Below are 461373 nucleotides of genomic sequence, written 5' to 3'. Positions count from 1 at the left end.
CTGCGCGACGCCGTCACCGACCGCACCCGGCTGATCCTGCTCAACACCCCGCACAACCCCACGGGCACCGTGCTCAGCCGCGACGAGCTGGCGGCGATCGCGGAACTCTGCGTCGAACGCGGCCTGTTGGCGGTGACCGACGAGGTCTACGAGCACCTCGTCTACGAAGGCGAGCACATCCCCCTCGCCTCGTTCCCCGGGATGCACGAGCGGACCGTCACCGTCAGCTCGGCGGGCAAGACCTTCTCCTTCACGGGCTGGAAGGTCGGCTGGGTCACGGCCACTCCCGAGCTCGTCGGCGCGGTGCGCTCCGCGAAGCAGTACCTCACATACGTGTCGGCCGGGCCGTTCCAGTACGCGGTCGCCGAGGCGCTGGCCCTGCCCGACAGGTACTACACGCAGCTCCGCGAGGACCTCCGCGCCCAGCGCGACCTGCTCTCCCAGGGCCTGTCCGAGGCGGGTTTCGGCGTTTTCCGCGCGCCGGGCACGTACTTCGTCACCACCGACATCCGGCCGCTCGGCGAGAGTTCCGGCATCGACTTCTGCCTCGCACTGCCCGAACGCTGCGGCGTCGTGGCCGTACCGACACAGGTCTTCTACGACCACGAGTCAGCGGGCGCACCCTTCGTCCGCTTCGCCTTCTGCAAGCAGCAGAACGTGCTGGCGGACGCCGTGACGCGGCTGAAGGGTGCAAGCCCCCAGGGCTGATCCCGGGCTGACCCGGGCTGATCCCGAGGCTGATCCGGGGGCAACGGGCCGGAGGTGCGGCGCCGCCCGGTTCAGCCGTCGGTCTCGCGCGGAAGGACCGAGACCACTTCCGGGACGGGCCGCAGGTGTTCGTCGAGAACCGCGATGGCGCGCTCGGCGTCGAAGGCGTCCAACGCGGCGACCAGAGCGCGGTGTTCGGCGTCCACGGTCCCCACGCGTTCCGGCCGGGCGCGCATCGCGCGCAGCCCGACGCGCTGCTGACGGGAGTGCAGGCCCTCGTAGAGGTCGGTGATCACCGAATTGCCGGCGGTGCGCACCATGATCTCGTGGAACTGCCGGTTGAGCGCGGCGACTTCGAACCAGTCACGCTCCCGGCCCGCCCGTTCCATGGGCTCCAGGAGCGCGGCCATCTCACCCGGTGCGCCGTGCCGCGCCTCGCACAGCGACCGCGCGGCATGGCCCTCGATGAGCCGGCGCGCCTGGTAGACCTCCTCCAGCTCGCGCGCCGTGACGCTGCGCACCTGCGCGCCTTTGCGGGGCATCAGCTGGATGAAGTGCTCGGCCGCGAGCCGGTGGAAGGCCTCACGGACCGGTGTACGGGAGACGCCGACGGTGCGGGACACCCACTGCTCGTCGAGGAACTCGCCGCCTTCGAGGGAACCCTTGATTATCTCGTCACGGAGCCAGTCGTAGACGCGCTCCCTGGCCGGCCCCGCCGGCTTCTGGCTGCGCGTCGCCCCGTCCCGTGTGGTCACTGGCCCTTCTTCCTCTCGGTGCCCTGACGGCCCCGTCCGCAGGAGGTGCGCGCAGGACGTGCGCGGTGATGCGAGGACATCCTAGCCCTGGACGCCTCTGAAATGCACCGTGTATACACGACGCATGCGCGACTTGCGCGGTCGTCGTCCCGAGGAGTCACACGTGCCCGTTCCCAGCGTCACCGCAGACCGCCGTTTCGCGGTCTGGCTCTCCGACCCCAGCACCGCGGCCGTGGAGATCGCCCGCGGCATGGGCTACGGCGCCGTCGTGCTCGACATCGAGCACGGCTCGTTCGACCTCGCCGATCTGGAGCGCTTCATACCCTTCGTCAAGGCCTCGGGGATGGAGGTGCTGGCGAAGGTGCTGGGCCCCGAGAGGGGCCCCGTCCAGCAGGCGCTGGACTTCGGCGCGGACGTCGTGGTGATCCCGCACGTGGAGGACGCGGCGCACGCCCGGACCGTGACAGGGTTCGCGAAGTTCCCCCCGCTGGGAGACCGCAGCTTCGCCGGCGGGCGCACGGCGTCCTACGGCGGCATGACAGACGCGTGGGTCCGGGAGCAGGACTCGATGACCCGCTGCTACCCCATGATCGAGGACGCGGGAGCGGTGGAGGAGATCGAGGCGATCCTCGCCCTGCCCACCGTGGACGGCGTGTTCGTCGGCCCGAGCGATCTCTCGCTGCGGCGCGGGCGTGGAGCGTACGCCCGTACGGAAGGCGACTTCGACGACCTCCGGAGGATCGCCGACGCCGCGGCGGAAGCCGGCAAGCCGTGGTTCCTCCCAGCGTGGTCCCCGGAGGAGAAAGAGTTCGCGGTACGGGCGGGAGTCGACCAGATGGCGCTGATCATGCAACACGGCGCCCTGGCCGCGGGGTTCTCCGCCCCGCTGGAGATGACGCGGCGGATACTCGCCGACGCCGGCGTGACGGACGAAGAGACGGCAGCGGCTACGGGACCGGGACCGGGGCGGCACGATGACTGAGGCGGGAGTGGGGACCGGCCAGGCGGAAACCCGCCAGGCGGAGACAGGCCGGGCGGAAACCGGCCAAGCGGAGACCGGCCGCATGAAGAAGGCCGCCCGTACGCAGGGCGGCAGGTTCCGCTGGGGCATCGCGGGCGTCCTGGGCGTCGGCACCTTCGTCAACTACATCGACAGGGTCAACCTTTCGGTTGCCGCTCCCGCGATCATGCGGGACTTCGACATCAGCGCCTCCCAGATGGGCCTGCTCTCCTCGGCCTTCCTGTGGACCTACGCGATGCTGCAGCTCCCCGTCGGATCCGTCATCGACCGGATCGGTGTCACCTGGGTCAACCGCGCGGCCGCCTTCCTGTGGACCGTCGCCTCCTTCGCCTCGGCCGCCGCGGGCGGCCTGGGCCTGCTGCTGGTGAGCCGGCTGCTGCTGGGGGTCGGCGAAGCGCCGACCATCCCCGCCGGCTGGAAGAGCATCGGCCAGTGGTTCCCCAAGCACGAGCGCGGAACGGCCACCGCGGTCTTCGACGGCTGCGCCAAGCTGTCCAACGTGATCGGCATCCCGGTCATGGCCTTCCTGGTCACGGTCTACAGCTGGCACGCCGCCTTCGTCTTCACCGGCGTGCTCTCCGCCGTGTATCTGGCGGTGTGGTGGCTGATGTACCTCTCCCCGAAGCAGGCCCGCGCCAAGGGCCGGCTCAGCGCAGCCGAGTTCGAGTACATCCGCGCGGGCGGCGGGGACGACGAGGAGTCCGCGACCGCGGGCGGCGGTTCGCTGCGCGGCATGGGCCACCTGCTGCGGCGCCGCAAGACCTGGGGTCTGGCGCTCGGCTATGCCTCGTACACCTACAGCTACTACGTGCTGCTCACCTGGCTGCCCGGCTATCTGGAGCAGCAGTTCGGCGTGAATCTGCTGCAGGGCGGGTTCTACGCGATGCTCCCGTGGCTGGCCGCCGTGCTCGCGCAGTTCCTCGTGGGCGGCCTCCTCATGGACCGCTGGCTGCGCCGGACGCAGGACACCACCCGCGTACGCCGCACCGTGCTGGTGCTGAGCCTGCTGGCCTCGATGGCCGTGACGGGAGCCGCGTACGCGGAATCGGTCGGCGTCGCCCTGGTGTACCTCTCGGTGGGCGCTGCCGGGCTGGCGATCTCCGTGCCCGCCGGGTCGAGCATCGTGGCGCTGATCGCACCGGAGGGGTACGCGGGGACGCTGGGCGGGATCGTGAACTTCACGGCGAACCTGCTGGGCATCGCCGCCCCGATCGTCACCGGCACGGTCGTCGACGCGACCGGTTCCTTCGCCGGGGCGTTCATGGTCACCGGCGCGGTGCTGCTGGGCGGGATCGTCTGCTACACGGCGGTGCTCGGACGTATCGAGCGCATGCCCGCCCCCGCCTCGTGACCCTGAACCGCTGAACGACTCCCGACAGGAGAAGGAGAAGACGCATGGGCGACATCGCCGTTGCACAGTTCGCGCCCGGTGAGGACAAGAGCGCGAACCTCACCGCTCTGCGGGAACTCGCAGAGGAGGCCGCCGCCCGCGGCGCGGGGGTCGTCGTGGCCCCCGAGTACGCGATGTACACCGCACCCGCGATGGACCGGCGCTTCGTCGACTCGGCGGAGCCTCTCGACGGCCCGTACGCGACGGCACTGCGCGAGCTGGCCGCACGGCTCGGGATACATCTGGTGGCCGGCATGAACGAACAGCGGGACGGCAGCACCATCTTCAACACGCTCGTCGCCGCGGGTCCGGACGGCGACGTCACGGCCGTCTACCGCAAGCTGCACCTCTACGACGCCTTCGGCTTCACGGAGTCCTCGATCGTGCACCCCGGCGCCGTCGGTGACTTCGGGACGTTCGAGGCAGACGGCCTCGTGTTCGGCATGCAGACCTGCTACGACCTGCGCTTCCCCGAGGTCACACGGCGCCTCGTCGACGCGGGCGCCGACGTGGTGCTGGTGCCCGCAGAGTGGGTGCCGGGGCCGCTGAAGGAGGACCACTTCGTCACGCTGCTGCGGGCCCGGGCGATCGAGAACACGGTGTACGTGGCCGCGGCCGACCAGTGCGCCCCCACAGGTGCGGGCAACAGCATGATCGTCGATCCGATGGGCGTCGTACTCGCGTCGCTCGGTGAGCAGACCGGCACGGCGGCCGCCACCGCCGAGCGGGAGCGCATCACGGCGGTCAGGAAGGTGAATCCGGCACTCGAACTGCGCCGGTTCACCGTGACCGAGCGCCGGTAGACACTCCGGGACGGCCAACCGGCCGCGCCCGCCCGGTAGTTGCCGCCCCCGCCCGGATACCTGCCACGCGTCCGTACCCACGCAGCACGACGGGCCGGCGTCTCGGCGACCCCGGCCCGTCGTGCCGTGCGCCCCCGCGCGGACTCGCCGCGCGGAGCGTCCCTCTCATTCGGTGCCGTCGTCCGGCTTTTCGCCGGACTCCGCGTCCTTCTCCAGGCCGAACTGCTCGACGAGCCACTTGTCGAACTCGATCGACGCCCGCACCCAGCTGACGACGCTGGAGACGAAGTGCTCAAGGGAGACGCCCGTACCGATCAGCAGCTGCGCCTCACCGATCAGGCGGACGGTGCCGTCGTCGTGCGTGTGGCTGTAGACCTTCGGCCACAGCGTCCGCCGGTTCCAGTCGTCGATGGACTCCAGCAGCTTGGGCTTGTCCTCGATCGGGTGGGGCCGGTCGTAGAACGTACGGACCGAGAAGACCTGCTGCTCCTCCTCGCCCCGGAACATGAAGTACGTGCGGAACTCTTCCCACGGCGCCGCGAGGTCACCCTCTTCGTCGACGACGTACTTCAGCTCCATCTGGTCCAGCAGCTGCTTGACCAGCTCCTGGTCGGGGATCACAGGGCCGGTCGGACCGGATCCCTCCGGGTCGGGCTCCTGGCCCCCGAAGTTCGGAATCGAGGACGGATCGATGCTCACCGTGTATTTCCCTTCGTACGGATGCCGCCATCCTCCCCCATGCCGGGCCCGTCCTGGCAAGCGACGCGGACGCCGGTACGGGCCGGCCCGCGTCGCCGCCGGTCAGGACTCCGCGGGCGCTCCCGAGGTGCTGCCGACCATCAGGCCCTCCCAGCCTTCGACGTGGTCGACGCGCACCGTGTCGCCGTCGCGCACCTCGCCCGAGAGGATCTCCCGGGCCAGCTGGTCGCCGATGGCCGTCTGCACGAGGCGGCGCAACGGCCGTGCGCCGTACGCCGGATCGTTGCCCTCTCGCGCCAGCCAGGACAGCGCGTCCGGGGTGACCTCCAGCTCCAGCCGGCGGTCGGCGAGGCGCCGACGCAGCCCGTCGATCTGCAGCCGGGCGATGCGGCCCAGCTCCTCCTCGCTGAGAGCGGAGAAGACCACGACGTCGTCGAGGCGGTTGAGGAACTCCGGCCGGAAGGACGAGCGTACGGCGGCGAGCACCTTCTCCCGCTTCTCCTCCTGCTTCTCCAGGGGATCCGTCAGGAACTGGCTGCCCAGGTTGGAGGTGAGCACGAGGATGGTGTTGCGGAAGTCGACCGTCCGGCCCTGCCCGTCCGTGAGCCGCCCGTCGTCGAGTACCTGCAGCAGGATGTCGAAGACGTCGTGGTGCGCCTTCTCCACCTCGTCCAGCAGCACGACGCTGTACGGACGCCGCCGCACGGCCTCGGTGAGCTGGCCGCCCTCCTCGTATCCGACGTAGCCGGGCGGCGCGCCGACCAGGCGTGCCACGGAGTGCTTCTCGCCGTACTCGCTCATGTCGATGCGGACCATGGCCCGCTCGTCGTCGAAGAGGAAGTCCGCGAGCGCCTTTGCCAGTTCGGTCTTGCCGACTCCGGTCGGGCCGAGGAAGAGGAACGAGCCTGTGGGGCGGTCCGGGTCGGCGACGCCGGCGCGTGTGCGGCGTACGGCGTCGGAGACGGCACGCACGGCCTCGGTCTGGCCGATCAGGCGCCGGCCCAGCTCCTCCTCCATGCGCAGCAGCTTCTGGGTCTCGCCCTCCAGGAGCCGTCCGGCGGGGATGCCCGTCCAGGAGGCGACGACGTCCGCGATGTCGTCCTGGCCGACCTCCTCCTTGACCATCGTCTCCCGCTCAGGCTGGGACGCGGCCTCCTCCTCGGCGGCCGACGCTTCGGCCAGCTCCTGCTCCACGCCCGGGATCTCCCCGTACAGCAGCTGCGACGCGGACTCGAAGTCGCCCTCGCGCTGGGCCCGTTCGGCCTGGCCGCGCAGCTCGTCGAGGCGCTCCTTCAGCTCACCGACCCGGTTGAGGCCCTGCTTCTCCTTCTCCCAGCGGGCGGTCAGGCCGCGCAACTCCTCCTCGCGGTCCGCCAGTTCGCGGCGCAGCCGCTCAAGGCGCTCCACCGAGCCGGGGTCGGTCTCGTTGGAGAGCGCCATCTCCTCCATCTTCAACCGGTCGACGGCGCGCTGGAGTTCGTCGATCTCGACGGGCGAGGAGTCGATCTCCATGCGCAGCCTGGAGGCCGCCTCGTCGACGAGGTCGATGGCCTTGTCCGGCAGGAAGCGCGAGGTGATGTACCGGTCGGAGAGCGCCGCGGCGGCCACCAGGGCGCTGTCGGCGATCTGGACCTTGTGGTGCGCCTCGTAGCGCCCCTTGAGGCCGCGGAGGATCGCGATGGAGTCCTCGACGGTCGGCTCGGCCACCAGCACCTGCTGGAAGCGGCGCTCCAGCGCGGCGTCCTTCTCGATGCGCTCGCGGTACTCGTCGAGTGTCGTGGCACCGACCATGCGCAGCTCGCCGCGCGCGAGCATCGGCTTGAGCATGTTGCCCGCGTCCATGGCGGAGTCGCCGCCGGCTCCCGCGCCGACCACGGTGTGCAGCTCGTCGATGAAGGTGATGATCTGGCCGTCGCTGGCCTTGATCTCCGACAGCACGGTCTTGAGGCGTTCCTCGAACTCACCCCGGTACTTCGCACCCGCCACCATCGCGCCGAGGTCGAGCGCCACCAGCCGCTTGTCGCGCAGCGACTCGGGCACGTCGCCCTTGACCACGCGCTGCGCCAGGCCCTCCACGACCGCCGTCTTGCCGACTCCGGGCTCGCCGATGAGCACCGGGTTGTTCTTCGTACGGCGGGAGAGCACCTGCACCACGCGGCGGATCTCCTGGTCCCGGCCGATGACCGGGTCGAGCTTGCCCTCGCGCGCGGCGGCGGTCAGGTCCGTGCCGAACTTCTCCAGCGCCTTGTACGTGCCCTCCGGGTCGGGGTTGGTGACCCGGCGGCTGCCCCGGACGGACTGGAACGCCTCCAGCAGCGCCTTGTCCGTCGCCCCCTGCTCCTTCAACAGGTCTGCGGTCTGGCCGCCCTTGGCAGCGATGCCGATGAGCAGGTGCTCGGTGGAGACGTAGGCGTCGCCGAGCTCCTTCGCGCGCTGTGTGGCGTCCGCGATGACGGCCAGCAGCGGCCGGTCCGGCTGCGGCTTGCTCACCGTCGATCCCTGGACGCTGGGAAGGGCGGCGAGCTGGCGTTCGGCGCCCGAGCGGAGGGCCGCCTGGTCGGCCTCGACGGCGGCGATCAGGTCGGAGATGTTCTCGTTGTCCTCGCCCTGGAGCAGAGCGAGGAGCAGGTGGCCGGGGGTGATGTCGGGATGCCCGTCCGTCACCGCCCGGTCGCTGGCCGCACTGATCGCTTCCCGGCTCTTGTTGGTCAGCTCTGCGTCCACTGGCGTGCGTGCCTCCTTCGTCTACGGCTGTGCTGTCGCCTGCCGGCGGGCCCTGCCGGGGGCTTCCTTGTCCTTCCCTGTCCCTCGTCCGTGCCCCTCGCCCTGGCTCGCTGCTAGCTTCAGCCTCCAGCAAGTTGAGTCTATTCCACTCAACTGTCACGGGGCTAGATTCGTTCCCATGACGAGCATCGAACCGCACCCGCCTGAGCCGGCTTCGGCGACCCCCGCGACGGAGACCGAGGAGACCCCGGGGATCCAGAAGACCCAGGGGACGCAGGGGGACTCCGAGGAGGCCCTCGCGGAGTTCTGGCAGGAGCGCCGCTATGCGACTCTCACCACGTTGCGGCCCGACGGCACACCGCACGTGGTGCCCGTGAGCGTGACGTACGAACCCGGTCCCGGCCGGGAGCCCGGCACCGCACGCGTGGTGGCCCGCCACGGCAGCAGGAAGGTCCGCAACATCGAGGCGGCCGGCAGCGACGGCATGCGCGTCGCCCTCTGCCAGTTCGACGGCGGACGGTGGTCGACCCTGGAGGGCCGGGCCCGCATCCGTACGGACGCGGCGGCGGTCGCCGACGCGGAGCACCGCTACGAGGAACGCTACGGACGCCGGCCCGGACCCAACCCGGAGCGCGTGCTGATCGAGATCACCGTCGACCGGACCCTGGGCCGCGTGGCGATGGCCTGAGCTGCAGGGCTCCGTTCGTCCGCTCCCGGTCCGTCCGCTCCCGGTCCGTCCGGGCACGGCTCCGGCTTCAGCGCTTGTTCTTGGCGCCGAACTCGGCGAGGAGCGCCCTCGCCGACTTGGGATACGGCCGCCCCAGCAGCTCGTCGTCGGAGCCGACAGAGGTGACGGCCACCAGGGTTCCGGCGCCCTTCTTCCTGTCGATGCCGCGCAGCCACGGGCCGCCGCTGACGCCCTGGGTGAGCTTGCAGGGCCGAAGTGACAGTGCGCCCACGTTGGTGGCGGCGATCTCGCCGCGCTCGTATCGGTGGGCCTTGCCCGCGCAGTAGTGAAGCGTCTCCCCGTCGTACGGCGAGGAGGCCGGGTAGCCGAGCGTGGCCGTGTGGCCGCCGCGTACGGGCTCGGTCCGCAGCTTGTTCGCGCCGTACACGTCCTGGATGGTGCGGCCGCCTCGCTTCTCCATCCGCAGGAACGCCCAGTCGTACGGAAGGACCGACTCCAGGTTCTTGCTGGTGTCCCAGCCGGGAGCCGTCTTCCACGACTCCACCTTCCAGCCGTGAGCGAGCACCGTCCGCGGACCGTCGCCCGTGCCGCCACGCTTGGTGCCCTTGCCCTTGCTCCTGCCCTTGTCCTTGCCCTTGAGGCCGTTCTTGCTCTTGTAGGCGGGCTGGAAGTACAGGGCCTCCGGCTTGCGCGGACGCTCCGGGCTGTGGATGCAGTGCGCCGCGGTGGCCACGATGCTGCCGCTCGGGGAGTCGACGATCGCGGCGGAGCAGGACTCCGCCTGATGGCCCGGCAGCTTGGCGACGAGCTTCCCGACCGTCCTGACCGTTCCCTGCGGCCAGCGGTCACCCTTCGAGGCGTGCGGATACGGCGCGGGCGCACTCGCCCCCATGAGAGCCAGCGAGGTCGTGCAGGTCACGAGTGCGGCGAGCGCCGCGCGGGTCGACGTCATGCACCTACGCTCTTCCGCCGCCGTCCCCGGGGCCAACCGCACACACCTGATCGGGTTAACAGTGCATGTTCCGGCCCGCCGGCCCCGGCCGGCCGGCCCAGGCGTGGGGTCGGGCCGTCACGGCATCCGCAGCCGGGCTTCGCCGAGTGCCGCCACGCCCCTGGCGATTCCGGCCTCCGTGCTCGCCGCGTAGCCGAGGACGAGCCCCGGACGTCCGGGACGCTGACGGTGCCAGGAGAGCGGCTGCACCTTGACCCCCCGCTCCAGAGCAGCCGCCGCGAGGCCGGTGTCCGCGAACCGGGCGTCGTCGAAGGTGACCGTCAGATGCAGTCCGGCCGCGGCGCCGTGCACCGTCGCGTCCGGCAGATGCGCCCCGACGGCCTCGATCATGGCGTCCCGGCGACGGCGGTGACGTCTGCGCATGAGACGCAGGTGCCGCTCCAGCTCCCCCGACTCCATCAGCCTCGCCAGCACCAGTTGCGGCAGCACGGCGTTGCCGAGGTCCGTGTGCCGCTTGGCGTCGACGAGTGCCTCCCGGTAGCGCGGTGGTGCCAGCACCCATCCAACTCGCAGAGCGGGGGTGAGGAGCTTCGAGACGCTGCCCGCGTAGAAGACCCGGTCCGGCAGCATCGACCGCAGCGCGGGCACAGGCGGACGGTCGTAGCGGTGCTCCGCGTCGTAGTCGTCCTCGATGATCAGTCCGCCCTCGCGGGCCCAGCTCATCAGTTCACGGCGCCGGTCGCCCCCGAGCACCACACCCGTCGGGAACTGGTGCGCGGGGGTCAGCAGTACGGCCCCTGCCCCCGAAGCGCGCAGCCGGCCGACGTCGACGCCCTCCGCGTCGACCTCGACGGCAGGAGTGTCCAGCCCCCATCTGCGCAGCACCTGGCGGGCTCCGAGGGAACCGGGCTCCTCCACGGCGACGGTGCCCGGACCGTGCTCGCGCAGAAGCAGCGCGAGCAGAGCCAGGGCCTGCGAGACACCGGCGACCACCACCACGTCGTCCGCGTCGGCCCTGACGCCGCGGTTACGGGGCAGCCAGCCGGCGACCGCGCGGCGCAGCTCCGGTGCACCGCGCGGGTCTCCGTAGCCGAGACCGGCGGCGGACAGCCCGTCGAGCACGGAACGCTCGGCGCGCAGCCAGGCGGTACGCGGAAACGCGGCCAAGTCCGGGACCCCCGGCGTCAGATCGACGGGGGCGGGGGTGGCCCGCATCGTCTCGAAGATCTCCACGTCCGGCTCGGCGTCAAAGACCACCCCGTCCGCCGGCGGTTGCGATGGCGCCGTGACGGTGGCATCCGGCGGGGCTGCCGTGGCGACGACGACGGTGCCGCCACGGCCCCGTCCGGCCACGTGTCCGTCCTCGCTCAGCCGCTGGTACGCCTCGGTGACCACGCCGCGCGAGACCCTCAACTCCGCGGCCAGCACCCGCGAGGCGGGAAGCCTGCTGCCGACCGGGAGACGGCCGTCCGAGATCGCGAGCCGGAGCCGCCGCGCCAGCCACTCGGCCAGCCCTCCGCGCGGCGCCTCGGCGGTGTCCAGCTGGAGGAAGTCGGAACCCGTCGTTATGGCCCGGTCGACTGCGCTCTCTTTGGCACTGTTCATCGATCTAATCCCCGCAGGGTGGCGTCACGGACAGATGCCGGCGCAGCTGGGGAGAGAGCGAGGTCTTTGTGACAGACACCGGTTACGTGCACGGGTACTCGGAACGTGAGGCCCGCCGCCTCGGCGACCAGGCGGACACGCTCGCCGCACTCCTGCACCGCGGCACCGGCTACCCGCCTGGCAGCCGCGTATTGGAGACCGGCTGCGGAACCGGCGCTCAGACGGTGCATCTGGCCGCCGCCAGTCCGGGCGCGCACATCGTGGCCGTCGACACCTCCCAGCACTCTCTGCGCCGCGCCCGTGAGCGCGTCACGGCCCAGGTCCCCGGTGCCGGCGTGGAGTGGTGCCGGGCCGACCTGTTCGATCTGCCGTACGCGGACGGCGAGTTCGACCATCTCTTCGTGTGCTTCGTACTGGAGCATCTGCGCGAGCCGGAGCGCGCGCTTGCGGAGCTGCGGAGGCTGCTGCGCCCCGGAGGCACCGCCACCGTGATCGAGGGGGACCACGGTTCGGTCTTCTTCCATCCGTACAGCGCCGAGGCACATGCCGTGGTCGACCAGCAGGTGCGTCTCCAGTCGGCGAGCGGGGGCGACGCGCTGATCGGCCGCCGGCTCCAGCCTCTGCTGACCGACGCCGGGTACGAGCACGTCGACGTACGCCCGGTCACGGTCTACGCCGACCGGTCCCGGCCCGATCTGGTCCAGGGCTTCACCCGGGACACCTTCATCGCCATGTTCGAACTGATCCGTGACGACGTCCTTGCCGCGGGTCTCACCACGCCCGCCGACTGGGAGCGCGGCATCGCCGACCTGTACCGGACCACCGAGCCGGGCGGCACCTTCCACTACACGTACTTCAAGGCGCTCGCCGTCAACCCCGGCCCGCACACCGCCGGTTGAGCTTGAGCCGGAACGCCCCGGTCAACCCGGTGCCCCGGCCGAGCTCGGGCAGTACGCTCCCGCGCATGAGCCTCGAATGGGAACAGGTCATGGTGGACGCGGCGGACCCGGCCACGCTGGGGCGCTGGTGGGCCGAGGCCCTCGGCTGGACCGTACTGAACGACTCGGCGGAGGAGTTCGAGATCCGCCCGGCCCCGGACCGGCTGCCCGGACTGCTCTTCGTGCCCGTCCCGGAGCGGAAGACCGGCAAGAACCGGCTGCATCTGGACTTCCGGCCCGACGACCAGGAGGCCGAGGTCGCCCGTTTCCTGGCCCACGGCGCACGCCACGCCGACGTGGGCCAGAGCGAGGAGGACCCCTGGGTCGTACTCGCGGACCCGGAGGGCAACGAGTTCTGCGTCCTGGGGCCGCGCCGGCAGTGATCGCCGTGCCGGCGGTGAGAGCCGCGCGTGCGCGTCAGTCGCGGCGGCGCGTCAGTCGCGGCGCTGCTTCTTGGGCCGCCAGACGACCAGCGCGCCGGACTGCGGGTGGACGTCCTCGTACGGGACGAGATCGCGCCGGTACGAGGCGTGGACCTGGGCCTCACGCTGCTGCATGGCCGCCGCGGCGCCCTCGACCGCCTGCTGGAGCTCCACCACGCGGGACTTCAGCGCGGCCACCTGATTCTCCAGCTCGATGATGCGCTTGATGCCCGCGAGGTTGATCCCCTCGTCCTGGCTCAACTCCTGCACCTGACGCAGGAGTTCGATGTCGCGCGCCGAATAGCGCCGGCCGCGCCCGGCCGCGCGGTCGGGGGAGACCAGGCCGAGGCGGTCGTACTGGCGCAGGGTCTGCGGGTGCAGACCGGAGAGCTGAGCGGCGACCGAGATGACATACACAGGGGACTCGTCGGTCAGCTGGTAAGGATTGCGTCGTCCACCTCGGCCGTTCACCTCAGTCTCCCTTCGCGGCCTTGAACAGGGCCGCCCTCGGGTCCTCCGCGGCCGTCGCCTCGCGGTAGGTCTCCAGGATGCCCTTCGCCTTCTCGCTCAAATCCTTCGGAACCGATACGTCGATGGTGACGAGCAGATCGCCGCGCGTCCCGTCCTTGCGGACCGCTCCCTTGCCGCGGGCCCGCATCGTACGGCCGCTGGGCGTGCCCGGCGGCAGCTTGAGCGTGACCGGCGGACCGCCGAGCGTCGGGACCTTGATCTCGCCGCCGAGCGCCGCCTCCGGGTAGGTCACCGGCACGGTCACGGTCAGGTTGTCCCCCCTGCGGCCGAAGACCGGGTGACGGTCCACGTGCACGACGACGTACAGGTCGCCGCCCGGGCCGCCACGCTCACCCGGTGCGCCCTTGCCGCGCAGCCTGATGCGCTGCCCGTCGCTGACGCCCGAGGGGATACGGACCTGCATGGTGCGCGAACTCGTCGCCCTGCCGGAGCCCTTGCACGTGTCGCAGGGGTCCTGCGCGATGAGCCCGCGGCCCTTGCAGTCGACGCAGGGATCGGTCAGGGAGAAGCCGCCACCGCCACCGCGCGATACCTGGCCGGTGCCGACGCACGTCGGGCACACACGCGGTGAGCCGTTCTTGTCGCCGGTGCCGGCGCACGCCTTGCACGCCGCCGAGGACGACATCCGCAGCGGGACCGTGGCGCCGTCCACCGCCTCGGTGAAACTGAGCGTCACCTCGGACTCGATGTCCTGGCCGCGCCTCGGCTGTGTGCGCGTACCGGCGCCGCCGCGGTTGAACAGCCCGCCGAACACGTCACCGAGACCGCCGCCGAAGCCGCCCGCTCCGCCCGGGCCGCCGGGGCCTCCCGGGCCGCCCGGCTGGCCGCCTCGAAGAGGTCGCTCAGGTCGAAGTTGAAGCCGCCCGCTCCGCCGGGACCACCTGGACCGCCGGTCCTGATGCCCCCGTTGCCGAACAGGGCGCGCGCCTCGTCGTACTCCTTGCGGCGCTTGGCGTCGCCGAGTACGTCATAGGCCTCGGAGGCGTCCTTGAAGCGCTCCTCCGCCTTGGCGTCGCCCCTGTTGGCGTCGGGGTGGTTCTCCCGGGCGAGCTTGCGGTAGGCCTTCTTGATCTCGGCCTCGGTGGCGTCCTTCGGGACGCCGAGGACCTTGTAGTAGTCCTTCTCGATGAAGTCCTTCGTACTCATCCGCGGCGTCCCTCCCTCCCGGTTCCGTGCCCGCTTGTGCTGCCGTGGCCAGCCTGGTCGGCTTGGTCGGCCTGGTCAGCCCTGGTCGGGGCCACCGTTCTCCTCTTCGTCGGCGGACTCCTCGCCTGCCGCGCCCTGAGCACCCGGCTGCGGCTCGGCGACTCCGACCCTGGCGGGGCGGATCGTCCGTTCGCCGATTCGGTACCCGGGCTGCAGGATCTGCACGCACGTCGTCTCTGTGACGTCGGGCGAGTACGAGTGCATCAGCGCCTCGTGCACAGTCGGGTCGAAGGGCTCGCCCTCCTTGCCGAACTGCATCAGACCCATCTTGGCGGCGACCATCTCCAGCGACTCGGCCACCGACTTGAAGCCGCCGACGAGTTCGCCGTGGTCACGGGCGCGGCCGATGTCGTCGAGCACCGGCAGCAGTTCCGTCAGCAGGTTCGCGACGGCGACTTCCTTCACGGACGCGCGGTCACGCTCGACCCTGCGGCGGTAGTTCTGGAACTCCGCCTGGAGCCGCTGCAGATCCTGCGTCCGTTCGTGCAGTGCCGTACGGGTCTGGTCCAGCTGAGCGGTCAGCGCCGCCACCTGGGCATCCTGACCCTGGCCCTGCAGGACCTCCGGGCCGGACTGGCCCTCCTGCTCGTTGTCGGTCACGTCCCCGGCCGGCTCCGCCGGACCCCCCGCCTCGTCGGCGGGCACTTGTCCGGCGGCCTGCGCCGCAGCGTCATCGGGCTGTACGGCGTCGGCGGGGACGTCGGGCTTCTGTTCGAAGCCCGGAGTCTCCTCCGTCACGCTGCACCATCCTTCGGCTTCTGCTCGTCGTCCACGATCTCGGCGTCGACGACATCCTCGTCACCGTCGGCCTTGGCCTGCCCGGCGCCCTCGGCACCCTCGGCACCGGCCTCAGCGCCGCCGGCCTCGCCCTGGGCGGCCTGCGCGTCCGCGTACATGGCCTGACCCAGCTTCTGGCTGGTCGCCGCGACCTTCTCGCTGGCCTCGCGGATCGCCGCGGTGTCCTCGCCCTTCAGCTTCTCCTTCAGGTCCTCGAGAGCTTCCTCGACCTCGGTCTTGATCTCGCCGGGGACCTTCTCCTCGTTGTCCTTGAGGAACTTCTCGGTCGTGTAGACCAGCTGCTCCGCCTGGTTGCGCGTCTCGGCGGACTCGCGGCGCTTGGCGTCCTCGTCCGCGTACTGCTCGGCGTCGCGCATCATGCGCTCGATGTCTTCCTTCGGGAGCGCCGAGCCGCCGGTGACGGTCATCCGCTGCTCCTTGCCGGTACCGAGGTCCTTGGCGGAGACGTGCATGATGCCGTTGGCGTCGATGTCGAAGCTGACCTCGATCTGCGGCACGTTGCGCGGAGCGGGCGGCAGACCCGTCAGCTCGAACATGCCGAGCTTCTTGTTGTACGCCGCGATCTCGCGCTCGCCCTGGAAGACCTGGATCTGCACCGACGGCTGGTTGTCCTCGGCCGTGGTGAAGGTCTCCGAACGCTTCGTCGGAATCGTGGTGTTGCGCTCGATCAGCTTGGTCATGATGCCGCCCTTGGTCTCGATGCCGAGGGACAGCGGGGTGACGTCCAGCAGAAGGACGTCCTTGACCTCGCCCTTGAGCACACCGGCCTGCAGGCTGGCGCCGATGGCGACGACCTCGTCCGGGTTGACGCCCTTGTTGGCGTCCTTGCCGGCGGTCAGGTCCTTGACCAGGTCGGCGACGGCGGGCATACGCGTCGAGCCACCGACCAGCACCACGTGGTCGATCTCGGACAGCTGGATGCCGGCGTCCTTGATCACGTTGTGGAACGGGGTCTTGCAGCGCTCCAGCAGGTCCTCGCTCAGCTGCTGGAACTGGGAGCGCGTGAGCTTCTCGTCCAGGTGCAGCGGACCCTCGGCGGACGCCGTGATGTAAGGCAGGTTGATGTTGGTCTCGGTCGAGCTCGACAGCTCGATCTTCGCCTTCTCCGCTGCCTCACGGAGACGCTGGAGGGCCATCTTGTCCTTGCCCAGGTCCACGCCGTGCCCGGACTGGAACTGCTTGACGAGGTGGTCGACGATGCGCTGGTCCCAGTCGTCACCGCCGAGGTGGTTGTCGCCGTTGGTGGCCTTCACCTCGACGACGCCGTCGCCGATCTCCAGCAGCGAGACGTCGAAGGTGCCACCGCCGAGGTCGAAGACCAGGATCGTCTGGTCTTCCTTCTCCATCCCGTAGGCGAGGGCGGCGGCCGTCGGCTCGTTGACGATGCGCAGCACATTGAGGCCCGCGATCTCGCCGGCCTCCTTGGTGGCCTGGCGCTCGGCGTCGTTGAAGTACGCCGGGACGGTGACCACGGCGTCCTCGACCTTCTCACCGAGGTAGGACTCCGCGTCGCGCTTCAGCTTCTGCAGGATGAAGGCGCTCATCTGCTGCGGGTTGAAGTCCTTGCCGTCCAGGTTGATCTTCCAGTCGGTGCCCATGTGACGCTTGACGGACCGGACAGTCCTGTCGACGTTGGTCACAGCCTGCCGCTTGGCCACCTCGCCGACGAGCACCTCGCCGTTCTTCGCGAAGGCCACAACGGACGGCGTGGTCCTGGCGCCCTCGGCGTTGGTGATGACGGTGGACTCACCGCCTTCGAGAACACTGACGACGGAGTTCGTCGTGCCCAGGTCGATGCCGACCGCACGTGCCATTTCGGTTTCCTCCAGCTGATGTCTTGAGTGAAGCTGGCTCAAGAGTGCCTGGCCGATCCGAGAACGTCAAACGACCTGAGCTGAGCCCACTCAACTCTTATGCCGTCTTTATGCGCACCCCCTTCTGACCAGGGGATAAACAGGGGTATCGGGCCTGCGGGGCGGCGCACGGACCCCGTAGGGCGCCCCGCGACGCAGATCACCGCGCGCCCGGGTACCAGCAGGGCACGGGGAGTGGGTAGTCTCGTACGAATCAGATAAGTTACCGCTTAGTAAGCCACCCGATCAGGTCTCGCCCGAAGGCCGCCCGAGGAGCCCCCATGCAACTCGCCGCGATCGTCGTTTCGCTGGTGCTGGCCGCGGTCGGCATCGCGCTGTTCGCGCGCGCCATCGCGCAGATCTACCGCTTCGTCAGGCTGGGGCAGCCGGTGCCCGCCGGCACGCGGACCGACGTCCCGGCTGCGCGCACGCTCACCGTGGCCCGCGAGTTCTTCGGTCACACACGCATGAACCGGTGGGGCGTCGTCGGCTTCGCGCACTGGTTCGTCGCCGTCGGGTTCTTCGCGCTCGTGCTGACCCTCGTGCACGCCATGGGTCAGCTCTTCCAGGCCGACTGGACGCTGCCGCTCATCGGCACGTGGGCGCCGTACGAGATGTTCACGGAGTTCCTCGGCCTGATGACGACGCTCGGCATCGCCACGCTCATCGTCATCCGGCTGCTCAGCCTGCCCTCGCGGGCGGGCCGCAAGTCCCGCTTCGCGGGTTCCAAGGCGGGCCAGGCGTACTTCGTCGAGTACGTCATCCTCACGATCGGGGTGGCCATCCTCGTGCTGCGCGGACTGGAGGGCGCGCTGCACGGCGTACACGGCTACGAGGCCTCGTACTTCGTCTCCTACCCGCTGGCCGCCGCCTTCGACGGCCTGAGCGTGAGCGCGCTGCAGAACCTGACCTACCTGGTCGCGCTGATCAAGATCGGCACCTCGTTCGTGTGGATGATCGTCGTCGGCCTCAACACCAACATGGGTGTGGCCTGGCACCGCTTCCTCGCCTTCCCGAACATCTGGTTCAAGCGCAACGCGGAAGGCGGCACCGCGCTGGGTGAGCTGAAGCCGATGGTCTCCGGGGGCAAGGAGATCGACTTCGAGACGGCCCTCGACGACGAGAACGAGGAGGAGGTCCGCTTCGGCGCCTCCCAGGTCGAGGACTTCTCCTGGAAGGGCATCCTCGACTTCTCCACCTGTACGGAATGCGGCCGCTGCCAGTCGCAGTGCCCCGCCTGGAACACCGGCAAGCCCCTCTCGCCGAAGCTGCTGATCATGTCGCTGCGCGACCACGCGCACGCCAAGGCCCCGTATCTGCTCGCCGGCGGCGGCAAGACGATGGAGGGCGAGGAGAAGGCCACCGAGGAGCAGCTCAAGCACGTACCGAAGGCGGCGCTGGAGGAGGCCGAGCGCCCGCTGATCGGCACGGCAGAAGAGAACGGCGTCATCGACCCGGACGTGCTGTGGTCGTGCACCACGTGCGGTGCGTGCGTCGAGCAGTGCCCCGTCGACATCGAGCACATCGATCACATCGTCGACATGCGCCGCTACCAGGTGATGATCGAGAGCGCGTTCCCGAGCGAGGCCGGGACGATGCTCAAGAACCTGGAGAAGAAGGGCAACCCCTGGGGCCTGGCCAAGAAGCAGCGCCTGGAGTGGACGAAGGAGCTCGCGGAGGAGACCGGCTTCGAGGTGCCCGTCGTCGGCAAGACCGTCGAGGACCTCACCGAGGTCGACTACCTCTACTGGGTCGGCTGCGCGGGCGCCCTGGAGGACCGGGCGAAGAAGACCACCAAGGCCTTCGCGGAGCTGCTGCACATCGCCGGCGTCAACTTCGCGATCATGGGCGGCGACGAGAAGTGCACCGGCGACTCGCCCCGCCGCCTCGGCAACGAGTTCCTCTTCCAGCAGCTCGGCGAGGAGAACGTCGGCACGCTCAACGCCGCCTTCGGGGAGGACGATGACGACGAGAGCACCAAGCTCCCCGCCTCGAAGAAGAAGATCGTCGCGACCTGTCCGCACTGCTTCAACACGCTCGCCAACGAGTACCCGCAACTGGGCGGCCACTACGAGGTCGTCCACCACACCCAGCTGCTCCAGCACCTCGTGGACGAGGGCAAGCTGGTGCCCGTCACGCCGGTCGAGGGTCTGATCACGTACCACGACCCGTGCTACCTGGGCCGTCACAACAAGGTCTACACGCCGCCGCGCGAGATCATCGGCAAGGTGCCGGGCCTGCGGAACGAGGAGATGCACCGCCACAAGGAGCGCGGCTTCTGCTGCGGCGCGGGCGGCGCCCGGATGTGGATGGAAGAGCGCATCGGCAAGCGCATCAACAACGAGCGCGTGGACGAGGCCCTTTCGCTGGATCCGGACATCGTCTCGACCGCCTGCCCGTTCTGCCTCGTCATGCTGACGGACTCGGTCAACGGCAAGAAGAACGATGAGAAGGCCAAGGAGGAGCTGCGGGTCGTGGACGTCGCGCAGTTGCTGCTGGACTCCGTGCGTACGCCGGGCGAGGACGGCCCGTCGGACGAGCCTGAAACGGAGGAGAGCAGCGCCCCTGAGCCCGCCCGGTAGCCGCGGAGCCGGGTGCCCGGGTACCGGTCAACCGGCTTCAGAAGCCGAATCTCCGCGGGCAAAAATGCGTAAATGAACGGAGTCTGCCGTCCAGAACGGCAGACTCCGTTCGTTTGCGACAAGCTCCGTTCGTATTCAGTCACTTAGCGTTCTTCACACGTCAATCCCCTTCGGGGGATACCCAACCGGCACCCCGCGCCTTAGCCTCGCTGACCAGCGGCAGAAGTACCGGAAGCAGAAGCCGGAAGCAGAAAGGAGGCGACCCCGGTTGCTGGACGGCGGCGACGTGGTGGCGGAGACCAGCCCGGTCCGCCGTGTCTCCGCGAGACGGGACGTGCGTCCCGCCCCGGTCCCACCGGTGGTCGCGGACACCCGGCGCTTACGTTTCTGCGGCTGGAGAACACGGCCCGATAACCTGCGGGGCACAAGCGACCGGGCCCGCAAGGGACACAGGCAGGGGGAAGACCCGGTCCGTACGCCGACCACCGTCGAGGAGATGGGCGCATGCTGACCAACGAGCGCCTGTGCCGACTGCATTTCAGCTCACGAGACCTCCCACGCATCCGCATCGAGGTCGAGGAGTGCGCGGCCTCTGCCGGGCTCGCCGAGCCGCGCAGAGGCGAATTCGTCGTCGCCGTCGACGCCGTGGCGACCAACGCGGTCGAACACGCCGGCGGCACGGGCCGGCTGGTGATGCGTCACCTCGCGGGCGAACTGGAGTGCCGCGTCGAGGACTCCGGGCCCGGCTTCTCCGAGGACGTCATCCCCGAGCTGGCGCCCGGCGTGGCCGGAGCCACCGCGGGCCGCGGGCTGTGGCTGGCGCGCCTCGTCACCGACAGGCTCAGCGTCGAACCTGCGGGGCCGGAATCCGGCGCGGTGGTGACGCTGGCCGTGAAGCTGCCCGGCGGCTGACCGGGGCCAGCCGTTCGCGGGCGTCGCGGCCGGTGTGGCCGTCGCGGTCCTCCGCGGCCGGTGCGGCCGTCGCGGTCCTCCGCGGCCGGTACGGCCGTCCTCGTCCGGCCCGGCGGCGGACTTCTCGTCCCGTCGGCTGACGGCACGCCATGACAGCCCTTAGGGGTGAGCCCTACGAGTTGTACCGGATCGGCCACAAAGCCTGTCCCAATCTCCCGGGCCCGGCTTTGGCGGCCCGGGGACAAGGTACGTTCGAAGGCGTGGCTGGTTTCAGGATCGGACGCGGCCGGGGCTCCCGGAACGCGCAGCAGCAAGGGCAGTACCGCGGACCACAGGGGCGGGCGCAGGGCGCGCCGGGCCCCGGCCCGGGGGCGTACGGACAGCGCCCGCCGGAGCAGTGGCCACGCAGGGGCGGCGGCCGTGGCGAGCCCGAGTACTTCGGTGAGCCGCACGGCGCACAGCCGCACCCGGGGCAGGGCTACGGACCGGGTCACGGACAAGGCCAGGGCTACGGGCAAGGCCCCGGTCCCGGCGCCCCGGGCCAGGGCCGCAGCGGTCCCCCGTTCGGTCCGGGCCCCTACGCCGCCGGCAACGGTCCGGCACATGGCAGCGGCCCCGCCGCCGACCCGTACGGCGACTCCTCGGGACACACCCGTTCCTTCACCGTCCCGGACCCGTTCAGCGCGCACGGCGCCTACGGCCCGGACGACGGCTACGGCCGCCCGGCACCGCCCTCCGGCCCGCGGCTGCACTGGAAGGAGCTGCTGAGCGGCATCCTGGTGCGCCCCGGCGCGACCTTCTGGCAGATGCGCGACCACAGCGTCTGGGGCACGGCGATCATCGTCACGTTCCTCTACGGGCTGCTCCTGATCTTCGGCCTCGACGACGCCCGCGAAGAGGCCATACACGCCACGCTGTCGAGCGCGATCCCGTACGTCCTGAGCACAGGCATCGCGGTGGTCCTCGCCGGCCTCATCCTGGGCGCGGTCACGCACACTCTCGCCCGCCAGTTCGGAGGCGACGGCGCATGGGCGCCGACGGCCGGACTGTCGATGCTGATCATGTCGCTGACGGACGCACCGCGCCTCCTCGTCGCCCTCTTCCTGGGCGGCGCGCACCCCTTCGTCCAGGGACTGGGCTGGGTGACCTGGGTCGCCATGGGTGTGCTCTTCACGATGATGGTCAGCCGCTCCCACGACATCCGGTGGCCGCGGGCGCTCGGCGCCTCGGCCGTGCAGCTCGTGGCGCTGCTGGTGCTGATCAAGCTGGGCAATCTCTAGGAGTCCCGGGGCGGCGGTCCGCCGCCGCCCTCGCTCTTCCGCCCCTTCGGCCCCTCCGGGCCCTCCTGGTCCTGCCGCTCGGCGCGGTGGCCCCTGCTCTCTGCACGGCTTCCCGGCGTCTCCGGCGGGCTGCCGGGGTGGAACCGTTCGTAGTGGGTGGTGACGATGCTCCGCTCATGGTGCGTGTTGATCAGATGCAGCATCAGCGCCGCCAGCGCGATCAGCACGAGGATGACGCCGACGGTGACGAGTATGTCCAGCATGGCCGCTCCTCCTCCCCTTCCTCTTGCTGTGGCTCGGGCGCGCACGCATTCACGTACGTACGCACGTGACGCGGGTGCCCATTTCGCGTGCGGAACACAGCACCGCTCCCGTACGCGCGCAGGGCACACCCCCACGCCGGCCCGGCGCGGCCCGGCAACTCCTCGCTGAGAACGGGCACTTCGCACCCGGAACGGGCAGGCCGAAAATCCTCGGAGGCGCAGTATTCTCAGTGTTCTCAGCCTCTCCCTGTGGGGATTCGGTCACTGCCGGTCAGGGCCGGTCAAGGCCAGTCAGCACCCGTCAGACCGGTCCGTCCCGTCGTGGGTCGGTCGCGGCGCAGAGGCGGACGCTGGCGCGGGAGGCGGGGAGCCGGCCGAGCGGGGAGGGGGCGCAGAGATGACCGAGGTGTTCGTACGGCGGCTCAGCCGGTGGCAGGCGGACCGGGAGCGGGAGGCCGTCGCCGACTTGTACGTCGAGGCGTACCGGGGCACGGCGGGCGAGCAGTTCCACGACCGGCAGGAGTATCTGCGCCGGCTCGGCGAGCACGTACAGCGCACCGGGTTCGAGCTGGTGACCGCGAGCACGGGCGGGGCACTGGCAGGCAGCGTGTACGGCTACCGCGCGGAACGTACGGACGAGTGGTGGCGGGGCCTGCACGGCGAACTGCCCGCGGAGGCGGCCGAACTCACCGCGTCCGGCCGGGTGTTCGTGATGACCGAGCTGATGGTGCTGCCCTCCTTCCGCCGCCGCGGCATCGCCACGCGCCTGCAGGAACACCTGCTGACCCCCGCGGGCATCGGCCTCGCCGTCACACTGATCGATCAGGAGGACGCCCCCGCCCGCTGTGCGCTGACCGCATGGGGCTGGGAGAGCCTCGGGAAGATCACGCCCTCGCCGGACCGCCCGCCACTGGAGGCCTGGACCCGGCGTCCGCCCAGGTAGAGGACCGGCGAAAGGCCTGGTGGGCGGCCTGCCGGCGGAGCGAGAGGTCCGGGAATCCGCCGGAGGTACTCTGGAAAAAATGGGCGATAACGCCCATCGATGCTTTAGACCCATCAGGGCTTCGAAGCTTGAGGCGGCGGCCGGACAGCTCGCTGTCCGCTGTCCGCTCCGTCAGATCTCGCAGGGCGACAGAGGGGCGGACACCATGAGGGTCGAACCGAGTATCCCGGACACGGCACAGCGTGTGTCCGACGCACCGGACGCACCGCGCCCAGCCGACGGATCCGGAGCGCCCGGCGCACCCGGCGCACCCGGCGCCCCCAGAGCACCCGGCGCACTCGGCATCCACATCGCGGGCAGCGCGGACGCGGAGCCCAACATGCCGATTGTGGACCTCTCCGCCCTGAGCGCTCTCCATCTCCCCGTAGAACCGGGCCTGTTGGCGCTCCGGCTGAAGTCCGAACCGTCCGGCGAAGGGCTCTTCGACGGCGCATGGTGGCCGCACTCCCGCGACATCCACGCCGAACTGCCAGGGCTGGTGACCGTACTGAGCGAGCACCTGGGGCCCATCGACCGCATCGGCCTGGACGCGGACGCCTGGGACGGGCTCGGGGAGCCCCTCTTCGTCGAAGGCAGGCTCATACAGATCGACTGGTTCCCGGTAGGGGACGACACGGTCATCGTCACGCGCGGCGGCCTCGACAACTTCTCCCTGCTCGCCATCTCCCCCGACGCCGGCGTCGACGAGGCACACGCCGCGATGACCATGGCCACGCACATCGGCAACACGGAGTCCGGCCAGCAGATCCTCGTCGCGACAGGCATCGCGCGGCCGGCGTGGCACGGCACCGCTGAGTGACCCGGCACCGCGCTGAGTGACCCGGCACCGCTGATTGACGCGGAGCCGTGATCCGGGAGTCGGGAGCCGGGCCCGGACCGGCCGCACCGGGTGGCCCCGGCATCTTCTCATCAAATTGATTTGATGTATTCTCCTGTCCATGACGCCGTCGAACCAGGCCGCCCCGCCGTTCGTGCGCCTGGCCGCACATCCGCTGCGGTGGCGGCTGCTGACCGAACTCGCGGACAGCGACTACCGGGTCCGGGAGTTGGTGACGCTGGTGGGTGAGCCGCAGAACCTGGTCTCCTACCACCTGCGGCTGCTGCGTGACGGCGGGCTGGTCACCGCCACGCGCAGCAGCTTCGACGGCCGCGACAGCTACTACCACCTGGATCTGGACCGCTGCGCGGACGCGCTGGCCGAAACCGGCGCCGTGCTGCACCCGGCACTGCGCCGGGAGACCGCGCCGCGCACGCCCCCAGTGGACCTGCGGCACTCGCCCCGCGTCGGCGTGCTGTTCGTGTGCACGGGCAACAGCGCCCGCTCACCGATCGCCGAGGCCCTGCTACGGCACCGCACCGGCGGCCGGGTCGAGGTGGCCAGCGCCGGCAGCAGGCCCAAGCCCCGCCTTCATGCCGACGCCGTACGGGTGCTGCACGACGAGTTCGACATCGACATCGCCGGCCGGTGCCCTCAGCACCTGGACGCGGTTACCGGCCGCCGGTTCGACTACGTGATCAGCCTGTGCGACAAGGCCCGCGAGGCCTGCACCGACTTTCCGGACCATGACCGGCGGGCGCACTGGAGCATCCCCGACCCCGCCACGGCCGGCAACACCGCCCGGCCCGGCTACCCCGCCTTCCAGCACACCGCGGCCGGCATCGACACCCGCATCAGACACCTGATGCCCGTCCTCGCCGCCACCCGCTCTTGAAGGAGATTCAGCCATGACAGCACCGGACCAGCACGCCAGTGTCCGCTACCTCGTCGATGACGTGCAGATGGCGGTCGACTTCTACACCACCCATCTCGGCTTCACCCTGAACACCATCGTCGTGCCCGCCTTCGCCGACGTGGTCCGCGGCCCGCTGCGGCTGCTGCTGTCCGGGCCGGCCAGCTCGGGCGCCCGCGCCACCCCCGACGATGCAGCCACCGCCGGACGCAACCGCATCCATCTGACCGTCGACGACCTGGATGCCGAGATCGACCGACTGCGCGGCGCAGGACTGTCGTTCCGCAGCGAGGTGGTCGCCGGCCCCGGCGGACGCCAGATCCTGCTCACCGACCCCGCCGGCAACCTCATCGAGCTGTTCCAACCCGCCCACCGGCCGGGCACATCCACACAGGCCACACCCTGATCAGACGCCACCACGATCGCGCCCTGCTGCACGGCGCCGGAGCATCACCGGTCAGAGCGCTTCCTTGTTCTCCTTGGGCGCCTCTCCAGACGTACGTACTGGAGGCAGGACACTCCATGGGAAGTTGATCCACTCGTCCGTACGCCGCCACACGTACTCGCACTTCACCGCGGACTGCGACTTCTCGTAGATCACCGCGCTGCGCACCTCCGCGACGTGCTCCGCGCAGAAGTCCTGAACCAGCTTCAACGTCCGCCCCGTGTCCGCGACATCGTCCGCGATGAGCACCTTCTTCTCGCTCAGATCCACGACGTTGGGTACGGGCGGCAGCATGACCGGCATGTCCAGGGTCTTGCCGACCCCCGTATAGAACTCGACGTTCATGACATGCAGGTTCTTCACGTCCAGCGCGTAACCGAGCCCGCCCGCGACGAACAGGCCGCCGCGCGCGATGGACAGAATGATGTCCGGGTCGTACCCGTCGTCGGCGACGGCCTGCGCCAACTCCCGTACCGCCTCCCCGAACATCGGGTACGTCAGGTTCTCCCGCGCTTCACCGCTCACGCCCGTCCCTCCCTCTCGATCGGCTCCGGTCAGACCTGCGTCCGGTGGAAGTTCATGTACGAGCGCGACGGAGTCGGGCCGCGCTGCCCCTGATAGCGGGAGCCGTTCGGCGCCGACCCGTACGGATACTCCGCAGGCGACGTCAGCCGGAACATGCACAACTGCCCGATCTTCATGCCGGGCCACAACTTCATCGGCAGCGTCGCCACGTTCGACAACTCCAGGGTCACGTGACCCGAGAAGCCCGGATCGATGAAACCCGCGGTCGAGTGCGTCAGCAGGCCGAGCCGCCCCAGCGAACTCTTGCCCTCCAGGCGGGAGGCGATGTCGTCCGGCAGCGAGACCACTTCGTACGTCGACGCGAGCACGAACTCGCCGGGGTGAAGGATGAAGGGCTCGTCGCCCACCGCCTCGATCAGCCTTGTCAGATCGGGCTGTTCGACGGCGGGGTCGATATGCGGATACCGGTGATTCTCGAACACCCGGAAATAGCGGTCCAGTCGGACGTCGATGCTGGAGGGCTGCACCATCCCGGAGTCGTACGGATCGATCCGCACCCGGCCGGCGTCGATCTCCGCGCGGATGTCCTTGTCAGAGAGAAGCACGGGCCAGAGACTACGCGCACAGCGAGGGGCGGCCCAATCGAACCTGCCCCACGGCTGCGCACGACGGGCGAACCGCCCGTACCCGTCCGGGACGGCTACCGCTCACGGCGCGCGGGGCGCGGCACGACCGGAGCGTCGGGCGCCGGCGCGGTTCCCTGTGCGGGCACGGCTCCCCGTGCCGAGACCGGCACGGCCTGCCGCAGACGGGCACACCGCGGACACCGCAGCAGCCGCCCGGGACCGATGCGCCCGCTCCGCAGGTTCTGCATCGGGAACGTCGAGGTACTGAACACGTGCCCCTCGGCACACTGAACGACGGTGGCCTCCATCGCTCTCCTCTCCCCAAGTACGTGGTCGCCAAGTGCGGTCGACGAAAGCCACATTAGGGGATCAAACTGACAGCCCTCCGCCGGGCTCCCCGCCCCTACGCTACGCCCCCAACTCCCTTGCCCCGAGGGCCCTCACCCCGTCCCGGAGCAGCAAAAAGACCCCTCGTCCAGTGCGGCGGGGGTCGGTCATGGGGTAGAGTGTCCGGCGTTGAAGCCGTTGATCGAATGGCTCTTCGCGGGTGTAGTTTAATGGTAGAACATGAGCTTCCCAAGCTCAGAGCGCGGGTTCGATTCCCGTCACCCGCTCCAGCACAAAGCCCCAGGCCAGAGGCCCGGGGCTTGTTTGTTGTGCGGACTGTCTCAGTCCTTCCTATTGGTCTCGTGCCCGCTGCGTGCCCGAATCGTCGTGGGTCTCGCCGTTCCGACGCTGCTCGGCGGCCTGGCGGTCGGCCAGCACACGGGCCTCGATGCCGGCGGCGACTTCACGCTGACGCTCCAGCGTCGAGTGCTGATAGATCAGCGCCGCCTTCTCCGAGGACTGACCGGCCCGGACCATCGTGTCCTTGAGCGTCGCTCCGCTCTGCGTCGACAGGGTGTGTCCAGTGTGACGAAGATCGTAGAAGCGAAATCCCTCGGGCATGCCGACTTTCTCACGCGCCTTACGCCACTTCCGCCCGAACGAGCTTCGCCGGAAAGGGGCACCCTTCTCGCCGACGAACAGCAATCCGTTCGGGTCCTTCTCCGCATACCAGTCGAGGTGCCGCGTCAGCTCCTTGCGAAGGAAGCCGGGCAGCACGATGAACCGCTTTCCCGCCTCAGACTTCGTGTCGCCGACAGCACGACGTCCGGTGGTCAGCTCGGGGGCAGCACGGCGAACCCAGATCCCGACCGCGTCGAGATCGACGTCTGAGCGCCGCATCTCGGCTTGTTCCTCGGGACGAGCCGGGCCGTACGCCGCGATGTAGACCATTAGGCGCCAGCGCGGACCCATGGCGTCGGCGAGTGCGTCGACCTGGTCGACCGTGGCGACGGGACGTTCACCGGCGGATTCCTTGCCAGCGCCCCGGATACGACAGGGGTTGCGACGGATCAACTCGTCATCCGCAGCTGTACCCATGATGGTCTTCAGCAGCCTGTACGTCTTGGCAACGGTCGTGGCCCCCGTGTTCTTCAGCAGCTCCGTGCGCCACGTACGGACACGAGGAGGCGTGATCTCGTCCAGGTCGAGGCCACCGAAGGTCGGAAAGACGTGCAGCCGAAGCAGGCGCCGATACAGCTCCTCAGTCGTGGGCGACAGTGAACGCTCCCCTACCCACTGGACGGCGTACTTCTCAAATTTGACCGCGCCGGCCCCTGGGTCCTGCCACTCTCCGCGTCGCAACTCGGTCTGCTTCTCAGCCAGCCAGTCATCAGCCTCGCGTCTCGACGCGAAGGTCTCTGGGGCCGGTCGGTCGATGCCATCAGGGCCCGGATACCGAGCCTGGAATCGGCCCGACGGGAGCTTCCGGACGCGGCCGAAGGTCCGCCTCTTCTTCGCCATCAGGCAGCCGCCCTTCGGACCCGGGAACGACGGGGACGCATCGGCTGGACGGTGTTCTCCTCGATGTACGCGGCAAGGGCGCTCTCTGGGACGCGCACGTGACGGCCGACCTTCACGAAGGTGATGCGCCGCTCGGCGATCAGCCGACGGGGGAATCGGGCGGTGGTGCCGAGGAGTTCGGCGACCTGGTCGATGCTGAGGTATCGGTCCGTCATCCTGCGATCTCTCCTTCCGTGCTGGTGGCGGTTGCTGGTGTGCTGGGTTCGGCGAGCGAAGCGGAGAGCCATTGCTCGATCGGATCGAGGCCGGTTCCGACGAAGGACCAGTGCGAGAGGACGAGGGTCGTCTCTTCGCGAGCCGCGCCTTTATCCACGGGCTGTGGATGGTTTTCGCCGCGTGCGATGGCGACTTGGAGGCGGCGCCATTCGGCGCGCGCGTTGCGGAGTGCGCCAAGGGTGGTGGAGTAGCAGCGGGTCTTGGTGGAGAAGTGGCCGCGGAAGCCAAGCATGTGGGCCCAGGCCCTCAGCCGCAGGTGAGCCAGGTCCTTACGCGCACCGAGGGCCCAGGCCGTGCGGATCATCCGCTCCGCGTGGGCACTGATGTCGAGTTGGGCGAGCTCGGCTACGAACTTCAGTCGGCGGTCGAGGGTGCCGGTGGCTGTCTCGGCTCCCTTGGTGGCGTACTTGGCGATGTAGGCGGCCACCGCTCGGTCGGTGAGTTCATGGCCGCCATCGAAGTCGGGGCCGTGGATGGTGCGTACGTCGAGCTGGCGGCCGAAGGTGAAGGTGTGGGTGCGCTCGTCGATGACGGGGCCGGCCACTCTCACCTTCTGCGAGGCAGCCTCGATCGCGTCGGTCAGCAGCTCGGCGGTAGCCCAGGCCGGGGGTGAACTGTCGCCGCCGAGGGGCCCGTCGAGGCGGATCACGGCGTGGAAGTGGACGGCTCCGCGCTTCTGGTACTCGGCAACCTTGGCGAAGGAGACCCGGGCGAAGTGCCGGAAGGCCCGCTGCGTCAGCCCGGCCCGCTTGGCGACCTCGCGGCGCAGGTAGATGGCGAAGCGCCGCCAGAGCATCCCGGCGTGCGCGTTCCACAGCACCGCCGCTGCGTAGTCGTACGAGTCGGGGTCCAGGGGTGTGCCGAGTGCGGCGTCGTCCTGATCGTGACGCTTACCGCACCGGCAGGGACGTGCTGAACCACCAGGCGAGGTAGGCCGGTTGTGCACCGGGCCGAAGCTCGGGGCAGTGAACGTCGCGAAGACTCGCGGATGTGAAGTGACCGTCTCGGGTGTGCCCTTGCCGCCGCGGAGTCCGGCGGTGATCAGGTGGAAGGTGTCCCGGCGGTAGGTCTCCGCGCAGGCCGCACAGCGAGTCGTACGGCGGTTCCCGCACCGCACCAGGAGCTGACCGGCAGGCATGTGGGCCGAGTTGAGGCGGTGCAGCTCGGCGCCGATCTCAACTGTATTGGTGTCGACGCGGTGCTCTGTGCGCTGTCCGACGAGGCGTACGGGATTCGTGCAGCCGCCGAGCGTGGAGAGCTGGCGGAGGATACCGGGCAGGGACCCGGTTGAGGCGAGCGTCCCGAGTTCAGTGAGTGGAGTCGGGCCGTGGCGGGTGATGATGGTCTTCTCCTTTCGGCTTCGGCCGGAGGGGGTTGGGCTGCCGGGGCGGTGGATGCTTGGCGGTATCGAGACCGCCCCGGTAGCCGCTCAGCGGCGGTGCTGTGAGTTCAGGAGTGAGCGCAGGACGACGGCGGCGACGGCCACGGAGACGGCCGAGATGGCAACGGCGGTCAGAAGCGCGGTGAGCACGACGCCGCCCAGGAGCACGAGGGCGACGGCGCCGGTGCTGACGGACGGCAGAGATCGGCGTACGGGCGTCGCGGTGGCCGAGTGGTGGCCGTGGATGACGGGACTAGAACCCGCGACATAGGCGCTGTCGCTGGCATTCGGGGGCAGTTGGGGCCGGAAGAGCATGGCGGTTCCTCCTTCAGTCGTGGGTGCCGTTGACGACGTCGACCCCGTTGCGGGTGCCGGAGTCGATCGCTGGAGCAAGGAAGGTGTCGGCGAGGTAGAAGCCGAAGAGGGCGATCACGACGACAAGCCATATGCGGACGCCGAGGAACTTCACGGCGCCCCAAGCGATGAGGCCGAGGACGACGACGAGGGGCAGGCTGACGGTCATGGCGGGAGGTCTCCTTTCAGCGGACGGGGCAGCGGTGCGTACGGGCGGCGAGTTCGGCGGCGGCTCGGGAGTCGTAGTCGGCGGAGAAGCCACAGCGCGGGGCGGTGCAGGCGGCGGTGTGCTTCTCCCGGCCGCGGTTGTCGTGGGCGGTGCCGACCTGGACGGGCCCGACGCGGGTTACGCGGTGGAAGCGGCGGTTTAAGGTCACGGCGAGTTCTCCTGTCTGGTCAGGTGAGTTGAGCGGCGATCTGTTCGGCGAGCGGTGTGGGGACGCCGAGGCGGGCGCGGAGTGTGGCTGTGTCGATGCGTGCGCCTGTGCGGGCCTCATGGGCGTCGGCGACCTTGCGTGCGTGCGCGACGAGCGCGGCCGGAACCGCCGGGGCAGTGCCCTCCGGCTTGGCGAGCGCGGGTGCTGGCGACTCCGCCGAAACCGGCTCGACCAGAGCGCTGGATTCCTGCTCGGCGGTCTGGGCAGGTCCCGAACTGCTCGTCGCAGTCGGCTCGTTCGATCCGTGAGCAAGGAGCGTTCCGCCGAAGAAGGCCAGTGCTGGCCATCCGGCGACGAGGATGCGGAGCCAGGCGGGCACGTCGTCCAGGTCGAGGAGGCCGGCGGTGGAGATGTTCGCGCCGAGCGACGCGGCCAGGGCGACGAGGAACCAGCACCAGCCCGCGGCCTTGTCCCGTCCGGACCTCAGCCGCCGCCAGGCAGCGACCAACAGCAGGTCGACGGAGACCGGGTAGGCCCACGCCTTCCAGCCGTCCTGTCCGGCGGCCGAGGCCAGGTCGTGAAGGTGCGCGAAGGACAGCGCGGCGGCGATGACCGCCTGGATCAATACGGCGTCAACGCGGGCCAGTTGAGCGCGCACGGGAGCCTCCTTTCTGGTTTCAGGCATGGGAGGGGTAGGGACGTGGCGCGATGCGGTCGCGCCAACCGGGTTGTGGGTGTGGTCAGTCGAGGACCGGGCGGGGCTTCACCAGCGAGATCGGCCGGTCGCCGGACGGCACCGGTGCGGAAGGCCGGAACGGGTCGAGCGCGGGCACGTCCGGCACCATGTGAGCGGCTTCCTGGCAGACGGCGGCAGCGTCGGCCAGCGACAGGTATGGCGTACGGATGCGGGACCAGCCGCCGGAGGTATCACCGGCCACGGCCAGTCCAGGCCGCTCCGGAGCGATGGCACATGCGGCCTCGACCGCTTCGGGGGCGATGTCGCCGAGCGCCATCTTCGCCGACGCCTCGTCGTTGACACGGTGGCAGACGCGGCCGGAGAGCTGGGCGCGGAGCATGGTGGCGCCCTTACCCAGTTCGGCCCCGAAGCGTTGTCCGCACACCTCCAGGTAGATGCCGGCGGCGCGGCCGAGTTGGGCGAGTCGGATGAGCTGGGTGACCATCTCGTCCCGCCTCTCCTCGTCCTTTCGCGTGGCGATGAGGAAGAGTTCGGCGATCTCGTCGACAAACAGCACTACCGGTACGGGCCGTTGATGCTCGGGCAGTCCCCACACGTCCGAAGTGATCTCTTCATCAGGTGTGTTCGGGGCGATGCCCTGGCGGGCCTTGATGAGGTCGTAGCGCTCCTCCATCAGCCGCACCAACACCGGCAGCAGTTCCGCCGCCTCCCCCGGCTCGGTCGCCAGCGCCGACAGCCGGGAGGCGAAGGGCGCCAGTTCGACCCCGCGCTTGCAGTCGATCCCAGCCAGCGCGACCCGCTGACCGGCGAGACCCGCGACCAGGTGTCGCAGGTACATGGACTTTCCCGACAGCGTTGCACCGAGGGTGAGTTGGTGGGGTATCGCGCGGTAGTCCCGTACGAACGCCGTCGCGTCCTCCCGCAGAGCCACCGGCACCCGGAGGAAGCCGCCACCGGCCTTGCGCGGCATCCGCACCCGGTCCAGCACGTCGAAGCCGACAAGCCGCAGCTCGACCACACCGGGCTTCATCTCGTCCACGTGGACGGCGTGAACACCCCAGGAGTGCCGCAGCCGTTCAGCCGAAGCCGCCACGTCCGCGGGCTCCTGTCCGGGAGCGAGCCGCAGTCGCAGCCGCATCCCGGTCGACGTAGGCCGTATCAGGCCCCGGCGAGGAGGCACGGGCCGCACCTCGCGACGAGTCGTCGCACGCGTGGCGAACACCCGCAGCCGGGACGGTGGAACGGTCAGCCCGCAGGAGTCCATGACAGACCCGTACGAGCCCAGCAGCCGTGCCACCGACACCGGGAGGCCGACCGTGGACCAGTATGCGGCCGGATGCCGGGCCCGGAGGTAGGCGGCCCCACCACCAGCAGCGGCGAGGGGACCACCCACCTCCATCGCGTCAGCAGTTCCGACATCAGGTCAGGCCCCCACACCGGCCGGAACGGCACCTGGAGCAACAGCCGCTGCCCGGTAGGCGATTCCGTGACGCTGCTGCCCGTTGAACACCGATTCCCACGGCCGGGCGAACAGCCCCGGCAGGGAGACCGGAGCCCCGAGCGTCAGCCCTTCGGAGACGCCGCTTTCCGGCACGGTCACGTGGATGAGGGAGGACTCCCCCTCGTCGATGTAGACGACGCCGACCTTCATCAACGCCTCACCACTGACTGCGTCTTTGGCGATCTCCCCGGTCTGCCGATCCCGCACCTTCGGCTCCGGCACCTCGGTCAGCAGGATGGTGGCGTTCTCGGTCTCAACTCGGATGGTCTTCAAGGCTGTTCTTCTCCTTCAGTCATCCGAAGCCAGTCACACCTACTCGTCTATACAAGATGCGTTGTGGCAGCTCCGGCTCGATGGGTACGAGAACCACTGTGCCACAGCACTTGCCCACTCGTCTACACAAGTATGTCTCTGGGTCCGTACAAGTTCTGGGAGAACGAGCCCCCTTGCACGCCACCCGCCGTCAACGCCCATCAGGTGGCAGGCAGTTGGTAGGCGAGAACGTAGGCGTCAGCGGACATGACGGTGTCGCAGACCTCCACGGCGCGACCCTCGGTGTCGTACGCCGTCCGCACCAAGTGGATCACCGGGACACCGGAAGCCAGCCGAAGTGCCTTCACCTCATCCGGCGCGGGCATCCGAGCACGCACCTCTTCCTCGAAGTGGTCCAACTGGTGGCCGAGTTCTTCCAATCGCGCGTAGATGCCGCCCGGACCCGGATTCGGTTCGGCGATCGGCGTACCCCGAGCGATGTCGAGCGGCAGGTACGAGACGGCGGTCTCCACCGGCTTCCCGTCCAGCAGATAACGCCGCCGGCGGGCAAGTACCTTCCGCGCCGAGCCGAGCCGGGCCGAGATGTCAGGAGTCGACTTCTCCTCCCGCACTTCAAGGCTGTCCACCTCGTGACGGCTCCCCGCGGCCTCCGCCTCCACGACGAACGCGGACTTGCCCTGATCACGGTGGCGCCGCGCGAAGCGGTCGGACGCCAGACGCTTCACGGGTGGTCGCGGACGTACGAAGACACCCCGACCGTGTTCAGACGAGACCAGTCCTTCACTCTGAAGGATGGAGATCGCGTTCCGGACGGTCATGCGGGAGACGCCGAAGTGGTCGACCAACTCGGCCTCGGACGGGAGCTTGGCGCCCTCCTTGAAGCGCCCCTTGTCGATGGCTTCGCGCACCTGATCCGCGATCTGCCGGAAGACCGCACGGTCGCTGGTCGGGTCGAGCGTTCCGAGAACGCCGGGGGAGAGAGACGCCATCGCTTACTCCTTCGGATATCTAGACGAGAAGTCGAGTGTCGTTGTTACGGTGGTGAGCCTAGTCAGACGAGGGAAGCCAGAGAGCGTGAGTGCTGAAGATCGCCCCCATTCCGTCAGTGTCGCGGGTGTCATCGTCGATGACCGCGGCCGGGCTCTGCTGATCCAGCGCAGGGACAACGGCCGTTGGGAGCCGCCCGGCGGCGTACTGGAGCCGGGGGAGACCATCCCGGATGCGCTTCAGCGCGAGGTCCTCGAAGAGACGGGCTTCAAGATCGCGATGCCTGCGGCCCTCACCGGCGTCTACAAGAACATGTCCGGCTTGATCGTCTCGCTCGTCTTCCGCTGCGAAGCGGTCGACGGCGCACCGACGACCGGCGAAGAGACGTACGCACTGCGCTGGGCGACCCGCGAAGAGGTCTCCGAACTGGCCGACGAGGCATACGCAGTTCGCGTCCTGGACGCTCTCGACGCGGCGTCCCCGCCGGCCGTGCGCGCGCACGACGGCGTCCAACTCATCTAGCTCTAACCCACTACCCATAGCGGCCACCAGCGCAAAGGAACTTGTATGCATGAGTATATGAGTACGATGCAGGTTTGGGAACTCCTCTGTCCAGGACGACCCGAAGAGGTGAGCCGCGCCCGTCGCTGGACACGTGACGTTCTGGCCGGCTGTCCCCAGGCGGACGACGCCGCGCTGATCGTGACCGAGCTGGGCACCAACGCGGTTACGCACACCTCGTCTCCGGACTTCCGCGTCAGCATCCGCCGTGCACGCTCCACGGTGACGATCACTGTCTCCGACCACCGCAACAGCGCCACCGTTCCGCTCCCCACGACGCCCGACGCGGAGGGCACACACGGCCGCGGGCTATTTCTGGTCACCCAACTCGCAGCCCGCGTCCGCATCACCAACCACCTGTACGGCCATACCGTCGCCGCACACCTGGCCCCGGAAGCACCCGCATGCTGACCCCACCGAAACCACACCCCGCCAGCAAGCAGATTCGACGCCCGCAGGTGGTCCCCTACATCACGCAATGGACCGGAGAGGAACGAGCACCGCGGCCCCAGGTGGTGTTGCGCAAGGGCCGTATCGCCTTCGCGGACGAACGCCCCTACGACCGCGACTCCCAGGGCATCCTGTGGAGCCGCACACCCTCCCAACCGGGCAAGGGCAAACCGCAGTTCGGCCAGGTCCACGCCCTACGGCAACGCAACGCCATGGAACGCCTGCTCTGCCAAGTCTGCGGCGGCACGGCCGACCGCAACCCCGACGGCATCCTCTGGCTCCTCCCCGAAGAACTCGACTGCTCATCCGGGGCGGAACACGAAGAGGTCATCACGACGCATCCGCCGCTGTGCCTGCCCTGCGCTCACACGTCGATCAGGGCGTGCCCGCACCTGCGGCGCGAGTTCACCCCCGTACGCGTCCGCGCCTTCGAACGAGCAGGAGTCCGCGGAGCCCTCTACCAACCGGCCAACCCCCACCCGGTCGCGGTCGACGCCATAGGAGTCGCCTTCGACGACCCCCTCATCCGATGGGTCCGCGCCGGCCAACTCCTCCTGCGCCTCACCGACTTCCAGCCCATCGACCTCCAGACCGAAGCCCACCCGCCAGCCGGTGAGTAACAACTTTCTCTACTACTTCAAGTGCTCGCTCCGCTCGCCGCGCGGCCCGGCTTGCCGCCGGGCCGACGCTCATGTCTCCGCCCCGCTCCGGCCCGGCCGCCGTGCCGCGCGCTGACGCGAGCCACAGAAGAGGGCTTCATCATGGCTGGGGCGGTCGTCTCCACGGCTTTACGGAGCCAACTTGGAGCGAGCCTCGAAGATCATGGCCCAGATCGGGCTTTTGCGGACAGGCAAGGAGCCGGCCCGATTCGCGAAAGCGTAAGGGCCATGATCTCTCGCTCCAAGCCAGCTCCACCCCAAAGCTGCTACGCCGTCCGCGGGGGCCCGTCCAAATGCAGGCGGGCAAAGCGAGAGCATAGCTATCCTCTAGCCATAGTGAAGTACTACTATTTTGAGATTCTCAGCAGCTTGAGAATTTCCTTTCTCCATTGCTTCCCGAAGAATACGCCTCGCATCATCAATTCTCCCGAGACGAAGCAGCGCAGCACTAAGGTTATTCGCCGCACCCAAGTGACCGTCATCCAGCGCTTGCTGAAATGCCATTCTTCCTTCCTCCAGGCGACCTTCTGCCACGAACATACTTCCAAGGTTGATGGAAACAGAGGTGTGGCCGAGATCTATTGCTCGCCGATAAGCACGCTCAGCTTCATCGATACGCCCCATTTCGGAAAGAATAATTCCGAGATTGACGTTCATATCTTCCTGACCCTCACGTAGCGCTTCCCGGAACAGTTGCTCTGCGTCATCATGCCTCCCAGATTCCATCAACAGAGCACCAAGATTGACCACAGCGTCAATGGAGCCCGCTTCCCTAGCATGACGAAAAGCAGTCTCCGCCTCGTCCGTGCGGCCACTTTCCCAAAGCAAGATTCCAAGATTGAAGGCGCCACCAGAATCTCCGGCACTTTCGGCATGACGGTACGCTTCTGCCGCTTCCGAGGTGCGCCCCATGTCTGCCAATAGGTTCCCAAGGTTCACAGCGGCATCGACATACCCACCCTGTATCGCCAAACGAAAAAATTCTTCAGCCTCTGCTAGACTCCCCTTTTTTACCAAGAGATTCCCAAGGCTACCGGCTGCTTCCATATTGCCGGAATCGACCGCCCTTTTGTAGGCCCTCACTGCTTCTTCGTCCCGTCCCAACCGAGCAAGCAGAAGTCCAAGGTTATATTCTGCTCCAGGAGTTGAAGTAGCTATTCCTCGCCGATACATCTTTTCGGCTTCTTCGAGACGTCCCGTCTCCAATAGGAGATTACCAAGATTCACCGCGGCGTTCGATTCTCCGGCGTCAAGCGCACGCAAGTACATTTGCTCTGCCTCTTCCTGTCGACCCTGTTTCATTAACAGATTCGCCAGAGGCATAGGATAAGGAAATCCATTGTCGAGTGCACTTCGATACACTTCTTCCGCTTCTTGGTCCCTGCCCTTCGATGCTAGTAAAATTCCGAGATTCGTAGCTGCGAAGGAACTGTTCTCAGCGGTGCGAAGTATCTCTTCGCCTTCCTCTGCACGACCTGTTTCGATTAGCAAAATCCCGAGGTTTGCTGCGGCATCCGAGTATCCAGAGGCGAGCGCACGCCGGAACATTGATTCCGCCTCCTGGGTATTTCCCCGTTGATACTGTAGAATTCCAATATTGAACTCAGCAGTGGAAATACCGTTCTCAGCAAGAGGACGCCAAGCCGCTAGAGCGAACTCGGGTGCTATGCGACTGGCGTTGAGGCCAATGACAAAGAGCTCGCGGACACTGCTTGCGTGAGCTAGTGCGGCTTCCCAAACAGATGATGGGATTTCGTTGATCGTGTGGTCAACCAGGTAGTCGAAAACGGACCACTCGTCATCTACCGCGGGGAGGAGCATGCTAGTAACACCAAAGCGGATATCAGACGCCCAGGACACGGCGTCCTCAAAAGACTCAGGCCGCAGTAGATCTCCCCCGTGGCTCGCCAGATAGATTTCATGCAGCTGCGTCAGAATGCTGATGGGAAACGGAGCTTGCAACCCAGTCCGAGATAGGTCTACTGCGGCAGAAACTAGGGCGGCACCACGTGGATTTGCCCCAACCCTGAAGGAAGCACGCCATTCTTGCAAGAGGGCGGGCCCGGAGGCGATATATTCTGCAATCCCAAATGGGCCATGGTGAGCGACGGCGTCAATAATGCGCGGATCCTCGCAATCTTGAGCCCGTCTTACCTCTTCGCTACTCCAGACGCGTTCCAGGTCAATGACTGTGGCAAGTTTCAGAACCCTAGCGCCACTAGCCTTTGCATACTGTCCTTCACCTACGCCGTGGAAGGTGTCTCTTACACTGGGACGAAAAGTCTCGTATTGTCGACTTCGCATAGTGGCAAGAACTGGAATTGCAGCGCGGCTCAATTCATCCATAATTCTGGAGTTGAATCCTTGGGGTCCCAAGTAGTCCTCTAGGTCATCAAGCCAAACCACACAAGGATACTTAGACCTGGCCACTGCGTCTGGGATCGCATCGAAAACGTCTCCGATCTCTGGTCTCAGGACGCGATGTTCCGACAGGGCAGAACGTATTGCTTCGTATGCAGTACGAGTCTTTCCCGCAGTGGAGTCACCGACTACTAATACAAGCCCACCCCGCTTTGCTGCCTTAACGAGACAGTCTCTGAGATACGGATCTACGGTGCGATCTATGTACGGTGGAATCGGACTTCCGTCGTCACCTTGTCGGCTCTGATGTACACCGGCTGCCAGCGGAGACCAAGAGTTCGCTGTTGGCCAGCGCTCGGGGTAAAAGCGTGTTGCCGATTGTTTCTCGGATGAATCATTGGTAACACTCGCTCCATGCAAGTGGACTTCCCTGCCCTGGATCACGGCCCCATAAAAACTGCCGCCAGAAACAGTGTTTTCGGTGTCACTGTTGCGCGATTTTCCGACTTCTCCCATCGGTTCCTTTCCGGTTCCATATTGACAGTTGGAATTCGCCCTTGCCGTGGCAATCCGAGTCGCATAGTACGCTCTTGAGATTGTGCCCAGTCCCAGCTAGTTCACAACAGCCGAGCAGAGTCGGGTGGCGTCTCTCTGTGACCTGCCGGTTGCTCAGGAGGGATGCATTCGGGCTGGTTGCTGCATCGGCGAGGTATACATCTCCGATCTCCACCAGCGGGGCTGCTCTTAGTTCGCAACGAGAGGTCACGCGCGCCACTCGCGCGCCAGACAGGGCCTCACTCACGCGGAACCCTGGTGCGTCAGGGGCGAGTTGTGCGCTGTCGGACCAGCATGCGACCTCGCAGGTCAACGCCTCCCTACATCCCGCCCAAAGCCGGTGTTCACACGGCTGGCGCCACCTGCTGGGCGCGCAAGGCCTGCTGGTCTGCGAACCTTCGGGTGCTCTCAGATCGGGGTCAGCGGAGTCCCTGCAACCTCTCCTGATCCAGGACATGTCAATGGGATCAAACCATGGCTCCTGTGCCAGTTGACGCAGGAGTGTGAACTGCCCTTGCGTCTGGTTCGCCAGGTCACCGTGTCCTATCCGCGCCCAGGCTTCAGCGGTCGGCCAGCGTTTCAGTTGTCCCACGATGCCGGCGCGCCACTGGTCCCAGGTCTTGTCAGAAACCCAACCGAGTTGGCGCTGCTCCAGCTCATCCTCACAGAGCCGCAAGTAGAGGAACACGGGATGCTGCTCCTCGTCCGTCCTCAGCTCAGGCCCAGTCGATGCGCTCAAGAGGGCGTGCGTGGGAAGTCGATCTAGCAGTTCCCAGTAGCGGCCAACATAGAAGTCCTCTATCTCCCGAACCCGTTGCCGACTGGCCTGCACTGAGCTCAATGCGATTGCGATGGCGGCAACCACGACCGCCCCGAGACTCGCCCATGTGTCCATGTGGCATCCAAGCACGAGAGACGCAGAGCGGGCGCAGTGTGACCCAACTCAGCTTCGTACCTGCTCGGTTCGATGCTGTGCTCCCAAGTTGACACCCTCCGAGGCGCTGATGCTTGACGAGGGGCACTGTCATGGCTGGCCTGTCGGCACCACTGTCTTCCAGAAACAACTGAGCCAAACCACGCCGACCCAGGCGCACTTCCTAGTGTTGATGGCAGGCGTGAGCCTGCCCCTGGTCTCATGCAGCTTGGCTGGCTCAGCCTCTCGCCCTAAGCCAACTCCACCACCGAAGTGGCTCCGACACTGTCCTTCTTGGCTGGAAAACGATCGTGCATTTTTCGCCAATAAAAGGAGGGCACCGTGCAAGTGGTCGCCTCACCGCCTCCGAGTGATGCACCATCCAAAGGACGTACTCACGGGCCGCAAACGGAGGCAACCGTGCCAACTTTCCAATTCTGCCTGTATGAATTTGGGGTTCGCCAGATTCGGAGAAAAAACTCACGTCGGCATGTGGCGGATTTCAATACAGGCCGCCATGACATGCTGGACGTAATCGAGAGCTTCATGAATAACGCTCTTGGAAGCAAGGGTCTATCCGTAGCCAAGAGTGAAGACTATGCCCGACTGACAGGTCTGGAGAAGGATAAACGCACAATATGGGCTACGGTCGAGTCGGGAAAATTTGGCTCTACGGGAAAAGTGGTTCATACAAGTACTGGGGACGATGCTTACTCGATTCGCCATGAGGACGCCCCGACTTACCCATTGCGCCAATGCTTTGTCGTACCCCGATCAGGAGAGTCGGCCATATGGGCGACGGAGGTCGTAGGTCGATCCTCTGCGATTACATCATTATGGACGCCGTTCAGCGATTGGTTTAGGGATCAATACGACACCGACAGGTTGTCGATCGAAAGATCCTCCCTTCAGAGCACTGATGCCTGGGATGCGTTTATCGAAGAAGGCCAACTTCAGAAGGTTAAGTTTCTAGTGTACGTGCAAGATAGGGATGGTGCCGTTGGGGTTGAGGTGGAGGAGTTCACTGCAAAGAGTGGTCGAGGTAGGAGTCTTCGCAAGGACTGGATTACTCGCGCATACGCACACGATCTTCCTCCATCCGCTGTGTTCCGGGTGTCGGGTCTTCCAGATCCCGACGAGATCCATTTGGAGATTGAGACCGAGGGACGGTCTCGTACTGTCATTGTTGACCACGATTTTCCACGCTTCCTGCACCCTGTCAGCCAAGGGGACGAGCGACCCGACGAGGCGACCTTCAGAAGAGCGGTGATGTCAGAGGTGCGTGCTTCACTTGACCTCATGGGGGTCAGCCCGGGGGACTGGCAGGCATGACCCGACGCTGCGACAGCCGGAGGGGACATGAGTGCCAAGTGGAGCGTTGCGAGCATCACAAAGGCGCACTTTGACACCTACAGAAATGCGCGCAGTGGGCGGATTCTTGTCGCAGACTATGTAGCCTTCATCGGATTTCCTATTGTGGCAGCAATCATGGCGTCAGGGCTGACCATCTCAGGACACTTTCAGCTTCTAGACGTATCGCGCCTGGTCGGGGGTATAGGCGTATTCACTGGTCTTCTTTTCGGGCTTCTCACAAATACTTTCTCGTTGAGTCTAAGGGTGCGAAGAGATGAGGAACTCGACCCCGAGCATCCCATCGTAAAGCAAGTCAGAGAACTCTTCATAAATCTGGCCTGGTCAGTCCTTGTCGGGTGCGCCTTAGTTACTCTGATGGTGGCGGCTGCAGCGACCAACTCCGCAAAGTCTCCCTTAGGGCCCGTATGGACTGGCGGTCTAGTCTTTCTTTTCTTACATCTAATGCTGACCATCCTCATGGCGCTAAAAAGACTGTGGTATGCGCACGAAAAGGTTGCCAACTTGCCCACGAAGAAGGCCACCCCACCGCAGACCCAATCCGATGCGACTAGCCACTAAAGTCTGAATTGTCTCGCCATAAGTCAAATCACAGGATCGATTCCACTGCACCCAAAATAGCTCAGTGTCAGAACTAGCTCACTACAGTCGCAGATAGCGGTGCAGAAGGATCCTCAGTCAGGCATCATGCTGACATGTCTACTGCGAACATCCTTCTTCTCACTGGCTTAATTGCTGTCCTAGTAGCGTGGCGCATCACCCGCCGCCGCAAGCGCGACGCGCAGCTCGCCGCTCAATGGCACACCATCAAGCAACAGCAAGCCAGCACCGCTGGCGCACGCCTGATACAGGTGGTCCAGGTCTATCAACGAGCCCGACGAGGGTCTAAAGCAGTGATCACATGGTGCGACACCGGACACCGCCAGGACGCCTGGTTTTGGAATTGGAACGTCCCAGTCGGCGTTTACGTTTTGATGTCAGGGGACAGCGGCTACGGTTCCCACAACCGCAACCCGAACGTGCTCTATGTCGGCCAGCAACAAGTGTATTCATGGGTTCCGGGCGGGGCTGCGAAGGCTGCACAACGGAGACAGCTCAGGCAATGAGCTTGACAGCGCTGGTGCAACCTCCAGTTCTCGACCAATCGGTACGCGGTGATGGTCGATTTACCGAAGACGATCAAGCTACTGATCGGCTAACACCTCGTGTTCGCGCCCAGTACAGCGCAGCCATTCGTTGTAGCGCCAGTTGAGGGCAACTTGGTGAGGGAGCCGGTCCAAAGTCAACCTGGGGTAGACGATACCCATTTCTTCCAAGGTCGGGCCACCAGGACGAGCTTCCACTATCAGGGTGCGGGGATTAATGGCGAAGAGATGGGCATCGAAGGCTCTGTGGAGGGCCGCGTTCATTGGCAGGCCGTTCCGAGGGTCTGAGCTGCCCCCGGCTGCATAACCCCGGAGGTGAGCCGCCTCAACCATCTGTGGCACCGTGAGGCCCGAAAGGGGGCAGCGCGGGCCGTACCGCTGGAACACCTTCAACTTGAACTGGGCCTGGTCCGGTCGATGGAAAACGCTTCCGTTCCGCCGGCGCCGCCGGTTGCCTTCAAGTGCGAACGGCTGCTCGTCAGACACGTCGTGATCGATGACTTGTCCGGGCGGAGCCTCGCCGAACTTGACCAGGAAGAGGCTGCTCTGGTCCTCCCAGCCCTCTACCCAAGCGAGCTCGACGCCACGGCGATCGCCGTGTTCAGTGATCACGAAGAGCGGTAGGTGCAGAGCTGCCGCGGCCTTCGTAGCGTTGACTTCCCCACGGTCCCGGCCGGGTTGTCGCGTGACCGGGTAGTGGTACAGGACGCCTCTCTCATCGAGGTCATCGGGGTAGTGCTGCCCTGTGTGCTTGAGCCCGAGCGTCACGCCGTCAGGATGGACCCGCCTGGTCCGGGTCTTGTCAGTCCAGATACCTCGGAAGTTGCCGTAGGCGCCTACGGAACGGACAGCCTCCGCCGTGACGAGTCCAGAACTGTCGCGACGGGCTGTCAGGTTCTTCCAGACCGCCAGACGCCACTCAAGCTCAGCTTCTACGGTCTCTGAGTAGCTGTCGAGCACGGTGAACCCCATGGAACGGAGCGCGCGGTTCGTAGCCGCCTCGCCACCCGAAAATTGGTCGTTGGACAGTGGTCCGACGCTCGGGTGCTGGTAGCCGTAGGCGACGCCCACGATCGCCTTTGCGTCGTAGAGCCGTTCAGCGTGGGTGAGGTAGTACCGAGTGGAGGAGCCGAACCCGTATCGCTCTCGGAAGGCCTGTCCTCCCACGCTGTCATACTCGGCCAGCGTCTTATCCACGGCAGCAGCACTGGTCAGATCCTGGATGCTCACGGCCCACCCCCTAGCTTCCATGTGGTGATTTCGATCCTAAGCAACGGGACTGACACTCACGTTCCCCAGCGGTGGCGGGCACAGGCTCGGCTGCACCCCAATCTCTTCGGCAACTGACATCAATAGCTGACATCAACAGCCATGAGCAGCAGCAACCTGACCTGCCGATGCCGACAAGCAAAGCTCGACCTCGTCCGGGCAGACTCGCAGCAAGTCGAACTCCTAATGCGGTGCTCACAACGGTCCAGAAGTCGACAGTGGACTGCGCCTCCAATTACCTACCAGCGCCGGCGTACAGCAGCGGACGATGGCGGATACTTGCTCGCCATAGTGGCAACTGAGAGCCAGCGCGTCTCAAGGCCGAGCGCGCGACTAGACGCCGTAGAGTGCCGCGTCGGCGGGCGCAAGGATCAAGGAGGCACCCAAGGCCGTCAGACGAGCCTGCTTGCTCGGCTTCCTGAAGTTCTTGTCGGAAGTCACGAATACGTCACCCCGGGCCAGAATGTGAGTTTGGAGCACAAGCACGTCCAACTGCCGATTGCGCCACTTGCGTTCCGCTTGCGCCCGCGACAGATTGTCTAGCTCTTCAGGAGCAGCGTCCTTGTAGTCGAACGACGCCGTCGGGAACAACACCGCATGCAACTCTCGCCCTTCGTCCTCAGCTTCGTCATGAGCAAGTACGCACCAGTCGAGGTAGCTGAGATCAACTACGCACACCGGGCGAAGTATCTCTAGATCAGCGAGACCCATCCTGGCCAGACGCTCCTGGAAGCCAGCGAAGTTATCCAGCACGGTGCCGTCCTTCTGATTCTCCGCTGCCGCAGTTGCAACTACCCGTACCGCGGCAGTGCCAGCCCGGTGCCGAGCCACCAGCGCTTCTACGGAAGGGGCGTCAGGCCGCTGTTCCTCCAGCGCTATCAGGCAGTTCGTGTCGAGAGTGAAGGTCAGCAAGAGTGCCTCCGCAAGCGGACGGTCCTCGGCACGCAAACGGAAGGACCGACCCTGCCAAGCGAGCCTTCCGACGAACCGAGGGAGACCCCTAGAGTACCGTCGCAAGATCGTGAGGGGCCTTCGCAGATGCCCTGCCACTCAGAGGCAACAGAGAACGTGCCACAGCCGTGCCAGATCGTGCGGGGAACCACGGGGAACAACGGTCATGAAAACGGCACCAGGCCAAGTGGCGGCCCCGTTCCCTCGCAGGTCAATGCAACACCTACCCCTAGATCACCTTCGCTTCCCAGGCTGGGAGCTACGGCATCGTCGTCACCGGCCAGCGCGTCGCGGTGGCTGGTGGGAGTGCAGCGAGACATACATGCGCGTGATCGGTTCGCGTCCTCGCCCTCGTAGCTGGCTGTCGTCGGCTGAGGTTCAGACGGGGATATCGGAGACGCCTCGCTGCGCGAAGCTGGGCCGTCTCGGGGCCGTCCGAGGCCGCTCGACAGTGGCCAAGGACGACAAACGACGACCACCAGACGTGCGAGCCCACCACTCATGAGCAGGGAAGACGCAGGTCACCAAGATCACCGGTAAGACCCAGGGCAAGAAGACAGGGCTTGGCCCAGCCAATGAGGCTCCCGCCGGCCTTCGTCTGCCAACTGCACGCCTCTGACCAGTCACAGAGCAGCGCCCCATTCGCCGTACACAGCGTGTACGGCGCTGCCCGTCCAACCCTATTGGGGATTGGCGTTTCCGCAGCTCAAAGCCTTTGGTAGACGAGATCAGTTGCGCGAATGTATCGGTTTCGGCGCACCAATCGTACGCAGCGTGTACGCCGGAGCTATAGTCTGTGGGTACACAGTTCTAGAACTGCCTTCCGCCACTATAGTTGTTGGTTGAGTGTTCAACTGTGAGATGTGGGCTCCAATAGAGGAGCCCGGCTCCGGGGGGCACCGGAGCCGGGCTCGTGCATGGAGTTATCGAGCGGGCCCGGCCGTCCTGGTATCGGTCGGGCCTGTTCTATGCCCTTCCGGCGGATCCAACTCGATCTTGGGGCGCTAGCGCGCCAGCTGCTCCACGCAACCTGCGATCGCCGCGACAGTCGTCAAGATCGCGATTACAAGCTGAGCCTTCTTCGACCCAGGCCCATCGTCGCCATCGCCGTCCTGTCTTGGCTTCCGCATCTCCATTTGCAGCTCCTCTCCGAGAAGGGTCCACCCCCCGATGGGTTTCGGGGAGAGCCTCGACCAAGGTCGAGACGACGTTGATCGAAGAGGAGTGCTGGGAGATCAGCATACCGGCAGCCACCCGCAGGCTCGGGCGCTTGACACTCAATCACCGTCCCCTTCAGGAGGGCTCGTTGGGGCCCCTGACCACGCCTCCAGCACAACGGCAGGGGATCCGAACCCACGGTGACGTTGCCGTCATGACTGTTTTCAAGATCATTCATTGGCCGGCTCATTGAGACTCCGCCAACCTCACGTCCGCGGAGACGAGCGCGTCTCAAAACCCCTCACGTCAGGCTCTCGGCGCTGGCATGCTGGCAGGCCCGAGCATCAACGGCAGCCTCAGGGGGACAGCGTGATTGTGAACCGGCATGTCGAGAGCGAACAGCCCGATGAGCCCGACGAACTGGAACAGCACCTGCCCCAGCGACTCAACGTCCCACTTGACTGGCCCGAAGACGGCGGTCTCACGGCTAGCCACGTCGCAAGGATCTCAGCCGCTGCAAGCTGCGACACCGCGTACAACCAGGCTGCCAACGGTCACTTGATCGACCTCTTCGCAGCGCTCCCGCTCCCGGGGACATCAGAAGGGCAAAGTTTCTGGGAGCGCATGGGCGACGCAGGAGGCAGCGCGGCCTTGAATATCGATCCTGCCAACATGGGTGGCCCGTTCTTCGACCGCATTCGCGGCGGCAATGAGGGCGGCATCGCCTCACGGGTCCTGAGCTTTCTCGGGGAGCTGACGACACCTCAGCGAACCGCCGTGGCAGAGGTCATCGGTTCGGTCCTCGACTACGGCACCTTCGGGGTGAGTGGTCGATACGGGGGTGAACTGTGGCTACGGGATGCGGAGATGAGCGCATGGCTCGTTGTGCTGGCCAGTCGACGGGAATTCGAAACGTCGCAGGACCGTGAGCGCTTCTTCGAAGCATGGCGCCGCGCCTGACCGCCTGGCCCGTACAGCAGCGAAGTACAGCAACCTCGCTGACTGCTGGCAGCCGCAGACGCCCGTAGTCGGCGCCAGCTTGACCGCTCTGACCGTAGATGTCCGAGCTGTCCACAGCTTGTAAACAGAAGATCATCGCCTCCAGAGGGTCGGGCGTGGCTGAATCGGCGACCGGCCCCCGCTGGCAGTTCGGCGGGGGCCGGTGGGTTGTTCCGTGGAAGCTTAGTTCTTGACGATCACGTCAAGCAGGTCGTCGCTGGCAGCTTCCCAAGCGGGGCGGCCCGAACCGACCTTGCCGGTCTCGGGGTCAACGAGGGTGCCGGCAAAGATCGTGTCCTCACGGGTAAGTGGGTTTGCGGACGAAGGTTTGTCCTCAGCCGCCGACTTGTCCTCTGCGGGCTTGAAACGAGCGAAGTTGACCGTGCCAAGGCGTGCGGCAGCCTCGCGCACCGAGATGTGGTGGTCTGCGTGAGCCTTGTAGATGGCGTAGGCGATGGCGTAGAGGACTCCGGCGCTTGCGAGGTAGGTCTTGTCACGGAGATCAGCGGTTGTGCGAGCCCCTGAGATCACCGCCTCCAGGTCTTTCCATTCGCCCATAGCACCCCACAAGTCCCGCAGAAGGGTGGATGCTGCGTCGGGATCAGCGTCCACCTCCTCATTGACCGCCTTGTCCCAGCCGGCAGTTGACCTCTGGCTGACGCCGATCAGCACGGTGCCGCTGAGGTAGCGGATGGTCTTGAATGAGAAGAGCTTGGTGCTGTACTTGCCGGGCGAGTCGGAGAAGAACTCGACTCGGTTGGCGCCCTGGCCGAAGATCGGCAACGAGGGGTCCTGGATGACGTCGATGAGCATCCGATTGATGGCCTGACGGCGATCCATGCTCATCGCGAGACTTGCGGTCTGTGGCTTGGTGTTCCGCTGGAGATCCGTGAAGTCCTGTGCACGGTGCAGGGGGTTCGAATCGATGACCACCACGACCGGCTGGCCACTCTGGCGCATGCGGATGCGGACCGGGTCCTCTTCGTCCGGGTGTTGCTTCATCACGTCGGAGTACGCCGCGATGCGGTGCTGGCCATCGCCGACGTCGAACTGCGCGCCATAGTTCAGGACCAGGGTGCCGGGGCGTACGGGCTTTTCCTCGGCGCCGGCATCGACCTCGAAGCGTGCCTCTTGCGGCTTGGCGTAGAGGACGACGGAGTTGAGAACGAAGTTCGCTTCTGCTGCCAGGTACTCCGCGATCCCCTTCCGGTGCTGCTTGTCCACAGGGCGGTTTCCGTGGGGCTGCTCGCCTACCGGGTTCCAGTGGTCCGGCTCGGTGACGGTCTTGACCAGGGCGGTCGGGTCCATGGCGGTGACCACCATTTCGCGCGCTCCCTGCTTGTAGCCGATGCCTGGCAGTCGCAGTTCCATGATCAACCCCTACTCCACTTGATCCCCATGCGCGGTAGCCCGCCCACTCGAAGGAGTCTACTCACGTACGTAGTTGATGCCTAGCCTCACGTAACCGGAGTCGTATTTCACGTAAGGATCCACTATTCTCACGTCAACTCGATCACGGCGCACGTAAAGAGACGTGCGGGAGCCGTAGCGGATGGTGGGCACATCGCGGTGGCCACCACGTCTTAGGGGGCGCGCAACATGTCCGAGCCTGCAGGTGTGGTCCAGGTCTGGGCTTTGAAGCCCGGCACGGCCATCGAGCGGAAGGAGCTGCACAATCACTACGGCGGGCGGACCCAGGGGGGCATTGGGCCGTCCGCGAAGAGCGCGAACGTCTTGGTGTTCACCGATCCTGTCGCAGGTGAGAAGTACGGCTACTACGACGGCTGGCACGGCGACGGGTGCTTCCACTACAGCGGCGAGGGTCAGCGCGGGGATCAGCAGATGGTCTCCGGCAACGCCGCGATTTTGAATCACCAGAAGGACGGCCGGGTCCTGCGGGTGTTCCAGGGTGCTCGCGGCATCGTCACCTACAAGGGCGAGTTCGTACTCGACGCGCAGAACCCTTGGTACGAAGCGGATGCCCCCGAAGTCGACGGCGGTCCCATCCGCAAGGTGATCGTCTTCCGCCTGCGCCCCGTGGATACCCCAGTACAGCCGGCCGAGAGCCGCCTCGGACGGCTCATCGCCTCAACCACTAACCAGGTCCAGGACATCCCCATCGAGCAGCAGCTCACGGAGAAGACCTTCGTCGATCCTAACCGCCAGCCGTACGAGGCCGAGCGCAAGGAATCCAGCTTGGTGTCCAAGCTGGGAGAGGTTCTGCGGACCAAGGGGCACACCGTGCACCGCCACCAGATCCTGCCCGATGGCGAGACCCGGCCGCTGTTCACGGACCTGTACGACAAGGACCTCCACCTCCTCGTAGAAGGCAAGGGAAGCGTCACGCGGGAGAACATTCGCATGGCCATAGGCCAGCTTGTCGACTACAGCCGCTTCATTCCCGGGGCAACGCGCGCCATCCTCGTCCCGACCAAGCCGCGCAAGGACCTTCTCGACCTCGCCCAGAGCCAGGCGTGCGTTGTCATCTGGCCGGACGCTGGGAGCTACGTGGCCAGCGACCCCAAGCTGATCTTGTAGCGACCTATTCCGACGGGCCGACAGCACCGCGTCGAGCGGAGCCATGACCGAAGTTGCCGCGCAGCGCGCACACCGCCCGTAAACGATCAATGGTTCCTACGGTAAGGGCCCGTGCCCCCGCGTGCCCCATCCACCGATAAGCCACGGGGAACCACGGTCACCATCGGACACCACCGCGCGGCAACGGCTCCCGACCAACTTCCCTGGTCGGGGGCCTCTTTCACATCTCAGCGAGCGGTGGCAGTGGGATTCGAACCCACGGTGAGGGGTTACCTCACGACGGTTTCAAGATCGCAAGTGATTTTGACTCGACCAACAAGGCTCTGGCGACCTCAGCGCGTTCTGCGCGCGGCACGGATCACGCTGGTGAGACGCCGTGTGCGGTCTGCGTCTACCAGTACCCACGCCAGCAGGATGAGGATCGAAGCGGCAGGTATGGCAACCACAATCACGGCTGACCAACCGGCTAGAGCTGCGGTGCCGACGACCCCAGTGGCCACCCCTACAGCGCTCATCACCCTGTTCACCCTCCACCTGCCGGACGACGTCGGCCTTCGAGAACACCCCGGCGTGTGGGCCAGGCATGGATCAGGATCCGCAGGGCGCAAGCGATCTGCTGGCGTCGCGGGGCAGCGGCAAGCTCCCACAACTCGTTCTGCCACTCCTCGGAATAGCGGCGACGATCCGTCATCGGCAAGACCCGCGTTGCAGCCTGAGCCACCCACCGGGCCGAAGGGCTCACCCGTCCCCGAACTGTTCGTGCTTCCGCGCGCTCTTTCTCCATGGCGTCCAGGGCACGGAGTAACGCGCTCAGTCGCTGCCGGACGATTACAAGGATGCGAGCGAGATCAAGATCGAAGTTACGGGGGTGGGCGCCGACGCGGTCGAGTTCCTGGTCGAGGTTGCGGGCGGCGAGGTGGGCGCGGGCCGGATCGTCGTTGAGGTAGTTGACGACATCCCCGGCGAGGTCAATGGCGACGTCAACGGCGAAGTCGACCACGAGGTCGCTGTCGCGGATGAGTTCGAGCCTGAAGGCAACGTGCGATGAGAAATAGCCGGCTCGGGAGGAGGGGCAGCCGCGGATGGCGCGGTCGTGGCAGGCGTTGGCAACGCCCAGGGTTACGAGTTGGAGTTCGCGCCAAGCGCGATCGGAGGGCTTCATGCGCTGGTTCCTCCGCCCAGGTCAGGGCGCAGACCGCGGAGAGTGCTCCTGCTTGCGGTAGTACGGGCCAACGCGTCGCGGGCCAACGCGGCGCCATCCGCACTGAGCCGGTAGTAGCGCCGACGGGGCCGACCCCGCTCATGCGGATCCACGTCCTCCCAGCGGGACAGAAGCCAGCCAGCGGACTCCAACCTAGCCAGAATCGGATGAATAGTCCCGCTGGGCAACTCAGCCTTGGTGCAGATCTCCAGCCCGTACAGCTCCTCGGTTGGCTTCTCCAGCAGCGCCCGGAGTACGAGCTGCGTAGTAAGCGTCATCCGCGGCTGCGCGGTAGGTCTCTTGGCCATGCTTTAACTCTACCTAGGGCTAGGTAGAAGTCAACCTAGATGAAACGGCTTGACATCAGAAGCCGACATCAACAGCCACGGATTCGGCCGCACGCCCCCGAACGAACACAGCCGCGCGAGCTGCGACATGACCCCAAACTTCCCTGGTTCTGATCCGTACGGATCGACCTGATAAGGATGAGGCGAGACGTGCCCGAGTCGACCTGTGGCGAGCACGGCACGGGCACAGACGGGACCACGAGAGCGTGCCCGCCACGTGCCCGCGGAGGTGGTAAACCACGGTCAACAACGGTGCGTTGAGAGTGTCGAGTTGTCACCTCAAGCGCCCGACCACGCAGGCCAGCAGCTTAACTACGGCCCTGGGTACGGAGATTCCCAAGCTCAGAGCGCGGGTTCGATTCCCGTCACCCGCTCCAGCACAAAGCCTCAGGCCAGCGGCCCGACTTCAGGGACTCACCCGGAAGTTGGTGATCTTGGGACGAGTCAGGGCGTTCAGACCCCCAGGGCCAGGGCCAACTGCACGATCCCCAGCGAGATCTGGTTCCGCGCGGTCTCGTAGAGGGGCAGATTGCGCAGGCCGGTGGTGCGGGCGGCGCGGATCCCGTCCTCGGCCCGTGCCCGGGGCCCGCTGCGGGCTGGTCGCCTCATCCGCGGGCCTCCTTGTTCACGGCTCTGACGAACAAGGCATCAGGTACGGTGCTTCGTCCGGTCACGAGTCGTGGGGAAGCCCGGAGAGCGGGGGGTGAGATGTCCGGAGAGCCGCCTGCCCTCGACGGTGCCGACACCATCACCACCGTCGCCGAGTTCGGCCGGGCGCTGAAGCTGCTGGCGCGGCGACGTCCCGGCGGGCCGGTCAAGGTCGCTTCGCTCGCCAGACGGCTGAACCTCTCGCAGAGCACCCTCTACGCCTATCTGGCGGGCACGACCATGCCGCCGAGCGACGTGCTGGACGATCTGCTCGGTGAACTCGGTGCGCCGTCCAGTGAGCATCGCCGGCTCTCGGCGGCCCGCGACGCGTTGCACCGCCGCCGTAGTACGGGTCAGGCGCGGCGCAAGCCCCAAGAACTCCCGGCCGACACAGTCGGTTTCACCGGACGGGCGCCGGAGCTGGACCAGCTGGATGCCGCCCTTTCCGGCGATGCCGGGCCCGGCGCCCCATCGCGGATCGCGTCGGTGTCCGGTCCGGCCGGCGTCGGCAAGACTGCCCTGGCCGTGCACTGGTGCCACCGTATGGCCGACGCGTTCCCGGACGGCTGTCTGTACGGCAACCTGCACGGCTACTCGCCGGTCGAACCGCGCGATCCGGCCGACGTGCTCGCCGGATTTCTGCGCAGCCTCGGCGTCGACGGCGGCGAAATCCCCGACGACCTGCACGAGCGCGCCGCGCGGTTCCGTAGTCTGCTCGCCGGCCGACGGCTGCTGATCTTGCTGGACAACGCCCTCGACGCCGATCAGACCCGGCTGCTGCTGCCCGGCAGCCCGACCTGCTTCGTAGTGATCACCAGCCGGGCGGACCTGGCGGGGCTGCAGGTCGATCCGGGCGCCTGCCGAATCGACCTGCGCTCGCTGCCGCCGACCGAGGCCTTGGCACTGCTGCGCGCGCACCTCGGCAGCAAGGTCGACGAGGCCGAGGACGCGGCCAGGCACCTCGTCGACCGGTGCGACGGGCTGCCGCTCGCGCTGCGGGTGGTGGCCGCGCAGGCGATCCGTCACCACGCGCAGCCACTGGAGAAGCTGGTGGCCGAATTGTCCGGCCAAGGTCTCGACCTGCTGGACGTCGGCGACGAGACCACGGCCATCGCCGCGGTGTTCTCCTGGTCGCTGCGGCACCTGCCCGCTCAGGCGGCGACGGACTTCGCGCTGCTCGGTTCGCATCCCGTCCGCGAACTCGACACCGCCGGGATCGCGGCACTGCTCGGCACCGGCGCCCGTGCTGCGGGCCGGCGGGTCGACCGGCTCGTACGGGCGCACCTGGTCCAGCGTTCGAGTGCGGGCAGGTTCGGCATGCACGACCTTGTCCGCCGGTACGCCGCGGACCGCGCGAGCGAACTGCCCGCCGAGGTGCGGGAGTCCGCCGTCGGCAGGCTCGGCGACCACTTCGTCGAACGCGCGACGTGGGCCATGGACGTACTGCACCCGGACGAGCCGACCCCGCATCGGGTGGCCGAATCCACGGCGGAGCACCTCGGCCCTGCTCGGGCGTGGCTGGACGCAGAGTGGGACAGTTTGCTCGCGGTCGTCGCCGACACCGCCCGGCGCGGCCGGCCCGAACTCACCGCCCGGCTGACGGCCGTTCTGCGGCGGCATCTGGACCAGGGGGGACGGCACAGCGACGCGCTCACCGTCCTGGGGCACGCCATCGAGGCGAGCAAGCAGGCCGGTGACCCGACGGCGGAGAGTGAGGCGCTGCGCAGCCTCGGCGTCGCCTACCTGCGCCTCGGCCGCCACGAGGACGCCCGGAGGGCGCACCAGCGTGCGATCGCCGTCTGCCGGGAGTGCGGCGACCGATACGGCGAGGCCGCGGCGCTGAACAACCTCGGCAACCTGTACGAGCGGCTCGGCCGGCTCCGCGAGGCGATGGACCACTACGAGCAGGGACTCACGCTCGCCGACGAGCTCGGCACCCTGCAAGGAAAGGCGATCCTCTTCAACAACCTCGGCGTCGCGCACACACGCCTGGGCGACTACGTCCAGGCGACGCGCTACTGCCGGCGGGCATGCGCCATCTTCCGCTCACTCGGCGACCTCGGCGGTGCGGCGCGTTCCCTGGGCAACCTCGGCGAGGTCCGCTACCTCGCCGGACAACCCCGCAAGGCGATCGTCCGTTACGAACAGGCACTGGCTCTCGCCGGCGAGATCGGTGCCCGCGGCGTCGCGATCGAGCTGTTCAACTACCGTGGCGCGGCGCACCTCGCCCTGGGCGCCGTCGAGCGAGCACGCACCGATCACGAGGCCGCGCTCGAGGACGCCAGGACGTTCGGCGACCGTTACGAGGAAGCCAAGGCACTCGAAGGGATCGGGCACGCCCTGCTCGCCGCGGGCCAATCCGACCTCGCCGCCAAGCGGTGGCTGCGTTCGGCGACCGTATACCGGCAGCTCAACCTCCCGGACGCGGACCGGGTCGACAGCCTGCTGGCCGACAGCTGATTTCCAGAATTTCCAGCGTGCTGCACAACCGCGGGCATGCTTGTTGGCCCGTCACTAGCTTGTGGTCACCGTCACCCAACGTTCGACGTGAAGGGAAAACGGATGACAGCTCGTAACCGTCGTCTAGCAGTGTCATTGAATCGTCGACTGCCGGGATCTGCCGCTCTGCGCAGTGGATTCGTCGTAGCGGGTGCCGTCGTCGCGAGCTTCGTGGCCGCCGGAACGGCAGCCGCGGACGACACCGGGCCCGGAGCGGGACCCAACTCAAGCGCGAGTGCCCCGGACTCGGGCCCCGGTGGCCAGGACTCGAATACGAGTGTTCAGGGGGATGTCCGGTCGGGCCCCAATGCGGCCCCGGGGAATCCCGGTGGCGCCCCGGGTCCGGCTCAGGGGCCCGCCGATAACGGTCCGGCCAACAACGGTCCGGGGGCTGCGGATCATGGCCCTCCGGCACCTGGGCATGCCGGCCCACCGCCCGGACCCGACAACAACAACCCGGCACCAGGACCCGCGAACAACGGCCCCGCACCAGGACCTGCGAACAACGCACCGGCACCACCGCCCGGGCCCGCAGACCACGGCCCCCCGGCACCTGGGCCTGCCGGCCCACCGCCCGGACCCGCCAACAACGCACCAGCACCACCCGGACCCGCAGACCACGGCCCCCCGGCACCCGGACCCGCCGACCCACCACCCGCACCCGCACCCGCACCCGCACCCGCACCCGCCAACAACAACCCGGCACCAGGACCCGACAACAACAACCCCGCACCAGGACCCGCGAACAACGCACCAGCACCACCCGGACCCGCCGACCTCGGTCCTCCGGCACCCGGACCCGCCGACCCACCACCCGCACCCGCGGACCACGCACCGGCACCACCGCCGGGGCCTGCCACTCCGCCGGCACCAGCGCCCGTCGGCCCACCACCGGGACAGGCCCCGGCACCAGCACCACCACCCGGACCCGCGGACCACGGCCCTCCGGCACCCGGCCCCGCCGCCCCACCGCCCGGACCTGCCAACAACGCACCGGCACCACCGCCGGGGCCTGCCACTCCGCCGGCACCAGCGCCCGTGGGTCCGCCGCCGGGCCAGGCCCCGGCACCAGCGCCTGCGGGTCCTCCCGCTCCCGGGCCCGCTGCTCCGCCGCCGGTTGGTGGTCCGCCGGCCCCGCCCCCGCCTGGGGCACCTGTTCCCGCGCCGCCGGGGGCACCCGCTCCCGTACCGCCAGGAGCACCTCTTCCCCCGCCGCCCGGGGCACCCGCTCCTGTACCGCCAGGAGCACCTCTTCCCCCGCCGCCCGGGGCACCCGCCCCACCGCCGCCGGGACCCCCGGTGCAGAGCGACGACACGCACACGATCGTCGTGGGCGGGTTCAACGACCCGCAGGCGTCGGTCTTCTACAGGGCCAACCCTGCAGGGGTGGATCAACACGTCCCCTACTCGGCGGCCCTGTTCGGACTGAGCACCCGGGAAGGCGTGAATAAGCTGAACGAAATGGTCCGGGCTCACCGTGCAGCGAATCCTGGCCAGCACATCAAGGTCGTCGGCTACTCGCAGGGCGCAGCCGTCGTGCATACATGGACGGAGGAGAACCAAGGGACCGTCGACAACGTCAACTCCGTGCTCATCGCCGATCCGAAGCGTCAGGGTGGTCCCACCTCAGGCGCAGACGGCCTGTCCGGCCATCCGGTAGCGCAACTCGCGGGCCCGCCCACCTCTGGCGTGGGCCAGAACTTCGGCAGCATTCCGACCACGTCGGTCTGCACGGACGACGTGATCTGTGACACCAACGCGAAGTCCGGTGTGGGTGGCTACCTCGCCCAGCCGAGCGCGCACAGCAACTACTCGTTCAACGTCGACGATTACGCCGACAACACCAGCGGACAGTGGTTCAACGGGCAGTACAGGCCATGGTGAACGCACTCCACTGCTGAGAACAGCCGGCCCGGTCGTGCCACGTACGACCGGGCCGGTCTCGTTTGACGCCCCGCCGTCACGACGTGAGGGCAGCGACAACCGACATGGCCGGCAGATCAGGCGACAGCAGACGCGCTCAGCGGTCAACCAAGCCGGACCCGACTCGACGAGGACAGCGAGAACGGGGCCGCGGGCGTGCCGGTCCCGCAGGCACTCATGGCACGTCAATGACGCGAACGCGCCGGACTGAACCGCCCCGTGTTTCGTAGAGTCTGATGTGCCCCGGGACGGGTGGAGTCGGGTCGCTGGAGAGCGTCGTGGGCTGGTCCATCGACCCGTGCCGTTTCACAGGGGGCGACGACGGCCGCTTGTTCGAGGTCCACCCTGAGGTGTCGTTCTGGGCACTCAACGGGAAGGCGCCGCTCCCTCATAAGAAGACCAGCTGGGAAGGCCAGATGACCCGGCGCGCCCTGCTCCGGAAAGCCGGTGTTGTTCTCCCCGACGATCTGGGGCTCGCGGGCCGAGTACCTCCGGATGACGTCCTGGATGCGGCGGTTGCGGCGTGGAGCGCACATCAGATCGCCCAACAGGGCGCATCTTGCGTGCCCGACCCACCGCAACTCGACCGCCGCGGGCGGCCGATCGCCATTTGGTACTGACACAGTCCTTCGCCAACAAGGATGGGTCTGATCGCGGATGGCGACGACTCAACTCTGCCCTGAATGACCGCAGCCGCCCGATCCATCAAGAGCTACGGATCAGAAGGACTTATCCTCGGTCAGTCGGTGGTGAGGTCGTCCGCACGGTAAAGGCCGCGACCCGGGGTGCGACAAGGGTCGGCTGCCTCACTACCACCGCCGGCTCCGTGCCACTCTCGTGCCACATCGGACGGAGGCTCACGGGAAAACGAGGTGCATCGGGGCGAGTTGACCCTCGTCACGCCAGCACGCACCCTCGCAGTTCGGCAGACGGTCGCCCTACATCACTCCTAACGCGGTGATAGTGCGGTGCGCTGTACGGCATCGAAATCCAGCAACCACGGCGACATAGCCACACCTTGATGGCTCCAGGCAGCCAGTGGACCGGCCGAGATGACCTCACCGACGTCGTGCCCATAGTTCGCAACGAGGTGGTCATCCGCGCCACTCGTGTCGAGCTGGGACCGGGGAAACCGGGTGTCTCAGGGGCGAGTTGATAGCCGAGACTCTCAACGCATGGACGCAGGAATCGCAGCCCTGCTCGGTACTGCCGTAGGCTCCACTGCAACCTTGGGTGCGGCAATACTGAGTGGCCACTTGCAGGCACGGTCACAGCCTGAGCAGGCACGTCGCCAGTACCGCCGCGATGCCTACACCAGATACCTAGGGGCGCTTCATGACCGGGACATCGCAATGGATGGCATCCTGAGTGCGCTTGAGCCTGAAGCGCTTCATCTGAATGACGTGGAGGAGAAGGTAAGCCGTTTCATCGCCCTGGCTCGGGATGTTCACCGCGCCGGTGAAGTGGTCATGCTCGAAGGCCCCGCGCACGTGATAGAAGCTGCCGAGCAAGTGACGCACGCATCCGCTGATCTCTCTGATGTTATGCGGCGCATGGTCGACAAGGCACGGTCAGGCATCGACGCTCAGGCAGCTGACAGGGCGCTCGCCACTGAGCGGGAGCACCGCCTCTACCAAAGAGTTCAGCAGTTCCGAACGGCTGCCCGTGCCGCCCTTGGCAACGTGGACTAGCACGATCGCGACAGGTCGCCGTGCCAGATGCGTGCCAGAACAGGCAGAGCCCCTGGTCAATACCGGTCACTGCCGGGACTCTTCCGTCGGTGTCCCGGTAGCCATATACGCAGCTCAGCACACCCGCAGAGCCCACGTCGCTCCGAGAAGTCCGGCAGCGAACTGAGACCCCTGGGTGGCCGCCTGCCGGCAGGCGCGGCTTGCCGGGTCTCCTGGTTGCGCCGAACGGCTTCTCCGGTCGCGTCCTTGATCGCCGGATCGTACGTTCCTTGAAGCTCGACGATTCGTGCCTGCCGGTGACACGCGTCGCGGGCGCGCTGCGTCCCGTTCCTTCGGGGACAGAGGAAGGAGTAGTCGCAGATGGGTGTAGTATCCCCCGGTTTTCGGGGCCGGCCGCGGGAGTCCTCCCGCCGACTGCCCCCGGGGCAGTACGAGACACACGACTTCCCGGTGCTGTCGGCCGGTCCGACACCGCGGATCGCCAGGGACGACTGGGAGTTCACGGTGGAGACTGAGACGGGGGACCGCCGCTCCTGGAACTGGGCCGAACTGACGTCACTGCCAAGCGAGAGCCCCACGCTCGACCTTCACTGCGTGACGAAGTGGTCGAAGTTCGACACCTCGTGGCAGGGCGTCTCCCTCGACGTGCTCCTGGCGGACGTGGAGACCACCGCGGACTACGTCATGGTCAGCTCCTACGGCGGCTACACCACCAACCTGCCGATGGAGGACCTGCTGGACGGCCAGGCCTGGATCGCCTACGCCTACGAAGGCGACGACATCCCGCCGGAGCACGGCGGTCCGGCCCGACTGCTCGTCCCCCACCTCTACTTCTGGAAGTCGGCGAAATGGGTCCACGGCATCCGCCTGCTTGCCCGAGATGAGCCCGGCTTCTGGGAGAGCCTCGGCTACCACGACTACGGAGACCCATGGCGCGAACAGCGGTATCAGGGCGACTAGGCACACGCCTGCGTTGGCGGGTCGCCACACTCGTGGAGCGCCGGCCGGAGAACGCGACGGCGAGCACACTCGTACTGGACGTGGCGGACTGGCCCGGTCACTCCGCCGGACAGCACGTCGACGTCCGGCTCACCGCCGAGGACGGCTACAGCGCCCAGCGCAGCTTCTCGCTCGCCTCGGCACCGGGCAGCAAGCACGTCGAGATCACCGTGCAGCGGGTCGCCGACGGCGAGGTCTCCCCGTACCTGGTCGACGGCCTCGCAGTAGGCGACCCCATCGAGCTGCGCGGGCCCGTTGGCGGCTGGTTCGTGTGGGCGCCCGGCGACACAGGGCCCGTGCTGCTGATCGGCGGCGGATCCGGCGTCGTGCCTCTGATGGCCATGATCCGCGCCAGGCGTGCGACCGCCACTGCCACACCGTTCCGCCTGCTGCACTCCGTCCGTAGCCCGGCCGAGCGCTACTACCTGCCCGAGCTGCGACGCGGCGACCCCGGCCTGGCGACGGAATTCCTCTACACGCGGACCTCTCCCGACGACTGGCCGCGTCCGCGGGGCCGGATCCGGCATGAGGACATCACCGCGTTCGCCTGGCCGCCGGAAACCTCGCCGATGTGCTACGTCTGCGGCCCCACCGGATTCGTCGAGACCGCCGCTGACCTGCTCGTCGGCCTGGGCCACGACCCAGACCACATCCGCACCGAACGATTCGGCCCCAGTGGAGGCTGACATGGCTGACATGAACCACCACCCGGACGGCGACGAGTACGAGGACGGCAACGCCCTGGCCGGCCCGCTCTCCGAGATCTTCGCCGTCGACCTGACAAGTGCCCTCGGCCGCTGCGCGAACTGTGGCGTCACCGAACCGGTGGCCCGGCTGCACGTCTACACCAGGTCACCCGGCCTGGTCGGGCGCTGCCCTCACTGCGGCCACGTGACGCTCCGCCTGATGCGCTCCCCGGACAACGCATGGCTCGACCTGCGCGGCACCATGACCCTGCGCATCCCCCTGACAACCGCCTGACCCAACTGCCGGACCGAACCGCGTCGCGCAGGGTCCGCCACTGGCGATCAATCGGGCCTGAATCGCCCCGGTCCAGGTCAAGACCACGCTTGGAGCACGTACGACCTCTTCTGGGCGGAAACCGAGGCTCGCGGCCCCGGACGGAAGCCTCCTCTTCTCGGACCTGCTGCGCATCAGACCGGCTGAAAGCGACCCCAGGTCGCTCGCCGTGCTCGGCGGCCACGATGTCATTGCCTCGCTCTACATCGTCACGACACGGTGGATGTGTCCGAGACAGCCGCACTGGTGCGGTCGGCGCTGGCAGCGTGCTTCGAGGGGTCAGCGAGCTTCCGAACGAATGCGGCATCACCTGACGCAGCTCGGCTCCGCGACCCAGCCGTTGATGGTCGCCTTCAGAACCGCTTGGAACACCGCGCGTACGTCGCTCATCGGCATGCCGGCACCCCATGTCCGCAAGCATTGACCCCTGCGGACTACTGCGGCAGGCGTTCTTTGCGGATCTGGGAAGCGGCATCGGCCTCTTCCGCATCCACCTTGTCCGCCTCCTCCAGGACGCGGTCCAGGCTGGCCTCAGGAATCACCAACGCCCCGCCCGCATCAGCGAAGACGTAGTCGCCGGGGACCACGCACACCCCGGCCACCTCCACGGCGACGCTGGCCGCGTATGGCATCACGGTGTCGCCACCCCAACGGGTGGCCTCGCCCCGGCACCAGGTGGCGAACCCGTGGTCGCGCAGTTCGCCGAAGTCGCGCAACCGACCGTCCGTCAGCACACCGGCCAGCCGGTGGCCGGCCACTCGGGACAGTTTCGTGCCGCCTCCGTGCGAGGCGTCGGGATACCCACCGCTGGAGAGCACCAGCACCCGCCCGGCCGGCGACTGCCCGATCGCCTCGTAGAACAACTCGGTGAATTTGTCCGTGGCCTGTGGCAGGTCGTCCCGGTACGGCATATAGGCGATTGTGGCGGCCGGGCCGAACAGCGACCGGTCGGGTTGCGGACTGGTCAGAGCCAACATGTGCGCTCGGTGGCCGTGGATGCGGCTCATCGCATCCACCAGGTTCGCCGAGCCCAGCCGAGCAGCCCTCGCTGCGAGGTTCAGGTCTTGCCGACTGCTCATCTCTCCTCCAGGGCTCGCGCTGGCATTGTGCCCATCAGGCGGACCGGCCAAGGGGAGGCGTGCGGTGATCGGGTCGAGTTGTAGGCAAGTCCGCCACAAGCATCCGTACACGGCGCAGACGAACGGGCCGAGGAGGTACATGCTTGCCGCCTCCCGGCTGACGCCCGTCCGCAACACACTCCTTCGCTCCTCACACTCGACTCTCAGCGGACGCTTGCTGCCGCAGTGGAACGTTGCGGATCGGTGCTGCCCCGGCGCCGGAGGGGTGACGGGTCGGGATGCATCCACCGTCCCCGTCCGGCGGGCGTCGCGTCACCGCGAACGGACGTATCCTCGGCCTCGCTCACGACCTGCAAGATCTCGCCGAGCTCCTACGCCGCATCGGCCTCGACCCCAACGACGTGGCAGCTCGAGCCCAAGACCGCTCCGCCGACGGAGCTCGTCTCATCTCACGTGGGCGCAATCCTCGCGGCGCCCCTTTAAGGCAACGGGTGTGACATCCGCGTCCTATTGACGAACCCGGATGATGGTCTTCCCCTTGATCCGCTCGGTCGGGTTGAATGCGGCGACGGCGTCGTCGAGGCGCGCCACGTTGCCGATGTTCGTCCGCAGCCGACCATCCCGCACCCGGCGGGCGATCTCGTTCAGCTGCGCGCGATCGGCCTCGACGACGAAGTCCACCGCCCAGCCCTCGGCCGGCTTCGCTTCGGGCGGGCCGGCGATGGTGACCAGCATCCCGCCGGCTCGAACCAGACCCGCGGACCGCTTCTGGACGTCGCCGCCAAACACGTCGAAGACCAGATCGACTCCGCCGACGTCTTCCAGCGAGTCGTTGTCGAGATCAACGAACTCCTGCGCGCCGAAGTCGAGTGCGGTCTCCCGATCGGCGGCACGTCCGGTGCCGATGACATAGGCACCGGACTCTTTAGCGAACTGGATCACCACAGAGCCGACTCCGCCGGCTGCACCGTGCACGAGGATGCTCTGTCCCGCCTGGAAGCGGCCGTGCACGAACAGTCCCTGCCACGCGGTCAAGCCCGAGATCGGCAGGCTCGCTCCCACCGTGAAGTCGAGATCGCCTGGCAGCGGCGCAACGTTGCGCGCCTCGATGGCTACGTACTCGGCCAGGGTGCCGTCGCGTGTCCAGTCCGCAAGGCCGAAAACCCGCTGTCCCACCGACAGCCCTCTCGTGCCATAGCCGAGAGCGCTGACCACACCGGCCACCTCGTGGCCGGGGATCGACGGCGTGCGGTCGCGGCCGAGGCGATCGGTCCAGGTTCCAGGCCACGTCAGCTCGCCAGGTGTGAATCCCGACGCATGTACCTCAACGAGGACATCGTTCCCCGCCGCCTCCGGGTCTGGCCGCTCCGCCAGCGTCATCCCGGCCGTTCCCGCGGCTTCATCTGTCACCACAATCGCCTTCACTCGGACGCCTCTCTGGATCAGTCCCTCGCCTACACGGCACTTCAGCTTCGTTACTTGGTGACGCCAGCACGCGTGCCCGTACCGTGCCCGGAGGGTCGGTAAACCACGGTCGACGGCGGTTCCGTTAGGTCGCCATTCAGAGGAACGTAGGGCGCGGTGCCCCAGGTCAGCGCGCCATCTGCTCAGCCAGACTCGGTGATTCCCAAGCTCTGAGCGCGGGTTCGATGCCCGTCACCCGCTCCAGCACAAAGCCCCAGGCCAGCGACCGGGGGCTTGTTTGTTGTGCGACCGGGGACAGTTGGACCGCGCGGCCACAACGAAGGGATTCGCGGGCGCCGCGGAGCCTGTCTGCCACCGCGTCTGCGTTGAGCAGTCGTCGGGGCGTACATCGAGTGCTCCGGGCCGGAGGTGGCGGCTCGCCGCCCGGCCGGGGCCGATGCGGTGGGGGCGGGCGCCACGTTGGCAGGGCGTTCAGCGGCTGCTCAGCGGTTTGCCGTACTTCTGAGCCGTGGAGAGGTACGGGAGACCGAGCGTGCGGGGCGAGAAGGCCGCCGAGCCGCTGGCCGAGCCACTGGGGAGGAGCCATACGGCGCCCAGCGAGGCGTTCTCGCCAGGGGATCCGACCGTGACATCCGGTACGCCGTCGGCGTTGCCGTCAGCCGAGGCGACCGCCGCGCCGAAGGCGTCTCCCGCCTCGGCGACGCCCGGGACGCCGGACGTGTCCTGGTTCCAAGTGACGGATGTGGCAGCGCCGTTGGCGTCGAGCAGGCCTTGAGCACCACCGCGGAGCAGCCAGGCGGCACCCGCCCCCGCTCTGCTCCCGATGGCCTCACCGGGAGCGCCCGCGATCAGATCGTCGCGACCGTCGCGGTTGACGTCGGCGACGGCCAGGGCGGCGCCGAAGCGATCGCCGTCCTCTGCCACGCCCGGGATGCCCGCCGTGTCCTGGTTGAGGGTCTGGGCGCGGCTGCCGAACTGGCCGGCCGCGGGGCTTCCGTAGTGGACGTGGATGCCGCCCCCCTTGGCGAGCTCTTCGGGGCCGCACGGGTCGTCGATGTTCTCGTCGGCGATCTCACGGCATTCACCGAGCGCCAGATCGTCGTGGCCGTCGCCGTCGAAGTCGCCGGCGGCCAAATCGGTCACGCCGGCGTTGTCCGTGTTCCAGAAGTTGGCCATCGCGGACGAGTCGGCGTCCCACTTCCACAGGCGCGCGTGGGACTGCGTGTTGGGGTTGCCCGCGGTCCAGTACGCCACGGCCAGGTCCGCCGTGCCGTCGCTGTCGAAGTCGCCGGTGGCCAGGACGGGGGCGCGGCCGCCCATGGGGGCGGCGACGACGGTGGTGATCATGCTGTCTTCACCCTGGATGACACGCGCGACGACCTTGTCCGTGCCGCCGATCACAATCGCTTTGTTGCCGCCGCCGGTCAGGTCGGCCGCCACGACCGATTTGCCGTACGCAGCCGACGGCGACGGCCCGGTGAGGACCGTCGACCCCACTCCCGGCCCGCCCGTCGAGCCGCCTACGGCTATGACCATGCCCGCGTCCGTACCGCGGTCGATGACGTCCTCGCCGGGGACACCGGCGAGCAGTTCCGCGATGCCGTCGCCGTTGAGGTCCGTCAGGGCCACGGAGGCACCGAAGCGGTCGCCGGCCTCCGGAGTGCCGGGAATCTCGGGAGTGGCCTGCGTGACACGGATGCTTCCGTGGGCGCCGACGCCCTTCGGGCCGCCCCGGACGACGTTCACGTACCCGGCCTTGGCCCGTCCGCCGACTGTCCCGTCCGGGACGCCGACGGCGAGGTCCGCGTAGCCGTCGCCGTCGAAGTCGCTCGTGACGGTGCGGGGTGCGGCAGCGGTGGCGCCGGGCGGGAACACGAACCCCGCGGTGGCCACAGCGGCGGCTGCGACGGCGCACGTCAGGATGCGGCAGCTGTGTGGCACGGAGGCCCCCACTCGGTCGACGGGGTGGGGGGTATCTGGTGTGACCGTCGAAGGGCGGAGGTGGTTGTACGGAGTTCACAAGTGGTCGGCACCGGGTTCACGGGGGGCGTGGGCGAGCCCCTCGACGTCGCGGGTGCCCGAGACCGCGACGCGGTCATCGCCGGGCGGGACGACGGGCGCACGGAAAGCCCGACGGAGGATCCTGGCCTCCTCGGGTGCGGGCGTCCAGGCGCACACTTCCTCGGGTGCCAGGGAGGGCGGACGGCCCGACGGCCGTGCGACCGGTGACCTCGAGGTCTCCGGAGCGCAGCGAGCCGAGGGGCCGCCCGATCGCCGACCGGTCCGTGTCAGCAGGAGTTGTTGCTCTTGACGTCCCGCCAGGTCTTGCTGCTTCCGGCGTATTCGACCCCGTTGAACGAAGCGTTGACCCGCTCCGAGTCGGATGTGCCCCAGGAGGCCTCCCCGTCGCCGTTGGCGTCGACGCCGTGCTCGAAGTGGAGGTGGGGGTGACCGTTGGAGGTGGGGCCTGTCTTTCCGACGGCGCCGATCCCCTGGCCCTGAGCGACTGTGTCGCCCGCGTTGACGGACCGCGACTGCATGTGGAGGTACGTGGTGAAGTGGCCGCCGCCGTGGTTGATCTGGACCACGTTGCCGGCGTTGTCGTGCCAGAAGGACATGTTGACGGTGCCGGCCTCCGGCGCGACCAGCTGCGCCCCCTCGGTCCCGTGCTGGTCCGGCTCCTTGACCATGTCCAGCGCGGGGTTGTGGCCCCAGGTGTCGAGTCGCCAGGAGTCCGCGCACTTGAATGGGAGCTGGAAGTTCGTCGCCTGTGGCTCCTCCTCCGCGGCGGACGCCGCGACCGGTGTCACCGCGGCCCCCGCCACCAGGATCATGCCCAGCATGATGCCGGTTCTCTTCTTCATGGTCTCTCCGAGTCTGATTTTGTCGTGCTCACTACATTCCCCGCGGCGGCAGAGTAGCGCGAGCAGTTCACCCACGGCGGTACGTTCAGTTGTCCGACAAATGGCGAGACAAATTGCTGCCTCTGCTCGCAGAGCGCGTAAGGAAGTTGCCGGCGGCCTGACCACGGCAGCCACGCCACGAACCGCCGGCAATCGTCCGGCGCTCGCCGCGGTGACCTGGCCGGGCAGATCACATTCCGCTCAGCTGCTCCTGACATCAACACGTACGAACGCGGCTGGACTTCCCCGCACCGAGCCAACCCTTACGGCAGGTGGTTTCACGGGGAACGGTGCGGCGCAGCCGTCGTGTTCACCGCACGACGATCGTGTGATGGCGTTCAGGGCCCGACCAGTTGGAAGTGCCAGATGATCTCTACTGGGACTCCGGCTTTGGCCGTCTCGGTAGCCTCGGGTACCAAGTCCATCAGGGACCATGGCCAGTAACCCGCCTGCCGATGCCCTCCAGGTACGACATCGGTGGCCGACATCAACGTGACCAGATGGAACGACCACCTCCGGACCTTGGCAGCACGATGACCAAGATCGGGAGACACACCGCCGGCGCGGGAGGTGACCCAGCGGGTCCGGGGAGCGGCGGCAATCGGTCGCAGCTGACGCCGGGGCTGATTCGCCGAGACCGAGCGTGCAGGATCTAGGCTCGCCCCCATGACTAATGGGGATATGCGCTACGGACGCTGTGCGGCGTGCGGCGGCGGCGAGGTGTACCGGGGCGAGTACGTGGCGCAGGCCGGGCTCCGCCAGCCGGGAGCGGGCAAGTTCGGGGCGAAGCAGCCGGTGTTCGACGCCTACGTCTGCGCGGCCTGCGGGAATACCCAGCTGCACGTGCAGCTGGACGCGAAGATGTCGTCGCACATCCGGCACAAGCTTGACTGGATACCGCCGCAGCACGATGGGTCGGTATGACGACGGACACCCCTGGACTCAGGATGAACCACACCTCCGGTCGTTCGACTCCCAGGCTCAGAGTGCGGGTTCGATTCCCGTCACCCGCTCCAGCACGAAGCCCCAGGCCAGCAGTCCGGGGCTTCTTTGCTGTGCGGGATGTGCCAGCCCTGCCTAGCGGGTTCGTGCCCGCTGCGTGCCCTGCACCGCCCACTACCCTGACCGGGTACGCCGCGCGAAGCGCGCCGAGAGGGGGTGGGTGACATGGATCGAGTCGACACGGTCGTCGTGGGTGCGGGTATCGCAGGATTGACCGCGGCACGACTGCTTTCCCGGAGCGGTCAGCGGGTCGTCCTGCTCGAGGCTCGCGATCGCATCGGCGGACGTGTGTGGAGCGACCGGGACGGCGGGGTCGTCACCGATCTCGGCGCGTCCTGGATCCATGGGGTCACCGACAGCCCGGTCGCCGCAGCCGCAGCCGAATTCGGGCTGCGGACCGTGGAGTTCACGGTCGGCGGGTACCAGCCGTACAGCCGGCCCATCGCGTACTACGGTCCCTCGGGCGTTCGTCTCACCGACGACGAAGTGGAGCGCTTCGTGGCCGACATCGACGCGGTGGATGCCGAACTCGCCCGCGTCGTGGGCGCCTTCACGCCGGGGCGCTCGTACGGCGAGGCGGTCGAGTCGGCCCTGGCCGCGCAGGGCTGGGGGGCGGAACGCGCCGAGCGCGTCCGGGAGTACCTGCGCCATCGAACCGAGGAGCAGTACGGCGTGTGGATCGACGAGCTCGACGCGCACGGGCTCGACGACGATTCGATCGACGGCGACGAGGTCGTCTTCCCCGACGGCTACGACGCCCTCGCGACGCACCTCGCGGCGGGGCTCGACGTTCGGCTCGAGCACGTCGTCACCTCGGTGCGCTGGTCGTCCGGCGGAGCCGAAGTCACCACCGGTCGCGGCGTGTTCACGGGGGACCGTGTAGTGGTCACCGTCCCTGTCGGCGTGCTGAAGTCCGCGGAGTTCAGCATCGAACCCGCGCTGCCCGAACCGGTGGCCGGTGCGCTGGCACGCCTGGAGATGAACGCCTTCGAGAAGGTCTTCCTCAGTTTCCGCTCGAAGTTCTGGGACGACGAGGTGTACGGCATCCGTCAGCAAGGGCCGAGCGGGGTCTGGTGGCACTCCTGGTACGACCTCACCGCCCTGCACGGCGTGCCGACGCTCCTCACGTTCGCCGCCGGTCCGGCCGCGCAGGAGACGCGAGGATGGGAGCAGGAGCAGATCGTCGACTCGGTCCTCCGCGAACTGCGCCGGCTCTACGGCGACCGCGTCGAGAACCCCGTCTCCGTGCACGTGACCTCGTGGCAGGACGACCCCTGCTCGCGAGGGTCGTACGCGTACATGACCGTGGGATCGGCGCCCGAAGACCATGACCTTCTCGCCACCCCCGTGGGCGGCGTGCTGCATCTCGCGGGCGAGGCGACGTGGACGGACGACCCGGCGACGGTCAACGCGGCGCTCCGCTCCGGCCACCGCGCCGCGTCGGACATCCTCGGTCATCCCATTCCGATCGAGGACGCCTGGGCCTCCGGCTGAGGGCGTTCAAGATGCTGTTCGTGCGCCGCCCGTTCGCCGGCGACCGCCTTGTCTTCTTGAGGGCCCTGGCCGGGACCCATATCGCGATATAGCGTTAGTCCTCGAGTCGCGCCGTCGGCTGCATCACGCGAAGACCTTCGACAGGACCAGGACGGAAGCATGTCGGGAGAGATCTCGCCCACCGGGAAGCCCTCCGGCCACGGCTCGCCGCCCGGGCTGCGGGCCTCGCATGCGGACCGGGACCGGGTGGTGGACGTGCTGCGTGTGGCGGCGGGGGACGGCCGGCTGACCGCGGACGAGTTGGACGAGCGCCTGGAGGCTGCCTTGTCCGCGCGGACCGTCAGCGAACTGACCGTGCTGACCGCTGACTTGCCGCCCGTGGCGGCCTCGGTCGGCGCAGCCGTGGCAGAGGTCAAGGATGTACTCCGGATCGAGCAGACGCACAGCACGGTCCAACGCGTGGGGCGCTGGATGGTGCCGCGGAGGCTGGAGCTCGTCCTGGCATGGTCCAGGATGACGCTCGACTTCACTCAGGCAGTGATCACGCAGGACAACTTGCGGATAGACATGCAGATGGTCGGCAAGACCCTGACACTGATCACAAAGCCGGGCATCGTGGTCGATGCCGATGCTTTGACTCTGGTGCACAGCAAGGTCAAGTTCCGTCAGACTCCAGACCCTGCTACGCCGGTCACGCTGCGAGTGGAGCTGGTCGGCACGAAGATGCATGGAAACGTCGTGGTGAAGCACCCACGCCGGACGTTCGGGCAGTGGCTGCTGCGCAAGCCCCCGTCGCTGCCTGCCGGCGATTGACTCCATCGATGCCTGCCGGAGCGAGGACCACACGCGGGTCCCTCGGCCCGTCAGTGGCGGGGACCGTCTCGGGCCCCTCCGGCAGCCGGTACGCCGCGACGCCGCCCCCTCCTCCGCCGCCCGTCAGCGGTGCGACGGGGCCCAGCGCACCGGCAGATGCGTGATGCCGTTGATGAAGTTGGAGATCAGGCGGACCGGAGGCCCGTCGAGTTCCAACTCCGGCAGGCGGCTGAGCAATTGGGAGAAGAAGATCCGCATCTGCAGACGGCCGAAGTGCGCGCCGAGGCACATGTGAGGGCCCTGACCGAAGGCCAGGTGGTCGTTGGGCGTGCGGGCGATGTCGAACCGGTACGGATCGGGGAAGGCGCGCTCGTCGAAGTGGGCGGAGGCGTGGTAGACGACGACCTTGTCGCCCTCGCTGATCTGCTGCCCGGCGAGTTCGGTGTCCCGGGCGGCGGTGCGGCGGAAGCTGAGCACTGGCGGGTGCCAGCGCAGCATCTCCTCGACGGCGGTGGGCAGAAGGCCGGGGTCGGCGCGCAACTGCCGGTAGGCGTCGGGGTGTTCGAGGAGCGCCAGGACACCGCCGGGCAGGGCGCTGCGCACGGTGTCGTTGCCGGCGATCACGACGAGGAAGAAGAACATCGCCAACTCTTCGCCGGTCAGGGGGCGTCCGTCGTCGAGGGTGGCGGTGGCCAGCGCGGTCATCAGGTCGTCGGCGGGGTGGCTGCGCTTGTGCCGGGCGAGTTCGTGCGCGTAGTCGAACATGTCGCGCAGCATCGCGGGGGAGCGCGGGTTGACGGGCCGTCCGTCGGCATCGCGCACGACCTCGGCGTGTTCGGGGTCCTGGTAGCCGATGACCCGGTTGGTCCACTTCAGCAGCAGGCCGCGGTCGGCGGCGGGGACGCCGAGCAGCTCGGCGAGGTTGGCGAGGGGGAAGTCGTCGGTGACCTCGACGGGAAGGTCGCAACTGCCGTGCTCGGCAACGGAGTCGAGCAGAGCGGTGGCACGTGCGGTGATCTGTTCGGTGAAGCGTTCAAGGCGCCGCCTGGTGAACACGGCGGCGGCCAGGCAGCGGATCCGGCTGTGCTCCGGCGGGTCCATGTTGAGGATCATGCGCCGGATGAAGTCGAGGTCGTCGGGGGCGGGGTCGCGGATCTGGGTGGCGCCGAGCCAGGACGAGTAGCCGGCAGGGTCGCGCAGCACGTCGCGGACGTCCTGGTAGCGGGTGACGGCCCAGTATCCGGGTCCGGCGGGCCAGTCGAGCACTTCGCGCTCGTCCTGCCGGCAGACCGGCGCCTCGTCCCGCAGCCGGCGGAAGCTGTCGTGCGGGATGCCGCGCGCGAACACGCGCGGGTCGAACACGTCGGGGATCCCAGTGGGAGCGGCCATCAGTGCCTCTTGAGGCTGTGCTTCTTCAAGAAGCGCTCGACGGTGCCGGCGAGGGCCACCGGGGACTCGTCCATCGCGTAGTGCCCGGCGTCGGGGAATATCTCGAGTTCCAGGTTCGGATACCAGGCTCCGAACGTCGCCTGCATGGTCTCGGGACCCAGCGCCGGGTCGTGCCGTCCGGCGATCACCTGGATCGGCACGTCGCGGCCCTTGATCTCGGTGTGGAAGTCGGTGCGCGCCCAGGCAGGCAGATAGGCGGCGAACGCGTCGCGGTCGGAGTTGTCCATCGAATGCCGCACCATGGCGTCCAGCCAGGTTCCCGTCAGGCGGTTTCCAGTGGTGAAGTCGATGATCGCGCGGCGGCTGTCGGGACTGTCGGCGGCGCTGGAGAACAGCTGCCAGCTCTGCTCGTCGAACGGCACACCGCTGGCGGGCACCGGCGACACCCCGACGAGTGCCCGGACCCGCTCGGGCTCGTCGGCGTACACCCGTTGCATGACGGATCCGCCCATCGAGTGCCCGAGCAACGAGAAGCGCTCCGCCCCCAGTTCGCCGGCCGCCGTCAGCACGTCGGCCGCCGCCTCGGCGACCGAGAACCGTCCCGTCTCGCCGCGACGCTTCCCGTAGCCGCGGTAGTCCAGGAACACGTAGCTGAACGTCTCCTGATCGAGGTGCGGCAGCAGGGCCTGCCACGACCGCGACGAGCCGAACCAGCCGTGCAGAACCAGCACGGTGTGCGCTCCTGTGCCGACACGCTGAACGTCCATGTTCCGTCCTCCGCCGCCGAGTTGGTGAACTCGGCGAGCTTAGGACCAGAGACCCGGGTCGAGGAACACGGCATCGTACGCGATACGGGCAAGGGCCGCCGGGGAGGCTTCCTGTCCTGAGCTGGTCGCTCCGGTGGAGGGGAAGAGCCGCCGGAAGCCCGCGCGGGCAGGCCACCGCGGTCCGGCCGTGCAGCACCGGAGACCTCGCCCTAGCCTGAAGGCGACGGTAATCAGGAGGGGCACGTGTGAGCAGCCGTGTGAGCAGCCCTCACCACCAGCGGAGGAGGTTCCATGTCTGGACCGGAGCCCACATCACCTGGCGGTCCCGAGGAACGTCCCGACAGGCAGCGCGAAGGCCCGGCATCCGAGCCGGGGGCCGATCGCCCCTTCGAGAAGCACACCGGCCGGGAGGCCCGGGGTCCCGAGTCCCGGCCCGCGCCGGTGAGCCATCTCGACGAGAAGCGCACCGGCCGGCAGCCCGAGGGCCCGCCTCACCCGAGGAAGGGCGGTCTCGGGGAGACGCTCAAGCGCACCGTCAGCGAGTTCAAGGAGGACAATCTCTCCGACTCGGCAGCGGCCCTGACCTACTACGCGGTGCTCTCGATCTTCCCCGCGCTCATCGCGCTGCTCTCCCTGGTCGGTCTGATCATGAGCCCCCAGAAGATCATCAGTGCCGCCACGGACCTTGTCAGCTCGATCGGCCCGGCCTCGGCGGTGAACACCCTCAAGGGGCCGATCAGCAGCCTTGCGGCGAGCAAGGAGACAGCGGGAGTCCTGCTCGTCGTCGGCGTCGCCGCAGCTCTGTGGAGCGCATCGGCCTACGTCGGTGCCTTCATGCGCGCTTCGAATGTGATCTACGAGGTGGAGGAAGGCCGGCCTTTCGTCAAGCTCCGCCCACTTCAGATGCTCGTCACGCTCATTCTCGTCCTGCTGCAGGCCGTCGTCCTGATCGCACTGGTGGTCAGCGGGCCGCTGGCCACGAAGGTCGGATCGGCCATCGGGGCGGGAGACGCCGCAGTGACAGCATGGAACATCGCGAAGTGGCCGGTTCTGCTGCTGTTCGTCGTTCTCATGTTCTGCGTGCTGTACTACGCATCACCCAACGCCCGGCTGTCCGGTCTGAAGTCGGTGGTCCCAGGCGCACTGCTGGCCTTGGCCATCTGGCTCGTCGCATCCGTCGGGTTCGCCGCGTACGTCGCCAACTTCGGTTCGTACAACAAGACTTACGGAGCGCTCGGCGGCGTGATCGTATTCCTCGTGTGGCTGTGGATCACGAATCTCGCCATCCTGCTGGGGGCGGAGTTCAACGCGGAGCGAGAGCGCAGCCGCCAGATCACAGCCGGCACCAGCGGCGCGGAGCGGGAGCTCCAACTCGACGAACGTTCGACGCCCAAGCGGAAGAAGCGCTCGCGCACCGCGTGATCCACCGGCCCAAGGGGCCCGCGCCGCGGGGCGTACCAAGAGGGCCTGGGCTCAGCCCGTACCCGGTCCCTCATCGGAATCAAGGCCGGTGAAGGCGTCCAGCAGACGGGGCGGAGCGGCCTGCTTCCAGGAATCGGCAAGGATGTCGCGCAGTTCGTCCCGGTCGTCCAGAGCAGCGAGACGTACGCGCACCCATGGCGTACCTGCCTCGTGCGGCGGCACCCAGAACTTCTCCGGCTCCGCCGCGATCAGTTCGGTCCGCTCGTGCTTGGGGCAACGCACGGCGAACGACGTCTCATCGTCGGGGACCGTGATGAACATCTTGCCGGCGACGCGGAACGTAGGCATGTTCCATGCCTCCTTCTCCACCGTCTCCGGGAATGACAGCGCGATACGGCGGACGTCCTCTGAGTCGGGCATGGCACCAACCTATGGCGGCCACGGCGGCGACCAGGGCACGTTCACTCACCGCGAGCTTCGCCGTGTCAGCGGATCGCCGTGTCAGCGGACTGGGCCCACCCCGCATCAGGCCCTTTCCTGACTTTGACGGTTGTTCATCCAGGCGCCCCCCGTGCACCCGCCCGTCCTGAAAGACTTTCGCGGACCGCTCCCCACACCCCCCGCGAGGTCAACAGCCCCATGCCAGAACTCAATCGGCGCCGCTTCCTCCAGATCGCAGGCGCGACTGCGGGCTTCGCCGCCCTGTCGAGCAGCATCGAGCGTGCTGCCGCGATCCCCGCGGCGCGCCGTTCGGGCACCATCGAGGACGTCGAGCACATCGTCGTGCTGATGCAGGAGAACCGGTCCTTCGACCACTACTTCGGCTCCCTCAGGGGCGTACGCGGATTCGGCGATCCGCGCCCGGCGGCACCGTCCGGAAGCAAGACGGTCTGGCACCAGTCGGACGGCGCCAAGGACGTGCTGCCGTACCACCCCGACGCCGAGAACCTGGGTATGCAGTTCATCGCGGGCCTCAACCACGACTGGGCGGGCGGCCAACGTGCCTGGCACGACGGCAAGTACGACCAGTGGATCCCCGCCAAGGGCACCGGGACGATGGCGTATCTGACGCGCGAGGACATCCCGTTCCACTACGCGCTCGCGGACTCCTTCACCGTCTGCGACGCCTACCACTGCTCGATGATCGGAGCCACGGACCCGAACCGCTTCTACATGTGGACGGGTTACACGGGCAACGACGGCAAGGGCGGCGGCCCCGTCCTGGGCAACGAGGAGGCCGGGTACGGCTGGACGACGTACCCCGAGCGGCTGGAGCAGGCCGGGATCTCGTGGAAGGTCTACCAGGACATCGGCGACGGCCTGGACGAAGAGGGCTCCTGGGGCTGGATCGACGACGCCTACCGGGGCAACTACGGCGACAACTCGCTGCTCTGGTTCAACAGTTACCGCGGCGCCCGACCCGGCGACCCCCTCTACGACAAGGCCCGCACCGGCACCGACGCCAAGAAGGGCGACGGCTACTTCGACGTCCTCAAGGCCGACGTGCAGGCCGGCAGGCTCCCGCGGATCTCCTGGATAGCCGCGCCCGAGGCCTTCTCGGAGCACCCCAACTTCCCCGCGAACTACGGCGCTTGGTACATCTCCCAGGTCCTGGACGCCCTCACCTCCGACCCTGAGGTATGGAGCCGTACGGCGCTGTTCATCACGTACGACGAGAACGACGGCTACTTCGACCACGTCGTCCCGCCGTTCCCGCCGGCCTCCGCCGCCCAGGGCGCCTCCACCGTCGACACCGCGCCCGACCACTACCCCGGCGGCGTCGAAGGCTACGCTCCCGGCCCGTACGGACTGGGCCAGCGCGTGCCCATGCTCGTCGTCTCCCCCTGGAGCACGGGTGGTTACGTCTGCTCGGAGGTCCTCGACCACACCTCCATCCTCCGCTTCATGGAGCGCCGCTTCGGCGTACGGGAGCCGAACATCTCGCCCTGGCGGCGCGCGATCTGCGGGGATCTCACCTCGGCGTTCGACTTCGGCCTCAAGGACACCGAGCCCGCTTCGCTCCCGGACACCGACGCGTACGAGCCCCCGGACAAGGAGCGGCACGACAGCTACGTGCCGAAGCCGCCCGCCAGCCCTTCCCTGCCCGGGCAGGAGGCCGGTTCGCGGCCCACGCGGCCGCTGCTCTACGCGCCGCGCGTGGACGGGACGACCGGAGCCGCCGACGGGAGATTCAAGCTCACCTTCACCGGCGGCGAGGCGGCGGGTGCCTGCTTCCTGGTCACGTCGGCGAACCGTACGGACGGGCCTTGGACGTACACCGCCGGGGCGGGCAAGGAACTCTCCGACACCTGGAACACGGACTCGTCGGACGGCGCTTACGACCTCTCCGTCCACGGCCCCAACGGATTCCTGTGCGTCTTCAGGGGGCCCGGCGGCACCGCGGGCCCCGAAGTGACCGGCCGCCATCTCCCGGCGAGCGGCGACATCGAGCTGACCATGACGAACCGCGGTGACGTCGACTGCAACCTCACGGTGACGAACGCGTACGACGGATCGAAGGAGACCTGGACCGTGCGCGCCGGCGGCCGCAGGGTGCAGAGGGTGAGCCTGCGGGCGAGCAGGCGCTGGTACGACCTGTCCGTGTACTCCGACACGGACCAGTCGTGGCTGCGCCGTCTCGCGGGCCACGTGGAGACGGGCACTCCGGGCGTCAGCGACCCGGCGACGCTGACGGGCTGAGCCGGCAGGGCCACCTTCGACCGAGTACGCCGAGAGGGCCGAGGAGGAGCCCGAGGGGAGACCGGGGGGCCGAGGCCTCATGACCCCAACCTGGTCGCCCCGTGCTAGGCGAGCTCGATCGGGTACGACGGCCGCCCCCGCAAGGCCGCGGGCCGCTGCGGACCGGGAGTCGGGCTCAGTCCCGGCGCCGGGCCAGGACCAGCCGGCAGCGGGGGCTGCCGTCCGGCAGGCGGCCGAGGGACTCCAGGGCGAGAGTGGTGACGGTGAATCCCGCGGCGACCAGGTCGCGACGTACCTCAGGGAGGCGGAACCTCCGGTAGTACATGACGAAACGGGGGTGCCAGAGCGCATTGCGCACCCGCATCGCCGCGTCGAATCCCCACAGCGTCCAGTACTGCCGCGAGCCGACGCGGGGTGGCGCCGGGACGGGGAAGGCGAACAGGCCGCCAGGGCGCAGGGCGGCGTGGACCTGCGCGAACAGCGTGGGCCGCTCATGCGGCAAGAAGTGCCCGAACGCCCCGAAGCTGACCGCCAGATCGAAGGCGTCGCGGGCCGGCAGCGCGCGTGCGTCGGCGCGCACCCACTCCGCGTCGGGCACCGCACGGCGGGCCTCGGCGAGCATGCCCTCGCTGAAGTCGACCCCGGTGACGGGTCCTGCGCACACCCGCCGCAGCACCCGCTCCACGCCCCCGCCGGTGCCGCAGCAGAGATCGAGCCCCGCCTCGAACGGGCCGAGCGGGCGCAGCACGTGAGCGGTGGCGTCCAGCATCCCGTCCGGGGTACGGAACGGGCTGCTGTCGAACTTCGGCGCGAGCAGGTCGTAGCCCCGCTGCGTGGACGACATGGCCTGCCGGACCAGCTCGGCGAGGCCCGGTCCCTCCGGGGAGATGAACAGCGTCACGCCTCCACGCTAGCCCGGGCAGCGGAGGCCGCCGAGGTGTTCAGTGCACGGCTCAATGCGATGCGGCCTGCCACGCGAACCCGTCCGGGTCGGTGAAGGGCTCGGCATCGCTGTCGATGACGAGCCGGTGCGATCCGGTGCCTTCGGGGGATACGCCGGCGACCTTGGCAAGGGCACGGCGTCCGTAGAGCGCCAGCTTGACGGGACTCGAAGGGGTGGCGAACTCGGCGTACTTGCGACCGAAGCTCTTCGTCACGGTGAGGCCGTGGTCGACGTAGAACCGCTTGCTCGCGGCCACGTCCGCGACTCCCAGCAGGAGCACGATCTCGTCGATCTCCCTGGTGGCGGGGCCGGTGTCCTTCTTCGCGGAGGTTGAGACCTGCCAGACCGTCCCGTCCGGGGCCCGTACGACGCCGCCGTAGCCCCAGAGCGACTTCGCCGCCGGCTTCAGCGCAGTGGCGCCGGCGTCGAGGGCGGTGTCGATGAGACCGGCGACGGTGGACGGCTGGGACACCGAGAGCGTCAGCGTGAACCCGCGGAAACCGGTTGTCGGCGCCTCCGAGGCCCGCAGGTGCACCTCGGGGCCCAGGCCGAAGGCGTCCGAGTAGAAGCGGCTGCCGGCTGATGGATCGGCCACCTCGAGGGTGACCGATTGGATGTCAGTCATGGTGGTCACGCTAATTTCGACGCGGGGCACGCGCTTCTCGATTCCTGACCGGTCTCGTCCGCCGGGCTGACGCCGCTTACGTGGCCGGTCCGGAGCACCCCTGCCCGTATGCGCGCGGCTGCACCTGCCCGCGTGCAGACGTGCGCGCACCGCCGGCCACCCAGGCCCAGACCCAGACCCAGACGCCTACGACAGCAGGAAGTCGCGCACGAGACCGGCTGCTTCCTTCGGCGCCTGGAGGTGAAGCATGTGTCCGGCCTCCCGCACCTGGGCGACGCGCAGTCCCGGCCGGGCGTTCTCCCTCAGCGCTTCCAGCTCGTTCCGCACTCCGGCCAGCAGCGCCTCGTTCAACTCCCGGAAGGGAGCGGGCAGTCGGGTCAGATCCGGCGCCTGCCCGCCCTGCACGAGGAGGGTGGGACAGACCGCTTCGCGTACGGCGGTGAAGGCGCTCCAGCCTTCGAGCGGTGCCATCAGGGCTGCTTGGGCCGAGGCCGCCGGCATGCGCTGGTGGCGCCCGTCCGCCAGCGGCCGGAGCGAACGCCGGGTGCCGGCTTCCTCCAGCGCTGCGTCCAAGCCGTACACGGCGGCTGCCTGACGGGCCCGCTCGACGGCCGCTTCGGTCTGTCCGGCATCGAGGACGTCCGGTGCGAGTGCCGCCGAGTGTGCCGCGAGTTGCTGGGCGCGCCGGGCCGCGACCACCTCGGGGTCCAGGCCCGGGTACAGCTCCGGCAGGCCGCCGCCGAGGCCGTCGAGGTCGGCCACACCCGGGCATTCGGGGCTCCGTTGGCCGTGGCACAGGGCGATCATGCCGCCCAGGGAGTGGCCGATCACGCGGGGGCCGTCCAGCGCCAGCGCATCGGTGACCGCGTCCAGATCGGCGAGATGCCCGGCCCAGCTGTAGTCCCCGTCCGCGGGCGGGTCGGACAGACCGTGACCGCGCAGGTCGTAGGAGACCAACCGCATTCCGGTCAGGTGGGGGCGCATGAGCTCCCAGTCGAGCAGGGTGCGGTTCGCTCCGTGACAGAGCACGACGTCCGGTCCGTCGCCGCCGTGGTCCGCCACGGCGATGTCCCCGGCGGGCCCGGCGACGCGGTTGTGCGGTGGTTGCGGCAAGGGGTCCCCTCTCAACGGCCGGCGCCGACGGGGCAGCGACTGGCGGTTCTCCGTAACCGCGGCTCGTCGTACGACGAGCCGGGCCTGACTTCCTAGTAGTGCTAGCCTATGACCTAGGAGTCCTAGGCAGCCACTGAAAATCGTGCCGCCGGGATCGCGGCTATGAACGGGATCGCGCCTACGGAGGTGCCACATGGTGCGAGCGGGACTCACTGCGGCCAAAGTGACGGAGGCCGCCGCGGAGTTGGCGGACGAGGTTGGGTCCGAAGGGCTCACGGTGTCCGCGCTGGCGAAGCGCTTGGACGTCAGGGACGCGAGCCTCTACTCGCATGTGAAGAGCCTGCGGGACCTGCGCGTGCGCGTCGCTCTGCTGGCTTCCGTGGAGATGACCGACCGCATCGGCTCCGCCGTGGCCGGGCGGGCGGGCAAGGACGCGCTCATCGCCTTCGCCGACGCCTACCGGCAGTACGCCCTCGACCATCCCGGCCGCTACGCGGTCAGCCAGATGGGTTTCTCCCCCGACGAGGCCCCCGACTCCGAGGCCGCCGGCTCCGCCCTGCGCCGCAGCGTCGAACTCACCTACGGCATGCTGCGCGCCTACGGCCTCGCCGAACCGGACCTGACCGACGCCGCCCGGCTGCTGCGCAGCACCTTTCACGGCTACATCCACCTGGAACTCAGCGAGGGCTTCAAACACCCCCGCGCCGTACGGGAGTCCTGGAAGCGCTCCGTCGAGGCACTCCACGTACTCCTGGAGAACTGGCCTTCACGGCCCGGACGGAGCGAGTGATGCACACACCCACCTCAGGCACCCTCAAGGTCCCCGGGGCCACCCTGCACTACGAGACACGCGGCAGCGGCCCCGTAGCGCTGCTGATACCCGGCGGCGCGGCCGACGCCGGCGTGTACGAGGGCATCGCGACGGACCTCGCCGCCCAGTACACCGTGGTCTCCTACGATCCGCGCGGGCTCTCTCGCAGCTCCCTCGACGGACCGCTCTCCGATCAGCGGGTGGAGGTCTGGAGCGACGACGCACACCGGCTGCTCTCCGTGCTCTCACCGGACCAGGAGGCCTGTGTCCTCGGCAGCAGCTCGGGCGCGATCGTCGCCCTCGATCTGCTGGTCCGGCATCCCGGGCAGCTGCGCACGGTGGTCGCGCACGAGCCGCCGCTGGTGGAGCTCCTGGACGATCCCGCCCCGTACCGGGCTCTCTTCGCGGAGGTGCGGGAGATCTTCCGTACGCAGGGTCCGGGGCCCGCAATGGCCAGGTTCAGCGAGGGCCTTGGAGGCCGGTCCACGCGCAAGGCGACCGAACCGGCGCCCGGAGTCAGGGAGATGGCGGCCCGGATGCACGCCAATCTGCCGGTCTTCTTGGAGCACATGCTGTGCCCGTTCACGGCGATCACGCCCGACCTCCCCGCGCTGCGCACCGTCGCCGGCAAGCTGGTGGTCGCGCTGGGGCGCGATTCGCGTGGCCAGGAACCGCTGTACGGGCCGGGCACCCGGCTCGCGGAACTGCTGGGCCGGAAGGCCGTCGAGTTCCCCGGCAGCCATGTCGGAGTCACCGAGTACCCGCGGGAGTTCGCCGGACAGCTGATGGAAGTGCTCCAGCGCGAGCCCCACTTGTAGGCGACCCGGCGCGTGGCGACACCGCTCGGGGTGCTGCCCGTCAGCCGGAGGGCTTCTTCCGGCGAGGTCTTCATTCGCCGTCGGGCAGGTCGATTCTCAGAGCCGCGACGGCCGCGCGCGCCTGCTCCGGTTCGGCGCCTTCGGCGATCGCGGACAGTGCCGCGCGCCAGGCTGCCGCGAGCACCCGGCCGAGCAGCGGCGCCGTCGGGACGGCCGTCCGGCTGAGCATCTCGGCCAGCCGGTCATGGGCCGTGCCCGCGGGCGGATCCCCCAGGATGCGGAGGAAGTCCTCCCGGACGGCGAACTCCAGGCCTACCGACAAGGCAGACGTCACTGCTGCCGCGCGGTCCGATGCGTGGGCCGCCAGTGCGCCTTCCATCCGGTCGAGGAGGCGCCGTTCCACGTCCTCCCGAACGAAGGCGTACAGCCCGAGCTTGCTGCCGAAGTGGTGGTACAGCGCGCCCGTGGTGACCCTCGCCGCCGCCGCCAGTTCGGCCACGGTGACCTCGTCGAAGGGGCGTGCTCCGAACTCCTTGACCGCAGCGAGCGCGAGCCTGCCCTTCGGGGAGGTCGACACCGGGATCCACTCGCGCACCCGAACATAATACGGTTATGCTGTGCGGAAATCCAGTTATGGCAGGAGGCTCCGCCATGAAGCTCGAGTTCATGTTCGTCCCGACCTCCGATCTCACGGCCTCGCTCGCTCTCTACCGCGACACCCTCGGGTTCACCGAGGTGTGGCGCGAGGGCGACGCCACCGTCGCCCTGGCCCTGCCCGGCAGCGACGTACAGGTCATGCTCGACGCGAACGACCCCAAGGCCCCCGTCGGGCCGCTGTTCGTCGTCGACAGCGTCGTGACCTTCCATGCTGATCGCCCGGAGAACCTTGCCGTCCTCGCCGGGCCCTCGGAGATCCCCGGCGGTTTCCTGGCCACCTACCAGGACCCGGGCGGCGCGACGATCTACGTCATGGACCAGTCGACAGACCAGACCGCCCCGTAGGAGCGAGGGCGGCCGGCCCGCAGCCGCAGAGGCTGCGGAAGCGGTGCCCGATGCGGGCGAAGCGGGCGGTCTCGTGTCCACCGTCCCCGCTCACGCTTCACCGCACCACTGGGGCGACGGCCGCGCTGGTTGCCGCGAGCCCGTACGTCGGAAGCGCACAGGTGCAACCAATTTGGAGTCAGGTGTGTCTCCTGACGCGAATGGCCTAGACAAACAAAGGAATTCGCGATGACACCCTTGAGACGCCCCGATGTCCGCAGTGCTCGCGGAGGGCGGGCCGGCCGGGCCGCTGTGCCGCTCGCCGTCGCACTGCTGGCGGCGGGCGGCCTGACCGCCTGGTCGCTCACCCCGGAGGAAGCGCACGCGGCGCCGGCCGAGGCTGCGGCCCCCGCGGAGGACCTCAACGGCGACGGCCACGCGGACCTGGTCTCCGGCGCTCCGGGAGGCAAGGTCTCCGGCAAGGCGCAGGCGGGGTACGTGACGGTGACGTACGGATCGGCGGACGGCATCGACCCGTCCAGCAGGACGCTGCTGAGCCGTTCGACGAGCGGTGTGCCCGGATCGGCCGCCGCCAAGCAGCAGTTCGGCAAGACCTTCAGCACGGGCGACCTGGACGGCGACGGCTACGGCGACCTCGTCGTCGGTTCCGCCGACGCGCCCTCCGGCAGCGTGATCCTGTGGGGGTCGCCGTCCGGGCCGGCCAAGGGCACGGCGCTCGACGAGTACGGGCGGACTCCGCAGGCGGGCGACTTCGACGGCGACGGCAAGGCGGACCTGGCGCTGCTCGGCGACGCCGACGTGGGCGGCGACGACCCCGTGACGCAGCCGGCCGCACTGCTCAAGGGCCCGATATCCCGCGACGGTTCGCCCGCCGGGCGGCTCGACTTCATGGACAAGTCCGAGTGGTGGGGCTACGGCGACGACGGCCCGGGCTGCGCGGAGGACGACTCGTGCGTCGATGGCCCTTCGTCGGTCAGCGGCCCCGTCAAGGCGAAGGCCGCCGGCGACGTCAACGGCGACAAGCGCCAGGACATCGCGATCTGGCAGTACGAGGGCGACGGCGTCTGGGGCAACCACGTACTGCTCGGGGGCAAGGCCGGCTTCACGACGACGAGCACCGTGGGCGACTTCGGCTCCGCCGGCGACGAGGGCGACAGCGACCTGGGTGACGTGGACGGCGACGGATTCGACGACGTCGTGCTCGGCGCCGGCGTGAACCAGAAGGTCACCGTCGTCTTCGGCTCGGCCTCGGGTCCGTCCGGCGACCGCGCCCAGTCCTTCGACCAGAGCCTGGCCGGGTTCCCCGGCGCGCAGGAGGACGGCGACCGGGTCGGCTCGTGCGTCTCGGTCGCCGACGTCACCGGGGACGGCAACGCGGAGGTCGCCGTCGGCATCAGCGGGGAGGACTTCGGCGGGCTGACGGACGCCGGGTCGGTCGCGCTGCTGCACGGCAGCCCCTCCGGCGTCACCGGCACCGGCAGCCAGGTCGTGCACCAGAACACGGCGGGCGTGCCCGGAGTCGCCGAGACGGGCGACGAGTTCGGGGCGGCATGCGCACTGAAGGACGTCGACGGCGACGGTCACCGCGACGTGAACGTCTCCTCGACGAAGGAGAACGCCTCGGCCGGAGCCGTGTGGTCGCTGCGCGGGACGGGCGACGGCCTGACGACGGACGGCGCCGCCGCGTTCGGCCCCGGTGACGTCGGGGGTCCCGTCGCCGATGCACGCCTCGGTGGCTTCCTGCGCTGAGGCCGCAACCGCCGGGCGGGCGCAGACGCACCCGCCCGGTCCGGTCCGGGCCGGGCGGGTGCGTCTGCCGACTTCGCCGTGGAGCGGGTGACGGGCTTCGAATCCGCCCTCTGCGCCCGGGAATCACCGTCCGGAAGTCCCGAAGTCCCGGGTGACAGGCCGTCGTTGCCCATGATGGTGCCGTTCAGCCCTGCGGCTCGCTGATGTTGACCATCCAGGAGATGCCGAACCGGTCCGTGCACATGCCGAACACATCGCCCCACATCTGCTTCTCCAGGGGCACGGCCACGGTGCCTCCCGCGGACAACTTCTCCCAGTAGCCACGCAGTTCGGCGTCGTCGTCGCCGCTGAGGCTCACCGAGAAGTCGTTGCCCGGGGTGTGCTCCGTCCCCGGCGGGGCGTCGGCACCCATCAGGGCGAAGCCGCTCGGCGTCTCCAGCATGCCGTGCATGATCTTGTCCGCCTCGGGCGTGCCGCTCTGGCCGAACTCGCCGTAGCTGTTCAGGGCGAGCGTGCCGCCGAAGACCTCCTTGTAGAACTCCATCGCCTGCCGGGCGTCGCCGCCGAAGCTGATGTACGGGTTGAGACGCGAGGTCATGAAAACCTCCTGAATCGGATCAAACAGTGGATTCCGCACAATAGCCCGGACCACTGACAACGGCACCAGGATGAACTCCGCCAATGACCGGCCGCGGGGCGACCGTTGCCGTGCGTCGCACCGTCAGTCCGCACCGTCAGTCCTGCCGTCAGCCGCTTCCTCAGTCGCCTCGCCAGATGTTGTCGAAGGCATCCTGCTCGACGGATCTCCGTTGCCGTACGGCCTCCAGTTCCACCGACGCGCCGTCGACCGCGGCGAGCACGGTCTCCACCGCCTCGTCGGGCGCGACCAGGGTGTCCCGCCCGGTCTCGTCGTCGCGTATGCCGACGGTCGTCGCAAGTGTGACGAGGACGGGCTCTTCCGATGCCCAGCGGTCCCCCGCCCGGCGGCGGTCGGGCGAATCCGCCGGCACGGTCCGGCCGGTCCGGAACGGCATCCAGCGGCTGCGCTGCCGCGTGAGCCGCCCTTCCGACTCAAGGGCGGCCAGATAGGCCGACGCCAGGCCGCGGCCTCTGCGCCACAGCCAGTCGCCGGCGGACTCGTACGGCGTCTCCCGGACGAGCGACGCCGCGGCCTCGTCCAGCAGGCGATCCGCTGTGGCCGTCCGGTCGCCGGGCACGATCCGGCCGTCTTCCAGCGTGACGGCCCCGGCACCCAGGAGGTCGATCAACTCGGCTCCCGCCAGGGCGAGCGACAGTTCGCCCTGCTTCACGGGGCGACTCGGCGTCACGTCCAGGGCGGTGATCATCAAGTCCCGCGGTGTGCTCATGGAGGGCTCCACATCAGGGGCGCCGGCAACGGATGCGACACCGGCTCTTACCGGCCACGCACCCGCTTGACGACGGGTTGTGCCGGTGTGGAACTGGGGCCCCCGAGACGTACTCCCGTCAACCAGCCTAGGGAGCGAGAGCGGCGGCTGCATTCCCACGCCGCTGCCACCCCGCTGCCAACCCGCTGCCACGCCACCGCGCCACCGCGCCACCGCCGCCCGCCGCTGCCATGCGCTGTTCCCACGCTCCGTGGGCGCGCTGAGCGAGCCCATGCGGGCACCCGGCCGCCGTGCTGTAGTGGTCAAGTGAAGCGAAAGCACACAAATGCGCCGATGCCGCGCACCGGACGGTCCGGCAAGGCGGACTCCGGCGGTGCGCGGGCCCAGCAGGCCGAGGAGCAGCGCCGCAGGGTCCGGCTCATGATCAAGATCACCGCTCGAGCAGGTGCGTACCGGAAGGGACTGATCGCGGCAGTGGGCCGCCTCAGCCCCGAGGAAGCGGTGATCCTCGCCGATCTGGAGCGGAACGGGCTGCAGGTGCCGCAGTTGCACGACGTGCTGTGCGGCGGCCACGTGCTTGTGGACGACCCGCAGCTGTACGAGGACTGGCGGTTCGCGGAGGGCAGCCGTCCGCGTCTGTCCAGCCATCACCGTGACATCGACAAGACGCGGTATCCCGATATCGGGATGCGCGGCGACGTCGTACGGGAAAAGCTGCACGGGCGCACGGCGCAGGGCACCTGGGTGCAACTGGAGAAGACCCCGGCGGCGTTCGGCAAGCGCAAGCTGCCCACCCTGAACGACCTCCGGCATCTCGTGGACTACGTGGTGTACCGGATCACCCGCAGCAATGTCGGCCCCTGGGGCCTGTCACGGATGACCGAGCGGCGCCCGATGTACCTCTCGCCGGTCCTGGCCGTGCCCACGTCGCTGACGCCGCCGGTCGAGCGGTCGCTGACCCGGGCGCTGCGCCGGCTCGAGGAGGACGACGACGTCACCGCCGTGTCCCAGGACCTGGCGGTGCGGTTTCCGCCGCCCGACCGGGCAGACCTGGCGGGCGAGTTGGGGCATGCGCTGTCCGGCAGGGCCGGGCGGGGGCTGTTCGGCAGCTCCGACGTGTGGGTCACGCAGACGCCTTCGCGCAGCGCTGCCGCGGTTCTCCGGGAGAGCCCCGAGGCGCCTGCGGCGGACGCCTGGCCGGAGAGAGGAGCAGCATGAGCGACGACGAGCGCAACGATCCTCCGGCGACACCGCCGACACGGCCGGAACCGGGCGACGCGTCCGTCCCCGAGGGGCTGGTCTCCGCCGTGCTGAACCTGGTGGACACCGGACCTGTGCTGCTCGGTGCGTACACCATCGCCGAACTCACCGCTGTGGACGCGATCGTGGACTTCCTGGAGGCCCGCCCGTCGGACGAGGTGCTAGCCGAGGCCGTGCGGTCGCTGGCCGCACGGCAGTTGCTCGTCGCGGGCTCGGCGGGCGAACAGGTCCAGGTGCGGGGAGACCTGGGCATCACCGTGGCGTTCCAGCGGAGGGCGCGGAAGGTGCTCGACGCCCGTACGACCGGCACGGGTCCGGGGGAGCCATGGCGGATCCTGCTGCTGCCACAGCCTGAGGAGATCTGCCTGATGGTGCGCATCGACGCGCTCGGCGTCCACCAGATCGGTCTGCACAAGCTCGACGAAGCGCTCCGCATGCTCATCGACTGGCTGCCCGCGGGCCGGGTGGCGAAGCCCGATCCCGCGATGGACGTGGATGCCGTGCTCGCCGCGGCGGAGCGCTCCGCGCTCGTCACCGTCACCGACTACACGGCGCAGGGATCGGCCGAAGTCGCCGGTGCCAGCAGCGACTTGATCCTCGCCCGCAACGACGGACGGCTGCACGTGCTCTCCCGTGACCCGCGCGACCGGGCGGAGCTGGTGCCGAGCGGGGCGGAGGAGAAGGAGGACGTCGAGAACAGGCTCGTCGGCCTGCTGAGGTAAGGGCCGACGTAAGCTCAGTCGGCCATAGCCACATAGATCGGAGTCGCCACGACCACACCTGGCTCGACGTGCAAGGTCTTGGCCAGGAACTCCAGTCTGGTGGGCGGTGTTGAAGAGAGCGCCTGCAACGCTATGTCAACGGCTTCGGGGTAGGAGTAGTAGTCGGGCTCTCCCGTGGCCTGCTGCCATTCAGGGGCGGAGGCCAGTGCGTTGAGAAACTTGAGGGTGTAGTAGTAGGGCGCGTGATTCGCGCCGGCCTTGGGAGCGGCGCCGACCAGGCTGTCGGGGGATCCGATGAGTGCGCACTTCACTCCGCCCACGAGCCCTCCGAAGAAGGCCAGTTGCGACGCGTACTCGTGCACGATGCCGTATCGGAACGACTCGGCACCCGCGATGTACCGGCCCGGCTGTGCGACCGATCCAGGAGGCTCACTCTTCCTGAGATAGGCGTCGAGCACCCCGACCCGGGCCGAGACCTCAGAGGGGTCGCCACCGGGTTTTCCTCTCACCGTGGCCCCCAGCACTCCCGCACTGACTTTGAACTCGGTCTCGAATGCCTTGATGAACGACTGCGGGATCTGAGGTAAGAGGTTGTCCAGCTTCGACTGAGATATGTAGAGGTAGTACTTGAGCGGAATGCGGCGCTTTCCTCGCCCGAACAGATTCACCCTGTGTCTCCCCTTCGCTCCTTCGCTCCTGGCCGAGTTGCGAGCACGGGCGGGATCGCCCGGCCCGGCCCTGCCCTACGCCTCGCCCTCACATACTTACTCACCCACTCACTGCGTGGCCGTGACGATGCAGCGTCGCAGCTCCTCGAAGGCTTCCGGGGTGCCCTCGACGGTCACTCCGGTCGGGCCGCCGGGCTGCTCGCGGTTCCACAGCCGGCGCAGCACGGCCGCCGGAGGGCCGCTCACGGTGACGTCCACCGCGTCGGGCGCCTCCGGCGCGTGGTCGCCGGGGCCGCCCTCGACGGCGAACAGCCCCGGGCCCGTACGCACCCGCCACGCCGCACCGTCCGTGCGCACCGCGTACGTCCGGCCCGGCGAAGCGTCCAGGATGTCGCTGAAGTAGGCGCCCCACTCGGCGACTCCGTACGCCACGAAGACCTTGAGCAGCTCGTCGATGCCGTCGACGGCGAGGTCGGCCGGGACGGGCGCGACCGGTTGCCCGGTGCCGAGTTCCGCGTCGATGCGGTGGATGACCGTCTCCTGCGCCATCCGCCGGGACCAGAATCCGACGGTCCGGTCCGGGGTGTACCAGGAGCCGGCCGGATCCTCCGGCTTGCGGGCGGCGAATTCCTTCAGCAGCCCTGCGTACGCCCGGTCGAGCAGCGCCGGCGGATCCTCGTCCGCGAGTTCGGCCGCGAGTTCGGCCGACGGCCACGGGTCGGGCTCGGCGCCCTCGCGCATGGCCAGCGTCTTGTGCAGATACACCTCGCCGACGTGGCGGATCAGATCGGCGACGGTCCAGCCGGGGCAACTCGGCACGGCCGCAGCGAGGTTCGCCGGTGCGACGGCACGCAGGCGGGCGAAGTCGGCTGCCAGGCAGTCGAGATATCGGGAATGGTCCATGCCGGGAAGTTCAGCACATACCTCCCGCCGGCTCAGCAGAATTCCTGTCCTGCGGCTCGCCCGTCGGGGGCGGCGGCGTTCACCTTCCGTACGTGAAGAGCCGTGCGGGGACGAAGAGTTCGTGCCCCGCGGTGAACCGGATCCGCACTCCGGCGGTCGTCCACTCGGCGGACTCGATCCCGCCGGACCCGAGAGAGGCGTCGACGTCCAGCATGTGCCCGTAGGACAGGCCCGGATCCCGGCCGACGACCAAGCGCCAGGATTCCCGTCCGGACAAGGTGTGTTCGCGGACCAGCCCCAGGTGATGGCGCGACTTGTCCTCGTAGGTCACGGAAGGCGGTGCGTCGCTCCGGTGTACGACCTCGGACCGCGGCCACCACAGGACGGTGAGCAGCGCGGCGGTCAGCGCGACGCCCAGCACGGCGCCGAGGAACAGCTGACGCAGGCCGTTCGGCCGGCGGATACGGCTGCCCCCGTTCTCGCGCGACGACGATTCGGTCCGGACGATGACGGCCCTCCTCCTGGCACAGACAACTCGCCGCGGCCGCAGATCGGATCACTGACAGCCGAAGGTCAGGACGCACACTCCAGCCGGGAGGTTGATCCCCCGCGGGGTGCGGAGGGGGCAGGGGCGGCGCCGAGGAGGTCGAGGGGGTCCCGGCGAGGGGGTCAGGAGTGCAGGGCCCGGCTCGGCGGCTGGCCGTACGCGTCGTGGTAAGTGGCGGAGAACTTCCCGGGGTTGGGGAAGCCCCAGCGTGTGGCCACGGAGTCGACCGTCGCGCCGGTGGTGGGGTCGGCGGCCTGGAGGTCACGGCGGGCCCGTTCGAGGCGGGCGCGGTACAGGTAGCCGAGCGCGCTGGTCCCGTACTGCCGGACGAAGCCGTGCTGAAGGGCGCGCGCCGAGACGGACGCGGCGGCGGCGATGTCGGCCAGGCTGAGCGGCCGGTCGGCGTTGGCCTCGATGAACGAGACGGCGCGGCGCAGCGCGGCCGGTGAGATCTGGCCGGGACCGGGCTGGTAGTCGGCCGTCATGGTGGTGTTCGGGAAGGTCTTCACTGCTGCCGTACCGAGAAGGCTGAGCGTCTGCTCGTAGACCAGCGGCTCTGACAGCGGGCTGTCGGGGCTCTCGAGCTGGCTTGCGACGAATCCGACCGTGGAGCGCCAGAACCGGTCCATCGCCGGGGACACGGGTGTCGTCCCGACGAAGTTCACCTCGCCGGTGCCGCCGTACTCGGCGGCCGCCTCATGAGCTGCCTGCAGAGGCACCGAGATGACTTCCTTGTTGAGGCGGTCCCAGCTGATCGTCAGCGGCCTTCCCGCAGGGCACACGGCCGTGTCGCCCATGCGCAGGCGGGTCTCGATGTCACCCGCCGTGACGGTGAGAGTCCCTCCCCTCACGAACATGAACATGAGGTAGTCGAGGGGCGCGCATTCGATGCTCATCGTCGAGTGCGTGAGGTGATCAAGGCTCATTCCCCCGGCGCTCGTACGGCGGCCGTCGAATATGAACTCGTCAGTGTGGCCGTACTTCGGCCGGAAGGCGCCGTACATCTCGGCGCTCATGGCCTCCGCGGTGTCCGGGTCGGATGTTGCGAACTCGGAGCGCTCGACAGGCAGCCGCTCGATATCCACCGGCATGATCGCCTCCCGGCCGACGACGGACGAACAGGCAGCAAACTCTCTTTTCGACCGTACTACTCACCTGCCCGGACCCGGCCCGGGCCCGCTGCCACCTTCGGCAGACCGGCAACGGTCGCCGGGGGCAACGGCTCACCGGGTTGGGAGGACCGCCGGGCGGGCCCGTGGGCGGGCCGTCACCGTACGGACGTGAAGGGAAGCCGCCGGAGCTCACTGCCAAGATCACCGGAATCTACTGCGCCGTGCGTGGCGCAGTTCCCCGCCGTGGCCGACGTCCGCACGTCCCTGGTCTACGAGCATCTGCGCCGGCGCCCGGTGGAGATCCTGCCGCCACGCGGCGGCGGAGGCCGGGAGGACGGTCCGGACCGGCCGGACCGGCCGGCCAGGGAAGTCGCGCGTCCCCGGAGCCGGTGACCGACGCGGTCCGCGGTCGGCGCGTGGTGTCCGCCCCGCTCCCATACGGCGGAAGAAGCCTGCCGTGCACGCGTCGCGGCGCCGCCCGCAGCAGCCGGCGGGTGAGCATGTGCGGACCCGAACTGGAACTCCTCCCGCACGGAGGCGGTGTGATGCCCGGTCGCGACGAGCCCGTCCCGTCCTCCCCCGGCTCGGTGCGTACACGGGCCGTGCGGCACCTGCCCCAGGAACAGCTGCTGTTCGGGGGCACCTACGGGCTCGTGCTGTCCAGCGCGCTGATCGCCGCGCTCGAGAATCCCGGGGAGGAATCCGATCCGGCGTCGGACCTGCTGTGGGTGCTGCTCGCCACGGCGGCGACCGCCGCCGCTCACGGCTATGCGCATGTGATCGCCCACCGTGCCACAGCCCGCGGAGAGACCTCCGTGCGAGCCCTGCGGACGATGCTGGCCGAGTGGCCGCTGATCGCCGCCGTGCTGCCCACGGCCGTACTGCTGTCGATCGCGGCAGCGGGGTGGTTGGCGGAGAGCACGGCCGTGGAGGCGGCGCTGTGGTTCAACACCGTCGCGCTGTTCGCCTGGGGAACGTGGGCCGCCCGTATCGCGGGGCGCGGGTGGCCCGGCTCGTTCCTCTCGGGGTGCGTGGACCTGGTGTTCGGACTGGTGATCGTCTTCGTCAACGCCGTGAGTCACGCTTGACTTGGACGGCGGTTCAAGCCGAAGACTCGGTCCATGGAGATCACGAGCGAAGCACGCGCCGGTACCGCACCAGTCCTCATGCACAACACCATGAAGATCGCCGAGGGGCATCTGGACGGCTTCCGTGAAGCCGTCCGCAGCGCGGTCGAGTTCGTCGAGCAGCACGGCCCGCAGCTCATGGTCAGGGTGTTCGTCGACGAGCCCGGGATGCGGGCCCACAGCTTCCAGTTGTACGACGGCTCGGAGGCGGTCCGCACCCACTGGAGGCTGTCCGACCCCTACATCGCGGCGGTGATGGAGCACTGCTCCGTCGAACGGCTGGACGTCTACGGAGACCCGGACGAGCAGGTGCGGGCCGCGCTGGCACCCGGCTCCGGTGGCGCGTTCCCGGTGAGCATCACCCCGCTCTTCACCGGGTTCCTCCGTCTCGCGGACGCGGGAACGGACGCGGGCACTCCGTAGGCCCGGCGCGGGTTCCGGTTCTCTGACCTGCACATCTGAGGGTTTTCGCTCCACTTCGGGCTCGGTTACGCATGAGTAGCGCTTACTCACGACCTGCCCCTCGGCACGTGCTGGGCTCTGCGGTACGGCGGCGCCCGTCATGCACGACGGGCCGGGGGAGATCGCCGCCGCGTACCGATGACCGATCAAGTGCTGAGGAAGACCATGCGCAATCGACTGCGGCTCGCTGCCGCAACCGCGACCGTCCTGGCCGCGTGCAGTCTGGTGATCACCGGCTGCGGCCCCGAGGACGACTCCGGTGCCGGCGCCCCGGCATCGTCCACCAGCTCCACGGCCAGCCCTGGCGGCGGCGGGGACGAATCCGTCGGCGGCGCGGGCGACGACGGCAACAACGAGGACCAGGGCGCGGGTACGGCCGGCAACGAGGTCTCCAACGGCGGGACAGCCGACGACGGAGGCACAGGCAACCACAAGCCGGACGCGCCTGCCTGCACCGAGAAGAACACCGCCGTCACGATCAGAACCGCCGTCGGCTCCGGCACCGGTGAGATCCAGGTGTTCAACAACAGCGGACGTTCCTGCTCCGTCTACGGCGCGCCGAACGTCGTCCTGGAATCGTCGGACGGCGAGATCCTCAACCCCGAGCCGGACACCGACGAGAGTCAGGAAGCCCCGCTCGTCACGGTCGACTCGGGCAGCGTCGCCACCGCGGATCTGACGTACGAGAGCGGCCCGGTGAGCGAGGGCGGCTCGCAGGACGGGATCACCTGCGGGAAGAACGCCGAAACGGCCGAGGTGTCCAATCAGGACGCGACCTGGAAGGCCGAGATCCGCGCCAACGAGGCAGGCGACGCGGACGCGTCGGAGGCCGGTCTGATCGTCTGCGGCCCGAAGACCACGGTGGGGCCGTTCCAGCAGTGAGCACCAGACGTGACACCGGCACGGGCACAGGCACAGGCCAGGGCGCAGGCGCGGGCGCGGGCACAGGCAAGGACGCCCGCGAGCGCAGCGGAGAAGGCACCGGCAGCGGCGTCGGCGAGTCCCCGCATCCGCAGGGGAGTAGTGATTACTCATGCGTACGGCCCGGTTCCGTTCAAGAATCCACCAGGTCGTACGGACGGCCGTACGCGCGCCCCGCACCGACCGGCGGGGCGTCGCCGAGGAAGGGGGATCAGGTGCCGGTCTCACGTCGCAGGATGCTGACCTTCGCCGCGGTGGGTGTGGCCGCGGCGGCGATCGACGCGGGCGGGAAGGGCCGCGCCGCCGCGCTCGCCGCATCGGAGCTGCTCTCCCCCATGGAGCAGCTCCCGAAGAAGGCCGCCGGCACCACGCTGAACCGCACGGTTCTGCCCGGCCCGCCCGACGGGAACGGCTTCCGCAAGCTCGTCGAGGGAAAGGGCGAGGACCATCTGCTCCGTACGGACATCACCGACGTACGGGCGCAGAAGCTGAAGCCCCTGGCCGCGTTCGGGCATCTGAGCGATCTCCACATCGTCGACGACCAGTCGCCGTCCCGCGTGGAGTTCCTCGACCGCTACAACGACGACCCGGGCTCGGGCTGGCCGTTCTCGGCCGGCTACCGCGCGCACGAGTTCCTGTCGCTGCATCTCGTCGACGCGATGTGCCGCTCGCTCAAGCAGCTCGGCGAGGGCCCGAGAACGGGACTGCCCCTCGCCTTCACGGTGGTCACGGGCGACGCCGTCGACAACGCTCAGCTCAACGAGACGCGTTGGTACATCGACCTCCTCGACGGCGGCAAGTCCGTACGGGCGGACTCCGGCTCGACGGGCAAGGACGAGAGCGTCGCGAACGGTGCCTTCGGCAAGAGCGAGCACTACTGGCGCCCCGAGGAGCCGGTGGACCCGGCGAACCGCTACGGACGGCGCGGATTCCCGCAGATCCAGGGCCTGTTGGGCGCGGCACGCAAGCCGTTCACGGCGGGCGGGCTGGGCATGCCCTGGTACGCCGTGTACGGGAATCACGACGTGATGGCGCAGGGCAACCTGCCCATCGACACCGACCTGCCCTTCTTCCACTCCCTGAAGCACCACACCGTGAACGGCTCCAAATGGACCGAGGGCCCCGAACTCCCCGGTGACATGGAGGACTTGGACCTCTTCGACGTGATCAAGGCCGTGTTCGACGGTGTGGAGTCGCAGGACGTCACGGCCGATGCCGAGCGGCGTCTGCTCAGCCCAGGGGAGTTCGTCGGGGAGCACCACCGCACCTCCGGGCTGCCGGCCGGGCACGGATTCGCGGCCGGCAGCGACAAGGCGTACTACGCGATACCGGCGGGGGCTGACGACCCGGTCGCCTACATCACCCTGGATTCCACCAATCCGGGCGGCCTCGACAACGTCCAGAACAACGCGGACGGCGGCATCGACGAGGACCAGTTCCGCTGGCTCGAGGAGCGGTTGAAAGAGCACTGCAGCACGTATTTCGACGAGTCGGGCGAGGTCGTGACGCAGCAGGGAGTGCGGGACAGGCTCGTCGTCGTCTTCTGCCACCACCCGATCCACACGATGACCAACACCGAGAACGACCACCGTTCCGGGGAGGAAGTGGAAGCCCTGCTGCTGCGCTTCCCGAACGTCGTGCTGATGGCGAACGGCCACACCCACCGCAACGAGATCAGACCCCACGCACGGCCCGAAGGGCACGCCAAGCCGGGCGGCTTCTGGGAGGTCTCGGCGGCCGCGCACATCGACTGGCCGGTCCAGAGCCGCGTCATCGAGATCGCCGCGGGCCGGGACGGCGAGGGCAGGGAATGCCTGGCCGTCTTCACCACGGTCCTCGACATCGACGCGCCTCTGGAGAGCGGCGGCGACCTGGGCAGCCCCCGGGCTCTGGCGTCCCTGGCGCGGGAGCTGGCCGTCAACGACCTCCAGGTGGACGAGGGCCACCGCGGCAGCGAGAAGGACCGCAACGCCGAGTTGCTGCTGCCGGCGCCCTTCCCCGTATCCGGAATGAAAGCACCACGCCAGGGCGCCGCCGCGCGCCGCACCAGAGCACGTGAAGAGCCCGTACAGACCCGCTGACAGGCGCGTTTCTGTGCGTAGAGTTGCCGCATGGACGAGTCGCGTGTGCCGGCTTCTGGGGCGGGCTGGCCCCTGTACGGCCGGGACGAGGAGCTCGGCCGTCTCACGCGTGCACTGACGGCGAACCGGTGTTCCGGCCTGGTCGTCTTCGGCCAGGCCGGCGTCGGCAAGTCACGCCTGGCCGAGGAGTGTCTCGCCGTGGCGGAACGTGCGGGCTTCCGGGCCGGGCGTGCGGTGGCGAGCACGGCGGCCGCGGCCGTACCGCTCGGGGCGATCGCTCATCTGCTGCCGACCGGCGTGGATCTCACCGATCCCGTGCGGGGGTTCGCCACGGTCGCAGGGGCCATCCGGGACGGCGGTGATCACCGGGAGCGGTACGCGGTGTTCGTGGACGACATCCATCTGCTCGACGCGACGTCCGCGATGCTGCTGCGGCAGCTGATGGACGCGGGCGTGATCACGCTGATCGCGACGATCCGTACGGGGGAGCACGCCACGGAGGCGGTGCAGGCGCTGACCGCGGGCGAGCCGGTCTTCCACGTCGGTCTTGACGCCTTCGACCTGCGGCGGACCGAAGGGCTGCTGAACGAGGTCCTCGGAGGACCCGTCAGCCGCAGCACGGTCAGGGACCTGCACGAGGTCTCCGGCGGCAACGTGCTCTTCCTCCGCGAACTCGTACGGGGAGCGCTGGAGAACAACGCGCTCACCAGCGACGGCGAGGTCTGGGAGGCGGGCCCCGGGGCGGACTGGACGACGGTGCGGCTGGCCGAACTCATCCGCGTGAAGGTGGACGCTGTCGCGGGTGCCGGACGTGACGCGCTCGAACTCCTCGCCTGCTGCGGGGCACTTCCCCTCGCCGCTCTCGAAGAGGCCGCGCCGCAGGACGTACTGACGGAGCTCGAACGCAAGGGCCTGATCCGGTTCGGCACCGACGGGCGGCGCACCCGCGTCTCGCTGGCACACCCCCTCTACGAAGAGGTCCTGCGCAGCTCCGTGCCCGCCCTGCGGCACCGGGCGATCCAGCTCGAACAGGCCGAGCGCATCGAGGCGTTGGGGGCACGCAGACGCGGTGACGCGCTGCGCATCGCGACCTGGCGGCTCGACGCCACGGGCAAGGCGGATCCGGCCCTGCTGCTGCGGGCTGCGCGGCTCGCCCACTACGCACACGACCACCCGCGCATCCTCGCCTTCCTCGAAGCGCTGCCGGAGACGCACCACGACACCGGGACCAGGCTCATGCTGGGTGAGGCGCACTTCCTCACCGGCGGCTGGGATCTGGCCGACGCGGTGCTGGCACAGGCGGCCCAGTCCGCCCGGAACGAGCCGGAGCGCATAGCGATCACCGTGACGAGGACGACGAACCTCCTGGTGAGCAACACGCCGCTCGCCGACATACTCGAAGTCAACGAGGCCGCGCGGGCCGCCGCGTCCTCCGACACCGTCCGTGAACTGTTCCTCGTCAACGAGGGCTTCATCAGGCTCGCCAGCGGAGAACCCGTCACCGGGCTGGAGTTGCTGGATCTGCTCGAACCCGAAGCCGAACGGGCGCCCGACAGACGGATGTGGCTGTGCGCGGCAGCGGTGCGAACTCTCGCGTTGGTCCTGGTCGGCCGCACCGAGGAAGCCGCCCGCTGGGCCGAACACGCCCACGCGGCCCATGTGCTGACCGACGAGGAGGCACGTCCCGCGCACCCGGCCGTGCAACAGGGGACGCTGGTGCTCGCGCTCGCGGAGGCAGGGCGGCTGGAGGAGGCCGCGGCCCTCTGCGAGAGCGTGAGCGCCGAACTCGCCCGCCACAGCCCCCTGTTGCGGGTCTTCCCCGCACTGCTGAGCGCCCGTACGCAGTGGCTGGCCGGCCATCCCGCCACCGCGCGCCGCATGTACGCCGAACTCGCGGCGCTCGCCCGCCGTGAACACCAGGTCAAGCTGCTGCGGATCGCGCTGAGCGGGCTGGCCGCGTGCGCCGCCGTGCTCGGGGACCCGGAAGCCGCCGGAAACGCCCTCGCGGAGCTGGGCGAAATGGCGGGCGGGGCCCCCGGCTACTTCTCGGTCGGGGAGGAGCGCCTCGGCGAGGCGTGGCTGCTCGCCAGCAGCGGGCACCGGAGCAAGGCGCGGAGCGTGCTGACCGAGGCGGCGGACGCCGCGCGCTCCACGGGGCACATCACATCGGAGGGTTTGCTGCTGACCGACGTGGCACGGCTGGGCGGAGCCGCCGACGTCGCCGAACGGCTGGCCGCGGTCGCGGAGCGGTGCGACGGCGAACTGGCGGCGGCGCGGGCCCGGTTGGCCTCGGCGCTCGCCGCGGGCGACCCGGCGCGGCTTCTCGAGGTCACCGGGGAGCTGGAGGCGCTGGGCGCTCATCTTCCGGCCGCCGAGGCCGCCGCCGCGGCCTCCGGCGTCTGGCACCGACGCGGTGAGGGGCGTCACGCCACGGCGGCGTCGGTGCGTTCGTGCGCCATCGCGGAGGAACACTGCGAGGGAGCCCGTACTCCTCTGCTCGACGCCGTACGTGCGGCGGCTCCGCTGACCGACAGGGAGCACGAGATCGCCGTGCTGGCCGCGGCCGGCGAGCCGAGCAAGGAGATAGCCGCGTCGCTGACCCTGTCGGTGCGCACCGTCGACAACCATCTGCAGCGGGCGTACGCCAAGCTCGGCATCGCCACCCGCCGCGAACTCGCCGCCCGTCTGGGGCAGTCCGGGGGCACCGGGCCGTCCGGCGGGGCTTGAACCGCCGGGCGGCGGTCACGTCAGGAGGGTCTCCGCCTCCGGGGTCTCGTCGCGGCTGCCGGGCAGTGTCTGCTCCGTCCAGATGACCTTGCCGTCCTTGGTGTAGCGCGTCCCCCAGCGCTCCGCGAACTGCGCGACGAGGAAGAGGCCGCGGCCGCCCTCGTCCGTCGTGGCCGCGTAACGCAGGTGCGGCGAAGTGCTGCTGTGGTCGGAGACCTCGCAGATGAGGGCGCGGTCGTGGAGCAGCCGCACCTTGATGGGCCCGGTGCCGTACCGGATGGCGTTGGTGATCAGTTCGCTGAGGATCAGCTCCGTGACGAAGCCCTGCTCCTCCAGGCCCCACTCCGCGAGCTGCGAGGCGACGGCGTTGCGCACGCCGGAGACCGCCGAGGGGTCGGACTCCACGTCCCATTCGGCGACTTTGCCCCGCCCCAGCACCTGCGTACGGGCGACCAGCAGCGCGATGTCGTCGCCCTGGCGGTCCGGCAGCAGGGCTTCCAGCACCGCGTCGCAGCTCTCCTCGGGCGACTGGCCCGCGTGCGCGACGGCGTCGCGCAGCAACTGCAGCCCGGTGTCGATGTCCTTGTCGCGCCGCTCGACGAGGCCGTCGGTGAACAGGACGAGGCGGCTGCCCTCGGGCAGCTTCAACTCGGCCGATTCGAAAGGCAGTCCGCCGATGCCGAGGGGAAGCCCTGCCGGTACGTCGGGGAACTCCACGGTGCCGTCGGGGCGAGCCATCGCGGGCGTGGGGTGGCCGGCCCGGGCCATCACACACGTACGGGAGACCGGGTCGTAGATTGCGTAGAGGCAGGTGGCGCCGGTGATGGCGGTCTCGTCGCCCGCCTCGATGGCGTCGTGGTCGATGCGTGCCGCCAACTCGTCGAGGTGGCCGAGGAGTTCGTCGGGCGGCAGGTCGAGGGAGGAGAAGTTGTGCACGGCGGTGCGCAGCCGCCCCATGGTGGCGGCTGCGTGCAGCCCGTGTCCGACGACGTCCCCCACGGCGAGCGCGACGCGTGCCCCGGGCAGCGGGATGACGTCGAACCAGTCGCCGCCCACTCCGGCCTTCGCGGGCAGATAGCGGCTGGCGACCTCGACGGCGCTCTGCTCGGGCAGTGCGCGCGGCAGCAGGCTCCGCTGCAGGGCGACGGCCATGCCGTGCTCGCGCGTGTAGCGGCGGGCGTTGTCGATGGAAACGGCGGCGCGGGCGGCCAGTTCGGCCGCGAGGGAAAGGTCGTCGTCCTCGAAGGGCTCGGGTTTCTCGGAGCGCCAGAAGTTGACGACGCCCAGCAGCACGCCGCGGGCGCGCAGCGGGGCCGCGATGAGCGAGTGGATCCCGTACTCCAGGACCCGGGCGGTGCGTTCGGGGTCCTGCTCGCGCCAGCCCGGCGACTCGCGCAGCCGGGGCTCCATCACCGCCTGTCCGCTCTCGAAGCCGCGGGCCTGCGGCGAGGGCGCGGCGAACGTGATCAGTTCGCCGAGCTGATAGAGGGGCTGGTCGTCGCGGATGCCGTGGGCGGCAGTGCGCCGCATCGCGGGGCTGCCGCCGCCCGGTTCGTCGCCGCGCAGCACGGCCTCGGCCAGGTCGACGGTGACGAAGTCGGCGAAGCGCGGGACGGCGACCTGCGACAACTCCTCGGCGGTACGCGTCACATCGAGGGTGGTGCCGATGCCGCCGCTGGCTTCGTAGAGCAACTCCAGCCGTTTACGGGCCACTTCGACCCTGCTGGAGAGGAGACGCAGCTCGGTGGTGTCGCGGAGGGTGGCGACCCAGCCGGGAGGTCCGCCGTTGCGGTCGGTGGAACGGTTGTTCACGGCGAGAAGCCGGTCGCCGGCGGGCAGCACCTCGTCTGTGGCGACGCGCCCCGGGAGGAACAGCCGGCCCATGGCTGTCTCCAGGCCGAGCTCGGTGACGTGGCGCCCCTGAGCGTCGGGCGGCAGGTCGAGCAGCCGGCTCGCCTCGTCGTTGGCGAGCAGCAGCCTGCCCTCGCCGCTGACGATCAGGACGCCCTCGTGGACGGCGTGGAGCACCGCGTCGTGGTGCTCGTACATGCGCGTCATCTCGAGCGGGCCCAGGCCGTGGGTCTGACGGCGCAGGCGCCGGCTGACCAGCGCCGTACCGGCCGTTGCGAGCGCGAGCGCGACGGCGGCCGCGCCCAGCAGGATCGGAAGCTGCCGGTCGACGACACCGCTGACCTTGTCGATCTTGATTCCGGCCGAGATGAGGCCGACGACCTCGCCGTCCCGGCCGGTCACGGGGACGACGACCTGGACGAGCCGGCCGATGGTGCCCTCGATGGTCTCGCTGTGGACGCGTCCCTGCAGCGCGGGCCCTGTGGTGCCGACGAACTTCTTCCCGATCCTGTTCCTGATCGGGTGGGTGTACCTGACGCCGTCCTTGTTCATCACGGTGATGAAGTCGACCCCGCTCCGCTTCCGCGCGGCCTCGGCCGGGTCCTGGAGCCGCGCGGTCGGATCGGACGAGCGCAGCGCCGCCACCGTCCCCGGGGAGTTCGCGAGGGTCTCGGCGACGGCGAGCGAGCGTTCGCGCGCGGCCTCCGTCCCGTCGCGCCGCACCTGGAGCACCAGGGCGGCCACAGCAGATACGACGAGCAGCAGGACCACGACCACCTGGAGGACGAAGACCTGCCCGGCGACGCTGCCGCCCTCGCGGAGCAGCGTCCGCCGCAGGCGCCTGCCGGTCAACAGCGGGGCAGCCAGGGCCCGAAGACGTGTCAGCGGTCCTGCCATTGCCCCTGTTTACACTGCCCGATCTCGTGAGTCGACAGGTCGTCGGCTTGCTCGAACGTGTGACGCAGCACGGTGCCGGCTTCCTGTGCGTTCCGTTACGGACTGCTCACGGGCTCCCTCATCCCGCTTGGGACCCGATCCCTCTCGGGCTCAAGCCGCCTCGGACTCAAGCCGTCCAGGGCTCAGGCCGTCTCGGTCGTGGCCGCGTCCGCCTTGTCCGATGCGGCCGGCTTGTCGCTGAGCGACGTGCCGGGTTCGGCACCGCTGCGCGGCATGAGCAGCAACGCGGCCATGGCGAGCACACAGCAGCCGACCATGTACCAGCTGATCCCCGTGCTGGAGCCGGTGTTCTCCAGGATCGCCGCTGCGATGAGCGGCGCCGGTCCGCCCGCGATGACCGAGGCGAGCTGGTAGCCGAGACCGGCACCGCTGTAGCGGACGTTCGCCCCGAAGCTCTCGGCGATCAGCGCGGCCTGCGGCCCGTACTGGATGTCGTGGAAGAACAGCGACAGCACGATGGCGGCCATCACCAGCCCCGAGCTGCCGGTGTCGATCATCGCGAAGTACGGGAACGCGAAGGCGCCGACGCAGGCGATGCCGATCCCGTACGTGAGACGCCGTCCGATGAGGTCGGACAGGTACCCCCACAGCGGAACGCTGACCAGGCCCACGGCCGCGGCGATCAGGGTGTCGTTGAGCAGCTCCTCCTTGGACAGGCCGACCTCCTTCGTCCCGTAGGTCAGGATGAAGGTGATGAAGAGGTAGAAGGGCGCCTGCTCGGAGAGGCGCACGAAGGCGGAGGTGATGACCTCGCGAGGCTGCTCGCGCAGCACGCTGATGACGGGCATGCGCACCACCTCGCGGTCCTTCTTCACCTCCTGGAAGGCGGGGCTCTCCAGCACGCGCAGCCGTACGTACATGCCGATGCCGATCAGCACGAAGCTGGCCAGGAACGGCACGCGCCAGCCCCAGCTCTCGAAGCCGTCGCCTGAGGCGGAACTCATCAGCTGGACCATGCCTGTCGACGCGAGCAGCCCGAGCGGGACGCCCAGCTGCGGCCAGCTCGCCATCAGCCCGCGGCGGCGCTTGGAGCCCCACTCCATCGACAGCAGGACCGAGCCGCCCCACTCGCCGCCCACACCGATGCCCTGGACGATGCGGAGGAGCACCAGGAGCACGGGAGCAGCGAAGCCGATCGAGGCGTACGTGGGCAGCAGCCCGATGAGGAAGGTGCTGACGCCCATCAGCATGAGCGTCATCACGAGGGTCGACTTGCGCCCCACCCGGTCTCCGAAGTGGCCGAATATCGCGGCGCCGATGGGGCGCGCGGCGAAGCCCACGAACTGCGTGCCGAAGGCGGCGAGCACGCCGACGTACGTGGAGTGGCCGGGGAAGAAGAGTTGCGGGAAGACCAGGGCGGCGGCGGTGCCGTAGAGGAAGAAGTCGTACCACTCGATGGCCGTGCCGACCGTGCTGGCGACCACCGCGCGGCGTCGCTGGCTGCGTATCGTCTGCGGCTCACCCGCGGGCGTGGACGTGGGCGTGGGCGTGGTCATGGCGGCTCCTCTGGGTGGACTGGCCAGTGATCCACTGAACGAGAGATGCCGGAAGGTTCGAGCCATCCGGGTCCGCTGTCAAGGGAGTGCGCCGCACGGGCCGCGACCCGGCACACCCGGCCGGGCGCCGCCCTGCCGGAACGGCCCGTTCACACCTGCCTGTTCACTCCCCCGTGGCGCCCGGCGGGGTCCGGCGGCCGATGCGCTCCCGGATCGGCGCGTAGTGCCTGGTGATCGCCTCGCGCAGGAGGGCGGTGTCCGACGCCCCGATCGCGTCGAGGACGGCTACGTGTACGGCGGCGGTCTGCGCGAGGTCCGTCCTGCCGGGCAACGCGCCGAGGGCGATCGAGTGGACGTCCCAGAAGGCGCCGGTGAGCTGCACGGCGAGCGCGTTGCCGGTCGTCTGCATGAGGAGCATGTGGAACTCCCGGTCCTCCGCGAGGAATTCCTGACCGCGCCCGGCCTTCTCGTGCATCGTGCCGGTCAACTGCCGCATCGCGGCCATGACTTCGGGCGTCGTCCGCTCGACGATCAGCTCGGCGAGGCTGGTCTCGATCAGCTGCCGTACGTCGATGAGATCGGCCATGACGTCCTGGTCGTCCTGTGCGTTGAGCAACCCCCGGAAGGCGAGCGACTCGACCATCGCCGTGAGGCTGAGCCGTCCCACGTAGGTGCCGTATCCGTGCCGGACCTCGACGATGTCGAGCGCGGAGAGCGTCTTCATCGCCTCGCGGATGCGGGACCTGCTCACGGCGAGCTGCTCGCTGAGCTCGTTCTCGGTGGGCATCGGGTCGCCCGGGGCCAGGCGGCCCAGCAGGATGTACTCCTTGATCCGGTCCACCACGGACATGTCGGGGGCACGCGGGGCGCCGAGGGGGTGGAGGCGGGGCGCGCCTCCGCGGCCTCCTGGGCCGGCGGGCTCGCCGAGTGGACCGGGGCCGTGCTCCGCAGGCAGCTTTTTCGGCGGCATCCGAGGGCGGCCCTTCCGGTGTCAGGAGCGACATTGCTGTCGCCCGGAGTGTGAGTCCCGACATCGGACATCCTATGTCCGGCCCGGTGGGCGTACGGGCGGGCCCCTACGGCGGGACGGGAGGCCCGAAAGGCCGCAGAGCCGGAAGGCCGGAAGGGGTCTTGCCGCGTTCGACGGCTCGGCCCTAGCGTCAGGACATCAGACATCCGACGTCCGATGTGGGGGACCATGACGACCGGCAAGGACAAGGACAGGGACCAGGATCAGGACGCGTACGAGGCCCGGGACGGGGACGGCCCCCGGAACGGGACCCCGCACGGCGGCCGCGAGCCCGGGACCGGCACCGTCTGGTACCGGGAGATATCCGGACCGCAGTGGCGGGCCTTCACCGCGGCCTGGCTCGGCTATCTGCTCGACGGCTTCGACTTCGTGATCATCACTCTCGTCCTCACCGAGGTGACCGACGAGTTCGGCCTCTCCGGCGTGACGGCCGCGGCACTGGTCTCCGCAGCGTTCATCTCCCGGTGGTTCGGCGGCCTGGCGCTCGGCGCGTTCGCCGACCGCTTCGGGCGCAGGAACGCCATGGTCGTGAGCATCGTCCTGTTCTCCGCCGGTTCTGCGCTGTGCGCGGTGGCGCCCGCGTACTGGGTGCTCTTCGCGGCACGGCTGCTGATCGGGCTGGGCATGGCCGGGGAGTACGGATCGAGTGCGACGTACGTCATCGAGTCGTGGCCCGAGCACCTCCGCAACAAGGCCTCCGGCTTCCTGATCAGCGGATTCGCCATCGGAGCCGCGCTGTGCGCACAGGTCTACCGGTTCGTCGTGCCGGAGTTCGGGTGGCGTGCGCTGTTCGCCGTCGGACTGGTGCCGATCGTGGTCGCGTTGTGGCTGCGGCGCGCCCTGCCCGAGTCCGGGGACTGGCAGCGGGCACGCGACGCCCGCAGGGCGGGGGCGGAGGGGCCGCCCGACATGTTCCGCACCCTCTACCGGAGCGCGCGGGCGCGGACCGGCGCGGTGAACACCGTGCTCACGCTCGTGGCGTTCGGCGCCCTGCTGCTCGTCTTCGCCGGATTCGTACACGGCGCGCTGCCGGTGACGGCGCTCGCGCTCGTGGTCACCGCGGTCTTCATCTGCTTCATGGTCCAGTTCTCCGGACGGAGATGGCCCACGGGCGTCACGCTGATGATCGTCGTCTTCACGGCCTTCCTGTATTCGTGGCCCATCCAGGCGCTGCTGCCCACGTATCTCAAGTCCGATCTCGGGCTGGACGCCGGACACGTCGCGGACCTGCTCTTCTTCTCCGGTTTCGGCGCGGCCGCCGGCTGCGTTCTCGGGGGCTTCCTGGGGGACCGGCTCGGCACCCGCAGGGCGTACTGGACGAGCCTCGTCGTATCGCAGGTGCTCGTCTTCCCGGTCTTCCTCGTCGGTGAGCAGTCCCTGGTCCTGCTCGGGGCGCTCCTGTTCGTACAGCAGGTCTTCGGGCAGGGCATCTCGGGGCTGCTGCCGAAGTGGATCGGGGGCTATTTCGGGGTGGAGCAGCGTGCGGCGGGCCTCGGTTTCACCTACAACGTGGGCGCGCTGGGCGGCGCCGTCGCACCCGTGCTCGGTGCGGCGCTGGCGCAGACGATGCCGCTGGGGACGGCGCTCGCGGTGCTCTCCTTCGGGCTGACCGCCGTCGTGATCGTCCTCGTGGCGGTGAACGCGCCGATGCGCGCACAGCGGCTGCTCGCCCCCGGGCATGTGTGGGACACGGACGCCCTGGACATCGTTCCCCGTGTCCCGGCGCCCGCAGCATCCGCCGCAGGCAGGGAAGGAATGTCCGCGTGAACACTTCTCCGCAGACAGGCACACCCACCGCGACCGGCGGCGTGGTGCCGCCGGTCGTCACTCCGCTCACCGCGGACCGCGAGCTCGACGTCCCCTCGTTCGAGCGGCTCGCCGGCCGGCTCCTCGCGGCCGGCGTCGACGGGCTGTTCGTGCTCGGCTCGACGGGCGAAGCGGCCTTCTGCACGGACGAGTTGCGGGTCCGCGTCATCGAGGAGGCCGTGCGCGTCACGGCGGGACGCGTGCCTGTGCTCGCGGGCGTCATCGACACCCAGACGGACCGGGTGCTCCGGCAGCTCGAAGCCGCGCAGGAGGCCGGGGCGGACGGGGTGGTCGCGACCGCGCCGTTCTACGCCGTCACCCACGCACCGCAGATCAGGCGCCACTTCGAGATCATCGGCGAACGGGCGGACGTCCCCGTGTACGCGTACGACATCCCGCTCTGCGTGCACACCAAGCTCGACGCGGACATGCTCGTCGAGCTGGGGCTCAGCGGCGCGCTCGCCGGGGTGAAGGACTCCTCGGGCGACGACGTCGCCTTCCGGCGGCTCGCGCTGCGCAACCGTGCCGAGGGCGGGCCGCTCACCCTCTTCACCGGTCACGAGGCCGTCGTCGACGGGGCGTATCTGGCGGGCGCCGACGGTGTCGTGCCGGGCCTGGCGAACGTCGACCCGGACGGGTACGTACGCATGCACGCGGCGTTCCGCGACGGTGACTGGCCGGCCGTACGCCGCGAACAGGACCGGCTGGCCGCCCTCTTCGAGATCACCCGCGTCGCCGGGTCCGTCACCGGCTGGGGTGCGGGCGTCGGCGCCTTCAAGACGGCGCTCATGCTGCAGGGAGTCATCGCGCACAACCAGCTGCCCGAGCCCTTCGGCGCCCTCGACGGCGACGACGTGGAGGCCGTCAAGGCGGTCCTCGGCACGGCCGGGCTGCTTCCGCCGCTTCCCCCGTCGCCGCCGCTGCCGCCTGGGTGACCACGGGGGACGAGTACGGTCAGGCCCGGGCCGCTTGTTTATCGGGCTGGCAAAACCGCCCTACCAGGGCACCCTCCCCGGCGTACGCTTCCCGCGCGGCCGGTCCGTGATCACTGGAGCCGCCGTGACACCACCGCGCCAAGCACGGAAGGACCTTCGGGTTGTCGCTCTTCACGCGTTCCCTCTGGCAGCAGAGGAACAGGGACAAGCAGGACACAGGGAAGGGCACGAACCCCGGAATCGGCCCCCAGTCCACCGCGCCCGCTGACGAGGCCGGCACGGACGGGATGACCGCCGGTGTGACGGACGGCGTGACGGACGGCGTGACGGACGAGACCGGCGCGGATGCACAGGAAGGCGCCAGCGCCGCCGGGGCCCCCGAGGCACCGGGCGCCCCGGCGGACGACGGTGCCGGCGCGGACGACGCAGCCCCGCGCGCGCGACGGGCGAGTACCGCGGCCCGCATCGCCGCGGGCAGCACGACCGTGCTGGCCTTCGCCCTCGTGCTCGTCGCCCTCCTGCTGCCGAACGCGATCCCGCGCCTCACGCCCAGCGCCTTCATACGCATACCCGTGGAGGCCATATTCGGCACGGTCGTGCTGCTCGTACTGCCCCCGCGGGCGAGGCGCTGGACGGCCGTCCTCGCGGGCACCGGGCTCGGTCTGGTGACCATCCTGAAGTTCCTGGACATGGGCTTCTACTCGGTGCTCGCCCGCCCCTTCGACCTCGTACTGGACTGGATACTCTTCGACGACGCCCAGTCCTTCCTCAAGGACTCCGTCGGCCCGACCGGCACCATCCTGGCCCTGGTCGGCATCGTGGCCCTCGCGCTCGCCCTCGTCGTCTTCATGGCGCTGGCGGTCCGGCGTCTCAGCCGCATCATGGCGGAGCACAGGGCTGTGACGACCCGTACCGTGCTCGCGATCGGGACCGTCTGGATCGTCTGCGCGGTCTTCGGCGTGCAGACGGGGAAAGCCGATGTGGACGTCGCATCCAGGAGCACGGCCCTCCTCGTCCAGAACCGGGTGAAGGCGGTCAAGGCCGGCATGGCGGACGGGAAGGCCTTCGAGAAGGTGGCCCGCGTCGACAAGTTCGACGAGACCCCCGGCGACAGGCTCGTGCCGGATCTGCGCGGCAAGAACGTCATCTTCGCCTTCGTCGAGAGCTACGGCCGCAGCGCCGTCGAGGACCCCGGGATGGCACCCGGCGTCAACCGGGTGCTCTCCGAGCGGACGGACGCCCTGAACGAGGCCGGCTTCTCCTCCAAGAGCGGCTGGCTCACCTCACCCATCTCCGGCGCCGGCAGCTGGATGGGCCACTCCACCCTGATGTCCGGGCTGTGGGTCGCGAACGAACAGCGGTACCGCAGCGTCATGTCCAGCGACCGCCTGACCCTCACCCGGGCCTTCCGCAAGACGGGCGACTACCGGATGGTCGGCATCATGCCGGGCGTCAGGCGGTCCTGGCCCGAAGGCAAGTTCTACGGCATGGACCACATCTACGACTCCCGTGAACTCGGCTACAAGGGCCCGTACTTCAGCTGGTCGCCCGTGCCCGACCAGTTCAGCCTGAAGTCCTTCGAGCGCCTGGAGCACAGCAGGGCGAAGGCGGACGACAAGCCCCTGATGGCGACGATCATCCTTGCCTCCAGCCACAACCCGTGGTCGCCGCTGCCGAAGATGCTCCCGTGGAACAAGCTCGGCGACGGCTCCGTCTACAAGCCGATCCACGACGCGGGCGCGCGGCCCACCGAGGTGTGGAAGGACCCGCAACGGGTGCGCGCCCAGTACCGGAAGGCCATCGAGTACTCGGTCCAGAGCCTCACCGAGTACGTCGAGAAGTACGGCGACGAGGACACCGTGCTCGTGATGCTGGGCGACCACCAGCCCGTACCGACGGTCACCGACGGCTGGAAGAACAAGGACGTGCCGATCTCGATCGTCGCCCGCGACAAGAAGGTGATGGAGAAGGTCTCGGACTGGGGCTGGAACGACGGCCTCAAGCCGGGCCCGAAGGCGCCGGTCTGGCGGATGGACAAGTTCCGCGACCGCTTCCTGACGGCGTACGGATCGGAGCCCGACACCGGGTCCAGGTCCAAGTCCGGATCCGAGTCCGGGACCGGGCCCGAGTCCGGAACCGAGTCCGGGTCCCGTTGACCGGCCGGGAACCCCTCGTCCACAGTGGCGGGCACCTCCGGCCGGGGGCGGTCCGTGCCCGGCCGGCACAGCGCCGGACGAGCGGATGAGCGGATGAGCGCCTACGCGGAACGGCCGTGGCTGGGGCTCTACCCGGCCGGAACCCCGGCCGGCATCGCCCCCGGACACGGCACGCTGCTGGAGATGTTCAGGGCGTCCGTGGAACGCGCGCCCGACGCCGAGGCGATCCGATACTTCGACGGCGTGCTCACCCTCGCCGACCTGGACGCCGCCTCCGACGCGCTCGCCGTGGCCGTCGCCGGCCACGGTTTCCTGCCCGGGGACCGGCTCGCGGTGTACGTGCAGAACAACCCCGCCTTCGTCGTCGGCCTGATCGCCGCGTGGAAGGCGGGCGGCAGCGCGGTCGCCGTCAACCCGATGAACAAGGCCCGCGAGGTGACGTACCTGCTCGCCGACTCGGGCGCGACGGCCCTGCTCTGCCTGGACGAGCTCTACGAGAGCGTGGCCGGCGACGTCGTCGCGTCCGGAGACACGAGCGTCCGCACCGTCGTCACATGCTCGCCGCGGGACTGGCAGACGCGCGACGATCCGCGGCCCTTCCCCGACCGGCACAGCCCGGACCGGCACAACCCCGGCCGACACAGCCCCGCCCGTGACACCGCGAGGGCGCCCAGCCGCCGCCGCGCGAACACGCTCGATCTGCTCACCCTCGTCCGGGAGTACGCCGGGCGCACGCCCGTACCGCACTCACCGGACCCGGACGACGTCGCCGTACTCACCTACACGTCCGGCACGACCGGCGTGCCCAAGGGCGCCATGAACACCCACGCCGGAATGGTCTTCAACACCTGCACCTACCGGGAGTGGATGGGCCTGACGCCCGACGACAGCATCCTCGGCGTCGCCCCGCTCTTCCACATCACCGGCCTCGTCGGCCATCTCACGCTCGCGCTGCTGCTGCCCTGCCCGCTGGTGCTCGCCCACCGCTTCGAGCCCGGCGTGGTGCTGGACGCGCTGCGCGAGCACAGGCCGACCTTCACCGTCGGGGCGATCACGGTGTTCATCAGCCTCTCGTCCGCCCCCGGCGTACGCAGGGAGGACTTCTCCTCGCTGCGCATCGTGTACTCGGGAGGTGCGCCGGTGGCGCCCGCCGTCACCGAGCGGTTCAGGGAGGTCACGGGGCTGTACATCCACAACTGCTACGGCCTGACCGAGACCAACTCCCCTTCCCACGCCGTCCCGTTGCACACGGAGGCACCCGTGGACCCGGCAACGGGTGCGCTGTCGGTGGGAGTTCCGGTCTTCGACACCGTCGTACGCATCCTCGACGACGACGGCGAGGAGGTGCCGGTCGGCGAGACCGGCGAGATCGCCACGTACGGGCCACAGGTGGTGCCCGGCTACTGGGGGAAGCCGGAGGCGACCGCCGAGTCCCTGCCGGGCGGTGAACTGCGCACCGGCGACGTGGGGTTCATGGACGAGCGGGGCTGGTTCTACCTCGTCGACCGCAAGAAGGACATGATCAACGCGGCGGGCTACAAGGTCTGGCCGCGTGAGGTCGAGGACGTCCTCTACGGGCATCCGGCGGTGCGTGAGGCGGCGGTGGTCGGCGTGCCGGACGCGTACCGGGGCGAGACGGTGAAGGCGTTCGTGTCCCTCAAGGAACCGGAGCAGCAGCCGGAACCGGGAACGGAGATGGGAACGGGAACGGGAACGGGCCGTGAACCGGAACCCGAACTGGCGCCCGTCACCGAGGACGGCCTGATCGCCTACTGCCGGGAGCGGATGGCGGCGTACAAGTACCCCAGGTCGGTCGTCTTCCTCGACGAGCTGCCCAAGACCTCCACCGGTAAGATCCTCCGCCGCGAACTCCGCGCCGGCGGCGCGGCCTGACACAGGGTCACCGCGCCGCCCTGTTCACGCCGTCGCGGCTGTAGATGTCGCGGGCGTGCTCGACGAGGGCGATCAGCACGTCCTTGGCCGATTCGCGCTCCCGGGCGTCACACAGCACGACCGGTGTGTCCGGGTCCAGATCGAGCGCGTCCCGTACGTCCAGCGAGGAGTAAGTGTGCGAGCCGGCGAAGCAGTTGACCGCCACCACGAACGGAATGCCGCGGCGCTCGAAGTAGTCGACGGCCGGGAAGCAGTCCTGCAGGCGCCGCGTGTCGGCGAGCACCGCCGCTCCGAGCGCACCGGTGGCGAGTTCGTCCCACAAGAACCAGAACCGGTCCTGACCCGGGGTGCCGAACAGATACAGCGACAGGGTGTCCTGGAAGGTGATGCGTCCGAAGTCCATGGCGACGGTCGTCGTCGTCTTGCGTTCGACGCCGCCGAGATCGTCCACGGGACGTCCGGCCTCCGTGAGCCGCTCCTCGGTGCGCAGCGGACGGATCTCGCTCACCGCACCGACGAATGTCGTCTTGCCCACCCCGAAGCCGCCGGCCACGAGGATCTTCAGCGATACGTATGACGCTCCGAGGCGACCGGTGTGCCGCCCGTCAGAGTGCGCGGAGTCCATTGATCACTTCCCTGAGAATGCGCTCATCCGGTAGCTGAGCAGGTGTGAGCGGGCGGCCGACGCTGATGTGACCGTGGTCCAGCAGGTCGCCGAGGAGTACGCGCACCACACCGACCGGCAGGTCGGAGTCGGAGGCGATGTCTGCGACGGAGCGCGAGGCGACGCGGCACAGCGAGAGGATCGCGGCCTGCTCCGGCGACTGGGGCGGTGGCGCCTCCTCGTCGGCCTCTGCCGCGTGTATCACCGCGATCAGATCGAAGGACTCGCTGGTCGGGCGGGCACGGCCCGACGTCATCGCGAACAGGCGTACCAGCGGCCCGGCTTCGTCGTCGAACCACTCGGGGCTCTCGGGCGGTGCCTCCGGCCGCTGCCCGGCTGGGGGTCCCCCCAGCCCGGCGAGGGGGCGTGCGGTGGGTGCGGCCTCGTGCGAACCGTCGTCGAACCAGCTCCTGTTGGACCAGCTCCTGTTGTCGTCCGTCATGGCGGTCCGGTCACTCCTGGCCGGCCGTCGCCCGCGCGGAGCCGCCGGAGCGGGACGGCACCCCGAGGTGCTCGGCCACGCGCCTCACCAGCCGGGCCATCTCGTATGCGACCAGGCCCACATCGGCGTCGGCGTCGGTGAACAGGGACAGACAGGAACCCTCGCCGGCGGCCGCGACGAAGAGGAATCCGCCTTCCAGCTCGACCATCGTCTGCACGACGTGCCCGGCCTCGAAGTGTCGGCCCGCACCCTTGGCGAGGCTGTGGAAGCCGGAGGCGAGGGCTGCGAAGTGCTCGCCGTCGTCGCGGGTGAGACCGGCGGAGGCGCCGACGGCCAGTCCGTCGCCGGAGAGCACGACCGCGTGTCTGACCTGCGGCACCTTGGATACCAACTCGTCCAGTAGCCAGTTGAGTTCGCCGGTGCTTTCCATGGTCCCGGACATCAGGTGTCGTCTCCTCGTGACGGTGTTTCGGATGTCTCCCCGTGTTCGGATGTCTCTCCGTGTTCGGATGTCTCTCCGTGTTCGGCTGCCTCCGCCGGCTCGGCTGCCCGCCGGCGCTCCGCGGGCCGGACGGCCTCCCACGTCTGTACGTGCGACGGGCGCTCGCCGTCCGCCGCGTCCCGGTCCGCATGTGCCTCCGCCAGTGCGTCCGTATCCACGTCCGCAGCTGCGTCCGGTCGCGCGTCCGCCCCTGCGTCCGCGCGGTCGGCCTCACGGATGCCGGCGCCGCCTCCGCTGAGCCAGCCGTCGCGGAGGGCCGCCATGGTGGCGCGGGCCCGGTCCGGCGTCCGCTGAACCGCGGCGGGCGGCGCCATGGCCGCCCCGTCGTGCGCGGCCTCCGCGGGCGCCACAGAGCCCGGGTTGCCGTTACCGTCGCGCAGCTGCGGTGCGAGGCTCGCCTGCCGCACACGGCGGGGCAGCGGGGCAGGTTCACCAGCGGGTTCGGACGGTGCGTCGAGCGGTGCACCGTCCGGCCGTTCGGACCGTGTCTCGTCCGGCAGTCCGTGCTGCGTCTCGTCCGGCCGTTCGTGCTGCTCCGGCTCGTGCCGGGACCAGTCGCCCCGCGGCGGCACCGCCTGCGGCAGACGGCCCGCCTCCAGGACGGTGTGCGCCGCGCCGCCGCCCGCTGGACCGGCCATGTGTACGCGGCCTTCCCGGTGGCCCGCCGTGTGCGACGGGGCATGCCGCGTCCGCAGGACCGGGGGCACCCGGGGCTCCGGTGCGTACTCGGGCAGCTCTCCGTCCCGCGCGCCGGGCTGCGCCGGCGGTACGTCCCTCTCCAGCAGTCCTTCCGGTATGAGCACGATCGCCGTCACACCGCCGTACGCCGAACGCTGCAACGAGACCTCGATGCCGCGGCGATGGGCGAGCCGGTTGACGACGAAGAGACCGAGGCGTTCCGTGTCGAGCAGGTCGACCTCGGAAGCGTCCGCGATCTTGCGATTGGCCTCCTCCAGGGCCTCGCGGCTCATGCCCAGACCACGGTCCTCGATCTCCAGCGCGAGCCCTGTGCCCACGTGTTCGCCGCGCACCCTCACCTTGGTGTGCGGAGGCGAGAAGACCACGGCGTTCTCGACCAGTTCGGCGACGAGATGGATGAGGTCGGCGACGGCCGCACCGGATATACGGACGGACTCGGGCACCCGGACCTCGACCCGGGTGAAGTCCTCGACCTCGGCGACCGCCGCCCGTACGACGTCCAGCATCGGCACCGGCCTGCGCCAGCCCCGTACGGGCGCGGCGCCGGAGAGGATGATCAGGCTCTCGGCGTGCCGGCGCATGCGGGTGGTGAGGTGGTCGAGCCGGAACAGGTCCTCCAGCTCGGCCGGATCGTCGGTACGGCGCTCCATGGTGTCGAGCAGTCCGAGCTGCCGGTGCAGCAGCACCTGGCTGCGCCGCGCCAGCTTCACGTACACGCCGGAGATCCCGCTGAGCACCTCGGCGCGCTCGGCCGCGGCCTTGATCGCGGCCCTGTGCACGGCGTTCAGGGCGGAGCCGACCTGGCCGATCTCGTCCTCCCCGCGCCGCTGCACGGGTGCCTCGGCATCGATGTCCACCTCCTCGCCGGAGTGCAGCCGCCGCAGCGACCGGGGGAGTCTGTGGCCCGCCAGCTCCAGAGCCGAGTTGCGCATGCCGACCAGCTCGACGACCAGCCCCCGGCCGATCTGCATCGAGATCAGCAAGGACAGCAGTACGCCTGCGAGGCCCAGCAGCACGGCGACACCGGAGCTGCCGACGACGTCGAAGGCGAACGGGTCGGCCTTGCCGGCGGCGGTGGTACTCGCCTTCTTCTCCGCCTCCCGCAGGTCCCGCATGACGGTCCCCACGGCTTCGTCCCACTTCACGGCGGAGACCGTCTCGGCGGTGCCGCCCGGTCCGGCACCCTCGACGGCACGCTCCATGGCGGCGAGTTGCTTGTACTGCTCGCTCCCCTGAATTTCGCGGTAGGCGGCCCTGTCGGCCTGACGCAGGTCGTCGACGGCCGACTCCAGCAGCGTCCGCCGGGAGTACGCGGCGCCGACGAAGGCCCGGTGGTCCTCCTTGCTCAGCCGTCCCCGGGCGAGCGCGGCACCGACGAAGGCGTCCTCGCGGGCGGTCATCTCCCGGGCACGGGAGAGCTCCTGCACCACGCGGGCCTCGGAGGCGACCGCCGACCGCTCGTCCTGCCCGGGTGCCGAGGCGTTCACGCCGGTCAGTGCCCCGCCGACGGCGAAACCCAGCTCGATCGTCCTGGTGTATCCGCTGTACGCGTCGTCCCAGCCGGACTTCTGCGAGGTCACGCCCTCCCGCAGGGACGGCAGCTTGCCGGATGCCTCGGTCAGCCGGCCGATCCTGGCGGGGAGTCCGGGATCGAGCGCGGCGGTGTCGGTGCTGCCGGCCTCGACGCCGCGCCGGAGATCGGCGGCGGCGGAATCGGTGGACTTGGCACGGGCGTTCAGGACGCCGAGGCGTGAGTCGTCCGGCTTCGCCAGGTAGCGCGCGGCGGCGCCGCGCTCGGCCTGCACCGCCGTGACGTAGTCGTTCGCGGGGGCGAGGAGGTTGGCGCTCACCTCCTTGAAGCGGGAGAGATCCGAGACGTTCTGCGCGGTGGTGACCGTGGCGAAGCCCCACAGCGCCATCAGTGAGACGACGGGCACCATCAGCAGCGAAACGATCTTCGCTCGTACTGACTTGGGGCGCAGCCGGCCCGGCAGCGGTGACCGCACTCGGCCGGGACGTGTGATCTCCGGCCCGCGCAACGCGTGCTTCGGGCCGCCTTGCGGGGGCGCGGGCGGCAGAGACGGCCGGTCCTCGTCGTGGGTGCTCTCGGCCGAGACCGGCGCGCGGCTTGGACGCATGACTTCCTCGATCCTGGTGCGAGCGGAAGCGAGTGTTGAAGGCGGGCGCCTGGTCAGGGCGTTGAGATCTCAGGGGGGCAGGACGTGGGGGAAAGGACGGGGGAAAGGACGGGGGAGACAGCAGGGGCGCGTCAGGGCGTCAGGACGCCGGGACTTCGACGCCGTGCGCCTCGACGTCGCGCAGGCGCCGTGCGGCCGACTCGGCCTCGCTGCGCTGCTTCGCGGTCGGCGACAGCGCGACGAACGCCGAGGTGAGGAAGAGGAACGATCCGAGGACCACCGTGAGCGGGAAGATGAACTCCGTCGCCGTGGCCCCCGGAAGCACCGCCTGCCCGTGCGACAGCCGGATGTTCACCGCGGCCATGCCGGTGTAGTGCATGCTGCTGACGGCGAGTCCCATCACGAGGGAAGCGACGGTGGCGCCGGCGGTTCCGTGCACCGTGAGCGCGGCCCACAGCCCGGCGGTGGCGGCGACGACCGCGATCAGCACGGAAAGGGCCACCAGCACCGGGTCGTAGTCGATGCCGCCGTGGAGTCGCAGCGCGGCCATGCCGATGTAGTGCATGGCGGCGACGCCGACGCCGGTGCCCAGGCCGCCCATGAGCAGGTAGCCGATGCGTGAACGGCCGTGCCCGACGGTGAAGACGCCCGCTCCGACGACGAGTACGGCGACGAGCAGGCTGAGCACGGTCAGCGGTACGTCGTAGCGGATCGCGGAGCCGGACACCCCGAAGCCGAGCATCGCGACGAAGTGCATGGTCCAGATGCCCGAGCCGATCGCGAGGGCAGCGGTCAGCAGCCAGTTGCGCCGTGTGCTGCCGGACGAGGCGAGCGCACGGACGGTGCAGCGCAGTCCGAGCGCGGAGCCGGCGCATGCCATCACATAAGACAGCAGGGGCGTCAGCCATCCGTAAGTGAAGTGATGCATCTGTCCCACAGGGCTTCCTCTCGCAACGGCTGCTCTGGGGCGTCGGACGCTAACACAGGAAATTCACACTCGGCAGAAATCCTTCCGGATTCAACGACGCGCGCTCACGATTACTCATTGGTATACCTTTGGTAACGATGGGCATGTCAGGGCCGGTCCCCGGCGTTACCTGACTTCGATGAGGCCCGAACTCCGCCGATATGGCGGCGAGTTGGAATCACCCGGCAGATGGCGTTCCCAAATTCCGGGCGGCGGCAGTGCACCTGACTTACTGTCAGGAAATCCTGGAAGCCCGAAGACCGGAATAGGCTTCGAAGGCACAGGGCGAATTCATGCAACTCACCGATGACCAGAGAAAGCGATGCTTAAGCGCATCTGTGCGCAATAGCCCGATTACGGCACGAGCCGGGTACGGGATACCGGATCCATGCGGAGTCAGCCCTCCGGAGCCAGCGCCACCCACACCTGACCGCGCGCGAAGGGCAGCCGCTTGCCGTCGGCGTGCGTGAACGTCGTGCCGCCGCTCGCCGAAGGACGCTTCCAGCGGGCCTCGTACTCCTTGCCGTCCCGCAGCACCAGCGCACGCCCCGAGCCCACCGTCTCGGTGAGCGGGGAGGCGCTGTCGCTGATCTGCACGTACTGCACCACGACCGTGGCCGCCTCCAGCCGCCCCGCGTCCGTCGTACGGGCAGGCTCGCCGTCCATCGAGACCAGCCAGCGCTTCTTCTCCGCCGACCAGTCGAAGGAGTACCGCGCGGCCTGGAAGGCGACCGTGCGCCCCCGCGTCTTCCGCCCGCCGGCCGGCGCGGCCCCGAAGCGGAAGCCGATGTCGCCGGGTGCCCCCACATCGGACGCGGCATCCGAGTCCAGGGCACGGCTCGGACGCAGATAGAGATTGTGCGGTGCGGGTCTGTCCCCTTTGCGCACGTACGCCTCACGCACACGCCCGGGGAACAGCGCTGCCAGCGGCGCGGACTCCACCTTGGGCCGCACCTCGGACGAGGCGCCGGAGTAGGCGAGGCCGGGGTGGTCGAACTGGCGCAGCAGCTCCAGGTCCGATTCGCGGGCGCTGCGCACCGGACCGACGAGCGAGGGGAGGCTGGAGGCGAAGACGGCCACTATGCGGGTGAGACCGGCCTCGACCTGCTCGATGTAGACGATGTCCGCCTTCTGCAGGCCGGTGTGCGGCCGGGCGGCCTCGACATTGTCGATCTTCACAGCAAGCACCTTCTCGCCGGCGCCCATCCGGCCCGTGAACGGCGACCGCTCCCCGTCGCCGTCGCCGCCGCCACCTCCGCCGCCGCCCCCGTCGCCGTTGCCGTTGCAGGCCGCCGTCAGCAGCGACAGCCCCGCCGTCAGCAGCACCGTCCGGCGCGATCCCGTCCACTCCATGGCGCCCGCCTCCCTCTCTGCTCTCTCGGGTGAGGTGAGCGTTCCCCGAAGGCGGGCGCCCACGGCATGCGGCGCCGAATAAATGTCCGGATGGGCGCCCGGGCCCGGGCCGTGCGGCTCCGGGCTGCTCACGGGCACGGTGGCGGGCCCGGGCGGGCGGTGGCCGCCGCCCGCCCGGCAGCGGCGTCAATTGCCGTACCGTGCGCCGCCGTTGATCTGCACGATCTGCCCGGTCACCTGCGCCGCGCCCGGCGAGGCCAGCCAGAAGACGGTGTCCGCGATATCCCCGGGCGTTCCCGTACGGCCGGTGACCGTCTGCGCGATCAGCGCCTCGCGCCGCTCCTGAGGCATGCCGCCGCCGAAGAACCCGGTCGCCTCGACGAAGCCGGGCGCCACCGCGTTCACCGTCGCCCCGTGCGGGCCGAGCCGGCCCGCCAGGTCGTACACGTACGGGTGCAGCGCCGCCTTCGACGCGGCGTACGAGGCCGTACCGGAGCCGCGGTACGCAGCGATCGAGCTGAGCAGCACGACCCGGCGGCCCGGCGCCCGGAGGAGGTCGGTGAGGGCTTCGGTGAGGAGCACGGCGGTGAGCACGTTGGACTCGAAGTTCGACCGCCACTGCCATGCGACGCCCGCGAGCCCGCCGGGCGGCTCCTCCCCGCCGGAGGCGTACTCCACGTTGCCGCCGGCGCTCCCCACCAGTACGTCCACGCGCCCGTAGCGGCCGCCTGCCTCGTCGCGTACGCGCTGCGCCTCGCCGGGCTCGGTGAGGTCGGCGGCGAGCGTCCCGATCTCGCCCTGCACGGCGCCCTCGGCCGCGAGCTCCTGCGCGGTCTGCCGCAGCACCGCTTCGCGGCGCCCGACGAGCAGCACGCGGTCGCCGTCCTCCGCGAAACGGCGGGCGGCGGCACGGCCGATGCCCGTACCGCCGCCGCTGACGATCACAACCCTGTCCATCCGGGTCCCGTCTCTCTCCGGCTTGCCGGCTCAGTCCCCCGCGTAGGCCTTGCGCAGCGCGGCGAGGTCGAGCTTCTTCATCTTGAGCATCGCCTCCATTGCCCGCTTGGCCTTCTCCGTGTCGGGGTCGCTGATCATGTCGGCGAGCTCTGTCGGCACGACCTGCCAGGAGACCCCGTACTTGTCCCGCAGCCAGCCGCAGGCGACGCCCTCGCCGCCGTCCTCGATGAACCGGTCCCAGTAGTGGTCGACCTCCTCCTGGTCCTCGCAGTCGATCTGGAAGGAGACGGCCTCGTTGAACTTGAATTCCGGCCCGCCGTTCAGTCCCACGAACCTCTGCCCGTTGATCTCGAACTCGGCCGTCACCACCGTCCCGGCGGGCCCGGGGCCCGCGTCGGTGTAGCGCACGACCTTGCCGAGCCTGGAGTTCTTGAACACGGAGACGTAGTACTCCGCCGCTTCTTCGGCCTGCCCGTCGAACCACAGGCAGGTGGTGAAACCGTCGACCGTCATCGCTGCCTCCCGCAGTCGGATGTCCCTGTCTGTACGGACCGGCCGCGGGCGGAGAAGTCATCGCACACGGGTGAACTCGCCGCGGGTGTCACCTGTGCTCGGGGTTGTCGTGGTCGGGGCGGCATCCGGCGTCCCAGTCGGTGCGCTGGTTCCCGTACGCGGGAACGCCGCCGGCGTCCTTCAGCATCCGGGCCAGGTGCAGCAGGTTCCACGTCATGAAGGTGACGTTGCGGTTGGTGAAGCTGTTCTCCGGGCCGCCGGAGCCGGGGTCCAGATAGGAGGGCCCGGGTCCGGCCTCGCCGATCCAGCCGGCGTCGGCCTGCGGCGGAATGGTGTAGCCGAGGTGCTGAAGGCTGTAGAGGACGTTCATCGCGCAGTGCTTGACGCCGTCCTCGTTCCCGGTGATGAGGCAGCCGCCGACGCGCCCGTAATACGAGTACTGGCCGCGGTCGTTGAGGAGGCTGGAGCAGCCGTAGAGGCGCTCGATGACGCGCTTCGTCACGGAGCTGTTGTCACCGAGCCAGATGGGACCGGCGATGATGAGGACGTCGGAGGCCAGGACCTGCTCGTACAGCCCGGGCCAGGCGTCGCTCTGCCAGCCGTGCTCCGTCATGTCCGGCCAGACGCCCGTCGCGATGTCGTGGTCGACGGCTCTGACCACGTCGACGCGCACGCCCTCCCCGGTCATGATGCCGGCGCAGCGGTCGATGAGACCTTCGGTATTGCTCCGCTCCGGCGAGCGCTTGAGGGTGCAGTTGAAGATCAGGGCGCGCAGGTCGTCGTAGCGCGCGGGCGGCGGTTCCTGGGGTCGCGGTGCTTCTGCGGGGGCGGCGGATGCGTTCACTTGCGCTCCTTCTGGCGGCCGCTGCGCCGAGGGCCGCGGCGGGAGCCACCGGTGGACTTTCCGTGGGTGACTCCCGGACGGTGACTCCCGGTCAGTGCTTCGTACGGACGGCGGCAGTGTCGGTGCTCGGCCGGTACGTTGCGGTTCCGGCGAACGAGGCGCGGTAGCCGTTGCGGCGCAGGTCGCCGAAGAGGCGGTCGATCTGCGACTGGCTGCCGCGCACCTTGGCGTCGCACCGGGCCACCCCGTGCCGGTCCGTGACCGCCCGGCACAGCTGCCTGCTCTTGGAGGCGTTGCTGAACCGGACCGTCTCGCCTGCGAGCGGCTTGCCGCCGGCCCGGGCCAGCTTGGCGGACAGTCCCCTCACCTTCAGCGCGGGCGGGCCGAAGTGGCGTTCCGCGGTGGCCGTACGGGCCTCCAGCCTGGTGCGTACGGCCTCCTGGATCACCGGGTCCACCGGAGCGGTGAGGTCGGTGAAGGGAACGACGGTCTGCGGGCCGCCGCGGGCGGGCACCCGCACCACCCGGTCGTTGAGGCTGTCGGCGATGTAGAGGTTGTTCCTGCGGTCGAGGGTCAGCCCGAAGGGGCTCGACAGGCCGGTGGTGGGAACGGTCGTCTGTCCGCCGCCACGCGTCGGCACCCGCAGCACCCGGTTGTTGCCCGAGTCGGAGATGTACAGCCGGTCGGCGCGGGTGTCGAGTGCCAGGCCGGTCGGCTGGGAGAGGCCGGTGGTGGGCACCGTCGTCTGCCCGCCGCCGCCCACGGTCGGCACCTTCACCACCCGGTCGTTGACGAAGTCGGCGATGTAGAGCTCGTTCCTCTTCTCGTCCAGTGCCAGGCCCTGGGGCTGGGTGAGGCCGGAGGTGGGGACGGTCGTCTGCTCACCGCCGCCGACGGGCACCTTCACCACCCGGTCGTTGCGGCTGTCGGCGATGTAGAGGTCCCCGGTCCTGCTGAGCGCCAGCCCCAGCGGACGGTCCAGGCCCTGCGTCGGGACGGTCGTCTGCTCACCGTCGGCGGAGACCTTCACGATCCTGCTGTTGATGGTGTCGGCGATGTAGAGAGCGCCGGCGCGGTCGAGTTCCATGTAGCTCGGACCGTTCAGGCCCGTGGTCGGGACCGTCGTCTGGGGGCCGTCGGGAAGGCGGAGCTTCTGGACCTCGTTGGCGGGGATGTATTCGCTGATGTACAGGGACGCGCGGCGGGACCCGGACTCCCCGGCACCGGTCCCCGGCTCCGCGGAGGCCGACGGGGTGGCGGAGGTCAGCCCGGCCGTGCACAGCAGGAGGATTCCCGTCACGGCCGTCGCACGGCGCCACGATCCGATCCGTGAGGTGAGGCGCTTGCGCCATGACTGCTGTCCCGCTCGGGACGACGGGGACGGCACGGAGGACGGGGAGGACGGGGAAGACGGGGAGGACAGGGACGACTGTTGTGGACGCGGCCCGCCGTAATGCTCAGGGTCCGAGTCGGCGGAGTGCTCGGGAATTGAGTAGCGGCTCATGGACACCCACCTGTTCTGGGCCGTCGGCCTGCGCCGGTGCGGCCCGCGAGGATGGCGTGCGCGCCCGCGTCGCTTGGAGGACGAAGGGAGCGCCGTTGACGTGACTGGCCGTCACCGCATGCCGCATCCCGGTCGTCCCGGGCCGCGGCACGCGGTTAGGTCCGTCAGCGGCGAGACTAGGAAGCCGCTTCCGCGTCGCCTTCGCACCACGCCAGGCCGTGCCGCCCGCCACCCGAAGGACGGGACGCGACGGACGGAGGACTGTGCACGGGGTGGTGGTCGCGGTGGGGCCCAGGCCGGGGCGGGGTCGGGCTGGACAAGCGCGCAGTGATGGTGTGTAGTCCGTATACAGACTGTATGCAAGACCTGCGCAAGACCTGTACGCAAGAGCGGGACGGGCGTTCGGCAGACAGGGCGGCGCCCCTCGGGGCGGCACGGGCGCGTACGACCGCCGACGGGGAGGCTGGCTGTGACATCCGGACGTGAGAAGGCGTACACGTTCCTCAAGGAGACGGTGCTCACCGATCCCGCCATGCAGGGCGAGTTCCTCTCAGAACAGACGATCGCCGACCGCGTCGGCATCTCCCGCACTCCCATCCGCGAGGCGCTGCTGCTGCTCGCCGCCGAGGAACTCGTCAGTCTCGTCCCGAAGCGCGGCGCCTACATCGCACCGCTCTCCGGCCGCGAGATCAGCGAACTGATGGAGATGCGCGGCCTGCTGGAGCGCTACGCCGCCAGCCGTACCGTCGACATGGGCACCGCTCCCGTCGCCCAGATGGACCTGATCCTCCAGGAGCAGGAGAAGCTGCGCGGCGGCGAGAAGGCCAAGGAGTTCATCGAGGCCGACCACCGCTTCCACGCCACGCTGATCGCAGCCGCGGGCAACAAGCTGATGACGAAGCAGTACGAGACGCTGCGCAGCCGTCAGGTCCGCGCGGGCGTCAGTGCTCTCTACCGCTCCGCCGGACGCCAGGACGAGGTCTGCGTCGAACACCGGCACATCGTCACGGCGTTGGCGGCCGAGCGCGCGGATGTCGCCTGTGCCGCGATCGACGACCACATCGCGGCGACCCGGCGCATCCTCACCGAGGGCTGACCACGGGGCGCGCACGCCCGGGGGGCGGGCGCACCCGTCCGCACCGTCAGAGCCTGCGATTGTCCAGGACGGCCACCGCCCGGCGGACCTCGGCGACCTCGTCCGCGTCCACGTCGGCCACGAGCATCTCGGGTGTCTCACCGGCCTCTTCCCGAACGCTCCCGTCGGGGCCGACCAGCATGCTGTGCCCGATGCCGGTGGGCGCCTTCGTGGGCCGCCGGATGTCCGCGTCCGGGCCGGGCGGCGCCTGGCCGACCGCGGCCACCCAGAGCGTGGCGTCCAGTGCGCGTGCCCTGGTGAGCAGCCGCCAGTGGTCGAGCTTGGAGGGGCCCGCGCCCCACGACGCGGGCAGTACGGTCAGTGCCGCGCCCTCGTCGGCGTGCGCGCGGAAGAGTTCGGGGAAGCGGACGTCGTAGCAGGTCGCGAGGCCCACCCGGACACCCGCGACGTCGACGGTGACGACCTTCCCTCCCGGTGCCACGGTGTCCGACTCGGAGAAGCCGAACGCGTCGTACAGATGGATCTTGTCGTAGGCGGTGTCCACGTCCGGGCCGGTGGCCAGCAGGGTGTTGCTGACGCGGCCGTCCGGGGACGGCGTGAACATCCCTGCCACCAGCGTGAGTCCGTGACGGCGGGCGCTCTCGCGCACCCCGTCGGCCCACGGCCCGTCCAGCGGCTGTGCCACTGGCGCGAGCTTGATCCCGAAACGGGCCATCGCCGCCTCCGGGAAGACGGCCAGCGCGGCGCCTTCACCGGCTGCCCGCGCGGCCATCTCGTCGATGGTGCGCAGGTTCTCCTCGGGGTCGGTGGAAGCGGTGAACTGGCACAGCGCCGTGCGGAGCGTCGTCACTGCCTGTCTCCTTTCCGCAGGTCGAGCACGTCGGGCGGGGCGGGCACATCGAGGACGTCGAGGACGCCGGGGACGTCCGGGACGCCGGGGACGTCGAGGAGGCCGGACGGGCCGGACGGTCCCGCGGACCGACCCGCCGTCACCGCGACTTCGCGGCGTACGAGGAGGACTCCGCGTCCGCGTCCGCCGTCCGGCCGGCGCGGCCGCCGCCCTCGCCGTCGGGGCCGAGGAGCTTGATGTACTCCTCGTCCTCCTCGTGGTCGGCGTCGCGTCCCAGCAGTACACCCGCCACCGTAAGCACCGCGGTGAGCACGATGTAGCCCGCGAGCGGCAGCCAGGTGCCGAACTCGCCGAGCAGCGCCGTGAAGACCAGCGGTGCGACGGCGCCGCCGATGACTCCGGCCAGGGTGTACGCGAGGGAGGAGCCGGTGTAGCGCAGCCGCGGGCTGAACTGCTCGGCGACGAACGCCGCCTGCGGCCCGTACAGCATCGAGTGGATGACGAGCGCGCCGATGACGCCCAGCACGATCAGCAGCCACGAGCGCGTCTCGGCGAGCGGGAAGAAGACGAAGGGCCATATGCCGGCGGCTACGGCCGCACCCAGATACAGGCGCCGGCGGTTCCAGCGGTCGGAGAGCGCACCGGCGAGCGGGATGAGGAAGATCTGCAGGCCGGAGCCGACGAGCACGGCCGTGAGGGCCTGGCCCTGCGGCATGCCGAGTTCCTCGGTCACGTACGTCAGGACGAAGACCGTGAACATCGCGTAGAGGACGTCGGGCGCGACACGGGAGAGGATCGCCGCGATCAGCGGCCTGCGCTGCTGGGCGAAGACCTCGCGGACCGGCGCCTCGGGACGCTCGCCGCCCGCCTCGACGGCCTTGAAGACGGGCGTCTCCTCCAGGTGCGTTCGCACCCACAGGCCGAAGGCGACCAGAACGCCGGAGAGCAGGAAGGCGATGCGCCAGCCGAAGGAGAGGAACTGCTCCTCCGTCAGCATCGCGGCGAGAGCGGCCAGGGCGCCGTTGGCCATGAGGTTGCCGACGGGCGGCCCGACCTGCGCCGCGGACGCCCAGAATCCGCGTTGCCTGCTGTTGCCGAACTCGCTGGTGAGCAGCACGGCACCGCCCCACTCGCCGCCCACGCCCACGCCTTGGGCGAAGCGCAGCAGGACCAGGAGCGCGGGCGCGACCGGACCGGCGACGGCGTGCGTGGGGAGCAGGCCGATGAGGAACGTGGCGACGCCGACGAGTACGAGGGTGGCGACGAGGACGCGCTTCCGGCCGATGACGTCGCCGAGGCGTCCGAAGACGAAGCCGCCGAGGGGGCGCGAGACGTAGCCCACGGCGTACGTGGAGAAGGCGAGGAGCGTGCCGGTGAGGGGGTCGCCGCCGGGGAAGAAGAGCTTGCCGAAGACCAGCGCGGACGCCGCCGAGTAGACGGCGAAGTCGTACCACTCGAGCGAGGTGCCGGTGAGGCTGGCGGTGAACGCCTTGATCAGGTCCTTGCGCTGCTTACGGCTCGTGCCGCCGGGGCCGCCGGCGGCGTCCGGATCGCCCGGGCCGCGGTGCGGCGGCTGAGCTTCCTCCGCTGCCGCCTGGTGCGACGTGTTGTGGTCCACGGGGGCTTCCTCACGGTCGGGTGCCTTTTTGGTACGGGGGCATACTTGCTGTATACAGCTCGTATGCGCAACCCTCGGAGCGCGGAATTTACCCTTGCGAAATCAAGCTCGACCTGGAGGAATCCCCATGACCGGCCTCTCCTTTACGCTGCCTCACGGCACCCGGCGAACCGTGACCGTGAAGCGTCTGCTCAACGCCGGGTATGCGGGCCGCAGCCAGGAGGACGTGGCCGCGCACGTGGCGGAACTCGCCGAACTCGGAGTGCCCGCCCCCTCCACTACCCCCGCGCTCTACCCCGTCTCGCCCTACCTCGCGCAGCAGACCCGGGAGGTCCCGGCTCAGCACTGGAAGACCTCCGGCGAGGCCGAGTGGGCGCTCGTCGTCGACGACACCGGGGACCTGCTGCTGACGGCCGCATGCGACCACACCGACCGCGAGCTGGAGACGTACGGGGTGGCCTGGAGCAAGAACGCCGCCCCGGACGTACTCGCCACGAGCGCCTGGCGGCTCGCCGACGTCGCCGATCGCCTGGACACCCTCACGCTCCGGGCCTGGGTGAGCGGTGGGGCCGGCGACGCCGAGACCGGGGGCGGTGCCGGGGCCGGGGGCAGTGCCGGGGGCGGTGCCGGGGCCGGGCGCAGCGGGGAGCAGCTGATCCAGGACGGCACCGCCGCCGAGCTGCTCACCCCGCACCACTGGGCGGAGGTGCTGCGCGAGCGGGGCGAGCTGGAGCCGGGCACCGTGCTCATCTCCGGCACGATCCCGATGCTGCAGGGCGTCGACCAGTTCGCCGGGCACTGGCGCGTGCAGCTCGCGGACCCCGCCACGGGCGACGAGATCTCCCTGGCCTACCACGTGGTGCCCATGCCGGAGCCCATCGGCTGAGCACCCTCCCCACGGTTACGGTCCTGCGCGCCCGGGCCGTCCCGCGCGCCGAGGCGCTGTGCGTACGCGGCGACGATCTGGCTGCGGGAGTCCTCCAGGTACTCCCGCAGCATCCGCTCCGCCTCCGCCGCGTCTCCCGAGCGCAGGGCCCGCAGGATGTCCCGGTTGCGGGCCAGATAGGGCTCGTGGAGGCGGCGCGGGCTGTCCATGACATGCAGGGCCAGCCGTAGTTCGGCGAGCACGCTCCGCATGACCTCGTCCGTACGGGGACTGCGGCCGAGCGCGACCAGCTCGCTGTGGAAATGGATGTTCGCGGTGGCCAGGTCCTTCCACCGCCGCTCCCGCACGGCCGCGTGCCCGGCGGCGACGGTCGCGGCGAGCGCGTCCAGTGCGAACGGCGGGCCCCCGGACGGCAGTTGACGCACGACTCCGCACTCGACGAGCCTCCGCATCCGGTAGATGTCGAGGACGTCGTCGACCGTGAGGACACGGACGAAGACCCCCCGGTTGAGCTGGTGTTCCAGCAGCCGCTCATGGGTGAGCAGCCGGAAGGACTCGCGCAGCGTGTTGCGCGAGACTCCGAGCGCCCCGCCGATGTTCCCCTCCGACAGCCGCGTCCCCGGCGGGAAGAACCCCTCCGCGATCCGGCTGCGCAGCACGTCCGCGACGCGTTCCGAGGTGCTCGTACGGTGCAGCAGGGCACGGTCGCCGGCGAGTTCGCCCTGCGGAGCAGGCACGGAGGGCGCGGCGGGCGCGGGCTGCACGGCGGGAAGTCGGGCCGGCTCCGGGTCGGTCGTCCCCAACTGGTACCCCTCCTGTCTCCGGCCGCTCCCCTCGGCGTCCGGCAGCGCACGTCGCGCGCATACATCGCTACGAACCCCTTGAAGGATCGTTCAACGATCCTCTACGTTATCCCGGACATCGGCCCGGCACCACCGTCCGGCCCTCATCCCCGGCGGCACCCTCTCCCTCTGCGAGGTGCACATGAACAGCGACCCGAACCCGAGTGCTCCACAGGACGGCACCACGACCGAGCACGCCCCGGTGCAAGGCAAAGACGGCGGAAGCGACGCCGGGGCCGACGCCGGGGCCGGGGGCGGCGGGCAGCCCGGCGGCCCGTTCGCCTGGTTCCGGGAACTCGGCGCGTCCGGGCGCCGCGCCTTCGCGGGCGCGTTCGGCGGCTACGCGCTCGACTCCTACGACTTCTTCACGCTGCCGCTGGGCATGGTCGCCATCGGCGCGTACTTCAGCCTCAACCCGGGCCAGACGGGGCTGCTCACCACCGTCACCCTGGTCGTCTCCGCCCTCGGCGGCGCGCTCGCCGGCATCCTGGCCGACCGCATCGGACGGACGCGGACGCTGATCCTCACCGTCGTCACCTACGCCTTCTTCACCCTGCTGTGCGGCTTCGCCCCCAACTACGAGACGCTGCTGGTCTTCCGCGGCCTGCAGGGACTCGGCTTCGGCGGCGAGTGGGCGGTCGGTGCGATCCTCGTCGCCGAATACGCCACGGCGAAGAACCGCGGGCGCACCCTCGGCGTCATCCAGAGCTCGTGGGCCGTGGGCTGGGCGCTGGCGGTCATCGTCTACACCGCCGTCTTCGAACTCTTCGACGAATCGACCGCCTGGCGCGTGCTGTTCTGGACCGGCGCCCTCCCGGCGCTGCTGATCCTCTACGTACGCCGGAACGTCAGCGACGCCCCCAAGGCGGCCGAGCAGCGCAAGAGCAGCCGCGAGAAGGGGTCGTTCGCCACGATCTTCAAGGGCGACCTGCGGCGCACCACGATCTTCGGCGTACTGCTCTCCACCGGTGTGCAGGGCGGCTACTACACGCTCGCCACCTGGGTGCCCAGCTACCTCAAGACGGACCGCGGGCTGAGCGTCGTCGGCACCGGCGGATTCCTCACGTTCCTGATCTCGGGTGCCTTCATCGGCTACCTCACCGGCGGCTACCTCACCGACAAGCTCGGCCGGAAGCGCAACGTCGCGGTGTTCGCCGTGCTCTCGGCGGTCTCGGTCGTCGCCTACACCAACGTCCCGACCGGCTCCAACACGCTGGTACTGCTGCTCGGATTCCCGCTCGGCTTCTGCATGTCGGCCATCTTCAGCGGGTTCGGCTCCTTCCTGAGCGAGCTGTACCCCACGGCCGTACGCGGCACGGGGCAGGGCTTCGTCTACAACACGGGCCGCGCCGTGGGCGCCTTCTTCCCCACGCTGGTCGGCTTCCTCGCCAACAGCTGGGGCGTGAGCGGTGCGCTCATCTTCGGGGCAGCCGGCTACGGACTGGCCCTGGTCGCGCTGCTGGGGCTGCCGGAGACGCGGGGGCGGGCGCTGGTCTGAATCACCGGTCCGCACGGGCGGGCGCGGCAACACCGGCTCCGGCGCACCTCCACACCGCCGCGCCTGCCGCGCCCCGTCCAGGCCCTGTTCCGCGCGCACCGCCGCACCGCCGCACCGCCGCAACCCACGGAAGGTCACACGCCATGTCCCGTACGACGCACGGCACTTCGGCCACACCTGCCGGCCCCGAAGCGGTCCGGGCGGCGATCCGCGGCGGCGACACCGGCCCCACCAGCGGGAAGGCCCCCGGATACACCCAGGCCAACCTCGTCTCCGTACCGCGCGACTGGGCCTACGACGTACTGCTCTTCTGCCAGCGCAACCCCAAGCCGTGCCCCGTGCTGGACGTGACGGACCCCGGCGAGACCTCCACCGCGCTCGCCCCGGAGGCGGACCTGCGCACCGACCTCCCCGCGTACCGCGTCTGGGAGCACGGCGAACCGGTCGACGAGCCCGCCGAGGTCGCCGGCCTGTGGCGGAAGGACCTGGTGAGCTTCCTGATCGGGTGCAGCTTCACCTTCGAGTGGGCGCTCGGCGAGGCCGGTGTCCCGCTGCGCCACATCGAGCAGGGGCGCAACGTCGCCATGTACGTCACCGACCGCCCGTGCCGTCCCGCTGGCGGCATGCGGGGGCCGATGGTCGTCTCGATGCGGCCCGTACCGGAGGACCTGGTGGAGACCGCGGCACGGGTGACGGGCCGCATGCCCGCCGTACACGGCGCCCCGGTGCACCACGGCGACCCCGCCCTCATCGGCATAGCGGACCTCGACGAGCCCGACTTCGGCGACCGCACCGAGTTGCGCCCCGGCGACGTGCCCGTCTTCTGGGCCTGCGGCGTGACCCCGCAGGCCGCCGTGACGGCCTCCCGCCCGCCCTTCGCGATCACCCACGCGCCGGGCCGGATGTTCGTCACGGACGTCCGCGACGACCAGTACCTGGTGACGTGAGCGCCTTTCCGCTCTCGCGGATCACTCTCCGCCGTATGAATCACGACGACGCGCAGGCTCGGGACGAGATCGCGAACGGCGACGAGGAATGCGGTCATGAACCCCGCGGATGCGTTGCGGCAACCGGGACCGGTGGCGGTTGTGGCCTCCGACCTCGACGACGTGGCCAAGCTGTGCGGTGACCGTGGCGCCTCGTCGGTCTGTGACCGGCCGCCGTACGTGACGGAGACGTCGCCGGACCGGGCATCGGCCCCGGGCGGAAATGCGGACGGGTATCCGGTAGGGACGCAGCAGGCGGGGGAAGGAGAGGGCCACCCGTCCCCAGGAAGCCCCGACGTCGAGAAAGGCACCCCCCGTCATGAACGCTCGCCCGCCACTGCCGCCGTTCACGCTGGAGACCGCCCGTCAGAAGGTCCAGGCGGCCGAGGACGCTTGGAACACCCGCGATCCGCACAAGGTCTCGCTCGCGTACACGGAGGATTCGGTGTGGCGCAACCGCGACGCCTTCGTCACCGGCCGCGCGGAGATCGTCGACCTGCTGACCAGGAAGTGGCAGCGCGAGCTGGAGTACGCGCTGCGCAAGGACCTGTGGACCTTCGAGGGCAACCGCATCGCCGTGCGATTCCAGTACGAGTGCCACGACGCGGACGGCCAGTGGTGGCGCTCGTACGGCAACGAGCTGTGGGAGTTCGACTCGCAGGGCCTGATGTCCCGCCGCGAGGCCAGCATCAACGACGTGCCCATTCCCGAGAACGACCGCCGCATCTTCGGGCCGCGCCCGGAGTCCCAGCGCGGGGCGGGCATTCCGCTGCGGTGAGGCGGGAGACCGAAGGGCCAAGGATCAAGGGCCAAGGGCGGCCAAGGGTCAAGGGCCAAGGTGCCGACGGCAGGCCGTCCGCCCGCCGTTGACACCTTGTCCCCCGGCCGTCAGACGCTCACGCCTCCTCGTAGACGAGCCACACGTTGCCGCGGTCGAACGGCATCGGCTCGCCGTTCGGCAGCGTGAAGGTCGTGCCCGACTCCGCGGTCGGCCGTTCCCAGTCAGTCTCGTACGCCTTGCCGTCGCGCAGCACCGTCGCCTTGCCCTTGCCGACGGTCTCCTCGTACGGGGTGCCGGCGTCGTCCGGCGGCATGGCGACCTTCTGCACGATCACCGTCTTGCCGCCGAGCCGTGCCCCGCCCGTGCTCGTCGCCGGAGCACCGTCGAAGGAGGCGAGCCAGCGGTCCTCCTTCTCCGACCACTCGAAGCCGGTCTCGGCCGAGCCGTAGTCCACGGAGCGCTCCGCCGTGGGCTCGCCGCCCTCCGGCGCCGCGTCGGCGAAGCGGAAGCCTATGTCGGCGCTCTTGCTGGCCTCCGGCGCGGTGTCCAGAAGCTGATCGGGATGTACGTAGAGGTTGTGCGGCGCCTCGTTGTCGCCACCGCGGAAGTACGGCTCGGGATACTTGTCGTGCGAGCGGGCGTGCAGCGGCGACTTCTCTATGAGGTCCTCGACGCCTGCGCGGGCACCCGAGTACGAGAGCGCGGGCCGGTCGAACATGCGCAGCTGCTCGACGTTGTACGCACGTGCGCTGCGCACCGGTCCCAGCGACTCCGGGAGCTTGCTGGAGTAGATCCCGAGCAGCCGGCTGAGCCCGCCCTCGACCTTCTCCACGACGGTGATGTCGGCGTCCTCCAGCGCAGTGTGGGGCCGTGCGTCCTTGTGGTTGTCCATCTTCACGGCCAGGACCGGCGCGGGCTCGGCGGGCAGCCCGGTGAACGGCGAGGTGGCCTCGCGCGGCTGGGCGGTCTTCACGGACGGGTGCTGCGGCACTTCTTTCCCGGACGAGGTCTTGGCGGACGAGGTGCCTGCCGTGCTTCCGGCGGCCAGCGCCACCACGGCCAGCGTGGCCAGGAGGCGCGTGGCCCTCGGTATGCCTCCCGTTCTGCCGCCGGATGACGGCGAGCCGGTGGTCATGCCTCGCATGTGAACTGCCTTCCGTCGTGGGGGGATTCGTAGGACAGCCACGAAATCTGTGCTGCGCCGCGCCGTCAATACCACTCGTGACGCTTCACACGCACCGCGTCCCCGCCCTCAGCCCTCCGACGGCGCCGCCGCGGACTCCGCGAGCGAGACGCGGATCTTGGACTGACCGTGCGGGAGCTTCTCCCAGTCGTCCATGAAGCGCGCGACGAGCCCGTGCTTCTCCGCGATCGCCGTGAGCGTCTCCGTCCGGTAGTAGAAGTCCTCGCGCAGCACCTGGTGTTCGGAGCCCTCCGTACGGTCGAATGTGAAGTCGAAGAAGCCGCGCGGTGCCAGGATCCGGCCCACGTTCGCCAGGCACTCGTCGATGACCTCGACCGGCGAGTGGGAGAAGACGCTGTGCGCGTGCACGACGTCGAAGTGGCCGCTGGGCAGGAAGTCGAACCGCAGGTCGTGCGTGAGCGTCAAGTGGGGGAGTTTCTCCTGCAGTTCGTAACGCGTGAGGGTCTTCTTCGCGGAGATGAGGATGTCGGGGGAGATGTCGATGCCGTAGTAGTTGCCGGAGTCGAGGTACTGGATGAACCTCCAGCCCGCGCGCAGGTTGCCGCAGCCGATGTCGAGCATGCGGTGCTGCGGCTGGAGCCCGTGGTCCTTGAGGAAGTCGAACTGCATCTGCCCCAGCGCCAGCCACCGGTCGTGACTGCGGCTTCCGACGGCCGCCTCCGGGTTGTTGGCGGTGTCCGAGGCCATCACGGCCCGGTAGTAGTCGACATGGTCCGGGTGCTTGAAGCGCAGCCAGCGGTCACGGGCCGCACGGCGCACGTACGGGGTGACGCGTGCCGGATTCCGCAGCGCGTACGAGACCTTGTGGGACAGCCTCGAACGGTTGGCTGCCAGCGAGCGCGGGGTCTTCTTGGGCATGACGGTGTACTCCTCGGTTGTTCCGGTGTCGCTCCGGCGGCGTTTCGACACATGCCGAAACGAATGACCGGCCATGTCGGACACGTTCGCATGCGGAGCGCGGACGGCGGCATGGCGGTGCCGTAACGGGAAGCGGGTGTGTGAGGGCGGCGCCGGCCTGCGTCCGGGGCCGAACGGCCCTTGCTGTCCTGCGGGTTCAGTCGGTGGGTGTGCGTCTCTCCGTGCGCGTGCCGGTCTCCGTGACGGGGTCCGGGCCGGCGACCGCGACGACTCCGCTCTCGTACGCGAAGATCACGGCCTGCGTGCGGTCGCGCAGCGCCAGCTTCTCCAGAACGCGTCCGACGTGGGTCTTCACCGTCGATTCCGCGACGAAGAGCTGCTCGCCGATCTCGGCGTTCGACAGGCCCTGTGCCACGAGCGCCAGCACCTCCGTCTCCCGGACGGTCAGTTCGGCGACGCGCTCCTTGAGCGGCGTACGCAGGCCCGTTCGTTCGCCGTCGAGACGGCTGAACTCGGCGATCAGGCGACGGGTGACGGTGGGAGCGAGAAGGGCACCGCCGGCGGCCACCACCCTTATGCCGTCCGCCAGTTGACGGACCGGCGCGTCCTTGAGAAGGAAGCCGCTCGCGCCTGCGCGCAGCGCCTGGTAGACGTACTCGTCCAGGTCGTAGGTCGTGAGTATCAACACCTTCGTCGCGGGGAAGGTCCCGGTGATCTCCCGGGTGGCCTCCAGGCCGTTCATGACGGGCATCCGCACATCGAGCAGGGCGACGTGGGGGCGCAGGGCGGCCGTCTTCCGCACCGCGTCGCGGCCGTCGACCGCCTCGCCGACCACCTCGATGCCGGGCCGGCTTCCCAGGAGCACGGAGAACCCTTCGCGCACCATCTCCTGGTCGTCGGCGATCAGGACACGGATCACCTCCTCGTCAGTCATTCACGGCCCCTGCCCGGTCGCCGGGGAGATATCCCGCCACCTCGAAGCCGCCGTCGCGCGTACGGCCGGCGGTCAGCCGCCCGCCCAGCATCGCGGCACGCTCGCGCATGCCCGTCAGGCCGGCTCCCGCGCCCGGTGACGGCGGCGCGGGACGGGCAGGCGGGTCGTTGACGACCTGGAGACCCAACCCGCCTGGGCTGTAGGCCAGTTCGACGCGGACGGCACTCCCGGGAGCGTGCCGCAGCGCGTTGCTCAGCGCTTCCTGAACGATGCGGTACGCCGACAGCTCCACGCCGCTCGGCAGCGGGCGCACCGCACCCGTCACCGTCTTCACGGGCCGCGCCCCGGCGGCCTCCACGCCGGCGAGCAGTGCGTCGAGATCACGGAGAGCGGGCTGCGGTGCCTCCACACCGCCGCCGCCTCCGGCCGGCAACCCCCCGGACGAGTGCGGGGAAGTGTACGGGGCTGAGTACGGGAAGGGGGAAGCGTACGGGGACGGGGACGGGGACGAGGGCGGCACAGCCCGTATGACGCCCAGCACGCGGCGCAGTTCGGCGAGCGCGGCGACGGCGCTCTCCCGTACGTTCCCGAACGCCTTCTCCAGTTCGGGCGGTGGGTTCGCGACCCGGTACGGTGCGGCCTCCGCCTGGATGGCGACGACCGACATGTGGTGGGCGACCACGTCGTGCAACTCCCTCGCGATTGCGGCCCGTTCCTCGAGCAGCATGCGCCGGGAGCGTTCCTCGCCCGCGGCCACGGCCTGCGCGGCTGCCTCCGCACGGGCCTCCCGCCAGCCCGTGAAGACGACCGCGACGAGCGGCATCAGCCCCGAGAGCAGGGCGGTCACCGAAGTACCCACGATGAACGGCCCGTTGCCCACCGCCGCGAGCGCGACCACGAGCACCCAGAGCCCGGCCGCGGCTCGCACGCGCAGCCGCAGACCTAGTACGACCAGCAGCGCGGCGAAGGCGATGAAACCCGCCCAGGCCCACGGCCGCTCCTGGGAGCCGTACTGGAGGACGTTCGAATGCGACAGGTCGGCGAACGGGAACGGGGCCGCCACTCCGTCGGGACGGAACAGGCTGACCCCCAGCGCCAGCAGCAGCAGCCAGGCCGACACCACCGGGTAGAGCGCCGCCGTCAGCAGCGCTGCCGCGAGCAGTGCCACTCCGGGAAGCTTCTCGCTCAGGGCGATCTCGGCACGGGCCTGCAACGACACGAGTAGCAGGACGACGAGCAGCACGCCCGCGTGCGGCGCGAAGCGCAGCGCGTTCCGTACGGCCGCGGGTACGGACCTTCCGGCGCCACCCGGCAGGGAGATCCCGTCGGCCGGAGGCAGCGGACGGAAGACGAACGCGTCCCGCACAAGATCACGGAACAACCCCCGGAACAGGCCCTGGACGGCCCCACGGAGCAGACCGCCGGAGGAGCCGGCGGCTGCCTTCTCGGTGGCTTCCTGCCCGGCGGCCCGGCTCGCTCCGTGAGGTCCCTCGATGGCCATGGGACGAAGATATGAGGGCGGCCGCACGCCGGCATCCGCCTCCGGTCCCGTCACCGCATCTCCCCCTCAGGTACCAAGGGGGGACAGTTCCGCCGTGTGGGGTTAAGGTCCAGGTCAGCGGATGAACATTCGTACGAACCCGGCGGAAGGAGCGACCGTGCGCGTCGCCGTCCTCGACGACTACCAGCAGGCCGCCCACCACCTCGCTGACTGGCAGAGCCTGGACGCCGAAGTCACCTTCCTCCACGAGCACTTCGCCGGCACCGACGCCCTCGCCGCCGCCCTGCGGGGCTACGACGTGGTCGTCGCCATGCGCGAGCGGACCCCCTTCACCGCCGAGCGGTTCGAGCGTCTGCCGGACCTGCGTCTGCTGGTGACGACCGGCATGGCCAACGCCGCGATCGACCTGGCCGCCGCCGAACGGCACGGCGTGACCGTCTGCGGCACACAGAGCCCGGCCACCGCGACGCCCGAACTGACTTGGGGCCTCATCCTCTCGCTGCTGCGTCACATCCCCGCCGAATCCACCGGGGTGCGCGAGGGCCAGTGGCAGCACTCCATCGGCGGCGACCTCTACGGGCGCACCCTCGGCATCGTCGGCCTCGGGCGGCTCGGGTCGCGGGTCGCCGCCGTCGGCAGGGCCTTCGGCATGCGCGTACTGGCCTGGAGCAGCAACCTCGAACCCGCGACGGCGCGCGAGCGCGGGGCGGAGCCGGTCAGCAGGCAGACCCTCTTCTCCGAGGCCGACGTCGTGACCGTCCACTACAAGCTCAGCGAACGCAGCAGGGGGCTGATCGGCCGGGAGGAACTGTCGTGGATGAAGCCCACGGCGTACCTCGTCAACACCTCGCGCGGGCCGCTGATCGACACCGACGCCCTCGTCGACGCCCTGATCGAGGGACGGCTCGCGGGAGCCGGACTGGACGTCTACGACGTGGAGCCGCTGCCCGCGGACGACCCGCTGCGCACCGCGCCCCGCACCGTACTGACACCGCACATCGGATACGTGACTGAGGGGACCTACCGGACCTTCTACGGGGAGGCGGTCGAGGACATCGCCGCCTGGGCGGACGGGAAGCCGGTGCGCACGCTCACCCCGTGAACGGGCGGCCCGCCCGCGCCCGGCGCGCGTACGGCACCGCCCGGTGCGACCCTGGCGGTGACGGACACACGGGCGAAGGGACCGCGGCATGGCGAAACGGGTGGTGGCGGAGTCGTACGGCGGGCCGGAGGTGCTCTCCCTCATCGAGTCGGACGTGCCGGCGCCGGGGCCGGACTCGGTGACGCTGCGGGCCATGGCTGTCGGCACGAACCCGGTGGACTACAAGCTCTACAGCGGCGCCATGGGCGACGACCCGGCTGCCCTGCCGATGCCCGTCGGCCAGGAGCTGTCGGGAGTGGTGAGCGCGGTCGGGGCCGCGGCGGAGGGCCCGGCCGGTCCGCTCTCCGTCGGGGACGAGGTGATCGCCTACCCCGCCCGGGGCGCCTACGCGACCGAACTCACGGTCCCCGCGTCGAGCGTCGTGCCGAAGCCCGCCGAGCTGTCGTGGGAGGCGGCGTCCGGGCTGCTGCTCGCCGGAGCGACGGCCGTGCACGCCCTCACGGTCGTCGGTGTCGCCGAGGGGGAGACACTGCTGATCCACGGCGCGTCGGGCGGCGTCGGCCTCCTCGCCGTGCAGATCGCGGCCGCGACGGGCGCGCGGGTGATCGGCACGGCCGGCGCACGGCACCTGGAGTCGGTCGAGCGGTACGGAGCGACCGCGCTGCCCTACGGCGAGGGCCTGCTGGAGCGGGTGCGCGAGGCCGCACCCGGCGGCGTGGACGCGGTCGTCGACACCTCGGGCACCCGTGAGGCGATCGACACCTCACTCGAACTGGTGCCGGACCGCGGCAGGATCGTCTCCATCCTGGCGTTCGACCGTGGAGACACCGGCATCAAGCTGATCGGCGGCGCCCCGAACGCCGATCCTGGCACCCGGATCAGGGCGGACGCCTGGCGGCAGCTCACCGCCCTCGCGCGCCAGGGCGAGCTCGAGGTCCCCGTCGCACGTACGTACTCCCTCGCGGAGGCGGCGGAGGCCCACCGCTTCCTCACGGAGGGCCATCCCGGCGGCAAGGTCGTGCTGCTGCCCTGACTTCACCCGGCTCGGCGCGACTTCGCGCCGGCATCCGCTCGCTCAGAGCTGATTCTCCGGCTCGCTCAGAGCCGCTTCTCGCCGGCTTGCTCAGAGCCGCTTCTCCAGGAAGGCGAGGGTGCGCTCCCAGGCGAGCCGGGTCGAGTCCGGGTCGTAAGTGCCCAGGTGGTTCTCCTCGTTCGCGAAGGCGTGGCCCGCCGGATAGCGCTCGATGCTCACCTTCGCTCCGGACTCCGCGCGGATGCGGGCGGCGATCTGCTCCGCGCGGGCAGGTGTCGCGTTCTCGTCCAACTCGCCGTAGTGGCCGAGGACATCGGCGCGGACGCCCGCGAAGTCCACCTCGTCGTCGCTGGCCACGCCGTAGTACGGGACGGCCGCCGCGACCTTCTCCCCCGCCGCGGCGGCGAGCGCGAGCACGAAGCCGCCGCCCATGCAGAAGCCCACGGCACCCACCGCGTCGCCCCGAACCGCGTCGTGTGCGAGCAAGTAATCGACGGCGCCCGTGAGTTCGCGTACCGCCCGGCTCATCGGCAGCTCCGTGGCCAGGCGTGCCGCGTCGTCGCTGTCGTGCGTGGTGCGGCCGCCGTAGAGGTCGGGGGCGAGCGCCACGTAGCCGGCGGCGGCGAACTGGTCCACCACGTCGGCGATCTGGTCCGTCAGCCCCCACCACTCCTGGATGACGATGACACCGGGCCCGGTGCCGCCTTCGGGGAGGGCGAGGTAGCCGTAGATCTCCACGCCGTCGGCGTCGAAGCGAAGGTTCTGGCGCAGCGGTGGTGCGGACACGGGGTGACCCGCCTTTCTCCTCGGTGGTGCCGTCCGTACGGGACGGACGTGCAGGGCGGACGTGCAAGGTGCGGACGTGCGCGTGGGCCGTGCGTGCGGCCCGTACACACGGCTCGTGCGTACGGGCCGTCCGTCGGCCCTCCGCCTCCGGTGGTGCCCGCCCGCGAGGCTGATAACCCGTCGAAGCGGAAGATGGCACACGGACGACACGAACCCGCCAGCTCCCTGCCGCACAACGCTCACGCGGGAACGGGCAGCCGGCCGAAGCAACCAAGCGGAAGCAAGCGCGGCGAACCGGGCGGGGCGAACCGAGCGCGGCAGAAGCGGGCCCAGAGCGGAAAGGGAAGCCTCAGCACTCCCCGGCGACGGAGGAGTCGTGTGCGAGCTCGCGGACGCGCTCCGGGGTCGGGTACTCGTCGGTGCCTTCGAAACCGGAGAGCGTGGCGTTCCGCCTGGGGAGGTAACCGGTGCGGAAGAAGTCGTTGCCGGTGGTGGCGTCGAGCAGCCAGTCCGCGACGGTGCGGCAGCGGGCGTTGCTGGTCCGCAGCGCCGCTACGTGGTAGCCGCGGGTGACCAACTGGGCGGGCAGTCCGCTCAGTTCGACGCCGAGCGGACGTGCCAGCGCGTCCCGCCCGCCGAGGTCGACGACGAGTCCGAGGTCCCTGTGCTCGTACGGTCGCGTGGGCCTGCCCCGCAGCACGGCGGCGACGTTGCGGGCCGCCCGCCGCCCCTGCCGCATGGCGTGCTGCGCGGTGGGCGGGCAGACGGGCAGCGGGCCGCCGCCCACAGCCGCGTCCCGGCCGCCGTCCTTGGCGCCGCCCGCGCCGCCGCCCGCGGCCCGCGCGGCGGCCAGATCGGGTACGGCCGCGGCGTCTCCGAGCGCGAAGACGCCCTCCCTGCCGGGCACCTGCAGATCGGCCCGTACCGCGAGCCTGCCGTGTACGGTCTCCGCGCCGAGCGTGGCGATCAGCGGGCTGGCGGTCACGCCCGTCGTCCAGATGATGGTGTGGCCGGCCAGGGAACGGCCGTCGGTGAGCGCGACGGTCCCCTCCGACACCTCCGACACGGAGACGCCGAGCGAGACCTCCGTACCTTGCGCGGTGATGATCTCCAGCGCCTTGCGCCCGAGCCGGTCGCCGAGTTCCGGCAGCAGCTTCGGCGCGTGGTCGATGAGGTGCCACTTGATCCAGCGGGGGTCGACGCGGCGGTAGCGGGACGCCGCGGCGGACGTCAGCCGCTGGAGACAGGCGACCGTCTCCGTCCCCGCGTAGCCGCCGCCGACCACGACGAACCGGAGCCGTGCCGCACGTTCCGCCTCGTCGTGCGTGACGGCGGCGAGGTCGAGCTGGGCGATGACGTGGTCACGGAGCCAGACGGCCTCGGCCAGCGTCTTCATGCCGTGCGCCCGCCGGTCCACGCCGGGGATGCCGAAGGTGCGGGTGACGCTGCCGGGGGTGAGGACGATCCAGTTGTAGCGCTGGTTGACCAGCTCGCCGGTGATCAGCCGTACGACGCACACCTTCGCGGAGGTGTCCACGCCGATGGCGGCGCCGGGGACGATGCGCGTACGGCGCAGGACGCGGCGCAGCGCGGGCGCGACGGCCTCGGGCGCGAGCACGCCGGAGGCCACCTGAGGAAGGAGCGGGAGGTAGAGCTGGTAGTCGTCGGGGGTGACGAGGGAGATCTCCGCATCGCTCTCCGCGAGTTCGCGCTCCAGTCCCCGCGCGCACTGCACTCCTGCGAAGCCGCCTCCGACGATGAGCACCCTGGGCCGCTCCATGGCCGCTTCACCCACCCTCACTCGCCGGGGTCCGTGGCTCCGTGGTCCGTCCGTCACCGCCGGAGGCGGCCCCGTCCGAAAAGGCTGGCACGGGGTGGCGGGGGCCGCATCCGCTCGGCGTCCGGCCGGGGGGCAGGGCCGGGGCCGCGTCCGGGACCGGTCCGCGTCCGGTGCCGGGTCCGAGTCCGGCCAGGGACCCGGGACCCGGGACCCGGGACCGCTCAGCGGAGGAACCCGAGCCCGACCACGCCGGCGACGATGAGCAGCAGGCAGAGCAGACGGGCCGCCGAGGCTGGGTCGCCGAGCGCCGCCATCCCGTACAGAGCGGTCCCGATGGCGCCGATCCCCACCCAGACTCCGTAGGCGGTGCCGATGGGGATGTGCCCCATCGCGTACGACAGACCGGCCATGCTGCACGCCAGCGCACCGACGAAGAGGAGCGACGGCCACAGCCTGTGGAAGTTTCCGGACGCCTCCAGTGCGCCCGCCCACAAGGTCTCCAGCAGCCCGGAGACGATGAGGACCATCCAGGCGAGACTCATTGCACGCGCTCCACTCCGCCCGCTCCCACGCGGGCCGACTCGGGGCAGCCCCAGCCGGCTGCCACCGGCAGTCGATCACACGCGTGCGGGAGCGGAGCGGGAAGCCGGGCTCCGGCAGTCCGGGCACAGCGAGCCCGGGACCCGGGAGCCCGGGCGCCGGGAGCCTCGGCACCAGGAGCCCGGGACCCGGGAGTCCGCGTCAGACGCCGATGTCGCCCCCGTCCTTGCGCCAGACGCTGACGACGGAGGGGCGCACATACGCGTCCGGCCCGTCCGGCCACTGGGAGGCGGGCTTCTCGACGCTCGCACCGTCCTCCTCGCCCGGATGCTGTACGGAGACGAGCACGCGCCGGTCCTGGATGATCGGCCCGCAGGTCTCGGCCGCGTTGGGAACCGTCAGGAACTGCCGCACCTCACCGCGCCGCCGGCCCGCGGTGGCGACTCCGAACAGGCCGTCGTGCGAGCCGAGTTCGTTGCCGTCCGTGGAGAGCCACAGATTGCCGTAGTCGTCGAACGTGACGTTGTCCGGGCAGGAGATCGGGCTGACCTGGTCCTTGGGGAAGCCGCCGAAGTACGTGGAGGGGTCCTCCGGATCGCCGCACACCAGGAAGAGCCGCCAGGAGAAGCGGCGCGCGGCAGGGTCGTCGCCCTTCTCCGCGAACTCCAGCACCTGGCCGTGCTTGTTGCCCTTGCGCGGGTTGGCCTCGTCGGGGCCCGCCTTGCCCGCGGCGCCACGGTCGGTGTTGTTGGTGAGCGAGGCGTAGACGCGTCCGGTGCGCGGGCTCGGTTCGACGTCCTCAGGGCGGTCCATCTTCGTGGCCCCGGCCTTGTCGCCGGCGATGCGCGTGAAGACGTAGACCTCCTCGGCGGTCATGCCCTTCACATGCGACTCGTCGCCGGTGGCCAGCGGAATCCACTTGCCCTTGCCGTCGAACTCGTGGTCGTCGGAGGGGAGTTCGCCCGATCCGTCGATGTCGTCCTCGGGGCTGTCCCCGGTCAGCTTGGCGACGTAGAGCGTGCCGTGGTCCAGGAGCGTCATGTTGTGCTCGTGGTCCGCACGGCTGTCGCCGCGCCGCATCCGCTTCGAGGAGACGAACTTGTAGAGGTACTCGAAGCGTTCGTCGTCGCCCATGTACACGACAGGGCGGCCGTCGCTCGTCAGCCGCGGCTGGGCGGCCTCGTGCTTGAAGCGGCCGAGCGCGGTGCGCTTGCGCGGCGCCGAGTCCGGGTCGTACGGGTCGAGTTCGACGACCCAGCCGAAGCGGTGCGGCTCGTACGGCTCCTTGGCGACGTCGAAGCGGTCGTCGAAGCGCTCCCACTTGCGCTCGGTGTCGGTGCCCTTCAGGGCGTAGCGCTCCAGCCGCTTCTTGTGCTCCTCGTCCTTCACCTCGTCGGTGTTGGCGAAGTACTGGTCGATGTTCTCCTCGCCGTGCAGCGTCGTGCCCCACGGGGTGGTGCCGCCAGCACAGTTGTTGAGGGTGCCCAGCACCTTGCGGCCCTCCGGGTCCGCGGACGTACGGAGCCACTTGCTGCCCGCCGCCGGGCCGGTGACCTCGAAGGGAGTGGTGGCGGTTACGCGGCGGTTGAGGCGGTGGCGCGGCACTGCCCGCAGCGCGCCCGAGTCCTTCTCGCCCTCGACGACCACGACGGAGAGCCCGTGCGCCGCCCAGCCGATCTCGGCCTGCTCGCGGGTCGGGTCGTCCGCGTCGTAACCCGCGAACATCAGGACCTCGTCGGTGTATTCGTGGTTGGCGACCATCAACTGCCGCTTCCCAGTGGTCTTCTGCCCGCCGGCCTCCTGCTCGCCGAGCGGGAGCAGCGACAGGAAGTCGTTGTTGTAACCGAACTGCCCTTCCTGCGCCTTCGCGGTCTGCTTCTCCGGATCGAAGTCGGGCGCACCGCGCAGGATCGGTTCGCCCCAGCGGATCACGACGTTCTGCTCGTAGCCCTCCGGGACGGTCACCTTGTCGTCGGTATTCGGCTCGACGGGCGTGAAACGCAGGCCCTTCGCGGGCTTGCCCGTCGCCTTGGCGGCCGACGCCGCACCGGCGGTCCCGGAGCTGCACGCCCCCGTACCGGCGGCTGCGGCCGCGACCCCCGCGACGGCCCCGGCACGCAGCACCGACCGGCGCGAGAGGGCACGGGCGATGATGTCCCCTGCGTACTCGTTGCCGCTGGTGTTGGGCGCCTCGTGGAAGCAGGCGTCACCGCACCGGTAGCGGCAGGTCATGGCGGACCTCCCGCCCGGGTGCGAGCCGAGCACCGTAAGCAGCTTGCGCATGGTCCCCTCCGGATCTCCCGTGTCTACGGCGGTGACGCTATGGGCACAGCCCCGCGACGAGGCGACCTCACGATGAACCACGGGTGAACCCCGTCCCACCCTCAGCACCCCGCGCCTCCCGGAAGCGCCGGGCAGCGGGCCGAAGCCGGCAGCGAGGGGCCCGGCAGCCGGAGCCGGGCAGTGCGGCACCGCCGGTGCCTTCAGTTCAGCACGGTGGGTCGGCGCACTGGTCCGGAAAGGCCAAGTCGACGCGGTGGTCCAGCCAGACCCCGCACGCCCACGACAGCAACAGCAGCGTCAGCACCACGACCGCGGCCTTGACCGTACGGCGTGCGCCGCGCCCGCCCCGTCCGCGGAGCACGGCGCGCGTGAGGGACCAGGTGAGCAGGGTGATCAGGGGGAAGCCGGCCACCATGCCCGGCAGTTCGATGTACAGCAGGCTCAGGTCGCGCTGCCCCTCGAAGGCTCCCCGCAGCCCGGGGGCCGCGCCTTCGAGCCACACTCCGAAGCCGGCGGCCGCAGCGACGGCCGTAACCAGGCACCCGGCAGCCACGGCGGCCGTTCCTTCACGGCCTTCGGGCCGTACACGCCCTTCAGGCCGATCACGCCGTTCGCTCGGGTCCATGCCGAAACTGACGCAGTCCGCGGCGCCGTAGTTCCAGCGGAGGTTCCGCTTCCGCTCGCCCGCGGCCGGGGTGGTAGGGCCGTGGGCGTCGCTCGGCCTGTCAGCGGCGGCGCCTCTTCGGCACGGTCGGGATGTGTGCCCGCACCATCAGCGTGCCGACGTTGTCGGGCTCCGGCGCGGGCAGTACGGAGGCTTCGATGCCCGTGAAGCCGCTGCGCTTCAGCACGTCCGCCCACATCTCCGGGGAGTACGACCAGCGCAGTACGGGCAGCCTGCGTCCGCTGAGGCCGTTGCCGTACATCGCCTGGGGCCCGTAGAAGCCCTCGATGGGCTCGGCCTGGGAGAGGGCCAGCACGCCACCGGGGTTGAGGCGGCGGCGGATCAGCGGGATCAGTCTCTCCGGGTCGGTGAACCACACGGCGCCCCACCGGGAGAAGACGGCGTCGAAGGTGGCGGGCGTCTCCGCGAGGTAGTCGCAGGCCTCCGCGTTGACGAAGGAGAGCCCCGGCGTGCCCTCCCACCACAGGCGGGCGCGGGCGACCTGTGCGGGCGAGAAGTCGAGCGCGGTCGTCTCGACTCCCTTACGGGCCAGGTAGACCGCCTCCTTCCCTTCTGCCGAGCCCAACTCCAGGGCTGTGCGCGGCTGTCCGAGGAAGCCGGCTCCCGGGCCGTGCCCGGGATACTGCGTCCACTCGAAGGAGTCGACAACCGGGGCCGACGGCGCCCCGTCCCCCTTGTGCGGCTTGTACGTGTCCCAGTACTCGGGGAGGCTCTTCGACGTGAGAGGCATGCGTTTCCTCGCAGGGTGCGGGCGATGGTGTCACCTGCCCCGTCACCGTAGGTCCGCCGTTTCCCGCCCGGGCCCGGACGGGACGGCTTCACCCGAACGTGCTGCGGCTCGTGCGGACCCGGACCCGGACCCGGACCGCACCCGGACTCGCACCCGGGCCCGCACCCGGGCCCGCACCCCGGCTCCGGGTGTATGACCCCGGACCTGCCCCGGATACGGTCGGCGGCCGGCCCTCCTTCGGCTCACCACTCCACAGGAAGGCGGCGAGAGCCCGTGAACACCTTCGACTCCCCCGTCCCGCGGTTCCATCTGGCCATGCCCGTCGACGACTTGGCCGCCGCACGCCACTTCTACGGCGACGTGCTCGGCCTGGAGCAGGGCCGCAGCGCGGAGACGTGGACGGACTGGAACCTGCACGGGCATCAGTTCGTCACCCACCTCGCGCCCGGCCACGCAGGACCACGGGCGGCGGCCGGCGGTGCGCACAACCCCGTCGACGGCCACGACGTGCCCGTGCCGCACTTCGGTCTGATCCTCGCCGTGCCCGAGTTCCACAAGCTGGCGGACCGGCTGCGCGCCGCCGGCACGGAGTTCGTCATCGAGCCGTACGTACGGTTCGAGGGCCGGCCCGGCGAGCAGTGGACCATGTTCCTCCGCGATCCGGCCGGAAACGCCCTGGAGTTCAAAGCGTTCGCCGACGACGCACAGGTCTTCGCCACCGACTGAGCCGCGCGCCTGACACCTGGCACCTGGCACCTGGCACCTGGCACCTGATGCCCCGTCACCCAACACCCGGCCCTGACGCGCGTACGGCAGCGAAAAGCCCCGGACCGCATGCACATCATGCGTTCCGGGGCTTTCAGAGCCCGGAGGGTGTCAGCCCACGAGGCCGTTGACGCCCTCGATGCCGGGGACGCCGGCGTTCACGCTGCCGCTGACGCCGCCCACACCGGGAACGCCGCCGTTCACGCTGGCGGAGACGCCGCCCGGGCCGGGGGTGACGTCGACGCCCGCGAGGGTGCCGACGGTTGCGCCCACGCCACCGGACACGTTGTCGAGGTCGGCGTCGGAGATCTCGGCGGTCTCGATCTGAGAGGTCGTGTTACGCATGGGGAGTTCCAATCAACGAGCGGCAACAGTTGCTGGTGTTCCGGATGTCGGGGATCAGACCATCTCGGCGGGCCCCGCTGCCACTCGTAACGCCCGTCTCCTCATGATCCTCACGCGATCTTATGATTATCCGCGCTCTCAGTCTGAAATGCCGCTCTCGGTGCGTGAACTGTCACCTGGCGGCACCGAGTTGGGGTTCTGGGCGCTCGCAGACAGCCGCCGGCGTTCGCAGATCACGCGCACGTCTTCACCACCGGCCGCTGCCCTGCCGGACGACCGCACTTTCACCGGGGCTCAACTCTGCGAACGGCAGCGAAAAGCCCCGGACCGCATGCACATCATGCGTTCCGGGGCTTTCAGAGCCCGGAGGGTGTCAGCCCACGAGGCCGGTGACGCCCTCGGCGCCCTCGAGGCCGCCGCTCACGTTGCCGCTGACGCCGCCCACACCGAGGATGCCGCCGTTGACGCTGCCGCTGACGCCGTCCAGGCCTGCGGTGACCTGCCCGCCGAGGGTGGCGCCGCCAAGGCCTCCGGAGACGTTGTCGAGGTCGGCGTCGGAGATCTCGGCGGTCGCGATCTGGGGTGTCGTGTTACGCATGGTGGCTTCCAATCAACGGGCGAGAACAGTTGTCCGGTGATTCCCGGAGGGGGGGTCCGGAGATCAGAACATGTCAGCGGACCCCTGTACCACTCGTGGAAACCTTCTCCTCACGATCCTCACGTGATCCGAAGATCTGTGACGAAGTTCAGCCGGAACCGCCTTCGCCCGCACGGAGGTTGACGCGTGCCCAGAGCTGCTTGTGGTCGGAGTGCTCGGAGTAACTCAGGCTGCTGGACTCGACCCGTACGGACGGCGACACGAAGAGGTAGTCGATCTTCCCCTTGCTGTGCGTCGGCTCTCCCGACCGGCAGTGCGCGTATCTGGTCCGCGGCAGTTCCGCCGACTTCCGCCCGGGTTTCATCTTGTCGCCGCAGGGGCTTGCGGCCTCCTTGAACGCGCCACGGGCGCCACGTTCGTATTCGCGGTGGTAGAGGCGGTCCAGCACTCCGGAGAGCGGCAGGTCGTTTATGTCTCCGCCGAGCAGGACGGTGTAGTCCTCGTACCGCGAAGTCAGGACCTGCTGGACCTTCGCCACCTCGCGCTTCCGGCTTTCTAGGAATTCGCCGCCGGCGGGCGTGAGATGGGCGGAACAGGCGACCAGCTTCCGCGTCCCGGAGCGTACGCAGACCATCTCGCGGTACTCGTCGCCGGAGGTGGAGCCGAGCTGGTGGACATCGGTGTCGTCCTTGTCGAAGCCCAAGCCGTGGCGGAAGACGATCGTGTTGCCGAAGTCGGTGGGGTGGTGGCAGCGGGCGGGGCTCCCCGGATCCCTGGCGAGGTTCCGCACCGGGCTGAAGAGCACCGTGTAGCCGGGCAGTCTGTCCTCAAGCCGCTCGTCCCAGTCGCGGCAGGTCTCCTGCATCGCGACGAACGCCGGCTTGCGGTTCTTCACATCCTCGGCGAAGGCGTCGGGCGGCCCGTTCTCCTTGCCGCCGTGCTCGGTCGTACCGCCGGCCATGTTGAACTGACCGATGACGTACTCGCCCGACGACGCCGCGGGCTTCTCGGGCCGGGTCTCCGCGTCCGAGCCGGCGATCAGCACCGCCGCGGCCACCAGGCCCGCCGCCACCACACCGGCCACCGGAGCAATCACGCGACGGATGGCGCCCTCCCTGGTCCGGTTCCCGTGTGTGAAGTTTCGGTACGCGCGCAAGCATGCAGAGGCGCACGAGGGGCGTCAACAGCGGGATCCGCCGCCTGCCCGCCGCCCGCGGCGGTCGGTCACACAGCGTTATCGGAGGGAAACAGGGGCCCCCGGACAGTTAGGATTCCGGGCATGGCGGCCACTGGATCAGAGCAGACGGGATCGAAGGCGTACTACGTCACGACCCCCATTTACTACGTGAACGACGCTCCCCACCTGGGCCACGCCTACACGACCGTCGCAGGCGACGTGCTCACGCGCTGGCATCGTCAGCGCGGCGAGAAGGTGTGGTACCTCACCGGCACGGACGAGCACGGTCAGAAGATCATGCGCACCGCGGACGCACACGGGGTCTCCCCGCAGGAGTGGTGCGACAAGCTCGTCGAGGAGGCGTGGAAGCCCCTCTGGGAGCATCTCGACATCCGCAACGACGACTTCATCCGTACGACGGAGAAGCGGCACACCGAACGCGTCCGCGAGTTCGTCCAGGATCTCTACGACAAGGGCGAGATCTACCAGGGCGGCTACGAGGGCCCGTACTGCGTGGGCTGCGAGGAGTACAAGACCTACGGCGAACTCCTCGACGGCGAAGGAGAGTTCGAGGGCCAGAAGCTGTGCCCCATCCACCGCGCGCCGGTGGAGATGCTCCAGGAGGAGAACTACTTCTTCAAGCTCTCCGAGTACGGCCCGAAGCTCCTGGAGCACTACGAGCAGCACCCCGGGTTCATCCAGCCCGAGTCCGCGCGGAACGAGATCGTGAACTTCGTCCGGCAGGGCCTGGAGGATCTGTCGATCTCGCGCTCGACCTTCGACTGGGGCGTCAAGGTGCCCTGGGACGACAAGCACGTCATCTACGTCTGGATCGACGCGCTGCTCAACTACGCCACAGCGGTGGGTTACGGCGCGGACCAGGAGCGCTTCGAGCGGACCTTCCCGGCGGACGTGCACCTCGTGGGCAAGGACATCCTCCGCTTCCACACGGTGATCTGGCCGGCGATGCTGATGGCCAACGGGCTGCCGCTGCCCGGCAAGATCGTGGCGAACGGCTGGCTGATGGTCGGCGGCGAGAAGATGTCCAAGTCGAACCTGACGGGCATCTCCCCCCAGCAGCTCACCGAGCACTTCGGCGTCGACGCCTACCGCTGGTACTTCATGCGGGCCATCGCCTTCGGACAGGACGGATCGTTCTCCTGGGAGGACTTCTCCGCCCGCTACACGAGCGAACTGGCGAACGACTACGGCAACTTGGCGTCCCGCGTCGCAGCCATGGTCGGCAAGTACTTCGGCGGCACACTCCCGGAGGCGACGGCGCACGGCGAGGCCGAGCAGGCCGTCGTCGACGGGCTCGCGAAGGCGGTCGCCGCGGCGGACCGGCGCATCGGCGACGAGCTGGACTTCTCCGGCGGCATCGCGGCGGTCTTCGACTTCATCAAGCAGGTCAACGGCTATCTGACGGAACAGGAGCCGTGGAAGGTCGCCAAGGAGGGCACGGAAGAGGCCCAGGCCAGGCTGGCGACGATCCTCTACACCGCGGCGGACTCGCTGCGCGCGTGCGCCGTGCTGCTGAACCCGGTCATGCCGGAGTCGTCGGCGAAGCTCTGGGACTCGCTGGGCGCCGAGCCGCACCTCGGCCCGCTGGCGGACCAGCCCATGGGCGACACGGCCCGCTGGGGGCAGCTCCCCACAGGCGCGACGGTCACGAAGGGCGCGGCACTCTTCCCGCGCCTGGAGGGCTGAAGCGGCTCCTGTACGACCGGTGAGCCGGGCCTCGCCGCGGCTCACCGGGCAGGGCTACCCGACGAGTTCGATCACGCAGCGCGCGCACTGCTGCCGCGCTTGAGCTTCGCGTCAGTCGTGACCAGTGGCACGTCCAGCTTTTCCGCGAGAGCCACATACGAGGCGTCGTACGCGGTGTAGTCCGCCCTCAACTCCCAGATTCTGGGCAGCAGATGTTCGCACGAGGCACGCTCGACAGGTAGTGCGGGAAGCACCCGCACCGCCCGCTCCGCATCCTGCACGGCCACTTTGCGACCGAGCACGAGACCGCGCAGGGTGCTCAGCACCTCGTAATCGACCAGGGACGGGGCCGCGAGCCGCTCTCCGAACAGCCTGTCGGCACAGGCCTTTCCCATCGGGCCCGCATCGACGAGGGCCGAGGTCAGCACCGCGGCGCCGCCGCACCCGGCAACGCAACCCCCGGTGATATGCGCCCCCGCAGGGCTAAAGCTTCGGCTTGCGCACCGACAGGTGCAGCTCCTTCAGGCGGGCCTCTTCGACCTCGCTCGGTGCGCCCATCAGCAGGTCCTGCGCGTTGCCGTTGAGCGGGAAGGCGATCGTCTCGCGGATGTTGGGCTCGTCCGCGAGCAGCATCACGATGCGGTCGATGCCCGGGGCGATGCCCCCGTGCGGCGGCGCCCCGAAGCGGAACGCGCGCAGCATGCCGCCGAATTCGCGCTCGACGTCCTCCTCCGAGTAGCCGGCGATCCCGAACGCCTTGAACATGATCTCGGGTTCGTGGTTACGGATGGCGCCCGAGGAGAGCTCAACGCCGTTGCAGACGATGTCGTACTGCCAGGCCAGGACGTCCAACGGGTCCTGCGTCTGCAGCGCTTCGAGGCCGCCCTGCGGCATCGAGAAGGGGTTGTGCGAGAAGGCGACCTCGCCGGTCTCCTCGTCCTTCTCGAACATCGGGAAGTCCACGATCCAGCAGAAGCGGAAGACGCCTTCCTCGAAGTGCCCGGCACGCTTCGCCGCTTCGACGCGGACGGGGCCCATGATCTTCGACACCTCGTCGAACTCTCCCGCTCCGAAGAAGACCGCCGTGCCCGGCTCGGCCTTCAGCGCGGTCAGCAGCTGCGAGACGTCGTTCTCGTCGAGGAACTTGGCGATCGGGCCGGTGAGGGTGCGGTCCTCGCCGACGCGGACCCAGGCCAGGCCCTTCGCGCCCTGCTCGACGGCGAACTCGCCCATCTGGTCGAAGAACCGGCGCGGCTGGTCCGCGGTGTCCGGCACGGCCAGCGCCCGTACGTGCTTGCCCGCGAAGGCCTTGAAACCCGAGTCCTTGAAGATGTCCGAGACGTCCACCAGCTCCAGCCGCGCACGCAGATCCGGCTTGTCGGAGCCGTACTTGAGCATCGCCTCGCGGAACGGGACGCGCGGGAAGGGCGAGGTGCACTCACGGCCGCCGCCCAACTCCTGGAAGAGGTCGGTCATCACCTTCTCGATGACTCCGAAGACGTCCTCCTGCTCGACGAAGCTCATCTCCATGTCGAGCTGGTAGAACTCGCCGGGCGAGCGGTCCGCGCGGGCGTCCTCGTCGCGGAAGCAGGGCGCGATCTGGAAGTAGCGGTCGAAGCCGGCGATCATCAGCAGCTGCTTGAACTGCTGCGGCGCCTGCGGCAGCGCGTAGAACTTCCCCGCGTGCAGCCGCGACGGTACGAGGAAGTCCCGGGCCCCCTCGGGAGAGGTGGCCGAGAGGATCGGCGTGGCCAGCTCGTTGAAGCCCTGGGCGGTCATCTTCTCGCGGATCTTCGCGATGACCTGCGAGCGCAGCACGATGTTGCGGTGCATGCGCTCACGGCGCAGGTCGAGGAAGCGGTATTCGAGGCGCTTCTCCTCGTTGACCCCGTCCTCGGCGTTGATGGTGAAGGGGATCTGCTCGGAGGCGCCCAGCACCTCCACCTCGCCGACCTCCACCTCGATGTCCCCGGTCGGCAGCTCGGGGTTGACGTTGTCGGCGCCGCGCTCGCTGACCTTGCCGTCGACCCGTACGACGGACTCCTTCGAGAGCGAGCTGAGGCGGTCGTGCACCTCGGCCTGTTCGGGACGTACGACGAGCTGCACGATGCCGTGGTGGTCACGGAGGTCGATGAAGAGGATGCCGCCCAGGTTCCGCCTGTTGTGCAGCCAGCCGCTCAGACGGACGTCCGTTCCGACGTCCGGAGCACGGAGCTCGCCGCAGGTGTGGGAACGGTACCGGTGCATCAGTCATCCAGTCGTCGGGTCGGCAGCACTTGGGCCGGATACTTGGGGCACCCCCATGCCGGAGGCTATGGGGGAGGTCGGCCCTTCAGACTACCGCCCTGGCTCAGCCCCGCTCGCCCCGTATTCTGGTACGCACATAAAGTGGGACAATGCACACCGAGGACGTGCTGAGGGCCACCCGGACCGGGCTGTGGCGCTGGGACAGCGCGACCGGTGCCTCGACCGTAGACGTCCGCACCGCGGAGCTCCTCGGTCTCCCTTTCCGGCAGGACGCGGGGGCGGACCGGAGCGAGCGGCCCATCTCCGTGGCCGGGCCCGGCTCGGAGGTCCCCTCGGGAGCCGGCGCGGAACCCGGCACCGGCCGGGACGCCGGGGCCACGGATGACACCATCACGCTCGCCGAGCCCTCCATCCGCTCCCGCATCCACTTCAGCGACTACGTCGAGCTGACCGCGACGGCCACCCTGGCCCTGGCGGAGTGGAGTCTCGTCGAAGCCGTGCTGCGCATCGTCGACGACGACGGAAGAGTCCTACGCAGGGTGCGGACCCGGATGATGCCGGTCGAGGAGGACGGAACGCTCTCACTCATCGGCACCATCTCGCAGGTGCCCGAATCCACCGAGCATCCGCCCCCCTATGCCGAAGAGGGCCACCAGCACAGCCGTGAGGCGTTTCTGCTGCACACCGGACGCGCGCTCGCCGAGGCGCGCACCACCGCGGAGGTGCTGCGGGTCGCGGGCTCACTGGTCATCCCCGGATTCAAGACCCGTGCCCTCGCGGTCTTCAGCCTGGAACGCGGCCGGCTGGTCCTCGTCGGACCCGCCGCCCAGCGGCCCGTGCCGCAGCATCTGCTTCCCTTCATCGACATGTCCGTCGAGGCCGACCATCCGGCCGCGGCCGTCGTACGGTCCGGGCGGGCGATCTATCTGCAGGCCCCGGAGGAGTACCGGCGCAGGTTCCCGGCCGCATGGCCCCAGGTCGAGCCGGTCGGCAACCGGGGATGGGCCTTCCTCCCGCTCGTGATCTCCAATCGCACGCTGGGCGCGTGGATGGTGGCCTTTCCCGAGCCCGTGGAGTTCACGCCGGAGGGCAGGTCACTGCTGACGAACGTCGCGCGGATGCTCGCCCAGGCGATCGCCCGTACATCCATGCACGAGATGGAGCTCCAGCTCTCCTCGGGTCTGCAGCGCACGCTCAGACCCACCCGCAAGCCCGGGATCGAGGGCATGAAGCTCGCGGCCAGATACATGCCCTCGGGCGGAGGGCTGGACGTCGGCGGCGACTGGTACGACGTGATCCCGCTGCCGTCGGGCCGTACGGCACTGGTGATCGGCGACGTCCAGGGCCACGACGTGCGCGCGGCGGGCATCATGGCGCAGCTGCGCATCGCGCTGCGGGCGTACGCGGCGGAGGGGCACCGGCCGGACGCCGTGCTGGCACGTGCCTCGCGCTATCTGGCGGGGATCGGACGGCCCGAGGTGATGACGGGCAGCCCGGACGAGGGAAGCGGCGAGGGCACCGCACAGGGGCAGCTGACCGGAGGCTTCGCGGACGACGAGCGCTTCGCCACCTGCCTCTACATGGAGGCCGATCCCGTCACGGGCACGCTCGACATCGCCCGCGCGGGCCACCCCGACCCGGCGATCTGGCTCGCCGACGGCACGATGCTGATCAGGGCCACCGCGGGCGGGCTGCCCCTGGGCGTCGAGCCGGGCACGGAGTATCCGACGACGCGGCTCGTGCTGGAGCCCGGCGAGACGCTGCTGGCGTGCACGGACGGCCTGATCGAGATCGGCGGGCACACCATGGAGACCGGCTGGCGGCGCATCCAGGCGGTCTTCAGGGAGCTGGCCGAGGGAGGCACGGGTACGCCCGCCGATCTGGAGCAGTTCGCCGACGCCCTGATCCGCTCCGCCCAGCAGCCGCTCTCCGGCGAGGCCGCGGGTCCGCTGGCCGACCGCCGCGAGGACGACATCGCGCTGCTGCTCATCACCCTCGACCCCGCCTATGCCGCCGGGCGCGCGGCCGCGGCGGCCGGGGTCTCGCGGCGTACGACGTTCACGGTCGCGCAGGCCGAGCCGGACCGGATCGGCGAGGCCCGGCACCAGCTTCAGGGCATGCTCTTCGACTGGGCGAGCGAGGACCAGATCGACGGTGCGGTGCTGATGCTCTCGGAGATGCTCACGAACGTGCTGGTGCACACGGAGGGCGACGCGATCATGGTCGCCGAGTGCAGCGGCAACCGCGGGGACCGGCTGCTGCGCGTCGACGTCTCCGACACGAGCGACGCACTCCCGCACCGCCGCACGCCCGGCGAACTGGCCTCGTCGGGCCGGGGGTTGATGATGATGGAGATGCTGGCGGGATCTTGGGGGGTGGACCCGCGCGGCGAGGGCAAGAGCATCTGGTTCGAAATGCACGAGAACATCTCGGCCCCGGCGTGGGCGTAGTGCCGTGGCCGGCAGCCTGACCGACCGCGGCTCCCCTCGGCCATGCGGCCGGGCTCGGGGCCCCGGGCCCGGGCCGCGGGGAGTCGGGTCCTCGTAGGCCACAGGGCCGATCCGCTGGGGGTGCCCCAGCGCCAGTCGACCATGCTGCCGGACTCTCGTCCGGGGTGGTTTGCCGCCGTTGCGGCAGGATTGCCGCCGCAACTGGGCCCCGGCGGGCACTTCGCGCGCCGGCGGCGCAGGGGGAGGAGCCAGGGGAGGCCGACCACGGCGGAAGTGGTCTCCCCGCCACAGGCAGGGGTCGGGATCTCCCCGCCGCAGGCAGGGGTCGAGGTTCCCCGCCGCAGGCAGGGGTCGAGGTTCCCCGCCACAGGCAGGGGTCGAGGTTCCCCGCCACAGGCAGGGGTCGAGGTTCCCCGCCACAGGCAGGGGTCGGGGTCTCCCCGCCACAGGCAGGGGTCGGGCCGGCGGCGCGAGGGCGGTCGCGACCGGCAAGTTCGGCTGCCGGCCAGGACACCGGCTACCCGTACATGCGCCGCATCGCGAAGTCGACCATCTCCTCGACCGCCTTCGCGTCGAAGACGACGCGGTGATCGCCCTCCATGTCCAGCACGAAGCCGTAGCCGGAGGGGAGCAGGTCCAGGACCTCGGCGCCCGTGATCACGAAGTAGCGGGACTCCTTGCCCGCGTACCGGCGCAGCTCCTTGAGCGTCGTGAACATCGGGATCACCGGCTGCTGGGTGTTGTGCAGCGCCAGGAAGCCCGGGGTCTCACCGCGCGGGCAGTAGACCTTCGACGTCGAGAAGATCGACTGGAAGTCCTCCGAGGTGAGCGTTCCGTTGGTGAACGCCCGCACGGTCTCGCGCAGCGACGGCGGCGACGCCTGCTCGGGGTAGAGGGGCTGCCCGTTCCCCGGCTGACCTTGCTGCCCGTAGGGGGGAGGGGGCGCCTGCTGGGCTGCGTACTGCTGGTGAGCGGCCTGCTGGTGGCCGTACTGCTGCCCGGCGTGTGGGTAGCCCTGCCCCGCTGCGGCGGTCTGGTCGTAGCCGTACATAGGAGAAAGAGTAACGAGTCACAGATGGGCGGTTAGGGCTTGCTTCTTATTACCGGCCGGTAGCATCATGGTCCGTAGACACAGTTGACTACCTGTCCGTCGAGTGAGACCACACGGAGCCGTTGCCATGGGCCACTACAAGTCGAATCTCCGCGACATCGAGTTCAACCTCTTCGAGGTGCTCGGCCGCGACACGGTGTACGGCACCGGACCGTTCGCGGAGATGGACGTGGACACCGCGAAGAGCGTGCTGACCGAGATCGCGCGCCTCGCCGAGAACGAACTGGCCGAGTCCTACGAGGACTCGGACCGCAATCCGCCCGTCTTCGACCCGGAGACCAACACCGCTCCTGTGCCCGAGTCGTTCAGGAAGAGCTACCAGGCGTACATGGACGCCGAGTGGTGGCGCCTGGGCACCCCGGAGCAGATCGGCGGCACCACCGCACCGCGCTCGCTGCTGTGGAGCTTCGCCGAGACCGTGCTGGGCTCCAACCCGGCGGTGTGGATGTACGCGTCCGGCCCGGCCTTCGCGGGTGTCATCCATGAGGAGGGCACCGAAGAGCAGCTGAAGGTCGCCCAGTTGATGGTCGACAAGCAGTGGGGCTCCACGATGGTGCTCACCGAGCCGGACGCCGGCTCGGACGTCGGCGCCGGCCGCGCCAAGGCCGTACAGCAGGACGACGGAAGCTGGCACATCGAGGGCGTGAAGCGCTTCATCACCTCCGGTGAGCACAACCTCTCCGACAACATCGTGCACTTCGTCCTCGCCCGCCCCGAGGGCCACGGCCCCGGCACCAAGGGCCTCTCGCTCTTCCTCGTCCCGAAGTACGACTTCGACTGGGAGACCGGTGAGCTCGGCGAGCGCAACGGCGTGTACGCCACCAACGTCGAGCACAAGATGGGCCTGAAGGTCTCCAACACCTGCGAGCTGACCTTCGGTGCGAACGCTCCCGCCAAGGGCTGGCTGCTCGGCGAGAAGCACGACGGCATCCGCCAGATGTTCAAGGTCATCGAGTTCGCGCGGATGATGGTCGGCACGAAGGCCATCGCGACGCTCTCCACGGGCTACCTCAACGCCCTGGAGTACGCCAAGGAGCGCGTGCAGGGCGCCGACCTGGCCCAGTTCACCGACAAGAACGCGCCCCGCGTCACGATCACGCACCACCCGGACGTGCGCCGCTCGCTGCTCACGCAGAAGGCCTACGCGGAGGGCATGCGCGCGCTCGTCCTCTACACCGCGTCCGTGCAGGACGAGATCATGGTCAAGGAGTACCGCGGCGAGGACGCCTCCGCGGCGCTCCGCCTGAACGACCTGCTCCTGCCGATCGTGAAGGGCTACGGCTCGGAGAAGTCCTACGAGCAGCTCGCGCAGTCGCTGCAGACCCTCGGCGGCTCCGGCTACCTGCAGGAGTACCCGGTCGAGCAGTACATCCGCGACGCCAAGATCGACACCCTCTACGAGGGCACCACCGCGATCCAGGGCCAGGACTACTTCTTCCGCAAGGTCGTCCGCGACCAGGGCCAGGCCCTCACGACGCTGTCGGAGGAGATCAAGAAGTTCCTGGCCGAGGCGAAGGGCGGCGAGGAGCTGGCCGGCGCCCGCGAGGAGCTCTCCCGCGCGGCGGTGGAGCTGGAGGCGATGGTCGGAGCGATGCTGACCGACCTGGCCGCCACGGAGAAGGACGTGAAGTCGATCTACAAGGTCGGCCTCAACACCACGCGCTTCCTGATGGCCTCCGGCGACGTCGTCATCGGCTACCTGCTGCTGCGCGGCGCGACCGTCGCCGCGGAGAAGCTGGCCGACGCCTCCGTCTCGCTCTCCCCCAGGGACGAGTCGTTCTACGAGGGCAAGGTCGCCGCCGCGAAGTTCTTCACCTCGAACGTGCTGCCCGCCGTGGCCCTGGAGCGCACGCTGGCCGAGAACGTCGACTCCTCCCTTATGGAGCTCGACGAAGCTGCCTTCTGACCGTCCCGGCCGTCCACGCCCGGGCCGCCGACGCCGGCCCCTGATCCCCCCATGCGGAACGTCCTTCTCCTCCCGGCAGGGCAGGGGAAGGACGTTTCGCCTTCGTATGCTGACCGTATGACCCCAAGCTCGCAGAGCCCCGCGCCGCCGCACCTCGCGGGCCGGGCCCACACCGACAGCCTCATCGGCTTCCTCTCGGACTCGCCCACGCCGTACCACGCGGTGCGCAGCGCGGCGGAGTTGCTGGAGAAGGCGGGCTTCCGGCAGCTCGACGAGACGGAAGCCTGGGACTCGGCCGGCGGCGGTGCCGCGGCGATCGGCCGTGGCCACTATGTGCTGCGCGGAGGCGCCCTGATCGCGTGGTACGTGCCGGCAGGCGCCGGTCCCGCCACCCCGTACCGCATCATCGGCGCCCACACCGACTCCCCCAATCTGCGCGTGAAGCCCGTGCCCGACACCGGGAACAGCGGCTGGCGGCAGATCGGCATGGAGATCTACGGCGGCACGCTGCTCAACACCTGGCTCGACCGGGACCTCGGTCTCGCAGGGCGCCTCTCGCTGCGCGACGGCTCGACGCGGCTGGTCGACGTCAGCCGTCCGCTGCTGCGCGTACCGCAGCTCGCCATCCACCTGGACCGGCAGGCGAACGACGGGCTCAAGCTCGACCGCCAGCGCCACATGACCCCCGTGTGGGGGCTCGGCACTCCCCGCGAGGGCGATCTGATCCGCTTCGTCGCGGAGGAGGCCGGCGTCCCCGCCGAGGAGGTCACCGGCTGGGACCTGATGGCGCACAGCGTGGAGCCTCCCGCGTATCTCGGACGCGACGAGGAGCTGCTGGCCGGGCCGCGCATGGACAACCTCCTCTCCGTGCACGCCGGCGCCGTCGCGCTGGCGGACGCGGCCGGGCACGCCGGGCTGCCGGCGATCCCCGTACTGGCGGCGTTCGACCACGAGGAGAACGGCAGCCAGTCGGACACCGGCGCCGACGGGCCGCTGCTCGGCTCCGTGCTGGAACGCTCCGTCTTCGCACGCGGCGGCGGTTACGAGGACCGCGCCCGGGCGTACGCGGGGAGCGTCTGCCTCTCCTCCGACACCGGGCACGCGGTGCATCCCAACTACGCGGAGCGGCACGACCCCGGGCATCTGCCGAAGCCCAACGGCGGCCCGATCCTCAAGGTCAACGTCAACCAGCGCTATGCGACGGACGGTTCGGGCCGCGCCGTCTTCGCGGCGGCCTGCGAGCGTGCCGGTGTGCCCTGGCAGACGTTCGTGTCGAACAACGAGATGCCGTGCGGGACGACGATCGGGCCCATCACGGCGGCCAGGCACGGGATTTCGACGGTCGACATCGGGGTGGCGATCCTGTCCATGCACTCGGCGCGCGAGCTGTGCGGCGTGAACGACCCGCTGCTGCTGACCCGTTGCATGAACGGATTCCTCACGGGCTGAAACGTTCTGACGTGCCGTCTCCTGGAACGGACGGTTTCCCGCAGCCTGATTGGGGCTCGACTGCCCGGGCACCCGTGGGGCGTACGAGAGCCGTACAAGCAGGGCAACCGCCAATCGGAGGCAAGGAATCCATGGGCATCGTCATCTGCATCGGCATGCTGGCCGTGGGAGCGATCCTCACGTTGGCCGTCGACTTCAACACCGACGCCGTCAACCTCGATGTGGTGGGGCTCGTCCTGATGGCCGCCGGACTGATCGGGCTCTCCGTCTACGTCAGCATCTTCAAGCGCCGCAAGACGCAGCCGCCGAGCCCGGCGGCGCCGGTGGTCGTCGAGGAGGAACGCCACCACCTGCGGTGAGTGCCCCTGCCCGTGCGCACGGCAGCGCCGGGCGGCCCGCTGCGTGGAGCGGCCCGCGGTCTCCGTCGAACGGAGGCCGCGGGCCACTTCGTTGAAGCGGGCGAGGTGGCTCGGTGTCGGATCAGAGGCCTGCGTCCGGGCCCGCGCCGGGGTCCATGCCCGCGAGTACGAGCGGCAGGCGGGACGTCCCCGATGCGGTGACGCGGACGGGCACCCCCCAGTCCTGCTGGTGCACGTGGCACGCCGGGTACTCGGCGGCCGCCCCCGGGCCGTCCGGGTCGTCGCACGAGGCCGCCGTCGCCGACACGTGCAGCACGCCCTCCGCCACACCGTCCGCGAGCCGCAGCCGGCGTCGCAGGTCCGTGCCCGGCCCGGCTCCGTCCGCGAGCAGCTCCGGGGGCGTCGAGCCGACCAGCAGCCGTGTCGAGGGGCCGTAGCGGTCGTCGGGCTTCTGCCCCTCGGGCGCCTGGAAGACGACGTCCAACAGCAGTTCGCCCGGCGCCACTTCGGTCGCCGAGCGCTGCGTACGGTGCGCGACGGGATCGATCCGTACGGCCTCCTCGGGCAGCCGCAGCCGGGTCAGCCGGTGGCGGGCGGACTCGACGACCACGATCTCGGCCCTCGTCCCTTCGCCGGCGTCCTCGACCAGCACCGCGTCCGAGGGCTCACGCAAGTCCGTTGCGAGCGTGGTGACTTCGCCGGTGCCAGGGTCGTAGCAGCGCAGTGCGTGGTTGTAGGTGTCGCTGACCGCGACCCGGCCCCCCGGGAGCGCCGTGACGCCCAACGGGTGCTGGAACAGCGCCTGTTCGGCCTTCCCGTCCCGGTGTCCGAAGTCGAAGAGGCCCGTGCCCGCCGCCGTACGCACTTGGTACCCCTGGCCGCCGAGCGGGCCGTCTTGCCGGTCGCCCTGCCGGGCTCGGTGCCGGTCGCCCTGCTGGTCGTCTTGCAGCTCTCCCCGCCGCTCTCCGTCCGACCGCTCGATCCAGCGGACGGCGCTGGTCTCGGAGTCGGCGATCCACAGCCGCTCCCCGTCCGCCGAGGCGGACAGGCCGGACGGCTGCGCGAACCAGGCCTCGTCCGACGGGCCGTCGACCAGACCCTCGTTGGTCGTGCCCGCTGCCGCCCGTACGGTGCCCTCCGCCCGTCCGTCCGCCGGCGGCGTGTACGTCCACAGCTGGTGGACACCGGCCATCGCGATCCACAGGCGCCCGTCGAACCACTCCACGTCCCACGGCGAGGAGAGGGCGATCCGGCGCGCAGGGCCGTCCGTCGGCGCGCCCTGCCACCACTGCTCGCCGGTGCCCGCCAGCGTGCGGACCTCGCCGCTGTCCGGATCGTAGGAACGCAACGCGTGATTGACGGTGTCGGCGACCACCACCGTCTTCCCGTCGGGCAGCAGCGCGAGGCCCTGCGGCTCGCTGAAGCGCGCCTCCGCGGCTCCTCCGTCCACCAGCCCGCGTTCGCCGCTTCCGACGCGGTGCAGCACCGTCTCGCCGTCCGGAGCGAGTTCGACGAGCTGGTGCCGGGTGGTGTCCGATACGAGGAAGCCTCCCCCAGGGCCTGCGGCATGGGTGGGGGTCCCCCCAGCGGAGCGAGGGGGAGTGCCCCCAGCGGGCAGCCGCAGCACCTTGCCAGGGAAACGCAGCTCCGTCGGCTGCGGCTCCGGCGGCTCGAACGGGGCGTCGCCGCGGCGGAGCGTGCCCTTCGCGGCGTGCTCGCGCTCCAGTTCCGCCACGAGCTTCGCGATGGCGTGCGCATGGCCCTCGCCCGCGTGCTGGGCGACGACATACCCCTCGGGATCGATGACGACGAGCGTGGGCCACGCCCGTACCGCGTACTGCTTCCAGGTCTCCAGCCGCGGATCGTCTAGCACCGGATGGCCGACCTGGTAGCGCTCGACGGCGTCCACGACGGCCTGGTGGTCGGCCTCGTGCGCGAACTTCGGCGAGTGCACGCCCACGATCACGAGCGTGTCGCGGTGCCGCTCCTCCAGCTCCCGCAATTCATCCAGCACATGCAGGCAGTTGACGCAGCAGAAGGTCCAGAAGTCCAGGATCACCGTGCGGCCGCGGAGGTCCGGGAGCTGAAGATCCCTGCCACCGGTGTTGATCCAGCCGCCCTCGCCCCGCAGCTCGGGGGCGCGGACGCGTGCCTGATTAACCATGCTCGGAGCAACGGTCACGTCCGTGTGAGCATTCCGCCGCCACTCGGGGAAGACGTGTGCCATGAGATATCTCGTACGCGAACGGATCTTCGGCATCGGCGACGACTACTGGATCGACGACGAGCACGGGGACCACGCCTTCCTCGTCGACGGCAAGGCGCTGCGGGTGCGGCAGACCTTCCAGCTCAAGGACGTGCAGGGGGAGGTCGTCGCCGTCATCCGGCGGAAGATGATCAGCCTCTGGGAGACGATGGAGATCGAGCGCGACGGCCGGAGGCTGGCGACGGTGCGCAAGAAGCGGTTCACGCCGCTGCGCAACCGCTTGAAGGCGCGGCTGGCGGACGGAGGCACGCTGTCGGTGCACGGGAACGTGCTCGACAAGGAGTACGACATCGAGCTCGGCGGCGGGCGGCTGGCACGCATCTCACGCAAGTGGTTCCGCATGCGCGACACGTACGCCGTCGACATCGAACAGCCCGGCTCCGACGTGCCGTTGCTGCTGTCGCTCGCGGTGTGCGTCGACGCGCTGACCGGCGACGACTGACGACGGCGCGGACCAACTGCGGCCAACTGGGGACCAACTGACGTACGGGCGCGGGCGCGTGCGCCGGGCCGGTCAACTGGCCTGCGGGGCAAGCGAATCGACCGCCCTGCGCCCTTTGCCCCATTCGTTCCGAACAGGCGGGCACCGTACCACCGCCGGTGCGCCAAAGGGGTGCGAATGGACCTACCATCGTGCCCCGAAAGCACTGCCGCGTCGGCCTCGCGCAGCGTAACTTGAGAGCACCGCACGCACCGAAGACGACGAACGTCCGTACCGCCCGAGGGGTCTCGTGACCGACCACCCAAGCCTTCAGCCATACGTCGACGCCTGGACCGAGTCCATCGAAGCGATATCCGAACTGGTGAGGCCGCTCGCGGAGGGCGAGTGGAACCGGCGCACCGCCTGCCCCGGGTGGTCGGTCCGGGACATGGTCTCCCACATCATCGGCATGGAGTGTGAACTCCTCGGCGATCCACGGCCGATCCACACCCTGCCGCGCGACCTGCACCACGTCGTCGACGAGCCCAGCCGGCACATGGAGATCCAGGTCGACGTGCGGCGGCACCACACCGGCCCCGAGATGACGGGCGAGCTGGAGTACACCATCATCCGGCGCTCCCGTCAGCTGCGTAACGAGAAGCGCGAACCGGACGCCGAGGTACGGGACATCATGCCGGGCGGCTCGAAGATCACCCTCGAACACCAGCTCCGGCTGCGGGCGTTCGACGTGTGGGTGCACGAACAGGATCTGCGGCGGGCGCTGGGCAAGCCCGACAACCTCGACTCGCAGGGCGCGGCCGTGGCGCGCGATCTGATGGTGCTGGGTCTGCCGAAGGTGGTCGCGAAGAAGGCGGGCGCCCCCGCGAACACGGCGGTCGTCTTCGACGTCAGCGGCCCGATGGAGTTCATGCGCACGGTCAGGGTCGGCGCCGACGGCCGCGGCACGGTCGACGGCAGCCCCTCGCTGGGCCCCGCGGCCACGCTGTCGCTGGACTGGGAGACGTATGTGCGGCTCGCGGCCGGACGCGTACGGGCGGATGCCGTGGCGGACCAGGTGAAGGTCGAGGGCGACGGGAAGCTGGCCAAGGCGATCCTGGAGAACTTCACCGTCACGCCGTGACGGATCCGGACTGACGGCGTGAGTCCGTGACGGCGTGACCGAATGCCGAACTGACGGCGTGACGGCGGCGCCGCGCGTGCGCGCCTCGCACGTGCGGCGCAGGCCGTCAGCGGGGGACCGGGACGTGCACCGCCTCCACGCGGCTGGCGACGACGCGCTCACGCTCGCGCCTGTGCGCCCGCTTGCGGAGCCGCAGGATCTGCACGACGCCCACCGCCTCCAGTACGAAGATGCTCGCGAAGCCGGCCCGGAAGCTGCCCCCGGTGAGGTCCAGCAGGACGCCGACCGCCAGCAGCGTCGTCATCGAGGCCGTGAACCCGCCCATGTTGACGATTCCCGAGGCCGTGCCCTGACGCTCCGGAGGGTTGGCGGGGCGGGCGAAGTCGAAGCCGATCATGGAGGCCGGACCGCATGCCCCCAGCACCGCGCACAGCAGCGCCAGCAGCCACATCGGCGAGTGCCCGGGCCAGAGCAGCACGGCGGCCCACACGCCGGCGGTCATCGCCACCGTGCCGAGCGCGAGCGGGGCGCGCGCCGCGTGGTGCCGGGCGATCACCTGTCCGAAGACCAGGCCGACGGCCATGTTCGACAGCACGAGCAGCGTGAGCAGTTCGCCCGCCGTGGCACGGTCCAGGCCCTGCCCCTCGACGAGGAAGGGCATGCCCCACAGCAGCAGGAAGACCATCCCCGGGAACTGGGTGGTGAAGTGCACCCACATCCCCAGGCGGGTGCCCGGCTCCCGCCAGGACCGCAGGATCTGCCGCCGTACGTAGCCGCCGCCCAGGTGCGGCGGTGAGACCACCGCATACCCCTTCGGGTGGTCCTTGAGGAACGCCACGACCAGCACCGCCAGCAGCACGCCGCCCACGGCGCTGCCCGCGAACGTGGCCGTCCAGCCGAAGGCGTCGAGCACCCGGGCCAGCACCAGCGTCGTGACGAGGTTGCCGGCCATGCCGATGAGGCCGGCGATCTGCGCGATGACGGGGCCGCGCCGTGCCGGGAACCAGCGCGCGCCGAGCCGCAGAACACTGATGAACGTCATCGCGTCCCCGCAGCCCAGCAGGGCACGGCAGCCCAGCGCGGCGGCGTACGACTCGGAGAAGGCGAAGCCGAACTGCCCTGCGGTGAAGAGCACCACGCCCAGGGACAGCACCTTCTTGGTGCCCAGCCTGTCCACCAGCAGCCCGACCGGTATCTGCATCCCCGCGTAGACGAGCAGTTGGAGGATGGAGAAGGTGGACAGGGCGGACGAGTTGATGTCGAAGCGTTCGGCGGCGTCGAGCGCGGCAACGCCGAGGCTGGTGCGGTAGGTGATGGCGACGAAGTAGACGGTGACGCCCAGGCCCCAGACCGCGACCGCGCGGGAACCGCCGGGCGGGTCGCTGTGGACCGGCACGCCCGCGGAGGTCGGTGCGCTCACCGCACATCACCGTGGACCAGGTGCCGCACCCAGGTGACATGGCGGCGTACGGCCTCTGCGGCGGCTTCCGCGTCGCCCGCCCGCACCGTCTCCGTGATCTCCGCGTGCTCGGCGATGCTCTTGGCGATCCGGTCGGGCTGCGCGTGCATCATGGCGACGCCCATCCGCAACTGCCGGTCGCGGAGCTGGTCGTAGAGACGGGTGAGGATCTCGTTGCCGGTGCTCTTCACGATCTCCGCGTGGAAGCAGCGGTCGCTCAACGCGAACGCCGTGAGGTCGCCGGCGTCGGCATGCGCGCGCTGCTCGTCCAGCAACTCCTCCAGCCGCGCGATCAGCCCGGCGTTCACCGGGTCCGACGACTTGCGCACCGCGTGCTGCTCCACAAGGAGGCGCGTCTCCACGACGTCGGTGATCTCCTGCGCCGACACCGGCAGTACGAGGGCGCCCTTCTTGGGGTAGAGCCTGATCAGCCCTTCGACCTCCAGGCGCAGCAGCGCTTCCCGTACGGGCGTACGCGATACGCCGACGGCCTCGGCGAGCTCGCCCTCGGTGAGCAGCATCCCGCCCTCGTAACGGCGGTCCAGCACCGACTGCTTGACGTGTGCGTACACGCGGTCGGCGGCAGGCGGGCGGCGCGAGGCGGCCGCCGTTGAGGCAGAGGTCGCGGAGCCAGAGGTCGTGGAGGTCGCGAGATCGGTGGAAACGGACATGCGCACAGCTTAGATACAACACAGATGCGTGGGGGTTCGCGTCCGCGATATGGACTCGCCACCGCTCACCCGCCCCTGAACGGTGCCCCTTCGCGGGCCCGGGCGGCCTGTTCATCTCGGCGGTTTTCCGGTGATATCGGCAGGCCAGGCCCTCGATCTCGGCGAATCCCACCCGCTGGGACCGCGATCCGCAGCAGCATGTGTTGCGAACGAGAACGGCAGGAGTGAGGGGGAGATCATGGGGACGGACAAGAGACCCGAGGGGGACCCGGAAGACCCGCAAGACCCGCAAGAGGACCGGTCCACCGTGCTCGCCGAGCCGCGCTGGAGCACCGTGTTCCTCTACGTCCTCTGCGTTCTGGCGGCGACTGCCGCCGGCTGGCTCATGGGGTTCCTGGTGGACTGGCTCGCTACGCTGCCGCTGGCGTCGCTGACGGAGCTGGCTCGCATAGCGGCGGGGCTCCCCGATCCGGCGTTCCCCGCCGCGGGTGCGGTGGCCGGGTTGGCCCTCGGGTTCACCGCCCAGCGCGAGCAGTTGGCGATCCGTCTGTCCGACGACCGTGTCGTGCTCACGCGCAAGAGCCGTGAGCAGGAGTTCACGCGCAGCGCCGTCGCCGCGGTCTTCCGGGACGGCGACCAGCTCGTCCTGCTCGGCAACGACGGCGGCGAACTCACCCGGCAGGACTGCGACCTGGACGCCGACAGGGTCCACGCCGCCTTCACCGAACACGGCTACGCATGGGCGGACGCCGATCCGCACCAGGACGAGTTCCGCCGCTGGGTCCCGGACACCCCCGGACTGCCGGAGGGTGCGAACGCCATCCTCACGGCACGCCAGAAGTCGCTGGAGAAGAAGGACTCGTCCGACGACGACGTTCAGGAACTGCGTGCGGAACTGGCGCGGCTCGGCGTCGTCGTGAAGGACGAGAAGCGGCGGCAGTACTGGAGGACGTTCAAGACGGCGGATCCGGCGGTGGGCCCGGCAGTGGATCCGGCAGCCGATCCTGCGGTGGAGTAACGGGCTCCGCCAGCACTGCCGCCGGGCCCGGCCCCGGGGCCCCGCACACAGCAGTGCCGGACCCCGTGAAGGGGCCCGGCACCGGGTGAGCGGTCGGAGACGGCGACCGGACGGCGAGCGACCGGAGACCCTGCCCGTCAGGTCCAGGTCATAAGGCGCCTGGGGTGTTCCAGGACCGCCGCCACGTCCGCGAGCACCTTCGAGCCCAGTTCGCCGTCGATCAGACGATGGTCGAAGGCGAGCGCGAGCGTGGTGACGTCGCGCGGCTTGACCTTGCCCTTGTGCACCCACGGCTGCTGCCGTACCTGGCCGAAGGCGAGGATCGCGGACTCACCGGGGTTGAGGATGGGCGTCCCGGTGTCGACGCCGAAGACGCCGACGTTGGTGATCGTCACCGTGCCGCCCTGCATCGCAGCCGGGCTGGTCTTGCCCTCACGGGCGGTGGAGACCAACTCGCCGAGCGCCTCCGCCAGTTCGGGCAGAGTCATGGCCTGCGCGTCCTTGATGTTGGGGACGATCAGGCCCCGCGGTGTGGCCGCGGCGATGCCCAGATTGACGTAGTGCTTCCGCACGATCTCCTGATTCGCCTCGTCCCAGGCGGCGTTGGCCTCCGGGTGACGGCGCAGCGAGACCAGGAACGCCTTGGCGACCAGCAGCATCGGGTTGACGCGCAGCCCTTGCATGTCCGGGTCCTGCTTCAGCTCCCGTACGAGCTTCATCGTCCGCGTCACGTCCACCGTCACGAACTCCGTGACGTGCGGCGCGGTGAACGCGCTGTTGACCATGGCCTGCGCCGTGGCCTTCCGTACGCCGCGCACCGGGATCCGCGTCTCCCGCGCCGCCGTCTCGCCGGCCCCCGCGGTCTCGGGCCGCGCGGCCGCGACGGCGGACGGTGCAGGGGCCGCCGGGGCGGGGACACGGGCTGGGGCGGGTGCGGCGGCCGCGTGCACGTCCTCGCGCGTGATGACGCCCTCGGGGCCCGTCGGTACGACCGTCGTCAGGTCGATGCCGAGGTCCTTGGCCAGCTTGCGCACCGGTGGCTTGGCCAGCGGACGCCCGGGGCCGCCCGGTGCGGGGACCGTACCGACCGTGCCGGCGCCTTCCCGGTGACCGTTCAACTCGCCCTGCACGGCCGCCTGTACGGATTCCTCCACGGGCTCCGCCGCGGACTCCGCCGCGCCGCTCCCGTTGCTCGGTGCGTCCGCCGCCGGCTGCTGCTTGCGCGGGCGGCGCTTCGTCGGGGAGTCCGCGACTCCGTAACCGACCAGGACGGGCTGCCGCTTGTCGCCACCGCCTTCGCCGGCCCCTTCGCCGGTCCCTTCGCCTGTTCCCTCGTCGGCGGGCGCCGCCGTCTCCACGACCGCCTCGCCGCCGACGGGCCCGGCCGACGGGTCGGTGTCGACCGCGATGATCGCCGTGCCGACGTCCACGGTCGTGCCCTCGGTGAAGCGCAGCTCGTGCACGGATCCGTTGAAGGGGATGGGCAGTTCGACCGCGGCCTTGGCCGTCTCGACCTCGCAGACGACCTGGCCGTCCGTCACCGCGTCACCGGCCTGGACGTACCACTTGAGGATCTCGGCCTCGGTCAGCCCTTCACCCACGTCGGGCATCTTGAACTCGCGGATGCGGGTCGCGCTCTCAGTCATCGTCACGACTCTCCTCAGTACGCCAGCGCGCGGTCGACGGCATCGAGCACCCGGTCAAGACCCGGAAGGTACTCGTCCTCCAACCGGGCCGGCGGATACGGCGCATGGAAGCCGCCCACGCGCAGCACCGGGGCCTCCAGGTGGTAGAAGCACCGCTCCGTGATCCTGGCGGCCACCTCCGAGCCGGTCCCCAGGAATACTGGCGCCTCGTGCACCACCACAAGCCTTCCGGTCTTCTCGACCGACTTCTGGACGGTGTCGAAGTCCATCGGCGACATGGAGCGCATGTCGATCACTTCGAGGGAACGGCCCTCCTCCTGCGCCGCGCTCGCCGCCTCCAGGCACGTCTTCACCATCGGCCCGTAGGCCGCCAGCGTGAGATCGGCGCCCTGGCGGGCCACCCGGGCCGCGTGCAGCGGCGCCGGGATGGCGGTGACGTCGACCTCGCCCTTGTCCCAGTAACGGCGCTTGGGCTCGAAGAAGACGACCGGGTCGTCGCTCTCGATGGACTGACGCATCATCCAGTAGGCGTCCGAAGCATTGGACGGCGAGACGCACTTGAGGCCGGCCACATGCGCGAAGAGCGCCTCGGGCGACTCGCTGTGGTGCTCGACGGCGCCGATGCCGCCCGCGTACGGGATGCGGATGACGACGGGAAGCTTGATCTTGCCCAGTGCCCGCGCGTGCATCTTCGCGAGCTGCGTGACGATCTGGTCGTACGCCGGGAAGACGAAACCGTCGAACTGGATCTCCACGACCGGGCGGTAGCCGCGCAGCGCGAGCCCGATCGCGCTGCCGACGATGCCGGACTCGGCGAGCGGGGTGTCGATGACCCGCTGCTCGCCGAAGTCCTTCTGCAGGCCGTCCGTGATACGGAAGACGCCGCCGAGCTTGCCGACGTCCTCCCCCATGACCAGGACCTTCGGGTCGTTCTCCATCGCCGTGCGCAGCGATTCGTTGAGCGCCTTGGCGATGGGCATCTTCCGTACGTCCGGGGTGCCGGACCCGGCGGAGGCTGAAGCAGTCGAAGTAGCGGCAGCGGCCATGTCAGCGGCCCTCCCCTGCGGATTCGGCGGAGTCGGCGAAGGACGCGAGGTACTCGGCGAACTGGGCGCGCTCCTCGTCGACCAGCGCGTGCCCGTCCGCGTAGACGTTCTCGAAGATCGCCATGGTGTCCGGGTCGGGCATGGTGCGGATCGCCTCACGCACATGCTTGCCCATTGCTTCGCTCTCCTCGTCGATGGACGCGAAGAACGCGTCGTCGGCGAGCCCGTCCTTCTCCAGGTACGTGCGCAGACGCGCGATCGGGTCCTTGGCCTCCCACTCGGCGCGCTCCTCGTCCCGGCGGTAGCGGGTCGGGTCGTCGGAGGTGGTGTGGGCGCCCATGCGGTACGTGAACGCCTCGATCAGCATGGGTCCTTCGCCGCTGCGCGCCCGCTCGACGGCGGCGCGGGTGACGGCGAGACAGGCCAGCACGTCGTTGCCGTCGACGCGCACGCCGGGGAAGCCGAAACCCGCGGCGCGCTGGTAGATGGGCACGCGGGACTGCCGCTCGGCGGGCTCGGAGATCGCCCACTGGTTGTTCTGGCAGAAGAAGACGACCGGCGCGTTGTAGACGGCGGAGAAGGTGAAGGCCTCGGCCACGTCGCCCTGCGACGAGGCACCGTCGCCGAAGTACGCGATGACGGCGGAGTCGGCGCCGTCCAGGCTGACGCCCATCGCGTAGCCGGTGGCGTGCAGGGCCTGGGAGCCGATCACGATCGTGTAGAGGTGGAAGTTGTTGGTGGTCGGGTCCCAGCCGCCGTTGTTGACTCCGCGGAACATGCCCAGCAGCTTCGTCGGGTCCACGCCGCGGCACCATGCGACGCCGTGCTCGCGGTAGGTCGGGAAGACGTAGTCGTCGTCGCGCAGCGCCCGCCCGGAGCCGATCTGCGCGGCCTCCTGGCCCAGCAGCGAGGCCCACAGGCCGAGTTCGCCCTGGCGCTGGAGCGAGGTCGCCTCGCTGTCGAAGCGCCGGGTGAGCACCATGTCGCGGTACAGGCCGCGCAGCTCTTCGGCGGTCAGATCGATGGCGTAGTCAGGGTGTTCGACCCGCTCGCCCTCGGGGGTCAGCAGCTGTACGAGCTCGGGGCCGGCCGATCCGTTCGCGTTACGCCCCGCGGTGCGCGGCTTGGCGGACTTGGCCGTCCTCGCGGGCTTCGCGGCCTTCGCAGTCTTGGCGGGCTTCGCAGTCTTGGCGGGTTTCGAACTCGCGGGTTTCGAACGCTTCGCGGTCTTCGCCGTCGTACCTGTCGTGCTGCCGGCGTCGCCCGGTGCGGACGCCGTCTTCTTCGTGGCGCGCTTTCCTGCGGTGCCGCTGCGGCGCGACGTGCTGCGCGCGGCAGTGCTCTCCACGGTCACGTGTGCTCCTCTTCTGTCCGGCCCCCGGGGTCGCCGGTGGCCTGGGGGTCCCCCGCCCGGGGGCGGAGGGAGGCTCGCCCGGTCCCGTACGGCGCACGGGGGTGGGTGCGGCACGGACGGCAACCGGACGGTGACGATGTCTCGGTTGAGGCCCGCTGAAGCAGTTCCCAGGACTCCATACATGCATGAAGCCGTCCTGACCTGCAACTTTGCTCGGATTTCCAACTAAACGACTCGGAACTCCAGGCAAGCCGAAGGATCAGGGACATCACTGGTCACAGCCTCGCGGGCCTCTCAGACCCCTGCACGGTATCCCGCGGCTCCAGAGTGCGGGAAGGGCGGAGCGGAGACCAGTGTGTGAGACTGAGAAAATGGAAGAAAGCATACAAATCACTGTCTTCCTGCTCGATGATCACGAGGTGATCCGCCGGGGTGTCCACGAGATGCTCTCGGCCGAACCCGACATCGAGGTGATCGGCGAGACGGACAACGCGGCCGACGCGCTGAAGCGCATCCCGGAGGCCCGTCCCGACGTCGCCGTGCTCGACGTACGTCTCCCGGAGGGCAGCGGCATCGAGGTCTGCCGCGAGCTGCGCTCCCGCGACCCGGACATCGCATGCCTGATCCTCACCTCGTTCCCGGACGAGGAGGCGCTCGTGCACGCCGTACTGGCCGGGGCCTCCGGCTACGTCCTGAAGGGGATCCGCGGCAAGGAACTCCAGTCGGCGGTACGGGACGCGGCTGCCGGGAAGGTACTGATCGGCCCGGACTCCGCCCGCCGGGTGGTGGAGCGGCTGCGCAGGGGAGCCGTCCGCGAGAAAGGCGTGAGCGGCCAGGAGAAGCTGGCCTCGCTCACCGGCCAGGAGCGCATCATCCTCGACCTCATCGGCGCGGGCATGACGAACCGTCGTATCGGCGACGAGCTGAACCTGGCCGAGAAGACCATCAAGAACTACGTCTCGCAGCTGCTCTCGAAGCTCGGCATGGAGCGCAGGACCCAGGCCGCCGCGTACGTCGCACGGATGCAGGCGGGGCAGGAAGGGCCGGGCCCGGACGAAGTCGGCCGGTGAGCCGGGAGCCGTTCGGGGAGGGGGAACGCCCAGGCGGGGGAAAGGCCCGCCCGGCGGTCTCAGTCCTCGGGCCCTCCGGTGTCGCCGCCGCCCTGGTTGGTCCCGCCGTCTTCCGTGGTGGGCGGATCGGAGGGCGTATTGGTGGGGCCGCCGGTGCCTCCGCCATTCCCGGTGTTGCCGCCGTTGCCGGAGTCCGTCTCGCTCGGGGTGTCCGTCGGCTCCTCCGTCGGCGAGGTCTCGGTCTCGCTCGGCGTCGTCTCCGAGGGCGTCTGGGAAGGCGTGTCCTCGCCGGTGTTGCCCGTGCTCGCGCCGGGCTCCTCCTCGGTCTCCGTCGGCGTCGGCTCCGGGTCCTCCGACGTCTCCTTGTCCTTCGGCTCCGTCGTCGACGTGTCCGGCTTGGTGTCGTTCTCCCCCTTGCCGGAGTCGTAGGTCGCGGCGAAGTAGATGCCGGCCGCCACGGCGATCACGGCGAGGAAGGCGATGAACGCGTACTTCACGCCGCCGCCGCGGCGGTCGTCGCGGCGCGGCCCGCCCTCGAACCCTCCGTCGTCCCGGTCGGGCGCGCCCATCAGCATGGGCGGTGCCAGCGTCGAGGTGTCGCCGTGCGCGGGGTGCTGCCGTGCTCCGGCGCCGGGGACGCCCATCGCCGGGGTGGAGCCACCGGCGTGCGCGACCGGGCCGGTGTTCCAGATGCCGCCCGTGTGGCTGCCCTGTTCGTGCAGCATCTGCAGCGCGTACTGGGCCAGGCCGCGCATCTCCTCGGCGCTCTGGAACCGGTCGTCCGGGTCCTTCGCCAGCGCCCGCATCACCAGGCCGTCCAGCTCGGGCGGCACTGTCTCGGCGGACTCGGACGGCGGCGCCGCCTCGTCCTGGACGTGCTGGTAGACGACGGAAAGCGGGGTCTCGCCCGTGAACGGCGGTCTGAGAGTGAGCAGTTCGTAGAGAAGGCAGCCGGTGGCGTAGAGGTCGGAGCGGATGTCGACGGTCTTGCCGAGCGCCTGCTCCGGGGAGAGGTACTGCGGTGTGCCCATCACCATGCCGGTCTGCGTCATGGTGTTGGACGCGCCGTGCAGGGCGCGGGCGATGCCGAAGTCCATCACCTTGACCGCGCCGGTGTTGGTGATGATGACGTTGGCCGGCTTGATGTCACGGTGCACGATGCCGTGCTGATGGCTGTACGCCAGGGCCTCCAGCACACCGGAGACGATGATCAGCGCCTGGTCGGGCGGCGGCGCCTCGGCGTTGAGCAGCAGATCACGGATCGTACGGCCCTCGACCAGCTCCATCACGATGTACGGCGTGATGTTGCCGCCGATCGTCTCCTCGCCGGAGTCGTAGACGGCCACGACGGCGTGGTGGTTGAGGCCCGCGACCGACTGCGCCTCACGCGTGAAGCGGGCCTTGGAGACCGGGTCCTCCGCGAGGTCGGAGCGGAGCAGCTTCACCGCGACGGTACGGCCCAGGCGCAGGTCCTCGGCGGCGAAGACCTCCGCCATGCCGCCCCGCCCGAGACGGTGCGTAAGGCGGTACCGGCCGTCGCCGACAAGGCCGTTGTTGCCCCACAGCTCAGGCGATTCGGACATGGAGCCGCCCATGGCGTCAGGGTCCGAGGGACCCCCGCCGGCCTGCGTCTGTGCCATCTGTCCTCGCCGTGGATCGAAATGCCGTCATGCCGTGTGGGTCGCGCGGTGCCTACCCCCTGACTGCCGGCTCATGCCCGGACGGCTCATGCCCGGACGACCCGGGCTCGCGCCGCTCCGCTTTGGAGGCTACAGGCTCGGGGGAGTCGCATGGACGGGGACGGATCAGCCATCCAATCGGCTGCGGTGCCCGGCTGGCAAGTTCGCAGGCGACGGGGCGCGAGCCCTTGCGGGGCGGGCCGTGCAGCCTTGCGCGACGGGCTGTGCGGCCCCTGTGTGCCGCAGAGCACACAGGGGCTCGTGGCGCAAGAGTTACGAAGATTCAGGGCTGCCACAGTTGTGGGCACAGGTTGCGCATCGGGTCACGGAACGGGCACTGCGCTTGACGTACCGGAGCCCTCCGGCAGACTTGTGCCGGTACGAGAATCAGTGAGCAGCAGCGAGTTTCCGGGGCTGGAAATCTGCCCTGAAAAAACTGTGCGGGGGCATGCCGCCGAGGGGGAGCAGTCAGATGAGTGACGACGGCGGTCAGGCAGCCGCGGAGTACGCGGGCCGCACGGTCGGCGGCGGCCGCTTCCAGCTGCAGAGTCTGCTCGGCGCCGGCGGCATGGCATCGGTCTACCTCGCATACGACTCCGTGCTCGACCGCCAGGTCGCGGTCAAGACCCTCCACACCGAACTCGGCCGTGAACAGTCCTTCCGCGAGCGCTTCCGCCGCGAGGCACAGGCTGTCGCGAAGCTCACACACACCAACATCGTCTCGGTCTTCGACTCCGGCGAGGACGAGATAGACGGCGCGATGGTGCCGTACATCGTCATGGAGTACGTCGAGGGCAAGCCGCTGCGCTCCGTGCTGGACGAGGACATCGCGAAGTTCGGCGCGATGCCCACCGAGAAGGCGCTGAAGATCACCGGCGATGTGCTGGCGGCACTCGAGGTCAGCCACGAGATGGGGCTGGTACACCGGGACATCAAGCCCGGCAACGTGATGCTCACCAAGCGCGGCGTGGTCAAGGTCATGGACTTCGGCATCGCGCGTGCCATGCAGTCCGGCGTCACGTCGATGACGCAGACCGGCATGGTCGTGGGCACGCCGCAGTATCTGTCGCCGGAGCAGGCGCTGGGGCGCGGCGTGGACGCCCGTTCCGACCTGTACTCGGTCGGCATCATGCTCTTCGAACTGCTCACCGGGCGGCTGCCGTTCGACGCCGACTCCCCGCTGGCCATCGCGTACGCGCATGTGCAGGAGGATGCGCCCACGCCCTCCGCGATCAACCAGTCGCTGACGCCCGCGGTCGACGGCCTCGTGGCGCGGACGCTGAAGAAGAACCCGAACGAGCGCTTCCCGTCCGCGGAGACGATGAACCAGGAGTGCACCCGCCTCGTCCGGCAGGCGGCGGCCGCCGCCTCTCCGTCCATCGTGCAGGGCGGTCCGGTCGCGCAGAGCGGCGCGGGCCTGGGGCACGCCGTCTTCCCGCCGGTGGGCGAGGGCACGCCGCCGCAGGGAGCGCAGCCCTACCAGCCGCAGCAGCAGTACGGCGGGTTCGGGCCCTCGACGCCTCCGCCGCCCGCCACTGCTCCGATGGGCCAGTACGCGCCGGCGCCTTACGGTGCGCAGCAGGGCGGCGGGCAGCACACGCCTCCCCCGTACACGCTCTCCCCGCAGCCCCCGGGGGGCGGCGGGCGGAAGAGCAACACCCCGGTGATCGTCGGCTCGGTGATCACGGTGGCCGTGGCGGTGATCGCGGTGATCGTCGCGGTGCTGTTCTCCACCAGCAGCGACGAAGACCCGGAGGCCGACAGCGAGCCGATCCCCACTACCGCCGCCCCGGAGAACCGGCAGTCACCCGAGGCCGGTTCGGGCGGGAGCACCGGCGACGACGACCCCGACGGCTTCAAGCCCGAGGACAAGTCGAAGACAATCGAGACCACCCGCTGCACGAACGCGTCCGACAGCTACTCGGACAAGGGCAAGAAGATCGTGCCCGACTTCACCTACAAGAACCTGGACTCGGTGAAGAAGTGCATCAGCGCGGCGGGCTGGAAGCTCGGCGAGATCTCACGCGAGGACGAGAACATCTGGGGCAAGAACATGGTCCTGGAGCAGTCCCCTGACGGCATCGAGTACTTGGACCCGGAGAAGGACGAGATCGAGCTGACCGTCTCCACCGGCAAGCCCGCCGACTGACGGGCCCGCACCGCAGGTGCCCGCAGTCGGCCGTGCAGGCCGGGGCGCCCGACGCGCACCGCACGCGCCGGGCGCCCCTTCTTTTGCTGCCTACGCGGGGGCGGACTCCGCGGGCTCCGCGGGCCGCCGGACCTCCACCGTCCGGAAGCGGTCGGCGACGAACGCGCCGTCGCACAGCGCCGCGTTGGCCGCGGGATTGCCGCCGGAGCCATGGAAGTCGGAGAAGGCCGCGGTCTGGTTCACATAGACCCCTCCGGTGAGGTTGAGCGAGAGCTGCGCGCACTCGTCCATGCAGGCGTCCTCGATCAGGCGCTCGGCTGCCGGGGACGTCGTGTACGCGCCGACCGTCATGGCGCCCTTCTCACGCACCGTGCGCCGCAGCAGAGCGACGGCGTCGGCGGTGGAGTCGACCGCGACGGCGAAGGAGACCGGCCCGAAGCACTCCGAGAAGCACGCCGCCTCCGACTCCGGCTTCGCGGACTCCAGCTTCACCACGGCCGGCGTGCGCACCGTCGCACCGGGAAAGTCGGGGTGCTCCACCGGACGGGATTCCAGGGCCACTTCGCCGAGCGAGGCCGCCGACTCGACGCGCTCACGCACCTGGCGGCTGACGATGGCGCCCAGGATCGCGTTCGCACGGGCGTCGTCCCCGAGCAACTTGCCCACGGCGGTGGCGAGATCGGCCACCACCTCGTCGTACGACTTCTCGCCCGCGTCCGTGCTGATGCCGTCGCGCGGGATCAGCAGATTCTGCGGGGTGGTGCACATCTGGCCGCTGTAGAGCGAGAGCGAGAAGGCGAGATTGCCGAGCATGCCCTTGTAGTCGTCGGTGGAGTCGATGATCACCGTGTTGACCCCGGCCTTCTCTGTGAAGACGCGGGCCTGGCGGGCGTTGCCCTCCAGCCAGTCGCCGAAGGCCGTCGAGCCCGTGTAGTCGATGATGCGGATCTCAGGGCGGACCGCCAGCTCCTTGGCGATGCCCTCGCCCTCCCGCTCGGCCGCCAGCGCCACGAGGTTCGCCTCGAAGCCCGCCTCCGTGAGCACCTCGCGGGCGATACGGACCGTCAGCGCCAGCGGCAGGACCGCACGCGGATGCGGCTTGACCAGCACCGGGTTGCCCGTGGCGAGAGAGGCGAAGAAGCCCGGGTAGCCGTTCCAGGTGGGGAAGGTGTTGCAGCCGATCAGCAGCGAGACGCCGCGGCCCACCGCCGTGAACCGCTTGTCGAGTTCGAGAGGGTCGCGCTTGCCCTGCGGCTTGGACCAGGCGGCGGTCTCAGGGGTGCGCACCTGCTCCGCGTAGGCATAGGCGACGGCCTCCATGCCGCGGTCCTGGGCGTGCGGGCCGCCCGCCTGGAGCGCCATCATGAAGGCCTGGCCGCTGGTGTGCATCACCGCGTGCGCGAACTCGTGCGTACGGGCGCTGATGCGGGCCAGGATCTCCAGGCAGACCGCCGCCCGCACCTCGGGCCCCGCCGCCCGCCAGGCCGGCATCGCCTTGCGCATCTCGGGGAGCAGCACGTCGAGGTCGGGGCGCGGATACTCGATGCCCATCTCCAGGCCGTACGGCGAGACTTCGGTCGACGCCCAGCCGCCCTGCGGACCCGCCGTGCCAGGCTGGCCCTCGATCTCGAAGCGGCCGCCGCGCAGCGCGTCGAAGGCGGCCTGGCCCTGCCCGGCGCTCAGCGAGCCCGCAACCGCGGACTCCTCCCCGTACGCCTTGGGGTGCTCGGGGTGCGGCGACCAGTACTCGCGGCTGCGGATCGCCTCCAGCGCGCGGTCGAGCGTGGGACGGTGCTTCTCGGTCAGCCGGGCCGCGGCGAGCGCGGTGCTTCCGGCCGTAGTCGCGGTGGTGGTCACGGGTGCGGTCACGAACGACCAACTCCTCGTCGAAGCTGGGGGCTGGGTGGCCAGCACCCCTCCCGGCAAGCTTTGCCCTGTCGCGCCGCCCTGCACGCACGCTCGCTGCGTTGGCCAAAAGCCCTGGTAGCTCCGCTACAAGGCCTTCCGGCCGCCTTGCGATCGCACGCACCGGACGACGCTCCTTTACGGGCAAACATTGCCGGTCACGGCACTGGCGCTGTCTTGCGCTGCATCGCCTGCCCGCCCCGCTCGGATGTGCGGGGTGTGCAGGCCCCGCATGGCTGCGCGGGCTGTCGGTCCTGCAGCAACAGGTAGATACTGCTACCGAACGATCGGTCGGTGCAAGGGGGACGGTGAGCCTGTGGACAACGCGGATAGCATCGGCCGCATGCCGGTCAAGCGCGACACCTACACACCCGATTCGCTGCTGAAAGTCGCCGTGGAGGTGTTCAACGAGCGCGGTTACGACGGCACGTCGATGGAGCATCTCTCGCAGGCCGCCGGTATCTCGAAGTCGTCGATCTATCACCACGTACGCGGCAAGGAGGAGCTGCTGCGCCGGGCGATAAGCCGGGCCCTCAGCGGGCTGTTCGGCGTCCTCGACGAGCCGCGTGCCCGCGAGGGCCGCGCGATCGACAGGCTGGAGCACGTCACCCGCCGCACCGTCGAGGTGCTGATGTCGGAACTGCCGTACGTGACGCTGCTGCTGCGGGTCCGCGGCAACACGGACACCGAGCGGTGGGCGATGGCCCGCCGCCGGGAGTTCGACCAGCGGGTCTCGGAACTGATCAAGCTGGCGGTGGCGGAGGGCGATCTGCGGGCCGATGTGGACGTACGGCTGGCGACCAGGCTGCTGTTCGGCATGATCAACTCCATCGTGGAGTGGTACCGCCCCTCGCGTGCCGGGCGTGGAGGCACCGCCACCAGCGACGAGGTGGCGGAGGCCGTCGTGCGTACCGCCTTCGCGGGGCTGCGCAGCTGAGCCGCTCCCCTGATCCGGGTGCGCGGCCCGTGCGCGGCCCGTGCGCGGCCCTGCCGGTCTCAGCCCGCTCCGGGCGGCCCGGCGTCCACGAGGACGCCCGGGTTGAGGATTCCCCGCGGGTCGAGGGCCGACTTGGCGGCCCGCAGGGCGAGTGCGAACGGCTCGGGACGCTGCCGGTCGTAGCCGGGCCGGTGGTCCCTCCCGACGGCGTGATGGTGGGTGACGGTGGCGCCGTGCCTGCCGAGCGTCTCCATGGCCGCGCTCTTGATCTCGTCCCACATGGCCACCTCCTGGCCGCGGCGGCCGGCGGCGATCACCGTGAAGTACGGGGCGGGTCCGTCCGGATACACGTGCGTCAGGCGGCAGTTGACCAGCCCGGGGCTGCCGGTGATCTCCCGCACGGCGGCCGCGGTCCCGGTGCGGACCGCCTCGTACAGGCCGGGGAACCGGTCCCAGGTGCACGCCGTCTCGAAGGTCTCGGTGATCGCGCTCATCCGCGCCAGCCCGTCCCGCAGATACGGCATGCGTACGAACGCGGACCGCCAGGCGCTCACGGCGGCGTCCCGGTCCCCCCTGCTGCCGTCGCCTTCGCCGGTGTCGCCGTCGCCGCCGCTCCCGGCGGCGCCGCCGGACGCGGGGAGACGCCCGCCGTGGTCGGCGGCGAGGGTGCACAGCTCCGCCAGCCGCCCGTCCACCGGGTGGTGCGCGGACTCCACGCCCAGCACCAGCACGCTGTCCCCGCCGTGCGCCGCGCCCGCGAGAGCGGCCTCGCCGGGGTCGAGCAGCCTGCAGTTGGCCGGGTGGAGGCCGGACTGCGAGATCGCCCGTACGGCTTCCGCAGCGTCCGCGAAGTCCGTGAAGAGCACGGCGGCGGAAGCCTTGTGCACGGGACGGTCCTGCAGCCGCATCCACGCCTCGGTGATCACCCCGAGGGTCCCCTCGGAGCCGAGGAAGAGCCGGTCGGGCGACGGGCCCGCCCCCGAACCGGGCAGCCGCCAGGACTCGGATGTGCCGGCGGGAGTGACCACGCGCATCGACTCGACGAGGTCGTCGATGTGGGTGTGCAGCGTCGCGTAGTGCCCTCCGGCGCGGGTGGCCAGCCAGCCGCCCAGCGTGGAGAACTCGAAGCTCTGCGGGAAGTGCCGCAGCGTCAGACCTCCGCCGTGGTCGCGGAGTTGCTGCTCCAGTGCCGGCCCGAACACGCCCGCCTGGATGCGGGCCGCCCTGCTGGTCGTGTCCACCTCCAGCACCCGGTCCATCGCGGACAGATCGAGCGAGACGACTCCGGAATGGTCGCCGCCGCGGTATTCGACGCCGCCGACGACCGAGCTGCCGCCGCCGTACGGGATCACCGCGGCGTTCCGCGTGCCCGCCCAGTCGAGCAGGTCCACCAGCTCCGCCTCGGTGCGCGGAAAGGCGACGAGATCGGGCGCGGCGGTCAGATCGCCGTGCAGGGCGCGGACGATGTCGCGGTACGCCTTGCCGTAGGTGTGGGCGGCACGCTCCGCCGTACCGTCCGAGACCAGGTGCGCGAGCGAGCCGGGTGCTTGCAGGCGCGGAGGCGCGAGGGTGAGGGCGGCGGCGTCGGGCACCGGCAGCGGTCCGGACGGCAGCCCGGGAAGCATCGCGGCGAGAGCGGCGCACTCGCTGTCCGGCAGCGCCTTGTCCGTACGTCCCCAGCCCCACCAGGACCTGCCCGCCGCGGTCGTGCCGCCGGTCGGCGTGCTCCGCGTACTGCCTGGTGAATGCTCTGCCGCCATGGAGGCCCTCCGCTCGCTCCGGCCGGCCGCGGCATCTCCACGGCCTGCCGCGGACGGGCCCCGGCGGCCCCGGCGGCCCCGGGGGCCCCGGGGGTCCCCGGCAGTCCCGGCGCGCGCGGACGGATCGCTGGAGGGTAATGACGCCGGCGCACCGGTCGCAAGATCCGCAGCGCCGCCGCATCGGCTCCACGCAAAGCAACGTCCACGGACATGAACGCCGGGCACCTTGTCGTCACGCCGTGCCGCCGCGCGGCACCCGCGCGCCCCTGACCACGGTTTCGCCCTCATGCCCACGACGACAGAGGTCTTGACGGGCCGATTCCGCACTTCTACGTTGTGTCCGCCAGCATGGACTGCATTCTCATATGTGGACAGTCATATGTGGAAACCTCCCCGCCGAACATCCGCCGCCGGCCCCGACGGGCGCAGGCCCAGGAGGAATGAGATGCCCGTGCCCCCGAAGCCCGAGGCACCCCGGGAGAAACGGACGCGGGGCCCGCTCCTGCCCTCAGCCCGGCCCCGGCTCCGGCTCCGCGCCGCCCTGCGCCGCCGGAGGCGCACGGCCGTCGCGCTGCTCGCCGCCGGCTCGGCCGTCCTCGCCTCCTCCTGCACCGTCGCCAACAGCGACTCGCTGGGCGGCAGCGGCTCAGGGCTGCGCATCGTGCTGCCGGAGGAGCCGCCGACGCTCGAACCCTGCGAGTCCTCCCTCACCTCGACCGGCGTGGTCGTCCGCTCCAACATCACGCAGCCGCTGATCGAACGGGACGCCCGCTCCGGCGACCTCTCCCCGCTGCTCTCCACGGGCTGGAAGCGCACCTCGGACACCGAGTGGACGTTCACGATGCGCAAGGGCGTCGCCTTCCAGGACGGCACCGGCTTCGACGCCCGCGACGCCGCCTACTCCATCGAACGCGCCGTCAATTCCGACCTCGGCTGCAACGTCGACGGCTACGTCTTCGGCGACGCCCCCCTCGACGTGAAGGCCGTCGACGGCACGACGCTGACCGTGGAGAGCGAGGAGCCCGACCCGATCCTGCCGCTGCGCCTGTCCTTCGTCGAGATCGTCCCCACCTCCACCGGGACGGACAAGAAGGTACGCAAGCCGGTCGGCACCGGCCCGTACGAGATCGGACGCTGGGACACCGGCCTCAAGCTGCGCCTCGACCGCAACAAGCGCTACTGGGGCAAGACCCCCGCGTACGAGAACGTCACCTACCAGTGGCGGACGGAGGGCACCGTACGGGCGGCCATGGTCACCAGCGACGAGGCGGACATCGCGCTCAAACTCGGTCCGCTGGACGGCGCCGGAGACCTCGGCGTCAACCACCCCAACAACGAGACGACGGCGCTGCGCCTGTCCGGCGAGGAGCCGCCGCTGGACGACCGGCGGGTGCGGCAGGCGGTCAACTACGCGCTCGACAAGCGCGGCATCGTCAAGTCGCTCTTCAGCGGCCTCGGTGAGCCCGCCGGACAGCTCGTGCCGCCCGGCGTGCTCGGTCACAACCCCGCGATCAAGCCGTGGCCGCACGACCTGAAGAAGGCCAGGGCGCTGGTGAAGGCCGCCAAGGCCGACGGCGTGCCGACGGACAAGCAGATCCTGATGGTCGGACGCCACGAGCTCTTCCCACGGGTCTCGGAGACGGCGGAGGTGCTCCAGGAGCAGCTCACGCAGGCCGGCCTGAACGTCAAGCTCAAGATGGTCGACGAATCCGCGCACCTCGAATACCAGCTCAGGCCGTTCGTGCCGGACGCCGGACCGGTCGCGCTGCTGATGCAGCACGGCAACCAGGCGGGCGACGCGGCCTTCACCGTCGACCAGTACATGACCTCCAAGGGCGCGCAGAGCGTGATGGGCACCGAGGACTTCGACGAGACGCTCGCCGAGGCGGGCCGCAAGTCCGGCGAGGAGCGGCAGAAGGCCTACGCGGCGCTGCTGAAGCAACAGAACGGCGAGATCACGCAGTTCGCCCACATCGCCCACATGCGCGGCGTCGTCGCGATCTCTCCCCACGTGTCCTACGAGCCGGACTCGGCCACCAACGACGAGATGCGTCTCGCCGAAGTACGGCCCAAGGGCTGAGAGGAGAAGCCGGTGATCACCTTCCTGCGGCGCCGTACCCTCTCCAGCGTCATACCGCTGGTGGTCGTGGTGCTGGGCGTCTTCTGCCTCGCCCGGCTGACGGGCAATCCGGCCAGTCTCTATCTGCCGCTCAACGCGACCGACCGGATGCGGGCGGAGTTCGCCGAGCGCAACGGCTTCGACCAGCCCCTCTTCTCCCAGATGCTCGACTATCTCGGCGGCGTGGTCCGGCTCGACTTCGGCGAGTCGCTTCGTACGGGGCAGGAAGCCGGCCGCATGGCGCTCGACGCCTTCCCCGCCACGCTTCAGCTCGCCGGGTTCACGATGCTGATCGCGGTCGGCGGCGCGGCCGTCGTCGGAAGCTGGGCGGCGCTCAAGCCGAACGGCCTCGCGGACCGGGTGTGCAGCACGATGTCGATGGTCGCCGCGAGCGTGCCGGACTTCTGGCTGGCCATCGTGGGCGTGTGGATCTTCGCGGTCACGCTGGGATGGCTGCCGACCTCGGGCGTGACGGCCCACGGGATCTGGATTCTGCCGGTGGCCACCCTGGCGGTGCGGCCGTTCGGCGTCCTGGTACAGGTCGTGCGGGGGGCGATGGTCTCCGCGCTCTCCTCCCCGTACGTCAGGCTCGCCCGCAGCAAGGGTGCCGACAACCGCCGCGTGGTGACCCGCCACGCGCTGCGCAACGCGGCCGCACCGGCGCTGACGGTGGCCGGGGACCTGACGGTCGGCCTGGTCAACGGCGCGGTCGTGGTCGAGACGATCTTCGGATGGCCCGGCATCGGCAAGCTCATGATCGACTCCATCCTGCAGCGGGACTTCGCGGTGCTGCAGGCCGCGGTCCTCGTGACGGCCGTGGCGATCTTCGTCCTGAACATCCTCATCGACGTCTGTTACGCGCTGCTCGACGCGCGAGTGCGGCAGCCCGTCGAGGCGACGTGACGAGCGGCGGCGTGAGGAGACGTGGCGTGACGAGCCGCGACGTGACGAGCCGCGACGTGACGAAAGGAGGCCCGATGTCACACACGGCACACGGCCGGAGCGACGCGTCCGAAGCGGGCGGGGCGACCGGCGGACCCGAGGCGGGCGGGGCGGCCGGTGCTGCGGACGTGTCCGCGCGCGAGGCCGGGCCCTCCGGCGGTTCCGGAGGCTCCGGCGGGACCGGGCCCTCCGGTGCGACCGGTGCTGCGGAGCGCGGCACGGACGGCCCCGGGCTGCTGCGGCTGCTGCTGCGCGACGGCGGGGCCGTCCTGGCCGCCGGCACCCTGCTGGTGGTCGCGCTGACGGCGGTGTTCGGCCCCTGGCTCATGGGAGACCTGGCCACCAGGCAGAACCTAGACGCGGTCAGCACCGCGCCCTTCCACTCCGACCAGGGCTGGGCCTACGTCCTCGGCAGCGACTCCCTCGGCCGCTCCATGCTCGCCCGGCTCGTCGTCGCGACCCGCACCACGCTCTCCGTGGCCGTCCCCGCCGTACTGATATCGCTGGTCGTCGGCTCGGCCTGGGGCATGTGGGCGGGATATCACCGCGGGCGGCGCGAGACCCTCTCGATGCGGATCGCCGACATCATCCTCAGCTTCCCGTCGCTGCTGCTCGCGGTCGTCGTCCTCTACGTCTTCTCGCCGAGCGCGGCCAACATCGTCGCGATCCTCGCCATCGCCCGCATACCGGTCTATCTGCGCACCGCGCGCGCGGAGTCGGCGGAGCTGCAGAGCCGGCTGTTCGTGGACGCGGCACGCACGTTCGGCACCCGCAGCGGCGCGATCATCCGCAGGCACGTGCTGCCGACGGTGCTGCCGACCCTGCTGACGGTCGCGACCGTCGACTTCTGCTTCGTCATGCTCTCGGAGTCCTCGCTGAGCTTCCTCGGCATCGGCATCCAGCCGCCCGACATCAGCTGGGGCCTGATGACCGCTCAGGGGCGGCAGTATCTGCAGACCTCGTGGTGGATGTCGATCTTCCCGGGGCTCGCGATCGTGATCACGACGGTCTCGGCGTCCGTACTGGCGGCCTGGTTCCGCCTGGCCACCGACCCCGCCCAGCGCCGTCTGCTGGGGCTGCCCCGTAGGAAGCGCCCGTCCAGCAGGTCCAGCAGCTCCGGCAAGTCCGGCAAGTCCGGCGAGGAGGTACGGCGATGAGCACCGAGGCGAGCACCACCGCCCCCGAGGCTCCCGGGGAGGAGCCCGCCGCCGCGCTGGAGGTGACAGGGCTGAGCGTGCGCATCGACACCGCCCGTGGCCCGGTACTCGCGGTCGACGACGTGGGTTTCTCGGCCCTCTCCGGGGAGACGCTCGCACTGCTCGGAGAGTCCGGCTGCGGCAAGAGCATCACCGCGCAGGCGATCGCCGGGCTCCTCGACCCGGTCGCCGAGGTCGCGGGCGGCGAGGTACGGCTCGGCGACACCGACCTGCTCGGGCTCGCGCCCGCCGCCCGGCGCGCGATGGCGGGACCCGAGCTCGCGATCGTCTTCCAGGACGCGCTGACCGCGCTCAACCCCGTCTACACGGTGGGCACTCAGCTCGCCGAACCCTTCCGCATCCACCAGGGCCTCGGCGCCCGGGCGGCACGCGAAGAGGCCGTCGCGCTGATGCGCCGTGTGGGGATACCGGAGCCGGAGAACCGGGCGGGGGACCATCCGCACCAGTTCTCCGGCGGCATGCGTCAGCGCCTGCTGATCGCGATGGCCGTGGCCCTCGGCCCGCGCGTGCTGCTCGCGGACGAGCCGACCACCGCCCTCGACGTGACCGTCCAGGCGCAGATCATGGAGCTGCTGCGGGACCTGCGTACGGAGCACAGCATGGCCGTCGTGCTGATCACGCACGACCTCGCGCTCGTCGCGGAGCAGGCGGACCGGGTGGTGGTCATGTACGCGGGGAGCGTGGTCGAGACCGGTCCGGTGCGTGAGGTCTTCGGCCGGCCCCTCCACCCGTACACGCGAGGGCTGCTGGAGTCCGTACCGTCGGCGGGGCCGGGCGCGGACGGCACCGGCGCGGAAGGCTCCGACACGGACGGCTCCGGCTCGGACAGCACCGGCCCGGGCGGTGCCCCGGCCCGCGCCCGCGCGCTCCCCTCGATCCCGGGCGCCCCTCCCGACCTCCACTCGATTCCCGACGGCTGCGTCTACCAGGACCGCTGCCCGCTGGTGCAGGACGTCTGCCGCACCCGCCGGCCCGCCCGGGAGGCCACCGGTGACGGCCGTACGTCCGCGTGCCACTTCTGGAAGGAGCTGAGCCATGGCTGAGCAGGAGCAGGCCGGTTCCCTGCTGGAGGTCTCGGAGCTGTCCAAGACCTTCCGCGTCGCCAAGGGCTCCTCCGGCGGGAGCGGACGGCTGCGCGCGCTCGACTCCGTCTCGCTGACTCTCGGACGGGGCGAGACGCTCGGTCTGGTGGGCGAGTCCGGCTGCGGCAAGTCCACACTGGCGCGCACGCTGCTGCGGCTGGAGCGCCCGGACGGGGGCCGCGTCCGCTTCGACGGCGTGGACCCCTTCGGCCTCAAGGGGAAGGAGCTGCTGGCCTGGCGGCGGCGGATCCAGATGGTCTTCCAGGACCCCTTCGCCTCGCTCAACGCCCGCATGACGGCGGCGGAGATCATCAGCGAGCCCTGGACGGCGCACAAGGACCTCTGCCCGACGGCGCGGGAGAGGGACGGACGCGTACGCGAACTGCTCGAACTCGTGGGCCTGCGCCGCTCGGACGCCGGCCGGCACCCGCAGGAGTTCTCGGGCGGCCAGCGGCAGCGCATCGGCATCGCACGTGCGCTCGCCCTCGACCCGGACGTCGTCGTCTGCGACGAGCCCGTCTCGGCGCTGGACCTGTCCGTGCAGGCCCAGGTCGTCAATCTCCTCGCCGACCTCCAGCAGCAGCTGTCGGTGTCGTACCTGTTCATCTCGCACGACCTTTCGGTGGTACGGCACATCGCGGACCGCGTAGCGGTGATGTACCTGGGACGGATCGTGGAGACGGGCGGCACGGGAGCCGTTCTGGACCGGCCGCTGCATCCGTACACCGCGGCGCTGACTGCGGCGGCTCCCGTACTGGACGTTTCGGGGGCGCGCGGCGGGCGACGGCGGACTGTGCTGGAGGGCGAGATCCCGTCGCCGACGGACCCGCCTTCGGGCTGCCACTTCCGCACCCGGTGCGCCCGTGCGCAGAGCCTGTGCGCCGAGCAGGTGCCCCTGCACGGGACTTCAGGCGGCGAGGAGGCGGGAGCGCACGCCGCAGGGCACAGCGCCGCGTGCCACTTCCCCCTTGACGGGAGCCCTCTCGACGGGAGCCCCCTCGACGGTCGCGCCGGAACCCCGGGGGAGGGCACCGGGGAAGGCACGGCGGAGGGAGTTCCGCACACGGTGCTGCCGTGACCGGCCCCGACTTCGCGCTCGTCGCGGTAGCCGTCACCGCCGCCTCGTGCCTTCAGGCGTCCATCGGCTTCGGCATCGGGATGCTGGCGGCGCCCGTGATCGCCCTCGTCGATCCGACTCTCATCCCGGGGACGATCATCATGCTCGCGACCGTGGTCACACTGCTGATCACGATCCTCGACCGCACCCACCTCGAACTCGCCGGCACGGGCTGGGCGCTGGCCGGGAGGCTGCCGGGCTCGGTGCTCGGCGCGCTGCTGGTCGCGGCGCTGCCGTCCAGGATGCTGGCGCTGCTGGTCGCCGCGACGGTGCTCACGGGCGTCGTGGTGACGGCGGCCGGCTGGCGGCCGGGACCGCGGCGGCTGACGCTTCTCTCGGCGGGCGCGATCTCGGGGGTCATGGGTACGGCGACCTCCATCGGCGGCCCGCCCATGGCCCTGGTCTGGCAACGCTCGGAGGGAGCGCGGCTGCGCTCGAACATGAGCGCGTTCTTCCTCGTGGGGTCGGTGGTGTCGCTGGCCGCGCTGTGGCTGAACGGCGAAGTGGACGCTTCGACGGCGGGCGCGTTCGCGGCGCTGCTGCCGGCGGCCGTCGCCGGGTGTCTGCTCTCGCGCCTCGTCAATCGCAGGCTGAACCGCGAACGCCTCCGGTGGACGGCTGCCGCGGTCTCGGTCGCGGGCGCCGCGACGCTCGTTCTGCAGCAGTTCCTCTGACGGGCAGCCAGGGGCAGACGAACAGGCGCGGCGAAGGACGGTGCGCGGGGACGGTCACAAAGGCCACCGGCGGACGCGGCGGGATCGTCCCCCGCTTCCCTGCGGTCAGCCGGCGGCCGCGCGCACGACGTTCCGCAGCGGCCGTCCCCGCGCCAGCAGCCCGATGTTCTCGGCTATCTCACGCGCCCGTCCCTCGAAGGTGTCCCGGGTGTGGCCGGAGTGATGCGGCGTCAGGACGACGTTCTCCAGCTTCTCGAACGGGTGGCGCGAAGGGATCGCACGACCCTCTCCCTGGGCGTCCCACCACACATCGAGCGCGGCCCCCGCGATCGCGCCGCTGCTGAGCGCGGCGAAGGCGGCGTCCTCGTCCACGACGGGCCCGCGGGCGACGTTCACGAGGAACGCGGTGGATTTCATGGCGCGGAACTCCTCCGCGCCGACAAGGCCGCGGGTCTCCTCGGTGAGCGGTGCGCTGACGACGACGGCGTCGGAGGTGGCCATCAGCCGGTGAAGGTCGCCCACGCCGCCCGTCCAGTCCAGTACGACACCGCCGGGAGCCGGGGCGTGCGGGTTCCTGCGCACCGCCTGTACGCGCATGCCCATGGCCGACGCCAGGCGCGCGGTGTTGATCCCGATCTCGCCGAGGCCGATGAGTCCGACCGTCCGGCCCTGGAGGGTCGTTCCGAAATCGGCCGCGGGGTCGGTGGCGACCGTGCGCCAGAGCCCGGAGCGCAGCTCACGCTCGGCCGTCAGCACCCTGCGGGAGAGCATCAGGAGGCACATCAGCACGTGTTCGGAGACGGAACGCCCGTGGTGGAAGGTGTTGGCCACCGCGGTGCCCGGGGCGAGCGCGTCGAAGGGGATGCCGTCGCACCCCGCGCCGCTGACCTGCACCAGCCGCAGAGCGGAGCCCGCCTCGGCCATCTCCGCGGTCATTCCGGCACCGGTGCAGACGAGGACGTCGGTCTCCGGCAGGGCTTCGAGGATCTCGGCGGGAGGGAGGCCGGCGGCCGTCGTCCAGATGTGGCCGTCACCGCCGCCCGAGGTCAGCTCGTCCGCGAAGCGGCTGATGATCCCGTCCGTGACGAGGACGCGCAGCACCTCCGGCGGTGGCGTGCCCTGTGGCCGGGAGGACGAGGGTGTCGGTGCGGCCACTGGGGTCGTCCCTTCGGTGCGCGGCGCGTACCTTCGCTACGGGACACCGAGTCTGCCAGCTGTTCACGGATAGAGACAATATCCAGTCTGGTTTCACGTATGTGACTCAGGTGACTCAGATGTCCGGCTCGAGATGGGTCTCCTCGAAGACGAGCAGGGTGCGCGTGCTGATCACCTCCGGGATCGACTGGATCCTCGTGAGGACTAGGTCACGCAGCGACCTGTTGTCGGCGGTGTGCACCAGCAGCAGTACGTCGAAGTCTCCGCTGACCAGCGCCATGTGCGCGGCCCCCGGCAGCCGCAGAAGCTTCTCGCGGACACTGCGCCAGGAGTCCTGCACGATCTTGAGGGTGATGTACGCGGACGCGCCCTGCCCCGCCCGCTCCTCGTCGATGCGGGCGCTGAAGCCCCGGATCACGCCGTCGTCCAACAGCCGGTTGATGCGGGCGTAGGCGTTGGCGCGGGAGATGTGGACCTGATCCGCCAGGGCCCGTACGGACATCCGGCCGTCGGCGCGCAGCAGCCGAAGTATCTCCCTGTCGACGGGGTCGAGCGGACGGGCCGGGGGACGGCGGTCCAGAGCCTCCGCGCCTTCCGGGACCGGTCCCCCGGGTCCGCCGGCGGAATCGGCAATCTGTCCGTCCGGCATGCCCTGTGGCCTCCCCTGGTTGGACGTCTTGCCTCCATCGAACGCACGGTCGCTCAACTTGTCCACAGCCTGACCCCGCCTGTAGCCAAAATGTGCCGGCAACCGAACAATCGGTAGGGGAGCACAGCGGCAACGCGCTTCCACGCCCATCGGGGCCTGTCCGGGTACCCGCGCCCGGACAGGCCCTGGAGCCCCACGACCGGCGACCCGGCGACCGGCCACGAGCCACCGAGAACCCCGAGACGACCCGAGGCAACCCGAGGCAACTCCGCAGCCCTGGCAGTCCCCACTGAGTGAGGTGCTCACCATGACCGTTCTCGAGCAGTCCGGTGCCTACCACCTCGCACCGCCCCCGGCCTGGCGCCCCCGTCGCGACCCTGCTCCCCTGCTGCCCGACCGGGAGCCGCTGCGGCTGCTCGGCACCGGCGCGGAGCTGGACGGCGATCTGCTCCGCGAGCTGTACGGACAACTGGTTCGCGGCCGCCGCTTCAACCAGCAGGCCACAGCGCTGACCAAGCAGGGCCGCCTCGCCGTCTACCCGTCCTCCACGGGCCAGGAGGCCGCCGAGGTCACGGCGGCGCTGGCCCTGCGCGAGCAGGACTGGCTCTTCCCCAGCTACCGGGACACGCTCGCGGCCGTCGCCCGCGGCCTCGACCCGGTGGCGGTGCTGTCGCTGCTCCGCGGCGACTGGCACAGCGGGTACGACTCGCGCGCGAGCCGCGTCGCCCCCCTCAGCACGCCGCTGGCCACCCAGCTGCCGCACGCGGTGGGGCTGGCGCACGCGGCCCGCCTCAAGGGCGACGACGTCGTGGCGCTCGCGATGGTGGGCGACGGCGGCACGAGCGAGGGCGACTTCCACGAGGCGCTCAACTTCGCGGCCGTATGGCAGGCCCCCGTCGTCTTCCTCGTGCAGAACAACGGCTTCGCGATCTCCGTACCGCTGGCGAAGCAGACGGCGGCCCCGTCCCTCGCGCACAAGGCGGTGGGCTACGGAATGCCGGGCCGGCTCGTCGACGGCAACGACGCGGCGGCGATGCACCTCGTACTCACGGACGCCGTCGAACGGGCCCGCAGGGGCGAGGGACCCTGCCTGGTCGAGGCGGTGACGTACCGCCTCGACGCGCACACCAACGCCGACGACGCCACTCGCTACCGCGAGGCCGCCGAGGTGGACGCCTGGCGCGAGCACGATCCGGTCGTGCTGATGGAACGGGAGCTGCGCACGCGAGGGCTCCTCGACGACGAGGGGGCGCAGGAGGCACGCGAGGAGGCGGAACGGATGGCGGGCGACCTGCGTGAGCGCATGCACCAGGAGCCGGATCTGCATCCGATGGATCTCTTCGACCATGTATTCGCCCACAGGACCGCGCAGTTGCACGAGCAGGCCGAGCGGCTGCGCGCGGAGCTCGAGGCCGCCGAGGCGGAGGGGACCCCGGCGGCCGGAGAGCACCGCAGCGACGCCGAGCAGTACAAGGACGAGCAGGGGAGCCGGAAATGAGCACGGCGACGGGCACGTCGTTGCAGCCCGGTGCGCAGCCGCCCCGGGAGTCCGCGCGCAAGCCGTCCACGATGGCTCAGGCCCTCAACCGCGCGCTGCGCGACGCCCTCGCCACCGACCCGGACGTGCATGTCTTCGGTGAGGACGTCGGCACCCTCGGCGGCGTCTTCCGCGTTACGGACGGTCTGGCGGAGGAGTTCGGCGAGGACCGCTGCACCGACACCCCGCTCGCCGAGGCCGGCATCCTCGGCACCGCGGTCGGCATGGCCATGTACGGCATGCGGCCCGTGGTCGAGATGCAGTTCGACGCCTTCGCCTACCCCGGATTCGAGCAGCTCGTCTCGCACATCTCGCGGATGCGCAACCGCACGCGCGGCGCCCTGCCGATGCCGCTGACGGTGCGGGTGCCGTACGGCGGCGGAATCGGCGGCGTCGAGCATCACAGCGATTCCTCCGAGGCGTATTACATGGCCACGCCCGGCCTGCACGTCGTCACGCCGGCCACCGTCGCCGACGCGTACGGGCTGCTGAGGCACTCCATCGCGAGCGACGACCCGGTGATCTTCCTGGAGCCCAAGCGGCTGTACTGGGGCAAGGACGACTGGTCGCCGGAGCAGCCGGACGAGGTGCCGGAAATCGGCCGCGCGGTGGTCCGCCGCCCGGGCACGTCGGCGACGCTGATCACCTACGGGCCGTCATTGCCCGTCTGCATGGAGGCCGCGGAGGCGGCGGCCAGGGACGAGGGCCTGGAGCTGGAAGTCGTCGACCTGCGGTCGCTGGTGCCGTTCGACGAGGAGACGGTCATGGCGTCCGTACGGCGCACGGGGCGGGCCGTCGTCGTGCACGAGTCGACGGGCTTCGCCGGTCCGGGCGCGGAGGTGGCGGCACGCGTGAGCGAGCGCTGCTTCCACTACCTGGAGGCGCCGGTGCTGCGCGTCGCGGGCTTCGACATCCCGTATCCGCCGCCGATGCTGGAGCAGCACCATCTGCCGGACGTGGACCGGGTGCTGGACGCGGTCGCACGGCTCCAGTGGGAGAGCGAATGGCGTGCCGGCGAGGACGCGGGACCGGCCCTGAACCTCGGGGGAGGGGGACGCTGATGGCTTCCGTACGGGAGTTCACGCTCCCCGACCTGGGAGAAGGCCTTACGGAGGCGACCGTCGTGCGATGGCTGGTGGCCGTCGGCGACGTGGTGGCGGTGGACCAGTCCGTCGTCGAGGTCGAGACGGCCAAGGCACTCGTGGACGTCCCCTGCCCGTACGGCGGAGTGGTCACCGCGCGCTACGGCGACGAGGGCGCGGAGATCCCGGTCGGCACTCCGCTGCTGACGGTCGCCGTGGGGGCGTCGCAGCAGGAGACGCGGCCCGCCACCACGGGCCGTACGGACGCGGCGGCCGGCGAGGACGAGAACGTGCACGCGGACACGGACGCGGACGCGGACGGGGATGCGGAGCACGTGCACGCAGAGGCTGAAAGCTCCGGAAACGTCCTGGTCGGTTACGGCACAGGAGCCCCGGCAGGCCGCCGTCGACGCTCCCGCCCCGTCGACGGCTTCGGGCCGCCGGCGGCCGCGGCCCCTGCTCCGCCGCCCGCTCCCAGAGCGGCGGAGCAGGGCCCGGTCGCCGTCATCTCACCGCTCGTACGGCGCATCGCCCGCGAGCACGGCCTGGATCTGCGCGGAGTCACCGGCACGGGCCCCGAAGGGCTGATCCTCCGCGCGGACGTCGAGCGCGCGGCGGGAACCCGCGAAGCGACCGGGCAGACCGCGCCGCGGTCGGCACCTCTGCCGGCGGCCCTGCCCGCGACGCAGCAGGCCGACGCCCCGGCGGCGACGGGTCCCGACACGGCCACGCGCATTCCGCTGACCGGCTTCCGCGGCACCGTCGCCGACAAGCTCTCGCGCAGCCGCCGCGAAATCCCCGACGCCACCTGCTGGGTCGACGCCGACGCGACCGAACTGCTCGCCGCCCGCCGGGCGATGAACGATCACGCCTCCGCACAAGGCGCGTCCAAGGTCTCGCTGCTGGCGCTCCTCGCCCGCATCTGCACGGCCGCGCTCACTCGCTTCCCGGACCTGAACGCGACCGTCGACACCGAGGCCCGCGAGATCGTGCGCCGCGCCGAGGTGCATCTGGGGTTCGCCGCACAGACCCCCCGCGGGCTCGTCGTCCCGGTGGTACGGGACGCGCACACGCTGGACGCCGTCCGGCTCGGCGAGGAGATCGCGCGGCTGACCGAGTCGGCGCGGAACGGCGAACTCACACCGGGCGACATGACCGGCGGCACCTTCACGCTCAACAACTACGGCGTCTTCGGCGTCGACGGCTCGACCCCGATCATCAACCACCCCGAGGCCGCGATGCTCGGCGTCGGCCGCATCGCCGAGAAGCCGTGGGTACACCAGGGGGAGCTGGCGGTGCGCCGCGTCGTGCAGTTGTCCTTCACCTTCGACCACAGGGTGTGCGACGGCGGTACGGCGGGCGGCTTCCTGCGCCATGTCGCGGACTGCGTGGAACAGCCCGCGGTGCTGCTCCGTACGCTCTAGTGCGTGACACCTGACGCACACGCGTACACGCACGACGCCGTCGTCCTCGCGGGCGGCGGCGCCAGGCGCCTCGGCGGCACGGACAAACCGTCGCTGACCGTCGGTGCCCGCACCCTCCTCGACCGTGTGCTGTCCGCGTGCGCCGACGCGTCCACGACGGTCGTCGTCGGTCCGCGCAGACCCACGTACCGGCCGGTGTCGTGGGTGCGGGAGGACCCGCCGGGCGGCGGGCCGCTGACGGCGCTCGACGCGGGGCTGCGCGGAGTCACCGGCGAGACGGTGCTCGTCCTCTCCGCCGATCTGCCGTTCCTGCGGCCGGAGACCGTACGCGCGCTGCTGGCGGAGGTCGACGCGGCGCCGCGCGCGAAGGGGCGTACGGGCGCGGCTGCGGGCGCGGATGCGGACGCGCACCCGGCCCCGGCCCCGGCCCCGGACACGGACACGGCCACTGACACGGCCACTGACGAGGACCCGGTGGGGCACGACGCCGGGGACCGCGCCGAGGGTGCGCTGGTGAACGACGGCCGTGACCAGCCGCTGCTCGCCGTATACCGCACCGAATCGCTCCGCCGCGAACTGGCCCTGCTGCGCACCGAATACGGAAGCCTCACGGGTCTCCCCTTGCGGCTGCTCCTTCCTGAGCTGAGACTTCGTCGCATCGACATCGCCGTTGGCCGTCGACCGGCCACATCGGACGCCCTCGACTGCGACACCTGGGAAGACGTCGCCGCCGCCAGGGCCCGTATCAGGGAGCATGACACCGTGCTGGACGAATGGATGGCCGCAGCGAAGGCCGAACTCGGCGTCGAACTCGACGTCGACACCGCCGCACTCCTCGATCTGGCACGCGACGCCGCGCACGGCGTCGCCCGCCCTGCCGCCCCGCTGACGACCTTCCTCGTGGGTTACGCCGCAGCCCAGCGCGGCGGCAGCCCTCAGGACGTCGCGGAGGCCGCGGACAAGGCGGCCCGGCTGGCGGCGCGTTGGGCCGAGGAGAGCGAAGAGGAGCAGGGCGAAGGCCGATGAGCGGCGCCGACGAACTCGACGAGGCCATCGCGCTGGCGAACGACGCCGCCGGGGCGCGCCGGGGCGGCCGGCGCGGCGCTCCGGGGGCCGGTGAGACGCCGCGGCCCCGCGCCGGCGGCGAGAGCACCGGCGACGACGAACTCGCGGCACCGGACTGGCTCACCCCCGCCTCGGCCCCTCGCGACGACCGCGCCGGCGGCAGCAGCAGGGGCGGACGCGGACCGGACAGCGGCAGCGGCAGCGGCAGCGGCAGCGGCAGCGGCAGCGGCAGCGGCAGCGGCAGCGGCAGCGGCAGCGGCAGCGGCAGCGGGCAACGTGCCGCCCGTACGGCGAGGAACGACGACCAGGCACGCGCACAGGTGGCCGGTGGCCGCTCCCGTACCCATGCCCAGGCACACGACGTCCCCTGGCCCGATGCCCGCGCCTACGCCGCACGGGCCGCCACCCCCCTCCCCTCCCGCACCCTCCCCCTCGACCAGGCCCTGCACCACACCCTCGACACCCCGCTCGACGCCCTCACCGACCTGCCGTCCTTCGACACCTCCGCGATGGACGGCTGGGCCGTCGCGGGCCCCGGCCCCTGGACGCTGGCGGAGGACGCCACAGGCACCGGCATCCTCGCGGGCGCGCGGTCCGAGCCCCGTCCGCTCCCCGACGGCCGGGCCGTTCGCATCGCGACGGGCGCCCGCATCCCGCCCGGTGCGAGCGCGGTGCTGCGCTTCGAGTACGGCGAGACCGACGGCCGCCGGCTGCGCACGACGCGGCGGCCCGAGCCCGGTACGGACATCCGGCCCCGCGGCCAGGAGTGCCGTTCCGGCGACCGGCTGCTGCCCGCCGGGACACCCGTCACGCCGGCCGTGCTCGGTCTCGCCGCCGCCGCGGGCTACGACAGGCTGACCGTCACCAGGCGCCCCCGTGCCGAAGTCCTCGTACTGGGCGATGAGTTGCTGCACCGCGGCGTGCCGCACGAGGGACGCATCCGCGACGCGCTCGGCCCGGCGGTCGCGCCCTGGCTGTCGGAGCTCGGTGCCGACGTGATCGTCACCAGGCGCCTGGGGGACGACGCCGAGGCGCTCCACGAAGCGGTCGCCACGACCACCGCGGACCTCCTCGTCACCACGGGCGGCACGGCCCGCGGCCCCGTCGACCATCTGCGTCCCACGCTGGCCCGGCTCGGCGCGCGGCTCCTCATCGAGGGCGTACGAGTACGGCCGGGCCACCCCATGCTGCTGGCCCGCCTGCCGCGGCGCGGTGAGCCCGGCAGGGAGGGCGGCGGTACGGAGGGCGGCGGTACGGAGGGCAGCGGTACGGAAACCGCCGAAGGCCCGTTCCTGGTCGGCCTGCCCGGAAACCCGCTCGCGGCCCTGTCCGGACTGGCGACGCTCGCCGCTCCGCTGATCCGCACGCTCGGCGACCGGCCGGCACGTGCGGAGCTGTCCGCCCGCATCACCGACGACGTCCAGGGGCATCCGCGCGACACACGGCTCGTGCCGGTCGACTTCTCGCCCTCGCCTTCGCGGGCGCGTCCCCTCCACTACAACGGCCCCGCGATGCTCCGCGGCATCGCCACCGCCACCGCCCTCGCGGTCGTACCGCCGGGCGGCGCCCGCTCCGGCACCGACGTGCAGGTGCTGCCGCTCCCGTGGGTCGCCTGGTGAAAGGAACGTCCCAGGTGAGCGACCAGTACCGGATTCTGCTGCCGCGGTCCGAGGTCAGCCCCCAGCTCCAGGTCGGGCGCCGCCTCCTCACGGCGCTCGCGGTGCTCGCGACGACCGCCCTTATCGTCTACCTCGACCGCGACGGCTACAACGACAACGGCGACCCGGGCGGCAAGGTCTCCTTCCTCGACGCCGTCTACTACACGACCGTCACCCTCTCGACCACCGGCTACGGCGACATCGCGCCCGCGAGCGACAGCGCCCGCATCGCGAACATCCTGCTCGTCACACCGCTCCGCATCCTCTTCCTGATCATCCTCATCGGCACCACTCTCGAGGCGCTCACCGACCGCACACGGGAGCAGTGGCGCCTGTCCCGCTGGAGGTCCCAGTTGCGCGACCACACCGTCGTCGTCGGCTTCGGAACGAAGGGCCGCTCGGCGGCACAGACCCTGCTCTCCACCGGCGTGCGCCGGGACCGGATAGTTGTCGTCGACCCGAGTCACCACGTGGCGAAGGCCGCGAGCGACGAGGGCTATGTGAGCGTCGCCGGAGACGCCACCCGCAGCGACGTACTGTCGCGCGCCGAGGTCCGGCGCGCCAAGCAGATCGTCATCGCGACGCAGCGCGACGACACGGCGGTGCTGGTCACACTCACCGCACGCCAGCTCAACCGGCGCCTCAAGATCGTCGCCGCGGTGCGGGAGGAGGAGAACGTGCCGCTGCTGCGCCAGTCCGGCGCGGACTCCGTGATCACGAGCGCCAGCGCCGCCGGCCGGCTCCTCGGGCTCTCCGTGCTCAGCCCGAACGCCAGCTCCGTGATGGAGGACCTCATCCAGCAGGGCTCGGGACTCAGCCTCACGGAGCGTCCCGTGACCAAGGCAGAGGCCGGGCGGCATCCGCGGGAGTGCAAGGACCTGGTGGTCACGGTCGTACGGGGCCACCGGCTGCTCGGTTACGACGATCCGCAGGCGGACCCGCTCCAGTCCACCGACCGCGTCGTGGTGATCCAGCGTGCGGCGGCGCAGCAGCGGCCGGAAGGGCACCTCGGCAGCACCGACCCGACCCATGGGGGCACTGCCCACGCCGACGGCAGCGGGGGAGGTTCCGGCACCGGCGGGAACTCCGACGGTCCCGGCGTCGTGGGCTTCTGGCGCAACGAACGCGGGGAAGGCCGCTGACAACGGCGCCGGCGGCCGCCCCGCCCCGCCCCGACCCGGCCCGGACCGGTGCCGCACCGGCACTGGCAGCGCGGTGAGTTGGGACACGGACCGCCGCACCCGCGGCGAACGGCGTAAGCCCGTGGGCGTCCGAGAGGCCGCGCCAGGACGGGAGTTGGGAAGGCCGCTGAACGCCGGAGAACGCCGGACGTACGGGCATGCCCCAGCACCGGACCGCGCGGGGCGGTGCCGTACCGACATGGCCTGGGAGTAGCGTCGGCCGCATGGGTACGTCCAACTCCACGATGCACGCGGTCACCATTCCCGAACCAGGCGGCCCCGAGGCCCTCGTCTGGGCCGAGGTCCCCGTCCCCGAACCCGGCGAGGGCGAGGTGCTCGTCGAGGTCGCGGCGAGCGCCGTCAACCGCGCCGACATCCTCCAGCGGCAGGGCTTCTACGATCCGCCGCCCGGCGCCTCCCCCTACCCCGGCCTCGAATGCTCCGGCCGGATCTCGGCGCTGGGCCCCGGCGTGAACACCTGGGCCGTCGGCGACGAGGTCTGCGCACTGCTGGGCGGCGGCGGTTACGCCGAGCAGGTCGCCGTCCCGACCGGCCAACTGCTGCCCGTACCGGAGGGCATCGACCTCCGGACCGCCGCGTCGCTTCCCGAAGTGACCAGCACGATCTGGTCGAACGTCTTCATGGTCGCCCACCTCCGTCCCGGCGAGACGCTGCTCGTGCACGGCGGCGGCAGCGGTATCGGCACCATGGCGATCCAGCTGGCGAAGGCGGTCGGCGCACGGGTCGCGGCCACCGCCGGCAGCAAGGAGAAGCTGGAGCGCTGCGCCGAACTGGGCGCGGACATCCTGATCAACTACCGCGAGCAGGACTTCGTCGAGGAGGTGCGCGCGGGCACGGACGGCCAGGGTGCCGACGTGATCCTCGACATCATCGGCGCCAAGCACCTGGAGCAGAACATCAAGGCGCTCGCGGTCAACGGCCGTCTCGCCATCATCGGCCTCCAGGGCGGACGGAAGGGCGAGTTGAACCTCGGCGCCCTGCTCGCCAAGCGGGCCGCCGTGACGGCGACTTCGCTGCGTGCCCGGCCCGCCGCGGAGAAGACGGCGATCGTCGCGGCCGTACGTGAACACGTGTGGCCGCTGGTCTCCGACGGCCGGGTGCACCCGGTGGTGGACAGCACCGTCCCCATGAGCCGCGCCACGGACGCACACAGGGCCATGGAGGAGAGCACCCACGTGGGAAAGATCCTTCTCACTCCCTAGAGCACGATCCCTGAAGCACGACGGACGGACACGTCCGCACAGAGACCCTTCCGGATGCCGGATTTGCCCAATTATGTAACGCTGATTGCATTATTGGACGATCCTTAACGGGAGGGTCTCTGCCGTGCGGCACAGACGCCATACCCCCACCCCCACTCACACCCGTACGCTCCGTGCGGCCGCCGGGCTGCCGTGCGCCGCCGCGCTGCTGATCGCAGCGCTCACCGGAGCGGCACCCGCCCAGGACCCGCACAGGGACGGGGAGCGGAGCGCCGCCGTGGCGAGCGAGGACCGCCGGGCCCCGGCGAAGTCCCCGGACCGGCACGGCACTTCGCACGTCCAGCCGTCCCACGGGACCACGCCCGGTCCGGGCCCGTACGGCACCCACGAGCAGGGCGGCGCCGGCGACGACGGCACGCTCTTCGGCACACACGACCGCCACGAAGGGGACCCGGACGCCCCCGTCGCCCCGGAGGACGGCTCCGTGCCCTCCTCCGACCGCCACCCGCCCACGACCGCCGCCACCGGCGAGGTCTCCCCCGTGCTCCCGCTGGGCGCCGGCATGACGCTGATCGGGCTGGGACTCGCCCTGACCGCCTTCGGGTTGAGGCGCGCCTGACGCCATGGGAACGCAGGTACGGGCGCTCCCCGGCGGGGTGTGCACCGTCCCGGTGCGGACCGGGCCCGGGCCCGTACGGAGCCCTGGGGGGAACTCGGCGAACATGCGGCGTGGGCATGCGTGCAGAATGGGGTCATGACACAGCCGAGCAACGAACGGCCAAAGGAGAACCAGCACGTACTGGTCGTCGGACCGGACGGCATGGCGCTCGGCAGCGCCGACTCCAGGGCCGGTGGCGAGGACGGCGACGAGCAGACCGAGGTCCCCGTCACGGAGATGGTCGAGCAGCCCGCGAAGGTCATGCGCATCGGCAGCATGATCAAGCAGCTGCTCGAAGAGGTGAAGTCGGCACCGCTGGACGAGGCGAGCCGGGTGCGGCTGAAGGAGATCCACACCAGCTCCATCAAGGAGCTGGAGGACGGTCTCGCGCCTGAGCTGATCGAGGAGTTGGAGCGGCTCTCGCTGCCGTTCACCGAGGACACGGTCCCGACGGACGCGGAACTGCGCATCGCGCAGGCGCAGCTGGTGGGCTGGCTCGAAGGGCTCTTCCACGGCATCCAGACGGCTCTCTTCGCCCAGCAGATGGCGGCGCGCGCACAGCTGGAGCAGATGCGCAGGGCGCTGCCGCCGGGGACGCTCCCCGAGGACGGCACGCTCGGCGACGAGGAGCCGGGGCGCCCGGCCCGCTCGGGCGGCCCGTACCTGTAGGGCGGCCGGGGGCGGCGCGCACGCAGGGGCGGCCCGTCGGCGGGTGTACCTCCGCAGACGCTCAGCCCTCTGCGGGCGCTCGGCCGTGCACCGGGTCCTGGCCGGGCCCGCCGGGTGCCGGAGTCCGTCCCGCCATCCAGTGGTAGAGCGTCATCGCGACGCTGGTGGCGAGGTTGTAGCTGGAGACCTGCGGCTGCATCGGCAGGGCCACCAGGTGGTCGGCGCGCTCGCGCAGCGCGTCCGACAGACCGTGCCGCTCGGAGCCGAACGCCACGAGTGCGTCGTCGGGCAGTTCGAGGCCGCGCAGGTCCCGGCCGTCCGGGTCGAGCGCGTACAGCGGCCCCGGCGGCAGCGCTGACGGCTCGCACCTGCGTACCGCCGTCGCGAAGTGCAGCCCCGCGCTCGCCCTGACCACGTTGGGATGCCACGGGTCGACGGTGCCCGTGGTGAGGACGCCGGCCGCGCCGGCTCCGGCGGCGAGCCGGATCACCGCGCCCACGTTGCCCAGATGACGGGGATTGTCGAGCACGACCACGGGCGACGTGCGGTCGTCCGCGACGCGGCCGCCGCCGCGCACCGCGAGCGCGGCGACGCCGGTGGGGTGCGGGCGGGGCACCAGCCCGTGCAGCGCCCCCGGGGGCACCTCCCGCAGCAGGCCGTCCAGCGTCCGGGTCAGATCGGGGGCGAGCCCGCCCGCGAGGTCGAGCGCCGCGGCGCGGTCCTCCGTCAGCGCGAGAGGGACCCGCGCCCCGAAGCGCAGGGCGTGCTTGAGCGCGTGGAAGCCGTCCAGCAGCACGCAGTCCTCCGCCAGTCCGCGCCACTGCCGCAGCAGCGGCACCGCACCGGCGCCGCTGCCGTGCGGGGCGGCTTCGGCCACCCCCGGGTCCTCTCCGCCGGTCATGGCGTCAGCGTACGGACACCCCGTCGCCGCTGCGCTGCTGAGGCACAGCGGAGGCGGCGGAGGCACCGTCGCCGTCGGCTGCTCCGCCCTCACCCGGACCGCCGCCGTACGGCCCGTGTCCCCGGCCGGGGCGGAGCCGGGCGAACGTCCGCTTCCAGCCTCCTTGGAGGCGGTCGCCGAACCACACGAGCGCGATGGTCGGCAGGAAGACGGCGTCGGCCGCGATCATGGCCATCGAGAAGAACGGCAGCCCGAGCAGCACGGCGATGCTCAGATGCTCCGCGATCATGGCGGCGAGCAGCGCGTTCTTGATGTTCCTGTTGAACAGCGTGAACGGGAAGGCCACCTGCACCGCGACCGTGCCGTACGTGATCAGCAGGATCAGCAGACCGCTGCCGGCCAGGAAGGAGCTGATCTCGGGCCACGGGGAGAAGTAGTCCAGGTTCATCGGGTAGTAGACGGCGGTGCCGTCCTGCCACCGCGAGCCCTGGATCTTGTACCAGCCGGCCGTCGCGTAGATCAGGCAGACCTCGACGACGATGACCACAAGGGCCGCGTTGTGAACGAGGTTGGCCAGCATGTCGCAGACGGCGCGCGCCTCGCCGCGCGGCATGTAGCGCTCGGCCAGCCACCACACGGCCTGCGCGGCCCACAGCGCCCAGAAGAACAGGCCCCAGCCGATGCTGAGCCCGTCGCCGACGGTCGAACCGAGCATGATCGCGCCGAAGACGCTCCACAGCACGACGCCCGTCACGTCCCCGGACGCGGAGCGGGACGCGGACGCGGAGCCGGGCGACGGGCCGCCGGCGGTGCCGGCTGCCTTCCTGCGCCGCCGCCGTGCGTCGAGGGACCAGACCTCGGCGCAGCGGGTGAGCACCACGTACATCGCCATGATGTGGATGACGTTGTCGCCGCCGTCGCCCATGAAGACGCTGCGGTTCTGCAGGCTCAGCACGCCGACCATGTAGACGACGGAGGCGGTGCGGGTGCGCCAGCCGAGGATCACGGCGAGGCTCGCGGCGAGGGACAGCGCGTAGACGAGCTCGAACCACACGGCGCTGTCGGACCACAGCAGCACGGTGAAGGCCTGGTTGGAGTCGATCAGCTGCTCCGCGAGCCGCCAGCTCCAGGGACCGTCGGGCCCGTACAGCTCATGGCGGTGCGGGAACTCGCGGAGGAGGAAGAGGAACCAGGTGAGGGCGAAGCCGATCCGCACGACCGCGGTCTGGTACGGGGCGATGGCTTCGCCGGTGACGCGGGCGAGGCCGCGCGCGAGAAACCCCTCGTGCTCGGCGGGCGGGTTCCCGTCGTCCTGGGGGCGCTGCTGTTCGGTCACTTGTCCCAGCCCCCCGGGATGTCGCCACTGCCGATCTGCCACCAGGGCTGCACCTGGTACTCGGTCTTCGCGTCCGACTTCTCGTCGCTCCACGAGGGCGGCTTGACCGGTGTCGTGGCGGAACGGACCTGGATGCGCTCGACCGTGCCCCCGTTGAGTTCACGGCCGAAGCGCAGCATCACTATTCGCTTGATGTACGTCTCCGACAGCTCGCCGCGCAGTCCGATGGCCTTGCCCTTCTCGTTGTGCGCGCCGCGGTAGAACTCCCAGCCGCGGCGGAGTTCGTTCTGCTGGACGTGGCTGGGCGCGATGTTGTGGTCGATGGCCTCGCCGTCCATCTGGGAGAGGTTGACCCAGCCCGTCGTCTCCGAGCCGCCGTCGTCCTTGGCGACGCGGGCGCGCGCGTGCACGTGGATGTTCTGCTGGAGGGGGTTGGGCGCGAAGAGCTTCCAGTTCTGCTCGAACTCCGGATAGACGTAGTCGTCTATGCCCTCACCGTGCTGCTTGCTGAGCGTGTTCGACGGTGCCACGTGCAGGAAGACCATCGACAGGTGGACGGCGACGGCGACCACCACGACTGCGGCGGATATCGCCACGATCACCCGCCACGGGCGCGACAGCCCCGCGAATCCCGGGCCACGCTCCCCCTCGGCCCTGGCCGGCCCGGGGGATCCCCCGCCCTCGTGCGGTGGCTCGGCCCCCGATTCCGCCGGCGGCGCCTGCTGCTGTTGTGGCTCCATGCCCTCCCCTGCTCCCCACGTCCGTCGGTCGGTCAGCCGATACGACCTCAGACATTATTCGAGCCTTGACACCCTGTGTGCCCCCGGCCCACCATTGAACCGAACGATCGGTCGGTTGGGAGTGCGGCTGCGGCCGCCGGCAAGGGGGTCGGCATGACATCGGTGCTGCTCGGCGAGGGCGCACAGGGCGCCGGGGAGTCAGCGGAGTCCGTTGCGGCCTTCGACAGTGCGATCGCCGCGGACGAGCGGATCGAGCCGCGCGACTGGATGCCGGACGACTACCGCAGGACGCTCGTACGGCAGATGGCGCAGCACGCGCACTCCGAGATCATCGGCATGCAGCCCGAGGCGAACTGGATCACGCGCGCGCCGTCCCTGCGCCGCAAGGCGATCCTCATGGCCAAGGTGCAGGACGAGGCGGGCCACGGCCTGTATCTCTACAGCGCCGCGGAGACGCTGGGCACGAGCCGCGAGGAGCTGCTCGACAAGCTGCACTCGGGCCGCCAGAAATACTCCTCGATCTTCAATTACCCCACGCTGACCTGGGCCGACGTCGGGGCGATCGGCTGGCTCGTCGACGGCGCGGCCATCACCAACCAGGTGCCGCTGTGCCGCTGCTCCTACGGTCCGTACGCGAGGGCGATGATCCGCATCTGCAAGGAGGAGTCCTTCCACCAGAGGCAGGGCTTCGAGCTGCTGCTGGCGCTCAGCCGCGGCACCGAGGCACAGCACGCCATGGCGCAGGACGCGGTGGACCGCTGGTGGTGGCCCTCGCTGATGATGTTCGGGCCGCCCGACGACGAGTCCTCGCACAGCGCCCGCTCCATGGAATGGAAGATCAAGCGCCATTCGAACGACGAGCTGCGCCAGCGCTTCGTCGACATCTGTGTGCCGCAGGCCGAGGCGCTCGGCCTCACCCTCCCCGACCCCGAGCTGCGGTGGAACGAGTCGCGGGGCCACTGGGACTTCGGCCCGATCGACTGGGAGGAGTTCCGCCAGGTGCTGCAGGGCAACGGGCCGTGCAACGAGGAGCGGATAAGCCGCCGCCGCCAGGCCCACGAGGACGGCGCCTGGGTGCGTGACGCGGCGGCCGCGTATGCGGCGAAGCACGCGGCCCGCGGCCGCGGCAAGGTGCAGGAGCGGACGGAGACGGCGGTGAGCGCGTGATGAGCGGTACGGACTGGCCCCTGTGGGAGGTGTTCGTGCGCAGCAGGCGCGGCCTGTCGCACACGCACGCCGGCAGCCTGCACGCCCCTGACGCCGAGATGGCGCTGCGCAACGCGCGCGATCTCTACACGCGCCGCTCGGAGGGCGTCTCCGTGTGGGTCGTGCCCTCCCACGAGATCACGGCGTCGTCGCCGGACGAGAAGGACCCCTTCTTCGGGCCGGCCGCCGACAAGCCGTACCGCCACCCGACGTTCTACGAGGTGCCGGAAGGGGTGCGGAACCTGTGACGGGCTCCGAGGGCCTCTCGGCGCGCAGCGTCGCCGCGCTCACCGACCCGCTGCTGCCGCTGGCGGACGATGCCCTCGTGCTCTCCCACCGGCTGGGGGAGTGGGCCGGGCACGCACCCGTGCTGGAGGAGGAGCTGGCCCTGGCCAACATCGCCCTCGACCTCCTCGGCCAGGCCCGCGCCCTCTACGCCGAGCTGGGCGACGAGGACGAGCTGGCCTTCCTCCGGGAGGAACGGGCCTTCCGCAACTGCCAGTTGACCGAGCAGCCGGGCGGCGACTTCGCGCACACGATGGTCCGCCAGCTCTACTTCTCCGCCTGGCAGGAGCTGCTGTACGCACAGCTCGCCGAGCTCGGGCAGCCGCTGGCGGCCAAGGCGGTCAAGGAGTCCGAATACCACCGCGACCACGCCGAGCACTGGACGCTGCGCCTCGGCGACGGCACGGAGGAGAGCCACGCCCGCGCCCAGCGGGCGGCGGACTCCCTGTGGCGGTTCACGGGCGAGCTCTTCGAGCCGGTCGAGGGCCCGGGGCCCGTCGGCGAGGTCGACTGGGGCGCGCTGCGCACGGGCTGGACGGAGCGCATCACCCGTACGTTCGAGCGGGCGACCCTGACCGTGCCGGAATCCCCCCAAGAGGGAGCCTGGACGGCGGGGGCGGGGCGCCAGGGCATCCACACCGAGCCCTTCGGCCTGATGCTCGCCGAGATGCAGCACCTGCACCGCAGCCACCCGGGGGCGTCGTGGTAACCCTCCCCCTCGGCCCCGGAGGGCCCGGGGGGACCCCCAGCGGGGCCGGTACGGCCGCCGGGCAACGGCAGCGCGATCTGGAGACATGGGCGGGCTCCGTCCCCGACCCGGAGCTTCCCGTCATCACGCTTGCCGAGCTGGGCGTGCTGCGCCGCGTGCACGAGACGGCGCCCCACGGTCCCGTCGAGGTCGAGCTGACACCCACGTACACGGGCTGCCCCGCCGTCGAGGCGATGGCCGCGGACATCGAGAAGGTGCTGCGTGACCACGGCGTCCCCGAGGTCGCCGTCCGCGTCGTCCTCGCGCCGCCGTGGAGCACCGACGACATCTCGGACGAGGGCCGCCGCAAGCTCGCCGCGCACGGCATCGCGCCCCCGCGCGGCGGCAGGGCGGCGCCGGGCGGAGAGGGTGCACACGGCCCCGTGCCGCTGACGCTCGCGATCCGCTGCCCGAACTGCGGCTCGACGGAGACGAGCCTGCTCAGCCGCTTCTCGTCTACGGCGTGCAAGGCGCTGCGCCGCTGCGAGTCCTGCCTGGAGCCGTTCGACCACTTCAAGGAGGTGTGAGGGCGCCGTGAGCACCTTCCATCCGCTGCGCGTCACGGCCGTCGACAGCCTCACTGACGACTCCGTCGCCCTCACCTTCGCCGTACCGCCGGAGCTGCGCCCTCTGTACGGATACTCGCCCGGCCAGCACATCGCGCTGCGCCGGCACCGCGCCGGCGCCGACACCCTTACCGCGAGCACGGAGGTGCGGCGCACGTACTCCCTCTGCGCCCCCGCCTGCGACGAACCGGCGGAGCTGCGCATCGGCGTACGCGGCGTCGAGGGCGGCGACTTCTCCAGCTACGCGGTCAAGGAGCTGCAGCCCGGCGACACCGTCGACGTGCTGCCGCCCACCGGCCGGTTCGTACTGGAGCCGCGGCAGGGCCACTTCGCGGCGGTCGTCGGAGGCAGCGGCATCACCCCAGTGCTCTCCATCGCCGCGACGCTGCTCACGCGTGAGCCGCAGGCGCGCTTCTGCCTCGTACGGAGTGACAGGTCCACGGCGTCGACGATGTTCCTGGAGGAGGTCGCGGACCTCAAGGACAGCTTCCCCGACCGCTTTCAGCTCGTGACGGCCCTCTCCCGCGAGGAGCAGCAGAGCGGGCTGCCGAGCGGCCGTCTCGACGAGCAGCGGCTGAGCGGGTTGCTGCCCTCGCTGCTGTCCGTGCCGGACGTCGACGGCTGGTATCTGTGCGGGCCGCTCGGGCTGGTCGAGGAGTCTTCGCGGGCGCTGCGCGGACTCGGAGTGCCGCGGTCCCGCATCCATCAGGAGATCTTCCACGTCACGGAGGCACCCGCGGCACCGTCCGCGTCGCGGGCTGCGGCCGGGGGCGACTCGCGCAGCGCGTCGGTGACGGCCAATCTCGACGGCCGCTCGGGCTGCTGGCCGATGGACGACGGCGAATCCGTGCTGGAGACGGTCCTGCGCCACCGCGCGGACGCACCCTTCGCCTGCAAGGGCGGGGTCTGCGGCACCTGCCGGGTCCGGCTGCTCTCCGGCGAGGTGCGGATGGAGCGCAACTACGCGCTGGAGCCCGACGAGCTGGAGGCGGGCTATGTGCTGGCCTGCCAGTCCCACCCGGTGACCGAGGCCGTGGAAGTGGACTTCGACGGCTGACGGTCATCAGCGGGACCTGCCCTGCCCGCTCATGGAGGGCAGTGGGGTCCCCCCAGCGCAGCGAGGGGGCGCGCGTCAGGGCCGGGGCACGCTCAGAGCACGTGCGCGCCGCTCTCCGCGTCCGCCGTCAGCGGCCGTCCCGCGGCCTCCCAGGCGAGCATGCCGCCGTCGACGTTCACCGCATCCACGCCCTGCTGCCGCAGATACTGCGTCACCTGCGCGGAGCGTCCGCCGACCCGGCAGACCACATAGACCCGCTCGCTCTCGCCGGCCCGCTCGGTCAACTCGCCCAGCCTGCCGACGAATTCGCTCATCGGAATGTGCAGTGCGCCCTCGGCGCGCCCGGCCGCCCACTCGTCGTCCTCGCGGACGTCGAGCAGCAGCGCGTCCTGCGGCACCGAGGCGACGTCGACCTGCGGCAACTGACCGAATCCCATGGCGAAACGCTCTCTCTCAGTTCTCTTCCGTACCGGCGCCGGTGCCGGCCTCCGTGCCGGCGTCGCCGGCGGCCCCCGCGTCGCGCACCTGAATCAGCCGCGCCAGCTCACGCTCGCGTCCGGCCACCTGCTCCAGCAACTGCTCGGCGATCTCGTCCAGCAGCGCGTCCGGATCGTCCGGAGCCATCCTCAGCATCGAGCCGATCGCGCTCTGCTCCATCTCCGTGACCATCGCCGTGAGCACCTCCTTCCGCTCGGCCAGCCATTCCAGGCGGGCGTAGAGGAGTTCGCTCTGCGGCACCTCCGGTTGCGGTTCCTCTTCGCGCGGCCCGTTCTCCCACTCCTCCAGCAGCTCCCGCAGGGCGTCCGCGTCGCCGTCCGCGTAGGCCTTGTTGACGCGTACGAGGAACTCCTCGCGGCGCTGCCGCTCCGCGTCCTCCTGCGCCAGGTCGGGGTGTGCCTTGCGCACCAGTTCGCGGTAGGCCTTGCGCGCCTCCTCGCTCGGACGCACGCGGCCCGGCGGCTGCACGTTCTGCCCGGTGAGCATGGCGGTGGCCTCGGGAGGCAGGCCGTCCGAGTCGATCCAGCCGTGGAAGAGCTCCTCGACCCTGGGCATCGGCAGCACGGCGGCCCGCGCCTCCTGCGCCTTGCGGAGATCCTCCGCGTCGCCGCTGATGGCCGCCGTCACTTCCAGGATCGAGGCGTCCAGATCGTCGAGGCGCGCGTACATGGGCCCGAGGCGCTGGTGGTGCAGGCGTGAGAAGTTCTCGATCTCGATACGGAACGTCTCGACCGCGATCTCGTACTCGATCAGTGCGGTCTCCGCCGCCCGTACCGCCTTCTCCAGGCGGTCCGTGGCCGGCTCGCCCGGGTCCCCGGCCCCTCCCGCCTCCGCGCTGCCGGCGGCTTCCGCGCCTTCGGCCGTCTCCCCGCTCTCGGCGGCTTCCGCGGCCCCCGCGGGCTCCTCCGACCGCTCCGGCGGCTGCTCCGGCTCTTCGGCTTCCGCTTCCGGGTTCGCTTTCATCGGGCCCACCCTACGGAAGCCCGCCGGGCCATTCCCAGCGAGTGCCGCGGGATCAGGCCCTGAACTCCGTGGGGCAGCCCGGCGCTTCGTCCGGAAGGTGCCTGTCCGCCCACCGCGTCAGCTCCGTCATGGCGGGCCGCAGCGCCAGACCGGCGTCCGTGAGCTTGTAGCTGACCCGCAGCGGCGGGCCCTCCTCGACGGTGCGTACGACGAGACCCAGCGACGCCAGCTCGGTCAGCCTGTCCGAAAGCATCCGCTCGCTGATTCCGGGCACCGCGCGCCGGAGCTGGGCGAAGTGACCCGGCCCGTTCATCAGCGCCGCGAGAACGAGCCCGGTCCAGCGCTTGCCCAGCATCTGGAAGACGCGCGTGATGCTGCTCTCGGGCTCGCTGCACGCGCCGGCAGCGCCGGGCACCCCCGCTTCCTGTGTGGGCGCAGTCTGCGTCTGTTCCCGCGGCTCTGCCATGCCTCAAGGGTACTGCGTCCACACAAGGGGATGAAAAAAAGTAAGTTCCTGTGTTATCAATAGGTGCGAATGCAAAAGCACCTCCTTACATACTCCAAGGAGCTTCCCTCATGGCTACTCTGCTTCACCTCGACTCCTCCGTCTTCCCGCAGGACGGCTCCGTCTCGCGCGACGTCGGCGCGTCCTTCCGCAAGGCATGGGAGGCCGAGCACCCGGACGGAACGGTCGTGTACCGCGACCTGGCCGCCGACCCGCTGCCGCACCTCGACGGTGTGGCCGCCTCCGCCGCCTTCGCCCCGCCGGAGACGCACAGCCCGGAGCAGTCGGCGGCGTACGCGCTGCGCGACAAGCTGGCCCGCGAACTGGAGCAGGCGGACGCCGTGCTGATCGGCGCCCCGATGTACAACTTCACGGTCCCCTCGACGCTCAAGGCATGGATCGACCAGGTGGTCCTCAACGGACGCACCTTCGGCACGGACTCCCCGTCCGCGGCGGGCACACCCACCGTGGTCGTGGCCAGCCGCGGCGGCGGATACGGGCCCGGAACGCCGCGCGAGAGCTGGGAGTTCGTGCAGACCTACCTGGGCAAGGTGCTCGGCGAGGGCATGGGCCTGGACGTGGAGTTCGTCGTGCCGGAGCTCACGCTCGCCGCCGGTACACCCGGCATGGAGTCGCTGGTCGACCTGGCTACGGCCTCACGCACCAAGGCCCACGAGTCGGCGGGCGCACACGGCAAGGCCCTCGCCGCACGCTTCGCTGCGGCGGTCTGACTCCGGCTCCCCGCACGTATCGCGGCCGCGGCCCCGGCAGCAGCCGGGCGGGGGTCCGGAAGGCCCTGCTCCCGGCCCGTTCGGCCCTCGTCCGGCGCTGCGCCCGGCACGACCCTGAGGGGAGGAGCAGCGAAGGGGCGGAAGGAGCGCGGCTGTGGAGACGAGCAACGACGTCGTCGTCGGAGTGGACGGGTCCGAGCCGAGCCTCGCGGCCGCCGAGCACGCCGCCGAGGAGGCCGCACTGCGCGGGACCGGGCTGCGGGTAGTGCAGGTGCTGAGCTGGCCGACCGCCCCCGTCCTCTCCGGAGTGACGGTGGCCGGGTCCGCGGCGGAGGCGTTCTACAACCGGGCCGAGGCGAGCGTGGAGGAGGCCGTCTCACGCGCCCGTACGGTCGCGCCCGGGGTGGAGGTGACCGGCTCGGTCGGCATGGGCGAGGTTCTGCCGCTGCTCACCGAGATGTCGGCCTCGGCCTCGCTGATCGCCGTCGGGAGCAAGGGCGGGGGCGCCTTCGCGGGGCTGCTGCTGGGCTCCGTCGCCATGCATCTCGCGTCCCACTCCCGCTGCCCGCTGCTGGTGGTACGCGGCACGGCCGAGCCCTCCGGACCGGTGATGGCGGGCGTGGACGGCTCCGCCGCGAACCGTGCCGCGATCGCGTTCGCTTTCGACGAGGCGTCGCTGCGGAAGGCGGATCTCGTGACGACTCACGCGTGGTCCGAGTGGTCGGTGCCCCCCGTTGTTCCGCGTGAGCCGTCCGAGGCGTACGCCCGGAAGCCCGGTGAACTGCGGGAAGAGGAGGAGGCACTGCTGTCCGAGGCGCTCGCCGGGTACGCCGAGCGTTATCCGGACGTACGAGTGGAGCGCTACGTCGTGCGCGGACGAAGCCGCGAGAGGCTCATCGACGCGAGCAAGGGCGCGCGGATGCTGGTCGTGGGCGCCCGGGGGCACGGCGGTTTCACGGGGATGCTGCTGGGTTCCGTCAGTCAGGCGGCGCTGTACCACGCTCACTGCCCGGTCGTGGTGGTACCGGCGGAGGGCGACCGCTGAGGGGTGGGCGGCCCGCCGGACCGCTTCCCGTATCCGCCGCCACCCGGGGTCTCCACCACCAGCACATCGCCGGGGCCCACCTCGGCCGAGTCGCACGCCCCCATGACCACGCTGCCGCCGTCCGCACGTTCGATGCGGTTGGAGCCCAGCGCACCCGCGGCGCCCCCGGCCATCCCGTACGGAGGCACCCGGCGGTGGCCCGACAGCGTGCTCACGGTCATCGGCTCACGGAAGCGGATCCGGCGCACGGCACCGTCACCGCCCCGCTGCCGCCCCGCTCCGCCGCTGCCGTGGCGTACGGCGAACTCCTCGACCAGGACGGGCAGTTGGGCCTCCAGGACCTCGGGGTCGGTGAGCCGCGAGTTGGTCATGTGCGTCTGCACGACCGAGGCCCCGTCGAAGCCGTCTCCCGCGCCGGAACCGGACGCCACGGTCTCGTAGTACTGGTGCCGCTCGTTCCCGAACGTGACGTTGTTCATCGTCCCCGAGCCCTCCGCCTGTACGCCCATCGCGGCGTAGAGCGCGCCCGCGATCGCCTGTGACGTCTCGACGTTGCCCGCGACGACGGCGGCGGGGTGGACGGGAGCCAGCATCGAGCCCGGCGGGATGACGATCCGCAGCGGCCTCAGACAGCCGTCGTTCAGCGGGATCTCGTCGCCGACGAGAGTACGGAACACGTAGAGGACGGCGGCGGCCACCACGGACGTCGGCGCGTTGAGGTTCGAGCCGAGCTGCGCCGAGGTGCCGGTGAAGTCCACTGTCGCGGAGCGGTGTTCGCGGTCCACCGAGACCCGTACGGAGATCACATGGCCGGCATCCGTCTCGTAGCGGTACTCGCCGTCGTCCAGGGCGTCGACGACCTTCCGTACCGACTCCTCGGCGTTGTCCTGCACGTGCCGCATGTACGCCTGCACCACGTCCAGGCCGAAGTGGCCGATCATCCTGCCGACTTCCTCGACGCCCTTCCGGTTGGCCGCGATCTGGGCACGGAGGTCACCGAGGTTCGTGTCCGGGTTGCGGGACGGGTAGGGCGCCTCCGTCAGCAGCCTCCGCGTCTCCTCCTCACGGAGCCTGCCGTCCTCGACGAGCAGCCAGTTGTCGAAGAGCACGCCCTCCTCGTGGATCTCGCGGCTGCCGGCCGGCATGGAACCGGGGGTCAGCCCGCCGATCTCGGCGTGGTGGCCGCGGGACGCGACGAAGAAGAGGATCCGCGGGTCGGGCGGGTCCGCCGCGCCCCTCGCGTCCGCCGGGTCCGCCGGGGCCGCCGGGGCCTCGAACGCCGGTGTCACCACGGTGACGTCCGGCAGATGAGTGCCGCCGTTGTACGGGTCGTTGACGGCGTACGCGTCACCCGGCTTCATCGTCCCGGCCCTCCGCCGGATCACCTCCTTCACGGCGGTGCCCATCGAGCCGAGGTGCACGGGGATGTGCGGGGCGTTGGCGACGAGATCGCCCTCCGGACCGAAGAGGGCGCACGAGAAGTCGAGCCGTTCCTTGATGTTGACGGACTGCGCGGTCGATTCCAGCCTCGCGCCCATCTGTTCGGCGATGGACATGAAGAGGTTGTTGAAGATCTCCAGAAGGACCGGGTCGGCCTCGGTCCCCACGTCTGCCTCGCCCCGTGCGGCCACGCGCCGCACCAGCAGATGGCCCTCGGGCGTCACCGCCGCACGCCAGCCGGCGTCGACGACCGTGGTGGCGTTGGCCTCCGTGATGATCGCCGGGCCGGTCACACTGTCCCCGGCCCGCAGGGAATCCCGGCCGTGCAGCGGGACGTCACGCCACGCACCGCCCGTCCAGAGGGGCACGGTGCTCACGGCGCCGTCACCGGGGCCGCCCGCCCCGCCGAGGCCGGCGAGCCCGGGCTGTTCCGTGACGCCGGCCGCCTCCACCGAGACGGCCTCCACGACGACCGGCCGGTCCATGAGGAACGAGTACGTGGCGCGGTGGCTCGCTTCGAACGACTCCGTCATGGCGCCCCGCCCCGCGAGCTCGACGGGCACCGCGGTGTCGGTCCCGTCGTAGCGGAGCCGGGCGCGGCGCGTCACCTGGATGTTTCCGACGGGGACGTCCTGGTCGAGGAGTTCGGCACGCGCGGCCGACTCCAGGTCCGCGGCGAGGGCCCGGATCCGCTCCATGTGCTCCTCGGCGAGGGGGAGCTCCACGGACTGCTCGCGCATCGCGGTGGTGTCGGCCAGGCCCATGCCGAGGGCGGAGAGCACTCCGGCCATCGGCGGTACGAGGACGGTGCTGATGCCGAGGGAGTCGGCCACCGCACACGCGTGCTGGGCGCCCGCACCGCCGAAGGTGGTCAGCGCGTACCGGGTGACGTCGTGTCCCTTCTGCACGGAGATGCGCTTGATCGCGCTGCCGATGTTCGCCACGGCGATCTCCAGATAGCCCTCCGCGACCTGCTCCGGGGAACGGCTGTCGCCCGTACGTTCACGGATCTCGCCGGCCAGGGCGGCGAACCGCTCCCGCACCGTCCCGCGGTCCAGCGAGCGGCGGCCGTCCGGGCCGAAGACGTGCGGGAAGTGCGCGGGCTGGATGCGGCCGAGCATCACGTTGGCGTCGGTGACGGTCAGCGGACCGCCGCCGCGGTACGAGGCCGGCCCCGGGTGGGCTCCGGCCGAGTCCGGTCCCACCCGGTAGCGGCTGCCGTCGAAGTGCAGAACCGACCCGCCTCCGGCTGCGACGGTGTGGATGTCCAGCATCGGAGCCTGCAGCCGTACGCCGCCCACCTGCGCGGTGAACACCCGCTCGTAGTCGCCGGCGAAGTGCGACACGTCGGTGGAGGTGCCGCCCATGTCGAAGCCGATCACCTCGTCGAATCCCGCCAGTCGGGACATCCTCGCCATTCCGACGATGCCGCCCGCCGGTCCGGAGAGGATCGCGTCCTTCCCGCGGAAGTGCCCGGCCTCCGCGAGGCCGCCGTTCGACTGCATGAACATCAGACGCACGCCCTGGAGCTGGTCCGCGACCTGCTCCACGTAACGCCGCAGCACGGGTGACAGATAGGCGTCGACGACGGCGGTGTCACCGCGCGGCACCAGCTTCATCAGAGGGCTGACCTCGCTGGACAGGGAGACCTGCGGGAAGCCGGTGCGCTCTGCGAGCTCCCCGACGGCGGCCTCGTGCGCGGGGTGCAGATGGCTGTGCATGCACACCACCGCCACCGCGCGGATGCCGTCGTCGTGGGCGCGCCGCAGCGCAGGGGCGAGCGCGTCGAGATCCGGCGGCCGCAGCACCGTGCCGTCCGCGGTGATGCGCTCGTCCACCTCGATCACCCGCTCGTACAGCGCCTGCGGCAGCGTGATCGCCCGGTCGAAGATGCGGGGACGGTTCTGGTAGCCGATGCGCAGCGCGTCGCGGAAGCCGCGTGTGATCACCAGAGCGGTCCGCTCGCCCTTGCGTTCCAGCAGGGCGTTGGTGGCGACGGTGGTGCCCATCCGCACCGTCTCGATCTCGTCGCCCGCGACGGCCGCGCCCTCCGCCGTGCCCAGGAGCGTACGGATTCCCGCGACGGCGGCGTCCCGGTAGCGGGGGCTCTCGGACAGCAGCTTGTGCGCCAGCAGTGTGCCGTCCGGCCGCCGGGCCACGATGTCGGTGAAGGTGCCGCCGCGGTCGACCCAGAACTGCCACCGTCCGCCGGCACCGGCACCGTCCCTCGCGTCTGCTCCGCTCTGCACGGTCCCGGTCACGAACCACCTCCGGAATACGGAACGAATGCGGGCCGGTGCCGTGACCGGCAGGGCACTGGAGGCCGGGAGAAGGCCTCCGCACCACTGTGTGAGCATCCGGCCGGTTTCCGCGCTCCGCCCCGCCCGTGGCGGGCAGGTCCCGCACCCCCGCCGTCCGGCGATCGGCTCCGGCGATCCGCGTCCGGGCGGCGTCAGGCCGGTACTCATCAGGGCCGCGTCAAGATCGCCCGTCCGGCCGTCAGGACTTCGTCAACGGACGCCGTGCGTATCCGTCCGGGGAGTTTCCTCTTGCGTGAGCTCGTATTCGCGAGTTCACCGTCCGACGTCTCCCGAGGAGCATGCGATGGCCGATGTGGCTTTCGTCGTCACCACCGTCGCGGTGTTCGCGCTGGTGGTTCTCGTCGCCAGAGTGGTGGCGAAGCTGTGAGCGCTGAGAACGTCTCCGGCCTGGTCGTGGCCGTCGTCGTGCTGGGCTACCTGGTCGTCGCGCTGATCTTCCCCGAGAGGTTCTGAGAGCGATGAACCCGACTCTCGCCGGCGTACTCCAGATCTCCGCGCTGGTCGCAGCGCTGGCGCTGGTGCACCGCCCCTTCGGCGACTACATGGCCCGCGTCCACACCTCCTCCCGTCATCTGCGCGTCGAACGGTGGATCTACCGCGCCGTCGGGGCGAACCCCGCCACGGAGCAGCGCTGGCCCGCGTATCTGCGTGCCGTCCTCGCGTTCTCCGCGGTATCCGTCCTCTTCCTCTATCTGCTCCAGCGGCTGCAGAACCGGCTGCCGCTGTCGCTGGGCTTCCAGCCGATCTCGCCGGACCAGGCCTTCAACACGGCCGCCTCCTTCGTCTCCAACACCAACTGGCAGTCCTACGCCGGCGAAGCGGCCATGGGGCACCTGGTGCAGACGGGCGGCCTGGCGGTCCAGAACTTCGTGTCCGCCGCCGTGGGCATGGCCGTCGCCGTCGCGCTCGTGCGGGGATTCGCCCGGATCCGTACGGGCGAACTCGGCAACTTCTGGGTCGACTTGGTGCGAAGCGTCGTACGGATCCTGCTGCCGGTCGCGACCCTGGCCGCGATCGCGCTGGTCGCCGCCGGCGTCGTCCAGAACTTCGCCTCGCCGCAGGAGATCACCACGGTGACCGGTGCGACCCAGCACCTGCCCGGGGGAGCGGTGGCGTCCCAGGAAGCGATCAAGGAACTCGGTACCAACGGCGGGGGCTTCTTCAACGCCAACTCGGCCCACCCGTACGAGAATCCGAATGCCCTGACGAATCTCTTCGAGATCTTCCTGCTGCTGGTCGTCCCGTTCTCCCTGCCGCGCACCTTCGGAAGGCTCGTGGGCAGCACCCGGCAGGGGTACGCGGTCGTCGCCGCCATGGGGGCGATCTGGCTGGGAGCCGTGATCGCGGTGACGGTGCTGGAGTCCGCTCACCCCGGTGCCGCCGCGCAGGCCGCGGGCGGGGCGATGGAGGGCAAGGAGACCCGCTTCGGCGAGGGCGGCTCGTCGCTGTTCGCGGTCTCCACGACGATGACCTCGACGGGCGCGGTCAACTCGGCGCATTCGTCGTACTCGGCGCTCGGTGGCGGTGTGCTGCTGCTGGGCATGATGCTGGGCGAGGTGGCGCCCGGCGGCGTCGGCTCGGGCCTCTACGGCATGCTGATCATCGCGGTCATCGCCGTCTTCATCGCCGGTCTCATGGTCGGCCGTACGCCGGAGTATCTGGGCAAGAAGATCCGCCCCAGGGAGATGAAGCTGGCCGCCTGCTACATCCTGGTCACTCCCGCCCTGGTGCTGGCCTTCACCGGCGTCGCCCTGGCGCTGCCGACCCCGCCGGATTCGATGCTCGGTTCCGGCCCGCACGGCTTCTCCGAGGTGCTGTACGCGTACACCTCGGCGGCGAACAACAACGGCAGTGCCTTCGCCGGACTGAGCGCGGACACACAGTGGTTCAACACCACCATCGGTCTCGTGATGCTGCTCGGGCGATTCCTGCCGATGGTGTTCGTCCTCGCCCTGGCCGGTTCGCTCGCCGAGCAGCGGCCGGTTCCCGCGAGCGCGGGCACGCTGCAGACGCACAAGCCGCTCTTCACCGGCCTCCTGGTCGGCGCGGTGCTGATCGTCGCCGGCCTGACCTTCTTCCCGGCCCTCTCCCTCGGCCCGCTCGCGGAGGGGCTGTCATGACGATACGTACCGCGCACGCCCCCTCACCGTCACGCCCCGGCAATCCAGCGGAGGGCACCAACCCCATGTCGCCGACCTCTTCCGACCCCCGTACGGCGTCCCCTCAAGGAGGCCCCGCACCGGGCCTGTTCAGTCCCCGGCAGCTGCTCACCTCGCTTCTCGGCGCCCTCCGCAAGCTGGATCCACGGCTGCTGATCAAGTCACCCGTGATGTTCGTCGTCGAGGTCGGCGCGGTGCTCACCACCGTGACGGCGGTCGTCGATCCCGGCTGGTTCGCCTGGGCGATCGCGGTGTGGCTGTGGCTGACCGTCGTCTTCGCCAACCTGGCCGAGGCGGTCGCCGAGGGCCGCGGCAAGGCGCAGGCCGACACCCTGCGCCGCGCCAGGACCGACACGGTCGCGCGCCGCCTCTCCCCGGAGTCGGGCGAACACAGCGTCCCCAGCAGCGACCTGAGCATCGGGGACGTGGTGATCTGCGAGGCCGGGGACACCATCCCCGGCGACGGTGACGTCGTCGAGGGCGTCGCCAGCGTCGACGAGTCGGCCATCACGGGTGAGTCGGCGCCGGTGATCCGCGAGTCCGGCGGCGACCGGTCCGCCGTGACGGGCGGCACCAGGGTGCTCTCCGACCGCATCGTCGTGCGGATCACCACCAAGCCGGGCGAGACGTTCCTCGACCGGATGATCGGCCTCGTCGAGGGTGCGGCCCGGCAGAAGACGCCGAACGAGATCGCCCTGAACATCCTGCTCGCGTCCCTCACGATCGTCTTCCTGCTGGCCACCGTCACGCTTCAGCCCTTCGCGGTGTACGCGGGCGCCGAGCAGTCGACCACCGTACTGACGGCGCTGCTGGTCTGTCTGATCCCGACGACGATCGGCGCCCTGCTCTCCGCCATCGGCATCGCAGGCATGGACCGTCTCGTGCAGCGCAACGTGCTCGCGATGTCCGGCCGGGCGGTGGAGGCGGCAGGCGACGTTTCCACGCTGCTGCTGGACAAGACCGGCACCATCACGCTGGGGAACCGGGAGGCGGCGGAGTTCGTGCCGCTGGGCGCCACCGGCAGCGCGGAGCTCGCCGACGCAGCACAGCTCTCGTCACTCGCCGACGAGACACCCGAGGGCCGCTCGGTCGTCGTGCTGGCCAAGGCGGAACACGGCCTGCGCGCCCGCGACGAGGGCGAACTCGGCCACGCCGAGTTCGTCCCGTTCACCGCGCAGACCCGGATGAGCGGCGTCGACGTCACCGACGAGTCCGGCACCCACCGCGTACGCAAGGGAGCCGCCGAGGCCGTCACCGCCTGGGTCGCCGAACGCGGCGGCACCGTCCCCGAGGACGCCCGGCGCCGGGTGGAGGCGATCTCCACATCGGGCGGGACCCCGCTGCTCGTGGCCGCGGAGGACGGTGCCGGAGCGCGGGTGCTCGGCGTGATCCACCTCAAGGACGTGGTCAAGCACGGCATGCGGGAACGCTTCGCCGAGCTGCGCCGCATGGGCATCAGGACCGTGATGATCACCGGCGACAACCCCCTGACCGCGAAGGCCATCGCCGACGAGGCGGGTGTGGACGACTTCCTCGCCGAGGCCACTCCCGAGGACAAGATGGCCCTGATCAGACAGGAGCAGGGGAGCGGGAAGCTCGTCGCGATGACCGGTGACGGTACCAACGACGCCCCGGCCCTGGCCCAGGCGGACGTGGGTGTCGCGATGAACACCGGAACCTCGGCCGCCAAGGAGGCCGGGAACATGGTCGACCTGGAGTCCAACCCGACGAAGCTGATCGAGATCGTCGAGATCGGCAAGCAGTTGCTGATCACGCGGGGCGCGCTGACGACCTTCTCCCTCGCCAACGACGTCGCGAAGTACTTCGCGATCATCCCCGCCATGTTCGTCGCGGCCTACCCCGGGCTGGAAGCCCTCAACATCATGCGCCTGGCCAGTCTCGAGTCCGCGATCCTCTCGGCGGTCGTCTTCAACGCCCTGGTGATCGTGGCGCTCGTACCGCTCGCGCTGAGGGGCGTGCGCTACCGGCCGATGAGCGCCGACGGGATGCTCCGGCGCAACCTCGGCATATACGGCATCGGCGGGCTGATCGCGCCCTTCGCCGGAATCAAGATCATCGACCTGCTCGTCTCACTCGTCCCGGGGATCGGATCATGAACACCGCCGTACGCAACACCGCACGCCTGGCCGGGGCGGCGCTCCGCGCGCTGCTCGTGCTCACGCTGGTGACCGGTGTCCTCTATCCGCTGCTCGTGACCGGCGTCGCCCAGGCCGCCTTCCCCGGGCAGGCCGACGGCTCGCGGGTCGAGAGCGGGGGCAGGACCGCCGGTTCGTCGCTGATCGGCCAGGAGTGGAACGGCAAGGACGGCAAGCCCGCGCGGGAGTGGTTCCAGCCCCGCCCCTCGGCCGGGAAGTACGATCCGCTCGCCTCCGGTGCCTCCAACCTGGCCGCCACCAGCCCCGAACTGCTGAAGCAGGTCAAGGCACGCAAGGCGCAGATCGCGGCCTTCAACGGCGTCCCGCGGTCATCCGTACCGGCCGACGCGGTCACGGCGAGCGGCTCCGGCCTCGACCCGGACATCTCACCCGCGTACGCCGGGATCCAGACCGGCCGTGTCGCCGAGGCGCGAGGCCTCGACCCTGCGGGGGTGCGCCGGCTGGTCGAGGACCACACCACACCGCGGTACGCCGGATTCATCGGCGAACCCTCGGTCGACGTCCTGGAGTTGAACCTCGCCCTGCGCGGGCTGCACGACTGAGCCGGTCTCACCGGCGCCCGGAGCCGCAAGGCGTGCCCGGCCGGGCGCCGCGACCCGGGACAGGCCCGGAAGTCCGACGTACAAGTCCGGAGTACAAGTCCGGCGTACAAGTCCCACGTGCAAGTCCGGCGTGGAGAACAGCCACAGCCCGCCCCCGCCACCGACGTGAAAGACAATGGAGCCATGGCCCGCGGCAAACTGCGCATCTACCTCGGTGCCGCCCCCGGCGTCGGCAAGACCTACGACATGCTCTCCGAGGCACACCGGCGCCTGGAGCGGGGCACCGACGTGGTGGTGGGCTTCGTCGAATGCCACGGCCGCCCGCGCACGGAGGTGCTGCTCCACGGCCTGGAGGTGGTCTCGCGCCGCGAGGCCACACACCGGGGAGCGGAGTTCACGGAGATGGACGTCGACGCCGTCCTCGCACGCGCTCCGGCCGTGGCCCTCGTCGACGAACTGGCGCACACCAACGTCCCCGGCTCCCGGAACGCCAAGCGCTGGCAGGACGTCGAGGAGCTGCTGGAGGCCGGGATCACCGTGATCTCCACGGTCAACATCCAGCACCTGGAGTCCCTCGGCGACGTCGTGGAGTCCATCACCGGAGTCCGGCAGCGCGAGACCGTCCCCGACGCGGTCGTCCGCCGCGCCGACCAGATCGAGCTGGTGGACATGTCCCCGCAGGCGCTGCGCAGACGTCTCGCACACGGCAACGTCTACGCGGCGGACAAGATCGACGCGGCCCTCTCGAACTACTTCCGGCCCGGAAACCTCACCGCGCTGCGCGAACTCGCCCTGCTGTGGACCGCGGACCGCGTCGACGAGTACCTCCAGCAGTACCGCGCCGAGAAGGGCATCTCCTCACCCTGGCCCGCTCGCGAACGCATCCTGGTCGGTCTCACGGGCGGACCCGAGGGGCGGACGCTGATCCGCCGGGCCACGCGCATCGCAGCCAAGGGCTCGGGCAGCGAGATCCTCGCCGTGTACGTCTCCCGCAGCGACGGCCTCACCTCGGCGTCCCCCGAGGAGCTGGCCGTCCAGCGCAACCTGGTCGAGGACCTGGGGGGCACCTTCCACACCGTCGTCGGCGACGACATCCCCGACGCCCTCCTGGAGTTCGCCCGGGGAGTCAACGCCACCCAGATCGTGCTCGGCATCAGCCGCCGCAACGCATGGCAGTACCTCTTCGGGCCCGGCGTCGGCGCCACCGTCGCACGCGAGTCCGGGCCCGACATCGACGTGCACATCGTCACGCACGAACAAGCCGCAAAGGGCCGCGGACTGCCCGCGGCCCGCGGAACCCGCCTCGGACGCAGCCGCATCGTCGCCGGCTGGCTGACCGGTACGGGCGGACCTGCTCTGCTCACCGTCCTGCTGACCGCCGCCGGTCCCGGGCTGGGACTCGCGAACGAGATGCTGCTCTTCCTCACCATGACCGTGACGGCGGCGCTGCTGGGCGGTCTGCTGCCGGCCGTCGTGTCGGCGGTCGTCGGATCGCTGCTGCTGAACTACTTCTTCACCGCCCCGGTCCGCACCTGGACCATCTCCGACCCGCAGAACATCCTGGCCATCGTGATCTTCGTGGTGGTCGGGGTCGCCGTGGCCTCCGTGGTGGACGTGGCCGCCCGCCGCACCGCCCAGGCGGCCCGGCTCCGCTCCGAGGCCGAGATCCTCAGCCACCTCGCGGGCAGCGTGCTGCGCCAGGGGGTGTCCCCGGGGCGAGGCGAAGGCGTCTCCCGGCCACAAGGGGTGCAAGGGGTGCAAGGGGAAGGAGCCTCCCCCGCACCGCCGGGAGCCGGGACGGAACTGCCCGCCCTGCTGGAACAGGCCCGCCAGACCTTCGGCATGGAATCGGCTGCCCTGCTGGAGCGGGGCGGGAGCCGCGAACGCTGGAGGTGCGCCGGCAGCGTCGGGCCGGATCCGGCGGAGCATCCCGACGACGCGGACGTGGACGTTCCCGCCGGGGAGGGAACGACCCTGGCGTTGCGCGGCCGCGTGCTGCCCGCCGAGGACCGCCGCGTACTGGGCGCCTTCGCCGCGCAGGCAGCCGTCGTACTGGAACGCCGGCGGCTGATCGACGAAGCCGAACGGGCCCGCCGCCTGGAGGAGACGGACCGCATCCGCACGGCACTGCTCGCCGCCGTCTCCCATGACCTGCGTACGCCGCTGGCCGCCGTCAAGGCGTCGGTGTCCTCGCTGCGCTCCGACGACGTCGCCTGGTCGGCGGAGGACGAGGCCGGACTGCTCGCCGCCATCGAGGAAGGCGCCGACCGGCTCGACCACCTCATCGGCAATCTGCTGGACATGAGCAGACTGCAGACCGGCGCCGTCTCACCGCTCATGCGCGAGACCGATCTCGACGAGGTCGTACCGCTGGCCCTCAAGGGCGTGCCCGAGGCGGCGGTCAGACTGGACATCCCCGAGACCCTCCCCATGGTCGAGGCCGACAGGGGACTGCTGGAGCGGATCGTCGCCAACATCGTCGAGAACGCCGTCAAGTACGGCCCCGAGGACGGGCAGGTCCTGCTGTCCGCCAGCGCCTTCGGCGAGCGCGTCGAGCTGCGCGTCATCGACCGCGGCCCCGGCGTGCCCGACGCGGACAAGGACCGCATCTTCGAGCCGTTCCAGCGCCACGGCGACGTCCCGGGCGGCGACGGCGTCGGCCTCGGACTCGCCGTCGCCCGCGGCTTCGCCGAAGCCATGGGCAGCACCCTCACCGCCGAGGACACTCCCAGCGGAGGCCTGACCATGGTGCTGACTCTCACGACCGCCCCCGGCAGGCCCACGGCCCGCCCCGATCTCCCTGCGGAAGCCACCTCATGACGGAGTCACGGGCCGACGCCGCGCGGCACGAAACAGCACGACGGATGGCGCGGGTGCTCGTCGTGGACGACGAACCACAGCTCGTCCGTGCCCTCACGATCAACCTGCGTGCCCGCAAGTACGAGGTGGACGCCGCGCACGACGGCGCCTCAGCCCTGCACCTCGCCGCCACCCGGCACCCTGACGTGATCATCCTCGACCTCGGCCTGCCCGACATGGACGGTGTCGAGGTCATCAGCGGCCTGCGCGGCTGGACCCGCGTACCGGTCATCGTGCTCTCCGCCCGGCACGCCTCCGACGAGAAGGTGGAGGCCCTCGACGCCGGCGCCGACGACTACGTGACCAAGCCCTTCGGCATGGACGAACTGCTCGCCCGCCTGCGGGCCGCCGTCCGCAGGGCCACCCCCGCCGACGAGGAGGACGTCGTCGTCGAGACCGAGGCGCTCAGCGTCGACCTCGCGGCCAAGAAGGTCAGACGGGACGGCTCCGACGTCCGCCTCACCCCGACCGAGTGGCACGTGCTCGAAGTGCTCGTACGCAACTCCGGCCGCCTGGTCACCCAACGGCAGCTGCTTCAGGACGTGTGGGGCCCGAGCTACGAGACCGAGACCAACTATCTGCGCGTCTACATGGCCCAGCTGCGCCGCAAGCTCGAGAAGGACCCCGCGCACCCGAGGCACTTCATCACCGAGGCGGGAATGGGCTACCGCTTCGAACGGTAGGGCGAGGAAGAGCAAGACCGGGACCGGTGATCACACCCGCTGAGCGGACGGCTCGACAGACGCCGGACGCCGCTCACTTCGCGGCCTCCGGGGCGATCTCGGAGATCAGTCGCTCGACGCGGGTCCTGATCTCGTCGCGGATGGGACGTACGGCCTCGACGCCCTGGCCCGCCGGGTCCGCCGTCGCCCAGTCGAGGTAGCGCTTGCCGGGGAAGACGGGGCAGGCATCGCCGCAGCCCATGGTGACGCAGACGTCCGCGGCCCGTACGGCGTCCACGGTGAGGATCTTGGGGGTCTCGGCGGCGATGTCGATGCCGACCTCGCGCATGGCTTCGACGACGGCGGGGTTGACGGTCCCGGCGGGGGCCGATCCCGCGGAGCGGACCTCGACGCGGTCGCCCGCCAGGTGCGTCAGCCATGCGGCGGCCATCTGCGACCGGCCGGCGTTGTGGACGCAGACGAACAGCACGGACGGCTTGTCGGGCATCAGGGCTCTCTTGTCTCACGACGGTTCAGGGCGCGGCATGACATCAGGGCCTGATGGTGTCAGTCGCCACTGATGTGAGAGTATCAGCCCATGATGACGTCAGTCGACACTGACCTGATCCGGGTTCTCGCCGACCCTCTCAGGCTTCGGATCGTGGCCCTGCTGGCCCACGAGACCCTCTGCACGACGCACCTGGTGGAGGAGACCGGTGCGCGTCAGACCAACCTCTCCAACCACCTGAGGGTGCTGCGGGAGGCGGGGGTCGTGGACACCGAGCCGTGCGGCCGCTTCACGTACTACAAGCTGCGGCCCGACGTCGTCGCGGCCCTGGCAGACTCCTTCGCCGAGCTGGCGGAGACCGCCCGTACGACCGTCGAGAGCGACCGCAAGAGGGCATGTCCGTGACCCGCACCGAACCGCCCACGCCCACGCCCACGCCCACGACCACGGCCCCGGAGTCCGGGGTCGTCGCCGGTCTGTCCACGCTGGACCGCTTCCTGGCGGTGTGGATCCTGATCGCGATGGCCCTCGGGCTCGGACTCGGACGCGTCGTCCCCGGCCTGAACGACGCCCTGAGCAAGGTCGAGATCGGCGGCATCTCGCTGCCCATCGCCGTCGGCCTGCTCGTGATGATGTATCCGGTCCTGGCCAAGGTCCGCTACGACAAGCTGGACGCGGTCACCGGCGACCGGAGGCTCATGGTCTCCTCGCTGGTGGTCAACTGGATCCTCGGCCCGGCTGTGATGTTCGCCCTCGCCTGGATCTTCCTGCCGGACCTGCCCGAGTACCGCACCGGCCTGATCATCGTCGGCCTCGCCCGGTGCATCGCGATGGTCGTCATCTGGAACGATCTGGCCTGCGGCGACCGCGAAGCGGCGGCCGTCCTCGTCGCCCTCAACTCCCTCTTCCAGGTCCTCGCGTTCGGCCTGCTCGGCTGGCTCTACCTGGACCTGCTGCCCGGCCTGCTCGGCCTGGGCGGCGGCGAGCAACTCGACATCTCACTCTGGAAGATCGCCTGGAACGTCCTGATCTTCCTCGGCATCCCGCTGCTGGCCGGCTTCCTCACCCGCCGGATCGGCGAGAAGAAGGCGGGCCGCGAGGCCTACGAGCGCGAATTCCTGCCCAGGATCGGCCCGTTCGCCCTCTACGGGCTGCTGTTCACCATCGTGATCCTCTTCGCCCTGCAGGGGAGGACGATCACCTCGCAGCCCTTCGACGTCGTCCGCATCGCCCTGCCGCTGCTCGCCTACTTCGCGCTGATGTGGTTCGGCACCTTCGCGCTCGGCAAGGCCCTCGGCATCCCGTACGACCGCACCGCCACGCTCGCGTTCACCGCCGCGGGCAACAACTTCGAGCTCGCCATCGCCGTCGCCATCGCCACCTTCGGCGTCACCTCCGGGCAGGCCCTCTCCGGCGTCGTCGGACCACTGATCGAGGTGCCGGTGCTGGTTGCCCTGGTGTACGTATCGCTGGCCTGGCGCCGGAAGTTCGCTCCTGCCTCGGAGAAAGACATCGGCCAGTGAGACCGGCACACGGCCTTGAACCGACCTGCTGTCCGAACTCCCCGACGGCTCCCTGCTGTTGACGCCACCCGCGCAGCCACAACTGAAGATCACCAAGCAGGCCCGTGCCGGATTATGTCAAGTATGTCCCAGTACAGGACCTATGTGCAGAAAGTCTCTTCTGCGGTTGATCAAGCCCTCACCGGCACGCCTGAAGCAGCCGCTCAACGAGAAACGGGCCCCCGCCGCGACTTCCGTCACTGGCGGAGACCCGTTTCGTCGGTGTCTCTCTGTGCGCGAGGGGGGAGTTGAACCCCCACGTCCTTTCGGACACTGGAACCTGAATCCAGCGCGTCTGCCTATTCCGCCACCCGCGCATCGGGTGCCTCCCGCCCCGGCGGGAAGACGGCCGACGGACTTCTTTGGGAACGCCTGCCGACGTCCAAAAGATTAGCACGCTGGCAGCGGTGGCTTCACATCCGCATCCGCCCCGCAGGAGGCCGCGCGACTACGGGACACTGGCTTCGGGGACACCTCGATCCATGCGAGGGTGTCACCGCGACGGCGAGGAGTGTGACGGTGTGAGAGGTGACACTCCTCCGCCGGGCCCCACTGGGGAACCACCCGATTTCCCCATGCGTGGATACGATCAGTAAGCAGTACCGGACCGACATACGGACACAGCACGCGCACCCCCGGGTGACACTGGGAAGCGCACTAGAGCCGAGGGCATCTGGGAAGGAGGTGCAACGTGGGAGTTCTGAAGCGCTTCGAGCAGCGACTTGAGGGTCTGGTCAACGGCACCTTCGCGAAGGTGTTCAAGTCCGAGGTACAGCCTGTGGAGATCGCGGGCGCCCTCCAGCGTGAATGTGACAACAACGCGACGATCTGGAACCGCGAGCGGACCGTGGTGCCCAACGACTTCATCGTCGAGCTGAGCGCACCCGACTACGAGCGCCTCAGCCCGTACTCCGGTCAGCTGGGGGACGAACTGGGCGGAATGGTACGCGACTACGCGAAGCAGCAGCGCTACACCTTCATGGGTTCGGTCAAGGTCCATCTGGAAAAGGCCGAGGAGCTCGACACCGGTCTGTACCGGGTACGCAGCCGCACTCTCGCCTCCAGCGCCTCACAGCAGCAGCCGCAGCGCTCCGCGAGCGCACCCGGCAACGCCTATGGCGGCCAAGGCGGTTACCCGCCCGGCCCCGGCCCGGCGGGCGCACCGCCGATGCCGGCGGCCCCGCCGCCCGGCTTCGCTCCCGGCGGCTCCGGCGGCGGAAGCGGCGGGGGAGCCATGCCCCGTGCCGAGACGAGGCGCTGGATCGAGATCAACGGCAACCGTCACCAGATCTCCCGCGCCACCCTCGTCCTGGGCCGGAGCACCGAGGCCGACGTGCGCGTCGACGACCCCGGAGTCTCGCGCAGGCACTGCGAGATCCGCGCGGGAGACCCGGCTTCGGTCCAGGATCTGGGATCGACCAACGGCATCGTGGTGGACGGACAGCACACCACTCGCGCTACGCTCCGCGACGGCTCACGCATCGTCGTGGGCAGCACCACGATCATTTACCGGCAAGCCGAAGGGTGAAGCGGGGGCATGTCAGAGCTGACCCTCACGGTCATGCGGCTGGGTTTTCTCGCCGTACTGTGGCTGTTCGTCATCGTGGCCGTGCAGGTCATCCGCAGCGATCTGTTCGGCACGCGCGTGACGCAGCGCGCCGCACGCAGGGCCGAGGGCCAGCGGCCGCAGCAGCGCCAGCAGCCCCAGCGGCAGCAGGGCGGGCGCCGCGGCGGAGGAGGCCGCGGGCGGAACGCACCCAGCAAGCTGGTCGTCACAGAAGGGTCGTTGACCGGCACCACGGTCGCGCTGCAGGGTCAGACCATCACGCTCGGCCGTGCGCACGACTCCACAATCGTGCTGGATGACGACTACGCCTCCAGCAGGCATGCCAGGATCTACCCGGACCGTGACGGCCAGTGGATCGTCGAGGACCTCGGGTCCACCAACGGCACCTATCTCGAACGGACCCGACTCACCACGCCGACGCCGATTCAGCCCGGAGCGCCGATCCGTATCGGCAAGACGGTCATCGAGCTGCGGAAGTAGTACAGATCATGACGACCGGAGGGTGGGCACCGTGCGGATGTATCCGGAGCCGACGGGCGAGGTGCGCATGAGTCTGTCACTGCGCTTCGCCGCCGGGTCTCACGACGGCATGATCCGGGACCACAACGAGGACTCCGGATACGCCGGCCCGCGCCTGCTCGCGGTCGCCGACGGCATGGGCGGCCAGGCCGCCGGAGAGGTCGCCAGCTCCGAGGTGATCTCCACCATCGTCCAGCTCGACGAGGACATCCCCGGCTCCGACGTCCTCACCTCGCTCGGTGTCGCGGTGCAGCGGGCCAACGACCAGCTGCGCGTCATGGTCGAGGAGGACCCGCAGCTGGAAGGCATGGGCACGACGCTCACCGCCCTTCTGTGGACGGGCCGCCGGCTCGGCCTCGTACACGTCGGCGACTCCCGTGCGTACCTGCTCCGTGACGGACAGCTCACGCAGATCACCCAGGACCACACCTGGGTGCAGAAACTGGTCGACGAGGGGCGCATCACCGAAGAGGAAGCCACGACCCACCCGCAGCGCTCCCTGCTGATGCGCGCGCTGGGCAGCGGCGACCACGTCGAACCGGACCTGTCCATCAGGGAAGTACGGGCCGGCGACCGGTATCTCATCTGCTCCGACGGTCTGCCGACCGTCGTCAGCCCGCAGACCATCGAGGAAGCCCTCGGCAGCTACCAGGGGCCGCACGAGACCGTGCAGGACCTGATCCAGCTCGCGCTGCGCGGCGGCGGCCCGGACAACATCACGTGCATCGTCGCGGATGTCGTCGACGTCGACGAGAACGACGCCCTCGGGCGGCAGTTGAACGACACCCCCGTGGTCGTGGGCGCCGTCGCGGAGTCCCAGACGCCGCTCGGTGGCGCCGGCGCGATGGGGACGCCGGCGGCGCGCGCGGCCGAACTCGGCCGCAATGCGGGCCAGTCCGTGCCCCCGCAGAACCACGCGGGCGAAGGTTTCGGCCCGCCCGGAAGCGGCGACATGGGCGGCCCCGCGGGCGGCAGCTTCGGCACGTACACCGAGGACGACTTCATCAAGCACCGCGGCGGCAGAAGGTGGCTGCGCCGCTCGCTGTGGATCACGATGATCCTGATCATCGTCGGCGGCGGACTGTACGGCGGCTACCGCTGGACCCAGACCCAGTACTACGTCGGCGCCAACGACGACCACGTCGCGCTCTACCGCGGCATCAGCCAGGAACTCGCGGGCATCAGCCTGAACGAGGTCTACCAGGACCGCCCCGCAGTCGAACTCAAGTACCTGCCCGGTTACCAGCGCAACCAGGTCCGCGAGACCATCGCGGCCAGCAGCGCGGGCGAAGCCCGCGACAAGGCCGACGAGTTGGAGCAGCAGGCCGAGGTCTGCCGCATCGTCGCCGAGCAGCGCGTGCAGCCCCCGGCCGACGAGGGCAAGCAGAAGGACGAGCAGGACAAGCAGGGCGAAACGGGCGGGAACAAGACCGGCGCCGCCGACGGCTCCTCCAGCAGCAAGGACCCGGGCAGCAGCGACTCCCCGTCGCCGTCGCCCACCCCGAAGCTCTCGGAGAAGCAGCAGCAGCTCGCCAAGCAGTGCACCGCGCCGTAGGGGGGCTCCGGCAGCTATGAGCAGCAACATCATGTCCAACACCGGCAGCAATACGACGGTCTCCCCCGGGGGCCTTCCAAGCCGCCGCAACACCGAGATGGCGATGCTGATCTTCGCCGTGCTCATCCCGGTGTTCGCCTACGCCAACGTCGGCCTCGCCAAGGACGGAGCGCTCCCCGCCGGGATGCTCGGCTACGGCCTCGGCCTGGGCCTGCTCGCCGGCGTCGCACACATCGTCGTACGCCGCTGGGCGCCGTACGCGGACCCGCTGATGCTGCCCATCGCCACGCTGCTCAACGGCCTGGGCCTGGTCCTGATCTGGCGACTCGACCAGGAACCCACCATCACCACCGACCAGACGGGCGGGGCCGCGGCACCGAGCCAGCTGATGTGGTCCACGCTCGCGGTCGCCTTGTTCGCCGGCGTACTGGTCTTCCTCAAGGACCACCGCGTCCTGCAGCGCTACACCTACATCTCGATGGCCACCGCCCTGGTCCTGCTGGCGCTGCCGATCTTCTTCCCGGCCAAGAACGGCGCCAAGATCTGGATCACCATTCCCGGCGTCGGCTCCCTGCAGCCCGGCGAGTTCGCGAAGATCATCCTCGCGGTGTTCTTCGCCGGCTATCTGATGGTGAAGCGGGACGCGCTCGCCCTGGCCAGCCGCCGCTTCATGGGCCTCTACCTGCCCCGCGGCCGCGACCTCGGACCGATCATCGCGATCTGGGCACTCAGCCTGATGATCCTCGTCTTCGAGACGGACCTGGGCACCTCGCTGCTCTTCTTCGGCCTCTTCGTCGTGATGCTGTACGTCGCCACCGAACGCACCAGCTGGATCGTCTTCGGTCTCACCCTCTCCGTGGTCGGCGCGGTCGCCGTCGCCAGCTTCGAGCCACACGTCCAGAGCCGCGTCCAGGACTGGCTCGACCCCATGCAGGCGTTCAAGGACGGCTCCGAGCAGCCCGCTCAGGCGCTGTGGGCCTTCGGTTCCGGCGGTGTGCTCGGCTCGGGGCTCGGGCAGGGCTTCTCCCGGCTCATCGGCTTCGCAGCCAAGAGCGACTACATCTTCGGCACCGTCGGCGAAGAGCTCGGCCTGACCGGCACGATGGCGATCCTGCTGATGTACGGACTGCTCATCGAGCGCGGCATCCGCACCTCCCTCGCGGCCCGCGACCCGTTCGGCAAGCTCCTCGCCGTCGGCCTCTCCTCGGCCCTGGGCCTCCAGGTCTTCATCGTCGCCGGCGGAGTCATGGGGCTCATCCCGCTCACCGGTATGACGCTCCCCTTCATGGCGCAGGGCGGCTCCTCCGTCGTCGCCAACTGGGCTCTCGTCGCGATCTTGTTGAAGATCAGCGATACCGCGCGCCGGCCCGCGCCGGCGCCCGCGCCGTCCCCGGACGCCGAGATGACTCAGGTGGTCCGCCCATGAAGCCTCCACCGATGAAGACCCCACCTATGAAGACTCCGCCCATGGAGGCGACCGAGCACGTGTCCCGGCTACCCGCACGAGGTGATGCACAGTGAACAAGCCACTGCGCCGGATCGCGATGTTCTGCGGCCTGCTCGTGCTCGCCCTGCTGGTACGGGACAACTGGATCCAGCTCGTCCAGGCCGACGAACTCAAGACCGATCCGAAGAACCGACGCGTCGCCATCGAGCGCTACTCACAGCCGCGCGGCAACATCATCGTCGACGGCAAGTCGATCACCGACTCCACCGAGACCAAGAGCGGCGACTTCCGGTACAAGCGCACGTACAAGAACGGCCCGATGTGGTCGCCCGTGACCGGCTACGCCTCTCAGGCCTTCGGCGCGAACCAGCTGGAAGCCCTCAACGACGGCATCCTCACCGGCGGCGACGACCGGCTCTTCTTCAACCGCACCATCGACATGCTCACGGGCAAGCCGCAGAAGGGCGGCAACGTCGTCACGACCCTCAACGCCAAGGCGCAGAAGGCCGCCTTCGAGGGCCTCGGCGACAAGAAGGGCGCGGTCGCCGCGATAAATCCCAAGACCGGCGCCATCCTCGCCCTGGCCAGCACCCCGTCCTACGACCCGTCCAGCTTCGCCGGGAACGGCGACTCCGACACCGCGGAGTGGTCGAAGCTGCAGAAGCAGCAGAACGAGGACGAGCCGATGCTCAACAGGGCTCTGCGGCAGACCTATCCGCCCGGTTCCACGTACAAGGTCGTCACGGCGGCCGCGGGCCTGGAGAGCGGCAAGTACGACCTGGACAAGGCGACAGACAGCCCGGACCCGTACAAGCTGCCGGACTCGCAGACCAAGCTCGGCAACGAGGGCAGCCCGCCCTGCGAGAACTCCACGGTGCGCACCGCGCTCCAGTACTCCTGCAACACCGTCTTCGCGAAGATGAGCCACGAGCTCGGCAACGAAGAGATGATCGACATGTCCGAGAAGTTCGGCTTCAACGACAAGGAACTGGACACCCCGGTCCGCGCCGCCGAGAGCGTCTACCCGGAGGACAACAAGCCGCAGAACGCCATGGCCGGCATCGGACAGGCCAGCAACCGCGCGACGCCGCTGCAGATGGCCATGGTCGCCTCCTCGGTGGCCAACAACGGCGCCCTCATGAAGCCGTACATGGTCGACCAGCTCGTCGCCCCGAACCTGAACGTCGTCGAGCAGCACAAGCCGACGGAGATGAGCCGGCCGGTCTCGTCCGAGAACGCGCAGAAGCTTCAGCAGGGCATGGAGACCGTGGTCGAGAAGGGCACCGGAACCAGCGCCCAGATCCCCGACGTCACAGTCGGAGGCAAGACCGGCACCGCCCAGCGCGGTGTGGACAACAGCGAGAACCCGTATGCGTGGTTCATCTCATATGCGAAGGACAAGGACGGTTCCGCCCCCGTCGCGGTCGCCGTCGTCATCGAGGGTTCGGACGCGCTCCGCAGCGACATCGCGGGCGGCAAGCTCGCCGCCCCCGTCGCCAAGGGCGTGATGAAGGCCGTACTCGAGGGCGAGCAATGACGTACACGACGCTCGTCGCCAAGATCCACCGGAGCCCGGGAGTTCGCCCGGAACCGGGGGAAGTGACCGAAAGCACCCCGGCGGCCCCGCAAGTGGTGACGTCAGTCACCACAGTCACGACCGACCCGCACGAGTGGGCGGGTACCGTATCCCGAGCAGCACACCGCCGTGCCGTACGTCAGATACGGGCCCGGACGAACGGAGAGGGCTGGAGACTATGGAAGAGCCGCGTCGCCTCGGCGGCCGGTACGAGCTGGGCTCAGTGCTCGGCCGCGGAGGCATGGCCGAGGTGTACCTCGCTCATGACACGCGCCTGGGCAGGACGGTCGCGGTCAAGACGCTCCGCGTCGACCTGGCTCGTGACCCGTCGTTCCAGGCCCGGTTCCGCCGCGAGGCCCAGTCGGCCGCATCGCTGAACCACCCGGCGATCGTCGCTGTCTACGACACCGGCGAGGACTATGTCGACGGCGTCTCCATCCCGTACATCGTGATGGAGTACGTGGACGGGTCCACTCTCCGCGAACTGCTGCACTCCGGGCGCAAGCTGCTTCCCGAGCGCGCCATGGAGATGTGCGTCGGGATCCTCCAGGCCCTGGAGTACTCCCACCGCAGCGGCATCGTGCACCGCGACATCAAGCCCGCCAACGTCATGCTCACGCGCAACGGCCAGGTAAAGGTCATGGACTTCGGCATCGCGCGGGCCATGGGCGACTCCGGCATGACGATGACGCAGACCGCGGCCGTGATCGGCACCGCCCAGTACCTCTCCCCGGAGCAGGCCAAGGGCGAGCAGGTCGACTCCCGCTCGGACCTGTACTCGACGGGCTGTCTGATCTACGAACTCCTCACGAACCGCCCGCCGTTCGTCGGCGACTCCCCCGTCGCGGTGGCCTATCAGCACGTAAGGGAAGATCCGCAGCCGACCACCGTCTTCGACCCCGAGATCTCGCCCGAGATGGACGCGATCGTCATGAAGGCTCTGGTCAAGGACCCGGACTACCGGTATCAGAGCGCCGATGAGATGCGCGCCGACATAGAGGCGTGCCTCGACGGCCAGCCCGTCGCCGCCACCGCCGCCATGAGCGCGATGGGCGCCGCCGGCTACGGCGGTTACCCCGACGACCAGCCGACCACGGCGCTGCGGGCGCAGGACTCCCAGACCTCGATGATGCCGCCCGTCCGCGACGACAACGGCGGCTACTACGACGACGGGCGGGGAGGCCGCAGGCGGCAGAACCGGAGCAACCTCTCCACGATCCTGCTCGTCCTCGCCGCGATCTTCATCCTCGTCGGTGCGATCTTCATCGGCAAGACGCTCTTCGCCGGAGGCCCCGCGAACACCACGAAGGTGCCGGATCTCGCGGGCGAGACGTATCCGGCGGCCCAGAAACTCGCTGACAACGGCGGCTTCAAGGTCACCAAGGGCGACAGCAAGTTCTGCCAGGAGAAGAAGAACACCGTCTGCGAAACGGATCCGTCCGAGGGCTCGGAGATCGACCGGGGCGAGACCGTCACCGTCATCATGTCCAAGGGCGCGGCTCCGGCCCCGATCCCCGACGTGGAGGGGAAGCCCTTCCCCGACGCCAAGCAGGAGCTCGAGGGCGCCGGGTTCCAGGTCCAGCGGAAGACGCAGGAGTCCGACGAGACGCCGGGCACCGTGCTGACGCAGAATCCGAACGGCGGCGGCAAGGCCCCGAAGAACTCGACGATCGTCCTGACCGTCGCCCAGGAGCAGCAGGCGACCGTGCCGAACGTCGTGGGCCAGCAATTCGACGCCGCGGAGAAGCTGTTGGAGGAACGCGGCTTCGAGGTGGCCCGCAAGGAGCAGGACGCTCCCGACAAGGCGGCCGGCGAGGTCCTCGCCCAGGACCCGGCGGCCAACCAGCAGGCCAAGGTCGGTGAGCAGGTGACCCTGACCGTCGCCAAGGCGCCGGACGACCAGCCGGCCACCGTCCCGGACGTCACCGGCCAACTGGTCGCGGACGCCCGTGAGTCGCTGGAGGAAGCGGGCTTCACGGTGCAGGTCCAGGGCGCCGCGGACGAGGACAACGCGACCGTCATCACCACCAACCCGCCCGCCAACACCCAGGGCAAGAAGGGCGACACGGTCACGATCTTCGCCCGCGACGGTCAGCCGGACGACGGTGACGACGGCATCTTCGGCGGGCCGGCCGGTCAGCCGGGCAGGGGCAACGACAGGTCCTGAGGCGGAGACACCGAAGGCACCTGTGCACGTACGGACGCGCCCCCGCGGCATCGCTGCGGGGGCGCGTCCGTGCGCGGGGCCGTCGTCGGGCCGCCGAGCAGGGCAGCGGGCAGGGCAGCGGGCAGGGCAGCGGGCAGGGCAGCGGGCAGGGCAGCGGGCAGGGCAGCGGGCAGGGCAGGGCAACTGGCCCGTCTGTCAGCGCAGTTCCCTCGGCGGAGTCCGCTTCGAGTCGACGTCCTCCGTGCGCTCCAGTTCGCCCCACACCACGTAGCGGTACTTGGAGGTGTAGACGGGCGTGCAGGTGGTCAGCGTGATGTAGCGGCCGTCACGCGTCCTGCCCGACTCCTTCGGCACCGGATCCAGAACGTCCACGTTGTACTTGGATGTGCGCGGAAGGATCGAGTAGACCTTGTAGACGAACCAGGTGTTCTTCGTCTCGAAGACGACGGCGTCGCCCTTCCGGATCTTGTCGATCTTGTGGAACTTCGCGCCGTGACCGTCGCGGTGGGCCGCCAGCGAGAAGTTGCCGGACTGGTCCTGCGGCATCCCCGACTTGACCGGCTTCGTGTAGTAGCCGGCCGCGCCCTTGTTGAGCTCCTTCGCGTCGGTGCCCTTCATCACCAGGACGTCCTCCCGCGACATCGACGGCACGTGCAGGAAGCCGATGCCGTCCTTGGTGTCGAGGGCGCCCGGCGTGCGGTCGTGCAGCCAGCTCTCGCGCACCTTGTCGCCGGCGCGCTTGGAGTCGCGCTCGGCGAGCACGTTCGTCCACCACAGCGAATAGGCGACGAAGAGCGCGAGGACGACGCCCGCGGTGATGAGCAGCTCGCCGACGAAGCCGACGAACGCGGAGAGGCGTCGGCGTGCGGCGCCGCGTCCGTTTCCGGACCCCGGATGTGGTGGCGGAAGCGACGATGGCGCGCCGGGCCTCCCGCCCCTGTCGTGTTCGGTCTGTGACACCGCTTACCGCCCGTTTCTGCTGTCCCTACTCGACGAGAGCGTCCGGCTTGCCCTCGCTGCGCGGACGCTCCTCGACCATTTTGCCCCAGACGATGAGCCGGTATTTCGAAGTGAATTCGGGCGTGCAGGTGGTCAACGTGACATACCGGCCCGGCTTTTCGAAGCCGGAGCCCCGCGGAACAGGTTCGATGACGCTGGTGTTCGCAGGCGAGGTGGAGGGCAGCCGATTGGCCATCTTGTACGTGTAGAACTTCGTCGCCGTCTCCACAACGATGTCGTCGCCGGCGACGAGGCGGTTGATGTAACGGAACGGCTCACCATGGGTGTTGCGGTGCCCGGCCAGGGAGAAGTTGCCCTTCTTGTCCCACGGCATGGCGGTCTTGAACGGCTGCTCGTCGTAGTGCCCGACGAGGCCCTTGTCGAGCACCTTCGGCTTGGAGGTCCCCTGCGCGATGGGGACCCTGACGTCCAGCTTCGGAAGGTAGAGGATCGCGAAGCCCTCACCCGGCGCGAAGCTCTCCGCCCTGCGCTCCGGGTCGAGCTGTGCCTTGCCGCTGCCGCCGCCCTTCCACTGGTCCTGCAGGCTCTGCGCGGCGCCACCGGCTTCCTGCCCGGCCAGTACGTTCGTCCACCACAGCTGGTAGGCGACGAAGAGCAGCATCAGCACTCCGGCTGATATGAACACCTCGCCCAGCAGGCGGCTGGCGATGATCGCGGGGCCCTCGCGGCGGGCACGTTCCGCACGCCTGGCCTCCAGCCGGGTGCCGGCGGCCCGCGGCGGCTGAGTGGTGCCGCCCCGGCCGCGGCGCTGTGCCGCTCTGCGCCGGGCGGCGCGTCCGGCGAACTCCTCCGAACCGGGCCGGATCAGGCCGACGGTGCGCGTGTTCGTCTTGTCGTCGTCGGTGGACTCCCGCGCGGGGCGGCCCGCCGAAGGTGCCGGCGCCGTCTCACGGGCGGTGCGTTCGCTGCCGGCTCCGCTGCCGCTGCCGGGTTCCCCGACGACGGGCAGCGGCGCGGTCTCGGAGATCCGGGCCCCGCGACCGGGCGGGGGGTCGGCGTGGCCGGGGCCCGAGCCGGAGCCAGCGCCGGTACGTGGCGTCTGCGGGGTCCGGGGAGCCCCGGGAGCCTGCGGAGCCTGCGGAGCCTGCGGACGGGAAACGGGCGCCGCCGCGGCGCTGTTCCAGCTCACCGGGCGCCGAGTGACGGGCGGCCCGGCCGCCGTGCCGGGACTCGCCTGCTGTTCCGCACCGGAACCCCGTCCCGGACCCGGGCTCTGTCCCTGCCACTGCTGTGTAAGGCCCGACTGCGCGCTGCCGTACGGGACTTGACGCCGGGCACCGGGGCCCTGCTGCGGGGGAGCGGGGGGCGTCTGCCCGGGTTGGCCGGCCGGCTGCTGCGGGCCGGTCTGTGTGTCGCCCGGTTCCCGGTGCGGGCGGAACCACGGCGAGACGCCGTCCTGCGCCTGCTGTTCGCGCTGCTCCTGCGGTGCGTACTGCCCCTGCTGCGGGTGGCGGCCTTGCTGCGGGTGCCCGCCCTGCTGCGCGTGGCGGCCTTGCTGTCCTTGCTGTCCCTGCTGTGCCTGCTGCCCCTGCTGTCCCTGGACCTCGTAGTCCCGCGGCCCGTACCCCTGCGAGGAGTAGCCCTGAGCCTGATACCCCTGGGACGAGTAGTGCTGCCCTTGCTGGTACGCCTGCCGGCCCTGCTCCGGCTGCCGGCTCTGCCCCGGCAGCGGATCGCTCAGCGGATCGCTCAGCGCGTCGACCGCACGCTGGAAGTCCTCGCCCTCGCCCCGCCCGTAGGCCCAACCGCCCCCGGAACCGCGGGGACTGTACGGATCGCCCTCGTCCGGCTCGCCGTAGGGATCGCCGTACGCGTCTCGGTATGCGTCGCCGTACGGCCGCCCGTAGGCGTCCTCCCCCTCGGGGGGCATCCCCGTCACCTGCCCCCCGCGGCCGGGCTCCCGGCAGCGGCAGCGCCGGCCCGCACCCCGGACAGCCCGGCGGCACGCTCTACGGCGCCGGCGTCGCCGCACTCGGCAAGCCAGTTGGCGAGCATCAGATGACCCCACTCCGTCAGCACGGACTCGGGGTGGAACTGCACGCCCTCGACGGCCAGTTCACGGTGCCGCAGCCCCATCACGAGCCCGTTGCCGGTCCGCGCGGTCACCTCCAGCGCCTCCGGTACGTCCGTACCGTCCACGCCCAGCGAGTGGTAGCGCGTGGCCGTGAACGGCGAGGGCAGCCCCGCGAAGACGCCTGAGCCCTCGTGCGAGACCTGCGACGTCTTGCCGTGCAGCAGCTCGGGAGCGCGCCCCACGACGCCGCCGTACGCCACAGCCATCGACTGCATCCCCAGGCAGACGCCGAACACGGGCACTCCGCCCGAAGCGCAGTGCCGCACCATCTCCACGCAGACACCGGCCTGTTCGGGCGTGCCGGGCCCGGGGGAGAGCAGCACGCCGTCGAACCCCTCGTCGGCGTGGCCCAGTTCGGTCTCGTCGTTGCGTACGACCTCGCACTCGGCGCCCAACTGGTAGAGGTACTGCACGAGGTTGAAGACGAAGCTGTCGTAGTTGTCGACGACGAGGATGCGGGCGGCGCCCATCAGCTGCCACCGCCGTCGACGGTCACGTCGTTGAACGGCAGCAGCGGCTCCGCCCAGGGGAAGACGTACTGAAAGAGCAGAAAAACGACCCCGAGCGCGAGCACGAGCGAGCACAGGGCCCGCACCCATGTGTTGCCCGGCAGATGCCGCCAGATCCAGCCGTACATCCCTGCGTGCCGTCCCTTCCGTACCGTAGGTCCTCGCCTTCGGGCGCGCCCACCAGAGTACGGGGCTGCGCCGGGGCGAAGTGCGTCAGTCGGGCAAGTGGGCCTTGGACTGTGCCCGCTTCACCCGGTCGGCTTCGCGTACTGCAGATCGACGGTGCCCGAATAGCCGGGCAGGGTCACGGACTTGCGCTCGTCGACCTTCCAGCCGAGGTCGTAGGCGTCCACGTACTGCAGGTAGTTCTGGATCGCGGGCGAGGCGTCCAGGGCCTTCTGCAGCGACTCCTGGTCGCCGACCGCCGTCACCTTGTACGGAGGTGAGTAGACGCGGCCCTGAAGGATCAGGGTGTTGCCGACGCAGCGCACGGCACTCGTCGAGATCAGCCGCTGGTCCATGATCTTGATGCCCTTGGCGCCGCCCTTCCACAGTGCGTTGACGACGGCCTGCAGGTCCTGCTGGTGGATCACGAGGTCGTTGGCCTGCGGCTCGGGCACGCCGGGGATCTGGGCGGTGGCGTTCGGCGGTGCGTCGTCGAGGGTCACGGACAGCCCCGCTCCGGAGACCTTCTTGGTGCCGGCGTCCTCCTCCAGCCCGGACAGCTTCCGGTTCTCCTCGCTGCTGCTTCCGCTGTCGCGCTGTGCGAGGCGGTCGACCTGGCCGCGTACGGCTGCGGCGGAGGCGTCGAGCTCGGCGTTCTTGCGGCTCCGTTCCTGAATCAGGTCGGACAGCCGCAGCATCGATGAGTCGGTACGCAGATCGGTACCATGTGCGGTGTTGAAACTGATCCAGAAGATGAGACCGGCGAGGGCGAAGACCCCCAGGGTGGCCAGCCGTGCAGGACGGATTCGGAATCTGGTCACTACCCTCGTCTCCCTCCACCGCGGGGAAGCACTACGCTAACGGACCACCACAGCGTCACATCCCCCTCGGTCCCCGTTCCGAGGGGCCCCATCGCGGTAAGGGAAGCCGTCGACAGGAGAGACTCTCGTGCCGAAGTCACGGATCCGCAAAAAGGAAGACTTCACTCCGCCCCCGGAGAAGAAGGCGACCGAGATCAACCTCGGTACCACGGGCGGCAGGTGGGTCGCGCCGCTGATGCTGGCGATGTTCACCATCGGCCTCGCGTGGATCGTGCTGTTCTACGTGACCCAGAGCAAGCTGCCGGTCGAAGCGTTCGGCAGCTGGAACATCGTGGTCGGCTTCGGCTTCATCGCGGCGGGCTTCGTCGTCTCCACCCAGTGGAAATAGCACCGTCCGTTCGCTCCCGGGCCGTCGGTCCGGGAGCGGACCAGAGGGCTCGGGGGGCCTCCCGCGGCGGCTCCGACCTGGCGCGAAGCCACTCGCGCACCAAGTTATCCACAGCCTGATCCACAGGGCTGGATAACTTTCACACCATCTGTGGATAACTCTGCGTGAGTTGACGCTCGTCCTACCGGTACTTTCTGCAGCCCGGTCCCCGTCACCCCTCCTGTACAGGGGAAACGCACCTGTGAGCGAGACTGGACAGCCGTTCCGTACACCGTGCACAAGATCCGGAACGCGCTGTGGACAACAGGTCGAAATCCCCGGTCAGAGCGGGGGGCGTCGGGCCGGAACGGCTCAGGGCGTCAGCTGGAGCGTCCGTACGACGCATGCCGCCACGATCAGCAGCACCATCAGCGCGCACGAGCCGTACTGCACCAGCCGCCGGTTCTTCCGGGGCGCGTGCACCATCGCGTACGCGATCAGCGCGCCGACGGCCAGCCCGCCGATGTGCGCCTGCCAGGAGATGCCCTGCCAGGTGAAGGTGAAGACGAGGTTGATGCCCAGCAGGATCAGGATGGGCCGCATGTCGTAGTTCATGCGGCGCATGAGGACGGCCGTCGCCCCGAAGAGCCCGAAGATCGCGCCGGAGGCGCCGAGCGACGCCTGCCCCGGAGCGGAGACCAGGAAGGTGAGGGCGCTGCCGCCGAGACCGGAGAGGAAATACAGCGCGCTGTAGCGCAGGCGCCCCAGCGCCGCCTCCAGGGGCGGGCCGAGGAACCAGAGACCCAGCATGTTCATCGCGATGTGCCAGATCTCCTGGTGCAGGAACATCGAGGTCAGCAGCCTGTACCACTGGCCCTGTGCGACGCCCTCCACCGGGCCGTACGGCTCGGTGACCGCCTGGCCGAACAGCAGCAGGTCGTTGACCAGCCGGTCGTCGGCGACGAGCACCGCGACGAAGACGGCGGCGTTGACACCGAGAAGGATCTTCGTGATCAGGCGGCGGTCCGAGGCGATCACGCCGCCCGCTATGGTGCGCGGCGTGCTGGCCGATGGGGAGTGGCCGGTGCCGGATCCCGACTTCACGCACTCGGGGCACTGGAATCCGACCGAGGCCGGAACCATGCATTCAGGACATATCGGGCGTTCGCAGCGGACGCAGCTGATGCCGGTCTCCCGGTCCGGGTGCCGGTAGCAGTACGTCACCCGCGGTTCCGTCCGGTGCTGGTCCTCCACGGCCCGCCCCTCCCCCTCTTCCTCCGGTCTCACATCGTGCGGCCTGTTCCGCCCCGTCGTCTGTCCTACGGTCGGACGGGGCGGAACAGTTCCCGGCGCATAAGCGCCCGGCGTCAGCGGCGCTCGATCGTGACCGCTTCGAGGACGACGTCCTGGACGGGCCGGTCGGTGCGCGGGTTGGTCTGGATGCCCGCGACGGCGTCGACGACCTTCTGCGACGCCGCGTCCGTGACCTCGCCGAAGATGGTGTGCTTGCCGGTGAGCCAGGCGGTGGCGCCGACGGTGATGAAGAACTGCGAACCGTTCGTGCCCGGCCCGGCGTTCGCCATCGCCAGCAGATACGGCTTGGTGAATGCGAGGTCGGGGTGGATCTCGTCTCCGAACTCGTATCCGGGGCCGCCCGTTCCGTTGCCGAGCGGGTCACCGCCCTGGATCATGAAACCGCTGATGACCCGGTGGAAGACGGTGCCGTCGTAGAGCTTGTCGGTCGTCTTCTGACCGGTCTCCGGGTGGGTCCACTCACGCGAGCCCTCTGCGAGCTCGACGAAGTTCTTGACCGTCTTCGGCGCATGGTTCGGGAAGAGCTGAACCTCGATGTCGCCGTGATTGGTCTTCAGGGTGGCGTAGAGCTGCTCGGCCACGATCTACCTTCCATCTGTCTGCGTTGACCCGTCCGATCCTCCCACGGACCGGAGCGGCCGGTAGTACCCGCCGGTGACCCGGATGCCCCCACGCAACGCGCTTGAGTGGACGCAGCCAGGCATGATCTTCGAAACGGGTGGAAAACGACACTGTGTCCGGGGGAGGACCAACCAGCCCGTGACACGCCACCGAGGAGGAGGTACCCGTGACCCGCATGGACACCGTGCGCGCCGCGACCGGGAACACCAAGGAAAGCGTGCGGCACGCAGCGGAGGTCATGGCACCCTACGCAGGGTCCGCCAGGGACACCGCAGTGCAGTACGCGCACGAGGCGGGAGCGCGGCTGGGGCCGAAGGTCTCGCACGCCGCGCGGCAGGCCCGTACCTCGGCTCGTGACGGGTACGACCACGTTGTCGTGCCCCGTATGGCCAAGGCTCGCAAGAACCTTCCGCCCGAGCTGGACAGGGCGGCGACCAAGGCCGCCAAACGCACCCGCCGGGCCGCTCGCAAGGCGACCGACTACGCCGCACCGCGCATCGAGCACGCCGTCGCGGACGCCCGCAGCGCCTCGGGGCCGGTGCGGGAGGAGGCCGCTTCGCGCAGTGCCGCGGCGTTCGCCGCGCTGCGGGGTCAGGTGTCGGCCAAGGAGATCGAGAAACTGATGCGCAAGCGCGACAAGCGTGCGCGCAGGGGCCGTCTGGCCAGGCGGCTCGGTCTGCTCGGCCTGCTGGCGGGCGGTGTCTACGCTGCCTGGCGCTGGTGGGACAAGCAGGCCAACCCCGACTGGCTCGTCGAGCCGCCCGAGGCCACGGAGGTCGGCGACCGTGCGTCGCTGACGTCGGTCGGCGGGGCCGCGGCGGAGCGTCGTGCCGGTGACGGTCAGCTCGACCCCGAGGTCGAGGCGAAGGCCAAGGAGGCCAAGGAGGCCAAGGAGGCCGAGACGAAGGCAAAGCGGCGGGGCCACTAGGGCACGCCGTCCGGCAGGCCGGGCGGGCCCGCCGGACAACTGGTGCCCGGACACCCGGTGACCGGGCAACCGGTAGCCGGCAAGCGGCAGTTGACAGCCGGCGCAACGACCGGCCGTGGCGCGGCTGCGGGCCGGCGGGCATCACGGATGCCTGCCGGCCCGCGCGCATGAGCGACAGCCCTTGAGCGCCGAACCCTGAGCCGTGGCCTCCGAGCCGGGCCTCCGAGCCGGGCCTCCGAGCCGGACGCTCGCCATTACCGGTACGAATGACGCGCCGCCGCGACTGACAAGGCGTAGGGGGAGTACGGGAAGGCGGGGGCGCCAATGAGCGGCGCACATGAGGCTGCGTAAGCTCGCGATGCGCCCGCCGTCGTCCACCGTCCGCCGTACTTGTACGCGAGGAACAACAGATGCCGTCCGCACAGCGCGTCACCCGCTGGATCACCCCGGTCGTCCTCCTCATCGTCTGGCTGGTGCTCGGCGGTCTCCTCGGTCCGTACGCCGGCAAGCTCGGCGAGGTCGCCACCAACGACCAGTCCACCTTCCTGCCGCGAAGTGCCGAGTCCACCCGAGTCATCGACGCGCAGAAGAGCTTCCAGCAGGACGAGACGATTCCCGCGGTGGTCGTCTGGACCGCGCGGGAAGGGAAGATCGACCCCCAGCAGCGCGAAGCCGCGACGCGCGCCCTCGCTTCGCTCTCCGGCACCGATGGTGTCGTCGGCAAGCCCTCGGCCGCCGTCCCCAGCAAGGACGGCCGCGCGCTGCAGGGCGCGGTGGAGATCCGTTCCGACCTGGACGAGGCGCTTCCGGACCTGCTCGGCGATCTGCGCTCCGAAGCGCAAGGCGTTGAGGGGACGAAGGCACACATCACAGGGCCGGCGGCGACGCAGGCCGACCTCTCCGAGGCGTTCTCCGGGATCGACGGGATCCTGCTCGTCGTCGCACTCGTCGTCGTCCTGCTGATTCTGCTGCTGGTGTATCGCAGCCTCCTGCTGCCGTTCCTCATCATCCTCAGCGCCGTCTTCGCGCTCTCCCTCGCCTGTGCCGTGGTGTACGAACTGGCGCAGGAGGACGCCGTGAGCGTCGACGGACAGGTGCAGGGCATCCTCTCGATCCTCGTCATCGGCGCGGCGACCGACTACGCGCTGCTGCTCTCCGCGCGCTTCCGCGAGGAACTCGCCGCGCAGGGCGAACGCTTCGCCGCCATGCGCTCGGCGCTGCGCCGCTCGTTCGGGGCCATCACGGCGAGCGCGGCGACCGTGGCGCTGGGGCTGCTCGCCCTGCTGCTGAGCGACCTCACCAACAACCGCGCGCTGGGCCCGGTGGGCGCCATCGGCATCGTCTGCTCCGTCATCAGCACCCTCACGTTCCTGCCGGCGACGCTCCTGCTCCTGGGACGCGCCGCATACTGGCCGGCACGCCCCAGGCCTGCGGCGGAATCCGCCCCCGGCGGGGACGGCAGCGAGGCCGGCGACGCCGACGGGGGTACGGCCGCACCGCCCGCGAAGGGCGTGTGGGGCTGGATCGCCGCCCGCGTCGACCGCATGCCGCGCAGAATCTGGGCAAGCACCCTGGTGGCGCTCATCGCCTGCGCCGCGTTCTCACCGCAGTTGAACTCGAAGGGCGTCCCGGTCGACGAGATCTTCGTCAAGGACGAGCCTTCCGTCACCGGTCAGCGCGCGCTCAGCGACCACTTCCCCGGCGGCTCCGGAAACCCCGCCGTCATCGTCGCCGACGCCGGCAAGGCCCGCGAGGTCACCAGTGCCGCGGCCCGTACGGAAGGCGTCGCGACGGCCGCTCCGCTCACGGAATCGGGCCGCCCCGGTCCGGGCGAACCGCTCGTCGCGGACGGCCGCGTGCTCATCAACGCCACGCTCACCGCGAGCGCCTCCAGCGACGACGCCAAGCAGACGGTGGACCGGCTGCGTACGTCCGTGCACGACGTGCAGGGAGCGGACGCCCTGGTGGGCGGCTACACCGCGCAGCAGCACGACATCCAGACCACCGCCGAGCACGACCGGGGGCTCATCGTCCCCGTCGTGCTGGTGATCATTCTCGTGATCCTGACGGTGCTGCTGCGCGCCCTGTTCATCCCGGTGCTGCTGGTGGCGACCGTCGCGCTCAACTTCCTCGCCACGCTGGGAGTCGCCGCGCTGGTCTTCGAGCATCTCCTCGGCTTCTCCGGCACGGACGCCTCGGTGCCCCTGTACGGGTTCGTGTTCCTCGTGGCCCTCGGCGTGGACTACAACATCTTCCTGCTGACGCGGGTGCGCGAGGAGGCACTGCTGTACGGCACCCGTGCCGGCATCCGCAGAGGGCTCACCGCCACGGGCGGCGTGATCACTTCGGCGGGCGTGGTGCTGGCGGCGACCTTCGCGGCACTGGTGGTCATCCCGCTCTCCTTCCTCGTCCAGATCGCCTTCATCGTCGCCTTCGGGGTGCTGCTGGACACGCTCGTCGTCCGCTCACTGCTGGTGCCCGCGCTGGCGCGCGACATCGGTCCCGCGGTGTGGTGGCCCGGGGCGCTGCGCCGCCGCGGCTGAGCGGGGCGCGCGTGGTGAGCTGTCCCGGGGTCTCCGACAACCGGGGCCCCGCACCTTGGGCCGGCAGACCGCCGCCCGAGCGCACGCAGGAAGGACCCCGCAGATGAGCGCTTCCGTCGCCCTGTTCACCGCGGATCTGCGGGTCCACGACAACCCGGTGCTGCGCGCCGCGCTCGACGGTGCGGACGCAGTGGTGCCGCTGTTCGTGCTCGATCAGGGCGTACGGGCGGCGGGCTTCGACGTACCCAACAGGTGGGCCTTCCTCGCCGACAGCCTCGCGGACCTCGACGCCGGACTGCGGGAACGCGGCGGCAGGCTCGTGGTGCGCAGCGGCGACGTCGCCGAGGAGACATGCACGGTGGCCGCCCAGTGCGGCGCGCGGCGGGTCCACTTGGCCGGGGACGTCAGCCGTTACGCCCAGGTCCGCGAGGAACGGCTGCGGCGCCGGCTGGAGTCGGACGGGCGGCAGCTGTGCGTGCACGACGCCGTCGTCACGGCGCTTCCGCCGGGCGAGGTGACGCCGCAGGGCCGGGACCACTTCGCCGTCTTCACGCCCTACTTCCGGCGCTGGGCGGCCGGAGGCCACCGTCCGGTACTGGAGCCGCCGCGCAGGGTGCGCGTGCCGGAGGGGATCGCATCCACCGCCCTGCCGTCGCGTTCGAAGGTGAGCGGGGTCTCGCCCGGGCTTGCACGCGGCGGCGAGAGCGCGGGCCGCGCACGATTCGAGTCGTGGCGGAAGGGACCGATGAAGACGTACGCCGACCGGCACGACGACCTGGCGGCGGACGCCACATCGCGTCTGTCGCCGCATCTGCACTTCGGGACGCTCTCACCCGTCGAACTCGTCCACCGGGCCCGACGGACAGGGGGCGACGGCGCGGACGCGTTCGTACGCCAGCTCGCCTGGCGGGACTTCCACCACCAGGTACTCGCGGCCCGGCCGCACGCCTCCTGGGAGGACTACCGCGCACGCGGCGACAGATGGCGGCACGACGAGGACGAGATCGCGGCCTGGCGGGACGGACGCACCGGATACCCCCTCGTCGACGCCGCGATGCGGCAACTGCTGCACGAGGGGTGGATGCACAACAGAGCCCGGCTGCTGGCGGCGAGCTTCCTCACCAAGACGCTCTACACGGACTGGCGGGTCGGCGCCCGTCATTTCCTCGGCCTGCTCGTGGACGGCGACGTGGCGAACAACCAGCTCAACTGGCAGTGGGTGGCGGGCACCGGCAACGACACCCGGCCGAACCGCGTGCTGAATCCACTCACCCAGGCCAGGCGCTTCGACCCGAATGGCGACTATGTGCGGCGCTGGGTTCCCGAACTCGCCGGCGTCGAAGGCGCCTCCGTACACCGGCCGTGGAAGCTGCCCTCGCGGGAACGTGCCCGCCTGGACTATCCCGGGCCGCTGGTGGATCTGGCGGAGGGGGCGGACCGGTTCCTGCGGGCACGTGGACGGTGACCCGGGGGGCGGTTCAGGAGAGGTGACGGTCAGCGACGGTCCGAACGCGCATGGCTTCGCGCGGGTGAAGAACCGGGCAACGACTCCGTCCCCGCCGGGCGTTGTGACGTGCCACACAGCAGCCGCGCACGGCGTCGGCAGCGCATCCGCCCACAAGCGGATGCAGTGGCCGCACCAGCGAGCGCCACGCAAGGGGCCGCAACCGCGAGGCGGCACAGGGCGAAGCCCTCGGCCCAAGAGAGGTTCCGGGGCCCAACCACCAAGAGGCCGCAGGCGGCGAAGCCCCCGCACAGAGGGGTGCAGGGGGCGCAGCCCCCCTGGGGGTGCGGGAATGGCGAAGCCCTCGCCCCACGCGGCGAAGCCGCGAAAAAACAATGAGGGCGACCATGTCCGCGCCTTCCGCGGACACACGTCGCCCTCGCCCTCGTGGAGCCTAGGGGAGTCGAACCCCTGACATCTGCCATGCAAAGACAGCGCTCTACCAACTGAGCTAAGGCCCCGCTGCGCACAAGAGTACCGGCTCCCCGTAGCGAATTCCGACCGGGTATCGCCCGTCGTCCGCCACCCTCCGTAGGATGCACGGCAAGTTCGCGTCAGCGAAGTGCCAGGGGAGTCCAGGGGAGACGTGATGGACGCAGCACAGCAGGAATCCACCGCGAAGGCGCGTGAGCTGCAAAGTCAGTGGTACGGCGAGCCGCTGGGGACCCTCTTCCGCCGGCTCATCGAGGATCTCGGCCTGAACCAGGCCCGGCTGGCCACCGTGCTGGGCCTCTCGGCACCCATGCTGTCCCAGCTGATGAGCGGCCAGCGCGCGAAGATCGGCAACCCCGCCGTCGTACAGCGGGTGCAGGCGCTGCAGGAGCTCGCGGCCGAGGTCGCCAGGGGCGAGGTCAGCGCGGCCGATGCGACGCAGCGCATGGAGGAGGTGCGGCGAAGCGCCGGCGGCAGTGTGCTCAACAGCCAGGCGCAGACGGCCTCTTCGGGCAACGCGACGCAGACACCCGTGAAGCGGGTGGTGCGCGAGATCCAGGCGTTGCTGCGTTCCGTCTCGGACGCGGCGGACATCCTCGACGCTTCGTCCGCACTCGCCTCCACCCATCCGGAGCTGGCAGAGTTCCTCCGGGTGTACGGAGCGGGGCGCACCGCGGACGCCGTCAAGCACTACGAGTCGCATCAGAACTGACGGCAGGCAGAGGGCGCTCAGAGCAGCGGCACGGGCAGCGGGCACAGGGGGACAGGGCGGCATGGGTGAGGTCTTCGCCGGACGGTACGAGCTGGCCGACCCGATCGGGCGCGGCGGAGTCGGTGCGGTGTGGCGTGCGTGGGACCGGCGCCGCAGGCGTTACGTCGCCGCCAAGGTGCTGCAGCAGAGCGACGCCCATTCGCTGCTGCGGTTCGTACGCGAACAGGCTCTGCGCATCGACCATCCGCATGTGCTGGCGCCGGCCAGCTGGGCGGCCGACGACGACAAGGTCCTCTTCACGATGGACCTCGTCAGCGGCGGCTCCCTCTCCCATCTCATCGGCGATTACGGGCCGTTGCCGCCGGGCTTCGTGTGCACGCTGCTGGACCAGCTGCTCGCCGGGCTGACGGCGGTGCACGCCGAGGACGTCGTGCACCGGGACATCAAGCCCGCCAACATCCTGCTTGAGCCCACCGGCAGGGGACGGCCCCATCTGCGTCTGTCTGACTTCGGCATCTCCATGCGCAAGGGTGAGCCGCGGCTGACGGAGACCAACTTCGTCGTGGGCACCCCCGGTTACTTCGCGCCGGAGCAACTCATGGGCGCCGAGCCGGACTTCACGGCCGATCTGTTCGCCGTTGGTCTCGTCGGGCTGTATCTGCTGACCGGGTACAAGCCCGACTCCCTTGAGATGGTGGCCCGTTACGAGCACGGCGTGCCGCCCGCTCCGGACCGTGTCCCGGAACCGCTGTGGCAGGTTCTGGGCCAGCTCCTGCAACCTGATCCGCAGCACCGCTTCCGTACGGCGACAGGCGCCCGCAAGGCACTCGCGGCCGCGGCGGAGATGCTCGCGCCCGACGCGACGGCCGAGCAGGAGGTCGTCGAGGTGTTCGACCAACTCGGGCCGCTGCCCGAGGGCTTCGGCCCGGACGGACCGCTGACGAGCGGGAGCGCGGCGGCCTCTCCCGCGTCGCCGGGCTCACCGGGGGCCGCTCCGGCGCAGGGCGCGCCGCCGGCCTCGACGGCCCCTTCGGCCACGGGAAGCTTCCATCTCGCGCCTCCGCAGGGCGCGTTCGGTGCCCCTGAGCAGCCGGCCACGCCGCCGACCCCGACACCGACACCGACCCAGGCCCCGGCACCCACGCAACCCGTGTCCGCCCCCGCCCCGTACGGGAACCCGTCCGCGCCTTACGGGGCCGTGCCCCAGCAGACGACGCCGTACGGGCAGACGACCGGCGCGGCCCCGGTGCCCGCCCCCGCGCGCAAACCGGGACCGTCCCCGAAGACGGCGGTCACGGTCCTGCTCGTCGCGCTGACCTGTCTGGCCCTGGGGGTGTGGGCGCTGATGTCTGTCTGAGCGGGAATCCCGCCCGGCGGGCTCTACGGCCGCTGCTGCGGCGGCTGTTGCTGCCCCGGCCCTGCCCCTGGCCCCTGCCCGGGGAAGCCGCCGGGCGCCGCGGCCGCCCGCCGCCGTGCAGCCAGCGTCCACACCGCGAGTACGAGGATGAGCACCACGCCTGCGCCGATGCCCGCGTAGGCCACGATCCGGAGGGTGTCGCTGCGCTTCCCGTCCGCCGCGCTCTGGCCCTTCTCCGCCTGCTCCTTGTCGGCCTCGCTGACGCCGAAGCCGGCTGCGGACGCGTCGCCCGCGTACTCGGGCCCGGCCTGGGCCTTGCCCGTGACGTCGACCCGAAGGGTCAGCGGGGCCGTCGACTTGAAGTACTTCGACAGCTGCGGGGAGACCGTCACCGCCAGATAGTGCCAACCGGCCACGCAGGGCGTGTTCTTGGAGAACTCGAAGCGGCGTGCGTACTCCACCGGCGGCGTGTGGACCGCTGCCTGCGCCGACTTGTCGGGCGTGTAGGGGACGAACGGGTCGTCGTCGAACTGCCCGCGCGCCGGGTTGTAGGCCGTGACGCCGAGCCCGTTGTAGATCGTCGGCGGGTACTCGCCCGGTGAGTTCGCGCTGCCGAGCTCGACTGCGGCGTTCAGTCGCTGTGCCCAGTCGACCGGCACGCGGTAGAAGCGCGTCTCACCCGGGCGGATGCGGTCCTTCCACACACCTTTCGAGAGCGCGCCCGCGTCGCTGAAGCCGCTGCCGCCGTGTGCCTGTCTCTTCTCACCGCCGGTGACGGGAGCGGGGGTCTCCTCGCCCGCGTCCGTGTCCGCTCCGGGCGCGGTCGGCACGGCTTCGGGTCCGCCCTTCAGTCCGGGCTCCGACATGAAGCGGATCTCCAGCGGCCAGCGGGCAGGGTCGGACGTCGCCGGGCCCTCGCGCTCGACGGAGAAGAGATACGGGCCCGCTTCCTGGCACTGGTCGTTGACGCCGATGATGCGCGTGGCGTGATCCGCTATCGGATAGCCGGCGCCCTCGGCGCTGAACTGCGGCTGCCCCGAGCCGTTGCAGGCACTTCCGTCCACGTTCGCGAGCTCGATCTTCAGTCCCTCACCGACGCCCTTGACCCGCGAGCCCGGCTTGGGAGCGGCGACCGCGGAGATGAACGCGCTGGACTTCGCGTCCAGTTCGACGCGGTAGTACCTCTTCTCGCCGCGGCCGACGGAGTCGGTGTACGTGCCCGGCTCGATGCCGGGCGCATCACCGCTGCCTGCCGTGCCCTTGACCTTCTCGGCGTCGTCGGCCATCCCGTAGGGGGGCACGCCGCCGGGCCCGTCGGCCGGCGCGGCCACCGCCTGTCCCGGCACCGCCGCCAGCACGCAGAGCGCCGCCGCCACGGCCACCACCGGTGCGACCAGGGGCACAGTCACCGGTCCGGCCACGGGGGCCGCCCCGGATATGGCCGCCTGCTCTCCCATGCGCCGTCCCCTGCCACTCATGAGCCTAAGAAGCCCAGTACGCCGCGTCACCACGCGCTCCCCCTCATCGATTCCGCCCCGCCCTCTGCGCTGCCGCCACCCGTGCCGACCCCGTCATGGGTGCCGGCGCCGCGCCCGTCGCGGCGCCGCGACGCGGCGAACCACCAGGCGAGCCAGGCCAGAAGCAGCAGACCCACCCCTCCGGCGACGGCCGCGACGACCAGCGGGCCACCCCATCCTGCACCGTCATGCGCGCCACCGCCCTCCCCGCTGTCCTCGCCGTCCGAGGCGGCGTCCACGCCGGCCCCGGAGCCCTTCGCCGCCGGGGCGTCGTGCTGCGGTCCCGCCTTCGCCTCGCCCTTGACGTCCACGCGGAGCGTGACGCCGATGTCGGGATTCTCCGCGATGCGCGCGGCGTTCGCCCCGAGCGTGACCGCGATGTAGTAGTCGCCGTCCGTGTGGACGGGCACCACGTGTGTGCCGCTCTCGAAGCGGTTGGTCCAGGAGACCGGCACAGTGCGCGAAGAGGCCCCGACCGCCTGAACGGTCAGGGCCTCTCTGCGAATCTGTGATTCCGCGAAAACGCCTTGGTTTCACACACCCGAACCTGCGGGTACGGAGTCGGTCGCCTCCGTCCACAGATCCTGCTCGGCGCGGTCCGCCTGGATCTGGCGGTACACGAGGAGCCCGCCGATGGCGGCCAGTGCGACCAGGAGAAGCTTCTTCACCGCGCTACCTCGTCCTTCTGAGAGACGTTGGGACCATCTGGCGCCCGATGATACCCAACCGTCCACCCTCACCGCGGAGTCCGCCCCGACGATGACGATCTCCGTTCCGCGCACCGCATGCGCACGGCGTGCGCACGGCGGCGGACCGCTGCGCGGCGCTCCGGCGGCGGCTCAGCGGCGGGTTCGGCGCCAGGTTCGGCGCGAGGTTCAGTGGCGCGCTGTCCGCGTCATTCCCACACGTCGGCCTTCCCCCCGCGCCATTGGATCAGCACAGGGTCGTCGAGACGCACCTGGTCGGGGTCGAGTCCCGCGCGGCGCAGGATCTCGACGAGGTCCGCGATTCCGCGGGCGAAGCCGAGGTCGTCCCCATCGACCCTGTCAGCGGTTATACGGCGCCCACCCGTGGGTGCGGGCGGATGCACGACGATCGACGCAGCCATAACCAAAAGAGTGCGACGGTTCGGCGCACACCGCATCCCGAACCTCCGCAACACACAGCGACGGCCGCAACACACAGCGCCATCGTCCCCAATGAGCGGGCCCGCGCCCTACGTTGAGATCCGCACTCCGAGAGGATCTCCCCCAGTGACCGACTTCCCCGACCGCCCTCTCCGCATCGGCACCCGCAGCTCTCCCATGGCCCTCGCGCAAGCCGCCCAGGTGGCGGAACTCCTGCACCGCATCGCCCCCGGGCTGGCCACACGGACCGTGCCGGTCACCACCTCCGGCGACACGTGGCCGGGCTCCCTCACCCACGCCGGCGGAAAGGGTCTGTTCGTGAAGGCCGTCGACCGGCAGCTCCAGCGCGGCGAGGTCGATGTCGCCGTCCACTGCCTCAAGGACGTCCCCGGGGACCGGCCTCTGCCGCAGGGCCTGGCCGTCGCCGGGATGCTTCCCCGGGCCGACGTGCACGACGTGCTGCTCGTACCCGAGGGCTCACCGGTGAGTTCGCTCGCGGACCTTCCCACCGGCTCGGCGGTGGCCACCAGTTCCGTACGCCGCAGGGCCCAACTCCTCGCCGTGCGGCCCGACCTGCGCATGCTGGACGTGCGCGGCGCGGTCGCCACGCGCCTGGAGAAGCTGGACGGCGCCCGCGCCGGCCTCGGAGCGGACGCGATGGTGCTCGCCAGGGCCGGGCTCGTACGTCTCGGGCTCACGGCACGCATCCGGTACGAGTTCCCCCTCGCCGAACTGCTGCCGGCCGTCGGCGCGGGCGTACTGGTGCTGCACTGCCGCAGCGAGGACGAGGCCGCCACCGCACTCCTCCGCCGCATCGACCACCCCCGGACGCACGCCGAAGCCACGGCCGAGCGCTCGATGCTGGCGGGGCTGCGCGGCCACTGCAACTCACCCGTCGCCGGGCACTGCGTCACCGCCGCGGACGGCGGGCTCAGCCTGCGCGGCCTGGTGTTCACCCTCGACGGCACCCGCACCGCGCACGCCCATCTGCGGGCCCCCCGCACCGGCGACGCCGCGGACCTCGGCACCCGCGTGTGCACCGAACTGCTGCGCCACGGCGCCCGCACCATCATCGACGGCACGGCCCGCGCCTCCGGCACCACCGGAGAGCCCGGCGATCACGGCGAACCCGGAGGAGACGCCGGAGACGCCGGAGAACGGCGATGAACATTCAGCCACGTCCCCGGCGGGTGCCGGCGCGGGATGCGGCACACCTCAGCTGCTCACCCCGCGGTCGAGCTCCCAAAGCTGCAGCAAGGACGAGGAGTTGAGCGCCCACTCCACACCCGTGATGTCGTCGTGTGCCGCGATGTACTGCTTGCTCTGCCACAGCGGCAGCACCGGCACGTCGTCGGCGACGATGTTCTGGGCGCGGGCGAAGCTCTTCGTGGCGTCCGCCCGGTCGGGTTCACGCCGGGTCCGCGGTATCAGTTCGTCTCGGATCTCCTTGTTGGCGTAAGGGGAGGCGAGAACGTTGTTCTTCTCGAAGAAGGGCGCGACGAAGTTGTCCGCGTCCGGGAAGTCCGGGAGCCAGCCGAAGCCGTGCACCTGGAACTTCCCCTTGGACGCGGCGGAGCTGTAGGAGTCCAGGGGCTCGGCCTCGACGTCCGCGTCGAAGAGTCCGCTGTCGTCCAGCTGCTTCTCGAGCATCGCGAACTCCGTGGCGGTCACACCGCCTCGGCCGGTACGGGCGTGGTGAAGCTTGATCTTCACCGGGGGCTTCACCTCGGCGTCGTCCAGGGTGCGCTTCGCGGCTTTGACGCTCGGCTCGCCGTACTCGTTGAAGAAGGAGTTCGTGTGCCCCGTAAGGCCGCCGGGGACGACGGAGTACAGCGGCTCGGCTGTACGCGGGTAGACGTCGCCGACCAGCTGCTTGCGGTCGATGACCTGAGCGAACGCCTGCCGCACCGCGCGCCGTCCCACCGTCTTGTCCTCCGTGTCGAAGACGAGGTAGTGGACCCCCTGTCCCGTCTGCTCGACGAGATCGATGTGGTCGTCCTGTTCCGCCTCCAGCCGGTCGACGAACCGGGACGTGATGCCGCGGTTCATCATGTCGATGTCGCCGGAGGTGAGTGCCTTCTGGAGGGCGCCGGAGCTGCCGAAGAAACGCAGCTCGATCTCGTCGCTCTTCGCCTCGGGGCCGCCCCGGTAGTCCGGGTTCCTGGCGAGGAGCAGCTTGCGCCCCTTCTCGTCGAAGTCGTCGATCACGTACGGCCCCGAGCCGGTTCCCTCGGAGCCCTTGGCGACGCGTCCGGCGGGATAGGTCTCGCTGTCGACGATGGATGCCGCTGGGGTGGCGAGCTTGTACGGGAAGGTGGCGTCCGGCTTCTTCAGGTGGAAGACGACCTTGTTGCCGTCGGTGGCCTCGACCTTGCCGACATTGCTGAGCAACGAGGCCGGACCGCCCTCGAGATTGATGCGGAGCAGGCGCTCGATGGAGAACTCGACGTCCTCGGCGGTGAGCTCGTTCCCGTTGGAGAAGGTCAGCCCGTCCCGCAGAGTGCAGCTGTACCGGTCGTTCTGCTTGAAGGCGAAAGCGCACTTCTCGGCCGCGTCCCGCACGGGGTCGGTGCCCGAACGGGGCGGCCGCAGCAGTGTCTGGAATGTGTTGCGCATGACGTTCCAGGAACTGACGTCGTATGAGGCGGCCGGGTCGAACGGCGCAGGGGTGTCCTCGGTGACCGCGACTCTCGCCGTCGTACCGACCACGATGCTCTTCTCTTCGTCGCCGCCGCCCACTCCGTCGCTGCAGGCAACGAGTGCGAAGGCAAGCAGCCCGGCCAGGGCGGGGGGTGTAAGAGTCCTGCGGTTCATTGTCGGCACTCTCCTTCATCCGGCCAGAGGTTGACGCAAGGCGAATGGCGCGGGGAGACGTTAACTTCTGCAGCCGAAAACTTGAGCAGGGCGATCCGGAACGGCCGATTCGATCCCGGCGACGGATAACCGGGTCCGCAATACGGACGCAGGAACGTATCGCACGTCCGCGAACAGATGCGCGCACAAAGGTTCGTGGATCGTTCGCCCGACCCGGCCTCAACCACATGAACGAGGAAGTGTCGATGGCTCGCTCAGTGACAAACCTCACTGCGCCAACAGCCGTACGTTGTAGGCCAGTTCACTCATTCAGTGAGCATCGGCGGGCAACTCGTCACACGCATGCCGCAGGGTCGTCCGAGAGGTCTTGCTTGCGATTTCCGGATCGTTGCACCGTTGTCCAGACATCGCAGACTCGGCAGGAAGATGCGAGAACACAAGCTTGGAGGAGGACCTGATCCTCGCCGCGCGCGACGGGCGTCCGTCCGAAGTCATCCGGGACGTCAAAAGACCACCCACGTCCGGACGTAGGTGGTCTTTTCGCTGGTGGGGCTAGGAGGACTTGAACCTCCGGCCTCATCCTTATCAGGGATGCGCTCTAACCATCTGAGCTATAGCCCCGTGCTGCACCGAAAGATTAGCGCACTTCCATCCAGGCCCCCAAATCGGTTCAGGGCCCGTTTCCGCTGCTACTCGTCCTCGGCGAGGGTGACCTCGACGCCGCCGACGAAGCCCGCCGACAGGTTGTAGATGAAGGCACCCAGCGTCGCCAGAGCCGTCGCGAGGACCACGTCGATCACCGCGATCACAGTCGTGAACAGCAGCACCCTCGGCAGCGACAGGAACGACTCGAGATCGAAACCGCCGCCCGCGTCGCCCGACTCCGTGGCCTGGCTGACCGTGCCGGAGATGGCGGAGAAGACGCCCATCGCGTTCATCACCATCCACAGCACCGCGACCGCCACGATCGTGCACACGCCCAGTGCTATCGACAGCAGGAAGCTGACCTTCATCACGGACCACGGGTCGGCCTTGGCGACGCGCAGCCGCGCCTTCCGGGTCCGCGGCACCGTACGGGCCCCGGTACGCGGACGCCGCACGGCACCCGCGCTCAGGCCCACGCCCGCGCCGGCGCCCGCTTCCGCCGTGCTGCCCGGATCCGGGCCCGGGCCCGGGCCGGCGTTCGTGCCCGCCCCCGCACCGTCCGTACGGGACTGCTGACCGTGACCGCCGCCCGCAGGCCCCGGCGCCGCGACACCCGCCGTCGGCGGGGTCACCGGCGGAGCCGGATACGCCTGCGGGGGACGATGCGGCTGCGCCTCGGGCAAGGGCTGGGACTCCGGTTGCGGCTGCTGCCGCGCCCCGGCCTCCTGCCCTGCATGAGGCTGCGGCTGGGCACCACTCACGCCTTACTCCTCGTCGTCCGAATCGTCCGACTCGACCGGCACTGCAGCCGGCGCCTCACCCGGCGCTCCGCCGGGCTCCACAGCCGCCTCCACTTCCTCGGCCTCACGGCCGGCCTCGGCGTTGCGGGCAACACCGACGACCGCGTCCCGCTTGCCCAGGTTGATCAGTTGGACGCCCATCGTGTCACGGCCCGTCTCCCTGACCTCACTCACGCGTGTACGAATCACACCGCCACCGAGCGTGATCGCGAGGATCTCGTCGTTCGCCTCGACGATCAGTGCGCCCACCAGCGAGCCGCGGTCCTCCACGATCTTCGCGGCCTTGATGCCCAGGCCGCCCCTGCCCTGCACGCGGTAGTCGTCGACATCGGTGCGCTTCGCATAACCGCCGTCCGTGGCGGTGAAGACGAACGTACCCGCACGCACGACGTTCATCGAGAGAAGTTCGTCACCTTCACGGAAACTCATCCCCTTCACACCGGAAGTCGCACGTCCCATGGGCCGCAGCGCCTCGTCCGTCGCCGTGAAGCGGATCGACTGCGCCTTGCGGCTCACCAGCAGCAGATCGTCCTCGGGGGAGACCAGCTCCGCGCCGATCAGCTCGTCGTCGCGGCCGTCCTCCATCTGCCGGAGGTTGATCGCGATGACGCCGCCGGAGCGCGGGGAGTCGTAGTCCTTCAGCGGAGTCTTCTTCACCAGGCCCGACTTCGTGGCCAGCACAAGGTTCGGCGCGGCCTCGTAGTCGCGGATCGCGATCATCTCCGCGATCTGCTCGTCCGGCTGGAACGCGAGGAGATTCGCGACGTGCTGGCCACGGGCCTCCCGGCCCGCGTCCGGCAGTTCGTACGCCTTCGCGCGGTACACGCGGCCCTTGTTGGTGAAGAACAGCAGCCAGTGGTGCGTCGTCGAGACGAAGAAGTGGTCGACGATGTCGTCCTCTTTGAGCTTCGTACCGCGCACGCCCTTGCCGCCGCGCTTCTGCGCCCGGTAGTCGACGGCCTTCGTACGCTTCACATAGCCGCCACGGGTGATCGTGACGACGATGTCCTCCTCCGCGATCAGGTCCTCGATGGACATGTCGCCCTCGAAGGGGATCAGCTTCGTGCGCCGGTCGTCGCCGAACTTCTCCACCAGCGCCGTCAGTTCCTCGCCGATGATCTGCCGCTGACGCTCCGGCGAGGCCAGGATCGCCTTGTACTCGTCGATCTTCGCCTGCAGGTCGTCGTGCTCGGCGGTGATCTTCTGCCGCTCCAGGGCCGCCAGGCGCCGCAGCTGCATCTCGAGAATCGCGTTGGCCTGGATCTCGTCGATCTCCAGCAGCCCCATCAGACCGCCGCGCGCGTCATCGACGGTCTGGCTGCGCCGGATCAGCGCGATGACCTCGTCGATCGCGTCGAGAGCCTTGAGCAGGCCGCGCAGGATGTGCGCCCGCTCCTCCGCCTTGCGCAGCCGGAAACGCGTCCGGCGTACGACGACGTCGATCTGGTGCGCCACCCAATGCCGGATGAAGGCGTCCAGCGACAGCGTGCGCGGCACGCCCTCGACGAGCGCCAGCATGTTGGCGCCGAAGTTCGTCTGAAGATCGGTGTGCTTGTAGAGGTTGTTCAGCACGACCTTCGCGACCGCGTCCCGCTTCAGGACGATCACCAGCCGCTGGCCCGTGCGCGAGGACGTCTCGTCCCGTACGTCCGCGATGCCGCCGACCCGGCCGTCCTTCACCAACTCGGCGATCTTGAGCGCCAGATTGTCCGGATTGACCTGGTACGGAAGCTCGGTCACGACCAGGCACTGCCGGCCCTGGAGCTCCTCGACCTCGACCACCGCGCGCATCGGGATCGAGCCGCGGCCCGTGCGGTACGCCTCCTCGATGCCCTTACGGCCCACGATCAGCGCGCCAGTGGGGAAGTCGGGGCCCTTGATGCGCTCCATCAGAGCTTCCAGCAGCTCTTCGCTGGAGGCGTCCGGGTGCTCCAGATACCACTGGGCGCCGGACGCCACCTCGCGCAGGTTGTGCGGCGGGATGTTCGTCGCCATGCCGACCGCGATGCCCGCACTGCCGTTGATCAGCAGGTTCGGGAAGCGCGCCGGCAGGACCGTCGGCTCCTGGTTGCGGCCGTCGTAGTTGTCCTGGAAATCGACCGTCTGCTCGTCGATGTCACGCAGCATCTCCATCGACAGCTGCGTCATCTTGCACTCGGTGTACCGCATGGCCGCCGCCGGGTCGTTGCCGGGCGAGCCGAAGTTGCCGTTGGAGTCGACCAGCGGCATCCGCATCGACCAGTGCTGCGCGAGCCGCACCAGGGCGTCGTAGATCGAGGAGTCGCCGTGCGGGTGGTACGTGCCCATCACGTCGCCGACGACGCGGGCGCACTTGTAGAAGCCCTTCTCCGGCCGGTAGCCGCCGTCGTACATCGCGTACAGCACCCGCCGGTGCACCGGCTTCAGACCGTCGCGGATGTCCGGCAGCGCACGCGAGACGATCACGCTCATCGCGTAGTCGAGATACGAACGCTGCATCTCGGTCTCAAGGCTCACCGGATCGACACGCGAAGCCGCGCCCTCGATCTGCACCGGAGCGGGATCGCCTGCGACGACCGGCTCGGTGCCCTCGTCGCTGTCGGGGCTGTCAGGAGTGGGGGTGATCTCGTCGGCCATTGCTCAGCTCAAGTCCTTCAGTGTGTTTGCGACGCGCCGAACTCCGCGGTGCAGTACGGGCCTTGGGCGGGCCTTGCCGGCGGCCGGCGTACTCGGATGTCCGGGCTCAGATGTCAAGGCTCAGATATCCAGGAAGCGGACGTCCTTGGCGTTGCGCTGGATGAACGAGCGCCGGGCCTCCACGTCCTCGCCCATGAGAATCGAGAAGAGGTCGTCCGCCGCGGCCGCGTCGTCCAGCGTCACCTGGCGCAGCACCCGGTGATCGGAGTCCATCGTGGTGATGCGCAGCTCCTCGGCGTTCATCTCGCCCAGACCCTTGAAGCGCTGGATCGAGTCGTCCTTGATCCTCTTGCCCTGCTCACGGCCGAGCTCGATCAGGCTGTCGCGCTCGCGGTCGGAGTAGGCGTACTGATGCTCGTCACGCCCCCACTTGATCTTGTAGAGCGGCGGCTGCGAGAGGAAGACGTGCCCCGCCTCGACCAGCGGACGCATGAAACGGAACAGCAGGGTCAGCAACAGGGTGTTGATGTGCTGGCCGTCGACATCGGCGTCGGCCATCAGAATGATCTTCTGGTAACGCAGCTTCGCGATGTCGAAGTCCTCATGGATGCCGGTGCCGAACGCCGAAATCAGCGCCTGCACCTCGGCGTTCTGCAGCACCTTGTCGATCCGGGCCTTCTCCACGTTGAGGATCTTGCCGCGGATCGGGAGGATCGCCTGGAACTCCGGGTTGCGGCCCGACTTGGCCGAGCCGCCCGCCGAGTCGCCCTCCACGATGAAGATCTCGCACTTGGCCGGATCGTTCGACTGGCAGTCGCTCAGCTTGCCCGGCAGCGACGCCGTCTCCAACAGGCCCTTGCGGCGCGTCAGATCACGGGCCTTGCGCGCCGCGACACGCGCCGTCGCCGCCTGGATGCCCTTACGGATGATGTCCGCGGCCTCGTTCGGATTGCGGTCCAGCCAGTCGCTCAGATGCTCGTGGGTGATCTTCTGTACGAAGGTCTTCGCCTCCGTGTTGCCCAGCTTCGTCTTCGTCTGGCCCTCGAACTGCGGCTCACCGAGCTTGACGGAGATGATCGCCGTAAGCCCCTCCCGGATGTCCTCACCCGTGAGGTTGTCGTCCTTGTCGCGCAGCAGACGCTTGTCCCGCGCGTACCGGTTGATCAGACCCGTCAGCGCCGCACGGAAACCCTCCTCGTGCGTGCCGCCCTCATGCGTGTGGATCGTGTTGGCGAAGGAGTACACACCCTCGCTGTACTGGTTGTTCCACTGCATCGCGATCTCGACCGAGACCATCCGGTCCTTGTCCTCGGCCTCCACGTCGATCACGGTCGGGTGCACCAACTCGCCCTTGCGGGAGTTGAGATAGCGCACGAAGTCGGAGATGCCGCCCTCGTAGTGGTAGCGGACGGAGAGCTGATTGCCCTCCTCGTCCACGTGCTCCTGACGCTCGTCCCGCAGCTCGATCGTCAGGCCCTTGTTCAGGAACGCCATCTCCTGGAAACGGCGGGAGAGCGTCTCGAACGAGTACTCCGTACTCTCGAAGATCTCCGAGTCCGCCCAGAACGTCACCGTCGTGCCGGTCTCGTCAGTGGGCTCGTTGCGCTTCAGCGGCGCGGTCGGCACACCCAGCTTGTAGTCCTGAGTCCAGCGGTAGCCGTCACACCGGATCTCCACCGCCAAGCGCTGCGACAGCGCATTCACCACGGACACACCGACACCGTGCAGACCACCGGAGACCGCGTAACCGCCGCCGCCGAACTTGCCGCCCGCGTGCAGCACGGTCAGCACGACCTCCACCGCGGGCTTCTGCTCCGACGGCACGATGCCCACGGGGATCCCACGGCCGTTGTCCTCGACCCGAACCCCGCCGTCGTCGAGCAGCATCACCGTGATCGTGTCCGCGTGGCCGGCCATGGCCTCGTCGACCGAGTTGTCCACGACCTCCTGTACGAGGTGATGCAGACCACGCTCACCGGTCGACCCGATGTACATGCCGGGCCTCTTGCGTACCGCCTCAAGCCCTTCGAGGACGGTGATCGCATTCGCGTCGTACGAAGGCTCCGACTCCGCGGACACCGGAGAGACCGGCGGTCCCACCGGGGGGACCTCGGCGCCGGCACCGTCGACGAGCGCGGCGTCGGTGCCGGTGTCAGTGGAGTTGTTCTCGGACTCGTTGAGATCGCCGGAATCGGCCACGAAGCGCCCTTTCTGGCACAGCACAGGCCGACTCCATGGATGTGGAGCGGCTGCGTCGTTCGACATGTTCCGCAACGGGGCGGGTTAGTCACCAGTGTACCGGTGGCGGCAGTGTGAATGGGGGTTTGCCGGTGCCTGAGTCCGCATGTGCCGTCCTGAATTGGCGTCCGCCGACTCCCCATATGCACACCGGGGGGCCAGAACGCTCACAGGGGCGCTCAGCGCTTCGACCTGTCAACGCTCCATCACCGTGAGCGCCGTCACGAATCACCCGTAGGTGTCGCCCGGACCCTTGCTACCCGGCGCACGCAACGGACCACTGCGCGTGCCCGGCGCCTGCGGTCCGCGAACCTTCAGGAACGCCACCGTTCCATCGCCCAGATCCTCGTTCAGGCGGGCCACAAGCCTCGGCGCCAGCAACCGCAACTGCGTCGCCCACGCCGTGGAGTCACACCGCACCGTGAGCACCCGCTCCTCCTCGTCGAACCGCTGCGGCTCGCAGTGCTGCGCCACCTCAGGCCCGACCAACTGCGGCCAGCGGCCCATCACACCGCCCACCGCAGCCGGGACCGCCCAGCCGCGCTCCGTGATCAAGCCCCGCACCGCGGCCCCCAGGGAGAGCGGATCGCGCCCGTCACGGCCCGCGGCGGAACGCGGCACCCGGCCACGCCGTACGTCCTTCTTCTGCTGAGCCGCCGCACCGCGCGCACGCGCCTGCTCCTTGGCCGCGCGCAACGCCACCCGGGCCAGGTCCACACCCGTGGGCTCCCCGGGCTCCGGACGCTCCGCGCCCGGCGGCTCCGCCGCGTCCGGGGCCGGGGTCCGCGGGGTCTCCCGGGTCGTCTCCGAGGTCAGCTCTGGGGTCCTCCGGGTCGTCTCCGCTCGCGACTCCTGTGGCTCCCCGGCCGGCTCATCGCTCATTCCGGCAGCACCTCCCCGCCGGCAACCGTGAAACGGGCCCCCGCCAGCACCTCCGGCACATCCTCCGGCACAGCCGCCGTCACCAGCACCTGCTCGCCGGGCACCACCAGCTCCGCGAGCCGCGCCCGCCGCTGCACATCCAGCTCCGCGAAGACGTCGTCCAGCACCAGCACCGGCTCGTTGCCCTCGCTCTTCAGCAACTCGTACGACGCCAGCCGCAGCGACAACGCCAACGACCACGACTCACCGTGGCTCGCATAGCCCTTCGCCGGCAACTCCCCCAACTTCAGCACCAGATCGTCCCGGTGCGGACCCACCAGGGTCACACCCCGCTCCATCTCCGCACGGCGCGACTCACGCAACGCCCCCAGCAGCCCGTCGTACAGCTCCGCCGGAGAGAACGCGCCGGCCTCGCCCCCGCCTTCGCCCCCGCCATCGCCGCCACCGGCACCGCCCGCGTCGCCGCTGCCGCCGTCCGCCGGAGTGCCCCTGTACTCCAGCCCCACCGGACCGCCGCCCGGCGCCAGCCGCTCGTACGCCTTGTCCGCAAGCGGCCGCAGCGCCGATATCAGCTCCAGCCGCCGCGTCAGCAACTCGGCACCCACACGCGCCAGATGCTCGTCCCACACGTCCAGCGTCGAAGTGTCCACGTCACGCCCCCCGTGACGCCGCGCCATCACAGCCGACTTCAGCAGCGAATTGCGCTGCTTGAGGACCCGGTCGTAATCGGAACGCACGCCCGCCATCCGCGGCGAACGCGCCGTGACCAACTCGTCCAGAAACCTGCGCCGTTCGCCCGGATCACCCTTCACCAGCGACAGATCCTCGGGCGCGAACAGCACCGTCCGCAGAATCCCCAGCACATCGCGCGGCTTCACCTGCGAGGACCTGTTGATCCTCGCCCGGTTCGCCTTGCCCGGATTCAGCTCCAGCTCAACCAGCTGCTGCCGGTCCCCCTGCCGGACCGCCGCCCGTACGACAGCGCGCGGCGCACCCATCCGCACCAGCGGAGCGTCCGACGACACCCGGTGGCTGCCCAGCGACGCGAGATAGCCGACGGCCTCCACGAGATTCGTCTTGCCCTGCCCGTTCGGCCCCACGAACGTCGTCACGCCCGGACCGAGAGACACCTCGGCCCGGGCGTACGAACGGAAGTCGGCGAGCGACAGATGCGTGACGTGCATCGGAACCGTCAACCACCCACCGGCGGAAGGACGTCCGCCCCCGGAGTGTCACCGTCCACATGGGCACCGCTCGCCGAGACCGCGTGACCCCCGAACTGATTCCGCAGCGCCGCCACCATCTTCATCTGCGGCGAGTCCTTCTGCCGGGACGAGAAGCGGGCGAAGAGCGACGCCGTGATCGCCGGCAGCGGCACCGCGTGATCGATCGCCGCGTCCACCGTCCAGCGCCCCTCGCCCGAATCCGCGGCATAGCCGCGCAGTTCGGCAAGGTGCTCGTCCGATTCCAGCGCCTTGACCGCGAGATCCAGCAACCAGGACCGGATGACGGTGCCCTCCTGCCACGAGCGGAAGACCTCACGCACATCCGTCACCGAATCGACGGCCTCCAGCAGCTCCCAGCCCTCGGCGAATGCCTGCATCATCGCGTACTCGATGCCGTTGTGGACCATCTTGGCGAAGTGGCCCGCGCCGGCCTTGCCGGCGTGCACGGAGCCGAACTCGCCCTCGGGCTTGAGCGCGTCGAAGACGGGCTGCACCCGGGCCACATGCTCGGCGTCCCCGCCGTACATCAGCGCATAGCCGTTCTCGAGGCCCCAGACGCCGCCGGAGACACCGCAGTCGACGAAACCGACGCCCTTGGCCGCCAGCTCCTCAGCGTGCTGCTCGTCCTCCGTCCAGCGCGAATTGCCGCCGTCGACGACCACGTCACCGGGGGAGAGCAGCCCTGCCAGCTGATCGATCGTCGACTGCGTGGCAGCGCCCGCCGGCACCATCACCCACACGACGCGCGGCCCTTCAAGCTTCGTCACCAGCTCCTCGACGCTCCGCACATCCGCGACATCGGGATTGCGGTCGTAGCCGATGACTGTGTGGCCGGCCCGGCGGATGCGCTCGCGCATGTTCCCGCCCATCTTGCCGAGACCGATGAGACCGAGCTCCATCAGTGCCCCTTCTTTCACGGTTCGTACTGCGCCCCGACCCTACGCCCACAGGTCGCGTGCACACCTGTGGACACCGGACGCTCATACGTGCTGACCAGGGGCGCTACGCGCTACGGGACCCCCGCCCGGCCCATGACGGACAAGGACCCGGAGTCGAAGTCGGAGTCGACGGGCAGCTCAGCCCGACAACCGCACAGGCATGATCAGGTACTTGTACGCGTCGTCCGCCTCGACGTCCCTCGCGGGCTTGCCGCTCAGCAGCGCCGGCTTCGTCGACGTCGTGAAGGAGAGCTGGGCGACAGGGGAGTCGATCGCGCTCAGGCCCTCAAGAAGGAAGCCCGGGTTGAAGGCGATCGAGACGTCGTCGCCCTCCAGCTCCGAGTCCACACGCTCCACAGCCTGTGCATCGTCGCTGGAACCCGCTTCGAGCGTCAGCACGCCCTGCTCGAAGCTCAGCCTGACCGGAGTGTTCCGCTCGGCGACCAGGGCGACGCGCTTCACCGCCTCGACGAAGGGCGCAGTCTCGATCACCGCCACCGAGTTGAACTCCGTGGGGAACAGCGTGCGGTACTTGGGCAGATCACCCTCGAGCAGCCTGGTGGTCGTACGCCGCCCGGCGCCCTCGAAACCGATCAGGCCTTCGCCCGAACCCGAACCCGAAAGCGCCAGCGAGACGTTGTCGCCGCTGCTGAGCGACTTGGCCGTCTCCAGCAGCGTCTTGGCCGGTACGAGCGCCACCGAGGAGGCGTCGGGTGTCTCCGGCTTCCACAGGAACTCCCGGACGGCGAAGCGGTACCGGTCCGTCGAGGCCAGGGTGACGGTGTCGCCCTCGATCTCGATCCGTACACCGGTCAGCACCGGCAGCGTGTCGTCGCGGCCGGCGGCGATCGCGACCTGGGAGACCGCGGACGCGAACACCTCGCCCGGCACCGTGCCGGTGGCGGTGGGCATCTCGGGCAGCGCCGGATACTCCTCAACAGGCAGTGTGTGCAGGGTGAACCGCGAGGAGCCGCAGGACACGGTCGCCCGTACACCGTCTGTGGAAATCTCCACGGGACGGTTGGGGAGCGAGCGGCAGATGTCGGCGAGCAGCCGGCCGGAGACGAGGACCGTGCCCTCCTCCTCGACCTCGCCCTCGACCGAAACCCGCGCCGAGACCTCGTAGTCGAAGCCGGACAGGCTCAAGGAACCGTCTTCGGCCTTCAGCAGCAGGCCTGCGAGGACAGGCACGGGCGGTCGGGCGGGGAGGCTCTTCGCAGCCCACGCCACCGCCTCCGCGAGTACATCGCGCTCTACCCGGATCTTCACCTTCAGCCGCCTCCTGCTGTTGCTGGCTGCTCGCCCTGCCGCCTGTCCTAGTCGGCTCGTTGCCGGGGACCAGTCTGACGCACGCCGCCGACAGTCGGCGTGGGTGTGGGTCAAGTCGTTGCGGGATGGGTAGGACAGGGGCGGCCTGAGTTGTGCACAGCCCCCACTTCGAAACAGATTCCGCGCTATATAACCGTGGTCGTAGTAGTAGGGCTTGTGGAAACCGTGGATAAGTCCGTTTTCCCTGCTCAGCGCGCGAATTTTGTCCACCGGCCCTGTGGGCGGGACCAGTGGACAGGTGACGGTTTCTGTGGACGCCGAAAAGTTCTGCACATCCGGTGCACAGCCCGCCGGAACTTCCCCACAGCCACGTGCAATGTTGTCCCCAGGTTTCCCACAGGGGGTGTGGGGGGTGGGGTGTGACGGCTTTCACTCGGACCAGTGAGCAGGCGCGTTGAGTTGCCGAACAGTGGACAGCGCTGTGGAGAAGCTGGGGACAACATGGCGGAGGCTGTGGGCGGGCGGTGGACAGTGACCTCCTCCGTCCGGTTCTCCGCTTCCAGGGTCCACACCCTGTGGACTCGGTTGCGCACAAATCCACACCCCGTTGACCACCGGTGATCGCCTGTCAGCAGTCCCCTCTGTGGACGCTGTTGGGACAACTTGCGGGACCCACAGGGTGTGGACGCCTCATTCGGCCCCAGGCTGTGGAACTCGCCCTTGGTGCCTCTTGGATTCGAACAGCGAAGAGCCCCCGGGGAGTTGACTCCGAGAGGGCTCGTGGCGGCGTACGACGCGAGGGAGCGCGCGCGGCGGGCGTGAAGGGGCGTGTAAGGGGGCCGCGTGAAGGAGTGCGCTCAGGCGTTCTTGATGCGGTTCGTGAGCTCGGTGACCTGGTTGTAGATCGAGCGGCGCTCGGCCATGAGCGCCCGGATCTTCCGGTCGGCATGCATCACGGTCGTATGGTCGCGGCCGCCGAACTGGCTGCCGATCTTCGGCAGTGACAGGTCGGTGAGTTCGCGGCACAGATACATGGCGATCTGCCTCGCGGTCACCAGGACGCGGCTGCGGGACGAGCCGCAAAGGTCGTCGACCGTGAGCCCGAAGTAGTCCGCTGTGGCCGCCATGATGGCCGGTGCGGTGATCTCCGGTGTGGCGTCCTCGCCGCCGGGGATCAGGTCCTTGAGGACGATCTCGGTGAGACCGAGGTCCACAGGCTGCCTGTTGAGCGATGCGAAGGCCGTGACCCGGATCAGTGCGCCTTCGAGCTCGCGGATGTTGCGGGAGATCCGGGAGGCGATGAACTCCAGCACCTCGGGCGGTGCGTTGAGCTGCTCCTGCACCGCTTTCTTCCGGAGGATCGCGATGCGCGTCTCCAGCTCCGGCGGCTGTACGTCCGTGATCAGGCCCCACTCGAAGCGGTTGCGGAGCCGGTCCTCCAGCGTGATCAGCGCCTTGGGCGGACGGTCGCTGGAGAGCACGATCTGCTTGTTCGCGTTGTGCAGCGTGTTGAAGGTGTGGAAGAACTCCTCCTGCGTCGACTCCTTGTCGGCCAGGAACTGGATGTCGTCCACGAGCAGGATGTCCATGTCGCGGTACCGCTTGCGGAATGCGTCCGCCTTGCCGTCGCGGATGGAGTTGATGAACTCGTTGGTGAACTCCTCGGAGCTCACGTAGCGCACTCGTGTGCCCGGGTAGAGGCTGCGCGCGTAGTGACCGATCGCGTGCAGCAGGTGCGTCTTGCCGAGCCCGGACTCCCCGTAGATGAAGAGCGGGTTGTACGCCTTGGCCGGTGCCTCGGCGACGGCGACGGCCGCGGCATGCGCGAAGCGGTTGGAAGCGCCGATGACGAACGTGTCGAAGAGGTACTTCGGGTTCAATCGCGCGGTCGGTTCGCCGGGACCCGTGGCGGGCGCGGGCTGCGCGGCGAGGGGTCCGGGGGCGCCGCTGGACGCGGGGAGCTGGGACGGGCCGTCGTAGCGAGGGGCGGGGGGCTGGCCCTGGGGCGGCACCTGCGGCTGCGGCATCTGGCCCTGGGGAGGCGGCAGTTGCTGCTGGGCCTGGCGCTGGTGCTCGTAGGACTCGTACGAGGGCTGGGGGCGCTCGTACTGCTGCTGGTGCGGCGGGCGGTGCTGGTCGTAGTGCTGTTCGTACGTCTGCTGCTGGTGCTGCTGCTGCGCCTGCTGGGGGTGCGTCTGCTGTGAGTGGTGCTGTTGCTGCTGCGGCGGTGGCTGGTTCCGGGGCGCGTACTGACTCTGCTGGGGCTGCGGCCACGCGCCGCTCTGCCGCGGCGCCTCCGGGTACTCCGGGTAGGCGGGACGCGGGCTGGGAAGGTCGCGGTTCTCGTAGCTCTCGTACCTGCCGCCGGCGTACCCGCCGTTGTCGTAGCCGCTGTCGTATCCGCCGCCGCCGTGCTCGTGGCCCACCGGACCACCCGCGTCTCCGCTCTCGTGCGGGGCGGGGGTGTGCTGTGCCGGTACGGACGGAGCGGACTGCTGCGCGTCCGGTGCCGCCGCTGCCGCGGCTGCGGCCGCCGCGTCGGTGGCCGCCGACTGGGCGGACGCTTCCGGAGCGGGCCCGGTGACCGTGATCGCGAGCCGGATGGGCTGCTGGCACTCCCGGCTGAGCGCATCGCTGATCACCGGGGAGAGACGGCCCTCCAGGACGCCCTTCGCATACTCGTTCGGCACGCCGAGGAGAGCGGTGCCCGAGACGAGGACCAGTGGCTGGGCTTCGCGCAGCCAACGCTGGTCCTTGGCCTCGACGCCCTGACCGTCCGAGAGGAGTTGGTCCAGTACTCGTGGCCACACTGCGGCAAGATCGGCAGGCAGGTCAGCCACGGGTCACGCTTCTCTCACTCGCTGGGTGTGATGCTTCGGGGAAGCCGGCTGGATCCCACGAATGTGTGGTTCTGCGGGCGGTCGGGAGGGATGGGAAGTTCAGTCACGGTAGTCAGGGCGACGTGCACCATTCAAGTCGTTGTCCACAGGCTGTGCACGAGCGGTGCCCGGCCCCTCGCTGCAGCCTTCGGTGGGGGCCGTCGGTGGTTTGACCGAATGGCGTAGCCGCGCGTACCGTAACGAGGTCGAGTTGTCGACGGCTGCTGCCGCCTGCCTCCGATGGGCAAGATCCATGAGACTCTTCACGGATCATGAAGCGGTGCGCACTCGGGCGTTGCGAGCTACTCGTGGGCGCACGGTGACAGCCTGTCGACTCCATACGCCCATCTCCCGCGGCCGACGCGGGACACGAAGCTTTCCTGGAGCCCCCGAGTGAGCAAGCGCACCTTCCAGCCGAACAACCGCCGCCGCGCGAAGACCCACGGCTTCCGGCTGCGCATGCGGACTCGCGCCGGCCGCGCGATCGTCGCCAACCGCCGCAGCAAGGGTCGCAGCCGCCTGTCGGCCTGAGCGGCCTGACCTCCGGTCCATGACGTGCTGCCTACCGAGAACCGGCTGAGGCGGCGCGAGGACTTCGCGGCCGCGGTACGCCGAGGACGCCGGGCGGGCCGCCCGCTTCTCGTCGTCCACCTTCGCAGCAACAGCAGCTCATCGGACCCGCACGAGGCCAGGGGAGACGCTCCCCCGGCACGTGCGGGTTTCGTCGTGAGCAAGGCCGTCGGCAACGCGGTTGTGCGCAACCGCGTCAAGCGGCGGCTTCGGCATCTGGTACGGGAGCGATTGGCCGCGTTGCCCCCAGGTAGCCTGGTTGTCGTACGGGCGTTGCCGGGCGCGGGTGTGGCAGGCCATGACGAGCTGGTGCGCGACCTGGACGCCGCTTTCAGGCGGCTGCTTGGAAGGCCTCCGTCATGAAGTACCCGCTGCTGTGGTTGATCAAGTTGTATCAGTGGACCATCAGTCCGATGCTCGGGCCGGTGTGCCGGTACTACCCGTCGTGCTCGCACTATGGCTACGCGGCCATCGGGCGGCACGGCGCTGTGAAGGGGACGGCGCTGACGGCCTGGCGCATTCTGCGCTGTAACCCCTGGTCCCCAGGTGGCGTCGACCACGTCCCCGCCCGGAAGCATCCGGTTTGGCACCAGCGGCTGCGTTACCGCTGGCAGCAGTACCGGACCCAGTCCAACGCCCAAGGAGCCTGATGAATTTCCTGGACGATATCCTCGAACCTCTCTATATCGCTGTCTCCTGGATCATTGTCCAGTTCCACTCGCTGTTCAGCCTCGTGTTCGCGGAGGAGAGCGGATGGGCCTGGGGTCTGTCGATCTTCTTCCTGGTGGTGCTGATCCGGATCTGCCTGATCCCGCTGTTCGTGAAGCAGATCAAGTCGACGCGGAACATGCAGGCGCTCCAGCCGAAGATGAAGGCGATCCAGGAGCGCTACAAGAGCGACAAGCAGCGTCAGTCCGAAGAGATGATGAAGCTGTACAAGGAGACGGGCACGAACCCGCTCTCCAGCTGTCTGCCGATCCTCGCGCAGTCGCCGTTCTTCATCGCGCTCTTCCAGGTGCTGAACCACATCGCGAACAACCGGCCGGTGGGTGTCCTCACCGCGGAGCAGGTGGACAGCGCTCGTAACGCGTCGGTCTTCGGCGCTCCGATCGCGGCGAAGTTCCTGGACAGCGCCGAGAAGGTCGCCGAGCTCGGAGCCGGGCTGACGGATGTGCGGGTCGTCACGGTCATCATGATCGTCATGATGTCGGCGTCGCAGTTCTACACGCAGCGCCAGCTGATGACGAAGAACGTCGACCTGACGGTGAAGACGCCGTTCATGCAGCAGCAGAAGATGCTGATGTACGTCTTCCCGATCATGTTCGCCGTCTTCGGCATCAACTTCCCCGTGGGTGTTCTCGTCTACTGGCTCACGACGAACGTCTGGACGCTCGGGCAGCAGATGTTCGTCATCAAGCGCAATCCGACACCGGGCTCCATCGCGTACAAGCAGCGTCAGGAGAAGCTGCGGGCCGCCGGGAAGCTGAAGGAGGACCCGAAGGAGGTCGAGGCGCGGGAGGCTGCGGAAGAGGCACGCTCCCGGCGTCAGCAGCCCAAGCGGCAGTCGAAGTCCCAGCGTCAGCAGGGCAGGGCGGCCGGCACCGACGGGCCCACGTCGCTCACGAAGCAGGACGACGGTGGGAACGGCGCCTCCAAGGCGGACTCCGGCGGTGCGGCATCGCGCCAGCAGCCGAAGAAGGCCGGGCAGAAGTCCGGACAGAAGAAGTCGGGACAGCAGAAGTCCGGACAGCAGAAGTCGGGGCAGCAGCGCAAGGGTGGAGCGCAGCGCCCCAAGCACCCCTCCAAGAAGTAGCGAGAAGGAGCCCACGGCGTGACGGAGACGACGGACACCACTGGCACGACTGCTGCGGAGGAGACGGACACGCTGTCCCACCTGGAGCAGGAGGGGGAGATCGCGGCCGACTACCTGGAGGGGCTCCTCGACATCGCCGATCTCGACGGCGACATCGACATGGACGTCGAGGCCGACCGCGCCGCGGTGTCGATCATCAATGACGGGTCCGGTCGCGATCTCCAGAAGCTGGTGGGCCGCGAGGGTGAGGTTCTGGAAGCGTTGCAGGAGCTGACGCGGCTCGCGGTGCACCGGGAGACTGGCGACCGCAGCAGGCTGATGTTGGACGTCGCGGGCTTCCGGGCCCGGAAGCGTGAAGAGCTCGCGGAGCTCGGAGCCAAGGCGGCGCAGGACGCCAAGGGCTCTGGAGAGCCCGTGAAGCTGCGGCCCATGACGCCCTTCGAGCGCAAGGTCGTCCATGACGCGGTCAAGGCGGCGGGGCTGCGCAGTGAGTCCGAGGGCGAGGAACCACAGCGCTGTGTGGTCGTGCTGCCGTGACCGACGGTTCGGTGGGGCAGGCCGGGCCACCTGAGGGGGGCTCGGCGGAGTCCAGTGAGCTGTCGGAACTGTCGCGGCCGCCCGAGGCGGCCCGGAAGCTGTTCGGCGAGCAACTCCCCGAGGTCGAGCGCTATGCGGAGTTGCTCGCGGATGTGGGCGTGCGCCGTGGACTGATCGGGCCGCGGGAAGTGCCGCGGCTGTGGGAGCGGCACCTGCTGAACTGTGCCGTTCTGTCGGAGATCGTGCCGGAAGGCGTGACGGTCTGTGACGTGGGTTCTGGTGCGGGCCTGCCGGGCATCCCCTTGGCGCTCGTACGGCCGGACCTGGAGATCACGCTGCTGGAGCCCCTGCTGCGGCGTACGACGTTCCTCGAGGAGGTCGTCGAGCTGCTGGGGCTGGATCACGTGTCGGTGGCGCGTGGCCGCGCGGAGGAGATGCTGGGCGCGCTGCAGCCGGTGCATGTGGTGACCGCCCGGGCGGTGGCTCCGCTGGACAGGCTGGCCGGCTGGGGCATTCCACTGCTCAGGCCGTACGGAGAGATGCTCGCCATCAAGGGCGACACGGCCGACGAGGAGCTGAAGGGCGCACGCGACGCGCTGCACAAACTCGGTGTCGTGGAGACATCGGTGGTCCAGGTGGGCTCCGGTGTGGTGCATCCGCTCTCCACGGTCGTACGGGCTGAGGTCGGCGAGAGCCCGGGGGGTGTGCGCTTCGCGGCGCGGCGGGCGAAGGCGCAGAAGGCACGTGGACGGGCGGCACGCACTGGGCGTCGGCGACGCTGATTTCCGCACAGAGCGGGATGTCCGTTTACTCCAAAAAAGCTCTTAAGACTATGCGTTACGGTGTGTCGTCCTGGTGTGCGGTGCCCGAGTGTGCATCGTGTTTCACGTGAAACGCCGCTCTCTCTTGCAAGGAATCATCAGCCGTGGTCGCGCTCAAGCTGCGCAACGCGACCAGAAACCCTCGTCCAAGCCCCGCTCCTCGGTGGATTCATCCACAACTGAGCGGGGCTCGCTGGTTCATGACACCGAAAGCATGGCAGGCTCTGTTCAGCACGAGCCTTATGTCGAGGAGAGTGAACCGTTGCGGTCCGACGCCAATACCGCGGGACCGATGGCCGACCCGGTCCCCGGCCCCCGTTCAGAATCGGTGGATGTTTCACGTGAAACTCCGCCCCCGATGGACGATACGCCGATCGGTCGCGCCGCCCAGCAGGCGGTAGAGGCGATGAACCGTGCCGGCGAAGGCCTCCCCAGGCCCGAGCAGACACGGATCATGGTCGTGGCCAACCAGAAGGGTGGAGTCGGGAAGACCACCACCACCGTGAACCTGGCCGCCTCCCTGGCCCTGCACGGTGCCCGAGTCCTCGTGATCGACCTGGACCCTCAAGGGAACGCTTCGACAGCCCTGGGTGTCGACCATCACTCGGAAGTACCGTCGATCTACGACGTGTTGGTCGAAAGCATGCCGCTTTCGGACGTCGTCAAGCCGGTGCCGGACGTGGAGGGACTCTTCTGCGCACCCGCCACAATCGATCTCGCCGGTGCGGAGATCGAATTGGTGTCGCTGGTCGCACGGGAGAGCCGCCTTCAGCGTGCGCTGAGTGCGTATGAGCAGCCCCTGGACTATGTCCTGATCGACTGCCCGCCTTCGCTTGGTCTGCTGACCGTCAACGCCCTTGTCGCCGGTGCCGAAGTGCTGATCCCGATCCAGTGCGAGTACTACGCGCTCGAGGGTCTGGGGCAGCTTCTTCGGAACGTCGATCTGGTCAAGGGTCACCTCAACACACAACTGCACGTCTCGACGATCATCCTCACCATGTACGACGGCCGTACGCGGCTCGCTTCGCAGGTTGCGGACGAGGTGCGCAGCCACTTCAGTGCAGAGGTGCTACGGACGAACATCCCTCGGTCCGTACGCATCTCGGAGGCTCCCAGTTACGGGCAGACCGTTTTGACCTACGATCCTGGATCGAGCGGCTCACTCTCCTATCTGGAGGCAGCTCGTGAGATTGCGCTGCGCGATCCGAACGTGCAGCAGCGGCACGAGGAGTCGGTTCAGCAGCTGCAGCAACAGCAGAACAGCACCATGCCGGAGGGGACGCAGTGAGTGATCGACGTAGGGGGCTGGGCCGGGGGCTGGGTGCACTGATCCCGGCCGCGCCGGCATCCGGAACTGATGAGGGGAAGCCCTCGGTCGACGCCAACGGCGCCACTTCCCCGAGCGCCGTTCCTGTGATCCCGCCGGATCGTGGTGTGGCCGCGGCGAAGGTGACGGCGCTGCCGGACAGCGAGGCACGGGACGACGTTCCACGTGAAACGTCGGCGTCGGCGTCGGCGTCGGCGGGCGACGACGTGGCTGCGTCGGCGAGCGAAGTCGCTCCCGTCGGGGCGCACTTCGCAGAGGTGCCACTGGAGGCCATCACACCGAACCCGCGTCAGCCACGTGAGGTCTTCGACGAGGACGCGTTGGCGGAGTTGGTCACCTCCATCCAAGAGGTGGGACTGCTCCAGCCGGTCGTCGTACGTCAGTTGGGGCCGGAGCGCTATGAGCTCATCATGGGTGAGCGGCGCTGGCGTGCATGCCGTGAGGCCGGCCTGGAGCGCATCCCGGCGATCGTCCGAGCCACCGATGACGAGAAGTTGCTCCTGGACGCTCTTCTGGAGAACCTTCATCGGGCACAGCTGAACCCTCTGGAAGAGGCAGCCGCATACGACCAGCTTCTGAAGGACTTCAACTGCACGCACGATCAGCTCGCCGACCGAATCGGCCGTTCTCGTCCGCAGGTCTCGAACACGCTGCGGCTGCTGCGTCTTTCTCCGTCGGTGCAGCGGCGTGTGGCGGCAGGGGTGCTCTCCGCCGGGCATGCGCGCGCCCTGCTGTCGGTGGAGGACGGTGACGAGCAGGACCGCCTCGCACATCGCATCGTCGCCGAGGGCTTGTCGGTGCGTGCGGTCGAGGAGATCGTCACGATGGCGGGTTCTTCAGCCAAGAGCTCGGCCAAGCCGAAGGGTCCCCGTGCGGGACGGCGGGTCTCCCCCGCGCTGGACGAACTGGCCGGCCGGCTGTCGGACCGTTTCGAGACGCGGGTGAAGGTCGATCTCGGCCAGAAGAAGGGGAAGATCGTCGTCGAGTTCGCCTCGGTCGACGACCTTGAGCGCATCCTCGGTCAGCTCGCCCCGGGCGAAGGCCGCGTGCTGGGTAAGCAGTTGACCGCAGAGACCGCAGAGACCGCAGAGACCGCGCAGACCGGAGACGAGGAGAGCGAGGACTGAGCCTTTGGCCGGGAGCCGTGAGAGCGGCTGGTTCGGGTCTTGCCGATACCGGCCCGCAAGAACGGGACCGAATGTCGCCCCATGGATACGATGGATCCATGGGGCGACAGCTCGTTCCGCTCACGCTGGACAACCTCACCGACCTTCCCGGGCGCTGCCGCGCCTGTGTGTTCTGGGAGCTTGATCCCGTCAGCGGTGAGGCCGCGGCGCGAGCCGGGCGGCCCGAGGTCGAGAAGGAGTCTTGGATCTCCGCGGTGTTGCTGGAGTGGGGGTCCTGCGGGCGCGTCGTCTATGTGGACGAGAAGCCGGTCGGCTTCGTGCTCTACGCACCTCCCGCGTACGTCCCCCGGTCCTTCGCCTTTCCGACGAGCCCGGTCTCCCCTGACGCCGTCCAGTTGATGACGGCGTGGCTGAAGCCGGAGTGCCAGGGGCAGGGACTGGGGCGGGTCATCGTGCAGACCGTTGCGAAGGATCTGCTGCGGAGAGGCTTCAAGGCGATCGAGGCGTTCGGAAGCGCACGCTGGGCCGAGCCGGCATGTCTCGTGCCGGCGGACCATCTGCTGTCGGTCGGCTTCAAGACCGTACGGCCGCATCACAGCTTTCCCAGGATGCGACTGGAATTGCGCTCGACGGTCTCCTGGCGGGAGGACATGGAGCGCGCGCTCGATCAACTGATGGGGGCGGTGCAGAAGGACCGCGTGCTTCGGCCGTTGTGACCGCGGCGGAGCAGCGGCCGGTTCTGAGATGTCGGGGACGGGAGTCCGGGTCTCTGGGTTTCTGGTTTCACGTGAAACGGCCCGGCGTCGTGCGCCGGGCCGTTCCGTTGAGCGAGGGGTGAGCTCGGCTTCCGCCGCAGTCGCCTCAGCCGATGAACTCGGCGAGGTCCTTCTCGATAGCTGCCCGCGGCTTCGCGCCGACGATGGTCTTGACGACCTCGCCGCCCTTGTAGACGTTCATGGTCGGGATCGACATGATCCCGTACTTGGCGGCGACAGCTGGGTTCTCGTCGATGTTGAGCTTCACGACGGTGAGCTTCTCGCTGTTCTCGTCCGCGATCGCCTCAAGGGAGGGAGCGATCTGACGGCACGGACCGCACCAGGCAGCCCAGAAGTCGACGAGCACGGGCTTGTCGCTCTTGAGGACGACCTCCTCGAAGTCGGCGTCGGTTGCGGTCACGGTGGCACCGGCCATGATGGTTCTCCTCGATTCTCGTGATGTTGCGGGTGGTGCGTTGATGTCTTCTGTGCGGTACCGCGGCCTGCTGTGCGGTACCGCGGCGGCCCTCAGACCGCTGCGGTCTCGGCTGCCTGCTGGGCCTCCTCGGCCTTCTCCGGTTCGGCCGACTCGGCGCTGCCGTCGAGCTGGGCGGCGAGGTAGCGCTCGGCGTCGAGGGCGGCGGAGCAGCCGGTACCGGCCGCGGTGACGGCTTGCCGGTAGGTGTGGTCGACGACGTCGCCTGCGGCGAAGACGCCGGGCACGTTGGTACGGGTGGAGGGGGAGTCGACCTTGAGGTAGCCCTCCTCGTCCAGAGTGAGGATGCCCTTGAAGAGCTCGACGCGGGGGTCGTGGCCGATCGCCACGAAGAGCCCCGTCACCGGCAGCTCGGACGTGGCTCCAGTACTGGTGTTGCGGAGGGTCAGGCCGCTCAGCTTGCCGTCCTTCTCGTGGATCGTGGCCACCTCGCTGTCCCAGGCGAAGGTGATCTTCGGGTCGGCGAATGCGCGCTCCTGCATCGCCTTGGAGGCACGGAGCGCGTCGCGGCGGTGGACGACGGTGACGGAGTTGGCGAACCGGGAGAGGAACGTGGCCTCTTCCATCGCCGTGTCGCCACCGCCGACGACGGCGATGTCCTGGTTGCGGAAGAAGAAGCCGTCACACGTAGCACAGTAGGAGACGCCACGGCCGGACAGCTCCTCCTCGCGGGGCAGCCCCAGGGAGCGGTAGGCGGACCCGGTGGAGACGATCACCGTGCGGGCGCGGTGGACCGTGCCTGCCGAGTCGGTGACGGTCTTGATCTCACCCGAGAAGTCGACGGCGGCCACGTCGTCCGGGATCAGCTCGGCACCGAAGCGTTCCGCCTGCCCGCGCATCTGGTCCATGAGCTCCGGGCCCATGATGCCGTCCGTGAAGCCCGGGTAGTTCTCGACCTCGGTGGTGTTCATCAGTGCACCGCCCGCTGTCACCGAGCCTTCGAAGACCAGCGGCTTCAGCGAAGCCCGCGCCGTGTAGAGGGCGGCGGTGTAGCCGGCGGGCCCAGAGCCGATGATGATCACGTTACGGACGTCGCTCACGGGAGTCTTCCTTGTCTGCCGACTGCTTTCCGGTCTGTGAGGTTCTCACCCCACCCAACGGATCCTAGGGGGCAGACATTCCCGGTGGTGCCGCCTGGCAGGCGTCAGGGCCGCTGTGTGTCAGCGCCGGGTGTAGGTGTGCCTGGTGAGCACGTCTCCCGGACCGCTGCCCTCGTCCCCTAGACAGGACCGGTCGACGAGATATGCGTCAACCCGCTTGGGGTCGTCCTCGTGCGGAAGGACGACGAGGTAGGCGGTGCCGCCCTTGTACGGGGCCTCCTCGTCGACGGCGAGGGGCGAATCCGTACGGTCGATGCCCGCGCGGACACAGGACGGAACGGAGGTGGCGCCACCCGCGAGCGGGGCGTCCCCCTGGCTCTCCTTCGTCTTGATGTCCCGTGACGGCGAGCCGCCGGTCCCCTCCGTGGATCCTCCGGTCTCGTTCTTCGCGAGTAGACCCTGGACATGCTTCTCGAGTGCGCTGCCAGCGGTGGCGCGTTCGCTCTCGTCGTGGCCGGACTCGGCGGTGGAGGGAGCGGAGCCGCTCATCGACTGCATGACGACACCACCGAGGCCCAGCGCGACGACCGCGCCCGCACCCACGAGGATCCCTGAGCGCCACCGGCGCACACGGCGGGCCGGCCGGTGCCGCCCCGGACCGCTGCCGCCGCCGGGGCGTCCGGCTGGACGGTCGGCGGCACGGCGGGAGGTGCCGGTTTCACGTGAAACGACGCCGGCGCCGTATCCGGCGGCCGTTTCCGTTGCGGGCCTCGCGTATCGGCCGCTGTCGTGAGCCTCGCCGGTTTCACGTGAAACCAGGGAGGCGTCGCTCTCCGAAGAGGAGAGCAGAGCTTCGGCGGCGAGGGCCGCGTCGATGCGTCCCGCGACGTCTGTGGGCATTCTGGCCGGACCTGGCAGCGCGCTGAGCGTCCCGCGGATCTCTTCCAGCGAAGCCAGTACATCCGCGCACAGTGCGCAGGACGCCAGATGCGTGTGGAGCGCCGACGAACGGTCGGGGGGCAGCAGTTCCTCGTTGAGCGCGGAGATCTCCGCGACGTCCGGATGGCCGTCGGTGCTGCGCGCGCCGGACGTGAAAGGAGTGGATGTCATGTGTGCTCTCCTCCTCCCTTCACCGCTCCGGGTCGCTGTGTGACGCCTTCCGCCGGTGGGACGGATGGCCCCCGGGTCCGGTTCCTTCCCCCGGGCTGCTGTGAGCTACCCCTCGCCTCCTCGTTCGGCCGAAGGTGTGTGACGAGGGGCAGCAGCCGGGCCCTTCCACGGGCGCAGCGGCTCTTCACGGTGCCCACTGCGATGCCGAGTACCTCTGCGGCCTCGGCGACGGGATAACCCTGCATGTCCACGAGTACGAGTGCCGCCCGCTGCTCGGCGGGAAGCTGGGAGAGCGCGGCCACGAGCTGGCGGTTGAGATCCCGGCGCTCTGCGGGAAGTGCGGCGGACTCCTCGGGCTCCAGCAGCAGATCCAGGCGCTCGTTGTCGTCGGTGAGCTGAGTGCGGCGGGAGGCGGCCTTGCGGGCACGGTCGAGGCACGCGTTCACGGTGATGCGATGCAGCCAGGTGGTGACGGCGGACTGGCCGCGGAAAGTGTGCGCCGCCCTGTAGGCGGAGATGAGAGCGTCCTGCACGGCGTCGGCGGCCTCCTCGCGGTCGCCGAGAGTGCGTATCGCCACCGCCCAGAGCCGGTCCCGGTGCCGGCGGACGAGCTCGCCGAAGGCTTCGGCGTCGCCTTCGACGTGCCGGGCGAGCAGCTCCCTGTCGTCCGGTGCGTCGGGCCCCCGGTCCTGAGCCGGGACAGGGGGCCGTCCGGATCTGTCGCCCGTGCCCGGGCCGCCTCGCCCGTGTCTTGGGCGGCGGCGCATTCGCTTGCCGCCGCTGTCGTCGCTCACCGTCGGACGCCTCCCGTCATCCTCGCCCGCCGGCCGTGCCGTGCGTCACTGTCGAGGGATCAGCTCTTTACCTGGATCTCTGTGATCCGGCCACGGTAGTTGCCGTCGTCCGAGAGCGGGAGCTCAGTGAGCCATACCAATACGTAACGAGTCTTGATCGGCTTCTTCGTCTTGAGGTTCAGATGCTTGCCCGTGCCGCCGCTGACCTTGCTGAATCCGTCGAGCGAGGTGGGCATCGCGGCGGTGTCTCCGGGAGCGGCGCGGAGATCGGCGGAGGTGGTGCCCATGAAGTCGACCTCGACCGAACTCACCGGCTGCGGCTTGCCGAGGTCGAGGACGAGCCCTGCACCAGGCTTGAGATTCCCGAAGTCGGGACGGCCGTAGTACTTCTGCGTCAGCCAGTAGGTGCCGTGGGATCCGTCGTAGGCGTCGGGGACCTTCCCCGGGTTCTCGCTGCCGTTCCCGCCGGGCGGCGGGTCGAAGTCCTTGGCGTCCACGATCTTCACGGGCTTTCCGGTGCCGCCGGTCTCGTCGTTGCCCTGCGTCTGGCCCGCGCCCTCCCCCGGGGAGTTGTCGCCCTTGAGGAGGGTGTCGGCGACCTGCCAGCTGCCCAGGCCGAGCGCGGCGATGAGCAGGGCGGAGACCCCCCACTTCAGGACCTTGCCCGTACGGCCCGGGAGCGCGGGAGGTGCCGGACGGTCGCCCGGGGATCCGTGGCCGCCCATGCCGGGGGCCGGCCGGGCGTGGGCACCGCCCTGTCCGTACGCGCCTTGCTGGTAGGTGGTGCGCTGATACGGGCCCGGTGCGCTGAAGCTGGGCTCCGGCGGCCGGATCCGCGGCAGCGCGGAGGAGGCCTTGGCCAGGTCCTCGGGAGTGGCGCAGGGCTGTTCCTGGCTGGAGGCGGTGGCGCCGTCGTTGACGAGTGCGCGCATCGCCAGCTGGGCGAGGCCACGGTGCACGCCGGCGCGCACCTGGTCGGGCGCGACGAGGGTGCGCTTGGCGAGCGATCCGACTCCCGTGAGCCCGTACGCGTCCTCCTCGTACGGCCAGCGCTGGGTCAGTGCCGCGTAGAGCAGGGCGCCGATTCCTTCGGTGTCGGTGCGCTGCGGGGTGTCGCTGCTGATGCCGCGCAGGGCGGCGTTCACGGCGAGCCCGCGGATGCGGTACTGGCCGGAACCCGTACGCAGCACCGTGCCCGGCGTCAGCCGCAGGTGGGCCAGCCCTTCGCGGTGTGCGGCGGCCATGGCCTGGGAGACCTGGGTGACGAGCTGATACGCGTCGTGCGGCTCCAGCGCGCCGGTGGCGAGGATGTCGCTGAGGGGAGTCGCGTCGGGGAGCCACTCATGGACGACGTAGACCAGATCGTGGTCCTCGACGGCGTCGAGGACCTGGACGAAGCGCGGGTCCCCGAGCAGGGCCGAAGACCGGGCGGCGGAGAGCACCGTACGGGCGCGGGGGTGGCCGGAGGGGAGGATGTGGACGCCGACGGCACGGCGCAGCTTCTCATCCACGGCACGCCAGCTGCTGAATCCGTCCAGACGGGTGACGCACTCCTCCAGACGATACCGCCGGGCCAGCTTGTGACCGCTGTGCAGCTCCGGAGGTTCGGGCGTCGCGGCGGGGCCGGGGGCCACGGCTTCCCGGGCCGGCCCCGTGGCCCCGGCGGTGCCGAGCTGCTGTGTCTGATCCTCCCGGACCGGGCTGTGGGCGGCCGCGGACGGCCCGTCCGCGAGGCTGCCGCCGCTCTGGTCGCCCGCGCTGCCGGGGCCGCCGGCAGGGCTTGTGCCGTCTGCTGTGCCGCTGTCGGCCAGGCCGCTGTCCTGGCTTCCGCCCGTCATGGCGGGGGCGTCAGATCTGGTGTCCTCCGGGGGCCGGTCGCTGCCGCTCTGTCCGTCCGTCGCGCTGTCGACGCTGGCCTTGTCCGCCCGGGCGGTGAGTGCTTCCTCGTCACCGCTGTTCTCAGCCACGCCGACGGCAGCTGTGCTCCGTTCCGCCACCGTCGTTCCTGCCTCCCCAGTTCATTGCAGCCACTCTGTGAAACAGCTCAACAATTGTGCCCACAGTCCGCCGCTATGCACGACACGCAGTGGCTGCGGATGGTTGTACGGTCAGCGCCCGAGGCGGGCACGCACCATACCGACCATGGCCGTCATCTCCTCGATCCGCATCCTCTTCGCGGCTAGGACGAAAACGACGGCCAATGCGATCCCTCCGGCGACCAGCGAAGCCAGTGAAGCGAGCGTTCCGCTCCCGAGAGCCACGGTGATGCCGTACACGGCGGCACCTGCGGCCACAGTGGCGGGTACGGCGGCACCGGCGAGCCTGATGTACGTACGCAGCACGTGCGCGGTGTCCAGGTCGCCGCCCAGCCGCAGACGTAGGCGCCGCCATGCGATACCGACGCCGACGACGTAGGCGAGGCCGTAGGAGGCTGCCATGCCGACGACGGCCCAGCGGGCGGGCAGCAGCAGGAAGCACGCGGACGAGGCCACGGCGTTGGCGACGGCGACGATGACGGTGTTGAAGAACGGCGTGCGGGTGTCCTCGTACGCGTAGAAGGCCCGCAGCACGACGTACTGCACCGAGAAGGGAATCAGGCCGACGCCGAACGCCATGAGCGCGTATCCCATGGAACGGGCCGCGTCGATGCCGGAAGGACCGTAGATCAGGGTGCACATCGGCACGCCGAGGGCCAGGAAGCCGAAGGCGATGGGGACGATGGCGACGGCGGAGTTGCGGAGCCCCTGGGAGATGTCGTCGCGGACGGCGCCGGTGTCGCCGTCGCTGGCGGCGCGGGAGAGGCGGGGCAGCAGGGCGGCCATCACGGAGACGGTGATGATGGCCTGCGGCATGTTCCAGATCAGCTGGGCCTGCGAGTAGGCGGTCCAGCCCGCTCCGGCGTGGCCCTCGGCCGCGGCCGACTTCTGCGCCCAGGTGGAGAGTTGGGTGACGACAAGGACCCCGGCCTGGTTCGCCAGGACGAACAGGACGGTCCACTTGGCGAGCTTCGCGGCCTTCCCGAGGCCGTGGCCGCGCCAGTCGAAGCGGGGCCGGATGCGGAAGCCGGTGGCGCGCAGGTACGGGATCATCGCCAGCGCCTGCACGACGAGCCCGAGCAAGGTGCCGATGCCCAGCAGCCGTACGCCCTCCGGCGGGATGTTGCCCACCGTCAGGCCGGAGTCGTCGGCGGAGCCGTAGACCCACAGGAAGGCGCCGACGGTGGCCATGATGACGATGTTGTTCAGGACCGGCGTCCACATCATGGCGCCGAACCGGCCGCGGGCGTTGAGGATCTGACCCATCACCACATGGATGCCCATGAAGAAGATGGACGGCAGGCAGTAGCGCACGAAGGTGACGGTGACCTCGTTCGCCTGGGGGTTCTCCGCGATCTGCACCGACATGAGCCGTACCAGCAGGGGAGCCGCGAGGACGGCGACGACGGTGAACGAGCCGAGGAGGACGGTGACGAGGGTCAGCAGGCGGTTCGCGTACGCCTCGCCCCCGTCGCCGTCCTCCTTCATGGCGCGGACGAGCTGCGGGACGAAGACGGAGTTCAGGCCGCCGCCGACGGTGAGGATGTACAGCATCGTCGGCAGCGTGATGGCCAGTTGGTAGGTGTCACCGAGGACCGCGGCGCCCATGGCTGCGACGACCATCGCGGAGCGGATGAAGCCCGTCAGGCGGGAGACCATCGTGCCCGCGGCCATGATGGCGCTGGAGCGCAGTAGTCCGCCGGCCCGGCCGCCGCCTCCGCCGCCCTTCGGCGGCGGGCCCTGGGCGGCCTCGTCCTGCACGGGCCCGGACGGCGCGTCGGGCTCAGGGGGCGGCGGCGTCACCTCGGCGCTCGCGGCGTGTGCGGCTTCGAATCCGGGGCCCGGGCCGGGGCGCGCGGTGGGCTGCTCGTCCGGGAGCGGCTGACGGCCCTCGTACGGACCGGACGCGGAAGCCTGCGGCTCATGTCCGGGTGTGCTCTCCGAGCGCGGCTGCGGCGGCGCCGCGGGCGTGCGGGCGGTGTTTGAGCGGCCCTGGTCGCGGAAGAGGTGGGCGAACGCGTCCTCGGTGCCGCGCCCTTCGCCTTCCGGCCGTGGCTGGGGCTGGGCCTGGGGACGGGACTGGGAACTCGGGTCCTCGCCGCCGGAGCGGTCGTCGCCGGAGCGGCTGAGCAGCCCGTCCAGGCCCGTGTACTGGACTGTCGCGGGGTCGTCACCGTAGGGCAGGTGCCGGGACGGGCCGTCCGGTTCGGGTGCGGGCGTGTGCGCCCAGCGGCGCGGGTCGGGTGCGTCGGGGCCCGGCTCGGGCTGCTCGTAGAGGGCCTGCGGGTCGGGCAGGGTGCCCGGGGGCGGCGGGGGATCGGCCGCGCGGTCCTGGATGGCTTCGCTCACCGGGTCCTTGGTGGCGGGGTCGCGGTCCTGGTACGGGTCGCGTGCGTAGGCGTCCCGTACGTACGGATCCTCCGACGGCTGTGAGCCGTCACCGGCGGCCTGGTCGCCCCGGTCACCGTCGTGCGGCGCATTCATCGCTGGCTACCCCTGCCCCTGCTCCCGAGCTGACTCAACGGTCCACTTTCTCACCCGCGTCGGGAAGGCTTCCGCTTCCCTTACCGGTGTCGGCACCGGCACCGGCGGGCTGGTCGGGCGCGGTGGGCTTGTCAGGCCCGTCGGACTCGTCGGACTCGTCGGTGCCGGCGGTCCCGACTGCGGTAGACGCCTGATCCGCCTTGTCCGGTTCTCCTGGCCCGGACGGCGCGTCCGGGCGCTCTCCGCCGTCGCCCTCCCCTGCGTCGTCAGTGCCGTCAGCGTCGTCAGCGCCGGGGCCCGAGTCGGAGTCTCCTGCGTCCTCGTCCGGCCCGGACGGGTCCTCACCGGGAGCCGTGCCGCCGTTCCGCTTCCGCGTCGTGTACATCCGTACTCCGGCGAGAACCACCAGCAGAACGCCGCCCGCGATCACGAGCAGCACCGTCGACGTGATCGAAGTGACGTTGACCTGGAAGACCATGCGCTTCCCGTAGGGCTTGCCGTCCTTCGTGTAGAGCTGTGCCTCCACGAACGCACGACCGTTGGCCTTGGAGGTCGTGGAGAACTTCACGGACTGGCTGTGCTCGCCGTCGATCTTGACGGCCTGCGGCTCACCGACGTCGAGTCCGATGCGGCGCCTGGACGTCAGACGCAGCTCGAGGTTCTCGACGCCCTGTACCAGGTTGTTCTGCACCGTCACGGGGATCGTGGCGCTGCGTCCGGAGAGGGTGATGGGCGACTTCTGGATGAGGCGGACCTCCTTGGTCAGCCCGACCAGGTAACTGCGCACCCCTTCCCGGTAGTTCGAGGCGCCTTCGGCGTCACCGCGCCAGGAGGTGGACTGTCCGCGTTCCACCGCGCTGCCGAACGGGGTGACCACGCGGTCCTCACGCGTCAGGATCTTCTCGAAGTCGCCGACGAGCCGCTTGGTGTTCTGCACGTGCCGGTACGCCTCGGTGGGCAGCTCCTGCTTGCGCAGCGAAGCCGGGTACTGGCTGCCGCTCGGCAGCCGGCCGTTCGCGCCCGGGTCGGGCTTGGCCTTGGCCGCCTCCGACAGGTCGCTGCCCTCGACCCAGCGGCCGTCCTTCTGCAGGGAGCTGAGCGCCAGTGCCATCGCCCGTGCCTGGGCGGCGCTCGGCGTCCGCTGCGGTGCTACGAGGATGTTGCGCTGCTTGTTCGGAACCTGGGCGGTGACGGCGTGGGTCTCGCCCAGGAAGCGCTGCACCGCCCTGGACGTGGCGCCCGGCCGCGTCATGTCGCCCTCGAAGGCCTCGGAGAGGCGGGCGTCGGCGACGAGGGCCGTATTGCCCCCTCCGATGGGGCGTGCGGAGGTCGGCGTGTAGGAGAGGGCCGTGTCCCGGAGGCTGTCGCTGCGAGCGATGACGTTGTGGGCACCGGCCGAGGTGGCCACGTCTACGACGCCCGGGTCGACGGCGCCCTCGACCGGCCACGCGTAGTCGGTGCTGGGCTTGGTGTGCAGGATCGACTCGACCGTCTTCCTGGCCCGCTTCGTGGCGGACTCGAGGTCGCCGAGCGCGCCCGGGACGTTCTTGCCCCGGTGGGCGAGCGAGGCCACATCCGGGTCGGCGAAGGGCAGGGTCGCGACCTCCTCACCCTTCACGGCGCCCTGCAGGTCCATGAGCCACTGCTTCGCGTACGCCTGTCCCTTCCCGGCGGCGGTGCCGCCGCCCTTCTTCTGCACGCGGTACCGCTCGGTCATCGCGTCGACCGAGGCGAGCAGGTCGGGGTCGATCATCCATGTGATCGGAAGGTCCTTGCCGAGGTTGACCATCTGCTGCAGACGGCCACCCGGAGCGAGTTCCTTGGCGAGGTCGTCGTTGCGGAAGACGGGGGTCTGTGCCTCGTCGGACTGCGTACGCGCGGTCAGATGGGAGGAGGAGATCAGCGGCCAGAGGTAGGCGAGGCCGGTCTTCTTCTCCGCGTCGGAGGTCTGCCAGGGCAGGAAGCTGCGCTCGATACCGAGGATCTGGTCGTACGGGCGCTCCCGCGTCTGCCCGGTGAGCGTGACGCCCAGCTGGTACACGCCGGAGGAGTCCATCTTGAGCGCGCTGACGGGCAGCTTGAGTTTGAAGGAGCGGCGGATACCGGGGCGCATGCTGCCGACGTCGGTCGTCGCGCGCTTCGCCTCGACCTCCTTGCCGTCGGCGCCCGGCAGATAGTCCTTGCGGCCGGCGTTCTGCTCCAGCGCGCTGCGGCTGCTCTCGCCGGGGCCGATGCGGAGACCGATGCGGCCGTCGCTGATCGACGAGCGTCCGTTGTTGGTGACGGTGCCGGTGATGCTGAGCGTGTCACCTTTCTGCGGGGTCGCGGGCGAGAGCGTGTTGACGGAGATGTCGGCGGTCTGGGAGCCGGTGCCCCTGCGGCCCGTGGCGGCGGACGCCTGCGAGCGTGCGTGGCTCACCGCGGCGGCCTGGGCGTCGGCGGGGGCGCCAGCGGCGGCCGGAGCGCTCGCGGTGTCCGATGCGGCAGCGGCAGGGGGCAGCAGGCCGCCGATGAGGGGCCCGGTGGTGAGCAGTACGGCGGCCGTACCTCGCAGCAACCGGCGGGCGGGAGCGGTCGGGGTGCCCTGGTTCTCAGCCGCCTCGGCCACGCGCTCGTCCGTCCTCGTGTCGTCGTGGATGCGTCTCGCTCGTCTGATGGTAACGATGCCCTGAGAAGGCACGTGCCGCGGTGTGCGTCACATGATCGCCCGGCGTTGGGACCAGGCGCAGGGCAGGGCTTGGGGGTGGCAACGTACCCTGTGCTGTCGTGCCGAACGCCAATGATGACATCCAGCAGACGCCGCCCGCCCCTCCCGCCAAGGAGCAGCTCAACGCGGCGCAGCGCCGAGCGGTGAGCGAGCTGCTGCGGGTCTCCCCCGTCGCCGACGATCTGGCCCGGCGCTTCCAGGACGCCGGATTCCGGCTGGCACTGGTCGGCGGTTCGGTACGGGACGCGCTTCTGGGACGGCTCGGCAACGATCTGGATTTCACCACCGACGCACACCCCGAGGACGTGCTGCGGATCGTCCGGCCCTGGGCTGACGCCGTCTGGGAGGTGGGTATCGCCTTCGGAACGGTGGGCTGCCAGAAGAAGGCCGACGACGGGGGAGAGACGCGCACCTTCCAGGTGGAGGTCACCACCTACCGGTCCGAGGCCTACGACCGCACTTCGCGCAAGCCGGAGGTGTCCTACGGAGACTCCGTCGAGGAGGACCTCGTCCGCCGTGATTTCACGGTGAACGCCATGGCGGTGGCGCTGCCGGAGAAACACTTCATCGATCCGCACGGCGGCCTGGAGGATCTGGCCCGCCGCATCCTCCGCACTCCCGGGGCCCCGGAGACTTCGTTCTCCGACGATCCGCTGCGGATGATGCGGGCGGCGCGCTTCGCGGCTCAGCTCGACTTCTCCGTGGCCGACGACGTGCTCGCGGCGATGAAGGCGATGGCAGGCCGGCTCGGGATCGTCTCCGCGGAGCGCGTACGGGACGAGTTGAACAAGCTGCTGCTCTCCCCCCGGCCGGTGAAGGGCATCAGGCTGCTCGCCGAGACCGGGCTCGCCGAGCAGGTGCTGCCCGAGATTCCCGCGCTGAGGCTGGAGCGGGACGAGCACCACCGCCACAAGGACGTCTACGAGCACTCGCTGACCGTCCTGCAGCAGGCCATCGACCTCGAGGAGAACGGCCCCGATCTGACGCTGCGGCTGGCCGCTCTGCTGCACGACATCGGCAAGCCGAGGACGCGGCGGTTCGAACCCGACGGGCGGGTCTCCTTCCATCACCACGAGGTGGTGGGCGCGAAGATGACGAAGAAGCGCATGACCGTGCTCAAGTACTCCAACGAGCTGGTGAAGGACGTCTCCCGGCTGGTGGAGCTGCATCTGCGCTTCCACGGTTACGGCACCGGCGAGTGGACCGATTCCGCGGTACGCCGGTACGTGCGGGACGCGGGACCGCTGCTGCCCCGGCTCCACAAGCTCACGCGTGCGGACTGCACGACGCGCAACAAGCGCAAGGCGAGTGCGCTCTCGCGGGCGTACGACGGCCTGGAGGAGCGGATCGCCCGGCTTCAGGAGCAGGAGGAACTGGATGCCATCCGCCCGGACCTCGACGGCAACGAGATCATGACCATCCTCGGCGTGAAGCCCGGACCGGTGGTGGGCAAGGCGTACAGGCACCTGCTGGAACTCCGGCTGGAGAACGGCCCGATGGACCGCGACGACGCGGTCGCCGCCCTCAAGGAATGGTGGGCCGCGCAGGGCCCCGAGCCGGGGTCAGAGCGCACCCGGCGGTGAGGAGGGCGGCGCCGTTGACGAGAGCTCGCTCCGGCCCGACTGCGTGCGTTTCACGTGAAACATCAGCCAGGCGACTCCCGCGTACACCACGGCGACCCCGAGGACGAGCGCGACCGAGCGCCCGTCCGGCGGGAGTATCAGCGCCGCCACTCCGGCGGCACCCACGAAGGCGACGTTGAAGAGCATGTCGTAGAGGGAGAACACCCGGCCCCGGTAGGCGTCGTCCACCGTCGACTGCACGGCGGTGTCAGCGGTGATCTTCGACCCCTGTGTGACGAGTCCGAGCACGAACGCGGCGAGCAGGATCGGCAGCGGCGCGAAACTCAGCCCGAGCGGTGGCTCCAGGACGGCCGCCCCCGCCGCGCACAGTGCGAGCCACCCGAAGCGGCCCGCTCGTCCCACTCCCCAGGGAGTGATGACGGCCGCCGCGAAGTAGCCGAGCCCGGACGCCGCCACCGCCAGCCCGAGCAGCTTCAGACCGGCACCCACGTCCACGGCTTCGACCGCGTCTCCCACTCTTCCGTCGGTGCCCCAGGCGTAGCGGCAGAGCATCAGCACCATCACCGTCAGAGCGCCGTAGCAGAATCGCATCAGGGTCATCGCGGCGAGCGCGTATGCGGCTACGTGCCGTTGGCGGAGGTGCCGCAGGCCGTCGGCCAGGCCACGCGTGGTGGTCGCCAGCGTCGTCAGCAGCCGCAGCTGTACGCGCGCGGCGCCGGGGTCGGGTCCGAGCCGGTCCCGTCCCATGCGCAGGGCGGCGGCACCGGCGAGCAGGTAGACCACGGCCCCGGCCAGCACCACCCACGCATTGGCTCCGCGCCCGCCGTCGGGGAAGGCGAGCCGGATGGCGAAGGCGATGCCGCCGCCGGCCGTTGCGGCGAGCGTTCCGGCAGTCGGGGAGAGGGAGTTGGCCATGACGAGACGGGGGTCGTCCACGACGCGCGGCAGAGCGGCCGACAGCCCCGCGAGGATGAAGCGGTTCACCGCGGTGACCGAGAGGGCCGAGAGATAGAACAGCCACGCGGGAACGGCGCCCAGTACCAGGGCCGCTGTGCCGGCGGCGAGCACCGCGCGAAGGAGGTTCCCGTAGAGAAGGACCTGCCGTCTGCGCCAACGGTCCAGCAGCACGCCCGCGAAGGGTCCGAGGAGTGAGTACGGGAGCAGCAGTACGGCCATCGCCGAGGCGATGGCCGCCGGCGAGGTCTCGTTCTCGGGGGAGAAGACGACATAGGCCGCGAGTGCTACCTGATAGATGCCGTCGGCGAGTTGGGAGAGCAGACGCACCGCCAGGAGTCGCCGGAAGTCGGGGAAGCGCATCAGGGTGCGGAGATCTCCGACGACACTCATGGCCCCAGCTTCACACACGCGGGGAGGGGTGCGCGCCTCGGCGACGGGAGGGGCGACGGCGAACGGGCGGGGACCCGAGGTGCCAGCCAGGCCTTGGCGTTTCACGTGAAACAAGGAGCCGGAAGAACCGTGAGGCCGATGGGCCCGTGTGCTCGTGAGCCTGGCCCCTCGCCCCAACCCCTCGTTCCGCGGCCCGTCGGCCTTCCGTGGCTAGCGGGCCTCGGTGCCCCAGTGCACCGGTGTCTCGCCGAACGGCGCGGGGCTCGCGTGTGCGGCCCTCCGCCTTGCGGCACCCAGCGTGAAGACGTCCGGTGCCCGGTCCAGTACACCGCCCCCGGGGTCGTCGGACCCGCTCCGGCGGACGACGTCCCGCTCCGGCATCAGCGCATCCCGTACCACCACGGCGCACAGGTAGAGCGTGCCGAGCAGATGGATGGCGATTACCAGCTGGTAACCCTCGGTCGGGAGGCCCTGGTGCTTGTCCCCGCTGCCCGTGTACGCGAGGTAGAGCCAGATGCCCAGGAAGTAGACGACCTCGCACGACTGCCAGATCAGGACGTCCCGCCACTTGGGGCGGGCGAGCGCCACGAGCGGGATGAGCCACAGGACGTACTGCGGCGAGTAGACCTTGTTGGTCAGGATGAAGAGCGCCACCACCAGCAGCACCAGCGGCGCCAGGCGTGGCCGGCGCGGCGCACGCAGCGCGAGCACGGCGATGCCCGCGCAGCCGAGCGCCATCAGCGCCGTCGCGTACATGTTGGCGTCCGGCAGGGGATCGCCGGTCCGCTGGGAGATGATCAGCCAGATCGACCCGAAGTCGACGGGCCGCTCCTCGCTGAAGCTGTAGAACTGCGACCAGCCCTGGGGCGCGAGGAGCATCACGGGGAGGTTGACGCACAGCCAGGAGACGGCCGCGCCGCCCAGCGCCGTCCCGTACGGGCGCAGGCGCCCCGCGCGCCAGCACAGCAGCAGCAGCGGACCCAGCAGCAGCACCGGGTACAGCTTGGCGGCCGTGGCCAGCCCGATGAGCACACCCGCGGCGAGGGGGCGGCTGCGGGACCACATCAGCATTGCCGCAGCCGTGAGCGCGACCGCCAGCAGGTCCCAGTTGATGGTGGCCGTCAGCGCGAGAGCGGGCGCGAGAGCGACGAACAGGCCGTCCCAGGGGCGGTTGCGGTGGGTGCGGGCGACGCAGACGAGGAGGACGGCAGCGCAGACCATCAGCATGCCGGAGTTGACCATCCAGTAGAGCTGCTCGCGCTGCTGGAGGCCGTCGCCGGGCGTCATCCAGGACGCGACCTCCATGAACACGCCCGTCAGCACCGGGTATTCGAGGTAGGTCATGCCGCCCGAGATGCGGTCGGGGATGCGGTCGAAGTACGGGACGAGGCCGTCGGCGAAGCCCCGCCCGGCGAAGAGATGCGGGATGTCGGAATAGCACGCGTGTACGTATTGGCTGGTCTGGCCGGAGAACCAGGCACCGTTGAAGCAGGGCGCCTTCTGCACCATGCCCAGCACGAACATGCCCAGACCCAGCAGTGCCACCACCCGCACCGGAGTCCACCAGCCGCCCGCTCCCGTTGCGGCCCGGCGGCCCACCGGCCCTCCGATCAGTTCGCTGCCGGCTGCGGCGACCTCGTCCTGCTCCGTCGGATGCACGAGGGCGCTGTTCCGGTCGGGGAGGTCCTGGAGGTGGGCAGGCGTCATGGGCACATCCTGCCGTACGGGCCCGGACGCCAGCAGCCCCGTCACGGTGTGACCCGTGACGGGGCTGCGAGGTGCCGAGGTGAGGCTTCCGGCTGGTCCGGCTAGTCCCTTTCGCGGCTTCCGGTCGGCCCGCCGAACAGGCCGCCTTGGTCCCCGCCGGTGTTTCCTCCGGCGTCACCGCCGGTGTCACCGCCGGTGTCCCCACCGGTGTTCCCGCCGTTGACCTGGCCCTGATCGGTACCGCCGTCCTGGCCCTGGTCGTTGCCGGCGGTCTGGCCCTGGTCGTTGCAGACGAACGGGTTGTCACACGTGCCCGAGGGCGACGGCGACTGCGACGGAGACTGCGACGGGTTCTGCGACGGGTCCTGCGAGGGAGTGTCGCTCGGGCTCGGTGTCGGGGACGGGCTGGCGCCGACACCGAAGACCGGCTCGCCGATCGGTTCCGGGGTCGGGAAGGGCTTGGCGGCCGTGCCGGCCAGGGCGCCCGTCATGTACTTCGTCCAGATCTCCGCGGGGAAGGACGCACCGTGGATGGACTCCTGGCCGCCCACGCCGTACATCTTCTGGAACTTCTGCACCTTGGCCTTGTCGTTGACGCGCCACATGCCGATCGACGTCGACAGCTGCGGCGTGTAGCCGGAGAACCAGGCCGACTTGTTGTCGTCCGTCGTGCCGGTCTTGCCCGCCGCGGGGCGGCCCAGTCCCTGCGCCGCCTTGCCGGTGCCGTCCTGGACGACCGTCTCCAGCATGTTGGTGACGTTGTCGGCGACGCGGGCCTCGAAGGCGCTCTTGACCTGCTTCTGGTGCGTGTAGACGTCCTCGCCGTCCTTCTCGACCCGCTTGACGGAGTACGGCTCGGACCTCATGCCGCTGCTGGCGAAGGTTCCGTATGCGTTGGCCATGCGGATCGCGCTCGGGGCGGAGGTGCCCAGCGAGAAGGTCGGCGTGGTGCGGGCGAGACTGTCCTCATTGAGGCCCGCGTCGATGGCGGCCTTCTTGACCTTGTCGACACCGACATCCATGCCGAGCTGGATGAAGGGCGTGTTGACCGATTCCTTCATGGCCTCACGCAGGTTGATCCGGCCCATGCTCTGGTTGCCGTCGTTGCGCTGACGCCACTCCTTGCCTTCCTCGTTCTGCCAGATGGTGCGGTCGTAGTTGCGCAGCTTGATCTTGTTGTCGCCGTTGTAGAAGGTCTTGTTGGGCGACACCTGCTTGCGCGCCTCGGTGTCCTGGACCTCCGGGCCGCTCGGGTTGCGTACGCCGTCGCGCATCGCAGAGGCGAGAACGAACGGCTTGAACGTGGAACCGACCTGGACACCGGTGTAGTCGGCGTTGTTCCGGAAGTGCGTGGTGGCGTCCGCGCCGCCGTACATCGCGACGATCGCGCCGTCGTTCGGCTTCACCGAAGCGCCGCCGAACTGCACGTACTTGTCGACCTCGCGCTCCTTGGGGTCGATGTTCGCCTCGCGCACCTTCTTCACCGCGGCGGCCATCTCAGCCATCTTCTTCTTGTCGAAGGTGGTGTGGATGCGCAGGCCGCCCTGCTTGAGCTCGCGGTCGGAGATGTCGCTGTTGGCCGTGATGTAGTTGTTGACGACGTCGACCATGTAGCCCTTCTGGCCCTTGAGTTCGGTCGACTTCTTCGGCTCCTTGGGCATCGGGAACTTCGTGTACTCGGCGCGCTTCTCCTTGGACAGCCGGCCCGTCTTCACTTCACGGTCGAGCGTCCAGCTCCAACGGTCCTGGGCGCGCTCGAGGTTCTTCTCCTTCGTGGCCGCCGAACCGATGCCGCCCGCAGGGTCGTACAGGTTCGGGCCGTTGAGCGTCGCGGAGAGGAACGCGGACTCGCTCGCGGTGAGGTCCTTGGCGTCCTTGCGGTAGTACGCCTGGGCCGCGGCCTGGATGCCGTACGCGCCGCGCCCGTAGTAGCCGGTGTTCAGGTAGCCCTGGAGGATCTTCTGCTTCTTCTCCGTCGCACCGACCTTGATGGAGATGAACAGTTCCTTGACCTTGCGCGTGATGGTCTGCGACTGGTCGAGGTAGGTGTTCTTCACGTACTGCTGGGTGATCGTCGAGCCGGACTGGGTGTCACCGCCGAGCGCCATCCGCCCCACCGCGCGCACGATGCCGACGGGGTCGACGCCCGGGTCCTCGTAGAACGACTCGTTCTCCGCCGCGATGACGGCGTTCTGCATCGACTTGGGGATCTGGGCGAGCGGCACGATCTGCCGGTTCTGGTCACCGCCGCCTGCGACGACCATCTGCTTGCCGTTGGCCCAGTAGTAGACGTTCTTCTGCTGCTGGGTCGCCTCGATCTCGTTGGGGACCCCCACCATCGCCAGCGCGATGCCGGAGAGCCCGATGATCAGCCCGAGGAAGCCGGCGAAGGAGCCGGCGACGAGCTTCCACGACGGGACCCAGCGGCGCACCCCGGTCTTGTTCCAGCGCGGGTAGTCGATGAACCTCTTTCTGGGAGGCGGCTGGAAGCGCCCGCCGCCCCTGCCGTACGGCCCTCCGGCGCCGCCCGCGCGCCGGCCGCCGCCGCCCAGGCCGCCGGCGGCCATCCCGGCTCCGGCTGCGGCGCCCGCGCCGGCTGCCCGGCGGCGTCCGCCGCTGCCGCCTCCGCGCGGTGCCGCTCTCCGGGCGTCGGCGCGCCCGCCGTACGAGCTTGAAGCGCCCCCCCTGGGCGGCGGGGCGGAACGGCGGCCGGTGCCGGACGACGGCTGCGGCTGCGCTGCGCGCCGGCCGCGCCCCTGTGGCGGCTTTCGACGGTGCTCGCTCATGGAACAGCTACTCCTCGGGCAGGCGCTCGCGCCTGAAGGTGGCAGTTGACGTCTGGTCCCCCCGAGCGCGGCCTGCGGACGCTCGGTCTGCCGGTCGCACTGCACCCAGGACGATGACGCGCGCGGGCGTCGTCTGGTTCCCGGTGGTGGTCTGCACGCGCACAGACTACGCAGATCCAAAACACCCGTCGTCGGGCATTCATCTCAATCGAGGCAAGTTGCCTCCAACTAATAAGAGATGTGAGTCCCTTCACCCACCGCGCACTTGTCGCTCCGTGAACCTCGTTCTATCGTTCTGATGTATCGCGCCGATACATCGGCACGACACAAGTACGAAACCGGGGCGGGGAGTCGAGAGGGGCGGTGCGGAATGAGCCGGCGCTCGGGGATCCTTGAGTTCGCCGTACTCGGCCTGCTCCGCGAATCGCCCATGCACGGTTATGAGCTGCGAAAACGGCTCAACACCTCGCTGGGAGTCTTCCGCGCCTTCAGTTACGGGTCGCTCTACCCATGCCTCAAGACCCTTGTGGAGCGCGGGTGGTTGACCGAGGAGCACGAGACGGCCGCCCCGCCCCCGGAGAGCGAGCACCAGGACCGGCAGGCCTCGCTGACCGGACGCCGGGCAAAAATCGTCTACAAGCTCACGGCGGCCGGAAAAGAACATTTCGAGGAGCTTCTTTCACACACCGGACCGGACGCGTGGGAAGACGAACACTTCGGTGTCCGTTTCGCCTTTTTCGGGCAGACCTCGCGGGACGTGCGGATGCGCGTGCTCGAGGGACGCCGCAGCCGCCTGGAGGAGCGGCTCGCGAAGATGCGCGCCTCCCTCGCCCGTACACGCGAACGGCTTGACGACTACACCCTCGAACTGCAGCGCCACGGAATGGAATCCGTAGAGCGCGAAGTCCGCTGGCTCACCGAACTCATCGAGACCGAGCGGACCGGGCGCGACCGGGAGGCGGGCGACGACCCCGGGCCTCCGCCGCGCCGGCCAGGAGACGCGGGAGGCCGGCCCCGGCACAGGGGTGGCACCCCGCCGGATCCGTCCGAGGACACCGCATGAGGCCCCGTACGAACGCGGCCTCACCGACCAGAAACAGGGAGCAACCGGAATGGGTTCGGTTCGTGTAGCCATCGCAGGCGTGGGCAACTGCGCCGCCTCGCTCGTGCAGGGCGTCGAGTACTACAAGGACGCCGACCCGGGCAGCAAGGTGCCGGGCCTGATGCACGTCCAGTTCGGCGAATACCACGTGCGTGACGTGGAGTTCGTGGCCGCCTTCGACGTCGACGGCAAGAAGGTCGGCCTCGACCTTGCGGACGCCATCGGCGCGAGCGAGAACAACACCATCAGCATCTGCGACGTGCCGCCCTCGGGCGTGAGCGTGCAGCGCGGGCACACGCTCGACGGGCTCGGCAGGTACTACCGGGAGACCATCGAGGAGTCCGACGCCGCGCCCGTCGACGTCGTACGCGCCCTGCGGGACGCCCAGGCCGACGTCCTGGTCTGCTATCTGCCCGTGGGCTCCCAGGAGGCCGTCGAGTTCTACGCCCAGTGCGCGGTCGACGCGGGCGTCGCCTTCGTCAACGCGCTGCCCGTCTTCATCGCCGGTACGAAGGAGTGGGCGGACAAGTTCACCGAGGCCGGCGTGCCGGTCGTCGGCGACGACATCAAGTCCCAGGTGGGCGCCACGATCACGCACCGCGTGATGGCCAGGCTCTTCGAGGACCGCGGCGTCATCCTCGACCGCACCATGCAGCTGAACGTCGGCGGCAACATGGACTTCAAGAACATGCTGGAGCGCGAACGCCTGGAGTCGAAGAAGATCTCCAAGACGCAGGCCGTCACCTCCCAGATCCGCGACCGCGAACTGGGCGCCGACAACGTGCACATCGGCCCGTCCGACTACGTCGCCTGGCTCGACGACCGCAAGTGGGCCTATGTGCGGCTGGAGGGGCGCGCGTTCGGCGACGTACCGCTCAACCTCGAGTACAAGCTGGAGGTCTGGGACTCGCCCAACTCCGCCGGCGTCATCATCGACGCGCTGCGCGCCGCGAAGATCGCGATGGACCGGGGCATCGGCGGGCCGATCCTCTCGGCCTCCTCGTACTTCATGAAGTCGCCGCCCGTGCAGTACTACGACGACGAGGCGCGGGAGCTCGTGCAGGCGTTCATCGACGGCAAGACGGAGCGCTAGCGGCGGGCCTCGCCGGGTGCCCCCGGTGCCCTCTGGGGCACCGGGGCGGTTCTCACCGTTGCGGCGGGGAGGGGTCGCGCCCGGCTGGTGGTGGGTGGGGAACGGAAGAAATGCGCCGACCACGTGCGACGCGGCTCGCTCAGAGATCGTTTCCGCTGGTTCCCGGCCCTTGCCCACGCCGCAGACGTCCTGTTGGGGGTCACGCCTGGGGCATGCGCAGCGCGTTCATCCATAGCCGGGTGAGGGTCTCGACCACGGTCTCGAAGGGCAGAGGCTGATCGGCGGCGAATGTCACGTACGCGAGACGGCTGACCATCGCGCTGAGCGCCCGGGCGGTGACCGCCGGGTCGAGCTCCGGATCGGCGAGCCCCGCCGCCTGGAGCCGCGTGATCGCTGCGGCGCTGCGGTCGATGAACGCCTGCGACCGCTGAAGCCGCAGCCGCAGAAACCGGCGGTTCACGGCGGCGGCCTGTTCCATGGCGGCCATCAGTGCCGCGTTGCGGCGGTAGGACTCCAGATAGGCCCGGTTGGCTGCTTCGACACCAGGCCGCAGCTCGGTGCCGCCGCCGTCGCTGACTCCCGGGTGCAGCATCTCGTCCTGCAGTTCCGCGAGGACGGCGGCGAAGACATCGTCCTTGGAGGCGAAGTGGGTGTAGAAGCTGCCGGTGGCGACGCCCGCCTCGGCCGCTATGTCGACGATCCGGGAGTCCAGGTAGCCGTCTCGTTCAAAGATCCGCCGAGCGCCCTCGACCAGGGTGTCTCGGGTGCGGATCCCACGCGCGGTGCGCCGGGGGGCTGAGGCGTCGGGCGGGACGGGCTCGGCAGGCTGCATGCCCGCATACTAGTCACCATTGAATCCGAATCCGGATTCAAGTAAGTTCCCCGTCCATGGACGCCACTGCCATACCGGACGGCTGGAACCTGGTCGTCGGACGCACTGACCTCTCGACCGCGGAGTTGACCGCGGCGCCGGTCCCGGAGGTGCGGGACGGTGAGGCGCTGCTGCGGGTCGACCGGGTCGGCCTCACCGCCAACAACGTCACCTACGCAGCGCTCGGGGACTCCTTCCGCTATTGGGAGTTCTTCCCGACCCGTGCAGGCTGGGGCATCGTTCCCCTCTGGGGCTTCGCAAGGGTCGTCGCCTCCGGGGTCGACGGCATCGAGCCCGGGAGCCGCTTCTACGGCTACCTGCCATCGGGGAGCCACCTGTTGGTGCGCCCGGGCCGGGTGGACGAGCGCGGCTTCCGGGATGCAAGCCCTCACCGCGCGACGCTGCCGACGCCCTACAACGCCTACACGCTCACCACAGGCGACCTCGCGTACGAAGCCGACCGCGAAGACCTGCAGATCCTCTACCGCCCGCTGTTCTGGACCTCCTTCATGCTGGCGGACTGGCTAGTCGACAACACATGGCTGGGTGCCCGCACCGTCGTCCTGTCGTCCGCGTCGAGCAAGACCGCCTATGGCGCGGCATTCCTGCTCCAGGGGCAGGGATGCGAGGTGGTGGGCCTGACGTCGCGGCGCAATGTGGACTTCACCGAGAGCCTCGGCTGCTACGACCAAGTGCTCGCCTACGAGGACGTCCCCCGGCTCTCCCCCTCGCAGCCCGCCGTATACGCCGACTTCGCCGGCGACGAAGGCCTGACCGCCACACTGCGCACCCACCTCGGCGATGCCCTGGTGCACCACGTGGTGGTCGGCGTCACCAACCAGCAGCCCGGCCCCGCCGGCACCCTGGCCGACACCGGACCGGGCATGTTCTTCGCACCCGACCAGATGCGCAAGCGCGTCGCCGACTGGGGACGCGAAGGGCTGAACCGCCGCTTCGCCGACGCCTGGCGGAGATTCGCCCCTGTCGTCGAACAGTGGGTCGACGTCGTTCACAGCCACGGCCCTTCGGCCCTGGAGAAGGTCTGGCACGAGGTCCAGTCCGGACAGACCGCCCCGCGCACCGGTCATGTCGTCGTCCTCTGACGACGACCGACAGGTCCTCCGCAGTGACCGACTCGGAGCTCCGTGGCGGCAGCCACCGCGCGTGGGGCGGGTCGTCGGGGCGAACGCCCGCCATGCGTACGGGTGCTGACGGCTGACGGCTGACAGCCGTCAGCCCGGCCGGGTCAGCGGTCGACCGTGCGGTCCACCATCGTCGTCGTGTGCCGCAGCTGGGCCGCCAGTTCCTCGCCCACCTTCGGCTCTGCCGCTTCCGCCGGCACGAACAGGATCGACATCTGCATGTGCGGCGGCTCGGCGAACCACCGCTGCTTGCCGCCCCACAGGAACGGCGAGAGGTTCCGGTTCACCGTCGCCAGCCCCGCACGCGCAACCCCCTTCGCACGGGACGTCATCCCCTGCAGCGCCTTCGGCGACTCCAGCCCCACGCCGTGCGACGTGCCGCCGGCGACGACCACGAGCCATCCGTCGCCCGGCGCCTTCTGCTGCCGGTAGCCGAAGCGGTCGCCCTTGACCACCTTCGTCACGTCCAGGATCGAGCCCCGGTACTCGGTGGCCGTGTGGTCGCCCAGCCACAGCCGCGTACCGATGCGCGCCCTGAAGTTCGTGCGGGGGAACTGCTGTTGGAGCCGGGCGAACTCCTCGGGGCCGAGGTGGGAGACGAACATCGTGTCCAGCGGCAGCCGTGCCGCGCGCAGCCGGTCCATCCAGCCGATGACTTCCTCGACCGCGTCCGAACCGTCCGTACGGTCCAGCGGCAGATGGATCGCGAAGCCCTCCAGCCGCACCTCGTCGATCGCGGCGTGCAGCTTCGGCAGGTCCTCCTCGGTGACCCCGTGCCGCTTCATGCTGCTCATGACCTCGATGACGACGCGCGCGCCCCGCATCAGGCCGACGCCCTCGACCGAGGAGACCGAGCGGATCGCGCGGTCGGGCAGGGGCACCGGCTCCTCGTCCTTGCGGAACGGGGTGAGCACGAGCAGGTCGCCGCCGAAGAAGTCCTTCATGCGGGCGGCCTCGTAGGTCGTGCCGACAGCGAGGATGTCGCTGCCGAAACGCGTGGCTTCGTCGGCCAGTCGCTCATGGCCGAAGCCGTAGCCGTTGCCCTTGCAGACCGGGACGAGGCCCGGGTACTGCTGGATCACCGACTGCTGGTGCGCCCGCCAGCGATCGGTATCGACGTAGAGGGTGAGCGCCATGGCCGGTAGGGAACCTTTCTTCCGTCTCTCGTCTCAGGTCTGTTTCGTGCCCTCTGCCGGGACGCTGACGGCGCGGCGGGCCGCGCCGTCAGCGTCGCGACATGTAGATGTCGAGCGCCTTGTGCAGCAGCTTATTGAGCGGGAAGTCCCACTCGCCGAGATACTCGGCGGCCTCTCCCCCGGTGCCCACCTTGAACTGGATCAGCCCGAAGAGGTGGTCGGACTCGTCCAGCGAATCGCTGATGCCGCGAAGGTCGTAGACGCTCGCCCCCAGGGCGTACGCATCCTGGAGCATGCGCCACTGCATCGCGTTCGACGGCCGCACCTCACGCTTGTGGTTGGCCGACGCTCCGTACGAGTACCACACATGGCCGCCCACGATCAGCATCGTGGCGGCAGCGATCCGCTCGCCCTCGTGCTCCGCGAAGTACAGCCGCATCCGGTTCGGGTCCTCGGCGTTGAGGACCTTCCACATGCGTTCGAAGTAAGACCTGGGCCGCGGACGGAACTTGTCGCGCTCGGCGGTGATCTCGTACAGCCGCTGCCAGTCGTCCAGATCCTGCAGCCCGCCCTGTACGACCTCGACGCCCGCCTTGTCGGCCTTCTTGATGTTGCGCCGCCACAGCTGGTTGAAGCCCTTGTGGACCTCCTCCAGCGACCGTCCCTCCAGCGGCACTTGGAACACGTAACGGGGCTGTACGTCGCCGAAGCCGGCGCCGCCGTCCTCGCCCTGCTGCCAGCCCATCCGGCGCAGCCTGTCCGCGACTTCGAAGGCGTGCGGCTCGATGTGCGTCGCCTGAACGTCGCGCAGCCGCTTCACATCCGGGTCCTGGATGCCGCGCTTGATCGCGGGAGCGTCCCAGCGGCGGATCACCACCGGCGGGCCCATCTTCACCGAGAAGGCGCCCTGTTGCTTCAGATGCGCCAGCATCGGCCGCAGCCAGTCCTCCAGACCGGGCGAGAACCAGTCGATGACCGGCCCCTCCGGCAGATACGCCAGATACCGCTTGACCTTCGGAAGCTGCCGGTAGAGCACCAGACCCGCACCGACGAGTTCACCGTCCCTGTCGAACCAGCCCAGGTTCTCCGAGCGCCACTCGCCCTTCACATCGGCCCAGGCGGGCACCTGGCAGTGACTGGCCGAAGGCAGGCCGCGGATGTACGCCAGATGCTGCTCACGGCTGATGGTCCTCAGGGTCAGGCTCATGCGGGACGCTCCTCCGGGCGCAGGTGGGTGACTCGCCGGGAAGCCTACTGTGCGCATGGGGGGCTCACGTCCCGCCGCCGGGCTTCTCACGCTCCGCAGCGGGAGGCGGCCTCTCACGCTCCGCAGCGGGAGCCGGCGCCGACAGCGAGCAGGACCTGCACACCGCGTCCACCGTCTCCGGCGCCGGCGCGGTCGTACGTACGAAGAGCCAGGCGGTGGCCGCCGCCACGGCCAGCAGCCCCGCGCACGTCAGCATCGCGCCGTGGAAGGCCGCGTCGACGTCGGCGGGCGACCGGTACTCGTCGCCGGAGAGGCCGACGACCGTCGGGATGGCCGCCACCGAGACCAGCCCGCCCGTACGTGCCGCTGCGTTGTTGATCCCGCTCGCGGTGCCCGCCCTGTCCACGTCCACGGAGTCCAGCACGGTCGCCGTGAGCGGAGCCACGAGGAGCGTCATGCCTGCGCCGAGCCCGATCCCCGCGGGCAGCACATCGGCGAAGTACGACGCGCCGGGACCGATCCTGAGCATGAGCAGCACCCCCACGGCCGCCAGCACAGGCCCCGCGGTCAGCGGCACGTGCGGCCCGATGCGCTGGCCCAGACGCGCCGCCCGGCTGGAGAAGGCGAGCATCAGCAGCGTCAGCGGCAGCAGCGCGAGCCCGGCCACCAGCGGCGAGAATCCCGCGGTGGTCTGCAGCTGCAGTACAAGGAAGAAGGACACCGCCCCCAGCGCACCGTAGATGAGCACCGTCACGACGTTCGTGTACGAGAACAGCCGGACCTTGAAGAGCCCGAGCGGCACCATCGGGCGCGGCGAGCGCCGCTCCGTCACGACGAACGCCGCACCGAGGAGCACCGACGCCGCACCCGTCACGAGCGCGGCGAAGGGCTGTGCCGAGGCAGAGGTCAGCGCATATGTGAGGGAGCAGAGCGACAGTGCCGCCAGCACCGCCCCCGGAATGTCGAAGCGGCCGCTCGCGGCCTCGTCCCGGTTCTCCGGCACGTGCCGTACGGCGACGAGCACCGTGAGCGCGGCGAACGGAAGGTTGATCAGGAACACCCAGCGCCAGCCCGGCCCGCCGGCCAGCCACCCGCCGAGCAGAGGCCCCACGGCCCCGGCCACCCCGCCCAGGCCGGCCCACGTTCCAACGGCCGCCGCCCGGTCCTGGGGACGGAAGACCGCCTGGATGATCGCGAGCGATCCCGGTGTCAGCAGCGCACCGCCCACTCCCTGCAGGCCCCGGGCGCCGACCAGCAGCGGCGCACTCGGAGCGAGCCCGCACATCGCGGACGCCACGGCGAACCAGAGCACTCCGACGACGAAGATCCGCCGGCGCCCGTACCGGTCGCCGAGGGAGCCGCCCAGCAGGATCAGCCCGGCGAGCGTCAGCAGGTATGCGTTCACCACCCACTGCAGTCCCGCGAGATCAGAGTCCAGATCGGCGCCGATCCGGGGCAGTGCCACGTTCACGGCCGTACCGTCCAGCAGCACCATGCTCGAACCGAGGACCGTCGCGAACAGCACCAGGCGACCGGTGGCCCCGGACAGGGTCACCTCACCGGCGCGCGGAGCGTCCTTGGCGTCCATGGCATCCATCCTGATGCCCGGGGCCGGGACCGGCACTGCCGCGAACGCGCGTACGCGGGTTCCGGCCGGGTTCGCGCCGGCCCTTCAGCGGCCGCCGTGCCCGGGCTCCGTACGGGGTCGCCGTGCGCGGGCTCCGTGCGCGGGCTCCGTGCGCGGGCCTCATACGGGGCGCCGAGGACCGGAACGGCGCGCACATGCCGTACCCCGCCGATCTCGTCATCATGGAACCGCCGGGCGAACCGCCGGGCCCCTGCCCGGGCACCACAGCAGGGAGGCAGCGGGGAAACAGGAAGAAGGGGGACGACGCCATGGAGCTCTTCCCGCCCCTGCCGCTCAGCGAGTGGCGGGACACCAAGGAGACCTTGCACCGCTTCGAACAGCTCATCGGCAAGATCCGCCTCACAGCGAGCAGCCGCCGCAACCACTGGTGGAACGTGCCGTTCCACCTCACCGGCCGCGGCATCACCACACGCCCCATGGGCCAGGCCGACGGCAACCCCGTCTTCACCATCGACTTCGACTTCGTCGACCACCAGCTCATCGTCTCGGCACTCGACGGGACAGCCGTCTCCTTCCCGCTCCTCGGCCAGTCAGTGGCCTCCTTCCGCCGGCACACCCTGGAGACGCTCGCCGACCTCGGCATACATGCCGAGATCCCGCATCCCGAGCCCTTCGACCTGCCCGACTCCTCCAGGCCGTTCTCGAAGGACACCGAGCACGCCACCTACGACCCGGAGCACGCCAACCGCTACTGGCAGGTCCTCAGTCAAGTCGCGCTGGTGCTCGAGGAGTTCGCCCAGCGCTTCTCGGGCAAGTGCAGCGCCGTGCACCACTTCTGGCACACGTTCGACCTCGCATACACCCGGTTCTCCGGCAGGCACGTCGAACAGCCGCCCCAGGTGGACTCGGTGACCCGCGAGGCGTACTCGCGCGAGGTGATCAGCTTCGGCTTCTGGTTCGGCGACGACTCCTTCGCCGAGCCCGCCTTCTACTCCTACGCCGCCCCGGAACCGGCCGGACTGGAGCTGGAGCCGCTCAGGCCGGAGGCCGCACGCTGGGTCGCGCAGAACGGCAGCCACCTCGCCCTGCTGCGTTACGACGACGCGCGCGCCCTCGACGACCCGCGCCGGGCCCTGCTCGACTTCTACGAGAGCGCCTACCGGGCGGCGGCCTCCCGGGCCGACTGGGACATCGAGGCGTTCACGAGCCCGGACGGCATCACGGATCAGCAGCTCGTCGCCCAGCACCGTTGACCGCCGGCAGCGCCGACCGCTGCCCCGGCTGGCCGCTCCGGCCGCTCCGCGCCGCCCCTGCCACGTACGGAAAGGGGCGGCGCGGCCGGGCTCAGTGAGCCCTATGCATGGGTGCCGGTTCCCGGTCAGTGCAGCTGCCGCTGCCAGTCCGCAGGGACCATCCCCTCGGGACCCGGAGTGGGCTGCGACTGCGGATGCGCCGTGGGCGGAGCCAGCTGCGGGCCCTCGTGGACCTGCTCTGTCTCCGCGTTCCAGAACCAGTCCTCGCCCGGCTCGAAGCTGGTCAGGAAGGGATGCCCCGCCTGCCGGGCGTGCGACGTGGCGTGCTGCCCGGGCGAGGAGTCGCAGCAGCCGATGTGCCCGCACGCCGCGCAGCGCCTCAGATGGAACCACCACCCCGGGCCGTCGCCCGCGGAGCACTCCACGCAGCCCGTACCGCTCGGCTGCGCGGAAGGATCGATGCCCGGGATTCCGTCCTGCTGTGCCATCTGCAGCTTCCTCTCGCTCGCCCCCCTGGCGACGAAGGGCGTACGGGTCGCCTGCGTACGGACAGCGCGGCGGCAGACATGGACCGGGGCTCATGACCCGGGCCGGTGAGCACGGTAGGCACCGTGAGTCCGTGAGCCCTGGAGCATGAGCCACCGGTCGTGCCTGAGGCGTCACACGATCGGCTGATGACCGGACACCGGCGACCCGCAGCCGGACATCAGCAAGCGTAGGCACCACGGTCGTTCGCGGCATCCGCAGAACGCAGAAGGAGCGGACAGCGCGGCAGTCCGGGGAGCCCAGCCGAGCAGCAGCGGGAAGGCGCCTCAGGCGAGGAGACCGCCGTGCGCCATGCCCAGATAGAAGCCGAAGGCGGCCCCGCCCAGCCCGATGATCAAGGCGAAGCGCTCGCCCGTCGTGGCCGAGATGAACTGCCCCCAGGCACCCGTGACGATGCCGATCAGGCCCGTCCAGGCGCTGAGCACATGCAGCCCCGGCCACACCAGCGCCGTCAGGAACGCGACCGCGCCCAGAACGACCGTCACCGCCGCGAGCGAGCTCTCAAGCGGATGAGCCCTGCCGTCGTCGAGGAGCATGGAGACCGGGTTGTGCCGTACTGCCTGTGCCATGCGGCACCTCCTGACAGAGGCCGGCATCGGCGGCGCCCTCGTGACGCCGCTCACACCGTTGCGTCCAGGTTGAGGGGACTTGCCCCCGGATTTCAACCGGAAGGCTCAAGCCGGGTAGTCTGAACGGTCTGCACCCGCCGCCCCCGTAGCGAGGCGGCCCATGGTGCGGAACGCATCACGAACCTCCTGCCACGGAACGACCGTGGCCGCGAGTCCGAAGGAGGTGGGTTCCACATGCGTCACTACGAGGTGATGGTGATCCTCGACCCCGATCTCGAGGAGCGCGCGATCTCGCCGCTGATCGAGAACTTCCTGTCCGTCGTACGGGACAGCAAGGGCAAGGTCGAGAAGATCGACACCTGGGGCCGTCGCCGGCTCTCCTACGAGATCAACAAGAAGCCCGAGGGCATCTACTCGGTCATCGACGTGCAGGCCGAGCCTGCGACCGTCAAGGAACTCGACCGTCAGATGAATCTGAACGAGTCGGTCCTGCGGACCAAGGTCCTGCGCCCTTCCGCCCACTGAGCCTCCGGGCCGCACAGCGGCTGAGCCGCACGGCACCCACGGCACAGCGGACGGACGAAGGACCGGACACCGAGTAGCAGCAAGCCACAGCACGAGCCACAGAAGCCACAAGCAGCCAGCAGCACCCGCCGAGAGGTTCCCCATGGCAGGCGAGACCGTCATCACGGTCGTCGGCAATCTTGTCGACGACCCCGAGCTGCGCTTCACCCCCTCCGGTGCGGCGGTCGCGAAGTTCCGCGTCGCGTCCACTCCCCGCACCTTCGACCGCCAGACCAACGAGTGGAAGGACGGCGAAAGCCTCTTCCTGACCTGCTCGGTCTGGCGGCAGGCGGCGGAGAACGTCGCCGAGTCCCTCACCAAGGGCACGCGCGTCGTCGTACAGGGCCGCCTCAAGCAGCGCTCGTACGAAGACCGCGAGGGAATCAAGCGCACGGTCTACGAGCTGGACGTCGACGAAGTCGGCGCCAGCCTCCGCAACGCCACCGCGAAGATCACCAAGACCAGCGGCCGAGGCGCCCAGGGCGGCGGCTTCGGCGGCGGCCAGGGTGGCGGCGGCTGGGGCGGCGGCCAGGGCGGCGGCGGCCAGCAGGGCGGCGGCGCACCCGCGGGCGACCCGTGGGCCACCGGCGCACCGGCCGGCGGCGGCCAGGGCGGAGGCGGCGGAGGCGGCTGGGGCGGCGGCTCCGGCGGCGGCTACTCGGACGAGCCCCCCTTCTGACCGGGAGCGCACACGCGCGTACCGGCCGGGGCGGGGCCAGACAGCTGCACACTTCTTGAAACTCAACGGAGAGAGACATGGCGAAGCCGCCTGCTCGCAAGCCCAAGAAGAAGGTTTGCGTGTTCTGCAAGGAGAAGATCACCTACGTCGACTACAAGGACACGAACCTGCTGCGGAAGTTCATCTCCGACCGCGGCAAGATCCGTGCCCGCAGGGTCACCGGCAACTGCACCCAGCACCAGCGCGACGTCGCCACGGCCGTCAAGAACAGCCGTGAGATGGCGCTGCTGCCCTACACCTCGACTGCTCGATAAGGGAAGGGTGACCGACAGATGAAGATCATCCTGACCAACGAGGTGTCCGGCCTCGGCGGCGCGGGCGACGTCGTCGAGGTACGCGACGGCTACGCCCGCAACTACCTGATCCCGCGCCGCGTCGCCATCCGGTGGACGAAGGGCGGGGAGAAGGACGTCGAGCAGATCCGCCGCGCCCGCAAGATCCACGAGATCGCGACGATCGAGCAGGCCAACGAGGTCAAGACCCGGCTTGAAGGCGTCAACGTGCGTCTGAAGGTACGGGCGGGCGACCAGGGCCGGCTCTTCGGATCCGTCACCCCGGCCGACATCGCCGGCGCCGTCAAGGACGCGGGCGGGCCGGAGATCGACAAGCGCCGCATCGAGGTGGGCGCGCCCATCAAGACCCTGGGCTCGCACCAGGTCTCGGTGCGCCTGCACGCCGACGTCGCCGCCAAGGTCGACGTCGAGGTCGTCCCGGCCTGAACGCCTCAACGGCTTCAACAGCTGGACTGTCGGGCCGCCTGACCAGCCGTCACGGCTGAAGGGCGGACGGCTGACGGACTGGCCGGCAACGGCACAAGCGGAGGGCCGTACTCCTGGAAACAGGGGTACGGCCCTCCGTCGTCTCATCACACGCCCGCACCCGCACCCGCGCCGGCCGCCGAACCGCCGGTCAGGCCCGTACGGCACCCGTCACGACCCACCGGCCAGAGCGGGCACGCAGCCACAGCGTCACCAGACGCACCCCCATCATCACGCCCGCGACCGCCCACCAGAGCGCCGTCAGGCCACCCCCCGCCACCGGAACCAGCAGCGCCACCGGCGCGAACACCGCCAGAGTCACCAGCATCGCCCCCGCCAGATACGGGCCGTCCCCCGCACCCATCAGCACCCCGTCCAGCACGAACACCACACCGGCGACCGGCTGCGTCAGCGCCACAACCAGCAACGCGGGCGTCAGCTGCTCGATCACCGCACCGTCCGACGTGAACAGCGGCATGAAGAACGGCCGCGCCGCCACGACCAGCAGCCCCAGCACCACACCCGAAACGACGCCCCACTGCACCATCCGACGGCACGCCGCACGCGCACCCGCCTCGTCGCCGGCACCCAGATACCGGCCGATGATCGCCTGTCCCGCGATCGCGATCGCGTCCAGCGCGAACGCCAGCAACGACCAGAGTGTCAGCGCTATCTGATGCGCCGCTATGTCCGCGTCGCCCAGCCGTGCCGCCACCGCCGTCGCGATCATCAGCACGGCACGCAGCGACAACGTACGGATCAGCAGCGGCGCACCCGCCTGCGCGCACGCGCGGATGCCCGCCGCGTCGGGACGCAGCGAAGCACCGTGCCGCCGTGCGCCCCGCACCACGACGAACAGATACACCGCGGCCATCGCCCACTGCGCCAGCACCGTCCCCCAGGCGGAACCCGCGATGCCCAGTCCGAACCCGTACACGAGCAGCACGTTCAGCGCGGCGTTGGCCGAGAAACCGCCGACCGCCACATAGAGCGGCGTCCTGGTGTCCTGCAGGCCCCGCAGCACGCCCGTCGCCGCGAGCACGACGAGCATGGCGGGTATGCCGAGCGCGCTGATGCGCAGATACGTCACGGCGTGCGGTGCCGCGGTCCCGGACGCGCCGAAGACGTCCACCAGCGCCGGAGCACCCGGCAGCACCACGACGATCACGGCCAGTCCGAGCAGAAGGGCGAGCCAGATGCCGTCCATGCCCTGGCGGATGGCCGCGGGCAGATCACCGGCACCGACGCGGCGTGCGACGGCGGCGGTTGTGGCGTATGCGAGGAAGACGAAGATGTTGACGCCTGTCTGCAGCAGCGCCGCGGCCACTCCGAGTCCGGCCAACTGCGGGGTGCCCAAGTGCCCGACGACGGCACTGTCCACCATCACGAAGAGTGGTTCGGCGACGAGGGCGCCGAAGGCGGGCAGTGCGAGCGCGACGATTTCGCGGTCGTGGCGCCGCATGGTGGTGCGCGTGGCAGCAGGGTCGCTCATGGGTTCGATCCAAGCATCCACAGGTAATGGTTGCAAGGCGCTTCTGTCTATTACGGCTGTGCGGCTCGTGTGCGTGTGCGGCAACTGTGCGCCAAGCTGCGTAACGATCCCGGCTCCAGGGCCAAGTTTTTTCCCCGCACAGGCGGTGGACACCGTCGTCACAGGTCAGGGGTGGTCGGGACGGACGGGGCAGGACTTCTCCACAGGGCTGTCCCCTGAGCCGTACACAGCTTTCGCGGTCTTCTCCACAGAAACCCGTATCCCGTCCACATCACCCTGTGGATAACAAGATTGGCTGACGCCTCCCGGCGCCATAACGTGGGTCGTCGTCCGCCCCCGAACCCCTCGTCAACTCCGTTGCGTCGACGCGCCGATGCGGAGCCGGGCGGCCCATTGTCAGAGCCGTGCCGTAAGAAAGAGGGGCACTGCGGTCAGGTCCGGTCGTGAGTGATGGACGGTCACCGGACGGGGAGGAGGTGGACGCGTGACTCAGCAGCCCGAACACGTCGAGGACGCCTGGGCGGCGGACCCGGGCTCCCGCGGTGCCACGCGCCCCGCGCACACCGAGCGCCTTCCCGCCGCCCGCAGCAGGCAGGCCGGGCAGAGCGGCCCCGGGAACGGGCACGGACACGGGAACGGGCCCGGACACGCGAACGGGCACGCCGAGCGGCACGATCGCGGTGCGGATGCACACGGGGCGGTGCCCGCACCCGTCTCCTTCGAGCGCGTACCGCCGCAGGACCTCGAAGCCGAACAGTCCGTGCTCGGCGGCATGATGCTCTCCAAGGACGCCATCGCCGACGTCGTCGAAGTGCTCAAGGGCCACGACTTCTATCGCCCCGCGCACGAAACCGTCTACGAGGCGATCCTCGACCTCTACGCCAAGGGCGAGCCGGCCGACCCCATTACCGTCACCGCCGAACTCACCCGGCGCGGCGAGATCAGCCGCGTCGGCGGCCCGGGCTACGTCCACTCGCTCGTACAGACCGTCCCCACGGCCGCCAACGCCGAGTACTACGCGGAGATCGTCCACGAGCGCGCGGTGCTGCGCCGGCTCGTCGAGGCGGGCACGCGTATCACGCAGATGGGATACGCGGCCGACGGCGACGTCGACGACATCGTCAACTCCGCCCAGTCGGAGATCTATTCGGTCACCGAGCAGCGCACGTCGGAGGACTACCTGCCGCTCGGCGACATCATGGAGGGCGCCCTCGACGAGATCGAGGCGATCGGTTCGCGCAGCGGCCAGATGACGGGTGTGCCCACGGGCTTCACCGACCTGGACTCGCTGACGAACGGGCTGCACCCGGGCCAGATGATCGTCATCGCGGCGAGGCCGGCCATGGGCAAGGCGCTGGCGCTCGATACGCCGCTGCCCGCGCCCGACGGGTGGACCACCATGAAGGATGTCCGTGAGGGCGACCTTCTCCTCGACGCGGACGGTAGGCCGACCCGTGTCGTCGCGGCGACCGAAGTCATGTACGGCCGCCCCTGCTACAGGATCACCTTCGACGACGGTGCGACCGTCATCGCCGACGCGGACCACCAGTGGCTCACCGGCACCCGCGCCTCGCGCAAGTCGGCTCAGGCCGCCGCCTCCGGCAAAGTACGTACGCAGCAGGCCTCCGAGTCGGTGAAGACCACCAAGGAGATTGCGGAGACCGTTCGTTGTGTCACGTCAGATCAGCGTGCGAACCACTCCGTACGGACCGCCGCGGCGCTCGACCTTCCGGAGCGGGAGCTTCCTGTTCCGCCGTACACGCTGGGTTGCCGACTGGGGGACGGATCCAGCGACGCGGTTGTCGTGGGCGACAAGCACATCCCCCAGGAATACTTGCGGGGTTCGGTCTCGCAGCGGCGTGCGCTGCTCGCCGGTCTTCTCGACACCGACGGCACCGTGAGCCGGACGGGTTCGGTCCAGTTCGCCGTCACGAACCGCGACCTCGCCGATGGATTCCATGAGCTGCTGATGAGCCTCGGCTACCGGTGCGGGACGGTGGCCAAGCAGGTCAAGGGGCGGTCGCCGGAGTCCTCGACCTGCTACGTCATCACCTTCACCACCGACGACGAGGTGTTCCGGCTGCGCCGCAAGCAGAAGATGCACGAAGAGCGGCGCCGCCCGGGGGCGCGGGGACTGAAGCAGCGGTTCATCAAGGACGTCGAGGAAATCGACTCCGTGCCCGTCCGGTGCGTACAGGTGGACAATCCAGGCCACCTGTACCTTGCGACCCGGTCCATGATCCCCACTCACAACTCCACTCTCGCGCTGGACTTCGCGCGGGCGTGCTCCGTGCGGCACAACATGCCGAGCGTGATCTTCTCGCTGGAGATGGGGCGCAACGAGATCGCGATGCGGCTGCTCTCGGCGGAGGCGCGGGTGGCGCTGCATCACATGCGGTCGGGTTCGATGACGGACGAGGACTGGACGCGGCTGGCGCGTCAGATGCCGCAGGTGACGGAGGCGCCGCTGTACATCGATGATTCGCCGAATCTGTCGATGATGGAGATCCGTGCGAAGTGCCGCCGGCTGAAGCAGCGGAACGATCTGAAGCTGGTGGTGATCGACTATCTCCAGCTGATGCAGACGGGCAGTTCGCGGCGTCCGGAGAGCCGTCAGCAGGAGGTCTCGGAGATGTCCCGGAATCTGAAGCTGCTCGCGAAGGAGCTGGAGGTTCCGGTGATTGCGCTCTCGCAGCTCAACCGTGGTCCGGAGCAGCGCACGGACAAGAAGCCGATGGTCTCCGACCTTCGCGAGTCGGGTTCGATCGAACAGGATGCCGATATGGTCGTTCTGCTGCACCGTGAGGATGCGTACGAGAAGGAGTCGCCGCGTGCGGGCGAGGCGGACTTGATCGTGGCGAAGCACCGCAACGGTCCGACAGCGACGATCACGGTTGCTTTCCAGGGTCACTACTCGCGCTTCGTGGACATGGCTCAGACGTAGACCTCGGTTGCAGGGTCTCGCGGCTGATGTCGGAGTCTCACGGGCCGTGTCGTACCGACGTCGTATACGACCTCAGCGTGAGACCAGCGCCTGGGGTGCTGCTGCTCAGCGCTTCGTCTCGTACCTGGTCAGGACCACGCCGCCGGGAAACGTCCGCGTCTCCAGCAGGTTCAGGTTCACCCAGCTGTCCAGCGCGGTGAAGAACGGCGTGCCGCCGCCCACCAGGACCGGATGGGCGGCGATCTGGTACTCGTCGATCAGCCCGGCGCGCATGGCCGCCGCGGCGAGCGTTGCGCCGCCGATGTTCATCGGGCCGCCGTCCCCGGCCTTGAGCCGGGTGATCTCGGCGATCGCGTCGCCGGTGACCAGGCGGGTGTTCCAGTCGACCTTGTCGATCGTCGAGGAGAACACCACCTTCGGCGTGTCCCGCCAGTTCCGCGCGAACTCGATCTCCGCCGGGGTGGCGTTGGGCTGCTGGTCGCCGGTCGGCCAGTGGGAGCTCATCGTCTCCCACAGCTTGCGACCGTACAGCGACAGGCCACTCGCCTGCTCGTGGTCGAGCCACCACTGGAACAGCTCGTCGCTCGGCGGTCCGCCCCAGCCGATGTCGTCGCAGGCGGCGGCGATGTAGCCGTCCAGGGTCAGGTTCATGCCGTAGATCAGCTTCCGCATGGCCCAGCCTTCCGTCCGTGGGTGTCCGGCGTATAGACCAGCGCGGTGCGGGAACTCATCGGTGCGCGATCTGGCTCGCCGGTAGCCCTCGTGCTCGGGGCTCAGCGTTGCCCGTCCTGCTCAGGTCAGCACCGCTCCAGGCCGCGCTAGAGCTGCCGCAGGTGGTCGCGGAGGCTGCGGGCCACTTGGGCCATGAGGGCGTCGGCGCCGGGCTGGGTTCCGGCGGGTACGAGTGACTCGGTGAGGACGGCGACCGCGAAGGCCTGGCCGTCGGAGTGCTCGACGACTCCGATTTCGTGGCGGAGGTTGAGGAGAGTGCCGGTCTTGGAGGACCAGTTGGTGGCGTCGGTGCTGAAGTCCGGGGCGAGGCGGTGCCGGTGGACGTTGTGCGCCATGAGGCCGCGTACGCGCTCGGCGACTTCCGGGTGGATCGTCGACGGTGTCCACAGGGACTGGAGCAGGTCGGCGTAGGAGCGTGCGCTGCCGGTGTTGGCGCGGGTGGTGTCGAGCTGCGGCACTCGGTGTCCGCGGCCGCCGGTGCCGGCTTCGATGGCGAGGGCGTGGGCGAGGTGGGCCTGGTCGGTGCCGAATCGTTCCACTGGGGTGTCGGACAGTTCGTGCATGCCGTGCCGGACGGTGATGCCGTGGATGCCGAGTTCGTGGAGGATGCCGGCGACCTGGGCGGGCGGGGTGAGGTCGAACAACACGTCTGCGGCGGTCCCGTCGCTCACGCACGTGCTCAGGTAGAGCAGGTCGTCCACCGCGACCCGGGCGCCGTGGCGGAACCGGCTGAGGCCGGTCGGACCGGGTGTGGTGATCCGTCCGGGTCGTACGTCGAGCATGGTGGCACCGTCGAGTTCGCCCCGTCGGATGCGCTCGGCGGTCGCGAGCGCGAGTGGGATCTTGACCAGGGAAGCGGAGGGTAGCTGGGTGTCCGGTTCGATGCTCAGCTCGTCTCGCGTGTGCAGATCCCGTACGAGCAGGCAGGCGTGCAGGCCTCCGTCGTGGAGTTGCCGGCGCATGTCGTGCAGCAGGGCCTGGGCCTCTGTGCTCACTTCGCCGCACCTTCGACTGCCGCTTCTGCTGTGGTGTCGGGGGCGTCGGTTCGGGGCTGCGCTCCGAGGCAGCGGGCGAGTGCCGCGCCGAGGCGTGCTTCGATGCGCTGCGGATGGCCGTCCGCGGCTGCGAGGGCGTACCCGCGGCTGAGCGTGATTTCGCCGATGGGCCGCCAGTTCAGGGCGAATTCCGCGGCCTGTGCGGGGGAGCACAGCAACAGGTCGCGTGTGCAGAGGACTTCGGCAGCGGCACGCGTCAGGTCGTCGGTGGTGGCGAGCTGTGCGGGCCGCAGTCCGACCGCGTCGCGCAGTCGCGTCAGCGGGTCGCGGATGTGCGGCACATCGTCCTCCGGTTGTATCCAGATACGGGAGGCCGGGCCGGTGGTGGTGCGTCCGGTGCGCAAGGTTTCGACGTACAGGCGCTTCACTCCGGGATCCCGGGCACCGGCGAGACCGAGGGGTACCGACCATGTGGCCTCGCCGGGCGGCACCGCGAGCAGGGTGGCGTGCGCTCTCCCGGCCGGCGCCCCGGATGCCCCTGCCCCCTGCTGGGAGTGGACGAGTTCCTGGCGCTGAGCCGGTGTCGCGACGCGGATTTCGAGCGTGACTGCGTGGGCTCGTGCTTCGGCGACGAGACGGGCGAGACCGGCTGCCGGGCAGACGGCGGGCATCGCCAGCCGCCACGGTTTGCGCTGGGCGGCCTCTGCTTCGTGCAGCAGCACATCGGCTGCGTGCACGAGTTGCCGTGCGGCCGGCAGCATGTCCCGGCCGAAGGACGTGAGGACGGCTCGGCGCGACGTGCGCTCGAACAGCTGCTCACCGAAGCGTTCTTCCAGGGCGGCGATACGACGGCTGGCAACGGGCTGGGACATCCGGGCGGCGTCCGCACCGACGGTGAAACCGCCGTGCTCGCTGACACTGACGAACGCGCGACACGCTCCCACAAGATCCACACCCGTGACTCTATGACGGATCGGCATGGAACGGCGCCGAAGTGTATTGGACTGCATGGCCGGCCGCCGGTGAGGTTGGTTCCGGCACTCACTCACGACCACGTACCGGGATGGGCCGGGTTGCTCGCTCCATCCTGTGATGCGCCCTGCGTGCGGGGCGCCCCGTCCGGGAGGTTCGGATCAATGCAGCAGACTCGTGCGCCCCTTCGCGCCGTTGCCGGTGCGCTCGCGGTGCTCGCCCTCGTGCCGGTCGTGGGCTGCGGGGAGGGCGGGTCCGCGGACTCGTCGTCCCGGTCGTCGCCGTCGTCCTCGTCGTCCGCCGCGACGACCGGGTCGGGTTCGGAGGAGAAGCCGTACGACCGAGAATTCGAGGGACTGGAGCGGGAGTTCGAGGCGCGGCTCGGTGTTTACGCCGTCGACACCGGCAGCGGACGCGAGGTGGCCTACAACGACGGCCGGCGGTTCGCGTACAACTCCACGTTCAAGGCCCTGGCCGCCGGGGCGGTACTGCGCAAGTACTCCCAGGACGGCATGGACCGGGTGATCCATTACTCCAGGGACGATCTGGTCGCCCACTCTCCCGTGACCGAGAAGCACGTGGGCACCGGGATGACTCTGGACGAGTTGTGCGACGCCGCCGTCCGCTACAGCGACAACACCGCGGCAAATCTGCTCTTCGATGTGCTCGGCGGGCCCAAGGGGCTCGACGCGGCACTTGAGGACATCGGCGACGACGTGACACGGATGGAACGCCGCGAGCCGCAGCTGAGCCGATGGACTCCGGGCTCGACGCGTGACACGAGCACGCCGCGGGCACTGGCAGAGGATCTGCGGGCGTACGTCCTGGGGGACGTCCTCGGCAAGGGTGACCGCAAGCAGCTCACCGAGTGGCTGCGGACCAACACCACGGGGGACGAACTCATCAGGGCAGGAGTGCCCGAGGACTGGGAGGTCGGCGACAAGACCGGAAGCGGCAGCTACGGCGGGCGCAACGACATCGCCGTGATCCGGCCTCCCGGCGGCGCCCCGATCGTCGTCGCGATCTTGTCGCACCGCAAGGAACGGGATGCGGACTTCGACGACGAACTGATCGCGAAAGCGGCGTCGGTCGTCGCCGGCACGCTGCGGTAACAGGAACCCCCGGCGCGGGAGGCGTTGCCCGTGAGGTGGCGTTGCCCGTGAGGTGCCGTTGTCCGTGAGGTGGCACTGCCCCTGGGGGCTGCCGGCGCCGCGACCGCCGTTCGTGGAGGCGCTCACCTCGCACGGCGGTGCCGAAGGCGGCACCGGGCCGGCCCGCGGGTGGCCGGCCCGGCCTCAGGCACCCGCCCGTCGCCGTGCCCGGTGGTTGGCGACGTTGAGGCGGTTGCCGCACACGTCCGGAGTGCAGTAGCGGCGGCGGCCGGCACGGCTGGTGTCGATGAACATGCCCTCGCACGTGGAGGAGGTGCAGCTGCGGAAGCGGCTGTGGCTCAAGGTGTGGATCACGCCGAGTACGCCCGCGGCCGTGAGGACGGCCAACTCCTCGGCGAGGGACGCCTGCTGGGAGGTCGCGGCATACCACTGCCATGGGCCGTCCTCGGCGTCCCGTAGCAGCACCGGCCTGCTGCCCGCACGCGTCACGAGGGTGTTCGCCGCGTCGACCGCATGATCCTCGGCGTGCGTCTCCAGGATGCCGCGGAGCTCGGCGCGGAGGGCGTGCACCCGCCGGAGGTCGTCGTCGGTCGGACGGGCGGCTGCCGTCAGCGGCCCGGGAGAGCCGCCCACGCCGTGTTCGTCGAGGAAGCGCGTGAGGTCTGCGGGGGTGCGCAGGGCCTCGCCGGTGCTTCTCCGCACCTCCGGAGCGGTGTTGACGAGGGCGGTCGCCACCCCGGCCCCAAGGGCGTAATTGGAAAAAGAGACCTTCAAGCCTTACCTCGCTGCTACTGTAACTGGAGAACACAGACTATACCCCTTAGCCTATGCCTGGTTGGGAGTGCCGTATGACCACGAGTACAAGGCGTCCACGGATGTGGGGACTTCGCCAGCGGGTGCGCGTCAGCGGCGGTGAGGTCGCCATGGACGTCTTCGGGGAAGGGCCGCCGGTGGTTCTCGTCCACGGCACTCCGGCATGGTCGTTCCTGTGGCGCGAGGTCGCTCCTCTGCTGGCGCGGACGCACACCGTCCACGTATGGGACCTGCTCGGTTTCGGCGACTCCAGGCTCCGCCCGGGAGTCCGTCCCTCCATCGCCGAACAGGCGCGCACACTGGCCGAACTCGTCGGGCACTGGGGCCTGGAGGCGCCCACCCTGGTCGGGCACGACATCGGCGGAGGGATCGTGGCGCGCGCCCACCTGACCGAGGGCGTACGCGCCGGCCGGCTCGCGTTCCTGGACGCGGCGGTCCTCGGCCCCTGGAACACGCCCTTCACCGAGCACATGCAGCGTCACGCGGACGTCTACCGCACCATGCCCACCGAGATCTTCCATGAGCTGATCGCCGGTCGTCTCCGCACCGCCACCCATCGCCCGATGTCCGGCGAAACCGCCGACGCCTACCTCGCTCCCTGGGCCGGAACCGACGGCCAGAGCCGCTGGATCGACCAGGTGTCGAGCGTCAGCTTCGAGGACACGCGCCATGCCGCGGCCCGGCTGGGGCAGATCGCCGTTCCCGCGCTCGTGCTGTGGGGCGCAGCGGACGAATGGCTCGACACCTCCACCGCGGACCGGCTCGCGGCGGCCATACCCGGCGCACGCCAGGCGCGGGTGGCGGGAGCGGGGCACTTCATCGCGGAGGACGATCCGCAGGCGACCGCGGATGCGCTACTGGAGTTCCTGGCCGTTCCGGTCGCATGAGGGCGGCGGCGAGGCCCGGCAAGTGCCCTTCGATGCGCGGCGAGTGTGAGTGCCGTGCGGCAGTGAGGGCTACGCGGTGAGGGTTACGGGTTACGCGTTACGCGGTGAGGGTGAGGGCCAGGGCGGCGGCGGCCGGGAGGGCCTGGACGACGACGATGCGGCGGCTGACCGTGAGCGCGCCGTAGACGCCGGCGACGACCACGCAGCAGAGGAAGAAGATCCGCGCCTGGGACCCGGTCGGCTCGGATGCGAGCAGGCTCCAGATCAATCCCGCGGCCAGAAAGCCGTTGTACAGGCCCTGGTTGGCCGCGAGCGGTGCCGACTCCTCCGCGAACTCCGGGGTCGTGCCGAAGACGGCACGGCCGCGGGGCGTGCGCCAGAGGAACATCTCCAGTATCAGGAAGCCCAGGTGGAGAAGGGCGACCAGGGCGGTGAGCGCGACGGCGGCGGTGTGCACGAAGTCCTCCGGGGAGTATGTGAGTTGGAATTCACGACCAACTCGGACGCCGGGACTCTAACACGAGGGTTTGATTTTCCAATCAAGACTGGTTGGGTGGTGGTCATGACGAGGCGAGAGGTGAACCCGCGGGAGTGCTCGCTGGCTTCGGCGCTGAACGTGGTCGGTGAGAAGTGGTCACTGCTGGCCCTGCGCGAGGTGTTCTACGGCGTGCACCGTTTCGACGGCATCGTCCGCAACACCGGAGCGCCCCGCGACGTACTCTCCACGCGGCTGCGCACGCTTGTAGACGGCGGTGTGCTGCGGCGCGTCCGCTACTCCGAACGTCCGCCGCGGGACGAATACCACCTCACCCAGGCGGGCCGGGAACTCGCGCCTGCCATGCTCGGCCTGATGCGCTGGGGCATGCGGTGGGTGCCGGGGGCACCAGTGGGCCCCACGCCCTTCACACATGACTGCGGAGGACCGCTCGACGCCGGGATCGTATGCACCTCCTGCGGGGAAACCACCCCGCCGCCCGGTGACGCGGCACTCCCGGACACCGGTACGGCAGAGGGCACTTGAGCGTCCGGGGCGCTTCCGGCGCCCCGGACGCGGGGCGCCGGACCGCCGCCACCGGCGCAGGTCGCGCGACCGGCTCGTCAGGTCGCGGCTCCGGCAGACCCTGTAGGTCCCGCAGGCCTGCAGGTGCTGCAGGTCCCCGCACGTTCACTCCAGTACGCGCAGCTTCGCGCCGTTGTTCCACGCCTCCAGCAGGCCGCGGTGTACGGCTGTCACCTCGTGGCGCGCGGCCATCAGCAGGGCGTCCCGGGTGAAGGGTGCCGTGGCGACGAGCAGGGCGACGTCGGCCTTGTACTCCAGCCTGGCCATGCCGATGAATCCCTGCACATCGCCGCTGGTGATGCTGGAGGAGGGGGTGCGCGCCTTGCACTGGACGACGAGGCGCCGGCCGTCTGCGGTGTAGCCGAGGACGTCGGCGCCGGCGTCGCCGTGGCCGCCGGTGACGGTGACCTGGGCGCAGCCGTCCCGGCGGCACAGCCAGGCGACGTGCCGTTCGAACTCCCGCCCGTTCATGGCATCCAGCGCCGCCATGGAACCGGCCGCCTCGTGCTCCCGCAGAACGCGTCTGAGCTGGACCATCTCCGCCTCGTTCTCCGCGAGTTGGCGGCGCAGCTCACGCTGGGACTCGATGGCCTGGTTGAGGAGGGGCACGATCGTCCGCCCGATGACGCCGCGCACGGTCTCCTCCGCGAGCTGCCGTACCCGCGTCTCGTCCACGCCGGGAGGACCGGACGAGCGCAGGGGGTGCCGCTCCGCGAGACTCTGCGCGATGCGCTCGTCCAGCCACGCGATGAGACTGTGGACGACGGACTCGTCCACAGGTCCTGGACCGGTACGGGGGCCAGTCGGGGGCGTGGGTGACGCGGTCCGGCCGGCCTGCTCGGCGTCGAGCAGATACGTACGGACCCGCCTCGCGACGTCGCTGTCGCGGAGCAGCATGGCGACGTTGAGGACGGCGCGGCGAGTGAACAGAGCCAGGTTGGAGCGGGGCTGTGGATAACTCTCGGGAAAGAGAGACAGGGTGTCTCTCTTAAAAAGCTCCAGCTCAGAGCCGCGCAGCGTACGCATACCGTTCTCTGTCAGCTCTTCGCGGTGCCGCTGCATCAGCCTGTTGACAGTGCGTTCGGTCACCTCGAAGTAGTCGGCGACCATGCGCGTCGTCACGTGCAGGCCGTCGGGCAGCAAGGAGAGCAGCTTGACCTTGTCGAGTGCTTCCGTTCGTTCCGCGACGGACGCCCGCAGCGTCTGCGATTCCAGCAGTGCGCCCTCGTGCACCATGACACCCCTCCCCACCGGGCGGACCCGGACACAAGTGGGCATCCCCGTTGATCCCACCCCTGTCGGGATCAACGACGCATGAAATGAGAAGACACGCTCGAATTGCGGTCGTTCTTGCGATTCGAACCGAACGATTCGAACCGAACGGGCGGCGGTCCGGGGTGCGTTACTGCACTTCTGGTTCCCGCGTCTCTGAGTACCTGTGATCAGAGCTGCATCTTGAAGCCCAGGTGGGACGCTTCGAAGCCGAGACGCTCGTAGAAGCGGTGAGCCTCGATGCGGGTTGCGTCCGAGGTGAGCTGGACCAGGACGCAGCCCTCGCGGCGGGCCTCCTCGATCGCCCACTGGATCAGCCTGCTGCCGAGCCCGTCGCCGCGTGCGTCGGCGTGGACGCGGACCGCCTCGATGAGGGCGCGCGTGGAGCCGCGCCTGGACAGGCCGGGGATGACGGTGAGTTGAAGGGTGCCGATGGGCCGTCCGTCGCGTTCTGCGACCACGAGGTGCTGGTTCGGGTCAGTGTCGATGCGGTCGAACGCCTCGCGGTACACGGCCGTTTCGTCGGGGCTCTCCCGCTGAGCGCCGAGGTGGTCGTCGGCGAGCATGGAGACGAGGGCCGGTACGTCGTCGGCGGTCGCGCGCCGCATCGTGATCGGCGCCGGAGCCGGTGCGGACGGCGACGACGCCGACGACGGCGTTGATGACGGGGGCGGGGTCCCGGTGCTCATGATCGCAGCTTACGCCCCGGTATTGGCCAGAGGTTGGACTCGGTCGGAAAGTGCACAAGCGGGCGGGAGTGCGGGTTGTGCGGCGATGGGCCCCGGTTCTCGGTACGCGGTCCGCGTCACCTCGTACGTCGCCGCTCACGGCACATTCCGCTTCCCGCTGCGCACGCTCGGCGCGGAGCGGCCGCGGCCGCGGCGTTGCCGGCCCCTGAGGACGTCGTCATGGGCTCAGGCTGGCTGACGGGACTGCCGCCCGGCCACCGGATTTCCCCTCGTCCTGGCCGCCGGGCGGCGCGCTGTGGTCTGGCCTGTTGCCGTGGGACCCGGCGGACCCGGCGGGCCCGGCGGATCCGGTGGATCCGGTGGCCGCAGCCGCCCTTCCCGTACGGGCTGCGCGCAGGCGGCGCCCGCGCCGGGTCGGGCCCCAGGGCTTGAGCACGGAGACCGCCGTGAGGAAGGCGTACAGCGACAGGGAGACGGCGGGCGGCATGAGGAGGTCGGTGGCCGGTACGGTCTCGCCGGCGGCCGCCATCGCCGCGGCCTCGCCTGCTCCGGGTCTGAAGGAGAAGACGGTGAGGCCGGTCGCGGCGAGGGTCAGCCAGAACTTCACCCACACCCAGCGGTACCTGGCCAGTCCCCACGATGTGCCGAGGGAGAGCACGAGCCCGGTGGTCAGGGAGAGCAGTGCGACGGGGAGCAGCAGCCAGTCGGCGAAGAGCTTCATGGCCGTGCTGGCGGGTACGGCGAGGGCGTCCGGGTCGCGTGCGCCGGCGATCGCGAGGGTCAGCAGGCACAGCGAGATGCCGAGCCAGCCGACCGAGACGGTGACGTGGGCGACGAGGACGGCTCTTCTTGCGGGGCGCGGCAGGCGCGGCAGACGCGGTAGCTGAGGCATGTTCCACAAGGTGCCGGGCGGCCGCGGCCCACCGCGTCTTACGGCGGGAGTACTTCGCTCTACTCGCAGCCGAGTACGGCTGCTTCGCGTGCAGCCCGCGTTCGCCTGCATAGGCTTCCGCGGCTGCGGCGGTCGCCGCGACGGCCTCCGGCGGTCCGCCCGGCCGCCCTCGTCGCCCTCGGTGAGCTGCGTCGGGGCGCCGCCGATCGGAGGTCACTACGATCGATCGCATGGCCTCTTCGCCCTCCGCTCCGTCAGGCCGGCCGTCCCGGCTCCATCTCTTCGATCTCGACGGCACGTTGATCCACGGTTCGTCCGCAGCGGTGGAGATTTCGCATCAGCTCGGCCTGGACGATGAGATCCGCGAACTCGAACTCGCCTTTGCCGCAGGTGGAATGACGCCGCCGGATTTCGCGGCACGTGCGTGCGCGATGTGGTCGGAACTGACGGAGGATCACGTCACCGCCGCTTTCCTGGAAGCCCCATGGCTTTCCGGGATTCGCGAAGTATGGGAGGAGATACGGGAACGCGGTGAGCGGTCCGCCGTCATATCGCTCTCGCCCGACTTCTTCGTGCGCCGCCTGCTTGTTCAGGCTCCGCCTTCGCGTACGGCGCGCGGCGCCGCGTACGCGGCGGACGCGGCGGCCGACACCGCAGGTCCGGCCAGCCGTGCGGGCAGTCGTACAGGCAGGCGTACGGGTGGTTCTACGGACCTCCGCGCGGATTCCGTCGCCAACGGCCGAGGCGGGGGCGCGGACGCCACTTACGGTTCCCGTTGGCCGGCCGTCCCCTTCCGCGAGGCGCCGGACCCGGCGGGGATTCTCTCGGCGGAGGCGAAGGTGCGGATCGCGGATGAACTCTGCGCGGAATTCGGTGTTTCGAGAAGTGAATGTGTGGCTTACGGCGACTCGATGTCGGATGCGGCGCTGTTCGCTGCGGTGCCCGTGTCGGTGGCCGTGAACGGCGACGGTCATTTGCGGGGTCTCGCGTCGGCCGAGTACGAGGGGGAAGATCTTCGCGAGGCATACGGACTTGTCCGTAAAGGTCCGTAATTCCCTCTCAGTGGTGCACGTCACGTAATTCGCCCCCTGTACGGACGGGACTTGTGTGGCGAAGTGATAACGGTATGGTCGAGTCCGCATCGTGCGCGGTACGGCGACAACCCGCTGTCGGTGTCAGGGGGCCGCACCACAAGAACGACGTTCCTAATGCGTGACTGCGCAGCTTGTACGTAGGAGTTCGAGGCGAGGCAGACCATGACGACCACATCGGCCGGTAACGGTCCGTCCGCAGGAGACGGCAGCAGTGAGAACGACGGCGGCTGGGGTTGGTTCACCCCTGCGCAGCCGGCCACCGAGGCGGCGACGTCCCGGCGCAACGAGCAAGACGAGCCGGGCGAGCAGGGTGAACCGGCAGAGCAGGCCCGGCAGGCGGAGACCGCCGCTCGTCGCGAAGCGGACAACGACGCCCCGCAGGCGGGAAATCGACCGCTGAGCCCTGTCACCACCGGACCGGGTGCCGGCCGGGCCCTGTGGGCCGAGACGGCCGAGGAGGCGGCGATACCGGTGCCGGCACCGGCGGATCCGAACGCTCCACCTGCTCCACCTGCTCCACCCGCTCCGTCCGGCCCGCCCAATCCGCCCGCCTCAGGTTCCCCTGCGGCCACGGACGTTCCGGGCACCCCGGGCAACGGGCAGCGCGGAGGACCGGTTCCCGGTTCGTGGCCCGGCGGCGGTTCCGAGGCGCCGCGCGAACATCCCAGCGCCCCGCGCGAACATCCCTCCCCGTACGCCGCCCCCGGGCCCGGCCCCGGGTCCGCCCCCGGTTCCGGTCAGGGCCCCGGCCTCGCCCCCGAACCGCATGCCTCTGCGGCCCAGGCCCCGCCCCGTACCCCGCCCCGGCCACCGCACCAGCCCCAAGGCCAAGGCCAGGGCCAGCCCCAAGGCCAGGGCCAGGCCCCGTACCCACCGGGCCCCCAGCCACAGGCGGAGAGACAGCCGCAGCCCCGAGCCCCTCTGCACGACGACGCGTCGGCTCCCACGGCTCCGTCGGCTCCCACGGCTCCGTCGGCTCCCACGGCTCCGTCCGCTCCGCCGGCACCGACCGCCCCGCCCGTCCCGCCGGCTCCGCCTGCCGGGACCGTGCCCGCCGCACCTGCGGCAGACGTCGAGTCGCGCGACGCCATGCTGATCCGGCGGACGCTGGAAGAGGTCGAGCCGCGTGCCGACGCGGCCACCGCGTACTTCTACGCGCTGCTCTTCGTGCAGCATCCCCAGCTTCGCGACCTCTTCCCGGCCTCCATGGACACCCAACGGGACCGCCTGTTCAGGGCGTTGCTCACCGCCGTGCGCCTCGCCGACGAAGTGGACGCGCTCGCCGAGTACTTGGCCGGTCTGGGCCGCGGTCACCGCAAGTACGGCACGCTGCCCGAGCACTATCCCGCCGTCGGCGAGTGCCTGCTCGGCGCACTCGCCCAGTACGCCCCCGAGAGCTGGGGCCCGGAGACCGAGGACGCGTGGGTCCGCGCGTACACGACGATCTCGCAGGCCATGATCGACGCCGCCGCCGAGGACGCACAGCGAGCCCCGGCCTGGTGGAACGCCCAGATCGTCTCGCACGAGCTGCGCACCTCGCAGATCGCGGTGATCACCCTCCGCCCGGACCAGCCGTACCCCTTTCTCGCGGGCCAGTACACGAGCATCGAGACGCCCTGGTGGCCCCGCGTCTGGAGGCACTACTCCTTCGCTTCGTCGCCGCGCTCCGACGGGCTGCTCACCCTCCATGTGAAGGCCGTCCCGACGGGATGGGTCTCCAGCGCCCTCGTGAACCGCGCACGCCCCGGCGACGTACTGCGGCTGGGTCCGCCGGCGGGCAGCATGACCGTCGATCACGCCACCGAGAGCGGGCTGCTCTGCGTCGGCGGCGGCACGGGGATAGCACCCATCCGGGCACTCGTGGAGGATGTCGCCCAGCACGGCCGCGCACGTCCCGTGGAGGTCTTCTACGGCGCGCGCAGCGATCACGATCTGTACGACTTGGACACGATGATGCGGCTCGAGCAGCAGCACCGCTGGCTCTCGGTGCGTCCCGTGGTCGCCACCCCGCCGGGGTCGGCGTTCGCGAACGCCCTGCCGGGGCAACTCCCGGACGCCGTACGACAGTACGGCCCCTGGTCCGCGTACGACGGCTATCTCTCGGGGCCGCCCGGCATGATCCGCAGCGGTGTGGACGCGCTGGTGGCGTCGGGTGTCCCGGCCGACCGGATACGGCACGACTCGCTGGCGGAGCTTCTCCTCAGCGGAGAGCGGACGTCTGAATGAGCCGACGCAACCGGTACGGGCACGGGCACCGGCACGGCTGCAGGGTGCTCTCCCAGTGCGAGTGATGCGCACGGGCAGCGCGTACGAGTAACGCGAACTGCGGCGCCCGGCGCACTGGAACGAGAGCGCGAAACCAACGCGCAACGCGAAGCAAGACACGGAACACGGAACACGCAACACAGCAAGACGCAACACGCAACACGGGAAACGAGCACGAGGCAGAGGAAGGAAAAGGGGTCAGCGGCGTGGCTGAGGCGGAGGAGCCACGTCCGTGGGTCGGGCAGGACTCACGGGCGCGGCACGGGCACGAACACGACAGGGCGGCACCCGACGGGCCGCTGCGCCGACCGGGCAGTGACGGGGAGCGGCGGCTGCAGCGCCGGCTCGGCACGTCCGACCGCGCGCAGCGCTTCTACGACGAGCAGGTGCTCGACCATCTCAACGACCGGATGCGGGAGTTCGTGCAGCGGCAGGAGATGTTCTTCCTGGCCACCGCGGACGCGTCGGGCGAGTGCGACAGCAGCTTCCGCGCCGGTCCGGCCGGTTTCCTCCAGGTGCTGGGCGAACGCACCCTGGCCTACCCGGAGTACCGCGGCAACGGCGTGCACGCCAGTCTCGGCAACATCCAGGAGAACCCGCACCTGGGCATCATGCTGGTCGACTTCACGCGGGCACGCATCGGTCTGCACATCAACGGCCGCGCCAAGATCGTCGAGGACGAGGAGATCCGCGCCTCGTATCCGCATCTGCCCGAGGACCCCGTGCCGGGGCGGCGGGCGCAGATGTGGGTGCATGTGGAGGTCGAAGAGGCCTACATCCACTGCGCGAAGCACATACCGCAGATGCAGAAGGCGCCAAGGCGCACCGCCCGCGACTGGGGCACCGACGACTACAAGCGCAAGGGCGGCGACTTCTTCGGCACGGCCCGTGACGCACGTGAGCACACGGACCTCGACGGCGAGGGCGGCGCGCGCGAGCACGTCCCCGCTGCCGATCCGGCCGTTCCCGATGCCGAGTCGCACGTTCCGGCTGCCGAACCGGCGTCCTCGCCTGTCTCTCCTTCCTCGTCCACAGGCACCTCCTCGGCCGCTTCCCCGGCCACCGCCTCCGCAGCTTCCCCGGCTCCCTCCGCCTCCTCCGCCACCCTGTCCGCGTTCGACGAACTGCCCGGATACGCGCGGGAAGAGGCACACCCGGAGCCTGCCCCCGCTGCCCGCGAGGCCGACGGTGTAACGGCGTCCGTCGAGGTGCCCGAGCAGCGGCGCTCCCCCGAGTCCGAGTCGCCGGGTCTGCCGGAGCAGCGGCGATCCCCGGACACGCCCTGGCCGGCGGAGATGCCGCCGCCACCGCGTTTTCCCACGACCTCGCTCAACTCGCAGGAGCAGCCGGGCCGTACGGCGATGGACGGGGCGTCCGGCGCCCTGGCCGCCCGCGGTGGCCCGGTTGCCGGTTTCTCCATGAGCGGTTCCGATCCGCAGGCGTGGCGGCAGGAGGCCGAGCGCGCGCTGGCCGAGGCGCAGCGGCGTGGCGAGGTGAGCGAAACGAGCTCGTTCCAGGGCTGGTTCGGCTGAGGACGGGCATCCGACGCCGCCTGGTTCATCCCATGTCGGTGGCGAGGAGGGCCAGTACGCCCTCGATGTTCTTGTCGAGGTATGATCGCAGGGCCGGCGGTACGACCTCGACCGACGCGATGCCGCGGCGGGTGAAGGGCACCCGCACGAACTCGTACAGTCCGCACGGCTCGTCGACCTCCGGTCCGTGCCTGCGGGACAGGTCCATCGAGGCGAGGCGGCAGACGAAGAAGTGCTGCACCTTCACGCCGGCTTCGCCGCCGTCGGTGGTGTGCGGAACGGTGTCGACGAATGCCGGGACCACGTCCGTCACCTTCGCGCCCAGCTCCTCGTCGACCTCGCGGTGCAGCGCGTCGATGACGGTGGCGTCCACGTCCGGTTCCACGCCCCCTCCGGGGGTGATCCAGTACGGTTCACGGCCGGGCTTGGTGCGCTTGATCAGGACGAGGCGGGGGGTGCCGGAGCCGTCTCCGTCGAGGAGGATGGCGCGGGCGGTGCGCTTGACCACGGGACGTTCATCGGCCATGGGTGAGGTCTGGCCCGTGGAGGGGCGGGTCAAACACAGTCCCGTGTGGATGTACGGACATCCGGACCTGGCTGCCGTCGGGACGGGCCCGGGGACACTCCATAACCCCACAGGACGTGCACGCGCAATGGCGAATATCTCCACAGAGGTATATCGATAATGTCGTCTCCGTCACTGGACATTGACGCAGAGTCAACTAACCTGGTGTAGGCGGTTCTTCGCGCGTTGAGCCGCGACCGGGCGGTTCGAGGCATGAGGGGGGAGCCTCGAACCGCTTCGGCCTGTAAGGGGATACGGGAGATCCGGGTCGGCCGAAGCCCGGCGTCTCCGAGCCGCACGGCGCATTCCTCCGCATCGCACGGCGCGTACACCTGCATCGCACGGCGCATACCGCCGCATCGCACGGCGCATGTCTCCGCGCCGCCCTTTCGCCAGTCACAACTCGCGCCCTTCGCATGAGAGTTGCCGTCCGCAGCCGCGAGGAGTCCGCGAGGAGCCGGCCCGCACGGCCCTGCAGCCCGCCCGCCGCAGGGTCTTTTCCATGTCTGCCCGCCTGTTGACCGCGGAACGAGACGCCCTCAATACTGCGTTCGCAGTACGTGCAAGTGTGCGTCAGTCGAACGAACGGAGACCATGATGTCGCCGGGAGCGATCCTGAAGAGCGCCTTCACCAGCAAGCTCTATGTCACGGTTCTGATCGCGATCGTCCTCGGTGCGGCCCTCGGCCTCGCGGCACCCGGCGTCGGGGCGTCCATGGAGCCGGTGGGCACCGGGTTCATCTCGCTGATCCAGATGCTGATCGCGCCGGTGATCTTCTGCACGATCGTCACCGGCGTCGCTTCGGCGGGCGAACTCACCAGCGTCGGCCGGATCGGCGTGAAGGCCCTGGTCTACTTCGAGGTCCTCACCACGGTCGCCCTGGTCATCGGGCTGGTCGTGATGGACGTGGCCGCGCCCGGGGCCGGCGTGCACGCCGACCCGGAGAAGGTCGAAGTGACGGGCAGCGCCCGGGGTTACATGGAGCAGGGCGAGGCGCAGCACTGGTACGACTTCATCGTCCAGATCATCCCCGACAGCATGGTGGGCGCCTTCACCGAGGGCAACGTGCTCCAAGTGCTGCTGATATCCGTGCTGTTCGCCATCGCGGTCACGATGCTCGGCGAGCGCGGCGAACCGCTGGTGCGCGGGATCGAGCGGGTCGGCGAGGCCGTCTTCGCCATCGTCCGGCTGATCATGTACCTCGCACCGCTCGGCGCGTTCGGCGCCATGGCCTTCACCGTGGGCAAGTTCGGCACCGACACCCTCGTCTCGTTGCTGGGCGTGGTGCTGCTCTTCCTCGGTGCAAGCGTCTTCTTCTCCGTCGTCGTGCTCGGCATTGTGGCCCGCCTCTGCGGCATCCGGGTCCTGCGGCTCTACCGTCACTTCAAGGCGGAGCTGCTCATCACGCTGGGCACCGCCAACTACGAGGCCGTAATGCCGCAGTTGATGACCAAGCTGGTCGATCTCGGCTGCCCCAAGCGGATCGTCGGCCTCACCGTGCCCTCGGGCTACGCGTTCAACGGTGACGGCGTCTGCCTCTACCTCGGGTTCGCCTCCCTCTACATAGCCCAGGCCTTCGATGTGCACATGTCCTTCTGGCAGCAACTCGGCCTGCTCGCCGTCTTCATGATCACCTCGAAGGGGAGCGCGGGAGTGGCCGGCGCGGGCTTCGTCATCCTCGCCGCCACGCTGTCGACCACGGCGGCCGTTCCCGTCGCCGGCATCATGCTCATCCTCGGCATCGACCGCTTCATGTCCACGCTGCGCGGGCTCGTCAGCCTCACCGGCCAGATACTCGGCAGCATCGTCGTCAGCCGCTGGGAAGGCGTCTTCGACAGGGAACGCGCACGTGCCGTGCTGTACGGGCGCGAACCGGCCGCCGTCTGCGCGCACTCGGGGCCCTCCGTCCCGGCAGAGCCCGACGACGAAGCCTCGGCGGGGGGCACCACCACCACCGCGAAACAGCCGTGACGGGCGGCCGGACCGGTTGCGGAAGCGGCACACCGCGGCTCCCGCAACCGGAAGTCCGGCCATCCGCGAGCACGAAACACCGCACCCGAACACCCGGCATCTGAAGGGAAATTGATGGCCCGGCTCGACTACGTCCGCCACGACAGCGAGGTCGCGGAACGCATCCGCCTGCGCAGGGGCGGGCCGCTGACCCCGCTGGACGGCATGCTGCTGCACAGCTCGCCCGTGGCGGACGGCTGGAACAACCTGCTCGGTGCCATACGTAACAGCACCTCGCTCCCCGCCGACGTCCGGGAACTCGCGGTCCTGCGCGTCGCCGCGCTGAACGGCGCACCGTACGAATGGGAGGCGCACGAACCGGTGGGGCGTGCCGCCGGGCTCACCGACGCGCATCTCGCCGCACTCCACGAAGGCGGCGACACCGCGGCGCTGACCGCGCGGCAGCGGGCGACGCTGGACTACACCGACGCCATGACCCGCCAAGTGGCCGTCGCCGACCCGGTCTTCGACGCGCTGCACGCCCACTTCGACGACCGGCAGATCGTCGAGCTGACCGCCACCATCGGCACATACAACCTGGTCTCCCGATTCCTCGTAGCCCTGGAGGTCGGCGCGGGGGAGGGCGAGAGCGACGGCGAAGTCGGAGGCGGCGGCCCGTCGCAGGAGCTGAGCGCATGAACACCGGTTGCGGACCCTCGGATCCGCCGGGCCCGCCGGACTCCCCGTGCCCACCGGGCCCGCCGGAATCCCCGTACCCGCCGGACCCGCCGGAATCCCCGTACCAGCCGGACCCGCCGCATCCGTGGCCGACGGCCCCGGGGCCGGACGGGTGCGGCCCCGGCAGCGGGCGCACCCACGGCCGGCTGGCCGGAAAGGTCGCCGTCGTCACCGGGGCGGGCTGCGTCGGAGCGGGCTGGGGCAACGGCCGTGCCGCAGCGGTGGTGTTCGCCCGCGAGGGCGCCACCGTCCTCGCCGTCGACCTCGACGAGGAGGCGCTGGCGACGACCGTCGCGCTCGCGGGCGAGCACGGCGGGCCGGCCGGCGGCCGCGCGCACCCGCATCTGTGCGACGTGACCGACTCGGCTGCGGTCGCCGCCATGGCTGAGCGCTGCCGGCGCGAACTGGGCGGACCCGACGTCCTCGTCAACAACGTCGGCGGCTCCCGTACGGGCGGCCCCGCCGAACTCGACGAGGACGGCTGGCGGGCCCAGCTCGACTACAACCTCACCAGCGTCTACCTCACCTGCCGCCACACCATCCCGATCATGCAGAGGCGCGGCGGCGGAGCGATCGTCAACACCGCTTCCACATCGGGCATGCGGTGGACGGGCTCGCCGCAGATCGGCTACGCCTCGGCGAAGGCGGGCATCATCCAGTTCTCCCGGGTCGCGGCGGTGCAGCACGCCCCGGACGGCATCCGCGTCAACACCGTCGTACCCGGCCAGCTGCACACTCCGATGGTCGAGGCGCGGCTCGCGGGGCAGCGCACCGGCGGTGACGCGGTGGCTCTGCTCGCCCAGCGCGAAGCGCGCATCCCCCTCGGGTTCATGGGCGACGGGCGCGACACCGCCAACGCCGCGCTCTTCCTGGCCTCGGACGAAGCCCGCTTCGTCACCGGCACCGAGATCGTCGTCGACGGCGGCATGACCGCCCGGTGCGACTGAAGCGACTGCAGCGGCTGAAGCGGCTGAAGCCGCCGAAACGGCTGAAACGAGTGAAACGACTGAACACCGCACCTACGACCTGGAGTTACGCCCGTGACCGAACCCTCAGGACCCGATTCCGGGGCCGCCACCTGCCCGCCGCCGGTCGCCGAGCCGCGCCGCCCCCGAACCGAGCTGCCCGCGGGAGCGTGCGACTCCCACTGCCATATCTTCGGCCCCACCAGCACCTTCCCCTACGCACCCGGACGGACCTTCACGCCGCCGGAGGCGCCCAGGGAACGGCTCGAGGAACTGCACCGGCTGCTCGGCCTGCACCGTGCGGTGATCGTGCAGTCCGCCTGCCACGGCAGCGACCACTCCGCGCTCCTCGACGCCCTGGACGCCGGTGCGGGCAGCTGCCGAGGGGTCGCCATCGTCACCTCGTCGACGCCCGCCGCCGAGGTGCGCCGCCTCCACGAGGCCGGAGTGCGCGGTGCAAGGCTGCACTTCACCCCGCATCTGGGTTCGGCGCCCTCGGAGGAGGAGATCCGTTCCGTCATCGGTCTCGTACGTCCGTACGGCTGGCACATCGCACTCCACGTGCAGGGCGACGGCATCGCCGAGCACGAGGAGATGGTCCGCTCGATCCCCCTGCCCGTCGTCGTCGATCACATGGCCCGCGTCGATCTGCGGGACGGCCTGGAGAGCCGTGCGGTGGGGGCGCTGCGCGGTCTGCTTCAGACGGGCCGGGTCTGGGTGAAGCTCAGCGGCGCCGACCGGCTCGCCACCGCACCGCCGCGGATGGACGACTCGGTCGCGCTCGCCCGTCTCCTGATGAGGGACGCGCCCGAGCGGGTCGTGTGGGGCACGGACTTCCCGCACCCCAACACCCGCGGATTCATGCCGGACGACGGCGACTTGACCGACCTGCTGCCCGAGATCGCGCCCGGTCCGGAAGATCTGCGGCGGCTTCTGGTGGAGAACCCCACGCGCTGCTTCGACTTCGCGGCGGGAACGGCGTCCTGACGTACCAGGAGCCAGGACCAGGAAGCAGGACCAGCAGCCAGGACCAGGAGGCAGGCTCAGTGCAGACCCGTGTACCCGATGTCGGCCGTGATCGCGTCCGCGGTCCCGACCACCCGCGGAACGCACACCTCGCGCAGCTCCTCCAGCGGCACCCGCGCCGCGTTCGCGGAGATGTTGACCGCGGCCAGCACGCGGCCGCCCCGCCCGCGTACCGGCGCGGCGGCGGAACGCACGCCCTCCTCGCGCTCACCGTCCACGACGGCGAACCCCTGCTCCCGTACGCGCTCCAGCTCACGCCGCAGTTCGGCGGCGTCCGTGATGGTGTTCCTCGTCAGCGGCTCCAGCCGCACATCCGCCAGCAGCGCGTCCAGCTCCTGCGGACCGAGCGCGGCCAGCAGCACGCGCCCCATGGACGTCGCGTACGCGGGCAGCCGGGAACCGATGCTCAAGGTGATCGACATGCTTCGCGCGGCCGGCACCCGGGCCACGTACACGATCTCCGCCCCGTCCAGTGTCGCCATCGAACAGGACTCGCGCAGCTCGTCGGCGAGCGCTCGCATCCGCGACTGCGCCGTCTCCCAGTACGGGAGTGCGGAGAGATATCCGAAGCCGAAGCGCAGCACGCGCGGCGTGAGCGCGAAGCGGCGTCCGTCGGTCTCGGCGAAGCCCAGGCGCTCGAACGTCAGGAGTATGCGACGGGCGGTCGCCCGCGAGAGGCCGGCGGCCTCGGCGGCCTCCGTCACCGACATCTGCGGCCGCTCCGCGGAGAACGACTCCAGAACCCGGAAGGCCTTCTCGACCGAGTCGATGACGTCGGGATCGCTACGTGACACTCCTTGCGCCCCCTGCCGCAACTCGCCGACCGGTCACCGGCAACCGCCGCAAACGCTACCTCAGCGCCGCCGTCCGAAAGGATCTCCCCCATGAGCGAGGGGCTGCTGTACGTCCTGTCCGAACCCGGCGAGGTGCCCGAGGAGGAGTTCCACGACTGGTACGACCACGAGCACGCCCCGGCACGCCTCGCCGTGCCCGGCATCCGCAACGGGTTCCGCTACCGGGCCGCGGACGGACGGGTCCCCTCCTGGATGGCCTGCTACGACCTCGATCTCGACGCGCTCGCAAGCCCGCAGTACGCGAGGCTGCGCACCCGCAGCCCGCGCGAACAGCGGGTCGTCGACGGGCTTGCCGTGCTGGACCGCCGCGTCTACCAACTGCTCGACTCCCACGGCACCGTGCCCGCCGAACCCGCCGAACGCGCCGAACCTCCCGTCGCGTTGTGCGTCGCCATGAGCACCGGCGACGAGGCGTCCTTCCACGACTGGTACCTGCGCGAACACATCCCCCTGCTGCACACCCTGCCGGGCTGGTGGCGCACGCGCCGTTTCCGCCGGACCGAGGGCGAGGGCCCGGACTTCCTCGCCGTTCACGACATCAGCGGCACGGACCTCTTCGAGACCGACGTCTACCGCCGCGCGACCGGCACCCCGCTCAGGGAACGCGTGATGCGCACCGTCACCGCCCGCGACCGCCGTGTCTTCCGCTTCCACACCGCGGTTACGCCGTACCCCGCACCCCAGGACGGCAGAAGCCAGGAATGAACGGGCGCAGTGGGACGGGGCGCGGTGGGTCCCGGACTCCGCGAACCGCTCCGCCCAGCTGATCGGACGGGCAGCCAGGGCCTCTCGTTTGGATCTTGCTGGGCTCGCGTGCCCCGGCACCGCGCCTCGCGGCGTTGTCGTCGGTCGCCGCTGCTCCGCAGGGACTCCCTCCTCCGCCTTTCCCCCAGCTACCGCTGGGAGGTGCCCCCACCACGGCACCGGACCCCGCTCCCTGATCCAGCCTGATCCGAACGAAAGACCCTAGCGCTCCACACGCTTCAGCCCGCGCACGGCCGGGATCGCCAGCAGCAGGGCGCAGGCGACGAGCGCCGTGGACGCGGCCACGTACAGCAGCGGCCCCGCCCCCGCGACGACGGCGAGCGGCCCCGCCACCGCCTGCCCGACCGGCTTCATCACCAGCGAGCCTGCCGCGTCGTACGCGTGCACCCTGCCGAGGACGTCCTGCGGGATGTGCGTCTGCACGCTCGTGTGGAACATGACTATCCAGAACGCCATGCCCACGCCGCTCACCCCGTAGCAGACGGCGACGAGCGGCGCGGGAAGGCCGAGAGCGACCCCCAGCGGCATGAGCGCCCAAAGGATCATGGAGAGGGCCCCGGCCCGGAGCGGATGCCGCGGGCGCAGTCTCATCGCGACGATCCCGCCCAGCACGCTTCCCGCCCCGAGGGACGACATGACCAGGCCGAACACCGATGCCCCGTAGTCGGTGACGAGCGTGCTGTTGCCGAGGGTCATAGTGGGGCCGGCGCCGGCCAGCTGCCAGAGCATGAAGACGACGATGACGCTCCACAGCCAGGTCCTGGCCCGGAACTCCCGCCATCCCTCGACGAGATCGGCCCGGAACGACGGTTCGCCGTCCCGCGCGGCCGGGCCCATCGGGACCGAGCGGAGCAGGAGGAGGCAGACGCCGCTGACCGCATAGGTCAAGGCGTCGAGGGCGACCACAGCCGCAGGTGAGGCGACCGCCAGCAGCAGGCCGGCCAGCGACGGGCCGATGACGATGGTGACGGACTCCGAAATGCGGAGGGTGGCGTTGGCCTTCTGTACGTCCCGGGCCGTGCGCGGGGTGATGCTGGCGACTCCCGGCTGGAAGATCGCGCTGCCTGCCCCGATGAGGGCCAGTAGCACCAGGATCAGCCACAACTGCGGCGTACCCAGCAGGAACAGCAGCGCGAGCACTCCCTGGGAGCACAGCCGTGCCGTGTCCGAGACGACCATCAGCCGCCGGGCCCCTAAGCGGTCGGACAGCACACCGCCAAAGATGATCAGTGCTGCGAACGGCGCTACGAGCGCGGCCAGCGCATAGCCCACCCCGCTCGCCCCGTATCCCGCCCGGATCACGGCGGCCGTGATCGCGACGGGGAGCATCGCGTCGCCCAGCAGAGAGGTGGTGCGTGCGGTGAAGAACAGCCGGAAGTCCGCTGTCCACAGCGGCGGATCAGACGAGGTCTCCTTGACGTGCAGGGCACGGGCCGTGTCCGAGCCGGCCATCGCTCACCGTCCAACGTATGCCGTTGTTCCCCGCCAGGGCGACACTCTTGTGGCTTAGCCGTTCTCGGTCAACGGAATATGTTCCGGTGTCCCGTCCGTGCCCCTCCGTGCCCTTGCGGCCCAGATCGTCGCACCCCGGCCCCGGGCCCGGCTGCGGGTGTGGTGGTCGTGCCGGTCAGCGGCGGTCGCGGAAGGTGCGGCGGAGGTCGTCGACCCAGGCGTCGGGGACTTCCCAGGGGATGAAGTGGCCGCCGTGGTCGTGGGCGGTGAGGTTGACGGGGTTGAACCAGCCCTCGCGCATCTTGGACCAGAAGCCGACGCGCTGCTCTGTGGTGACGCCGGGCGGGTTCTCGTAGCCGACGAAGGTGATCCCGACGGGGGCCTCGACGACGGGGCGGCGGTCGTGGACGGGGGCCCAGGGGTAGCGGTTGGCGTTGGCGTAATAGCGGATCGAGGTGCCGATCGCGTTGTTCACCCAGTAGATCATCGCGTGGGTGAGCAGGTCGTCCCTGGAGAAGACGGTCTCGACGTCGCCCCCGCAGTCGCTCCAGCTCCACCAGCGTTCCAGCAGCCAGGCCAGCACGCCCACGGGGGAGTCGGTCAGGCCGTAGGCGAGGGTGCTGGGGTCGAGGGTGTGGGCGCACAGGTGGACGGCGTTGCGGCGTTCCACGGCGACGATCTGCTGGTGGATGTCTTCGGGCAGGCCCTCGGGGATGGGTTTGCCGCGGCTGAGGTCCCAGGCACGGTCGCCGGTGAAGAAGTCGAGGTTGAGGCCGGAGCCGATGTGGATCGCGTGCAGCTCGTCGGGGTACTTGTGGCCGAGCTGGCTGGTGATCAGGCCGCCGATGTCGCAGCCGGCGGCGGCGTACTTCTCATGCCCGAGGGTGTCGGTCATGAGGGTGTGCCAGAGGTCGGCGGCCTTCCAGAAGTTCATGTCCGGATGGTTCGGCAGTGGGGTGGAGAAGCCGAAGCCGGGCAGCGAGGGCACGATCACGTCGAAGGCGTCGGCCGGATCGCCGCCGAACGCGGCCGGGTCGGCGAGCGGGTCGATGACCTTGGACCAGTGCCAGAACGTCCAGGGCCAGCCGTGGGTGAGGATCAGCGGCACCGGATCCGGGCCCACGCCGGGCTTGCGCATGAAGTGCACCGGGACGCCGTCGACTTCGGTGCGGTAGTGCTCGTAGGCGTTGAGCGCGGCCTCGGCCTTGCGCCACTCGTACTCGTCGCGCCAGTACTCGGCCAGCTCCTGCAGAAAGGCGCGTCCCACGCCGTAGGACCAGTCGTCGTTGGCGGTGTCGTCCGGCCAGCGGGTCAGCCGCAGCCGAGCGCGGAGGTCCTCAAGGACCCCGTCGGAGACGTGGATCGGGGTGGGCTCCAGCGGGAAACGCACAGAACTGGGCATGGAGGAGTTACCGCCTCGGATGAGAGACCGACGTCGCTTTCGCAGGCTACTGACACCGTCATCACCCCGGGGCCCAGAGCCCAGGGCCCGGGCGCGGAGACCGGCCCGTTGCTCGAACTCGACCAGGGTGGAGCTCTGTTCGGCCGCGATTGACACTCGACCCGGAGCAACCACGTGCCGTGCTCCACCGGCGACCTTGTCGAGGGGCGCCGGGGCAGGCGAAGAAGAAGTCGGTGAGGAAAGACTTTCAGTCAGTCAGCAGGTCATGGCGTACAGCGGAAACGAAGGTGCTGAACGCGCGTGCCGGCATCATGAGTGCGGGACCATTCGGGAACTTGCTGTCACGCACCGGAACGATGCCTGGAAGCAGGTCCTCCGCCACCTCCACGCAGTCGCCCCCCTCTTGATTGCTGTGACTGGACTTGCGCCAGACGGCGGCGCTGAGATCGGGATGGCGTGCGGGAGTCATGGTCGATTTCCTCCATTGCGGCTCTGATCAGCTCTGCGGACGTTCTGGGCGGCAATGCAAGTGCCCTGAGACGCTCGTATGTCACGGCGTAGGTTTCGACGTCCTCTGGCTCTTCGACCAGTTGTCCGGACTCCGCGCCTTCTGTGTACGCCACTTTCGACCTGTCCGGGAGGGTGAGCATCGTGAGCGATCCTCCGAGGGTCGCGTGCTCCCCGCTGCTGAACGGTAGCACCTGCACGGTTACCTGCTGCCCGTCCACCGATTCGAGAAGCCGCGCGAGCTGTGCGCGCATGGCAGCCGCACCGCCGATGCTGCGCCGCAGGACCGATTCGTCCAGCACCACCCACAGATCCAGTCCGTCCGGGCCGTCCAGCTGGTCGTGACGATTCATTCGCGCTGCCAGCCGCTGCTCAAGTTGCTCCGAAGTCCGCAACGTTCGGCCGACCTCCAGCAGCGCTCGCGCATAACCGCTGGTCTGCAGCAGGCCGGGAACGACATGCGCGGCGTACTGATGCATCGTGGTCGCTCGCGCGGACAATTCCATAAAGCGCCGCGACCAGTCCGGAAAGGACTCGCGGTACACATGTGGCCATAGATCCGTGAACAAGTGGTCGGCGCCGAGTTCCTCGTCCAAAAGGCGTGCCAACTCCGCGGTGGGTTTGTGCCCCGTTGCGCGCTCCACCTGTGCGATGCGCGCGCCCACGACGTGAACGCTCCGTCCCAATTCGGCCTGCGTCAGCCCTGCACCCACACGCAGACGGCGCAGACGCGTCCCGAACACCGCTGCCATCGATGACGCGGGGTCAAGGTCGTTGGCCATGAGTTCACACCCCTCTTTACGGGTCGGGCCGTAAAGCCGTTGGGTCTTCTGACCATACGCGCCGAGAGCGACTCTTGATGTACTCAGAGTCAAGACAGGCAGGACTGTTGACAGGCGAGGGGCATGTGGTATGGCAGCGAACCCTGCGGAAGGCCCGGCACACATGAAGTACGACGACGACCTGCCACCCGCCGACGAACTGAACAGGCGAGCAGAGGCGCTGATGGCGCGGATCGACAAGCACCTTGCGCTGCGGGGGCCGCCGTCTTCCGGCACCTCAGCGGCGACTCCCCCCGCAGCAGCAGATCAGGGCGCCCCGCCGGAATGAGGGAGCTGCCAGCACAGACGCCCTGCGAACACCTGCGCACCGTCACGCTGGATGCAATGGGCACATGGGCAACACCTCGCCGGAGCCGGAGCCGGAGCCGGCACCGGACGAAGAAACGTCCGGTGCCGGCTCCTCAGAACGCTCGAACGCCCGGTTACTCAGTGATCGGCAGGTAGACCCTGTTCCCCGTCTCTGCGAACTCGCGGGACTTGGCGAGCATGCCCGCCTGAACCTCCTCCTCGGTGAGCTCGTCCCCCGCATCGGGGCCGAACTTCTCCATCACAGCCTTGCTGATCTTCATCGAGCAGAACTTCGGCCCGCACATCGAGCAGAAGTGCGCCGTCTTCGCCGGTTCGGCCGGCAACGTCGCGTCGTGGAATGCGCGCGCCGTGTCCGGATCGAGCGCCAGGTTGAACTGGTCCTCCCAGCGGAACTCGAAGCGGGCGTCGGAGAGCGCGTCGTCCCACTCCTGCGCGGCGGGATGGCCCTTCGCCAGGTCCGCCGCATGGGCCGCGATCTTGTACGTGATCACACCCGTCTTGACGTCGTCCCGGTCGGGCAGACCCAGATGTTCCTTCGGCGTGACGTAGCAGAGCATCGCGGTGCCCCACCAGCCGATCATCGCCGCGCCGATGCCGCTGGTGATGTGGTCGTAGCCCGGCGCGATGTCGGTCGTGAGCGGACCCAGGGTGTAGAAGGGCGCCTCGTCACAGACCTCCTGCTGACGGTCGACGTTCTCCTTGATCTTGTGCATCGGGACGTGACCGGGCCCCTCGATCATCGTCTGGACGTCGTGCTCCCTGGCGATGCGATTGAGCTCGCCGAGGGTGTCCAGTTCGGCCATCTGCGCCTCGTCGTTGGCGTCCGCGACCGAGCCGGGGCGCAGTCCGTCGCCGAGCGAGAAAGTGACGTCGTAGCTGCGCAGGATGTCGCAGAGCTCCGCGAAGTGCGTGTAGAGGAAGCTCTCTTCGTGGTGCGCGAGGCACCAGGCCGCCATGATCGAACCGCCGCGGGAGACGATGCCGGTCTTGCGGCGGGCCGTCAGCGGCACGTAGCGCAGCAGCACGCCGGCGTGCACCGTCATGTAGTCGACGCCCTGTTCGCACTGCTCGACGACGGTGTCCTTGTAGACCTCCCAGCTCAGCTCCTCAGCCTTGCCGTCCACCTTCTCCAGCGCCTGGTAGAGGGGGACGGTGCCGATGGGCACGGGGGAGTTGCGCAGCACCCACTCGCGTGTCGTGTGGATGTTGCGGCCGGTGGAGAGATCCATGACGGTGTCGGCGCCCCAGCGGGTCGCCCACGTCATCTTCTCCACCTCCTCCTCGATGGACGAGGTGACGGCGGAATTTCCGATGTTGGCGTTGACCTTCACCAGGAAGTTCTTCCCGATGATCATCGGTTCGGTCTCGGGATGGTTGACGTTGGCGGGCAGTACGGCACGGCCCGCCGCGATCTCGTCCCGTACGAACTCGGGCGTGCGCTTCTCGCGCAGCGCCACGTACTCCATCTCCGGTGTCACCAAGCCGCGCTTGGCATAGGCGAGTTGGGAGACGGAAGCGCTTCCGTCGGGGGTTTCGCGTCCACGGCGTCCACGGCGTGGACGGCGGGGACGGCCGGGGAAGACGGCGTCGAGCCCGGCGAGATCGGCCGCTCCGTTCCGGATCAGGCCGCCGCGGGGCGTGGTGTGCTTGATTCCGTCGTCCTCGGGGCGCAGTTCGCGGCCCGCGTACTCCTCGGTGTCGTCGCGTTCGGTGATCCAGTTCTGGCGCAGCGGGGACAGCCCGCGGCGCACGTCGGTGTCGATGGCGGGATCGGTGTACGGCCCGGATGTGTCGTAGAGCGTCACATCCTTGCCGCTGGTGAGGTGCACACGGCGGACCGGGACCCGCAGGTCCGGTCGCGATCCGCTCAGGTAGCCCTTGTGCCAGCCGAGTTCACGAGTTCCGTTCTCGGCCGAGGGCTTACGTGCATCCTGCATGGTCATGCGACCAACTCCCTACGCCGGCATTACCCGGTAACAGGTTCGGCGGTCGACGCAGCCTTTTCCGTGGCCCGTTGGTCCGGGCCGCGGAGGTCAGCGCCCTCTCAGCCCCGTGCTCGGAGCTCCCGCGGTGTGCAAAGGCACCACCACGCTAGTCGTATGACGCGGGTGATGAACAGAGCACCCTTCGGCCAGAGCTTTGCGATGATCGGGGTGTGACTCCGACTCCGCGGTCCCCCTGGGACCGGCACGCATCAGGCTCTTCCGAAGCCGTTCCGGTTCCGGTTCCGGGACAGGAGCGCGACGGGGAACACGGAGTGTCCCGCGCGCAAGGGCACCCGCACGCACCCGCGCAACCGCACCCGACCGGGCACCCGCAGGAACACGGGCAGGGGCACGGGCACCCGCAGGAACACGGGCAGGGGCACGGGCACCCGCAGGGGCACGGGTACGGGCATGCGCACGCGCACGCGCACGGCCACGGTGCCCCCGCGCCCGTCTCGCGGCATCTGCGCAAGGTCATCGCGGCCGTGCTGATCCCCTTCGCCGTGGCCGTCGTCGCCGGGCTCGTGCTGCTGTGGCCGGGCGGTGTGCCGGAGAAGGGCGGCCCGGACGGCGTGGGCTTCGACCGGCCGACCCTGCCGGCGCGAGTGACCGCGGTACGGGTCGTCGACTGCAAGGACGTCAACGCACAGCCGCCCGCACAGCAGCCGGGCCAGTCCGCAGGTCAGTCCGCGGGCGCGGGCGGCGAGCAAGGGGCAGGGAAGGGCGGCGGCACCTGCAAGAAGGCGACCGTCGAGGTCACGGCCGGCAAGGACAAGGGAAGCAAGTTCACCGAGGTCGTCCCGCCGGACGCCACCCGCAGCTTCTCCGCAGGGCAGGAGGTGGTCGTCGCCTACTCCGCGAAGGCTCCACCCGACCTGCGCTACAGCGTCATCGACGTCGACCGTGACTTTCCGATGGTGCTGCTGGCGGGCGTCTTCGCCCTGTTCGTCGTGCTGGTGGGGCGATTGCGCGGACTGCTCGCGCTGACCGGCCTGGCCGTGAGTTTCGCCGTGCTGAGCCTCTTCATCCTGCCCGCGATACTTCAGGGGTCGAATCCCCTGGTGGTGGCCGTCGTCGGGGGCAGCGCGATCATGCTGGCGACGCTGTATCTGTGCCACGGCCTGTCCGCCCGTACCTCCGTGGCCGTCCTCGGCACGCTCATCTCGCTGCTGCTGATCGGCGTGCTCGGCTCGCTCTTCATCGGCTGGGCCCATCTGACGGGCAACACCGACGACCAGACGGGCCTGGTGCACGGCCTGTTCCCCGGAATCGGCATCCAGGGCCTGCTGCTGGCCGGAGTGCTGATCGGCTCACTGGGCGTGCTGGACGACGTGACCGTCACACAGACGTCGGCGGTCTGGGAGCTGAAGGAGGCCGACCCGGCCGCCGGCTGGCGGAAGCTGTACGGAGCGGCGATGCGCATCGGCCGCGACCACATCGCCTCTGTGGTCAACACCCTCGTGCTCGCCTACGCGGGTGCCGCGTTGCCGCTGATGCTGCTGTTCTCCATCGCCCGCAGCGGTGTGACGACGGTCGCCACGAGCGAGGTCGTCGCGGAGGAGATCGTCCGTACGCTCGTCGGCTCGATCGGGCTGGTCGCCTCGGTGCCTGTGACGACGCTGCTGGCCGCCCTGGTCGTCTCCTCGGACCGGCACCGTTCCGCGTCGGCTGCGTCCGCGTCCGCGCCCGCGTCGGCGGCGGCTGCGTCGTCCGCGGCGGGCGGTGCCGGCGCGACCGCCGGTACGCAGGTACGCACGGACCCGTCCGCGCGCACGGCAGTGCCCGTACGTACGGAGGCCGAGGTCACCACTCGTCGCGGCGGGAAGAGGAGGAAGCCGAAGTGAAGTGACGCACGAGGTAGATGAGGCCGCCGACGAGGGCGGCGAAGATCAGCACCTTGAAGAGCACGCCGATCAGGAAGCCGATGATGCTGGCGATCACGCCGCTGAAGACTATGACCGCGATGACCGGGATCGCGACCCACTTCACCCACCACGGCAGGCTTCTCATGATCCCTTTGGCGTCCATGCACGGCTCCTGTCGGGAGGGCCGGACCGCTCGTCGCGGACCGGCGCGGTACGGCTGCGCCGGCGGCACCACTCTGCCGCCGCTCACCATCGATGCTAGAGCGCCCGGGAGCCTGCCGGGAGTGCCGCCGACCCCGGCACTTCCCTGAACCGTCCCCCACCGGAACCCTGAGCCGGCAGGGCAGGCGCGCACGCAGGGAGCAGCCTTCAGCTCTCGGGCGGCGCGAAGACGACCATCACCCGCAGATCCTCGGCGATGTGGTGGAACTTGTGCGGCACTCCGGCCGGCACATACACGACGCTGCCGCGCGCGACCGCGGTCGTCTCGTTCCCCACGGTGATCGCCCCGCGGCCGCTGACGACGAAGTACACCTCGTCCTGTTTGTGCGGCTGCTGGGTGTCGGCCGTGCCCCGGTCCAGGGCGTAGAGCCCGACGGACATGTGGCGCTCCCGCAGGAACTGAAGGTACGCCCCCTCGTGCACGAGCCGCTGAGCCTCCAGCTCCTCCAGCCGGAACTCCTTCATCTCCCCGCCCACCCCTTGTCCTTCGACCTCGTCCGCCCGTCGCCTGCCGCCGAGTTCACGGGTCACCTGTGACCCGGGAGTCCGGCTCTGCCACGATCACACTATGACGAACTTCCTCATCAAGACGCTCGCGAATGCGGCCGCCCTCGCGGTGGCCACCTGGCTGGTGTCCGGCATCGAACTCACCGGCACCGACACCGGCTCGAAGACGGTGACTCTGATCGTCGTGGCGTTGATCTTCGGCGTCGTGAACTTCGTGGTCAAGCCGCTACTGAAGTTCATCTCGCTGCCGCTCCTGGTGCTCACCCTCGGCCTGTTCACGCTGGTGATCAACGCGCTGATGCTGATGCTCACCTCCTGGGTGGCGGACCAGGTCGACGTGAACTTCCATGTGGACGGCTTCGGAACGGCGTTCCTCGGCGGCCTGATCATCTCGATCGTCGCGTGGGCGCTCCACATGGTCCTCCCCGACCGGGACTGACAGGCCACCGGCAGCGCGTCGGACGGCACCCGGACAGGCAGCAGCCGCACGCCGGGCCGCCACCCCGACCTCCCCCGCACCCGCAGGCCGCAACTGAGCACGCACACAGCGAGCACGGAGAGCGCATGGACACCTTCCGCGTCTGTTTCGTCTGCACCGGCAACATCTGCCGCTCACCCATGGCCGAGGCCGTCTTCCGCTCCCATGTGACGGACGCCGGCCTGGAGGGCCGGATCGCGGTGGCCAGCGCGGGCACCGGCGGCTGGCACGTCGGCGACCCGGCCGACCCCCGCACGGCCGGCACGCTGGAGTCCGCCGGATACGAACTGGTCCACTCCGCAAGGCAGTTCGACCCCGGATGGTTCGAGGAGTACGACCTGGTGGTCGCACTCGACGAAGGGCACGAGCGCGAGCTGCGCGCCATGGCCCCCACCTCCCGCGACGCCGCGAAGGTACGGCTGCTGCGCAGTTACGACCCGACCGCCTCGGAGCGCGACGGCTTCGGGCTCGACGTGCCCGACCCGTACTACGGCGGCACACAGGGCTTCGACGAGGTGCTGCGGCTCGTGGAGGCCGCCGTGCCCGGCCTGCTCTCCGAGGTGGCCGCGACGCTGGACGGGGGCGAGAGACCCGCGGACGGCGGGCACACCGCGCACACCGCGCACACCGCGCGCGCCACGGGCGCCGCGCGAGGCGCTGACGGCGGCCGGCACCGGGAAGAGGCCGGCTGATGCCCGCGCTCGCCGACCGCGTCGCGCAGCTGACCGGCGCCGACGAAGCCACCCGCGCGTTCCCCGTCGACGGCGGGGACGTCTGCGACGCCTGGAGCATCATGCTGCGGGGCGGGCCGCACGGCATGCACCGCAAGGTGTTCGCGAAGACGCTGTCCGAAAGCCCGCCCGGCTTCTTCGCCGCGGAGGCCGCCGGGCTCACCCTCCTCGCCGTGACCGGAACCGTCGCCGTGCCGGACGTGCTCGCCGTCGAGGACGACCTGCTCGTACTGGAGTGGCTGGAGCCGGGGGAGCCCACCGCCGAGCAGGCCGACCGCCTCGGGCGTGACCTGGCCGCGCTGCACGGGACGACCGCCCTGTCCTACGGAACTCCCGGCCGTACGGCCTACATCGGCCCTCTCACGCTGCCCTCGCCCTCCGCGCCCGTCACCGATCCCGCCGAGTGGCCCGCCTTCCACGCCGAGTACCGGCTGCTGCCGTTCCTGCGCCAGGCCGTCGACAGCGGCGGCATCGAACCGTCCGACGCCCGCGACGTCGAGCAGGTGTGCGAGCGGATCGACGAGATCGCCGGACCGCCGCAGCCTCCGGCCCTCATCCACGGCGACCTGTGGTCCGGCAACGTGCACTGGACGACCGGCGACGCCGCTGCTCCCGGCGGCACCGCCGGCGCCCGCGCCCGCCTCATCGACCCCGCAGCGCAGGGCGGCCATCCGGAGACCGACCTGGCCTTCCTGCAGCTGTTCGGCTGCCCCCAGATCTCCCGTATCCTCGCCGCGTACGACGAGGTACGTCCCGTCGAGGACCGCGCCGAGCGGGTCCCCCTCCACCAGCTCCACCATCTGCTGGTGCACGCGGTCCTCTTCCAGTCCGGTTACGGCGCTCTGTGCGGGGCCACCGCGCGCGCCGCACTGGGCTGAGGGAACGGTCACGGGCACCGGAACAGGCACCCCGGCCGCCACGGACACACGCACCAGGGGAGAGCACCACCATGACCAGTGACAGCGACGCCACCAGAGTCGTACGGGCGGGCCTCCCGGAGGAGCAGCCGTACGAACCGCCGCTGCCCGGCCCCGTCTTCGCGGCGCACTACCACCTGCCCGGCGATGTCGCCGCCGCTCCCTACGCGTACGGGCGCGACGCCAACCCCACCTGGAGCGCCCTCGAACGCGCCATCGGCGAACTGGAGTCGCCGCCCGGAGGCGAAGGCGACGAGCAGGTGCACACCGTCGCCTTCGCCTCCGGCATGGGCGCGATCTCCGCCGTGCTGCTCTCCGGGGCGCGCCCCGGCAGCGTCGTCGTGCTGCCCGACGACGGCTACAACCTCCTCGTACCGATGCGGGAGCGGCTGAGCGCTCTCGGCGTCGAGGTGCGCACCGCGCCGACCGCCGGTGACGCCCAACTCGGCCGGCTCGACGGTGCGTCGCTGCTGTGGATCGAATCGCCGTCCAACCCCGGTCTGGACGTGTGCGACATCCGGCGGCTTGCCGACGCCGCCCACGAACGCGGCGCGCTGGTGGCCGTCGACAACACCCTCGCGACACCGCTCGGTCAGCGTCCGCTCGGACTCGGCGCCGACTTCTCCGTGGCCAGCGGCACGAAGGCGCTCACCGGGCACGGCGATGTGCTGCTGGGCCATGTCAGCTGCCGGGACGCGGAGTTGGCCGCTTCCGTACGTCAGTGGCGCAAGCTGGTGGGAGCCATCCCCGGACCGATGGAGGCCTGGCTCGCGCACCGTTCGCTGGCGACGCTCGATGTGCGTACGCAGCGGCAGGCCGCCGGAGCCCTCGCGGTCGCCGGGGCGTTGCTGGACCGCCCCGAGGTCACAGGCGTGCGCCATCCCGGACTGCCCGGCGATCCCGCACACGGGACGGCCGTGCGGCAGATGCGGCGGTTCGGCTGCGTCGTCTCCTTCACGCTGCCGGGCAAGGAGCACGCCGAGCGTTTCCTCGGGGCGCTGCGCCTCGTCGACGAGGCGACCAGCTTCGGCGGTGTCCGCTCGACGGCGGAGCGGCGCGGACGGTGGGGCGGGGACGCCGTGCCGGAGGGCTTCGTGCGGCTGTCGGTGGGCGTGGAGGACCCGGACGATCTCGTCGCGGACGTCGTCCGCGCACTGGACGTGGCCGCCCGATAGGGCAGCACCTTCCTGCCGGTCCTGTCCCCTTCTGCCTTTCCTGCCTGTCCTGGCCTCCTGCCTTCTTGCCGCCTGTTCTGCGCTGCGCCTGTCCTGCGCCGGTCCTACTCCGGTCTGTGCTCGGGCCCGCCGTAGTCGGGGCTGGAGTAGTCCGGGCTGGAGTACCGCGGGCGGAGGCTCTCGTGCTCCTTGCCGTCCGACGGACTGCGGCTGGAGAAGTCCGGGCCGGAGTAGCCGAGCCGCGGCGTGCGCTCCTCGTCGTGCGGTGCTTCGCGGGTGGACGCGGCGGCGGAAGTACCGGCGCCTTCGCGGCCGTTGCCGGCGCGCCCGCCGTGGCTGCCGCCGCCGGACGGTTGCCCGGCCAGCGCGTCCGCGAGGAACGGGACTATGCCGTGCTCCAGCAGCGCCTCGCGCCACACCGCGCGGGCCGCGGAGACCTCCCTGGCCAGACGGGACTCGGCTGCCGTGCCGTCGGCGGTGCCGCCGCCCGCGGCCGACGCGTCATCGGTCCGGTTCCGGCGCGCGGCCGCGCCGTTGCGCACGGCCGTCAGCCACAGCTCGGCCATGGCGACGACGATCCCGGCGGCGGCCAGTATGGCGAAGACCCAGCCCGCGTCCCGCATCGGCTCGGCGATGGACGGTTCGGGCGAGACCACCCGCAGCAGATTGCCGATCAGGAGGAAGATGACGGCCGCCGTCCCCGCCAGCAGCGGGACCAGCACGGAGACCATCGCGAGCAGTCCGGCTCCCGTCGTCTCGCCGACGCCCTCGCCCACACCGGCCAGGCTCAGCCCGCCTCCCCCGCCGCGCTGTTCGCCGTCCTCGCGGCGTTCGCCGCCCTCGGTCCCGGCCTGCGGATCCGACGAGGACGAGGCGGAGGCCGAGGCCGAGGACGACAGCGGCGATGAAGTGTCAACTGCCGGTTGCCGCAGCTGAGTTCGCAGGGCCACGTACTGCTCGTACTCGTCGGCCGCGTCCGCGGCGATGGCGGTGGCGGCGCTGAGGGCCATCACGCGCAGCTGCTGTGCGCTGATCTGCTCGCCCACTGCCGCCAGGGCAGGTCGCTTGTCTGCCTCGCGCAGTGCCTCGTCGACGGCCCGCTCGAACTCGGGCCGGTCTTCGGGCAGCAGGTGCGGAGCAGTGTTCATGTGCATCCCCCGATGCTCCGTAGGGCCTTCCGGTGCCGATGGGCACCGCCCGGGCCGACAGGCCCAGGGGGAGGGCGGGGCAGCCACAGCGAGGGTAGAGGAATTCGCAGCGGCAGAACCGATATTAGAGGGAGTCCGGCACTTCCTGAGAGAGAGTTTCCGGTAATTGCCTCTTCCCGGCAACGTGTTCTGCGCCCCTGTGCGCCCGCCTGTGCCCGCGTACGCCCGCCTTTTCCCTGGGCCTGTCGGCCCGACGGGGGTCCCCAGCCGGGCGAGGTTCGGTCCCCCAGCTGTGCCAGGGGGAGAGTCCCCCAGGCTATTCGCCCAACGGCAGCTGTGTGACGAGGAGTTTCCCGTCCATGGTCACACCGCCGTCCATCGCGATGGCGAGCCCGTCGGCGTACAGGTGCGGGCCGGTCACCTCGGGGAGGACGTCCTCGTCCCCGTCCGCGCCCTCGGCGGCCTCACCGGAACCGTTGGCGGCGAACTCCCCGAGCAGGTACGGGATGGGGCTGTGCCCGTGCACGATCTGACGGCCGCCGAAGACGGTGAGCAGCTCGCGCGCCGCCAGGGAGCCCGTCTCGTCGCGGAAGGCGAAGCGCTTGGTGAACTTGCGGAACAGGTCCCAGGTCTCGTCCGCGTCGTTGCGCTGCAGGGCCTCGGTGATGGCGTCGTTCACGGCCTCGATCGTGCTGCCGTAGTCGAGATAGCAGGTGGCATCCGAGTGCAGCAGGAGGTGCCCGTCGGCCAGCGCCATCGCGTCGAGGCGTGACATCCACTGGATGTGATGGTCCTCCAGCCGTTCCATGTCGGAGCGCTGGCCGCCGTTGAGCAGCCACGCCGCCTGGAACGAGGCAGTGCCGGCGCTGGAGTTGACGGGCGTGTCCCCGAACTTCTTGGCGCCGATCAGCAGCAGTTCGTGGTTGCCCATCAGGGCCTTGCAGTAGCCGCCGGCCGCCGCGGCCTGCGCGGAGAGGTTCATCACGAGGTCGATGACGCCGATGCCGTCGGGGCCGCGGTCGGTGAAGTCGCCGAGGAACCACAGCCGGGTGCTGCCCGCGGCCCAGTTGTCCTGGCTGTCGGTGATTCCGGCGCTGTGCAGCGCGGCGCGGAGTTCGTCGAGATAGCCGTGGACGTCGCCGACGACGTAGAGCGGGCCCTCGCCCTCCTCGACGACGGGATGCACGGCCACGTCGACGAGCGTCGGTTCGTGCCCTTCGTCCTCCGCGCCGCTGCCGACGACCGGCAGATCGCGCTCGGTCGGGGTGTATCCGTCGCCGGGCTCGTCGGAACTCCCCTCTTCCCGCGCGGGAGCCGCCCTCTGGAGCGAAGGGTGCGCACGGTGCTCCGGATGTGCGGGCGGTGTTCCCGGAGCCCCTGGGCCGTGCGTGGCGGCACCGCCTTCCTGCAGCATCCCGGGTCCCTGACCGGCCCCCTGAGTCATCGACCCCTCCACCATCGCGCGCCGCCGTGCACCTGTCCGGACCTCGCCCTGCCTGCTTCGGCGGGGATACCCGCCCGTTGCCTGTCACGCCGACCCACTGGTCCACGGTCGCACAGACCGGGGTCGGGTTCCGGTGTCGTGCGACCCATCATAGGAACGCCGGTAGCGGCTTGTGACGCACCTGGGGGTGGCAATTGCGGCCCGGCGGCCAGGGGGTGGCGCATTCCTCCGGGAATTCCCCTCTCGTCCGCGGGCGCTGCCGTGGCCCGGATGGCCGCCAGACGCCCGCCAGACGCCCGCAGGATCAGTCGGTCACGGGCGCGGGCCCGGATCCGGGGGAGCGCGGCGCGCTGACGGTGGTGCGGGGCGGCCGGCGCTGCGACGACGTACGGACGATCAAATCGGTGGGCATCACCTGCTGTACGGGTGCGTCGTTGCCGATGCCCTCGATGGCGTCGATGAGGAGCTGGATGACCGTGTTGCCGATGCGGCCGGGCTTGAGCGAGAGCGTGGTGATGGGCGGCTCGGTCGTGGCGTAGACGCTGGACTCGCTGCAGCAGACCAGCAGCAGGTCCTCGGGTACGCGCAGTCCGTAGCGCCTGGCCGCCGCGAGCAGGTCCGTGCCGTTGGGGTCGAAGAGCCCGTACACCGCGTCCGGGCGGTCGGGCCTGGCGAGCAGCCGGTCGGCGGCCACGGCGCCCGCGCACGGGTCGTGCGCCGGGTAGTGCTCGTAGACGGGTTCCTGGCCGACGCGGGCGCACCAGTCGAAGTACGCGGTGGTCGACAGCCGCGTGTAGGTGTCGGTGCTGGTGCCGGTCAGCAGCCCGATGCGGCGGGCGCCGGCCTCGGCGAGGTGGTCGAGGAGGCCCTGGACGGCTTCCTCGTGGTCGTTGTCGACCCAGGCCGTTACGGGAAGCGCGCCGCCGGGGCGCCCGTCGGACACGACGGGAAGTCCGGAGCGGACCAGTTCGGTGACGACCGGGTCCTCGTCGGAGGGGTCGATGACGACGGTGCCGTCCAGCGCGACGTTCGACCAAAGGTCGTGCCGCGAGGTGGCGGGCAGGATGACCAGTGCGTACCCGCGGGCGAGCGCGGCCGAGGTGGCCGCCCTGGCCATCTCGGCGAAGTATGCGAACTCGGTGAAGGTGAACGGTTCTTCGCCGTACGTGGTGACGGTGAGCCCGATCAGGCCGGACTTGCCGGTGCGGAGTGTGCGGGCCGCGGCCGAGGGCCGGTAGCCGAGGCGCTGGGCCACCTCGCGCACATGGCTGCGGGTGGCGTCGGGGAGGCGGCCTTTTCCGTTGAGCGCGTCGGAGACAGTGGTGATCGAGACGCCGGCCGCGGCGGCGACATCGCGGATGCCCGCGCGCCCGCTCAGCCGGCTCCCCCCGTGTGCCCGGCGCGAGGCCGGTGCCCGGCCCACCTGATGCTTCTCTGCTGCTGTCATGGCGCCCCGATCGTAGGCCCGTGGCGGAGGGGGTGCTGGCCACTTCCGGGGGACCCCAGAAGGCACGATTCTGCATGTGCGACCACGGCCAACTGCCTTGGAATACACGCCAGTTGACGACCCATCACGAACTTTGGCGGACTCGGCGGGCGATTGTGCCCCCGGATACGGCGATGTTGCGAGGAGGTCTCAACTCACCTTCATGAGTGACGCGCGCCACGGCTCAAGCCACCGGCGCGGAAGTGCGTCAGGGGGCTTGCGGCGTACACGTGCACGCCCCCTGGACGGTGTCCCCCAAGTCCTCCGCCGGACTCCGTCCGTCCGGAGTCCAGGGAATCAAGGGAATACGGACGCTGCCTCGACGACGCCCCCTTGCCTGATTCCTCTTAGGGTTAGCAGCATTGGTGTCGGCGGCAGGGACGAGGAGGAGTCAGCGGTGAGCGAGAAGAAGCCCAGGCTGCGCAGCGCGCTCGAAGGCATCCCCACCTACAAGCCGGGCCGGCCGGCCGCTTCGGGGCCCGCCGCGTACAAGCTGTCCTCGAACGAGAACCCGTACCCGCCGCTCCCCGGCGTGCTGGAGACGTTGACCGCCGCTGCCGGCGCCGCCAACCGCTACCCGGACATGGCCTGCACCGGTCTCATGGAGGCGGTCGCGGACCGCTTCGGCGTCCCCGTCGAGCATGTGGCCACCGGCACCGGCTCGGTCGGGGTCGCACAGCAGCTGCTGCAGTGCACGGCAGGCCCCGGCGACGAAGTGATCTACGCCTGGCGCTCCTTCGAGGCCTATCCGATCATCACCCAGATCTCGGGCGCCGCTTCTGTGCAGGTTCCCCTGACGGACGGCGAGGAGCACGACCTGGACGCCATGGCCGGCGCCGTCACCGACCGCACCCGCCTGATCTTCGTCTGCAACCCCAACAACCCCACGGGCGTGGCCATCCCCGGGGACGCCCTGGAGCGGTTCCTCGACCGGGTGCCGGACGACGTGCTGGTCGTGCTGGACGAGGCCTACCGCGAGTTCGTACGGGACGAGAGCGTCGTCGACGGCCTGGATCTCTACCGCGACCGCCCCAACGTGTGCGTGCTGCGCACCTTCTCCAAGGCCTACGGCCTGGCCGGCCTCCGGGTCGGCTTCGCCGTCGCCCACGAGCCGGTCGCCACGGCGCTGCGCAAGACGGCCGTGCCCTTCGGCGTCAGCCAGCTCGCCCAGGACGCCGCGGTCGCCTCGCTGCGCAGCGAGAACGAACTGCTGGAGAGGGTCGAGGCGCTCGTGGCGGAGCGTGCGCGCGTCTCGCGTGAACTGGTCGCCCAGGGCTGGACCGTGCCGGAGTCGCACGCCAACTTCGTCTGGCTGCGGCTCGGCGACCGTACGAGCGCCTTCGCGGCGGCCTGTGAGCAGGCGGGCGTGATGATCCGGCCGTTCCCGGGCGAGGGGGTGCGGGTCTCGGTGGGGGAGACGGAGGCGAACGAGATCTTCCTGCAGACCGCCGCCGCCTTCCGCAAGAGCGAGTTCTGACGCCCGCGCTCCGCGCCCGCTGACGGCCACCGCACCTGGGGTGCGGTGGCCGTCCGGCGCGCTTTCGGACCCCCCTCGTCCTGTCCGAAAAGACCGGTCGTAGTATTTCTTGTGAATGTGAACTCATTCACGAGCACCACTTGTGGTCCGGTTATTCCTGTCCGAACGCGGACGAAGCTCCACTCCGGACGCCGGCCACAGCCGCGAGGCAAAGGAGACAGCCGGTGGAGATGACAGCACTGGCGCCGGAGACCCTGGCGCGCTGGCAGTTCGGCGTCACGACCGTCTACCACTTCCTGTTCGTTCCCCTGACGATCTCGCTCGCCTCGCTCGTCGCGGGCCTGGAGACGGCATGGGTGCGCACGGGCAAGGAGAAGTACCTCAGAGCCGCCAAGTTCTGGGGCAAGCTCTTCCTGATCAACATCGCAATGGGCGTGGTGACCGGCATCCTCCAGGAGTTCCAGTTCGGGATGAACTGGTCGGACTACTCGCGTTTCGTCGGAGACGTCTTCGGTGCGCCCCTCGCCTTCGAGGCGCTCATCGCGTTCTTCTTCGAGTCCACCTTCATCGGCCTGTGGATCTTCGGCTGGGACAAGCTGCCCAAGCGGATCCACGCGGCGTGCATGTGGATGGTGGCCGCCGGCACCGTGCTGTCCGCGTACTTCATCCTGGCGGCCAACTCCTGGATGCAGCACCCCGTCGGCTACCGCATGAACCCCTCGAGCGGCCGCGCCGAACTCACCGACTTCGTACGGGTGCTCACGCAGAACACGGCGGTCGCGCAGTTCGCGCACACCCTCGTCGCCGCCTTCCTCACCGGCGGGGCGTTCATGGTCGGTATCGCCGCGTACCACCTGATGCGTGGACGGCACGTCGCCGTGATGCGCTCCTCGCTGCGGCTCGGGCTGGTCACGATGGCCGTCGCCGGGGTGCTCACCGCCGTCACCGGCGACCGGCTCGGGAAGATCATGTACGACCAGCAGCCGATGAAGATGGCAGCCGCCGAAGCGCTCTGGGAGACCAAGGGGCCCGCGCCGTTCTCGCTCTTCGCCTACGGCGACGTGGGCCCCCCGAAGACCGGCCACAACAAGGTCGCCGTGGAGATCCCCGGACTGCTCTCCTTCCTCGCGCACGACAACTTCTCCGAACCCGTCCCCGGCATCAAGGACACCGAGGACGCGCTGCGTGAGAAGTACGGCGGCAAGCTCGACATCGCCGACTACCGGCCCAACATCCCGCTCGCCTACTGGTCGTTCCGGTGGATGATCGGATTCGGGATGTCCTCCTTCGCGCTCGGCGCCGCCGGGCTGTACCTCACCCGCCGCAGGCTCTGGCTCTCACCTCGGCTGCGTACGTCCGACGAGGAGGTGCCGCGGCTCGCCCTCACCCGCGAGCGCGAACTCGGCCCCGCCCTCACCGGCTGGTACTGGCGGCTCGCCCTGCTGACCCTCGCGTTCCCGCTGATCGCCAACTCCTGGGGCTGGATCTTCACCGAGACCGGCCGGCAGCCCTGGGTCGTCTACGGCGTGCTGCCGACCGCCGCGGGCGTCTCGCCCAGCGTCAGCCAGGCGGAGGTCGTCACCTCCATGAGCGTCTTCATCGCCCTGTACGCGGCGCTCGCCGTCATCGAGGTCAAGCTGCTGGCGAAGTACGTCAAGGCCGGACCGCCCGAGCTGACCGACTCGGACCTCAACCCGCCCACCAGGATCGGCGGTCACGACACCGACGACCCCGACCGTCCCATGGCCTTCTCCTACTGACGTCTTCTTCCTGCCGACCTCCCGCTGAGGAGCACGCGATGCAGCTTCACGACATCTGGTTCGCGGTGATCGCCGTGCTGTGGACCGGCTACTTCTTCCTCGAAGGATTCGACTTCGGCGTGGGCGTGCTCACCCGGCTCCTCGCCCGCGACCGCCGCGAACGGCGCGTACTGATCAACACCATCGGCCCCGTCTGGGACGGCAACGAGGTCTGGCTGCTCACCGCAGCAGGCGCCACCTTCGCCGCGTTCCCCGACTGGTACGCCACGCTCTTCTCCGGCTTCTATCTGCCGCTGCTGATCATCCTGGTGTGCCTGATCGTGCGCGGTGTCGCGTTCGAGTACCGGGCCAAGCGCACCGAGAAGAGCTGGCAGGACCGCTGGGAGGCGGCCCTGTTCGTCACGTCGCTGCTGCCCGCGTTCCTGTGGGGCGTCGTCTTCGGCAACATCGTCCACGGCGTGCCCATCGGCGCGGACAAGGACTACGCGGGCGATCTCGCCGACCTGCTCGGCCCGTACGCGCTGCTCGGCGGGCTGGTCACCCTCACCCTCTTCACCTTCCACGGCGCGGTGTTCACGGCGCTGAAGACGACCGGCGAGATCCGGCCGCGCGCCCGGCGTCTGGCCACCCTCCTCGGCCTGGGCTCCGCCGTGCTCACCGCCGTCTTCCTCACCTGGACGCAGCTGCACTCCGGCGACGGCGGGAGCCTCGTCGCCGCGGCGGCCGCGGTCCTCGCGCTGCTCGCCGCCGTCGCGGTCAACGCAGCCGGACGTGAGGGCTGGGCCTTCGGACTGTCCGGGGTGACCATCGCCGCGACGGTGGCCGCCCTGTTCCTCGCGCTGTTCCCCGACGTCATGCCGTCCACGCTCGACCCGCGCTGGAGCCTGACGGCAGAGGGCGCCGCGTCCAGCCCGTACACGCTGAGGATCATGACGTGGTGCGCGGCCGTCGCCACGCCCGTCGTGATGCTCTACCAGGGCTGGACGTACTGGGTCTTCCGCAAGCGGATCGGCACCCAGCACATCGCGGAGAACCACTGATGGGGCGGCACCGATGAGGCCCGTCGACCCGCGTCTGCTCACCTACGCGCGCACCACCCGCGCCTTCCTCGCGGCGTCGGTGGTGCTGGGGCTGGCCTCGGCGCTGCTCGTCATCGGGCAGGCCGTGCTGATCGCGGACATCGTCGTCCGCGCCTTCCAGGACGACGCCCCGGTACGCATCCAGTTGCTGCTGCTCGTCGCGGTAACGGCCGCACGCGCCCTGGTCTCCTGGCTCACCGAACTCGCGGCACACCGCTCCAGCGCGGCGGTCAAGTCCGAACTGCGCACCCGGCTGCTGGACCACGCCGCGGCCCTCGGGCCCTTCGGGCAGGCGGACCTGCGCACCGGCCAGCTGGCGACCCTGGCCACCCGCGGAATCGACGCCCTCGACGGCTACTTCTCCCGCTACCTGCCCCAACTCGCCCTGGCCGTCGTCGTACCCGTCGCCGTACTGGCGCGCATCGTCACCGCGGACTGGGTCTCGGCAGCGGTCGTGCTCGTCACCCTCCCCCTCATCCCGATCTTCATGGCCCTCGTCGGCTGGGCCACGCAGACCCACACGGACCGCCAGTGGCGGCTGCTCTCCCGGCTCTCCGGTCACTTCCTCGACGTCGTCGCGGGCCTGCCCACGCTCAAGGTCTTCGGCCGCGCCAAGGCGCAGGCCCGCAACATCCGCGCCATCACCGCCGACTACCGCCGGGCCACGCTGCGCACCCTGCGCATCGCCTTCCTGTCCTCGCTGGTGCTGGAACTCCTCGCCACGATCTCCGTCGCGCTCGTGGCCGTCGGCATCGGCATGCGCCTGGTCCACGGCGAACTCGACCTGTACACGGGCCTGCTCGTACTCGTTCTCGCTCCGGAGGCCTATCTGCCGCTGCGCCAGGTCGGTACCCACTACCACGCCGCCGCCGAGGGGCTGTCCGCTGCCGAGGAGGTCTTCGCCGTCCTCGCCGAGCCGTTGCCGCGGACCTCCGGTGTCCCCGCCCCCGACCTGCGCAGGTCCGTCATCACCGTCGACGGGCTGCGCGTACGCCACGAGGGCCGCGACCACGACTCCCTCCCGGCGACGGATCTGACGCTGCGGCCGGGCGAGACGGTCGCCCTGACGGGACCCTCCGGCGCAGGGAAGTCCACCCTGCTCAACGCGCTGCTCGGCTTCGCCCGGCCCGCCTCGGGTGCAGTACGAGTCGACGGGACCGACCTGCGAGAGCTCGAACTCCCGGGCTGGCACGCCCAGATCGCCTGGGTGCCTCAGCACCCGCACCTGTTCGCGGGCACGGTCGCCGACAACGTGCGCCTGGCGGACCCGGGCGCCACCGACGCCGAGGTCGCAGCCGCCCTGACCGCGGCGGGCACCGGCCTCGACCCGGACACCGCACTTGGCGAGACCGGGTCGGGCATCTCCGCGGGACAGCGTCAACGCGTCGCTCTGGCAAGGGCGTTCCTCAGCGGGCGGCCACTGCTTCTGCTCGACGAACCGACGGCGGCGCTGGACGGCGACACCGAGGCGTCGGTCGTCGGAGCGCTCCGCCGGCATGCGGAGGACCGCACGGTCCTGCTCGTCACGCACCGCCCGGCCCTCCTGTCCGCCGCCGACCGCGTGGTCACCCTGGCGGGGCCGCCCCGGGCCGCGGCACCGCTCCTCACGAAGCGGCGGCCGGCAGCGCGGACGGTGCCGGACGACGCGCTGGGAGGACCTGGGGGTCCGGCGGGACGGGGCGAACAGGACGGAGCGGACGGACCGGAGGAAGCGGATGGACCGGCAGGATCCGAGGGAGCGGACGGACCGGCTCGGCCTGAAGCGCAGCCGGACGACGGCGCGCAAGGGCGCGCGTCCCGTGGCCCGCGCCTGGCGGCGTCGGCCGCCCTCGGCTCGCTCGCTCTCCTCTCCGCCGTCGGCCTCATGGCCACCTCCGGCTGGCTGATCTCCCGCGCCTCCCAGCAGCCGCCCGTGCTCTACCTGATGGTGGCCGTCACCGCGACCCGCGCGTTCGGCATCGGGCGCGCCGTCTTCCGCTACACCGAGCGGCTCGTCTCGCACGACGCCGTGCTCCGCGTGCTCGCCGACGTACGCGTACGCGTCTACCGGCGGCTCGAACGCCTCGCTCCCGCCGCCCTCGGCCGCACCCACCGCGGCGACCTGCTCACCCGGCTCGTCGGCGACGTGGACGCCCTGCAGGACCGCTTCCTGCGCTGGCTGCTGCCCGCCGCCGTCGCGGTGGTCACAGGCCTCACCGCCGTCGCGTTCACCGGCGCGCTGCTGCCTGCCGCGGGTGCCGTGCTCGCCGCCGGGCTGCTCCTGGCCGGCGTCGCCGTTCCGGCCGTCACCGGTGCGCTCTCGCGCCGTACGGAGCGCAGACTTGCCCCGTCGCGGGCCGCGTTGACGACCGGCGTGGTCGATCTCCTCACCGGTACGGGCGAGTTGACGGTGGCGGGTGCGCTGCCCGTACGGAAGGAGGCGGCACGTGCCGCGGACCGCATCCTCACCCGGCTCGCCGCACGCTCCGCCGCCGCGACCGCCCTCGGCTCCGGACTGGCGACCCTCGTGTGCGGCCTCACCGTGACCGCCGCCGCATGGGCCGGGACCGCGGCGGTGCACGCGGGGCGGCTCGAAGGCGTGTGGCTCGCGGCGGTCGTGCTCACCCCGCTCGCCGCGTTCGAGGCGGTCAACGGGATGCCGCTCGCCGTCCAGTACCGGCAGCGCGCGCGCCGCTCCGCCGAGCGCCTCCAGGACGTTCTGGACGCCCCCGAGCCCGTACGGGAGCCGGCGCGGCCCGTGCCCGCTCCCGCCGCACCGTTCCCGCTCACCCTCCGGGGGGTCACCGTGCGATACCCGGACGGGGACCACACGGGCGGGGCGGATCAGGGCGCGCCGACGCCGCACGCCGACGCGGGCGGCGGGACGCGGCGGCCGCCGCCTCCGCTCGCCGCGTTCGACCTGGAACTCACGCCCGGCCATCGCGTCGCCGTCGTGGGCGCCTCGGGCTCCGGCAAGACGACGCTCGCCCGTACCCTGCTGCGCTTCCTGGATGCCGAGACCGGCTCGTACACGCTCGGCGGCGGACCGGACGGCGCCGGCGTACCGGCCACCGCCCTCGACTCGGACGACGTGCGCCGCTTCGTCGGCCTGTGCGCGCAGGACGCACACGTCTTCGACAGCTCGCTGCGCGAGAACCTCCTCCTCGCGCGCAAGGACGCCACGGACGCCGCTCTGCGCGAGGCGCTCGCCGGTGCGCGGCTGGAGACCTGGACGGACATGCTCCCCGACGGCCTGGACACGCACGTCGGTGAGCACGGCGCGCGTCTCTCCGGCGGCGAGCGTCAACGGCTGGCGCTCGCCCGTGCGTTGCTCGCGGACTTCCCCGTCCTCGTACTGGACGAGCCCGCCGAACACCTCGACCTGCCCACGGCCGACGCGCTCACCGCAGATCTGCTTGCCGCCACCGAGGGGCGCACGACGGTGCTGATCACGCACCGGCTCAAGGGCCTGGACGCGGTGGACGAGGTGATCGTGCTCGACGCCGGCCGCACCGTCGAACGCGGTACGTACGGTCAACTGGCCCGCGCCGGTGGGCCGTTCAGCCGGATGCTTGCCCGTGAAGCGGCGAGTGCCGGCCGGCGCCACCCCGGACCGCCGGACCCGCAGGGCCATCCGGGCGCCCACTCGGAGCCCCATCCGGACCCCCGTGGCCACCCGGACCACCCGGCGGGACGCCGGGAGCAGCGTCCGGCCGCAGGCGACCGTGCCGGATCAGCAGCCTCTCGATGATCTCGGCGACGCCGTCGGTCTCGTTGGAGGACGTGTGGTCCGTCGTCGCGGCGAGCACGTCGGGATGCGCGTTGGCCATCGCGTACGACGTGCCGGCCCAGCTCAGCATCTCCAGGTCGTTCGGCATGTCGCCGAAGGCGACCACCTCCTCCGGCAGGATGCCCCGCTCCGCGCAGCACCGCGCCAGCGTGCTGGCCTTGCTGACGCCCGAGCCGCTGATCTCCAGCAGCGCGGACTTGCTGGATCGCGTGAACTGCGCGTGGGCGCCCGCCACTTCGCGTCCCAGCGCGAGGAACGCGTCCGGTTCCAGCTCCGGGTGGTACGCGAGCAGCTTCAGCACGGGCTCCTCATGCTCCGGGCCGAGCAGCTTCTCCGCCGGTGCGACGATCCCGACCGGGTCGTGGTGCAGTGCCGGGTACTCGGGATCGAAGTGAATGCCGCCGGTGCGTTCGATGGCGAAGCTCACTCCGGGCGCGGCTTTCCGCAGCGTACGGACGACCGCCAGCGCGTCGTACCGCTCCAGCGCACGGACCTCGACGACCTGCCGGCCGCGGTGCAGGTCGACCACCGCGGCACCGTTCGCGCAGATGGCGAGCCCGTGGCCGTGCACGTGGTCGCTGACGACGCCCATCCAGCGGGCGGGGCGGCCGGTCACGAAGAAGACGTCGAGCCCCGCGGCCTCGGCGGCGGCGAGGGCGGCGACCGTACGTTCGGAGACGCTCTTGTCGTTGCGCAGCAGAGTGCCGTCGAGGTCGGTGGCGATCAGACGGGGGCGTACGGCCGGGGACGTGCCGGGCGCCACAGCCGCCACAGCCGCGACGGCCGAGGGTGCGGTGGGGGCCGAGGGGGCCGTAGGGGCCGGCGGGGCCGGCTGGGCGTCGTCGAAGGGCGAGGCGACGGGGGAATCGACTGCCGGATCGGTGGGGGGAGCACTCGGGGCGCGGAATGCGGGCGGCTCAGTCACAGCGACCATCTTCCCGCATATGTACGCACACCCGTGCGGAGGGTTCCCCCGATGAGCGGACAGGGCGCGGGGAGGCCGCCCAGGGCGGGCGACGGCACGCGCCCGGCGGGCCCTCGTCTTCGGTGTCCGGTCCCGGTTTGCGGGCCGTCGGGCCACTCGTCGCCGTGTCGCCGTCAGACTTCGACGGCGGGGTAGGTCTCGGTGTAGCTGTCGCCGTCGGCGCCGAAGTATGTGCAGGTCCGTGCGTCCAGGTCCACGTCGTACCAGACGACACCGGCGTCCCAGCAGCCCTGTACGAACTCGGGGAACGTGGTCTCGCCCGCCTGGTCGGAGCGGAGTGCCGCGATGACCGCCCGGCGGTCGAACCGCGGGACGCCCGCCATGCCCGTGACCAGTGGCTCGCCCTGGACGGCGACGGGCCCGGCCCCTGTGAGGTAGAGCATCGCGTTCGACGGCACGGCCATGCGGCACCGGGTGACACCCGAGTGCCGGAGCGTCTCGGCGAGGTACGGGAAACCGCCGGCCTGCGGGCGGACGGCGGCCGCACGCTCCAGGGCCGCCTTCAGATTGGTGATCGCGTGGCTCATCTTCGTCTCCGGGACGGGGCTGGTGCGGGGTGTGGTCTCCGCGCGACTAGGATGACAACAGATATACGAAGCGACAACATGTTGTCAATTTACTCCCGGAGAGTGACCCATGCCCGACGAGATGGCCCTGCTGGTCGCGGACGTCTACGAGGCGGCGGGCATGCTGCGCCGGTCCGGGGAAGCCGTCGCAGCGGAGGAGGGCCAGACGCAGGCTCGGTGGCAGCTGCTCAGTGTCGTCTCCGGCAGCCCGCTGAGCGTGGCCCAGGCGGCCCGCCGGCTCGGCATCTCCCGGCAGGGGGTGCAGCGCGTCGCCAACGACCTCGTCCGTGAGGAGCTGGCCGCCTTCCGGGCCAACCCCGACCACCGGAGCTCTCCGCTCCTGTCACTCACCGCCGCGGGGCAGGAAAAGCTGAGCAGGATCACCGCCCGTGCCGCCGGGCTCAACGGCACGCTCGCCGCCGGCATCCCGCCCGGCGAGATCGCCGCCGCCCGCGCGCTGCTGCAGAGGCTCATCGGACGGCTGCGGACGCAGGAGGACGACGCTGGGTCCCGTCGCCCGGAGACCCCCTAGGTCCGCAGTTGGGCGAGCCCCTCGGTGGCGATGCGCTCGAAGACCTTCTCGTCGGCGGCGAACTGCGAGTCCGCGATCGGCCAGTGCAGCACGATCTCGGTGATGCCCGCCTCCGCGTACTTCCCCGCGAAGTCGACGAAGGCGTCGACGGACTCCAGGGGCCTCCCGGGGACGAATCCCGTGAGCAGGACCTTCTCCAGGTCCGGGGCGTCGCGCCCGGTCTGGTCGCAGGCAGTGCGAAGGCGGACGATCTGGTCGCGTACGGCCTGCAGCCCCTCGGCGGGGGTGCCGGTCGCGGCGACGCGCGGGTCGCCCGTGGTCACCCATGCCTGGCCGTATCGGCCGGCGAGCAGCATGCCGCGGGGGCCCGTTGCGGCGACGGCGAAGGGGAGGCGGGGCCGCTGCAGGCAGCCCGGGATGCCGCGTACCTCGTGAGCCGAGTAGAAGGTGCCGTCGTAGGAGACGACCGGTTCGCGCAGCAGCCGGTCGAGCAGCGGTACGAACTCGGCGAACCGGTCCGCCCGTTCGCGTGGCGTCCAAGGTGCCTGGCCGAGGGCCGTCGCGTCGAAGCCGTTGCCGCCAGCGCCGATACCCAGGGTGAGGCGGCCGCCGCTGATGTCGTCCAGGGACATCAGTTCCTTGGCCAGCGTCACCGGGTGCCTGAAGTTCGGCGAGGTGACGAGGGTGCCCAGGCGGAGCCGCGACGTGGCGGCCGCGGCGGCGGTGAGGACGGGCAGGGCACCGAACCATGGTCCGTCCCGGAACTCGGCTCGCCACGAGAGGTGGTCGTAGGTGTAGGCGGCGTGGAAGCCCAGCTCTTCCGCGCGCTGCCACCGCTGACGCCCGCCCTCGTGCCAGCGCTGGACGGGAAGGATCACGGTGCTCAGTCGCGGGACAGGCGCGGGCCGCGGGGAGGAAACCATGGCGCCGAGCCTACGGCCCGTGGCGCGCGGGCCGGTCGCGCCCGGTCAGGTTCCGGCCGCTCTCCGTCATTCGTCACAAAGGAAGTAAAGAGAGGACAATTACCTCATAGGTGCCGTCCTGCGGTGTGGGTTGTCCCGGTGCCGGCCGCCGTTGGCCGCCGCGGACAGTCTCCGCGGACCGTGCGCCGTTTCGTACGGGTGAGGGAGGAGCGTCCGTCATGGCAGCAGCTCGTGGGCGATACGTCGCCGACCGTGGGCTGACGAGCCGCATGGTGGTCACGATGTTTCTCATCGGGCTGCTCTACGTGGTGCTGGTCGGCTCGCTGATCGCGGCTATGAGCAACGCCTGGCCGCTGATCGTGATCGCGGTGGGTGGTCTCTTCGTCGCGCAGTTCTGGTTCAGCGACCGCATCGCGGCCTTCAGCATGGGGGCCCGGGAGGTGACACCCGAGCAGGCACCCGAACTGCACGGTGCGGTCGACAGGCTGTGCGCGCTCGCCGACGTGCCGAAGCCGAAGGTGGCCATGGCGGACAGCGATGTGCCCAACGCCTTCGCAACGGGCCGCAGCCAGCGCAACTCGATGGTCTGCGCGACGACGGGCCTGATGCGGCGACTGGAACCGGAGGAGGTCGAAGGCGTCCTCTCGCACGAGCTGTCGCACGTCGCACACCGCGATGTCGCCGTGATGACGATCGCCTCCTTCCTGGGCGTACTGGCGGGAGTGCTGACCCGCGTCGCGTTGTGGGGAGGTCTGAGCGGCGCCGGACGCGACCAGAGCGGCGCCGGGATCATCCTGCTGGTGATCCCGCTGGTGAGCATCCTCGTCTACATCCTCAGCTTCCTGCTGACCAGGCTTCTCTCGCGCTACCGCGAGCTGTCAGCCGACCGCGCGGGTGCCCTGCTGACGGGACGGCCGTCCGCGCTCGCCTCCGCGCTGACGAAGGTCACCGGTCAGATGGCCCGCATCCCGACTCGCGATCTGCGGAAGGCCGAGCCGTTCAACGCCTTCTTCTTCGCACCGGCCTTCTCCGGCGAGACCGTCGCGACGCTCTTCTCCTCGCACCCTCCGCTGGAGCGGCGTCTGGAGCAGCTGAGCCGCATCTCGGCGCAGCTCGGCCGGCAGCAGTGAACCAGCGGGGACGGCTTTCACACCTGGCACCGGGACCTTCCGGGAGGACGGCACCTTCCAGACACGCACAGACGGGCCGGCACCTTCCAGATACAGACGGACGGACGGACAGACAGACAGACGGACAGCAGGAACACCGCCCCGACTCAGCACGAGGGACGTGAACTCCGTGGGCCTCCTCGACGCGCTACTGGGCCGCAGCAAGCCCGTACGCCCCGACCTCGATCAGCTCTTCGCCCTCCCCGCCGCCGCCGTGACGCTCCAGGCGGGTGCGGACCTCGTTCCGACGGGGCTGGGGTCGGTGTGCTTCGCGAGCGTCGAGGGCGGCGCCTTCAAGCAGCTGCAGCGGGACGTACGGCAGTTGCTGGACGCGGACCTCACCCCGGGCCACCGGTCCGGGACGGACCCCCAACAGGGCGGAATCCCGGTGGAGTTCAGCCAGGACGAGTACGGCTACACGTGGCTGGTCGCACGGCACGCGCCGGAGGAGCTGGGAGAGCTCGTCAACGACCTGCACGCGGTGAACACCCTGCTGGAAGAGAACGGATTCGGTCCGCAACTGCTGTGCTCACTCGTCGGCTTCCGGGCAGCCGAGGCAGCCGAGGCAGCCGAGGCGGCTGAGGCAGCCGAGGCGGCTGAGACGGCCGAGGCGGCCGAGCCGGTGGACGGAGCGGAGGGGACACCGGGGGCACAGGGAGCGGAGAAGACCGAGGCGGCCGAACGGACCGAGGCATCGGGAGCCGGGGCCGACAGCGCCTCCACCGGCCGCTCACTCGCCCTCGTCTATCTCTACAAGCGCGGCACCTTCTATCCGTTCGCCCCTCAGCGCGGAGGGAAGGAGAAGCGCGACAGCGCACTGGAGCTGCAGATGCGCGGGCTGCTGACCGATGACCTGCCGGTCGAACCCGACCTGGGCCGCTGGTTCCCCGTCTGGGGAGCGCCCGGAATCTAACCCCTCTTCCCCGCCCCCTCCCCTCCCCTCCCCCCCTCCCTCCCGTTCAGGGACGGTGCCGGACCCGCCCCGTAGGCCTCATCAGGAACCGGCCGCGAGGCGGTCCATCGTGCGGGCGTGCACCTCCCGTTCCGCGGCCGCAGCGATGAAGGCGGCGGCCTGCTCGGCACCGACCAGAGCCCTCACGGCGGCGAGAGTCCCCGCGGGGAGACGCACCGGTTCGGTGGCCGACGCGATCCCGGCACCTTCGACGCTCCCTGCTCCCGGTGCCCGCGCAGGTTCCGGTGCCCGCGCAGTTCCCGGTGCCCACGCAGTTCCCGCTGTCCGCGCGGCTCCCGCGGACCCCGCGGGCGGTTCCGGCGCGGGCGCTCGCCCGGGCCCGTCCGTCGTGGCAACGTCCGTCGTGGGAACGGGCGTCCCGGGCTGGCCGGTCCTCTCCCCGCCGCTCTCCCCTTCCGTCCCGTACGCCCCCTGCCGCAGGTGCTCGCGCAGGCTGCGCGAGGCGAACGTCCGCATGGCGCGAGCCAGTTCGGCGTCGACGGTCTGCTTGGCGAGCGGGCGCAGCCTGCGTACGAGACCGGCGGCCTCCGAAGCCTCCTGGTCCGTTGGGCCACTGTCCGGACAGCGTCCGAAGATGTACTGACCCGTGAAGTCCATGAAGCGGGACGCTATGTGCTCCACCTGCGCGCGCAGTTCGCGGAGATGCCCGGTGAGGGCGAGCAACGGCACGCCCGCACGATGGAGTTCGGCGGCCACGGCCAGCTCCTGGGGGCTGGGCACGAGAAACTCCCCCGGCCGCTCGGGCAGCGGCACCAGCACCCCCAGTTCGACGGCCTCGGCGACGGCGTCCTGGCTGCGGGCGGAGCCCTCGCCGAAGAGCCCGTCGAGCTCGTCGAGGGTGAGACGCTCCGGCTCCTCGTCCGACCAAGGCCGCTCGACCTCCGAGACGAGCCCGAGCACGCCGCTCAGCCCGCGGCCCTCGTCCCACGCCGCCAGCAGCTCCTTGATGGAGGCCAGGGTGTATCCGCGCTCCAGCAGGGCGGATATCTGCCGCAGCCGGGTCAGATGCGAGTCGTCGTAGAGGTTCGCCCGCCCGCGGCGGCCGGGGCGGGGGAGCAGGCCCCGGTCCTGGTACGCACGGATCGTGCGGACGGTGGCACCGCTGTGCCGCGCCAGGTCCTCGATGCGGTACTCACCTCCGCCGCGCCCCTCCGGCTCTCCCGCGTCCGGCCCGCCCGCGCCCGGTCTGCCGTCGCCCGGCCTTACCGCGCTCCTGCCGCCCCCGCTGCCCCCGCCGCCCTCGCCGCCCTCGCCGCCGACCGTGGTCACAGCGGTGGCTCGATCCGGGCGATGGCGCGCAGCAGACGCGGAGAGACCCGGGCGAGCATCCGTACGCCGCGGGCCTCCGGCGTCACGGGGACCACCGCCTGGTTGCGTACGACCGCCCGCATGATCGCCTTGGCGACCTTCTCCGGCGGGTAGTTGCGCAGCTCGTACAGCCGCGTCACCCGGGCCCGGCGGCGTTGCCGCCCGGCCTCGTCGAGGCCGACGAAGTGCGCCGTCCTGGTGATGTCGGTCTTGACCGGACCTGGACACACCGCTGTGACGCCGATGTCCCGCCCCGCCAGCTCCGCGCGCAGGGACTCGCTCAGCATCAGCACCGCCGCCTTCGACGTGCCGTACGCGGGCAGCAGCCTCGTTGGCTGATAGGCCGCGTCCGAGGCGACGTTGACGATGTGCCCGCCCTGGCCCCGCTCGGCCATCTGAGCGCCGAAGAGGCGGCAGCCGTGGATGACGCCCCACAGATTGACGTCGAGCGTCCGCTTCCAGTCCTCGACGCTGGTGTCGAGGAACGGCCCCGCGACACCTATGCCCGCGTTGTTCACGAGGACGTCGACCGTCCCGTACTCCTCCGCGACCCTGGCCGCCAGCTTCTCCATCTGCTGCTGGTCGCTCACGTCGGCCGTCTCGGCCCAGGCCTGCGGCGCGCCCGCCCGCTCCGCCGACTGCGCCGTGCGCGCGGCCCGTTCCCCGTCCACGTCGACGGCGACGACCCGCGCACCGGCCGCCGCGAAGGACAGGGCGGTGGCCCGCCCGATGCCGCTCCCCGCGCCGGTGACCAGCACCAGCCTGCCGCCGAACCGCTCGGCGAAGGCCCCCCTGCCGGCGGCGGCCCGCACCGGCCGTTCCTCCTCCGGGCCGCCCGCCCGGCCGGACTCCTGCGCGTCGACGAAGTCGCCGATCCATACGGCCAGTTGGTCGGGCCGGGTGCGCGGAATCCAGTGCTTGGCGTCCAGAGTGCGCCGGGTGAGCCCGGGCGCCCACAACTCCACGTCGTCGTAGAGCCGTTCGCTCAGGAAGACGTCGCGAGTCGGCGTGATCATCTGTACGGGCACGTGGGCGTGGCAGTCCTCGCGCGGGTGGCGCAGCCTGAAGCGCATGTTGTCCCGGTAGAGCCACGCGCCGTGCGCGGCGTCGCGCGGCAGCGAGGACGTCGGATAGCCGTCCGCCTGGAGCTTCTCGGCCCTGCGCAGCAGCTTCGGCCAGTACCGCGACAGCGGACCCCGCCACGCCAGTTCCGGCAGGACCGGGGTGTGCAGCGCGTAGATGTACCAGGAACGGGCGCCCTGGCCGAGGGTCTGAGTCAGCCGCCGCGGCGTCGGCCGGCTCACCCGCTTCTTGATCCAGTGCCCGAGGTGGTCGAGGGAGGGGCCCGACATCGAGGTGAAGGAGGCGACCCGGCCTCTGGTCTCCGAAGCCGTGGCGAACTCCCAGCCCTGTACGGACCCCCAGTCGTGCCCCACGACATGGACCGGCCGCCCGGGGGAGACCGCGCCGGCCACGGCCAGGAAGTCCTGCGTGAGCTTCTCCAGCGTGAAGCCGCCGCGCAGCGGCTCGGGCGCCGAGGAGCGGCCGCAGCCCCGTACGTCGTAGAGCACCACGTGGAAGCGCTCGCTGAGCCGCCGGGCGACCTTCGACCAGACCTCCTTGCTGTCCGGATAGCCGTGCACCAGCACCACTGTGGGCAGCTCCGCGTCACCCAGCTCCGCGACGCACAGCTCGACGCCCTCCGGAGTGCGCACCCGTCGCTCCCGCGCGCCTTCCAGACCGGGATCGAGTCCCGGACCGGGCCCCGCACCCGGGCCCTGACCTGTGTCCCGGCTCCGGGCCTTGCTGACGCCGGTGCCCTCGTCGCCGTACCGCTCGCTCACGGATCCCCCACCCTGTCGGGGCCGGCGGAGCCCGATGTGCCCGCCGTGCCCGCGTATTCGACACCGTTCAATGTGACAACGGACGATGGCGGCGTCAATGGGAAGTCCCGAGCCTGTGGATACCCGAGGTAAGCGGGGGCCGCGCGCCTGACCGGCAGGGCTTTGGCCCCACTTGTCCTACGACCCCCTTAAGGGAGCATCACCCTTCGGTACCAGTCGGATCCAGCCCCCAGGGCGGACGTGACACACAGCTGTGAGGCCCTAGCGTCTGGGGGGTGACTGTGATTGCTATCGAAAGCCTGACCAAGCGGTACCCACGGGTGACCGCCCTGGACCGGCTGACCGTGGGCATCACACCGGGTGTTACCGGCCTGGTGGGCGCCAACGGGGCCGGTAAATCGACCCTCATCAAGATCCTGCTCGGACTCTCCCCCGCGACCGAGGGCGGCGCCACCGTCCTCGGCCTGGACGTCGCACGGGAGGGCTCGGCGATCCGCGAGCGCGTCGGCTACATGCCCGAACACGACTGCCTGCCGCCCGACGTCTCGGCCACCGAGTTCGTCGTCCACATGGCGCGCATGTCCGGGCTCCCCTTCACCGCCGCGCGTGAACGCACGGCGGACACCCTTCGCCACGTCGGCCTGTACGAGGAGCGCTACCGCCCCATGGGCGGCTACTCCACGGGCATGAAGCAGCGCGTCAAGCTCGCCCAGGCCCTCGTCCACGACCCGAAGCTGGTGCTGCTCGACGAGCCGACCAACGGCCTCGACCCGGTCGGACGGGACGAGATGCTCGCGCTGATCCGCCGCGTCCACACGGACTTCGGCATCTCCGTGCTGGTCACGTCCCACCTCCTGGGCGAGCTGGAACGCACCTGCGACCACGTCGTCGTCATCGACGGCGGCAGGCTGCTGCGTGCCTCCAGCACCGCGGACTTCACCAAGAGCACCCCGTCCCTGGCGGTGGAGGTCACCGACACCGACGCCCATCCGGACGGTACGGAGGCGCTGCGCACCGCCCTGGTCGCCGCCGGGCTCTCCGCGCAGGCACCCGGCGCGGCGGGCGCACCCGGTGCCGGACACCTGCTCATGGTCGACGCCACCGACGAGACCGCGTACGACACCGTCCGCGACACCGTCATAGAACTCGGCCTCGGCCTGGTGCGGATGGAACAGCGCCGCCACCACATCGCCGAGGTCTTCCACACGGACGGCGGCGCCGCCGAGTCCGCCGCCGGTGCCGGAGCCGCCGCGGGCGCTCCCGCCGGCGTCCCGGCCGCCGCCGACCGCGAACTCCAGCCGCAGAAGGGGGGCAGCGGCGATGCCGTCTGAGCCTCACGCCGGTACGCCCGTCGCCACCGCCGGCAAGCCGCCGGGGCAGCGCGGCGAGGATGTCATCCACAACATCGGCTACCGCAACTACGAGGGCGCACGCCTGGGCCGCCGCTACGCCCGCACGTCCCTCTTCCAGCAGTCCCTGCGCGGTGCGTACGGGCTCGGCCGCTCGGCCAAGTCCAAGGTCCTGCCGATGATCCTCTTCGCGGTCATGTGCGTGCCCGCCGCGATCGTCGTCGCCGTCACGGTCTTCACCAAGGCCAAGCAGATGCCGGTCGACTACAACGAGTACGTCATCATGATGCAGCCCGTCATCGGCGTCTTCATCGCGGCCATGGCACCCCAGGCCGTCTCGCTCGACCTGCGCTTCCGCGTCGTTCCGCTGTACTTCTCCCGCCCCATCGAGCGCAGCGACTACGTCGGCGCGAAGTACGCGGCCCTCGCCGCCGCGATCTTCGTCTTCACCGCGACGTCGGTCCTCATCCTCTACGTCGGTGCGCTGCTGGCGAAGCTCGACTTCGGCGACGAGACGAAGGGCTTCGCGCTGGGGCTCGTCTGCTGCGCCGTCTTCGCCGTGCTGCACGCGGGCATCGCGCTGGCGGTCGCCGCGGCGACACCGCGGCGCGGCTTCGGAGTCGCGGCGATCATCGCGGTGCTGACCATTCCGTACATGCTCGTCAACGCACTGCAGGCGATCGTCGTCTCCCAGGACAACGCCGACGCCGTCGGCTGGCTGGGCCTGGCGTCGCCCGGGTCGCTCGTCGACGGGCTGCAGAGCAAGTTCCTGGACGGCAAACACGCCTTCCCGGGCGGGCCGCCGGACCTGACGGCCGCGCAGTCCTCCGCGTACGCCCTGCTCACCGTCGTGCTCGTCGCCGGCACATACGCCCTGCTGCTGCGGCGCTACAAGAAGGCCGGGCTGTGACCGCAGTCCCCTCGGGCTTCGCCCTGGGGAGACCCCTCCCGTCCCACGCCGCCACCCTCGGAAGGAATGGGCCGCGCCCATGACGACAATTCACATCGACCACACCTCCCGCTGGTTCGGGAACGTCGTGGCCGTCAACGACATCACCATGGACATCGGGCCGGGCGTGACGGGCCTGCTCGGCCCGAACGGTGCCGGCAAGTCCACCCTCATCAACATGATGGGCGGCTTCCTGCCCCCCTCGACCGGCGGCGTCACCCTGGACGGGGCGCCGATCTGGCGCAACCAGAACGCATACAAGGAGATCGGCCTCGTACCCGAGCGGGAGGGGATGTACGACTTCCTCACCGGCTGGGAGTTCGTGCTGGCCAACGCCGAACTGCACAAGCTGTCAGACCCGGCGGCGGCCGCACGCAAGGCGCTCGCCACCGTCGAGATGGAGCAGGCGCAGGACCGCAAGATCTCCACGTACAGCAAGGGCATGCGGCAGCGCGTGAAGATGGCCTCCGCACTCGTCCACGACCCGTCCGTGCTGCTGCTCGACGAACCGTTCAACGGCATGGACCCGCGTCAGCGCATGCAACTGATGCAGCTGCTGCGGCAGATGGGCGAGACGGGCCGCACCGTGCTCTTCTCCTCGCACATCCTGGAGGAGGTCGAGCAGCTCGCCTCGCACATCGAGGTCGTCGTCGCCGGCAGGCACGCGGCCAGCGGCGACTTCCGGAAGATCCGCCGCCTGATGACGGACCGGCCGCACCGCTACCTCGTACGCTCCAGCGACGACCGGCGCCTCGCGGCGGCCCTCATCGCCGACGCCTCGACGGCCGGCATCCAGCTCGACTGGAACGAGAAGGCCCTGCAGATCCAGGCCATCGACTTCGGCCGGTTCACGGACGTCCTTCCCCGGCTCGCCCGCGAGCACGGCATCCGGCTCTACACGGTCTCGCCCTCGGACGAGTCCCTGGAGAGCGTCTTCTCGTACCTCGTCGCGGCCTGAAGGGAGCCTTCACGATGTACAACCAGACAGTCGCACGGCTCACCTGCAAGGCCCTGCTCGGGCGCCGCCGCGCGCTGCTGCTGTTCGCGCTGCCGCTGCTGCTGCTCGTCGTCGCCGTCGCGGTGCGCCTGCTCGGCGACGTGGACGACGACGTCACCAAGCAGCTGCTGGGCGGCTTCGCGATGGCCACCATCGTCCCGCTCATCGGCGTCGTCGCCGGTACGGGCGCCATCGGCCCGGAGATCGACGACGGCTCGATCGTCTATCTGCTGGCCAAACCGACCCGGCGCGCGGGCATCGTCATCACCAAACTGATCGTCGCCATCGGCGTGACCGTCGCCTTCTCGGCGATCCCGGTGTTCCTCGCGGGCTACATCCTCAACGGCAACAGCCAGCAGATCGCCGTGGCCTACGCCGCTGCCGCCGCTGCCGCCTCCGTCGCCTACAGCGCGCTGTTCCTGCTGCTGGGCACGGTCTCCCGGCACGCCGTCGTGATCGGCCTGGTCTACGCGCTGATCTGGGAAGCCCTCTTCGGCAGCCTGGTGCCGGGGGCGCGGGAGCTGTCCGTACAGCAGTGGGCACTGACGCTGGCGCAGAAGATCGGCGACAGCGGCGCCGGCATCACCTCCGAGGTGGGCATGGCGACGGGCGTGACGCTGCTGGCCGTCGCCACCGTCGGCGGCGCCTGGTATGCGAGCCGCAGGCTGCGCGTCTTCACGCTCGCAGGGGAGGAGTGAGAGCGCACACCGCCCGGCACACGCCAGGGGTGGTGGCTACGGTCACGCGTGACCGTAGCCACCACCCCTGTGGCGCCTTCACCCGGGGTGGTGGGGCACCCGGGGCCGCGGGGAAGTCCCATGCCGTCCGTCGGCGAGTGCGGCGGCCGTGCGCCCGCAGGTGAGACGCTCCGCAGGTGAGACGCCCGGCAGGTGAGACGCCCGGCACGTCCCGTCGCCGCCGCGGCTAACGTGTCCTCATGTCACCAGCGAGCCGCTACACCTACCTCGGCCCTGAAGGGACCTTCACCGAGGCCGCCCTGCGTTCCCTCCCCGAGGCCGCCACCCGCGAACTGACGCCGATGGTGTCCGTGCCCACGGCCCTGGACGCCGTGCGCAACAAGGAGGCGGCAGCGGCGCTCGTCCCCATCGAGAACTCCGTCGAGGGCGGCGTCACCGCGACACTGGACGAGCTGGCGAGCGGCCGCCCGCTGATGATCTACCGCGAGGTGCTGCTGCCCATCGCCTTCGCGCTGCTGGCCCGGCCCGGCACCCCGCTGGAGAGCATCAAGACGGTGACGGGGCACCCTGTCGCGCAGCCGCAGGTGCGGCGCTGGATGGCGGAGCACATCCCGGAAGCGGTGTGGGAGTCGGCGGCGTCCAACGCCGACGGCGCGCGGCTTGTGCAGGAGGGCCGCTACGACGCGGCCTTCGCCGGGGAGTTCGCGGCGGCCACGTACGGGCTGGAGCCGCTGGTGACGGACATCCACGACGCGGACAACGCGGCCACGCGTTTCGTTCTCGTGGGACGTCCCGCGCGGCCCGCGGCGGCGACCGGTTCGGACAAGACCTCGGTCGTCTTCTGGCTGCGGGACGACCACCCGGGTGCGCTGCTGGAGGTGCTGCAGGAGTTCGCCTCGCGCGGCGTGAACATGATGCGCATCGAGTCGCGTCCGACGGGCGAGGGGATCGGGCGCTACTGCTTCTCGGTGGACTGCGAGGGCCATCTGCAGGACCGCCGGGTGGGCGACGTGCTCATGGGTCTGAAGCGCGCTTGCGAACAGGTGCGCTATCTCGGCTCGTACCCGCGTGCGGACGGCGGGCACGCAGCGGAGCGTCCCGGCACGACGGACGCCGAGTTCGTGGAGGCGGCGGACTGGCTGACGCGCTGCCTGGACGGGCGCGGCTGAACGAGGCGGTACGAGGCGGTACGAGGCGGGGCAAGGGGCGTCGGTGCAGCCCGCAGAGTTATCCACAGGGTGTCGGGCGGGCTGTGCACAACTCGGAAGACCGAAACGGGCATTATCGACAAAGCCTCATGGAGACCACAAAGGCGTCCCCAACGCGTTCCATCCTGTTTCGTCACTGCACTTCTCCTGGATCACTCTTCGGTGTGAGTCAACCCCCCTCGAATGAGTGCTTATTACAGGTTTGCTACGGGATTTCCTGGTCGAGCGCGAGCTTCGAGGAACGATCCCCTCCACTATCCACAGCCTCCCCGGAGACCCTGTGGATAAGTTTTGAGATGTGGGGGCGGGGCTGTGGATAAGTTCACCTTCACCTTCCCTCGCCCTCCCTCGCCTCCCCCCTGTCTCCCCGTCCCAACTTCCTTTGGGCAGCAGCGAGATGGCTGGTGGGAGCACGTCCCGGCGGCCCCGCACACACCCGTCCGCGGAGCATCCCGGGCCGGGCCGCGGCCCGCGTGAATCCGGGCAAGAGGCATGGAGATTCAGGGAGTTCCGCGGCGGCGGGTACTCAGTCGAGCCGCCGTGCCCCCACCGGTACCCTGACGGGGTGATTGACCTCCGAGTGCTCCGCGACGACCCCGACCGTGTCCGCGAATCCCAGCGCGCCCGTGGAGAGGACGTCGGCGTCGTCGACGCCCTGCTCTCCGCCGACGAGCGGCGAAGGTCGTCCAGCGTCAGCTTCGACGAACTGCGCTCCGAGCAGAAGCAGCTCGGCAAGCTGATCCCCAAGGCCGAGGGCGACGAGAAGGCCGAACTGCTGAAGAGGGCAGGCGAACTCTCCGCCGCGGTGAAGGCCGCCGACGCCGAGCAGAACGAAGCCGCCGAGGAGACCCAGCGCCTGCTCCGCCTGCTCGGCAACCTCGTGCACCCCGACGTTCCGGTCGGCGGCGAGGAGGACTTCACCGTCCGCGAGACGATCGGCTCGCCCCGGGACTTCTCGGCGGAGGGCTTCGAGCCGAAGGATCACCTCGAACTCGGGCAGCTGCTCGGCGCGATCGACGTCGAGCGTGGCGCCAAGGTCTCCGGCTCGCGCTTCTACTACCTCACCGGCATCGGCGCCCTGCTCGAACTCGCGCTGGTCAACGCCGCGGTCGCGCAGGCCACCGAGGCGGGCTTCACGCCCATGCTGACCCCGGCCCTCGTCAAGCCGCAGACCATGGAGGGCACCGGCTTCCTCGGCCAGGCCGCGCAGGACGTGTACCACCTGGAGCAGGACGACCTCTACCTGGTCGGCACCTCCGAAGTCCCCCTCGCCGGCTATCACATGGACGAGATCGTCGACGTCTCCCGGCTGCCGCTGCGCTATGCCGCCTTTTCGCCCTGCTTCCGGCGCGAGGCCGGCTCGTACGGGAAGGACACCCGCGGGATCTTCCGCGTCCATCAGTTCGACAAGGTCGAGATGTTCTCGTACGTGGTGCCGGAGGACTCCGAGGCCGAGCATCTGCGCCTGCTGGAGTGGGAGAAGCAGTGGCTCACCGGTCTTGAACTGCCCTTCCAGGTGATCGACGTGGCGACGGGCGACCTCGGCTCCTCCGCCGCCCGCAAGTACGACTGCGAGGCGTGGATCCCGACCCAGGGCAAGTACCGCGAGCTGACGTCGACTTCGGACTGCACCGAGTTCCAGTCGCGGAGGCTGTCGATCCGCATGCGCGACGGCAAGCAGGTCCGGCCCCTGGCGACGCTCAACGGCACACTGTGCGCGGTGCCCCGCACGATCATCGCGCTGCTGGAGAACCACCAGCAGGCGGACGGCTCGGTCCGCGTTCCGGAGCTGCTCCGTCCGTATCTGGGCGGACGGGAGCTTCTGGAGCCGGTGGCCAAGTGAGCGGCGCGAGTGGCGCGAGCGGAGTGACAAGCGTGTCCTCCAACGGCACCGGCGACGGCGGCCGGTTCCCGTACCGCCTGATCGCGACCGACCTCGACGGCACGCTGTTGCGTGACGACGCGACGGTCTCGGCCCGTACGCGCGCGGCGCTCGCCGCCGCGTCCGCGCGGGGCGTGGCGCACATCGTCGTGACGGGCCGTGCCGTGCCGTGGACGAAGCACATCCTGGCCGGCCTGGAGTACAAGGGGCTGGCCGTGTGCGGGCAGGGCGCGCAGGTCTACGACGCGGGTGCGGAGCGTGTCCTGACGTCTGTGACGCTGGACCGGCGGCTGGCGCAGCTGGCCGTGAGCAAGATCGAGGCGGAGACGGGCGCCACGCTCCTGCTGGCCGCCTCGCAGGACGGCATCGACGGCGACGTACTGGTCGGCCCCGGCTACCGCGATCAGGGCAAGGGGCTGCCCGCGGTGCCGTGTGCCGACCGGGACGAGCTGTGGCAGGCGCCGCTCAACAAGCTCTACCTCCAGCACCCCGCCCTGGGCGCAGACGGGTTGGCGAAGGCCGCCCGCGCCGTGACGAGCGACCTGGTGAGCATCACGATGTCGGGCGAGGATCTCGTGGAGATGCTGCCGCTCGGGCTCAGCAAGGCGAAGGGCCTGTCGATCGCGGCCCGGCGGCTGGGCGTCTCGGCGCGGGAGACGATCGCGTTCGGGGACATGCCGAACGACATCCCGATGTTCGGATGGGCGGCCCACGGCGTCGCGATGGCCGACGCGCATCCCGAACTGCTGGCCGTGGCCGACGAGATCACCGGATCCAACGACGCGGACGGCATCGCGGTGGTGCTGGAGCGCCTGCTCGGCGAGTGACACACGGCAGGTGGCGGCCGGGTGGGACGGCAGGGCGGGGCGGGACCCGTAGGCGAACCGCCTTGAACTGCCGTGGGCCGCACGGTGGTTCCGGGCTGCGGCCCTGTTCTGCGACGGCCTCCACGGCCCGCCAGCGCCCCCCGCTCAGGAGCCGACGTACGCCGCGAGGTGCTCGCCGGTGAGGGTGGAGCGGCCGGTGACGAGATCGGCGGGGGTGCCCTCGAAGACGATCCGGCCGCCGTCGTGGCCGGCCCCGGGGCCGAGGTCGATGATCCAGTCAGCGTGCGCCATGACCGCCTGGTGGTGCTCGATGACGATGACCGACTTCCCGCCCTCGACCAGCCGGTCGAGCAGGCCGAGCAGTTGCTCCACGTCGGCGAGGTGGAGGCCGGTGGTCGGCTCGTCGAGAATGTAGACGCCGCCCTTCTCCGCCATGTGGACGGCCAGCTTGAGCCGCTGCCGCTCGCCGCCGGACAGCGTGGTGAGCGGCTGGCCGAGGTGGAGGTAGCCGAGCCCGACGTCGGCGAGCCGGCCGAGGATGCGGTGCGCGGCCGGAAGCCGCGCATCGCCGGCGCCGAAGAACTCCTCGGCCTCGGCCACCGACATCGCGAGCACCTCGCTGATGTCGCGGCCGCCGAGGTGGTATTCGAGCACCGACGCCTGGAACCGCTTCCCGTCGCACTCCTCGCAGGTGGTGGCGACGCCGGCCATCATCGCCAGGTCCGTGAAGATGACTCCGGCGCCGTTGCAGTTGGGGCAGGCGCCCTCGGAGTTGGCGCTGAACAGCCCCGGCTTCACGCCGTTGGCCTTGGCGAACGCCTTGCGGACGGGGTCCAGCAGGCCGGTGTACGTCGCCGGGTTGCTCCGTCGTGAGCCGCGGATCGCGCCTTGGTCGATCGACACCACGCCTTCGCCGTCGGCCACCGAGCTGCCGGCCCGCGACCCGTGCACCAGCGAGCTCTTGCCGGAGCCGGCGACGCCGGTGACCACGCAGAGCACCCCGAGCGGGATGTCCACGTCGACGTCCCGCAGGTTGTGGGTGGTGGCGCCGCGGATCTCCAGCTTTCCGGTGGACTTCCGTACCGTCTTCTTCAGGGCGGCCCTGTCGTCGAAGTGGCGGCCGGTGACGGTGCCGCCGGCTCGCAGCCCTTCGACGGTGCCCTCGAAGCAGACGCTGCCGCCCGCCGTCCCGGCTCCGGGGCCGAGGTCGACGACGTGGTCGGCGATGGCGATCGTCTCCGGCTTGTGCTCCACGACGAGCACCGTGTTGCCCTTGTCCCGCAGCCGCAGCAGCAGGTCGTTCATCCGCTGGATGTCGTGTGGGTGCATGCCGATGGTGGGCTCGTCGAAGACGTAGGTCGTGTCGGTGAGCGAGGAGCCGAGGTGGCGGATCATCTTGACCCGCTGCGCCTCGCCGCCCGAGAGCGTGCCCGACGCCCGGTCGAGCGAGAGGTAGCCGAGCCCGAGCTCGACGAACGAGTCGAGCGTGTGCTGCAGCGCCGTCAGCAGCGGCGCGACCGACCGCTCTTCCAGGCGGCGGACCCATTCGGCCAGGTCGTTGATCTGCATCGCGCAGGCGTCGGCGATGCTGATCCCCTCGATCTTCGACGACCGTGCCGCCTCGCTGAGGCGGGTGCCGTCGCACTCGGGGCACGTGGTGAAGGTGACCGCCCGGTCGACGAACTCCCGGATGTGCGGCTGCATCGCCTCCCGGTCCTTGGAGAGGAACGACTTGTGGATCTTGGGGATCAGCCCCTCGAAGGTGAGGTTCACGCCCTCGACCTTCACCTTGGTCGGCTCCCGGTGGAGGAAGTCGTGCATCTCCTTCTTGGTGTACTCGCGGATCGGCTTGTCCGGGTCGAGGAGGCCCGACTCCGCGTACGTACGCACCGTCCACCAGCTGTCCGACTTCCAGCCGGGGATGGTGAAGGCGCCCTCGGCGATCGACTTGGAGTCGTCGTAGAGCTGGGTGAGGTCGATGTCGGAGACCGTGCCGCGGCCTTCGCAGCGCGCGCACATGCCGCCGGTGCGCGTGAAGGTCTGCTTCACCGCCTTCTTGTCGCCGACGGAGATCGCACCGCTCGCCCGCACGGTGGGGACGTTGAAGGCGAACGCGTTGGGCGAGCCGATGTGCGGCTCTCCGAGCCGGCTGAAGAGGATGCGCAGCATGGCGTTGGCGTCGGTGGCGGTGCCGACCGTGGAGCGGGGGTCGGCACTCATCCGCTGCTGGTCGACGATGATCGCGGTCGTCAGACCGTCGAGCACGTCGACCTCGGGCCGTGCCAGCGTCGGCATGAAGCCCTGCACGAACGCGCTGTACGTCTCGTTGATCAGCCGCTGCGACTCGGCGGCGATCGTGTTGAACACCAGCGAGCTCTTGCCCGAGCCGGAGACGCCGGTGAACACCGTAAGCCGGCGCTTCGGGATCTCGATGCTGACGTCCTTGAGGTTGTTCTCCCGCGCGCCGTGCACGCGGATCAGGTCGTGGCTGTCGGCGACGTGCGGCGCAGGCGACTGCGTATCCGTCCTGGCGGTGCTCATGGTGTCTCCATCTGTCAGACGGGGGCGCTCGCGATCCCCGTCGGCGTCGCCTGGCCCGATCTGACCGGCTTCGAGCGGTAGGTCTGGTTCTACTTCGTAGGCGCGGTCTGTGGCAACGGTCCGCCGGCAGCCTTGTCGGCGGCTCCGGGCCGTGGCCGCCCGGCTCCTGCGCTCAGGTCACCGCCGCGGCCGCCGGACGGGTCGGTCAGCGCAGTTCCTGGATGCGGAGGTGGTTGCCTGCCGGGTCCCGTACGGCGCAGTCGCGGACGCCGTAGGGCTGGTCGACCGGTTCCTGGACGATCTCGGTGTCGCCGGCCTGCAGCCGTTCGAAAGTGCCGTCGAGGTCTGGGGTGGCCAGGACGATGCTGGCGTAGGTGCCCTTGGCCATCATCTCGGCGATGGTGCGGTTCTCTTCGTCGGTGATGCCGGGGGTGGCGGACGGCGGATACAGCACGATGGAGGTGCCGGGCTGGTCTGCGGGGCCGACGGTGATCCAGCGCATCCCCTCGTAGCCGACGTCCATGCGGACCTCGAAGCCGAGGGTGTCGCGGAAGAAGGCCAGGGATGCGTCCGGGTCCTCGTGCGGGAGGAAACTCGCGTGAATGGTGATGTCCATGCCGGTCACGCTAGACGCGCGTGGCCGGCCCGCGCTTCTCGATTCCTGACCGGTCTGGTCACCTGTTTCGCCACGCACGGCGGCATCCCCGCCGTCGCCCGGGCCGCCTGCCGCCGGTAGACGCTGGGCGGCACACCGACCAGCTCGGTGAAGCGCGTACTGAAGGTGCCCAGCGACGAGCAGCCGACCGCGAAGCACACCTCGGTGACGCTCATGCCGCCACGGCGCAGCAGCGCCATCGCCCGCTCGATGCGCCGCGTCATGAGATACGCGTACGGCGACTCGCCGTAGGCGAGCCGGAACTCGCGGCTGAGATGCCCCGCCGACATGTGCGCGCCGCGGGCGAGCGCCTCGACGTCCAGCGGCTGCGCGTACTCCCGGTCGATCCGGTCACGGACCCGCCGCAGCCGTGCGAGGTCGCGCAGGTTCCGCGCCGCCGGGGGCGCTCCCCGCGGCGGTGCGGCCGCGGGGGAGGGTCTGCTGGTCACATGCTCGATCGTGCCACGACGCGGGGGAGTTGCCCAGCGATCCCGCCCCCTCCGGGGAGGGCCCGGATGCGGCTCAGGCGCTCCCGGCGGCGAACGGTCCTCCCCCGGCTTCCCCGGAGCCGAAGGCCAGGGCCGCGAAGCGCTCACCGATGCGGAGGTGCGTGGCGGCGTCCGGGTGGAGCTGGTCGGGAAGCGGCAGCTCCGCGAAGTCCGCCTCCCCGTACAGCTCGCGGCCGTCGAGAAGGTGCAGGTTCGCGTCGTCGGCTGCCCGCTGCTTGACGACACGGGCCAGTTCGTCCCGGATGATGTTGAGCGTCAGCTTCCCGGCGGCCCGTTCCGCGGGGTCGCCCGTGGCCCGGAACCGGAGCCGCCCCTCACCGATGTCCGTGAAATCCGGGGCGCTGGGGCCCGGGGTGTCCTCGTGGATCGGGCACAGGACGGGTGAGACGACCAGCAGCGGCGTGGCCGGATGTCCCTCGCGGATGGTGTCGAGGAAGCCGTGCATCGCCGGGGTGAAGGCCCGCAGACGCATCACATCGGCGTTGACCAGATTGATGCCGGTCTTGACGCTGATGAGATCCGCGGGGGTGTCGCGCATGGCGCGGGCGGTGAACGCGTCGAGGAGGGCGCTGCCGCCCATGCCGAGGTTGATCAGTTCCACGCCGCCGAGGGAGGCGGCCAGCGCGGGCCAGGTCCTGGTGGGGCTCGCGGCGTCGGAACCGTGGCTGATCGAGCTGCCGTGGTGCAGCCACACCCTGCGGCCCGGGTCGCGCGGGGTCTCGACGGGGGCGTCGGTGCGCAGGGCGACCAGCTCGGTCATCTCGTTGTGCGGCAGCCAGATCTCGACGTCCTTCACCCGGTCGGGCAGGCCGGAGAAGCGGACGGTGCCGACCGGGCCGGGCCGGGTCTCCGCGGATCCGGCGACCATGTCCACCGTCAGCACGTTGCCGCCCGGCACACCGGCCTGCTTGGCGAGACGGCCGTCGACGAGCAGGTCGTACACACCGTCCGGGCGGGGCGGGGCACCCACGTAGGCCATCTTGGTGCGCAGCGTGTCCAGTTCGACGGCGGTGGCGCGGGTGCGGAAGGCCAGCCGGACGCCCGACGGCTGGGCCTCCGCGACGGCCAGCTGCCCGTCGGTGCACTGTGCGCGGGCTCGGGCGGGCAGCCGGTGCGGCAGCACCCCGTGCTCGGTGTCCTCGACGTCGAGGGCGCCGCGGAGGAGGTCCGCGGTGACGGGCGTGGTGATCCAGCCCGTCGCGGAGGACGGGCCGGACGGGTTGGACGGGCCGGACGGGTTGGAAACCGGGCTGGAATCCGGGCTGGAATCCGGTCCGGGAACGGGGGTGCGGCGGGCGTTCATGACCTCAAGCTGTCATCCGGACGGCCGCTCCGCACATGAGTTTCCGGCCCTTCGCGTTCGCCTGGGCGTGCACCGGGCGTGATCTTCTGTCCGGCGGTGGCGTCTTCGGCGTACAGGGCCGTGACGGATGCGGCGGCGCGGGCCAACTCCGCCCGGACGGCGGCGGGTTCCAGCACTTCGACGTCCCCGCCGAACTGCAGGAGCTGGCGGGCTGCTTGCAGTACGGGGTAGGCGAGGCGGACGGGGACCCAGCTGTCGGCTTCCGGCTCCTCCGCGTCGTCCGCGTCCTCGTCCGGGTCGTCGCGTGCCGGGTCGTCCTCGTCCAGTACGAACGGGCCGACGATGCGCCGGAACATCTCGAGACGCCCCCGCCGCACCCGGACCTCGACGCGTACGTTCGCGGGCCGCTCCTCCACCTGGCGCCGCAACACCTCCCAGGCGTCGGCGAGTTCGACCCCCTGCCTGCGCTGTACGGGCGCCTCCGTCAGGGCGGCGTCCAGGATGCGGTCGGCGCGGAAGAGCTGCCCGCGGCCGCGCCTGTCCGCGACGAGGTACCAGGTGCCGGCCTTCGCCACCAGCCCGTACGGGTCGACGGTGTAGGTGTGCACAGCGGTCTCACCGCCGTGCCGGTAGCGGATGCGCAGCCGCCGGTCCGTGAAGACGGCCGTGTTGAGGGTGTCGAGGTCCACCGAGGGCTGCGGCCGGGTCAGCCAGCGGTCCGGGTCGACGAGGATCCGGCGGCTGGTGAGTTCGGCGGCCGGCCTGTGCGGTGCGGGCAGGGCGGCCATCACCTTGCGAAGGGCCGAGCCCAGTGCGCCGTCCAGGCCGAGGGCGGAGTGCGCGCCCTGCGCGGCGAGTACGAACAGGGCCCGTGCCTCGTCCGAGGTGAGGCCGGTGACGTCCGTGCGGAACCCGGCGAGCAGCGAGATGCCGCCGTGCCTGCCGCGCTCGGCGTAGACGGGGACGCCCGCGGTGGAGAGGGAGCCGACGTCGCGGTAGATGGTGCGGGTCGAGACCTCGAGGCGCCGGGCGAGCTCGTCGGCGCTCACCCGGCCGTGGGTCTGGAGCAGCAGCAGGATCGAGAGCAGACGGTCCGACTTCACGTTCACCAGCATGCCGGAAACCTGACGGTGGGTGTCAGGAAATGGGGGGAGGGTCTCTCCGTCCGCAGGCCGGGCCGGGGCCGGGGCTGTCTCCTGGGACGCAGAACCGAGCCCACCCCGGAACCGGCCGCCCGGCCTGTCCGATCGCCCGACTCCCGAACGGAGCTGTTCCCATGCACGCCGAACCGTCTGCCGCCACTCCTGACCCCTCGGCCGATCCGCGCCCCGCCTTCGAGCGGGCGGCCGATCAGATGACCTCTGTCTTCGCCGCCGTTCAGCCAGGGCAGCTCACCGCCCCCACACCCTGCGAGGGATTCGACGTGGGCGCGCTCCTCAGCCATGTCGTCGGCGGCACCCTCCGCATCGCCCAGGCCGGCGAGGGCGGCGGCCCCGGCGAGGTCGACCCGGCGGCGAAGGTCGACTCGGGGGTCTCCGGCGTACCGGAGGAGGGCTGGACGGAGCCGTATGCGCGGGCCCGCGAGCGCTTCGCGGCGGCCTGGGCCGACGACGCGAAGTTGGAGGCTCCCGTCACGGTGCCATGGGGCACGATGCCGGGCCGTTTCGTCGTGGCGGGCAGCGTGATGGAAGCGGTCACCCACTCCTGGGATCTGGCGCAGGCCCTGGGACGGCAGGATCTGCTCGATCCCGCTCTGGCGACGTTCGCGCTGGGTGTGGCCCGCCAGGCGGTGCCCGAGGAACGCGGCGAGGGCGTTCCGTTCGGCCCTCCGGTGCCCGTCTCGGAAGGCGCGGACGACTACGGCCGGCTGGTGGCCTGGCTGGGCAGGACGCCCGCAGCGCAGAGCACGTCCACGCAGGGCACCTCGACGCAGGGCACCTCGACGCAGGGCACCACCCCGACGCAGGACAGCGGCGGCGGCAGCGGCCGTGGGTGACGGTGCGCACCGCTCGACGGGCCCGGCGCCCGGCCCCGTCGGCACGCCCGCCTTCCCCGCCGGCGCCGTCCGCGGCCCGGTGCTGCTGCCGTCCGACGCGCAGCAGTTCGCGGACGAGGCCGCCGGTTTCCAGGCGGGTTACCGGCACCACCCCGATGTGATCGTCTGCGCGACAGAGGCCGCGGACGTGTCCGCGGCGGTGGAGTACGCGGCCACGCACCGGCTGCCGCTGGCCGTACAGGCGACCGGGCACGGCCTGTCGCTGCCCCTTCCCGGCGGTGTGCTGGTCAGTACGCGCCGCATGACGGAAGTGCACGTGGACCCCGGCGCCCGTACGGCGTGGATCGGGGCGGGCGTGCGCTGGGGCGCGGTCGTCGAGGAGGCCGCCCGGTACGGGCTGGCTCCGCTGAGCGGTTCGGGTCCGGGCGTGGGTGCGGTCTCATTCACGCTGAACGGCGGTGTCGGGCTGCTCGCCCGCGAGTTCGGCTACGCGGCCGACCATGTGCGCGCTGCCGGGATCGTCACACCCGACGGGCGCGTGCGCCGCGTGACGGCGGACAGCGATCCCGAGCTGTTCTGGGCGCTGCGCGGCGGAGGCGGGGCCGGCTTCGGCGTGGTGACCGGTCTGGAGATCGGGCTGGTGCCCGTCGAGCGGTTCTACGGCGGCCAGTTGGTCTTCGACGGGCAGCATGCCGAGGACGTGCTGGAGGCGTGGCGCGAGTGGACGGCGACGGTGCCGGAGCAGCTCACCTCGTCGGTGACGCTGATGTGCTTTCCGGATCTCCCGGTGCTTCCCGCAGGTCTTCGCGGCCGGTACGTGGCGCAGGTTCAGATCGCCTGGAACGGCGGCGAAGCGGACGGTGAGCGGCTGGTGGCGCCGCTGCGCGCTGCCGGGCCGCGCATCTCGGAGACGTTGCGGACCATGCCGTACGCGGAGTCCGCGAGCGTCTACAACGAACCCGACCGGCCTCACTCGTACCAGGGCGGCAACGTGCTGCTCGGCGAGCGGCTGCCGGACCGTGCGGCGCTGCGTCGCGCGGCGGAGCTGACCGGTCCGCACGCTCCGGCGATGACGGTGCTGAACCTGCGTCACATGGGCGGTGCGCTGTCGCGGGCACCCGAGGTGCCGAACGCGGTCGGCGGCCGGGACGCGGGATATCTGCTGATCGTGCTCTCGGTGCTCGACGGCGCCGGGTCCGGACCGGGGCCCGCGGAGCTGCACGGGCTCCAGGAGCGAGTGCTGGATTCGGTGGCGCCGTGGACGGTCGGCTCGAATCCGGGCTTCCGCTACGGGCGCTCCGCGCGGGCGCTGCCCGGCGGGGTGCGGGCCGCGTACGCGCCGGACGACCACCGGCGTCTCGCTGCACTGAAGGCGTCGACGGACCCGGCGAACCTCTTCCGCTTCCATAACGGGGCACTGGGCGACATGCCGCACGGGGAGCGGGGGAGCCCGGGCCCGTAGCGGGAGGGCGCGGGTGCCGGGCCAGCAGGCGCGGCACCCGGCGCGCCATCAGCCGAGGCCGAACACCGCGTCAGCAGTCGCGCAGAACAGAGCAGCGCGCCGGGACGGCAACCCTGGACAGGCCGTACCGGCGCGCTGCGGTCATCCCTCCAGCAGGCGCTGCCCCACGTATTCGCCCTTCGAAGGCCCGCCGGGAACCGCGAACAGCCCGCTGGCCTCATGGCGGATGAAGCGCGAGAGCGCGTCGCCCCGGTCGAGTTTCCGCTGCACCGGCACGAAGCCGCGCTGCGGATCGGCCTGCCATGCGATGAAGAGCAGACCGGCGTCGGGCGCCCCGTCGTCGCGGAAACCGTCGTGGTACGAGAAGGGCCGCCGCAGCATCGCGGCTCCGCCGTTGGTCGCGGGTGCCGTGACCCGTACGTGGGCGTCCGCGGCGATGACCGGGGATCCGTCGCCCTCCCGCTGTTCGAGGTCGGGGTCGGTGTCCTCGGAGCCGCCGGTGAGCGGGGCGCCGTCGGACTTGCGGCGGCCGATGACCTTCTCCTGCTCGCTCAGCGACTTTTTGTCCCAGGTGTCCAGCAGCATCCGGATGCGTCGTACGACGGCGTACGAGCCGTCCGCCATCCAGGCGGGGGACGACGACGAGGGCACGAAGATGCGTCTGTCGAAGTCGTCCTCGGAGCGCTTGGGGTTGTTGGTGCCGTCGACCTGCCCCATCAGGTTGCGCATCGTCATGGGGCGCCGGGTGGCGCCGGGAGTGCGGGTGAAGCCGTTCATCTGCCAGCGAAGCCGTGCCGTGCCGTCGGCCTGGCGCTGGATCTCGCGCAGCGCGTCGAAGGCGACGAGCCCGTCGTTGCAGCCGATCTGCACCCACAGGTCGCCGTTCGAGAGGTCCTTGTCGAGTGCGTCCCCGGAGAACTCGGGGAGCGGTGCCAGTTCGCGGGGACGCTCCTTCTCCAGGCCCGTACGGGAGAAGAAGGAGCGGCCGAAGCCGAAGGTGACGGACAGCGAGGAGGGCCCTGCGTCGAGCGCGACGCCCGTGGAGTCCGCCGTCGACTCGCCCGCCATCAGTTCGCGCGCCGTCCTCGACCAGCGCTTCAGCAGAGCCGCGGCCTGCTTCCGGCCCGCTCCGGAGGCGAGGTCGAAGGCGAGCAGATGACCGAAGGCCTGCAACGGCGTGGTGATGCCGGCTTGGTGCTTTCCGTGGAAGGGCACCCGCGTCGAACCGACGGACGAGAGCGGCGTGGGGGCCTTGCGATCGTCCCGGGCCACGGCCTGAGCGACCGCGCCGCCTGTGGCGCCGACGGCCAGACCTGTGGCGCCCGCTGCTCCGACTGTGCTGACGAGGCGACGGCGTGAGACGCCCTGGGGTTCGTGGTCGTGCTGAGTCATGAATGCTTCCTGGCGTGGTCCGGCATGGGCGGGGTGCGGTAGCGGGCCTTCGGCTTCGCCCGTTCATGCGTGCTCGGGCTCGTGCTCCCGGCTGGACATCGTTCCGTGTCCGTGCTGTTGAGCTATATCTCCTGGAACGTAGCGGTAATCACATGAATGATCCGTTTGTGGGTAGTGCCGCGTCCGAAGTGGGTGCTCTTCCGCGTCAGTCGAGCCGTATCGTCTTGCTCTCGGTGACCTGGTCGATGTCGGAGGTGCGGATGGTGACGGAGGCCTTCCACCGTCCCGGCATCGGCAGCTGAACCGTCTCCGAACGCCAGCGCCCCTTCGCCTTGTTGATCCGCTCGAACTCGACCGAGAACGGGCCGAGGTCCTGCTCGGGAAGGGTAAGCGAGGCCTTCACCTCTTCGGTTGCCAGCTGCTTGCCGTCCCGGCCCTCGGTCATCACCCGCAGGGAGTTGCCGCCCGCCTGGCCGGGCGTCATCAGCAGTACGGCCGTGCCCTTGCCGTTCTTCCCGCCCGTGTCGAACGGGATCTTCTGCTTGATCGACGTGCCCACACGTGTCTGTCCGGTGGCGGCGCCCGGCTTGTTTCCCGCAGCGGTGAGCTCTTCCGTACGGCCGGGCTCGGTGCTCGTCAGTGCCGTCGTCACGACGAGCAGCACTGCGGCGACGGCGGTCTCGGTGAGTACGGAGCGACGCAGACCGGCACGCTCGGGGTCGGCCTCGCGGTCCTTCCTGCGGCGCTCGCGGGTCACGGCGGCGCGCTGGCGGGCGAGTTGGGCCTCTCGTGCGGTCTTGCCTGTGCCGGTGCCGGTGCCGGTGCCGGTGCCGTGCTTGGTCCCGGGCTGGGTGCCGGCTTCGGTGCCGGCGGCCGCGTCCGGGCCGGCCGCGGAGCCTGTGGCCCCGGGGGCCGAGGCCCCGACGGCGGCAGGCGTTTCCGCCCGCACCGCGGTGTCCGCGCTCTCGTCCGCGTCTGCCGAAGCGTCTGCGTCTGCGTATGTCTCCGCATCCGCATCCGCATTCGCGTCCTTGCCGGCGTTCTCACGCACGTCGCCGAGCCGCGCCGTCCACTGCCTGGAGACGTAGGCGACGCCGACGAGGACGACCACCAGGGCAAGCTTCGCCAGCAGCAGCCGCCCGTACGCCGTGCCGGTGAGCGCCGTGAACGTGCCGAGCTGCCGCCACGACTGGTACAGCCCCGTCACCGCCAGCACCAGCACGCTGCCGAAGGCGACCTGCGAGAAGCGCTGTACGACCGGGCGCCCGGGAGACGGCCCACGGTGGAGCACCGTCAGGAGAGAGGCCAGCCCGCCCAGCCATACCGCGACGGCCAGCAGGTGAACGACGTCTACGGGCATCGCCACCTGCGTCTGCAGACCGGTGGAGGCGTGCTCCGCGATCGCCCAGGTCGCCGCCAGCCCGACGGCGACGACGCCGCCGCCGAGGACGAGCCCGAGCGTGACGTCGCGGCCGCGCTCCTCGTCCTGGGCCGCGTCCCGCTCCTCGTCCTGGGCCTCCCGATCGTTCCGCGCCTCCTGCTCGCCCTGCTCGCCCTGCTCGCCGTGCTCGTCCTCGCGTCGGCCGTACGAGCCGAAGAGCACGGAGACGATCACGGCCGCCGTGCCCAGTAGCAGCAGCCGCGCGGCGAGGGCGGCGCCGGGCTTCGAGCCGAGTGCGCTCTTCAGGCCGGCGAGGTCGAAGACCTCGCTCAACTGCCCCGTCCCCGTATACGCGTTGCGCAGCAACAGCATCAGCAGGGTCGCGGCGGTGAGCGTCAGCCATCCCGCGACCACGAGCCGCTGCACCCGCCGCACCGCGGAGGCCTGAGGCCTGCAGATCATGACGAAGGCGCCGCCGCCCACCAGCAGGACGAAGCCCGCATATGCCGCGTAACGCGCCGTATGGTACGTCGCTCCGACCGGGCCGCCGCCCGTCCCCTGAGTCTCGTCCGCGACGTTCGCCGAGGTCTGCGACGGATGACCCACGGAGAACGTGAATGCCCCCGAGACCGGGTGGCTGTCGTCCGAGACGGCCTTCCACGCGACGGTGTAAGTCCCCTTCGGCCCGTCGGGCTTCAGGGTCACGGCACGGGTGTTCGCCTTGCCGGCGACCTCGCTGACCTTGTCGGTGTCGAGCCGTTTGCCGTCCGGCCCGAGCACACGTATCGAACCGTCCGACATCGAGACGCCCTCCGAGAAGGTCACGGTGACCTTCTCGGGCGGGCTGTTCACCACCCGGCCCTCCCCCGGGCTGCTCTCGGTCTGCACCGCGTGCGCGGACGCCGGGGCGGCGGTGGCGAGCACGGTGAGCAGCGCGCACAGGACCGTGCCCAGCAGCGCGAGAAGCAGCGCCGCGGGTGTCGCACGTCGCCCGGCGGCGCCCACGTGCGGACGCCGACGCGGGTGCGGTCGCACTCGCGGCTGCGTTCTCACTCGCAGAAGGGGACGCCTGGTGGTGAACGGCACGAGTCAGTCCCTCATTTCTTCGGTACGAAGTTCGTCGCCTCGACCGGCATCGATACCTTGATGTCGCCGGACTCGCTGAAGTGGAGCGTCACCTGCACTTTCTCGCCCTTCACCGGTTTCCGCTCCGGTTTGAGGAACATGATGTGGTTTCCGCCCCGGCTCAGCCGCAGCGTCCCGTCCCCGGGCACAGGCAGCGACTTCACCTGCTGCATCTGCTGATCGGACGTCTTGTGCAGCTGCGCCTCACCGAAGGCGCTGCTCTCGACCGAGGTCAGCTTGTCGGCGGTGCCGCCGGTGTTCTTCACGGTGAGGAAGCCGCCCGCCATGTCGCCCGTCACGGGCTCCGGCATGTAGGCGCCGCTCACGGACAGCTTCGGCTTGGAGCCCCCTGAGCCGGAGACGGAATCGGCATCCGAACCCGGTCCGGAACCGGGGCCGCACGCGCTGAGCGCGGCGAGCCCGGCCGTCACCGACAGCAGCGCGACGCAGCGCCGTCCGCGGAAGGCAGCGTTCAAGTTCACGGGTTCTCCCCCTTGATGATCGCGGGGAGTTCCTTCTCGAGGATCTCCGGTGTGGTGTTGCCCTCCGTGTAGAGGACGTGGGCCTTGTCGTCCTTCGGCGAGAAGGCGAGGAGCTGCGCGCCGTGCGTCGAGACGACGTCGCCGTTCTTCTTCTTGTACGACGGCTCGATGTTGACGCCGACGGTGCGCGCGCCCGCCCGGATGGTGTCGAAGTCGCCGGTCAGCCCGGTGAAGGAGGGGTCCTGGCCGCGCAGCCAGCTCCCCAGCTCCTTCGGCTTGTCGCGCTCGGGGTCGGAGGTGACGAAGACGACCTGCAGTTTCTTCTTCTGCTCCGCCGTGAGCTTGGACCTGGCAACGGCGATGTTGCTCATCGTCAGCGGGCAGACGTCCGGGCAGTGGGTGTAGCCGAAGTACATCAGCACCGGCTTGCCCTTCGTCTCCTCGATCAGGTCGTACTCCTCGCCCTTGGTGTCGGTGAGGGTGAGATCGGGTTTCTCGAAGGGCTGGTCGAGGACCACCCCGCCCTTCTTCTGCGGCTCGGCGGAGGCGACGGCCTTGTCGCTGCCGCCCTCCTCGCCGCTTCCGCCACCCGGGCCGCCGCACGCCGTCAGGGCGAGGACGCCCGCCGTGGCGAGCGCGGCGGCGGTGAGAGTCGTGGTCTTACGCATAGAGCAAATTGCTTTCTGACTTGTCGCTGCGTCGCTGCGTCGCTGCTTCGCTGCGGCCGTGTGTTCCTGCGCAGGCGCGTCGATGCGCCGGCACGTCGTCGGTATGCCGTCGGCACATCGCCGGCACCCGGCGTCACTGCCGCAGCGTTGCTGCCGTACGGCCGGCGAACCCGGAACGGGCGCCGTGCGAACGGGTCGACGGGGGCTGGGCGCCCGTACCGCGCGGGTACGGCGGCACGGGCGCCCAGCCCGCCTGTTCGGTCTAGGCGTTGCGCCGCCGTCCCGCGAGCACGCCGAAGGCGACCCCCGCGATTCCGGCGACCAGGCCGGCGATGCCGAGCACCCGGGCCGTGGTGTCCGTTCCACCCCCGCCGCCGTCACCGGAGTCGGAAGTGCCGCTCTGCGCTGAGGCGTTCTCCGAGCCGGCCGCGCCGCCCTTGGCGTCGGAGCCCTCGGCGCCCGCCGGGGTGAGCTTCAGCACCGGGGCCGGGTTCTCCGGCTCGGGCTGCCCCTCCTCGGGCTCCTCGATCCAGCGCACGACCTGGTCGTCGTCGTACGTCTGGAGCGCCTTGAAGACGATCTGGTCGGCGTCCTTGGGCAGTTCGCCCATGGAGACCGGGAACTGCTGGAACTCGCCCTTCTTCACCTCCCCACCGGTCCAAGTGATCTTGGTGACGGCCTCGGTGATCTTCTCGCCGTGCATCTCGATCGGCTTGTCCAGCTTGGACTTGGTGACCTTGACGTCCCATCCGGGGACCGGTTGCGGCATCACGGACGCGAGCGGCTGGTCCTCGGGCAGGTTGACCTCGAGCTTGGTCGTGGAGGCGTCGTCGCGCTCGTTGGGGACCTTGAAGTTGACGACGCTGTAGCCGCCCTGCTCGGCGTTCTCAGGGTCGACGGACACGTGCGCGAGGGCGGGCCCCGCGCACAGCAGTACGGATGTGGCTGCGAGAGCGCCGACGGTGGTCACACGGCGGCGCGTACTGGTCTGCATGGTGAGTGCTCCTGAAAGACACGACGGAACGCGTGATGGACGTACGTCATGGACGTATCAGCACATGAGTGGGTGCGCGGCGAGCGCGCACGCCGTCGTTCCGTCGTCGGGCGCCGTGCGTCAGGCCGCGAGCGCGAAGCTCTCCTGCGGCCGCCGTGGCGGACCACGCCTGCTCACCGAGTGGTGCAGCAGCACGGAACGGGCCGTTCCGTGCGCGTCCGCTTCCCGGAAGCCGGTTCGTGCGGGCATCCGGGGAATCAGATCGCCGCGCAGCGCCCGTACGCAGGCGACGGCCGCGCCGAGCGACGCCCGCACATGCCGTACGGCCACTCGCGCCGAGCGCGCCGAGAGCCGGACCAGGCGCCACAGCGCCGCCTCGCCGCGGTGCAGGAACCAGCCGAGTACGAGCGCGGCGAGGACGTGGCCCAGGAGCATCGGGCCGTCGAACAGGCTGAGAGCGGCGTGCGCGGCGGTGCGCAGGCACTCCAGGGGGGTGTCGGCGGCGGACGCGGCGGTGCCGGCCGCGTCATGGCCCCCGTGACCGGCGTGACCGGCATGTCCGGTGTGCCCGGCGTGACCGGCGCCTCCGCCGACCCGGTCGGCGTCGAGCCCGGCGTCGGAGACCACTTGACGTGCCCGGGACTGGCTCATGCTGCCCGCGGACTGCTCGTCGCAGAGCAGCCGCGCGGCGAGGCTGCGCAGGTCACCGCCGTGAGCGGCGTCCGCGTGTGCCCCGCCGTGCGCCGCGGACGACTGCGCCGCCGCGCCTCCGGCTGCCGGACGTCCGCATACGAAGAGGGTGTGCAGCGCCAGTTGGCCGGCCGCGAGCAGCGCGGCTATCCCCGGAAGCGACCGCTCCCGCCCCGCCAGCGGCGCCGCGACCGCGAAGACGACGGCGAAGCCGAGCCCCAGCGACCACAGGGGCATCTGCTGCCCGCCCGTCAGCGAGTGACCGGCAGCGGACAACGTCACACAGACCGCGGTGAACACCGCGGCCCGCACGAGTCTGAGATCCGCCCCGGCAGTCATGGCGGCGTCATCATCTCACCGAGTCCGCATCTGCAACCCCCAGGGGTCGAAACGCCCGGAATCATGCGTACCCGTCGTCCCTGTCCGGGGAAGGCGGTCGCGCAGCCGGACCGCACGGCGTCCTCCGATAGGACGGGATGCGCAGACACGGGTGCGTACCGCCCGCGCAACCGGCAATACGTATGCCCATGGCCGGGGTGGTCCTTAGGGGCCGACCGTCGAGCCTCGGCCTGTGGAGGGTTGAGCATGAGCATGTGGTGGTGTCTCCAGTTGAGGCGCGAAGCTGCCAGCGTGCCGCTCGCCCGGCGGCTGCTTCTCGATGCCATGGACAGCGCCGGGGTGGACAGCGAGATCTCGTACGACTTGTCGCTCGCGCTCTCCGAAGCGTGTGCGAACGCCGTCGAGCACGGCCGGGGCGAACACTCGGACGCCTACTGCGTGACCACGTACCTGGACGGCGACCAGTGCCGCATCGAGGTTGCCGACTCGGGCCCCGGCTTCCGCACCTCCGCCCTGCCGCCGAGCTTGCCCGTGGACGCGGAGAGCGGCCGCGGCATGTTCCTGATCGAGTCGCTCGCCGACCATGTGCGCGTACGGAACCGGCCAGGCCACGGGGGAGCCGTGGTCACCTTCGACAAGACCCTCAAGTGGCAGCACCGGGACGGCGCTCCGGCAGGCGACGGGCGTACGGAACGGAGCGGCGGCAGCCCGCTGCTCGCGGCCGGCTGAACGACCCAGCGGCTGAACCGACCCGCGGGCTGAACGACCTCAGCGCGCCTACTGGTCCCGGTAGCGCAGCAGCAGCATCGCCGCGTCGTCGTGCGGCGGAGCCCCCATGTGATCGGCGAGATCCAGCCGTACGGCCGCCAGCGCCGCGTCAGGATCCGGATCCTTGAGCAGGTCGCCGCGCTCGTCGAGCGGGTAGAAGCGGTTGGTGCGGTCGCGGGCCTCGGTCACGCCGTCGGTGTAGAAGAGCATCTGGTCACCCGGCACGAACTTCACCAGGTGCGGCTCCGGTGCCGGACCCTCCTCGATGTCGAGGCCGAGCGGCAGGGCACGCTCGGGAGGCTCCGCGAAGTGCACGGAGCCGTCCGGGCGGATCATCAGCGGCGCCGGGTGGCCGAAGTTGAGAAGCGTCATGCCGTCCCGCTCGCGCACCTCGGCCAGTACCGCCGTCACGAACTTCTCACCGAGCAGATGCCTGGCCAGCGCTCTCTCAAGCCGCTTGCCGACGGCCATCAGGTCCGCCTCGTCGTATGCGGCCTCCCGGAACGCGCCCACCACGACCGCCGCCGTCTCGACCGCTTCGAGTCCCTTGCCCTGCACGTCTCCCACGATGACCCGTACGCCCGTGGGCGAGGTCACCATCTCGTACAGGTCGCCGCCGATACGGGCCTCGGCCACCGCCGAGGTGTAGGAGACCGCTGCGCGCAGATGTCCGGCGCTGCGCGGCACCGGGCGCAGCAGCACCCGCTGTGCGGCCTCCGCGATCGAGCGCACGCTGGCCAGTTCGGCCTCGCGCCGCTTGCGCATCGCCGTCGCGGCGACACCGGCGACGGCGACGCCGGCGACGGAGATGAGCGTCGTGTAGCCGCGGCGGTCGTCCACCTGGGAGTTGAAGATGCTGAGCATCAGCGACAGCGCCAGCGCGATGGCGCCGATCAGCACACTGCGGCGTACGTTCCCGATGAGACCCGCGAACGCGGGCCCCAGGGCCATCATCGGGAGGAAGCCGATCGCGGGGCCCGCGAAGACGTCGACCAGGACGACGATGCCCATCGCGATGAAGGGGAGCGCAGCCAGCAGGCGGGGCCGGAACTGAAGCGTGACCACCCTGAGCTCTCTTCCTCGACCGATGACGGATGCCGGACACATGCAAGGTTAGGCATGTAAGCCCGATTCAGGACCAGTGATATGACGAAACCGTGTGCGGAATCCGTCGTGACCGGTCGTGCCGGTCCCTGTACGGGCCGCTGTCCTACGGCCCTTGGGCGAGATGTGGCGATCAGCCCTTCAGACGCGCCATCCAGGCCTCGACGTCCGAACTGCTGCGAGGCAGGCCCGCGGAGAGATTCCGGTTGCCGTCGGCCGTGACGAGGATGTCGTCCTCGATGCGTACGCCGATTCCGCGGTATTCCTCCGGGACGGTCAGATCGTCGGGCTGGAAGTACAGTCCGGGCTCCACGGTCAGGCACATTCCGGGCTCCAGCGTGCCCTCGGCGTAGCTCTCGCGGCGTGCGGTGGCGCAGTCGTGCACGTCCATGCCGAGCATGTGGCCGGTGCCGTGCAGCGTCCAGCGGCGCTGCAGCCCCAGCTCCAGTACGCGTTCGACGGGGCCGTCCAGCAGGCCCCACTCCACGAGCCTCGTCGCGAGAACGCGCTGCGCGGCCAAGTGGAAGTCCAGGTACTTGGCGCCGGGTTTGACGGCGGCGATGCCCGCTTCCTGCGCCTCGTGAACCGCGTCGTAGATCTTCCGCTGGAGCGCGGTGAAGCTGCCGCCGATGGGCAGGGTGCGTGTGACGTCGGCCGTGTAGAGGGTGTGCGTCTCGACTCCCGCGTCCAGCAGCAGCAGTTCGCCGGAGCGGACGGCGCCGTCGTTGCGTACCCAGTGCAGCGTCGTGGCGTGCGGGCCGGCGGCGCAGATCGAGCCGTAGCCGATGTCGTTGCCCTCGACGCGTGCGCGGAGGAAGAAGGTGCCCTCGATGTAGCGCTCGGAGGTGGCCTCCGCCCGGTCCAGCACCTGCACGACGTCCTCGAAGCCGCGCACCGTCGAAGCGCAGGCCTTCTCCATCTCGCCGATCTCGAAGTCGTCCTTCACCAGGCGCATTTCGGAGAGGAAGACCTGGAACTCGCTGTCGCGTTCGGCGGTGACCTTGTCGGTCAGGGCCCCCTCCACGGCCTGGTCGTAGCCGCGCACGACGCGCACCGGGCCCGTCGCCGCGCGGAGTTCACCGGTGACGTCGCGGACGTCGGCGCAGTGGATTCCGTACAGCTGCTGCGCCTCGGTGAGGCTGTGGCGGCGGCCGACCCACAGCTCGCCCTGGCCGTCCAGCCAGAACTCGCCGTTCTCCCGGTTCGAGCGCGGCAGCAGGTAGAGCGTGGACTGGTGTCCGCTGCCCGCCGGGTCCGGCTCCATGACGAGCACGCCGTCCTCCGTCTGGTCTCCCGTGAGGTACGCGTACTCGACGGATGCGCGGAAGCTGTACTCGGTGTCGTTGGAGCGGGTCCTGAGGTTGCCCGCGGGAATCACCAGCCGCTCGCCGGGGAAGCGGGCGGAGAGGCGGGCACGCCGGTCAGCGGTGTGCCCTGCCTGCGGGACGGGCTCGAGTCCGCGCAGCTCCGTGTCGGCCCAGCCGGTCTTCATGTTCTCGGCGAGCTCGTCGGAGACGGCCGGGTAGAGGCCGTTCTTCCGCTGCTTGATCGGCTGCTCGTCAGCGGATTCCGCCACGTCTGCCTCCTGGTTCCGGTGTTCGACCGCCTTCCATCGTATGGGTGCCCGGTTACCCGCGGAAGCTGGTCATGCGGGCCTGCGGCCGCGGCCGGGGGCGAGCCCGCTCCGTACGGGAAGGCGGGAACGGCTGGGGACGGGGAGGCGGAGAGCCGCTGCTGCCGGAGGCAGGCGGGAGGGCGGCGTCTCAGAAGCGGGCGGCGAGCAGGACGACGTCCTCGGCGGCTCCGCCGGGCTGCCCCGGCTGTCCTTGGGCTGCGGGCTGTCCGTGACTTCCCGGCTGCCCGGCCCGGCCGGAGCCGGAGCCGGCGGTGTCACCGGCCGGCAGCGCCGTGCGCAGCACATGGTCGACGAGCGCCTCGGGATCGGCCCGTACGGCGGGCGGCGCGCACTCGGCGGCGGCATGCAGGCGCGCGAACGCCCGGTCCATCTCCTCGCCGGTACGGTGCAGCAGCCCGTCGCTGTAGAGCAGCAGCGTCTCCCCTTCGTACAGCGACAGCTCGACGCTCGGCGCCTCCCAGCAGGCGAGCATGCCCAGCGGCGCGGAGAGCGTCGTCTCCACGTACTCGGTGCGGTGCTCCCCGACGATCAGCGGCGGGCAGTGGCCGGCGCCCGCGAGCAGGATGCGGCGCACGGACGGTTCGGCGTAGGCGAAGAGGGCCGTGGCGGAACGCGCGGGCTCCGTCAGGCGCAGCAGCAGCTCCAGGTCGGAGAGGACGGCGACCGGGTCCTCGCCCTCCATCACCGCGTACGCGCGCAGCGAGGCGCGCAGCCGCCCCATCGCCGCGACCGTGCCGGGGCCGCTGCCGGTGACGCCGCCCACGGAGAGGCCGAGCGCGCCCTCGGGAAGCGGCAGCGCGTCGTACCAGTCGCCGCCGCCTCCGGGGCCCGTCAGATGCCGTACGGCCATCGCGACGCCGGGAACGCGGGGGAGTCTGCTGGGCAGCAGCCCTTCGCGCAGAGCGCTCAGCTCAGCACGCGTACGGGCGAGTTCGAGGTGGCGGGCGATCTGCTCGCTGGCGCAGCGGAGGTAGAGGCCGAGCAGGTGGCGCTGGCGGGCGGTCGGTTCGGCCGGCTCGTCGTAGAGCCAGACGGCGGCTCCGATGCGCGGGGCCTCGGCCGTGGCGATGCGGGTCGCGTAGCTGGCGGCGTATCCGAGGCGCGCGGCGACCTCGCGGTGCCGGGGGTCGAGCGTGTCGTCTGTGGCGATGTCGGGGTGGGTGATCTCGGGGTAGCCCCTGTCCTCGCCGCGGGCGCCGTCCTCGTCCGCGGTGCCGCCGGCGTCGCGCGCGCGGACGGCATCGGCGGGCTCCGGGACGGACGGGAGGCCGTCGAGGATCCTCGCGTACGAGGAGGAGTTGCGCGGCACGGTCTCCAGCTCGCCGATGTCGGCACGGCCGAGCCCGAGGCCGATGGTCCGCTCAGGGCTTTCGCTGCCGACGGGTTCGAGTGCGACGAGGCCGCGCTGGGCCCCGACGAGGGTGGCGCCCGCGCGCAGCGTCTCGCGCAGCGCCTCGTCGAGAGTGGCGGTGCCCGACAGGCGTTCGGCGAGTTCCTGAAGAGTCGTCAGATCCGTTACCCAGCTGGCCAGGCGGTCGTGGACGGCGGCGAGCTGCTCCGAAGACGCGTCGGAAGCAGGGGGCGCAGTCTGCGGTGGCGGGGAGATCACGGGTTTGAATCCGGCCACTTTCGACCGCTGCGGGGAGCTCATGGGAGCGTTCTCCCGCCTTGGTTCCTCTCTCTGCATTGCATCGCAAACCCCCATGTCACGCTGCTCCGCTGGCTATGCACAAGATGTACACGTAGCAGTAACGGGATGTCCAGCATCGTCCTTGCACTACGAATGGTGTCCGTGTGCTGTTGTTGACTGCAGGGGGGCGGGCCGTGGTTGCACAATGTTGGCGTAAAATCGCCTCTGAGAGACGGCATTTGCTGTCGACTGGAGCAGCCCCGCACATCTGCTCGCTTCCACGACGCTGAGGAAGCGCAGGCCGGAGCATCGGCACAGCTGTCGCGGGTACGGAACCCGGTGAGGGAGCAACGCGTCTTATGAGGCAGTGGCCTCCCCCCTTTCCGGTTCGGCGGACAGGCACAGCCAGCACGGCCAGCACAGGCGCAATACCAAGCGTTATCGAGGGCACCAGCACAGGTGGCGACACGGCACGCCGGAGTCAAGCGGGCGTCGCAGACCGCCGTGTTCCACGCTCGGCTTACGGAATGAGCGCGGCTTGTTTACGCGCAGTGAGTAATGAGTGACGTGTTGTGATGGGCTGAACGATCTCTGTCGGGACGATCTGTTGGCGTTCACGGAAAGGAACGAGCGCACATGCGCGAGATCCTCGGAAGGCGACGCATGAACCGGTCATCGCTGCGCAACGCGGCGCTGCACTGTGCCACCCGCTGGGAGTGGCCCGTACTTCCCGGAGCGACTCTCACCCCTCCCTCGTCCGCCTCGTCTCCCTCTTCCGGCTCTTCCGGCAGCAGTGCGCACCCTGCCGGACAGCCGCTGTCCGCGGTCTGTTCCTGCCCCGACGCGGAGTGCGTCGTACCCGGCGCGCACCCCTTCGACCCGGTGCTCCTCGCGGCCACGACGGATCCGCGCATGATCGGCTGGTGGTGGGCCAACAGGCCCGGCGCACCGCTGATTCTCGCCACCGGCGGCCGTGCGCCCTCCGCCCTGAGCCTGCCCGCGATCGCCGGTGCCCGTGCGCTCGCCGAGTTCGACCGGCGCGGGGAGCGGCTCGGGCCGGTCGTCGCGACGCCCACCCGCTTCACGCTGCTCGTCGCGCCGTACGGTCTGGCGGAGCTCGGCGAGCGGCTCTACGCCCATGACTGGGTGCCGAGTTCGCTGCGCTTCCACGGCGAGGGCGGCTATGTCGCGCTGCCGCCGTCCCACACGGGTGCCGGCCGCGTCCGGTGGGAACGGGAGCCGGCGGCTGCCGACGGTCAGGACGGCGAGCAGGGCCGGAAGAGCAGGCGGGGCCCCTTCCGCGGCGGCTCGCGCGGCGCGCGGCGCGGCGGTCTCACGCACGGAGTTCCGTTCCTGCCCCGCATGGAGAGCGTGCTCGACGTCCTCGTCGAGGCGAGCGCCACGGCGCCCGACTCCGGTACGAGCCTTACGTATTGAGGCCGGTGCCAGCTGCTCCGCTGCGGACACGCGCGTGCGGGGCGGCCCGGCCACGTCACTCGTACGGGTACGAACTCGCAGGCGCTGTACGGGAAACGGGCGGGAGGGCGGGAGGGCCGGTCCCTTCCGCCCGATATGTTCGCCTCACTGACTCCGGTGCATCCCGGCCACCTCGGCACAGCCGACGCGAGCCGGACAGTGCCGGTCCGCCCCTCTCCCGCCAGTGAGCCTCCCTCCATGTCTCAGCAGCAGCCGCGATGCCGTACGTCCGCGTCGGACTTCTCCCTGATCACGCTCGCCTGCACGGTCGTGCTCGCTGTCGCGCTGCCCATCGCGGCCGCCACCGCGGGTGCTGCTCCCCCGGCGGACGGCGGGCCGGTGCCGGAGCGCATCACGCCGTCGTCGCAGTCCTCGGGCGGGCGGCCCTCTCCCGAGTCCTCGGCGTCGTCCTGGGCGTCGTCGGGCTCCTCGTCGCCAGGGCACCGGGGCTCGGCGGCGGGCGGCGGCGCGTACGCGTCGTGCGGTCCCGAACTCACCGCTCCGGAAGGGCTGTTGGCGCAGACCTGCGTCCTGTCAGAGGGCGGCGGCACATGGGCGCGTACGTACTACCGCAACGGCACCGGCTCGCCGCTGAGCGCCGCTCTCACGCTCATGCGTCCCGACGGGAGCTCGCTACGCGCGGACTGCGCCATGACGGCGGATCGTGGAACGAGTGTGTGCGAGACGCCTCGCGAGAAGAGCCGCGAGGGAGGCCGCGCGTATGCGGCGACGGCAGAGGCGGGCTCCGCCGACGGGGAGCGGCTGATGCTGCGTTCCGGGAGCAACTCCCCTGCACGCTGAGCGAGTTGAGGAGGCGGAGGCGTCGCGCGAGCGGAGCGCACCGGGCCCGGACATGGAAGAACCCGGTCGCTGGCGACGGGGGATGCACCAGCGACCGGGCTCCTAGAAAGGTAACAAGAGATCGGCCGTTGGCAAATTCGATCGCGCAGATCCGGACGTTGATTTACCTGCCAGTATGCGCATTCAAAGGCCGTGTGTGACGCGAGTCACGGTCACACTTTCTCCCTGGGCTCCTTGCGGAACGGTCCCTTCCGGTCAACTCAGAGTGATCTGCCGGTTCATGAGACCGCTGCGCGCACGCCGCTCGTCCGCTGTCAGCACCGTACCGGTGGTAAGCGCCTCGCCCAGCCGTTCGTTGAACTCTGCGGCCGGCTTCTCGCAGTCCTCCGAGGTCATGCTGCTCGGCAGGTCCCACACCGGCACCATCAGGCCGTGCGCGCGGAACGATCCGACGAGCCGGGTGTCCTCTCCGAGCGAGGAGTTGCCCGCGGCGTGCAGCCGTGCGAGCGCGTCCAGCAGCTTCTCCTCCGGATGTGTCATGACCCACCGCAGGTGATTCTTCTCCGGCGTCTCGCACCAGTACGCGCCCTCCGCCACCGAAAGACGCGCCGTCGGAATCGCGGCCGAATTGGCACGCTCCAGGGACGCGGCGACCTCACCGGTCGCACTGTCGCTCTCGTCCCCCAGCCAGAACTCGAACCCGCTGTGGACCTCCGGCGTGAACGGGGCCTTGGGATCCAGCAGATCCTGCAGTCGCGGCCCGTCCGGCGTGGCACGTCCGGCGTCGACGGGCGAGCCGGGGGCGGTCTCGAACGCGCGGGTCAGGGTGTCGGCGAGGTCGCGGCTGATGTCACCCGAAGCGGTGTCGTTCTGCAGTCCCAGCAGCACCTCGCCGTTGTCGCGCCGCAGCGCCGGCCACGCCATCGGCAGCACCGTTGCCAGCGTCACGGAGGGAACGCCCTCGGGCAGACCGTCCTTGAGCGTCAGCTGCGCGGTTGCGGCGGGCACGAGTTCACGAAGCGCGACCCAGTCGGGCTCTCCGGGCAGTCCTTCGAAGGGGCGCTGCACCAGCTCCGTGACGGCGTGCGAGGCGGCACGTCCGTGGCACGCCTTGTAGCGGCGCCCTGAACCGCAGGGGCAGGGCTCACGTGCACCGACGACGGGAACTTCCCCGTCGACGAGTTGCGGTGCTGCTGTCGCCTTGGGCTGGGAGCGGCGCTTCTTGGCCATGGGGTGCGGTTCTCCAGGTCTGGATGGGAACGCCTGCTTCAGGTCCGGTGAGTACCGGACCGGCGGCAGTCCGTTCGCTGGGTCTGCTCGTCTGCTCGGTCGTCGGGCCCGTCAAGGCCGTCAGGCCTGTCCGCCTGTCGGGCCGCCGGGCCGGTCGGGACTGCTCGGCCGGCGCACGGTGCGCGCTGCGTCCGCGCGCGTACCGGTCCGTTCCGTTCCGTCCCGTTCCGTCCCGTGCCCGGACCACGGGCCGTGGCTGCGGACCGGCCGCCGGCACGGTGGGCGCGAGGCCAACTGTCGCCGCGAGCCTAACCGGTGAGCCCCGGCGCGTAAGGCGTTCCGCGTGTCGCCACAGCTCCGCCGCAGCCCCGCCGCCGTGAACCCCGGTGCTGGGCCCGGGGGATGGACCCGGCGGATGGCCGCCGGGCTGGGCCCACCTGCCGCCGTCTCAGCGCCCCTCGTCGGCCCCCGCCAGATCGAAGGCCAGGCTGTCCGTCAGACCTTCCGCGGCACCCGGGCGGGCGGCCAGCACGACCCAGACGGTGACGCCCCTCGTCGCCTCGTGCTCCGACTGCCGTATTCCGCCGGCGAATTCGTGAAGCTCCTCGCGTACGCCCCAATCACGTGCGAGCGCCCCGATGATGGCCAGGCCGCGGCCGCCGCGGGCACTGATCGAAGGAGTCGCCGGAAGGGGCCGCGTGGGGCCGCCGCCGTCCGTAACGGAAATGGTCAACTCGCCGTCGCCGCCGTGGTTCCAGCTCGCGCGTACGGACTCGTCCTGGCTCAGCGGCCGGGCGTGCCGGCACGCGTTGCTGAGCAGTTCGGAGAGGACCAGCACCGCGTCGTCGACGACGGATTCCGAAGCTCCGCCCGCCAGCAGGTCGGAACGCATCCTGCGCCTTGCGGCCCCCACTCCGGCGGGGCCGTGAGGCACGGCCATCGTCGACGAAGCAGGCACGTTCTGTGCCATAACCAACGCCACCCCCGAGACCTCCTTTGCCCCACGCCAATTCGATGGATTCCCCGGGAACGTCTGGCGGAAACCGGCCACGCATGGCTGCTTGACGCATTCCGCGGGATCGAATACAGAGCGAATGCACCGATGCACCCCAGGTAAGAGGCATGGAAAGAGGGCGAATTGGGCCGCAGGAGACGGAGCGGGCGTGCCGCGTGTGTGTCGCACGTAACACGAAGACGACAATTCGTCGGCTCAGCGGAGTTGTGACAGCACTTCCTGTGGCCGGTTTGTGATCACCGCGTCCACGCCGAGCAGCACGCACAGCTCGACGTCCTCCGGCTCGTTCACCGTCCACACGTGCACCTCGCTGCCCAGGCGGTGCGCCCGCTCCACGTACTCGGGGTGCGCGCGCAGGATGCGCAGGCTCGGCCCGGCGATCCGCACTCCGGGCGGCAGCCGTCCGTCGCGGTGGCGCGGCAGCAGCAGCTGCATGAGGTAGACGGTCGGGATGTGCGGGGCGGCGGCACGGATGCGGTGCAGGGAGCGCGCGGAGAAGCTCATCACCCGTACGGAGGGCACGACGGGCCGGTACCTCTCCAGCAGCTCCAGCAGCCGCGCCTCGACCTGGCCGGCCCAGCGCGAGGGGTGCTTGGTCTCGATGGCGAGCCCGACGGGGCGCGGCGCGTCGGCCACCAGTTGCAGGAGACGTTCCAGGGTCAGCACCGAGGTACGGTCGCCGGCCTCCTGGTCGGGCGACTCGTACGGGTCCTCGTCGGGGCCTTCCTTCTTCCACGAGCCGAAGTCGAGGGCGGCGAGGTCGGCGAGTTCGAGGGCGGAGACCGCGCCCCGGCCGTTGGACGTGCGGTTGACCCTGCGGTCGTGCACGCACACGAGGTGCCCGTCCGCTGTGAGCCGCACATCGCATTCCAGGGTGTCCGCTCCCGCCTCTATCGCCTTGCGGTAGGCGGCGAGGGTGTGCTCGGGCGCGGCCTCGGAGGCACCGCGGTGCGCGATGACGGAAACCGGGCGGGAGGGGGAGAGGCGCGACCCGGGCCTGATGTCATTGCTCACCGGGTTATCGTGCCACCGGCGTAAGGGCGGCCGCCGGGGGGTCTGCCACGGAGGACGTCCGGACGTCCGTATGTCCGCCGTAAAGGACCGGTTTCCCGACCCGGGCGGCGTCTTACGCCCGCCTGACGCACCATGGGAAAGGCTTTGCACGGATGCCGGAATGCGCGAACGTCCCGGCTTGCGACGGCGTGTAGCTGATGAGGAGATACCTGTGAGCACCGAGAACGAGGGCGCTGCCGCCACGTCGGCGGCGGGGCCTGAACCCACGCCCCCCGCGGTGCACGGCAGAGAAGCACGCGAAGCTGCCGCCGGCGCCACCGAGTCCGAAGCCGCCGACCGTCAGGGGCAGAGCATGAGCAAGTCCGAACCCACTCCGCCTGCACCGTCCGCTCCACCTGCACCGTCCACGCCGCCCGCGGCGCACCCCCATTCCGGTCAGCCGCCGCAGCCGGTGGCCGGCTTCGGCGACCCCGGCGCTCCGGGCAGCGGGCACGGCCAGGGCGGCGGACCTCCCCAGGGCGCACCCTGGGGAGGCGCTCAGGGCGGCCACTCCCCGTACGGCGGTACGGGCGCCGGTGACGCGGGCCCCGGCGGCCCCGGCTCGGGCGGGCCGGAAGGCCCCGGCGGACCGCAGTACCCCTGGGGTGCCCCGCCGGCACCGCCCGGGCCGCCGCCGGGCGGCAAGCGTGTGCCGAGCGGGCTGGTGGCGGCGGTCCTCATCGGTGCGCTGGTTGCCGGCGGTATCGGCGGCGGTATCGGCTTCTGGGCCGCGGAGCAGGACGAGGGCTCCTCCACCACCATCAGCTCGGGCTCGGACTCGGGGGCGCTGAACCGTTCCCCCAAGTCCGTCGCCGGAATAGCGGGGAAGACCCTGCCGAGCGTCGTCACGGTCGAGACCAAGGCCGGCGGCGAGGAAGGCACGGGCACCGGCTTCGTCTTCGACAAGCAGGGTCACATCCTCACCAACAACCACGTGGTGGCGTCCGGCTCCGACGGTGGGCTCTCGGCGACGTTCTCCGACGGCAAGAAGTACGAGGCCGAGGTCGTCGGCAAGGCCCAGGGCTACGACGTCGCGGTCCTCAAGCTCAAGAACGCCGACGACCGCAAGCTCCAGCCGCTCCCCCTCGGCAGGTCCAACGAGGTGAAGGTCGGCGACGCCACGATCGCGATCGGCGCCCCGTTCGGCCTCTCCGGCACCGTGACCACGGGCATCGTCAGCGCCAAGAACCGTCCGGTCGCCTCCAGCGACGGGCAGGGCAGCAACGCCTCGTACATGAACGCGCTGCAGACCGACGCGTCCATCAACCCCGGCAACTCGGGCGGCCCGCTGCTGAACGCGCAGGGCGCCGTCATCGGCATCAACTCGGCGATCCAGTCGGCCGGTGGCGAAGGCGGTCTGGGCCAGGGCCAGTCCGGCAGCATCGGTCTGGGCTTCGCCATCCCGGTCAACCAGGCGAAGCGGGTGGCCACCCAGCTCATCAAGACCGGCACACCCGTCTACCCGGTGATCGGCGCCACCGTCACCATGGACCAGAAGGGCGGCGGCGCGGTCATCGCCGACCGGGGCGAGGGCGGCCAGCCGGCGGTCACGAAGGACGGCCCCGCCGACAAGGCCGGGCTCAAGTCCGGCGACGTCATCACCAAGCTCGACGACACGACGATCGACAGCGGGCCCACCCTGATCGGCACGATCTGGACCCACAAGCCGGGCGAGAAGGTCGAGATCACCTACAAGCGGGACGGCAAGGAGGCCACGACCGACGTGACCCTCGGCTCCCGCAAGGGCGATCAGTGACGCCGTCGGCGGTTCGCTAGGCTGGCCCCGCGTCGCCCCGGGTGGGCGACGCGGGGAGGTGTGCCCGAGCGGCCGAAGGGAACGGTCTTGAAAACCGTCGTGAGGTAACCCCTCACCGTGGGTTCGAATCCCACCGCCTCCGCCGAGGTCAGAGAAGTAGCAGGTCAGAGGGCGCGTCTCCGGGTTGGAGACGCGCCCTCGGCGTGCACTCTGTCTCACCCGGTTCCGCGTGTTTCTCGGCTTTGACCAGCTTGTGTGGGCCATCTGTGGGCCAGGAGTGCCGCTAACAAGTCGCGTCGAGCTGCTGCTCGATGAGCGGGTTTGGAGGGACACACTTGCAGTGCTCGCCCGCCACCGCGCCAAGTTCGCCACCCTCTACGGCGTGTTCAGTGCGGTGAAGTTCGTCGACGCCGTCGAGATGTTGCCCGCGAGATCCGGCACCCGCGCCCGGGTGTCAAGGGCGGACCTAATGCTGACCTGGGGTGTGTGCACCAACGGCCGCGACTGAACCTGTGCCTGGACTGCGGCAGCCTCCCCAGCACCATGGGCAAAGGCGGCACGGCACGGGGCCGATCTACCACCCAGGGACAAGCTCACCTGCTGACGCCCAACCTGCCACTCAACGGTCCGCGTGCGTACGGGCGTGCCGTGAGCGGCAGGCTTACGAGGCTGAGTCGGGTGCTTCCTCTTCGGAGGCAAACACGATTCGCCATCTGCCTGACAATCTGGTCATCTATACCGATTTCATAACTAAGGATTCAAAATTCTCAAGTGGGCGATATCATGGGCATCTGCCGGAACCGGTGGGGGAGTTCAGCACTGAACTCTTCGGCTCCGTCCGAACCCAATTGCATCCCGGGGGCCCAGACATGCGCGAGCAGTACAGTGGCCATGATTCCGCCCGGACCAGCAAGAGCGTGGTCCGCAGGCGCCGGGACATGGACTTCACGCCGGTTCGCAACGGCATGGATTTCCTCCTCAGCGCCTTTGATCATTTGAGTCAGAGTGATGGGGAGCCTGATGCACGCGACTTGAAGTATGCGGTGCTGCACCTCCAGGCAGCCGCCGAGGTGCTACTCAAATCCCGTCTCATCCGGGAGCACTGGAGTCTGGTGTTTAGTGACCCGGGCAAGGCGAAGCGAAGCGCGTACGACAAGGGCAGCTTCCATAGCTGTACAGTCCTGGACGCTGTTCATCGCCTCAACAACATCGTTGGTCTCAAGATCACCCATGAGCAGCGGATAGCCATTAGTAACCTTGCGGACACGCGTAACGCGTTGACGCACTTTGGCCACACAGGCAGCGTCTACGCTGTTGAGTCCCAAGCTGCCCTGGTTCTTGACTTCCTACTGACCTTCATTCACGAACAATTGCGCCCAGTGCTTTCCAGGGAGGGTCCCTACGTCGCGACAAAAATGGACCAACTCGGCGCTCGCCTATTGGAGTTCACGTCCCTGGTCAAGCAACGTTCGCACCGCCTCGCGGGTGAATTGGAACCGCTGTCAGATCGCACCGTTCAGTGCTCGGCGTGCCAACAGTGGGCCATTGTGATCGGGGAGGGCGCGCCGACCTGTCGATTCTGTCTGTTCGAATACGAGACACCCGAGCACGCTGCGGTCTCCCAACTGGATCTTGAAACAAGCGTTGGCGATGTGGATCACTGCCCGTCGTGCGAAGCGTACTCCGTGGCCATGGGCATAAGCGTGGCCAAGAACAAGGCTGCCCAGCTTGATCTTTGCCTGGGGTGCCTTACGGACTACACCACTTGGCGGCGCTGCGACATGGGATGCGAAACATTCGTACACCCCGAAAAGGAACCGCTTCTCTGTGACGATTGCCTTACCAATGCAATCGACCGGTTCTAACGCTCTCTGAATGCCCAGCCCAATGGGGAATGGGCTCTAGGTGATTGCCCACGATGGCCGGGCATCAGTAGCCCTGGCGTAAGGGGTGCCTTTGCTACGGAGGACAGGCACCCCCTCCAGTTTCTTAGCATCGCCTAACCCCATGCCGCCCTTGCCCAGGCTCTATACGGCACTGTTGAGCCGCTCCTCGATGAGTTGGTTAGCGCGTGACTGCTCGCCGCGGAGGATCTTTGCGTAGAAGCGGAACAGCACGGTGAGGCTGTGGCCGGCTCGCCTCGCGACCTCCACCGGATCGACGCCCGACTTGATCCAGAGCGAGACGCCCGCGTGGCGAAGCGAGTACGGCACGTCGGCGAGTGGCGATGCGGCTTCCTCCGGCGTGAGTGCCCTCTCGCGTGCTGTGTCCCAGACCTCGCAGTACTCGGTGGACCTGATGCGTCCGCCCCGTGTGGCTCGGAACAGCCGTCCGTCGTCGGCGACGCCGTAGGCATCGATGTGTTCGCGGAGCATGACGGCGAGTACCGGCGGGATCGGTACCGGGCGAGTGGCGCGCCGCGCCCGGCGCTTGAGGCCGCGTTGTTCGAAGGAAGCTCCGTCGTCCGTCCATCCAGAACCGACCTCCGGTCGGCTGCCGGCGAGGATGAGTTCTCCCCAGCCGGTCTCCGGCAGATGACAGTCAGACTTTCGCAGCGAAGCGATCTCTGGGTGGCGCATGGCTGCGTAGTAGAGGCAGCCGAAGAACGATGCGAGGTGCCTGCCTCGTTCACCTTGTTCGCGAACTGCCGTGAGCAGGGCTGTGACCTGGGCGGGGTTGGGAACGTACCGGAAGTCCACCTCGTCTTCCTTGGGCGGTGTCGTCCAGTCGATGTGGGTCATCGGGTTGGAGCTGAGTAGGTTCCTCTCGACGGCATACCGAAGTGCATTGCTGAGGACCATGCGCTTCCGGTTTGCCGTGTTCTCGGCTGCCGGCTTCCCGTCGAGCCTGAGTGACAGTGCCTCCAGGGCGGCCCGCATCTTCTCGGGTCTGGCGGCTTCCGTGACCTTCAGCGAGTGATTGCTGAGCCAGGTCAGGGCGTCTGCTACCGAGGTCGGCGGTGTCTCGGTCTCTGTGCGTGTGATGGGTTTACAGAGCGGTGCGCATCAGCTTCGGGTCGGGCGCACCGCGCGAGGAGGAGACGAACACCGGGGTGACCACGGCCAGCGCCTCGGCGATGCCGGCGCGGTGTTTGGCTGCAGCCTTGGGCCACTTCATCAGTACGTATGCGGTGGCGTGTTCGTACCACGTGGGGGTGTTGATATCCGCCAGCTCGCTGGCGGGGAGTCCGGTCTCCTCGTCGAACTGTTCACGGTTCCTGAGCGCCGCCATGAGTTCCGAACGGCGCCCGTCTGCCTGTGCCTTGAGCTTGAAACTCCGCGAGTGCGGACGCGATCCCACGCGCCAGCGCAGTTCGAACGGCTTCGGACGGCCCTTGCGGTTGCGGATCGACCAGACGTCTACGTCGTAGGTAAGCATGTCTCTCCAAGCCGCGAGGGGCCCGTCATCTGACGGCCCCTCGCACGGAATCGGCGTGATCAGGCGGCTTGCTGTTCGCAGTACGCCCACCAGGCATCCAGGTCGCTGCGGCGTACGCGCAGTTGACCGTTGGGGAGCTTGATGAGCTTGGGTGCCTTGCCGCGTGCGCGCATGCGGTAGAAGGCGGCGCGGGACATGTCGATCTCTTCGAGGACTTCGGTCAACTTGAGGTGTCGCTGGCGGGGCATTCGAGCCTCCTGTTGTTCCGAGCCGCGGGTTCGTGCGGTACCGGGCGTCGCGGAAATCGCACAATCCGCGGAAAGGCATGAACTTGCTGCCTGAGCTGCGAGGTTGAAGCAGCCGGGCAGCAGTCGCAGAAACCATCGGAGGTGCCGCACAAAGGCCGAGGCGGATGGTCGTCCGCCCGTCGAGCGCATGGTGTGCGTCATTTGTGCGGCGGTTCTGCGTGGTTCTGCGGGGAACTGTGCTGGCCGTCCGGGGGGAGTGCGTCGGTGCTGGTCAGAGGTCAGCGGCCACTGTTTCCGCGGATATTGCGGTTTGCGCGGCGGACTCCTGGGAGATGCAGCGGTTCCCGCTCATGCCTGGCCCTCCTTCACCTGTGGGTGGATGAGGTACCGCGGGGCCGGCGGGCGGCCCCTCTTCCCTGTGCGGGGTGGGGTGTGGCTGCGGAGGTAGCCGTGTTCCTCCAGGAGTTCGACGGCCGGTTCCATGTCGGCGACCGTGGGGAACTCCGAGCGGGAGAGCTTGGCGAACAGGTCGCGGCGCGAGACCGTGTCCCAGCCGTTCGCGCGGAGTACCTCCAGGAGCGATTGGGCCCGTGCTTGTGCGGCGTCGGCGCCCATGAGGTCGAAGACCGTCAACGCGTGGTCGGCGAAGTAGTCCGCGATCTCGATGGCGGCCGTCATCGTCGACGGCTCTATGGGCGTGCCGTAGCCGTCCTCCAGGTGCGCGGCGACGTGGAGCAGGCCGGCGATGCGGGCTGCAATGCCGACGAGCTTGCCCGCCCACTTGCCGACGTGGCCCAGCTTGCCGCCCCTGGCCCGGAGTTGGGGCTCGATCCGCTCCTCGAAGCCCAGGAGCTCCGCGCCCGCATCCGGGGTCAGGTGCAGGACGTACGGCTCCGCCTGTTCCGCGAGCGACAGCGTCAGGGCCGTGACGCTGCGCTCGTACCGTGCCGCGACCGACTCCGGCACCGGTGCCGGGCCGATCTTGCGGTAGCCGACGAGGGATTCGGGCAGTGCGTAGAGGAATCGGGCGAGGAGGCCGCGGCCGTCGAAGCCGCGGTTCTTGCCGATGTCCTCCAGCACGGCGGGCTGTACGGCCAGGCCCATGGTCAGCGCGGGGGCTTCCATGAACTCCTCGCGGTTGCGGCGGTCGACTTTGAGGCGGTCGCCGGCGTGGCCCTTGAGGAAGACCTCCATGTTCGGGGCACTTGAGTAGCGGCCCGCGATGATGTCGAAGATGCCTCCCTCGGCGGACATCACCGTCAGCCGTCCGCCCTGCTCGGCCATGAGCGAGGTGACCGTCTCCGGGGTGGAGTCGTCCGCCAGGAGCCGCGGTTTCGGCGGGACCGTGAGTTCCTCGGCTTGCTGGGCCAGGTCGATGGCTTCGGCGACGAGGCTGTCCCGCTCCGGCCCTTCGGCCGAAGACGCGCGGGTGGCTGCCTTGTCGGCGGCCTCCTGGGCCATCTTGCGGGTGAGTTCGGCCTCGACGATGCGCCCGCCGGCCTGGTTCGCGAGCCGCTGCTCCGCCTCGTAGACCGGGCCCGTCATGGCCGAGAAGACCGCAGACTTGCGGTTCGCCGGTGGCAGCGCGACCACGACGTAGAGGTTGGTCGGCTCGTGCCACCGGCCGCGGACACGGACCACGACGCGACCGCCGGCGGCCGTCGCGAGCACGCTCAGCGCGAGTGCCGCGGCCATGTCCGGAGGAGTTTGCGTCTCCTCCGCGAGTGCGGCGCAGAAGTCAACGAGCCAGGACGGCAGCGCGGGCAGCGGGAAGCGGGGAAGCTGCGGGCGGGCGTTGAGCGGGGTCGGTTCCGACCACGCCTCGGGCAGCTTCTCCTCCCCGAGGACCAGGGCCTCGCGCACCTCGTCGGCCGTGGCGTCCGGGGTGGACGCCGCCTGTACGAGCCGGGTGCCCGCCTGGATCAGGCGTCGCCGCTGGGCGAGTTCGTGACGATCTCTGCGTAGTAGCCGGCGTTCGCCGTCGTCGGTACGGCCTGGACAAGGCCGTTGAACATGAGGAGCACCTCGGCAGTTGCCCCCAGTGCTCTTACTTGTCCTTCGGAATGGTGTCGGGAATGACCATTCCGGGCCGGGGGCCTTTCCGAGCGGGCTGACTTGATTGATGGCTCGACTGCGGGGCGACCGCGTTCTTGACGCGGCGGGACACTGACGTGTTCTGAGGATCTCCGTTGCCGCTCGGCGCTTGACCTTGCAGTAACTGCAAGGGCGAACCTGGTCTCATGCTTTCCATCAGCGATTTCAGCGAGATGTGCTGTCTGCCGCCGCAGACGCTGCGGTTCTACCACGCCGAGGGTTTGCTCGTCCCGACCGACGTCAACGAGCAGACCGGCTACCGCTCGTATACGTTCGCGCAGGTCGAACAGGCCATGCTGATCGCCGTGTTGCGCGGCACGGGGATGAGCGTCAAGTCCGTCCGGCGTGCTCTCGACGAGCCGGACACGGCACCCGCCCTGTTGCAGCAGCACAGCAGGGAGGTGCAGCGCCAGCGGCAGGCCCAGGACGAGGCGATCAGCGACGCACGCGAGCTCTTCAACTCGTGGCCCGAGGCGCGCCTGCGCCATGTACCCCAGATGACCGTGGTGTCGAAGCTGGTCCCCGGACCGTCGGCCGGGCCCAACCAGTACGACTGGGACGAAGCCGATGCCGTCCTCGTCGCGACCGTTCAGGAGGTGGTCAAGACCGTGGAGTCGTGCGGAGCCGTTGTGTCGGGGACCGCTTGGCGAACCTGGGCCTGCGATACCCCGGAGCAGAAGAGGCAGTGCCTCACCGCCGAGGGACCGCACTGGCTGGTGAAGATCCCGATCACGGCGGACGAGGGAGCAATCGCGGCCTTGCCACGTGACGTCGAGGTACAGAACTTCGAGGCTCGGGACGAACTGTCGATCTTCATCCCGGGCAAGAGCTCGATGGCCAAGTACGCCACTGCGATGTCGCGCCTCGCCACGCATCCCCTCGACGGCGCCTTTGTCGAACTCGGCCCCGTCCGCCAACTGCTGCACGACGACGGCGTCGAGACCACCGCGCCGATATGCAAGCTCGGCGAGACCGACGTGGCCGAGTGACCTGACGAGCGGCGGTCCTCCGCGCCGAGAAGAATCGAGAGCCGGCGAGGAACCCCACCCCGCCTGCCGTACCCGGAGTCGACCCACGGCGCCACTGGTGAGCCGGAAAACGATCGTCCACGCTCGCCCGGGGCGGCATCGTGCCCCCTCGCGTGTGTGGGAGGGCGTCGCCTTACCCCAGGGCAGCCGTTGTGGTTACCTGGTCGCGGGTCGCCGGTGGCGATCACAAGTGGCGTCTCGATGCCGATGGCAACCTGGAGGCTCGCGGAGTTCGGGCAGTTCTTGAACCGTTACGCGAGGCGGTGGTCGCGGGCGGGTACCAGGGGGCGGTCCACGATCGCGACCTGGGTGATCCTCGGTGCCGCACCGGGACGCCGAGACCGCCTGCACCGCACCATCATCGCCACCCGCGACAGGCAGCCGGTCACCGAGACATCCCTGACTGGGCCGGGGCGCCGAGGCCGATGAGCCAGACTAAGACCGCCCCCGCGAGCCCGCAGAGCGCAAGGGCCGCGACCCTGTCCGCGTTGTTCCGTATCCGCGCTATCAGACGCTGTTGAGTCATCTCTGATCTACCTGCGCTCTCTTGAGACGTTCACATTCAGGGCCATTGCGCGGCTCCCTCGGAACCGACCATGGAAGGTGCGAAAGGTCAGACGTGTGTACACGCCCGTTGACGGCGCGAACCGTGCGTCAACCGGTGTGCAGTCACCAGGGCGAGTTGACCGTGTCTTTGCCGGTCGGAGAGACGTACGTCTCCTGTGAGCGCGTGGCCACGAGGCTCAGTGAGACACGCGCCCGGCAGGCTGCGGTCAGGGAGAAGACCTACCGAACTCACGCTGACGCTGGGCGCGGCCGGGAGGCGGCGCCGGACCCTGTCGCCGGCCGGGCCGGCGACAGGGACCGGGGATCAGGCGGCGGTGATGGCCGACGTAACGATGTTGGCGAACCCTTTCATGCCCAGTGCGTTGGGGTGGAACGGGGCGGCGGGGGACGCCGGCCGGTAGGGCTCGATCCAGCGGCTGCCTGACGGACGGCAGACGTCGTGTCCCGTGCTCCCGGCCGCCAGGTCGATGTACTGGACGCCCCGCGCGGCGGCGCGCTGTTCCAGCATGGTGTTGAGGTGCCCGATGGTGCGGTGGATGTAGGTGGCGTCGCGCGGCAGGATCGGCACCCTGGGGTGGCAGCCGCCGGGCGGCAGGTAGCTGCCGTAGCCGACGACGTACACCTCGGCCGCGGGTGCACGGGCCTGGATGGCGCCAAGAGCGCCGTCGATGCGGGGCGCGAGCGCGGCGATCCGTTCCTCCCACTGATCGCGGCCGTTCTCCCGATAGGTGTCGGCGCAGCGGCTCCTCAGCGGTAGCCGCAGCGGGTTGAGGCAATCGCTCATCAGGCTGGTCAGGGAGATGTCATTGGCGCCGATGTGGAGGGTGACGAGGTTGGTGTCCGCGTCCAGCGCGTCGAGTTGCGGTGGCACCGGGCCCAGTGGGGTCTTCTGTGAACCGGTCAGGTCGGTGGTCTTGGCGCTCGAGCACGTCACGTCTGTGAACTCCGCAGTGCCGAGCGCCCGGGCCGTGCGGGCCGGGTAGTTGCGGGTGGTCCGCAGGCAGCCGGGCTGCCGCAGGTCCGGCGGGAGGATCAGCGGCCCGGCGGCGGCCGAGTCCCCGAGCGCTACGTACCGGACCTTCTCGGACCGTTGCGTGGGAGTGCTTGCCTTGGTGGCTGCGGTCGCCTTGGCGGCTGTGCTGCCGGTGGTCACCGTGGCCGTGTTCGCCATGGGCGACGTGGTGGCCGTGTTCGCGGTGGTGCCCGTGTTCGTCTTGTTCGACGTTGTCGACGGCTCCGCGCGGGAGTTGCGGCGGACGTCCGACCAGGCCGGATCGTTGCACAGCCCGCAGTCCGGTCCGAAGAACAGCGCACCCGCCGCGGCGTCGCCCATCAGCTGATGCTTGAACCAGGCGGTGGTGACCCCGCGAAAGCCGCCCGCGTCGCCCACTGTGGTCACATGACGGGCACCCTTCAACTCGGCGTAGACGGCCGGTACCTGGTCGGCGCGGTCATATTGGGACCGCACCAGGGCGGGCGGCACGATCAGGTCGCGTTCGCCGGCCAGGAAGAGCGCGGGTCCGCGCAGCTCCGAGGGGGAGTTGAGCGGCCCCGGCTGGATCGGCGCGGTGGTCTTGACCCGCCGGTCGGCTCCGGCGTTGATCGCACCCGAACCGCCCTGGGAATGCCCGCTGGCACCGATGTTGGCCAAGTCCACCCGCTCGTGGAACTCGCTGCGCGGGTCGGCGTTCCAGTCGGTCAGCTTGTCGATGCCGCGGAGCATCGTGATGCCGAAGTTGGCGTTCGGGGTGTTGGCGGCCGCGACGATGAATCCCTGGCTGGCCCAGTGCCGCAGCAGAGAACTGTAGACGCCGGGGATCACGCCGGTGCCGTTGCCCCAGAGGATCACTGGGTGCGTGCGCCCGCTGTCGCCCATGTCGTCCGGATAGTAGAAGGTGTGCGTCAGGCCGGTCTTGACCTCGACGCCGTGCGGTCCCGGGTCGTCCCAAGGGTCTGCCGCGCTCGCCGTCGCCGGAGCGGGCTCCGCCCGTTTGGCCGCGGCGGCGGGCAGCGCCGGCAAGGTGATCAGTGTCAGCGCCGCCACCACAGCGATGAGCGGTCCGGCAATGCGTAGTCGCCACATCATCGTGGCCTCCTCGTGACGATGGGGGGTACGTCTCGCGCGCACCAGAACACCGGACTACGGCCGGATCCAGACGGCTCGGGACAGGTCGGGGCAGGCGACCAATCCGGGGCCCCGACGGCTGTGCAAGAGGCACAACGATGCCGCGCCGGGGTTCCGGCCGCGCAGGGTGGCGCAACTGCCGCCAGGTGCCACCCGAGGGGCCACGAGGACCACGATCCCGGAGGTACCGACCCATGAGCCGAAGGAGACGAGCTCTAAGAAGGGCCTACCCGGCGCGCCGCCCGACCCCGGCCGTGGGCGTGAGCTGGCGAACCGCTGTCAGGGCGAGAGAAATTTCGACGATGTGAGCCGGATCGGTCAGTGAGCGCCCGGTGAGCTGTTCCAGCCGTCGCAGCCGGTTGGCGACGGTGTTGCGGTGGCAGTACAGGCGCTTCGCGGCGGCGGACATGGAGCCTCCGGACGTCAACCAGATCTCCAACGTGCTCAGGAGCGTGGCGCAGTCGTCGGGCGGCAGGGAGAGGATCGGACCGAGGACCACCGTGCGCAGCCGTCCGGCCAGTTCGGTCTGTGCGGCGACGAGCGCCATCGGCAGACGCTCATCGAGCAGCGCGGTCTCCGGGCGGCTCGTATGTCCGCGGGTGCGCAGTGCCAGGTCCGCCAGCCAGCGGGCCCGTCCCACCTCGGAGAGGGCGCCGACGGCCGGGCTCACTCCTGCCCGTACGGCGTGAGGGGCGAGCAACTCCCGCAGTGCCTCCAAGGGACGGTCCCCGAGGTGGACCAGGCCCGTCTCACCGTCGGCGCGGATGCGCCACAGGATCCGTACCCCGGACGCCTCGTCCGGGAAGCCGGGATCGGTGGAGGGCAGTCGCCCCGCGGGGTCGGCACGCAGGACGACGACGGCGTACCGGGCACGTTCCGGAAGTCCCAGCAGCGCCGCGGCTTCGGAAGCCAGTCCCGCCGCCGCCCCGGAGCCTTCGAGGAGCGCGTCCAGGAGGGCGTGCCGTCTTACCTGGTCGCGGGCGGCTCGAGCGGCGTCGGCCTGCCGGTAGGACTCGGCGACCGCATCCGTGATCTGTTCCACCACGTCCCATATGACGGACACGATGGGCAGCAGCCTGGGCAAGGCCTCCGGCTCGCGTTCCGCGACGACCTCGGCGACGACCTCCCACAGCAGGCGTCCGCCGCGCCGGTAGGCGTGCAGCAGCGACGCCAGCGGCAGCCCTTGCTGCACTCTGCGGTGTCCGGTGCTCAGCGCGTCGTCCAGGTCGATGGGCAGACCCTGAGCACGCTGGGTCACGGCGGTGAGTGCCTGGCACAGGTTGCGGTGGATGCGCTGAGACAGCTCGCTCCTGGTGATCAGCGAGGTGTACGCGGGGTCGTCTCGCAGTATTGAGGCCGCCAGGTCGTCGGCAGCTGAAGCGAAGCGGCCGGTCAGCTCGTCCCGTACCACCTCGATGATTCCTGGCGCGTCGCCGGGGAGCGCGTTCGGTGACAGTGCGGCCGGCTCCATGACGGGCAGAGTGGCACGGCCCGTCGGTTAACGGTAGGGACGGGCGGCAAAGTACCGATCCCGTTGTGCACTGTGCACAACGGGGCCACATTCGCGTTTGGCCGTGGCAACGGCTTCGGCACTTCCTCTGGGGTGACAGGACGTCCGGATGCTCGGATGCAGTCGACCGGGGACCGCCGGGTCGTCAGCCATCCCGGAGGGGTATCCCCCGGAATTGCGGCGCCGTGCTTTCCGTACCCCTCTCCCGCGTAACAACACCGGAGTGTGAAGCAATGGAAACGGCCTCACCCGACTCCTCGATCCAGCGGAAGAACAACCGGCGCAAGGTCGCTGCTGCCGCAGCGGCCGCATCGGCAGTGGAGTGGTACGACTACTTCATCTTCGGCATCGCCGCTGCGCTCGTCCTCGGCGGCAAGTTCTTCCCCTCCAGCAGTCCCGTCGCCGAAGTCCTCTCCGCCTTCGCGACGTTCGCGGTCGGTTTCCTCGCCCGCCCCATCGGCGGCATCATCGCCGGGCAACTCGGCGACAAGCGCGGCCGCAAGCCGATGCTCGTACTGGCGCTGACCACGATGGGCCTCGCCACCACCGCGATTGGCCTGCTCCCTGGCTACGACCAGATCGGTGTCGCAGCTCCCATCGCCCTCGTCGCCCTGCGCGTTCTTCAGGGCCTGGCTGTCGGGGCGCAGTGGGGCGGGGCGATGCTGATGGCCACCGAGTACGCGCCGGAGGGCAAGCGAGGGCTGTACGGCAGCCTCGTGCAACTCGGTGTCCCCATCGGTGTGGTCACCGCCAACGTCGCCTTCCTCATCACCGGGAGCCTGACCGACGACGACGCCTTCGGCTCGTGGGGGTGGCGGATACCGTTCGCCATCGGCATCTTCGTGCTGCTGCTCGCCTGGTACATACACGCCCGGGTCGAGGAGACGCCGGAGTTCCGTGAGGCCGAGCGCGCACTGGCCGAGCGTGAGCGCGGCGGCGAGCGCGGCAAAGCACGGTCGCCGCTGCGCACCATCCTGCGGCACCACTTGAGCACCGTCCTGCTGGCCGGCGGCTCCTTCGCCGTCAACACGGCCACGTTCTACATCATCATCACGGGCGTACTGGACTACACGACGCGCGACCTGCACATGCAGCGCAGCTCGGTGCTGATGGTCTCGCTGCTTGTCAGTCTCACCCAACTCGTGCTGATCCCCGGCGCCGCGGCCGTCTCCGACCGCGTCGGGCGGTTGCCCGTCTATACAGCCGGTGCCATCGGTCTCTTCGTCTGGGCGGTGCCGATGTTCCTGCTCATCGACACCAAGTCGCTGTGGCTGCTGGGAGTCGGCACGTTCATCACCAGCTGCTTCCTCAGCATCATGTACGGGCCCCAAGCCGCCCTGTTCGCAGAGCTGTTCACGGCCGAGATGCGCTACACCGGTGCCTCGCTGGGCTATCAGTTGGCGGCGGTGGTCGGCGGCGGTCTGGCCCCGTTCCTGATGGTGCTGCTGCTGGAGGCGAGCGGTACGTCGATGGCTGTGTCGGCCTACATCATGGTTCTGGCTGTGATCGCGCTCGTGTCCATCGCCGTACTGGCCAAGCGCGCTCGCCTACGGCAAGACGCAGATGCGCCGGCGGATCCGGCCCCGACCACCGGTCTCAACCGATGAATCGGACCTGTGATCTGAACCCGGTGACCTGAACCCGGTGACCTGAACCTGCGACCTGAATCGACGCCTACCGCCGTCGTCAGCGGCGCAGCACCTCACCACGCAGCTCGATCCGGTGGCCCTGCACGAGGTCCTCAACGTGCTCGATCCGAACGACGCCACCGGCACCGACTGCCGCCTCCTGCTCTGGCACCCCGGTGTACGCCCCCACGTCCCGACCGTTCCTTCTTCCTCCAGGAGTCCTTGTGCTGAGCACCATGCAGCGCCGACCGCTGACCGTGACCACCCTGCTGCACCACGGCGCCACCGTGCACGGCCGCAGCGAAGCCGTCACCTGGACGGAAGGAGGAGCGAGGCGTACCACCTATGCCCGGACCGTGGCCCGCGCGACCCGGCTGGCTGCCGCCCTGCGCAGCCTCGGCATCGACGGCGATGAGCGTGTCGCCACCCTGATGTGGAACAACCAGGAGCACCTGGAGGCGTATCTGGCGGTTCCCGCGATGGGCGCTGTACTCCACCCCTTGAACCTGCGACTGCGCGAGCAGCTCTGCCACATCGCCCGCCATGCGGACGACCGGATCGTCCTCGTCGACGAGAGTCTGCTGGCGCTGCTCACGCCCCTGCTGCCCGAACTCCCCGGCATCCGGCATGTGATCGTCGTCGGCGGCGCACAGCCGCCCGAGCCGCTGCCGGGCGTGGCGACCCATGCGTACGAGGAACTGCTCCGCGAAGCGCCCGAGCGGTTCGACTGGCCCGATCCGGAAGAGGACTCGGCCGCGGCGATGTGCTACACCTCCGGAACAACGGGAGACCCCAAGGGAGTTGTCTACTCCCACCGCTCGGTCTTTCTGCACTCCATGCAGGTGTGCATGCCCGAGGCCCTTTGTCTTGACGACTCCGTGCGGGCCCTCGCCGTCGTGCCGATGTTCCACGCGATGGCCTGGGGGCTGCCGTACGCGGCGTTGATGTCCGGTGCGTCGCTACTGCTGCCCGGACCCTTTCTGCAGGCAGCCCCGCTGGCCGAGTTCATCGCCGCCGAACGGCCCGGCACCGCCGCCGCGGTACCGACCGTATGGGCCTCGCTTCTCGCACACCTCGACACACACGGCGGTGACGTCTCTTCCCTCCAGGAGGTACTTGTGGGCGGTGCCGCCTGTCCGCCCGCACTGATGACCGGCTTCGAGGAACGACACGGAGTGCGCGTGATCGCCGCCTGGGGGATGACCGAGACCTCGCCGCTCGGCACGGTGGCACGTGCGCCGCACCACGCGGGGGATCCCGAGAACGCCCTGCGCTACCGGGCGACCGCCGGAAGGCCACCGGCCGCGGTCGAACTGCGGCTTACCACCGAGGACGGCGACGTTCTGCCTCACGACGGCTCCACCGTGGGCGAGTTGGAGGTACGCGGACCGTGGATCACCGGCTCGTACCACCTCATCGACGCGCCGGAGAAGTTCCAGGACGGCTGGTTGCGCACCGGTGACCTGGGCTCCATCACGCCCGACGGCTTCGTGACGCTGACCGACCGTGCCAAGGACGTCATCAAGTCCGGCGGTGAGTGGATCTCCTCGGTCGACCTGGAGAACCACCTGACTGCGCACCCGGCCGTCCAGGAAGCCGCCGTCATCGGCGTACCGGACGAACGCTGGGACGAACGCCCGCTCGCCGCGATCGTCTGGGCGGAGCACACCCAACACTCGGAGGAACCAGCCGAATTCGCGGACCTGCGCACTCATCTCGCGGACCGGGTCGCACGCTGGCAGCTGCCCGAGCGGTGGACCACGCTGAAGACCCTCCCCATGACCAGTGTCGGAAAGCTCGACAAGAAGGAGCTGCGCCGCCGGTACGCGGCGGGTGAGCTCGACGTCTCGGAAGTCATCGGTGCGCCGGCGGTGTGAGGGAACCACCGCGTACCGTGCGGCCGGCGGGGCGATCCGCCAGCCGGGACTGAAATCTGCGTCCAGACCGATCCAACCACCTCGGAGATCATTCCGCTTAAGAGCTCTTAGCCGGCAGGACTGATCGGAACCTCGTAAACGATCTCGCAGAGCGAGGCTGGAACCACGATGTCCGCTGTCTCGACCGGGCGTCCTTCGTGGCTGTAGTACGTCCGCTGAATCTGCGTCACCAGCGCGCTGCGCGCCAGACCGAGGAGAGCGATCTCCTCGGCCGTCGCATGCCGCGGTTCGGGCTGTTCAACGGCATGGCTGACAGTCCACGGGCGCGGCACATTCGTCCGACGGCCGCCTCAGCGGGCCTCGTACGTCAGCGTATGCAGCCGCGCGTTCCGCCAGCCGGAGACAGACCACGACGAGACCGAGACGTACGTGAGGACCGGCTCCGTCCTCGCCGAGGCACCGCTGACCGCCCTGATGCAACTCAAGCCCGGCACCGCACTCGCGGAGTACCTGTACTTCAGCCGGCGGGACAAAGACCCGTACAGCCTGGCGCGCGTCTACGTCCCGCTCGACCTGGCGGAAGAAATGGCCGACTCTCACCGCGGTCCTCGGGCTCGCGTACTGGTTCTTCGGCAACCTCTACGAGGCGATCGTCATCTCGCCGAACTGGGTCGTGGACAGCGGCGCACAGTTGACGCGGCTCAACGGCTTCTTCGTCAACACCAGCCCGACGCCGACTACCTGTCGTACGAAGACGAGTTGAGCACCTACGCCTGGCGGTGGAACGTCCTCAACGTGATCAGAATGCTGCTGACCGCGGCGACGGCCTTCCACCTCTTCGGCGCCTTCAGGAGGCTCGACAGGCAGTGAACAGCCGCACCTCGCGGCTAGGGCGTTTCTTATGGATCACCGGGCTGACCAGATGTGGATCGCGGTGATGTGGAGTCCGGCGAGGTAGATGGTGGCGGTCTTGTCGTAACGGGTGGCCAGGCCGCGCCACTGCGTGAGTTTGTTGATGCAGCGCTCGACGGTGTTGCGGTGTTTGTAGACCTCGCGGTCGAAGGCGGGCGGCCTGCAGCCGCGTTGGCCGAGTCGCTGACGGTCTCAGCGGCGCAGGTGTTGCTGTACGGCCTCGGCGAGTTCGCGCCGCCAGGCGTTGAGACGGGCCGCGCGGCGGGCGTTGACCGCGCAGAAGTGGGACGAGCCGTCACGCAGTACGACCGTGACGGTCAGATACGTGCGGTCGGCGGTGCCGGTGGTGACGTCGGCGATCTCGGCCCAGGCGAACTCGGCCTCCGTCTCTGTCCGATCGAGGTTCTGGCCGTTCTCGATCTCGTCGAGCGGACGCCAGCGCTGATCCAGAAAAAACACCACGCATTCGGCGTCGACAACGACGGCGGTGTCCGCGTCCGCGGCCACGAACGCCTCGCCTGCCTCGCCTGCCTCGTCCTCCGATGCGCGAACGGACGGCGTAGGGGCAGCCCTCGGCGGCCTCGGGGCGTCCGGCCGCGTCGGTGCATACGGTGACGGTGGCGCCGGCGGGGACGAGGACGAGGACGGGGATGGCAGCGCCGGAGACGATGACCGTGGCGGCGGAGGCTGCGGGGACGACAGCAGCGCCACCCGCGGATCGGTGCTGCCGGGCCGCTGATCACCCTCCGTGCGGCCCGCCAACTCCTCGAACCAGTCCAGTAGCCGGGCCGTTCCGGGGCGCTGTGAAGGCTCCTTGTCCAGGCAGGCCGCCGCCACATCCCGTACCCCGTCCGGCAGGGCACTCAGGTCCGGCGCCTCGTGCACGGAGCGGTACATCAGCGACATCGGCGTCCCCGTCCCGAACGCCCTGCCGCCCGCCGCCGCTGTGAGCACGGCCCCGAGCGCGAACACGTCTGCCATGCCCGTGACTTCGCCGCCCATGGCCTGCTCGGGAGCCAGGTACCCCGGCGTGCCGAAGGCGTGGTTGGTAGCGGTCAGACGGGTGGAGTCGACCGCACGCGCGATGCCGAAGTCGATGACCCGGGGGCCGTCGTCGGCCATCACGATGTTGCCGGGCTTCAGATCACGGTGGACGAGGCCGCATCGGTGAATGGCTTCCAGCGCCTCGGCGAGCGCGGCGCCGAGTGCCGTCAACTCTCCCGCGCTCATGGGTCCGTTGTGGTCGATGTGCTCGGCGAGCGTCGGCCCGGCGACGTACGCGGTCGCCAGCCAGGGCTCAGGCGCATCCGGATCTGCGTCGACAACGGGTGCCGTATGGAAGCCGCCGACCATGCGTGCCGCGGCGATCTCGGCTCGGAAGCGCTGACGGAAGTCGGGGTCGGCCGCGAGTTCGGCCCTGGCGACCTTCACCGCGACGGCACGCCCACCGCGGGAACGGGCCAGATAGACGCTCCCCATGCCGCCCTCGCCGAGCTTGCGCTCGACTGCGTACGAGCCGATGCGGCCGCCGTGCACGGCGGGTCCGACCGGTCCCTCATGGCCCGCACTCAGCCGATCCTCCACGATGTCCCCCGTGTCACTCCAGATCGTCCGGTACGGGGATCGTCTCACCTCCGCACCGTTGGGCGTGGAGGGCCTGGCCGGAAAGGGACGGGGCTGGTTCCTGGCCGCCGCACGAGCAACCTTCGTCGCGCTCATGGCAGTTCCCATCAGGCTCCGTACGTCCGGTTTCGCTCATGCGTCCCGGGTCGCGCCCTCGGGCCAGGACATCTACAGGCACACCGCGCGCCCGGTAGCCCCGAGGCCCACGAGCAGCAGCACACTGCCCGTGCACCAGCAGAGCGACATGCGAACCCGCAGCCCGTCCTGGAGCGCTGACGGTGCGCCGTCTGCGCGCGCGGGAACCGGCGGGCGCCGACGAGTGCCCGCGTAGGCTACGGGTGGCGGGGCTCTGACGGGCCGCGTTTACTCCACAATGGAAAAGCTCGGGTCCCGTTGAACGATTCTGGTGAACGATTCGTCGCGCCATCCGTAGTGCCGGGTGTGGCCGACAGAATCGAGGAGTCATGAGTGCCCGTAGGAAGGCCCGTGGGAAGGGCCGTAAGAAGCTGCTCGCCGCCGTGCTCACCGTTGCCGTCCTGGGTGTGGCCGGCGTGCTGGTCGGACCTCAGCTCTACGCGTCCTGGGCGAACTCCAAGGCCGAGAAGGCGCCGGAACTCGAAGACAGCGGCAAGTCCGAGTCGTTCAAGGCGAGCGATCTCGAAGGCGCCTGGAAGGTGGGAGGCGGCGGCTCCTTCGCGGGCTACCGCGTCAAGGAGGTGCTGCGCGGAGAGAACGTGACGGTCACCGGCCGCTCCAAGAGTGTGACCGGCTCCCTGAACGTGGACGGCGGCACCCTGCGCGAGGCGCGCTTCAGCGTCGACGTCGCCGACATCAAGACGCCGGAAGCCACGCGCGACGTGTACTTCCGCAAGAACGCCATGGAGACCGACAAGTTCCCCAAGGCCGGTTTCAAGGTGACGAAGCCTGTGGACGTAGGGGCCCTGGCCGACGGCGGTACGCACAACATCAAGCTGAAGGGCGAACTGACGGTGCACGGTGTGCAGCGGCCCGTGTCGTTCACCGCGAAGACACAGGCGGGCCCCGACAAGACGAAGATCGTCGGGAGCATCCCCATCACCTTCAAGGACTTCGGTGTGAACGCGCCGAGTCTGGGCTTCGTGAAGGTCGAGAAACAGGGCTCGGTGGAGTTCTCGCTGGCTGCCGAACCGTCATGAGGCGGTGCTCTCAGCCTGTCCACCCGTGGCCGGACGGGATCGCCTTCGCCACCTCCGGCCCCGGGGCGGTCCCGTCGTGCATCACCATGACAGGTCAGCGTGACGCCCCTCGTACGGGCCGGGAGCGGCGGACCAGTGAACGCTGAAGGGGCTTGTCCGCGGGCCGGCACGCACTCTGACCGCCGGAAGGCCTTCGCTAGGCTCACGTGCCATGTCTCAACCGCACACTCCCTCCCCCGCGCCGGACGCCACGGTCATACGTACCGGCCGCCGGGGCGCCATGACAGGGCTCCCCTGCTCCGTCCTCCTCATCGTGATCGGCGCCGTCGGTGCTCTCGGCGCCGCCGTGGTCGCTACTGGGAACCAGAAGGGGGAGTCCACGGTCGCAGGGTTCGTGGGACTCGCGTTCATGCTGGTCCTCGGTGTCGTCGGCGTGATCTTCTTCATCGCCAACTGGGCGAACCGCCGCACCAGGATCCTCGTCGACCACACGGGCCTGTGGGTCGACAGCGGAAAGCTTCGAAACGTCATCCCCTGGCAGACCCTCGCCGGAGTCGGCCTCTACTGGAGCAAGCTCGGCCGCAGCCAGAAGCTCTACTCCCTGGAGCTGTTCCCCACCGGCCCCATCGACCGGGACGACCCGGCCCTGTGGACCCTGGTCCGCGACGAGGAGCCGTTGCATCCCGGCCTTCCCCGCCTGCGCTACCGCCTTCCCCTCCCTGCCTCCAGCCAGCAGCAGGTCGTCGCGGCGGTCCAGCCGTACGTCCCGCAGATCTGGCTCGGCGAGTCCCAGCGCGCGGCGGGTCACATCGGCCGTCCCGACGTCAGGGGACACCGGCAGCGCACTCGGGGCCGTACGCCGTAAACAACCTCGCATCGCGATCACTCCGCGATCGGAGTCCCGCAGCGCCAACCGCCCCCAGTCGCCTCCACCCACATCGAGAAATCAGTTGGACAGCCGCAACGACGGGAAGCGCTCGGCGGACGCCGCGCAGCGTTCAGCCGACGCGGATGCTCCTTGGCGTTGGAACGGGAGCCGGTCATCGACGAGATCCTGCGGGCAGATCTGGATGCGCCGCGGAAGCAATCGCACACTGCGGAGATCGCTCAACGTCGGCCATCACGTCATGAGGTCTTCCACAGCCGAACCTTGCCGTCGAAGCTGGTAGTCGCCAGGAACCCGCCGGCCGGGCTGAAGGCCAGGCCCACGACGTTCTCTTGATTGCCGGCCAGGTTGGTGCGCAGTTCCCGGTCGGCCACGTTCCACAGTTCGACGTACTCGCCGCTGACAACGGCGAGTGTCGCGCCGTCCGGGCTGAACGCCACGCCATTGTGGTCAAGGGCGGTCTTCTCGGCGAGGGAACTGTCCGCATCGCCGCTGGCCACATCCCATAGCTGCACCAGGTTGTCCTCCCCGGCGGTGGCCAGTGTCCTACCGTTCGGGCTGAAGGCCACGCTCTCGACTTCCTCGGGGTGGTCGAGGACCTTGCGGACCTTGCGGCTGCGCACGCCCCACAACTGCGCTGAGTGATCGTCGTCGGTGGAGTCGAAGAAACGCCCCGCGGTGGCCAGCGTCCTGCCGTCCGGGCTGAACGCCAGCTGCTTGGCAGCCATTTCGTCTTCCAGAACGGCAGCCTTCTCGACCTCGTCCCAGCCGCCGCCGGCACGCCACAGCCGTACACCGGCGCCACCGGTGGCGAGCAGCTTGCCGTCCGGGCTGAACGCCACGGTTTCGACGGGGTCGGAGGGGTCTCCGGGGATGCTGGCGATCTGCCGGCGATCGGCCACGTCCCACACCCCGGCGTCGCCGCTGTCCGTGCCGGTGGCGAGCAGCTTGCCGTCGGGACTGAAGGCGAGGCTGTTGATGCCGTTCTCCGTCTTGCCGGACTTGTCGCGCTGGGTGAAGGCGGCGCGCAGCTTGCGGCCGGCCGGATCCCAGAGCTGCACTCTGCCGTCCCCGGCTGCTGCGAGGGTCTTGCCGTCCGGGCTGAACGCCACCGCCATGCCGGCCGTGTTGGAGAAGTCGGTGAGCGTGGCCACGGGCTTGCGCGTCGACGGCGTGTCACGGTCGGCCGACTCGCCGGGAAGGTAGACGGCGAACAGGATGACGACGAGGACGAGGACTGCGGCTCCGGCCATCAGTACGTACAGCCGGGTGGGTGCCGTAACGGGGTCCGGGCTCGGAGCGTGCGGCTGAATTCCTGGACCCGGTGGTATCGCAGGATCCCTGGGAGGGGTGCCTCCTGCCCGATCCGGCGCTGCAGGAGGTGAAGGCGCGGGCGACGTAGCGGCGTCGTGAAAGCCCGGCGCGGGGCTGACGACGGTCTTGGCTCTCGGCGGGGACGGAGCGCCGTGGTCTTCGTCGCCCGTGCTTTCCATCGTGGAGGCGGGACGGCAGCGCTGGATGACCTCGGTGAGGCTGGGCCGCCGCTCCGGATCCTTCTCCAGGCAGCGGGAGGCGATGGTCCGGACGGGTTCGGGGCAGCCGTCGAGGTCGGGAGCCTGTTCCAGGATGCGGTAGGTCACGCTGTGGTGGCTGCCAACGCCGAAGGCAGGCCGTCCGGTGACGGCGAAAGAGGCGACGACTCCGAGGGCGAAGACGTCGACGGCTTCGGTGACGGTCTGCCCCCTGATGTATTCGGGAGCCATGTACGCAGGCGTCCCCGTAAGCATCCCGGTGCCGGTCACCGACGTGACGTCCGCGGCCCTGGCGATGCCGAAGTCGATGACCTTGGGCCCCTCGGCGGTGAGGATGATGTTGGAGGGCTTCAGGTCGCGGTGGATCACGTCAGCGGCGTGGATGGACTGCAGGGCTTCGGCCACTCTGGCAACAAGTCCCAACGCCGCGTCGACCGGCAACGGTCCGTCTTCGGCCACCGCGTCGTGCAAGGACGGCCCGGGGACGTAAGCCGTGGCCAGCCAGGGCTCGTCTGCCTGCAGGTCCGCATCGACCACCGGCACGGTGTAGAGGCCCTGGACCCGCCGGGCGGCGGCAACCTCCTGCTCGAAACGCTTGCGGAAAAACCTGTCGCTCGCGTACTCACGGTGTACGACCTTGACTGCCACCGCGCTACCGGCCGGAGTACGCGCCAGGTATACGCGGCCCATTCCCCCCGCCCCCAGTACCGCCTCCAGCCGGTACGGACCGGCCTCTGCGGGATCACCAGTCCCAAGTGGGCGATGGGGTGGCGGAGTTGTCGGCCACCCCGGTTGTTCCCCTCTGACGGGCGGAACTGCGGGCGGACCAGAGCCCGGTTGGGACATGCCGACTGTCACCCCTCGCTGGTCTGCCACCCACGCCGCCTCGCCCGCTGATCACGCAGCGGAAGACCTCGGCGGTTCCCCTCCTTGATCCCGCCACCACGTTTCAGGCGCGCGACGGTCCCCGGGCGAGCGACAGCGTAGACGAACCCGCCACACCCGAACAGGCCTGCCCTGCGACGCCGTTGACGCGCGCCAGCGCAGCCGGGCGGCCGGCGTGCGTCAGCACGGTACGCAGCCCGCGCGGCCCTGAAACCGACTGTCACCTACCCGTGCATCAGTCCCGAGGGGCTCAGCGAGCGGCGATCGCCAGCAGTTCGGGCAGGTTGCGCATGTCGTCGAACACGACGGTGCCCGGTCCTTCCAGCCGCGAGGCCGGAGTGAGGCCACCGCAGTAACCGAAGGCCCGCATGCCGGCGGCCCTAGCTGCCTGCACCCCGTATGCGCTGTCCTCGATCACCGCGCACCGCTCAGACGGGACCCCCATGGAACGTGCAGCGTGCTGGAAGAGGTCGGGTGCTGGCTTGCCTCGGCGGACGTCGGCCGCACTGAAGATGCGGTTTTCGAAGTGGTCCACCAGATCGGCGATCTCCAGGCTTCGCCGGATGCCGACATGATCACCGTTCGATGCGACGCAGACGCCCGTGGTGAGGTGATTCAGGACCTCGGCGATGCCGTCGACAGCGGTCAGTTCGGCCTCGAAGGCCGCCTGGTACAGATGCTCGTATTGCTGCTGCCAGTTCTGTTCCAAGCGTCGTCCGAGCCGTTCCTCGACGGCTGCGGTGTAGACCTCGGTGGACGAGCCCACGAACCGCTCGATGATCTCAGCTTCGGTGAACGTGCACCCCAGGTCGGCCGTGATCATCGCGTCTACTTTCACGCATATCTTCTCGCTGTCCACCAGCACGCCGTCACAGTCGAAGATCACCAGTTCAACGGGACTCTGCGTCATGGTCGGCAGCGTAGAGGGGTCTCGGTGGGTGCCCCGAACCGCGTAGGAGCGGGCACTGCCCTACCGTCACCGCATGGAGCGTCGCGCTCGGAAATGCCTCGGCCCGGTGAACAGCGACCAGCAGGAGGTTCGCGAATCGTAAGGAGCCCGCGGCCCTCTCGATCGGGACAGAAGGGCCTTGCGTGGTGTGGAATCCCGGCTACAAGGCAGAGCACGCGGGAGGCTGCGGTGCGCAGGACATCAGGGTGGGCACGGAAACCACTGGTCGCAGGGGTGTTGGTGGTCGGCCTGATAGCCGTCGCCGTGGGCCTGTATCTGTTCCAGCCGTGGAAGCTGTGGACGGACGAGAAGGTCGACGAGGCGCTTCCCGGCGCTTCCGCCCCAGAGAAGTCGGACGGACCGCCGGAGCCCGAGACGCCCGGCGACTCCGCGGGATCGGGCAAGGCCGAGAAGCCGGCCGGGCCGACGACGCTGGCCTCGGGCGAGTTCATCACCCACGAACACGACACCACCGGGAGTGCGAAGGTCGTCGAGCTTCAGGACGGGTCCCGGGTCCTCCGCCTGCAGGACCTGAACACCAGCAACGGTCCCGACCTGAAGGTATGGATCACCGACGCGAAGGTGAAGCCGGGCACGGCCGGCTGGCACGTCTTCGACGACGGCGCCCACCTCAGCCTGGGCGGGCTCAAGGGCAACAAGGGGAGCCAGAACTACACGCTGCCCACCGGGACGGACCTGGACGAATACAGCAGCGTGACGATCTGGTGCGACCGCTTCGACGTCTCCTTCGGAGCGGCCGAACTCTCCCGCACCTGATCGCACCGGTACGGCGTCAGTTCAGTTCTTCTTCGCCGTCCGGTAGATCAAGTAAGAGACGGCCAAGATGAAGTCCACCGCCACCCAGAACGCCACGATGAGACCTGCCCCGATGGTGGCGCCCACTCCGGTAGCCGCGTCAGGCGCCCCCTCGACGACGGTCAGTCCCCAGACCAGCCAGATCAGAAGGATGAGCTGGACGGCCAGGAACGTCCAGAAAAAGACGCGGTGTTTCTTGCGCTTCGGCGGCTCGACCGTCGTTTCCGACGGAGATTCGGTTGCAGCATCGCCGGGGGCTCTCGAGCCAACCAGGGCGCCGCAAAGGGTCGTAGAACCGGTTGCCGATCGCCCACGCGCCGTTGGGTTCGCTAGTCGTGACGCGGCAGAAGGCCGCCGAGAGGCGACGGAGCTCCGTCGTCATGCGTGGAGGCCGTGGCCAGGTTCGGCGGATGCTGGTGGCCAGGCGCCGGAGAATCGCCGCATAATCGCCGCATGGCGGAGATCATCCAGCGCACCGGCACATGGACGTTCGACGGCGAGACAGTGCGGATCGTGCCTGCCATGGGGAAGCACATGCACCCGCTGCGCACCGTGCTGGGCGAAGTTGCCGTACCGATCGCGGCGATCTCCGGGATCGCGTACGAGCCGGGCCGCAAGGGCGGCCGGTTGCGGTTGCGCCTACGGGAGGGAGCCGACCCGCTCGCGCAGGTGGCGAGCGGTCGCCTGCCGGACGCCTCGGACCCGTACCAACTGCCGGTGGAGAAAGATCGCGCCGGCGTCGCCGAGTACTTCGTGGAGGAACTCCGTCGCGCGCTGCTGCTGGACGAGGTGCCGGACACGCCCAGCGGCCGCTACCTGCTGCCCGGACCAGCGGTTCCGCTCACGGCGGGCGGCACGGACGGGACCGCTTCGTTCGACGGCGAGCGCGTCCAGCTGGAGTGGAACTGGATGGCGAACGAGAGCAAGTCGCACAGAGGCCCGCGCATCATCGCCCTCGACGATCTCGACGGTGTGGAATGGACGCCCGCGATCGGCTGGGAGAACGGATCGCTGCGCTTCCGCCCGAAGGGCGGGCACGCCGTCCTCAAGCCGGAACACGATCCCAACTGCCTGATGCTGTGGGGCATTCGGCAGGCCCGCGAGACGGGCGGCTCGGTCCTGCTGGCCGCCGCGGTTACCGCCCGGCTGCCTCATCCGGCCGGGGCGAAGCCGCCTGTGGGAGCAGGCGCGGACGAGCGTCTCCCGTCCCTCGTCAAGAACGGGGGCGGGGGCACGGCGGACACGCCGGGTGACCCGGCCGCGGCGGACCACGACCGGCTGCTGCGGCGCCTGCGCGAACTCGGCGAACTGCACCGCGAAGGCGTCCTCACCGACGAGGAGTTCACCGCGGCCAAGAAGGCGGTCATCGACCGCTTCTGACTCTCGGCCCCGGCCGGGTCCGGAGCCCGGCACCTGCGGCGAGGGCCGGTACTCAGTGCCCAACTGCTCCCAGCGCGGCCCTTGTTGCGCGAGGGTGCGCGAGCCGTACCCGGTAGTCGTCCCAGTCGGGCGCCGAAGCGGGCGAGCCGGCCCAGCTCCGCTGTCCCCGGAAGCCGCGGGAGGGCAATGAACTCGATGTGCTCGCTCTTCTCCGGCGTCTCCGGCCACAAAGGTGTCCTTGCCGTACTGCATGTCGAGGTAGGGGTGGTCGGAGGGGGAGGGGATCAGCCGCATGCGGCAGCGGGCCGCTCCGGCAGTGGAACGCGGCCGGAGCGTGGGTGCCGGGTACCTCGCTCGGCCCCATGAGGATGCGCCGGGCTTGCCGGTCCCATTTGCCCAGGTAAGGGTACGAAGAGTGAGTTGTGTTATCGCTCCTCAGCAGCACCTCACCCTTCTCGAGGACGGAGAGTTCCCATGCCTGACCGTTCCAGTTCAAAACGCTCGGATGGTATGCAGCAGCAGGTTCAGGAGACGGTCGCGTATCCGGTGCGAACGATGAGGACTGCTGCCGAGAAGGTCCCTGGTGCGGAGCGTGTCAGGGGGGTCTTCGACGACATGCTGAACACCGTTGGAATCGTTTCGCCGGGCGCCCGGCGCGTTGCTGCGTACACGGGAGCGGGGATCCTCGGCGTGGCCGGTGTCGTCGAGTGGCCGGTGGCTGTGGTGGGCGCCGCGGCGGTGTGGCTGACGCAGCCACGGCCTGCGGACATGGACGGCGCGGAGGCAGAGGACACCGATGCCGCCCGGACGAAGAAGCGGACTACGAAGCAGGCTGCCTCCAGGTCGTCCAACGGCTCGAGTACGGCGAGGAAGCGATCGAGCAAGAGCACCGCGAAGAGCACCCCCGCGCGCACCGCCAGGAGCACCACGAAGGGCACCCCCACGCGCGCCGCCAAGGGCACCGCCACGCGTACCGCCAAGCGCACCACGAGCGCCTCGACCGCAAAGGCCGGCGGACGGAAGAAGACCTGAGCCCTCCTTGCCCGCCGCGACAACCGTTCCCCCACGCCCGCACGGAATGCCCGCGAAGGTGACGAATGCTGCTTCGATTGCTGGCCGGGCTGCCCAAGCTGACTACCTCGGTTCTCCAGAGCGTTCTGGCCGTGCCTGCCAAGACCACTCGCCGGATCACGCCGCCGGCGGCCGCGGCGGCGCGCCTGACGGGCAGGCTCGTCAGCGTCGGTGCGCATGAAGCGGTGAGCGGTGCGACGGAAGTGTGCGCGTCCGCCGGGCGGTTCGGCAGAGTCGCCCGTGACGCGATGGCGCCCCGAGTCGGTCACTGGCGCGCAGGATCCCGGATGCACCTGGGGCTGCGGCTCCCCCCTGACGCACCGGCGCGCACCGCGGAAGGGCTCGAGACCGCGGCCGGGAAGGTGGCCGTCGAACTGGCCGAGCACCCTGATGTGCTGCTCGCCTACTGGGACGGCGGCCTGGAGTGCGTGGTCGTCAAGGCCGCCGAGGACGCGGTCTGCGAGCGTGTGGCGGACAGGGCATCCGAACTCGCGGCCGAGCATGGGCTTGAACACAGCGGCGAACAGACGCCGGAGCATGGCCACCCGGGTGACGTCAGGAACGTGCGGGTCGAGGTTGCCGCGCTCGCGTTCGACGCGGCAGGCATCGCCACCGTCTTCGCGGCGCGGGCGCTGCTTCCGGCGCGCGCGCCGGAAGCCCTTGTGGCGTCGGTCTCCGTCCTGCGTGAGGACTCGCGAGCACGTGCGGCATCAGGCCGCCTGCTGGGCTCGGACGCGAGTGACCTTCTCCTGGGCGCAGCCCAGGCGGCTGTCTGCGGGATCGCGCAGACACCGGGGCCTCTGCTGCTCGACGCAGCGCTGCGGGCCACTCAGTTGGTGCGATCACTCGCCCAGCTCGCGACGTTCGAGGCAGTGCACGACACGCTCTGTGCTCCGGACCGCCCGGTGGTGGCGAAAGTCGCCACCGTGCGTCCCGCGCTGCGGACTTGCCCGGACGAGTCGTACTCGGACACGGCCGTCAACGGGATGCTGGGCGGTGCCCTCGCCACGCTCCTGTTCACCCGTAGCGTCGACAAGGCGGCGGAGACCGTGCTGGCCGGTGTGCCCAAGGCCGCACGGTTCGGCCCGGCGGCCTTCACCGCGGCGTTCGCCGCTGCTCTCGCGCGAGAGGACGTGCTGGTCTGCGATCCCGCGAGGCTCCGCCGTCTGGAACTCGTGGACACCGTGGTGCTGCATTCCGGAGCGCTCCGCAGCAAGCGCCGCACTGTGCTCGAAGTCCATCCCGGCACGACGGGCTGGGACCACCCTCGGTTGTGGCACGCGGCCATGAAGACTCTCAGCGCTCCCGAGGCCGGGGCGAAGCCACAGGGGGAACCACGGGGGGAGCCACACCTCGTGCTTCGTCCGGCGCCCGATGAGACGGCGTCGGAGGCGGGGCTGATGATCGCCTCGGTGCTCGGCAGGGACGTGGGCACCGTCCTGGTCGGCTGGGAAGTCGAGCCCATGGCCGAGGCCGCGCTGGACGCGGCGCGCCGGGCGGGGCTGCACGTCGTGGTGGTGGACGAGCACGGCCTCGGCGAGTTCGGCACCCTGGCCGATCAACTCACGTCAGGGGAGGTCCCGTTCGCCGGGACCGTCGCCGCTCTCCAGGACGAGGGCCGTACGGTCCTCACCGTGGCGCGAGTCCCGCATGACAGGGGGAGTGGACAACCCGAGCGGGCTCCTTCCGCTCGCGACGCCGTCGACGGGTTGCTCCGCGGTGACATCGCCGTAGCGGTCGCCGACGAGGGCAGTGCCGTCGTCTGGGGCGCCGATCTGCTGTCGCTGCGCGGGCTGGAAGGGGTCTGGCGGTTGCTGTCCGCAGTGACCATGTCCCGGGCGGTCAGCGGATGGGGCAAGTTCTTCGCGGAGGCGGGCGCCGCGCTCTCCGAGCTGCTGGTACTCACCCGGGAGGCACGGTCCCAGCAGAAGCCCGCCTCCCTCGAAGTACGTCTCAGCCCAGTCACCGTCGCCACCGCCGCGTCGCTGACGTGGGGCTGGGCCGCCGCACTGGTCGTGGCCGCCGGAACGATGCCACGGCCCGAACCGCGAGTGCCCTGGCATGCGTTGCCTCCGGACGAGGTCATGGCGCGGCTGCGGAAGGCGCCAGGGACGGCGCCCAGCGGGTGGTCGGTGACACGTCGCCTTGCCGGCCGTCTCGCGCGAGAAGCGGTCAGGTACCCGGTGCTCGCGCCCGTACGGACGGGAGTCCAGCTTGCCCGCGCCGTGTGGGCTGAACTCGACGACCCGTTCACCCCCGTGCTGGTGGTCGGCGCCACCGCATCGGCACTGCTGGGATCGCCGGTCGATGCGTACCTCGTCATCGGCGCCGTAGGGTTGAACGCCCTGGTCGGCGGGGTCCAACGGCTGCGCGCGCAGAGGGCGCTGTTCGCGCTCGCCACCGAGCAGCGGCGAATGGCCCGACGGCTCGAGCCGTCGACCGGTGAGGTATCCGTCGTCGGGGCCGCACGCCTGGCGCCGGGCGAAGTGATCGAGCTGCGCGTCAACGACGTGGTCCCGGCGGATGCGCGGCTGCTGGAGGTCGACGGGTGCGAGGTCGACGAATCCTCGCTGACCGGCGAGTCGTTGCCGACCCCCAAACATGTGGCCGCGGTTCCGGGTGCCTCACTCGCCGACCGAGCCTGCATGGTCTTCGAGGGCACCACAGTGGTGGCCGGCTGCGCGCGGGCCGTCGTCGTGGGTACCGGGCACCAGACGGAAGCCGGTCGCGCCGCATCCCTCGCCGCCCGGGTCCCCATCTCGGCGGGAGTACAGGCACGACTGCACAGGCTGACCAGGCGAGTGCTGCCTTTCACCCTCGCAGGCGGTGCCGCCGTCGCCGGCCTGTCCTTGTTGCGCGGACGTCCGATGCGTACGGCGCTCCAGGGAGGACTCGCCGTCGCGGTAGCGGCCGTACCCGAGGGCATGCCCCTGGTGGCGACCGTGGCGCAGATGGCCGCCGCACGGCGTCTCAGCCGGCTCGGAGTCCTCGTCCGCACGCCGCGCAGCTTGGAGGCGCTGGGCCGCGTCAACGCCGTCTGCTTCGACAAGACCGGGACTCTCACGGAGAACAAGCTGCGGGTCGTCAGTGTCGTCACCGCGAGCGGTGACGAGCACAAGGCACCCGACCCCAAGGCGTTTCCGGTCCTGCAGATCGCCGCCCGCGCGTGCCCGGCCGCCGCGGACCGGGTGGGTGTACACGCCCATGCCACCGACGAGGCAGTCCTGGCAGCCGCCCCGCGTGAGACCGGATGGACCACAGTGCAGGCCGAGCCCTTCGAATCGACCCGCGGGTTCGCAGCTGCCATCGGGAGGGGTGCGCACGGTGACGAAACGCTGGTGGTCAAAGGCGCGCCGGAAGTCGTACTGCCCTGCTGCCCCGATACGGACCCGGCGGCCGTCGAAATGGCGAATACCCTCGCCGGCCAGGGTCTGCGGCTGCTCGCCGTGGCCCAGCGGCCCCTCGCGGTGAACGAGGCGGCCGATGCCCTGGACAAGCCGCTCGAACTGCTGGAACTCATCGGGTTCGTGGCTCTGGCCGACACCCCGCGCGTCAGCTCCGCCCCGCTCGTGTCCGGGTTGCGCGAGGCAGGCGTACGTCCCGTCATGCTGACCGGCGACCATCCCCAGACCGCCCGGTGCATGGCGATCGCCCTCGGCTGGCCCGCCGACGTCGCAGTGGTCACGGGCCACGACCTGGCGGCGCTCGACCGGGCAGGGCGGGCTCGCATTCTCAAGGACTGCGGCGTCGTGGCCCGCGTCGCACCCGAACAGAAGCTCCAGGTCGTCGAGGCACTCCGGGAGGCGGGACGCGTCGTCGGCATGGTCGGGGACGGCGCGAACGACGCCGCCGCGATCCGGGCCGCCGACGTCGGGATCGGCATCGGCGCGCGCGGTTCGGCGGCCGCACGCAATGCCGCCGACCTTGTGATCACCAACAACGAACTCTCGGTGCTCATCGACGCCATCACCGAAGGACGGGCCCTGTGGCGCAATGTGGCCGACGCCATCAGCATCCTGCTCGGCGGCAATGCGGGCGAGGTCGGCTTCTCCGTACTGGGCACACTGCTCTCCGGTACGTCACCGCTGTCCGCGCGCCAGCTGCTCCTGGTCAACCTGCTCACCGACATGTTCCCGGCAATGGCGATCGCGGTCACGCCTCACGACCCGGGCCCCGCTTCGGAGGACACCCTGGCCGAGACGCACTCCGCAAGTCCCGCCAACCTGGGGGAGCCGCTCACACACGAGATCCGCCAACGTGGCCTGATCACTGGAGCCGGCGCGGCTACGGCGTGGCTGATCGGCAGTCTCACCCCCGGATCAGCCGAGCGCACCAGCACCATGGCCCTGTGCGGCGTGATCGGTTCCCAGCTCACCCAGACCGTGGTCGGACGCCGTGACAGCCCCCTGGTCCTCGGCACGGTCATCGGCACCGCCGCCGTTCTCGTCGCCCTCGTCCAGACGCCCGTCGTCAGCCGCTTCTTCGGGTGCACGCCCCTGGGCCCACTGGCCTGGACCGGAGTGGCCGTCGCCCTCGGGATCTCTTCGGTGGGGCCCCGACTGGTGCCCCAGGCCGACCAGTTGCTCTCACACCTCACCTCACGGCTGGGATCTGTACTGCCGACTCGGGACGGGGCTGTCCCAATGAATCTTCTCCGACTTCGAACCCGCAGGTCACCGGGGCTCGTGTGAGTCAGTGATCTGGTACTCGGGTCACGCTTGCTGGAGTGGTGTGAATGACGACGCTCGCCGCACATCCGGTCGCTCCTCCGGTACGTACGTACGCGGGCGGCGCATGCACACGGACGCCCTCAACTCAGCTGCTGCCAGGCGTGCTTGAGACGTCGAGCCTCCTCCAGGCGCCGCTCGTACGTGGCACCGACAACCACCAGTAGCAGCCCGGCGAGCGCAGGCAACAGCCAGCGTGGCAGCAGCCAGGCGACCTGGGCGACGTACGGGGCGAGTTCGTGTGCGCCGACGGCCGCGAGGGTGGCCCCGCCGAGCAGCAGCGGCGCCTGCGTCCGCCACCGGGCGCCCGCGAGCGTGCTGCCCAGGGCGCCGGAGCCCAGCAGCAGCGGGCGCAGCCAGTGCGGGTCGCTCCAGACCATGACGAGGCTCGGCAGGAAGGTGAAAGCGAGCCCGCCGCCGTACGCCCACCACGAGGACACCGGGGCCCGCCCGGCCGCCTCGCCGCTGCCCGTCCGGCGCCTGCGCCGCAGCCAGCCGACGAGCAGCAGGGCGGCGGAGACCGGCAGCGTGTACGCCTCGGGGGTGGAGATGCCGGAGGCGAACAGCCGTACCCAGGTGGCGAGTACGAGCAGAGCCGCCGAGCCGTAGCCTGCGCCCGGACGCCGGTCGGTGCGGAGGGCGACACCCGCGGCGGCGACGGCGCAGAGGGCGAGGGCGAGCCAGAGCGTCCCGGGGTACGGGGCGCACAGCGAGAGCGCGGCCAACGCCGTCGCATAGCCCGCGCATTCGACGGCGAGTGAGATCGCCTTCCGGGACACGGACGCCGACGCGACCGCACCGCGGCCCAGCAAGGCCGCCGCCGGCACGGTGGCGACTGCGACCGCGAGCAGCGCGAACGACGCCTGGTGCGCCGGATGGTCCAGCGCCGCGGCAAGAGCCCCGGCCAGCCCGGCCGCGTACACCACCGCCGACGCCGCGAGCGTGGCCCGGCGTCCTGGGCCGCCCTTCGGCGACCAGGCCGCGGTCGCCGCGGACGCCACGCACAGCACTGCCAACACCCCGAGGGTGGCGGTCTGTTGAGCGAGTGCCCAGCCGGTCGCGGTACCGGCCAGGGTGAGGCCCGACACCAGTGCGGTGACGCCGGTCGTGGCGTCCGCCACCGTGACCGAGGCAGCGAGCAGGACGACCGCCAGGGCGGTGACGACGGTCACGGTCGCTCCGTACGGCAGACCGAGTGCCAGCGGTGCCGTTGCACCGGCGATGGCGCACAGCGTGGCCAGTGCCGGCAGTACGGGCAGTGTGGGCAGGGCGGCCAGTGCGGCCTGGGCGGGCTCGGACGATCGGGTGGCCGCGGTCGGCGTCCGGTTCAACGCGCCGTCGCCGCAGGGTCGTTGGCCGCCGCGAACGACCCTGCCGAGGCTGCCGGCGAGCAGCGGCGCGGACAGCGCCAGCAGCAGGAGGATCAGCAGGGTCGCGGCAGAGCCGGTCCATGCGTGGTGACTGTCGAAGGCCTGCCGGCCCGGGCCGCTCGGCGGCCCCTCCCATACCCGCGTCACGAAGAACCACGGTCCGAACACCGCCTCGGCCACCGGCACCAGCACCCACAACAGCGCACCGCACTGCACCACGAGGGCCGCCACCACCAGTCCGGCCGACTGCGCTGCGCCCGGAGCGCCCGGAGCACGCGGAGCACCCGCATCACGCGGCGCCCGCACCACGCGCAGGACGAGCACCGCGCTCAACAGGCCCATCGCGCACAGCAGATACACCAGTACCCGCCAGTCCCAGCCCGGGGTCCCCTCGCCTCGTCCCACGGCCCGCACCACGGCCCACACGACGTCCCCCAGCGCCGTGATCAGCACCAGCCCGGCCGCCGTGCCCAGCAGCCCCGCCAGCCGGCGGGCCTGCCGCCGCTGCCCCGCGTAGAGCAGCACTGCCGCCGCCACTGCCGGTACGGCGTTCCAACGTGCGGCCGCGGCAACACCGTTGGGCTGCTGCGACAGCGTCACGGCCATCATCAGCACGCCCGCCGGCACCGCCGCCACGGCGGCCGTCAGCCGTACCGGCCGGGCGGTCGCGCGGGTGCCTTTGCCGTCCCGCTGAGGCGACACCGCCAGTGCGACGTCCGCCGCGAAGGTGAGCAGCAGCGCCACGGCGAGTCCGTAGGCCGTCCGATCCGAAGAACCGTCCAGGGTCAGCGCCCAGAGCGGCAGCGGCAGTTGGGCGACGGCGACGGCGAAGGGCAGCGGCAGGCGCAGCCCCGGTGCCGGCAGCGCCAGCCCGTAGCCCGCCCACAGCGCGGCGATCAGCGCGGCACTGGACGCCGTATAGCCGAGACCGTCCGCGTACGGAAATGCGACCTCGTGCACTGCGTACGCGTCCAGCGCCAACAGCGCCAGCCCGAAACCGGCGAGGGACTCGGCGGTGGCCACCAGCTTGCGGCGCAACAGCGGCAGCGGAACGGCGAGGGTGCCGAGGGTCAGCCCGCCGAGCACCGCCGCACGGCCGCCGATGCCCATGCTGCCCCAGCTCAGCAACGCGAAGGCGACCGCGGCGACGGTGAGCAGCACACCACCGAGCACGAGCAGGACGTTGCGTGCGGTGTACGAGGAGGTCTCGGCCTGCCGCGCGGCCCACGGCCGGGGAACAGGGCCATGTGCCGGCACCGGCCCGAAGGCACCGCCAGGAGCACCGCCCGGAGCCACACCCTGGGCCGGCGCGCCTTGCGCAGCGCCTTGCGCGGCACCCGGCGCGGCACCCCGCGCCGTGGCCCGCAGCCCGGCCAGCAGGGTCTGTCGCCGCCCGTGGAGCATGGCGCGCCGGTGTTCCAGACCCGCAAGCTCCGTGTCGATCCGCCGTAGCTCCCCGTGCCCGTCACCGGTCAACGGCAGTGCGCAGTAGGGGCAGTTGGCAGGCCTGTGCCCTTGCCCTTGCCCTTGCCCTTGCCCTTGCCCCTGCTCCTCCTCGTGGGCTTGCCCCTCCCCGTGCTCCGCCGCCGGTCCCAGCGGTCCACGGCAGTCAGGGCAGTGTGCGAGCGGCTGGTTGTACTCCATGCCGGGCAGCCTGACGCCGCACCGGCACCCCCGATATCCGTCGGGATACTCAGATCGGCTTCCGGGGGGCCGCACGGGGTGCGGCGGCAGTCACTTCATAATCAGGTGAACGGACCTGGTCAGGGCACTACGATCCCGTCATGCGACTGGCTCACTACACCGACGAGGACCTGGAACAGCACTCCCTGCGCCGGCGGGTGGCGGACGACGGGCAGCGATCGGGATTCGAGCACGACGTGGACCGGATCCTGTACTCCACGCAGTGGCGTGCGCTCGCGGGCAAGAGCCAAGTCGTCGCCAGTGGTGAACTCGGCGCCTACCACACCAGGTTGACCCACTCGATGAAGGTCGCCCAGCTGGGGCGGCGGATGGCCGAGCGCTTCGAGCGGCGCTACGGCGGCCCGAACCCGGCACTGGTCGAGGCGGCCTGCATGGCGCACGACATCGGGCACCCGCCCTTCGGCCACGCCGGCGAGACCGCGTTGCGGGCGACGATGGACGAGCTGCACTTCGCGGGCGGGGTGCTCGACAGCTTCGAGGGCAACGCCCAGACCCTGCACATCCTCACCTTCCTCGCCGCCCACAAGTACCCCGGCCACCGCGGGCTGCACCTGACCCGGGCCTGCCTGGACGCGGCGACGAAGTACCCGTGGGAGCGTGCCCCGCGCGACGTCGATCCCGCGCGGCACGGCAAGTGGGGCGTCTACGCGATCGACCGGCAGGCGTTCGCGTGGGTGAGGGCGGGCCGAGGCGACGACGCCGTGCCGGTCGAGGAGCAGGTGATGGACTGGGCCGACGACGTCACCTACGCCTGCCACGACGTGGAGGACTTCTACCGCACCGGGTTGATCCCGCTGGCCGCGCTTTTTCCACCCCCTGGAGCCGCGGGCGGCGACACCGAGCGCGAGACGCAGCGCTTCCTGGACTATGTGGAGGCCAAGCGCCACCGCGCCGGTGACGCCTTCGACCGGGACGAGGCGGTGCACCTCCTGGCCGACATCGCCAAGGCCCTCTCGGTCCCGGGTCCCTACGCCGGCCGCCACGAAGACGATGTCGCCGTCAACGCCCGTACGGCCAAACTCATCGACCACTTCACCCGCGACATCGAGCTTGCGGTCGACGGCCCCGCAGCGATCCGTTACGGCGCCAGGCTCGTCGTGCCGGCTGAACGCCGGGCCGCCTGCGACCTGCTCAAGGAACTGGTCTGGTGCTACGTCATCGACCGCCCGGCACTCGCCACCCAGCAGCACGGAAAGAAGCGCATCGTCTCCCAACTGCTGCGCTGGACCTACGAATCCCCTCGGCTGCTGCCCACCGACCGGGCCGAGGAACTCGACCTCCACGGCGACCCGCTGCGTGCCGCGGCCGACCACGTCTCGTCCCTGACCGAGGATCAGGCGATGACTCTGCACCGCCGTCTGTCCGGCACCAGCCTCGGGTCGGTAAGCGACGCGATGTGACCGCGACGGGCCGGGGCCGGGCGGGCGGTCGACTGTCCCTTTCCGTGGTGCGCCGATATGCCGCAAAGTCGGGACCCGTAGCTCTGGTCTTCCTCAACTCCGCTTAGCCTCCATCGGCTCCGGGCAGGTGCGCTGCACGCCGGCGGGAGCCGACGCCTCGGCGCCGAGGGGCGCCCGAGCCGAAGACCGAGCAGCGCGAAGGGCGCGCTACGCAACTCAAGGGGGAGCCGGAACGATGGACAGCACTGGATTCGTCATCGTCATAGTCATGGTCGTGATCATTGCCGGGGTAATGGCCCTCATCGCCAAGGTCACTTCCGGCCGTAGGACGGGAGACAGCGGCTACGCCGGCTCGGGCTCGGCGGGCGGCGTCGGCTGGTGGGAAGGCGGCTCCGGCGACTCCGGTGGCGACTCCGGTGGCAGCGGCGGTGACGGCGGCGGTGGCGGCCACTCCTGCGGGGGCGGCGGTGGTGGCGGCTGCGGCGGCGGTGGCGGTGGCGGCGGCTCCTGACCGGTCTTCGTGTCCGGTCGCCCGGTCGCCCGGTCGCCCGGCCGCGGCACTCGGGCAGCGCGGGTTGCGATTCCCGTGCGGGAGCAGGGCGATGAGTTCTGCTTCACCGGTGGTCTGCACCGTGTGACCGCGTCGCGAACCGAGGAGCACCCGTGATCGACCTGAAGCCGGCCTGCCGCCAGATGACCGAGCTGCTGGCAGACGTGGGCGACGAGCAGCTCACCGACCCCACTCCCTGCAGCGAATACACCGTCCGCGACCTCGTCGGCCACGTCGACGAGGTCTCCCGGGCATTCATCGCCATTGCCGGCAAGGACGCCGGCCAACGCACCGACGCCGCCGCGGACTTCGGCGACGACTGGCGGGAGAGCGTCTCCAAGGCCGTCCAGGAGCTCGGTGACGCCTGGGACGACCCGGCGGCCTGGCAGGGAAGTACCGAAGGCGCCGGCGTCGACCTCCCGAACCAACGGTGGGGCAGGATCGCCCTGACCGAGATGGTGGTGCACGGCTGGGACATCGCCACGGCCACCGGCCGGCAGTTCGGGCTCCCCGACGAAACCCTGCAGGCGTGCTTCGACCACGTCGCCGAGTTCGTCCCGAACGCACCCGTCGAGGGCCTGTGGGGTCCGGCCGTCGAGGCGCCCGCCGACGCGCCGCTCCTCGACCGGATCGTGGCCATCACCGGCCGCGACCCCTGGCGACCACTCGGCCGACCGTGACCGGTTCCGGCTGGCGGCCCCCGTGCGCGAGCAGACAATGGTGGCAACGCGGCAGACACGTACCGGTCCTCAGGAGGCAGCGATGCGCCAGACCAATCTCACCGGGGAGTCGGCCGAGTACGTCGCTGCCCGCGAGGAACTCCGCCAGGCCGAGATCGAGCTGATGCGTCACCGCGAACGGGTCGCGGGCATGCGCCGCGGTCTGCCGCCGGGCCCTGTCGTCGACGACTACGTGTTCGAGGAGGGCCCTGCCGATCTGCAGGCCGGCGACGCGCCCGTCCGGACCGTGCGCCTGGCTGAGCTGTTCACCCGTCCCGGGCGTGACCTGGTCGTATACCAGTTCATGTACGGAAAGAAGCAGACCGAGCCGTGCCCGATGTGCACGATGTGGCTCGACGGACTCAATGGAGTGGCCCGCCACGTCACGCAGAACGTGGACCTCGCGGTCGTCGCCGCGGCCGGTCTGCCCGATCTCCGCGCGCACGCCCGGAACAGGCAGTGGACGAACCTGCGCCTGCTCAGCGCCGGACCCAGCACCTTCAAGTACGACGTGGGCGGTGAGGACGCCGAGGGAAACCAGGACTCGACGGTGTCGGTGTTCACCCGCGACGACACCGGGTCGGTACGCCACTTCTACTCGGTGCACCCCCGCATGTCCGACGACATCGACCAGCGGGGCATCGACCTGTACAGCCCCGTGTGGCACATCCTCGACCTCACCCGCCGAGGCCGGGGCGACTGGAGCGCCGCGCTCGACTACTAGCGCAGCGCTCGGCTACTACGCCGCGCTCGGCTACTGGGGGCCTGGTTCGCGTCACCGCCCCCGGTGGTCACAGGTAGCCGAACAACGGGGGAAAGACCAGGGCCACGACCCAGGCCCACCCCGCATAGACCGGGAGGTAGCCGGTCTGCCAGCGCTCGAGTGCCGCGAACGGTGTGCGGCGGCGGACGAAACCCAGCATCAGCCAGGCCGACCAGGCGAGATTGGCCAGCAGGATGACGTTCTCTCCGAGCGCCGCCGCCTTGTTGGGCGTGGTGCCGTACTCGGATATACGCCCGGTGATCTCCAGCATCACCAGCACATCGATGACGAGCGCGCTGACCACGAGGGCAAGCTGCAGCTTGTCGAACAGCCCGGGCGGTGCCAGCGGATCGCGGGCCGAGATGGAGTAGAGCAGCAAGCCCAGCACCACGACCAGCAGCAGGTCGAAAAGGATCAGCGCTTCCCGCTCGACGTCGATGCCGCCGCCGGCCAGGCCGAAAGCCACGAGGAAGGCCAGCAGCACCGCGGTGAACAGCGGTGTGAACAGCCGCGCGAGCACAGGGGCCATGTTCTCGACGACGCTCTGCTTGGCCTCGACGAGCCACCCGGCCACCACGACCGCGCCGACGCCGCCACAGGGAACAAGCCACTGCGCGACGAAGGTCTCCGGGACGATCCCGATGGCCTCGAAGGTCCCGAAGATGATCGCGATCAGCACACCGCCGCCGCAGGCGATGAGTGCGAGATAGACGAACCATTCGCCGGTGAAGCGGATGAAGTCCATTCGACGGCGTGACGAGCGCAGGTCGTCGGCGATATAGGCCAGGCCGACGGCGAACCACAGGGCGATGGGGAGATGGATGCCGGTCAGGACCGCCGACTGGGAGTCGTCCGCGAGCGGATAGACGTTGGCCGCCACGGCTCCGGCCGCGAACAGCGCCAGCAGTACCCCCGTCAGCGCGGGGACGGCCTTGCGGCGCCAGGCCAGGAAGGCCGCCAGCCAGGGAAGCGCGAAGAGGCTGAGGTTGCGTCCGTAGAACGCCGCATCCTGTTCGATGCGCACCCCGAACAGTTCCGGCACCTTCACGGATATCGCCGCGCCCGCCACACAGACGACTGTCGCGAGCAGGTCGCGCCGCTTCCGGTTGTCCGCCGCCGCACTGCCGGAGTCACCGGTCAGCACCAGCTGCTTCCACAGCCGTTCGGAGTGCTCCCGGGCGAACTCGCGGGACAGGTCGTCCAGGCCGCCCATGCGTTTGACCGCGACCAGGAAGGCCTCGTCGGCGCGCAGGCCGATGCCGATGAGCTCGTCGACGGAGCCCCGGAGATGATCCTCCAGCTCTTCGGTGTCGGACCGCCGCAGCTCCGGGCGGCGATGCGCGTACTGACGCCACTGGGCGAACTGGGCCTCCAGCTCGTCCTGGCCTTCTTGCGCCGTCATGCCCGGCCCTCCAGCGGGATCGCCGTCGTCCTCAGATCGCCGGAGCCGAGCCAGATCTGCTTCAGCGCGTCCACGACGGTGTCCCACTGACGGCGCTGCTCGGCGAGCTCGGCCAGGCCCTTGTCGGTGATGCGGTAGTACTTGCGCCGCCGCTCCCCGGTGGCCGACTGCCAGCTGGACTCCGCGTGCCCGAGGCGCTCGAGCCGGTGCAGCAACGGGTAGAGCAGTCCCTCGGTCCACTCCAGCTCTCCGCCGGACAGCTCGTTGATCCGCCTGAGGATCGCGTAGCCGTAGCTCTCCCCCTCGGCCAGGATGCCCAGCACCATCGGTGTCGCCGAGGCAGCCACGAGGTCCTTGGTGACTCTCACGAGACCTCCCTGCGACCGACCATGCCTAGGTCTACGATGCATAGTAGCTTTAGGTATCGCTCCATAACAAGGAAGGGACCGGAACCTGGGCGTCTGCCGGTCGCTTCCTGCGACGGCGGCTTCGATGGGATGGCCTGCGCGTGACCGCTCGCCACGAGGGATTTCCGTGCGGGAGCCGACAGCCGGGAACCCGCGGCGGAACCTGAGAATCCGGGTGCTCGACTGAAAGTGCCGAGTGCGGGTACCGGGGCGCCATGATGAGCAGGCCGGAGAACATCTTCGTACTCGGACTCGACGACGGCAATCTCGAGCTCCTGCATGACCTGCCCCACCTGGCCTCGTACCGCTTCCACCCGCTGCTCAGCCAGGACGAGCTCATGGAGGGGGACACGGTTTCCCTGCGCACCCTGCTGGACAAGGCGGAGGCCAGACTGGCGGCGTTCGACGGTCCGGTCGACGCGATCGTGGGGTACTGGGACTTCCCCGTGAGCTCCATGGTCCCGATCCTGTGCGAACGGCACGGACTGCCGTCCGCCTCGCTGGAATCGGTCGTGAAGTGCGAGGACAAGTACTGGAGCCGGCTGGAGCAGCAGAAGGTCTGTGACGCCTACCCGCCGTTCGCTCTTGTGGATCTCGACGATCCTGAGCCCCCGCCCGGGCTGAACTTCCCGATGTGGCTCAAGCCGGTGAAGTCACGTTCCTCGGAGCTGGCGTTCCAGGTGCGGGACGCCGCGCAGTTCGCCGACGCGGCCGCCCGGATCCGGGACGGCGTCAGCGGGGTCGGGGAGGCCTTCGACTCAGTGCTGTCGCTGCTGGACCTTCCGCCTGAGGTCGCCGAGGCCGGCGGCCAGGCCTGCTGCCTGGCCGAGGAGGAGGCCTCGGGGCGCCAGATCACGGTGGAGGGCTACTGCATCGACGGCAAGGCCCATGTCTACGGGGTGATCGACTCCATCCTGTACCCGGGCTCGTCGAGCTTCCTCCGCTACCAGTACCCCGCCTCGCTGCCGGCGGCCGTCAGCGACCGGCTGACCGATGTCTCGACCCGGGTCGTGCAGCAGGTCGGCCTGGACTACTCGACGTTCAACATCGAGTACTTCTGGGATCCGGAACGGGACCGGCTGAACATCGTGGAGATCAATCCGAGGCTGTCCCAGTCGCACGCCGCCATGTTCGAGTACGTCGACGGGGTGCCCAACCACCACTGCATGATCAGGCTCGCGCTCGGCCGCGACCCGCAGCTGTCGTACGGCGAGGGCCCCTACGCCGTCGCCGGGAAGTGGTTCCTGCGGCGGTTCTCCGACGCGTACGTACGCCGCGTCCCGGGCCAGGAGGACATCTCCCGGGTCGGGAGCGAGATGCCCGACGTGATCGTCGACATCATCGCCGAGCAGGGCGGACGGCTCTCGGACCTGCCGTTGCAGGACAGCTACAGCTACGAGCTGGCGGCGCTCCACATCGGAGCCCGGGACGAGACCGAGCTCGAGGAGAAGTACGAGCGCTGCCTGGAACTGCTGCCCTTCGAATTCGACGACGGCGAATAACGACGACGAATTGGAGAGACCGCAGGAATGAAGGAGGTCAGCTCCCGGCCGCATGCGGTCAAGGAGGAGGAGCACGTCTGGATCCCGACGAGGGACGGGACATGGCTGGCCGGGCGCATCTGGCGTCCGGTCGCCTCCGACACCGAGCCGGTCCCGGCGATCCTGGAGTTCATCCCGTACCGCAAGCGTGATCTGACCGCGCTGCGCGACTCCGTCAACCACCCCTACATCGCGGGACACGGCTACGCCTGCGTGCGGGTCGATCTGCGCGGCAGCGGTGACTCCGAGGGCGTGCTCGAGGACGAGTACCTGGAGCAGGAGTTCTGCGACGGCGAGGACGTCCTCGAATGGATGGCCGAGCAGTCGTGGTGCAACGGCCGCACAGGAATGATGGGCATCTCCTGGGGCGGCTTCAACGCCCTTCAGCTCGCCGCGCGCCGCCCGCCGAGCCTCGGGGCCGTCGCGGCGCTCTCCTACAGCGACGACCGTTACGCCGACGACGTGCACTACATGGGTGGCTGCCTGCTCAGCGACAACCTCTCGTGGGCGTCGACGATGTTCGCGTACAACTCGTGCCCGCCCGATCCCCAGGTGGTCGGTCCCCGGTGGCGGGACATGTGGTACGAGCGGCTCGACGGCATGACCCCGTGGCTGGCCGAGTGGCTTACCCATCAGCGGCGGGACGACTACTGGCGGCACGGTTCCGTCTGCGAGGACTACTCGGACGTCGGGTGCCCGGTGCTCGCCGTCAGCGGCTGGGCCGACGGCTACTCCAACGCCGTCTTCCGCCTGATGCAGGAGCTCAAGGTTCCGCGCCGGGGGCTGATCGGTCCGTGGTCGCACAAGTATCCGCATCTCGGCGTGCCGGGCCCCGCCATCGGCTTCCTGCAGGAGCTGGTGCGCTGGTGGGACCACTGGCTCAAGGACGAGGACAACGGCGTGATGGACGCGCCCATGCTGTGCACGTGGATGCAGGAGAGCATGCCGCCCTCCACCGCCTACGACGAACGTCCGGGGCGCTGGGTCGGGGAACCCGGCTGGCTCTCCCCGCACGTCGAACGCGTCCAGCACCCCCTGGGGCACCACTGGATCGGCCGCCCCGGCGAGCAGCTCGCCTCACCGCCGCTCAGCGTGGAATCCCCGTTGTCCGTGGGCCAGTTCGCCGGGAAGTGGTGCTCATACAACGCGCCTCCCGACCTGCCGTACGACCAGCGGGAGGAGGACGGCGGCTCGCTGGTCTTCGAGAGCGAACCGCTGGACGAGCGCTGCGAGATCCTCGGCGGGCCGGTACTGCACGCGACGCTGGAAGTGGACCGGCCGGTCGCGATGGTGGCCGTCCGGCTCTCGGACGTCGCGCCGGACGGACGGGCGACCCGGGCGACGTACGGGCTGCTCAATCTCACCCACCGCAACAGCCACGCCGAACCCGAAGGCCTCGAAGCCGGCGAGCGTTACCAGGTCCGCGTCCAGCTCAACGGTGTGGCACAGGCGTTCCCGGCCGGACACCGGATCCGGATCGCCCTGTCGACCTCGTACTGGCCGCTCGCGTGGCCGCCGCCCGAGCCGGTACGGATGACCGTGCATCCGGCGGAGAGCTCGCTGGAGCTGCCGATCCGCTCGACCGCCGAACCCGACGAGCTGCCGACGCCGCTGTTCGGGGATCCCGAAGGGGCTCCGCCGCTGCCGAGCAAGGTGGTCCGGCCCGGTGAACAGCGCTGGACGGTCTCGCGTGAGCTCGTCGACTACCAGTCGGCGCTGGAGGTCGTTAAGGATCTCGGCGTCATGTACATGGAGGACATCGATCTGGAGCTGACCCGTCGGGCATACGAGCGCTACAGCTGGAGCGGAGACGACTTCGACTCCGTGCGAGGCGAGATCGAATGGGTCATGGGTTTCACCCGCGGCGACTGGAACGCGCACGCCACGACGCGCACCGTGCTGACCTCCGACGTGTCGAACTTCTACGTGCACGCGACGTTGGACGCCTACGAAGGCGACCGCAGGGTGCGCTCCCGCAACTGGGACCTGACCATCCCGCGGGACCACGTCTGAACGCCACGTCTGAACGACGACCGCGCTCTCTCCGGGTCCCGCCGGCGTACACGCGAGAGCGGCCCGCCCTCTTGGTCCCTGCGCCCGGGCGGCCCCGCGGGAGGGCGAACCGGAACGGCGGGAACGGATGCGAGGTGTGAAGGTGTGAGTAGGGGGATCTACTGGCGCCGGGTGAGAGGGCGGACGTCATGGCTCGCGCAGTTTGGTCAGGATCGCTGACATTCGGACTGGTCACTCTTCCCGTCCAGCTTGCGACGGCGACGGAGTCCCACACCGTCCGCTTCCACCAGCTGGAGCGTGGGACCTCCGATCGCGTACGCCAGAAGAGGGTGAACGAACGGACCGGCGAGGAAGTCCCGTACGACAAGATCGTCAAGGGATACGACACCGGTGACGGCGAGTACGTGGTCGTCGAGCCGGCCGAGCTGGACGAGATCACCCCGGGCCGCTCCCAGGCGATCGAGATCTCGGGATTCGTCGAGCTGGACGCCATCGAACCCGCCTATTTCGACAGCACGTACTTCCTCCAGCCGCGCAAGGAACAGGCAAACGTCTACGGGTTGTTGCGGGATGCCCTGGCGGAGACCGGGCGGGCGGGCATCGCCGTGATGAGCATGCGGCAGAAGGACTACCTCGTCGCGGTGCACGAGCAGGGCGGGGTGCTGGTGATGCACACGCTGCACTGGGCCGACGAGGTCCGGGACCCGCACGAGACGCTGAGCAACCTGCCGTCGCGGTCCAAGGCGTCGGCGAAGGAGCGGAAGATGGCCACCCAGCTGATCGAAGCCATGGCGATGGAATGGGACCCGCACGACTACCGGGACCGCACCCAGGAGCGGGTGCGGGAGCTGGTCGACGCGAAACGGGCCGGTGAGACCGTGGAGAAGGCCGAGCAGCCCCCCGAGTCGACGAACGTGGTCGATCTGATGTCGATGCTGGAGGCATCCGTCGACCAGGCCCGCTCCTCCCGGACGAGTACGGGCCCGAAGAAGAAGACCGCCCAGGCCAAGACCGGGGCCAAGAGCCAGGCCAAGGCCGGGGCACGGAAGAAGCCGGCCGGGGAGAAGGCGACCGGAAAGAAGTCCCGGCCGGATCTCGGGAGTCTGACGAAGGACGAGCTGTACCAGCTCGCCACCGAGGCCGATGTTCCCGGCCGTTCCCGCATGAACCGCGCCGAACTCGAAAAGGCCGTCGCCCGAAGCGCCAAGAGCGCCAAGAGCGCCGCCTGAACCCCGTTGAGCCGGTGACGGGGGAGGCTGCCGTCGTCCGAGGGGGCGGTCCGGCTACGTCATCGGCTCAGCCCGGACCGTGCTGGGCGAGGCCCGTGGCCAGGGCCGCCGCCGACAGGCAGAAGAACGCCGCCCATGGCCCCAACTGGTAGTCGCGGACCCGCAGATGGGCGCAGAGCGCGCCGACGAAATAGAGCACGAGCCCGGCGGCGGCGAGCGTGCCGAGCACAGGCACCGCGAACCCGGCCAGCAGCCCGAGCGTGCCCGCCGTAAGCAGGCCGCCCAGCGGGCGCATCCAGGACCGGGGCACGCGCAACTTGTCCGCCTGCCTCGCGGGGTACTCCTGGCCGGTGAGATTGGCGGCGGCGGCCAGGCCGCTGACGGCCGCGGCGAGGAGCGTGACCACGACGTACGTTGCGAACACGGGGCCTCCTGCTGGGCTGGAACGACGGCGTTGTGTTCACCCTCAGGACGAGGCCGGGCGCAGAGAAGTGACATGCCTGTCCGGGCCGTCCCGCGCTCGGCGCCGCGTGCGCCGGCCCTTCGCCGCCCGGGCGAAAGGCGAAGGGGAGCTCATCACCGGGGCGACGGCGGGGAGTCGGGGCGCGGGAGGCCGCCCGCGAGACCGTCCGTCATTCCCTCCGCGATTCCGTCCGGGAGGGTCTGTTCAGCCCAGATCGTCTTGCCCTGCTGGCCGTAGCGCACGCCCCAGCGGCGGCTCAGCTGGGCGACGAGCAGCAGACCGCGGCCGCCCTCGTCCATGAGGCTGGCCGGGCGCAGATGCGGGGCCGCGATGCCGGCGTCGGAGACCTCGCAGATCAGCTCCCGGTCGTATATCAGCCGCAGCCGGATCGGCGGGTGGCCGTAGCGGATCGCGTTGGTGATCAGCTCGCTGACTATCAACTCGGTGCTGAACACGACGTCTTCCAGGCCCCAGGCCTGCAGCCGACCGTAGGCGTCGGCGCGTATCGGGGCGACGGCCGCGGGATCGGCCGGAACGTCCCAGGTGGCCACCTGGCCGGGGTCGAGTGCGCGCGTACGGGCGAGCAGCAGCGCGGCGTCGTCCTCCGGACGGTCGGGGAGCATGGTGGCGAGGACGTGGTCGCACGAGGCGTCCAGCGACGGGGATGTCCCGGCGAGGGTGCTTCGCAGCAGGCCGAGGCCCTCGTCGAGGTCCCGGTCACGGGTCTCGATCAGGCCGTTGGTGTAGAAGGCCAGCACGCTGCCTTCGGGCAGTTCGCGCTGGGACGCCTCGAAGGGCATGCCGCCCACGCCGAGCGGCGGGCCGGCGGGCAGGTCGAACAGGTCGACGGTGCCCGCCGGGGAGACCACGATGGGTATGGGGTGCCCTGCGCGCGCCGCGGTGCAACGGCGGGAGACGGGGTCGTAGACGGCGTAGAGGCAGGTGGTGCCGGTGTATCCGGCTGCCGTCTCGCTGTCGGTCTCGTCCGACAGGCGCGTGACCATGTCGTCGAGATGCGTGAGCACCTCGTCGGGCGGAAGGCCCATCTCCGCGAGGGACCGTACCGCGGTGCGGAACCTGCCCATGGTGGCCGAGGCCTGGAGCCCGTGCCCGACGACGTCGCCGACGACCAGGGCGACGCGCGCACTGGACAGCGGGATCACGTCGAACCAGTCACCGCCCACACCTGCCTGCCCCTGGGCCGGCAGGTAGCGGGAGGCCGTCTCCACGGCGCTCTGGTCGGGCAACTGCTGTGGCAGCAGGTCGCGTTGGAGGGTCTCCGCCGTCTTTCGTTCGCGGACGTAGCGGCGGGCGTTGTCGATGGAGACCACGGCACGCGCGGTCAGTTCCTCGGCCAGCAGCATGTCGTGCTGGGCGAACGGCTCCGGACGCCTGTGGCGCATGAACACCGTGACGCCGAGAGTGATGCCGCGGGCACGCAGCGGCACCACCATGACCGAGTGGATGCGCTGGGCCCGGAGCCGGGCCGCCCGCGCGGGGTCGTGAGCCGTCCACTCGGCGAGCAGCCGGCTGCTCGCCTCGGGCGTGGTCGTCCTGGTCCCGCCCAGGCGTTCGATGAGATCGGAGAAACGGGGGTGTGTGATCACCTCGCCCGTCCCGACCAGGTCCGCGGACTCCTCGGTGGTGACGGAGCGCTGACCGGCACGGCGTACGTCGACGGGACCGTCCAGCGGCCCGGGGGGCGGTTCGTCCCCGTTCTCGAGGAAGGTGAGCAGATCGACACCGGTGAAGTCGGCGAACTGCGGGACCGTGACGTCGGCCAACTGCTGTGCGGTGTTCGCGATGTCGAGCGTCGTGCCGATGCGGCTGCCGGCCTTGTTGAGCAGCAGCAGTCGCTGCTGGGCGGAGTACTGCTCCGTCAGATCCTGCGCGGTGAAGCACACACCGCGCAGGTTTCCCTGCTCGTCCTTGGCCGGGGCGACCCAGACCGACCAGGAATGCTCGAGCGCCTCACCCGGTACGCGCACGAAGGTACGCAGGTGCTCGCGCCCGTCCGTCTCCACCGCCGTGCGCATGGCTCGCTCGACCCTGCACGGTTCCGGCTGGTCGGTGATGATCTCCGACGGACGCAGGCCCTGCAGCTGGTCCTCGGTGAGCCCGGCCGCACGTTCCATGTCGCGGTTCGCCCGCACCACCAGCAGGTTCGTGTCCAAGAGCCCGAGGATGCACGGGAATTCGCTGAACCCCCAGTCCATCGCCGTGCCGGCACTGCCGCGCAGACGTGACTCGTCGACACGCACCAGGAGCCAGTCTGGGCCGACGGGCGTGATCCGGCGACGGGCGAGAAGAGCCACCCGCACGTCGTGGCCGTCCCGGTGACGCAGAACGACGTGCCCGTTCCAGCTCCGGATCCCCGCGAGCGCCTTCATGACCGCGTCGGCGTCGGTGTCCGCCAGCAGGTCGGCGCCTGCCCGGCCCAGGGCCTGCTCGTGGTCGTAACCCAGGAGCCGTCCGGCCCCCGGGCTCCAGCCGGTGATCGTGCCGTGCTGGTCGACGATGGCCGTGACGGGCCGCTCCGCATCGTCGGCCGCGTCCGGTCCACGGCCGCGACGGGCCGCAGGACGGTGTTGCGTCATCACAGCCCACCTCCTACGACGCGGAGCGTGACGACCGGCCGGTGCCGCTGCTTCCAGCCTGTATCAAGGCCTGCATCAGGTGAGTGACCTGTCTGTCGGGGACGGTCTGCCGCCGGGTCGGGTCACCTGCTTCCGCGCCCTTATGCGTCGCGTCCCTGCCCGCGTACGGGCCGCCGCAGCCCGTGGGGCCTCCCGTCCGTCCGTTTGACAGCGCGGTGCCGGATGGGAGCCTGGGAGCAGGAGCGCGACCGTTCAGGAAGCGACCGTTCAGGAAGCGGCGATGAGTTCCGCAGGTTCCGGTTGTCCGACTGGAGAGAGACCCGACGACCGGTTCCTGGAGGGGCATCATGCGGAAGATCGCTGCCGGACTGTTCATCTCGCTCGACGGGGTCGTGGAAGCACCCGACCAGTGGCACTTCCCGTACTTCAACGACGAGATGGGCGCCGCCGTCGACGCGACGCTCGGCGCGTCCGACACCATCATCCTCGGCCGCAAGACCTATGACAGCTTCGCCGGGGCGTGGCCGGAGCGTGAGGCGGCCGGCGGCGAGGACGCCGCCTTCGCCAAGAAGCTCGGTGATACGCGGAAGATCGTCCTGTCGAACCAGAGGCTGGAATTCACCTGGCGCAACTCCGAGCAGCTCCAAGGCGACTTCGCCGACGCCGTCACCGCGTTGAAGAACGAGCCGGGTGGGGACATCGCCGTGAGCGGCTCGGTCTCCGTCGTGCGCCGGCTGCTGGCCGAGGGCCTGCTGGACGAGCTGAATCTGCTGGTGCACCCGATCGCCGTCCGCAAGGGCATGCGGCTGTTCGACGAGGGGGAGAGCACGCTCCCGCTGCGGCTGATCTCCTCGGAGGCCTTCCAGACCGGTGTGCTCAACCTCGTCTACGCTCCGGCCGGTTCGGCCGGTGACGCCGGCTACGACGACGCCAAGGTTCACCTGCCGCAGGGTGATCGGTAGGAAGACTGGCCGTCCGGCGGAGCAGCTCGCGCAGTCCGCCGCCGGGGCGGTGGCGGATCAGGAGGCCGCCGTCCCGATGTCCCTGCCGCCCTCCCGCACGACCTGCCGGAGGATCTTCGCCATCGCCGTGCCCACCGGGGACGGGGCGCGGTCTGCGGAGTGCGCGAGCATGATCCGTCTCGACGGTGCCCGGCCGCCGAGTTCGAGGACGCGGACGTCCTCCCGCACGCCGCTCAGGGCCAGTTGCGGCACCAGCGCCACGCCGAGCCCCGCCGCGACCATCGCCTGCGCCTCCTGGTAGTCGTGTGCCTCGAAGGAGACCACGGGTTCGTATCCGGCCGCCTGGCAGGTACGGAGCAGCACCTCGGCCACGGGATGGTGGTCCGCCCTGGTGATCCAGCGCTCCTCCGCGAGCTCGCCGACACCGACGCTGTCCTGGCCGGCCAGGCGGTGGGCGGCCGACACCACAAGGCGCGTCGGGTCGGCGAGGAGTTCGCGGATGCTGAGGCCCTCTTCGTCGAGCCGGGACCACTCGTAGTCCCAGAGGACCGCCATGTCGATCTCCCGTGTGTGCAGCAGTTCGAGCAGCCCCGACAGGCGCGCGCTGCGCACCGAGAGCGAGACTCCCGGGTGGCGCGAGGCGAAGCTGGTGATCGCGAAGGGCAGCAGCGAGGCGCCGAACGTGGGGAACGTGCCCAGGCGCAGGGTGCCCGCCCGTGCGCCGCGGATGTCTTCGAGCTGCTCGTGCAGCGCGGCCAGCCGGCGCTCGATGCCCGCGACGTGTTCGACGACCGCCCGCCCGGCGTCGGTGAGGTCGACGCCCTTCGCGTGACGCGCGAGGACCTGAAGTCCCAGCTCCGCCTCCAGCTTGCGGATCTGCTGGGAGACGGCCGAGGGCGTGTACGCGAGCTGTTCGGCGGCAGCCGTCATCGAGCCGTACCGCGCGACCGCGGCCAGGAGTCTGGACCGTCCTATGTCGACATGCACGCGGGGACTGTAGCAAAACTTAATCCCGCGTGGAGATATGAGAGATGGCGTTCACGGCCCGGGTGTAGCAGGGTGTGCCCCACTTGGCGTACAGATTGCATGCAACTTGCATGGCGCATGGGAGGCGGGCGAACGATGCAGGTACCGGCGGTACTGATGCGGGGCGGGACCAGCCGGGGACTGTTCTTCCACGAGGCCGATCTTCCTGCCGACCCCGGACTGCGGGACAGGTTCCTGCTCGCGGCATACGGCAGCCCCGACCCGTACCGCAGGCAGGTCGACGGCGTCGGCGGGGCAACGTCCGCGACCAGCAAGGTGGCGATCATCGCGGACGGCAGTCACCTCGGCGTCGACGTGACGTACGAGTTCGGGCAGGTGTCGATCGAGCAGCCGCTGGTGGACCGTACGGGCACCTGCGGCAACATGTCCGCCGCCGTCGGCATCTTCGCCGTCGACGAGGGGCTGGTGCCCGCGACCGATCCCGTGACGCGGGTGACGTTCCGCAATCTGAACACCGGCAAGAACGTCACCGCCCATGTGCCCACCCCTGACGGCCGCTACGACCCGGCGGGAGACTTCTCCATCCCCGGAGTCCCGGGCACGGGCGCGAGCATCCGGCTCGACTACCTGGACCCCGGCGGCGCGGTCACCGGCGCGCTGCTGCCCACGGGGCGGACGGTCGACGAAGTGGAAGTGCCCGGCCTGGGCGTCATCGGGATGTCCGTCGTCGACGCGGCCAACCCGCTGCTCTTCGTCCGGTGGGAGTCGCTCGGCCTGACGGGCACGGAGCTGCCCGACGACATCGATTCCGACCCCGCGCTGCTCTCCCTGCTCGAACTCGTGCGGGCCTCGGCCGCGGTGCACATCGGGACGGCGGTCTCCCGCGAGGACGCGAGCGCGCGGACGCCTTCCGTTCCGAAGCTCGCCATGGTCGGCCCGCCGTGCGACTATCCGCTTCCGGACGGCACGGTGCAGTCCCGTGCGGACCAGACCCTGCGGGCGTCGATGATGTCGATGGGCCGGGTCCACCGCTCGTACGCGCTGAGCGGCGCAATCTGCACCGCCGTCGCCGCGGCGATCCCCGGGACCCTCGTCGCCGGGGCCGCGGGGCCCGGGCCGTCCGACGAGGAGCTACGGATAGGCCACCCCTCGGGCGTGCTTCCCATGACCGCCCAGGTGGAGCGGAACGGCGAGGGATGGGACGTCCCCGTCGTCTCCGGATACCGAACCGCACGACGCCTGATGGCAGGCGAGGTCGTCGTGCCCGACGCGAGGGTCGCCGCACACGCGTAGCGGCCCGGACCACCAGTCACAGCCACGTCAGCGCTCGAAGGAGGACCGGCGATGAGCCGCAAACCGATGTCTCGTATCCGGATGACCGGGGTGGTGATCGCGGCCGGTCTGACACTGGCGGCCTGCGGGAATCCCCAAGGTGTCGGGGACGACGGAAAGACCGACGCGGGTGCGGAGGTCCCGTCGCGCGTCGAGATGGTCATCCCCTACGACGAGGGCGGCGGCACCGACACCTGGGCCAGGTTCCTCGCGCCGTATCTGAAGAAGCACACCGCCGGGACCCCGACGTTCCTGCCGGAGAACAAGCCGGGCGGCGAGAGCATCACCGGCTCCAACGAGTTCGTGCGTTCGGGCGGGACGGACGGCAAGGAGGTCCTGGTCACCTCCGCGACCACCTACTATCAGGCGCTGCTGAAGCGTCCCGAGGTGGAGTTCGACTTCTCCAAGATGCGGCCGCTGGTCATGAACGGTTCGGGCGGCGTCATCTATACGTCGCCGAAGACGGGCATCAAGAGCGCCGACGACCTGGTGAAGCGCAAGAAGAAGCTCACCTACGGCGGCATCAGCGCCACGGGCCTGGATCTGACGATGCTTCAGGCGATGGACGTACTGAAGAAGCCGGTCGACGCCACGTTCGGATTCGAGGGACGCGAGACCGCGCTGCTGGCCTACCAGCGCGGCGAGGTCAACATCGACTACCAGACCACGTCCGCGTACAAGACCCAGGTGGAGCCCCTGGCCGAGAAGGGCAAGGCCGTTCCGCTGATGTCCTTCGGCGTGCTCAAGGACGGCAAGGTCGTCCGCGACCCGAACGTGCCGGACCTGCCGACCGTGGAGGAGTTCCACAAGAAGATGTACGGCAAGAAGCCGTCAGGGAAGGCCTACGACTCCTACAAGGCGTTCCTCGTCCCCGGCACCACGTACCAGAAGGGCCTGTGGGCCAACGAGGACACCCCGGACTCGATCGTGAAGGCCTACTGGGACTCGGTCGACAAGCTCAAGAAGGACAAGAAGTTCGCCAAGAAGAGCGGCAGCGTGCTGGGCGGCTACCCCCTCTACTCCGGTGAGAACGCGGAGCAGCAGATCCAGAAGGCGTTCGAGATCGACCCCGGCGCGCGCAAGTACGCCCTCGACATGCTGGAGCGCGAGTACGGCGAGAAGCTCGGCGGCACCTGAGCGGCCGCGCCGGCCGCGCCGGCCGCGCCGGCCGCGTCGGGGGCGTCGCCGCGGCGCCCCCGACGCGAGTGCCGTGACCGGCAATCCCGAAGTCCCCGGAAAGGTCTGATCGATGCTGGATGCCGCGTTCAGCGCGCTGGGCAACCTCTTCGCCCTGTCGAACTTGATATTCCTGCTGCTGGGTGTCGGCTCCGGCCTGGTCATCGGCATGATTCCCGGTCTGGGCGGCACGGGCGCCGTCGCGATGCTGCTGCCGTTCGTCTTCGCGCTGGAGCCGACGCAGGCGCTGGCTCTGATCATCGGCGCCGTCGCCGTCGTGCACACCTCGGACACGATCGCCTCGGTGCTGCTCGGGATACCCGGATCGGCCTCCGCGAGCGTGCTGATGCTCGACGGGCACCAGATGGCGAAGAAGGGGCAGGGCGCACGGGCGCTGTCGATCGCGTTCATGTCCTCGATGATCGGCGGGCTGCTCGGTGCTCTCGGGCTGACGCTGTCGATACCCGTGGCACGTCCGCTGGTGCTCAGCTTCGGGGCGCCCGAGCTGTTCATGCTGACCCTGCTCGGCGTATCGCTGACCGCGGTGCTCTCGCGCGGCAACATGGTCAAGGGGCTGCTCGCGGGGGCGTTCGGGCTGCTGCTCGGCGGAATCGGCGCGGCACCGGCGGCGGCCGACTACCGGTTCACCTTCGGTTCGCTCTTCCTCTCCGAGGGCCTGGACCTGGTGGCCGTGGCGCTGGGCATCTTCGGCGTCGCCGAGATCGTCACGCTCGTGGGCAGCCGCTCCAGCGTCGCCACCGGTTCGGGCCTCGGCAGCGGCTGGCGCACGGGGCTCCGGGACGTGCTGCGGCACTGGCGGCATGTCATACGGGGCGCCCTCGTCGGCATGTGGGCCGGAGTCCTGCCGGGTCTGGGTGCCACCGCCGGTACGTGGATGGCGTACGGGCAGGCGCGGGCGACGACGCGCAAGGAGAAGGAGAACAAGGAGAAGAAGGCCTTCGGCAAGGGCGACCCACGGGGAATCATCGCCCCGGAGAGCGCCAACAACTCCGTCGAGGCCGGCGACCTCATCCCCACCCTGCTGTTCGGGATTCCGGGCGGTGCCCCCGCGGCCCTGCTGCTGGGCGCGCTGCTCGCCTTCAACATCGAGCCGGGGCCGCGGATCATCACCAAGGACCTGGACATCGTCTACACGATCATCTGGTCCTTCGCGCTCGCGAGCATTCTGGGTGCCGCGGCCTGCTTCCTGCTGAGCCGTCCGCTGGCCAGGCTCAGCTTCGTGCGCTTCCCGGTCCTGGCGGGCGGGCTCATCGTCGTACTGTTCACGGCCGGCTTCCAGGACTCGGAGCAGATCGCGCTGCTCCAGGTCATGCTGCTGCTGGGTGCCCTCGGCTGGGTGATGAAGGTGTGCGGGATACCGCGGGCGCCGTTCCTCATCGGCTTCGTGCTGAGTCTGCCGATGGAGCGCTACTACTTCCTCACCGCGAATCTCTACGAGTTCGGCGAGTGGACCGTCCGTCCATGGGTCCTCGTCCTGTTCGGGGTGCTCGTCGTGCCGACGCTCTTCTCCCTGGTGAAGAGGGTCCGCTCGCGCCGTGGACCCGACGGAGAGCCGGAGGACCAGCAGGATCAGCAGGACGAGCCGGACGGCGAGGCGGGCGAGGGGGGTGAGGGGCCGCGGCCGCCGCGGATCTGGAGCGTCGCCGTCCCGGCGCTGTTCCTGCTCGTCTTCGTCGCGGCGTTCGTGATCTCCCGGGGCTACAGCAGCCAGGCCAGGCTCGTGCCGGGGCTCGTAACGGTCGTCGGGGCGGCGGTGGCCGCGGGCGCGCTGGCTGCCGGGGTCCGCGCGCTCCGGCGGGCCGGCCCGCCGGAGCCGGAACAGCGGGAGGCATGGGCCGTCGAATGGCGGGCTGTGCTGCGGTCGTTCGCCTGGCTCGCCGGGTTCATCGCGCTCACGTACGTCCTCGGTGTACTGCTCGCGGCACTGGTGTTCCTGCCGGTGTTCCTGCGGCTCGTGGCGGAGATGCGCTGGCGGGGCATCGTCGTATACACGCTGTGCACGGTCGGTGCACTGTCGGCTCTGGCCGCCTTCGCGGACATCGCCCTGCCCATCGGCTACCTCACGCCGGTCGGGCTGCTGTGAGCGGAGCTGCGACCGGACCGGGCGCTTCCTTCCCGCGGGCCGCCGTGGGCCTGCTGGCCGGAGCCGCGGGCGGGCTGTTGCTCACATGGCTGCGGGTCCCGGCCGGAACGCTGGTGGGCGCCGTGCTCGGCAGCGCGGTGGCCGGCAGCGTGTTCAGGGCACAGCCGCACCCCCTCCAACGGGGCGTGCGTACGGCCGGGCTGGTGCTGATCGGCTGTGTGTCGGCCGCGCGGCTGGACGGCCACAGCCTCGCGACGATGGGACGGGTCGCGCTTCCCGTGCTGGCGGCGGTGGCACTGCTCCTCGTCCTCGACGCGGCACTGGCGCGGCGGCTGATGCGGCGCCACCGTCTCGACCCGGCCACGGCGGTGCTCGCCTGTGCACCGGGCGGGCTCAGCGAGCTGTCCGTACTGGCGGTCAAGGAGGGCGCGGACGTCGGGACCGTCACGGTCGTCCATCTCATACGAGTGCTGCTCGTGGTGCTGGTGGTGCTTCCGGGGCTCGTCCTCGTCCTGGGCCGGCTGCCGTGACGGGCGGGCTGCGGTGATGGGCGTGCTGCGGTGACGGGCGTCGGCACCGGCGGTCTGCCGGGCGGGCTGCGGTGACCGGCGCGGGCGGCGGTCTGCCGGGCCTCGCGGTGCTGTTCGGGCTCGCGTGCGCCGGGGCGGCGCTGGGCCGGCTGCTGCGGCTGCCGATGTGGCCGGTCACCGGTTCGATCCTGGGTGCCGCGACCGCTCCGCTGCTCGGCGCGGGCGGCGCGGCGCCGCCGGGCTGGTGGGCGGTCGCAGGTCAGCTGCTCGTCGGCAGCGGCGTGGGTTCCATGGTGGGGCGGGACTTCTTCGCCTCCGTACGCCGAGTCAGTGTGCCCGGATCCGTCGTGGCCCTCGTGATCGTCGCCGTGGGGGTGGCGGCCGGTGCGGCCCTGGCCACCGGCGGGGTCCTCGGACCGGCGCCTGCGCTGCTCGGCTCGATCCCCGGCGGAGTGGGGGAGATGGTCGCGGCGGCGGCGGGACTGGGAGCGGACAGCGGCCTGGTCGCCGGGATGCACCTGATCCGGCTGGTCGTCGTGCTGTCGGCGCTGCCTTTGCTGCTGCGGTGGGCCCGCCGCCGGTACGGGGGCTCCGGATGACCGCGTCGACGGGCCGGTCGGCCTTCCGGCAGGCCGCCCGGTCGACTGCCTGGCCGGCCGCCCGGTCAGCCGCCCAGGAGCACGGCGAGCCGGATCTCGCGGGCCCGGCGCATATGGGCCCTGGCCTCTCGCTCCGCCGCCTCACCGTTGCGTTCCCTGACCGCGCGGGCGACCGCCCGGTCAGCCGCCCAGGAGCACGGCGAGCCGGATCTCGCGGGCCCGGCGCATATGGGCCCTGGCCTCTCGCTCCGCCGCCTCACCGTTGCGTTCCCTGACCGCGCGGGCGACCGCCTCGTGCTCGGCCAGCACCTCGTCGGCGCGGCCCGGGTGCCCCAGCGTCGTCGCCGGAAGGCGCCGTACGGCATGTTCGACCTGGCCCAGGAATCTCTCCAGGTACGGGTTGGCCGCCCCGGTCCGCAGCGCCCGGTGCCATGCGAGGTTCAGCTTGGACAGCTCGGTGACGGCTTCGCGCCCGGCGGCCTCCCGCATCGCGGCGTTGATCTCGTCGAGCTCGTCGACCAGCCCCTCGGGGCACCGCACCGCCGCGAGCCGGGCGGCGAGTCCTTCGAGGTCCTCGCGTACGACGTAGAGAGCGAGCACGTCTTCCAGCGAGAGGGAGGCGACCATCGCTCCGTGGTGGGCGGTCTTGATCACCAGGCCCTCGTCGGCCAGCCGTTTGAGCGCCTCCCGGATCGGTGTCCGGCTCACCTTGAAGGCGGTCGCCAGTTCGCTCTCGCGCAGCCAGGCCGAGGGAGACAGGACGCCGTCGAGGATCGCTTCGCGCATCGCGCCGGTGACGTCGTCGGTCGTACGGCCCCGCACCGCCCCCTCGTGCAGATAGGCGCGGAGGCGCTCCACAGCTTCCTCTGACTGGCTCCGGATGCCGCTGGTCGTAGGTGCTTTGTCCTCCTGCACGGAGTGAACCGTACGGGAGTGGTCAGATCGTCCGCAAGTTGAGTACAATCCCCGAGGAATTGCATGCAACTTGAATGTGAAGGGTCCCCGGGAATGGGAGGGAGTGCCCATGGCAGGTCGGCGGGTCATCGTTGTCGGAGCGGGCAATGCGGCGCTGTGCGCGGCGCTCGCCGCGAGGGAACAGGGCTCCGAGGTCCTGGTTCTGGAGAGGGCGCCGGAGAGACTCCGCGGCGGCAACACCGCGTTCACCGCGGGAGCGATGCGGGTCGTCTACTCAGGGGTGGACGATCTGCGGAAGCTGATGCCCGACCTGACCACGGAGGAGATCGAGAACACCGACTTCGGGAGCTATCCGGCGGCGGACTACCTCGACGACCTCGCGCGCGTCACCGAGTACCGGACGGACCCCGAACTCGCCTCCGCTCTCGTGGAGAAGAGCCTGCCGACCTTGCTGTGGATGTCGGAGAAGGGCGTGCGCTTCGTGCCGATCTACGGGCGTCAGGCCTTCAAGGTCGACGGCCGCTTCACCTTCTGGGGAGGCCTGACCGTCGAGGCGTCCGGCGGCGGCATGGGCCTCGTCGAGGCACTGACGCGCGCCGCCGGAAAGGCCGGTATACGGATCGAGTACGGCGCGCGCGCCCTTGAACTGCTGCAGGACGAGAGCGGCGGCGTCCGCGGCGTGACGGTGCGCCAGGCCGGAGATACCCGCGACGAGCACGCCGACGCGGTGGTGCTGGCCAGCGGAGGGTTCCAGTCGAGCTCCGAGATGCGCGCGCGCTACCTGGGCCCGGGATGGGACCTGGCCAAGGTGCGCGGGACGATGTACAACACCGGCGACGGCCTGCGGATGGCGCTGCGCGCGGGGGCGAGCCCCGCGGGGAACTGGTCCGGCTGCCACGCCGTCGGCTGGGACCGCAACGCTCCGGAGTTCGGGGACCTCGCGGTCGGCGACCACTTCCAGAAGCACAGCTATCCCTGGGGCGTCATGGTCAACGCCCGCGGCCGCCGGTTCGTCGACGAGGGCGCCGACTTCCGCAACTACACCTACGCCAAGTACGGGCGCGTGATCCTCGAACAGCCCGGCCAGTTCGCATGGCAGATCTTCGACCAGAAGGTCACGCACCTGCTGCGCGACGAGTACCGGATACGTCAGATCACCAAGGTGAGCGCCCCGACCCTGGACAAGCTGGCCGAGAAGATGGACGGGGTGGACCCCGCCGGCTTCCTCGCGGAGATGGCGGCCTACAACGCCGCCGTCGACACCGGAACGCCCTTCAACCCGAACGTCCGCGACGGCCGTGGCACGGCGGGCCTCGCCGTCGACAAGACCAACTGGGCCAACACCGTGGACGAAGGGCCGTTCGAGGCGTACGCGGTGACCTGCGGCATCACCTTCACCTTCGGAGGTGTCCGCATCGTCCCGGAGAGCGCGCAGGTCCTCGACACCGACATGAACCCGATCTCCGGTCTCTTCGCCGCCGGTGAACTGGTCGGCGGGCTCTTCTACTTCAACTACCCCGGGGGCACCGGACTGACGAACGGGTCGGTCTTCGGGCGGATCGCGGGCACTTCGGCCGCACGGGCCCGGTGAGCGGGGTGAGCGGGGTGAGCGGGGCGCCGCCGGAGGCGGCGGGCACCGGGGAGCTGGACCTCGTGGTGATCCCCGGCGACGGCATCGGGCCGGAACTGGTGGACAGCGCCCTCCAGGTGCTCGAACGGGTCGCCGCCCTGGACGGCTTCGAGTACCGCGTCACCACGGTCGACGCCGGCGCCGGAGCGTACCGGAGCACCGGCCGGGCACTGCCCGACGGTGCACTGGAACGCCTGCGCGCAGCCGACGGCGTACTGAAGGGCCCGGTGGGCCTGCCGGACGTACGCCACCCGGACGGGACCGAAGCCGGGCTGCTCGGCGGGCTCCTCCGCACGGGCCTGGACACCTTCGCCAACGTCCGCCCGATGAAGCTGCTTCCCGGCGTCACCGGCGCCACACGGCACAGCCCCGGCGAGATCGACTACGTGGTCGTACGGGAGAACACCGAGGGGCTGTACCTCTCACGAGGGGCGGGCGCGGCCACACCGCACGCCGCCTCGGACCAGCTCATGGTCACGCGCGTCGGCACGGAGCGCGTCGTGCGGTACGCGTTCGAACTGGCGCGAGAGCGCACGGGCGCTCCCACCGACGGCGCCCGCAGGGTGACTTGCGTGGACAAGAGCAACGTGCTGCGGAGCTATGCGCTCTTCCGCCGGGTGTTCGACGAGGTGGCCCGGGACTACCCGGACATCGGGACCGAACACCTCTACGCCGACGCCGCCGCCCACGACCTCGTGGCACGACCGCAGTCCTTCGACGTGCTCGTGATGGAGAACTTCCTCGGCGACATCCTCAGCGACCTCGGCGCAGCGACGGCCGGCGGCCTCGGCATGTGCGGTTCGCTCAACGTCGGTACGGATGCGGCCTACGCGGAGCCGGTGCACGGCAGCGCCCCGGACATCGCCGGACGGGGGCTGGCCAACCCGCTCTCGCAGATCCTGAGCCTCGCGCTGCTGCTGGACCACGCGGGCAGGCCGTCGGCGGGCGACGCCGTCAAGCGCGCCGTGGTCTCCGCACTCTCGGGCGCAGACCTCCGCTTCGGCGAACGGGGACAGCCCGCCGGAGGCACGCGGTCGGTCACGACGGCCGTGTGCGAACACCTGCGGCCTTGAACGGCGTGCGCTCACGCGCGCGTGCGGTGAAGCGTGTGCGGTGACGCGCGCGAACTGACGCGCGTGCGCCGCATCGCGCCTGTTGCCCCCGGGTGCCTGCGGATGAGAGACCGGGGTACTAGTGCCCCTCCCGGCACAAGTCCCGCACCGAGACGCGAACGTGGAGGCGTACGTCCGATGAGCACCGGCGACGACAGCGGCCTGACCGAGGAGACCGTCTTCACCTGGGGTGCGCCTCCCTTGAAGTTCGGTGCCGGCGCGTCCGACGAGATCGGCCACGACATGGCGCAGTACGGCGCGCGGCGGGTGCTCGTCCTGACCGACCCCGGTGTCGGCGCTCTCGGCATCCCCGAGCGGGTGGCCGGGAATCTCAAGCGGTACGGGATCGAGGCGCGGGTCTTCGACGGTGTGCACGTCGAGCCCAGCGACGCCAGCTTCGCCGCCGCAGTCGAGTACGCACAAGGGCACGGTCCCTGGGACGGGTTCGTCGCGGTCGGCGGCGGCTCGGCCATCGACACCGCGAAGGCCGTCAACCTGCTGACGTCCTGCGGCGGCGAGTTGATGGACTACGTCAACAAGCCGATCGGCCGGGCCGAGGTGCCGCCTCACGGGCTCAAGCCGCTGGTCGCCGTCCCCACGACCGCGGGCACGGGTGCTGAGAGCACCGCGATGTGCGTGCTGGACATCCTGTCGATGAAGGTCAAGACCGGCATCAGCCACTGGCGGCTGCGCCCCGCCCTCGCCGTGGTCGATCCGCTGCTGACGATGACCCTGCCGCCGGAGGTCACGGCCTCGGCGGGCATGGACATCGTCTGCCACGCCCTGGAGTCGTACACCGCCGGGTGGTACGCGGATTCCGTCCGGCGCAGGCCCGAGGAGCGGGTGACGTACTGCGGCTCGAACCCCGTCTCCGACCTGTGGTGCGAGAAGGCGCTGAGCCTGATCGCGAAGTCCTTCCGGCGTGCGGTGCACAGCGGCGCCGAGGACGTCGACGCCCGTACGGACATGCTGATGGCGGCGACCTTCGCCGGCATGGGATTCGGGAACTCCGGGGTCCACATCCCGCACGCCAACGGCTATCCGATCGCCGGCATGGTGAAGGAGTACCGCCCGTCCGGATATCCGCAGGACGAACCGATGGTGCCGCACGGGCAGTCCGTCTCGCTGACGGCGCCGGAGGCGTTCCGGTTCTGCTTCTCCTCCGCGCCCGACCGGCATCTGCGGGCCGCGGAGCTGCTGGCGCCGGACATGGAGCGACTCCCCGATCCCGCCGAGCAGTTGCCGCGGGCCCTCGTCGCCCTGATGCGCGACATCGGCATCCCGAACGGCATCGGCGCCGTCGGCTACGGCGAGCGCGACGTGCCGGATCTGGTGCCGGGGACGATGAAGCAGCAGCGCCTGCTGGCCACTTGCCCGCGCCCCGTGCGCGAGGAGGACATCGAGGGGATCCTCCTCGGCTCCGTCCAGAACTGGTAGCGGACGACCGGGCTGCGCCGCCCCCGCTCAGTCAGCCCCGGGCGGCAGCAGCGCAGCCGAGGGCGGCAGCGGCGTACGCCCCCGGTGCGCACGCCAGACGACCTCGACCCCGATCTCGCCCGGTGCGGACGGTCCTTCGAGGGACGGCCGCCGCTCGACCTCGGTGAAGCCCAGGCGTCTGGGCACTCCGCCGCTGGCCTTGTTGGCCTCGTCGTGGTGGATCTCCACGATCTCGATCCCGGGCAGCGTGAACGCCTCACGCAGCAGGGCGCCGGCCGCCGTCGTCGCCAGGCCCCGCCGCGTCCACGACGGGTGGATCCAGTAGCCGATCTCCAGCCCACCGGGGCCGATGCGGCGCATCAGGCCGCAGCTGCCCACCGTCGAACCGTCCACCGCCACCGCGTAGTTGTACGCCTGGCCCTCCGCCCATTCACGTTCGCACCTGGTGACGAACTCTAGGGACGAGTCGGGGCTGTAGTCCTCGTGGGCCCACGGCATCCACGGCATCAGATGGTCGAGGGACTCGGCGACGACCCGGTAGGCCACGTCGGCGTCGGCGGTACGCCAGCGCCGCAGTCGGAAGCGTCCGGAGAGGAGCAGTTCGGCAGGTCCGTCCATCAGGAGCCAGCCAAGGGACGTCCCGCTTCAGCGGGGTGCGGAATGGCTTCTGAGGATTGTTCTGCTCTCAACTGTGTGCACGGATCTGAGGTCTTCACCTGAACGATCCTCCCTGGAGGACTAGACCTGCGGCATGTATATAGTGACGGTGTGGCTGTGGCCAGGAAGGTTCGCCGGTTCTCTGGGGGCGTGTACGACCTCAGGCTCCACGTCGTGTGGTGCCCGAAGTACCGCCGTCCGGTCCTCGACGGAGGCGTCGCTGTCCGCCTGGAGGAACTGATCCGGGCCAAGGCGGAGGAGCACGGATGGGAGGTAATCGCTCTTGATGTGATGCCGGACCACGTCCACGTGTTCGTCAAGCACGACCCGAAGGCCTCGGCGTCGTACGTGGCCAACCAGTTCAAGGGCTTCACCTCCCACGTGCTGCGGGCGGAGTTCCCGCACCTCAAGAGCCGTATGCCCACGCTGTGGTCGTCGTCGTACTTCGCTGCCTCCGTTGGCGCCGTCTCGGCGGAGACGGTGCAGAGGTACATCGACACCCAGTGGGAGCGTCCGCGGAAGAAGGAGAAAGGGCGGCAGGCGTGATCCGCGCGTACAAGTTCCCCCTGCGCCCCACGGCTGGTCAGGAAGCATCGCTGCGGGCGATGCTGGCCGATCACTGCTCCCTGTACAACGGCGCCTTGCAGGAGCGCCGGGACGCCTACGCGCACATCTCCCAGACGAAGATCACCTACGGGCGGCAGTCCGCGCAGCTCAAGGAGATCCGCGCCTTCGACCCCGAGCGGCAGGGCCGCTGGTCGTTCTCCAGCCAGCAGGCCACCCTGCGGCGGTTGAACGTCGCGTTCGCGGCGTTCTTCAAGCGGGCGCAGAAGCGCAAAGCCGCGCTCGCTCGCGGCGTCCCGAAGGAGCTTGCGCCCAAGGCCGGATACCCGCGCTTCAAGGGCGTCGGCCACTTCGACACCGTCATCTTCCCCAAGGACGGAGACGGCTGCCGCTGGGACTCCACTCCGCACGACACCCACACCCGCGTACGCCTGCAAGGCGTGGGACACGTCCGGGTGCACCAATACCGCCCCGTCAAGGGCCGGGTGAAGACGATCAGCGTCAAGCGGGAAGGCCGCCGCTGGTACGCGATCCTCACCTGTGACCAGGTCCCCGCCCAGCCGCTCCCGCCCACGGGCGTGATCGTCGGCATCGACATGGGCGTCACCCACTTCCTCACCACCTCGCAGGGCGTGCACGTCCCGAACCCGCGCTTCCTCGAAGCGATGGCCGAGGAACTCGCCGAAGCTCAGCAGCACCTGGACACCTTCCCCAGGCGCACCCGACGCCGCACCAGGCAGCACCGTGCCGCAGCACGGCGTGTGGCGAAGATCCACGCGAAGATCAGGCGTCAGCGCCTGGACCACCACCACAAGCGAGCCCTCGACCTGATCCGCGACACCGACGTGATCGGGCACGAGGCGCTGAACACAGCGGGCATGACCAAGTCGCCTGCACCCAAGTCCGACCCCGAAAACGTCGGCACGTTCCTCCCGAACGGCGCCGCCTCCAAGGCCGGGCTGAACAAGAGCATCCTGGACGCGGGTTGGGGACTGTTCCTCGGAATCCTGGCGCAGAAGGCTGAGAGTGCCGCTCGCCGCGTGATCCCGGTGGACGCCCGCAACACCTCCCGCACGTGCCCACCCTCCGCCGGAGGATGCGGGCACGTCGCCAAGGAGAATCGCGTCACCCAAGCCAAGTTCGAGTGCGTCAAGTGCGGGTTCGGGAAGAACGCCGACACTGTGGCCGCCTTGAACGTCGAGCACAGGGCCGGGCTGGCCCTCTGCGTCGCTGCATAGCCGGCGACGCAGGAAGCCCGCGACTTCAATCGTGGGTGGAGTCACGCATGTAATCGTTCCCAAAGCGGGGCGCGCCCACAACACCTTTCCGTGGCCGGACGGGACGGAATTGCCCGTGCGGTGCCCTGCGGTGCCGTGCCTGCCGTGCCGTGCGGTGCCCGTGCAGCCGTGCGAGCGCGTCCCGCCGTCCGTCCTCAGGGCTGCCCGTGCGCGTAGTACGAGGCCAACTCCCCCGGAACCTCCGGCACTTCGACCGGCACGCTGCCCGAACGGAGCGACCTCGCGGCCGCGTGCCCCGCCGCGACGGCTTCCCGTGCGGCGAGCGGCGAGGTCTCGGTCGGCCCGCCGTCGCGGGCGAAGCGGAGGAACTCCTCGACGAGCAGGCGGTCCGCCCCGCCGTGCATGCCCTCCGCCCGCGGCACTTGGACGGTCAGATCGGCGTCCTCGCGGTAGCCGGAGCGGCGGGAGTTCCAGACCTTGACGACCGCCCCGTCGAGGTCGCCGAAGTTCTCCAGCCGCCCGTGGTCGCCGATCACCGTGTAGTTGCGCCAGTAGTCGGGCGTGAAGTGGCACTGCTCGTAGCTGACGAGAACGCCGTTGCCGGTGCGCCCCTGCAGCATGCTGATGTCCTCGACGTCGACGACGGGATTGAGCCCGGTCAGGGCCGACGGCGGCCAGTTCGCGTCCGGGTCGTGCCACTCGGTCATGCGCTCGCCGCCGCGGTCGCGCCGGTTGGTGATGCCGCCGTAGACGGCGAGTTCGCCGACGGCGGTCACCTGCCGCAGGGAGCCGCCGGCGAGCCAGTGGATGACGTCGAGGTCGTGCGCGCCCTTCTGCAGCAGGAGACTCGTCGTGTTGCGCCGCTCGGCGTGCCAGTCCTTGAAGTAGAAGTCGCCGCCGTGCCCGACGAAGTGGCGGCACCACACGGCCCGTACGTTCCCGACCGCCCCGTCGAGTACGAGCTGCCGCATCCGCCGTACGAAGGGGGCGTGCCGCAGATTGTGGCCGACGTAGAGGCGGCTGCCGGTGGTACGGGCGGTGCGCAGGATCAGATCGCAGTCCTCGGTGGTGACGGCGAGCGGCTTCTCGACGAAGACGGCGACGCCGGCGCGCAGCGCGTCGAGCACGCAGCGGGCATGCAGATGGTCGGGGGAGAAGACCATCACGGCGTCGATCCCGCCGGCGGCGAGCAGCTCCTCATGGCCCTGGTGCACGGGCACTTCGGGGCCGAAGAGCGAGCGTGCCGCCTGCCGCCCGCGCGGATGCGGGTCGGCGCAGGCCACCACCCGGGCGCCTGCCGCGGAGTCGTGGACGTGCGAGGCGAGCGCCGCGCGCTCTCCCACGCCCACGACTCCGATCCGGAGGCCTTCGCCGGCCATCGCCCTCACCCGCCGCCCATATCGAGGAGTCCTTCGTAATCGCCCGGTCGGAAGCCTTCACGCCGACGGCCATTTATGCAACAGTCCTCAATCAATCAGTACGAAGAACTGATCGACCGGTTTGCATGCGGGCGCGACGGCGGAGGAGGTGACCGGGATGCGGGGCCACGATCTGGCCGCTCTGCGGCGGTTGAACACCATCGCCGTGCTGCGTTTCCTGCGCTTCCAGGGGCCGGCGCGTCCACAGTCGCTCAGCCAGCTTGCCGCCGCCACGGGGCTGTCACGTCCCACCGTCGACCAGGTCGTCGAGGAACTGACCGCGCAGGGCTGGCTCACCGAGGCATCCGATCCCGTGGCCGGGCGGTCCGGCCGTCCGGCCCGGCGCTTCCGGTTCCGCGGCGAGGCGGGCCGGGTCGTCGGTGTCGACATCGGGCTGCACAAGGTCGTGCTGCTCCTGTCGGACCTCGCCGGCGACGTCACCGTCACCGAACGCGAGGAGATGGACCCGGACATGGGCGGCGCGGAACGCCTCGCCTTCCTCCGGGCCCGCATCGAACGCTTCCTGGACGAGCAGAAGGTGCGCCCGGAGGAACTGTGGGCCCTGTGCGTCGGCGTACCGGGAATCGTCGGCGAGACGGGACGCATCACCTCGGTGATCGTTCCGGAGTGGTCGGACTTCGAGCTGGCACGGAGGCTCGGTGAGTCCTTCCCGTGCCGGATCCTCGCCGAGAACGACGTCAACCTGGCCACGCTGGCCGAGCACTGGCAGGGCGCCGCGCAACTCGCGGACGACGTCGTGTGTCTGCTGATCGGCCACCGCTCCTCCTGCGGCGTACTGCTCGGCGGCCGGCTCCACCGCGGACACCGCGGCTGGGCGGGCGAGCTCGGGCTGCACCGGGGGCTCGGCCTCGCACACGCCCACGAGGCGCTGGACTGGGCCGGCGAGCGGCGCGAGGGAGAGTCTGAGGTCGCGGCGCTCGCACGCGCAGCCGGCGAATCGGACCCGGACGCGCTGGAGATCCTCGACCGCTACGCGAAGCGCCTCGCACCCGGCATAGGGGCGCTGCTCCTCGCCGTCGATCCCGAACTCGTCGTCCTCTCGGGCGGGATGACCCCCGCCGGGGAGGCCCTGACCCCGCTGCTCACCCGGCATCTGCGGGACGTGGCCCTCGATGTGCCGCTCCATGTGCCGCGCATCACCGTCAGCACGCTGGGCGAGCAGGGCGTGGCGCTGGGCGCCGTGCGCAAGGCGCTCGACAGCGTCGAAGCTCTGCTCTGCGACGCCACCGGTCCGCTGCCCTCCGTGCCGCCGCCCGTGCCCCGCTGAACCGCGTCCGTACGGACGACCTGGCCCGGCCGTGCACCAACGGCCGGCCGTGCGCGCACGGCCGCTGCCTGCCCCTGCGTTCCCGACCTCACACCGTCCCCTCGGAGTCCACGGAGTCGCCGATGCGAAGGAGAACTCTGCTCGCCGGAGCGCTGGCCGCCGCGCCGGCCGCCGCCGGCGCGGCCACTGGCTGTTCCGCCGGAGGCGCCTCGGCGCGCACCTCCGACGGCCGCACCCTCATCTCGTACGGGATGTGGGACCCGCTTCAGGTCGCCGGCATGGAGAAGATCATCAAGGAGTTCGAGGCGGAGCATCCGAAGATCTCCGTGAAGATCCATGTCACGCCGTTCACTTCGTACTGGACGACCCTCAAGACCGCCATGCGCGGCGGCTCCGCGCCGGACGTCTTCTGGATGAACGCGGTGAACCTCCAGCTCTACGCCTCGGAGGGGGTGCTGCAGCCGCTCGATCCTTACCTCGAACGCGACAATTTCGACATAGGTGTCCATCCGGAGGAGCTGCTTCGGATGTACACGTACGAGGGCACGCGCTATGCGATGCCGAAGGACTTCGACACGATCGGGCTCTGGTACAACAAGGAGCTCTTCGACAAGGCCGGCATCAAGTACCCGGACGAGAGCTGGACTTGGGACACGGTCCGGGACGCGGCGGCCGAGATGACCGACCCCCGGGCCGGCGTCCACGGCATCGCCGCCGAGATGAGCAGGCAGTACACCTACTACAACACCATCGCCCAGGCCGGCGGTCACGTCATCCGCGACGGCCGCTCCGGCTTCGGCGACCCCCGCACCATCGACGGGCTGCGCTTCTGGACCGATCTGATCGACCGCGGCCACTCGCCGTCGCAGAGCGCGATGACCGACACCAGGGGACGTCAGCTCTATCTGTCGGAGAAGGTCGCGATGAACTACGACCTCTCGGCGATGGCCTCCCAGATGTACGCGGCGCCCCCCATCAAGGACCACGGCGACGTCGCCGTGCTCCCCAAGGGGCGTGAGCGCGGCACCACCATCCACGGCCTGGCCAACGCGATATCCGGCAAGAGCCGGAACACCGAGGCGGCCTGGCAGCTGGTGAAGTTCCTCGGCTCGCGGAAGGCCGCCGAGATCCAGGCGCGCGAGGGGGTGACGATCTCCTCGTACGCCGGCACGCAGGACACCTGGGTGAAGTCGATGCCGGAGTTCGACCTGAAGGTCTTCACCGACATGCTCGACTACGCCGTCCCGTATCCGGCGTCCAAGCACACCGCGGTGTGGGAGAACCTCCAACCGCAGCTGCTGGGCGGCCCGTTCACCGGCAAGGGCGGCATCGAGGACGCCTCGCGCACCCTGGCCCGCCAGATGGACCTGGCCCTGGAACAGGAGAAGTGAGCACCATGGCTGTCTTTCCCTCCACGGCGGCGGCCGAGCAGGCAGAACGGCGTTCCGGAACCGGCGGACGCGGCGGCGGCAGCGGTGCCCGCGGCTCCCGGTCCGGCGCGCGGGGCGCGGGCCCCGGTACGGCGGGCCGCGGTTCGCAGCGGGCGGCATACCTCTTCATCGCGCCCATCGCCTTGGGCTTCCTCGTCTTCTACATCTGGCCGCTGCTGGAGACGTTCTGGTTCAGCTTCACCTCCTTCGGCGCCTTCGGCGGCAACTCCTGGGTGGGCGGCGAGAACTACGGGCGTGTGGTGCAGGACGTCACCGTCGGCAAGGCACTCGGCAACACGCTGCTGTACATGGTGATGGGGCTGATGACGCTGCCCGTCGCGATCGTGCTGGCCGATCTGATGAACCGGCGCGGGCTGCGCGGTGTTCCGGTGTACCGGGCGCTGTATTTCGTGCCGTTCGTGACGCTGCCCGCGGCAGTCGGGCTCGTCTGGAACTGGCTCTACAACGGCGACTTCGGCATGGTCAACGAAGTGCTGTCGTGGATCGGCGTCGACGGCCGCTACTGGGTCTCCGACCCCTCGACCGCCGTGTACGCGATCGGCCTCGTGATGATCTGGTCCCACGTCGGCTACTACCTGATCATTTTCACCGCCGGCATCAAGGCGATCCCCCAAGAGGTCTACGAGGCCGCCGAGATCGACGGTGCGGGGCCGGTGCGGCGCTTCTTCCGCATCACCCTGCCGCTGCTGAGCCCGAGCATCTTCTTCGCCTCGGTCATCTGCGTCATCAACTCGCTTCAGCAGTTCGACCTGATCTTCGTGATGATGAGCCCCGAGAACCCCGCGCTCGGCGAGACGCAGTCGGTCGTGACGCTCTTCTTCAAGTGGGCCTTCGACGAGAACTCCCAGGGGGCCGCCGCGGCTCTCGCCTTCCTCCTCATGCTGCTCATCGCGGCGCTCACATACCTGCAGTTCCGGTTCCAGAAGAGGTGGGTGCACTATGCCTGAACCGGCCACATCCCCGCCCCCGGCCACATCCCCGGGCCCGGCCGCGGCCGCCCCGCGCGGCAGGCGGCCGTACCGCTTCGATCCGGGCGCCGTCGCCACCCACGCGGTGCTGTCGCTGGGCGCGCTGGCCATGGTCTTCCCGTTCCTGTGGCAGCTGCTGACCGCGTTCAAGACCATGCCGGAGGCGGTGCGCGTGCCGCCGACGTTCCTGCCCGAGACGTGGAACTGGGCGGCGTTCGAACAGGTCTTCACGGCCGTGCCGTTCAGGGAGATGCTCACCAACAGCCTTCTGAACACGGCCGGACGTACCCTCGGCCAGCTTGTCTTCTGCTCGCTTGCCGCCTACGCCTTCGCGCGGCTCCAGTTCCGCGGCAAGAACGTGCTGTTCGCGGTCTTCCTCTCGGTGCTGATGGTGCCGCCGCAGCTGCTCGTGCTCCCGCAGCACGAGATCATGCAGCAGCTGGGGCTGCTCAACACCGTGCCCGCGCTCTTCCTGCCGGGCATGTTCAGCGCCTTCGGCACCTTCCTTCTGCGGCAGTTCTTCCTGGCGCTGCCGAAGGAGCTGGAGGAGGCCGCGCGCATCGACGGTGCGGGTCCTTTCCGGATCTTCTGGAGCATCATGCTGCCGCTCGTACGGCCGGCGCTCGCCGCGCTCGCCGTGATCACCGCGATGTGGTCCTGGAACGACCTGCTGTGGCCGCTGGTGGTCAACACCGATCCCTCGAAGGCGCCGGTCAGCGCCGGACTGGTCTCCCTGGAGGGGCAGTTCCAGACGAACTACCCCGTCATGATGGCCGGTTCCGTCCTCGCCAGTCTCCCGATGCTGATCCTCTACGTGCTGCTCCAGCGCCACTTCGTACAGGGAATCGCGCTCAGCGGATCGAAGGGCTGAGCGCCGCATCCGTATCCGAACCCGCATCCGTGCCCGTACCCGTTCACCTGTCCGACCCCGACCGGAAGGCAGCCACACCCCCATGCCGGAACTCGCAGTGGGGCTGATCGGCGCGGGCGGCATCGCCCGCGCCCATCTGCCCGCCTGGCTCACGCTGGGAGCACGGGTCACCGTGTTCTCACCCGACGACAGCGGCGAGCGGCTCGCCGCCGAGTACGCGCGCCAAGGAGTGCGGGCGGCCGGAAGCCTCGGTGAACTCCTCGACTCCGCCGAAGCCGTCGACGTCTGCACCCCCACCCACACCCACCGGGAGGTCGCGCTCACCGCGCTGCGCGCGGGCCGCCACGTCGCCTGCGAGAAGCCGCTCGCGCTCGCCGCCGAGGACGTCGAGGAGATGATCGCGGAGGCGGACCGCGCCGGCGTGCTGCTCTTCCCAGCCCATGTCGTGCGGTATTTCCCCG

General features: G+C 70.0%; 395 protein-coding genes, 5 tRNA genes and 5 pseudogenes (2 of these 405 running past the window's edge). 205 read left to right on the top strand and 200 right to left on the bottom strand.

Going from position 1 to position 461373, the window contains the following annotated elements; all coding sequences use genetic code 11:
- A protein-coding gene (locus ACSMXX_RS16545) for a pyridoxal phosphate-dependent aminotransferase (protein WP_473179474.1) crosses the window boundary here: on the top strand, positions 1-708 show its 3' portion. Its footprint begins 513 nt before the window's first position; 708 of the gene's 1221 nt are visible here — the last part of the coding sequence; its start codon lies beyond the left edge, outside the window; its stop codon occupies positions 706-708.
- 71 nt (positions 709-779) lie between these two features.
- On the opposite strand, the gene ACSMXX_RS16540 is transcribed toward ACSMXX_RS16545, so the two are convergent.
- Positions 780-1463, bottom strand: a complete 684-nt coding sequence (locus ACSMXX_RS16540; protein WP_473179473.1) for a GntR family transcriptional regulator — start codon at positions 1461-1463, stop codon at positions 780-782.
- A 163-nt stretch (positions 1464-1626) separates the two neighbouring features.
- On the opposite strand from ACSMXX_RS16540, the gene ACSMXX_RS16535 reads away from it, so the two are divergent.
- The 3 genes from ACSMXX_RS16535 to ACSMXX_RS16525 are packed head-to-tail and all read left to right on the top strand — an operon-like array spanning position 1627 to position 4677.
- Entirely contained in the window at positions 1627-2445 is an 819-nt protein-coding gene (locus ACSMXX_RS16535; protein ID WP_473179472.1) for an HpcH/HpaI aldolase family protein, read from the top strand.
- On the top strand, positions 2438-3835 hold the full coding sequence (locus tag ACSMXX_RS16530) for an MFS transporter (RefSeq protein WP_473179471.1): 1398 nt from the start codon (positions 2438-2440) through the stop codon (positions 3833-3835). The genes ACSMXX_RS16535 and ACSMXX_RS16530 overlap by 8 nt, the downstream gene beginning before the upstream one ends.
- Before the next feature lie 44 nt (positions 3836-3879).
- Positions 3880-4677, top strand: coding sequence for a carbon-nitrogen hydrolase family protein (locus tag ACSMXX_RS16525; protein ID WP_473179470.1), 798 nt, complete (start codon positions 3880-3882; stop codon positions 4675-4677).
- A gap of 165 nt (positions 4678-4842) precedes the next feature.
- Here the strand turns inward: ACSMXX_RS16525 and ACSMXX_RS16520 are convergent, their stop codons facing one another.
- Both ACSMXX_RS16520 and clpB read right to left on the bottom strand, forming a co-directional pair.
- Positions 4843-5376, bottom strand: a complete 534-nt coding sequence (locus ACSMXX_RS16520; protein WP_473179469.1) for a type III secretion system chaperone family protein — start codon at positions 5374-5376, stop codon at positions 4843-4845.
- A 102-nt stretch (positions 5377-5478) separates the two neighbouring features.
- Entirely contained in the window at positions 5479-8100 is a 2622-nt protein-coding gene (clpB, locus tag ACSMXX_RS16515) for an ATP-dependent chaperone ClpB (protein ID WP_473179468.1), read from the bottom strand.
- Positions 8101-8278: 178 nt separating this feature from the next.
- On the opposite strand from clpB, the gene ACSMXX_RS16510 reads away from it, so the two are divergent.
- Positions 8279-8788 carry a PPOX class F420-dependent oxidoreductase gene (locus ACSMXX_RS16510; RefSeq protein WP_473179467.1) on the top strand — a complete coding sequence of 170 codons (510 nt, stop codon included), beginning with the start codon at positions 8279-8281 and terminating at the stop codon, positions 8786-8788.
- A 67-nt stretch (positions 8789-8855) separates the two neighbouring features.
- On the opposite strand, the gene ACSMXX_RS16505 is transcribed toward ACSMXX_RS16510, so the two are convergent.
- Positions 8856-9740, bottom strand: a complete 885-nt coding sequence (locus tag ACSMXX_RS16505) for a trypsin-like serine peptidase (RefSeq protein WP_473179466.1) — start codon at positions 9738-9740, stop codon at positions 8856-8858.
- A 117-nt stretch (positions 9741-9857) separates the two neighbouring features.
- The gene (gene pdxR, locus ACSMXX_RS16500; protein WP_473179465.1) at positions 9858-11345 is read right to left on the bottom strand and encodes a MocR-like pyridoxine biosynthesis transcription factor PdxR; all 1488 of its coding nucleotides are present in this window, start codon (positions 11343-11345) and stop codon (positions 9858-9860) included.
- Positions 11346-11413: 68 nt separating this feature from the next.
- Here pdxR and ACSMXX_RS16495 point away from each other — a divergent pair, with 68 nt between their 5' ends.
- A complete protein-coding gene (locus ACSMXX_RS16495; RefSeq protein WP_473179464.1) occupies positions 11414-12244 on the top strand; it encodes a methyltransferase domain-containing protein in 831 nt (276 codons plus the stop codon).
- A 65-nt stretch (positions 12245-12309) separates the two neighbouring features.
- Positions 12310-12666 (top strand): VOC family protein, encoded by a 357-nt coding sequence (locus tag ACSMXX_RS16490; protein WP_473179463.1) that lies wholly within the window; start codon positions 12310-12312, stop codon positions 12664-12666.
- Positions 12667-12717: 51 nt separating this feature from the next.
- On the opposite strand, the gene ACSMXX_RS16485 is transcribed toward ACSMXX_RS16490, so the two are convergent.
- The 4 genes and pseudogenes from ACSMXX_RS16485 to dnaK form a co-directional block, all read right to left on the bottom strand.
- On the bottom strand, positions 12718-13176 hold the full coding sequence (locus ACSMXX_RS16485; protein WP_028437518.1) for a heat shock protein transcriptional repressor HspR: 459 nt from the start codon (positions 13174-13176) through the stop codon (positions 12718-12720).
- Between the two features lies 1 nt (position 13177).
- Positions 13178-14382 (bottom strand): annotated as a pseudogene (gene dnaJ, locus ACSMXX_RS16480) (molecular chaperone DnaJ).
- Positions 14383-14457: 75 nt separating this feature from the next.
- Entirely contained in the window at positions 14458-15180 is a 723-nt protein-coding gene (gene grpE / locus ACSMXX_RS16475; RefSeq protein WP_473179462.1) for a nucleotide exchange factor GrpE, read from the bottom strand.
- Complete coding sequence (dnaK, locus tag ACSMXX_RS16470; protein WP_473179461.1) at positions 15177-17054, bottom strand: molecular chaperone DnaK; 1878 nt, start codon at positions 17052-17054, stop codon at positions 15177-15179. The genes grpE and dnaK overlap by 4 nt, the downstream gene beginning before the upstream one ends.
- A 320-nt stretch (positions 17055-17374) precedes the next feature.
- Here dnaK and ACSMXX_RS16465 point away from each other — a divergent pair, with 320 nt between their 5' ends.
- The 3 genes from ACSMXX_RS16465 (at position 17375) to ACSMXX_RS16455 (ending at position 21867) form a co-directional block, all read left to right on the top strand.
- Entirely contained in the window at positions 17375-19675 is a 2301-nt protein-coding gene (locus tag ACSMXX_RS16465) for a (Fe-S)-binding protein (protein ID WP_473179460.1), read from the top strand.
- A 504-nt stretch (positions 19676-20179) separates the two neighbouring features.
- Positions 20180-20587 carry an ATP-binding protein gene (locus tag ACSMXX_RS16460; RefSeq protein ID WP_473179459.1) on the top strand — a complete coding sequence of 136 codons (408 nt, stop codon included), beginning with the start codon at positions 20180-20182 and terminating at the stop codon, positions 20585-20587.
- A gap of 260 nt (positions 20588-20847) precedes the next feature.
- Positions 20848-21867 (top strand): Yip1 family protein, encoded by a 1020-nt coding sequence (locus ACSMXX_RS16455; RefSeq protein WP_473179458.1) that lies wholly within the window; start codon positions 20848-20850, stop codon positions 21865-21867.
- Here ACSMXX_RS16455 and ACSMXX_RS16450 read toward each other — a convergent pair.
- Positions 21864-22130, bottom strand: a complete 267-nt coding sequence (locus ACSMXX_RS16450) for a hypothetical protein (protein WP_473179457.1) — start codon at positions 22128-22130, stop codon at positions 21864-21866. The two genes, ACSMXX_RS16455 and ACSMXX_RS16450, sit on opposite strands and share 4 nt — an antisense overlap.
- A gap of 397 nt (positions 22131-22527) precedes the next feature.
- On the opposite strand from ACSMXX_RS16450, the gene ACSMXX_RS16445 reads away from it, so the two are divergent.
- From ACSMXX_RS16445 to ACSMXX_RS16430, 4 genes are all read left to right on the top strand, one after another.
- Positions 22528-23073 (top strand): GNAT family N-acetyltransferase, encoded by a 546-nt coding sequence (locus ACSMXX_RS16445; protein ID WP_473179456.1) that lies wholly within the window; start codon positions 22528-22530, stop codon positions 23071-23073.
- A gap of 205 nt (positions 23074-23278) precedes the next feature.
- On the top strand, positions 23279-23932 hold the full coding sequence (locus ACSMXX_RS16440; protein ID WP_473179455.1) for a DUF5994 family protein: 654 nt from the start codon (positions 23279-23281) through the stop codon (positions 23930-23932).
- Positions 23933-24071: 139 nt separating this feature from the next.
- A complete protein-coding gene (locus ACSMXX_RS16435) occupies positions 24072-24845 on the top strand; it encodes an arsenate reductase/protein-tyrosine-phosphatase family protein (RefSeq protein WP_473179454.1) in 774 nt (257 codons plus the stop codon).
- Between the two features lie 13 nt (positions 24846-24858).
- The gene (locus ACSMXX_RS16430) at positions 24859-25269 is read left to right on the top strand and encodes a VOC family protein (RefSeq protein ID WP_473179453.1); all 411 of its coding nucleotides are present in this window, start codon (positions 24859-24861) and stop codon (positions 25267-25269) included.
- A gap of 51 nt (positions 25270-25320) precedes the next feature.
- On the opposite strand, the gene ACSMXX_RS16425 is transcribed toward ACSMXX_RS16430, so the two are convergent.
- Both ACSMXX_RS16425 and dcd read right to left on the bottom strand, forming a co-directional pair.
- Positions 25321-25797, bottom strand: a complete 477-nt coding sequence (locus tag ACSMXX_RS16425; protein ID WP_473184811.1) for a phosphoribosyltransferase — start codon at positions 25795-25797, stop codon at positions 25321-25323.
- A 65-nt stretch (positions 25798-25862) separates the two neighbouring features.
- Positions 25863-26438, bottom strand: a complete 576-nt coding sequence (gene dcd / locus ACSMXX_RS16420) for a dCTP deaminase (RefSeq protein ID WP_473179452.1) — start codon at positions 26436-26438, stop codon at positions 25863-25865.
- A 564-nt stretch (positions 26439-27002) separates the two neighbouring features.
- Between dcd and ACSMXX_RS16415 the strand changes: the two genes are divergently transcribed.
- Positions 27003-27076: transfer RNA gene (locus ACSMXX_RS16415), tRNA-Gly, on the top strand.
- A 61-nt stretch (positions 27077-27137) separates the two neighbouring features.
- Here the strand turns inward: ACSMXX_RS16415 and ACSMXX_RS16410 are convergent.
- From ACSMXX_RS16410 to ACSMXX_RS16365, 10 genes are all read right to left on the bottom strand, one after another.
- Positions 27138-28307, bottom strand: a complete 1170-nt coding sequence (locus ACSMXX_RS16410; RefSeq protein WP_473179451.1) for a tyrosine-type recombinase/integrase — start codon at positions 28305-28307, stop codon at positions 27138-27140.
- Positions 28307-28522 carry an excisionase family DNA-binding protein gene (locus ACSMXX_RS16405; RefSeq protein WP_473179450.1) on the bottom strand — a complete coding sequence of 72 codons (216 nt, stop codon included), beginning with the start codon at positions 28520-28522 and terminating at the stop codon, positions 28307-28309. Before ACSMXX_RS16405 ends, ACSMXX_RS16410 begins: the two co-directional genes overlap by 1 nt.
- A complete protein-coding gene (locus tag ACSMXX_RS16400) occupies positions 28519-29862 on the bottom strand; it encodes a replication initiator (RefSeq protein ID WP_473184810.1) in 1344 nt (447 codons plus the stop codon). The genes ACSMXX_RS16405 and ACSMXX_RS16400 overlap by 4 nt, the downstream gene beginning before the upstream one ends.
- 150 nt (positions 29863-30012) lie before the next feature.
- Complete coding sequence (locus ACSMXX_RS16395) at positions 30013-30279, bottom strand: SpdD protein (protein WP_473179449.1); 267 nt, start codon at positions 30277-30279, stop codon at positions 30013-30015.
- 13 nt (positions 30280-30292) lie between these two features.
- Positions 30293-30487: a hypothetical protein gene (locus ACSMXX_RS16390; protein ID WP_314175699.1), complete on the bottom strand. Its 195-nt coding sequence runs from the start codon at positions 30485-30487 to the stop codon at positions 30293-30295.
- 16 nt (positions 30488-30503) lie between these two features.
- The gene (locus tag ACSMXX_RS16385; RefSeq protein ID WP_473179448.1) at positions 30504-30695 is read right to left on the bottom strand and encodes a mobile element transfer protein; all 192 of its coding nucleotides are present in this window, start codon (positions 30693-30695) and stop codon (positions 30504-30506) included.
- A 19-nt stretch (positions 30696-30714) separates the two neighbouring features.
- Complete coding sequence (locus tag ACSMXX_RS16380; RefSeq protein WP_473179447.1) at positions 30715-31353, bottom strand: DUF2637 domain-containing protein; 639 nt, start codon at positions 31351-31353, stop codon at positions 30715-30717.
- Between the two features lie 82 nt (positions 31354-31435).
- Positions 31436-32791: an FtsK/SpoIIIE domain-containing protein gene (locus tag ACSMXX_RS16375; RefSeq protein WP_473179446.1), complete on the bottom strand. Its 1356-nt coding sequence runs from the start codon at positions 32789-32791 to the stop codon at positions 31436-31438.
- Positions 32792-32815: 24 nt separating this feature from the next.
- On the bottom strand, positions 32816-33166 hold the full coding sequence (locus ACSMXX_RS16370; protein ID WP_473179445.1) for an SCO3933 family regulatory protein: 351 nt from the start codon (positions 33164-33166) through the stop codon (positions 32816-32818).
- A 200-nt stretch (positions 33167-33366) separates the two neighbouring features.
- Positions 33367-34155 carry a GntR family transcriptional regulator gene (locus tag ACSMXX_RS16365; RefSeq protein ID WP_473179444.1) on the bottom strand — a complete coding sequence of 263 codons (789 nt, stop codon included), beginning with the start codon at positions 34153-34155 and terminating at the stop codon, positions 33367-33369.
- An 85-nt stretch (positions 34156-34240) separates the two neighbouring features.
- Here ACSMXX_RS16365 and ACSMXX_RS16360 point away from each other — a divergent pair, with 85 nt between their 5' ends.
- The 3 genes from ACSMXX_RS16360 to ACSMXX_RS16350 are packed head-to-tail and all read left to right on the top strand — an operon-like array spanning position 34241 to position 35784.
- Entirely contained in the window at positions 34241-34675 is a 435-nt protein-coding gene (locus ACSMXX_RS16360) for an NUDIX hydrolase (protein WP_473179443.1), read from the top strand.
- 45 nt (positions 34676-34720) lie between these two features.
- Positions 34721-35125: an ATP-binding protein gene (locus tag ACSMXX_RS16355; RefSeq protein WP_473179442.1), complete on the top strand. Its 405-nt coding sequence runs from the start codon at positions 34721-34723 to the stop codon at positions 35123-35125.
- A complete protein-coding gene (locus tag ACSMXX_RS16350; protein ID WP_473179441.1) occupies positions 35119-35784 on the top strand; it encodes a hypothetical protein in 666 nt (221 codons plus the stop codon). Before ACSMXX_RS16355 ends, ACSMXX_RS16350 begins: the two co-directional genes overlap by 7 nt.
- A gap of 366 nt (positions 35785-36150) precedes the next feature.
- Here the strand turns inward: ACSMXX_RS16350 and ACSMXX_RS16345 are convergent, their stop codons facing one another.
- Positions 36151-38169, bottom strand: a complete 2019-nt coding sequence (locus ACSMXX_RS16345; RefSeq protein ID WP_473179440.1) for a tetratricopeptide repeat protein — start codon at positions 38167-38169, stop codon at positions 36151-36153.
- A gap of 2005 nt (positions 38170-40174) precedes the next feature.
- Here ACSMXX_RS16345 and ACSMXX_RS16340 point away from each other — a divergent pair.
- Positions 40175-40984, top strand: coding sequence for a hypothetical protein (locus tag ACSMXX_RS16340; RefSeq protein ID WP_473179439.1), 810 nt, complete (start codon positions 40175-40177; stop codon positions 40982-40984).
- 734 nt (positions 40985-41718) lie between these two features.
- The gene (locus ACSMXX_RS16335) at positions 41719-42129 is read left to right on the top strand and encodes a hypothetical protein (RefSeq protein ID WP_473179438.1); all 411 of its coding nucleotides are present in this window, start codon (positions 41719-41721) and stop codon (positions 42127-42129) included.
- 78 nt (positions 42130-42207) lie between these two features.
- Here ACSMXX_RS16335 and ACSMXX_RS16330 read toward each other — a convergent pair whose 3' ends face one another.
- Both ACSMXX_RS16330 and ACSMXX_RS16325 read right to left on the bottom strand, forming a co-directional pair.
- Entirely contained in the window at positions 42208-43398 is a 1191-nt protein-coding gene (locus ACSMXX_RS16330; RefSeq protein WP_473179437.1) for a ScoMcrA-related endonuclease, read from the bottom strand.
- A gap of 372 nt (positions 43399-43770) precedes the next feature.
- Positions 43771-44349, bottom strand: coding sequence for a hypothetical protein (locus ACSMXX_RS16325; RefSeq protein WP_473179436.1), 579 nt, complete (start codon positions 44347-44349; stop codon positions 43771-43773).
- 1566 nt (positions 44350-45915) lie between these two features.
- Between ACSMXX_RS16325 and ACSMXX_RS16320 the strand changes: the two genes are divergently transcribed.
- Entirely contained in the window at positions 45916-46506 is a 591-nt protein-coding gene (locus tag ACSMXX_RS16320; RefSeq protein WP_473179435.1) for a hypothetical protein, read from the top strand.
- A 222-nt stretch (positions 46507-46728) separates the two neighbouring features.
- Here the strand turns inward: ACSMXX_RS16320 and ACSMXX_RS16315 are convergent, their stop codons facing one another.
- Positions 46729-47916: a DNA sulfur modification protein DndB gene (locus ACSMXX_RS16315; RefSeq protein ID WP_473179434.1), complete on the bottom strand. Its 1188-nt coding sequence runs from the start codon at positions 47914-47916 to the stop codon at positions 46729-46731.
- A 228-nt stretch (positions 47917-48144) separates the two neighbouring features.
- Between ACSMXX_RS16315 and ACSMXX_RS16310 the strand changes: the two genes are divergently transcribed.
- Positions 48145-49083, top strand: coding sequence for an SRA domain-containing endonuclease (locus ACSMXX_RS16310; protein ID WP_473179433.1), 939 nt, complete (start codon positions 48145-48147; stop codon positions 49081-49083).
- A 523-nt stretch (positions 49084-49606) separates the two neighbouring features.
- On the opposite strand, the gene ACSMXX_RS16305 is transcribed toward ACSMXX_RS16310, so the two are convergent.
- From ACSMXX_RS16305 to ACSMXX_RS16295, 3 genes are all read right to left on the bottom strand, one after another.
- The gene (locus tag ACSMXX_RS16305) at positions 49607-50245 is read right to left on the bottom strand and encodes a hypothetical protein (protein WP_473179432.1); all 639 of its coding nucleotides are present in this window, start codon (positions 50243-50245) and stop codon (positions 49607-49609) included.
- Positions 50242-50592: a PadR family transcriptional regulator gene (locus ACSMXX_RS16300; RefSeq protein WP_473179431.1), complete on the bottom strand. Its 351-nt coding sequence runs from the start codon at positions 50590-50592 to the stop codon at positions 50242-50244. Before ACSMXX_RS16300 ends, ACSMXX_RS16305 begins: the two co-directional genes overlap by 4 nt.
- Before the next feature lie 492 nt (positions 50593-51084).
- Entirely contained in the window at positions 51085-51240 is a 156-nt protein-coding gene (locus tag ACSMXX_RS16295; protein ID WP_473185050.1) for a hypothetical protein, read from the bottom strand.
- Positions 51241-51339: 99 nt separating this feature from the next.
- On the opposite strand from ACSMXX_RS16295, the gene ACSMXX_RS16290 reads away from it, so the two are divergent.
- The 7 genes from ACSMXX_RS16290 to ACSMXX_RS16260 all read left to right on the top strand — a co-directional run bounded on the left by ACSMXX_RS16290 (position 51340) and on the right by ACSMXX_RS16260 (position 59372).
- Positions 51340-53739, top strand: coding sequence for an ATP-binding protein (locus tag ACSMXX_RS16290; protein WP_473179430.1), 2400 nt, complete (start codon positions 51340-51342; stop codon positions 53737-53739).
- Positions 53740-55077: 1338 nt separating this feature from the next.
- Positions 55078-55662 (top strand): cutinase family protein, encoded by a 585-nt coding sequence (locus ACSMXX_RS16285; protein ID WP_473179429.1) that lies wholly within the window; start codon positions 55078-55080, stop codon positions 55660-55662.
- Positions 55663-55979: 317 nt separating this feature from the next.
- Positions 55980-56321: a DUF429 domain-containing protein gene (locus tag ACSMXX_RS16280; RefSeq protein WP_473179428.1), complete on the top strand. Its 342-nt coding sequence runs from the start codon at positions 55980-55982 to the stop codon at positions 56319-56321.
- 555 nt (positions 56322-56876) lie between these two features.
- Positions 56877-57392, top strand: a complete 516-nt coding sequence (locus ACSMXX_RS16275; RefSeq protein ID WP_473179427.1) for a proline dehydrogenase — start codon at positions 56877-56879, stop codon at positions 57390-57392.
- Positions 57393-57752: 360 nt separating this feature from the next.
- Complete coding sequence (locus ACSMXX_RS16270; RefSeq protein ID WP_473179426.1) at positions 57753-58352, top strand: sulfite oxidase-like oxidoreductase; 600 nt, start codon at positions 57753-57755, stop codon at positions 58350-58352.
- Positions 58322-59077, top strand: a complete 756-nt coding sequence (locus tag ACSMXX_RS16265) for a ferredoxin reductase (RefSeq protein ID WP_473179425.1) — start codon at positions 58322-58324, stop codon at positions 59075-59077. Before ACSMXX_RS16270 ends, ACSMXX_RS16265 begins: the two co-directional genes overlap by 31 nt.
- Position 59078: 1 nt before the next feature.
- Positions 59079-59372, top strand: a complete 294-nt coding sequence (locus ACSMXX_RS16260; RefSeq protein WP_473179424.1) for a DUF6510 family protein — start codon at positions 59079-59081, stop codon at positions 59370-59372.
- Positions 59373-59845: 473 nt separating this feature from the next.
- On the opposite strand, the gene ACSMXX_RS16255 is transcribed toward ACSMXX_RS16260, so the two are convergent.
- The 4 genes from ACSMXX_RS16255 to ACSMXX_RS16240 all read right to left on the bottom strand — a co-directional run bounded on the left by ACSMXX_RS16255 (position 59846) and on the right by ACSMXX_RS16240 (position 64779).
- Positions 59846-60490, bottom strand: coding sequence for an RraA family protein (locus tag ACSMXX_RS16255; protein WP_473179423.1), 645 nt, complete (start codon positions 60488-60490; stop codon positions 59846-59848).
- A gap of 507 nt (positions 60491-60997) precedes the next feature.
- Positions 60998-61915 carry an NADP-dependent oxidoreductase gene (locus ACSMXX_RS16250; RefSeq protein ID WP_473179422.1) on the bottom strand — a complete coding sequence of 306 codons (918 nt, stop codon included), beginning with the start codon at positions 61913-61915 and terminating at the stop codon, positions 60998-61000.
- A 471-nt stretch (positions 61916-62386) separates the two neighbouring features.
- Positions 62387-63856 (bottom strand): FG-GAP-like repeat-containing protein, encoded by a 1470-nt coding sequence (locus tag ACSMXX_RS16245; RefSeq protein ID WP_473179421.1) that lies wholly within the window; start codon positions 63854-63856, stop codon positions 62387-62389.
- A 347-nt stretch (positions 63857-64203) separates the two neighbouring features.
- Positions 64204-64779: a M23 family metallopeptidase gene (locus ACSMXX_RS16240; RefSeq protein ID WP_473179420.1), complete on the bottom strand. Its 576-nt coding sequence runs from the start codon at positions 64777-64779 to the stop codon at positions 64204-64206.
- Positions 64780-65484: 705 nt separating this feature from the next.
- Here ACSMXX_RS16240 and ACSMXX_RS16235 point away from each other — a divergent pair.
- The 3 genes from ACSMXX_RS16235 to ACSMXX_RS16225 all read left to right on the top strand — a co-directional run bounded on the left by ACSMXX_RS16235 (position 65485) and on the right by ACSMXX_RS16225 (position 68127).
- Complete coding sequence (locus ACSMXX_RS16235) at positions 65485-65742, top strand: hypothetical protein (protein WP_473179419.1); 258 nt, start codon at positions 65485-65487, stop codon at positions 65740-65742.
- Positions 65743-65985: 243 nt separating this feature from the next.
- Complete coding sequence (locus tag ACSMXX_RS16230; RefSeq protein WP_473179418.1) at positions 65986-67314, top strand: flavin monoamine oxidase family protein; 1329 nt, start codon at positions 65986-65988, stop codon at positions 67312-67314.
- 159 nt (positions 67315-67473) lie between these two features.
- Positions 67474-68127, top strand: coding sequence for a DUF1707 SHOCT-like domain-containing protein (locus ACSMXX_RS16225; RefSeq protein WP_473179417.1), 654 nt, complete (start codon positions 67474-67476; stop codon positions 68125-68127).
- 123 nt (positions 68128-68250) lie between these two features.
- Here ACSMXX_RS16225 and ACSMXX_RS16220 read toward each other — a convergent pair whose 3' ends face one another.
- Both ACSMXX_RS16220 and ACSMXX_RS16215 read right to left on the bottom strand, forming a co-directional pair.
- A complete protein-coding gene (locus ACSMXX_RS16220) occupies positions 68251-69516 on the bottom strand; it encodes a cytochrome P450 (protein ID WP_473179416.1) in 1266 nt (421 codons plus the stop codon).
- A complete protein-coding gene (locus ACSMXX_RS16215; RefSeq protein ID WP_473179415.1) occupies positions 69516-70283 on the bottom strand; it encodes an alpha/beta fold hydrolase in 768 nt (255 codons plus the stop codon). The genes ACSMXX_RS16220 and ACSMXX_RS16215 overlap by 1 nt, the downstream gene beginning before the upstream one ends.
- A 291-nt stretch (positions 70284-70574) precedes the next feature.
- Here ACSMXX_RS16215 and ACSMXX_RS16210 point away from each other — a divergent pair, with 291 nt between their 5' ends.
- Complete coding sequence (locus ACSMXX_RS16210) at positions 70575-71705, top strand: YihY/virulence factor BrkB family protein (RefSeq protein ID WP_473179414.1); 1131 nt, start codon at positions 70575-70577, stop codon at positions 71703-71705.
- 51 nt (positions 71706-71756) lie between these two features.
- Here the strand turns inward: ACSMXX_RS16210 and ACSMXX_RS16205 are convergent, their stop codons facing one another.
- Complete coding sequence (locus ACSMXX_RS16205; RefSeq protein WP_473179413.1) at positions 71757-72125, bottom strand: MmcQ/YjbR family DNA-binding protein; 369 nt, start codon at positions 72123-72125, stop codon at positions 71757-71759.
- A 219-nt stretch (positions 72126-72344) separates the two neighbouring features.
- Here ACSMXX_RS16205 and ACSMXX_RS16200 point away from each other — a divergent pair, with 219 nt between their 5' ends.
- Positions 72345-74405 (top strand): phosphocholine-specific phospholipase C, encoded by a 2061-nt coding sequence (locus tag ACSMXX_RS16200; protein WP_473179412.1) that lies wholly within the window; start codon positions 72345-72347, stop codon positions 74403-74405.
- Positions 74406-74580: 175 nt separating this feature from the next.
- Here ACSMXX_RS16200 and ACSMXX_RS16195 read toward each other — a convergent pair whose 3' ends face one another.
- The 3 genes from ACSMXX_RS16195 to ACSMXX_RS16185 all read right to left on the bottom strand — a co-directional run bounded on the left by ACSMXX_RS16195 (position 74581) and on the right by ACSMXX_RS16185 (position 77086).
- Entirely contained in the window at positions 74581-75249 is a 669-nt protein-coding gene (locus ACSMXX_RS16195) for a class I SAM-dependent methyltransferase (RefSeq protein ID WP_473184809.1), read from the bottom strand.
- A 109-nt stretch (positions 75250-75358) separates the two neighbouring features.
- The gene (locus ACSMXX_RS16190; RefSeq protein ID WP_473179411.1) at positions 75359-75973 is read right to left on the bottom strand and encodes a glyoxalase; all 615 of its coding nucleotides are present in this window, start codon (positions 75971-75973) and stop codon (positions 75359-75361) included.
- 186 nt (positions 75974-76159) lie between these two features.
- On the bottom strand, positions 76160-77086 hold the full coding sequence (locus ACSMXX_RS16185; protein WP_473179410.1) for an alpha/beta fold hydrolase: 927 nt from the start codon (positions 77084-77086) through the stop codon (positions 76160-76162).
- Positions 77087-77279: 193 nt separating this feature from the next.
- Here ACSMXX_RS16185 and ACSMXX_RS16180 point away from each other — a divergent pair, with 193 nt between their 5' ends.
- Positions 77280-77876, top strand: a complete 597-nt coding sequence (locus tag ACSMXX_RS16180; RefSeq protein WP_473179409.1) for a TetR/AcrR family transcriptional regulator — start codon at positions 77280-77282, stop codon at positions 77874-77876.
- Positions 77876-78715 (top strand): alpha/beta fold hydrolase, encoded by an 840-nt coding sequence (locus ACSMXX_RS16175; protein WP_473179408.1) that lies wholly within the window; start codon positions 77876-77878, stop codon positions 78713-78715. The genes ACSMXX_RS16180 and ACSMXX_RS16175 overlap by 1 nt, the downstream gene beginning before the upstream one ends.
- Positions 78716-78785: 70 nt before the next feature.
- Here the strand turns inward: ACSMXX_RS16175 and ACSMXX_RS16170 are convergent, their stop codons facing one another.
- A complete protein-coding gene (locus tag ACSMXX_RS16170; RefSeq protein WP_473179407.1) occupies positions 78786-79310 on the bottom strand; it encodes a helix-turn-helix domain-containing protein in 525 nt (174 codons plus the stop codon).
- Between the two features lie 56 nt (positions 79311-79366).
- On the opposite strand from ACSMXX_RS16170, the gene ACSMXX_RS16165 reads away from it, so the two are divergent.
- Together ACSMXX_RS16165 and ACSMXX_RS16160 are read left to right on the top strand one after the other, a co-directional pair.
- The gene (locus tag ACSMXX_RS16165; protein WP_473179406.1) at positions 79367-79717 is read left to right on the top strand and encodes a VOC family protein; all 351 of its coding nucleotides are present in this window, start codon (positions 79367-79369) and stop codon (positions 79715-79717) included.
- Between the two features lie 228 nt (positions 79718-79945).
- On the top strand, positions 79946-81466 hold the full coding sequence (locus ACSMXX_RS16160) for an FG-GAP-like repeat-containing protein (RefSeq protein WP_473179405.1): 1521 nt from the start codon (positions 79946-79948) through the stop codon (positions 81464-81466).
- A gap of 184 nt (positions 81467-81650) precedes the next feature.
- Here ACSMXX_RS16160 and ACSMXX_RS16155 read toward each other — a convergent pair whose 3' ends face one another.
- Together ACSMXX_RS16155 and ACSMXX_RS16150 are read right to left on the bottom strand one after the other, a co-directional pair.
- A complete protein-coding gene (locus ACSMXX_RS16155; protein ID WP_473179404.1) occupies positions 81651-82064 on the bottom strand; it encodes a VOC family protein in 414 nt (137 codons plus the stop codon).
- A 160-nt stretch (positions 82065-82224) separates the two neighbouring features.
- Complete coding sequence (locus ACSMXX_RS16150; protein ID WP_473179403.1) at positions 82225-82833, bottom strand: GOLPH3/VPS74 family protein; 609 nt, start codon at positions 82831-82833, stop codon at positions 82225-82227.
- A gap of 333 nt (positions 82834-83166) precedes the next feature.
- Here ACSMXX_RS16150 and ACSMXX_RS16145 point away from each other — a divergent pair, with 333 nt between their 5' ends.
- Both ACSMXX_RS16145 and ACSMXX_RS16140 read left to right on the top strand, forming a co-directional pair.
- Positions 83167-84051, top strand: a complete 885-nt coding sequence (locus ACSMXX_RS16145) for a hypothetical protein (RefSeq protein WP_473179402.1) — start codon at positions 83167-83169, stop codon at positions 84049-84051.
- A complete protein-coding gene (locus ACSMXX_RS16140; protein WP_473179401.1) occupies positions 84048-84815 on the top strand; it encodes a hypothetical protein in 768 nt (255 codons plus the stop codon). The genes ACSMXX_RS16145 and ACSMXX_RS16140 overlap by 4 nt, the downstream gene beginning before the upstream one ends.
- 14 nt (positions 84816-84829) lie before the next feature.
- On the opposite strand, the gene ACSMXX_RS16135 is transcribed toward ACSMXX_RS16140, so the two are convergent.
- The 4 genes from ACSMXX_RS16135 to ACSMXX_RS16120 form a co-directional block, all read right to left on the bottom strand.
- On the bottom strand, positions 84830-85483 hold the full coding sequence (locus tag ACSMXX_RS16135; RefSeq protein ID WP_473179400.1) for a DUF7019 family protein: 654 nt from the start codon (positions 85481-85483) through the stop codon (positions 84830-84832).
- A gap of 108 nt (positions 85484-85591) precedes the next feature.
- Positions 85592-86386 (bottom strand): maleylpyruvate isomerase family mycothiol-dependent enzyme, encoded by a 795-nt coding sequence (locus ACSMXX_RS16130; protein WP_473179399.1) that lies wholly within the window; start codon positions 86384-86386, stop codon positions 85592-85594.
- Positions 86387-86465: 79 nt separating this feature from the next.
- Positions 86466-86807 carry a hypothetical protein gene (locus ACSMXX_RS16125; protein ID WP_473179398.1) on the bottom strand — a complete coding sequence of 114 codons (342 nt, stop codon included), beginning with the start codon at positions 86805-86807 and terminating at the stop codon, positions 86466-86468.
- A gap of 248 nt (positions 86808-87055) precedes the next feature.
- Positions 87056-88024 (bottom strand): AraC family transcriptional regulator, encoded by a 969-nt coding sequence (locus ACSMXX_RS16120; protein ID WP_473179397.1) that lies wholly within the window; start codon positions 88022-88024, stop codon positions 87056-87058.
- Between the two features lie 246 nt (positions 88025-88270).
- Here ACSMXX_RS16120 and ACSMXX_RS16115 point away from each other — a divergent pair, with 246 nt between their 5' ends.
- From ACSMXX_RS16115 to ACSMXX_RS16090, 6 genes are all read left to right on the top strand, one after another.
- A complete protein-coding gene (locus tag ACSMXX_RS16115; RefSeq protein WP_473179396.1) occupies positions 88271-88438 on the top strand; it encodes a hypothetical protein in 168 nt (55 codons plus the stop codon).
- Positions 88439-88590: 152 nt separating this feature from the next.
- The gene (locus tag ACSMXX_RS16110) at positions 88591-89133 is read left to right on the top strand and encodes a hypothetical protein (protein ID WP_473179395.1); all 543 of its coding nucleotides are present in this window, start codon (positions 88591-88593) and stop codon (positions 89131-89133) included.
- Between the two features lie 33 nt (positions 89134-89166).
- On the top strand, positions 89167-89595 hold the full coding sequence (locus ACSMXX_RS16105; protein WP_473179394.1) for a hypothetical protein: 429 nt from the start codon (positions 89167-89169) through the stop codon (positions 89593-89595).
- 204 nt (positions 89596-89799) lie between these two features.
- Entirely contained in the window at positions 89800-90516 is a 717-nt protein-coding gene (locus ACSMXX_RS16100; RefSeq protein ID WP_473179393.1) for a DUF4232 domain-containing protein, read from the top strand.
- Positions 90517-90770: 254 nt separating this feature from the next.
- Positions 90771-92636, top strand: coding sequence for a TIGR03767 family metallophosphoesterase (locus ACSMXX_RS16095; protein ID WP_473179392.1), 1866 nt, complete (start codon positions 90771-90773; stop codon positions 92634-92636).
- A gap of 30 nt (positions 92637-92666) precedes the next feature.
- Positions 92667-95363 (top strand): LuxR C-terminal-related transcriptional regulator, encoded by a 2697-nt coding sequence (locus tag ACSMXX_RS16090; RefSeq protein ID WP_473179391.1) that lies wholly within the window; start codon positions 92667-92669, stop codon positions 95361-95363.
- A gap of 15 nt (positions 95364-95378) precedes the next feature.
- Here the strand turns inward: ACSMXX_RS16090 and ACSMXX_RS16085 are convergent, their stop codons facing one another.
- From ACSMXX_RS16085 to ACSMXX_RS16075, 3 genes are all read right to left on the bottom strand, one after another.
- Positions 95379-98111: a SpoIIE family protein phosphatase gene (locus ACSMXX_RS16085; RefSeq protein WP_473179390.1), complete on the bottom strand. Its 2733-nt coding sequence runs from the start codon at positions 98109-98111 to the stop codon at positions 95379-95381.
- A 182-nt stretch (positions 98112-98293) separates the two neighbouring features.
- Entirely contained in the window at positions 98294-99667 is a 1374-nt protein-coding gene (locus ACSMXX_RS16080) for an MFS transporter (protein WP_473179389.1), read from the bottom strand.
- Between the two features lie 163 nt (positions 99668-99830).
- The gene (locus ACSMXX_RS16075; protein WP_473179388.1) at positions 99831-100517 is read right to left on the bottom strand and encodes a FadR/GntR family transcriptional regulator; all 687 of its coding nucleotides are present in this window, start codon (positions 100515-100517) and stop codon (positions 99831-99833) included.
- A gap of 348 nt (positions 100518-100865) precedes the next feature.
- Here ACSMXX_RS16075 and ACSMXX_RS16070 point away from each other — a divergent pair, with 348 nt between their 5' ends.
- From ACSMXX_RS16070 to ACSMXX_RS16055, 4 genes are all read left to right on the top strand, one after another.
- Positions 100866-102464, top strand: a complete 1599-nt coding sequence (locus tag ACSMXX_RS16070; RefSeq protein WP_473179387.1) for a sialate:H+ symport family MFS transporter — start codon at positions 100866-100868, stop codon at positions 102462-102464.
- Entirely contained in the window at positions 102461-103438 is a 978-nt protein-coding gene (locus tag ACSMXX_RS16065; protein WP_473179386.1) for a dihydrodipicolinate synthase family protein, read from the top strand. The genes ACSMXX_RS16070 and ACSMXX_RS16065 overlap by 4 nt, the downstream gene beginning before the upstream one ends.
- A 161-nt stretch (positions 103439-103599) precedes the next feature.
- Positions 103600-105594 (top strand): LTA synthase family protein, encoded by a 1995-nt coding sequence (locus ACSMXX_RS16060; RefSeq protein ID WP_473179385.1) that lies wholly within the window; start codon positions 103600-103602, stop codon positions 105592-105594.
- A gap of 93 nt (positions 105595-105687) precedes the next feature.
- On the top strand, positions 105688-107487 hold the full coding sequence (locus ACSMXX_RS16055; RefSeq protein ID WP_473179384.1) for an AMP-binding protein: 1800 nt from the start codon (positions 105688-105690) through the stop codon (positions 107485-107487).
- A 7-nt stretch (positions 107488-107494) separates the two neighbouring features.
- Here ACSMXX_RS16055 and ACSMXX_RS16050 read toward each other — a convergent pair whose 3' ends face one another.
- From ACSMXX_RS16050 to ACSMXX_RS16005, 10 genes are all read right to left on the bottom strand, one after another.
- Entirely contained in the window at positions 107495-108112 is a 618-nt protein-coding gene (locus tag ACSMXX_RS16050) for a GTP-binding protein (protein ID WP_473179383.1), read from the bottom strand.
- Positions 108093-108593, bottom strand: a complete 501-nt coding sequence (locus ACSMXX_RS16045; RefSeq protein ID WP_473179382.1) for a DUF742 domain-containing protein — start codon at positions 108591-108593, stop codon at positions 108093-108095. Before ACSMXX_RS16045 ends, ACSMXX_RS16050 begins: the two co-directional genes overlap by 20 nt.
- 10 nt (positions 108594-108603) lie before the next feature.
- Positions 108604-109035: a roadblock/LC7 domain-containing protein gene (locus ACSMXX_RS16040; RefSeq protein ID WP_473179381.1), complete on the bottom strand. Its 432-nt coding sequence runs from the start codon at positions 109033-109035 to the stop codon at positions 108604-108606.
- A complete protein-coding gene (locus ACSMXX_RS16035; protein ID WP_473179380.1) occupies positions 109035-111932 on the bottom strand; it encodes a sensor histidine kinase in 2898 nt (965 codons plus the stop codon). The genes ACSMXX_RS16040 and ACSMXX_RS16035 overlap by 1 nt, the downstream gene beginning before the upstream one ends.
- 139 nt (positions 111933-112071) lie before the next feature.
- Positions 112072-112869: an MHYT domain-containing protein gene (locus tag ACSMXX_RS16030; RefSeq protein WP_473179379.1), complete on the bottom strand. Its 798-nt coding sequence runs from the start codon at positions 112867-112869 to the stop codon at positions 112072-112074.
- A gap of 426 nt (positions 112870-113295) precedes the next feature.
- Positions 113296-114252 carry a DUF3048 domain-containing protein gene (locus ACSMXX_RS16025; protein ID WP_473179378.1) on the bottom strand — a complete coding sequence of 319 codons (957 nt, stop codon included), beginning with the start codon at positions 114250-114252 and terminating at the stop codon, positions 113296-113298.
- Between the two features lie 186 nt (positions 114253-114438).
- On the bottom strand, positions 114439-115209 hold the full coding sequence (locus ACSMXX_RS16020; protein ID WP_473179377.1) for an SDR family NAD(P)-dependent oxidoreductase: 771 nt from the start codon (positions 115207-115209) through the stop codon (positions 114439-114441).
- A 30-nt stretch (positions 115210-115239) separates the two neighbouring features.
- Positions 115240-115722, bottom strand: a complete 483-nt coding sequence (locus ACSMXX_RS16015; protein WP_473179376.1) for a VOC family protein — start codon at positions 115720-115722, stop codon at positions 115240-115242.
- Between the two features lie 88 nt (positions 115723-115810).
- Positions 115811-116566, bottom strand: coding sequence for a flavodoxin family protein (locus ACSMXX_RS16010; protein ID WP_473179375.1), 756 nt, complete (start codon positions 116564-116566; stop codon positions 115811-115813).
- A 91-nt stretch (positions 116567-116657) separates the two neighbouring features.
- Positions 116658-117866 carry an SMP-30/gluconolactonase/LRE family protein gene (locus ACSMXX_RS16005; protein ID WP_473179374.1) on the bottom strand — a complete coding sequence of 403 codons (1209 nt, stop codon included), beginning with the start codon at positions 117864-117866 and terminating at the stop codon, positions 116658-116660.
- A gap of 673 nt (positions 117867-118539) precedes the next feature.
- On the opposite strand from ACSMXX_RS16005, the gene ACSMXX_RS16000 reads away from it, so the two are divergent.
- Positions 118540-119166 carry a GntR family transcriptional regulator gene (locus ACSMXX_RS16000; protein WP_473179373.1) on the top strand — a complete coding sequence of 209 codons (627 nt, stop codon included), beginning with the start codon at positions 118540-118542 and terminating at the stop codon, positions 119164-119166.
- A gap of 46 nt (positions 119167-119212) precedes the next feature.
- Here ACSMXX_RS16000 and ACSMXX_RS15995 read toward each other — a convergent pair whose 3' ends face one another.
- Genes ACSMXX_RS15995 through ACSMXX_RS15985 form a run of 3 tightly spaced genes read right to left on the bottom strand, consistent with a single transcriptional unit; the run spans position 119213 to position 121511 of the window.
- Positions 119213-120016 (bottom strand): carbon-nitrogen hydrolase family protein, encoded by an 804-nt coding sequence (locus ACSMXX_RS15995; protein ID WP_473179372.1) that lies wholly within the window; start codon positions 120014-120016, stop codon positions 119213-119215.
- Positions 120013-120159 (bottom strand): hypothetical protein, encoded by a 147-nt coding sequence (locus tag ACSMXX_RS15990; protein WP_473179371.1) that lies wholly within the window; start codon positions 120157-120159, stop codon positions 120013-120015. Before ACSMXX_RS15990 ends, ACSMXX_RS15995 begins: the two co-directional genes overlap by 4 nt.
- Entirely contained in the window at positions 120156-121511 is a 1356-nt protein-coding gene (locus ACSMXX_RS15985) for an MFS transporter (RefSeq protein ID WP_473184808.1), read from the bottom strand. The genes ACSMXX_RS15990 and ACSMXX_RS15985 overlap by 4 nt, the downstream gene beginning before the upstream one ends.
- 250 nt (positions 121512-121761) lie before the next feature.
- Between ACSMXX_RS15985 and ACSMXX_RS15980 the strand changes: the two genes are divergently transcribed.
- Entirely contained in the window at positions 121762-122520 is a 759-nt protein-coding gene (locus ACSMXX_RS15980) for a DUF2848 domain-containing protein (RefSeq protein ID WP_473179370.1), read from the top strand.
- On the opposite strand, the gene ACSMXX_RS15975 is transcribed toward ACSMXX_RS15980, so the two are convergent.
- Positions 122484-123257, bottom strand: a complete 774-nt coding sequence (locus ACSMXX_RS15975; protein ID WP_473184807.1) for a GntR family transcriptional regulator — start codon at positions 123255-123257, stop codon at positions 122484-122486. The genes ACSMXX_RS15980 and ACSMXX_RS15975 overlap by 37 nt on opposite strands.
- A gap of 247 nt (positions 123258-123504) precedes the next feature.
- Between ACSMXX_RS15975 and ACSMXX_RS15970 the strand changes: the two genes are divergently transcribed.
- The 3 genes from ACSMXX_RS15970 to ACSMXX_RS15960 all read left to right on the top strand — a co-directional run bounded on the left by ACSMXX_RS15970 (position 123505) and on the right by ACSMXX_RS15960 (position 126624).
- On the top strand, positions 123505-124860 hold the full coding sequence (locus ACSMXX_RS15970) for an MFS transporter (RefSeq protein WP_473179369.1): 1356 nt from the start codon (positions 123505-123507) through the stop codon (positions 124858-124860).
- A 143-nt stretch (positions 124861-125003) separates the two neighbouring features.
- Positions 125004-125807, top strand: coding sequence for a putative hydro-lyase (locus ACSMXX_RS15965; protein WP_473179368.1), 804 nt, complete (start codon positions 125004-125006; stop codon positions 125805-125807).
- 358 nt (positions 125808-126165) lie between these two features.
- Positions 126166-126624, top strand: a complete 459-nt coding sequence (locus ACSMXX_RS15960) for a nuclear transport factor 2 family protein (RefSeq protein WP_473179367.1) — start codon at positions 126166-126168, stop codon at positions 126622-126624.
- Positions 126625-126742: 118 nt separating this feature from the next.
- Here the strand turns inward: ACSMXX_RS15960 and ACSMXX_RS15955 are convergent, their stop codons facing one another.
- From ACSMXX_RS15955 to ACSMXX_RS15940, 4 genes are all read right to left on the bottom strand, one after another.
- On the bottom strand, positions 126743-127762 hold the full coding sequence (locus ACSMXX_RS15955) for a DUF3048 domain-containing protein (RefSeq protein WP_473179366.1): 1020 nt from the start codon (positions 127760-127762) through the stop codon (positions 126743-126745).
- Between the two features lie 117 nt (positions 127763-127879).
- On the bottom strand, positions 127880-128689 hold the full coding sequence (locus ACSMXX_RS15950) for a class I SAM-dependent methyltransferase (protein WP_473179365.1): 810 nt from the start codon (positions 128687-128689) through the stop codon (positions 127880-127882).
- A gap of 196 nt (positions 128690-128885) precedes the next feature.
- Positions 128886-129623 (bottom strand): response regulator transcription factor, encoded by a 738-nt coding sequence (locus ACSMXX_RS15945; RefSeq protein WP_473179364.1) that lies wholly within the window; start codon positions 129621-129623, stop codon positions 128886-128888.
- Positions 129616-131124: a sensor histidine kinase gene (locus ACSMXX_RS15940; protein ID WP_473179363.1), complete on the bottom strand. Its 1509-nt coding sequence runs from the start codon at positions 131122-131124 to the stop codon at positions 129616-129618. The genes ACSMXX_RS15945 and ACSMXX_RS15940 overlap by 8 nt, the downstream gene beginning before the upstream one ends.
- A 157-nt stretch (positions 131125-131281) precedes the next feature.
- On the opposite strand from ACSMXX_RS15940, the gene ACSMXX_RS15935 reads away from it, so the two are divergent.
- Positions 131282-132226: a D-2-hydroxyacid dehydrogenase family protein gene (locus tag ACSMXX_RS15935; RefSeq protein WP_473179362.1), complete on the top strand. Its 945-nt coding sequence runs from the start codon at positions 131282-131284 to the stop codon at positions 132224-132226.
- 88 nt (positions 132227-132314) lie between these two features.
- Complete coding sequence (locus ACSMXX_RS15930; protein ID WP_473179361.1) at positions 132315-133259, top strand: NADP-dependent oxidoreductase; 945 nt, start codon at positions 132315-132317, stop codon at positions 133257-133259.
- A 90-nt stretch (positions 133260-133349) separates the two neighbouring features.
- Here ACSMXX_RS15930 and ACSMXX_RS15925 read toward each other — a convergent pair whose 3' ends face one another.
- From ACSMXX_RS15925 to ACSMXX_RS15900, 6 genes are all read right to left on the bottom strand, one after another.
- A complete protein-coding gene (locus ACSMXX_RS15925; RefSeq protein WP_473179360.1) occupies positions 133350-134045 on the bottom strand; it encodes a dienelactone hydrolase family protein in 696 nt (231 codons plus the stop codon).
- A gap of 349 nt (positions 134046-134394) precedes the next feature.
- A complete protein-coding gene (locus ACSMXX_RS15920; protein WP_473179359.1) occupies positions 134395-135825 on the bottom strand; it encodes an NAD(P)/FAD-dependent oxidoreductase in 1431 nt (476 codons plus the stop codon).
- A gap of 221 nt (positions 135826-136046) precedes the next feature.
- Positions 136047-136367, bottom strand: coding sequence for a DMT family transporter (locus ACSMXX_RS15915; RefSeq protein ID WP_473179358.1), 321 nt, complete (start codon positions 136365-136367; stop codon positions 136047-136049).
- 199 nt (positions 136368-136566) lie between these two features.
- Positions 136567-138648, bottom strand: a complete 2082-nt coding sequence (locus tag ACSMXX_RS15910) for a PhoX family protein (protein ID WP_473179357.1) — start codon at positions 138646-138648, stop codon at positions 136567-136569.
- A gap of 205 nt (positions 138649-138853) precedes the next feature.
- Positions 138854-139201 carry a hypothetical protein gene (locus ACSMXX_RS15905; protein ID WP_473179356.1) on the bottom strand — a complete coding sequence of 116 codons (348 nt, stop codon included), beginning with the start codon at positions 139199-139201 and terminating at the stop codon, positions 138854-138856.
- Positions 139202-139373: 172 nt separating this feature from the next.
- On the bottom strand, positions 139374-140063 hold the full coding sequence (locus tag ACSMXX_RS15900; RefSeq protein ID WP_473179355.1) for a class I SAM-dependent methyltransferase: 690 nt from the start codon (positions 140061-140063) through the stop codon (positions 139374-139376).
- A 273-nt stretch (positions 140064-140336) separates the two neighbouring features.
- On the opposite strand from ACSMXX_RS15900, the gene ACSMXX_RS15895 reads away from it, so the two are divergent.
- Complete coding sequence (locus tag ACSMXX_RS15895) at positions 140337-140789, top strand: VOC family protein (protein ID WP_473179354.1); 453 nt, start codon at positions 140337-140339, stop codon at positions 140787-140789.
- Between the two features lie 150 nt (positions 140790-140939).
- Here ACSMXX_RS15895 and ACSMXX_RS15890 read toward each other — a convergent pair whose 3' ends face one another.
- The 3 genes from ACSMXX_RS15890 to ACSMXX_RS15880 form a co-directional block, all read right to left on the bottom strand.
- Positions 140940-141173: a type A2 lantipeptide gene (locus ACSMXX_RS15890; protein WP_473179353.1), complete on the bottom strand. Its 234-nt coding sequence runs from the start codon at positions 141171-141173 to the stop codon at positions 140940-140942.
- Positions 141174-141546: 373 nt separating this feature from the next.
- Entirely contained in the window at positions 141547-141771 is a 225-nt protein-coding gene (locus tag ACSMXX_RS15885) for a type A2 lantipeptide (RefSeq protein ID WP_473179352.1), read from the bottom strand.
- A gap of 148 nt (positions 141772-141919) precedes the next feature.
- On the bottom strand, positions 141920-142867 hold the full coding sequence (locus ACSMXX_RS15880; protein ID WP_473179351.1) for an endonuclease/exonuclease/phosphatase family protein: 948 nt from the start codon (positions 142865-142867) through the stop codon (positions 141920-141922).
- A 183-nt stretch (positions 142868-143050) separates the two neighbouring features.
- Between ACSMXX_RS15880 and metG the strand changes: the two genes are divergently transcribed.
- The gene (metG, locus tag ACSMXX_RS15875) at positions 143051-144655 is read left to right on the top strand and encodes a methionine--tRNA ligase (RefSeq protein ID WP_473179350.1); all 1605 of its coding nucleotides are present in this window, start codon (positions 143051-143053) and stop codon (positions 144653-144655) included.
- 71 nt (positions 144656-144726) lie between these two features.
- On the opposite strand, the gene ACSMXX_RS15870 is transcribed toward metG, so the two are convergent.
- Both ACSMXX_RS15870 and aspS read right to left on the bottom strand, forming a co-directional pair.
- A complete protein-coding gene (locus ACSMXX_RS15870) occupies positions 144727-145083 on the bottom strand; it encodes a type II toxin-antitoxin system VapC family toxin (protein ID WP_473179349.1) in 357 nt (118 codons plus the stop codon).
- Positions 145084-145138: 55 nt separating this feature from the next.
- Positions 145139-146902 carry an aspartate--tRNA ligase gene (aspS, locus tag ACSMXX_RS15865; protein ID WP_473179348.1) on the bottom strand — a complete coding sequence of 588 codons (1764 nt, stop codon included), beginning with the start codon at positions 146900-146902 and terminating at the stop codon, positions 145139-145141.
- A 149-nt stretch (positions 146903-147051) separates the two neighbouring features.
- Between aspS and ACSMXX_RS15860 the strand changes: the two genes are divergently transcribed.
- Entirely contained in the window at positions 147052-149352 is a 2301-nt protein-coding gene (locus ACSMXX_RS15860; protein WP_473179347.1) for an ATP-binding SpoIIE family protein phosphatase, read from the top strand.
- A 517-nt stretch (positions 149353-149869) separates the two neighbouring features.
- On the opposite strand, the gene ACSMXX_RS15855 is transcribed toward ACSMXX_RS15860, so the two are convergent.
- On the bottom strand, positions 149870-150403 hold the full coding sequence (locus ACSMXX_RS15855) for an SseB family protein (RefSeq protein ID WP_473179346.1): 534 nt from the start codon (positions 150401-150403) through the stop codon (positions 149870-149872).
- A gap of 127 nt (positions 150404-150530) precedes the next feature.
- Here ACSMXX_RS15855 and ACSMXX_RS15850 point away from each other — a divergent pair, with 127 nt between their 5' ends.
- From ACSMXX_RS15850 to ACSMXX_RS15840, 3 genes are all read left to right on the top strand, one after another.
- Positions 150531-152369 carry an acyl-CoA dehydrogenase gene (locus ACSMXX_RS15850; protein ID WP_473179345.1) on the top strand — a complete coding sequence of 613 codons (1839 nt, stop codon included), beginning with the start codon at positions 150531-150533 and terminating at the stop codon, positions 152367-152369.
- Between the two features lie 117 nt (positions 152370-152486).
- A complete protein-coding gene (locus ACSMXX_RS15845; protein ID WP_473179344.1) occupies positions 152487-153818 on the top strand; it encodes a M18 family aminopeptidase in 1332 nt (443 codons plus the stop codon).
- Positions 153819-153949: 131 nt separating this feature from the next.
- The gene (locus tag ACSMXX_RS15840; protein WP_473179343.1) at positions 153950-154177 is read left to right on the top strand and encodes a hypothetical protein; all 228 of its coding nucleotides are present in this window, start codon (positions 153950-153952) and stop codon (positions 154175-154177) included.
- A gap of 121 nt (positions 154178-154298) precedes the next feature.
- Here ACSMXX_RS15840 and ACSMXX_RS15835 read toward each other — a convergent pair whose 3' ends face one another.
- Positions 154299-156341 carry an NHL domain-containing thioredoxin family protein gene (locus ACSMXX_RS15835; RefSeq protein ID WP_473179342.1) on the bottom strand — a complete coding sequence of 681 codons (2043 nt, stop codon included), beginning with the start codon at positions 156339-156341 and terminating at the stop codon, positions 154299-154301.
- A 61-nt stretch (positions 156342-156402) separates the two neighbouring features.
- On the opposite strand from ACSMXX_RS15835, the gene ACSMXX_RS15830 reads away from it, so the two are divergent.
- Positions 156403-156885, top strand: coding sequence for an LURP-one-related/scramblase family protein (locus ACSMXX_RS15830; protein ID WP_473179341.1), 483 nt, complete (start codon positions 156403-156405; stop codon positions 156883-156885).
- Between the two features lie 289 nt (positions 156886-157174).
- Complete coding sequence (locus ACSMXX_RS15825; RefSeq protein ID WP_473179340.1) at positions 157175-158005, top strand: maleylpyruvate isomerase family mycothiol-dependent enzyme; 831 nt, start codon at positions 157175-157177, stop codon at positions 158003-158005.
- 106 nt (positions 158006-158111) lie between these two features.
- On the opposite strand, the gene ACSMXX_RS15820 is transcribed toward ACSMXX_RS15825, so the two are convergent.
- Positions 158112-159425, bottom strand: a complete 1314-nt coding sequence (locus ACSMXX_RS15820) for an MFS transporter (protein ID WP_473179339.1) — start codon at positions 159423-159425, stop codon at positions 158112-158114.
- Entirely contained in the window at positions 159422-160135 is a 714-nt protein-coding gene (locus ACSMXX_RS15815) for a GntR family transcriptional regulator (protein ID WP_473179338.1), read from the bottom strand. The genes ACSMXX_RS15820 and ACSMXX_RS15815 overlap by 4 nt, the downstream gene beginning before the upstream one ends.
- Positions 160136-160373: 238 nt before the next feature.
- Between ACSMXX_RS15815 and ACSMXX_RS15810 the strand changes: the two genes are divergently transcribed.
- Positions 160374-161153: a YqeB family protein gene (locus ACSMXX_RS15810; protein WP_473179337.1), complete on the top strand. Its 780-nt coding sequence runs from the start codon at positions 160374-160376 to the stop codon at positions 161151-161153.
- Positions 161154-161290: 137 nt separating this feature from the next.
- Here ACSMXX_RS15810 and ACSMXX_RS15805 read toward each other — a convergent pair whose 3' ends face one another.
- From ACSMXX_RS15805 to pdhA (ACSMXX_RS15795), 3 genes are all read right to left on the bottom strand, one after another.
- A complete protein-coding gene (locus tag ACSMXX_RS15805) occupies positions 161291-162799 on the bottom strand; it encodes a dihydrolipoamide acetyltransferase family protein (RefSeq protein WP_473179336.1) in 1509 nt (502 codons plus the stop codon).
- A gap of 14 nt (positions 162800-162813) precedes the next feature.
- The gene (locus ACSMXX_RS15800; protein WP_473184806.1) at positions 162814-163779 is read right to left on the bottom strand and encodes an alpha-ketoacid dehydrogenase subunit beta; all 966 of its coding nucleotides are present in this window, start codon (positions 163777-163779) and stop codon (positions 162814-162816) included.
- A 67-nt stretch (positions 163780-163846) separates the two neighbouring features.
- Positions 163847-165199 (bottom strand): pyruvate dehydrogenase (acetyl-transferring) E1 component subunit alpha, encoded by a 1353-nt coding sequence (pdhA, locus tag ACSMXX_RS15795; RefSeq protein ID WP_473179335.1) that lies wholly within the window; start codon positions 165197-165199, stop codon positions 163847-163849.
- A gap of 371 nt (positions 165200-165570) precedes the next feature.
- Between pdhA (ACSMXX_RS15795) and ACSMXX_RS15790 the strand changes: the two genes are divergently transcribed.
- A complete protein-coding gene (locus tag ACSMXX_RS15790) occupies positions 165571-166269 on the top strand; it encodes a response regulator (protein WP_473179334.1) in 699 nt (232 codons plus the stop codon).
- Positions 166270-166328: 59 nt separating this feature from the next.
- Here the strand turns inward: ACSMXX_RS15790 and ACSMXX_RS15785 are convergent, their stop codons facing one another.
- Positions 166329-167909: a protein kinase domain-containing protein gene (locus ACSMXX_RS15785; protein ID WP_473179333.1), complete on the bottom strand. Its 1581-nt coding sequence runs from the start codon at positions 167907-167909 to the stop codon at positions 166329-166331.
- Between the two features lie 511 nt (positions 167910-168420).
- Between ACSMXX_RS15785 and ACSMXX_RS15780 the strand changes: the two genes are divergently transcribed.
- The gene (locus ACSMXX_RS15780) at positions 168421-170097 is read left to right on the top strand and encodes a protein kinase domain-containing protein (protein WP_473179332.1); all 1677 of its coding nucleotides are present in this window, start codon (positions 168421-168423) and stop codon (positions 170095-170097) included.
- A 90-nt stretch (positions 170098-170187) separates the two neighbouring features.
- On the opposite strand, the gene paaN is transcribed toward ACSMXX_RS15780, so the two are convergent.
- A complete protein-coding gene (paaN, locus tag ACSMXX_RS15775) occupies positions 170188-171954 on the bottom strand; it encodes a phenylacetic acid degradation protein PaaN (RefSeq protein ID WP_473184805.1) in 1767 nt (588 codons plus the stop codon).
- Between the two features lie 391 nt (positions 171955-172345).
- On the opposite strand from paaN, the gene ACSMXX_RS15770 reads away from it, so the two are divergent.
- A complete protein-coding gene (locus ACSMXX_RS15770; protein WP_473179331.1) occupies positions 172346-172939 on the top strand; it encodes a TetR/AcrR family transcriptional regulator in 594 nt (197 codons plus the stop codon).
- Positions 172940-172998: 59 nt separating this feature from the next.
- Here ACSMXX_RS15770 and ACSMXX_RS15765 read toward each other — a convergent pair whose 3' ends face one another.
- Complete coding sequence (locus ACSMXX_RS15765) at positions 172999-174699, bottom strand: FAD-binding oxidoreductase (RefSeq protein WP_473179330.1); 1701 nt, start codon at positions 174697-174699, stop codon at positions 172999-173001.
- A gap of 445 nt (positions 174700-175144) precedes the next feature.
- Between ACSMXX_RS15765 and ACSMXX_RS15760 the strand changes: the two genes are divergently transcribed.
- From ACSMXX_RS15760 to ACSMXX_RS15735, 6 genes are all read left to right on the top strand, one after another.
- Positions 175145-176779, top strand: coding sequence for an ABC transporter substrate-binding protein (locus ACSMXX_RS15760; RefSeq protein WP_473179329.1), 1635 nt, complete (start codon positions 175145-175147; stop codon positions 176777-176779).
- A 12-nt stretch (positions 176780-176791) separates the two neighbouring features.
- On the top strand, positions 176792-177721 hold the full coding sequence (locus ACSMXX_RS15755; protein ID WP_473179328.1) for an ABC transporter permease: 930 nt from the start codon (positions 176792-176794) through the stop codon (positions 177719-177721).
- Positions 177722-177795: 74 nt separating this feature from the next.
- Positions 177796-178917 carry an ABC transporter permease gene (locus ACSMXX_RS15750; protein ID WP_473179327.1) on the top strand — a complete coding sequence of 374 codons (1122 nt, stop codon included), beginning with the start codon at positions 177796-177798 and terminating at the stop codon, positions 178915-178917.
- Entirely contained in the window at positions 178914-180020 is a 1107-nt protein-coding gene (locus ACSMXX_RS15745; RefSeq protein WP_473179326.1) for an ABC transporter ATP-binding protein, read from the top strand. Before ACSMXX_RS15750 ends, ACSMXX_RS15745 begins: the two co-directional genes overlap by 4 nt.
- Positions 180013-181137, top strand: coding sequence for an ABC transporter ATP-binding protein (locus tag ACSMXX_RS15740; protein WP_473179325.1), 1125 nt, complete (start codon positions 180013-180015; stop codon positions 181135-181137). The genes ACSMXX_RS15745 and ACSMXX_RS15740 overlap by 8 nt, the downstream gene beginning before the upstream one ends.
- On the top strand, positions 181134-181850 hold the full coding sequence (locus ACSMXX_RS15735) for a sulfite exporter TauE/SafE family protein (RefSeq protein WP_473179324.1): 717 nt from the start codon (positions 181134-181136) through the stop codon (positions 181848-181850). Before ACSMXX_RS15740 ends, ACSMXX_RS15735 begins: the two co-directional genes overlap by 4 nt.
- Before the next feature lie 105 nt (positions 181851-181955).
- On the opposite strand, the gene ACSMXX_RS15730 is transcribed toward ACSMXX_RS15735, so the two are convergent.
- Together ACSMXX_RS15730 and ACSMXX_RS15725 are read right to left on the bottom strand one after the other, a co-directional pair.
- Positions 181956-183005, bottom strand: coding sequence for a 2-hydroxyacid dehydrogenase (locus ACSMXX_RS15730; RefSeq protein WP_473179323.1), 1050 nt, complete (start codon positions 183003-183005; stop codon positions 181956-181958).
- A 115-nt stretch (positions 183006-183120) separates the two neighbouring features.
- Positions 183121-183654, bottom strand: a complete 534-nt coding sequence (locus ACSMXX_RS15725) for an Lrp/AsnC family transcriptional regulator (protein WP_473179322.1) — start codon at positions 183652-183654, stop codon at positions 183121-183123.
- A gap of 307 nt (positions 183655-183961) precedes the next feature.
- Between ACSMXX_RS15725 and pdhA (ACSMXX_RS15720) the strand changes: the two genes are divergently transcribed.
- The 9 genes from pdhA (ACSMXX_RS15720) to ACSMXX_RS15680 all read left to right on the top strand — a co-directional run bounded on the left by pdhA (ACSMXX_RS15720) (position 183962) and on the right by ACSMXX_RS15680 (position 194151).
- Positions 183962-185152: a pyruvate dehydrogenase (acetyl-transferring) E1 component subunit alpha gene (pdhA, locus tag ACSMXX_RS15720; protein ID WP_473179321.1), complete on the top strand. Its 1191-nt coding sequence runs from the start codon at positions 183962-183964 to the stop codon at positions 185150-185152.
- Positions 185149-186252 carry an alpha-ketoacid dehydrogenase subunit beta gene (locus ACSMXX_RS15715; protein WP_473179320.1) on the top strand — a complete coding sequence of 368 codons (1104 nt, stop codon included), beginning with the start codon at positions 185149-185151 and terminating at the stop codon, positions 186250-186252. Before pdhA (ACSMXX_RS15720) ends, ACSMXX_RS15715 begins: the two co-directional genes overlap by 4 nt.
- Positions 186252-187697 (top strand): dihydrolipoamide acetyltransferase family protein, encoded by a 1446-nt coding sequence (locus ACSMXX_RS15710; RefSeq protein ID WP_473179319.1) that lies wholly within the window; start codon positions 186252-186254, stop codon positions 187695-187697. The genes ACSMXX_RS15715 and ACSMXX_RS15710 overlap by 1 nt, the downstream gene beginning before the upstream one ends.
- Positions 187698-187700: 3 nt before the next feature.
- The gene (locus tag ACSMXX_RS15705; RefSeq protein ID WP_473179318.1) at positions 187701-188723 is read left to right on the top strand and encodes a DUF6457 domain-containing protein; all 1023 of its coding nucleotides are present in this window, start codon (positions 187701-187703) and stop codon (positions 188721-188723) included.
- Positions 188720-190381 (top strand): molybdopterin molybdotransferase MoeA, encoded by a 1662-nt coding sequence (locus ACSMXX_RS15700; RefSeq protein WP_473179317.1) that lies wholly within the window; start codon positions 188720-188722, stop codon positions 190379-190381. Before ACSMXX_RS15705 ends, ACSMXX_RS15700 begins: the two co-directional genes overlap by 4 nt.
- Positions 190382-190395: 14 nt before the next feature.
- Complete coding sequence (locus ACSMXX_RS15695; RefSeq protein ID WP_473179316.1) at positions 190396-191562, top strand: potassium channel family protein; 1167 nt, start codon at positions 190396-190398, stop codon at positions 191560-191562.
- Positions 191563-191846: 284 nt separating this feature from the next.
- Positions 191847-192824, top strand: coding sequence for an NAD(P)H-quinone oxidoreductase (locus tag ACSMXX_RS15690; protein WP_473184804.1), 978 nt, complete (start codon positions 191847-191849; stop codon positions 192822-192824).
- A 124-nt stretch (positions 192825-192948) separates the two neighbouring features.
- Positions 192949-193443 carry a hypothetical protein gene (locus tag ACSMXX_RS15685; protein WP_473179315.1) on the top strand — a complete coding sequence of 165 codons (495 nt, stop codon included), beginning with the start codon at positions 192949-192951 and terminating at the stop codon, positions 193441-193443.
- Between the two features lie 135 nt (positions 193444-193578).
- Positions 193579-194151, top strand: a complete 573-nt coding sequence (locus ACSMXX_RS15680) for a bacterial proteasome activator family protein (protein ID WP_070009071.1) — start codon at positions 193579-193581, stop codon at positions 194149-194151.
- Positions 194152-194212: 61 nt separating this feature from the next.
- Here the strand turns inward: ACSMXX_RS15680 and ACSMXX_RS15675 are convergent, their stop codons facing one another.
- From ACSMXX_RS15675 to ACSMXX_RS15665, 3 genes are read right to left on the bottom strand one after another with little or no spacing between them, the layout of a single operon-like run.
- Positions 194213-195052 (bottom strand): TrmH family RNA methyltransferase, encoded by an 840-nt coding sequence (locus ACSMXX_RS15675; protein WP_473179314.1) that lies wholly within the window; start codon positions 195050-195052, stop codon positions 194213-194215.
- A 4-nt stretch (positions 195053-195056) separates the two neighbouring features.
- Complete coding sequence (locus ACSMXX_RS15670; RefSeq protein ID WP_473179313.1) at positions 195057-196388, bottom strand: HTTM domain-containing protein; 1332 nt, start codon at positions 196386-196388, stop codon at positions 195057-195059.
- Positions 196385-197128, bottom strand: a complete 744-nt coding sequence (locus ACSMXX_RS15665) for a DUF5819 family protein (protein WP_473179312.1) — start codon at positions 197126-197128, stop codon at positions 196385-196387. Before ACSMXX_RS15665 ends, ACSMXX_RS15670 begins: the two co-directional genes overlap by 4 nt.
- Positions 197129-197281: 153 nt before the next feature.
- Here ACSMXX_RS15665 and paaA point away from each other — a divergent pair, with 153 nt between their 5' ends.
- From paaA to ACSMXX_RS15640, 5 genes are all read left to right on the top strand, one after another.
- The gene (paaA, locus tag ACSMXX_RS15660) at positions 197282-198295 is read left to right on the top strand and encodes a 1,2-phenylacetyl-CoA epoxidase subunit PaaA (RefSeq protein ID WP_473179311.1); all 1014 of its coding nucleotides are present in this window, start codon (positions 197282-197284) and stop codon (positions 198293-198295) included.
- The gene (gene paaB, locus ACSMXX_RS15655; protein WP_055484808.1) at positions 198295-198582 is read left to right on the top strand and encodes a 1,2-phenylacetyl-CoA epoxidase subunit PaaB; all 288 of its coding nucleotides are present in this window, start codon (positions 198295-198297) and stop codon (positions 198580-198582) included. The genes paaA and paaB overlap by 1 nt, the downstream gene beginning before the upstream one ends.
- Positions 198579-199328 carry a 1,2-phenylacetyl-CoA epoxidase subunit PaaC gene (gene paaC, locus ACSMXX_RS15650; protein ID WP_473179310.1) on the top strand — a complete coding sequence of 250 codons (750 nt, stop codon included), beginning with the start codon at positions 198579-198581 and terminating at the stop codon, positions 199326-199328. The genes paaB and paaC overlap by 4 nt, the downstream gene beginning before the upstream one ends.
- A 77-nt stretch (positions 199329-199405) precedes the next feature.
- The gene (paaD, locus tag ACSMXX_RS15645; RefSeq protein WP_473184803.1) at positions 199406-199894 is read left to right on the top strand and encodes a 1,2-phenylacetyl-CoA epoxidase subunit PaaD; all 489 of its coding nucleotides are present in this window, start codon (positions 199406-199408) and stop codon (positions 199892-199894) included.
- Positions 199895-199901: 7 nt separating this feature from the next.
- On the top strand, positions 199902-200990 hold the full coding sequence (locus ACSMXX_RS15640; RefSeq protein ID WP_473179309.1) for a 2Fe-2S iron-sulfur cluster-binding protein: 1089 nt from the start codon (positions 199902-199904) through the stop codon (positions 200988-200990).
- Positions 200991-201082: 92 nt separating this feature from the next.
- Here the strand turns inward: ACSMXX_RS15640 and ACSMXX_RS15635 are convergent, their stop codons facing one another.
- Genes ACSMXX_RS15635 through ACSMXX_RS15625 form a run of 3 tightly spaced genes read right to left on the bottom strand, consistent with a single transcriptional unit; the run spans position 201083 to position 202806 of the window.
- Positions 201083-201427: a rhodanese-like domain-containing protein gene (locus ACSMXX_RS15635; RefSeq protein ID WP_473179308.1), complete on the bottom strand. Its 345-nt coding sequence runs from the start codon at positions 201425-201427 to the stop codon at positions 201083-201085.
- A 16-nt stretch (positions 201428-201443) separates the two neighbouring features.
- Entirely contained in the window at positions 201444-202451 is a 1008-nt protein-coding gene (locus tag ACSMXX_RS15630) for a hypothetical protein (RefSeq protein WP_473179307.1), read from the bottom strand.
- 52 nt (positions 202452-202503) lie between these two features.
- Entirely contained in the window at positions 202504-202806 is a 303-nt protein-coding gene (locus ACSMXX_RS15625) for a winged helix-turn-helix transcriptional regulator (RefSeq protein WP_473184802.1), read from the bottom strand.
- Between the two features lie 221 nt (positions 202807-203027).
- Here ACSMXX_RS15625 and ACSMXX_RS15620 point away from each other — a divergent pair, with 221 nt between their 5' ends.
- Together ACSMXX_RS15620 and ACSMXX_RS15615 are read left to right on the top strand one after the other, a co-directional pair.
- Positions 203028-203687: an FMN-dependent NADH-azoreductase gene (locus ACSMXX_RS15620; RefSeq protein WP_473179306.1), complete on the top strand. Its 660-nt coding sequence runs from the start codon at positions 203028-203030 to the stop codon at positions 203685-203687.
- 154 nt (positions 203688-203841) lie between these two features.
- Entirely contained in the window at positions 203842-204732 is an 891-nt protein-coding gene (locus tag ACSMXX_RS15615; protein ID WP_473179305.1) for a universal stress protein, read from the top strand.
- Here ACSMXX_RS15615 and ACSMXX_RS15610 read toward each other — a convergent pair.
- Entirely contained in the window at positions 204690-208433 is a 3744-nt protein-coding gene (locus tag ACSMXX_RS15610) for a hydantoinase B/oxoprolinase family protein (RefSeq protein WP_473179304.1), read from the bottom strand. The two genes, ACSMXX_RS15615 and ACSMXX_RS15610, sit on opposite strands and share 43 nt — an antisense overlap.
- Before the next feature lie 292 nt (positions 208434-208725).
- Here ACSMXX_RS15610 and ACSMXX_RS15605 point away from each other — a divergent pair, with 292 nt between their 5' ends.
- The 7 genes from ACSMXX_RS15605 (at position 208726) to ACSMXX_RS15575 (ending at position 216913) form a co-directional block, all read left to right on the top strand.
- Positions 208726-208860 (top strand): hypothetical protein, encoded by a 135-nt coding sequence (locus ACSMXX_RS15605; protein WP_473179303.1) that lies wholly within the window; start codon positions 208726-208728, stop codon positions 208858-208860.
- Positions 208857-208946, top strand: a complete 90-nt coding sequence (kdpF, locus tag ACSMXX_RS15600; RefSeq protein ID WP_473179302.1) for a K(+)-transporting ATPase subunit F — start codon at positions 208857-208859, stop codon at positions 208944-208946. Before ACSMXX_RS15605 ends, kdpF begins: the two co-directional genes overlap by 4 nt.
- A 5-nt stretch (positions 208947-208951) precedes the next feature.
- Entirely contained in the window at positions 208952-210613 is a 1662-nt protein-coding gene (kdpA, locus tag ACSMXX_RS15595) for a potassium-transporting ATPase subunit KdpA (protein WP_473179301.1), read from the top strand.
- A 65-nt stretch (positions 210614-210678) separates the two neighbouring features.
- A complete protein-coding gene (gene kdpB / locus ACSMXX_RS15590) occupies positions 210679-212769 on the top strand; it encodes a potassium-transporting ATPase subunit KdpB (RefSeq protein ID WP_473184801.1) in 2091 nt (696 codons plus the stop codon).
- The gene (kdpC, locus tag ACSMXX_RS15585; protein WP_473179300.1) at positions 212766-213371 is read left to right on the top strand and encodes a potassium-transporting ATPase subunit KdpC; all 606 of its coding nucleotides are present in this window, start codon (positions 212766-212768) and stop codon (positions 213369-213371) included. Before kdpB ends, kdpC begins: the two co-directional genes overlap by 4 nt.
- Positions 213372-213554: 183 nt before the next feature.
- Positions 213555-216191: a DUF4118 domain-containing protein gene (locus ACSMXX_RS15580; RefSeq protein ID WP_473179299.1), complete on the top strand. Its 2637-nt coding sequence runs from the start codon at positions 213555-213557 to the stop codon at positions 216189-216191.
- Between the two features lie 44 nt (positions 216192-216235).
- Positions 216236-216913 carry a response regulator gene (locus tag ACSMXX_RS15575; RefSeq protein ID WP_473184800.1) on the top strand — a complete coding sequence of 226 codons (678 nt, stop codon included), beginning with the start codon at positions 216236-216238 and terminating at the stop codon, positions 216911-216913.
- 73 nt (positions 216914-216986) lie between these two features.
- Here ACSMXX_RS15575 and ACSMXX_RS15570 read toward each other — a convergent pair whose 3' ends face one another.
- Positions 216987-217400, bottom strand: a complete 414-nt coding sequence (locus ACSMXX_RS15570) for an arsenate reductase ArsC (RefSeq protein ID WP_473179298.1) — start codon at positions 217398-217400, stop codon at positions 216987-216989.
- 90 nt (positions 217401-217490) lie between these two features.
- On the opposite strand from ACSMXX_RS15570, the gene ACSMXX_RS15565 reads away from it, so the two are divergent.
- Both ACSMXX_RS15565 and arsB read left to right on the top strand, forming a co-directional pair.
- Entirely contained in the window at positions 217491-217805 is a 315-nt protein-coding gene (locus ACSMXX_RS15565; protein WP_473179297.1) for an ArsR/SmtB family transcription factor, read from the top strand.
- Positions 217796-218923, top strand: a complete 1128-nt coding sequence (arsB, locus tag ACSMXX_RS15560) for an ACR3 family arsenite efflux transporter (protein ID WP_473179296.1) — start codon at positions 217796-217798, stop codon at positions 218921-218923. The genes ACSMXX_RS15565 and arsB overlap by 10 nt, the downstream gene beginning before the upstream one ends.
- A gap of 272 nt (positions 218924-219195) precedes the next feature.
- Here arsB and ACSMXX_RS15555 read toward each other — a convergent pair.
- A tRNA-Leu gene (locus ACSMXX_RS15555) sits at positions 219196-219279 on the bottom strand.
- A 374-nt stretch (positions 219280-219653) separates the two neighbouring features.
- On the opposite strand from ACSMXX_RS15555, the gene ACSMXX_RS15550 reads away from it, so the two are divergent.
- The 6 genes from ACSMXX_RS15550 (at position 219654) to pknB (ending at position 227793) form a co-directional block, all read left to right on the top strand.
- Positions 219654-220490 (top strand): FhaA domain-containing protein, encoded by an 837-nt coding sequence (locus tag ACSMXX_RS15550; RefSeq protein ID WP_473179295.1) that lies wholly within the window; start codon positions 219654-219656, stop codon positions 220488-220490.
- A 9-nt stretch (positions 220491-220499) separates the two neighbouring features.
- Positions 220500-221009, top strand: a complete 510-nt coding sequence (locus ACSMXX_RS15545; RefSeq protein WP_473179294.1) for an FHA domain-containing protein FhaB/FipA — start codon at positions 220500-220502, stop codon at positions 221007-221009.
- A 22-nt stretch (positions 221010-221031) separates the two neighbouring features.
- Complete coding sequence (locus tag ACSMXX_RS15540; protein ID WP_473179293.1) at positions 221032-222603, top strand: PP2C family protein-serine/threonine phosphatase; 1572 nt, start codon at positions 221032-221034, stop codon at positions 222601-222603.
- 16 nt (positions 222604-222619) lie between these two features.
- Positions 222620-224029: an FtsW/RodA/SpoVE family cell cycle protein gene (locus ACSMXX_RS15535; RefSeq protein WP_473179292.1), complete on the top strand. Its 1410-nt coding sequence runs from the start codon at positions 222620-222622 to the stop codon at positions 224027-224029.
- 91 nt (positions 224030-224120) lie between these two features.
- Positions 224121-225587 carry a peptidoglycan D,D-transpeptidase FtsI family protein gene (locus ACSMXX_RS15530; protein WP_473179291.1) on the top strand — a complete coding sequence of 489 codons (1467 nt, stop codon included), beginning with the start codon at positions 224121-224123 and terminating at the stop codon, positions 225585-225587.
- Between the two features lie 217 nt (positions 225588-225804).
- Positions 225805-227793 (top strand): Stk1 family PASTA domain-containing Ser/Thr kinase, encoded by a 1989-nt coding sequence (gene pknB / locus ACSMXX_RS15525; RefSeq protein ID WP_473179290.1) that lies wholly within the window; start codon positions 225805-225807, stop codon positions 227791-227793.
- A 195-nt stretch (positions 227794-227988) separates the two neighbouring features.
- On the opposite strand, the gene ACSMXX_RS15520 is transcribed toward pknB, so the two are convergent.
- The 5 genes from ACSMXX_RS15520 to ACSMXX_RS15500 form a co-directional block, all read right to left on the bottom strand.
- Positions 227989-228753, bottom strand: coding sequence for a class E sortase (locus ACSMXX_RS15520; RefSeq protein ID WP_473179289.1), 765 nt, complete (start codon positions 228751-228753; stop codon positions 227989-227991).
- A 25-nt stretch (positions 228754-228778) separates the two neighbouring features.
- On the bottom strand, positions 228779-230683 hold the full coding sequence (locus ACSMXX_RS15515; protein WP_473179288.1) for a class E sortase: 1905 nt from the start codon (positions 230681-230683) through the stop codon (positions 228779-228781).
- 5 nt (positions 230684-230688) lie between these two features.
- Positions 230689-231357 (bottom strand): aminodeoxychorismate/anthranilate synthase component II, encoded by a 669-nt coding sequence (locus ACSMXX_RS15510; protein ID WP_473179287.1) that lies wholly within the window; start codon positions 231355-231357, stop codon positions 230689-230691.
- Entirely contained in the window at positions 231357-231524 is a 168-nt protein-coding gene (locus ACSMXX_RS15505; RefSeq protein ID WP_171904167.1) for a hypothetical protein, read from the bottom strand. The genes ACSMXX_RS15510 and ACSMXX_RS15505 overlap by 1 nt, the downstream gene beginning before the upstream one ends.
- 120 nt (positions 231525-231644) lie before the next feature.
- Positions 231645-232382, bottom strand: coding sequence for a DUF881 domain-containing protein (locus tag ACSMXX_RS15500; protein WP_473179286.1), 738 nt, complete (start codon positions 232380-232382; stop codon positions 231645-231647).
- Between the two features lie 127 nt (positions 232383-232509).
- Here ACSMXX_RS15500 and crgA point away from each other — a divergent pair, with 127 nt between their 5' ends.
- Complete coding sequence (gene crgA / locus ACSMXX_RS15495; protein WP_473179285.1) at positions 232510-232770, top strand: cell division protein CrgA; 261 nt, start codon at positions 232510-232512, stop codon at positions 232768-232770.
- 351 nt (positions 232771-233121) lie between these two features.
- Here crgA and ACSMXX_RS15490 read toward each other — a convergent pair whose 3' ends face one another.
- Entirely contained in the window at positions 233122-233892 is a 771-nt protein-coding gene (locus ACSMXX_RS15490; protein ID WP_473179284.1) for a rhomboid family intramembrane serine protease, read from the bottom strand.
- Positions 233893-234116: 224 nt separating this feature from the next.
- On the bottom strand, positions 234117-234644 hold the full coding sequence (locus ACSMXX_RS15485; protein WP_473179283.1) for a peptidylprolyl isomerase: 528 nt from the start codon (positions 234642-234644) through the stop codon (positions 234117-234119).
- 206 nt (positions 234645-234850) lie between these two features.
- Between ACSMXX_RS15485 and ACSMXX_RS15480 the strand changes: the two genes are divergently transcribed.
- The 3 genes from ACSMXX_RS15480 (at position 234851) to ACSMXX_RS15470 (ending at position 239620) form a co-directional block, all read left to right on the top strand.
- Positions 234851-235612 carry a DUF5324 family protein gene (locus tag ACSMXX_RS15480; RefSeq protein ID WP_473179282.1) on the top strand — a complete coding sequence of 254 codons (762 nt, stop codon included), beginning with the start codon at positions 234851-234853 and terminating at the stop codon, positions 235610-235612.
- 410 nt (positions 235613-236022) lie between these two features.
- On the top strand, positions 236023-238155 hold the full coding sequence (locus ACSMXX_RS15475) for an MMPL family transporter (protein ID WP_473179281.1): 2133 nt from the start codon (positions 236023-236025) through the stop codon (positions 238153-238155).
- Positions 238156-238258: 103 nt separating this feature from the next.
- Positions 238259-239620, top strand: coding sequence for a cryptochrome/photolyase family protein (locus ACSMXX_RS15470; protein ID WP_473179280.1), 1362 nt, complete (start codon positions 238259-238261; stop codon positions 239618-239620).
- Between the two features lie 427 nt (positions 239621-240047).
- Here ACSMXX_RS15470 and ACSMXX_RS15465 read toward each other — a convergent pair.
- Positions 240048-240120: transfer RNA gene (locus ACSMXX_RS15465), tRNA-Ala, on the bottom strand.
- Between the two features lie 128 nt (positions 240121-240248).
- On the opposite strand from ACSMXX_RS15465, the gene ACSMXX_RS15460 reads away from it, so the two are divergent.
- Positions 240249-240803, top strand: coding sequence for a helix-turn-helix domain-containing protein (locus ACSMXX_RS15460; RefSeq protein WP_473179279.1), 555 nt, complete (start codon positions 240249-240251; stop codon positions 240801-240803).
- 61 nt (positions 240804-240864) lie between these two features.
- Positions 240865-242160 carry a serine/threonine-protein kinase gene (locus ACSMXX_RS15455; RefSeq protein WP_473179278.1) on the top strand — a complete coding sequence of 432 codons (1296 nt, stop codon included), beginning with the start codon at positions 240865-240867 and terminating at the stop codon, positions 242158-242160.
- Between the two features lie 23 nt (positions 242161-242183).
- On the opposite strand, the gene ACSMXX_RS15450 is transcribed toward ACSMXX_RS15455, so the two are convergent.
- From ACSMXX_RS15450 to ACSMXX_RS15435, 4 genes are all read right to left on the bottom strand, one after another.
- The gene (locus ACSMXX_RS15450; RefSeq protein WP_473179277.1) at positions 242184-243617 is read right to left on the bottom strand and encodes a hypothetical protein; all 1434 of its coding nucleotides are present in this window, start codon (positions 243615-243617) and stop codon (positions 242184-242186) included.
- A gap of 47 nt (positions 243618-243664) precedes the next feature.
- Positions 243665-244132 carry a hypothetical protein gene (locus ACSMXX_RS15445; RefSeq protein ID WP_473179276.1) on the bottom strand — a complete coding sequence of 156 codons (468 nt, stop codon included), beginning with the start codon at positions 244130-244132 and terminating at the stop codon, positions 243665-243667.
- A gap of 78 nt (positions 244133-244210) precedes the next feature.
- On the bottom strand, positions 244211-244345 hold the full coding sequence (locus ACSMXX_RS15440) for a DLW-39 family protein (RefSeq protein ID WP_003958712.1): 135 nt from the start codon (positions 244343-244345) through the stop codon (positions 244211-244213).
- Between the two features lie 227 nt (positions 244346-244572).
- A complete protein-coding gene (locus ACSMXX_RS15435) occupies positions 244573-244785 on the bottom strand; it encodes a hypothetical protein (protein WP_473179275.1) in 213 nt (70 codons plus the stop codon).
- Between the two features lie 145 nt (positions 244786-244930).
- Between ACSMXX_RS15435 and hemC the strand changes: the two genes are divergently transcribed.
- On the top strand, positions 244931-245971 hold the full coding sequence (hemC, locus tag ACSMXX_RS15430) for a hydroxymethylbilane synthase (protein WP_473179274.1): 1041 nt from the start codon (positions 244931-244933) through the stop codon (positions 245969-245971).
- 48 nt (positions 245972-246019) lie between these two features.
- On the opposite strand, the gene ACSMXX_RS15425 is transcribed toward hemC, so the two are convergent.
- From ACSMXX_RS15425 to dnaA, 10 genes are all read right to left on the bottom strand, one after another.
- Entirely contained in the window at positions 246020-247618 is a 1599-nt protein-coding gene (locus ACSMXX_RS15425) for an ABC transporter substrate-binding protein (protein WP_473179273.1), read from the bottom strand.
- Between the two features lie 544 nt (positions 247619-248162).
- Positions 248163-248239 (bottom strand) — tRNA-Ile (locus ACSMXX_RS15420).
- A gap of 68 nt (positions 248240-248307) precedes the next feature.
- Positions 248308-249024, bottom strand: a complete 717-nt coding sequence (locus ACSMXX_RS15415) for a DUF3566 domain-containing protein (RefSeq protein ID WP_473179272.1) — start codon at positions 249022-249024, stop codon at positions 248308-248310.
- A gap of 3 nt (positions 249025-249027) precedes the next feature.
- Positions 249028-251679 (bottom strand): DNA gyrase subunit A, encoded by a 2652-nt coding sequence (gene gyrA, locus ACSMXX_RS15410; protein ID WP_473179271.1) that lies wholly within the window; start codon positions 251677-251679, stop codon positions 249028-249030.
- Between the two features lie 120 nt (positions 251680-251799).
- On the bottom strand, positions 251800-253902 hold the full coding sequence (gyrB, locus tag ACSMXX_RS15405) for a DNA topoisomerase (ATP-hydrolyzing) subunit B (protein WP_473179270.1): 2103 nt from the start codon (positions 253900-253902) through the stop codon (positions 251800-251802).
- Between the two features lie 243 nt (positions 253903-254145).
- Complete coding sequence (locus tag ACSMXX_RS15400; RefSeq protein ID WP_473179269.1) at positions 254146-254799, bottom strand: DciA family protein; 654 nt, start codon at positions 254797-254799, stop codon at positions 254146-254148.
- Entirely contained in the window at positions 254796-255983 is a 1188-nt protein-coding gene (gene recF, locus ACSMXX_RS15395; RefSeq protein WP_473184799.1) for a DNA replication/repair protein RecF, read from the bottom strand. The genes ACSMXX_RS15400 and recF overlap by 4 nt, the downstream gene beginning before the upstream one ends.
- A gap of 8 nt (positions 255984-255991) precedes the next feature.
- Positions 255992-256924: a phosphogluconate dehydrogenase (NAD(+)-dependent, decarboxylating) gene (gnd, locus tag ACSMXX_RS15390; RefSeq protein ID WP_473179268.1), complete on the bottom strand. Its 933-nt coding sequence runs from the start codon at positions 256922-256924 to the stop codon at positions 255992-255994.
- 177 nt (positions 256925-257101) lie between these two features.
- Positions 257102-258232: a DNA polymerase III subunit beta gene (dnaN, locus tag ACSMXX_RS15385; RefSeq protein ID WP_473179267.1), complete on the bottom strand. Its 1131-nt coding sequence runs from the start codon at positions 258230-258232 to the stop codon at positions 257102-257104.
- An 857-nt stretch (positions 258233-259089) separates the two neighbouring features.
- The gene (gene dnaA, locus ACSMXX_RS15380; RefSeq protein ID WP_473184798.1) at positions 259090-261042 is read right to left on the bottom strand and encodes a chromosomal replication initiator protein DnaA; all 1953 of its coding nucleotides are present in this window, start codon (positions 261040-261042) and stop codon (positions 259090-259092) included.
- A 462-nt stretch (positions 261043-261504) separates the two neighbouring features.
- Between dnaA and rpmH the strand changes: the two genes are divergently transcribed.
- The 9 genes from rpmH to ACSMXX_RS15335 all read left to right on the top strand — a co-directional run bounded on the left by rpmH (position 261505) and on the right by ACSMXX_RS15335 (position 268022).
- Entirely contained in the window at positions 261505-261642 is a 138-nt protein-coding gene (rpmH, locus tag ACSMXX_RS15375) for a 50S ribosomal protein L34 (protein ID WP_027748981.1), read from the top strand.
- Positions 261643-261666: 24 nt separating this feature from the next.
- On the top strand, positions 261667-262044 hold the full coding sequence (gene rnpA, locus ACSMXX_RS15370) for a ribonuclease P protein component (protein WP_473179266.1): 378 nt from the start codon (positions 261667-261669) through the stop codon (positions 262042-262044).
- Complete coding sequence (yidD, locus tag ACSMXX_RS15365) at positions 262041-262331, top strand: membrane protein insertion efficiency factor YidD (RefSeq protein ID WP_070031154.1); 291 nt, start codon at positions 262041-262043, stop codon at positions 262329-262331. The genes rnpA and yidD overlap by 4 nt, the downstream gene beginning before the upstream one ends.
- Positions 262332-262339: 8 nt before the next feature.
- Positions 262340-263494: a membrane protein insertase YidC gene (gene yidC, locus ACSMXX_RS15360; RefSeq protein WP_473184797.1), complete on the top strand. Its 1155-nt coding sequence runs from the start codon at positions 262340-262342 to the stop codon at positions 263492-263494.
- 18 nt (positions 263495-263512) lie between these two features.
- A complete protein-coding gene (locus ACSMXX_RS15355; RefSeq protein WP_473179265.1) occupies positions 263513-264031 on the top strand; it encodes a Jag family protein in 519 nt (172 codons plus the stop codon).
- Positions 264032-264090: 59 nt separating this feature from the next.
- On the top strand, positions 264091-264813 hold the full coding sequence (rsmG, locus tag ACSMXX_RS15350) for a 16S rRNA (guanine(527)-N(7))-methyltransferase RsmG (protein ID WP_473184796.1): 723 nt from the start codon (positions 264091-264093) through the stop codon (positions 264811-264813).
- Between the two features lie 253 nt (positions 264814-265066).
- On the top strand, positions 265067-266140 hold the full coding sequence (locus ACSMXX_RS15345; RefSeq protein ID WP_473184795.1) for a ParA family protein: 1074 nt from the start codon (positions 265067-265069) through the stop codon (positions 266138-266140).
- Positions 266137-267306 (top strand): ParB/RepB/Spo0J family partition protein, encoded by a 1170-nt coding sequence (locus ACSMXX_RS15340; protein WP_473179264.1) that lies wholly within the window; start codon positions 266137-266139, stop codon positions 267304-267306. Before ACSMXX_RS15345 ends, ACSMXX_RS15340 begins: the two co-directional genes overlap by 4 nt.
- Positions 267307-267404: 98 nt before the next feature.
- Positions 267405-268022: a GNAT family N-acetyltransferase gene (locus ACSMXX_RS15335; RefSeq protein ID WP_473179263.1), complete on the top strand. Its 618-nt coding sequence runs from the start codon at positions 267405-267407 to the stop codon at positions 268020-268022.
- 145 nt (positions 268023-268167) lie between these two features.
- Here the strand turns inward: ACSMXX_RS15335 and trxA are convergent, their stop codons facing one another.
- The 7 genes from trxA to ACSMXX_RS15300 form a co-directional block, all read right to left on the bottom strand.
- Entirely contained in the window at positions 268168-268497 is a 330-nt protein-coding gene (trxA, locus tag ACSMXX_RS15330; protein WP_473179262.1) for a thioredoxin, read from the bottom strand.
- 92 nt (positions 268498-268589) lie between these two features.
- Entirely contained in the window at positions 268590-269597 is a 1008-nt protein-coding gene (gene trxB, locus ACSMXX_RS15325; RefSeq protein WP_473179261.1) for a thioredoxin-disulfide reductase, read from the bottom strand.
- 120 nt (positions 269598-269717) lie between these two features.
- Complete coding sequence (locus tag ACSMXX_RS15320; protein WP_473179260.1) at positions 269718-270707, bottom strand: hypothetical protein; 990 nt, start codon at positions 270705-270707, stop codon at positions 269718-269720.
- Positions 270704-271501 carry an RNA polymerase sigma factor SigM gene (sigM, locus tag ACSMXX_RS15315; RefSeq protein WP_473179259.1) on the bottom strand — a complete coding sequence of 266 codons (798 nt, stop codon included), beginning with the start codon at positions 271499-271501 and terminating at the stop codon, positions 270704-270706. Before sigM ends, ACSMXX_RS15320 begins: the two co-directional genes overlap by 4 nt.
- Before the next feature lie 59 nt (positions 271502-271560).
- A complete protein-coding gene (locus ACSMXX_RS15310; RefSeq protein ID WP_473179258.1) occupies positions 271561-273498 on the bottom strand; it encodes a protein kinase family protein in 1938 nt (645 codons plus the stop codon).
- A 111-nt stretch (positions 273499-273609) separates the two neighbouring features.
- Positions 273610-276021 (bottom strand): murein biosynthesis integral membrane protein MurJ, encoded by a 2412-nt coding sequence (gene murJ / locus ACSMXX_RS15305; RefSeq protein ID WP_473184577.1) that lies wholly within the window; start codon positions 276019-276021, stop codon positions 273610-273612.
- Between the two features lie 34 nt (positions 276022-276055).
- A complete protein-coding gene (locus ACSMXX_RS15300; RefSeq protein WP_473184576.1) occupies positions 276056-278629 on the bottom strand; it encodes a DUF6049 family protein in 2574 nt (857 codons plus the stop codon).
- 158 nt (positions 278630-278787) lie between these two features.
- Between ACSMXX_RS15300 and ACSMXX_RS15295 the strand changes: the two genes are divergently transcribed.
- Positions 278788-280311, top strand: a complete 1524-nt coding sequence (locus tag ACSMXX_RS15295) for a CCA tRNA nucleotidyltransferase (protein ID WP_473184575.1) — start codon at positions 278788-278790, stop codon at positions 280309-280311.
- Here ACSMXX_RS15295 and ACSMXX_RS15290 read toward each other — a convergent pair.
- From ACSMXX_RS15290 to ACSMXX_RS15280, 3 genes are all read right to left on the bottom strand, one after another.
- On the bottom strand, positions 280291-281658 hold the full coding sequence (locus tag ACSMXX_RS15290; RefSeq protein WP_473184574.1) for an MFS transporter: 1368 nt from the start codon (positions 281656-281658) through the stop codon (positions 280291-280293). The genes ACSMXX_RS15295 and ACSMXX_RS15290 overlap by 21 nt on opposite strands.
- Positions 281659-281868: 210 nt before the next feature.
- Entirely contained in the window at positions 281869-283365 is a 1497-nt protein-coding gene (locus tag ACSMXX_RS15285) for a glycosyltransferase family 87 protein (protein WP_473184573.1), read from the bottom strand.
- A gap of 101 nt (positions 283366-283466) precedes the next feature.
- On the bottom strand, positions 283467-286151 hold the full coding sequence (locus ACSMXX_RS15280) for a transglycosylase domain-containing protein (protein ID WP_473184572.1): 2685 nt from the start codon (positions 286149-286151) through the stop codon (positions 283467-283469).
- A 370-nt stretch (positions 286152-286521) separates the two neighbouring features.
- On the opposite strand from ACSMXX_RS15280, the gene ACSMXX_RS15275 reads away from it, so the two are divergent.
- Together ACSMXX_RS15275 and ACSMXX_RS15270 are read left to right on the top strand one after the other, a co-directional pair.
- Entirely contained in the window at positions 286522-287214 is a 693-nt protein-coding gene (locus ACSMXX_RS15275) for a PadR family transcriptional regulator (RefSeq protein WP_473184571.1), read from the top strand.
- Between the two features lie 49 nt (positions 287215-287263).
- Positions 287264-288346: an inositol-3-phosphate synthase gene (locus ACSMXX_RS15270; RefSeq protein WP_473184570.1), complete on the top strand. Its 1083-nt coding sequence runs from the start codon at positions 287264-287266 to the stop codon at positions 288344-288346.
- Between the two features lie 199 nt (positions 288347-288545).
- On the opposite strand, the gene ACSMXX_RS15265 is transcribed toward ACSMXX_RS15270, so the two are convergent.
- Positions 288546-289178, bottom strand: a complete 633-nt coding sequence (locus ACSMXX_RS15265) for a TetR/AcrR family transcriptional regulator (RefSeq protein ID WP_473184569.1) — start codon at positions 289176-289178, stop codon at positions 288546-288548.
- Between the two features lie 56 nt (positions 289179-289234).
- Here ACSMXX_RS15265 and ACSMXX_RS15260 point away from each other — a divergent pair, with 56 nt between their 5' ends.
- Positions 289235-290320: a DUF2855 family protein gene (locus ACSMXX_RS15260; RefSeq protein ID WP_473184568.1), complete on the top strand. Its 1086-nt coding sequence runs from the start codon at positions 289235-289237 to the stop codon at positions 290318-290320.
- Between the two features lie 143 nt (positions 290321-290463).
- Here ACSMXX_RS15260 and ACSMXX_RS15255 read toward each other — a convergent pair whose 3' ends face one another.
- The 3 genes from ACSMXX_RS15255 to ACSMXX_RS15245 form a co-directional block, all read right to left on the bottom strand.
- Positions 290464-291495, bottom strand: a complete 1032-nt coding sequence (locus ACSMXX_RS15255) for an alanine racemase (protein WP_473184567.1) — start codon at positions 291493-291495, stop codon at positions 290464-290466.
- An 88-nt stretch (positions 291496-291583) separates the two neighbouring features.
- On the bottom strand, positions 291584-292702 hold the full coding sequence (locus ACSMXX_RS15250; protein WP_473184566.1) for a lipid II:glycine glycyltransferase FemX: 1119 nt from the start codon (positions 292700-292702) through the stop codon (positions 291584-291586).
- Positions 292703-292766: 64 nt separating this feature from the next.
- Positions 292767-294299 (bottom strand): MFS transporter, encoded by a 1533-nt coding sequence (locus tag ACSMXX_RS15245; RefSeq protein ID WP_473184565.1) that lies wholly within the window; start codon positions 294297-294299, stop codon positions 292767-292769.
- 299 nt (positions 294300-294598) lie between these two features.
- On the opposite strand from ACSMXX_RS15245, the gene ACSMXX_RS15240 reads away from it, so the two are divergent.
- Complete coding sequence (locus tag ACSMXX_RS15240) at positions 294599-295543, top strand: DUF5996 family protein (protein ID WP_473184794.1); 945 nt, start codon at positions 294599-294601, stop codon at positions 295541-295543.
- 125 nt (positions 295544-295668) lie between these two features.
- Here the strand turns inward: ACSMXX_RS15240 and ACSMXX_RS15235 are convergent, their stop codons facing one another.
- Together ACSMXX_RS15235 and ACSMXX_RS15230 are read right to left on the bottom strand one after the other, a co-directional pair.
- Positions 295669-296031, bottom strand: a complete 363-nt coding sequence (locus tag ACSMXX_RS15235) for a UBP-type zinc finger domain-containing protein (protein ID WP_473184564.1) — start codon at positions 296029-296031, stop codon at positions 295669-295671.
- 324 nt (positions 296032-296355) lie between these two features.
- Positions 296356-296658, bottom strand: a complete 303-nt coding sequence (locus ACSMXX_RS15230) for a hypothetical protein (RefSeq protein WP_473184563.1) — start codon at positions 296656-296658, stop codon at positions 296356-296358.
- 234 nt (positions 296659-296892) lie between these two features.
- Between ACSMXX_RS15230 and rpsF the strand changes: the two genes are divergently transcribed.
- The 4 genes from rpsF to rplI all read left to right on the top strand — a co-directional run bounded on the left by rpsF (position 296893) and on the right by rplI (position 298680).
- Positions 296893-297183, top strand: a complete 291-nt coding sequence (gene rpsF, locus ACSMXX_RS15225; RefSeq protein ID WP_070009135.1) for a 30S ribosomal protein S6 — start codon at positions 296893-296895, stop codon at positions 297181-297183.
- A 142-nt stretch (positions 297184-297325) separates the two neighbouring features.
- Positions 297326-297901, top strand: a complete 576-nt coding sequence (locus ACSMXX_RS15220; RefSeq protein WP_473184562.1) for a single-stranded DNA-binding protein — start codon at positions 297326-297328, stop codon at positions 297899-297901.
- Between the two features lie 77 nt (positions 297902-297978).
- The gene (rpsR, locus tag ACSMXX_RS15215; RefSeq protein ID WP_241059930.1) at positions 297979-298215 is read left to right on the top strand and encodes a 30S ribosomal protein S18; all 237 of its coding nucleotides are present in this window, start codon (positions 297979-297981) and stop codon (positions 298213-298215) included.
- Positions 298216-298233: 18 nt separating this feature from the next.
- Positions 298234-298680 carry a 50S ribosomal protein L9 gene (rplI, locus tag ACSMXX_RS15210; RefSeq protein ID WP_473184561.1) on the top strand — a complete coding sequence of 149 codons (447 nt, stop codon included), beginning with the start codon at positions 298234-298236 and terminating at the stop codon, positions 298678-298680.
- A gap of 190 nt (positions 298681-298870) precedes the next feature.
- Here the strand turns inward: rplI and ACSMXX_RS15205 are convergent, their stop codons facing one another.
- Complete coding sequence (locus tag ACSMXX_RS15205) at positions 298871-300211, bottom strand: MATE family efflux transporter (RefSeq protein WP_473184560.1); 1341 nt, start codon at positions 300209-300211, stop codon at positions 298871-298873.
- Between the two features lie 484 nt (positions 300212-300695).
- Between ACSMXX_RS15205 and dnaB the strand changes: the two genes are divergently transcribed.
- Positions 300696-303155, top strand: a complete 2460-nt coding sequence (gene dnaB, locus ACSMXX_RS15200) for a replicative DNA helicase (RefSeq protein ID WP_473184559.1) — start codon at positions 300696-300698, stop codon at positions 303153-303155.
- Between the two features lie 105 nt (positions 303156-303260).
- Here the strand turns inward: dnaB and ACSMXX_RS15195 are convergent, their stop codons facing one another.
- From ACSMXX_RS15195 to ACSMXX_RS15185, 3 genes are all read right to left on the bottom strand, one after another.
- Positions 303261-303827 (bottom strand): dihydrofolate reductase family protein, encoded by a 567-nt coding sequence (locus ACSMXX_RS15195; protein ID WP_473184558.1) that lies wholly within the window; start codon positions 303825-303827, stop codon positions 303261-303263.
- Positions 303828-303973: 146 nt separating this feature from the next.
- Complete coding sequence (locus ACSMXX_RS15190; RefSeq protein WP_473184793.1) at positions 303974-304849, bottom strand: serine hydrolase; 876 nt, start codon at positions 304847-304849, stop codon at positions 303974-303976.
- Between the two features lie 29 nt (positions 304850-304878).
- Positions 304879-305835: a LysR family transcriptional regulator gene (locus tag ACSMXX_RS15185; RefSeq protein WP_473184557.1), complete on the bottom strand. Its 957-nt coding sequence runs from the start codon at positions 305833-305835 to the stop codon at positions 304879-304881.
- Between the two features lie 183 nt (positions 305836-306018).
- On the opposite strand from ACSMXX_RS15185, the gene bla reads away from it, so the two are divergent.
- Complete coding sequence (gene bla / locus ACSMXX_RS15180) at positions 306019-306966, top strand: class A beta-lactamase (protein ID WP_473184556.1); 948 nt, start codon at positions 306019-306021, stop codon at positions 306964-306966.
- 183 nt (positions 306967-307149) lie between these two features.
- On the opposite strand, the gene ACSMXX_RS15175 is transcribed toward bla, so the two are convergent.
- On the bottom strand, positions 307150-307701 hold the full coding sequence (locus ACSMXX_RS15175) for a CGNR zinc finger domain-containing protein (RefSeq protein WP_473184555.1): 552 nt from the start codon (positions 307699-307701) through the stop codon (positions 307150-307152).
- 113 nt (positions 307702-307814) lie between these two features.
- Here ACSMXX_RS15175 and ACSMXX_RS15170 point away from each other — a divergent pair, with 113 nt between their 5' ends.
- Positions 307815-308666, top strand: a complete 852-nt coding sequence (locus ACSMXX_RS15170; RefSeq protein WP_473184554.1) for an alpha/beta fold hydrolase — start codon at positions 307815-307817, stop codon at positions 308664-308666.
- Between the two features lie 97 nt (positions 308667-308763).
- On the opposite strand, the gene ACSMXX_RS15165 is transcribed toward ACSMXX_RS15170, so the two are convergent.
- The gene (locus tag ACSMXX_RS15165) at positions 308764-309123 is read right to left on the bottom strand and encodes a DUF1304 domain-containing protein (RefSeq protein WP_473184553.1); all 360 of its coding nucleotides are present in this window, start codon (positions 309121-309123) and stop codon (positions 308764-308766) included.
- A 105-nt stretch (positions 309124-309228) separates the two neighbouring features.
- Here ACSMXX_RS15165 and ACSMXX_RS15160 point away from each other — a divergent pair, with 105 nt between their 5' ends.
- The gene (locus ACSMXX_RS15160; protein ID WP_473184552.1) at positions 309229-309687 is read left to right on the top strand and encodes a winged helix-turn-helix transcriptional regulator; all 459 of its coding nucleotides are present in this window, start codon (positions 309229-309231) and stop codon (positions 309685-309687) included.
- Positions 309688-309831: 144 nt separating this feature from the next.
- Here ACSMXX_RS15160 and ACSMXX_RS15155 read toward each other — a convergent pair whose 3' ends face one another.
- The 3 genes from ACSMXX_RS15155 to ACSMXX_RS15145 all read right to left on the bottom strand — a co-directional run bounded on the left by ACSMXX_RS15155 (position 309832) and on the right by ACSMXX_RS15145 (position 312579).
- Entirely contained in the window at positions 309832-310962 is a 1131-nt protein-coding gene (locus ACSMXX_RS15155; RefSeq protein ID WP_473184551.1) for a restriction endonuclease, read from the bottom strand.
- A 206-nt stretch (positions 310963-311168) separates the two neighbouring features.
- Complete coding sequence (locus ACSMXX_RS15150; protein WP_473184792.1) at positions 311169-311606, bottom strand: GNAT family N-acetyltransferase; 438 nt, start codon at positions 311604-311606, stop codon at positions 311169-311171.
- 298 nt (positions 311607-311904) lie between these two features.
- A complete protein-coding gene (locus ACSMXX_RS15145; protein WP_473184550.1) occupies positions 311905-312579 on the bottom strand; it encodes a DUF2269 domain-containing protein in 675 nt (224 codons plus the stop codon).
- A gap of 230 nt (positions 312580-312809) precedes the next feature.
- Here ACSMXX_RS15145 and ACSMXX_RS15140 point away from each other — a divergent pair, with 230 nt between their 5' ends.
- From ACSMXX_RS15140 to ACSMXX_RS15130, 3 genes are all read left to right on the top strand, one after another.
- Positions 312810-313631, top strand: a complete 822-nt coding sequence (locus ACSMXX_RS15140; RefSeq protein WP_473184549.1) for an HAD family hydrolase — start codon at positions 312810-312812, stop codon at positions 313629-313631.
- Positions 313632-314144: 513 nt separating this feature from the next.
- The gene (locus tag ACSMXX_RS15135) at positions 314145-315899 is read left to right on the top strand and encodes a globin domain-containing protein (protein ID WP_473184791.1); all 1755 of its coding nucleotides are present in this window, start codon (positions 314145-314147) and stop codon (positions 315897-315899) included.
- Between the two features lie 245 nt (positions 315900-316144).
- Complete coding sequence (locus tag ACSMXX_RS15130; protein WP_473184548.1) at positions 316145-317470, top strand: pyridoxamine 5'-phosphate oxidase family protein; 1326 nt, start codon at positions 316145-316147, stop codon at positions 317468-317470.
- A gap of 25 nt (positions 317471-317495) precedes the next feature.
- Here the strand turns inward: ACSMXX_RS15130 and ACSMXX_RS15125 are convergent, their stop codons facing one another.
- Complete coding sequence (locus ACSMXX_RS15125) at positions 317496-317996, bottom strand: NUDIX domain-containing protein (RefSeq protein WP_473184547.1); 501 nt, start codon at positions 317994-317996, stop codon at positions 317496-317498.
- 633 nt (positions 317997-318629) lie between these two features.
- Between ACSMXX_RS15125 and ACSMXX_RS15120 the strand changes: the two genes are divergently transcribed.
- The 4 genes from ACSMXX_RS15120 (at position 318630) to ACSMXX_RS15105 (ending at position 322675) form a co-directional block, all read left to right on the top strand.
- Positions 318630-320006, top strand: coding sequence for a cation:dicarboxylate symporter family transporter (locus ACSMXX_RS15120; protein WP_473184546.1), 1377 nt, complete (start codon positions 318630-318632; stop codon positions 320004-320006).
- A gap of 114 nt (positions 320007-320120) precedes the next feature.
- Entirely contained in the window at positions 320121-320684 is a 564-nt protein-coding gene (locus ACSMXX_RS15115; protein ID WP_473184545.1) for a carboxymuconolactone decarboxylase family protein, read from the top strand.
- Positions 320681-321670, top strand: coding sequence for an SDR family NAD(P)-dependent oxidoreductase (locus ACSMXX_RS15110; protein WP_473184544.1), 990 nt, complete (start codon positions 320681-320683; stop codon positions 321668-321670). The genes ACSMXX_RS15115 and ACSMXX_RS15110 overlap by 4 nt, the downstream gene beginning before the upstream one ends.
- Before the next feature lie 93 nt (positions 321671-321763).
- A complete protein-coding gene (locus tag ACSMXX_RS15105) occupies positions 321764-322675 on the top strand; it encodes an amidohydrolase family protein (RefSeq protein ID WP_473184543.1) in 912 nt (303 codons plus the stop codon).
- A 56-nt stretch (positions 322676-322731) separates the two neighbouring features.
- On the opposite strand, the gene ACSMXX_RS15100 is transcribed toward ACSMXX_RS15105, so the two are convergent.
- Positions 322732-323508 (bottom strand): IclR family transcriptional regulator domain-containing protein, encoded by a 777-nt coding sequence (locus tag ACSMXX_RS15100; protein WP_473184542.1) that lies wholly within the window; start codon positions 323506-323508, stop codon positions 322732-322734.
- A gap of 90 nt (positions 323509-323598) precedes the next feature.
- On the opposite strand from ACSMXX_RS15100, the gene ACSMXX_RS15095 reads away from it, so the two are divergent.
- A complete protein-coding gene (locus ACSMXX_RS15095; RefSeq protein ID WP_473184541.1) occupies positions 323599-324273 on the top strand; it encodes a hypothetical protein in 675 nt (224 codons plus the stop codon).
- Between the two features lie 261 nt (positions 324274-324534).
- Here the strand turns inward: ACSMXX_RS15095 and ACSMXX_RS15090 are convergent, their stop codons facing one another.
- From ACSMXX_RS15090 to ACSMXX_RS15075, 4 genes are all read right to left on the bottom strand, one after another.
- Positions 324535-325785, bottom strand: a complete 1251-nt coding sequence (locus ACSMXX_RS15090) for an MFS transporter (protein ID WP_473184540.1) — start codon at positions 325783-325785, stop codon at positions 324535-324537.
- A gap of 175 nt (positions 325786-325960) precedes the next feature.
- On the bottom strand, positions 325961-327187 hold the full coding sequence (locus ACSMXX_RS15085) for an epoxide hydrolase family protein (RefSeq protein ID WP_473184539.1): 1227 nt from the start codon (positions 327185-327187) through the stop codon (positions 325961-325963).
- 247 nt (positions 327188-327434) lie between these two features.
- The gene (locus ACSMXX_RS15080) at positions 327435-327569 is read right to left on the bottom strand and encodes a DUF397 domain-containing protein (RefSeq protein ID WP_473184790.1); all 135 of its coding nucleotides are present in this window, start codon (positions 327567-327569) and stop codon (positions 327435-327437) included.
- The gene (locus ACSMXX_RS15075; RefSeq protein WP_473184538.1) at positions 327529-328476 is read right to left on the bottom strand and encodes a helix-turn-helix domain-containing protein; all 948 of its coding nucleotides are present in this window, start codon (positions 328474-328476) and stop codon (positions 327529-327531) included. The genes ACSMXX_RS15080 and ACSMXX_RS15075 overlap by 41 nt, the downstream gene beginning before the upstream one ends.
- A gap of 130 nt (positions 328477-328606) precedes the next feature.
- On the opposite strand from ACSMXX_RS15075, the gene ACSMXX_RS15070 reads away from it, so the two are divergent.
- Entirely contained in the window at positions 328607-328804 is a 198-nt protein-coding gene (locus tag ACSMXX_RS15070; protein WP_473184537.1) for a hypothetical protein, read from the top strand.
- Positions 328805-328958: 154 nt separating this feature from the next.
- Here ACSMXX_RS15070 and thiC read toward each other — a convergent pair whose 3' ends face one another.
- Positions 328959-330788, bottom strand: a complete 1830-nt coding sequence (gene thiC, locus ACSMXX_RS15065; protein WP_473184536.1) for a phosphomethylpyrimidine synthase ThiC — start codon at positions 330786-330788, stop codon at positions 328959-328961.
- Positions 330789-331102: 314 nt separating this feature from the next.
- Here thiC and ACSMXX_RS15060 point away from each other — a divergent pair, with 314 nt between their 5' ends.
- The gene (locus tag ACSMXX_RS15060) at positions 331103-332674 is read left to right on the top strand and encodes a YibE/F family protein (protein WP_473184535.1); all 1572 of its coding nucleotides are present in this window, start codon (positions 331103-331105) and stop codon (positions 332672-332674) included.
- Here the strand turns inward: ACSMXX_RS15060 and ACSMXX_RS15055 are convergent.
- Together ACSMXX_RS15055 and ACSMXX_RS15050 are read right to left on the bottom strand one after the other, a co-directional pair.
- The gene (locus ACSMXX_RS15055; RefSeq protein WP_473184534.1) at positions 332634-332858 is read right to left on the bottom strand and encodes a DUF5326 family protein; all 225 of its coding nucleotides are present in this window, start codon (positions 332856-332858) and stop codon (positions 332634-332636) included. The two genes, ACSMXX_RS15060 and ACSMXX_RS15055, sit on opposite strands and share 41 nt — an antisense overlap.
- Before the next feature lie 206 nt (positions 332859-333064).
- Entirely contained in the window at positions 333065-333382 is a 318-nt protein-coding gene (locus ACSMXX_RS15050) for a cupin domain-containing protein (protein ID WP_473184789.1), read from the bottom strand.
- Between the two features lie 103 nt (positions 333383-333485).
- Here ACSMXX_RS15050 and ACSMXX_RS15045 point away from each other — a divergent pair, with 103 nt between their 5' ends.
- From ACSMXX_RS15045 to ACSMXX_RS15030, 4 genes are all read left to right on the top strand, one after another.
- Complete coding sequence (locus ACSMXX_RS15045) at positions 333486-333863, top strand: phage holin family protein (RefSeq protein ID WP_473184533.1); 378 nt, start codon at positions 333486-333488, stop codon at positions 333861-333863.
- Between the two features lie 125 nt (positions 333864-333988).
- Positions 333989-334594: a low molecular weight protein-tyrosine-phosphatase gene (locus ACSMXX_RS15040; protein ID WP_473184532.1), complete on the top strand. Its 606-nt coding sequence runs from the start codon at positions 333989-333991 to the stop codon at positions 334592-334594.
- Positions 334594-335511, top strand: a complete 918-nt coding sequence (locus ACSMXX_RS15035) for a fructosamine kinase family protein (protein ID WP_473184531.1) — start codon at positions 334594-334596, stop codon at positions 335509-335511. The genes ACSMXX_RS15040 and ACSMXX_RS15035 overlap by 1 nt, the downstream gene beginning before the upstream one ends.
- A gap of 71 nt (positions 335512-335582) precedes the next feature.
- Entirely contained in the window at positions 335583-336725 is a 1143-nt protein-coding gene (locus ACSMXX_RS15030; RefSeq protein WP_473184530.1) for a cystathionine gamma-lyase, read from the top strand.
- Positions 336726-336829: 104 nt separating this feature from the next.
- Here ACSMXX_RS15030 and ACSMXX_RS15025 read toward each other — a convergent pair whose 3' ends face one another.
- The 3 genes from ACSMXX_RS15025 to ACSMXX_RS15015 all read right to left on the bottom strand — a co-directional run bounded on the left by ACSMXX_RS15025 (position 336830) and on the right by ACSMXX_RS15015 (position 340764).
- Complete coding sequence (locus tag ACSMXX_RS15025; RefSeq protein ID WP_473184529.1) at positions 336830-337879, bottom strand: hypothetical protein; 1050 nt, start codon at positions 337877-337879, stop codon at positions 336830-336832.
- Between the two features lie 310 nt (positions 337880-338189).
- Positions 338190-339317, bottom strand: coding sequence for a metallophosphoesterase (locus ACSMXX_RS15020; protein ID WP_473184528.1), 1128 nt, complete (start codon positions 339315-339317; stop codon positions 338190-338192).
- A 304-nt stretch (positions 339318-339621) separates the two neighbouring features.
- Positions 339622-340764 (bottom strand): LacI family DNA-binding transcriptional regulator, encoded by a 1143-nt coding sequence (locus ACSMXX_RS15015; protein WP_473184527.1) that lies wholly within the window; start codon positions 340762-340764, stop codon positions 339622-339624.
- Between the two features lie 436 nt (positions 340765-341200).
- On the opposite strand from ACSMXX_RS15015, the gene hisC reads away from it, so the two are divergent.
- The 4 genes from hisC to cydD all read left to right on the top strand — a co-directional run bounded on the left by hisC (position 341201) and on the right by cydD (position 348849).
- Positions 341201-342280 (top strand): histidinol-phosphate transaminase, encoded by a 1080-nt coding sequence (gene hisC, locus ACSMXX_RS15010; RefSeq protein WP_473184526.1) that lies wholly within the window; start codon positions 341201-341203, stop codon positions 342278-342280.
- A 230-nt stretch (positions 342281-342510) separates the two neighbouring features.
- On the top strand, positions 342511-344040 hold the full coding sequence (locus tag ACSMXX_RS15005) for a cytochrome ubiquinol oxidase subunit I (protein WP_473184788.1): 1530 nt from the start codon (positions 342511-342513) through the stop codon (positions 344038-344040).
- 38 nt (positions 344041-344078) lie between these two features.
- A complete protein-coding gene (cydB, locus tag ACSMXX_RS15000) occupies positions 344079-345080 on the top strand; it encodes a cytochrome d ubiquinol oxidase subunit II (RefSeq protein ID WP_473184525.1) in 1002 nt (333 codons plus the stop codon).
- A gap of 13 nt (positions 345081-345093) precedes the next feature.
- On the top strand, positions 345094-348849 hold the full coding sequence (cydD, locus tag ACSMXX_RS14995) for a thiol reductant ABC exporter subunit CydD (RefSeq protein WP_473184524.1): 3756 nt from the start codon (positions 345094-345096) through the stop codon (positions 348847-348849).
- On the opposite strand, the pseudogene ACSMXX_RS14990 reads toward cydD, so the two are convergent.
- Together ACSMXX_RS14990 and ACSMXX_RS14985 are read right to left on the bottom strand one after the other, a co-directional pair.
- Positions 348833-349660: pseudogene (locus ACSMXX_RS14990) on the bottom strand (Cof-type HAD-IIB family hydrolase); the annotation flags it as partial. The gene cydD and the pseudogene ACSMXX_RS14990 sit on opposite strands and share 17 nt — an antisense overlap.
- Positions 349661-349986: 326 nt before the next feature.
- Entirely contained in the window at positions 349987-350400 is a 414-nt protein-coding gene (locus tag ACSMXX_RS14985; protein ID WP_473184523.1) for a DUF1398 family protein, read from the bottom strand.
- Between the two features lie 109 nt (positions 350401-350509).
- Here ACSMXX_RS14985 and ACSMXX_RS14980 point away from each other — a divergent pair, with 109 nt between their 5' ends.
- Entirely contained in the window at positions 350510-350971 is a 462-nt protein-coding gene (locus ACSMXX_RS14980) for a MarR family winged helix-turn-helix transcriptional regulator (protein WP_473184522.1), read from the top strand.
- Here the strand turns inward: ACSMXX_RS14980 and ACSMXX_RS14975 are convergent.
- Positions 350968-351894, bottom strand: a complete 927-nt coding sequence (locus ACSMXX_RS14975) for an LLM class flavin-dependent oxidoreductase (protein ID WP_473184521.1) — start codon at positions 351892-351894, stop codon at positions 350968-350970. The two genes, ACSMXX_RS14980 and ACSMXX_RS14975, sit on opposite strands and share 4 nt — an antisense overlap.
- Before the next feature lie 218 nt (positions 351895-352112).
- Here ACSMXX_RS14975 and htpX point away from each other — a divergent pair, with 218 nt between their 5' ends.
- Complete coding sequence (gene htpX / locus ACSMXX_RS14970; RefSeq protein ID WP_473184520.1) at positions 352113-353024, top strand: zinc metalloprotease HtpX; 912 nt, start codon at positions 352113-352115, stop codon at positions 353022-353024.
- Positions 353025-353193: 169 nt separating this feature from the next.
- Entirely contained in the window at positions 353194-353976 is a 783-nt protein-coding gene (gene pspAB, locus ACSMXX_RS14965) for a PspA-associated protein PspAB (protein ID WP_473184787.1), read from the top strand.
- 81 nt (positions 353977-354057) lie between these two features.
- On the opposite strand, the gene ACSMXX_RS14960 is transcribed toward pspAB, so the two are convergent.
- Entirely contained in the window at positions 354058-355161 is a 1104-nt protein-coding gene (locus ACSMXX_RS14960; RefSeq protein WP_473184786.1) for a MerR family transcriptional regulator, read from the bottom strand.
- Between the two features lie 140 nt (positions 355162-355301).
- Positions 355302-357083: an SDR family oxidoreductase gene (locus ACSMXX_RS14955; protein ID WP_473184785.1), complete on the bottom strand. Its 1782-nt coding sequence runs from the start codon at positions 357081-357083 to the stop codon at positions 355302-355304.
- Positions 357084-357469: 386 nt separating this feature from the next.
- Here ACSMXX_RS14955 and ACSMXX_RS14950 point away from each other — a divergent pair, with 386 nt between their 5' ends.
- From ACSMXX_RS14950 to ACSMXX_RS14920, 7 genes are all read left to right on the top strand, one after another.
- Positions 357470-358519, top strand: coding sequence for an ABC transporter ATP-binding protein (locus tag ACSMXX_RS14950; protein ID WP_473184784.1), 1050 nt, complete (start codon positions 357470-357472; stop codon positions 358517-358519).
- Positions 358509-359447, top strand: a complete 939-nt coding sequence (locus ACSMXX_RS14945) for an ABC transporter permease subunit (protein ID WP_473184519.1) — start codon at positions 358509-358511, stop codon at positions 359445-359447. Before ACSMXX_RS14950 ends, ACSMXX_RS14945 begins: the two co-directional genes overlap by 11 nt.
- A 79-nt stretch (positions 359448-359526) precedes the next feature.
- Positions 359527-360444 (top strand): ABC transporter ATP-binding protein, encoded by a 918-nt coding sequence (locus ACSMXX_RS14940; protein ID WP_473184518.1) that lies wholly within the window; start codon positions 359527-359529, stop codon positions 360442-360444.
- A 14-nt stretch (positions 360445-360458) separates the two neighbouring features.
- Positions 360459-361181: an ABC transporter permease subunit gene (locus tag ACSMXX_RS14935; protein WP_473184517.1), complete on the top strand. Its 723-nt coding sequence runs from the start codon at positions 360459-360461 to the stop codon at positions 361179-361181.
- A gap of 239 nt (positions 361182-361420) precedes the next feature.
- Positions 361421-362350 (top strand): prephenate dehydratase, encoded by a 930-nt coding sequence (pheA, locus tag ACSMXX_RS14930; protein WP_473184516.1) that lies wholly within the window; start codon positions 361421-361423, stop codon positions 362348-362350.
- A gap of 604 nt (positions 362351-362954) precedes the next feature.
- Positions 362955-364232, top strand: coding sequence for a serine--tRNA ligase (gene serS / locus ACSMXX_RS14925; RefSeq protein ID WP_473184515.1), 1278 nt, complete (start codon positions 362955-362957; stop codon positions 364230-364232).
- 32 nt (positions 364233-364264) lie between these two features.
- Positions 364265-365098: an HAD family hydrolase gene (locus tag ACSMXX_RS14920; protein WP_473184514.1), complete on the top strand. Its 834-nt coding sequence runs from the start codon at positions 364265-364267 to the stop codon at positions 365096-365098.
- Between the two features lie 144 nt (positions 365099-365242).
- Here ACSMXX_RS14920 and ACSMXX_RS14915 read toward each other — a convergent pair whose 3' ends face one another.
- The 5 genes from ACSMXX_RS14915 to ACSMXX_RS14895 all read right to left on the bottom strand — a co-directional run bounded on the left by ACSMXX_RS14915 (position 365243) and on the right by ACSMXX_RS14895 (position 371209).
- Positions 365243-367639, bottom strand: coding sequence for an ATP-binding cassette domain-containing protein (locus ACSMXX_RS14915; protein ID WP_473184513.1), 2397 nt, complete (start codon positions 367637-367639; stop codon positions 365243-365245).
- 205 nt (positions 367640-367844) lie between these two features.
- Positions 367845-368255 carry a VOC family protein gene (locus tag ACSMXX_RS14910; RefSeq protein WP_473184512.1) on the bottom strand — a complete coding sequence of 137 codons (411 nt, stop codon included), beginning with the start codon at positions 368253-368255 and terminating at the stop codon, positions 367845-367847.
- A 5-nt stretch (positions 368256-368260) separates the two neighbouring features.
- Complete coding sequence (locus ACSMXX_RS14905; protein ID WP_473184511.1) at positions 368261-368743, bottom strand: helix-turn-helix transcriptional regulator; 483 nt, start codon at positions 368741-368743, stop codon at positions 368261-368263.
- 73 nt (positions 368744-368816) lie between these two features.
- On the bottom strand, positions 368817-370106 hold the full coding sequence (locus tag ACSMXX_RS14900) for a GDSL-type esterase/lipase family protein (RefSeq protein WP_473184510.1): 1290 nt from the start codon (positions 370104-370106) through the stop codon (positions 368817-368819).
- Positions 370103-371209: a helix-turn-helix transcriptional regulator gene (locus ACSMXX_RS14895; protein ID WP_473184783.1), complete on the bottom strand. Its 1107-nt coding sequence runs from the start codon at positions 371207-371209 to the stop codon at positions 370103-370105. The genes ACSMXX_RS14900 and ACSMXX_RS14895 overlap by 4 nt, the downstream gene beginning before the upstream one ends.
- A 173-nt stretch (positions 371210-371382) precedes the next feature.
- Between ACSMXX_RS14895 and ACSMXX_RS14890 the strand changes: the two genes are divergently transcribed.
- A complete protein-coding gene (locus tag ACSMXX_RS14890; protein WP_473184509.1) occupies positions 371383-372102 on the top strand; it encodes a TIGR03086 family metal-binding protein in 720 nt (239 codons plus the stop codon).
- A complete protein-coding gene (locus tag ACSMXX_RS14885; protein ID WP_473184508.1) occupies positions 372095-373564 on the top strand; it encodes an FAD-binding oxidoreductase in 1470 nt (489 codons plus the stop codon). Before ACSMXX_RS14890 ends, ACSMXX_RS14885 begins: the two co-directional genes overlap by 8 nt.
- Before the next feature lie 141 nt (positions 373565-373705).
- On the opposite strand, the gene efeB is transcribed toward ACSMXX_RS14885, so the two are convergent.
- The 6 genes from efeB to ACSMXX_RS14855 all read right to left on the bottom strand — a co-directional run bounded on the left by efeB (position 373706) and on the right by ACSMXX_RS14855 (position 380635).
- Positions 373706-374956, bottom strand: a complete 1251-nt coding sequence (gene efeB / locus ACSMXX_RS14880; RefSeq protein ID WP_473184507.1) for an iron uptake transporter deferrochelatase/peroxidase subunit — start codon at positions 374954-374956, stop codon at positions 373706-373708.
- Between the two features lie 205 nt (positions 374957-375161).
- Entirely contained in the window at positions 375162-377342 is a 2181-nt protein-coding gene (locus ACSMXX_RS14875) for a copper resistance CopC/CopD family protein (protein WP_473184506.1), read from the bottom strand.
- A gap of 92 nt (positions 377343-377434) precedes the next feature.
- A complete protein-coding gene (locus ACSMXX_RS14870; protein WP_473184505.1) occupies positions 377435-377944 on the bottom strand; it encodes a copper chaperone PCu(A)C in 510 nt (169 codons plus the stop codon).
- Positions 377941-378612 carry an SCO family protein gene (locus ACSMXX_RS14865; protein ID WP_473184504.1) on the bottom strand — a complete coding sequence of 224 codons (672 nt, stop codon included), beginning with the start codon at positions 378610-378612 and terminating at the stop codon, positions 377941-377943. The genes ACSMXX_RS14870 and ACSMXX_RS14865 overlap by 4 nt, the downstream gene beginning before the upstream one ends.
- Positions 378613-378874: 262 nt before the next feature.
- On the bottom strand, positions 378875-379606 hold the full coding sequence (locus ACSMXX_RS14860) for a YcnI family copper-binding membrane protein (protein WP_473184503.1): 732 nt from the start codon (positions 379604-379606) through the stop codon (positions 378875-378877).
- A 120-nt stretch (positions 379607-379726) separates the two neighbouring features.
- Positions 379727-380635 carry a hypothetical protein gene (locus ACSMXX_RS14855; protein WP_473184502.1) on the bottom strand — a complete coding sequence of 303 codons (909 nt, stop codon included), beginning with the start codon at positions 380633-380635 and terminating at the stop codon, positions 379727-379729.
- Between the two features lie 246 nt (positions 380636-380881).
- Here ACSMXX_RS14855 and ACSMXX_RS14850 point away from each other — a divergent pair, with 246 nt between their 5' ends.
- Positions 380882-381364 carry an ATP-binding protein gene (locus ACSMXX_RS14850; RefSeq protein WP_473184501.1) on the top strand — a complete coding sequence of 161 codons (483 nt, stop codon included), beginning with the start codon at positions 380882-380884 and terminating at the stop codon, positions 381362-381364.
- A gap of 48 nt (positions 381365-381412) precedes the next feature.
- Here the strand turns inward: ACSMXX_RS14850 and ACSMXX_RS14845 are convergent, their stop codons facing one another.
- From ACSMXX_RS14845 to ACSMXX_RS14835, 3 genes are all read right to left on the bottom strand, one after another.
- Positions 381413-382414, bottom strand: coding sequence for a PP2C family protein-serine/threonine phosphatase (locus ACSMXX_RS14845; RefSeq protein ID WP_473184782.1), 1002 nt, complete (start codon positions 382412-382414; stop codon positions 381413-381415).
- Between the two features lie 226 nt (positions 382415-382640).
- Positions 382641-384083 carry an aminopeptidase P family protein gene (locus tag ACSMXX_RS14840; protein WP_473184500.1) on the bottom strand — a complete coding sequence of 481 codons (1443 nt, stop codon included), beginning with the start codon at positions 384081-384083 and terminating at the stop codon, positions 382641-382643.
- Positions 384084-384270: 187 nt separating this feature from the next.
- Positions 384271-385794: a PP2C family protein-serine/threonine phosphatase gene (locus ACSMXX_RS14835; RefSeq protein WP_473184499.1), complete on the bottom strand. Its 1524-nt coding sequence runs from the start codon at positions 385792-385794 to the stop codon at positions 384271-384273.
- A gap of 615 nt (positions 385795-386409) precedes the next feature.
- Here ACSMXX_RS14835 and ACSMXX_RS14830 point away from each other — a divergent pair.
- Positions 386410-387210 carry a bifunctional DNA primase/polymerase gene (locus ACSMXX_RS14830; RefSeq protein WP_473184498.1) on the top strand — a complete coding sequence of 267 codons (801 nt, stop codon included), beginning with the start codon at positions 386410-386412 and terminating at the stop codon, positions 387208-387210.
- A gap of 237 nt (positions 387211-387447) precedes the next feature.
- Positions 387448-388050 carry a hypothetical protein gene (locus ACSMXX_RS14825; protein ID WP_473184497.1) on the top strand — a complete coding sequence of 201 codons (603 nt, stop codon included), beginning with the start codon at positions 387448-387450 and terminating at the stop codon, positions 388048-388050.
- Positions 388051-388305: 255 nt separating this feature from the next.
- Here the strand turns inward: ACSMXX_RS14825 and ACSMXX_RS14820 are convergent, their stop codons facing one another.
- From ACSMXX_RS14820 to ACSMXX_RS14810, 3 genes are all read right to left on the bottom strand, one after another.
- Positions 388306-389280, bottom strand: a complete 975-nt coding sequence (locus ACSMXX_RS14820; protein WP_473184496.1) for a DUF5926 family protein — start codon at positions 389278-389280, stop codon at positions 388306-388308.
- Between the two features lie 448 nt (positions 389281-389728).
- Positions 389729-390172: an ATP-binding protein gene (locus ACSMXX_RS14815; protein ID WP_473184495.1), complete on the bottom strand. Its 444-nt coding sequence runs from the start codon at positions 390170-390172 to the stop codon at positions 389729-389731.
- Positions 390173-390490: 318 nt separating this feature from the next.
- Positions 390491-391309, bottom strand: coding sequence for a glycerophosphodiester phosphodiesterase (locus ACSMXX_RS14810; protein WP_473184494.1), 819 nt, complete (start codon positions 391307-391309; stop codon positions 390491-390493).
- A gap of 211 nt (positions 391310-391520) precedes the next feature.
- Here ACSMXX_RS14810 and ACSMXX_RS14805 point away from each other — a divergent pair, with 211 nt between their 5' ends.
- The 4 genes from ACSMXX_RS14805 to ACSMXX_RS14790 all read left to right on the top strand — a co-directional run bounded on the left by ACSMXX_RS14805 (position 391521) and on the right by ACSMXX_RS14790 (position 394969).
- Positions 391521-393104, top strand: a complete 1584-nt coding sequence (locus tag ACSMXX_RS14805) for a S1C family serine protease (RefSeq protein ID WP_473184493.1) — start codon at positions 391521-391523, stop codon at positions 393102-393104.
- A 54-nt stretch (positions 393105-393158) separates the two neighbouring features.
- Positions 393159-393246 (top strand) — tRNA-Ser (locus ACSMXX_RS14800).
- 87 nt (positions 393247-393333) lie between these two features.
- Positions 393334-393612 (top strand): hypothetical protein, encoded by a 279-nt coding sequence (locus tag ACSMXX_RS14795; protein WP_473184492.1) that lies wholly within the window; start codon positions 393334-393336, stop codon positions 393610-393612.
- Positions 393613-393973: 361 nt separating this feature from the next.
- Positions 393974-394969 (top strand): hypothetical protein, encoded by a 996-nt coding sequence (locus ACSMXX_RS14790; protein ID WP_473184491.1) that lies wholly within the window; start codon positions 393974-393976, stop codon positions 394967-394969.
- 162 nt (positions 394970-395131) lie between these two features.
- On the opposite strand, the pseudogene ACSMXX_RS14785 reads toward ACSMXX_RS14790, so the two are convergent.
- From ACSMXX_RS14785 to ACSMXX_RS14775, 3 genes and pseudogenes are all read right to left on the bottom strand, one after another.
- Positions 395132-396482, bottom strand: a pseudogene (locus ACSMXX_RS14785) (tyrosine-type recombinase/integrase).
- Positions 396483-396541: 59 nt separating this feature from the next.
- Positions 396542-396730 (bottom strand): helix-turn-helix transcriptional regulator, encoded by a 189-nt coding sequence (locus ACSMXX_RS14780; protein ID WP_473184490.1) that lies wholly within the window; start codon positions 396728-396730, stop codon positions 396542-396544.
- Positions 396731-397078: 348 nt separating this feature from the next.
- A complete protein-coding gene (locus tag ACSMXX_RS14775) occupies positions 397079-398593 on the bottom strand; it encodes a YfjI family protein (protein WP_473184489.1) in 1515 nt (504 codons plus the stop codon).
- 377 nt (positions 398594-398970) lie between these two features.
- Here ACSMXX_RS14775 and ACSMXX_RS14770 point away from each other — a divergent pair, with 377 nt between their 5' ends.
- The gene (locus ACSMXX_RS14770) at positions 398971-399813 is read left to right on the top strand and encodes a MerR family transcriptional regulator (protein ID WP_473184488.1); all 843 of its coding nucleotides are present in this window, start codon (positions 398971-398973) and stop codon (positions 399811-399813) included.
- A 910-nt stretch (positions 399814-400723) separates the two neighbouring features.
- On the opposite strand, the gene ACSMXX_RS14765 is transcribed toward ACSMXX_RS14770, so the two are convergent.
- Entirely contained in the window at positions 400724-402505 is a 1782-nt protein-coding gene (locus ACSMXX_RS14765; RefSeq protein WP_473184487.1) for a GDSL-type esterase/lipase family protein, read from the bottom strand.
- Positions 402506-402770: 265 nt separating this feature from the next.
- Positions 402771-404015, bottom strand: coding sequence for a PucR family transcriptional regulator (locus ACSMXX_RS14760; protein WP_473184486.1), 1245 nt, complete (start codon positions 404013-404015; stop codon positions 402771-402773).
- 272 nt (positions 404016-404287) lie between these two features.
- On the opposite strand from ACSMXX_RS14760, the gene ACSMXX_RS14755 reads away from it, so the two are divergent.
- Positions 404288-405661 carry an MFS transporter gene (locus ACSMXX_RS14755; RefSeq protein ID WP_473184485.1) on the top strand — a complete coding sequence of 458 codons (1374 nt, stop codon included), beginning with the start codon at positions 404288-404290 and terminating at the stop codon, positions 405659-405661.
- Between the two features lie 79 nt (positions 405662-405740).
- On the opposite strand, the gene ACSMXX_RS14750 is transcribed toward ACSMXX_RS14755, so the two are convergent.
- Entirely contained in the window at positions 405741-405872 is a 132-nt protein-coding gene (locus tag ACSMXX_RS14750) for a hypothetical protein (RefSeq protein WP_473184484.1), read from the bottom strand.
- A gap of 46 nt (positions 405873-405918) precedes the next feature.
- On the opposite strand from ACSMXX_RS14750, the gene ACSMXX_RS14745 reads away from it, so the two are divergent.
- Complete coding sequence (locus ACSMXX_RS14745) at positions 405919-407559, top strand: long-chain fatty acid--CoA ligase (RefSeq protein ID WP_473184483.1); 1641 nt, start codon at positions 405919-405921, stop codon at positions 407557-407559.
- Between the two features lie 107 nt (positions 407560-407666).
- Here ACSMXX_RS14745 and ACSMXX_RS14740 read toward each other — a convergent pair.
- Positions 407667-407876, bottom strand: a pseudogene (locus ACSMXX_RS14740) (UTRA domain-containing protein); the annotation flags it as partial.
- 112 nt (positions 407877-407988) lie between these two features.
- On the opposite strand from ACSMXX_RS14740, the gene ACSMXX_RS14735 reads away from it, so the two are divergent.
- The gene (locus tag ACSMXX_RS14735; protein WP_473184482.1) at positions 407989-408429 is read left to right on the top strand and encodes a hypothetical protein; all 441 of its coding nucleotides are present in this window, start codon (positions 407989-407991) and stop codon (positions 408427-408429) included.
- A gap of 36 nt (positions 408430-408465) precedes the next feature.
- Here ACSMXX_RS14735 and ACSMXX_RS14730 read toward each other — a convergent pair.
- Both ACSMXX_RS14730 and ACSMXX_RS14725 read right to left on the bottom strand, forming a co-directional pair.
- Positions 408466-408651: pseudogene (locus tag ACSMXX_RS14730) on the bottom strand (IS5/IS1182 family transposase); the annotation flags it as partial.
- Positions 408652-408663: 12 nt separating this feature from the next.
- Positions 408664-410007 carry a serine/threonine-protein kinase gene (locus ACSMXX_RS14725; RefSeq protein WP_473184781.1) on the bottom strand — a complete coding sequence of 448 codons (1344 nt, stop codon included), beginning with the start codon at positions 410005-410007 and terminating at the stop codon, positions 408664-408666.
- Positions 410008-410558: 551 nt separating this feature from the next.
- On the opposite strand from ACSMXX_RS14725, the gene ACSMXX_RS14720 reads away from it, so the two are divergent.
- Entirely contained in the window at positions 410559-411269 is a 711-nt protein-coding gene (locus ACSMXX_RS14720; protein WP_473184481.1) for a YceI family protein, read from the top strand.
- A gap of 211 nt (positions 411270-411480) precedes the next feature.
- Positions 411481-412134, top strand: a complete 654-nt coding sequence (locus ACSMXX_RS14715) for a hypothetical protein (RefSeq protein WP_473184480.1) — start codon at positions 411481-411483, stop codon at positions 412132-412134.
- Between the two features lie 260 nt (positions 412135-412394).
- On the opposite strand, the gene ACSMXX_RS14710 is transcribed toward ACSMXX_RS14715, so the two are convergent.
- Together ACSMXX_RS14710 and ACSMXX_RS14705 are read right to left on the bottom strand one after the other, a co-directional pair.
- Positions 412395-414533 (bottom strand): WD40 repeat domain-containing serine/threonine protein kinase, encoded by a 2139-nt coding sequence (locus ACSMXX_RS14710; RefSeq protein ID WP_473184479.1) that lies wholly within the window; start codon positions 414531-414533, stop codon positions 412395-412397.
- A 289-nt stretch (positions 414534-414822) separates the two neighbouring features.
- Complete coding sequence (locus ACSMXX_RS14705) at positions 414823-415482, bottom strand: HAD family hydrolase (protein WP_473184478.1); 660 nt, start codon at positions 415480-415482, stop codon at positions 414823-414825.
- Between the two features lie 228 nt (positions 415483-415710).
- On the opposite strand from ACSMXX_RS14705, the gene ACSMXX_RS14700 reads away from it, so the two are divergent.
- From ACSMXX_RS14700 to ACSMXX_RS14685, 4 genes are all read left to right on the top strand, one after another.
- Positions 415711-416298, top strand: coding sequence for a DM13 domain-containing protein (locus ACSMXX_RS14700; protein ID WP_473184477.1), 588 nt, complete (start codon positions 415711-415713; stop codon positions 416296-416298).
- Positions 416299-416790: 492 nt separating this feature from the next.
- The gene (locus ACSMXX_RS14695; protein ID WP_473184476.1) at positions 416791-417717 is read left to right on the top strand and encodes a DUF4429 domain-containing protein; all 927 of its coding nucleotides are present in this window, start codon (positions 416791-416793) and stop codon (positions 417715-417717) included.
- Between the two features lie 555 nt (positions 417718-418272).
- Positions 418273-418749 carry a hypothetical protein gene (locus tag ACSMXX_RS14690; RefSeq protein WP_473184475.1) on the top strand — a complete coding sequence of 159 codons (477 nt, stop codon included), beginning with the start codon at positions 418273-418275 and terminating at the stop codon, positions 418747-418749.
- A 65-nt stretch (positions 418750-418814) separates the two neighbouring features.
- The gene (locus ACSMXX_RS14685; protein WP_473184474.1) at positions 418815-423479 is read left to right on the top strand and encodes an HAD-IC family P-type ATPase; all 4665 of its coding nucleotides are present in this window, start codon (positions 418815-418817) and stop codon (positions 423477-423479) included.
- 119 nt (positions 423480-423598) lie between these two features.
- Here ACSMXX_RS14685 and ACSMXX_RS14680 read toward each other — a convergent pair whose 3' ends face one another.
- On the bottom strand, positions 423599-426529 hold the full coding sequence (locus ACSMXX_RS14680) for an SCO7613 C-terminal domain-containing membrane protein (protein WP_473184473.1): 2931 nt from the start codon (positions 426527-426529) through the stop codon (positions 423599-423601).
- A gap of 140 nt (positions 426530-426669) precedes the next feature.
- Here ACSMXX_RS14680 and ACSMXX_RS14675 point away from each other — a divergent pair, with 140 nt between their 5' ends.
- The 4 genes from ACSMXX_RS14675 (at position 426670) to ACSMXX_RS14660 (ending at position 429982) form a co-directional block, all read left to right on the top strand.
- On the top strand, positions 426670-427989 hold the full coding sequence (locus ACSMXX_RS14675) for a deoxyguanosinetriphosphate triphosphohydrolase family protein (RefSeq protein ID WP_473184472.1): 1320 nt from the start codon (positions 426670-426672) through the stop codon (positions 427987-427989).
- Between the two features lie 235 nt (positions 427990-428224).
- On the top strand, positions 428225-428500 hold the full coding sequence (locus ACSMXX_RS14670) for a hypothetical protein (protein WP_473184471.1): 276 nt from the start codon (positions 428225-428227) through the stop codon (positions 428498-428500).
- A 152-nt stretch (positions 428501-428652) separates the two neighbouring features.
- The gene (locus ACSMXX_RS14665) at positions 428653-429219 is read left to right on the top strand and encodes a TIGR03086 family metal-binding protein (RefSeq protein WP_473184470.1); all 567 of its coding nucleotides are present in this window, start codon (positions 428653-428655) and stop codon (positions 429217-429219) included.
- 82 nt (positions 429220-429301) lie between these two features.
- Complete coding sequence (locus ACSMXX_RS14660; RefSeq protein WP_473184469.1) at positions 429302-429982, top strand: DUF899 family protein; 681 nt, start codon at positions 429302-429304, stop codon at positions 429980-429982.
- A gap of 67 nt (positions 429983-430049) precedes the next feature.
- Here the strand turns inward: ACSMXX_RS14660 and ACSMXX_RS14655 are convergent, their stop codons facing one another.
- Positions 430050-431423, bottom strand: a complete 1374-nt coding sequence (locus ACSMXX_RS14655; RefSeq protein WP_473184468.1) for a permease prefix domain 1-containing protein — start codon at positions 431421-431423, stop codon at positions 430050-430052.
- Positions 431420-431791: a PadR family transcriptional regulator gene (locus ACSMXX_RS14650; RefSeq protein WP_473184467.1), complete on the bottom strand. Its 372-nt coding sequence runs from the start codon at positions 431789-431791 to the stop codon at positions 431420-431422. The genes ACSMXX_RS14655 and ACSMXX_RS14650 overlap by 4 nt, the downstream gene beginning before the upstream one ends.
- A 257-nt stretch (positions 431792-432048) precedes the next feature.
- On the opposite strand from ACSMXX_RS14650, the gene ACSMXX_RS14645 reads away from it, so the two are divergent.
- The 3 genes from ACSMXX_RS14645 to ku all read left to right on the top strand — a co-directional run bounded on the left by ACSMXX_RS14645 (position 432049) and on the right by ku (position 436613).
- Positions 432049-433332 carry an ATP-grasp domain-containing protein gene (locus ACSMXX_RS14645; RefSeq protein WP_473184780.1) on the top strand — a complete coding sequence of 428 codons (1284 nt, stop codon included), beginning with the start codon at positions 432049-432051 and terminating at the stop codon, positions 433330-433332.
- A gap of 27 nt (positions 433333-433359) precedes the next feature.
- Positions 433360-435384: a CocE/NonD family hydrolase gene (locus ACSMXX_RS14640; protein WP_473184466.1), complete on the top strand. Its 2025-nt coding sequence runs from the start codon at positions 433360-433362 to the stop codon at positions 435382-435384.
- Between the two features lie 188 nt (positions 435385-435572).
- Positions 435573-436613, top strand: a complete 1041-nt coding sequence (gene ku, locus ACSMXX_RS14635; protein ID WP_473184465.1) for a non-homologous end joining protein Ku — start codon at positions 435573-435575, stop codon at positions 436611-436613.
- Between the two features lie 67 nt (positions 436614-436680).
- Here the strand turns inward: ku and ACSMXX_RS14630 are convergent, their stop codons facing one another.
- Positions 436681-437037, bottom strand: coding sequence for a DoxX family protein (locus ACSMXX_RS14630; RefSeq protein ID WP_473184464.1), 357 nt, complete (start codon positions 437035-437037; stop codon positions 436681-436683).
- Positions 437038-437189: 152 nt separating this feature from the next.
- Complete coding sequence (locus ACSMXX_RS14625) at positions 437190-439673, bottom strand: SpoIIE family protein phosphatase (protein WP_473184463.1); 2484 nt, start codon at positions 439671-439673, stop codon at positions 437190-437192.
- A gap of 347 nt (positions 439674-440020) precedes the next feature.
- Between ACSMXX_RS14625 and ACSMXX_RS14620 the strand changes: the two genes are divergently transcribed.
- Complete coding sequence (locus ACSMXX_RS14620; protein WP_473184462.1) at positions 440021-440635, top strand: dihydrofolate reductase family protein; 615 nt, start codon at positions 440021-440023, stop codon at positions 440633-440635.
- 57 nt (positions 440636-440692) lie between these two features.
- Here ACSMXX_RS14620 and ACSMXX_RS14615 read toward each other — a convergent pair whose 3' ends face one another.
- Positions 440693-441622: a LysR substrate-binding domain-containing protein gene (locus ACSMXX_RS14615; protein WP_473184461.1), complete on the bottom strand. Its 930-nt coding sequence runs from the start codon at positions 441620-441622 to the stop codon at positions 440693-440695.
- A 135-nt stretch (positions 441623-441757) separates the two neighbouring features.
- Between ACSMXX_RS14615 and ACSMXX_RS14610 the strand changes: the two genes are divergently transcribed.
- The 5 genes from ACSMXX_RS14610 (at position 441758) to ACSMXX_RS14590 (ending at position 447363) form a co-directional block, all read left to right on the top strand.
- Entirely contained in the window at positions 441758-442915 is a 1158-nt protein-coding gene (locus tag ACSMXX_RS14610) for a PrpF domain-containing protein (RefSeq protein WP_473184460.1), read from the top strand.
- 51 nt (positions 442916-442966) lie between these two features.
- On the top strand, positions 442967-444091 hold the full coding sequence (locus tag ACSMXX_RS14605) for a hypothetical protein (protein ID WP_473184459.1): 1125 nt from the start codon (positions 442967-442969) through the stop codon (positions 444089-444091).
- Positions 444092-444203: 112 nt separating this feature from the next.
- Positions 444204-446234 (top strand): tripartite tricarboxylate transporter permease, encoded by a 2031-nt coding sequence (locus ACSMXX_RS14600; RefSeq protein WP_473184458.1) that lies wholly within the window; start codon positions 444204-444206, stop codon positions 446232-446234.
- Positions 446231-446764, top strand: coding sequence for an AbrB family transcriptional regulator (locus ACSMXX_RS14595; RefSeq protein ID WP_473184457.1), 534 nt, complete (start codon positions 446231-446233; stop codon positions 446762-446764). Before ACSMXX_RS14600 ends, ACSMXX_RS14595 begins: the two co-directional genes overlap by 4 nt.
- Positions 446765-446835: 71 nt before the next feature.
- Positions 446836-447363, top strand: a complete 528-nt coding sequence (locus ACSMXX_RS14590; protein ID WP_473184456.1) for an AbrB family transcriptional regulator — start codon at positions 446836-446838, stop codon at positions 447361-447363.
- Positions 447364-447543: 180 nt separating this feature from the next.
- Here the strand turns inward: ACSMXX_RS14590 and ACSMXX_RS14585 are convergent, their stop codons facing one another.
- On the bottom strand, positions 447544-448278 hold the full coding sequence (locus tag ACSMXX_RS14585; protein ID WP_473184455.1) for a GntR family transcriptional regulator: 735 nt from the start codon (positions 448276-448278) through the stop codon (positions 447544-447546).
- Between the two features lie 109 nt (positions 448279-448387).
- Between ACSMXX_RS14585 and tcuA the strand changes: the two genes are divergently transcribed.
- The 3 genes from tcuA (at position 448388) to ACSMXX_RS14570 (ending at position 452457) form a co-directional block, all read left to right on the top strand.
- Positions 448388-449869, top strand: coding sequence for an FAD-dependent tricarballylate dehydrogenase TcuA (gene tcuA / locus ACSMXX_RS14580; protein ID WP_473184454.1), 1482 nt, complete (start codon positions 448388-448390; stop codon positions 449867-449869).
- A 14-nt stretch (positions 449870-449883) separates the two neighbouring features.
- Entirely contained in the window at positions 449884-450981 is a 1098-nt protein-coding gene (locus ACSMXX_RS14575; RefSeq protein ID WP_473184453.1) for an isocitrate/isopropylmalate dehydrogenase family protein, read from the top strand.
- A 177-nt stretch (positions 450982-451158) separates the two neighbouring features.
- Positions 451159-452457, top strand: coding sequence for a hydroxyacid-oxoacid transhydrogenase (locus tag ACSMXX_RS14570; protein ID WP_473184452.1), 1299 nt, complete (start codon positions 451159-451161; stop codon positions 452455-452457).
- Between the two features lie 27 nt (positions 452458-452484).
- On the opposite strand, the gene ACSMXX_RS14565 is transcribed toward ACSMXX_RS14570, so the two are convergent.
- Positions 452485-453075 carry a GNAT family N-acetyltransferase gene (locus ACSMXX_RS14565; protein WP_473184451.1) on the bottom strand — a complete coding sequence of 197 codons (591 nt, stop codon included), beginning with the start codon at positions 453073-453075 and terminating at the stop codon, positions 452485-452487.
- A 150-nt stretch (positions 453076-453225) separates the two neighbouring features.
- Here ACSMXX_RS14565 and tnpA point away from each other — a divergent pair, with 150 nt between their 5' ends.
- Together tnpA and ACSMXX_RS14555 are read left to right on the top strand one after the other, a co-directional pair.
- On the top strand, positions 453226-453660 hold the full coding sequence (gene tnpA / locus ACSMXX_RS14560; RefSeq protein WP_473184450.1) for an IS200/IS605 family transposase: 435 nt from the start codon (positions 453226-453228) through the stop codon (positions 453658-453660).
- Complete coding sequence (locus ACSMXX_RS14555) at positions 453657-454916, top strand: RNA-guided endonuclease InsQ/TnpB family protein (RefSeq protein ID WP_473184449.1); 1260 nt, start codon at positions 453657-453659, stop codon at positions 454914-454916. Before tnpA ends, ACSMXX_RS14555 begins: the two co-directional genes overlap by 4 nt.
- 194 nt (positions 454917-455110) lie before the next feature.
- Here ACSMXX_RS14555 and ACSMXX_RS14550 read toward each other — a convergent pair whose 3' ends face one another.
- Positions 455111-456295 (bottom strand): Gfo/Idh/MocA family protein, encoded by a 1185-nt coding sequence (locus ACSMXX_RS14550; RefSeq protein WP_473184448.1) that lies wholly within the window; start codon positions 456293-456295, stop codon positions 455111-455113.
- Positions 456296-456452: 157 nt separating this feature from the next.
- Here ACSMXX_RS14550 and ACSMXX_RS14545 point away from each other — a divergent pair, with 157 nt between their 5' ends.
- The 5 genes from ACSMXX_RS14545 to ACSMXX_RS14525 all read left to right on the top strand — a co-directional run.
- Positions 456453-457622 (top strand): ROK family transcriptional regulator, encoded by a 1170-nt coding sequence (locus ACSMXX_RS14545; protein ID WP_473184447.1) that lies wholly within the window; start codon positions 456453-456455, stop codon positions 457620-457622.
- Positions 457623-457744: 122 nt separating this feature from the next.
- Positions 457745-459013, top strand: coding sequence for an ABC transporter substrate-binding protein (locus tag ACSMXX_RS14540; RefSeq protein WP_473184446.1), 1269 nt, complete (start codon positions 457745-457747; stop codon positions 459011-459013).
- A 5-nt stretch (positions 459014-459018) separates the two neighbouring features.
- Positions 459019-460020: a carbohydrate ABC transporter permease gene (locus ACSMXX_RS14535; RefSeq protein WP_473184445.1), complete on the top strand. Its 1002-nt coding sequence runs from the start codon at positions 459019-459021 to the stop codon at positions 460018-460020.
- On the top strand, positions 460013-460912 hold the full coding sequence (locus ACSMXX_RS14530) for a carbohydrate ABC transporter permease (protein WP_473184444.1): 900 nt from the start codon (positions 460013-460015) through the stop codon (positions 460910-460912). Before ACSMXX_RS14535 ends, ACSMXX_RS14530 begins: the two co-directional genes overlap by 8 nt.
- 82 nt (positions 460913-460994) lie before the next feature.
- A protein-coding gene (locus tag ACSMXX_RS14525; RefSeq protein WP_473184443.1) for a Gfo/Idh/MocA family protein crosses the window boundary here: on the top strand, positions 460995-461373 show its start. 665 nt of this gene lie beyond the right edge of the window; 379 of the gene's 1044 nt are visible here — the first part of the coding sequence; its start codon is at positions 460995-460997; the stop codon falls past the right edge of the window.

The sequence above is a fragment of the Streptomyces sp. DSM 116795 genome, from assembly GCF_055792905.1.
This window is presented reverse-complemented; position numbering and strand designations above follow the sequence as displayed.

What these genes read in the sequence shown, in the direction of transcription:
- ACSMXX_RS16530 (WP_473179471.1), top strand. Translation starts at nt 2,438, where the DNA reads ATGACTGAGGCGGGAGTGGGGACCGGCCAGGCGGAAACCCGCCAGGCG.
- ACSMXX_RS16525 (WP_473179470.1), top strand. Translation starts at nt 3,880, where the DNA reads ATGGGCGACATCGCCGTTGCACAGTTCGCGCCCGGTGAGGACAAGAGC.
- ACSMXX_RS16510 (WP_473179467.1), top strand. Translation starts at nt 8,279, where the DNA reads ATGACGAGCATCGAACCGCACCCGCCTGAGCCGGCTTCGGCGACCCCC.
- ACSMXX_RS16505 (WP_473179466.1), bottom strand. Translation starts at nt 9,740, where the DNA reads ATGACGTCGACCCGCGCGGCGCTCGCCGCACTCGTGACCTGCACGACC.
- pdxR (WP_473179465.1), bottom strand. Translation starts at nt 11,345, where the DNA reads ATGAACAGTGCCAAAGAGAGCGCAGTCGACCGGGCCATAACGACGGGT.
- ACSMXX_RS16490 (WP_473179463.1), top strand. Translation starts at nt 12,310, where the DNA reads ATGAGCCTCGAATGGGAACAGGTCATGGTGGACGCGGCGGACCCGGCC.
- dnaK (WP_473179461.1), bottom strand. Translation starts at nt 17,054, where the DNA reads ATGGCACGTGCGGTCGGCATCGACCTGGGCACGACGAACTCCGTCGTC.
- ACSMXX_RS16465 (WP_473179460.1), top strand. Translation starts at nt 17,375, where the DNA reads ATGCAACTCGCCGCGATCGTCGTTTCGCTGGTGCTGGCCGCGGTCGGC.
- ACSMXX_RS16460 (WP_473179459.1), top strand. Translation starts at nt 20,180, where the DNA reads ATGCTGACCAACGAGCGCCTGTGCCGACTGCATTTCAGCTCACGAGAC.
- ACSMXX_RS16450 (WP_473179457.1), bottom strand. Translation starts at nt 22,130, where the DNA reads ATGCTGGACATACTCGTCACCGTCGGCGTCATCCTCGTGCTGATCGCG.
- ACSMXX_RS16445 (WP_473179456.1), top strand. Translation starts at nt 22,528, where the DNA reads ATGACCGAGGTGTTCGTACGGCGGCTCAGCCGGTGGCAGGCGGACCGG.
- ACSMXX_RS16440 (WP_473179455.1), top strand. Translation starts at nt 23,279, where the DNA reads ATGAGGGTCGAACCGAGTATCCCGGACACGGCACAGCGTGTGTCCGAC.
- ACSMXX_RS16435 (WP_473179454.1), top strand. Translation starts at nt 24,072, where the DNA reads ATGACGCCGTCGAACCAGGCCGCCCCGCCGTTCGTGCGCCTGGCCGCA.
- ACSMXX_RS16430 (WP_473179453.1), top strand. Translation starts at nt 24,859, where the DNA reads ATGACAGCACCGGACCAGCACGCCAGTGTCCGCTACCTCGTCGATGAC.
- ACSMXX_RS16425 (WP_473184811.1), bottom strand. Translation starts at nt 25,797, where the DNA reads ATGTTCGGGGAGGCGGTACGGGAGTTGGCGCAGGCCGTCGCCGACGAC.
- ACSMXX_RS16410 (WP_473179451.1), bottom strand. Translation starts at nt 28,307, where the DNA reads ATGGCGAAGAAGAGGCGGACCTTCGGCCGCGTCCGGAAGCTCCCGTCG.
- ACSMXX_RS16405 (WP_473179450.1), bottom strand. Translation starts at nt 28,522, where the DNA reads ATGACGGACCGATACCTCAGCATCGACCAGGTCGCCGAACTCCTCGGC.
- ACSMXX_RS16395 (WP_473179449.1), bottom strand. Translation starts at nt 30,279, where the DNA reads ATGCTCTTCCGGCCCCAACTGCCCCCGAATGCCAGCGACAGCGCCTAT.
- ACSMXX_RS16390 (WP_314175699.1), bottom strand. Translation starts at nt 30,487, where the DNA reads ATGACCGTCAGCCTGCCCCTCGTCGTCGTCCTCGGCCTCATCGCTTGG.
- ACSMXX_RS16375 (WP_473179446.1), bottom strand. Translation starts at nt 32,791, where the DNA reads ATGGAGGTGGGTGGTCCCCTCGCCGCTGCTGGTGGTGGGGCCGCCTAC.
- ACSMXX_RS16365 (WP_473179444.1), bottom strand. Translation starts at nt 34,155, where the DNA reads ATGGCGTCTCTCTCCCCCGGCGTTCTCGGAACGCTCGACCCGACCAGC.
- ACSMXX_RS16355 (WP_473179442.1), top strand. Translation starts at nt 34,721, where the DNA reads ATGCATGAGTATATGAGTACGATGCAGGTTTGGGAACTCCTCTGTCCA.
- ACSMXX_RS16350 (WP_473179441.1), top strand. Translation starts at nt 35,119, where the DNA reads ATGCTGACCCCACCGAAACCACACCCCGCCAGCAAGCAGATTCGACGC.
- ACSMXX_RS16345 (WP_473179440.1), bottom strand. Translation starts at nt 38,169, where the DNA reads ATGGATGAATTGAGCCGCGCTGCAATTCCAGTTCTTGCCACTATGCGA.
- ACSMXX_RS16340 (WP_473179439.1), top strand. Translation starts at nt 40,175, where the DNA reads ATGCTGGACGTAATCGAGAGCTTCATGAATAACGCTCTTGGAAGCAAG.
- ACSMXX_RS16335 (WP_473179438.1), top strand. Translation starts at nt 41,719, where the DNA reads ATGTCTACTGCGAACATCCTTCTTCTCACTGGCTTAATTGCTGTCCTA.
- ACSMXX_RS16315 (WP_473179434.1), bottom strand. Translation starts at nt 47,916, where the DNA reads ATGGAACTGCGACTGCCAGGCATCGGCTACAAGCAGGGAGCGCGCGAA.
- ACSMXX_RS16310 (WP_473179433.1), top strand. Translation starts at nt 48,145, where the DNA reads ATGTCCGAGCCTGCAGGTGTGGTCCAGGTCTGGGCTTTGAAGCCCGGC.
- ACSMXX_RS16305 (WP_473179432.1), bottom strand. Translation starts at nt 50,245, where the DNA reads ATGAAGCCCTCCGATCGCGCTTGGCGCGAACTCCAACTCGTAACCCTG.
- ACSMXX_RS16300 (WP_473179431.1), bottom strand. Translation starts at nt 50,592, where the DNA reads ATGGCCAAGAGACCTACCGCGCAGCCGCGGATGACGCTTACTACGCAG.
- ACSMXX_RS16295 (WP_473185050.1), bottom strand. Translation starts at nt 51,240, where the DNA reads ATGAGGCGACCAGCCCGCAGCGGGCCCCGGGCACGGGCCGAGGACGGG.
- ACSMXX_RS16290 (WP_473179430.1), top strand. Translation starts at nt 51,340, where the DNA reads ATGTCCGGAGAGCCGCCTGCCCTCGACGGTGCCGACACCATCACCACC.
- ACSMXX_RS16275 (WP_473179427.1), top strand. Translation starts at nt 56,877, where the DNA reads ATGGACGCAGGAATCGCAGCCCTGCTCGGTACTGCCGTAGGCTCCACT.
- ACSMXX_RS16270 (WP_473179426.1), top strand. Translation starts at nt 57,753, where the DNA reads ATGGGTGTAGTATCCCCCGGTTTTCGGGGCCGGCCGCGGGAGTCCTCC.
- ACSMXX_RS16265 (WP_473179425.1), top strand. Translation starts at nt 58,322, where the DNA reads ATGGCGCGAACAGCGGTATCAGGGCGACTAGGCACACGCCTGCGTTGG.
- ACSMXX_RS16260 (WP_473179424.1), top strand. Translation starts at nt 59,079, where the DNA reads ATGGCTGACATGAACCACCACCCGGACGGCGACGAGTACGAGGACGGC.
- ACSMXX_RS16255 (WP_473179423.1), bottom strand. Translation starts at nt 60,490, where the DNA reads ATGAGCAGTCGGCAAGACCTGAACCTCGCAGCGAGGGCTGCTCGGCTG.
- ACSMXX_RS16240 (WP_473179420.1), bottom strand. Translation starts at nt 64,779, where the DNA reads ATGAAGAAGAGAACCGGCATCATGCTGGGCATGATCCTGGTGGCGGGG.
- ACSMXX_RS16235 (WP_473179419.1), top strand. Translation starts at nt 65,485, where the DNA reads ATGACTAATGGGGATATGCGCTACGGACGCTGTGCGGCGTGCGGCGGC.
- ACSMXX_RS16230 (WP_473179418.1), top strand. Translation starts at nt 65,986, where the DNA reads ATGGATCGAGTCGACACGGTCGTCGTGGGTGCGGGTATCGCAGGATTG.
- ACSMXX_RS16225 (WP_473179417.1), top strand. Translation starts at nt 67,474, where the DNA reads ATGTCGGGAGAGATCTCGCCCACCGGGAAGCCCTCCGGCCACGGCTCG.
- ACSMXX_RS16220 (WP_473179416.1), bottom strand. Translation starts at nt 69,516, where the DNA reads ATGGCCGCTCCCACTGGGATCCCCGACGTGTTCGACCCGCGCGTGTTC.
- ACSMXX_RS16215 (WP_473179415.1), bottom strand. Translation starts at nt 70,283, where the DNA reads ATGGACGTTCAGCGTGTCGGCACAGGAGCGCACACCGTGCTGGTTCTG.
- ACSMXX_RS16210 (WP_473179414.1), top strand. Translation starts at nt 70,575, where the DNA reads ATGTCTGGACCGGAGCCCACATCACCTGGCGGTCCCGAGGAACGTCCC.
- ACSMXX_RS16205 (WP_473179413.1), bottom strand. Translation starts at nt 72,125, where the DNA reads ATGCCCGACTCAGAGGACGTCCGCCGTATCGCGCTGTCATTCCCGGAG.
- ACSMXX_RS16200 (WP_473179412.1), top strand. Translation starts at nt 72,345, where the DNA reads ATGCCAGAACTCAATCGGCGCCGCTTCCTCCAGATCGCAGGCGCGACT.
- ACSMXX_RS16195 (WP_473184809.1), bottom strand. Translation starts at nt 75,249, where the DNA reads ATGTCGTCCACGCAGCGGGGCTACGACCTGCTCGCGCCGAAGTTCGAC.
- ACSMXX_RS16190 (WP_473179411.1), bottom strand. Translation starts at nt 75,973, where the DNA reads ATGACTGACATCCAATCGGTCACCCTCGAGGTGGCCGATCCATCAGCC.
- ACSMXX_RS16180 (WP_473179409.1), top strand. Translation starts at nt 77,280, where the DNA reads ATGGTGCGAGCGGGACTCACTGCGGCCAAAGTGACGGAGGCCGCCGCG.
- ACSMXX_RS16175 (WP_473179408.1), top strand. Translation starts at nt 77,876, where the DNA reads ATGCACACACCCACCTCAGGCACCCTCAAGGTCCCCGGGGCCACCCTG.
- ACSMXX_RS16165 (WP_473179406.1), top strand. Translation starts at nt 79,367, where the DNA reads ATGAAGCTCGAGTTCATGTTCGTCCCGACCTCCGATCTCACGGCCTCG.
- ACSMXX_RS16160 (WP_473179405.1), top strand. Translation starts at nt 79,946, where the DNA reads ATGACACCCTTGAGACGCCCCGATGTCCGCAGTGCTCGCGGAGGGCGG.
- ACSMXX_RS16155 (WP_473179404.1), bottom strand. Translation starts at nt 82,064, where the DNA reads ATGACCTCGCGTCTCAACCCGTACATCAGCTTCGGCGGCGACGCCCGG.
- ACSMXX_RS16150 (WP_473179403.1), bottom strand. Translation starts at nt 82,833, where the DNA reads ATGAGCACACCGCGGGACTTGATGATCACCGCCCTGGACGTGACGCCG.
- ACSMXX_RS16145 (WP_473179402.1), top strand. Translation starts at nt 83,167, where the DNA reads ATGCCGCGCACCGGACGGTCCGGCAAGGCGGACTCCGGCGGTGCGCGG.
- ACSMXX_RS16140 (WP_473179401.1), top strand. Translation starts at nt 84,048, where the DNA reads ATGAGCGACGACGAGCGCAACGATCCTCCGGCGACACCGCCGACACGG.
- ACSMXX_RS16130 (WP_473179399.1), bottom strand. Translation starts at nt 86,386, where the DNA reads ATGGACCATTCCCGATATCTCGACTGCCTGGCAGCCGACTTCGCCCGC.
- ACSMXX_RS16120 (WP_473179397.1), bottom strand. Translation starts at nt 88,024, where the DNA reads ATGCCGGTGGATATCGAGCGGCTGCCTGTCGAGCGCTCCGAGTTCGCA.
- ACSMXX_RS16110 (WP_473179395.1), top strand. Translation starts at nt 88,591, where the DNA reads ATGCCCGGTCGCGACGAGCCCGTCCCGTCCTCCCCCGGCTCGGTGCGT.
- ACSMXX_RS16105 (WP_473179394.1), top strand. Translation starts at nt 89,167, where the DNA reads ATGGAGATCACGAGCGAAGCACGCGCCGGTACCGCACCAGTCCTCATG.
- ACSMXX_RS16100 (WP_473179393.1), top strand. Translation starts at nt 89,800, where the DNA reads ATGCGCAATCGACTGCGGCTCGCTGCCGCAACCGCGACCGTCCTGGCC.
- ACSMXX_RS16090 (WP_473179391.1), top strand. Translation starts at nt 92,667, where the DNA reads ATGGACGAGTCGCGTGTGCCGGCTTCTGGGGCGGGCTGGCCCCTGTAC.
- ACSMXX_RS16085 (WP_473179390.1), bottom strand. Translation starts at nt 98,111, where the DNA reads ATGGCAGGACCGCTGACACGTCTTCGGGCCCTGGCTGCCCCGCTGTTG.
- ACSMXX_RS16080 (WP_473179389.1), bottom strand. Translation starts at nt 99,667, where the DNA reads ATGACCACGCCCACGCCCACGTCCACGCCCGCGGGTGAGCCGCAGACG.
- ACSMXX_RS16075 (WP_473179388.1), bottom strand. Translation starts at nt 100,517, where the DNA reads ATGTCCGTGGTGGACCGGATCAAGGAGTACATCCTGCTGGGCCGCCTG.
- ACSMXX_RS16070 (WP_473179387.1), top strand. Translation starts at nt 100,866, where the DNA reads ATGACGACCGGCAAGGACAAGGACAGGGACCAGGATCAGGACGCGTAC.
- ACSMXX_RS16055 (WP_473179384.1), top strand. Translation starts at nt 105,688, where the DNA reads ATGAGCGCCTACGCGGAACGGCCGTGGCTGGGGCTCTACCCGGCCGGA.
- ACSMXX_RS16050 (WP_473179383.1), bottom strand. Translation starts at nt 108,112, where the DNA reads ATGGACTCCGCGCACTCTGACGGGCGGCACACCGGTCGCCTCGGAGCG.
- ACSMXX_RS16045 (WP_473179382.1), bottom strand. Translation starts at nt 108,593, where the DNA reads ATGACGGACGACAACAGGAGCTGGTCCAACAGGAGCTGGTTCGACGAC.
- ACSMXX_RS16040 (WP_473179381.1), bottom strand. Translation starts at nt 109,035, where the DNA reads ATGTCCGGGACCATGGAAAGCACCGGCGAACTCAACTGGCTACTGGAC.
- ACSMXX_RS16035 (WP_473179380.1), bottom strand. Translation starts at nt 111,932, where the DNA reads ATGCGTCCAAGCCGCGCGCCGGTCTCGGCCGAGAGCACCCACGACGAG.
- ACSMXX_RS16025 (WP_473179378.1), bottom strand. Translation starts at nt 114,252, where the DNA reads ATGGAGTGGACGGGATCGCGCCGGACGGTGCTGCTGACGGCGGGGCTG.
- ACSMXX_RS16020 (WP_473179377.1), bottom strand. Translation starts at nt 115,209, where the DNA reads ATGGACAGGGTTGTGATCGTCAGCGGCGGCGGTACGGGCATCGGCCGT.
- ACSMXX_RS16015 (WP_473179376.1), bottom strand. Translation starts at nt 115,722, where the DNA reads ATGACGGTCGACGGTTTCACCACCTGCCTGTGGTTCGACGGGCAGGCC.
- ACSMXX_RS15980 (WP_473179370.1), top strand. Translation starts at nt 121,762, where the DNA reads ATGACCGGCCTCTCCTTTACGCTGCCTCACGGCACCCGGCGAACCGTG.
- ACSMXX_RS15970 (WP_473179369.1), top strand. Translation starts at nt 123,505, where the DNA reads ATGAACAGCGACCCGAACCCGAGTGCTCCACAGGACGGCACCACGACC.
- ACSMXX_RS15965 (WP_473179368.1), top strand. Translation starts at nt 125,004, where the DNA reads ATGTCCCGTACGACGCACGGCACTTCGGCCACACCTGCCGGCCCCGAA.
- ACSMXX_RS15960 (WP_473179367.1), top strand. Translation starts at nt 126,166, where the DNA reads ATGAACGCTCGCCCGCCACTGCCGCCGTTCACGCTGGAGACCGCCCGT.
- ACSMXX_RS15955 (WP_473179366.1), bottom strand. Translation starts at nt 127,762, where the DNA reads ATGACCACCGGCTCGCCGTCATCCGGCGGCAGAACGGGAGGCATACCG.
- ACSMXX_RS15950 (WP_473179365.1), bottom strand. Translation starts at nt 128,689, where the DNA reads ATGCCCAAGAAGACCCCGCGCTCGCTGGCAGCCAACCGTTCGAGGCTG.
- ACSMXX_RS15945 (WP_473179364.1), bottom strand. Translation starts at nt 129,623, where the DNA reads ATGACTGACGAGGAGGTGATCCGTGTCCTGATCGCCGACGACCAGGAG.
- ACSMXX_RS15940 (WP_473179363.1), bottom strand. Translation starts at nt 131,124, where the DNA reads ATGGCCATCGAGGGACCTCACGGAGCGAGCCGGGCCGCCGGGCAGGAA.
- ACSMXX_RS15930 (WP_473179361.1), top strand. Translation starts at nt 132,315, where the DNA reads ATGGCGAAACGGGTGGTGGCGGAGTCGTACGGCGGGCCGGAGGTGCTC.
- ACSMXX_RS15920 (WP_473179359.1), bottom strand. Translation starts at nt 135,825, where the DNA reads ATGGAGCGGCCCAGGGTGCTCATCGTCGGAGGCGGCTTCGCAGGAGTG.
- ACSMXX_RS15915 (WP_473179358.1), bottom strand. Translation starts at nt 136,367, where the DNA reads ATGAGTCTCGCCTGGATGGTCCTCATCGTCTCCGGGCTGCTGGAGACC.
- ACSMXX_RS15910 (WP_473179357.1), bottom strand. Translation starts at nt 138,648, where the DNA reads ATGCGCAAGCTGCTTACGGTGCTCGGCTCGCACCCGGGCGGGAGGTCC.
- ACSMXX_RS15900 (WP_473179355.1), bottom strand. Translation starts at nt 140,063, where the DNA reads ATGCCTCTCACGTCGAAGAGCCTCCCCGAGTACTGGGACACGTACAAG.
- ACSMXX_RS15890 (WP_473179353.1), bottom strand. Translation starts at nt 141,173, where the DNA reads ATGCGTAACACGACCTCTCAGATCGAGACCGCCGAGATCTCCGACGCC.
- ACSMXX_RS15885 (WP_473179352.1), bottom strand. Translation starts at nt 141,771, where the DNA reads ATGCGTAACACGACACCCCAGATCGCGACCGCCGAGATCTCCGACGCC.
- metG (WP_473179350.1), top strand. Translation starts at nt 143,051, where the DNA reads ATGGCGGCCACTGGATCAGAGCAGACGGGATCGAAGGCGTACTACGTC.
- aspS (WP_473179348.1), bottom strand. Translation starts at nt 146,902, where the DNA reads ATGCACCGGTACCGTTCCCACACCTGCGGCGAGCTCCGTGCTCCGGAC.
- ACSMXX_RS15860 (WP_473179347.1), top strand. Translation starts at nt 147,052, where the DNA reads ATGCACACCGAGGACGTGCTGAGGGCCACCCGGACCGGGCTGTGGCGC.
- ACSMXX_RS15855 (WP_473179346.1), bottom strand. Translation starts at nt 150,403, where the DNA reads ATGTACGGCTACGACCAGACCGCCGCAGCGGGGCAGGGCTACCCACAC.
- ACSMXX_RS15850 (WP_473179345.1), top strand. Translation starts at nt 150,531, where the DNA reads ATGGGCCACTACAAGTCGAATCTCCGCGACATCGAGTTCAACCTCTTC.
- ACSMXX_RS15845 (WP_473179344.1), top strand. Translation starts at nt 152,487, where the DNA reads ATGACCCCAAGCTCGCAGAGCCCCGCGCCGCCGCACCTCGCGGGCCGG.
- ACSMXX_RS15840 (WP_473179343.1), top strand. Translation starts at nt 153,950, where the DNA reads ATGGGCATCGTCATCTGCATCGGCATGCTGGCCGTGGGAGCGATCCTC.
- ACSMXX_RS15835 (WP_473179342.1), bottom strand. Translation starts at nt 156,341, where the DNA reads ATGGTTAATCAGGCACGCGTCCGCGCCCCCGAGCTGCGGGGCGAGGGC.
- ACSMXX_RS15830 (WP_473179341.1), top strand. Translation starts at nt 156,403, where the DNA reads ATGAGATATCTCGTACGCGAACGGATCTTCGGCATCGGCGACGACTAC.
- ACSMXX_RS15815 (WP_473179338.1), bottom strand. Translation starts at nt 160,135, where the DNA reads ATGTCCGTTTCCACCGATCTCGCGACCTCCACGACCTCTGGCTCCGCG.
- ACSMXX_RS15810 (WP_473179337.1), top strand. Translation starts at nt 160,374, where the DNA reads ATGGGGACGGACAAGAGACCCGAGGGGGACCCGGAAGACCCGCAAGAC.
- ACSMXX_RS15805 (WP_473179336.1), bottom strand. Translation starts at nt 162,799, where the DNA reads ATGACTGAGAGCGCGACCCGCATCCGCGAGTTCAAGATGCCCGACGTG.
- ACSMXX_RS15800 (WP_473184806.1), bottom strand. Translation starts at nt 163,779, where the DNA reads ATGCCCATCGCCAAGGCGCTCAACGAATCGCTGCGCACGGCGATGGAG.
- ACSMXX_RS15790 (WP_473179334.1), top strand. Translation starts at nt 165,571, where the DNA reads ATGGAAGAAAGCATACAAATCACTGTCTTCCTGCTCGATGATCACGAG.
- ACSMXX_RS15785 (WP_473179333.1), bottom strand. Translation starts at nt 167,909, where the DNA reads ATGGCACAGACGCAGGCCGGCGGGGGTCCCTCGGACCCTGACGCCATG.
- ACSMXX_RS15780 (WP_473179332.1), top strand. Translation starts at nt 168,421, where the DNA reads ATGAGTGACGACGGCGGTCAGGCAGCCGCGGAGTACGCGGGCCGCACG.
- ACSMXX_RS15770 (WP_473179331.1), top strand. Translation starts at nt 172,346, where the DNA reads ATGCCGGTCAAGCGCGACACCTACACACCCGATTCGCTGCTGAAAGTC.
- ACSMXX_RS15765 (WP_473179330.1), bottom strand. Translation starts at nt 174,699, where the DNA reads ATGGCGGCAGAGCATTCACCAGGCAGTACGCGGAGCACGCCGACCGGC.
- ACSMXX_RS15760 (WP_473179329.1), top strand. Translation starts at nt 175,145, where the DNA reads ATGCCCGTGCCCCCGAAGCCCGAGGCACCCCGGGAGAAACGGACGCGG.
- ACSMXX_RS15750 (WP_473179327.1), top strand. Translation starts at nt 177,796, where the DNA reads ATGTCACACACGGCACACGGCCGGAGCGACGCGTCCGAAGCGGGCGGG.
- ACSMXX_RS15745 (WP_473179326.1), top strand. Translation starts at nt 178,914, where the DNA reads ATGAGCACCGAGGCGAGCACCACCGCCCCCGAGGCTCCCGGGGAGGAG.
- ACSMXX_RS15740 (WP_473179325.1), top strand. Translation starts at nt 180,013, where the DNA reads ATGGCTGAGCAGGAGCAGGCCGGTTCCCTGCTGGAGGTCTCGGAGCTG.
- ACSMXX_RS15725 (WP_473179322.1), bottom strand. Translation starts at nt 183,654, where the DNA reads ATGCCGGACGGACAGATTGCCGATTCCGCCGGCGGACCCGGGGGACCG.
- pdhA (WP_473179321.1), top strand. Translation starts at nt 183,962, where the DNA reads ATGACCGTTCTCGAGCAGTCCGGTGCCTACCACCTCGCACCGCCCCCG.
- ACSMXX_RS15715 (WP_473179320.1), top strand. Translation starts at nt 185,149, where the DNA reads ATGAGCACGGCGACGGGCACGTCGTTGCAGCCCGGTGCGCAGCCGCCC.
- ACSMXX_RS15710 (WP_473179319.1), top strand. Translation starts at nt 186,252, where the DNA reads ATGGCTTCCGTACGGGAGTTCACGCTCCCCGACCTGGGAGAAGGCCTT.
- ACSMXX_RS15700 (WP_473179317.1), top strand. Translation starts at nt 188,720, where the DNA reads ATGAGCGGCGCCGACGAACTCGACGAGGCCATCGCGCTGGCGAACGAC.
- ACSMXX_RS15690 (WP_473184804.1), top strand. Translation starts at nt 191,847, where the DNA reads ATGCACGCGGTCACCATTCCCGAACCAGGCGGCCCCGAGGCCCTCGTC.
- ACSMXX_RS15680 (WP_070009071.1), top strand. Translation starts at nt 193,579, where the DNA reads ATGACACAGCCGAGCAACGAACGGCCAAAGGAGAACCAGCACGTACTG.
- ACSMXX_RS15675 (WP_473179314.1), bottom strand. Translation starts at nt 195,052, where the DNA reads ATGACCGGCGGAGAGGACCCGGGGGTGGCCGAAGCCGCCCCGCACGGC.
- ACSMXX_RS15665 (WP_473179312.1), bottom strand. Translation starts at nt 197,128, where the DNA reads ATGGAGCCACAACAGCAGCAGGCGCCGCCGGCGGAATCGGGGGCCGAG.
- paaA (WP_473179311.1), top strand. Translation starts at nt 197,282, where the DNA reads ATGACATCGGTGCTGCTCGGCGAGGGCGCACAGGGCGCCGGGGAGTCA.
- paaB (WP_055484808.1), top strand. Translation starts at nt 198,295, where the DNA reads ATGAGCGGTACGGACTGGCCCCTGTGGGAGGTGTTCGTGCGCAGCAGG.
- ACSMXX_RS15635 (WP_473179308.1), bottom strand. Translation starts at nt 201,427, where the DNA reads ATGGGATTCGGTCAGTTGCCGCAGGTCGACGTCGCCTCGGTGCCGCAG.
- ACSMXX_RS15630 (WP_473179307.1), bottom strand. Translation starts at nt 202,451, where the DNA reads ATGAAAGCGAACCCGGAAGCGGAAGCCGAAGAGCCGGAGCAGCCGCCG.
- ACSMXX_RS15625 (WP_473184802.1), bottom strand. Translation starts at nt 202,806, where the DNA reads ATGCTGGGCAAGCGCTGGACCGGGCTCGTTCTCGCGGCGCTGATGAAC.
- ACSMXX_RS15620 (WP_473179306.1), top strand. Translation starts at nt 203,028, where the DNA reads ATGGCTACTCTGCTTCACCTCGACTCCTCCGTCTTCCCGCAGGACGGC.
- kdpA (WP_473179301.1), top strand. Translation starts at nt 208,952, where the DNA reads ATGAACCCGACTCTCGCCGGCGTACTCCAGATCTCCGCGCTGGTCGCA.
- kdpB (WP_473184801.1), top strand. Translation starts at nt 210,679, where the DNA reads ATGTCGCCGACCTCTTCCGACCCCCGTACGGCGTCCCCTCAAGGAGGC.
- kdpC (WP_473179300.1), top strand. Translation starts at nt 212,766, where the DNA reads ATGAACACCGCCGTACGCAACACCGCACGCCTGGCCGGGGCGGCGCTC.
- ACSMXX_RS15580 (WP_473179299.1), top strand. Translation starts at nt 213,555, where the DNA reads ATGGCCCGCGGCAAACTGCGCATCTACCTCGGTGCCGCCCCCGGCGTC.
- ACSMXX_RS15575 (WP_473184800.1), top strand. Translation starts at nt 216,236, where the DNA reads ATGGCGCGGGTGCTCGTCGTGGACGACGAACCACAGCTCGTCCGTGCC.
- ACSMXX_RS15570 (WP_473179298.1), bottom strand. Translation starts at nt 217,400, where the DNA reads ATGCCCGACAAGCCGTCCGTGCTGTTCGTCTGCGTCCACAACGCCGGC.
- ACSMXX_RS15565 (WP_473179297.1), top strand. Translation starts at nt 217,491, where the DNA reads ATGATGACGTCAGTCGACACTGACCTGATCCGGGTTCTCGCCGACCCT.
- arsB (WP_473179296.1), top strand. Translation starts at nt 217,796, where the DNA reads ATGTCCGTGACCCGCACCGAACCGCCCACGCCCACGCCCACGCCCACG.
- ACSMXX_RS15545 (WP_473179294.1), top strand. Translation starts at nt 220,500, where the DNA reads ATGTCAGAGCTGACCCTCACGGTCATGCGGCTGGGTTTTCTCGCCGTA.
- ACSMXX_RS15535 (WP_473179292.1), top strand. Translation starts at nt 222,620, where the DNA reads ATGAGCAGCAACATCATGTCCAACACCGGCAGCAATACGACGGTCTCC.
- pknB (WP_473179290.1), top strand. Translation starts at nt 225,805, where the DNA reads ATGGAAGAGCCGCGTCGCCTCGGCGGCCGGTACGAGCTGGGCTCAGTG.
- ACSMXX_RS15515 (WP_473179288.1), bottom strand. Translation starts at nt 230,683, where the DNA reads ATGCCCCCCGAGGGGGAGGACGCCTACGGGCGGCCGTACGGCGACGCA.
- ACSMXX_RS15510 (WP_473179287.1), bottom strand. Translation starts at nt 231,357, where the DNA reads ATGGGCGCCGCCCGCATCCTCGTCGTCGACAACTACGACAGCTTCGTC.
- ACSMXX_RS15505 (WP_171904167.1), bottom strand. Translation starts at nt 231,524, where the DNA reads ATGTACGGCTGGATCTGGCGGCATCTGCCGGGCAACACATGGGTGCGG.
- ACSMXX_RS15490 (WP_473179284.1), bottom strand. Translation starts at nt 233,892, where the DNA reads ATGGTTCCGGCCTCGGTCGGATTCCAGTGCCCCGAGTGCGTGAAGTCG.
- ACSMXX_RS15475 (WP_473179281.1), top strand. Translation starts at nt 236,023, where the DNA reads ATGCCGTCCGCACAGCGCGTCACCCGCTGGATCACCCCGGTCGTCCTC.
- ACSMXX_RS15470 (WP_473179280.1), top strand. Translation starts at nt 238,259, where the DNA reads ATGAGCGCTTCCGTCGCCCTGTTCACCGCGGATCTGCGGGTCCACGAC.
- ACSMXX_RS15460 (WP_473179279.1), top strand. Translation starts at nt 240,249, where the DNA reads ATGGACGCAGCACAGCAGGAATCCACCGCGAAGGCGCGTGAGCTGCAA.
- ACSMXX_RS15455 (WP_473179278.1), top strand. Translation starts at nt 240,865, where the DNA reads ATGGGTGAGGTCTTCGCCGGACGGTACGAGCTGGCCGACCCGATCGGG.
- ACSMXX_RS15450 (WP_473179277.1), bottom strand. Translation starts at nt 243,617, where the DNA reads ATGGGAGAGCAGGCGGCCATATCCGGGGCGGCCCCCGTGGCCGGACCG.
- ACSMXX_RS15435 (WP_473179275.1), bottom strand. Translation starts at nt 244,785, where the DNA reads ATGGCTGCGTCGATCGTCGTGCATCCGCCCGCACCCACGGGTGGGCGC.
- ACSMXX_RS15425 (WP_473179273.1), bottom strand. Translation starts at nt 247,618, where the DNA reads ATGAACCGCAGGACTCTTACACCCCCCGCCCTGGCCGGGCTGCTTGCC.
- gyrA (WP_473179271.1), bottom strand. Translation starts at nt 251,679, where the DNA reads ATGGCCGACGAGATCACCCCCACTCCTGACAGCCCCGACAGCGACGAG.
- ACSMXX_RS15400 (WP_473179269.1), bottom strand. Translation starts at nt 254,799, where the DNA reads ATGAGCGATGAGCCGGCCGGGGAGCCACAGGAGTCGCGAGCGGAGACG.
- recF (WP_473184799.1), bottom strand. Translation starts at nt 255,983, where the DNA reads ATGCACGTCACGCATCTGTCGCTCGCCGACTTCCGTTCGTACGCCCGG.
- gnd (WP_473179268.1), bottom strand. Translation starts at nt 256,924, where the DNA reads ATGGAGCTCGGTCTCATCGGTCTCGGCAAGATGGGCGGGAACATGCGC.
- yidD (WP_070031154.1), top strand. Translation starts at nt 262,041, where the DNA reads ATGAAGTACCCGCTGCTGTGGTTGATCAAGTTGTATCAGTGGACCATC.
- ACSMXX_RS15345 (WP_473184795.1), top strand. Translation starts at nt 265,067, where the DNA reads ATGGCAGGCTCTGTTCAGCACGAGCCTTATGTCGAGGAGAGTGAACCG.
- ACSMXX_RS15335 (WP_473179263.1), top strand. Translation starts at nt 267,405, where the DNA reads ATGGGGCGACAGCTCGTTCCGCTCACGCTGGACAACCTCACCGACCTT.
- trxA (WP_473179262.1), bottom strand. Translation starts at nt 268,497, where the DNA reads ATGGCCGGTGCCACCGTGACCGCAACCGACGCCGACTTCGAGGAGGTC.
- ACSMXX_RS15320 (WP_473179260.1), bottom strand. Translation starts at nt 270,707, where the DNA reads ATGACATCCACTCCTTTCACGTCCGGCGCGCGCAGCACCGACGGCCAT.
- murJ (WP_473184577.1), bottom strand. Translation starts at nt 276,021, where the DNA reads ATGAATGCGCCGCACGACGGTGACCGGGGCGACCAGGCCGCCGGTGAC.
- ACSMXX_RS15290 (WP_473184574.1), bottom strand. Translation starts at nt 281,658, where the DNA reads ATGAGTGTCGTCGGAGATCTCCGCACCCTGATGCGCTTCCCCGACTTC.
- ACSMXX_RS15285 (WP_473184573.1), bottom strand. Translation starts at nt 283,365, where the DNA reads ATGACGCCTGCCCACCTCCAGGACCTCCCCGACCGGAACAGCGCCCTC.
- ACSMXX_RS15280 (WP_473184572.1), bottom strand. Translation starts at nt 286,151, where the DNA reads ATGAGCGAGCACCGTCGAAAGCCGCCACAGGGGCGCGGCCGGCGCGCA.
- ACSMXX_RS15275 (WP_473184571.1), top strand. Translation starts at nt 286,522, where the DNA reads ATGAGCCGGCGCTCGGGGATCCTTGAGTTCGCCGTACTCGGCCTGCTC.
- ACSMXX_RS15270 (WP_473184570.1), top strand. Translation starts at nt 287,264, where the DNA reads ATGGGTTCGGTTCGTGTAGCCATCGCAGGCGTGGGCAACTGCGCCGCC.
- ACSMXX_RS15265 (WP_473184569.1), bottom strand. Translation starts at nt 289,178, where the DNA reads ATGCAGCCTGCCGAGCCCGTCCCGCCCGACGCCTCAGCCCCCCGGCGC.
- ACSMXX_RS15260 (WP_473184568.1), top strand. Translation starts at nt 289,235, where the DNA reads ATGGACGCCACTGCCATACCGGACGGCTGGAACCTGGTCGTCGGACGC.
- ACSMXX_RS15255 (WP_473184567.1), bottom strand. Translation starts at nt 291,495, where the DNA reads ATGGCGCTCACCCTCTACGTCGATACCGATCGCTGGCGGGCGCACCAG.
- ACSMXX_RS15250 (WP_473184566.1), bottom strand. Translation starts at nt 292,702, where the DNA reads ATGAGCCTGACCCTGAGGACCATCAGCCGTGAGCAGCATCTGGCGTAC.
- ACSMXX_RS15245 (WP_473184565.1), bottom strand. Translation starts at nt 294,299, where the DNA reads ATGGATGCCATGGACGCCAAGGACGCTCCGCGCGCCGGTGAGGTGACC.
- ACSMXX_RS15240 (WP_473184794.1), top strand. Translation starts at nt 294,599, where the DNA reads ATGGAGCTCTTCCCGCCCCTGCCGCTCAGCGAGTGGCGGGACACCAAG.
- ACSMXX_RS15235 (WP_473184564.1), bottom strand. Translation starts at nt 296,031, where the DNA reads ATGGCACAGCAGGACGGAATCCCGGGCATCGATCCTTCCGCGCAGCCG.
- ACSMXX_RS15230 (WP_473184563.1), bottom strand. Translation starts at nt 296,658, where the DNA reads ATGGCACAGGCAGTACGGCACAACCCGGTCTCCATGCTCCTCGACGAC.
- rpsF (WP_070009135.1), top strand. Translation starts at nt 296,893, where the DNA reads ATGCGTCACTACGAGGTGATGGTGATCCTCGACCCCGATCTCGAGGAG.
- ACSMXX_RS15220 (WP_473184562.1), top strand. Translation starts at nt 297,326, where the DNA reads ATGGCAGGCGAGACCGTCATCACGGTCGTCGGCAATCTTGTCGACGAC.
- rpsR (WP_241059930.1), top strand. Translation starts at nt 297,979, where the DNA reads ATGGCGAAGCCGCCTGCTCGCAAGCCCAAGAAGAAGGTTTGCGTGTTC.
- rplI (WP_473184561.1), top strand. Translation starts at nt 298,234, where the DNA reads ATGAAGATCATCCTGACCAACGAGGTGTCCGGCCTCGGCGGCGCGGGC.
- ACSMXX_RS15205 (WP_473184560.1), bottom strand. Translation starts at nt 300,211, where the DNA reads ATGAGCGACCCTGCTGCCACGCGCACCACCATGCGGCGCCACGACCGC.
- ACSMXX_RS15195 (WP_473184558.1), bottom strand. Translation starts at nt 303,827, where the DNA reads ATGCGGAAGCTGATCTACGGCATGAACCTGACCCTGGACGGCTACATC.
- ACSMXX_RS15190 (WP_473184793.1), bottom strand. Translation starts at nt 304,849, where the DNA reads ATGCGCCGGCAACTCCACGACGGAGGCCTGCACGCCTGCCTGCTCGTA.
- bla (WP_473184556.1), top strand. Translation starts at nt 306,019, where the DNA reads ATGCAGCAGACTCGTGCGCCCCTTCGCGCCGTTGCCGGTGCGCTCGCG.
- ACSMXX_RS15170 (WP_473184554.1), top strand. Translation starts at nt 307,815, where the DNA reads ATGACCACGAGTACAAGGCGTCCACGGATGTGGGGACTTCGCCAGCGG.
- ACSMXX_RS15160 (WP_473184552.1), top strand. Translation starts at nt 309,229, where the DNA reads ATGACGAGGCGAGAGGTGAACCCGCGGGAGTGCTCGCTGGCTTCGGCG.
- ACSMXX_RS15155 (WP_473184551.1), bottom strand. Translation starts at nt 310,962, where the DNA reads ATGGTGCACGAGGGCGCACTGCTGGAATCGCAGACGCTGCGGGCGTCC.
- ACSMXX_RS15150 (WP_473184792.1), bottom strand. Translation starts at nt 311,606, where the DNA reads ATGCGGCGCGCGACCGCCGACGACGTACCGGCCCTCGTCTCCATGCTC.
- ACSMXX_RS15145 (WP_473184550.1), bottom strand. Translation starts at nt 312,579, where the DNA reads ATGCCTCAGCTACCGCGTCTGCCGCGCCTGCCGCGCCCCGCAAGAAGA.
- ACSMXX_RS15140 (WP_473184549.1), top strand. Translation starts at nt 312,810, where the DNA reads ATGGCCTCTTCGCCCTCCGCTCCGTCAGGCCGGCCGTCCCGGCTCCAT.
- ACSMXX_RS15125 (WP_473184547.1), bottom strand. Translation starts at nt 317,996, where the DNA reads ATGGCCGATGAACGTCCCGTGGTCAAGCGCACCGCCCGCGCCATCCTC.
- ACSMXX_RS15120 (WP_473184546.1), top strand. Translation starts at nt 318,630, where the DNA reads ATGATGTCGCCGGGAGCGATCCTGAAGAGCGCCTTCACCAGCAAGCTC.
- ACSMXX_RS15115 (WP_473184545.1), top strand. Translation starts at nt 320,121, where the DNA reads ATGGCCCGGCTCGACTACGTCCGCCACGACAGCGAGGTCGCGGAACGC.
- ACSMXX_RS15110 (WP_473184544.1), top strand. Translation starts at nt 320,681, where the DNA reads ATGAACACCGGTTGCGGACCCTCGGATCCGCCGGGCCCGCCGGACTCC.
- ACSMXX_RS15095 (WP_473184541.1), top strand. Translation starts at nt 323,599, where the DNA reads ATGAGCGAGGGGCTGCTGTACGTCCTGTCCGAACCCGGCGAGGTGCCC.
- ACSMXX_RS15090 (WP_473184540.1), bottom strand. Translation starts at nt 325,785, where the DNA reads ATGGCCGGCTCGGACACGGCCCGTGCCCTGCACGTCAAGGAGACCTCG.
- ACSMXX_RS15085 (WP_473184539.1), bottom strand. Translation starts at nt 327,187, where the DNA reads ATGCCCAGTTCTGTGCGTTTCCCGCTGGAGCCCACCCCGATCCACGTC.
- ACSMXX_RS15075 (WP_473184538.1), bottom strand. Translation starts at nt 328,476, where the DNA reads ATGGCCAACGACCTTGACCCCGCGTCATCGATGGCAGCGGTGTTCGGG.
- ACSMXX_RS15070 (WP_473184537.1), top strand. Translation starts at nt 328,607, where the DNA reads ATGGCAGCGAACCCTGCGGAAGGCCCGGCACACATGAAGTACGACGAC.
- thiC (WP_473184536.1), bottom strand. Translation starts at nt 330,788, where the DNA reads ATGACCATGCAGGATGCACGTAAGCCCTCGGCCGAGAACGGAACTCGT.
- ACSMXX_RS15055 (WP_473184534.1), bottom strand. Translation starts at nt 332,858, where the DNA reads ATGGACGCCAAAGGGATCATGAGAAGCCTGCCGTGGTGGGTGAAGTGG.
- ACSMXX_RS15050 (WP_473184789.1), bottom strand. Translation starts at nt 333,382, where the DNA reads ATGAAGGAGTTCCGGCTGGAGGAGCTGGAGGCTCAGCGGCTCGTGCAC.
- ACSMXX_RS15045 (WP_473184533.1), top strand. Translation starts at nt 333,486, where the DNA reads ATGACGAACTTCCTCATCAAGACGCTCGCGAATGCGGCCGCCCTCGCG.
- ACSMXX_RS15040 (WP_473184532.1), top strand. Translation starts at nt 333,989, where the DNA reads ATGGACACCTTCCGCGTCTGTTTCGTCTGCACCGGCAACATCTGCCGC.
- ACSMXX_RS15035 (WP_473184531.1), top strand. Translation starts at nt 334,594, where the DNA reads ATGCCCGCGCTCGCCGACCGCGTCGCGCAGCTGACCGGCGCCGACGAA.
- ACSMXX_RS15030 (WP_473184530.1), top strand. Translation starts at nt 335,583, where the DNA reads ATGACCAGTGACAGCGACGCCACCAGAGTCGTACGGGCGGGCCTCCCG.
- ACSMXX_RS15025 (WP_473184529.1), bottom strand. Translation starts at nt 337,879, where the DNA reads ATGCACATGAACACTGCTCCGCACCTGCTGCCCGAAGACCGGCCCGAG.
- ACSMXX_RS15020 (WP_473184528.1), bottom strand. Translation starts at nt 339,317, where the DNA reads ATGACTCAGGGGGCCGGTCAGGGACCCGGGATGCTGCAGGAAGGCGGT.
- ACSMXX_RS15015 (WP_473184527.1), bottom strand. Translation starts at nt 340,764, where the DNA reads ATGACAGCAGCAGAGAAGCATCAGGTGGGCCGGGCACCGGCCTCGCGC.
- ACSMXX_RS15005 (WP_473184788.1), top strand. Translation starts at nt 342,511, where the DNA reads ATGACAGCACTGGCGCCGGAGACCCTGGCGCGCTGGCAGTTCGGCGTC.
- cydB (WP_473184525.1), top strand. Translation starts at nt 344,079, where the DNA reads ATGCAGCTTCACGACATCTGGTTCGCGGTGATCGCCGTGCTGTGGACC.
- cydD (WP_473184524.1), top strand. Translation starts at nt 345,094, where the DNA reads ATGAGGCCCGTCGACCCGCGTCTGCTCACCTACGCGCGCACCACCCGC.
- ACSMXX_RS14985 (WP_473184523.1), bottom strand. Translation starts at nt 350,400, where the DNA reads ATGAGCCACGCGATCACCAATCTGAAGGCGGCCCTGGAGCGTGCGGCC.
- ACSMXX_RS14980 (WP_473184522.1), top strand. Translation starts at nt 350,510, where the DNA reads ATGCCCGACGAGATGGCCCTGCTGGTCGCGGACGTCTACGAGGCGGCG.
- ACSMXX_RS14975 (WP_473184521.1), bottom strand. Translation starts at nt 351,894, where the DNA reads ATGGTTTCCTCCCCGCGGCCCGCGCCTGTCCCGCGACTGAGCACCGTG.
- htpX (WP_473184520.1), top strand. Translation starts at nt 352,113, where the DNA reads ATGGCAGCAGCTCGTGGGCGATACGTCGCCGACCGTGGGCTGACGAGC.
- ACSMXX_RS14945 (WP_473184519.1), top strand. Translation starts at nt 358,509, where the DNA reads ATGCCGTCTGAGCCTCACGCCGGTACGCCCGTCGCCACCGCCGGCAAG.
- ACSMXX_RS14940 (WP_473184518.1), top strand. Translation starts at nt 359,527, where the DNA reads ATGACGACAATTCACATCGACCACACCTCCCGCTGGTTCGGGAACGTC.
- ACSMXX_RS14935 (WP_473184517.1), top strand. Translation starts at nt 360,459, where the DNA reads ATGTACAACCAGACAGTCGCACGGCTCACCTGCAAGGCCCTGCTCGGG.
- pheA (WP_473184516.1), top strand. Translation starts at nt 361,421, where the DNA reads ATGTCACCAGCGAGCCGCTACACCTACCTCGGCCCTGAAGGGACCTTC.
- ACSMXX_RS14915 (WP_473184513.1), bottom strand. Translation starts at nt 367,639, where the DNA reads ATGAGCACCGCCAGGACGGATACGCAGTCGCCTGCGCCGCACGTCGCC.
- ACSMXX_RS14910 (WP_473184512.1), bottom strand. Translation starts at nt 368,255, where the DNA reads ATGGACATCACCATTCACGCGAGTTTCCTCCCGCACGAGGACCCGGAC.
- ACSMXX_RS14900 (WP_473184510.1), bottom strand. Translation starts at nt 370,106, where the DNA reads ATGAACGCCCGCCGCACCCCCGTTCCCGGACCGGATTCCAGCCCGGAT.
- ACSMXX_RS14890 (WP_473184509.1), top strand. Translation starts at nt 371,383, where the DNA reads ATGCACGCCGAACCGTCTGCCGCCACTCCTGACCCCTCGGCCGATCCG.
- efeB (WP_473184507.1), bottom strand. Translation starts at nt 374,956, where the DNA reads ATGACTCAGCACGACCACGAACCCCAGGGCGTCTCACGCCGTCGCCTC.
- ACSMXX_RS14865 (WP_473184504.1), bottom strand. Translation starts at nt 378,612, where the DNA reads ATGCGTAAGACCACGACTCTCACCGCCGCCGCGCTCGCCACGGCGGGC.
- ACSMXX_RS14860 (WP_473184503.1), bottom strand. Translation starts at nt 379,606, where the DNA reads ATGCAGACCAGTACGCGCCGCCGTGTGACCACCGTCGGCGCTCTCGCA.
- ACSMXX_RS14855 (WP_473184502.1), bottom strand. Translation starts at nt 380,635, where the DNA reads ATGACTGCCGGGGCGGATCTCAGACTCGTGCGGGCCGCGGTGTTCACC.
- ACSMXX_RS14850 (WP_473184501.1), top strand. Translation starts at nt 380,882, where the DNA reads ATGAGCATGTGGTGGTGTCTCCAGTTGAGGCGCGAAGCTGCCAGCGTG.
- ACSMXX_RS14845 (WP_473184782.1), bottom strand. Translation starts at nt 382,414, where the DNA reads ATGGGCATCGTCGTCCTGGTCGACGTCTTCGCGGGCCCCGCGATCGGC.
- ACSMXX_RS14835 (WP_473184499.1), bottom strand. Translation starts at nt 385,794, where the DNA reads ATGAGCTCCCCGCAGCGGTCGAAAGTGGCCGGATTCAAACCCGTGATC.
- ACSMXX_RS14830 (WP_473184498.1), top strand. Translation starts at nt 386,410, where the DNA reads ATGCGCGAGATCCTCGGAAGGCGACGCATGAACCGGTCATCGCTGCGC.
- ACSMXX_RS14825 (WP_473184497.1), top strand. Translation starts at nt 387,448, where the DNA reads ATGTCTCAGCAGCAGCCGCGATGCCGTACGTCCGCGTCGGACTTCTCC.
- ACSMXX_RS14820 (WP_473184496.1), bottom strand. Translation starts at nt 389,280, where the DNA reads ATGGCCAAGAAGCGCCGCTCCCAGCCCAAGGCGACAGCAGCACCGCAA.
- ACSMXX_RS14815 (WP_473184495.1), bottom strand. Translation starts at nt 390,172, where the DNA reads ATGCGTTCCGACCTGCTGGCGGGCGGAGCTTCGGAATCCGTCGTCGAC.
- ACSMXX_RS14790 (WP_473184491.1), top strand. Translation starts at nt 393,974, where the DNA reads ATGCGCGAGCAGTACAGTGGCCATGATTCCGCCCGGACCAGCAAGAGC.
- ACSMXX_RS14780 (WP_473184490.1), bottom strand. Translation starts at nt 396,730, where the DNA reads ATGCCCCGCCAGCGACACCTCAAGTTGACCGAAGTCCTCGAAGAGATC.
- ACSMXX_RS14770 (WP_473184488.1), top strand. Translation starts at nt 398,971, where the DNA reads ATGCTTTCCATCAGCGATTTCAGCGAGATGTGCTGTCTGCCGCCGCAG.
- ACSMXX_RS14765 (WP_473184487.1), bottom strand. Translation starts at nt 402,505, where the DNA reads ATGATGTGGCGACTACGCATTGCCGGACCGCTCATCGCTGTGGTGGCG.
- ACSMXX_RS14760 (WP_473184486.1), bottom strand. Translation starts at nt 404,015, where the DNA reads ATGGAGCCGGCCGCACTGTCACCGAACGCGCTCCCCGGCGACGCGCCA.
- ACSMXX_RS14755 (WP_473184485.1), top strand. Translation starts at nt 404,288, where the DNA reads ATGGAAACGGCCTCACCCGACTCCTCGATCCAGCGGAAGAACAACCGG.
- ACSMXX_RS14745 (WP_473184483.1), top strand. Translation starts at nt 405,919, where the DNA reads ATGCAGCGCCGACCGCTGACCGTGACCACCCTGCTGCACCACGGCGCC.
- ACSMXX_RS14720 (WP_473184481.1), top strand. Translation starts at nt 410,559, where the DNA reads ATGAGTGCCCGTAGGAAGGCCCGTGGGAAGGGCCGTAAGAAGCTGCTC.
- ACSMXX_RS14715 (WP_473184480.1), top strand. Translation starts at nt 411,481, where the DNA reads ATGTCTCAACCGCACACTCCCTCCCCCGCGCCGGACGCCACGGTCATA.
- ACSMXX_RS14710 (WP_473184479.1), bottom strand. Translation starts at nt 414,533, where the DNA reads ATGTCCCAACCGGGCTCTGGTCCGCCCGCAGTTCCGCCCGTCAGAGGG.
- ACSMXX_RS14705 (WP_473184478.1), bottom strand. Translation starts at nt 415,482, where the DNA reads ATGACGCAGAGTCCCGTTGAACTGGTGATCTTCGACTGTGACGGCGTG.
- ACSMXX_RS14695 (WP_473184476.1), top strand. Translation starts at nt 416,791, where the DNA reads ATGGCGGAGATCATCCAGCGCACCGGCACATGGACGTTCGACGGCGAG.
- ACSMXX_RS14690 (WP_473184475.1), top strand. Translation starts at nt 418,273, where the DNA reads ATGAGGACTGCTGCCGAGAAGGTCCCTGGTGCGGAGCGTGTCAGGGGG.
- ACSMXX_RS14685 (WP_473184474.1), top strand. Translation starts at nt 418,815, where the DNA reads ATGCTGCTTCGATTGCTGGCCGGGCTGCCCAAGCTGACTACCTCGGTT.
- ACSMXX_RS14680 (WP_473184473.1), bottom strand. Translation starts at nt 426,529, where the DNA reads ATGGAGTACAACCAGCCGCTCGCACACTGCCCTGACTGCCGTGGACCG.
- ACSMXX_RS14675 (WP_473184472.1), top strand. Translation starts at nt 426,670, where the DNA reads ATGCGACTGGCTCACTACACCGACGAGGACCTGGAACAGCACTCCCTG.
- ACSMXX_RS14670 (WP_473184471.1), top strand. Translation starts at nt 428,225, where the DNA reads ATGGACAGCACTGGATTCGTCATCGTCATAGTCATGGTCGTGATCATT.
- ACSMXX_RS14660 (WP_473184469.1), top strand. Translation starts at nt 429,302, where the DNA reads ATGCGCCAGACCAATCTCACCGGGGAGTCGGCCGAGTACGTCGCTGCC.
- ACSMXX_RS14655 (WP_473184468.1), bottom strand. Translation starts at nt 431,423, where the DNA reads ATGACGGCGCAAGAAGGCCAGGACGAGCTGGAGGCCCAGTTCGCCCAG.
- ACSMXX_RS14645 (WP_473184780.1), top strand. Translation starts at nt 432,049, where the DNA reads ATGAGCAGGCCGGAGAACATCTTCGTACTCGGACTCGACGACGGCAAT.
- ACSMXX_RS14640 (WP_473184466.1), top strand. Translation starts at nt 433,360, where the DNA reads ATGAAGGAGGTCAGCTCCCGGCCGCATGCGGTCAAGGAGGAGGAGCAC.
- ku (WP_473184465.1), top strand. Translation starts at nt 435,573, where the DNA reads ATGGCTCGCGCAGTTTGGTCAGGATCGCTGACATTCGGACTGGTCACT.
- ACSMXX_RS14625 (WP_473184463.1), bottom strand. Translation starts at nt 439,673, where the DNA reads ATGACGCAACACCGTCCTGCGGCCCGTCGCGGCCGTGGACCGGACGCG.
- ACSMXX_RS14620 (WP_473184462.1), top strand. Translation starts at nt 440,021, where the DNA reads ATGCGGAAGATCGCTGCCGGACTGTTCATCTCGCTCGACGGGGTCGTG.
- ACSMXX_RS14610 (WP_473184460.1), top strand. Translation starts at nt 441,758, where the DNA reads ATGCAGGTACCGGCGGTACTGATGCGGGGCGGGACCAGCCGGGGACTG.
- ACSMXX_RS14605 (WP_473184459.1), top strand. Translation starts at nt 442,967, where the DNA reads ATGAGCCGCAAACCGATGTCTCGTATCCGGATGACCGGGGTGGTGATC.
- ACSMXX_RS14600 (WP_473184458.1), top strand. Translation starts at nt 444,204, where the DNA reads ATGCTGGATGCCGCGTTCAGCGCGCTGGGCAACCTCTTCGCCCTGTCG.
- tcuA (WP_473184454.1), top strand. Translation starts at nt 448,388, where the DNA reads ATGGCAGGTCGGCGGGTCATCGTTGTCGGAGCGGGCAATGCGGCGCTG.
- ACSMXX_RS14570 (WP_473184452.1), top strand. Translation starts at nt 451,159, where the DNA reads ATGAGCACCGGCGACGACAGCGGCCTGACCGAGGAGACCGTCTTCACC.
- ACSMXX_RS14565 (WP_473184451.1), bottom strand. Translation starts at nt 453,075, where the DNA reads ATGGACGGACCTGCCGAACTGCTCCTCTCCGGACGCTTCCGACTGCGG.
- ACSMXX_RS14550 (WP_473184448.1), bottom strand. Translation starts at nt 456,295, where the DNA reads ATGGCCGGCGAAGGCCTCCGGATCGGAGTCGTGGGCGTGGGAGAGCGC.
- ACSMXX_RS14545 (WP_473184447.1), top strand. Translation starts at nt 456,453, where the DNA reads ATGCGGGGCCACGATCTGGCCGCTCTGCGGCGGTTGAACACCATCGCC.
- ACSMXX_RS14540 (WP_473184446.1), top strand. Translation starts at nt 457,745, where the DNA reads ATGCGAAGGAGAACTCTGCTCGCCGGAGCGCTGGCCGCCGCGCCGGCC.
- ACSMXX_RS14535 (WP_473184445.1), top strand. Translation starts at nt 459,019, where the DNA reads ATGGCTGTCTTTCCCTCCACGGCGGCGGCCGAGCAGGCAGAACGGCGT.
- ACSMXX_RS14530 (WP_473184444.1), top strand. Translation starts at nt 460,013, where the DNA reads ATGCCTGAACCGGCCACATCCCCGCCCCCGGCCACATCCCCGGGCCCG.